The organism is Streptomyces sp. 891-h, from assembly GCF_022760275.1.
Classification (GTDB): domain Bacteria; phylum Actinomycetota; class Actinomycetes; order Streptomycetales; family Streptomycetaceae; genus Streptomyces; species Streptomyces spirodelae.
Genome location: NZ_CP050693.1, coordinates 4,377,859 through 4,836,624, shown reverse-complemented (window position 1 = coordinate 4,836,624; position 458,766 = coordinate 4,377,859). Strand labels below are relative to the sequence as shown.

At 71.3% G+C, this 458,766-nt stretch carries 401 protein-coding genes, 4 tRNA genes, 3 rRNA genes, 1 other RNA gene and 6 pseudogenes (2 of these 415 cut by a window edge); 197 read left to right on the top strand and 218 right to left on the bottom strand.

What is annotated here, in order from left to right; translation table 11 throughout:
• Positions 1-330 carry the 5' portion of a hypothetical protein gene (locus HC362_RS21210; RefSeq protein ID WP_243085590.1) on the bottom strand. It extends 213 nt beyond the left edge of the window, so the window shows 330 of its 543 coding nt (coding positions 1-330); its start codon is at positions 328-330; its stop codon lies beyond the left edge, outside the window.
• A 108-nt stretch (positions 331-438) separates the two neighbouring features.
• Complete coding sequence (locus HC362_RS21205) at positions 439-1,218, bottom strand: HAD-IIA family hydrolase (protein WP_209263642.1); 780 nt, start codon at positions 1,216-1,218, stop codon at positions 439-441.
• 220 nt (positions 1,219-1,438) lie between these two features.
• On the opposite strand from HC362_RS21205, the gene HC362_RS21200 reads away from it, so the two are divergent.
• Positions 1,439-2,515, top strand: coding sequence for a Gfo/Idh/MocA family oxidoreductase (locus HC362_RS21200; protein WP_243085589.1), 1,077 nt, complete (start codon positions 1,439-1,441; stop codon positions 2,513-2,515).
• 30 nt (positions 2,516-2,545) lie between these two features.
• Here the strand turns inward: HC362_RS21200 and HC362_RS21195 are convergent, their stop codons facing one another.
• The 3 genes from HC362_RS21195 to HC362_RS21185 all read right to left on the bottom strand — a co-directional run bounded on the left by HC362_RS21195 (position 2,546) and on the right by HC362_RS21185 (position 6,914).
• Positions 2,546-4,324 carry a protein kinase gene (locus HC362_RS21195; RefSeq protein WP_243085588.1) on the bottom strand — a complete coding sequence of 593 codons (1,779 nt, stop codon included), beginning with the start codon at positions 4,322-4,324 and terminating at the stop codon, positions 2,546-2,548.
• A gap of 99 nt (positions 4,325-4,423) precedes the next feature.
• Entirely contained in the window at positions 4,424-5,302 is an 879-nt protein-coding gene (locus tag HC362_RS21190; protein WP_243085587.1) for a fumarylacetoacetate hydrolase family protein, read from the bottom strand.
• Positions 5,303-5,471: 169 nt separating this feature from the next.
• On the bottom strand, positions 5,472-6,914 hold the full coding sequence (locus tag HC362_RS21185; protein ID WP_243085586.1) for a DUF445 domain-containing protein: 1,443 nt from the start codon (positions 6,912-6,914) through the stop codon (positions 5,472-5,474).
• Positions 6,915-7,264: 350 nt separating this feature from the next.
• Here HC362_RS21185 and HC362_RS21180 point away from each other — a divergent pair, with 350 nt between their 5' ends.
• Positions 7,265-8,563 carry an SGNH/GDSL hydrolase family protein gene (locus tag HC362_RS21180; RefSeq protein ID WP_243088741.1) on the top strand — a complete coding sequence of 433 codons (1,299 nt, stop codon included), beginning with the start codon at positions 7,265-7,267 and terminating at the stop codon, positions 8,561-8,563.
• 42 nt (positions 8,564-8,605) lie between these two features.
• On the opposite strand, the gene HC362_RS21175 is transcribed toward HC362_RS21180, so the two are convergent.
• From HC362_RS21175 to HC362_RS21165, 3 genes are all read right to left on the bottom strand, one after another.
• A complete protein-coding gene (locus HC362_RS21175; protein WP_243085585.1) occupies positions 8,606-9,571 on the bottom strand; it encodes an ATP-binding cassette domain-containing protein in 966 nt (321 codons plus the stop codon).
• A gap of 23 nt (positions 9,572-9,594) precedes the next feature.
• The gene (locus tag HC362_RS21170; protein WP_243088740.1) at positions 9,595-10,359 is read right to left on the bottom strand and encodes an ABC transporter permease; all 765 of its coding nucleotides are present in this window, start codon (positions 10,357-10,359) and stop codon (positions 9,595-9,597) included.
• A gap of 100 nt (positions 10,360-10,459) precedes the next feature.
• Positions 10,460-11,266, bottom strand: coding sequence for an ABC-2 family transporter protein (locus HC362_RS21165; protein ID WP_243085584.1), 807 nt, complete (start codon positions 11,264-11,266; stop codon positions 10,460-10,462).
• Between the two features lie 218 nt (positions 11,267-11,484).
• Between HC362_RS21165 and HC362_RS21160 the strand changes: the two genes are divergently transcribed.
• A complete protein-coding gene (locus HC362_RS21160) occupies positions 11,485-14,352 on the top strand; it encodes a transglycosylase domain-containing protein (RefSeq protein ID WP_243085583.1) in 2,868 nt (955 codons plus the stop codon).
• Between the two features lie 117 nt (positions 14,353-14,469).
• Here HC362_RS21160 and HC362_RS21155 read toward each other — a convergent pair whose 3' ends face one another.
• Together HC362_RS21155 and HC362_RS21150 are read right to left on the bottom strand one after the other, a co-directional pair.
• Positions 14,470-14,772 (bottom strand): co-chaperone GroES, encoded by a 303-nt coding sequence (locus tag HC362_RS21155; RefSeq protein WP_243088739.1) that lies wholly within the window; start codon positions 14,770-14,772, stop codon positions 14,470-14,472.
• 73 nt (positions 14,773-14,845) lie between these two features.
• Positions 14,846-15,199: a DUF3618 domain-containing protein gene (locus tag HC362_RS21150; RefSeq protein WP_243085582.1), complete on the bottom strand. Its 354-nt coding sequence runs from the start codon at positions 15,197-15,199 to the stop codon at positions 14,846-14,848.
• Positions 15,200-15,444: 245 nt separating this feature from the next.
• Here HC362_RS21150 and bcp point away from each other — a divergent pair, with 245 nt between their 5' ends.
• The 3 genes from bcp (at position 15,445) to HC362_RS21135 (ending at position 17,631) form a co-directional block, all read left to right on the top strand.
• On the top strand, positions 15,445-15,921 hold the full coding sequence (gene bcp, locus HC362_RS21145; RefSeq protein ID WP_243085581.1) for a thioredoxin-dependent thiol peroxidase: 477 nt from the start codon (positions 15,445-15,447) through the stop codon (positions 15,919-15,921).
• Between the two features lie 72 nt (positions 15,922-15,993).
• Positions 15,994-17,499 (top strand): MFS transporter, encoded by a 1,506-nt coding sequence (locus tag HC362_RS21140; protein ID WP_243085580.1) that lies wholly within the window; start codon positions 15,994-15,996, stop codon positions 17,497-17,499.
• Positions 17,500-17,549: 50 nt separating this feature from the next.
• Positions 17,550-17,631, top strand: a tRNA-Leu gene (locus tag HC362_RS21135).
• Positions 17,632-17,716: 85 nt separating this feature from the next.
• Here the strand turns inward: HC362_RS21135 and rdgB are convergent.
• The 4 genes and pseudogenes from rdgB to HC362_RS21115 all read right to left on the bottom strand — a co-directional run.
• Complete coding sequence (gene rdgB / locus HC362_RS21130) at positions 17,717-18,319, bottom strand: RdgB/HAM1 family non-canonical purine NTP pyrophosphatase (protein ID WP_243088738.1); 603 nt, start codon at positions 18,317-18,319, stop codon at positions 17,717-17,719.
• Positions 18,320-18,389: 70 nt separating this feature from the next.
• Positions 18,390-18,794, bottom strand: coding sequence for a hypothetical protein (locus HC362_RS21125; RefSeq protein WP_243088737.1), 405 nt, complete (start codon positions 18,792-18,794; stop codon positions 18,390-18,392).
• A 129-nt stretch (positions 18,795-18,923) separates the two neighbouring features.
• Positions 18,924-19,649 carry a ribonuclease PH gene (rph, locus tag HC362_RS21120; protein WP_243085579.1) on the bottom strand — a complete coding sequence of 242 codons (726 nt, stop codon included), beginning with the start codon at positions 19,647-19,649 and terminating at the stop codon, positions 18,924-18,926.
• A 176-nt stretch (positions 19,650-19,825) separates the two neighbouring features.
• Positions 19,826-20,062, bottom strand: a pseudogene (locus HC362_RS21115) (PTS glucose/sucrose transporter subunit IIB); the annotation flags it as partial.
• Between the two features lie 163 nt (positions 20,063-20,225).
• Here HC362_RS21115 and HC362_RS21110 point away from each other — a divergent pair.
• A complete protein-coding gene (locus HC362_RS21110) occupies positions 20,226-21,527 on the top strand; it encodes a PTS transporter subunit EIIC (RefSeq protein WP_243085578.1) in 1,302 nt (433 codons plus the stop codon).
• A gap of 149 nt (positions 21,528-21,676) precedes the next feature.
• Complete coding sequence (locus tag HC362_RS21105; RefSeq protein ID WP_243085577.1) at positions 21,677-22,918, top strand: PTS transporter subunit EIIC; 1,242 nt, start codon at positions 21,677-21,679, stop codon at positions 22,916-22,918.
• A gap of 66 nt (positions 22,919-22,984) precedes the next feature.
• Here the strand turns inward: HC362_RS21105 and HC362_RS21100 are convergent, their stop codons facing one another.
• Positions 22,985-23,746 (bottom strand): MBL fold metallo-hydrolase, encoded by a 762-nt coding sequence (locus tag HC362_RS21100; protein ID WP_243085576.1) that lies wholly within the window; start codon positions 23,744-23,746, stop codon positions 22,985-22,987.
• Between the two features lie 211 nt (positions 23,747-23,957).
• Here HC362_RS21100 and HC362_RS21095 point away from each other — a divergent pair, with 211 nt between their 5' ends.
• Complete coding sequence (locus HC362_RS21095; protein ID WP_243085575.1) at positions 23,958-24,371, top strand: type II toxin-antitoxin system PemK/MazF family toxin; 414 nt, start codon at positions 23,958-23,960, stop codon at positions 24,369-24,371.
• A gap of 14 nt (positions 24,372-24,385) precedes the next feature.
• On the opposite strand, the gene HC362_RS21090 is transcribed toward HC362_RS21095, so the two are convergent.
• The 7 genes from HC362_RS21090 to clpS form a co-directional block, all read right to left on the bottom strand.
• Positions 24,386-25,336 (bottom strand): cysteine synthase, encoded by a 951-nt coding sequence (locus HC362_RS21090; protein ID WP_243085574.1) that lies wholly within the window; start codon positions 25,334-25,336, stop codon positions 24,386-24,388.
• The gene (locus HC362_RS21085) at positions 25,336-25,632 is read right to left on the bottom strand and encodes a MoaD/ThiS family protein (protein WP_243085573.1); all 297 of its coding nucleotides are present in this window, start codon (positions 25,630-25,632) and stop codon (positions 25,336-25,338) included. Before HC362_RS21085 ends, HC362_RS21090 begins: the two co-directional genes overlap by 1 nt.
• Before the next feature lie 134 nt (positions 25,633-25,766).
• Entirely contained in the window at positions 25,767-25,874 is a 108-nt protein-coding gene (locus tag HC362_RS35070) for a putative leader peptide (RefSeq protein ID WP_347568460.1), read from the bottom strand.
• A gap of 105 nt (positions 25,875-25,979) precedes the next feature.
• Positions 25,980-26,405: a M67 family metallopeptidase gene (locus HC362_RS21080; RefSeq protein WP_209263623.1), complete on the bottom strand. Its 426-nt coding sequence runs from the start codon at positions 26,403-26,405 to the stop codon at positions 25,980-25,982.
• 42 nt (positions 26,406-26,447) lie between these two features.
• Entirely contained in the window at positions 26,448-27,917 is a 1,470-nt protein-coding gene (locus HC362_RS21075) for an amino acid permease (RefSeq protein ID WP_243085572.1), read from the bottom strand.
• A gap of 238 nt (positions 27,918-28,155) precedes the next feature.
• Positions 28,156-28,887: a DUF2017 domain-containing protein gene (locus HC362_RS21070; protein WP_243085571.1), complete on the bottom strand. Its 732-nt coding sequence runs from the start codon at positions 28,885-28,887 to the stop codon at positions 28,156-28,158.
• The gene (gene clpS, locus HC362_RS21065; protein ID WP_099881308.1) at positions 28,887-29,201 is read right to left on the bottom strand and encodes an ATP-dependent Clp protease adapter ClpS; all 315 of its coding nucleotides are present in this window, start codon (positions 29,199-29,201) and stop codon (positions 28,887-28,889) included. Before clpS ends, HC362_RS21070 begins: the two co-directional genes overlap by 1 nt.
• A 209-nt stretch (positions 29,202-29,410) precedes the next feature.
• Here clpS and HC362_RS21060 point away from each other — a divergent pair, with 209 nt between their 5' ends.
• Together HC362_RS21060 and HC362_RS21055 are read left to right on the top strand one after the other, a co-directional pair.
• Positions 29,411-30,730, top strand: coding sequence for a nicotinate phosphoribosyltransferase (locus HC362_RS21060; RefSeq protein WP_243088736.1), 1,320 nt, complete (start codon positions 29,411-29,413; stop codon positions 30,728-30,730).
• Between the two features lie 125 nt (positions 30,731-30,855).
• Positions 30,856-31,449, top strand: coding sequence for an isochorismatase family protein (locus tag HC362_RS21055; protein WP_243085570.1), 594 nt, complete (start codon positions 30,856-30,858; stop codon positions 31,447-31,449).
• A gap of 42 nt (positions 31,450-31,491) precedes the next feature.
• Here HC362_RS21055 and HC362_RS21050 read toward each other — a convergent pair whose 3' ends face one another.
• Complete coding sequence (locus HC362_RS21050) at positions 31,492-31,758, bottom strand: hypothetical protein (RefSeq protein WP_243088735.1); 267 nt, start codon at positions 31,756-31,758, stop codon at positions 31,492-31,494.
• Positions 31,759-32,674: 916 nt separating this feature from the next.
• Between HC362_RS21050 and HC362_RS21045 the strand changes: the two genes are divergently transcribed.
• Positions 32,675-33,010: a hypothetical protein gene (locus HC362_RS21045; protein ID WP_243085569.1), complete on the top strand. Its 336-nt coding sequence runs from the start codon at positions 32,675-32,677 to the stop codon at positions 33,008-33,010.
• Between the two features lie 39 nt (positions 33,011-33,049).
• On the opposite strand, the gene HC362_RS21040 is transcribed toward HC362_RS21045, so the two are convergent.
• Positions 33,050-33,742 (bottom strand): RDD family protein, encoded by a 693-nt coding sequence (locus HC362_RS21040; protein ID WP_243085568.1) that lies wholly within the window; start codon positions 33,740-33,742, stop codon positions 33,050-33,052.
• A gap of 63 nt (positions 33,743-33,805) precedes the next feature.
• Entirely contained in the window at positions 33,806-35,587 is a 1,782-nt protein-coding gene (locus HC362_RS21035) for an RDD family protein (protein WP_243085567.1), read from the bottom strand.
• A 590-nt stretch (positions 35,588-36,177) separates the two neighbouring features.
• On the opposite strand from HC362_RS21035, the gene HC362_RS21030 reads away from it, so the two are divergent.
• A complete protein-coding gene (locus HC362_RS21030) occupies positions 36,178-36,597 on the top strand; it encodes an SsgA family sporulation/cell division regulator (RefSeq protein WP_243085566.1) in 420 nt (139 codons plus the stop codon).
• A gap of 65 nt (positions 36,598-36,662) precedes the next feature.
• Positions 36,663-36,917, top strand: a complete 255-nt coding sequence (locus tag HC362_RS21025; protein ID WP_209263614.1) for a hypothetical protein — start codon at positions 36,663-36,665, stop codon at positions 36,915-36,917.
• Positions 36,918-37,002: 85 nt separating this feature from the next.
• Here HC362_RS21025 and HC362_RS21020 read toward each other — a convergent pair whose 3' ends face one another.
• Positions 37,003-38,370, bottom strand: coding sequence for an FAD-linked oxidase C-terminal domain-containing protein (locus HC362_RS21020; RefSeq protein ID WP_243085565.1), 1,368 nt, complete (start codon positions 38,368-38,370; stop codon positions 37,003-37,005).
• A 314-nt stretch (positions 38,371-38,684) separates the two neighbouring features.
• Between HC362_RS21020 and HC362_RS21015 the strand changes: the two genes are divergently transcribed.
• Positions 38,685-39,644, top strand: a complete 960-nt coding sequence (locus HC362_RS21015) for an IS481 family transposase (RefSeq protein ID WP_243084240.1) — start codon at positions 38,685-38,687, stop codon at positions 39,642-39,644.
• Between the two features lie 346 nt (positions 39,645-39,990).
• Here the strand turns inward: HC362_RS21015 and hppD are convergent, their stop codons facing one another.
• Positions 39,991-41,139 carry a 4-hydroxyphenylpyruvate dioxygenase gene (gene hppD / locus HC362_RS21010; RefSeq protein ID WP_243085564.1) on the bottom strand — a complete coding sequence of 383 codons (1,149 nt, stop codon included), beginning with the start codon at positions 41,137-41,139 and terminating at the stop codon, positions 39,991-39,993.
• Between the two features lie 150 nt (positions 41,140-41,289).
• Between hppD and HC362_RS21005 the strand changes: the two genes are divergently transcribed.
• Complete coding sequence (locus tag HC362_RS21005) at positions 41,290-41,775, top strand: Lrp/AsnC family transcriptional regulator (RefSeq protein WP_243088734.1); 486 nt, start codon at positions 41,290-41,292, stop codon at positions 41,773-41,775.
• Between the two features lie 106 nt (positions 41,776-41,881).
• Here HC362_RS21005 and HC362_RS21000 read toward each other — a convergent pair whose 3' ends face one another.
• From HC362_RS21000 to HC362_RS20985, 4 genes are all read right to left on the bottom strand, one after another.
• The gene (locus HC362_RS21000) at positions 41,882-42,670 is read right to left on the bottom strand and encodes a S16 family serine protease (RefSeq protein WP_243085563.1); all 789 of its coding nucleotides are present in this window, start codon (positions 42,668-42,670) and stop codon (positions 41,882-41,884) included.
• A 78-nt stretch (positions 42,671-42,748) separates the two neighbouring features.
• Positions 42,749-43,393, bottom strand: coding sequence for a helix-turn-helix domain-containing protein (locus HC362_RS20995; protein ID WP_243085562.1), 645 nt, complete (start codon positions 43,391-43,393; stop codon positions 42,749-42,751).
• 327 nt (positions 43,394-43,720) lie between these two features.
• A complete protein-coding gene (locus tag HC362_RS20990; RefSeq protein WP_243085561.1) occupies positions 43,721-45,529 on the bottom strand; it encodes a DEAD/DEAH box helicase in 1,809 nt (602 codons plus the stop codon).
• Positions 45,530-45,676: 147 nt separating this feature from the next.
• Positions 45,677-46,309, bottom strand: a complete 633-nt coding sequence (locus HC362_RS20985; protein ID WP_243085560.1) for a hypothetical protein — start codon at positions 46,307-46,309, stop codon at positions 45,677-45,679.
• Between the two features lie 420 nt (positions 46,310-46,729).
• On the opposite strand from HC362_RS20985, the gene HC362_RS20980 reads away from it, so the two are divergent.
• From HC362_RS20980 to HC362_RS20955, 6 genes and pseudogenes are all read left to right on the top strand, one after another.
• Positions 46,730-48,238 carry an FG-GAP-like repeat-containing protein gene (locus tag HC362_RS20980; RefSeq protein WP_243085559.1) on the top strand — a complete coding sequence of 503 codons (1,509 nt, stop codon included), beginning with the start codon at positions 46,730-46,732 and terminating at the stop codon, positions 48,236-48,238.
• 219 nt (positions 48,239-48,457) lie between these two features.
• Positions 48,458-49,567 (top strand): annotated as a pseudogene (locus HC362_RS20975) (N-acetylmuramoyl-L-alanine amidase); the annotation flags it as partial.
• Positions 49,568-49,697: 130 nt separating this feature from the next.
• A complete protein-coding gene (locus HC362_RS20970; RefSeq protein ID WP_243085558.1) occupies positions 49,698-51,299 on the top strand; it encodes an MFS transporter in 1,602 nt (533 codons plus the stop codon).
• Between the two features lie 116 nt (positions 51,300-51,415).
• Positions 51,416-52,321: a LysR family transcriptional regulator gene (locus tag HC362_RS20965; RefSeq protein WP_243085557.1), complete on the top strand. Its 906-nt coding sequence runs from the start codon at positions 51,416-51,418 to the stop codon at positions 52,319-52,321.
• Positions 52,322-52,420: 99 nt separating this feature from the next.
• Positions 52,421-53,032 (top strand): cysteine dioxygenase family protein, encoded by a 612-nt coding sequence (locus HC362_RS20960; RefSeq protein ID WP_243085556.1) that lies wholly within the window; start codon positions 52,421-52,423, stop codon positions 53,030-53,032.
• Between the two features lie 263 nt (positions 53,033-53,295).
• Positions 53,296-54,312: a putative sulfate exporter family transporter gene (locus tag HC362_RS20955; RefSeq protein WP_279240183.1), complete on the top strand. Its 1,017-nt coding sequence runs from the start codon at positions 53,296-53,298 to the stop codon at positions 54,310-54,312.
• A 472-nt stretch (positions 54,313-54,784) separates the two neighbouring features.
• On the opposite strand, the gene HC362_RS20950 is transcribed toward HC362_RS20955, so the two are convergent.
• The 8 genes and pseudogenes from HC362_RS20950 to HC362_RS20915 form a co-directional block, all read right to left on the bottom strand.
• The gene (locus HC362_RS20950; protein WP_243085554.1) at positions 54,785-55,576 is read right to left on the bottom strand and encodes an ABC transporter permease; all 792 of its coding nucleotides are present in this window, start codon (positions 55,574-55,576) and stop codon (positions 54,785-54,787) included.
• Positions 55,573-56,538 carry an ATP-binding cassette domain-containing protein gene (locus HC362_RS20945; RefSeq protein WP_243085553.1) on the bottom strand — a complete coding sequence of 322 codons (966 nt, stop codon included), beginning with the start codon at positions 56,536-56,538 and terminating at the stop codon, positions 55,573-55,575. The genes HC362_RS20950 and HC362_RS20945 overlap by 4 nt, the downstream gene beginning before the upstream one ends.
• A gap of 49 nt (positions 56,539-56,587) precedes the next feature.
• A complete protein-coding gene (locus HC362_RS20940) occupies positions 56,588-57,430 on the bottom strand; it encodes a DUF4097 family beta strand repeat-containing protein (RefSeq protein WP_243085552.1) in 843 nt (280 codons plus the stop codon).
• 75 nt (positions 57,431-57,505) lie between these two features.
• Entirely contained in the window at positions 57,506-58,006 is a 501-nt protein-coding gene (locus HC362_RS20935; protein ID WP_243085551.1) for a toxin-antitoxin system HicB family antitoxin, read from the bottom strand.
• A gap of 283 nt (positions 58,007-58,289) precedes the next feature.
• On the bottom strand, positions 58,290-60,623 hold the full coding sequence (locus HC362_RS20930; protein ID WP_243085550.1) for a molybdopterin cofactor-binding domain-containing protein: 2,334 nt from the start codon (positions 60,621-60,623) through the stop codon (positions 58,290-58,292).
• 96 nt (positions 60,624-60,719) lie between these two features.
• Positions 60,720-61,784 (bottom strand): annotated as a pseudogene (locus HC362_RS20925) ((2Fe-2S)-binding protein); the annotation flags it as partial.
• Positions 61,785-63,481: 1,697 nt separating this feature from the next.
• Positions 63,482-64,354, bottom strand: coding sequence for an FAD binding domain-containing protein (locus HC362_RS20920; RefSeq protein WP_243085549.1), 873 nt, complete (start codon positions 64,352-64,354; stop codon positions 63,482-63,484).
• Between the two features lie 293 nt (positions 64,355-64,647).
• Positions 64,648-66,249 carry a beta-N-acetylhexosaminidase gene (locus HC362_RS20915; RefSeq protein ID WP_243085548.1) on the bottom strand — a complete coding sequence of 534 codons (1,602 nt, stop codon included), beginning with the start codon at positions 66,247-66,249 and terminating at the stop codon, positions 64,648-64,650.
• Positions 66,250-66,478: 229 nt separating this feature from the next.
• On the opposite strand from HC362_RS20915, the gene HC362_RS20910 reads away from it, so the two are divergent.
• The 4 genes from HC362_RS20910 to HC362_RS20895 all read left to right on the top strand — a co-directional run bounded on the left by HC362_RS20910 (position 66,479) and on the right by HC362_RS20895 (position 74,144).
• Positions 66,479-67,030 carry a hypothetical protein gene (locus HC362_RS20910; protein ID WP_243085547.1) on the top strand — a complete coding sequence of 184 codons (552 nt, stop codon included), beginning with the start codon at positions 66,479-66,481 and terminating at the stop codon, positions 67,028-67,030.
• Positions 67,030-71,832 carry a putative T7SS-secreted protein gene (locus tag HC362_RS20905; RefSeq protein WP_243085546.1) on the top strand — a complete coding sequence of 1,601 codons (4,803 nt, stop codon included), beginning with the start codon at positions 67,030-67,032 and terminating at the stop codon, positions 71,830-71,832. The genes HC362_RS20910 and HC362_RS20905 overlap by 1 nt, the downstream gene beginning before the upstream one ends.
• A 12-nt stretch (positions 71,833-71,844) precedes the next feature.
• Positions 71,845-72,240 (top strand): hypothetical protein, encoded by a 396-nt coding sequence (locus HC362_RS20900; protein WP_243085545.1) that lies wholly within the window; start codon positions 71,845-71,847, stop codon positions 72,238-72,240.
• Positions 72,241-72,896: 656 nt separating this feature from the next.
• On the top strand, positions 72,897-74,144 hold the full coding sequence (locus tag HC362_RS20895; RefSeq protein ID WP_243085544.1) for a DUF1266 domain-containing protein: 1,248 nt from the start codon (positions 72,897-72,899) through the stop codon (positions 74,142-74,144).
• Positions 74,145-74,168: 24 nt separating this feature from the next.
• Here the strand turns inward: HC362_RS20895 and HC362_RS20890 are convergent, their stop codons facing one another.
• The 4 genes from HC362_RS20890 to HC362_RS20875 form a co-directional block, all read right to left on the bottom strand.
• Complete coding sequence (locus tag HC362_RS20890) at positions 74,169-75,194, bottom strand: NADPH:quinone oxidoreductase family protein (protein ID WP_243085543.1); 1,026 nt, start codon at positions 75,192-75,194, stop codon at positions 74,169-74,171.
• A gap of 46 nt (positions 75,195-75,240) precedes the next feature.
• Complete coding sequence (locus HC362_RS20885; protein ID WP_243085542.1) at positions 75,241-75,606, bottom strand: MerR family transcriptional regulator; 366 nt, start codon at positions 75,604-75,606, stop codon at positions 75,241-75,243.
• Between the two features lie 104 nt (positions 75,607-75,710).
• Positions 75,711-76,574 (bottom strand): M55 family metallopeptidase, encoded by an 864-nt coding sequence (locus HC362_RS20880; protein ID WP_243085541.1) that lies wholly within the window; start codon positions 76,572-76,574, stop codon positions 75,711-75,713.
• 77 nt (positions 76,575-76,651) lie between these two features.
• A complete protein-coding gene (locus HC362_RS20875) occupies positions 76,652-78,166 on the bottom strand; it encodes an amino acid permease (protein ID WP_243088733.1) in 1,515 nt (504 codons plus the stop codon).
• Between the two features lie 463 nt (positions 78,167-78,629).
• On the opposite strand from HC362_RS20875, the gene HC362_RS20870 reads away from it, so the two are divergent.
• Positions 78,630-79,028 (top strand): DUF393 domain-containing protein, encoded by a 399-nt coding sequence (locus HC362_RS20870; RefSeq protein ID WP_243085540.1) that lies wholly within the window; start codon positions 78,630-78,632, stop codon positions 79,026-79,028.
• A 42-nt stretch (positions 79,029-79,070) separates the two neighbouring features.
• Here the strand turns inward: HC362_RS20870 and HC362_RS20865 are convergent, their stop codons facing one another.
• The 5 genes and pseudogenes from HC362_RS20865 to HC362_RS20845 form a co-directional block, all read right to left on the bottom strand.
• Positions 79,071-79,835 carry a hypothetical protein gene (locus HC362_RS20865; RefSeq protein ID WP_243085539.1) on the bottom strand — a complete coding sequence of 255 codons (765 nt, stop codon included), beginning with the start codon at positions 79,833-79,835 and terminating at the stop codon, positions 79,071-79,073.
• A gap of 275 nt (positions 79,836-80,110) precedes the next feature.
• A complete protein-coding gene (locus HC362_RS20860) occupies positions 80,111-80,809 on the bottom strand; it encodes a hypothetical protein (RefSeq protein ID WP_243085538.1) in 699 nt (232 codons plus the stop codon).
• Positions 80,810-81,061: 252 nt separating this feature from the next.
• A complete protein-coding gene (locus HC362_RS20855; protein ID WP_099881383.1) occupies positions 81,062-81,358 on the bottom strand; it encodes a DUF3039 domain-containing protein in 297 nt (98 codons plus the stop codon).
• A gap of 128 nt (positions 81,359-81,486) precedes the next feature.
• A pseudogene (locus HC362_RS20850) lies at positions 81,487-81,783 on the bottom strand (YqgE/AlgH family protein); the annotation flags it as partial.
• Positions 81,784-82,341: 558 nt separating this feature from the next.
• Positions 82,342-82,599: pseudogene (locus HC362_RS20845) on the bottom strand (YqgE/AlgH family protein); the annotation flags it as partial.
• A 303-nt stretch (positions 82,600-82,902) separates the two neighbouring features.
• Between HC362_RS20845 and murA the strand changes: the two are divergent.
• A complete protein-coding gene (gene murA, locus HC362_RS20840) occupies positions 82,903-84,231 on the top strand; it encodes a UDP-N-acetylglucosamine 1-carboxyvinyltransferase (RefSeq protein ID WP_209263587.1) in 1,329 nt (442 codons plus the stop codon).
• A gap of 111 nt (positions 84,232-84,342) precedes the next feature.
• Here the strand turns inward: murA and HC362_RS20835 are convergent, their stop codons facing one another.
• Genes HC362_RS20835 through HC362_RS20820 form a run of 4 tightly spaced genes read right to left on the bottom strand, consistent with a single transcriptional unit; the run spans position 84,343 to position 88,404 of the window.
• Positions 84,343-85,476: an ABC transporter ATP-binding protein gene (locus tag HC362_RS20835; RefSeq protein ID WP_347568459.1), complete on the bottom strand. Its 1,134-nt coding sequence runs from the start codon at positions 85,474-85,476 to the stop codon at positions 84,343-84,345.
• Positions 85,473-86,360 (bottom strand): ABC transporter permease subunit, encoded by an 888-nt coding sequence (locus HC362_RS20830; RefSeq protein WP_243085537.1) that lies wholly within the window; start codon positions 86,358-86,360, stop codon positions 85,473-85,475. Before HC362_RS20830 ends, HC362_RS20835 begins: the two co-directional genes overlap by 4 nt.
• The gene (locus HC362_RS20825) at positions 86,348-87,289 is read right to left on the bottom strand and encodes an ABC transporter permease subunit (protein ID WP_243085536.1); all 942 of its coding nucleotides are present in this window, start codon (positions 87,287-87,289) and stop codon (positions 86,348-86,350) included. Before HC362_RS20825 ends, HC362_RS20830 begins: the two co-directional genes overlap by 13 nt.
• On the bottom strand, positions 87,289-88,404 hold the full coding sequence (locus tag HC362_RS20820) for an extracellular solute-binding protein (protein ID WP_243088731.1): 1,116 nt from the start codon (positions 88,402-88,404) through the stop codon (positions 87,289-87,291). Before HC362_RS20820 ends, HC362_RS20825 begins: the two co-directional genes overlap by 1 nt.
• A gap of 323 nt (positions 88,405-88,727) precedes the next feature.
• Between HC362_RS20820 and HC362_RS20815 the strand changes: the two genes are divergently transcribed.
• On the top strand, positions 88,728-89,471 hold the full coding sequence (locus tag HC362_RS20815) for a GntR family transcriptional regulator (protein ID WP_243085535.1): 744 nt from the start codon (positions 88,728-88,730) through the stop codon (positions 89,469-89,471).
• Between the two features lie 36 nt (positions 89,472-89,507).
• Positions 89,508-90,218 carry an HAD family phosphatase gene (locus tag HC362_RS20810; protein ID WP_243085534.1) on the top strand — a complete coding sequence of 237 codons (711 nt, stop codon included), beginning with the start codon at positions 89,508-89,510 and terminating at the stop codon, positions 90,216-90,218.
• Here the strand turns inward: HC362_RS20810 and HC362_RS20805 are convergent.
• From HC362_RS20805 to HC362_RS20795, 3 genes are all read right to left on the bottom strand, one after another.
• Complete coding sequence (locus tag HC362_RS20805; protein ID WP_243085533.1) at positions 90,215-90,895, bottom strand: hypothetical protein; 681 nt, start codon at positions 90,893-90,895, stop codon at positions 90,215-90,217. The genes HC362_RS20810 and HC362_RS20805 overlap by 4 nt on opposite strands.
• A gap of 142 nt (positions 90,896-91,037) precedes the next feature.
• A complete protein-coding gene (locus tag HC362_RS20800; protein WP_016469244.1) occupies positions 91,038-91,319 on the bottom strand; it encodes an HU family DNA-binding protein in 282 nt (93 codons plus the stop codon).
• A gap of 513 nt (positions 91,320-91,832) precedes the next feature.
• Positions 91,833-93,272, bottom strand: a complete 1,440-nt coding sequence (locus HC362_RS20795; RefSeq protein ID WP_243085532.1) for an NAD-dependent malic enzyme — start codon at positions 93,270-93,272, stop codon at positions 91,833-91,835.
• A 264-nt stretch (positions 93,273-93,536) separates the two neighbouring features.
• On the opposite strand from HC362_RS20795, the gene HC362_RS20790 reads away from it, so the two are divergent.
• The gene (locus HC362_RS20790) at positions 93,537-93,743 is read left to right on the top strand and encodes a cold-shock protein (RefSeq protein WP_243085531.1); all 207 of its coding nucleotides are present in this window, start codon (positions 93,537-93,539) and stop codon (positions 93,741-93,743) included.
• 284 nt (positions 93,744-94,027) lie between these two features.
• Here the strand turns inward: HC362_RS20790 and HC362_RS20785 are convergent, their stop codons facing one another.
• The 6 genes from HC362_RS20785 to HC362_RS20760 form a co-directional block, all read right to left on the bottom strand.
• A complete protein-coding gene (locus HC362_RS20785; RefSeq protein WP_243085530.1) occupies positions 94,028-96,385 on the bottom strand; it encodes a UvrD-helicase domain-containing protein in 2,358 nt (785 codons plus the stop codon).
• A gap of 210 nt (positions 96,386-96,595) precedes the next feature.
• On the bottom strand, positions 96,596-97,645 hold the full coding sequence (locus HC362_RS20780; protein ID WP_243085529.1) for a hypothetical protein: 1,050 nt from the start codon (positions 97,643-97,645) through the stop codon (positions 96,596-96,598).
• A 26-nt stretch (positions 97,646-97,671) separates the two neighbouring features.
• Positions 97,672-99,933, bottom strand: coding sequence for a hypothetical protein (locus HC362_RS20775; RefSeq protein WP_243085528.1), 2,262 nt, complete (start codon positions 99,931-99,933; stop codon positions 97,672-97,674).
• Between the two features lie 12 nt (positions 99,934-99,945).
• Positions 99,946-100,407, bottom strand: coding sequence for a hypothetical protein (locus HC362_RS20770; RefSeq protein ID WP_243085527.1), 462 nt, complete (start codon positions 100,405-100,407; stop codon positions 99,946-99,948).
• Between the two features lie 214 nt (positions 100,408-100,621).
• Entirely contained in the window at positions 100,622-101,818 is a 1,197-nt protein-coding gene (locus HC362_RS20765; RefSeq protein ID WP_243085526.1) for a macrolide family glycosyltransferase, read from the bottom strand.
• Positions 101,819-101,912: 94 nt separating this feature from the next.
• The gene (locus HC362_RS20760) at positions 101,913-102,356 is read right to left on the bottom strand and encodes an ATP-binding protein (RefSeq protein WP_243085525.1); all 444 of its coding nucleotides are present in this window, start codon (positions 102,354-102,356) and stop codon (positions 101,913-101,915) included.
• Between the two features lie 112 nt (positions 102,357-102,468).
• Here HC362_RS20760 and HC362_RS20755 point away from each other — a divergent pair, with 112 nt between their 5' ends.
• The 3 genes from HC362_RS20755 to HC362_RS20745 all read left to right on the top strand — a co-directional run bounded on the left by HC362_RS20755 (position 102,469) and on the right by HC362_RS20745 (position 104,300).
• The gene (locus HC362_RS20755) at positions 102,469-103,293 is read left to right on the top strand and encodes a helix-turn-helix transcriptional regulator (RefSeq protein ID WP_243085524.1); all 825 of its coding nucleotides are present in this window, start codon (positions 102,469-102,471) and stop codon (positions 103,291-103,293) included.
• On the top strand, positions 103,290-103,562 hold the full coding sequence (locus tag HC362_RS20750; RefSeq protein WP_243085523.1) for a DUF397 domain-containing protein: 273 nt from the start codon (positions 103,290-103,292) through the stop codon (positions 103,560-103,562). Before HC362_RS20755 ends, HC362_RS20750 begins: the two co-directional genes overlap by 4 nt.
• Before the next feature lie 213 nt (positions 103,563-103,775).
• A complete protein-coding gene (locus HC362_RS20745; RefSeq protein WP_243085522.1) occupies positions 103,776-104,300 on the top strand; it encodes a hypothetical protein in 525 nt (174 codons plus the stop codon).
• A 52-nt stretch (positions 104,301-104,352) separates the two neighbouring features.
• Here HC362_RS20745 and HC362_RS20740 read toward each other — a convergent pair whose 3' ends face one another.
• Positions 104,353-104,925: a dihydrofolate reductase family protein gene (locus HC362_RS20740; RefSeq protein ID WP_243085521.1), complete on the bottom strand. Its 573-nt coding sequence runs from the start codon at positions 104,923-104,925 to the stop codon at positions 104,353-104,355.
• 254 nt (positions 104,926-105,179) lie between these two features.
• On the opposite strand from HC362_RS20740, the gene HC362_RS20735 reads away from it, so the two are divergent.
• Together HC362_RS20735 and HC362_RS20730 are read left to right on the top strand one after the other, a co-directional pair.
• Positions 105,180-106,355 carry an MFS transporter gene (locus tag HC362_RS20735; RefSeq protein WP_243085520.1) on the top strand — a complete coding sequence of 392 codons (1,176 nt, stop codon included), beginning with the start codon at positions 105,180-105,182 and terminating at the stop codon, positions 106,353-106,355.
• Positions 106,356-106,452: 97 nt separating this feature from the next.
• Positions 106,453-106,905, top strand: a complete 453-nt coding sequence (locus HC362_RS20730) for a YbhB/YbcL family Raf kinase inhibitor-like protein (protein ID WP_243085519.1) — start codon at positions 106,453-106,455, stop codon at positions 106,903-106,905.
• Between the two features lie 90 nt (positions 106,906-106,995).
• Here the strand turns inward: HC362_RS20730 and HC362_RS20725 are convergent, their stop codons facing one another.
• Complete coding sequence (locus tag HC362_RS20725) at positions 106,996-107,598, bottom strand: TetR/AcrR family transcriptional regulator (RefSeq protein WP_243085518.1); 603 nt, start codon at positions 107,596-107,598, stop codon at positions 106,996-106,998.
• Positions 107,599-107,763: 165 nt separating this feature from the next.
• Between HC362_RS20725 and HC362_RS20720 the strand changes: the two genes are divergently transcribed.
• A complete protein-coding gene (locus HC362_RS20720; protein WP_243085517.1) occupies positions 107,764-108,522 on the top strand; it encodes an SDR family oxidoreductase in 759 nt (252 codons plus the stop codon).
• A 64-nt stretch (positions 108,523-108,586) separates the two neighbouring features.
• Here the strand turns inward: HC362_RS20720 and HC362_RS20715 are convergent, their stop codons facing one another.
• Positions 108,587-109,204, bottom strand: a complete 618-nt coding sequence (locus tag HC362_RS20715; RefSeq protein ID WP_243085516.1) for a class I SAM-dependent methyltransferase — start codon at positions 109,202-109,204, stop codon at positions 108,587-108,589.
• A gap of 123 nt (positions 109,205-109,327) precedes the next feature.
• On the bottom strand, positions 109,328-110,296 hold the full coding sequence (locus HC362_RS20710; RefSeq protein WP_243085515.1) for a LysR family transcriptional regulator: 969 nt from the start codon (positions 110,294-110,296) through the stop codon (positions 109,328-109,330).
• Positions 110,297-110,400: 104 nt separating this feature from the next.
• Here HC362_RS20710 and HC362_RS20705 point away from each other — a divergent pair, with 104 nt between their 5' ends.
• A complete protein-coding gene (locus HC362_RS20705; protein ID WP_243085514.1) occupies positions 110,401-111,810 on the top strand; it encodes an MFS transporter in 1,410 nt (469 codons plus the stop codon).
• Between the two features lie 24 nt (positions 111,811-111,834).
• On the opposite strand, the gene HC362_RS20700 is transcribed toward HC362_RS20705, so the two are convergent.
• From HC362_RS20700 to ftsE, 6 genes are all read right to left on the bottom strand, one after another.
• Positions 111,835-112,773 (bottom strand): oxygenase MpaB family protein, encoded by a 939-nt coding sequence (locus HC362_RS20700; RefSeq protein ID WP_243085513.1) that lies wholly within the window; start codon positions 112,771-112,773, stop codon positions 111,835-111,837.
• Positions 112,774-113,049: 276 nt separating this feature from the next.
• Positions 113,050-113,422, bottom strand: a transfer-messenger RNA (tmRNA) gene (gene ssrA / locus HC362_RS20695).
• Between the two features lie 172 nt (positions 113,423-113,594).
• Positions 113,595-114,122 carry an SsrA-binding protein SmpB gene (smpB, locus tag HC362_RS20690; protein ID WP_209263565.1) on the bottom strand — a complete coding sequence of 176 codons (528 nt, stop codon included), beginning with the start codon at positions 114,120-114,122 and terminating at the stop codon, positions 113,595-113,597.
• A gap of 18 nt (positions 114,123-114,140) precedes the next feature.
• The gene (locus HC362_RS20685; RefSeq protein WP_243085512.1) at positions 114,141-115,472 is read right to left on the bottom strand and encodes a S41 family peptidase; all 1,332 of its coding nucleotides are present in this window, start codon (positions 115,470-115,472) and stop codon (positions 114,141-114,143) included.
• Between the two features lie 68 nt (positions 115,473-115,540).
• Entirely contained in the window at positions 115,541-116,452 is a 912-nt protein-coding gene (ftsX, locus tag HC362_RS20680) for a permease-like cell division protein FtsX (RefSeq protein ID WP_243085511.1), read from the bottom strand.
• Between the two features lie 46 nt (positions 116,453-116,498).
• The gene (gene ftsE / locus HC362_RS20675; protein WP_209263562.1) at positions 116,499-117,188 is read right to left on the bottom strand and encodes a cell division ATP-binding protein FtsE; all 690 of its coding nucleotides are present in this window, start codon (positions 117,186-117,188) and stop codon (positions 116,499-116,501) included.
• A 307-nt stretch (positions 117,189-117,495) separates the two neighbouring features.
• Between ftsE and HC362_RS20670 the strand changes: the two genes are divergently transcribed.
• Positions 117,496-117,690 (top strand): hypothetical protein, encoded by a 195-nt coding sequence (locus HC362_RS20670; protein ID WP_243085510.1) that lies wholly within the window; start codon positions 117,496-117,498, stop codon positions 117,688-117,690.
• Between the two features lie 176 nt (positions 117,691-117,866).
• On the opposite strand, the gene HC362_RS20665 is transcribed toward HC362_RS20670, so the two are convergent.
• The 6 genes from HC362_RS20665 to HC362_RS20640 all read right to left on the bottom strand — a co-directional run bounded on the left by HC362_RS20665 (position 117,867) and on the right by HC362_RS20640 (position 125,285).
• Complete coding sequence (locus tag HC362_RS20665; protein ID WP_243085509.1) at positions 117,867-118,607, bottom strand: LPXTG cell wall anchor domain-containing protein; 741 nt, start codon at positions 118,605-118,607, stop codon at positions 117,867-117,869.
• A gap of 252 nt (positions 118,608-118,859) precedes the next feature.
• Positions 118,860-119,975: a peptide chain release factor 2 gene (gene prfB / locus HC362_RS20660; RefSeq protein ID WP_243085508.1), complete on the bottom strand. Its 1,116-nt coding sequence runs from the start codon at positions 119,973-119,975 to the stop codon at positions 118,860-118,862.
• A 36-nt stretch (positions 119,976-120,011) separates the two neighbouring features.
• Positions 120,012-120,785 (bottom strand): 2OG-Fe dioxygenase family protein, encoded by a 774-nt coding sequence (locus HC362_RS20655; protein WP_243085507.1) that lies wholly within the window; start codon positions 120,783-120,785, stop codon positions 120,012-120,014.
• Positions 120,786-120,870: 85 nt separating this feature from the next.
• Positions 120,871-121,983, bottom strand: a complete 1,113-nt coding sequence (locus HC362_RS20650; protein WP_243085506.1) for an iron-containing redox enzyme family protein — start codon at positions 121,981-121,983, stop codon at positions 120,871-120,873.
• 86 nt (positions 121,984-122,069) lie between these two features.
• The gene (locus HC362_RS20645; RefSeq protein WP_243085505.1) at positions 122,070-123,350 is read right to left on the bottom strand and encodes a serine/threonine-protein kinase; all 1,281 of its coding nucleotides are present in this window, start codon (positions 123,348-123,350) and stop codon (positions 122,070-122,072) included.
• A gap of 204 nt (positions 123,351-123,554) precedes the next feature.
• On the bottom strand, positions 123,555-125,285 hold the full coding sequence (locus HC362_RS20640) for a serine/threonine-protein kinase (RefSeq protein ID WP_243085504.1): 1,731 nt from the start codon (positions 125,283-125,285) through the stop codon (positions 123,555-123,557).
• 341 nt (positions 125,286-125,626) lie between these two features.
• Between HC362_RS20640 and HC362_RS20635 the strand changes: the two genes are divergently transcribed.
• The 4 genes from HC362_RS20635 (at position 125,627) to HC362_RS20620 (ending at position 134,152) form a co-directional block, all read left to right on the top strand.
• Complete coding sequence (locus tag HC362_RS20635) at positions 125,627-129,598, top strand: FHA domain-containing protein (RefSeq protein ID WP_243085503.1); 3,972 nt, start codon at positions 125,627-125,629, stop codon at positions 129,596-129,598.
• A gap of 567 nt (positions 129,599-130,165) precedes the next feature.
• Positions 130,166-131,515, top strand: a complete 1,350-nt coding sequence (locus HC362_RS20630; protein ID WP_243085502.1) for an ABC transporter substrate-binding protein — start codon at positions 130,166-130,168, stop codon at positions 131,513-131,515.
• 142 nt (positions 131,516-131,657) lie between these two features.
• Positions 131,658-133,208, top strand: a complete 1,551-nt coding sequence (locus HC362_RS20625; RefSeq protein WP_243085501.1) for a sugar ABC transporter permease — start codon at positions 131,658-131,660, stop codon at positions 133,206-133,208.
• Positions 133,205-134,152 (top strand): carbohydrate ABC transporter permease, encoded by a 948-nt coding sequence (locus HC362_RS20620; RefSeq protein ID WP_209263551.1) that lies wholly within the window; start codon positions 133,205-133,207, stop codon positions 134,150-134,152. Before HC362_RS20625 ends, HC362_RS20620 begins: the two co-directional genes overlap by 4 nt.
• Here HC362_RS20620 and HC362_RS20615 read toward each other — a convergent pair.
• From HC362_RS20615 to HC362_RS20605, 3 genes are all read right to left on the bottom strand, one after another.
• Positions 134,145-134,648, bottom strand: a complete 504-nt coding sequence (locus HC362_RS20615) for a GtrA family protein (RefSeq protein ID WP_243085500.1) — start codon at positions 134,646-134,648, stop codon at positions 134,145-134,147. The genes HC362_RS20620 and HC362_RS20615 overlap by 8 nt on opposite strands.
• Positions 134,649-134,814: 166 nt before the next feature.
• Positions 134,815-135,816 (bottom strand): decaprenyl-phosphate phosphoribosyltransferase, encoded by a 1,002-nt coding sequence (locus HC362_RS20610; RefSeq protein ID WP_243085499.1) that lies wholly within the window; start codon positions 135,814-135,816, stop codon positions 134,815-134,817.
• Positions 135,809-136,348: a phosphatase PAP2 family protein gene (locus HC362_RS20605; protein WP_243088730.1), complete on the bottom strand. Its 540-nt coding sequence runs from the start codon at positions 136,346-136,348 to the stop codon at positions 135,809-135,811. Before HC362_RS20605 ends, HC362_RS20610 begins: the two co-directional genes overlap by 8 nt.
• 189 nt (positions 136,349-136,537) lie before the next feature.
• On the opposite strand from HC362_RS20605, the gene HC362_RS20600 reads away from it, so the two are divergent.
• From HC362_RS20600 to HC362_RS20585, 4 genes are all read left to right on the top strand, one after another.
• Positions 136,538-137,956 (top strand): FAD-binding oxidoreductase, encoded by a 1,419-nt coding sequence (locus tag HC362_RS20600; protein WP_243085498.1) that lies wholly within the window; start codon positions 136,538-136,540, stop codon positions 137,954-137,956.
• Between the two features lie 22 nt (positions 137,957-137,978).
• The gene (locus HC362_RS20595) at positions 137,979-138,752 is read left to right on the top strand and encodes a decaprenylphospho-beta-D-erythro-pentofuranosid-2-ulose 2-reductase (protein WP_243085497.1); all 774 of its coding nucleotides are present in this window, start codon (positions 137,979-137,981) and stop codon (positions 138,750-138,752) included.
• A gap of 152 nt (positions 138,753-138,904) precedes the next feature.
• A complete protein-coding gene (locus HC362_RS20590; protein WP_243085496.1) occupies positions 138,905-141,316 on the top strand; it encodes a bifunctional glycosyltransferase family 2 protein/CDP-glycerol:glycerophosphate glycerophosphotransferase in 2,412 nt (803 codons plus the stop codon).
• Entirely contained in the window at positions 141,211-143,496 is a 2,286-nt protein-coding gene (locus HC362_RS20585; RefSeq protein ID WP_243085495.1) for a bifunctional glycosyltransferase family 2 protein/CDP-glycerol:glycerophosphate glycerophosphotransferase, read from the top strand. Before HC362_RS20590 ends, HC362_RS20585 begins: the two co-directional genes overlap by 106 nt.
• Here HC362_RS20585 and HC362_RS20580 read toward each other — a convergent pair.
• The 3 genes from HC362_RS20580 to HC362_RS20570 form a co-directional block, all read right to left on the bottom strand.
• Positions 143,489-144,640, bottom strand: coding sequence for a protein-L-isoaspartate(D-aspartate) O-methyltransferase (locus HC362_RS20580; protein WP_243085494.1), 1,152 nt, complete (start codon positions 144,638-144,640; stop codon positions 143,489-143,491). The genes HC362_RS20585 and HC362_RS20580 overlap by 8 nt on opposite strands.
• A 171-nt stretch (positions 144,641-144,811) precedes the next feature.
• Positions 144,812-144,973: a hypothetical protein gene (locus tag HC362_RS20575; RefSeq protein WP_243085493.1), complete on the bottom strand. Its 162-nt coding sequence runs from the start codon at positions 144,971-144,973 to the stop codon at positions 144,812-144,814.
• The gene (locus HC362_RS20570) at positions 144,970-145,200 is read right to left on the bottom strand and encodes a hypothetical protein (protein WP_243085492.1); all 231 of its coding nucleotides are present in this window, start codon (positions 145,198-145,200) and stop codon (positions 144,970-144,972) included. The genes HC362_RS20575 and HC362_RS20570 overlap by 4 nt, the downstream gene beginning before the upstream one ends.
• Before the next feature lie 116 nt (positions 145,201-145,316).
• Here HC362_RS20570 and HC362_RS20565 point away from each other — a divergent pair, with 116 nt between their 5' ends.
• From HC362_RS20565 to HC362_RS20540, 7 genes are all read left to right on the top strand, one after another.
• On the top strand, positions 145,317-146,147 hold the full coding sequence (locus tag HC362_RS20565; RefSeq protein ID WP_243085491.1) for a helix-turn-helix transcriptional regulator: 831 nt from the start codon (positions 145,317-145,319) through the stop codon (positions 146,145-146,147).
• Positions 146,144-146,374, top strand: coding sequence for a DUF397 domain-containing protein (locus tag HC362_RS20560; RefSeq protein ID WP_209263541.1), 231 nt, complete (start codon positions 146,144-146,146; stop codon positions 146,372-146,374). Before HC362_RS20565 ends, HC362_RS20560 begins: the two co-directional genes overlap by 4 nt.
• On the top strand, positions 146,358-146,588 hold the full coding sequence (locus tag HC362_RS20555) for a DUF397 domain-containing protein (protein WP_243085490.1): 231 nt from the start codon (positions 146,358-146,360) through the stop codon (positions 146,586-146,588). The genes HC362_RS20560 and HC362_RS20555 overlap by 17 nt, the downstream gene beginning before the upstream one ends.
• Positions 146,572-146,793 (top strand): DUF397 domain-containing protein, encoded by a 222-nt coding sequence (locus tag HC362_RS20550; RefSeq protein WP_243085489.1) that lies wholly within the window; start codon positions 146,572-146,574, stop codon positions 146,791-146,793. Before HC362_RS20555 ends, HC362_RS20550 begins: the two co-directional genes overlap by 17 nt.
• A gap of 199 nt (positions 146,794-146,992) precedes the next feature.
• Positions 146,993-147,115 (top strand): hypothetical protein, encoded by a 123-nt coding sequence (locus HC362_RS34930; RefSeq protein WP_267877966.1) that lies wholly within the window; start codon positions 146,993-146,995, stop codon positions 147,113-147,115.
• Between the two features lie 143 nt (positions 147,116-147,258).
• Positions 147,259-148,512, top strand: a complete 1,254-nt coding sequence (locus HC362_RS20545) for an FAD-dependent oxidoreductase (protein ID WP_243085488.1) — start codon at positions 147,259-147,261, stop codon at positions 148,510-148,512.
• Positions 148,509-149,426, top strand: a complete 918-nt coding sequence (locus tag HC362_RS20540; RefSeq protein WP_243085487.1) for an RNA polymerase sigma-70 factor — start codon at positions 148,509-148,511, stop codon at positions 149,424-149,426. The genes HC362_RS20545 and HC362_RS20540 overlap by 4 nt, the downstream gene beginning before the upstream one ends.
• A gap of 49 nt (positions 149,427-149,475) precedes the next feature.
• Here HC362_RS20540 and HC362_RS20535 read toward each other — a convergent pair whose 3' ends face one another.
• The 7 genes from HC362_RS20535 to HC362_RS20505 form a co-directional block, all read right to left on the bottom strand.
• Positions 149,476-150,552, bottom strand: coding sequence for a glycosyltransferase (locus HC362_RS20535; RefSeq protein ID WP_243085486.1), 1,077 nt, complete (start codon positions 150,550-150,552; stop codon positions 149,476-149,478).
• Entirely contained in the window at positions 150,549-151,817 is a 1,269-nt protein-coding gene (locus tag HC362_RS20530) for a nucleotide sugar dehydrogenase (RefSeq protein ID WP_243088729.1), read from the bottom strand. The genes HC362_RS20535 and HC362_RS20530 overlap by 4 nt, the downstream gene beginning before the upstream one ends.
• A complete protein-coding gene (locus tag HC362_RS20525; RefSeq protein WP_243088728.1) occupies positions 151,714-153,402 on the bottom strand; it encodes a glycosyltransferase family 4 protein in 1,689 nt (562 codons plus the stop codon). The genes HC362_RS20530 and HC362_RS20525 overlap by 104 nt, the downstream gene beginning before the upstream one ends.
• 113 nt (positions 153,403-153,515) lie before the next feature.
• Positions 153,516-156,329 (bottom strand): glycosyltransferase, encoded by a 2,814-nt coding sequence (locus tag HC362_RS20520; protein ID WP_243085485.1) that lies wholly within the window; start codon positions 156,327-156,329, stop codon positions 153,516-153,518.
• Entirely contained in the window at positions 156,326-157,522 is a 1,197-nt protein-coding gene (locus HC362_RS20515; RefSeq protein WP_279240182.1) for a Gfo/Idh/MocA family oxidoreductase, read from the bottom strand. The genes HC362_RS20520 and HC362_RS20515 overlap by 4 nt, the downstream gene beginning before the upstream one ends.
• A gap of 209 nt (positions 157,523-157,731) precedes the next feature.
• The gene (locus tag HC362_RS20510; RefSeq protein WP_243085484.1) at positions 157,732-158,829 is read right to left on the bottom strand and encodes a DegT/DnrJ/EryC1/StrS family aminotransferase; all 1,098 of its coding nucleotides are present in this window, start codon (positions 158,827-158,829) and stop codon (positions 157,732-157,734) included.
• Between the two features lie 162 nt (positions 158,830-158,991).
• Complete coding sequence (locus tag HC362_RS20505; RefSeq protein WP_243088726.1) at positions 158,992-159,615, bottom strand: acyltransferase; 624 nt, start codon at positions 159,613-159,615, stop codon at positions 158,992-158,994.
• A gap of 352 nt (positions 159,616-159,967) precedes the next feature.
• Between HC362_RS20505 and HC362_RS20500 the strand changes: the two genes are divergently transcribed.
• Positions 159,968-161,815, top strand: coding sequence for a hypothetical protein (locus HC362_RS20500; RefSeq protein ID WP_243085483.1), 1,848 nt, complete (start codon positions 159,968-159,970; stop codon positions 161,813-161,815).
• A gap of 60 nt (positions 161,816-161,875) precedes the next feature.
• Here HC362_RS20500 and HC362_RS20495 read toward each other — a convergent pair whose 3' ends face one another.
• A complete protein-coding gene (locus tag HC362_RS20495) occupies positions 161,876-162,655 on the bottom strand; it encodes a GntR family transcriptional regulator (RefSeq protein ID WP_243085482.1) in 780 nt (259 codons plus the stop codon).
• Positions 162,652-163,194, bottom strand: coding sequence for a UTRA domain-containing protein (locus HC362_RS20490; protein ID WP_243085481.1), 543 nt, complete (start codon positions 163,192-163,194; stop codon positions 162,652-162,654). The genes HC362_RS20495 and HC362_RS20490 overlap by 4 nt, the downstream gene beginning before the upstream one ends.
• Positions 163,195-163,344: 150 nt before the next feature.
• Between HC362_RS20490 and HC362_RS20485 the strand changes: the two genes are divergently transcribed.
• The 3 genes from HC362_RS20485 to HC362_RS20475 are packed head-to-tail and all read left to right on the top strand — an operon-like array spanning position 163,345 to position 165,423.
• Complete coding sequence (locus HC362_RS20485; protein ID WP_243085480.1) at positions 163,345-163,749, top strand: ATP-binding protein; 405 nt, start codon at positions 163,345-163,347, stop codon at positions 163,747-163,749.
• Positions 163,749-164,873: an adenosylhomocysteinase gene (locus HC362_RS20480; RefSeq protein ID WP_243088725.1), complete on the top strand. Its 1,125-nt coding sequence runs from the start codon at positions 163,749-163,751 to the stop codon at positions 164,871-164,873. Before HC362_RS20485 ends, HC362_RS20480 begins: the two co-directional genes overlap by 1 nt.
• A 7-nt stretch (positions 164,874-164,880) precedes the next feature.
• The gene (locus HC362_RS20475) at positions 164,881-165,423 is read left to right on the top strand and encodes an NUDIX domain-containing protein (RefSeq protein ID WP_243085479.1); all 543 of its coding nucleotides are present in this window, start codon (positions 164,881-164,883) and stop codon (positions 165,421-165,423) included.
• Between the two features lie 65 nt (positions 165,424-165,488).
• Here HC362_RS20475 and HC362_RS20470 read toward each other — a convergent pair whose 3' ends face one another.
• The 3 genes from HC362_RS20470 to HC362_RS20460 all read right to left on the bottom strand — a co-directional run bounded on the left by HC362_RS20470 (position 165,489) and on the right by HC362_RS20460 (position 169,939).
• Positions 165,489-166,400, bottom strand: coding sequence for a class I SAM-dependent methyltransferase (locus tag HC362_RS20470; RefSeq protein ID WP_243085478.1), 912 nt, complete (start codon positions 166,398-166,400; stop codon positions 165,489-165,491).
• Between the two features lie 138 nt (positions 166,401-166,538).
• The gene (locus HC362_RS20465) at positions 166,539-168,722 is read right to left on the bottom strand and encodes a hypothetical protein (RefSeq protein ID WP_243085477.1); all 2,184 of its coding nucleotides are present in this window, start codon (positions 168,720-168,722) and stop codon (positions 166,539-166,541) included.
• Positions 168,722-169,939: an acyltransferase family protein gene (locus HC362_RS20460; RefSeq protein WP_243085476.1), complete on the bottom strand. Its 1,218-nt coding sequence runs from the start codon at positions 169,937-169,939 to the stop codon at positions 168,722-168,724. Before HC362_RS20460 ends, HC362_RS20465 begins: the two co-directional genes overlap by 1 nt.
• Before the next feature lie 190 nt (positions 169,940-170,129).
• On the opposite strand from HC362_RS20460, the gene HC362_RS20455 reads away from it, so the two are divergent.
• Positions 170,130-172,742, top strand: coding sequence for a glycosyltransferase family 4 protein (locus tag HC362_RS20455; protein WP_243085475.1), 2,613 nt, complete (start codon positions 170,130-170,132; stop codon positions 172,740-172,742).
• On the opposite strand, the gene HC362_RS20450 is transcribed toward HC362_RS20455, so the two are convergent.
• From HC362_RS20450 to HC362_RS20435, 4 genes are all read right to left on the bottom strand, one after another.
• Positions 172,676-174,925, bottom strand: a complete 2,250-nt coding sequence (locus HC362_RS20450) for a hypothetical protein (RefSeq protein WP_243085474.1) — start codon at positions 174,923-174,925, stop codon at positions 172,676-172,678. The two genes, HC362_RS20455 and HC362_RS20450, sit on opposite strands and share 67 nt — an antisense overlap.
• A 251-nt stretch (positions 174,926-175,176) precedes the next feature.
• Positions 175,177-180,231: an NAD-glutamate dehydrogenase gene (locus HC362_RS20445; RefSeq protein WP_243085473.1), complete on the bottom strand. Its 5,055-nt coding sequence runs from the start codon at positions 180,229-180,231 to the stop codon at positions 175,177-175,179.
• Between the two features lie 479 nt (positions 180,232-180,710).
• Positions 180,711-181,433, bottom strand: coding sequence for an HAD family hydrolase (locus tag HC362_RS20440; protein WP_243085472.1), 723 nt, complete (start codon positions 181,431-181,433; stop codon positions 180,711-180,713).
• An 83-nt stretch (positions 181,434-181,516) separates the two neighbouring features.
• Positions 181,517-182,026 (bottom strand): hypothetical protein, encoded by a 510-nt coding sequence (locus HC362_RS20435; protein ID WP_243085471.1) that lies wholly within the window; start codon positions 182,024-182,026, stop codon positions 181,517-181,519.
• 285 nt (positions 182,027-182,311) lie between these two features.
• Between HC362_RS20435 and HC362_RS34925 the strand changes: the two genes are divergently transcribed.
• A complete protein-coding gene (locus HC362_RS34925) occupies positions 182,312-182,785 on the top strand; it encodes an Rv3235 family protein (protein WP_279240128.1) in 474 nt (157 codons plus the stop codon).
• A gap of 183 nt (positions 182,786-182,968) precedes the next feature.
• Here HC362_RS34925 and secA read toward each other — a convergent pair whose 3' ends face one another.
• Positions 182,969-185,803, bottom strand: a complete 2,835-nt coding sequence (secA, locus tag HC362_RS20420; protein WP_243085470.1) for a preprotein translocase subunit SecA — start codon at positions 185,801-185,803, stop codon at positions 182,969-182,971.
• Positions 185,804-186,031: 228 nt separating this feature from the next.
• On the opposite strand from secA, the gene HC362_RS20415 reads away from it, so the two are divergent.
• Positions 186,032-186,616, top strand: coding sequence for a GNAT family N-acetyltransferase (locus tag HC362_RS20415; RefSeq protein WP_243085469.1), 585 nt, complete (start codon positions 186,032-186,034; stop codon positions 186,614-186,616).
• 66 nt (positions 186,617-186,682) lie between these two features.
• Entirely contained in the window at positions 186,683-187,900 is a 1,218-nt protein-coding gene (locus HC362_RS20410; RefSeq protein WP_243085468.1) for a crosslink repair DNA glycosylase YcaQ family protein, read from the top strand.
• Between the two features lie 33 nt (positions 187,901-187,933).
• Here HC362_RS20410 and HC362_RS20405 read toward each other — a convergent pair whose 3' ends face one another.
• The 7 genes from HC362_RS20405 to mtnA form a co-directional block, all read right to left on the bottom strand.
• Positions 187,934-188,686 carry a response regulator transcription factor gene (locus tag HC362_RS20405; RefSeq protein ID WP_243085467.1) on the bottom strand — a complete coding sequence of 251 codons (753 nt, stop codon included), beginning with the start codon at positions 188,684-188,686 and terminating at the stop codon, positions 187,934-187,936.
• Positions 188,687-188,871: 185 nt separating this feature from the next.
• The gene (gene raiA / locus HC362_RS20400) at positions 188,872-189,573 is read right to left on the bottom strand and encodes a ribosome-associated translation inhibitor RaiA (protein WP_209263789.1); all 702 of its coding nucleotides are present in this window, start codon (positions 189,571-189,573) and stop codon (positions 188,872-188,874) included.
• Between the two features lie 302 nt (positions 189,574-189,875).
• Positions 189,876-190,466: a ComF family protein gene (locus HC362_RS20395; protein ID WP_243085466.1), complete on the bottom strand. Its 591-nt coding sequence runs from the start codon at positions 190,464-190,466 to the stop codon at positions 189,876-189,878.
• A 330-nt stretch (positions 190,467-190,796) separates the two neighbouring features.
• Complete coding sequence (locus HC362_RS20390; protein WP_243085465.1) at positions 190,797-192,659, bottom strand: LpqB family beta-propeller domain-containing protein; 1,863 nt, start codon at positions 192,657-192,659, stop codon at positions 190,797-190,799.
• On the bottom strand, positions 192,656-194,428 hold the full coding sequence (gene mtrB / locus HC362_RS20385; RefSeq protein ID WP_243085464.1) for an MtrAB system histidine kinase MtrB: 1,773 nt from the start codon (positions 194,426-194,428) through the stop codon (positions 192,656-192,658). Before mtrB ends, HC362_RS20390 begins: the two co-directional genes overlap by 4 nt.
• A gap of 154 nt (positions 194,429-194,582) precedes the next feature.
• Entirely contained in the window at positions 194,583-195,260 is a 678-nt protein-coding gene (gene mtrA, locus HC362_RS20380; protein ID WP_016469303.1) for a two-component system response regulator MtrA, read from the bottom strand.
• Positions 195,257-196,408: an S-methyl-5-thioribose-1-phosphate isomerase gene (gene mtnA / locus HC362_RS20375; protein WP_243085463.1), complete on the bottom strand. Its 1,152-nt coding sequence runs from the start codon at positions 196,406-196,408 to the stop codon at positions 195,257-195,259. Before mtnA ends, mtrA begins: the two co-directional genes overlap by 4 nt.
• 131 nt (positions 196,409-196,539) lie before the next feature.
• On the opposite strand from mtnA, the gene HC362_RS20370 reads away from it, so the two are divergent.
• From HC362_RS20370 to HC362_RS20350, 5 genes are read left to right on the top strand one after another with little or no spacing between them, the layout of a single operon-like run.
• The gene (locus HC362_RS20370; protein ID WP_243088950.1) at positions 196,540-197,898 is read left to right on the top strand and encodes a hypothetical protein; all 1,359 of its coding nucleotides are present in this window, start codon (positions 196,540-196,542) and stop codon (positions 197,896-197,898) included.
• 4 nt (positions 197,899-197,902) lie between these two features.
• Positions 197,903-198,637 (top strand): DUF4129 domain-containing protein, encoded by a 735-nt coding sequence (locus tag HC362_RS20365; protein WP_243085462.1) that lies wholly within the window; start codon positions 197,903-197,905, stop codon positions 198,635-198,637.
• A complete protein-coding gene (locus HC362_RS20360; protein WP_243085461.1) occupies positions 198,634-199,923 on the top strand; it encodes a DUF4350 domain-containing protein in 1,290 nt (429 codons plus the stop codon). Before HC362_RS20365 ends, HC362_RS20360 begins: the two co-directional genes overlap by 4 nt.
• Positions 199,920-200,885: a MoxR family ATPase gene (locus tag HC362_RS20355; RefSeq protein ID WP_243085460.1), complete on the top strand. Its 966-nt coding sequence runs from the start codon at positions 199,920-199,922 to the stop codon at positions 200,883-200,885. Before HC362_RS20360 ends, HC362_RS20355 begins: the two co-directional genes overlap by 4 nt.
• An 18-nt stretch (positions 200,886-200,903) precedes the next feature.
• Positions 200,904-202,214 carry a DUF58 domain-containing protein gene (locus tag HC362_RS20350; protein ID WP_243085459.1) on the top strand — a complete coding sequence of 437 codons (1,311 nt, stop codon included), beginning with the start codon at positions 200,904-200,906 and terminating at the stop codon, positions 202,212-202,214.
• A 94-nt stretch (positions 202,215-202,308) separates the two neighbouring features.
• On the opposite strand, the gene rrf is transcribed toward HC362_RS20350, so the two are convergent.
• The 4 genes from rrf to HC362_RS20330 all read right to left on the bottom strand — a co-directional run bounded on the left by rrf (position 202,309) and on the right by HC362_RS20330 (position 208,892).
• A 5S ribosomal RNA gene (gene rrf / locus HC362_RS20345) occupies positions 202,309-202,425 on the bottom strand.
• Positions 202,426-202,485: 60 nt separating this feature from the next.
• A 23S ribosomal RNA gene (locus HC362_RS20340) occupies positions 202,486-205,606 on the bottom strand.
• 298 nt (positions 205,607-205,904) lie between these two features.
• A 16S ribosomal RNA gene (locus tag HC362_RS20335) occupies positions 205,905-207,436 on the bottom strand.
• The 16S, 23S and 5S rRNA genes sit together here, the layout of an rRNA operon.
• A 448-nt stretch (positions 207,437-207,884) precedes the next feature.
• Entirely contained in the window at positions 207,885-208,892 is a 1,008-nt protein-coding gene (locus HC362_RS20330) for a stage II sporulation protein M (RefSeq protein ID WP_243085458.1), read from the bottom strand.
• A 119-nt stretch (positions 208,893-209,011) separates the two neighbouring features.
• Between HC362_RS20330 and HC362_RS20325 the strand changes: the two genes are divergently transcribed.
• The gene (locus HC362_RS20325; protein WP_243085457.1) at positions 209,012-209,917 is read left to right on the top strand and encodes an RDD family protein; all 906 of its coding nucleotides are present in this window, start codon (positions 209,012-209,014) and stop codon (positions 209,915-209,917) included.
• A 24-nt stretch (positions 209,918-209,941) separates the two neighbouring features.
• Here the strand turns inward: HC362_RS20325 and HC362_RS20320 are convergent, their stop codons facing one another.
• Positions 209,942-210,556, bottom strand: coding sequence for a hypothetical protein (locus HC362_RS20320; RefSeq protein ID WP_243085456.1), 615 nt, complete (start codon positions 210,554-210,556; stop codon positions 209,942-209,944).
• 201 nt (positions 210,557-210,757) lie between these two features.
• The gene (gene ahcY / locus HC362_RS20315) at positions 210,758-212,218 is read right to left on the bottom strand and encodes an adenosylhomocysteinase (protein WP_243085455.1); all 1,461 of its coding nucleotides are present in this window, start codon (positions 212,216-212,218) and stop codon (positions 210,758-210,760) included.
• Between the two features lie 397 nt (positions 212,219-212,615).
• Here ahcY and HC362_RS20310 point away from each other — a divergent pair, with 397 nt between their 5' ends.
• Positions 212,616-214,778: a fructose-specific PTS transporter subunit EIIC gene (locus HC362_RS20310; RefSeq protein WP_243085454.1), complete on the top strand. Its 2,163-nt coding sequence runs from the start codon at positions 212,616-212,618 to the stop codon at positions 214,776-214,778.
• A 162-nt stretch (positions 214,779-214,940) separates the two neighbouring features.
• Here the strand turns inward: HC362_RS20310 and HC362_RS20305 are convergent, their stop codons facing one another.
• The 6 genes from HC362_RS20305 to HC362_RS20280 form a co-directional block, all read right to left on the bottom strand.
• Positions 214,941-215,900 (bottom strand): cation diffusion facilitator family transporter, encoded by a 960-nt coding sequence (locus HC362_RS20305; RefSeq protein WP_243085453.1) that lies wholly within the window; start codon positions 215,898-215,900, stop codon positions 214,941-214,943.
• Positions 215,901-215,938: 38 nt separating this feature from the next.
• Positions 215,939-217,147, bottom strand: coding sequence for a mannose-6-phosphate isomerase, class I (manA, locus tag HC362_RS20300; protein WP_243085452.1), 1,209 nt, complete (start codon positions 217,145-217,147; stop codon positions 215,939-215,941).
• 51 nt (positions 217,148-217,198) lie between these two features.
• A complete protein-coding gene (locus tag HC362_RS20295) occupies positions 217,199-218,533 on the bottom strand; it encodes an SIS domain-containing protein (RefSeq protein ID WP_243085451.1) in 1,335 nt (444 codons plus the stop codon).
• A gap of 140 nt (positions 218,534-218,673) precedes the next feature.
• Positions 218,674-218,847: a Trm112 family protein gene (locus tag HC362_RS20290; RefSeq protein ID WP_209268180.1), complete on the bottom strand. Its 174-nt coding sequence runs from the start codon at positions 218,845-218,847 to the stop codon at positions 218,674-218,676.
• 117 nt (positions 218,848-218,964) lie between these two features.
• On the bottom strand, positions 218,965-220,350 hold the full coding sequence (locus HC362_RS20285; RefSeq protein WP_243085450.1) for a phosphomannomutase/phosphoglucomutase: 1,386 nt from the start codon (positions 220,348-220,350) through the stop codon (positions 218,965-218,967).
• 84 nt (positions 220,351-220,434) lie between these two features.
• On the bottom strand, positions 220,435-220,881 hold the full coding sequence (locus HC362_RS20280; RefSeq protein ID WP_209268159.1) for a DUF3499 domain-containing protein: 447 nt from the start codon (positions 220,879-220,881) through the stop codon (positions 220,435-220,437).
• A 358-nt stretch (positions 220,882-221,239) separates the two neighbouring features.
• On the opposite strand from HC362_RS20280, the gene HC362_RS20275 reads away from it, so the two are divergent.
• The gene (locus HC362_RS20275) at positions 221,240-221,620 is read left to right on the top strand and encodes a metallopeptidase family protein (RefSeq protein ID WP_347568458.1); all 381 of its coding nucleotides are present in this window, start codon (positions 221,240-221,242) and stop codon (positions 221,618-221,620) included.
• 77 nt (positions 221,621-221,697) lie between these two features.
• On the opposite strand, the gene HC362_RS20270 is transcribed toward HC362_RS20275, so the two are convergent.
• From HC362_RS20270 to HC362_RS20260, 3 genes are all read right to left on the bottom strand, one after another.
• Positions 221,698-223,302 carry a DUF5719 family protein gene (locus HC362_RS20270; RefSeq protein WP_243085448.1) on the bottom strand — a complete coding sequence of 535 codons (1,605 nt, stop codon included), beginning with the start codon at positions 223,300-223,302 and terminating at the stop codon, positions 221,698-221,700.
• Positions 223,299-227,177, bottom strand: a complete 3,879-nt coding sequence (locus HC362_RS20265) for a glycosyltransferase family 2 protein (protein ID WP_243085447.1) — start codon at positions 227,175-227,177, stop codon at positions 223,299-223,301. Before HC362_RS20265 ends, HC362_RS20270 begins: the two co-directional genes overlap by 4 nt.
• A gap of 283 nt (positions 227,178-227,460) precedes the next feature.
• Entirely contained in the window at positions 227,461-227,724 is a 264-nt protein-coding gene (locus tag HC362_RS20260; protein ID WP_004952403.1) for a WhiB family transcriptional regulator, read from the bottom strand.
• An 852-nt stretch (positions 227,725-228,576) separates the two neighbouring features.
• On the opposite strand from HC362_RS20260, the gene HC362_RS20255 reads away from it, so the two are divergent.
• The 3 genes from HC362_RS20255 to HC362_RS20245 all read left to right on the top strand — a co-directional run bounded on the left by HC362_RS20255 (position 228,577) and on the right by HC362_RS20245 (position 231,610).
• Positions 228,577-229,077 (top strand): cysteine dioxygenase family protein, encoded by a 501-nt coding sequence (locus tag HC362_RS20255; RefSeq protein WP_243085446.1) that lies wholly within the window; start codon positions 228,577-228,579, stop codon positions 229,075-229,077.
• 86 nt (positions 229,078-229,163) lie between these two features.
• Positions 229,164-230,150, top strand: a complete 987-nt coding sequence (gene cofD, locus HC362_RS20250; RefSeq protein WP_243085445.1) for a 2-phospho-L-lactate transferase — start codon at positions 229,164-229,166, stop codon at positions 230,148-230,150.
• An 89-nt stretch (positions 230,151-230,239) separates the two neighbouring features.
• Complete coding sequence (locus HC362_RS20245) at positions 230,240-231,610, top strand: coenzyme F420-0:L-glutamate ligase (RefSeq protein WP_243088724.1); 1,371 nt, start codon at positions 230,240-230,242, stop codon at positions 231,608-231,610.
• Between the two features lie 49 nt (positions 231,611-231,659).
• Here the strand turns inward: HC362_RS20245 and HC362_RS20240 are convergent, their stop codons facing one another.
• The 3 genes from HC362_RS20240 to HC362_RS20230 all read right to left on the bottom strand — a co-directional run bounded on the left by HC362_RS20240 (position 231,660) and on the right by HC362_RS20230 (position 235,353).
• Complete coding sequence (locus tag HC362_RS20240) at positions 231,660-232,583, bottom strand: DNA-3-methyladenine glycosylase 2 family protein (RefSeq protein WP_243088723.1); 924 nt, start codon at positions 232,581-232,583, stop codon at positions 231,660-231,662.
• Between the two features lie 71 nt (positions 232,584-232,654).
• Entirely contained in the window at positions 232,655-233,737 is a 1,083-nt protein-coding gene (locus HC362_RS20235; protein WP_243085444.1) for an NDP-sugar synthase, read from the bottom strand.
• Between the two features lie 152 nt (positions 233,738-233,889).
• Complete coding sequence (locus tag HC362_RS20230) at positions 233,890-235,353, bottom strand: peptidoglycan recognition protein (RefSeq protein WP_243085443.1); 1,464 nt, start codon at positions 235,351-235,353, stop codon at positions 233,890-233,892.
• A 78-nt stretch (positions 235,354-235,431) separates the two neighbouring features.
• On the opposite strand from HC362_RS20230, the gene HC362_RS20225 reads away from it, so the two are divergent.
• The 4 genes from HC362_RS20225 (at position 235,432) to HC362_RS20210 (ending at position 241,434) form a co-directional block, all read left to right on the top strand.
• The gene (locus tag HC362_RS20225) at positions 235,432-236,187 is read left to right on the top strand and encodes a TIGR03089 family protein (protein ID WP_243085442.1); all 756 of its coding nucleotides are present in this window, start codon (positions 235,432-235,434) and stop codon (positions 236,185-236,187) included.
• 179 nt (positions 236,188-236,366) lie between these two features.
• Entirely contained in the window at positions 236,367-237,530 is a 1,164-nt protein-coding gene (locus HC362_RS20220; RefSeq protein WP_243085441.1) for an LCP family protein, read from the top strand.
• 147 nt (positions 237,531-237,677) lie between these two features.
• Complete coding sequence (locus HC362_RS20215; protein ID WP_243085440.1) at positions 237,678-239,498, top strand: LCP family protein; 1,821 nt, start codon at positions 237,678-237,680, stop codon at positions 239,496-239,498.
• A gap of 70 nt (positions 239,499-239,568) precedes the next feature.
• A complete protein-coding gene (locus HC362_RS20210; protein WP_243085439.1) occupies positions 239,569-241,434 on the top strand; it encodes an LCP family protein in 1,866 nt (621 codons plus the stop codon).
• 109 nt (positions 241,435-241,543) lie between these two features.
• Here HC362_RS20210 and HC362_RS20205 read toward each other — a convergent pair whose 3' ends face one another.
• Entirely contained in the window at positions 241,544-242,599 is a 1,056-nt protein-coding gene (locus tag HC362_RS20205) for a glycosyltransferase family 2 protein (protein WP_279240127.1), read from the bottom strand.
• A 221-nt stretch (positions 242,600-242,820) separates the two neighbouring features.
• Between HC362_RS20205 and HC362_RS20200 the strand changes: the two genes are divergently transcribed.
• Positions 242,821-244,287: an LCP family protein gene (locus HC362_RS20200; protein WP_243085438.1), complete on the top strand. Its 1,467-nt coding sequence runs from the start codon at positions 242,821-242,823 to the stop codon at positions 244,285-244,287.
• 42 nt (positions 244,288-244,329) lie between these two features.
• Here the strand turns inward: HC362_RS20200 and HC362_RS20195 are convergent, their stop codons facing one another.
• Positions 244,330-244,869, bottom strand: coding sequence for an acyl-CoA thioesterase (locus HC362_RS20195; protein WP_243085437.1), 540 nt, complete (start codon positions 244,867-244,869; stop codon positions 244,330-244,332).
• A 150-nt stretch (positions 244,870-245,019) separates the two neighbouring features.
• Between HC362_RS20195 and HC362_RS20190 the strand changes: the two genes are divergently transcribed.
• The gene (locus HC362_RS20190) at positions 245,020-246,309 is read left to right on the top strand and encodes an LCP family protein (protein WP_243085436.1); all 1,290 of its coding nucleotides are present in this window, start codon (positions 245,020-245,022) and stop codon (positions 246,307-246,309) included.
• Positions 246,310-246,367: 58 nt separating this feature from the next.
• Here the strand turns inward: HC362_RS20190 and HC362_RS20185 are convergent, their stop codons facing one another.
• Positions 246,368-246,751 (bottom strand): VOC family protein, encoded by a 384-nt coding sequence (locus HC362_RS20185; RefSeq protein WP_243085435.1) that lies wholly within the window; start codon positions 246,749-246,751, stop codon positions 246,368-246,370.
• Between the two features lie 118 nt (positions 246,752-246,869).
• Here HC362_RS20185 and HC362_RS20180 point away from each other — a divergent pair, with 118 nt between their 5' ends.
• Complete coding sequence (locus HC362_RS20180) at positions 246,870-247,484, top strand: CGNR zinc finger domain-containing protein (RefSeq protein WP_243085434.1); 615 nt, start codon at positions 246,870-246,872, stop codon at positions 247,482-247,484.
• Positions 247,485-247,569: 85 nt separating this feature from the next.
• On the opposite strand, the gene HC362_RS20175 is transcribed toward HC362_RS20180, so the two are convergent.
• Complete coding sequence (locus tag HC362_RS20175; RefSeq protein WP_243085433.1) at positions 247,570-248,913, bottom strand: UDP-glucose/GDP-mannose dehydrogenase family protein; 1,344 nt, start codon at positions 248,911-248,913, stop codon at positions 247,570-247,572.
• A 195-nt stretch (positions 248,914-249,108) separates the two neighbouring features.
• On the opposite strand from HC362_RS20175, the gene HC362_RS20170 reads away from it, so the two are divergent.
• Positions 249,109-250,275 (top strand): acyl-CoA dehydrogenase, encoded by a 1,167-nt coding sequence (locus HC362_RS20170; protein ID WP_267878099.1) that lies wholly within the window; start codon positions 249,109-249,111, stop codon positions 250,273-250,275.
• A gap of 70 nt (positions 250,276-250,345) precedes the next feature.
• Here the strand turns inward: HC362_RS20170 and HC362_RS20165 are convergent, their stop codons facing one another.
• From HC362_RS20165 to HC362_RS20150, 4 genes are all read right to left on the bottom strand, one after another.
• On the bottom strand, positions 250,346-253,645 hold the full coding sequence (locus HC362_RS20165; RefSeq protein WP_243085432.1) for an amidohydrolase family protein: 3,300 nt from the start codon (positions 253,643-253,645) through the stop codon (positions 250,346-250,348).
• Positions 253,646-253,771: 126 nt separating this feature from the next.
• Positions 253,772-254,992: a dipeptidase gene (locus HC362_RS20160; protein ID WP_243085431.1), complete on the bottom strand. Its 1,221-nt coding sequence runs from the start codon at positions 254,990-254,992 to the stop codon at positions 253,772-253,774.
• A complete protein-coding gene (gene purE / locus HC362_RS20155; RefSeq protein ID WP_243085430.1) occupies positions 254,989-255,537 on the bottom strand; it encodes a 5-(carboxyamino)imidazole ribonucleotide mutase in 549 nt (182 codons plus the stop codon). The genes HC362_RS20160 and purE overlap by 4 nt, the downstream gene beginning before the upstream one ends.
• A 133-nt stretch (positions 255,538-255,670) precedes the next feature.
• Entirely contained in the window at positions 255,671-256,876 is a 1,206-nt protein-coding gene (locus HC362_RS20150) for a 5-(carboxyamino)imidazole ribonucleotide synthase (RefSeq protein WP_279240181.1), read from the bottom strand.
• A gap of 237 nt (positions 256,877-257,113) precedes the next feature.
• On the opposite strand from HC362_RS20150, the gene HC362_RS20145 reads away from it, so the two are divergent.
• Positions 257,114-257,704: a GtrA family protein gene (locus HC362_RS20145; RefSeq protein WP_243085429.1), complete on the top strand. Its 591-nt coding sequence runs from the start codon at positions 257,114-257,116 to the stop codon at positions 257,702-257,704.
• Here HC362_RS20145 and HC362_RS20140 read toward each other — a convergent pair.
• Positions 257,627-258,910: an ATP-binding protein gene (locus tag HC362_RS20140; protein WP_243085428.1), complete on the bottom strand. Its 1,284-nt coding sequence runs from the start codon at positions 258,908-258,910 to the stop codon at positions 257,627-257,629. The two genes, HC362_RS20145 and HC362_RS20140, sit on opposite strands and share 78 nt — an antisense overlap.
• Positions 258,911-259,061: 151 nt before the next feature.
• Positions 259,062-259,742: a response regulator transcription factor gene (locus tag HC362_RS20135; protein WP_243085427.1), complete on the bottom strand. Its 681-nt coding sequence runs from the start codon at positions 259,740-259,742 to the stop codon at positions 259,062-259,064.
• 320 nt (positions 259,743-260,062) lie between these two features.
• Between HC362_RS20135 and HC362_RS20130 the strand changes: the two genes are divergently transcribed.
• Positions 260,063-261,586 carry an oligopeptide:H+ symporter gene (locus HC362_RS20130; protein WP_243085426.1) on the top strand — a complete coding sequence of 508 codons (1,524 nt, stop codon included), beginning with the start codon at positions 260,063-260,065 and terminating at the stop codon, positions 261,584-261,586.
• 159 nt (positions 261,587-261,745) lie between these two features.
• Here HC362_RS20130 and HC362_RS20125 read toward each other — a convergent pair whose 3' ends face one another.
• The 5 genes from HC362_RS20125 to HC362_RS20105 form a co-directional block, all read right to left on the bottom strand.
• On the bottom strand, positions 261,746-262,750 hold the full coding sequence (locus tag HC362_RS20125) for a neocarzinostatin apoprotein domain-containing protein (protein ID WP_243088720.1): 1,005 nt from the start codon (positions 262,748-262,750) through the stop codon (positions 261,746-261,748).
• 50 nt (positions 262,751-262,800) lie between these two features.
• A complete protein-coding gene (locus HC362_RS20120) occupies positions 262,801-263,784 on the bottom strand; it encodes a DUF916 domain-containing protein (protein WP_243088719.1) in 984 nt (327 codons plus the stop codon).
• A 45-nt stretch (positions 263,785-263,829) separates the two neighbouring features.
• Positions 263,830-264,582, bottom strand: coding sequence for an LPXTG cell wall anchor domain-containing protein (locus HC362_RS20115; protein WP_243088718.1), 753 nt, complete (start codon positions 264,580-264,582; stop codon positions 263,830-263,832).
• Between the two features lie 244 nt (positions 264,583-264,826).
• Positions 264,827-265,303 carry an ATP-binding protein gene (locus HC362_RS20110; protein WP_209268133.1) on the bottom strand — a complete coding sequence of 159 codons (477 nt, stop codon included), beginning with the start codon at positions 265,301-265,303 and terminating at the stop codon, positions 264,827-264,829.
• 417 nt (positions 265,304-265,720) lie between these two features.
• On the bottom strand, positions 265,721-266,119 hold the full coding sequence (locus HC362_RS20105) for an STAS domain-containing protein (RefSeq protein WP_243085425.1): 399 nt from the start codon (positions 266,117-266,119) through the stop codon (positions 265,721-265,723).
• Positions 266,120-266,381: 262 nt separating this feature from the next.
• Between HC362_RS20105 and HC362_RS20100 the strand changes: the two genes are divergently transcribed.
• On the top strand, positions 266,382-267,371 hold the full coding sequence (locus HC362_RS20100) for an RNA polymerase sigma factor SigF (protein ID WP_209268131.1): 990 nt from the start codon (positions 266,382-266,384) through the stop codon (positions 267,369-267,371).
• 275 nt (positions 267,372-267,646) lie between these two features.
• Positions 267,647-268,087, top strand: a complete 441-nt coding sequence (locus HC362_RS20095; RefSeq protein WP_243085424.1) for a helix-turn-helix domain-containing protein — start codon at positions 267,647-267,649, stop codon at positions 268,085-268,087.
• On the opposite strand, the gene hutI is transcribed toward HC362_RS20095, so the two are convergent.
• The 4 genes from hutI to hutU are packed head-to-tail and all read right to left on the bottom strand — an operon-like array spanning position 268,027 to position 273,554.
• Positions 268,027-269,205: an imidazolonepropionase gene (hutI, locus tag HC362_RS20090; RefSeq protein ID WP_243085423.1), complete on the bottom strand. Its 1,179-nt coding sequence runs from the start codon at positions 269,203-269,205 to the stop codon at positions 268,027-268,029. The two genes, HC362_RS20095 and hutI, sit on opposite strands and share 61 nt — an antisense overlap.
• Before the next feature lie 32 nt (positions 269,206-269,237).
• On the bottom strand, positions 269,238-270,653 hold the full coding sequence (locus tag HC362_RS20085) for a formimidoylglutamate deiminase (protein WP_243085422.1): 1,416 nt from the start codon (positions 270,651-270,653) through the stop codon (positions 269,238-269,240).
• A complete protein-coding gene (locus HC362_RS20080; protein ID WP_243085421.1) occupies positions 270,650-271,867 on the bottom strand; it encodes an allantoate amidohydrolase in 1,218 nt (405 codons plus the stop codon). The genes HC362_RS20085 and HC362_RS20080 overlap by 4 nt, the downstream gene beginning before the upstream one ends.
• Positions 271,860-273,554: a urocanate hydratase gene (hutU, locus tag HC362_RS20075; protein WP_243085420.1), complete on the bottom strand. Its 1,695-nt coding sequence runs from the start codon at positions 273,552-273,554 to the stop codon at positions 271,860-271,862. The genes HC362_RS20080 and hutU overlap by 8 nt, the downstream gene beginning before the upstream one ends.
• A 308-nt stretch (positions 273,555-273,862) precedes the next feature.
• Between hutU and HC362_RS20070 the strand changes: the two genes are divergently transcribed.
• On the top strand, positions 273,863-274,576 hold the full coding sequence (locus tag HC362_RS20070; protein WP_243085419.1) for a type 1 glutamine amidotransferase domain-containing protein: 714 nt from the start codon (positions 273,863-273,865) through the stop codon (positions 274,574-274,576).
• 70 nt (positions 274,577-274,646) lie between these two features.
• Entirely contained in the window at positions 274,647-275,555 is a 909-nt protein-coding gene (locus HC362_RS20065) for an aldo/keto reductase (RefSeq protein ID WP_243085418.1), read from the top strand.
• A gap of 31 nt (positions 275,556-275,586) precedes the next feature.
• Here HC362_RS20065 and HC362_RS20060 read toward each other — a convergent pair whose 3' ends face one another.
• A complete protein-coding gene (locus tag HC362_RS20060; protein WP_243085417.1) occupies positions 275,587-276,765 on the bottom strand; it encodes a PP2C family protein-serine/threonine phosphatase in 1,179 nt (392 codons plus the stop codon).
• Between the two features lie 258 nt (positions 276,766-277,023).
• On the opposite strand from HC362_RS20060, the gene HC362_RS20055 reads away from it, so the two are divergent.
• Positions 277,024-277,452, top strand: a complete 429-nt coding sequence (locus HC362_RS20055) for a VOC family protein (RefSeq protein WP_243085416.1) — start codon at positions 277,024-277,026, stop codon at positions 277,450-277,452.
• A 61-nt stretch (positions 277,453-277,513) separates the two neighbouring features.
• Positions 277,514-278,254, top strand: a complete 741-nt coding sequence (locus HC362_RS20050) for a TIGR03086 family metal-binding protein (protein WP_243085415.1) — start codon at positions 277,514-277,516, stop codon at positions 278,252-278,254.
• Here the strand turns inward: HC362_RS20050 and HC362_RS20045 are convergent.
• Entirely contained in the window at positions 278,242-278,898 is a 657-nt protein-coding gene (locus tag HC362_RS20045; RefSeq protein ID WP_243085414.1) for a GNAT family N-acetyltransferase, read from the bottom strand. The two genes, HC362_RS20050 and HC362_RS20045, sit on opposite strands and share 13 nt — an antisense overlap.
• Before the next feature lie 225 nt (positions 278,899-279,123).
• Positions 279,124-279,975, bottom strand: coding sequence for a MurR/RpiR family transcriptional regulator (locus HC362_RS20040; protein WP_243085413.1), 852 nt, complete (start codon positions 279,973-279,975; stop codon positions 279,124-279,126).
• A gap of 136 nt (positions 279,976-280,111) precedes the next feature.
• Here HC362_RS20040 and HC362_RS20035 point away from each other — a divergent pair, with 136 nt between their 5' ends.
• Complete coding sequence (locus tag HC362_RS20035) at positions 280,112-280,534, top strand: hypothetical protein (RefSeq protein ID WP_243085412.1); 423 nt, start codon at positions 280,112-280,114, stop codon at positions 280,532-280,534.
• Between the two features lie 59 nt (positions 280,535-280,593).
• On the opposite strand, the gene HC362_RS20030 is transcribed toward HC362_RS20035, so the two are convergent.
• Positions 280,594-281,982 carry a cystathionine beta-synthase gene (locus tag HC362_RS20030; RefSeq protein WP_209268119.1) on the bottom strand — a complete coding sequence of 463 codons (1,389 nt, stop codon included), beginning with the start codon at positions 281,980-281,982 and terminating at the stop codon, positions 280,594-280,596.
• Between the two features lie 385 nt (positions 281,983-282,367).
• Here HC362_RS20030 and HC362_RS20025 point away from each other — a divergent pair, with 385 nt between their 5' ends.
• From HC362_RS20025 to HC362_RS20015, 3 genes are all read left to right on the top strand, one after another.
• Positions 282,368-283,408: an SGNH/GDSL hydrolase family protein gene (locus HC362_RS20025; protein ID WP_243085411.1), complete on the top strand. Its 1,041-nt coding sequence runs from the start codon at positions 282,368-282,370 to the stop codon at positions 283,406-283,408.
• A 362-nt stretch (positions 283,409-283,770) separates the two neighbouring features.
• A complete protein-coding gene (locus HC362_RS20020; RefSeq protein WP_243085410.1) occupies positions 283,771-284,991 on the top strand; it encodes an acetyl-CoA C-acetyltransferase in 1,221 nt (406 codons plus the stop codon).
• A gap of 298 nt (positions 284,992-285,289) precedes the next feature.
• On the top strand, positions 285,290-286,324 hold the full coding sequence (locus HC362_RS20015) for a hypothetical protein (RefSeq protein WP_243085409.1): 1,035 nt from the start codon (positions 285,290-285,292) through the stop codon (positions 286,322-286,324).
• Here HC362_RS20015 and HC362_RS20010 read toward each other — a convergent pair.
• Positions 286,311-286,676 (bottom strand): hypothetical protein, encoded by a 366-nt coding sequence (locus HC362_RS20010; RefSeq protein ID WP_243085408.1) that lies wholly within the window; start codon positions 286,674-286,676, stop codon positions 286,311-286,313. The two genes, HC362_RS20015 and HC362_RS20010, sit on opposite strands and share 14 nt — an antisense overlap.
• A 114-nt stretch (positions 286,677-286,790) precedes the next feature.
• On the opposite strand from HC362_RS20010, the gene HC362_RS20005 reads away from it, so the two are divergent.
• Complete coding sequence (locus tag HC362_RS20005) at positions 286,791-287,018, top strand: DUF4287 domain-containing protein (RefSeq protein WP_209268114.1); 228 nt, start codon at positions 286,791-286,793, stop codon at positions 287,016-287,018.
• Between the two features lie 124 nt (positions 287,019-287,142).
• Here the strand turns inward: HC362_RS20005 and HC362_RS20000 are convergent, their stop codons facing one another.
• On the bottom strand, positions 287,143-287,997 hold the full coding sequence (locus tag HC362_RS20000; protein ID WP_243085407.1) for a Bax inhibitor-1/YccA family protein: 855 nt from the start codon (positions 287,995-287,997) through the stop codon (positions 287,143-287,145).
• A gap of 157 nt (positions 287,998-288,154) precedes the next feature.
• Positions 288,155-288,733 carry a DoxX family protein gene (locus HC362_RS19995; protein ID WP_243085406.1) on the bottom strand — a complete coding sequence of 193 codons (579 nt, stop codon included), beginning with the start codon at positions 288,731-288,733 and terminating at the stop codon, positions 288,155-288,157.
• Between the two features lie 124 nt (positions 288,734-288,857).
• Between HC362_RS19995 and HC362_RS19990 the strand changes: the two genes are divergently transcribed.
• Positions 288,858-289,361 (top strand): MarR family transcriptional regulator, encoded by a 504-nt coding sequence (locus HC362_RS19990; protein WP_243085405.1) that lies wholly within the window; start codon positions 288,858-288,860, stop codon positions 289,359-289,361.
• On the opposite strand, the gene HC362_RS19985 is transcribed toward HC362_RS19990, so the two are convergent.
• Together HC362_RS19985 and HC362_RS19980 are read right to left on the bottom strand one after the other, a co-directional pair.
• Complete coding sequence (locus HC362_RS19985; RefSeq protein WP_243085404.1) at positions 289,358-290,602, bottom strand: PLP-dependent aminotransferase family protein; 1,245 nt, start codon at positions 290,600-290,602, stop codon at positions 289,358-289,360. The two genes, HC362_RS19990 and HC362_RS19985, sit on opposite strands and share 4 nt — an antisense overlap.
• 145 nt (positions 290,603-290,747) lie before the next feature.
• Positions 290,748-291,176, bottom strand: coding sequence for a VOC family protein (locus HC362_RS19980; protein ID WP_243085403.1), 429 nt, complete (start codon positions 291,174-291,176; stop codon positions 290,748-290,750).
• A 215-nt stretch (positions 291,177-291,391) separates the two neighbouring features.
• Between HC362_RS19980 and HC362_RS19975 the strand changes: the two genes are divergently transcribed.
• Positions 291,392-291,751 carry a hypothetical protein gene (locus HC362_RS19975; RefSeq protein ID WP_243085402.1) on the top strand — a complete coding sequence of 120 codons (360 nt, stop codon included), beginning with the start codon at positions 291,392-291,394 and terminating at the stop codon, positions 291,749-291,751.
• Between the two features lie 153 nt (positions 291,752-291,904).
• On the opposite strand, the gene HC362_RS19970 is transcribed toward HC362_RS19975, so the two are convergent.
• Positions 291,905-291,988 (bottom strand) — tRNA-Leu (locus HC362_RS19970).
• 530 nt (positions 291,989-292,518) lie between these two features.
• On the opposite strand from HC362_RS19970, the gene HC362_RS19965 reads away from it, so the two are divergent.
• Both HC362_RS19965 and HC362_RS19960 read left to right on the top strand, forming a co-directional pair.
• Complete coding sequence (locus HC362_RS19965; RefSeq protein WP_243088717.1) at positions 292,519-293,268, top strand: ABC transporter ATP-binding protein; 750 nt, start codon at positions 292,519-292,521, stop codon at positions 293,266-293,268.
• A 401-nt stretch (positions 293,269-293,669) separates the two neighbouring features.
• Positions 293,670-296,207 carry an ABC transporter permease gene (locus HC362_RS19960; protein ID WP_243085401.1) on the top strand — a complete coding sequence of 846 codons (2,538 nt, stop codon included), beginning with the start codon at positions 293,670-293,672 and terminating at the stop codon, positions 296,205-296,207.
• Positions 296,208-296,298: 91 nt separating this feature from the next.
• Here HC362_RS19960 and HC362_RS19955 read toward each other — a convergent pair whose 3' ends face one another.
• Together HC362_RS19955 and HC362_RS19950 are read right to left on the bottom strand one after the other, a co-directional pair.
• Entirely contained in the window at positions 296,299-297,693 is a 1,395-nt protein-coding gene (locus tag HC362_RS19955; protein ID WP_243085400.1) for a cyclopropane-fatty-acyl-phospholipid synthase family protein, read from the bottom strand.
• Between the two features lie 323 nt (positions 297,694-298,016).
• Positions 298,017-299,465: an NAD(P)/FAD-dependent oxidoreductase gene (locus HC362_RS19950; protein ID WP_243085399.1), complete on the bottom strand. Its 1,449-nt coding sequence runs from the start codon at positions 299,463-299,465 to the stop codon at positions 298,017-298,019.
• A gap of 465 nt (positions 299,466-299,930) precedes the next feature.
• Here HC362_RS19950 and HC362_RS19945 point away from each other — a divergent pair, with 465 nt between their 5' ends.
• The 7 genes from HC362_RS19945 (at position 299,931) to HC362_RS19915 (ending at position 306,865) form a co-directional block, all read left to right on the top strand.
• Complete coding sequence (locus HC362_RS19945) at positions 299,931-300,641, top strand: lysoplasmalogenase family protein (RefSeq protein ID WP_243085398.1); 711 nt, start codon at positions 299,931-299,933, stop codon at positions 300,639-300,641.
• Positions 300,642-300,749: 108 nt separating this feature from the next.
• Complete coding sequence (locus HC362_RS19940) at positions 300,750-301,997, top strand: cytochrome P450 (RefSeq protein ID WP_243088716.1); 1,248 nt, start codon at positions 300,750-300,752, stop codon at positions 301,995-301,997.
• A gap of 176 nt (positions 301,998-302,173) precedes the next feature.
• Positions 302,174-303,256: a transglycosylase family protein gene (locus HC362_RS19935; protein WP_243085397.1), complete on the top strand. Its 1,083-nt coding sequence runs from the start codon at positions 302,174-302,176 to the stop codon at positions 303,254-303,256.
• Between the two features lie 199 nt (positions 303,257-303,455).
• A complete protein-coding gene (eno, locus tag HC362_RS19930) occupies positions 303,456-304,736 on the top strand; it encodes a phosphopyruvate hydratase (protein WP_209267291.1) in 1,281 nt (426 codons plus the stop codon).
• A gap of 82 nt (positions 304,737-304,818) precedes the next feature.
• Positions 304,819-305,295 carry a septum formation initiator family protein gene (locus tag HC362_RS19925; RefSeq protein ID WP_243085396.1) on the top strand — a complete coding sequence of 159 codons (477 nt, stop codon included), beginning with the start codon at positions 304,819-304,821 and terminating at the stop codon, positions 305,293-305,295.
• A 71-nt stretch (positions 305,296-305,366) separates the two neighbouring features.
• Entirely contained in the window at positions 305,367-305,906 is a 540-nt protein-coding gene (locus tag HC362_RS19920) for a DUF501 domain-containing protein (protein WP_243085395.1), read from the top strand.
• Positions 305,907-305,908: 2 nt separating this feature from the next.
• A complete protein-coding gene (locus HC362_RS19915; RefSeq protein ID WP_279240180.1) occupies positions 305,909-306,865 on the top strand; it encodes a Ppx/GppA phosphatase family protein in 957 nt (318 codons plus the stop codon).
• A 12-nt stretch (positions 306,866-306,877) separates the two neighbouring features.
• Here the strand turns inward: HC362_RS19915 and HC362_RS19910 are convergent, their stop codons facing one another.
• The 4 genes from HC362_RS19910 to HC362_RS19895 form a co-directional block, all read right to left on the bottom strand.
• Positions 306,878-307,147 (bottom strand): type II toxin-antitoxin system RelE/ParE family toxin, encoded by a 270-nt coding sequence (locus tag HC362_RS19910; protein ID WP_243085393.1) that lies wholly within the window; start codon positions 307,145-307,147, stop codon positions 306,878-306,880.
• Positions 307,144-307,416, bottom strand: a complete 273-nt coding sequence (locus HC362_RS19905) for a type II toxin-antitoxin system Phd/YefM family antitoxin (protein WP_243085392.1) — start codon at positions 307,414-307,416, stop codon at positions 307,144-307,146. The genes HC362_RS19910 and HC362_RS19905 overlap by 4 nt, the downstream gene beginning before the upstream one ends.
• Positions 307,417-307,471: 55 nt before the next feature.
• Entirely contained in the window at positions 307,472-308,443 is a 972-nt protein-coding gene (locus HC362_RS19900) for a nucleoside triphosphate pyrophosphohydrolase (protein WP_243085391.1), read from the bottom strand.
• Between the two features lie 97 nt (positions 308,444-308,540).
• A complete protein-coding gene (locus tag HC362_RS19895; RefSeq protein WP_243085390.1) occupies positions 308,541-309,209 on the bottom strand; it encodes a SurA N-terminal domain-containing protein in 669 nt (222 codons plus the stop codon).
• A 289-nt stretch (positions 309,210-309,498) separates the two neighbouring features.
• On the opposite strand from HC362_RS19895, the gene HC362_RS19890 reads away from it, so the two are divergent.
• On the top strand, positions 309,499-310,761 hold the full coding sequence (locus HC362_RS19890; RefSeq protein WP_243085389.1) for an FUSC family protein: 1,263 nt from the start codon (positions 309,499-309,501) through the stop codon (positions 310,759-310,761).
• 39 nt (positions 310,762-310,800) lie between these two features.
• Here HC362_RS19890 and HC362_RS19885 read toward each other — a convergent pair whose 3' ends face one another.
• From HC362_RS19885 to HC362_RS19875, 3 genes are all read right to left on the bottom strand, one after another.
• The gene (locus tag HC362_RS19885; RefSeq protein WP_279240126.1) at positions 310,801-312,087 is read right to left on the bottom strand and encodes a serine/threonine-protein kinase; all 1,287 of its coding nucleotides are present in this window, start codon (positions 312,085-312,087) and stop codon (positions 310,801-310,803) included.
• Complete coding sequence (locus HC362_RS19880; RefSeq protein ID WP_243085388.1) at positions 312,084-312,824, bottom strand: hypothetical protein; 741 nt, start codon at positions 312,822-312,824, stop codon at positions 312,084-312,086. The genes HC362_RS19885 and HC362_RS19880 overlap by 4 nt, the downstream gene beginning before the upstream one ends.
• Positions 312,825-312,971: 147 nt before the next feature.
• Positions 312,972-314,864 carry an N-6 DNA methylase gene (locus HC362_RS19875; protein ID WP_243085387.1) on the bottom strand — a complete coding sequence of 631 codons (1,893 nt, stop codon included), beginning with the start codon at positions 314,862-314,864 and terminating at the stop codon, positions 312,972-312,974.
• 279 nt (positions 314,865-315,143) lie between these two features.
• On the opposite strand from HC362_RS19875, the gene HC362_RS19870 reads away from it, so the two are divergent.
• Entirely contained in the window at positions 315,144-315,725 is a 582-nt protein-coding gene (locus tag HC362_RS19870) for a DUF4352 domain-containing protein (RefSeq protein WP_243085386.1), read from the top strand.
• A gap of 64 nt (positions 315,726-315,789) precedes the next feature.
• The gene (locus HC362_RS19865; protein ID WP_243085385.1) at positions 315,790-316,158 is read left to right on the top strand and encodes a hypothetical protein; all 369 of its coding nucleotides are present in this window, start codon (positions 315,790-315,792) and stop codon (positions 316,156-316,158) included.
• A 64-nt stretch (positions 316,159-316,222) separates the two neighbouring features.
• Here the strand turns inward: HC362_RS19865 and mfd are convergent, their stop codons facing one another.
• The 6 genes from mfd to HC362_RS19835 all read right to left on the bottom strand — a co-directional run bounded on the left by mfd (position 316,223) and on the right by HC362_RS19835 (position 326,698).
• The gene (mfd, locus tag HC362_RS19860; RefSeq protein ID WP_243085384.1) at positions 316,223-319,816 is read right to left on the bottom strand and encodes a transcription-repair coupling factor; all 3,594 of its coding nucleotides are present in this window, start codon (positions 319,814-319,816) and stop codon (positions 316,223-316,225) included.
• Between the two features lie 182 nt (positions 319,817-319,998).
• Positions 319,999-320,919, bottom strand: a complete 921-nt coding sequence (locus tag HC362_RS19855; RefSeq protein ID WP_243085383.1) for a cellulose-binding protein — start codon at positions 320,917-320,919, stop codon at positions 319,999-320,001.
• 108 nt (positions 320,920-321,027) lie between these two features.
• Positions 321,028-322,020, bottom strand: coding sequence for an LCP family protein (locus tag HC362_RS19850; protein ID WP_243085382.1), 993 nt, complete (start codon positions 322,018-322,020; stop codon positions 321,028-321,030).
• A 132-nt stretch (positions 322,021-322,152) separates the two neighbouring features.
• Positions 322,153-324,708, bottom strand: coding sequence for an SUKH-4 family immunity protein (locus HC362_RS19845; RefSeq protein ID WP_279240125.1), 2,556 nt, complete (start codon positions 324,706-324,708; stop codon positions 322,153-322,155).
• Positions 324,709-324,715: 7 nt separating this feature from the next.
• Entirely contained in the window at positions 324,716-325,729 is a 1,014-nt protein-coding gene (locus HC362_RS19840; RefSeq protein WP_243085381.1) for an SMI1/KNR4 family protein, read from the bottom strand.
• Positions 325,730-325,840: 111 nt separating this feature from the next.
• On the bottom strand, positions 325,841-326,698 hold the full coding sequence (locus HC362_RS19835; RefSeq protein ID WP_243085380.1) for a hypothetical protein: 858 nt from the start codon (positions 326,696-326,698) through the stop codon (positions 325,841-325,843).
• A gap of 285 nt (positions 326,699-326,983) precedes the next feature.
• Here HC362_RS19835 and HC362_RS19830 point away from each other — a divergent pair, with 285 nt between their 5' ends.
• Positions 326,984-327,532 carry a YwqJ-related putative deaminase gene (locus HC362_RS19830; RefSeq protein WP_243088713.1) on the top strand — a complete coding sequence of 183 codons (549 nt, stop codon included), beginning with the start codon at positions 326,984-326,986 and terminating at the stop codon, positions 327,530-327,532.
• Positions 327,529-328,077: an SUKH-3 domain-containing protein gene (locus HC362_RS19825; RefSeq protein WP_243085379.1), complete on the top strand. Its 549-nt coding sequence runs from the start codon at positions 327,529-327,531 to the stop codon at positions 328,075-328,077. The genes HC362_RS19830 and HC362_RS19825 overlap by 4 nt, the downstream gene beginning before the upstream one ends.
• Positions 328,078-328,150: 73 nt before the next feature.
• Here HC362_RS19825 and HC362_RS19820 read toward each other — a convergent pair whose 3' ends face one another.
• A complete protein-coding gene (locus HC362_RS19820; RefSeq protein ID WP_243085378.1) occupies positions 328,151-329,755 on the bottom strand; it encodes a sensor histidine kinase in 1,605 nt (534 codons plus the stop codon).
• A gap of 179 nt (positions 329,756-329,934) precedes the next feature.
• Between HC362_RS19820 and HC362_RS19815 the strand changes: the two genes are divergently transcribed.
• The 6 genes from HC362_RS19815 (at position 329,935) to pth (ending at position 335,338) form a co-directional block, all read left to right on the top strand.
• On the top strand, positions 329,935-330,804 hold the full coding sequence (locus tag HC362_RS19815) for a hypothetical protein (RefSeq protein ID WP_243085377.1): 870 nt from the start codon (positions 329,935-329,937) through the stop codon (positions 330,802-330,804).
• 12 nt (positions 330,805-330,816) lie between these two features.
• Positions 330,817-330,888: transfer RNA gene (locus HC362_RS19810), tRNA-Gln, on the top strand.
• 131 nt (positions 330,889-331,019) lie between these two features.
• A complete protein-coding gene (gene glmU / locus HC362_RS19805; RefSeq protein WP_243085376.1) occupies positions 331,020-332,630 on the top strand; it encodes a bifunctional UDP-N-acetylglucosamine diphosphorylase/glucosamine-1-phosphate N-acetyltransferase GlmU in 1,611 nt (536 codons plus the stop codon).
• A 145-nt stretch (positions 332,631-332,775) separates the two neighbouring features.
• The gene (locus HC362_RS19800) at positions 332,776-333,753 is read left to right on the top strand and encodes a ribose-phosphate diphosphokinase (RefSeq protein ID WP_243085375.1); all 978 of its coding nucleotides are present in this window, start codon (positions 332,776-332,778) and stop codon (positions 333,751-333,753) included.
• A gap of 231 nt (positions 333,754-333,984) precedes the next feature.
• Positions 333,985-334,584, top strand: a complete 600-nt coding sequence (locus tag HC362_RS19795) for a 50S ribosomal protein L25/general stress protein Ctc (protein WP_243085374.1) — start codon at positions 333,985-333,987, stop codon at positions 334,582-334,584.
• 163 nt (positions 334,585-334,747) lie between these two features.
• Positions 334,748-335,338 carry an aminoacyl-tRNA hydrolase gene (gene pth / locus HC362_RS19790; protein WP_243085373.1) on the top strand — a complete coding sequence of 197 codons (591 nt, stop codon included), beginning with the start codon at positions 334,748-334,750 and terminating at the stop codon, positions 335,336-335,338.
• Positions 335,339-335,385: 47 nt separating this feature from the next.
• Here pth and HC362_RS19785 read toward each other — a convergent pair whose 3' ends face one another.
• The 4 genes from HC362_RS19785 to HC362_RS19770 all read right to left on the bottom strand — a co-directional run bounded on the left by HC362_RS19785 (position 335,386) and on the right by HC362_RS19770 (position 339,021).
• Positions 335,386-335,958, bottom strand: a complete 573-nt coding sequence (locus HC362_RS19785) for a YetF domain-containing protein (protein WP_243085372.1) — start codon at positions 335,956-335,958, stop codon at positions 335,386-335,388.
• 139 nt (positions 335,959-336,097) lie between these two features.
• A complete protein-coding gene (locus tag HC362_RS19780; protein WP_243085371.1) occupies positions 336,098-338,302 on the bottom strand; it encodes an MMPL family transporter in 2,205 nt (734 codons plus the stop codon).
• A gap of 123 nt (positions 338,303-338,425) precedes the next feature.
• The gene (locus tag HC362_RS19775; protein WP_243085370.1) at positions 338,426-338,695 is read right to left on the bottom strand and encodes a hypothetical protein; all 270 of its coding nucleotides are present in this window, start codon (positions 338,693-338,695) and stop codon (positions 338,426-338,428) included.
• Complete coding sequence (locus tag HC362_RS19770) at positions 338,692-339,021, bottom strand: ArsR family transcriptional regulator (RefSeq protein ID WP_243085369.1); 330 nt, start codon at positions 339,019-339,021, stop codon at positions 338,692-338,694. The genes HC362_RS19775 and HC362_RS19770 overlap by 4 nt, the downstream gene beginning before the upstream one ends.
• 168 nt (positions 339,022-339,189) lie before the next feature.
• On the opposite strand from HC362_RS19770, the gene HC362_RS19765 reads away from it, so the two are divergent.
• Positions 339,190-339,705 (top strand): hypothetical protein, encoded by a 516-nt coding sequence (locus HC362_RS19765; RefSeq protein WP_243085368.1) that lies wholly within the window; start codon positions 339,190-339,192, stop codon positions 339,703-339,705.
• 38 nt (positions 339,706-339,743) lie between these two features.
• On the opposite strand, the gene ppc is transcribed toward HC362_RS19765, so the two are convergent.
• Positions 339,744-342,629 (bottom strand): phosphoenolpyruvate carboxylase, encoded by a 2,886-nt coding sequence (ppc, locus tag HC362_RS19760; protein WP_279240124.1) that lies wholly within the window; start codon positions 342,627-342,629, stop codon positions 339,744-339,746.
• A gap of 246 nt (positions 342,630-342,875) precedes the next feature.
• Between ppc and HC362_RS19755 the strand changes: the two genes are divergently transcribed.
• From HC362_RS19755 to HC362_RS19745, 3 genes are all read left to right on the top strand, one after another.
• Entirely contained in the window at positions 342,876-344,015 is a 1,140-nt protein-coding gene (locus HC362_RS19755) for a fatty acid desaturase (protein ID WP_243085367.1), read from the top strand.
• A 73-nt stretch (positions 344,016-344,088) separates the two neighbouring features.
• Positions 344,089-344,772 (top strand): TetR/AcrR family transcriptional regulator, encoded by a 684-nt coding sequence (locus HC362_RS19750; protein WP_209267261.1) that lies wholly within the window; start codon positions 344,089-344,091, stop codon positions 344,770-344,772.
• A 152-nt stretch (positions 344,773-344,924) separates the two neighbouring features.
• A complete protein-coding gene (locus HC362_RS19745; RefSeq protein ID WP_243085366.1) occupies positions 344,925-345,479 on the top strand; it encodes a GNAT family protein in 555 nt (184 codons plus the stop codon).
• Positions 345,480-345,518: 39 nt separating this feature from the next.
• Here the strand turns inward: HC362_RS19745 and HC362_RS19740 are convergent, their stop codons facing one another.
• A complete protein-coding gene (locus HC362_RS19740) occupies positions 345,519-346,322 on the bottom strand; it encodes a trans-aconitate 2-methyltransferase (RefSeq protein ID WP_243085365.1) in 804 nt (267 codons plus the stop codon).
• A gap of 71 nt (positions 346,323-346,393) precedes the next feature.
• Here HC362_RS19740 and HC362_RS19735 point away from each other — a divergent pair, with 71 nt between their 5' ends.
• Together HC362_RS19735 and HC362_RS19730 are read left to right on the top strand one after the other, a co-directional pair.
• A complete protein-coding gene (locus tag HC362_RS19735) occupies positions 346,394-346,891 on the top strand; it encodes a MarR family transcriptional regulator (protein WP_243085364.1) in 498 nt (165 codons plus the stop codon).
• A gap of 82 nt (positions 346,892-346,973) precedes the next feature.
• Positions 346,974-347,729 (top strand): SDR family NAD(P)-dependent oxidoreductase, encoded by a 756-nt coding sequence (locus HC362_RS19730; RefSeq protein ID WP_243088711.1) that lies wholly within the window; start codon positions 346,974-346,976, stop codon positions 347,727-347,729.
• 19 nt (positions 347,730-347,748) lie between these two features.
• On the opposite strand, the gene HC362_RS19725 is transcribed toward HC362_RS19730, so the two are convergent.
• The 5 genes from HC362_RS19725 to galT all read right to left on the bottom strand — a co-directional run bounded on the left by HC362_RS19725 (position 347,749) and on the right by galT (position 352,892).
• Positions 347,749-348,180, bottom strand: coding sequence for a PPOX class F420-dependent oxidoreductase (locus HC362_RS19725; protein WP_243085363.1), 432 nt, complete (start codon positions 348,178-348,180; stop codon positions 347,749-347,751).
• 120 nt (positions 348,181-348,300) lie between these two features.
• Positions 348,301-349,245 (bottom strand): response regulator transcription factor, encoded by a 945-nt coding sequence (locus HC362_RS19720; protein ID WP_243085362.1) that lies wholly within the window; start codon positions 349,243-349,245, stop codon positions 348,301-348,303.
• A gap of 310 nt (positions 349,246-349,555) precedes the next feature.
• Complete coding sequence (gene galK, locus HC362_RS19715; RefSeq protein ID WP_243085361.1) at positions 349,556-350,713, bottom strand: galactokinase; 1,158 nt, start codon at positions 350,711-350,713, stop codon at positions 349,556-349,558.
• Positions 350,710-351,717 carry a UDP-glucose 4-epimerase GalE gene (gene galE / locus HC362_RS19710; protein WP_243088710.1) on the bottom strand — a complete coding sequence of 336 codons (1,008 nt, stop codon included), beginning with the start codon at positions 351,715-351,717 and terminating at the stop codon, positions 350,710-350,712. The genes galK and galE overlap by 4 nt, the downstream gene beginning before the upstream one ends.
• Positions 351,718-351,773: 56 nt before the next feature.
• Positions 351,774-352,892, bottom strand: coding sequence for a galactose-1-phosphate uridylyltransferase (gene galT, locus HC362_RS19705; RefSeq protein ID WP_243085360.1), 1,119 nt, complete (start codon positions 352,890-352,892; stop codon positions 351,774-351,776).
• Positions 352,893-353,103: 211 nt separating this feature from the next.
• Between galT and HC362_RS19700 the strand changes: the two genes are divergently transcribed.
• Positions 353,104-354,774: a sodium:solute symporter family protein gene (locus HC362_RS19700; RefSeq protein ID WP_243085359.1), complete on the top strand. Its 1,671-nt coding sequence runs from the start codon at positions 353,104-353,106 to the stop codon at positions 354,772-354,774.
• A gap of 40 nt (positions 354,775-354,814) precedes the next feature.
• Positions 354,815-355,129 carry a hypothetical protein gene (locus tag HC362_RS19695; protein ID WP_243085358.1) on the top strand — a complete coding sequence of 105 codons (315 nt, stop codon included), beginning with the start codon at positions 354,815-354,817 and terminating at the stop codon, positions 355,127-355,129.
• 316 nt (positions 355,130-355,445) lie between these two features.
• On the opposite strand, the gene HC362_RS19690 is transcribed toward HC362_RS19695, so the two are convergent.
• The 7 genes from HC362_RS19690 to HC362_RS19660 all read right to left on the bottom strand — a co-directional run bounded on the left by HC362_RS19690 (position 355,446) and on the right by HC362_RS19660 (position 366,725).
• Positions 355,446-356,120, bottom strand: a complete 675-nt coding sequence (locus tag HC362_RS19690; protein ID WP_243085357.1) for a LuxR C-terminal-related transcriptional regulator — start codon at positions 356,118-356,120, stop codon at positions 355,446-355,448.
• Positions 356,121-356,330: 210 nt separating this feature from the next.
• A complete protein-coding gene (locus HC362_RS19685; protein WP_243085356.1) occupies positions 356,331-358,139 on the bottom strand; it encodes a PQQ-binding-like beta-propeller repeat protein in 1,809 nt (602 codons plus the stop codon).
• A 161-nt stretch (positions 358,140-358,300) separates the two neighbouring features.
• Positions 358,301-359,650, bottom strand: coding sequence for a PQQ-binding-like beta-propeller repeat protein (locus HC362_RS19680; protein ID WP_243088709.1), 1,350 nt, complete (start codon positions 359,648-359,650; stop codon positions 358,301-358,303).
• Positions 359,651-359,964: 314 nt separating this feature from the next.
• Positions 359,965-361,836: an ABC-F family ATP-binding cassette domain-containing protein gene (locus HC362_RS19675; RefSeq protein ID WP_243085355.1), complete on the bottom strand. Its 1,872-nt coding sequence runs from the start codon at positions 361,834-361,836 to the stop codon at positions 359,965-359,967.
• A gap of 57 nt (positions 361,837-361,893) precedes the next feature.
• On the bottom strand, positions 361,894-362,754 hold the full coding sequence (locus tag HC362_RS19670) for a DMT family transporter (RefSeq protein WP_243085354.1): 861 nt from the start codon (positions 362,752-362,754) through the stop codon (positions 361,894-361,896).
• A gap of 236 nt (positions 362,755-362,990) precedes the next feature.
• A complete protein-coding gene (locus HC362_RS19665) occupies positions 362,991-364,631 on the bottom strand; it encodes a penicillin-binding transpeptidase domain-containing protein (protein WP_243085353.1) in 1,641 nt (546 codons plus the stop codon).
• Between the two features lie 297 nt (positions 364,632-364,928).
• Complete coding sequence (locus HC362_RS19660) at positions 364,929-366,725, bottom strand: phospholipid carrier-dependent glycosyltransferase (RefSeq protein ID WP_243085352.1); 1,797 nt, start codon at positions 366,723-366,725, stop codon at positions 364,929-364,931.
• Between the two features lie 103 nt (positions 366,726-366,828).
• Between HC362_RS19660 and rsmI the strand changes: the two genes are divergently transcribed.
• The 5 genes and pseudogenes from rsmI (at position 366,829) to HC362_RS19635 (ending at position 371,135) form a co-directional block, all read left to right on the top strand.
• Positions 366,829-367,683 carry a 16S rRNA (cytidine(1402)-2'-O)-methyltransferase gene (gene rsmI / locus HC362_RS19655; protein ID WP_243085351.1) on the top strand — a complete coding sequence of 285 codons (855 nt, stop codon included), beginning with the start codon at positions 366,829-366,831 and terminating at the stop codon, positions 367,681-367,683.
• A gap of 300 nt (positions 367,684-367,983) precedes the next feature.
• Positions 367,984-368,172, top strand: a pseudogene (locus HC362_RS19650) (hypothetical protein); the annotation flags it as partial.
• 121 nt (positions 368,173-368,293) lie between these two features.
• Positions 368,294-369,202: a TatD family hydrolase gene (locus tag HC362_RS19645; RefSeq protein ID WP_243085350.1), complete on the top strand. Its 909-nt coding sequence runs from the start codon at positions 368,294-368,296 to the stop codon at positions 369,200-369,202.
• A 53-nt stretch (positions 369,203-369,255) separates the two neighbouring features.
• Positions 369,256-370,203, top strand: a complete 948-nt coding sequence (gene rsmA / locus HC362_RS19640) for a 16S rRNA (adenine(1518)-N(6)/adenine(1519)-N(6))-dimethyltransferase RsmA (protein ID WP_243085349.1) — start codon at positions 369,256-369,258, stop codon at positions 370,201-370,203.
• Complete coding sequence (locus HC362_RS19635; protein WP_243085348.1) at positions 370,200-371,135, top strand: 4-(cytidine 5'-diphospho)-2-C-methyl-D-erythritol kinase; 936 nt, start codon at positions 370,200-370,202, stop codon at positions 371,133-371,135. The genes rsmA and HC362_RS19635 overlap by 4 nt, the downstream gene beginning before the upstream one ends.
• Positions 371,136-371,224: 89 nt before the next feature.
• On the opposite strand, the gene HC362_RS19630 is transcribed toward HC362_RS19635, so the two are convergent.
• From HC362_RS19630 to HC362_RS19615, 4 genes are all read right to left on the bottom strand, one after another.
• Positions 371,225-372,451, bottom strand: coding sequence for a serine hydrolase domain-containing protein (locus HC362_RS19630; protein WP_243085347.1), 1,227 nt, complete (start codon positions 372,449-372,451; stop codon positions 371,225-371,227).
• Positions 372,452-372,667: 216 nt separating this feature from the next.
• Complete coding sequence (locus HC362_RS19625; RefSeq protein ID WP_243085346.1) at positions 372,668-373,462, bottom strand: ABC transporter ATP-binding protein; 795 nt, start codon at positions 373,460-373,462, stop codon at positions 372,668-372,670.
• Positions 373,450-374,214 (bottom strand): cobalt ECF transporter T component CbiQ, encoded by a 765-nt coding sequence (gene cbiQ, locus HC362_RS19620; RefSeq protein ID WP_209267238.1) that lies wholly within the window; start codon positions 374,212-374,214, stop codon positions 373,450-373,452. The genes HC362_RS19625 and cbiQ overlap by 13 nt, the downstream gene beginning before the upstream one ends.
• Positions 374,215-374,227: 13 nt before the next feature.
• Positions 374,228-375,340 carry an energy-coupling factor ABC transporter permease gene (locus HC362_RS19615; RefSeq protein ID WP_243085345.1) on the bottom strand — a complete coding sequence of 371 codons (1,113 nt, stop codon included), beginning with the start codon at positions 375,338-375,340 and terminating at the stop codon, positions 374,228-374,230.
• A gap of 310 nt (positions 375,341-375,650) precedes the next feature.
• Between HC362_RS19615 and HC362_RS19610 the strand changes: the two genes are divergently transcribed.
• On the top strand, positions 375,651-376,064 hold the full coding sequence (locus tag HC362_RS19610) for an SsgA family sporulation/cell division regulator (RefSeq protein WP_243085344.1): 414 nt from the start codon (positions 375,651-375,653) through the stop codon (positions 376,062-376,064).
• Between the two features lie 138 nt (positions 376,065-376,202).
• Here the strand turns inward: HC362_RS19610 and HC362_RS19605 are convergent, their stop codons facing one another.
• Entirely contained in the window at positions 376,203-378,461 is a 2,259-nt protein-coding gene (locus tag HC362_RS19605) for an MMPL family transporter (RefSeq protein WP_243085343.1), read from the bottom strand.
• Positions 378,462-378,697: 236 nt separating this feature from the next.
• On the opposite strand from HC362_RS19605, the gene HC362_RS19600 reads away from it, so the two are divergent.
• Together HC362_RS19600 and HC362_RS19595 are read left to right on the top strand one after the other, a co-directional pair.
• Positions 378,698-382,078: a S41 family peptidase gene (locus tag HC362_RS19600; protein ID WP_243085342.1), complete on the top strand. Its 3,381-nt coding sequence runs from the start codon at positions 378,698-378,700 to the stop codon at positions 382,076-382,078.
• A 107-nt stretch (positions 382,079-382,185) separates the two neighbouring features.
• The gene (locus HC362_RS19595) at positions 382,186-382,371 is read left to right on the top strand and encodes a hypothetical protein (RefSeq protein ID WP_243085341.1); all 186 of its coding nucleotides are present in this window, start codon (positions 382,186-382,188) and stop codon (positions 382,369-382,371) included.
• A 242-nt stretch (positions 382,372-382,613) separates the two neighbouring features.
• Here the strand turns inward: HC362_RS19595 and HC362_RS19590 are convergent, their stop codons facing one another.
• Genes HC362_RS19590 through HC362_RS19580 form a run of 3 tightly spaced genes read right to left on the bottom strand, consistent with a single transcriptional unit; the run spans position 382,614 to position 386,100 of the window.
• The gene (locus HC362_RS19590) at positions 382,614-383,504 is read right to left on the bottom strand and encodes an SDR family oxidoreductase (protein WP_243085340.1); all 891 of its coding nucleotides are present in this window, start codon (positions 383,502-383,504) and stop codon (positions 382,614-382,616) included.
• Positions 383,501-384,478 carry an alpha/beta hydrolase gene (locus tag HC362_RS19585; RefSeq protein WP_243085339.1) on the bottom strand — a complete coding sequence of 326 codons (978 nt, stop codon included), beginning with the start codon at positions 384,476-384,478 and terminating at the stop codon, positions 383,501-383,503. The genes HC362_RS19590 and HC362_RS19585 overlap by 4 nt, the downstream gene beginning before the upstream one ends.
• On the bottom strand, positions 384,475-386,100 hold the full coding sequence (locus tag HC362_RS19580; RefSeq protein ID WP_243085338.1) for an NAD(P)/FAD-dependent oxidoreductase: 1,626 nt from the start codon (positions 386,098-386,100) through the stop codon (positions 384,475-384,477). Before HC362_RS19580 ends, HC362_RS19585 begins: the two co-directional genes overlap by 4 nt.
• Before the next feature lie 353 nt (positions 386,101-386,453).
• Here HC362_RS19580 and HC362_RS19575 point away from each other — a divergent pair, with 353 nt between their 5' ends.
• Positions 386,454-387,185, top strand: coding sequence for a MerR family transcriptional regulator (locus HC362_RS19575; RefSeq protein WP_243088708.1), 732 nt, complete (start codon positions 386,454-386,456; stop codon positions 387,183-387,185).
• Here the strand turns inward: HC362_RS19575 and HC362_RS19570 are convergent.
• From HC362_RS19570 to HC362_RS19545, 6 genes are all read right to left on the bottom strand, one after another.
• Positions 387,129-388,439 carry a cytochrome P450 gene (locus tag HC362_RS19570; RefSeq protein ID WP_243085336.1) on the bottom strand — a complete coding sequence of 437 codons (1,311 nt, stop codon included), beginning with the start codon at positions 388,437-388,439 and terminating at the stop codon, positions 387,129-387,131. The genes HC362_RS19575 and HC362_RS19570 overlap by 57 nt on opposite strands.
• Complete coding sequence (locus HC362_RS19565) at positions 388,436-389,338, bottom strand: alpha/beta hydrolase (protein ID WP_243085335.1); 903 nt, start codon at positions 389,336-389,338, stop codon at positions 388,436-388,438. Before HC362_RS19565 ends, HC362_RS19570 begins: the two co-directional genes overlap by 4 nt.
• Before the next feature lie 344 nt (positions 389,339-389,682).
• Positions 389,683-390,486: an exodeoxyribonuclease III gene (locus HC362_RS19560; protein WP_243085333.1), complete on the bottom strand. Its 804-nt coding sequence runs from the start codon at positions 390,484-390,486 to the stop codon at positions 389,683-389,685.
• A 36-nt stretch (positions 390,487-390,522) separates the two neighbouring features.
• Positions 390,523-392,157, bottom strand: a complete 1,635-nt coding sequence (locus tag HC362_RS19555; RefSeq protein WP_243085331.1) for a recombinase family protein — start codon at positions 392,155-392,157, stop codon at positions 390,523-390,525.
• 76 nt (positions 392,158-392,233) lie between these two features.
• Positions 392,234-392,407: a hypothetical protein gene (locus HC362_RS19550; RefSeq protein ID WP_243085330.1), complete on the bottom strand. Its 174-nt coding sequence runs from the start codon at positions 392,405-392,407 to the stop codon at positions 392,234-392,236.
• Between the two features lie 21 nt (positions 392,408-392,428).
• A complete protein-coding gene (locus HC362_RS19545) occupies positions 392,429-392,845 on the bottom strand; it encodes a helix-turn-helix transcriptional regulator (protein ID WP_243085328.1) in 417 nt (138 codons plus the stop codon).
• A 516-nt stretch (positions 392,846-393,361) separates the two neighbouring features.
• On the opposite strand from HC362_RS19545, the gene HC362_RS19540 reads away from it, so the two are divergent.
• From HC362_RS19540 to HC362_RS19315, 45 genes are all read left to right on the top strand, one after another.
• Positions 393,362-393,553, top strand: coding sequence for a hypothetical protein (locus tag HC362_RS19540; protein WP_243085326.1), 192 nt, complete (start codon positions 393,362-393,364; stop codon positions 393,551-393,553).
• Positions 393,554-393,660: 107 nt separating this feature from the next.
• Complete coding sequence (locus tag HC362_RS19535; RefSeq protein WP_243085325.1) at positions 393,661-393,993, top strand: hypothetical protein; 333 nt, start codon at positions 393,661-393,663, stop codon at positions 393,991-393,993.
• Positions 393,990-394,358 (top strand): hypothetical protein, encoded by a 369-nt coding sequence (locus tag HC362_RS19530; RefSeq protein ID WP_243085323.1) that lies wholly within the window; start codon positions 393,990-393,992, stop codon positions 394,356-394,358. Before HC362_RS19535 ends, HC362_RS19530 begins: the two co-directional genes overlap by 4 nt.
• Positions 394,355-395,434 carry an ERF family protein gene (locus tag HC362_RS19525; RefSeq protein ID WP_243085321.1) on the top strand — a complete coding sequence of 360 codons (1,080 nt, stop codon included), beginning with the start codon at positions 394,355-394,357 and terminating at the stop codon, positions 395,432-395,434. The genes HC362_RS19530 and HC362_RS19525 overlap by 4 nt, the downstream gene beginning before the upstream one ends.
• A complete protein-coding gene (locus tag HC362_RS19520) occupies positions 395,431-396,096 on the top strand; it encodes a hypothetical protein (RefSeq protein WP_243085320.1) in 666 nt (221 codons plus the stop codon). The genes HC362_RS19525 and HC362_RS19520 overlap by 4 nt, the downstream gene beginning before the upstream one ends.
• The gene (locus tag HC362_RS19515; protein WP_243085318.1) at positions 396,093-397,424 is read left to right on the top strand and encodes a DNA cytosine methyltransferase; all 1,332 of its coding nucleotides are present in this window, start codon (positions 396,093-396,095) and stop codon (positions 397,422-397,424) included. The genes HC362_RS19520 and HC362_RS19515 overlap by 4 nt, the downstream gene beginning before the upstream one ends.
• 148 nt (positions 397,425-397,572) lie before the next feature.
• Positions 397,573-398,385: a phosphoadenosine phosphosulfate reductase gene (locus tag HC362_RS19510; protein WP_243085317.1), complete on the top strand. Its 813-nt coding sequence runs from the start codon at positions 397,573-397,575 to the stop codon at positions 398,383-398,385.
• Between the two features lie 565 nt (positions 398,386-398,950).
• Positions 398,951-399,361 carry a hypothetical protein gene (locus tag HC362_RS19505; RefSeq protein ID WP_243085315.1) on the top strand — a complete coding sequence of 137 codons (411 nt, stop codon included), beginning with the start codon at positions 398,951-398,953 and terminating at the stop codon, positions 399,359-399,361.
• Positions 399,358-400,023 carry a cell surface glycoprotein gene (locus HC362_RS19500; RefSeq protein ID WP_243085313.1) on the top strand — a complete coding sequence of 222 codons (666 nt, stop codon included), beginning with the start codon at positions 399,358-399,360 and terminating at the stop codon, positions 400,021-400,023. Before HC362_RS19505 ends, HC362_RS19500 begins: the two co-directional genes overlap by 4 nt.
• Complete coding sequence (locus HC362_RS19495; RefSeq protein ID WP_243085312.1) at positions 400,020-400,484, top strand: hypothetical protein; 465 nt, start codon at positions 400,020-400,022, stop codon at positions 400,482-400,484. The genes HC362_RS19500 and HC362_RS19495 overlap by 4 nt, the downstream gene beginning before the upstream one ends.
• Positions 400,481-400,675: a hypothetical protein gene (locus HC362_RS19490; RefSeq protein WP_243085310.1), complete on the top strand. Its 195-nt coding sequence runs from the start codon at positions 400,481-400,483 to the stop codon at positions 400,673-400,675. The genes HC362_RS19495 and HC362_RS19490 overlap by 4 nt, the downstream gene beginning before the upstream one ends.
• A 130-nt stretch (positions 400,676-400,805) precedes the next feature.
• The gene (locus tag HC362_RS19485) at positions 400,806-401,318 is read left to right on the top strand and encodes an HNH endonuclease signature motif containing protein (RefSeq protein ID WP_243085308.1); all 513 of its coding nucleotides are present in this window, start codon (positions 400,806-400,808) and stop codon (positions 401,316-401,318) included.
• Positions 401,318-401,812 (top strand): single-stranded DNA-binding protein, encoded by a 495-nt coding sequence (locus HC362_RS19480; RefSeq protein WP_243085306.1) that lies wholly within the window; start codon positions 401,318-401,320, stop codon positions 401,810-401,812. The genes HC362_RS19485 and HC362_RS19480 overlap by 1 nt, the downstream gene beginning before the upstream one ends.
• Positions 401,813-401,882: 70 nt before the next feature.
• The gene (locus HC362_RS19475; RefSeq protein ID WP_243085305.1) at positions 401,883-402,251 is read left to right on the top strand and encodes a hypothetical protein; all 369 of its coding nucleotides are present in this window, start codon (positions 401,883-401,885) and stop codon (positions 402,249-402,251) included.
• 97 nt (positions 402,252-402,348) lie between these two features.
• Positions 402,349-402,810 (top strand): hypothetical protein, encoded by a 462-nt coding sequence (locus HC362_RS19470; RefSeq protein ID WP_243085303.1) that lies wholly within the window; start codon positions 402,349-402,351, stop codon positions 402,808-402,810.
• 9 nt (positions 402,811-402,819) lie between these two features.
• The gene (locus HC362_RS19465) at positions 402,820-403,653 is read left to right on the top strand and encodes a hypothetical protein (protein WP_243085301.1); all 834 of its coding nucleotides are present in this window, start codon (positions 402,820-402,822) and stop codon (positions 403,651-403,653) included.
• A 183-nt stretch (positions 403,654-403,836) separates the two neighbouring features.
• Positions 403,837-404,973 carry a hypothetical protein gene (locus HC362_RS19460; RefSeq protein WP_243085299.1) on the top strand — a complete coding sequence of 379 codons (1,137 nt, stop codon included), beginning with the start codon at positions 403,837-403,839 and terminating at the stop codon, positions 404,971-404,973.
• A gap of 61 nt (positions 404,974-405,034) precedes the next feature.
• Positions 405,035-405,517 (top strand): hypothetical protein, encoded by a 483-nt coding sequence (locus tag HC362_RS19455; RefSeq protein WP_243085297.1) that lies wholly within the window; start codon positions 405,035-405,037, stop codon positions 405,515-405,517.
• Between the two features lie 80 nt (positions 405,518-405,597).
• Positions 405,598-405,933: a hypothetical protein gene (locus HC362_RS19450; RefSeq protein WP_243085296.1), complete on the top strand. Its 336-nt coding sequence runs from the start codon at positions 405,598-405,600 to the stop codon at positions 405,931-405,933.
• A 76-nt stretch (positions 405,934-406,009) separates the two neighbouring features.
• Positions 406,010-406,489, top strand: a complete 480-nt coding sequence (locus HC362_RS19445) for a DUF732 domain-containing protein (RefSeq protein ID WP_243085295.1) — start codon at positions 406,010-406,012, stop codon at positions 406,487-406,489.
• A gap of 144 nt (positions 406,490-406,633) precedes the next feature.
• Positions 406,634-407,152, top strand: a complete 519-nt coding sequence (locus HC362_RS19440) for a helix-turn-helix domain-containing protein (protein ID WP_243085294.1) — start codon at positions 406,634-406,636, stop codon at positions 407,150-407,152.
• Positions 407,142-408,374: a PBSX family phage terminase large subunit gene (locus HC362_RS19435; protein ID WP_243085292.1), complete on the top strand. Its 1,233-nt coding sequence runs from the start codon at positions 407,142-407,144 to the stop codon at positions 408,372-408,374. The genes HC362_RS19440 and HC362_RS19435 overlap by 11 nt, the downstream gene beginning before the upstream one ends.
• An 11-nt stretch (positions 408,375-408,385) precedes the next feature.
• Positions 408,386-408,565, top strand: coding sequence for a hypothetical protein (locus HC362_RS19430; protein ID WP_243085291.1), 180 nt, complete (start codon positions 408,386-408,388; stop codon positions 408,563-408,565).
• Entirely contained in the window at positions 408,552-410,045 is a 1,494-nt protein-coding gene (locus HC362_RS19425; RefSeq protein WP_243085290.1) for a phage portal protein, read from the top strand. The genes HC362_RS19430 and HC362_RS19425 overlap by 14 nt, the downstream gene beginning before the upstream one ends.
• Before the next feature lie 17 nt (positions 410,046-410,062).
• A complete protein-coding gene (locus HC362_RS19420) occupies positions 410,063-412,279 on the top strand; it encodes a phage minor capsid protein (RefSeq protein ID WP_243085289.1) in 2,217 nt (738 codons plus the stop codon).
• A gap of 3 nt (positions 412,280-412,282) precedes the next feature.
• Positions 412,283-412,447 (top strand): Rmf/CrpP fold protein, encoded by a 165-nt coding sequence (locus HC362_RS19415; protein WP_243085288.1) that lies wholly within the window; start codon positions 412,283-412,285, stop codon positions 412,445-412,447.
• 108 nt (positions 412,448-412,555) lie between these two features.
• Entirely contained in the window at positions 412,556-413,308 is a 753-nt protein-coding gene (locus HC362_RS19410; protein ID WP_243085287.1) for a hypothetical protein, read from the top strand.
• A 21-nt stretch (positions 413,309-413,329) separates the two neighbouring features.
• Positions 413,330-414,334 (top strand): major capsid protein, encoded by a 1,005-nt coding sequence (locus HC362_RS19405; RefSeq protein WP_243085285.1) that lies wholly within the window; start codon positions 413,330-413,332, stop codon positions 414,332-414,334.
• 14 nt (positions 414,335-414,348) lie between these two features.
• A complete protein-coding gene (locus HC362_RS19400) occupies positions 414,349-414,567 on the top strand; it encodes a hypothetical protein (RefSeq protein WP_243085283.1) in 219 nt (72 codons plus the stop codon).
• Between the two features lie 3 nt (positions 414,568-414,570).
• The gene (locus HC362_RS19395) at positions 414,571-414,960 is read left to right on the top strand and encodes a hypothetical protein (protein ID WP_243085282.1); all 390 of its coding nucleotides are present in this window, start codon (positions 414,571-414,573) and stop codon (positions 414,958-414,960) included.
• On the top strand, positions 414,957-415,274 hold the full coding sequence (locus tag HC362_RS19390) for a hypothetical protein (protein ID WP_243085280.1): 318 nt from the start codon (positions 414,957-414,959) through the stop codon (positions 415,272-415,274). Before HC362_RS19395 ends, HC362_RS19390 begins: the two co-directional genes overlap by 4 nt.
• Positions 415,271-415,621, top strand: a complete 351-nt coding sequence (locus HC362_RS19385; RefSeq protein ID WP_243085278.1) for a hypothetical protein — start codon at positions 415,271-415,273, stop codon at positions 415,619-415,621. The genes HC362_RS19390 and HC362_RS19385 overlap by 4 nt, the downstream gene beginning before the upstream one ends.
• A complete protein-coding gene (locus HC362_RS19380; protein ID WP_243085276.1) occupies positions 415,618-416,031 on the top strand; it encodes a minor capsid protein in 414 nt (137 codons plus the stop codon). The genes HC362_RS19385 and HC362_RS19380 overlap by 4 nt, the downstream gene beginning before the upstream one ends.
• A 68-nt stretch (positions 416,032-416,099) precedes the next feature.
• On the top strand, positions 416,100-416,558 hold the full coding sequence (locus HC362_RS19375) for a hypothetical protein (protein ID WP_243085275.1): 459 nt from the start codon (positions 416,100-416,102) through the stop codon (positions 416,556-416,558).
• The gene (locus HC362_RS19370; RefSeq protein ID WP_243085273.1) at positions 416,555-417,010 is read left to right on the top strand and encodes a hypothetical protein; all 456 of its coding nucleotides are present in this window, start codon (positions 416,555-416,557) and stop codon (positions 417,008-417,010) included. Before HC362_RS19375 ends, HC362_RS19370 begins: the two co-directional genes overlap by 4 nt.
• Before the next feature lie 239 nt (positions 417,011-417,249).
• Complete coding sequence (locus HC362_RS19365; protein WP_243085272.1) at positions 417,250-419,730, top strand: phage tail tape measure protein; 2,481 nt, start codon at positions 417,250-417,252, stop codon at positions 419,728-419,730.
• Positions 419,731-419,733: 3 nt separating this feature from the next.
• A complete protein-coding gene (locus tag HC362_RS19360) occupies positions 419,734-420,606 on the top strand; it encodes a phage tail domain-containing protein (RefSeq protein ID WP_243085270.1) in 873 nt (290 codons plus the stop codon).
• Positions 420,607-420,617: 11 nt separating this feature from the next.
• A complete protein-coding gene (locus HC362_RS19355; RefSeq protein ID WP_243085269.1) occupies positions 420,618-421,601 on the top strand; it encodes a hypothetical protein in 984 nt (327 codons plus the stop codon).
• A gap of 45 nt (positions 421,602-421,646) precedes the next feature.
• Positions 421,647-422,723 (top strand): hypothetical protein, encoded by a 1,077-nt coding sequence (locus tag HC362_RS19350; RefSeq protein WP_243085268.1) that lies wholly within the window; start codon positions 421,647-421,649, stop codon positions 422,721-422,723.
• Entirely contained in the window at positions 422,723-423,460 is a 738-nt protein-coding gene (locus HC362_RS19345; protein WP_243085266.1) for a hypothetical protein, read from the top strand. The genes HC362_RS19350 and HC362_RS19345 overlap by 1 nt, the downstream gene beginning before the upstream one ends.
• A 20-nt stretch (positions 423,461-423,480) precedes the next feature.
• Positions 423,481-425,835, top strand: a complete 2,355-nt coding sequence (locus HC362_RS19335) for a right-handed parallel beta-helix repeat-containing protein (protein ID WP_279240123.1) — start codon at positions 423,481-423,483, stop codon at positions 425,833-425,835.
• Between the two features lie 77 nt (positions 425,836-425,912).
• On the top strand, positions 425,913-426,740 hold the full coding sequence (locus HC362_RS19330) for a peptidoglycan recognition family protein (protein WP_243088707.1): 828 nt from the start codon (positions 425,913-425,915) through the stop codon (positions 426,738-426,740).
• Between the two features lie 3 nt (positions 426,741-426,743).
• Positions 426,744-426,980: a hypothetical protein gene (locus HC362_RS19325; protein ID WP_243085263.1), complete on the top strand. Its 237-nt coding sequence runs from the start codon at positions 426,744-426,746 to the stop codon at positions 426,978-426,980.
• A complete protein-coding gene (locus HC362_RS19320) occupies positions 426,977-427,237 on the top strand; it encodes a hypothetical protein (protein WP_243085261.1) in 261 nt (86 codons plus the stop codon). Before HC362_RS19325 ends, HC362_RS19320 begins: the two co-directional genes overlap by 4 nt.
• A gap of 31 nt (positions 427,238-427,268) precedes the next feature.
• The gene (locus tag HC362_RS19315; protein ID WP_243085259.1) at positions 427,269-427,658 is read left to right on the top strand and encodes a GntR family transcriptional regulator; all 390 of its coding nucleotides are present in this window, start codon (positions 427,269-427,271) and stop codon (positions 427,656-427,658) included.
• Between the two features lie 61 nt (positions 427,659-427,719).
• Here HC362_RS19315 and HC362_RS19310 read toward each other — a convergent pair whose 3' ends face one another.
• Together HC362_RS19310 and HC362_RS19305 are read right to left on the bottom strand one after the other, a co-directional pair.
• Entirely contained in the window at positions 427,720-427,920 is a 201-nt protein-coding gene (locus tag HC362_RS19310; RefSeq protein ID WP_243085258.1) for a DUF397 domain-containing protein, read from the bottom strand.
• Positions 427,907-428,794, bottom strand: a complete 888-nt coding sequence (locus HC362_RS19305; protein WP_243085257.1) for a helix-turn-helix transcriptional regulator — start codon at positions 428,792-428,794, stop codon at positions 427,907-427,909. Before HC362_RS19305 ends, HC362_RS19310 begins: the two co-directional genes overlap by 14 nt.
• 273 nt (positions 428,795-429,067) lie before the next feature.
• On the opposite strand from HC362_RS19305, the gene HC362_RS19300 reads away from it, so the two are divergent.
• The 7 genes from HC362_RS19300 to HC362_RS19275 all read left to right on the top strand — a co-directional run bounded on the left by HC362_RS19300 (position 429,068) and on the right by HC362_RS19275 (position 432,942).
• Complete coding sequence (locus tag HC362_RS19300) at positions 429,068-429,292, top strand: hypothetical protein (protein WP_243085256.1); 225 nt, start codon at positions 429,068-429,070, stop codon at positions 429,290-429,292.
• Positions 429,289-429,516, top strand: coding sequence for a hypothetical protein (locus tag HC362_RS19295; protein WP_243085254.1), 228 nt, complete (start codon positions 429,289-429,291; stop codon positions 429,514-429,516). Before HC362_RS19300 ends, HC362_RS19295 begins: the two co-directional genes overlap by 4 nt.
• Complete coding sequence (locus HC362_RS34920; protein ID WP_279240122.1) at positions 429,513-429,635, top strand: hypothetical protein; 123 nt, start codon at positions 429,513-429,515, stop codon at positions 429,633-429,635. Before HC362_RS19295 ends, HC362_RS34920 begins: the two co-directional genes overlap by 4 nt.
• A 177-nt stretch (positions 429,636-429,812) precedes the next feature.
• Positions 429,813-430,109, top strand: coding sequence for a hypothetical protein (locus tag HC362_RS19290; RefSeq protein ID WP_243085253.1), 297 nt, complete (start codon positions 429,813-429,815; stop codon positions 430,107-430,109).
• A gap of 7 nt (positions 430,110-430,116) precedes the next feature.
• Positions 430,117-431,082 (top strand): ATP-grasp ribosomal peptide maturase, encoded by a 966-nt coding sequence (gene tgmB / locus HC362_RS19285; RefSeq protein WP_243085251.1) that lies wholly within the window; start codon positions 430,117-430,119, stop codon positions 431,080-431,082.
• Positions 431,079-432,257, top strand: a complete 1,179-nt coding sequence (locus HC362_RS19280; protein WP_243085250.1) for a methyltransferase domain-containing protein — start codon at positions 431,079-431,081, stop codon at positions 432,255-432,257. The genes tgmB and HC362_RS19280 overlap by 4 nt, the downstream gene beginning before the upstream one ends.
• A gap of 181 nt (positions 432,258-432,438) precedes the next feature.
• Complete coding sequence (locus tag HC362_RS19275; protein ID WP_243085248.1) at positions 432,439-432,942, top strand: GNAT family N-acetyltransferase; 504 nt, start codon at positions 432,439-432,441, stop codon at positions 432,940-432,942.
• Here the strand turns inward: HC362_RS19275 and HC362_RS19270 are convergent.
• Complete coding sequence (locus tag HC362_RS19270) at positions 432,923-433,660, bottom strand: hypothetical protein (protein WP_243085247.1); 738 nt, start codon at positions 433,658-433,660, stop codon at positions 432,923-432,925. The two genes, HC362_RS19275 and HC362_RS19270, sit on opposite strands and share 20 nt — an antisense overlap.
• Before the next feature lie 94 nt (positions 433,661-433,754).
• On the opposite strand from HC362_RS19270, the gene HC362_RS19265 reads away from it, so the two are divergent.
• Positions 433,755-434,369 (top strand): DUF1269 domain-containing protein, encoded by a 615-nt coding sequence (locus HC362_RS19265; protein WP_243085246.1) that lies wholly within the window; start codon positions 433,755-433,757, stop codon positions 434,367-434,369.
• 118 nt (positions 434,370-434,487) lie between these two features.
• On the opposite strand, the gene HC362_RS19260 is transcribed toward HC362_RS19265, so the two are convergent.
• Positions 434,488-435,069 carry a class I SAM-dependent methyltransferase gene (locus HC362_RS19260; RefSeq protein ID WP_243085244.1) on the bottom strand — a complete coding sequence of 194 codons (582 nt, stop codon included), beginning with the start codon at positions 435,067-435,069 and terminating at the stop codon, positions 434,488-434,490.
• Positions 435,070-435,123: 54 nt separating this feature from the next.
• Here HC362_RS19260 and HC362_RS19255 point away from each other — a divergent pair, with 54 nt between their 5' ends.
• Positions 435,124-435,900: a helix-turn-helix transcriptional regulator gene (locus HC362_RS19255; protein WP_243085243.1), complete on the top strand. Its 777-nt coding sequence runs from the start codon at positions 435,124-435,126 to the stop codon at positions 435,898-435,900.
• A gap of 84 nt (positions 435,901-435,984) precedes the next feature.
• Here the strand turns inward: HC362_RS19255 and HC362_RS19250 are convergent, their stop codons facing one another.
• A complete protein-coding gene (locus tag HC362_RS19250; protein WP_243085241.1) occupies positions 435,985-436,809 on the bottom strand; it encodes an alpha/beta hydrolase in 825 nt (274 codons plus the stop codon).
• A gap of 106 nt (positions 436,810-436,915) precedes the next feature.
• Between HC362_RS19250 and HC362_RS19245 the strand changes: the two genes are divergently transcribed.
• Positions 436,916-437,353, top strand: a complete 438-nt coding sequence (locus tag HC362_RS19245) for a MerR family transcriptional regulator (protein ID WP_243085240.1) — start codon at positions 436,916-436,918, stop codon at positions 437,351-437,353.
• On the opposite strand, the gene HC362_RS19240 is transcribed toward HC362_RS19245, so the two are convergent.
• Positions 437,350-438,324 (bottom strand): putative RNA methyltransferase, encoded by a 975-nt coding sequence (locus HC362_RS19240; RefSeq protein WP_243085239.1) that lies wholly within the window; start codon positions 438,322-438,324, stop codon positions 437,350-437,352. The two genes, HC362_RS19245 and HC362_RS19240, sit on opposite strands and share 4 nt — an antisense overlap.
• Before the next feature lie 38 nt (positions 438,325-438,362).
• Positions 438,363-439,073 (bottom strand): maleylpyruvate isomerase family mycothiol-dependent enzyme, encoded by a 711-nt coding sequence (locus tag HC362_RS19235; RefSeq protein ID WP_243085237.1) that lies wholly within the window; start codon positions 439,071-439,073, stop codon positions 438,363-438,365.
• A 124-nt stretch (positions 439,074-439,197) separates the two neighbouring features.
• On the opposite strand from HC362_RS19235, the gene HC362_RS19230 reads away from it, so the two are divergent.
• Both HC362_RS19230 and HC362_RS19225 read left to right on the top strand, forming a co-directional pair.
• Positions 439,198-440,136: a LysR family transcriptional regulator gene (locus HC362_RS19230; RefSeq protein ID WP_243085235.1), complete on the top strand. Its 939-nt coding sequence runs from the start codon at positions 439,198-439,200 to the stop codon at positions 440,134-440,136.
• Positions 440,137-440,676: 540 nt separating this feature from the next.
• Positions 440,677-441,516 (top strand): DUF2637 domain-containing protein, encoded by an 840-nt coding sequence (locus HC362_RS19225; RefSeq protein ID WP_243085234.1) that lies wholly within the window; start codon positions 440,677-440,679, stop codon positions 441,514-441,516.
• A 64-nt stretch (positions 441,517-441,580) separates the two neighbouring features.
• Here HC362_RS19225 and HC362_RS19220 read toward each other — a convergent pair whose 3' ends face one another.
• The gene (locus tag HC362_RS19220) at positions 441,581-442,189 is read right to left on the bottom strand and encodes an XRE family transcriptional regulator (protein WP_243085232.1); all 609 of its coding nucleotides are present in this window, start codon (positions 442,187-442,189) and stop codon (positions 441,581-441,583) included.
• A gap of 92 nt (positions 442,190-442,281) precedes the next feature.
• Between HC362_RS19220 and HC362_RS19215 the strand changes: the two genes are divergently transcribed.
• Positions 442,282-443,277: an NAD(P)/FAD-dependent oxidoreductase gene (locus HC362_RS19215; protein ID WP_243085231.1), complete on the top strand. Its 996-nt coding sequence runs from the start codon at positions 442,282-442,284 to the stop codon at positions 443,275-443,277.
• Complete coding sequence (locus HC362_RS19210; RefSeq protein ID WP_243085229.1) at positions 443,274-444,155, top strand: class I SAM-dependent methyltransferase; 882 nt, start codon at positions 443,274-443,276, stop codon at positions 444,153-444,155. Before HC362_RS19215 ends, HC362_RS19210 begins: the two co-directional genes overlap by 4 nt.
• A gap of 253 nt (positions 444,156-444,408) precedes the next feature.
• On the opposite strand, the gene HC362_RS19205 is transcribed toward HC362_RS19210, so the two are convergent.
• From HC362_RS19205 to galU, 7 genes are all read right to left on the bottom strand, one after another.
• Positions 444,409-444,482, bottom strand: a tRNA-Ala gene (locus tag HC362_RS19205).
• 72 nt (positions 444,483-444,554) lie between these two features.
• Positions 444,555-446,000, bottom strand: a complete 1,446-nt coding sequence (gene glpR / locus HC362_RS19200; protein ID WP_243085228.1) for a gephyrin-like molybdotransferase receptor GlpR — start codon at positions 445,998-446,000, stop codon at positions 444,555-444,557.
• 184 nt (positions 446,001-446,184) lie between these two features.
• Positions 446,185-446,814 carry a GNAT family protein gene (locus HC362_RS19195; RefSeq protein WP_243088706.1) on the bottom strand — a complete coding sequence of 210 codons (630 nt, stop codon included), beginning with the start codon at positions 446,812-446,814 and terminating at the stop codon, positions 446,185-446,187.
• Positions 446,811-447,350: a MogA/MoaB family molybdenum cofactor biosynthesis protein gene (locus HC362_RS19190; protein WP_243088705.1), complete on the bottom strand. Its 540-nt coding sequence runs from the start codon at positions 447,348-447,350 to the stop codon at positions 446,811-446,813. Before HC362_RS19190 ends, HC362_RS19195 begins: the two co-directional genes overlap by 4 nt.
• 194 nt (positions 447,351-447,544) lie before the next feature.
• Entirely contained in the window at positions 447,545-448,051 is a 507-nt protein-coding gene (gene moaC / locus HC362_RS19185) for a cyclic pyranopterin monophosphate synthase MoaC (RefSeq protein ID WP_243085226.1), read from the bottom strand.
• Positions 448,052-448,116: 65 nt separating this feature from the next.
• Positions 448,117-449,457: a gephyrin-like molybdotransferase Glp gene (gene glp / locus HC362_RS19180; protein ID WP_243085225.1), complete on the bottom strand. Its 1,341-nt coding sequence runs from the start codon at positions 449,455-449,457 to the stop codon at positions 448,117-448,119.
• Positions 449,458-449,460: 3 nt separating this feature from the next.
• Positions 449,461-450,363, bottom strand: a complete 903-nt coding sequence (gene galU / locus HC362_RS19175; protein WP_243085223.1) for a UTP--glucose-1-phosphate uridylyltransferase GalU — start codon at positions 450,361-450,363, stop codon at positions 449,461-449,463.
• 108 nt (positions 450,364-450,471) lie between these two features.
• On the opposite strand from galU, the gene HC362_RS19170 reads away from it, so the two are divergent.
• Positions 450,472-451,080, top strand: a complete 609-nt coding sequence (locus HC362_RS19170; RefSeq protein ID WP_243085222.1) for a 5-formyltetrahydrofolate cyclo-ligase — start codon at positions 450,472-450,474, stop codon at positions 451,078-451,080.
• A 109-nt stretch (positions 451,081-451,189) separates the two neighbouring features.
• Here HC362_RS19170 and HC362_RS19165 read toward each other — a convergent pair whose 3' ends face one another.
• Positions 451,190-454,006 carry a penicillin acylase family protein gene (locus tag HC362_RS19165; RefSeq protein ID WP_243085221.1) on the bottom strand — a complete coding sequence of 939 codons (2,817 nt, stop codon included), beginning with the start codon at positions 454,004-454,006 and terminating at the stop codon, positions 451,190-451,192.
• Positions 454,007-454,385: 379 nt separating this feature from the next.
• Here HC362_RS19165 and HC362_RS19160 point away from each other — a divergent pair, with 379 nt between their 5' ends.
• The 4 genes from HC362_RS19160 to HC362_RS19145 all read left to right on the top strand — a co-directional run.
• Complete coding sequence (locus tag HC362_RS19160) at positions 454,386-455,894, top strand: potassium/proton antiporter (RefSeq protein ID WP_243088704.1); 1,509 nt, start codon at positions 454,386-454,388, stop codon at positions 455,892-455,894.
• Between the two features lie 356 nt (positions 455,895-456,250).
• Positions 456,251-457,624: an MFS transporter gene (locus tag HC362_RS19155; RefSeq protein ID WP_243085220.1), complete on the top strand. Its 1,374-nt coding sequence runs from the start codon at positions 456,251-456,253 to the stop codon at positions 457,622-457,624.
• A gap of 66 nt (positions 457,625-457,690) precedes the next feature.
• Positions 457,691-458,047 carry an FmdB family zinc ribbon protein gene (locus HC362_RS19150; RefSeq protein ID WP_243085219.1) on the top strand — a complete coding sequence of 119 codons (357 nt, stop codon included), beginning with the start codon at positions 457,691-457,693 and terminating at the stop codon, positions 458,045-458,047.
• Positions 458,048-458,196: 149 nt separating this feature from the next.
• Positions 458,197-458,766, top strand: partial view of an S-methyl-5'-thioadenosine phosphorylase gene (locus tag HC362_RS19145; RefSeq protein WP_243085217.1) — the 5' portion only. 267 nt of this gene lie beyond the right edge of the window; the window shows 570 of its 837 coding nt (coding positions 1-570); the start codon lies at positions 458,197-458,199; its stop codon lies beyond the right edge, outside the window.

Here is a 458,766-nt window from a genome sequence, read left to right as displayed (position 1 = left end):
CCGGACACCGGCCAGCCGCACCGGCTCACCGTCCACCGGCCCGGCAGCGCGGTGGGCGCTCCGGCCCGTGGGCTTGGCATCCGGTGCTGTGGGCCCCGCCTCGGGGGTGAGCCGCTCCCTCGCGAGACTGCCCGCCCGTGAGACATCGCCCAGGACCGGCCCGTCCTCCGCGCCGCCGGAGCCCGAGGGGCCGCGGCCCCACAGCCACAGCGCGACCATCAGCAGCACCCACACCACCGCGACAGCCGGCTGCCATGCGCTTCTCCGGCTGCGGCTGCGGAGCCGCGGAGTGCGATCGAGGGCGTGCGGCATGCGGCGGCCTCCGGGCATCGGTCCGATGCTCCGACAGTCCGTCAGCCGGCTCCGCCTCGCATCCGCACGAGAGGCCGCTTACTCCGTACGGCGGCTCGGCACGGCCCGTACGGAGACGGTCCGCGCTCAGACCCGGTCGACGAGGTCCGCGATCGAGTCGACGACGCTGGAGGGGCGGTAGGGGTACCGCTCCACCTCGTCGGGCCGGGTCAGCCCCGTCAGCACCAGGAAGGTCTCCAGCCCTGCCTCCATGCCCGCGCGGACGTCGGTGTCCATCCGGTCCCCGATCATGGCGCTGGTCTCCGAGTGCGCGCCGATCGCGTTCAGCCCGGCGCGCATCATCAGCGGATTGGGCTTGCCCACGAAATAGGGGTGCTGACCCGTCGCCTTGGTGATCAGCGCGGCGACCGAGCCGGTGGCCGGCAGCGCGCCCTCGGCCGAGGGGCCGGTCTCGTCGGGGTTGGTGGCGATGAAGCGGGCGCCGTCGTTGATCAGGCGGATCGCCCGGGTCAGTGCCTCGAAGCTGTAGGTGCGGGTCTCGCCCAGGACGACGTAGTCGGGGTCGGCGTCGGAGAGGACGTACCCGATGTCGTGCAGGGCCGTCGTCAGCCCGGCCTCCCCTATGACGTACGCGGTGCCGCCCGGGCGCTGATCGTCCAGGAACTGCGCCGTGGCCAGCGCGGAGGTCCAGATGTTCTCCGTCGGCACGTTCAGTCCGATACGGGACAGCCGGGCGTGCAGGTCCCGAGGGGTGTACATCGAGTTGTTCGTGAGCACGAGGAACGGCCGCCCCGACTCCTTGAGCCGCTTGATGAACGAGTCGGCGCCGGGAACTGGGATTCCCTCGTGCATCAGCACACCGTCCATGTCGGTGAGCCAGGACTCGATGGGCTTGCGCTCTGCCACGGATGGACTCCTGCCAGGTCGTGGTGGTCCGGCCGGCGGGGACGTGCGCCTGGAACCAGGCACGGACCGGCCGCCGCGCTCAGCGTAACGGCAGCGGCCGGTGCAGGTCAGCCGTCAGGTACGCGGCCGGGGTACCCGCCCCCGCCGTACCGCATACCGCGGGGCGGGTTACGCCGGGCGGGTGCGTGCCCCCACCGACGGGCTTTGCGAGGGTGGGGGCATGAACCGCATGGACACCACCGCCACGCCGCTCCGCGTCGGGCTGCTCGGCTACGGCCTGGCCGGGTCGGCCTTCCACGCCCCGCTGATCAGCACCACACCGGGGCTCGCACTGGACACCGTCGTCACCTCCGACCCGGAACGGCAGAAGCACGCCCGGGAGGCCGGCGGCCCTCACGGCGAGGTGCGGACGGTCGCGTCGGTGGACGAGCTGTTCGCGGACGCCGACCGGCTCGACCTGGTGGTCGTCGCCACCCCCAACCGCACCCACGTGCCGCTGGCCCACCGCGCCCTGGACGCCGGACTGCCCGTCGTGGTGGACAAACCACTCGCGCCCACCGCCGCCGAGGCCCGCGAGCTGGCGGCGAAAGCCGAGGCACGCGGACTGCTGCTGGCTCCGTTCCAGAACCGCCGCTGGGACAACGACTTCCTTACCTTGCGCTCCCTGCTCGGCCAGGACGCGCTGGGCGAGGTCCTCCGCTTCGAGTCCCGGTTCGAACGCTGGCGGCCCCGGCTCAAGGGCGGCTGGCGGGAGTCCGGCGACCCGGAGGAGGTGGGCGGTCTCCTCTACGACCTGGGCAGCCACCTGGTCGACCAGGCGCTCACCCTCTTCGGCCCGGCCGCCTCCGTCTACGCGGAGTCGGACGTACGGCGCGCGGGCGCCGAGGCGGACGACGACACCTTCATCGCCATCACCCACGAGAACGGCGTCCGCTCCCACCTGTGGATGAGCGCCACCGCGGCACAGCTCGGGCCGCGCTTCCGGGTGCTGGGCAGTGCGGCCGCGTATGTGAAGTACGGGCTCGACCCGCAGGAGAACGCGCTGCGCGCGGGCGCCCGTCCCGCCGAGGGCGTGCCCTGGGGCGTCGAGCCGGAGGACGCCTGGGGCGTCCTGGGTGCCGGGGACGCCTCCGGCGAGCTGCGGGCGGTGCCCACGCTGGACGGTGACTACCCCGCGTTCTACGCCGGGGTCGCCGACGCGCTGCGCGACGGTACGCCGCCGCCGGCCACAGCCCACGAGGCCGCCGCGGCGCTCCAGGTCCTGGAGACGGCCCGCTCCTTTGCGCGGGGCGCCTGACCAGCGCTTCTCGTACCGCTGCCCGACCAGTCAGCGCCGGGTGCACGCCCAGGCGACCGTGCGCCCGCCGCCCGCGCGTCCCAGCGCCGACCGCTCGGCCGCGGCCCGCGTGCTGCCGCTGCCGCCCCAGTAGTGGTTGCTGTTCGGGTTGTAGGCCACGGCACCGCAGCCGTTGGCGAAGGAGACCAGGACCTTGCAGGAGGGACCGGTGCACCTGGACATCGCTCCCTGCTCGGCGGCGCTCCGGGATCGGTAATCCCAGGACCTGCCGTTGCTGCCGTCCCGGCCCACCGCGATGGCCCCGTAGTAGTTCGGTGGCGGGGTGGGGGCCGGAGCAGGGGCCCGGTCGGGAACGCGGGCGGTCGGGCGGGCGGCCCCGTCGGTCTCCGGCCGGTCGTTCTCGGCGGGTCCGGTGTCGGTCGAGTCCGTGTCGTCGGAGCTCCCGGAAGAGTCGTCGGAGCTCCTGGAAGTGGGGTAATCCGGCCTCGGGTTGTAGTCGGGCAGGGATCGGCTGGCGGAGTAGGTGGGCCGTACCTGGGAGTTCGTCTCCGAGCTGGGGGAATCGTCCCTGTCGGACAACAGCAGTGCGGCGAGGACCACGGCGCCCGCCGCCGCGGCGACGCCCGCCGCGACCCGGCCCGCCGACGATCCGCTCGGCCCCGGGCCCGGCCCGCTCGGCGGGGTGGTGCCCGAACCCTGGTCGCGCCGAGGGCCCGGCGGCCGGCTGCTCCCCTGCCGGCTGCTCCCCGACCGGTCGTTCGCCCCCGCCCCCGCCCCCGCGCCCGCGCCCGCGCCCGCGCCCGCTGCCCGCCGCTGCGCCCCTGACGGTCCCTCCTGGGTCACGCGCCGGGTGTGCCCAGGGGCGTCCGAGGTCCAACTGCGGGTGACCGTCTCCGCCTCCGCCTGGTCGGCGGCCCGCTGGAGGCGGCTGCCTTCTTCGGCGTACTGGTCGATCAGCGACCTCCAGCCGCTCGGCAGTACCCGGGAGCTTCCCCCGGCGAAGCGCCGGACGAGCTGCTCGGCGGTCGGCCGGTCCTCGGGCCGCACCGCGAGGCAGTCGCCGACCACTCCGGTGAGGCCCGCGGGCAGGCCGTCCAGATCGATCGCGGCCCGCCGCACGTGGTTGAGCTGCTGCAGCGGCTCCTGGGTCTCCGGGTACGGCAGCCTTCCGCAGGCCACGTAGTAGAGGGTGACGCCGAGCGCGTAGATGTCGGAGGCGAAGGTGCTGGCCTGCCCCTCGGCCTGTTCCGGCGAGGCGAAGGCGATGGTCCCGAGGGTGAGCCTCGTGCTGGTGAGGTCGCTGGCGTGCGAGATGCCGAAGTCGATGACCTTCGGCCCTTGCGCGGTCAGCAGGATGTTGAGCGGCTTCACGTCCCGGTGGACGATGCCCTTGCCGTGCAGCTCCGCGAGCGCCCTCAGGATGCCGGGGGCGATCCAGCGCACCGCGTCCTCGTCCCCCAGCGGCCCCTTCTGCACCACGAGTGCTTCCAGCGAGGGCGCCGGTACGTACTCCATGGCCATCCAGGGCCGCTCGGCCTCGACGTCGGAGTCGATGACCCGGGCGGTGTACGTGCTCCTCACGCGGCGGGCGAGTCTGGTCTCACGCCCGAAGCGCTTACGGGCCTCTTCGGTCACCCCACCAGGCGCCAGCAGCGTCTTGACGGCGACGATCCGGCCCGTGTCAGGGTGCCGCCCGAGGTAGATCACCCCCATACCGCCGGTGGCCAACTGGCCGAGCAGCCGGTACGGGCCGAGTCGGCGCAGCTCACCGCTGAGAGCGAACACACCCATCCCGAACAGATCTGTCACGGCCCCGCCCCCGTCCCCGTCGTCCCCGACAACGGCATCGTCTCACGCAACTTCCGTTGTGCGCCGCTCAGTTCGGGTCGCTGTTCGGGGCCGGGCCGGTCAGGCCGCTCTCGCCGACCTCAGGACCTGGCGCTGGCGGCCGAGCCCCGCGATCTCCAGCTCCACCACATCGCCGTCCCTCAAGTAGGGCTTGGGTTCGGGCATTCCCATGGCGACCCCGGCGGGGGTGCCCGTGGAGATGACGTCACCCGGATACAGCGTCATGAAATGGCTGAGGTAGCGCACGACTTCGGCGACGGGGAAGATCTGATCCGCGGTGCTGCCGTCCTGCCGCAGTACCCCGTTCACCCACAGGCGCAGCCGCAGCGCCTGGGGGTCCGGTACCTCGTCGGCCGTCACCAGCCAGGGCCCCAGCGGGTTGAAGGTCTCGCAGTTCTTGCCCTTGTCCCATTGGCCGCCGCGCTCGATCTGGAAGGCGCGTTCGGAGACGTCGTTGGCGACGGTGTAGCCGGCGACATGGGCGAGCGCCTCCGCACCCGAGTGCAGATAGCGCGCGGTGCGGCCGATGACGACGGCGAGTTCGACCTCCCAGTCGGTCTTCTCGCTGCCGCGCGGGATCAGCACGGTGTCGTCGGGGCCGACGACGGTGTCGGGCGCCTTCATGAAGACGATGGGCTCCTCGGGAACCGGGGCGCCGGTCTCCCGCGCGTGGTCGTGGAAGTTCAGCCCGATGCACACGACCTTGCCGATCCGGGCCAGCGGGGGGCCGATGCGCGGGCCCCCGGGCCGGGCGTCGACCGCCATCGCGGGCAGCGTCCCGGCGGCTGCGGCCTCCCGGACGCGGTCGAGCGCTGTGCCGTCCGAGAGCAGGTCGGGGTCGATGTCCGGGACGATCCCCGACAGGTCGCGCAGGGTTCCGTCCTCGTCCAGCAGCGCGGGGCGCTCGGCTCCCGCGGGTCCGACGCGGAGCAGTTTCACGTGACTCTCCCTCCCAGGCGAATCAGCTGATCCTCCAAGAGGGTGTTCAGAACCACAAGACACTGTTCACTTACTGGACCGTAACTTCCGTGCCACGGAATCGGTGGCGAGCCGCCACGAAAATCAGTGGTGGACCGCCCCGAAATCAGTGCCGAAAACAGTGCCGGACCTAGGCCCCGAACAGCCGGGCCACCGTGTAGATCGCGAGACCGGCCAGCGAGCCGACGACCGTGCCGTTGATCCGGATGAACTGGAGATCCCGGCCGATATGGGCCTCGATCTTCCTGGAGGTGTGCTCGGCGTCCCAGCCGGCGACCGTCTCCGAGATCAGCGAGGTGATCTCGTCCCGGTAGGTGGTCACCAGATACACCGCGGCGCCCTCGATCCAGCCGTCCACCTTCGAGCGCAGCCGCCCGTCGGCGGCGAGCCGCCCTCCCAGCGACAGCAGCGCGGCCCGGGCGCGGATCCGCAGTTCGCTGCGCTCGTCCTCGGCCGCGGCCACCAGCATGGCCCGTACCGCGCCCCACACCGAGGCGATCAGGTCCTGCACCTCGTCGCGGGCCAGGGTGTCGTTCTTCAGCCGCTCCACCCGGGCCCGGGTGTCCGGGTCGGACTGGAGGTCGGCGGCGAAGTCGGTCAGGAAGCGGTCGACGGCGCCGCGCGCGGGGTGGTCGGGCATGTCCCGCATCTCGGTGACGAACCGCAGGAGTTCGCGGTAGACGCGCTCGCCGACCTTCCGGTCGACGAACTTCGGCGTCCAGCCGGGCGCACCCCCCGCGACCGCGCCCATGACCGAGTCGCCGTGCTCGCGCAGCCACTCGGCGGCCCGGGTGCACACCAGATCGACCACCCGGCGGTGACCGCCGTCCGCGACGATCCGCTCCAGCATCGTGCCGAGCCCGGGCGCCACCTCCTTGGCGGTGGCGCGGCGGGTGATCGCCTCGCTGACGACCGCCTGGACATCCGAGTCGCGCAGCACGGTGAGCGCCCCGCGCAGCGCCGTGGCCAGTTCGGCCGTCACCCGGTCGGCGTGCTCGGGCCGGGCGAGCCAGGCGCCGAGCCGGCTGCTGATGCCGACGGCGCGCAGCCGCTCCCGTACGACGTCACCGGCGAGGAAGTTCTCCCCGACGAAGTCACCGAGGCTCTGGCCGAGTTGGTCCTTCTTGGTCGGAATGATCGCCGTGTGCGGGATCGGCAGCCCCATCGGGTGCCGGAAGAGCGCCGTGACGGCGAACCAGTCGGCGAGCGCGCCCACCATCCCGGCCTCGGCGGCGGCCGCGACATAGCCGGTCCAGGGCCCGGCGCCCGCGTGCTGCGCCCACTTGACCAGTACGAAGACCGTGGCCATCAGCAGCAGGGACCCGGTCGCGATCGTCTTCATCCGCCGTACGCCGCGCCGCCGCTCCTCGTCGGCCGGGGTGAAGCCGCCGATGCCGCCCGGGCCTCGCGGCCCTCCGCCGGCGGGCGCGTCGGTGCCCGGCGGGGCACCCGTTCGGCGCAGCGTTCCCTCCCCGGCGCCGGGAAGGTGCCGGGGTGCGGCCCGTCCGCGTGTGATCGCTCTCACGTGGGCATCCTCACCATCGGGTCGCCGGCCCTCCGTCGTCCGTTCCATCCGCTCCACCCTCCCCTGCATCGCCCCTGGCCACGCCCTCGACACCGGCGGATGTTCCGGAGCCGGCGGGTACCCGCCCCGCGCGGTGCGCGCACGGCGCGGGGAGGGACATTCTCCCTCCGAAGGCATCAAGGGGAACGGACCGAGGCTCTTCCGCGTCTGTGTGAGCGGCGGCAGTGAAACGCCATCAGCAAGGACCAGGTGCCGGGGGAACGATCCGTCGACTGCCCGGCCGGCGTACGGCCCCCCAGCGGGCGCCGTGCCCCGATCGTGGGATCATGGCACCGCAGACCACCCGGAGCCGCGGGCTCCGTGCAGCCCGAGGAGAACCATCGCGCGTGACCAGGAACATGGGCTATGCCCTGCTCGCCGGAGTGGCGGCGATCGTGGTCCTCGTCTCGACCGCGATATTCATCGGAGCGGGCAACAAGGGCAGCGGGCTGGGCGAGGACTCACCGCAGGCACGCAACTCGGCGGCGCCCGCCTCCTCGGGCAACTGGGTGGGCACCTGGGCGGCCGCTCCCGCGGCGGCCGAACCGCACTCGCGGGACGGCTTCGCGAACATGTCGATACGGAACGTCGTGCACACCTCGGTGGGCGGCACCCAGGCCCGGGTGCAGCTCTCCAACCTGTTCGGCAACCGCCCGCTGACCATCACCCACGCGAGCGTCGCCCTCGCCGCGGCCCCCAGCAACCCCACGGCCGCGGCCGGCAGCATGCGCCGACTCACCTTCGGCAACAAGACCTCGGTCACCATCCCGGCCGGCGGCGAGGTCACCAGCGACGCGGTCCGGCTGAACGTGCCGCACGCCGCCGATCTGCTGGTCACCACCTACTCGCCCACTCCCTCAGGGCCTGTGACCTACCACCCCTACGCGCGGCAGACCAGCTATGTGGCCGCGGGTGACCGCGCCGAGGACACCTCGGGCACCGCGTTCAACCAGCAGAGCCCGTACTGGCGCTACCTCACCGGCGTCGACGTGTGGAGCTCCGAGACGCAGGGTGCCGTCGCGGTGCTGGGCGACTCGATCACCGACGGCATCACCTCCAGCCCCGGCGCCAACCGGCGCTGGACCGACTTCCTTGCCGAGCGGCTGCGCACCGAACGCGACGCGCCCCGGCTGAGCGTCCTCAACTCCGGTATCAGCGGCAACCGGGTCCTGGTCGACGGCAGCAAGTACTCACCCAACAACGGGCCGAGCGCGCTGACCCGGATGAGCCGGGACGTGCTCTCGCGTACGGGCGTCAAGGTGGTCGTCGTCGAGATGGGCCTCAACGACATCATCAAGCCGCCCCGGCAGCGCGATCCGCGCAAGATCGTCAACGGGCTGCGGGACCTCGTGCGCCAGGCGCACAGCCGGGGGCTGCGCGTCGTCGGCGGCACGCTCACCCCGTTCGGCGGGCACCGTGGGTACACCCCCCGGATGGAGGCCATCCGACAGGCCGTCAACGCCGAGATCCGCAAGGGGAAGGTGTACGACGACGTGGTCGACTTCGACGCGGCCCTGCGCGATCCGGCGCACCCGCAGCGGCTGCGCGCGGCGTACGACTCGGGGGACCATCTGCACCCGAGCGACAACGGGTACCGGGCGATGGCCCAGGCGCTGGACCTCAAAACGCTGAAGGGCGCGCGCCCGGCGAAGCTCTGAGTTCGCAGTTCAGTTCCCCGCGCCCCTGACGGGGCGGCCGCCTCAACCCGCGTACATCCGGGCGATGACGTCCTCGATGTCCGGCTCCCGGATGGACAGGTCCACCAGGGGGTACTCCGCCGCCAGTCGGGAGACCAGCGGAGCGGCGCTCGCGGAGGCAGGGAAGGCCAGCCACTGCCGGGGGCCTTCGGTGCGGACCGTGCGGGCGCCGGGAATGCCCTCTATGGGCGGCAGCTCGCGCTCCAGGTCCACCACCAGGGTGCGCTCGCCCCGGCCCACCTCGTGCAGGCCCACCAGCGGCCCGTCGTACATCAGCCGGCCGTGGTCGATGACCACCACCCGCTCGCACAGCTGCTCGATGTCGCTCAGGTCGTGGGTGGTCAGCAGCACGGTGGTGCCCCGCTCGGCGTTGAGGGTGAGCAGGAACTGCCGGACCCTGGCCTTGCTGACGACGTCCAGGCCGATCGTCGGCTCGTCCAGGTAGAGCACATCGGGGTCGTGCAGCAGCGCCGCGGTGATGTCGCCGCGCATCCGCTGCCCCAGCGAGAGCTGCCGTACCGGCACATCCAGCAGGTCCCCCAGCTCCAGCAGTTCCACGCAGCGCGCCAGGTTCTCCTCGAACCGGGCCCGCGGGATGCGGTACATCCGGCGGACCAGCCCGTAGGAGTCGCGCAGCGGCAGGTCCCACCACAGGGTGGTGCGCTGCCCGAAGACGACGCCGATGCGCCGCACCAGCCGGGTGCGTTCCTGCCAGGGGTCGACTCCGGCGACCCGCAGGCTTCCATCGGTCGGGGTGAGGATGCCGGTGAGCATCTTGACGGTGGTCGACTTGCCGGCGCCGTTGGGCCCGATGAAGCCGGTCATCTCGCCGCGCCGGAGCGCGAAGGAGATGCCGTCGACGGCGTGCACCTGGGTGGCCGTCCGGCGCAGCAGGCCGCTCCGGCGGCGCACCGTGAAGGTCTTGGTCAGGTCCCGTACGTCGATGAAGGCGCCGTCCGCGTCGTCCACGGCTTGTCCGTCCTCTCTTCCGTTCAGCTTCCCGTGCTCCGGTACGCGCGCAGCCCCGCCCGCCACACCAGACCCGTCACCGCGCAGCACAGCAGGGCCACGCCGGGGGCGGCGAGGTCGAGCCAGTCCGGCAGGCCCAGTGGATCGTCCCGGCCCAGCACCCGCAGGGCCGGCAGCCAGTTGACGAAGGCCAGCGGCACCACGAACGTCACCCCGCGCACCAGTTCCTTGCCGAAGACGGTGGGCGGGTACTGCAGCAGCGTCGTCCCGCCGTAGGTGAACGCGTTCTGCACCTCGGAGGCGTCCTGCGCCCAGAACTGGAAGGCACCGCCGACGACGAACACACAGCCGAAGATGGCGGCGCCGCACAGCACCATGGAGGCGAGCAGTGCGACGCGGCCCGGCGTCCAGTCCACCTCCAGCCGGGTCAGGGACCAGCCCAGCACCAGCGAGCCCTGGATGACCCGGCCCAGCCTGCGCAGCGCGAAGCGGTCGGCAGCCAGCTGGCTGAGCACGGGCACCGGACGGGTCAGCAGCACGTCCATGGTGCCGTCGCGCACCCGGCGCCCGACCCGCTCGGCCGTGCCCAGCAGCAGGTCGGACAGGCCGAAGGCGACGCAGGAGGTGCCGTAGAGGAAGGCGACCTCGGGCAGTGCGAAGCCGCCCAGCGTGTCCACCTGCGCGAACATGATCATGATGGCGGCGAAGTCGAGGGAGCTCATCGCGAAGTTGGCCGCCAGCATGATCAGGAAGGAGGTGCGGTACGCCATCGTCGAGCGCACCCACATCGCCGCGATGAAGCCGTAGGCCCGCAGCCCCCAGACCACGTCGTCCAGCAGCGCGCCGAGGCGGCCGCCCGGGCCGGGACTCGGGGAGCGCGGCTCTCGGTCAGCCACCCTGGACCACCACCTTGCGGGTCGCGACGGTCTGCAGCAGCCGCCCGGCGGTCAGCAGCACCAGCGCCCACCCCGCCTGGAAGGCGAGCCCCGCCGCGGCTGAGCCGGGCTGGGTGCCCATCAGCACGTCGGCGGGCACCTGGAGCGTCGCCGACCACGGCAGCAGCCGCGCCACCTCGCCGAGGGCGCCGGGGAAGACGGTCAGCGGCAGCACCATCCCGGAGAAGAAGAGGCTCAGCAGGGAGGAGAGGGCGTTGAGCCCTGTCGCGTCCAGCAGCCAGAAACCGCACAGTGCGAAGAGGTAGCGCAGCGCGAAGCTGACCACGACGGCCAGCAGGACGGACGGCAGGAACAGCAGCCACCGCAGCGGGGAGGCGGGCAGTGCCAGGTCGAAGGCGAGGGCGCCGACGGCCAGCGGCACCACACCGCGGCCCAGCAGCTGGAAGGCGGCCCGTCCCAGGTCGGAGGCGAGCCACCACAGCTGGAGGTCGATCGGCCGGTAGAGGTCTATGGCGACATCGCCGTTTCTGATCCGTTCATGGAATTCGTCCTGGAAACCACCGCCCATCAGTGCGGCGGCGGCCAGCAGCGCCTGCCCGGTCCAGACGAAGGTCAGCGCCTGGCTCTGGTCGTATCCGCCCAGGTGGGGACGGGTGTGCCAGAGGGCGATGAAGGTATAGGCGAGAATGAAGCCGAAGACGGTGTTGGTGAACACGCCGGCCGCCGTGGCGACGCGGTAGGTGGCGTAGCGCCGGAAGCCGCTGAGGGCTACGGCGAAATTGAGACGGAGCAGATGCATCCTTTCGAGCCCCTCTACCGTCTTCCCAGTAGCACTTCCGTGCGAGCACCGTGCGCGAGCGAAGCCAGGGAGCCTAGCTCACGGGCCGGGTGGGCGACCATCGAATATCCACCGGGCCGGGCTACGGCCCCGAGGGCGGTCTCCCAAGCGGAGGGTGCGACAGTGTTCTACGGGGCGTACCAGCATCGCCCGCCATTGGACGAGGAGTCCCTGCAGACATGAGTGACGAGCCGAACAGCGACGCCGAAGGCCGGGAGCCGGAGTCGGACGGCCCGCCAGAAGAGACCCCCGCACGGCAGCCCGCCGAGGGCGCGGGGAAGGGCGCGGGGGCCCCTGAGAAGAGCAGCGCGTCCGCCGACGAGAGCAGCGGAGCCGCCGACAAGAGCGCCGCGGCTCCCGAGGAGAGCGCCGCGGCTCCCGAGGAGACAGCGGCTTCCCAGGAACCCGCGGAGCCCGCGGAGAGTGCCGGGCAGCGCCCCGGGGACGCGGACGAGGCCGCCGCGAGACGTGACGCCCAGCGGCCGGCAGGCGGCACGGGCAACCCGGACGAGGGCCCCGGCACCCCCGACAAGGGCCCCGGCGCCCCGGGCGGCGGCTCCCCCACGTCGGGCGGGGGTCCGATACCGGCGCCCGGGCGGACCGCCCCGCCGACGGAGCCCACCCCGCCCCCGCAGCCCGCTCCGCCACCACCCGAGGGACCGGCCGCGACGGCCGCCATGCCGGTGGGGCAGGGCCCGGCGCAGGGCAGCCCCCCATCCGAGGAGAGCGGCAGCCTCATGGAGCACACTTCCGCCGCGGACGACGCCCAGGGCCCCCAGGACCCGAAGGCCGCCAAGAAGGCCAAGAAGGCGATGAAGAAGCAGAAGCGCCGCCGGACCGGCTGGCGCAGACTGCTGCCCACCTGGCGGATGGTGCTGGGCGGCGTCCTGCTGATCGTGCTGCTGGTCTCCGGTGCGCTGGTCACCGGCTATCTGCTGGTGAGCATCCCGCCTCCGAACAAGGCCGCAGCCGCGCAGACCAATGTCTATCTGTACGCGGACGGCAGCCAGATCGCCAGGGACGGCGACATCAACCGGGAGAACATCACCCTCGACCAGGTGCCGAAGGCCACGCAGCACGCGGTGCTGGCCGCCGAGGACCGCGACTTCTACAACGAGTCCGCTGTCGATCCGCAGGCGATGGCACGCGCCGGCTGGAACATGCTCACCGGCGGCGAGCGGCAGTCCGGCTCCACGATCACCCAGCAGTACGTGAAGAACTACTACCTGAGCCAGGACCAGACGGTCACTCGCAAGGCGAAGGAGTTCTTCATCGCGCTGAAGCTGGACAACGAGGTCAGCAAGGACGACATCCTGCAGGGCTACCTCAACACCAGCTACTTCGGCCGCAACGCCTACGGCATCCAGTCGGCGGCGCACGCCTACTACAACAAGGACGTCAGCAAGCTGACCCCGGCCGAGGGCGCCTATCTGGCGGCGCTGGTCAATTCGCCCAACGCCTACGACACCCGCGCCCACCCGGAGAACAAGGAGCGCGCCCTCGCCCGCTGGAACTATGTGCTGGACGGCATGGTCGAGAAGGGCTGGCTGAGCAAGAGCAAGCGCGCGGACATGAAGTTCCCCGAGCCGGGCCGGGTCAAGCCGCCGCGGAACATGTCGGGTGAGCGCGGCTATCTGGTCTGGGCGGTCAGGAACTACCTGATCAACAACAAGATCATCGACGAGCAGCGGCTCGCGGCCGGCGGCTTCCGGATCACCACCACGTTCCAGCCGAAGAAGCAGAAGGCCATGCGCGACGCGGTCAACGACAAGCTGATGTCGAAGCTGGACAAGAAGAACCGCAAGGTGGACAGGTACGTGCGCGCGGGCGGCGCCTCGGTGGACCCGAAGACCGGCAAGGTCGTCGCGATGTACGGCGGCATCGGCTTCACCAAGCAGTACACGAACAACGCGACCCGCCGCGACTACCAGGTCGGCTCCACGTTCAAGCCGTTCCTGTTCACCGCTGCCATCCAGCACAAGTCCACCACCCAGGACGGCCGGCCCATCCGCGCGAACACCGTCTACGACGGCACCAACAAGCGCGAGGTGGTCAGCAACGGCCAGGGCACCGGCTACGCGCCGGCCAACGAGGACCACCACTCCTACGGGAAGATCCCCGTCTCCGAGGCCATGGACAAGTCGGTCAACAGCGTCTTCGCCCAGATGGGCATCGATGTGGGCCCCAAGAAGGTCAAGGAGACCGCGATCGATCTGGGCATCCCCCGGGAGGTGCCCAACTTCGCCGAGAACGGCTCCATCGCGCTCGGTGTGACCACGGCCTCGCCGCTGGACATGGCCGAGGCGTACGCGACGCTCGCCAACCACGGCAAGCACGGCCACTACAGCATGGTGCAGAAGGCCACCCGCGGCAGTGAGGTCGTCAACCTGCCCGACCACGATCCCAAGCAGGCCGTACCGCGGGCCGCGGCCGACGCCACGACGGCCACGATGCGCGGCGTCGTCCAGGGCGGCACCGGCACGGCGGCGCAGGCGGCGGGCCGCCCGGCGGCAGGCAAGACCGGCACCGCCGAGGAGGACAAGGCCGCCTGGTTCGCCGGCTACACCCCGGACCTGTCCACCGTCATCGCGGTGATGGGCCAGCACCCGAAGACGGCCGTTCAGGAGCCGCTGTACGGCGCCGGCGGCCAGCCGCGCGTCAACGGCGGCGGCTATCCGACACAGATCTGGGCCGCCTACACCAAGAAGGCGCTGGAGGGCCGCCCGGTCAAGGACTTCGACCTGGACACGGCGGGCGCCGGCAACATCCCCGGCAGCCAGCCGCCGTCCAGCTCGGGCCCGACCTCCGAGCCGCCGTCCGACGAGCCGAGCGACGAGCCGTCGCAGTCCCAGGAGCCCAGCGACCAGCCCTCGTCCCCCGCACCGCCGACCAGCGCACCGCCGACCAGCACCGGGCCGAGCATCCCCGAGATCGGCGGCGTCGACGGCGGCGACCCAGGGGGTGACCCGGGCGGCGACCCCGGCGGCGGCGACAGCAGTACCGGCGGTGATCCCGGCGGTACTCCCGGCGGCGGCCCCGGCACCTGACGCGGCCCCTCCCTCGCGGGGCCCCTGAATGACGGCGCCCCCTCTTCCCACCGCGAGGCGGGAAGAGGGGGCGTTTCGCGATTCGCGCTACGGGTGCGGGTCCGCTACGGGTACGGGCTACAGATACAGGCCGGTGGAGTCGTCGCTGCCCTGGAGGCGTTCGGCCGCGACCGCGTGCAGATCGCGCTCACGCATCAGGACGTAGGCGATACCGCGCACCTCGACCTCGGCGCGGTCCTCCGGGTCGTACAGCACGCGGTCCCCGGGCTCGACCGTACGTACGTTCTGGCCGACGGCGACGACCTCCGCCCAGTCCAGCTTGCGTCCTACGGCCGCCGTGGCGGGGATCACGATGCCGCCGGAGGAGCGGCGCTCGCCCTCGCTGTTGTCGGTCCTCACGAGCACGCGGTCGTGCAGCATGCGGATCGGCAGTTTGTCATCGTGTGCGGAAGCAGGGGTCTTTGGGCTCACCGGAAGACCGTATCTCAGCGCCTCAGTGCCGGCGGCGGCGAGCCCGGCCACGGCCGGCCGGCCTGCGCCGCGAGGAGAGGGCCAGCACGCCGCCCACCAGCGCGACGGCCACCACGGCCGCGGGCACCAGCCGCTCCAGGCGGGGGGCGCCGTCCTCGCTGACGAACTGGGCCCGCACATCGGAGACCGCGCGGTTGGCGACGATGTAGGCGCGCCCGGCGGTGCGGTCCACAGCGGCGGCCGCCCTCGCCTTGGCGTCCCCGACGATGGTCTTCGGATGAACGCGTACGGCGATCTCGTCCAGCGCGGCGGCGAGATCCTGCCGCCTGCGGATGATGTCCGCCTCGATGTCCGCGGGGGTCCTGGCTTCCGGCACCGAGCTGCCTCCGTCGCTGTCAGTCCTGCGTCCTACCGTGTGTCAGCGGCCATCCTGTCAGCTCGCCGGTGCCGCCGCCCCATGGCACCCCGGATCGGCGGCCTTTGGCTACGCTCGGGCAGGGTCGGCCCGCCGCCGTCGCGGACGAGTCAGCCACTGACGGATCCACTGGGCACCAGTACAGCATTACCGGTGGGTACCGCGGCTGCCGGCGCAGAAAACGCACAGGATTCGAAGGAGCCCCGATGAGCCCACGCCTTGAGCCCGGCGACACAGCGCCGGACTTCACGCTGCCCGACGCGGACGGCAAGGAGGTCTCGCTCTCCGCCCACCGGGGCCGGAAGGTGATCGTCTACTTCTACCCGGCGGCGCTCACCCCCGGGTGCACCAAGCAGGCCTGCGACTTCACGGACAACCTCCAGCTGCTGGCGGGCCAGGGCTACGACGTCATCGGCGTCTCCCCGGACAAGCCGGAGAAGCTGGCGAAGTTCCGTGAGAAGGAGTCGCTGAAGGTCACGCTGGTGGGCGACCCGGGCAAGGAGACGATGGAGGCGTACGGCGCCTTCGGCGAGAAGAAGCTGTACGGCAAGACCGTCACCGGTGTCATCCGCTCCACGGTCGTCGTGGACGAGGACGGCAAGGTGGAGCGTGCGCTGTACAACGTGAAGGCCACCGGGCACGTCGCCAAGCTGATCAAGGACCTGGGGCTGGCTTCGGAGTGATCGTCCCGCTCCCGGGACCGGCGCCCGGTGGGGGTGCGTATGGCGAGGTGGGAGTGGTGGTACCCATGGGGAATGGACCACGAGGATCAGCCCCGGGACCCGGCTGCCCTCAAGCGGCACCGGCATCTCTTCCGTGCCGTCGGACGCCGTCGGAAGCCGAGGGTTCGCCGTAGCGACATCACGGTGACGGACGAGGCGACGGTCAAGCGCGCCACCAAGGCCGCCGCTGTCGGCAACGCCATGGAGTGGTTCGACTTCGGGATCTACGCCTATCTCGCGGTCACCATCGGCAAGGTCTTCTTCCCCGGCGGCAGCACCCAACTGCTGGCCTCCTTCACCGCCTTCGCGGCCTCCTTTCTGGTGCGGCCGCTGGGCGGGCTGTTCTTCGGCCCGCTCGGCGACCGCATCGGGCGCAAGAAGGTGCTGGCGCTGACGATGGTGCTGATGGCGGCCGGCACCTTCTGCATCGGCCTGATCCCCTCCTACAGCTCCATCGGGCTGGTCTCACCGGTCCTGCTCCTGGTGTGCCGCCTGGTGCAGGGCTTCTCCACCGGCGGCGAGTACGGCGGGGCCGCCACCTTCATCGCGGAGTACGCGCCCGACAAGCGGCGCGGCTTCTTCGGCAGCTTCCTGGAGCTGGGCACCCTCGCCGGGTACACCGGTGCCGCCGCACTGGTGCTGGTGCTGAACACCGTGCTGGGCGACGACACGATGCTGAGCTGGGGCTGGCGCATCCCCTTCCTGGTCGGCGGGCCCATCGGGGTCGTCGGTCTGTATCTGCGGATGCGGCTGGACGAGACCCCGGCCTTCCAGAAGCGGGCGGCGCAGCTGTCCCACTCCCCCGAGGCGGGCCCCGCCGAGGCGAACGAGCCGAAGCTGTCGGAGAACGTGCCCCAGAAGGAGCTCAGGTCGATCTTCGCCCAGCAGTGGCGCACGCTGCTGCTGTGCGTCGGCCTGGTGGCCGCCTACAACGTCACCGACTACATGCTCCTGTCGTACATGCCCGCCTATCTGACCGACGCCCTCGGGTACGAGAACTCGATGGAGCTGGTCGCTGCCATCATCGCGATGGTGGCGATGGCCACGGTGATCCAGCGGGTCGGCCGCCTCAACGACCGGTTCGGCCGCAAGCCCGTGCTGATGACCGGCATGGTCGGCTTCCTCCTGCTGACGATCCCCGCCTTCGCGCTCTTCCAGCGGGGCAGCTTCGTCGCGGTACTGATCGGGCTGCTGGGGCTCGGCGCCTGTCTGGTGTGCCTGCTGGGGACGATGTCGGCGACGCTGCCCGCGCTCTTCCCCACCGATGTGCGCTACGGCTCACTGTCCATCGGCTACAACGTGGCGACGGCGGTCTTCGGCGGCACCGCGCCCGGCGTGATGACCTATCTGGTCGACGTCACCGGCGACAATCTGGCCCCCGCCTACTACGCCTCGGGCGCGGCCGTGCTCGGCATCGTCGCGGTGGCCTTCATGAAGGAGACGGCCCAGCAGCCGCTGGCGGGCTCCCCGCCCTCGGTCAGCACCCACGAGGAGGCGCGCGCCATGGCCCGCGCCGAGACGAACCAGCCGACCTTCTGACCCGCCCCGGCCCGGCGCCCGGGCAGGCGGGCGCAGTACGATACGTCCGCGCGCGAGTGCCGGAATTGGTAGACGGGACGGCTTTAGGTGCCGGTGTCTTCGGACGTGGGGGTTCGAGTCCCCCCTCGCGCACGGTGGTGCCCCGAAGGGGCGCGGGGAACTGCGCGCCAAGCCACATCGGCCCCGCACCCCGCAACGCATCACAAGGGGCACCCCCTCAGCGGATCAACTCCCGCACGGCGGGCACCAGCGCGCGGAACGCCTTGCCCCGGTGGCTGATCGCGTTCTTCTCCGCGGGACTGAGCTCGGCGCACGTCCTGGTCTCGCCCTCGGGCTGGAGGATCGGGTCGTAGCCGAAGCCCCCGTCACCGACGGGGGCGTACCGCAGGGTGCCGCGCAGCCGCCCGCTGACGACCCGTTCGGTGCCGTCGGGCAGGGCCAGCGCAGCGGCGCATTCGAAGTGCGCCCCCCGGTGCGCCGAGTCGATGTCGGCCAGCTGGGCGAGCAGCAGCTCCAGATTGGCGCTGTCGTCCCCGTGCCGGCCCGCCCAGCGGGCCGAGAAGATACCGGGCGCACCGCCGAGCACGTCCACACACAGCCCGGAGTCGTCGGCGACGGCGGGCAGCGAGGTGGCCCGCGCGAGGGCGTGTGCCTTGAGGAGGGCGTTCTCCGCGAACGTCACCCCCGTCTCCTTGACGTCCGGCACCTCGGGGTAGGCGTCGGCGCCCACCAGGTCCAACTCGAGGCCCGCGTCGGCGAGGATCGCCTTCAGCTCGGTGACCTTGTGGGCGTTGCGGGTGGCCAGGATCAGCCGCTGGATGCTCATGGCTCCCCAGTATCACGCCCGGCAGCGGGCGGCGTGCGCCGGGCCCTCAGCCCGGGGTGCGGCCTCAGCCCGGGGTGCAGACCTTCGTCAGCTCGTCCGCCGCCGCCACGACCGGCTTGGTGCTCGGCGTGCGGCCCGCCTCCACATCGCTGCGTACGCTGTCGACCGCCTCGCGGAGCCGGGAGACGGACTTGCCGACATCCCCGTCGTCCGTCTCCTTGTCGATCTTGGAGAGGTTCTTGTCTATCCGGTCCAGCGCCTGGTCGGCGCGGGTCGGGTCCTCACCCGCGTCGGAGACCGCCTGCTGGAGGTCGTCGACGGACCGGGCGACGGCCGAGGCCGTGCCGGCGCAGTCCAGCGCCCGGTCCACGGCCGAGCAGCCCGCCAGCACCGGCACCACCAGTGCGACGGCCGCCGCGGCTGCCGCCGCGGTGCCGGCCCTTCTCCGTGACACCTGGCTGAGTGACACCTGCACGTCCCCCTCCACAAGACTGGTCGGGCCGCACGGTTCGACACGTGCGGCCCGCACCCCGTCAGACGCGTAAAGCGAGGGCAAAGTTCCCCGGGGCGCCCGATTTTCCGGCCAACCGTCGCCGGCTCAGCGCCCCAGTGCCGTGCGCTGGTGGCCGTCGAGCTGCGCGCAGCCCGCGACGGCGAGGTCGAGCAGCCCGTCGAGCTCCTCGCGTGCGAAGGGCGCGCCCTCGGCCGTGCCCTGCACCTCGACGAAGCGTCCGTCACCGGTGCAGACCACATTCATGTCGGTCTCGGCGCGCACATCCTCCTCGTACCGCAGGTCCAGCATCGGCACGCCGTCGATGATGCCCACGCTGACCGCCGAGACGGTGCCGGTCAGCGGCTGGGACTTGGCCTTGACGAGCTTGCGGTCCTGCGCCCAGGCGACGGCGTCGGCCAGCGCGACGTAGGCGCCGGTGATCGCCGCCGTGCGGGTGCCGCCGTCGGCCTGGAGCACATCGCAGTCGATCACGATGGTGTTCTCGCCGAGCGCCTTGTGGTCGACAACGGCGCGCAGCGAGCGCCCTACGAGCCGGGAGATCTCGTGGGTGCGGCCGCCGATCCGGCCGCGCACGGACTCCCGGTCCCCGCGGGTGTTGGTGGCGCGGGGCAGCATGGCGTACTCGGCGGTGACCCAGCCCTCGCCGCTGCCCTTGCGCCAGCGGGGCACGCCCTCGGTCAGGCTGGCGGTGCACAGCACCCGGGTGTCGCCGAAGGAGACGAGGACGGAGCCCTCCGCGTGCTTGCTCCATCCGCGCTCGATGGTGACGGGTCGCAGCTCCTCGGCCGTACGGCCGTCGATACGTGACATGCGTGCGAGCGTATCCCTGGCCGGGTGGCTCAGCCGAATGAGAGGGGGCTCCCTCTCTGCCTGCCGCTGTGCTGAGAAGGGGGTGCCCGTTGCTGCGCGTTGCAGGCTGCGGGTGTGTTGACTTCCTCGCGCAGTTCCCCGCGCCCCTTCGGGGCGCCCCCATGCCGGGGAAGCCGTTACATCATGTCTTCGATCTCCGCGGCGATGGGGTCGGCGTCGGTGCCGATGACGACCTGGATCGCGGAGCCCATCTTGACGACGCCGTGCGCTCCGGCGGCCTTGAGCGCCGCCTCGTCGACGAGGGAGGCGTCGTTGACCTCGGTGCGCAGACGGGTGATGCAGCCCTCGACCTCTTCGATGTTGTCGAGCCCGCCGAGCCCGGCGACGATCTTCTCAGCCTTGCTGGCCATGTCCTTCTCCTGTGTTGACGGACGGGTTTGTCACGTTAGCCCACGATCAGCCCAGCTCTGCGAGCGCCGGTGCGCCGTCTGCCGAATGATGACGGTGACGACGTCCACGGACGCCGCCACTAGTGGTCTACACCATTATGCGTCAGCCGCAGTCAGGAGGAGGCTCGTGAGCGCCAACGCCGCAGCCGGGCCGGGGCGGAAGTGGGGCTCCGTCTTCTTCCAGGGTCTGCAGAAGATGGGCCGCAGCCTCCAGCTGCCCATCGCGGTGCTCCCGGCCGCCGGCATCCTCAACCGGCTCGGCCAGCCCGACATCTTCGGCGACGAGGGGCTGGGCTGGACGGACGTCGCCAAGGTCTTCCTGGGCGCCGGTGGCGCGCTGCTGGACTCGGCGCTCGGGCTGCCGCTGCTGTTCTGCGTGGGCGTGGCCATCGGCATGGCCAAGAAGGCGGACGGCTCCACCGCGCTGGCCGCCGTCGCGGGGTTCCTCGTCTACTACAACATCCTGCAGCAGTTCCCCGACTGCCCGTCAGGCACCACGTTCGATGCCGAGCTGGGCACCTGTCTGGCCAAGGACAGCACAGCCGCCGGCGCCGCGTCCTTCCAGAACCCGGGCGTCTTCGGCGGCATCGTCGTCGGGCTGCTGACGGCCTGGTTCTGGCAGCGGTTCCACCGGGTCAAGCTGGTGGACTGGCTCGGCTTCTTCAACGGGCGCCGCCTGGTACCGATCATCATGGCGTTCGTCGCGCTGTTCTTCGCGGTGCTGTGCCAGTGGGTGTGGCCGCCGATCGGGGACGGCCTGACCAGCTTCTCGAAGTGGATGACGGACCTGGGCGCCTGGGGTGCCGGCATCTTCGGCGTCGCCAACCGGGCGCTGATCCCGATCGGTATGCACCAGTTCCTGAACACGTTCATGTGGTTCCAGTTCGGAAGCTACAAGAAGCCCGACGGCGAGATCGTGCACGGCGACATCAACCGCTTCCTGGCCGGCGACCCGAGCGCCGGGCAGTTCCTCTCCGGGTTCTTCCCGATCATGATGTTCGCGCTGCCCGCCGCCGCGCTGGCGATCACGCACGCGGCCCGTCCCGAGCGGCGCAAGGTGGTCGGCGGTCTGATGCTCTCGACGGCGCTGACCTCGTTCGTGACGGGGGTGACCGAGCCGATCGAGTTCTCGTTCCTGTTCGTCGCCCCGGTGCTGTACGTCATCCACGTCCTGCTGACCGGCGTCTCGATGGCCCTCACCTGGGCGCTGGGGGTGCACGACGGCTTCAGCTTCTCGGCGGGGCTGATCGACTACGTCATCAACTGGAGCCTGGCCACCAAACCGTGGCTGATCGTGCCGATCGGGCTGTGCTTCGCCGCCGTCTACTACGTGCTCTTCCGCGTCGTGATCGCCAAGTTCGATCTGAAGACCCCGGGCCGGGAGCCCGAGGAGGTCGCCGAGGAGATCGAGGACGAGGTGACGCGTTAGCCGACGCGCCCGTTACCCAGATCACCCGGAAGCGACCGTTCCGCGCCCCGCCGCAGCCGTGCTACTAATGGTCTAAACCACATGTGGACTAGACCACCAGCGGGCTGCCTCCTCCCTGTGCCGCGCCCGCTCCACCCGGAGGAAGACCCATGAGCACGGACACCGCTGCTCCCGCGAAGAAGCGGGGCTCCGGACTGTTCCAAGGGCTGCAGAAAGTCGGCCGCAGCCTGCAGCTTCCCATCGCCGTCCTGCCCGCGGCCGGCATCCTCAACCGGCTCGGCCAGCCCGATGTCTTCGGTGACGAGGGGCTGAAGTGGCACGACATCGCGGCCGCCTTCGCCGGCGCGGGCGGCGCCATCTTCGACAACCTGCCGCTGCTGTTCTGCATCGGCGTGGCCATCGGCTTCGCCAAGAAGTCCGACGGCTCGACGGCGCTGGCCGCGCTCGTCGGCTTCCTCGTCTACAAGAACGTCCTGGAGGCGTTCCCGGTGCACGAGGCCCAGGTCAAGGCGGGCGAGGACACCCCCGCCGTCTACCACGACCCCGGCGTCCTCGGCGGTGTCCTGATGGGGCTGATCTCCGCCGTCGTCTGGCAGCGCTTCCATCGCACCAAGCTGGTGGACTGGCTCGGCTTCTTCAACGGCCGCCGGCTGGTGCCGATCCTCATGGCGTTCATCGGACTCGTCGTCGGCGTGGCCTTCACCCTGATCTGGGGCCCGGTCGGGGACGCGATCACCTCGTTCGGCGAGTGGATGACGGGGCTGGGCGCCACCGGGGCCGGCATCTTCGGCCTGATCAACCGGGCGCTGATCCCCGTCGGCATGCACCAGTTCCTCAACACCGTGGCCTGGTTCCAGCTCGGTGACTTCAAGGACGCCTCCGGGGACGTGGTGCACGGCGACATCGCCCGCTTCTTCGCCGGCGACCCGAGCGCCGGGCAGTTCATGTCCGGCTTCTTCCCGATCATGATGTTCGGGCTGCCCGCCGCCGCGCTCGCCATCGCCCACTGCGCCAAGCCGCACCGCCGCAAGGCCGTGACCGGCATGATGGTCTCGCTGGCGCTGACCTCGTTCGTGACCGGCATCACCGAACCGATCGAGTTCACCTTCATGTTCATCGCGCCGGTGCTGTACGTGGTGCACGCGGTGCTCACCGCCGTCTCGATGGCGGTGACCTGGTCGCTCGGGGTGCACGACGGCTTCAGCTTCTCCGCCGGGTTCATCGACTACGCCATCAACTGGAGCCTGGCCGAGAAACCCTGGATGATCGTCCCCATCGGGCTGTGCTTCGCAGCGGTCTACTACGGGATCTTCCGCTTCCTGATCGTCAGGCTGGACATCAAGACCCCGGGCCGCGAGCCGGACGAGGAAGTCGAGGACCTCACCAAATAGCCCGGCGGCAACCGGCCTGGCCCGGCGTCGCGGCCCGGCGGCCCGGCACGGCGGCGCGGCTGCGGATCAGACCTCGTAGACCGCGCCCGGCCGGGCCATCTCGACCGGGCCCGCGAAGACCGCCTTGGCGTCCCGAAGGTTGATCTGCGGGTCCGTCCACGGCGGCACATGGGTGAGCACCAACCGCGCCGCGCCGGCCCGCGCCGCGACCTCCCCGGCCTCCCGGCCGTTCAGGTGGAGGCCGGGGATCTGCTCCTTGCCGTCCGTGAAAGACGCCTCACACAGGAACAGATCGGCATCCCGCGCGGCCAGTTCCAGCTCCGCGCACGGCCCGGTGTCACCCGAATACGTCACGACCCGGCCGCTCTCCTTGTGCTCGACCCGGAAGGCGTAGGCCTCCACCGGATGGTCGACCCGCTCCGTACGCACCCGGAAGGGGCCCGCCTCGAAGCTGCCGCCCGCCGAGAGCGTACGGAAGGCGAAGACCTCGCTCATCGACGAGTCGGACGGGGTGTCGGCGTAGGCGGTGGTGAGCCGCTGCTCGGTGCCGGGCGGCCCGTAGACCGGGATGGGGCTGCAACGGCCGCCCTCGTGGCGGTAGTAGCGCGCGACGAAGTAGCCGCACATGTCGATGCAGTGGTCGGCGTGCAGATGGCTGAGCGCGATCACATCGAGGTCGTAGAGACCGCAGTGACGCTGGAGCTCACCGAGTGCGCCGTTGCCCATGTCCAGCAGCAACCGGAAACCGTCGGCCTCGACGAGATAGCTCGAACAGGCCGATTCCGTGGACGGAAACGATCCGGAACAGCCGACGACGGTGAGCTTCATGGAGCGGGAACCTCCGTTGACGGCCTGCGGAAGAAGCCCCCGCGTCGTTGACGAGGGGACTTCCGAGCGTAAGCCGCGCGGGTCGGGGTGACTCCTCGATGGGGCGGCGGTGTGGGCGGAATCACCAGCCCGGGGTAGCGTCGTTCCCCGGCGGGTCCCGGCGCAAACGCCGCACAGTGCGACGGCAGACGGCCTCGGAGGCGGAACGAAGATGGACACCTCGTGGTGGCTGGCCCTCGGCGGCGTCGTCCTGCTCGCCTTCGTGGCGGCGCTGGTCGACGGCCGCGGCCGACTGGGGCCCCCGCGGCGCGCCCTGCGGGCCGCCTCAGCGGCAGACAAGGGGACGCCGCCGCCCCGGCCCGGAGAGATCTGGCGGGCGACGCTGCCGGACGGCGGCGAAGCGCTCTTCCTGGTGCTCGCGGTGTGGACGGACGGCGCCCGGCTCGCCCGGCTGACGCGCGAGCCCTCCGCGCTGCCCGTACTGGCCGCCGACGCCCCGGCCGGGCCCGCCTATCTGGAGCCCGACTCCCTCGCCGAGGCCGGTCTCGCCCGCCTCCGCACCCGCTGCGGCGAAGTGGACCCCGCCACCTGGGAGGGAGTCTGCCGCACGCTGGGTTTGCGGTGATCCCCGGAGAAGGGCTAGGCCCAGAGCTGGCCCTGGACGGTTTCGATGGCGGCCTCGTCGGACTCGGCGGTGTACAGGCCGGTCGACAGATACTTCCAGCCGCCGTCGGCGACGAGGAAGACGATGTCGGCGCTCTCCCCCGCGCGGAGCGCCTTGCGGCCCACTCCGATCGCGGCGTGCAGCGCCGCCCCGGTGGAGACGCCCGCGAAGATGCCCTCCTGGGCGAGGAGTTCCCGGGTACGGGTGACCGCGTCCGCCGAGCCGACCGAGAAGCGGGTGGTGAGCACGGACTCGTCGTACAGCTCGGGCACGAAGCCCTCGTCCAGGTTGCGCAGCCCGTACACCAGGTCGTCGTAGCGCGGCTCGGCGGCGACGATCTGAATGTCCGGGCGGTGCTCACGCAGATAGCGCCCGGCGCCCATCAGCGTCCCCGTGGTGCCGAGACCGGCCACGAAGTGGGTGACCGACGGCAGGTCGGCGAGGATCTCGGGGCCCGTGGTGGCGTAGTGCGCGCCCGCGTTGTCCGGATTGCCGTACTGGTAGAGCATCACCCAGTCCGGGTGCTCGGCCGCCAGCTCCTTGGCCACCCGCACGGCGGTGTTGGAACCGCCCGCCGCCGGGGACGAGATGATCTCCGCTCCCCACATGGCCAGCAGCTGGCGGCGCTCCTCGCTGGTGTTCTCCGGCATGACGCAGACGATGCGGTAGCCCTTGAGCCTGGCCGCCATCGCCAGCGAGATGCCGGTGTTTCCCGAGGTGGGCTCCAGGATGGTGCAGCCGGGCCGCAACCTGCCGTCCTTCTCGGCCTGTTCGACCATGTACAGGGCCGGACGGTCCTTGACGGAGCCGGTCGGGTTGCGGTCCTCCAGCTTCGCCCAGATCCGTACGTCCTCGGAGGGCGAGAGCCTCGGGAGCCGTACGAGCGGGGTGTTGCCGACGGCGTCGAGCGGGGAGTCGTAGCGCATCAGCGCATCCGGCCCGCGTGCATGGATCCCCCGGCGACCGCGGGCAGGATCGTCACGCTGTCGCCGTCGCTGAGCTTGGTGGAGATGCCGTCCAGGAACCGCACGTCCTCGTCGTTGAGGTAGACGTTCACGAAGCGGCGCAGCTCACCGCCGTCCACCAGGCGGTCCTGGATTCCGGCGTGGCGGCTCTCCAGGTCGGCGAAGAGCTCACCGATGGTGGCGCCCGTGCCCTCGACCGCCTTCTGGCCGTCGGTGTAGGTGCGGAGGATGGTCGGAATGCGGACCTCGATGGCCATGAGAGTGCTCCTGTCGGAGAGGAAGAGTGCGGCTGTGCGGAGTGCGGCTGTGCTGTGAGCAGGCGGACGCGCGGGGCCCCGCGCCACAGGCCGGGGACAGGGTGGGGCGGACGGACGCCGTACGGCGACGCGCGTCAGGCCAGACAGATCGCGCTGGCGAGGCGGCACAGGTCGACGTGCAGGCGCGCCACGAGCAGCATGCCCGGGGTCTTCTCGAATGCGCTCACGTCGTGGACAACCATGGGCTCATCGTAACGATTCCCGGCGGCGGAATCGGATGTGAGTTTCATGATGCGGACCGTTCTGTCTCACGGCGGGCCGGATCCGGCCCGGATTCGGCCCGGATCTCAGTAGCTCTGGACGACCTCGACCTCTTCCTCGGTCACCTCGCCGTCCACGATGCGGAAAGAGCGGAAGGAGAAGGGGCCCTCGTCGTTGCCGCACTCGGCGGTGGAGACCAGGACGTAGTGCGCTCCGGGTTCGTTGGCGTAGGAGATGTCCGTACGGGACGGGTACGCCTCGGTGGCGGTGTGCGAGTGGTAGATCACGACGGGCTCCTCGTCCCGGTCGTCCATCTCGCGGTAGAGCTTGAGCAGGTCGGTCGAGTCGAACTCGTAGAAGGTCGGCGAGCGCGCGGCGTTCAGCATCGGGATGAACCGCTCGGGCCGGCCCTTACCGACCGGCCCTGCGATGACGCCGCACGCCTCGTCCGGGTGGTCCGCACGGGCGTGGGCGACGATCCGGTCGTGCAGCTCCTGGGTGATGGTCAGCATGTGGGCAAGGATATGAGTGCCTCGGAGCCGGGGAGATCAGGGCTACTGCTTCTCGAAAACGTGCGGGGTACGTGCCCTGATCACGTAGTAGGAAACAGTCAGCAACCCGGCCCAAATGGGTGCTGCGTACAGCGAGACGCGGGCGTCCTTGTCGAAGGCCATCAGCCCGATCACCACAAAGATGAAGGCCAGCGCCAGGATGCCGGTCCACGGGGCACCCGGCATCCGGAACTCCGAGCGGGGGAGCTCACCCCGGTCCGCCTTCGCCCGGTACCGCAGCTGGGAGGAGAGGATCATGATCCAGGCCCACATACCGGAGATCGTGGCGAAGGAGACGACGTAGTCGAACGCCTTCGACGGCCACTCGTAGTTGATCCACACCCCGACCATCATCAGCGCCGCCGACACGGTGGTGCCCAGGAACGGCAGGCCGGTCCTGGACAGCCTGGTGAAGACCCTCGGCCCCTGCCCGTTGAGCGCGAGGTCGCGCAGCATCCGGCCGGTGGAGTACATACCCGAGTTGCAGGAGGACAGCGCCGCGGTCAGCACCACGAAGTTGACGATGCCCGCGCCCGCCGGCAGCCCGATCTTCTGGAAGGCCGCGACAAAGGGGCTGGTGCCCGGCTCGAAGGCGGTCCAGGAGACGACGGAGAGGATGACGATCAGCGAGCCGATGTAGAACAGCGCGATGCGCCACGGGACCGTCTTGATCGCCCTGGGGAGCGCCTTGGCCGGGTCGGTCGCCTCGCCCGCCGTCACGCCGACCAGCTCGACGGCGAGGAAGGAGAACATCACGATCTGCAGGGTCATCAGGGTGCCGCCGATGCCCTTGGGGAAGATCCCGTCGTGCTGGTAGAGGTTGGCGAACGACGCCGTGTCGCCGGCCTGCGAGAAGCCGAGCGTGATCACGCCGAGGCCGATCAGGATCATGCCGATGATCGCGGTGACCTTGACCATCGAGAACCAGAACTCCAGCTCACCGAAGAGCTTCACGGAGATCAGGTTGATGCCGTAGAGGGCGACGGTGAACACCAGCGCGGAGATCCACGGCGCGATGTCCCACCAGTAGTTCACGTACGTCGCGGCTGCCGTGACCTCGGTGATGCCGGTGACGACCCAGAAGAGCCAGTACGTCCAGCCCGTCACGAAGCCCCAGTAGGGACCGAGCAGCTCGCGCGCGTACTCGGAGAACGAGCCGGAGACCGGGCGGTACATCAGCAGTTCGCCCAGCGCGCGCATGATCAGGTAGATGACCGCGCCGGCGACGAGGTACGCCAGGATGATGCTGGGGCCCGCCTTGTGGATGGACTTGCCCGCGCCGAGGAAGAGTCCCGTCCCGATGGCGCCGCCGATGGCGATCATCTGGATCTGCCGGCCGCCGAGCCCCCGCTGGTATCCCTCGGACGGACCGCTGTCGCCGGCCGCGCCCTGAGCGTCCACCGGGCTGCTCGCCACCCCGGTCCCGGGCATCGGGTCCGGTGCCGGACCGGGGTCTTCGACCTCGGAGGTCATGTGGTGCGCCTTTCTCCCTACCGATCCGGCCCTCAACAGCGGATCCGTGCAGGTGTACCACGCAGCGGCCTCCGCGACGCAGGAGCGAGAACCGGGATATACCGGACAGACGTGGGCAGCGCGCCAGGAAAGGCGGAGGAACATGGCTGGTTCGTTAATCGGTTTTTGCCGTCCGATTAACGAACGCCGCGACGAACAGTGGCACGGAGCACAGAGCCGGGGGCCGAGCCCCGCAGGGTCACGGCATCAGCGTCTCGACCAGCGTCTCCTGGAGGCCGCCCAGCCACAGGTAGGCCATCACCATGGGCTTGCGCTCGTCGGAGTCGGGCAGCTGGTACAGCTCGTCGTCGGTGTCGTCGCTGACCTCCAGCCGGGTGCCGATGGCCAGCCGAAGATCGTTGAGCGCGCCCAGCCACTGCTGGGACTGGGCCGGGGTCAGGGTGAGCACGGCACCGCTCTCGCCCGGTGTGAGGGCGTCCAGCGCGCGCACCACGGCCAGCCCGTCCTCCCGCTTGCGGGCCCGCAGGTCGTTCTCCGTGTAGCGGCGGAACTCGGCGGAGGCGGCGCGGTCCCGCTTGGCCCGCGCGGCCTCCTCGCTGCCGGGGGCCGGATCCTCGGGTGGCGCCGCCTGCGGGCCTGGGCCGTAGGCGTCGGGGAAGAGCCGGGCCAGGGCAGGGTCGGCGGGCGGCTCGCTGGGGCCGTCGGCGAACGGCGGCCAGGAGACCGCCTCGATGCCCGCCAGCTCGTCCTCCATGCTCTCGGCTGCACCCTCGGCTGCGCTCTCCGCTGCGCCCCCGCCGGGGCCGCCCGGCTCCGCGTCCTGCGGCGGGCGCGGCTGGTCGGCGGGCTCGCTGCCGGGGCCGATCAGCTCCAGCAGTTGCACCACCAGGCTGCGCAGGATCGAGATCTCGACCTCGTCCAGCGCGATGGCGGCGCCACCGTCCTCGGTGGGCTCGAAGTGCCCTGCCATCAGCGGTCCTGGGTGAGCGTGGCCCACAGGCCGTAGCTGTGCATGGCCTGTACGTCGCGCTCCATCTCCTCGCGGGTACCGCTGGAGACGATGGCGCGTCCCTTGTGGTGGACGTCGAGCATCAGCTTTTTCGCCTTCTCCTTCGAATAGCCGAAGTACGCCTGGAACACGTACGTCACATAGCTCATGAGGTTGACCGGGTCGTTGTGCACCACGGTCACCCAGGGCACATCCGGCTCGGGAACCTCCACGGGTTCCTCGGTGGTCTCCGGGCGCTCGATCTCCGTCGGGGTGGCGACACTCACAGGTCCCATGCTGCCACCCGGTCCCCGGAGCCGCCCAAGCAGTGCCCCCGGTCGCCGTATATCGTCAAGCTGACGAGATCCGGGGTAGGCTCGCCGTGACCGACCCGAACACACGAGGTGAGGCAGCAGTGCTGGATTCCCCAGGGGGGCAGCCCCCGAAAGACTCCCGGCAGCCGAAGGACGCCCGGGAGGACTCCCGGCAGGAACACGCCCGGCGGATGGAGACGGGGCTGCCGGTGGCCGTGCCCTCCACGGCGCTCTTCACCGACCAGTACGAGCTGACCATGCTCCAGGCCGCACTGCGCGCCGGGACGGCCGAGCGCCGCTCCGCCTTCGAGGTCTTCACCCGACGGCTCCCCGAAGGCCGCCGCTACGGCGTCGTCGCCGGCACCGGGCGGGTGCTGGACGCGGTGGAGAACTTCCGCTTCGACGACCAGCTCCTCGACTTCCTGCGCGAGACGAGGGTGGTGGACGAGCCCACCCTGCGGTGGCTCGCCGACTACCGCTTCACCGGCGACATCGTCGGCTACCCGGAGGGCGAGGTGTACTTCCCCGGCTCGCCCATCCTGCGGGTGGAGGGCACCTTCGCCGAGTGCGTGCTGCTGGAGACGGTGATCCTCTCCATCCTCAACCACGACTCGGCCGTGGCGGCCGCCGCCTCCCGGATGGCCGTCGCCGCCGCGGACCGCCCGCTGATCGAGATGGGCGCCCGCCGCACCCATGAGCTCGGCGCCGTCGCCGCGGCCCGCGCCGCCTACGTGGGCGGCTTCGACACCACCTCCGACCTGGCCGCCGGGTTCCGCTACGGCATCCCCACGGTGGGCACCAGCGCCCACGCCTTCACCCTGCTGCACGACACCGAGCGGGACGCGTTCACGGCCCAGGTCGGGTCGCTGGGCCAGGGCACCACCCTCCTGGTGGACACCTACGACGTGGCCGAGGCGGTCCGTACGGCGGTCGAGGTGGCCGGACCGGATCTCGGCGCCGTCCGTATCGACTCGGGAGACCTGCTGCTGGTGGCGCACCGGGTGCGCCGGCAGCTCGACGAGCTGGGCGCCGACCGGACCCGGATCGTGGTCACCAGCGACCTGGACGAGTACGCCATCGCCTCGCTGGCCGCGGCTCCGGTGGACGCGTACGGCGTCGGCACCCAGCTGGTCACCGGAAGCGGCCACCCGACCTGCTCGATGGTCTACAAGCTGGTGGCCCGCGCCGACTCCGAGACGCCCGGCGCCCCGCTCCGCCCGGTGGCCAAGCGCTCGACGGGCGGCAAGACCTCCATCGGCGGCGCCAAGTGGGCGGCCCGGCCGCTGGACGCGGGCGGCGTGGCCGAGGCGGAGGTGGTCGGCACCGGCGAGGTACCGCCCGAGCTGGCCGGTCACCTCCTTCAGGTGAAGCTGGTGGACCGCGGAACCGTCGTCGGCCGCGAGCCCCTGGACGCGGCGCGGGAACGCCACCGCGCGGCCCGCGCCCGGCTCCCGATGTCCGCGACCCAGCTCTCCCGGGGCGAGCCGGTGCTTCCCGTCGAGCACGTGTGACCCCCGGATACCCGTGTAACTCCCGGATACGGGAAGGGCCCTCCTGGCGGCGTTCTTCCACTGCCGCCGGGCCCCTCGAGTGTCTAGGCTCGTAATCGACACCCACCAGCCGAAAGGTGTGCACCATGCACCGGGCACTGATCGTCGTGGACGTGCAGAACGACTTCTGCGAAGGCGGCAGCCTCGCCGTCGCGGGCGGCGCCGACGTCGCGGCCGCCATCACCGACCTGGTCGGGGACGCCTCCGCCGGCTACCGCCACGTCGTGGCCACCCGGGACACGCACATCGACCCCGGCGACCACTTCTCGGCCGACCCGGACTTCCAGCGCTCCTGGCCGCCGCACTGCGTGGCGGGCACCGAGGGCGTGGGCTTCCACCCCAACTTCACCCCCGCGGTCGCCTCGGGCTCCATCGAGGCGGTCTTCGACAAGGGGGCCTACACCGCCGCCTACAGCGGCTTCGAGGGCGCCGACGAGAACGGCGTCCCGCTCGCCGACTGGCTGCGCGAGCGGGACGTGACCGAGGTCGACATCGTCGGCATCGCCACCGACCACTGCGTACGCGAGACCGCGCTGGACGCGGCGCGGGAGGGCTTCCGTACGCAGGTGCTGCTGGATCTGACCGCGGGGGTCGCCGAGGAGAGCGTTCAGCGGGCGCTGGACGAGCTTCGCGGGGCCGGGGTGGAGCTGACCGGCAAGCCGGTGGTCGCCCCGGCGTAGCGTCGCGCCCTTTCAGGGCTCCCCGGCCGGGGCGCCCCGGCCCTAGGCCGGGGTCACCCGGAGGAGGGCGGCGATGGGGCGCCAGGAATCGCGGTCGTCGTCGGGGACCGCGCGCCAGACCAGGCCCTCGGGGTGGTGCAGCACCGCCGTCACCTCGTCGGCCGTGGGCGGCTCCGCGTTGCCCCGCAGATAGATCGCGCGCAGCCCCAGGTTCCGGAGCCTGGTCAGGGCCCGGGCCCGGTTGCCCGCGTGCACCAGCACCCGGACTCTCTGTTCCTCGCCGGGTCTGCGGACCGTCGCCTCACGCACCGTGTGCGGTTCGTCCGCGAACGCCGACCAGCGCCGCGAGGCCGGCAGCAGCCCCGAGCGGCGCGCTGTGGGCACGCCTGCACTCCGCGTGCCCGGGGCAGCGGCGTCGGCGGCACCGGCCGAGGCGCCGTGCGGCTCGCGCGGCACCGGAAGCGTCAGCGCGACGATCACGCTGCCGTCCGGAAGCCTGACGAATCCGCCTCCTGACATGATCACCATCTCCCCCGTGAGACTCGTTCGGGTCGGTCGATACGGGGCCGCCTCGAGGCAGCCCCACCGTGCATCTAAACGCGATCGAGCGCCGATCGCCAGGGGGTAACGGATGATCATGTTTTGACCTGCAACGATGCAAACAAATTCATACCTAGGTTGCATGGCCGTCGATCACCTGTGCCCGACCACCCGTTTGTGGATCTTCACGCCATCTTCACCGTCCGTAATGACACCGTTCTGTGTACGGGTTTCGCCGGTTTTGGGCGATTTATCTGCGGTCGTTGAAGCGGCCACTACTTTCCGTGCCGTCATTGGGCCAACCGCTGACAACAAGCGGAGTCAGCACGACCGGCCGTGGAAGCGGAATCCCCAACTCCCCATCAGATAGCGGGTGCGAACATCGGTACGGAGCGCAAGCGCCGGCGGTGAGCCACCGTTGCCCCCGGCGCCGGACACGAGTCCCGCGCGACTCGCGCAAGACCCCGTTCCTGTCCGCCAGTTGGGACGGCCCGGGCCCTGTGCGTCAGTGCGCCCCCCGTGCAACCAAGGCGTGGGTCACCTCACGCTTGCCGCACTTTCCGCCGGGGCATGCCGGACCGTAGAGTCGTTCGATGGCGCCCCGTTTGTACCGAGGCAACGCGTAGCGCAGAACGACCCGTTCACCCGTTCAGACCGTGCCCACACCCCCGAGGACGGATCCGCCATGCCGCGTCCGAACCCCGCCCAACTCGCCTACGGCTCGGCCACCGTCATGTGCTCCACGCTCGCCATGCTGCTGCTCTCCGAGACCCGTTCAGGCGTCTGGATCGCCGTGATCGCGTTCGTGGCCCTCGCACTTGGCCTGCTGGTGGCACTGACCGCACCCGCCGTCAGGCCGACCGCCGCACGGCGCAAGGCCGTTGCCCCCGTGGACGCCGCAGCCGGCGCTCCCGCCGCGGCCACCCGGCCCGACCCCGTCCCGGCCCGGCACCGGACCCAGTACCCGGCCTCGACGGCCTCGGCGCCCGCGGCGACAGCGGGCCTGGGAGCCCGGCGCTGACCCGAGCGGCGCGACCGGCCGCACACCGAGGGCAGGGGCTCAGTCCGCCGCGACCACCACCGTGCGGGCCGCCTTGTCGTGCAAACACTGCTGATACGGCTTGTCCCAGGTGCAGAAGAGCACGTTCACCAGCCAGAACAGCGAACCCACACACGGCACCAGCGGCGGAATCTGGTAGACGGCGACCCGCAGCCAGCCGGGCGCGCCCGCGGGCACCGCGCCGTTCTGCAGCATGGCCACCCTGATCCGCATCAGCTTCTTGCCGACCGTCTGCCCCGAGTTCGTCAGCATCAGGCCCTCGTAGAGGAAGTAGACGAGCGTGTAGCTGAACTGAGGCCAGTAGCTGATCCCGGTGTCGGTCGAATAGCCCCCCTCGACCACCCCCGCGATGATGCCGATCGGAATCGCGATCAGCAGCGCGTCGATGATCCGCGCCAGCAGCCGCTTGCCCCGGGAGGCCAGCGGCGCCATCCCCGCCAGCGGGTCGGCAGCGCCCGTGGGACCGCCGTAGGGGTTGTCGTACGGACTCCCGTAGCCGCCGCCGTAACCCTCGCCCGGACCGCCTGCGGGACCGCCGCCCGAGGGAGGCGGCGGCGGGTTGCCGTACGGCATTCCCGGCCCGCCCGGCGGCGGTGACTCCGCCCCGGGCTGTTGACCGGGCTGCTCAGGACCGGGCTCCCGCGGCTCCCCCGGCTTGCGGAACGGGTCGTTCTCCGGCTGCTCCGTGCTCATGGCCCGAGTGCACAGGCCCCGCGGCCCCGCCGCATCCGGGGCGGGGCCGTTCGAGGGACGGCCTCACAGCCTGAGTTCGCCGTCGCCTGCACTGCCCTTGGCGACGAACGTACCGGCCACCTTGTCGTGCCAGCACTGCCGCCAGGGGCGGTCGAACAGGCACCACACGACGTTGACCAGCCCCACCGCCAGCAGACCCAGCACGCCCTGCACCAGCCAGCGCACCAGGGACTTGCCGAAGGCGGGCTTCCCGTACCCCTCGATGTTCACCACCGAGAGCCCGAACAGCTTCTTGCCGAGCGTCCGGCCCCAACGGGCCGTCGGCAGCACCTCGTAGAGCAGCCCGAACACCAGCAGAGCGCCCACGACCACGGCCAGATAGAGGCCGGTGGTGCCGTCGATCAGCCACACCCGCTGGGTCACGCCCGCCTGCTCGACCGCGTCGATCTTGGCGTTGATGTGGTCCACCGTCCGGCCCACGAACGGGAACGCGGCCGCCGCGCCCACCCCCAGCGTGAGGACGAGGTCGACGAGCCGGGCGCCCAGCCGCTTGCCCAGCGCACCGGGCCTGGCCTCCTGGCGCGCCGCCCGCGCGAACGGGTCATCGGCCGGCGGCCGCCACGGGGTGACCGCGTCAGGGCCACCGGACGGCGGCTGCGCCGGGAGCCCGGCAGGCTGCGACCAGGAGGGGACGGCCGAACCCTGGGGAGCACCCGGTTGCGGGGTGCCCTGCTGCCCTGCCGCTGCCGGGCTCTGTCCGGGCACGGTCCCGGCGGCCGGTCCCGCTGCCGCGGGCGGCCCCTGCCGGCCGGGCCTACTCTGCCGCCCCGGCAGGGCCTGCTGCCCCGGCACGGCGGTGGGCTGGTCCTGCCGGGCGGGCGGCCCGGCAGGACCGGCGTCGACCGCTGTCCGGGCCGCGCCGCCGGGCCTCGCGGAGCCGGACGGCTCCTGACCGCCGGGCGCCGGCTGACCGGCCCCGGTCCCCTCCAGGGCGCCGGAGGCGGCTGCCTGGGCGGGCTGGGCCGACTGGGCGGGCTGAGCTGACTGGGCTGCCTGGGTCGGCCGGGCCGACTGGGTCCGGCCCGGGCCCGGGGACACCGAGGGAGCGCCTGGGGAGGAGCCGCCGGTCTCGGAGGGCTGCCCCTGGGCCGGAACGATGCCCGCGCCGCCCTGCTGGGGCCGCTCGCCCGCCCCTCCGGCGGCAGGAGCCGAGGCCGGGGCCGGGGTCTGCTCCTGGCGGGCCGCGGGCGCCTGGCCCGGCACCCGGGCAGCGGGAGCCGAAGCGGGGGACGCGGCCGGCGCGCCCGGTGTGCCCGGTGTGCCCGGTTCCGAGGCGCCGCCGGGGCGCTCCGGCGTGCCGCCCGGCCGCTCGGGGGCGCTGTCCGGGGCGGCAGAGGACTGCGCGGGAACGCCTGCCGCCGGGGACCGGTCGCCGCTGCGGAGCACCTCGGAACGGCGCAGTCCCACCGTCTGTTCGCGCCCGCCCCGGCCCGGGGGCTCGGATGCGGCCTCGGGACTGCTCGCCGCTGCGGGCGGCCCCGCCTCCCGTCCCGTACGGCCCGGGGCGTGGCCCTCGTTGCCCCAGCTGCCGCGCGGGTCGGCCGCCGGTGGTCCGAACGCGCCCTGGGGCGCGGCGGGCTCCGGTCCGGGCGACGGCTGCCTCAGGCCCGGTGCACGGGGCGTGTCCCCGTCCCCTTCGCCGTCCTCGTCGAGGAAGACCGGCCCTGTCTCGTCCGAGGACGAGCGCCGGGGGCTGGGCGGCCCCGCGGGGCCCTCCTGGTCGGCGGTGGCGGGAGGCGCCGGAGCAGTGGCGGGCGAGGACGCCACGGGCGGCGGCGCCGGCATGGGTTCACCCTCCCGTGGCTCCGGGCGGCTGGTGCCCGGTACCCAGGACGAACCGTTCCAGTAGCGGATGTATCCGGGGATGGACGGATCCGGATAGTACCCGGCACGGGGTACCTCACCATGAGTACCGGAGGGTCCCACAACCCCCAACTCCCCTCACGCACGACGCTCTTGACCAGGCCACGGCTGCGCGGCCACGCGGCCCGCCGCTCGCGGTGCGGCGGGATCGACCACCTGTCCTCCGTCTGGCCGAGAAGGACGGTAAGGAGGACAGTAACGAAGAAGACCGCGTGGGGAGGAAGCAGACGGCGGGTAAGCCGCCTTCGAGCGACCCCGGGCCGCCCCGCGACCCGTCACCCGACCAGGCGGAAAACCCGTGCCCATACGCCGCCCTCGCCGTCCTCGCCACGCTCACCGTCCCCGCCACCTGTGCCGGCCGCGGGCGGCGCCCCGGAGGCGGCGTTCCGGCAACGCCCGGCGAAAAACTCCGCGAACCCGTGTAAGAAACCGTGCCCGGCGGCCTCTTCCCCTGTGCGGGCCTCTTCCGGCGGTCCGCACCGGGGAACAGGGGAACAGGAAAGGGCGCACCTATGGACACCGCCATCGAACGCGAAGTGGAGATGAGGCTCGTCCTCGCACCGGAGCGCAGCGTGGCCGTACCGGCACGGCTCAGCTACCGCACCGACGATCCGTACGCGGTCCACATGACCTTCCACATCTACTCCGAGACCCCCGTGCACTGGACGTTCGCGCGCGAACTGCTGGTGGAGGGGGTCTCACAGCCGTGCGGGGACGGCGATGTGCGGGTGTGGCCGACGTGCGTGGCGGGGCGCAACGTCGTGTGCCTCGCGCTCAGCTCGCCCAACGGCGACGCGCTGCTGGAGGCGCCCTCGCACGTGGTGGCGGCCTGGCTGGAGCGGACGCTGGGACTGGTACCGGAGGGCAGCGAACTGGAGGCTCTGAGCCTGGACGAGCAGTTGAGCGAACTGCTGGATTTCCCCGCGCCGTGAACTTTTCCGCCGGGCCCGCCATCGAACGTGACGTATGGCCCTCAGCAACACGCAAGAGGAGAGAGATGCGTAAGAAGTTCACGAAGCTCGCCCTGGTCGTCGCCGGTGTCGCCGCCTTCTCCGGTATGACGGCGGGTTCCGCCCTGGCCGACGGTCCGGGCACGCCGGGGGACGGTGTGCCGGACATGACCTACAAGGTCAACAGCCTCCAGCACTGCCACGACTGGGGCAAGGTGTTCACCGATGGCCTGCACCAGTACGCGGGCTACGCGTGCTGGAGCGACGAGAACGGTCAGTGGTACCTCGACCTGATGAGGTGAGCCCGGGGCGGCCACGGGCGTCCGACTCGCGCCCCGGCCGCCCGCTCGGAGGGCCGGCTCGGTCTGCCGCCGGGCCGGCCGGCCCTCAGAAGAGCTTTCCGGGGTTGAGGATGCCCCTCGGGTCGAAGGCGGCCTTGACGGCGCGGTGGAGTTCGAGGCTGACGTCGCCCAGCTCCCGCGCGAGCCAGTCCTTCTTCAGCAGACCGACACCGTGCTCGCCGGTGATCGTCCCGCCCAGCTGAAGGCCCAGCTCCATGATGGCGTCGAACGACTCGCGGGCGCGGCGGGTCTCGTCCTCGTCGGCGGCGTCGAAGCAGACGGTCGGGTGCGTGTTGCCGTCACCGGCGTGGGCGCAGACGCCGATCGTCAGCCCGTACCGCTCGGCGATCCCGGCCGTGCCCTCCAGCATCTCGGCCAGCCGGCTGCGCGGTACGCACACGTCGTCGATCATCGAGGTGCCCTTGACCGCGTCGAGCGCCGTCAGCGCGGCCCGCCGCCCCTGCAGCAGCAGTTCGGACTCGGCGGCGTCCTCGGCGGGCACCACCTCGCTCGCCCCCGCGGCCGCGCACAGGTCCCCCACCGCTCGCAGCTGCGGCGCGGGGTCCGGGGTGTCGAAGGCCGCGAGCAGCAGCGCCTCCGTGGTCTCGGGCAGGCCCATCTTCGTCAGCTCGTTGACGGCGCGGAGCGTGGTGCGGTCCATCAGCTCCAGCAGCGCGGGCGTATGACCCGCCTCCATGATTCGGCACACCGCGTCGCAGGCCGCGGCCGCCGAGGGGAACTCGGCGGCCAGCGCGAGCTGTTGCGGCGGCTGCGCCCGCAGCGCGAGGGTCGCCCGTACGACGATGCCCAGGCTGCCCTCCGAGCCGACGATCAGCCGGGTGAGGTCGTAGCCCGCGACCCCCTTCGCCGTACGGCGGCCGGTGGACAGCAGCCGTCCGTCGGCCAGTACGACGTCGAGGCCGAGCACGTACTCGGCAGTGACGCCGTACTTCACACAGCACAGGCCGCCCGAGCCGGTGCCGATGTTGCCGCCGATCGTGCACATCTCCCAGCTGGAGGGGTCCGGCGGATAGCTCAGCCCGTGCTCGGCCACCGCGTGGGAGAGCCGGGCGTTGACGACGCCCGGCTCCACGACCGCGATCCGGTCGACCGGGTTGATCTCCAGAATGCGGTCCATACGGGTGAGGGAGAGCAGGATGCAGCCGTCCGTCGCGTTGGCCGCGCCGGACAGACCCGTGCGGGCGCCCTGCGGGACGACCGGGACGCGGAGGGCGTGCGCCGTGCGCGTGGTGTGTTGCACCTGCTCGACCGTGTGGGGCAGTACGAGGGCGGCCGGTGCCCCCGCGGGGCAGAAGCCGGCCATGTCGTTGGCGTACGTGCGGAGGATGTCGGGGTCGGTCACCACAGCGTCGGAGGGCAAACCCTTTTGGAGCCGCCTGATGAGCTCGCGCATCCCTTCACCCTGACACCCCCACCCGTCCCAGGGAACCCTCCTTGGTGCCGCTCCCTTCGGGGGTGCTCCCGCTTGTGGACGCACGGGGCCCTCACGGGGTGGCCCGCCGCTTGTGGACGCACGCCCCGTTTGTTGCTTCGGCTCGCCGCCGAGTGGTCGTGTCGGGGGGCTCCGCCCCCCAACAGCCCCCCGCTAGGTGTGTTGTTCGGGGAGGTTGGTGACAGGTGACACGCTGTGGGTGGTCCTTGAACGGGGTGAGGGCCTTCTGGCTCGGTGTGGATTGCGACATCTACCGCCGAGTGCAGGAGGCCCTCGTGATCCACCGTAATGCCCCGCTGACCCCGACCGGCCGTCTGCGTCTGGCTCGCTGTGTCGTGGAGGAGGGCTGGCCGCTGCGCCAGGCTGCCGAACGCTTCCAGGTCAGTCACACCACCGCCGCCCGGTGGGCTTCCCGCTACCGGCAGCGGGGAGAGGCCGGCTTGTACGACCGCTCCAGCCGTCCGCGTCACTGCCCTGGACAGACCCCGCCCGCCACAGAAGCGCAGGTGGTGCGCATGCGCCGCGAGCACCGTATCGGGCCCCTGCGCCTGGCCGCCCGCACCGGGCCGGCCGCCTCCACCTGCCACCGCATCCTGGCCCGCTGCGGCATGCCTCCCCTGGCCGCCCTGGACCGGGCCACCGGCGAGCCCGTCCGCCGCTACGAACGCTCCCGCCCCGGCGAACTCGTCCATATCGATGTCAAGAAACTCGGCCGTATCCCCGACGGCGGCGGCCACAAGGTCCACGGCCGGGCCGACAGCCCGAACAAGGACCGCCGCCACGGAAAGGGATACGCCTGCCTCCACACCGCCCTGGACGACCACTCCCGCCTCGCCTACACCGAGAACCTGCCCGATGAGAAGGCCCCCACCTGCGCCGCCTTCCTCCGACGGGCCACCGCCTGGTTCGCACGCCACGGCATCACCATCGAACGGGTCCTGACCGACAACGCCTGGGCCTACACCCAGAAAACCTGGAAGACCACCTGCCACGACCTGGGCATCCGCCCCCGCTACACCCGCCCCTGGCGCCCCCAGACCAACGGCAAAGTCGAACGCTTCCACCGCACCCTGCTCGAAGAATGGGCCTACCAGCGGCCCTACACCTCAGAAACCGAACGACAAGCAACGTTTCCCGGCTGGCTCGACTGGTACAACCACCACCGACCCCACACCGGCATCAAAGGCCAAACCCCCGCCAGCCGCGTCACCAACCTCCCCGAACAACACAGCTAGGTGGGCTTCGCCCCCCTAGGACCCCCCTGCCGCATGGGACCACCCCATTGCCTTTCGAGCATCCCCTCATTGGTGCGGCTCCTTGGACCGGCCGGTGACGACCCTGCGGGAGTCACCGACAGGTCCAAGGGCCTCAGTCATAAGCCGGGACGAGCGAACGTCTACGGGATTGTGCTGTTGCGGAAGGGGGCTCCTAGGGGGGCGAAGCCCCCGTAGCGGGGGGCCGTTGGGGGGCGGAGCCCCCCAACGCCCGTCCGGCGAGGACCCGGGGGTTTGGGGGCGGAGCCCCCATCAACGGAAGAGGGTCAGAGGGCTGAGCCCTCAACCAATGGAGGGCAGCACCCTCTCAGAGGTTGCCCCGCAATTCCTGTTCCCTCTCGATGGCTTCGAAGAGCGCCTTGAAGTTGCCCTTCCCGAACCCCATCGACCCATGCCGCTCAATGATCTCGAAAAACACGGTCGGCCGATCCTGCACCGGCTTCGTGAAGATCTGCAACAGATACCCGTCCTCGTCCCGGTCGACGAGAATCTTCAGCTCGCGCAGGGTCTCCAGCGGCACCCGGGTCTCACCGGCCCACTCCCCCAACGTGTCGTAATAGGTATCGGGCGTGTCCAGGAACTTGACCCCCGCGGCCCGCATACCCCGCACCGTGGAGACGATGTCGTTGGTGGCCAGCGCGATGTGCTGGACACCCGCGCCGCCGTAGAACTCCAGGTATTCGTCGATCTGGGACTTCTTCTTGGCGATGGCGGGCTCGTTGATGGGGAATTTGACCTTGAGCGTGCCGTCGGCCACGACCTTGGACATCAGCGCGGAGTACTCGGTGGCGATGTCGTCGCCGACGAACTCCTTCATGTTGGTGAAGCCCATGACCTTGTTGTAGAACTCCACCCACTCGTTCATCCGGCCGAGTTCGACGTTGCCGACGCAATGGTCGATGGCCTGGAAGAAGCGGCGTTCGCCGGGCTGGACGATGGGGTCCATGGCGACGTAGCCGGGCAGGTAGGGGCCGTCGTAGCCGGAGCGCTCGACCAGGGTGTGGCGGGTCTTTCCGTAGGTGGCGATGGCGGCCCGGACGACGGTGCCGTGCTCGTCCTTGGTCTCGTAGGGCTCCTCGATGCCGCGGGCGCCATGTTCGACGGCGTACGCGTAGGCGGCGCGGGCGTCGGGGACCTCGATGGCCAGGTCGATGACGCCGTCGCCGTGTGCGGCGACGTGGTCGGCCAGGAAGCGGCCCCAGTCGGTGGTGGGGCGGATGACGGAGGTGAACACGAACCGGGCAGAGCCGGACTCCAGCACATAGCTGGCCGTCTCCCGGCTGCCGTTCTCCGGGCCGGCGTAGGCCACGGCCCGCATGCCGAAGGCGGTGGAGTAGTAGTGGGCTGCCTGCTTCGCGTTGCCGACGGCGAAGACGACCGCGTCCATCCCCTTGACCGGGAAGGGGTCTGCCTGCCGTGCGGTCTGCGGGGTTGCCGCTTGTGTGGTCTCTGTCATGTTCGCAGGGTCTCCCCGGACCACAAGGTGCGCAATAGTTTGCGTTTTCACTGGGCAGATTGTTCAGTGGTAGCGGGCTTATGGCGGACGATTTGCACAATCTGTTCAGTGTCCGCCGGACTGGCCCCGGCACTCATCGAGAGGCATGTCATGGGCATTGACCGGCTGGACGGGCGGCTGCTGGAGCTGCTCGCCGAAGAGCCCCGGATCGGGGTGCTGGAGCTGTCGCGGCGCCTCGGTGTCGCCCGGGGGACGGCGCAGGCGCGGCTGGACCGGCTCACCTCCGGCGGCGTGATCCGCGGCTTCGGGCCGCAGGTCGATCCGGCGGCGCTGGGCTATCCGGTGACCGCGTTCGCGACGCTGGAGATCAGGCAGGGCCAGGGCGCCGAGGTGCGGGCGCATCTGGCGACGGTGCCGGAGGTGCTGGAGCTGCACACGACGACGGGCAGCGGCGACATGCTCTGCCGGCTGGTCGCCCGCTCGAACGCGGACCTCCAGCGGGTGATCGACCGGGTCGTCGGCATCGAGGGGATCGTCCGCGCCTCCACGGCGATCGTCATGGAGAACCCGGTGCCGCTGCGCGTGATTCCGCTGGTGCGGCAGGCCGCGGCCGATGGTGGGGGCGACCGGTCGTGAGAGGCCTCTCCTGGGTCTGATCAGGAGGGTGCCCCTGTCCGAGGGACGCAGGGTGCGGGAGTGCTGTGGTTGCGCGCGCAGTTCCCCGCGCCCCTTCGGGGCGCGCTCAGCAGCCGGGTACCTTGCCGTCCGTGCGGATCTCCTCCAGCGCGTCCAGCGCGCCCTTCAGGGAGCCGACCGGGACCAGCCGGAGTCCGGAGGGGCGCTGGGCCTCGGCCTCGGCGCACTGGGTCTTCGGGACGAGGAAGTAGGTGGCGCCGTCGCGGCGGGCCGCCTGCGTCTTGAGCGGTACGCCGCCGACCGCGCCCACCTTGCCGCCCGGGGTGATGGTGCCGGTTCCCGCGACGGTGTGGCCGCCGGTGAGGCCGTGGCCCGCGCCGTCCCCGTCCAGCTTGTCGATGATGCCGAGCGCGAAGAACAGGCCGGCGCTGGGACCGCCGACGTCGCCCAGCCGCAGCTTGACGTGGACGTCCTTCGGCGACAGGTGCAACTGGCGCAGGGCGGCTGTGACGGCCTTGTGCTGGGACTCCTCCATCTCCTCGGAGATGCGCTCCTCGGCGTCGCCGTCGCCGGGATAGACGGCCTCGCGGGGCATCACGGCCCGGTCCTCGCGGAACCAGGCCCGCGCCACGTCGGCCAGCCGTACGTCGGCCTCGGGCCGGGTCGCGGCGATGGTGACGGACAGCAGCCGTCCCTTGTCCTCGTCCTGCGTCCGGGCGCCCTTCACCTCGATCACGGGCTTGCCGTCGCTGCGGCCGAGGACGTTCGCCGTCTCGCCGGGCTGGGCGAGCGAGTACGGCAGCGGGGCGAGCAGCGCCACCGCGAACAGCGCGACGACGGGGAGCGCGCAGAGCGCGAGCGTACGGCGGCGGGTGCGGCGCGGGTCGTCGGTCACCCCCGCAATCTATCGACCGGCGGACGGCGCCGTGCGCACACCCCGCCCCCGATCGCCGGGGGCGGGGTGTGCCGACGGTCAGCGCAGCGCGTCGGCCACTTCGTTGGCGGCCCGCACCACCCGGTGGCCGACCTGTTCGGGCACCGTCTCGGAGAGCATCACCACGCCCACGCTGCCCTCGATCCCGCTCACCCCGAGCACCGGTGCCGCGGCACCGCTGGCGCCCGCCTCCAGTTCGCCGTGGGTGAGGACGAAACCGGCGCCGCGCTCGCTGTCGGGCTCGCGCCCGGCGAGTATCGCCCGGCCCGCGGCCCCCCGGTCGAGGGGGTGCCGGAAGCCCGTACGGTAGGCGACGTGGTAGTCGGTCCAGCTCGGCTCGACCACCGCGACGGCCAGCGCCTCGGTGCCGTCGACGAGGGTGAGGTGCGCGGTTGCGCCCACGTCCTCGGCCAGGGAGCGCAGCGCGGGCAGTGCGGCCTCCCGCACCAGGGGGTGGACCTGCCGGCCCAGGCGCAGGACGCCGAGCCCGACCCGGGCGCGGCCGCCCAGGTCGCGGCGGACGAGGGCGTGCTGCTCCAGGGTGGCCAGCAGCCGGTAGACCACGGTGCGGTTGACGCCGAGCTTGTTGGACAGCTCGGTGACGGTGAGGCCGTGGTCGGTGTCGGCCAGTAATTTGAGGACTCGCAGCCCTCGGTCGAGCGTCTGAGAAGTCTCCGCAGTCACGACGCCCCCCTCCCTCGGGTGAGTGACGGCAGCCGCGGGTGCGGGAGCGTTTGGCGTCACCTGCCCCGGGCCCCTGGCCTGGGTCGGTACCCCAAGCGCAGCGCTGGAGGCCGCCGGTCGCGGTGGCACTGGCAAGAGCTGTTGCGATGCAAGCTGAGTGTCATCGAGGTAACCGGCCGCCCGTGGCGACGTCGCCACGGGCCGTGTGTCCGGGAAACTTAGCGAGCAGCACCGCTGACCGGAAGAGTCTGTCCAGAATCCGGTCTCGGGACGACCGTATTCGCCGCAAACATCCCAAAGATACGGAGTCGGAATTGTTTCCGGGGGCTACTTCATACGGGTCGCCCATTCCCGGACCTTGGCGATGCGCGCCTCGATCTGGCCGACTGTCGCCTCGGCGCTGGGCGGGCCTCCGCACACCCGGCGCAGTTCGTTGTGCACGACTCCGTGCGGCTTGCCGCTTTGGTGCACATACGCGCCGACCAGGCTGTTGAGCTGCTTGCGTTTCTCCAGCAGTTCCTTGTGCGTGACCACGGGACGCTTTTCGGCGGGCATTTCCAGCAGGTCCGCCTCGCTGTCCGGCTTCTTCCTGCTGTGCGCGATCTGCCGGGCCTGCCGCTTCTGGAGCAGCAACTGCACCTGGTCGGGCTCCAGCAGCCCGGGAATGCCGAGGTAGTCCTGCTCCTCCTCGCTGCCGGGGTGCGCCTGCATCCCGAATTCGGCGCCGTCGTACATCACCCGGTCGAAGACCGCGTCGGACTCCAGGGCCTCGAAGGGGAGCTGGTCCTGTTCGCCCGTGTCCTCGTCCTTCTCCTGCTCGGCCTCCTTGAGCAGGTCCGCCTCTTCCGCGTACGGGTCGTCCTCGTCGCCCTTCTTCGGCTTGTCGAGGACGTGGTCGCGCTCGACCTCCATCTCGTTGGCGAAGGTCAGCAGCGTGGGGATGGTCGGCAGGAAGACGGACGCCGTCTCGCCGCGCCGCCGGGAGCGGACGAAGCGGCCGACGGCCTGGGCGAAGAACAGCGGCGTGGAGACGGTGGTGGCGTACACCCCGACCGCCAGCCGGGGCACGTCCACGCCCTCGGAGACCATCCGGACGGCGACCATCCAGCGGTCGTCGGGGTTCTGCGAGGTACGGAAGTCCTCGATGCGCTGCGAGGCGCCGGTGTCGTCGGAGAGGACGACGGTCGGCCCGGTGCCGGTGATCTCGCGGAGCAGCTTGGCGTAGGCACGGGCCGAGTCCTGGTCGGAGGCGATGACCAGGCCGCCCGCGTCGTGCACCGATTTGCGGACCTCGGTCAGCCGGTGGTCGGCGGCGCGCAGTACGGCGGGCATCCACTCGCCGCGCGGATCGAGCGCGGTGCGCCACGCCTGGGAGATGGCGTCCTTGGTCAGCGGCTCGCCGAGCCTGGCCTCGATCTCGTCCCCGGCCTTGGTGCGCCAGCGCATGTTGCCGCTGTAGGAGAGGAAGATGACGGGGCGCACCACGCCGTCGCCCAGCGCGTCGCCGTAGCCGTAGGTGTAGTCGGCGACGGACCGCCGGATGCCCTCGCCGTCCTCGGCGTACTCCACGAAGGGGATCGGGTTGGTGTCCGAACGGAACGGCGTACCGGTCAGGGCCAGGCGCCGGGTGGCGGGCTCGAACGCCTCCTGGCACGCCTCGCCCCAGGAGCGGCTGTCGCCCGCGTGGTGGATCTCGTCGAGGATGACGAGGGTCTTGCGCTGCTCGACGCGGTTGCGGTGCAGCATCGGCCGTACGCCCACCCCGGCGTAGGTGATGGCGATGCCGTGGTACTCCCGGCTCAGCGGGCCCGCGCTGTAGTCCGGGTCCAGCCTGATCCCCATCCGGGCCGCCGCCTCGGCCCACTGCTTCTTCAGATGCTCGGTCGGCGCCACCACGGTCACCTGCTGGACGACGTGGTGGTGCAGCAGCCACGAGGCCAGGGTGAGGGCGAACGTCGTCTTACCGGCGCCGGGCGTGGCCACGGCGAGGAAGTCGCGCGGCTGCCGCTCCAGGTATGCGTCCATCGCCGCCTGCTGCCAGGCCCGCAGCTTGCTGGCCGTACCCCAGGGGGCACGGCCGGGAAAGGCGGGAGACAGCTGGTGGTTGTTGCTGGGGGTGGTGGGAGTGGTAGTCACGGTCTCCGGTACGACGGGGTCGGGTACGGCGTCGGCCGACCGCTCGGCGGCCGGCCGGACACAACCTCGGCAACCCTACCGGTGGCCTCGCGCGTGCGGAGCAGCGCCGGGGAGCTCACCCGGCGCTGTGACCAACCTCCCTGTGGCTCACCTGGGTTGTGCGCGGGTGAACCGGTCGGGCTTGCCGTTGTCCCAGTCGAGCGTGAGGGTCCGGCCGTCCTCGCTGACCCTGGCCTGGCCGGTCAGGTTCAGCCCCCGGCAGGTCACGGAGATGCGCAGGCTGCGGCTAATGGGCCCGGAACAGCTGGCGCCCTGGCCCGCGAACGTGTAGGAGCCGCCTGTGACGGTGAAGGTGATGGGCTTGCCCTTGACGAGGTAGGGGAAGTACCAGGTCCCCTGCACCGCGTCGATCCCGCGCTTGCCGCCGGGCGCCTTTGAGGCGGTGCCGTTCCCGCTCGCCCGCTCACCGTCGGCGGTGCTCGCGCTCGCGCCGGACGCGGGGCCGTCCGAGCCCTTCGCGTCCGCGCGGGCCGGGCCGGACTCCGGCGCGGCCGAGGAGTGCGAGGAGCCCGAGGGGTGCGCGGACCGCGTCGAGGGAGCAGCCGAGGAGTCCGGGCGGGAGGAGGCGCTCTCCTTGCCGGGGCTCGCGCCGGCGCCGTGGTCCCGTTCGGGCCGCTCGACGGCTTCGCGGTTCTTGCCGTCCTCGACTTCCTTGGCGTGCTCGCCGCCCTTGCCCGTCCCGCCGTCCGCGCAGCCGGACAGGGCGAGGGCCAAGGCCATGACGGCACCTGCGACGAGTGAGGTTTTTCCCCGCACGAGAATTCCTGTCCTGTCTGAGGGGCACATCCGAGAAAGACGGTGACCCGGCCGAGAGGGAATTTTCCGGGAGTTTGCCACAGCAGGCCACGGCAACCGGACAAAACCGTCACGCACTGAATGATTTCCCGTCTTATTTCGGCCGAATGGGGGGACGGAAATGCGAAGGGAAACCCGTGGCCGCCCGGACAGCTCGGTCTCGGCACCCTCCCGTCTCCCCGCCGCAACCCCGGCGCAACCTGTCCGCCTTCTCGACACAACCCTCGGCCCGCCTCGCGTGTCTCACCGACGAGACAAGCGCCCCGGTCCCGGTCCGTCCCCGCAGGCTCAACTCCCGCTCACCGCACTGCTGCTGAGGACCGGAGCACCGACACAGGAGGACGAGTGCACCAGACCAAAGCCACCCCCCGACCGACCCCCGGTCCCACCGCGACGGCGCGGGCCACCGTCACAGCAGCGCGCGTCATCGGGGTGACGGCCGCGCTGCTGGCCGGTACCGCCTGCGCCATGGGACCGGCGAACGCGACACCGTCCCACCCGGCCACGGCCTCCGGTGCCGCCGCGATATCCGGCGGCGCCGCGGCGCCGAAGGGCGACTTCGACGGCGACGGCTACGCGGACACCGTCGCGAGCGCCTGGAAGGCGACCGTCTCGGGTCACCAGTACGCGGGCTTCCTCACCGTGACGTACGGCTCGGCGACGGGCACGAGCGTCACGCACCGGCAGTTGTTCAGCGCCAACTCGGCGGGAGTGCCCGGGGACGCGGAGACCTACGGGAACTTCGGCCGCAACTCGGCAGCGCGCGACTTCGACGGTGACGGCGTCACCGACCTGGCCGTCAGTGCCAACAAGGGCATCGTCGTGCTGTGGGGCGAGAAGGGCAAGGGCCTCACCAGCGCCTCGCAGCTGTCCGGCGTCACGGACGTCACCCGGCTGGTCGCGGGGGACTTCAACGGCGACGAGAAGCCCGACCTCGCCGTGGGCACCGGGGACTTCGACAAGGGCCTGAAGGTGCTGTACGGGGGCTTCACCCGGGACGGCAAGGCCGCCGAGGAGGACCAGCGCGAGACCGGGCACGAGTTCGGGCCGACGTCGCTGACGGCGGGCGATGTCACCGGTGACGGCATCGACGATCTCGTCACCACTCACGCGTTCGAGGAGATGGCCGAGAGCAGCGAGTTCTTCCGGGGCGGCAAGGACGGGCTCGCCACCGGGTCCGCCAACACCACGGCCGCGGAGAGCGGCGTGATCGCCGACGTGAACAAGGACGGCTTCGGCGACCTGGTGATCCGTACCGTCCCCGGCGGTGTCGTGGAGAACCTGCCGTACGACCACGGCACGCTCAAGGTCCTCTACGGCTCGGCCGAGGGCCCGGGCGCCAAGCGGACGGCGACCCTCGACCAGAACAGCACGGGCGTACCCGGTGTCAACGAGGACGGTGACGAGTTCGGCAAGGCGCTCGCCGCCGGTGACGTCAACGGTGACGGCTACGCCGACATCGCCGTCGGCGTGCCCGGTGAGGACATCGGCAGCGGCGCCGGCGGCAAGGACACCGGCGCTGTCGTCCAGCTCCTCGGCGGCAAGAACGGGCTGACCGGCACCGGCGCGAAGAACTGGGACCAGGGCAGCCCGGGTGTGCCCGGCGCTGTCGAGGCCGGGGACGGCTTCGGCGGGGCGCTGGCCTTCGGCGACACCGACAAGGACGGCCGGGACGACCTGGCCATCGGCGCCCCGGGGGAGGACGGCGCCGGCACCGCGACCGACGCGGGTGCGGTGTGGGTACTGCGGGGTGCCTCCGGCGGTTTGACCGCTGAGGGAGTTGTGTCTTACGGGCCGAAGGCGCTGGGGGCTCCGGAGAAGGGGTCGCAGTTGGGGAGCGGTTTCTCGCGCTGAGGCTTGCCATTTGAGAGTCGGCGTCGTTGTGGTGGAGCTCCGCCATGGCGGCGCCGGCTTTTCGCCGTTGGGGCTTCGGATGTCTCCCGGGTGCGGGTGGGTTGCTGGTTGCTCGCGCCCCAACTCCCGGTTCTCATACGGCCGTTGTCATGCACTAGCCACATCTGTACTGTGACGCCCCAGGCGCCTGAGCTCCATCCCCCCACCACAGGAGCAGACATGGCTTCACCCACGCATGCCCGCAGAGCGCGAAAGCGCGTCCGGGTCGCCGTCGCCGCATCCCTCGGCACCATCCTCGCCTCCGGTGCGCTGTTCGTCGGCGTCCAGTCGGCGACGGCGGGACCGAGCGAGGACCCCTCGATGAACGAGTCCTTCGAGGCCGCCGCCGAGAAGTACGACGTGCCACGGGACGTACTGGCGGCCGTCGGCTACGGCGAGACGCACTTCGACGGCCACGACGGCAAGCCCAGCCAGGCCCACGGTTTCGGTGTGATGCACCTGGTCAGCAACCCCTCACGGCACACCCTCGAACAGGCGGCCGAGATCACAGGCGAGTCCGTCACCGAGCTGCGCGAGAACACCGACGCCAACATCCACGGCGGTGCCGCGGTCCTGCGCGCCCACGCCGACAAGCTCGGCCTGAGCGCGGCCGAGCGCGACGACGTGGACGCCTGGTACCAGGCCGTCGCCCGCTACGGCGGCGGCAAGGGCACCGTGGCGCGGATGTACGCCGACGACGTCTACAAGATCCTCGAAAAGGGCGTCCGCGGCAGCACACCCGACGGCGAGCGGATCACCGTCCAGGGACAGGCCGTCCACCCAGAGAAGGGCAAGCCGGCCGCCGCGGGGCCCGCGAAGCAGAGCCCGGACTACCCCGACGCCACATGGGTCCCGGCCAACGGCAACAACTTCGCCAAGGGCCGCAACGCCAAGATCGACAAGATCGTCGTCCATGTGACGCAGGGCTCGTACGCGGGCACCATCAGCTGGTTCCAGAACCCCGAGGCGCAGGTCAGCTCCCACTACGTGGTGCGCTCCAAGGACGGCGCTGTCACCCAGATGGTGCGGGACGCGGACACCGCGTACCACGCCAGGAGCGCCAACGCCTCCGCGCTGGGCATCGAGCACGAGGGGTACGTCGACGACCCCTCCTGGTTCACCGACTCGATGTACCGCTCCTCCGCGAAGCTGACCCGCCATCTGGCGGACAAGCACAGCGTCCCGCTCGACCGCAAGCACATAGTCGGCCACAACGAGCTGCCCGGGAACGACCACACCGACCCCGGCAAGCACTGGAACTGGGACACGTACTTGAAGCTGGTCAAGGGCTGAGGCCGGGGAGGCCCGGCCGCCGCACCGACCCGGCCCTGACCTCCGTACGGCCTAGGACCAGCGGACGAGCGGTCTGAGCAACCACGGTAGGTGTCGCCTGTCACAGGTGGCACTTACCGTGGTGAGCATGCCAGCGACCGAGACCGACAGCGACGCCCTGCCCCCGCCCTCCGACCCGGTGGAGCTCCGTGCGGAATCCGTGCTCGGCGCCGCCCACCGGCCGCTGACGTTCGGCATCGTCTCCGTCGTCCTCCTCATCGCCTTCGAGGCGACGGCGGTGGGCACGGCCATGCCGCTGGCCGCCGACGAGCTGAACGGCATCTCCCTCTACGCGTACGCGTTCTCCGCGTTCTTCACCACCTCCGTCGTCGGCATGGTCGCCTCGGGGCAGTGGTGCGACCGGAGAGGACCGCTGCCCCCACTGGCCACCGGCATCGCGCTCTTCGCCGGTGGCCTCGTACTGTCCGGCACCGCCGTGGCCATGTGGGTCTTCGTACTCGGCCGGGCCGTGCAGGGCGTCGGCGGCGGGCTGGTGATCGTCGCGCTCTACGTCACCGTCAGCCGCGCCTACCCCGAGCGGCTGCGGCCCACCGTCATGGCCGCGTTCGCCGCCTCCTGGGTGGTGCCGTCCGTCGTCGGCCCGCTGATCGCCGGCACCGTCGCCGAACAGCTGGGCTGGCGCTGGGTCTTCCTCGGCATCCCGGTGCTCGTGGCGCTGCCGCTGCTGGTGATGCTGCCGCCCCTCAGACGCCGGGCCTCGGGCCCGCCCGAGGACGCCTCCCGCGAGTCCGACGGCGACGCGGCCCCGGGCGGCCCGGCCGAGTCCGCAACGGGCGGACGGCGTATCCGGCTCGCGGTCGTCGTCGCGCTGGGCGCCGGACTGCTCCAGTACGCCGGGCAGGACCTGCGCCCCCTCGCGCTGCTGCCCGCAGCCGCGGGCGTCGCCCTGCTGGTCTTCGCGCTGCGGGTGCTGCTCCCCCGCGGGACCGCACGGGCGGCACGCGGCCTGCCCGCCGTGGTCCTGCTGCGCGGCATCGCGGCCGGCTCCTACGTCGTAGCCGAGAGCTTCGTTCCGCTGATGCTGGTGACCCAGCGCGGGCTGTCGGTCACCCTCGCCGGACTCACCCTGGCCGCCGGGGGCGCGCTGTGGGCGCTGGGCTCCTTCACCCAGTCGCGGCCCCGGCTGGAACCGCACCGGCAGCGCCTCGTCCAGACCGGCATGACGCTGGTCACCCTCGCCATCGGCTACGCGCCGCTGGTGCTGGTGGAGTCGGTACCCGTATGGACGCTCGCACTGGCCATGGGCATCGGCTGCTTCGGCATGGGCCTGACCATCTCCTCGCTGAGCGTGCTGCTGCTGGGCCTCTCGGCGCCCCGGGAGGCCGGGCGCAACTCCGCTGCCCTGCAGCTGAGCGACGGCCTGTCCAACGTCCTGCTGCTCGCCCTGACCGGCGCCCTCTTCGCGGCGCTCGGCGGCGGCGCGGTCACGGTGACCGAAGCCGCCCCGGACGCGGGAGCCGGTGGTGCCGACGGGGCACAGCCGGCGGCGTTCACGGCCGTGTACGCAGTCTCCGCCGTCGTCGCGCTCATCGGCGTATGGGTGGCGGGACGGCTGCGTCCCGAGGCGGACGAGGCCCGGCCTCGTCCGGCCACCGCTGTGGTGACCGGGGCGGCCGGGACCGAGGAGACCACCGGGACGGCAGCACAAGTGAGTGATGCACCTGAGTGATGCACCTGAGTGATGCAGCTGAGTGATGCGTCGGAGTGATCCAGAAGCGGATACGCGCCAGCCGACACCCACCCCAAAATCTGCTTATGGTTCTACCCCTGCATAGGGTTCGGGGCATGTTCGACTCGCGGCACATCCAGACCTTCCACGAAGTGGTGCGAGCGGGCTCCTACTCCGCCGCGGCCCGCGCACTGGGCTACACCCAGCCCGCGATCACCCAGCAGATGAAAGCGCTCGAACGGTCCGTCGGCACCCCGCTGTTCATCCGCGTCGGCCGCCGGATGCGGCTCACCGAGGCGGGCCAGGCCCTGGCACGCCACTCCGAGGCGATCCTGGAGAGCATCCGCACAGCCCGGCAGCAGATGGAGTCCCTCACCAGACTCCAGGCCGGAAAGGTCACCGTATGCGCCTTCCCCAGTGCGGGCGCCACCCTGGTCCCCGAAGCCCTCGCCGAACTGGCCGCCGAGCACCCCGGCATCCGGGTCGAGCTCCAGGAGGACGAACCGCCCGAGTCGCTGCGCCGGGTGGTACGCGGCGAGTGCGACATCACCCTCGCCTTCACCTACCCCGGCCTGCGCGAACAGGTGCCCGGGGAGCTGGTGGAGATACCGCTCCTGGAGGACCAGCTCACCGTGCTGCTGCCGATCGGGCACCCGATGGCCCGGCGCCGCGCGGTACGGCTTCGCGAGCTGGCCGACGAGCGCTGGATCGCCGGCTGCCTGCGCTGCCGGGCCAACTTCCTGCACGAGTGCGCCGAGTTGGGCTTCGCGCCCGAGATCGCCTTCACCACCGACGACAACCTGGTCGTCCAGAGCCTGGTCGCCGAGGGCCTGGGCGTCGCCATGGTGCCGGGCCTCGTGCTGTCGTTCCTCGTCCACAAGAAGGTGACGGGCCGCGCCCTGGACCCCGCCTCGCGCCGCCAGGTCTCGGCGTACGTACTGCGCGAGCACCTGGAGATACCGGCGACCGCGCGGGTACTGGAGGCGCTGCGCGCGGTGGCGGAGCGGCGGGTGGGCTGCTGAGGGTGCTCGGCCGGCCGCCGGGCACCCATAAGCAGAATTGAGGGAGTCCCCAACGAACCGTCGTTGGACGTGATGGATGGCCGCCGCGACGCTGCCCGTATGACAGCGACGACGACCACGACGACCGCTGCCTCCACGGCGGGGACGACGGGGCGCATGCGCGCCCTCATCGCGGATGTACGCGAGGCCGTCGGCAGGGGGCTGCCGCCGGATGTGACCGCGTATCTGGTCGGCGAGAAGCTGGCCCCGCACCTGGGCGCGGATGACCTGCTGACCGACGCACAGTGCGAGCCCGACCCGGATCGCTACCGCCAGCACGTGCTGCACGCCGAGAGCGACGGCAGCTTCTCCGTCGTCGCGCTGGTGTGGCTGCCCGGCCAGGGCACCTCCGTTCACGACCACGTCTCCTGGTGCGTCACCGGCGTCCACCAGGGGGAAGAGCACGAGCGCCGCTACCGGCTGCTGCCCGCCGACGCGGCCGCCGGCGGCAGCGCACGGCTCGTCGCCACGGAGGACGTCGTCAACCCGGTCGGCGCGGTGTGCGGGTTCGCGCCTCCCGGTGACATCCACCGCGTCTGGAACGGGTGCGACTCGGTCGCCGTCTCCCTGCACATCTATGGTGCGGACATCTCTCGGCTCGGGAGCAGCGTGCGCCGCGTTTACGACCTGCCGGTCGATGCGGCCGACCCGGTCGACCCGGCCGACGCCTGATGGCGTTGCTGGGGGATCGGGGGCGAGGCGCGGCTGCTTCTGGGACCTCGCGGGCGCGGGGCTCGCGGGCTGGGGGCTTGCGGGATTCGGGCTCGCGGGATGCGGGCTCGCGGGATGCGGGCTCGCGTTCTGAGACCTCGCGTTCTGCGGGCTCGTGGGCGTTTGCGGCTTCGCGGGGCTCCGCGAGTTCGCGGGGCACGGCCGCCTCGGGGGCCGCCGTCGCAGATGCAGCCCGGAAGCCGAGTCGGCTGCCCGGGCTCGCGCTGGCCGCGCTGGGCGTGGCCGCCGCATCGACGGTGCACCTGCTGGTGCCCGCCGTACCCATGCTGACGGTGGCAGTGGTGCTGGGCATCGCCGCGGCGCACCTGCCAGGGCTGCGCGGACTGGTGCGCGGGGCCGCACGCCCGGGGCTGACCTTGGCGGGCAAGCGGCTGATGCGGCTCGGCATCGTGCTGCTCGGCCTGAAGCTCGCGCTGAGCGATGTGCTGGGACTCGGATGGGCGACGGTTGCCATGGTGGCGTGTGTCGTCGTCGCCACCTTCTTCGGCACCGTATGGCTGGGGCGCAAGCTGGGGCTGCGGGGTGACCAACCACTGCTCGTCGCGACCGGCTACTCCATCTGCGGCGCGTCCGCCATCGGCGCCGTCAGCGAGGTGCGGGGCAGTGAGGAGGAGGACGTTGCCACGTCCGTCGCCCTGGTGACACTGTGCGGCACGCTGGCCATCGCCGTACTGCCGCTGCTGCGGGGGCCGTTGGGGTTGGACGCCGGAGAGTTCGGCCGCTGGGTCGGTGCCGGGGTGCACGACGTGGGACAGGTGGTCGCCACGGCCCAGACCGCGGGGCCTGCGGCGCTGGGCCAGGCGGTGCTGGTGAAGCTCCTGCGCGTGATGATGCTGGCGCCGTTGGTGGCGTGTGTGGTTGCTGCGGGGCGACGGCGTCGGGTGGACGTCGCTGGGAGGGCCGCCGGTGGGGCCGACGCCGGTGGGGCCGACGCCCACGGGGCGGGGCGGCCCGGTTCGAGGCCCCCGTTGGTGCCCCTTTTCGTTGTGGGCTTTCTCGCCATGGTCGTTCTCCGTACGACGGGCCTGGTGCCGGCCGCGGGGCTCGACGGTGCGGCGCGCGTTCAGGAAGTCCTGTTGGCTGCCGCGCTCTTCGGGCTCGGCAGCGCGGTGCACCTGCCGTCGTTGACGCGGACCGGGTTGCGGGTCGCTGCGCTTGGCCTCAGCGCTTGGCTCGTCATCGCCGGCGCCTCGTACGGGGGCGTCCTCTTGACGACCTGACCTCTTGCGGGGTGCCGTGGGTTGTGGACGCACGCCCCGTTTGCGTCCCGGCTTGCGCCGACAGGTCGTGTCGGGGGGCGAACCCCTCACGGGGTGCCCCCGCTTGTGGACGCACGCCCCGTTTGTGTCCCGGCTCGCCGCCGAGTGGTCGTGTCGGGGGGCGAACCCCTCACGGGGTGGCCCGCCGCTTGTGGACGCACGCCCCGTTTGCGTCCCGGCTTGCGCCGACAGGTCGTGTCGGGGGGCGAACCCCTCACGGGGTGGCCCCCCGCTTGTGGACGCACGCCCCGTTTGTTGCTTCGGCTTGCGCCGACAGGTCGTGTCGGGGGGCTCCGCCCCCCAACAGCCCCCCGCTAGGTGGGCTTCGCCCCCCTAGGACCCCCCTGCCGCAATCCCGAACCCCATTGACTTTCAGCAGTCCCTCAGTGGTGCCGGTCCCTGGAGCGGTCGGTGACGACCCTGCGGGAGGGGGCTATTTCGGGTCGCGGTTGAACTGGGAGGTGGACCAGAGGTAGCCCAGGACGGTGAGGGCGAGGGCCCAGGTGATCGCCAGCCAGGCGTTGTGGCCGATGTCGGTGCCCAGCAGGAGGCCGCGCAGGGTTTCGATGGCGGGGGTGAAGGGCTGGTACTCCGCGATCGGCTGGAACCAGCCCGGCATCGCGTCGAGAGGTACGAAGGCGCTGGAGATGAGGGGGAGGATGATCAAGGGGGTGGCGTTGTTGCTGGCCGCCTCGGCATTGGGGCTGGACAGGCCCATACCCACCGCGATCCAGGTCAGCGCGAGAGCGACCAGTGCGATGAGGCCGAACGCCGCCAGCCACTCCAGCGCTGTGGCATCCGTGGAACGGAAGCCGATGGCCACCGCGACCGCGCCGACGACGATGACGCTGAGGACCGACTGCAGGACGCTGCCCACGACGTGGCCGACCAGGATCGAGGGGCGGTGGATGGCCATGGTGCGGAAGCGGGCCATGATGCCTTCCGCCATGTCCATGGACACGGAGACGGCCGTCCCCGCAGGGGTGGCGCCGATGGTCATCAGCAGGATGCCAGGGACGATGTAGGCGATGTAGGCGGAGCGGTCCGGGCCGCCGCCGTCGATGCCGGCGCTCATCGTGTCACCGAAGACGTAGACGAAGAGCAGGAGCAACATGATCGGGGTCAGTAGCAGGTTCAGGGTGAGGGAGGGGTAGCGGCGCGCGTGCAGGAGGTTGCGGCGCAGCATGGTGGTCGAGTCGCGGACGGCGAGGGACAGGGTGCTCATCGGGTGGTCTCCTTGGGCCGGGTGGTGGTCAGGGCGAAGAACACGTCGTCCAGGTCGGGGGTGTGCACCGTCAGCTCGTCCGCCTCGATACCGGCCGATTCCAGCCAGTCCAGGAGAGAGCGCAACTCGCGCTGACTGCCGTCGCAGGGGAACTGGAGCGCCAGCGCTTCCTCGTCGGTGGTGGCTTCGCGCAGGGCGGAGGCGGCTGTCTGGTAGGCGGCCGGGTCGGTGAAGCGGAGGCGGATGTGGCCGCCGGGAATGAGGCGCTTGAGCTCGTCGGCGGTGCCCTGGGCGGCGATCTTTCCGTCGCTCAGGAGCGCGATGCGGTCGGCGAGTTCGTCGGCCTCCTCCAGGTACTGCGTGGTGAGGAAGACGGTGACCCCGCCCGAGACCAGCTCACGGATGATCTGCCACATGTTGTGGCGCGAGCGCGGGTCCAGGCCGGTGGTCGGCTCGTCCAGGAAGATGATCCGGGGGCTGCCGACCAGCGTCATCGCGATGTCCAGGCGGCGTCTCATACCGCCGGAGTAGGTGGAGGCGGGCTTCTTCGCCGCGTCGACGAGATCGAAGCGTTCCAGGAGTTCGGCCGTGACGCGTCGGCCCTCACGACGCGAGAGGTGGTGCAAGTCCGCCATCAGGAGCATGTTCTCCTCGCCCGTGATCAGGCCGTCCACGGCGGAGAACTGACCGGTGACGCCTATCGCGGCGCGCACCGCCTGTGCGTCAGTCGACAGATCGTGGCCCGCGACCTGCGCCTGCCCGCCATCGGCGGTGATCAGCGTGGAGAGGATCTTCACCGCCGTGGTCTTGCCGGCGCCGTTCGGGCCGAGGAGGGCGAAGACCGAACCGGCCGGGATGTGCAGATCGATGCCGTCCAGCACGGTCTTGTCGCCGTAGGACTTGCGCAGGCCGACGGCGGAGACGGCGGGTGGGCTGGACGTGGGCATGACAGATGAAGGCATGGAGCCCTCCCGTTAAGGGGTTGAAGTGACTGAGGTGAGGGGCCGGAGCTCAGGCGCGGGCGCGGCGGATGTCGATGTTGCCGTAGCGGGTCCGGGCACGGACCTTGACGGTGTCCTCGGTCTCCTCCGGGGCCTCGGAGGCGGTCAGCGTGTTGCGTACCTGCCCTCGGTCGGAGCTGACGTCCAGCCAGGCGGCAGTGCCCTCGCGGATGCCGACCTCGATGGCGCCGTAGGAGGTATCCAACTTGACGGTGCCGCAGGCGACATCGGCGACGCGCAGGGTGCCGTGGGCCGTGGCGGCCGTGACCGAGTCCTCGGCGCGCGCGATGTCGATGTCGCCGTTGGCGCCTTTCACCTGCAGCTCACCGGTCGCGGCGCCGACCATCGTGGTGCCGTGTGAGTTCTTCAGGACGGCGGGGCCGTCGATGAGGCCGACGCGCAGGCTGCCGAAGTTGGTGGTGATCTCGGCGGCGCCCTCGATCTGCTCGACGGTGACCGATCCGTAGGAGGCGGCGAGCCGGAGCGGTCCCGTCGTGTCGAGGCGGACGTCACCGCCCGAGGTCTTCACGCGGACCTCGCCGAGTCGGCCCTCGCCGAGCACCTGGGTCCAGGAACCGGTCACCTCGACGCTCGAACCCGTGGGCAGTTCGACCGTCACGTCGACGAGGCCGCCGGGCCCGATGAAGACCCGCTCCTTGGTCTTGACCGTCAGAAGACCGCTCGCGAACGAGACCTCGGTCTGCTCGGCGGCCCGCACATCCTTGTCCCGCTTCGGGTCGCGGGGCCGCACCTCGACGACCGTGTCGGGGCGGTCCCCCGCAGTGAACTGGATGGAACCGGCGCCCACGTGGGCGGTGACCGCGATCGGTGCCGGAGTGTCGAAAGAAGGCATGGCTGTACCGTCCTCGTGAGTCCTTGGGGCGTCCCCGCTGGTGGGACGTGGTGGAGGTGAAGCAGAGGGGGGCGGCTAGCGCACCCAGCCCGTGAAGTTCTGTCCGAGGGTGCGGGTCCGCTCCGTCGGCCGCGCACCGCCGTCGACCGCGGCCGACACGGCCCGCACCAGCCACGCGTTGACCGACAAACCCTCCCGGCTCGCCGCCTCCTCGGCGCGCGCCTTGAGATGGGCCGGCAGCCGAAGATTGACGCGTGCGGTACCGCCCTCGTCCCCCTCGGCCTTGAGGGGTTCGGCAGGAGCAGCGACCAGTTCCGCGGGGCCGCCGTCCGTGGGCGGCGGCGTCACCACGAAGTCGGGGTCGAGCCCGCGCAGCCGTACGTCGACCGAGCCGGGTGCGAGCTCCCGGGTGATCTCGTCCATCGCGGCCGAGAGCACGTTGAGAATGGTCAGCCGAGTCGCCGACTCCAGCGGAGCGGTGAGCCGCTCGGCCAGCTCGCGCGCGTCCTCCCCACCGGCCTCGGCGGCCACCGCGAGCTCACGGCGGAGGGAATCGACATACGGGGTGAGATCCATGACGCCATGATGGCACCAAAATGGCGCCACCGGCAACCCCTACTGAAACCTCGACACCTCAACCCTACTCTGACTTGCGCAGATATCGTATGGCACCACCTGGCGTCACCTGGTGCCATACGAGTGCCACCACCCGCAGGGTCGTCACCGACCGCTCCAAGGACCGGCACCACTGAGGGGATGCTCTTTACGTCCATGGGGCTCGGGATTGCGGAAGGGGCCCCAGGGGGGCGGAGCCCCATCAAAGACACGCCCCCGAAGGCGGGTCCCGAGGGCGCAGCCCTTACACCGGCGCTACGGCCGCCTGGGGCCGGATGGGGAGCCGATTCACAGGGCGCCCCGTCGCAGCCCGCACCGCGCCGGCCACCGCTGCCGGCGTCACGACAACCGGCACGGACGAAGCCGCCTTCGCCCCGAACGGCGCCACCACATCCCGCTCCTCCACGAGCTTGACCACCCGGATATCGGGCGTGTCCAACGCCGTGGGCAACGCGTAAGCCGTGAAATCGGCGTGCCGCACCACGCCCTTGGCCACCCGCAGGTGCTCCGTCAGAGCGGTGCCGATGCCCTGGGTGACCCCCGCCTCCAGGCGGGCCCGCAACTGGCGGGGGTTCAGCACTGCGCCGACGTCCTGAGCGAGGGCGACCTCGACCACCCGCACCGAGCCCAACTCGATGTCGACGTCGACGACAGCGCGCACCGCCGCGAACGCGAGACCGACGAACGCGTCGCCCTGGCCCCATTCGTCCAGCGGTTCCGTCGGATGGGGGCGGCACTGCGCGGTCGCCCACAGCTCCTTGCCCTCCAGCGCCTCGGCCACCGTCGTCGAGAGCACCCCGTCATAGGAGGTGATCTTGCCGTCGGCGATGGTCAGCAGCTCCGTGGACATGCCGAACTTGGCCGCGAGCGGCTGCAGCAGCTGCGTACGCACCATCTTGGCGGCGCGCTCCACCGCGCCGCCCGACACCCAGGTGTGCCGCCCGCGGCCACTCGCCCCGGAGGGGGGCTGGTCCGTGTCCACGGAGGCGACGTGCACTTCCTCGACGCCGAGGACTTCCTGGACGATCTGCCGGGCCAGTGTGTCGAAGCCCTGCCCGGACTCGACGGCCGCGCACATCACGGTGGCCACGGGCCCGTTGACCTTCACCGTCGCCGTGGACACCTCGTCGGTGCCCTCGGCTCCGAGCATGTGCACCATGCCGAGCGCGTAACCGACCCCACGGCGCACCGCCGTGGGGTCGCCGGCGCCCTCGGGCCCGCCGGGCAGCAGCCACTCCTCCTCGGGCGCGTCCTTGGGCAGCGGCGGCAGCGGCGCCTCGTGGACGGCGTCGAGCAGTTCGGCCACGGGTGCCGGGCAGGTGACGGTCTGGCCGGTGGGCAGCAGATCACCCGTCGCCATCACATTGCGGGCCCGCACCTGGGCCGGGTCGAGCCCCAGCCGCTCGGCGAGCTTGTCCATCTGCCCTTCGTACGCGGCGCACACCTGCATGGCGCCCTCGCCGCGCAGGTGGCCGGACGGCGGGTTGTTGGTGCGTACGACCCAGCCGTCGATCACCGCGTGCGGCACCACGTACGGGCCGCAGGCGAACGAGACGGCGGCGGCCAGGGCGTCGGAGGAGGTGTCCGCGTAGGCGCCGCCGTCCAGCAGGATCTGCGCCTCCACCTTGACCAGCGTGCCGTCGCTGTCCGCGTGGTGGCGGTAGCGCAGCAGGGTGGGGTGGCGGTGTGCGTGGCCGAGAAAGGACTCCTCGCGGTTGAGGGCGATCTTCACCGGGCAGCCGGTGCGCATGGCCAGCAGTCCCAGCGGGACCTGAAGCGCCGCGTCCTCGCGGTCGCCCATGGCCCCTGGCACCCCGGTGACGACGATCTTGACCTGCTCGGGCGGGAGTCCGAAGCAGGCCGCTGCCAGGTCGCGGTCGGTGTGCGGGTCGGTGGAGGCGGTGTAGAGCTCGACGCCGCCGTCCGGCCGGGGGACGGCCAGTGCCGCCTCGGCGCCGATGGGTGCCGGGTCCTGCCGTCCGATCCGGTAGAGCCCTTCCACGACGACCTCTCCGGTCGCCTCGGGGTCACCGTAGCGCAGCGGGATGTGGCGCAGCAGGTTGCCGTCCGGGTGCAGCGGCTCGGCCTCGAACGACTTCTCGGGGTCGGTGACCGGCTCCAGCACCTCGTACTCGACGGCGACGGCGGCCGCTGCCAGCCGCGCCGTGTCGGGGTGGTCGGCCGCGACGGCGGCGATCGGTTCGCCGTAGTAGCGCACCATGTCCCGCGCGAACGCCGGCTGGTCGGCGATCTTGCGCCCGTGCGCGGAGTCGCCGGGTACGTCCTCGTGGGTGATGACCGCCCGGACGCCGGGCATCTTGGCGGCCTCTTCGGTGTCGATCGACAGGATGCGGGCGTGCGGGTGCGGCGACCGGTGCACCGCGGCCCACAGCAGCCCCTCGGCCCACAGGTCGGCGGCGTAGGGGAAGGTGCCCTGCGCCTTGGCGTAGGAGTCGGTGGGCAGGACGGAGGCGCCCAGGCCGTGCGGCTCGGGCTCACCGTGCGTGCCCAGCGCACCGGTGCCGGGGGCGCCCGCGCCGGGACCGACGCCGGTGTGACCGTCAGCCGTTTCCGTCATGCCGCCGCCTTTCTGTGCGTGGGTGCGTTCCGGTGAGCCGGTTTCGGGGCGCGGTCACCCTTGCGCTGCGCAGCTTGCCACCATGCCGGGTACGCATCACGACTCGCCGCCGTTCTCGGGGTGCCGGGTCTGGTGCGGGATGTGCGCGCCGTAGGTGCCGTCGTCGTACGGGCCGTCGGGGTACGCGCCGTCGGGGTACGCGGCGTCGTAGCCATAACCGTCGGGTCCGTAGCCACCCTGTTGGTGGCCGCCCTGTTCGTGGCCGCCCTGTTCGTAGGGCACTCCGCCGTAGGCCGCGCCTTCGTCGTACGCTCCGGGCCCGTAGCCGCCGCCCGGCTGCTGCTCGTACCCGCCGTGCGCGTATCCGCCCTGCGGGGCGAAGCCGCCCTGGCCGTGGTCGGCGTGGCCGGGGTGCTGCCCGTGGCCGGCGTACTGCTGGTCGATGGCTGCCTGGGACTGGGCGTGGGCCTGTGCCGGTTCCTGGGCCTCCGCCTCGGCGGCCTCCCGCTCGGCCCGCGCGGCGCGCTGCTCGACGACCGTACGGACCGCGTCGAGCACCCCGCGATAGCCCGAGCACCGGCACAGATTGCCGCTGATGGCCTTGCGGGTCTCCAACTCGGTGGGGGCGTGGTTGCCCTCCAACAGGTCGTGCACGGTCATCGCGAGGCCCGGAACGCAGAACCCGCACTGCACCGATCCGCTCTCGGCGAGCGCGCACTGCACGTCGGACGGCGTGCCGTCGGCCGACAGCCCCTCCACGGTGCGCACTTCGCTCCCGGCCGCGGTGGCCGCCGGTACCAGACACGCGGCCACCAGCCGCCCGTCCACCTGCACCGAGCAGGCACCGCACTCCCCCTGCGAGCAGCCGTCCTTGGCACCGGCCAGGCCCAGCCGCTCCCGCAGTACGTACAGCAGTGACTCGCCGATCCAGGCGCTGGCGACGGGCCGGTCGACGCCGTTGACCCGCAGGACGTACGAGACGTGCGGATGCTCGTCCTCCGTCTCGACGGCCTCGGTGAGCGGCGCCGCACTCTCCTCGTCCGCCGGGTCGGCCTCGGCGGCACCTTCACGACCGCCCTCGGAATCGGACGCGGGGTCGGACTCGGACCCGGGCTCCGGCTCGGGGGCAGCCTCAGGGGCAGCCTCGGACCCGGCCTCCGCTGCGGCGTCGGTCCCGGGCGTGGACGGGGCACCGGTCGGGTGCCCGGGGTCGGCCTCGGTTCCGGTCGCGGTTCCGGCCTCGGTTCCGGTGGCGGCCTGCTCGGACTCGGGGCGCTCGGGGTCGGGTTGGGATACGGGCTCGGGTCCGGGCCCGGCCGCTTCCGCGGCCTCTGTTCGCGCGGCGGCGTCCGACTCGGGCTCGGCCGCCTGCGGTTGGGGCGCGGGCGGCGGCACGGGTGCCGGAGCGGCCTGGGCCAGGGAGGTCACCTCGGAGTCCGGGTAGCTCTCCGGCCCGGCGGGCGGGGCGGGCGGCTCGCCGGCGACGATCCCGGGCTGCTGGGGCTCGTGTGCGGGCGCGGCGTCCGCGCGGTCGGCGGTGGGCGCGCTGGGGAAGCGGTACGCGGTGGCGGCGCCGGGCGCACCATCGGCCGGCCACGTCTGCGTGCCCGGCTCGTGCGGGGGCAGCGGTCCGGGACCGGCCGCGTCCGGTGCGCTTCCGGGCGCGGGAGCCGGGGTGTCCCAGTGCGGTGCCGACGCCGGGGACGAGGGCGTCCACGCGTGCGCGGACTCGCCCTCCTGGGCCCCGGGCCCGGGACCCCCGGGTACGGGGGTGCCCGAGGCAGGGGTATCGGAAGCTGGGGTATCGGAAGCTGGGGTACCCGGCATCGGCGTACCGGAGGCAGGCGTGCCCGGCACCGGCGTCCCCGCAGCAGGCGTCCCCGAACCCAGCGACCCCGGCGAACCCGGCCCAAATGGCGTGGGTTTCTCGTCCGTGGTGGCCGCGCGGGCGACCCCCGTGCCGAGGGGGCGGCGGCCGGTGCGGGCCTCGTGGGAGCCCGCGAGCGCGGCAGCGGCGCCCTGGCCGAACCCGCCGGGCGCGGCGGGCGCAGACGAGGCGGAGCCGCCCTGGGGGTCCTGAGGGATGCCCGGAACGCCCTGGCTGCTCCCCTGGCCGCCCAGGGTGTCGTTCGGAGTGCCGTGCGGGTTCGGGCCGTTGACCGGCTGCCCCTGCTCCGGGACGCCCGCCCCGTGCGCATGGCCCTGACCGGCGTCGGGGCCGTACTGCTCGGGCTGTGCGTACGCCCCAGGCTGTCCGTACGGCCCCGATTGCCCGTACGGTCCCGGCTGTCCCGTTCCACCGGCTCCGGCACCCTGTTCGCCGTGCTCCGGCGCGAACGGCAGCACCCAGTGGCCGCCGGTGGCCGGATCGGCGGCGGGGAGGGGCGAGCCGGAGCCGCCGTCCGCCGCGGTGTGGGACGACGGGTCGATCGGCGGGGGCGTGTAGCCGCCCTGGCCCGTTCCGGGTGCGGCCAGCGGCACGTCCTCGGCGAACTCACCGAAGCCGCCGCTGGGGAGCTGGACGAAGGCGGTGGCGTCGGCGTCGTACTCGCCGCCGCCCCAGCTCCTGGGCACATGCTGCCCGTACGCGGCCTCCTGCGCGTACGGGTCGCCGTACTGTTCGCCACCGTACGGGTCACCGCCGTACTGTTCGCGGCCGTGCTGATCGCCGGGGTACTGCTCGCCGTACTGGTCGGCACCGTACTGCTCGGCGCCGCCCGCGCCGTTCCCGTACTCGCCCGTGTCCGTGTGCGCGTTCACGTGTCCGTGCGGGTCCGCACCCGCGTGCGGACCCGCGCCCCCGTTCCGGTTTCCGTTCCCGTTGTCGTGTGGTGCCTGTGGTGTGCCACTCGTGCCGCTCATGCGAGAGCCCTCCCGAGTCCTCGGCGGGCCAGTGTCGCCACCGTACGCCGCAAGTGCAGCGCGGCGGGCGGAAGCTGGGGTACGGCGCCGGACGTGCCGTCGGCGCCCTCCTCGGGCGGCGGGTCGGGGATGCACGCCATCGCGACGTACTCCCCGAAAGCGGACAGCGCCTCGGGGGCCAGGCTCCGCTCCCCGTCCCAGTCGATGAGCGAGGCGATCCACTGCTCGGCCTCCAGCGGGCGCAGCGGCATCGGCGCGACGGCGCCAACCGCGCACCGAACCCCGCGCCGCATCGGGTCGAGCACGACGGCGACGGAGGCCAGCGCGCGGCTCGGTCCGGTACGGCTGGTGGCCTTCAGAAAGGTCTGCGGGGCGTGCAGCAGCGGCACCTTCACATAGCCGACGACCTCGCTGGGCCGCAGCATCTCCATTCCGGCGAGCAGATGGCTGACCGGCAGTTCGCGGCGCGCGCCTTCCGGGCCCGCGATGGAGAGCGTGGCCTCCAGCGCGGCGAGTACGGGCAGCGCGTCCCCGGTGGGCGAGGCGCTGACGATGTTGCCGCCGAGGGTACCCGCGTTGCGGATCTGCGGGGGGCCCGCGGCGCGCGCCGCTGCGGCGAGCGCGGGGATGAGCGCGGCGAAGTCGGCGCTGCCCATGCGCGCGTGGGTGAGGCCGGCGCCGAGCACGGCGTACCCGTCCTGGTAGGACCAGCCGCGGATCTCGCTGATCCGGCCGAGGCCGACCAGCGCGGCGGGGCGGAGCTGCCCCGAGTTGACGTCGGCCATCAGATCGGTGCCCCCGGCGACCGGCACGGCCGCCGGTACGGCGGAGAGCGCGGAGACGGCCTCGTCCAGGGTGGTCGGCAGCATGACAGCAGGGGGCACAGCCTGCGCGGCTCGTTCGCCGTCTGGTGCATGCCGTACGTGCGTGCTCAACCTGCTGCCCCTTCCCCGACATACCGGGCTCCCGGCTGCACTGCCGTACGGTACGTGCTCACAGCCCGGACGAGGCAACTCTGGCATATCTCGGCCCGCGCCTGGCACGAGGGCCAGGGATGGGCCCTTTCGTACCGTTTGACCGCGGGCGGCCGACCGTCACTCCGGCGGGTGGCGGGCCCTTGCTCCGGCGGCGGCCGGTCCTCACCTCCAAGGGTGACCGGCCCTCACCCCAGCGGTCGCCCCGGAATTCCCGGCCGCCGCTGCCAGGGACGTGGCCCCGTCGCGGGGCGGTACTCGACGCCGAGGGCGTCCAGGCGGGGCAGGTGTGCCCTCTCCAGGCGCTCCGCGAAGTCCTCGTACGGGTGGCCGGGCCCGGCCCAGGCGACCTCCGCGACGGCGGCGAGCCGGGGGAACATCTGATAGTCGACGCGTTGCGAACTCTCCGCGCACTCGGTCCACATATTGGCCTGCACGCCCAGGACCCGCCCCGCGAGCCCGGCCGCCGCCAGCCGCGCGGGCACCGGCCGCACCTCGTACACGTCCCGCAGCGACGCCACGTACCCCAGTGGCATGGGCTCCTCGTCGCCGGGTGCCTGCCGCCGGTCGAGGTACAGCTCGTGCTCGGGACACATCACCACATCGTGGCCCGCCTCGGCGGCCGCGACGCCACCCTCGTACCCCCGCCAGGAGGAGACGACGGCGCCCGGCGTCAGTCCGTCGCCCGCGAGGGTGCCGCCCTGAAGGATCTCGTCCCAGCCCACCATCCGCCGCCCGCGCTCGGCCAGCCACCGGTCGAAGTGCCGCACCAGCCACGCCTGGAGCGCGTCCTCGTCCTCCAGCCCCTCCCGCGCCATCCGGGCCTGCGCGGTCGCTGAGGCGCGCCACTGGTCCTTCGGCGTCTCGTCGCCACCGATGTGGATGAAGGGGGACGGGAAGACGTCGAGCACCTCCTCCAGTACGTGCTCGTAGAAGCGCAGCACCCGGTCGGTGGGTGCCAGCAGATGCGGGCTGACGCCCCAGTCGGTCCAGACCTCGACTTCGGTCCCCGTGCTGCCGAGTTCGGGGTAGGCGGCGATCGCGGCCTGCGAGTGTCCGGGCAGCTCGATCTCGGGTACGACGGTGATGTGCCGGTCTGCGGCGTACGCCACGATTTCGCGGAGGTCGTCCTGGGTGTACCAGCCGCCGTGCGGACGCTCGTCCCACAGCGGGGAGGCACGGTGGCCGACCCGGGTACGGGACCGCCGGCCGCCGACCTCGGTGAGCCGCGGGTAGCGCCGGACCTCCATCCGCCAGCCCTGGTCGTCGGTCAGGTGCAGGTGCAGGACGTTCAGCTTGTGCGCCGCGAGCAGATCGAGGATACGGAGCACCCCGTCCTTGGGCATGAAGTGCCGCGCCACATCCAGCAGCAGGCCACGCCAGCCGAACCGCGGCGCGTCCTGGACGCGGACGGAAGGCACCTCGAGAAAGGTGAGGGCCCCGGCCCGCCGGAACGCCGCGGGCGGCAGCGCCTGACGCAGAGTCTGTAGGCCCCAGAACACGCCCGCCGCGTCCCCGCCCTCGATCAGGGCACGTTCGGCGGTGACGTCCAGCCGGTACGCCTCGGCGCCGAGTCCGGCATCCAGCCGGAGTTCGAGGGTGTTGCTGTTGCCTCGCTCCCCCTCCTGGAACGGCAGCACGGACTGGCCGCGCAACCACCGGGCGGCCCCCGCCGTCCCGGGCCCGGCGAGGAGCGCGGTACCGCTGCCCCAGACGAAGGGCGGCCCGTCGCCCTCCCGTACCTCACGGGCACGCGGCACGAGGCCTGTCCCCCATCCGGCGGCCGGCATGGCGCTTCCTCCTCACGGGTCGTCACCCCCTGGTACATCCTTCTGCCACAGCCATACCCGAGTCCCGCGCCGTCCAGCCTCTTCGCAGCGGCGGCCGCTTCCCGCAGGGGACCAGCCCGCCCCTCGCGACGGCCGGTTCCCACAGGAGCCCGTCACGGTTTGCGTTCGCACGGTCGCTTTCGGATATCGTGTTCGATCGGCTAGGGGCAGCTCCGGGGGGAGAGGCGAGATGGGGGACAACAGCGGGCCGCTGACGCCCGGCGAGAGGATCAGCAACGAGCTGGCGTACAAGGGGCAGTTGAACGTCCCGAAGGAGACCGTCGATCGGCTGACCAAAGGCATCAAGGGCGCGCTGGACGAGCTCCGGGAGATCGGCACGGACGTCGACGCGGCGCAGGGCAGCGGCTTCGAGGAGATGTCGTTGACCAAGATGGAGGTCGGCGACGACGCGCTGTCCCAGTCGTTCGAGGGCTTCTGCGAGCGATGGGAATGGGGCGTGCGCGGCTTGCTGGCGGACGCGGACGGCATCGCCGAGGGCCTGGGCCTGGCCGCGGGCATGACCTGGGAAGAGGACCGATACCGGTCCAGGGCGATCAAGGGCAGCGTCAACGCCCTCAACCCGTTCGGCAACCCGTATGCCTCCAAGGAGGGGCTCGACAAGGCCGGATACGGAGACCTCGCCACCGGTCAGGTCGAGGGCAAGCCCGGCCAGAGCGGAGGGCAGCAACCCGGTGGGGGCGCGGGGCGGCCTGGTCAGGGCGGCGAGGGAGGGGTCGGCTGATGGGGCTGGGGGATCTCGTCGACAAGGCGTCCGACGCCGCCAAGGACGCTTACCACGACTTCACTCCCGACCCTGTCGAGGACAAGATCGAGGGCGCCGTCGAAAAGGGCGGCGAAGTCGTCGGCATGGGCTCGAACATGCTCGCCGACAAGCTGGACAAGATGGGCTGGAAGCCCGGAGCCAAGTTCGTCCGCGACGCGGGTGACGCGGTCACCAACAAGACCGGCGGTGATGTCCAGGAGCGGGAGCTGGGCGAGACGGAGGAGGCGAACAAGCTCATCCACGGCTCGCCCTCCAAGCTGGAGTCGACCGCCAACCATCTGCGGGACTTCCACAAGGCGTTCAACCGGGTGGGCCGCGGTCTGCAGGGGCTGGACTCGGAGCACCTCAAGGGCGAGGCCGCCGACGCCTTCCGCAAGACGGTGGAGATACAGCCCCGCCGGTGGTTCAAGGCGGCCGACGCCTGCGAGAAGGCCAAGGGCGCGCTGAACGACTTCGCCGGCACCGTGCGCTGGGCCCAGGGCGAGGCGAAGGAGGCCATCAAGCTCTACAACGAGGGCAAGAATGCCTCCCAGCGGCACAGGTCGAAGGTCACCTTCTACAACGACGCGGTCAAGGCATACAACGAGATGCCCGAGGAGGACCGCGTACCCGGCTCACTCCCGGACAAGCCTCCGGCGAAGGACCCCGGCGAGGCCAAGATGGAAGAGGCCCGCGAGAAACTGAAGGAGGCCCGCCGCCAGCGGGACGAGGCGGCACGGGCCGCCAACAAGCTGATGGAGGCAGCTCGCGACGCGGCCCCGTCCAAGCCCTCGTACCGCGCGCAGGCACGCAGCGGTCTCAAGGGCGGACTGCTGGCGGTGGAACACCGTATCGGCGGCTTCCTCAACACGGGCAGCGAAGCCGCCAATTTCGCCAAGGGCATGAGCCCCGTCAACCCCCACAACATCCTCAACCCCGACGACTACCAGACCAACCTCAACAGCACAGCCGCCGGGATGAAGACCCTGGCCACCCACCCGGACCTCGCCCTCAAGCAGGCGTACCGGAGCTTCCTCGACGACCCGGAGGCGTTCTTCGGCGGCGGCGCTTTCGATGTGCTCACCGGGGGCGGCGGGAAAGCCGCGGGTGTGGTGACGAAGGGCACCCGCCTCGCCCGGGCCGCCGAGCACCCGGCCCACCCCGCACACCCGCCCGCGCACCCGCCCAAGCCGTCGTACCCGCCCAAGCCGGACTACGAGCCCGACCACCCTGGCCTCCAGTCGCTCAAGGACGAACCGGACAACGCCAACCGTCCGGACGGTGAGCGCCCAAAGGGCGAGGATCCCGTCGACTTCGCCACCGGCCGCATGCTGATGCCGCAGGAGGACCTGGCGCTGCCCGGTGTGTTGCCGTTGGTTTTCCGCCGCCAGTTCGAGTCGTCGTACCGCGCGGGCCGCTGGTTCGGACCGGGCTGGTCGAGCACCGTCGACCAGCGGCTGGAGGTCGACGCGGAGGCCGTGGTCGTCCACGGGGAGCACAACCTGCTGATCGCCTACCCGCACCCCCGGCCGGGCGGCGAACCGGTACTTCCCGACAAGGGCCCGCAGTGGCCGCTGGAGTTGCGCGCGGACGGCGACTACGTCCTGACCGACCATGAGACCGGCCACGCCAGCACCTTCGCTCCCCCGACCGATCTCGCCGACCGCGCGGGCGTGGCCCTGCTCGCGGAGGTGTCCGACCGCAACGGCAACCGCGTCACCTTCGAGTACGACGAAGAGGGCACCCCGCTCGCCCTCGTCCACTCCGGCGGCTACCACGTCCGAGTCGAGACGGACGGGGAGCTGCGCCGGGTGACTGCCCTGCACCTGGCGGGCGCGGCGCAGGGCGGCACCGACCAGGAAATCGTCCGCTTCGGCTACGACGAACAAGGCAACCTCACCGACGTCACGGGCTCGACCGGCCGACCGCTGCGCTTCGGTTACGACGAAGCCGACCGCATCACCTCGTGGACCGACACCAACGACTCGCACTACGAGTACGTCTACGACGAGCACGACCGCTGCGTGTGGCAGTCCGGCACCGAAGGCCATATGCACGCAGCCTTCGACTACAGCCCCACCGATCCCGGGACGGGCCACCGCGTCACCAAGGTCACCACTTCCTTCGGCCAGACCACCTACTACCTGGTGAACGCCCGCAACCAGGTCGTCGCCGTCACCGACCCCACGGGTGCCACTACCCGCTTCGAACGGGACGTGCGCCATCGTGTGCTGTCGCAGACCGACGCGCTCGGGCGCACCACCCGGCTGGAGCGGGATGACGAGGGCCGCGTGGTGCGGGTCATCCGCCCGGACGGCGGCGCAGTCTCCGTCGCATACAACGCCCTCGGCGCGCCGACGGAAGTGACCGAGTCGGACGGCGCGGTCAGACGGCATGAGTACGACGAACGCGGGAACCGCACGGCCGCCACCGACCCGTCGGGAGCGACGACCCGTTTCACGTACGACGGGTTCGGTCGTCTGACCTCCGTGACGGACGCGCTGGGCCACACGACCCGGGTACGGTGCGACACGGCCGGCCTGCCGGTGGAGATCACCGACCCGCTCGGCGCCGTCACTACCTACCGCAGGGACGCGTTCGGTCGCCCGACGGCCGTCATCAACCCGCTGGGCGACACCACACACCTGACGTGGACGGTCGAGGGCCGCCTTGCCCGCCGTACCGGCCCCGACGGCGCGGGCGAACGCTGGGAGTGGGACGGCGAGGGCAACTGCACGCGGCACGTCGACGCGGCGGACGGCGAAACAACGTACGAGTACACCCACTTCGACCTGCTCACCGCCCGCACCGGCCCCGAAGGCGTGCGCTACACCTTCACCCACGACACCCGGCTGCGCCTGCGTCAGGTGACCAACCCGCAGGGCCTGAGCTGGACGTACGAATACGACGGTGCCGACCGCCTGGTCGCGGAAACCGACTTCGACGGCCGCACCCAGCGCTACACGCTCGACGCCGCAGGCCAGTTGACCGAGCACACCACGCCGCTCGGCGACACGATCACCTACGAACGCGATCTGCTCGGCCGGATGACGGCCAAGGACGCGGCGGGCACGGTGACGACGTACGCATACGACCCGGCAGGCCGCCTGGTAGAGGCCCGCAACCCGGACACGGAAGTGCTGCGCCAGTACGACCGGGCGGGCCGCCTCAAGACGGAGGTCGTCAACGGCCGTGCGCTCACCCACGTGTACGACGCACTGGGCCGCCCGGTCCGCCGCACCACACCCACCGGCTCGGTGACGCGCTACGAGTACGACGAGGCGGGCAACCGCACGACGGTGACGGCCGATGACCACACCCTCTCGTCCTCGTACGACGCTGCAGGCCGCGAGCAGCAACGGCGGATCGGCGCTGCGGCCTCCCTCTCGTGGACCTGGGACCCGGCGGGCCGCCTCACGGGCCAAACGGTGCTGGGCGAGGCGCCCGACGCCGACTGGCACCGCATCTACACCTACCGACCGGACGGTCACCTGACCGCGGTGGACGACTCCCGCGAGGGCACCAGCCGCTTCACCCTCGATGCGGCGGGCCGCATCACGCGGGTCAACGCCCGCGACTGGACGGAGACCTACGCCTACGACGAGGCGGGCAACCAGACGACCGCCGACTGGCCCGCGGCCCACGCGAGCCCGGAGGCCCGCGGCCCCCGCACCTACACCGGCACCCGCATCCGCACGGCGGGCCGCCTGCGCTATGAGCACGACGCGGCGGGCCGCGTCGTGAGTCGCCAGAAGAAGAACCTCTCACGCAAACCGGAAACCTGGCACTACACGTGGGACGCGGAAGACCGCCTGACCGGGGTCACGACCCCGGACGGGACGGTCTGGCATTACACATACGACCCGCTGGGTCGCCGCGTCTCGAAGCACTCGGAATCGGAACGGGTGGACTTCACCTGGGATGGCCCCACCCTGGCCGAACAGACCACCACCGGCGAGACCCCCCACCCGGTGACCCTCACCTGGAACCACCAGGGCCTCCACCCCATCTCCCAGACGGAACGCATCACCGATGAGACGTCCCAACGGGACATAGACTCCCGCTTCTTCGCCATCGTCACCGACCTCATCGGCACCCCCACAGCCCTGCTCACCGAGTCCGGCACCACGGCCTGGCACACCCGCTCCACCCTCTGGGGCACCACCACCTGGAACACCGACGCCACCACCTACACCCCCCTCCGCTTCCCCGGCCAATACTTCGACCCCGAGACGGGCCTCCACTACAACCACTTCCGCCACTACGACCCGGAGACAGCCAGGTATCTGTCCCCGGACCCGTTGGGGCTGAGGCCGGCACCTAATCCGGTGACGTATGTGGGTAATCCGCATGCACAGAGCGACCCTCTCGGGCTTTTTAGCTGCCCCAAGGACAAGCGCGGGCCGTTCGAATTCCGCGATCCGAGTCCTGAGTACCCTCCGCACGCCACCGCAACCGAGGCACTGAAATCAGTACCCGCAGGCGGTAACATCGACTGTTCCGAAGTGGCCGAGGCCCTGCAACGTGCCACAGGCGGGGAAGGCCAGATCGTTAACTACACCACTCCTTCAGGGGCAGACATCAACATTCCATCCGGAATGGGCAGCCAGGTCGAGGAATATCGATACCACGATGTCTTTACTGACGGTCGATACGTATACGACCCCGAGATGAGCCGGTCGCCGATCCCGATGGGGGACTACGAGAGGGCACTTCGACACGTCAACGAAGGAGAGAAAGTATTCAGAAGGAAGGGCGGCTACGATGGCCCTCTGTGGTGAAGGAGTTCCGAGATGTCAATCAGAGGCGAGCGCGCAGGGGCTGCTCTCCGCGCTTTCGGGGAACTTGAATGGTTCAAGATGCCGCTCACCACTCACCCCCTGTACGGCTATGAGCAGGTTCCGTACGTCGGGTGGCGCTACAAGAATGCAACAAACGAAACCATTGCCATGTTCCAGCGCGTCGCAGCCGACGCACCGGAGCACCTTGAGTGGGCTTTCGATTCCTCCCGGAGGAACTGGCTTCTCATTCCGGCGCGCCTGTCGCAAGAATACCTGGATGATTCAGGCAGCACCTTCCTGGAGATGATCAGCGCGATCAGTGAAACAGACCAGGAGTATTGCCGCGCCGCGAACCTTGACATAGACCTCATCATTGACTTCCTGGAAGGTCTGAATCCTGCCCCATGAAGCTGCGCCTTACACGACACCGCTTCCCGACTGGACTGGGAGAGGCAGACCTCATCCTGGGGCAAGCCGAAGGGGTGTTCAAGGAACGAGCGGAGGCTCAAACATGGGTGAGTTGAGAGTGGTGAGCGGCTACTTCTGGCTGGCACCCCGGTCACTCGATGCCCCCTCGGCGACCTGCTGCTGTATTGCGGCCGTCGTTTGACGGCGCCGCCGCCCCTCTCCCTCCTGTACCCCGACCGCTATCCTGACCCTCCGACCACACATTGGCCCGAGGGTCACTGTCGGTCGGGCAGCGCAGCGTCGTCAGGGTGCAGCAGCAAGCAGCCCCTCGCTCAGCGAGCCAGTGAGCCACCGGAGGTCACCGACACATGGCCCAGCGGCCCCCGCGACTGCCTGTTCCGCCGCCCAATCCGTACGGGGCGCATCCGGGCGCTGGGTGGGCGCCGCCTGGTGGGGGGCGGAAGAGGGAGGTCACCGCAGGGCGGGTGACCGGGGTGTGTGTGGCGGCCCTGTTGCTGGTCGTGTACGTGGTGATACCGGCCGTTCAGTCGCTCCGTTGAGCCGTCGGACAGGGCAGGCGAACGGCGCGACGGCGAGTGCGAGGACAACAGATGTGGAAGAGGGGGGCGGCCGAAGGGGCCGCAGGGGCAGAGGAGATGACAGCGGCGGCACCCACGGCGGAGCCGTGGCAGGCGCCCAGCGTGGTGGAGCAGCAGCTCTACGAGGCGAAGAGTCGGCACGACTGGGCCGCGTACCTGGACGTGCTGGCCGGGCAGTACCTGTACCGCCTCGCCTCCCGCCCCTGGCTGGACGCCAATCCTGGCCGTATCCCGGCCCGGCTGCAGCCGGTCTGGCGCCCGGAGGTGCGGGGCTGGTGCGCGGCCGTGTACACGGAGGCCATGCTGCCCGCGCCGATCGACGATCCGGTCTTCATCTCGGAGAGCCTGGACGCGTACGCCCGCAGCTGGTCACCGCAGGATCCGCCGTGGCTGGCGGTGAACCCGGGCTCGCCGTGTGAGGCGTACTTCCCGGCCAGCCAGTCGCTGTGCGCACTGTGGCAGCAGCACGCCGACCGCGTCGACCACGTCTGCCAGCACGGAACGCTGCGCACCCTGTGGGTCGGCGGCCCGCGCACCGGCCCGGTCGCGCGGGGGCTCGCCTGTGGGGCGCTGCTGTGTGTGAACAACGGCCACTACTGGAACTCCCTCGGCCACGGGCACGGTTACAACGACGAGCGGCGGGCGCTCGACCGCTGGTGGGGCGTGACCACACGCGAGAAATGGCAGCAGTACCAGGAGGAGCTGCTGACCAACGAGATGAGCAGCCCGGTGTGGGAGTTCGCCCTGGGTCTGCGGCACAGCCTGGCCCAGGACTTCGGCGGCCAGGTGGAGCCGGCGCACTGGCGGCAGGCCGCGGAGCGGGTGCTGCGCAAGCGGGTCGCGACGGCCACGATCGAGCTGACGCCGGACGGGGTGACTCGGACCGAGGGTCCCACCGAGGAGGAGGTGGAGTGGCAGATCGACGGCGTGAAGCGGCTGATCGGCCGCATCACCCGGTACGAGGCCCGGTTCCGCGCGGACGGACTGCTGCCCGAGGGGCGGTTCGTCCGCTCGGTCGCGGCCTGGGACTACGGCCGCGCCTCCAACATGGCCCGCTTCGGACTGGCCGCCCGCTTCTGCTCGTTGGAGGAGGCGGAGGCGGCCGTCCTCCGCGCCGGGCGGGTCAGCACGGTCAGCTACCGCTCGTGGGAGGACTTCTCCGCCGGGTACATCCTCGGCCGCTGCCTCCACTTCGACGAGGAGGAGTTCGGCTCCTGGTACGAGGAGATGCTGACCGCGCACCGGGTGCTGACGACCGACCCCGAGAGCCCCTGGCTGACCATCCCGTTCCGCGCCGAGGGGTAACCGGCCTGCCGTATCAGGCGTTCCCTAACGCCAAGGATCGAGGGCGAGCTTGCCGCGGGTCCGGCCCGCTTCGAGGTCCCGCAGCACCGTCGCCCCTTCAGCCAGCGGGAAGACCTGGGGGGTGCCCGGCGTGTACACGCCGTGGGCGATGAGGGCCTCGATCTCGGCGAGCAGCGACTGGTAGAGGGACGGCGATGCGACCGCGAGTGCACCGATGTGCAGGCCCTTGATCTGGACCTGATGGGTGAAGACCAGGTCGTGGGTGGTCAGGGTGGCGTCGCCGGAGGCGGCGCCGAACACGACGACGCGTCCGGTGAAGGGTTTGGTGACCGACAGGCTGGTCTTGAACGTGGCCTGTCCCACTGATTCCAGGACCAGATCGACCCCGCCGGTCAGGCGGGTGAGGCGGGTGATCTCCTCGACCAGATCGGGACGTCGGCTGTCCAGGACTTCGTCGGCGCCGAGCGCTTCGACGGTGTCGTGCTTCTCCGGTGAGGCCGTGGCGATCACGCGTGCGCCGTAGTGGCGGGCGAGGCGGACGGCGGCCTGGCCGACGCCTCCGGCCGCGGCATGGACGAGGACCACCTCATCCGTCTTGATCTCGCCCAGCGGCTTCAGTGCAGCCAAGGCGGTGGCCCAGTTCAGCACCAGGCCGAGGGCTTCGGCGTCGCTCCAGCCGGCCGGCACGGGAAGGACACCCGCGGCCGGCATCGTCATGTACTGCGCGAAGGCGCCCGGTCCCACTCCGACGACGTGCGTGCCCAGCTGCAGCGGACTGTCGACCTCCGGGCCGACACCGACGATCTCACCGGCGGCCTCGAAGCCCGCCACATAAGGTGCCTGCGGGCCTCCTCCGTATGTGCCATGGGTCTGCATGACGTCTGCGAAGTTGACCCCGGCGGCACCGACGCGGATCAGGTACTCGCCTGGCCCCGGGGCCGGGCGTCGGCGATCGCTCGTGAGGGTCAGATCCTTCGGTCCCCGGTGCGAGCGCTGGACCAGAGCTCGTATCGTCTGCTCAGCGGTGTGCTGCTGCTCGTTGATCTCCATGGCCCGAACGTAGGAGTCTGACACTTGCGTCAAGGTCAAGCCGCGGTCAGAGATCAGGACGACGGGCCTCTCGCAGGTAGGTGTCGAGTGCCGCCTGCTGATCGCTGAGAACCGCGATGCGAGCAGCGAGCCGATCGCGATAGCTCCGCACCTCGTGCAGGAACTCCGCGCACACCTCGTCGGTGCCGGCCTCGGATCCATCGGTGAGGCTGGGCAGGATTTCCCTGATCAACCGCACCGGCAGCCCGGACTCCAGCAGCGAGCGGATGACGAGCACCCGGTCGATGGTGGACTGGCAGTAGTCGCGGAATCCATTGCTGAAACGGCCAGGGACGATCAGCCCCTCGTCCTCGTAGTGCCGCAACGAGCGAGCGCTCACACCGCTGACTCGGGAAGCTTCGCCGATCTTCATACCTGCAGCCAACGTCCAGGAGCACCGCGATCTTCCAGCGCTCCGCTCTGCTGCGACGAGTTGAGAACCGGCTCAGGCGTCAACAACCCCCCGTCCTGCGACAACTAGCAGTAAGGGGCCTGGCCCGTCAGCGCATAGGCGACGTTCTGGAAGACACCGAAGAGGCGGAAGAGGGCCGGCAGGTCGCCGCTGACCCGTACCGAGCGGTCGTGCGCGGCGTCACCGGCTGAGGGGGTGACGCCCGGGATGCCCGCCAGCTGCTGGGCGACGGAGGCCGACTGCCAGCGCACCGTGAGGGTGTGCTCGGTGGTGTCGGGTGTGTGGGACGCCGGGCTGGTACGGGACGGAGCCTCGCGCACGCCCTCCCGTACGGCTTCCTCGATCGCGGCGCGCGCCTCGTCGGCGGGGCGGAGCCGGGCGGCGAAGCGGTCCCTGGCGTATTTGACGGGCGCTGTACGGACGTTGGCGTCCCACTCCGCCGCCTCCGCGCAGGCCACGTCGCAGCCGGACAGCGCGACGACGGGCACGCCGAGAGCGGTGGCCGTCGCGTACGCGAAGCCGATCTCGCCCATGGCACGGTCGTCGTCCAGCCACATGTCCTCGATCTCATGGCCCATAAAACTGTGGCTGAGCACACCGAGCGCACCGGCCCGCGCGTGGTGGCCCACGAACACGGCGGCGTCGAAGGAGCCGTCGAGGTCCTGCAGCATGCCCATCGGCTTGGGCTTCCCGCGCACCAGGGCCGCGGCCGGGTGCAGGTCTTCGACCAGCAGGTTCCGCATCGTGCTGTGTGTGTCGTTGACGACGACCTCACGCGCCCCGGCCGCCAGTGCCCCGCGCACCGCCGCGTTGACGTCCCCCGTCATCATCACGCGCCCGCGCTCGTAGTCGCGCCCGCCCATCTGCACGTCGTCGGCCCCCACCAGCCCGGTGACGCCCTCCATGTCGGCGCTGATGTACACCTTCATGCGCTGCCCGTCCCTCCGCCGCTCGCCCCGCTGCGCTTGGTCACGTCAGCGCCAAGTCTCACAGAGGTCCCGGGGGTTCACCTGGTTTCACCAGGTTCACCGGTTCCGCCGGTTCCGCCGGTTCCACCTGCTTCAGCGGTTTCACCGGGTCCGCCCCGCACCGGCGCGCGGCCGAGGCGCGAGTGCCGGATGCCGTAGCCGAAGTAGACGGCGAGGCCCGCGGCCATCCAGGCGGCGAAGCAGGCCCAGGTGACGGCCGGAAGGCTGACCATCATCCAGACGCAGAACCCGAAGCCGAGCAGCGGCGTGAGGGGGAAGAGCGCCACCCGGAAGGACCGATTCATGGTGGGCCGGGTCCGGCGCAGGATGATGACGGCGACGTTGACCAGGGCGAAGGCGAAGAGCGTGCCGATGCTGGTGGCGTTGGCGAGTTCACCGAGCGGAACGGTGGCGGCGAGGATGCCGCAGAAGGCGGAGACGAGCAGCGTGTTGGCGCGCGGCGTCCCGGTCCGCTCGTTCACCTTGGCGAACACCTTCGGTACGAGCCCGTCCCGGGACATGGCGAACAGGATGCGGGTCTGGCCGTAGAGGACGGCGAAGACGACGCTGGCGATGGCGACGACGGCTCCCGCGGCCAGTACGACGCTCCACAGGCCCATGCCGGTGACGTCCTTCATGATCCGGGCCAGCGCGGCGTCGGTGCCCTCGAAGTCCTGCCAGGGCATGGCGCCGACGGCGACGAGCGCGACCACGCAGTAGAGCACGGTGACGATCAGCAGCGACAGCATGATGGCCCGGGGCAGGTCCCGCTTCGGGTTCTTCGCCTCCTCGCCCGCGGTGGAGGCGGCGTCGAAGCCGATGTAGGAGAAGAAGAGGGTGGCGGCCGCGGCGCTGACGCCGGTGACGCCCAACGGGGCGAGCGGCGCGTAGTTGCCGGCCTTGATGCCGAAGAAGCCGATGCCGCAGAAGAGCAGCAGGGTCACGATCTTGATGACGACCATGGCGGTGTTGATCCGGGCGCTCTCCTTGGCGCCGCCCATCAGGAAGACCATCGCCAGCAGGATCACCGCGAGCGCGGGCAGATTGACGAAGCCGCCCTCGCCCAGCGGCGCCGAGACCGCTTCGGGGATGGTCACACCCAGGGTGCCGTGCAGGAGTTCGTCGAGGTACTCGCCCCAGCCGACGGCGACGGCCGCCACGGAGATGCCGTACTCCAGTACGAGACACCAGCCGCAGATCCAGGCGACGAGTTCGCCCATGGTCGCGTAGGCGTACGAGTACGAGGAACCGGAGACCGGGATGGAGCCGGCCAGCTCGGCATAGGACAGGGCGGAGAAGAGGGCGGTCAGACCGGCGAGAACGAAGGAGATCGAGACGGCGGGACCGGCGAGCGGGGTGGCTTCGCCGAGTACGACGAAGATCCCGGTACCCAGCGTGGCGCCGATGCTGATCATTGTCAGCTGCCACATGGACAGGGAGCGGCGCAGCGCGCCGCCCGCGCCCTGCCCGCCCTCGGCGACCAGCCGTTCGACGGGCTTGCGCCGCATCAGCCGGCTGCCGCCGCGCGCCGCCCCGGCGCCCGGGTGGCTCATGGCCGGGTCAGCGCCGGAGCTGTGGGGAGAACTCGGCGGGGAGGAGGGCTCGGCCGAGGGCGGCGCTGTGCTGTGTTCCGGCGGCATCTGCGGGGTCGGCGGCATGTCGGGCTCCTTGTCACGGCGGGTGGGCGGGGCCCAGGACGACGGCTCCCCGTCCGCGCGCATGACAAGAGACATGCCGCGTCGGCCCGTGCGGGGTGGACCCGTGCACCGGTGGGGGTTGCCGAGCTGGCGGTCACCGCCACTCCTGGCACGGGGCATGAGCCTACGAGTCCGCAGCTCACGACAGGAATGCATGCCTGTTGCGCATCACCGGAAGATCGTTGCGCACTTGGGCTCCCGAACGGGGAATCGTTGCGCGGCGTTGCTCGAGTGGCGCCCCGAGCAGATGGGAACCCGCGGTGACCTCTCGGCCGGCTGGGCCGACCACAACCACTGAACGGCATGGGACCCTTTCCCCATGCGGAATCAGTCCCTACCGGTCCTTCTCTACGACGGTGACTGCGGCTTCTGCACGTCGGCGGTCCGCTTCGCCGAACGGCGCGTACGGCCCCGATGCACGTACGAGCCCTGGCAGTTCGCCGACCCTGCCGAACTCGCCGCGCTCGGCGTCACGCGGGAGCGCGCCGAGCACGAGGTGCTGTGGGTGACGCCTGCCGGGGCGGTGTACGGCGGCGCGCAGGCCGTCGCCAAGGCGCTGCTCAGCGCGGGCGGCGGCGCCTGGCCGGTGGTGGGCGCCGTACTGACCCTGCCGCCCTTCCGCTGGGCCGCGCACGTGGGCTACCGCGTGATCGCCGCCAACCGCCACCGCCTCCCGGGCGGTACGGCGGCGTGCGCGGTCGCCCGGCCCGGTCGATGAGGCCGGACCCGGAGGCGGCCCCGCAACCCGGGCCGGGTCCGGCTAATTGACGGCCTGGATCTCCTGGACGGTGATGGTCTGCTCGCCGCCGAACTCACCGTTCGGCAACTCGTTGCCGCCGTCGCCCTCGCTGCTCTCCCACGAGGCCTTCCAGGTGAGGGTGGACCGCAGTGTGTAGGACCCCCCGCCCTGCGTCGCGCGCAGATACGTCACCCCGCACGGCGGGGCCTTCTTCCCGCTGCCCTTCTTGTACGGCGCACCGATGCTGCCGTCGTCCTTGACCCCGCACTCGCCGGAGGACGGGTGCAGCGCAGCGTTCTCCGTGCCAGGGCTCAGCCTGAGAGAGTCCGGCTCGACCGTCGTCCTGGCCCAGATCTCCTTCCCCCCGCCGAGGTCCACGGACGCCTTCACCGACAGCGGCTTGTACCGGCCCTTGTCCAACCACACCCAGGTCGGCAGATTCACCGTCTGCTTGCCGTCCGGATTCAGCTTCACCCGCGTCTCGGGCACGGTGATCTGCGCATACGCCAGCTTGGAGAGGATCTCCGGACTGATCGCGTTCTCCACATCCGGCTGCTCACCGTTCTTCACCCAGAACGGCAACCTCGTACACGACTCGCGCTTCGCCGCGTCCTTCTCGTTCGGATTCGGCACCGCAGCCCAGAACTTGCCCTCGCCCTGCTTGTCGAGGTTGTAGTTGTCGTACTCCCCCTCCGAGTACAGGTGCCGGATATCCCGGTCCGTCTCCTCCTTGAGATACCTGTTGTTGGGGTCACGCCCCGTCAAGGAATACGGCGACGCGTCCACCTTCTCCTTGAGCTCCTTCGGCGAATACGTCGGCGCATACCAACACGGAGGCGGCGCCCAATTCCCACTGGGCACCGCCAGATTCCCACCCCCGCCATCGTTCCCACCGGAACCATTGCCGGAGTAGTGGACGGTGCCCTTGGCTGCTGCGGACGCCTGCCGCTTGTTGATTTTCCCGATGGCGCCCGAAATCGTGCCGTCGTCGGCGTGCACTGCTAAGGCGCCTGCTGCCAGCTCAGCGAGGCATACCGCCGCGACGACTGCGGCTCTTCTTGTCAGTCTTTGCACTGCTTCACCGCCTTCTCCTCCGCCTCGAACGTGCGTGCCTTCCAGGGCTGCTGCGACTTCTCCGGTGCCTGCATCACCAAGGTCAGACGTAGATAGCTGGACGCGCTCTCCTTTGTGCGGAGCACCTTCCCTGTCTTGATCTTCTTGCTGAAGAACTTCGACTGATCCATGCAGAAGGAGACCTCGGCCAGCTTCTGCTCGGTCACATCGCCGACTTCCGACTTGTAGTAGCGCTCCTGGCCAGTGACCGTGTAGCCCTTGTCGACATCCATCTTGATCTTGGTCTGCGCGAACTCCTGAGCGGTCTGCAACGGCACCACATACTTCGCCAGCACCGGATCCTTCGGGTCCTGCTTGACCGTGCCGTGCATCAGCGCTCGCATATAGTCCGCGGCTCCATCCAGCGCTGCCGCCTTCTCGGGGTCCGACGGCTGGTCCCAGTCGAAGACGAGCTTCACGTCATCCGGCAGCTCGATGTCCGACGTGCGGAAGTCGGGCTCCTTCTTCTCGGAGCCCGACTCACTCTTCTCCGGGCCGGGCGACGACTTCTGGCCCGCATCGTCCGCGCCCTCGATCTTGTCGCCCTTCGAATCACCGTCGTCACCCCCACCGCACCCGGCGAGAAGCAGCGCAGCGGCCACCGCGGCGGCGGCCAACGAGACGGCGGGGCGGCGGGTGAGGTGCACGGCGAGCTCCCAGTAGCGTCAGGTGACTGTCGTGCACCTGACGGTAGCAGCGCGGCCAACACCCCATCGAGCAAGTTCAGTAGAGAAGGGAGGGGTGCGAGACGAGAGGGCAACACACACCACACCGCCGCCTCACCCGTACGGAGTACGGGTGAGGCGGCGGTGTGGTGACAGGCGCGGCGCGTGGTGCACGTCATACGTTCACGCGCCGGTCGCGCGTGCGCGGGGGCGCTGAGCTCGAACGCGTGGGGGCTACTTCTTGTCGCCGCCCTTGCCGTCCTTGCCGTTCTTGTCCCCGCCGGGACCCATCGTCTCGTAGATCTCCTTGCACATCGGGCAGACCGGGTACTTCTTCGGGTCGCGACCCGGGACCCAGACCTTCCCGCAGAGCGCGACGACGGGCGTGCCGTCCATCGCGCTCGCCATGATCTTGTCCTTCTGGACATAGTGGGCGAACCGCTCGTGATCGCCATCACCGTGCGACGTCTGCGGGGTCGGTTCGACGAGTGTGCCGGTGCCCGCCCCGCGCTCGGGCTCAAGAGTGCTCATGCAGTCCAAGGGTACTCATGCGACCGGAACACGTCAGGCATGGGCCGTGGCCCACGTCACCCGTCGGCGGCCCCGCGCGCAACCGTGTTCGAACCGGCCGGTGCCCCGCGGCGCGGGGCGCACGGCTCTCAGTTCAGCGAGGGGTCGTCCGGGTATGTCGCGACCAGCGCCAACTCGCTGCGCTGCCGACGCAGTACGGACCGCCACAGACGCTCCGGTGCCGGGGAGGAGACGTCGCCGGGCTCCGACTCGACGACGTACCACGCACCCTCCGACAGCTCCTTCTCCAGCTGCCCCGGACCCCAGCCCGAGTACCCGGCGAAGATCCGGAGCGAGCCCAGCTCGGCGGCGAGCAGTTCGGGCGGGGCCTCCAGGTCGACGAGGCCGATGGCCCCGTGCACCCGGCGCCAGCCCAGTGGGCCGTCCGTGTCGAGGACGGTGTCGGTTCCCAGGTCGGCGTCGGCCTCGGCACCGGTGGGGTCCGCGTCGCCGCCGTCGGCGGCCGCCTCGGCGTCACCGACGGCCGCACCCTCTCCCGGGCCGTCCTTCCGGCCCGCTGCGCTCCCGCGCTGGGCGGCGTCCGCCCCGGCCGGCTCCGCACCGCCCCGTTCCGGGGCCCCGGTCGTTCCGGTCGTCCCGGTCGTCCCGGCGGCGCCAGTGGTGCCATCGGCTCCAGCGGCGCCCGCAGCGCCAGCGGCGCCCGGCTCGGCGCCCGGAGTGCCGGCCCCGTCGTCACCGTCGTCGCCGCCCGCCCGGGCTTCCGATCGGGCGGTGCCCCGCGAAGCGTCCCCGGGGCCCTCACGCCCGGCGCGCTCCTCACCCCGCCCCGCCGACTCCGACGATTCCGTGGCGTCCGTCGGGCCCTCGGCCGGGATGGTTCTCTTCCGGCCGGACGCAGGCCCGGATGGTTGCCCGGGCGCTTGCCCGGACCCGCGGCCTGGGGTACGGCTCGTGTCACCGTCGGTGCGGTCACCTCTGCCGGAGGGCACCACGGCGACGCCCAGTGCGGCGTCCAGCGAGACGGGGCCACCCTGGAAGACGACGCCGGGCTCGCCGGTGAGCGCGGCCCACGGCTCCAGGATGTCGCTGACGTCCACCGGGGTGGGACGGTTGAGGACCACGCCCAGTGAGCCCTCCTCGTCATGGTCGAGGAGGAGCACCACAGCGCGGTCGAAGTTCGGATCGGCCAGCACCGGTGTGGCGACGAGCAGTCGTCCGGTGAGCGAGGACACCTCGGTCATACGCCAATGATCCCGCACCTGCGCCGTTTACGGGACCCAATGGCCGGATCGAGGGCACCGCTGACCGGTCGCGGGCCCCTGGTGCCCCATCGGCGGCCCATCGGCAACCCACCGGTGGCCCACTGCACGGCAACCAGGGCGAAACCGGCCCTTATCACCCCACGACAGGTGATACCCGTGTCACCCTCCGTGTTATTGCCGACCTGTGACAGTCACCGACCCCCCTCGGGCTTGGGTAGGCACCGGACGGGGCCATTACGCTTGCCTGTTGTCCCATCCCGTCTCGCGGAATCGCGGAGATCCATGACCGACAGCCCAGCCGACGTACTCCTCGTCCACGGTGGCGCCCCGCTCGAGGGCGAGATCCGTGTCCGGGGTGCGAAGAACCTCGTTCCCAAGGCCATGGTCGCCGCGCTGCTGGGCAGTGAACCGAGCCGGCTGCGCAACGTGCCGGACATCCGCGATGTCCGCGTCGTCCGCGGGCTGCTCCAACTGCACGGCGTCACGGTGCGTACCGGGGACGAGTCCGGCGAGCTGGTGCTCGATCCCTCCCATGTGGAGAGCGCCAACGTCGCGGACATCGACGCGCACGCGGGCTCCTCGCGTATCCCGATCCTGTTCTGCGGGCCGCTGCTGCACCGGCTCGGGCACGCCTTCATCCCGGGCCTGGGCGGCTGTGACATCGGCGGCCGTCCGGTGGACTTCCACTTCGACGTGCTGCGGAAGTTCGGTGCGACGATCGAGAAGCGTGCCGACGGGCAGTACCTGGAGGCCCCGCAGCGGCTGCGGGGCACCAAGATACGGCTGCCGTACCCGTCGGTCGGCTCGACGGAGCAGGTGCTGCTCACCGCCGTGCTGGCCGAGGGCGTGACCGAGCTGTCGAACGCCGCGGTCGAACCGGAGATCGAGGACCTGATCTGCGTCCTGCAGAAAATGGGCGCGATCATCTCGATGGACACGGACCGTACGATCCGCATCACCGGCGTCGACAAGCTGGGCGGCTACACCCACCGTGCGCTGCCCGACCGGCTGGAGGCCGCCTCCTGGGCGAGCGCGGCGCTGGCCACCGAGGGCAGCGTTTTCGTACGCGGCGCCGAGCAGAAGTCGATGATCGCGTTCCTGAACACCTTCCGGAAGGTGGGCGGCGCGTTCGAGATCGGTGACGAGGGCATCCGCTTCTGGCACCCGGGCGGCCCGCTGAACGCCATCGCGCTGGAGACGGACGTCCACCCCGGCTTCCAGACGGACTGGCAGCAGCCGCTGGTGGTGGCGCTGACGCAGGCGTCGGGGCTGTCGATCGTGCACGAGACGGTGTACGAGTCGCGCCTCGGTTTCACCTCGGCGCTCAACCAGATGGGTGCGCACATCCAGCTCTACCGCGAGTGCCTGGGCGGCATGCCGTGCCGCTTCGGCCAGCGCAACTTCCTGCACTCGGCGGTGGTTTCCGGGCCGACCAGGTTGCAGGGCAGCGACCTGGTCATTCCGGACCTGCGTGGGGGTTTCTCGTATCTGATCGCCGCGCTGGCCGCGCAGGGTACGTCCCGGGTGCACGGCATTGATCTGATCAACCGGGGCTATGAGAACTTCCAGCAGAAGCTGGTGGACCTGGGAGCGAAGGTGGACCGCCCGTAGGGCCGGAGAGGGGGTGCCCCTTGCTGCGCGTCGCGGGCTGCGCCTACGTCGTGGCTTGTCGCGCAGTTCCCCGCGCCCCTGACGGGGCGCCCCCACGCCGGGTGCGCGGAATCAGGCCTCCACCAGCACCGGCTGCTCCTGCGGGGTGAGTGTGCAACGTGCTCCCGGTGTCAGAGCCTCCGCCTCCCAACTCGGGAGGTCGACCTTGGCGTCGGCACCATCGTCGGTGCTCACCAGCAGGCGGGTGGTGCCACCGAGGAAGGTGGCGACCCGCACGGTTGCCCCCTCGCCCTCGCCGTCCGTCTCCGTACCGGCGCGCACCCTCAGCCCCTCCGGCCGCACCAGCACATCGACCTCGCGCCCCACACCAGGGCACTCCCCGTGCACCGGCACCCGCCGCCCCAGCACCTCCACGGTCCCGCCCTCACACACGACACCCGGCAGCCGGTTCATCGTGCCGACGAACTCCGCGACGAACGGCGTCGCGGGCCGCTCATAGAGCTCGTTCGGAGAGGCACACTGCTCCAGGCGGCCGTCCTTCATCACCGCGACGCGGTCGGCCATCGAGAGAGCCTCTTCCTGGTCGTGCGTGACGAAGACGGTGGTGATGCCCAGCTCAAGCTGGAGGCGGCGGATCTCCTCACGGAGCTGCAGCCGCACCTTCGCGTCGAGCGCTGACAGCGGCTCGTCCAGCAGCAGGATGCGGGGGCGGATGGCCAGCGCGCGGGCGAGCGCCACGCGCTGCTGCTGGCCGCCGGAGAGCTGGTGCGGGTAGTGCTTCTCGCGTCCGGGCAGCCCCACCAGCTCCAGCAGTTCGGTGGCGCGTGCCGCCCGTTCCGCCTTGGGCACCTTGCGCACGCGCAACCCGTAGGCGACGTTCTCGGCCGCCGTCATGGTGGGGAAGAGGCTGTAGGACTGGAAGACCATGCCGATGTCGCGCCGGTTGGCGGGTACGGCGGTCAGGTCCTCGCCGCCGATGAGGAGCTCTCCCGTATCGGCCGTCTCGAACCCGGCGATGATGCGCAGCGCCGTCGTCTTGCCGCAGCCGGACGGGCCGAGCAGAGCGACGAGTTCGCCGGGGGCGATGTCCAGGTCGAGTCCGTCGAGCGCGGTGGTGGCGCCGAAGGAGCGCCGCAGTCCGCGCAGTCGCAGCCCGACGCCGCCTTCCGCGCCGGGGCCTGCCGACGACGGTTTCACGGTTGTGGCTCCCGCCTGCTTCACGGTCGTAGCGGTGGTGGTGGTCATACGGTCGGCTTCCTCCTGTCGGCGCGGGCGCGCGTCCGCCCGCCGGCGAGGTTGGTGAGCAGGAGCAGCAGCCCCCAGGTGATGAGCAGGCTGAGCATGGCTGCGGCGACGGACAGTTGGGCCTCGTACTCGCCCACGTGCACCATCCACACGGAGAACGGTTCGAATCCGAGCACGTTCGCCACGGTGAACTCCCCCAGCACCATCGCCAGGCTCAGTACGGAGCCGCTGACGATGGCGGGCCGCAGATTGGGCACCACCACGCGGCACAGCGTGGCCCGCCGGGTGGCGCCGAGGCTGCGGGAGGCTTCCACCAGGGTCTTCAGGTCGACGGCGCGCAGTCCGCCGTCCAGCGAGCGGTAGAGGAACGGCAGCGACATGACGGTGTAGACGAGGACGAGCACGAGCGGGAAGCTCTTGTCGTGCAGCGCCTGGAAGGTGCCCCACAGCGGGGTGGTGCGCAGGTCGTCCTCCCAGGAGAGCACCGTGCTGACGCCCGCGACGAGGGCGATCGGCGGCACGATGAGCGGCACCATGCACAGCACTTCGACCACCCGGCGCAGCTTGGGCAGCCGCAGGGTGACCACGACCATGGTCGGCACCATCAGTGCCAGGCCGAGTGCGACGGTGGCCAGGCCGAGCCGTATGGACAGGCCGAGGCTGGTGGCCATGCCGTCGTCGCGCAGCCCCTTGGCGTAGGCGTCGAAGGTGAGGCCCTCGGCGGGGTCGTCGACGGTGAACCAGAGCGAGGCGGCGACGGGGACGAGGAAGTAGAGCGCGGCCAGCAGCAGCACGAGGATGCTGCCGTACGGCCGCTTGCGCGCGTTACGCGAACCAGCGGTGCGCGGAACAGCGGTACGCGAAACAGCGGTCAGCCCAGCCATCGGTTGCTCCGTCGTTGCAGCGGGATCTGTACGGCCATCACGAGCAGCGCGATCACCACCATGTTGAGGCTCATGGCCAGGGCCAGGTTCTCCTGGCCGACCAGGACGTTGCCGGACAGCGCGTTGGCGATCTGGATGGTGATCAGCGGCACCGAGCTGCCGGTCATCACGGCGGCGGTGGCGTGCGAGGCGAAGGCGGTGCCGAACATCAGCACCGCGCCGCCCAGCAGCGAGGGCATCAGCACGGGCAGCCCCACATGGCGCCAGAACTGCGCCTTGGTCGCACCGCAGGAGGCTGCGGCCTCCCGCCACTGTGCCCGGACGCCGTCCAGCGCGGGCAGGATGGTGACGACCATCAGCGGCACCATGAAGTAGAGGTAGGCCAGCACCAGTCCGGTGAAGGTGTAGAGGCTGAAGCCGGTGCTCTTGAGGTGCAGCAGCCGCGTCACCGTTCCGGTGGTGCCGAGGGTGGCGATGAAGGCGAAGGCGAGCGGCGCGCCGCTGAAGTTGGCGAAGACGCCGGAAGCCGAGACGACGGCCTTGCGGAGCGCGCCGCTCCGCGCCCCCAGCAGCGCCTGCGCGATGACGGTGCCCAGGACGGTGGCCAGTACGGCGCTGAGCAGCGAGAGTTTCACGCTGCCCGCCAGTCCTGTGGCGTAGGCGCCGGTGAGCGAGTGCCGCACGTTGTCGAGGCTGTGGTGGCTCGCGCCGGTCGCCGGGTCGATGACGGTGAACGCGTTGTAGGCCAGGGTGCAGGCGGGCAGGCCGAAGCAGACGGCCATGAAGGCGAAGAACGGTACGACGGCGGGCCAGTGCCGGCGCGCCGCGCCGCGGCCCGCGCGGCGCCGGGTCACGGGCGGCGCGGGCTGCGGCTGTTCTTCCGTTGCGGTGGCGCCGTCCCACCCCGGCGCTTGGGACGTCACGGCCATCAGCTGACCGCCGCGCCCCAGCCCTCGCTGATGACCTTCTGTGCCTTGGCCTCCTGCGCCGGGGTGGGGAACTTCGGGGTGCCGTCGACCTCGGGGAGCTTGGCCGCCGCCTTCTTGTCGGCGGTGCCGTCCTTGGTCATCTTCTCCAGCAGTGCGGGGCGCGAGTAGCCCTTGAGCCAGATGTTCTGGCCTTCGGGGCTGTAGAGGAACTCCAGCCACAGCCGGGCCGCGGCCGGGTGGGGGGCGTACTTGTTGACGCCCTGGTTGTAGTACTGCGAGTACTGGCCGTCCTCGGGCACGGTGACCTTCCAGTCGACGCCCTTGGACTTCAGTTCCTCGCCGTAGCCGAGGTTGAGGTAGTCCCAGTCGATCGAGATGGGCGTCTCGCCCTTCTGGATGGTGGCCTTGGTTGACTCGACGGGCACGTAGTTGCCGGCCTTCTTCAGCTTCTTGAAGAAGTCGAGGCCCGGCTTGACGTCGTCGAAGCCGCCGCCGTTGGCGAGCGAGGCGGCGATGACGGAGGAGAAGGCCGAGGAGGACTCGGTCGGGTTGCCGTTGAGGGCGACCTTGTTCTTGTACTGCGGCTTCAGCAGGTCCTTGAAGGTCTTGGGGCACACCTTGACGGCCTTGGCGTCGCAGCCGATGGAGATGTAGCCGCCGTAGTTGTTCATGAAGGAGCCGTCGGGCTGCTTCTGCGTCTCGGGGATCGCGTCCCAGCCCTTGACCTTGTACGGCGCGAGCAGCTTCTTGGCCTTGGCCTGCTGCATGAACGCGGTGCCCAGGTCGAGGGCGTCGACGGCGCGGTCCTGGCCCTTGCGCTTGGCGGCGGCGTTCAGCGCGCCCTGGCTGCTGCCGCCGGGGTCCTCGTTATGGACCTCGATGCCGTACTTCTTCTCGAAGGTTTTGATCATCTGGCCGTAGTTGGCCCAGGTCGGCGCGAGGGCGTAGACGTTGAGCTCGCCCTCCTTCTTCGCCGCCGCCACCAGCTTGTCCATACCGCCGAGATCCGCGGCCGAGCGGGCCTTGCCGGCCTTGCTGTCGGAGCCCTGTGCCGGTGCGGAACCGCAGCCGGTGGCCACGGCGGAGAGGGTGACGGCCGCTGCTGCCGCGGCCAGCAGGCGGCTCCGGTGACTCCGGCGGCTCCTACGGCTGTGATGGTCTGCCTTCACGTGTCTACTCCTGGGGTTCGCGCCCGTCACCTGTATGGACAAGCTCGATTCATTGAGCCAGGGCAAGCTAACAGCACCCAGCCTGTGCCGCAAAGCCGGGAGCCCGCTCAAATGCCCAGCTCAAAGCGTTATTTGCGAACAGGTTTAGCGATGTTCACCGTGGATACAAGTAACCGACCGGGCTGCCGAGTGTGCGCACTACTGCGCACAGATGGCATGATCGAGCGGAGCCCGCGCAGCCGTAGCGCAGCACTTCGAGGAGCCGCCCCATGCCCGAGCCCGCACGCCACGAGCGGATCGCCGACGAGCTGCGCCGCGCCATCGCCGAGGGGCGCTATCCGGTCGGCGCCACCCTCCCCTCCGAGGCCGAGCTCGCCACCGCGCACGGGGCCTCCCGGGGCACCGTGCGGCAGGCCGTCTCCGCGCTGCTGGCCGAGGGCCTCATCGGCTCCAGGCAGGGCGCGCGCCGCGTCGTCCTGTCGACCACGCCCAGCCAGAGCTTCACCGAGCTGCGCAGCTTCGCCCAGTGGGCCCGCGCGGGCGGCCGTACAGCGGGCGGGCTGGTGGTCTCGGCATCCTGGGACTCGGCGCGCGCCGAGGAGGCCGGACTGCTGCAGGTGCGGCACGGCTCCCCGGTGCTGCGGGTGCTGCGGGTGCGCACCCTCGACGAGGAGCCGGTGCTGCTGGAGCGCACCGTGTACGCCGAGTGGATCGGGACCGCCGTCGAGGCGCTGCCGGCCGACTGCGAGTCCGTCACCCAGCGGCTCTACGACGACACCGGGCTCGTCTTCGCACACGGCGAGCACCACATCGACGCCGTGGCCGCCGGTACGGCCGACGCGGAGCACCTGCGGGTACGCCGGGGCAGCCCGCTGCTGCGCGTACGGCGTACGACCACCACGGCCGACGGCCGCCCCGTCGAGACCTCCGACGACCGCTACCGGCCCGGCTCCGTCGTCTTCACCGTCCGCAACTCCACCCAGACCAACCCGCTGGCGCGCACCCGCGCGTGAGCGGACGCCCTCCCTCGATGAAAGTACGAGCCAGCATTGCCCACTCCCCTGCCCTCACCCTCGTCCTCGCCCAATACGCGGTCCGAGGGCGGCCCCTCGCTGCCCGCCGCGCTGCTCTGCGACATGGACGGCACTCTGGTCGACACCGAACGCGACTGGCTGGCGACGCTGGCCGAGCTGCTGGCCGAGCACGGCGCGGCCGCCGACGAGACCGCGCTGGCACCCTTCGCCGGGCTGCCGCTGGACGGCGCCGCCGAGCTGGTGGCCCGCAGGTCCGGGCTGGCCGCCGGGACGGCCAGGGACCGGCTGGACGCCTCCTTCACGGCGCGGGTCCGCGCCGGGGTGACGGTGCAGCCCGGGGCGCTCGCGCTGCTCGACAGCGCGCGGCGGCTGGGCGTCCCTGTGGCACTCGTCACAGCCTCCGAGCGGCCCATCGCCGACCTGGTGCTGGCCACCCTGGGGCGGCACCGCTTCACCTGCTCGGTCGCCCACGGCGAGACCCCACGCGGCAAACCGCACCCGGACCCGTACCTGGCCGCTGCCCGCCTCCTGGGCGTCCCCGCGACGGCGTGCCTCGCCCTGGAGGACACCCCCACCGGCGCCGCCTCGGCACGCGCCGCGGGCTGCCGGGTGGTCGCCGTACCCACCGTGGACGGCATCCAGGAGGCCCCGGGCACCCTGCTGCTGCGCTCCCTGCGGGAGGTCGACCTGAGGGCGCTCCCGCTGTCCTTCGAGGGCGCGACCTAGTCCGCTGAGCCTCGGCGGCGGGTGCGGCGCCGGTGACCTCGGCGGTCCGGGTGGTCCAAATGGCCCGGGGGGCGCCTGATCTCGCCGAACCACAGGTGCGGCGCGTACGTCCTCACGGCGCTGCTCACCTCACTGTGCCGCCAGGTGAGGGGTATCCGGTAGCGCATCGGGGGCAGCCCGGGCGGAAGGTGCATCGTGGCGTGCACGACGGGGGCTTCCTCGCGGACGAGGGGCCACAACAGCGGGTGGTCGCGGTCGATGGCGTCCCGGGGGAGGAGCTCCAGGGTGTAGGCGTGCGCTCGGCCGCTCTTGCTGTGCCAGATCCCGGCCGCGGCCAGCGACTGCCACGGTATGAGGGCCGAACCAGGTCCGTCGTGCCACCACACACCTGCCGCGTCCACTACCAGCACCTGATGACGGGCCCGCCACCCGTTCACGAACACGTACACCCCGAACGGCCCGATGAGCAGCTCCAGGGCGAGGAGGACGAAGTGGCCGGGCTCGGCACCCTCTCCTCCCGTCCTGGCCAGGAGAAAGACTGTGCCGAACAGGAGAAGGGCGAAGAAGGAGAGCAGGACGGTCGCCCCCCACACTGCCGTCCACAGCTTGCTGCGGCCGAGACGCAGGACCGTGGCGCTGGGTGGGGAGTGCTGCGGGTGCTGGGGTTCGATGCTCATGGGCAGCCATTCTCATCCCACCGCCCGCGGCGCCGCGTGCGGGCATGCAGACGAAGAGGGGCGGCCCCTGCTTGTGGGGCCGCCCCTCTTCTGATGCTTCAGAGCTTCTGATGCTTCAGAGCTTCAGGTCTCCAGGGCTTGCTTACTTGCCCTTCGCCGCTTCCTTGAGCTTGGAGCCCGCCGAAACCTTGACGCTGTACCCGGCCGGGATCTGGATCGGGTCACCGGTCTGCGGGTTGCGCGCGGTGCGCGCCGCCCGGTGGGTGCGCTCGAAGGTGAGGAAGCCGGGGATGGTGACCTTCTCGTCGCCCTTGGCGACGACCTCGCCGACGGTCTCGGCGAACGCCGACAGGATCGCGTCGGCGTCCTTACGGGTCACCTCGGCACGCTCGGACAGAGCGGCCACCAGCTCACTGCGGTTCATAATTCGTACTCCCGTGTTCTTCTTGCCGATGAGGCGTGCCACGCGGCAGAGCCGCATATCAGACACAGCGAAGCCGATGCTGCCAGGGCCCTCCGACAGTCCCCGGACCCGGGTCCGCCTTCGGGCCCGCGCGCCCCGTGGGGATATCCCCTGGACAAGGTCCGGATCGGGGTCTCCCCCTCGGACGAAGTCCTTGGGGATGCATCCTGCCCCTACCTGCGGCGGGAAAGCCAATCCGGCGTCATCCGGCGTCCTCGCGCGGTGCTGCCCGCAACACTAGAGGGCCCGCCCGAGTGAACCCCCACCCGACTCGCCGGGGCGGAGCCCCGGCACCCCCTGCTGCGCTTGGGCAGTCTGCTCCCCCAGACTCCGTCCGGGGGTACCCCCAGGGCGCAGGGTGGGCAAGCGCAGCACCCACCACCGGCCCGCACCCGACGGGCGCCCACGGCTCGGTGCGGGGCGCGGCCGTCTCGCGGGTGCGGCCCCCAGCACTGGGGCGAGGGGCGCGGCCCCTCACGCTTGGGCGGCCGGGTCCTTGGTGGCGGCTTTGCCCTCGCCTTCGGCGAGGGCCGCATTGCGGACGGCCCCGGCGACGGCGCCGGAGACCTTCTCGTTGAAGACCGACGGAATGATGTAGTTCGGGTTCAACTCGTCCTCCCCCACCACATCGGCCAACGCCCGCGCAGCGGCCAGCATCATCGCGTCGTCCACCGTCCGCGACTGCGCGTCCAGGAGCCCCCGGAAGACGCCGGGGAAGACCAGCACGTTGTTGATCTGGTTCGGGAAGTCGGACCGTCCGGTGGCCACCACCGCAGCCGATTCGCGGGCGGCTGCGGGGTCGACCTCGGGGTCGGGGTTGGCGAGCGCGAACACGATGGCGCCCTCGGCCATCTTCGCGATGTCGCTGCCGTCCAGCACGTTGGGCGCGGAGACGCCGATGAACACGTCGGCGCCGACCACGACCTCCTTGAGGGTGCCGGTGTGGCCCTCGGGGTTGGTGTTGTCGGCGACCCACCGCATCGGGGAGTCCTCGTCGGCGTCGGCGAGGTCCTTGCGGCCCGCGTGGACGACGCCGTGGATGTCGGCGACGACGGCGTGCTTGACGCCGGCTTCCAGCAGCAGCTTGAGGATGGCCGTACCGGCCGCGCCGGCCCCGGACATCACCACGCGGACGTCCTCGATCCGCTTGTCCACCACGCGCAGCGCGTTGTAGAGCGCGGAGAGCACGACGATGGCGGTTCCGTGCTGGTCGTCGTGGAAGACGGGGATGTCGACGGCCTCCCGCAGCCGGGCCTCGATCTCGAAGCAGCGGGGTGCGGAGATGTCCTCCAGGTTGATGCCGGCGAAGCCGGGTGCCAGCGCCTTGACGACCTCGACGATGGTGTCGGTGTCCTGGGTGTCCAGGCAGATCGGCCAGGCGTCGATCCCGGCGAAGCGCTTGAAGAGGGCCGCCTTGCCCTCCATGACGGGCAGTGCGGCCTGCGGGCCGATGTTGCCCAGGCCCAGGACGGCGGAGCCGTCGGTGACGACGGCGACGCTGTTGCGCTTGATCGTCAGGCGGCGCGCGTCCTCGGGGTGTTCGGCGATCTGCGTGCAGACGCGCGCCACACCGGGGGTGTAGATCATCGACAGGTCGTCGCGGTTGCGAATGGGATGTTTGGCGGACATCTCGATCTTGCCGCCCAGGTGCATCAGGAAGGTCCGGTCGGAGACCTTGCCGATGGTGACGCCCTCGATGGTGCGGAGCTGGTCCACGATCTCGTCGGCGTGCGCGGTGGAGCTGGCCGCGATCGTCACGTCGATCCGCAGCCGTTCGTGGCCCGACGCCGTCACGTCGAGGCCCGTGACCGAGCCGCCAGACGACTCCACGACCGTGGTGAGCTGACTGACCGCCGTCCCGCCTGCGGGGACCTCCAGGCGGACCGTCATCGAGTAGGAGACGCTTGGCGCCATTGCCGACTTCCCTCTGCTTTCCCTTGTCACGTTGTGCACGTGCGCACGCGTGGCCGCAGTTCTTACGGCCCACAACGCGTCACGTCAACAGATCGTCCCACCTACCCCCCGGTACGTGGTAACGCGTCCGCGTTTCCGGAAAGCGTATTCCACATTACGAGAGACTGTCACCCGGAAGAAACCGGCCTCAATTCCCCTGAAACTGCATGAATACGACTTAAGATCGCCCCGCACACTGCCTCTGCATCACAGGAGACCCGCAACATGGCTCACGGCACGGTCAAGTGGTTCAACGCCGAGAAGGGCTACGGCTTCATCGCGCAGGAAGGCGGCGGGCCGGACGTCTTCGTGCACTACAGCTCGATCGACAGCGAGGGATACCGCAGCCTGGAGGACGCACAGCGCGTCGAGTTCGAGATCACCCAGGGCCGCAAGGGCCCGCAGGCCGACGGCGTCCGGGTGGTCGGCTGACCACCCGGACCCACAACGAGAGGGCTCCCGCCGACGTCGGCGGGAGCCCTCTCGTTTACGTCTTTCGTGCGTCTTTGGTGACACCGACCCGCCAGCTCGCCTCGCGGCAAGTGGGCGCTCGAAGCGCCTATGGTTGGGCCCGGGGGCATGGATCGGGCCGGTGCCACACCCAGGCTAACAAACCACCCCCGCCCACGATTCCCTCGCGGAGCACCGGTTCTTCCGGCCTTCTGTCACTCCCGGAGCACCTGCTCTTCCGGCCTTCGGCCGCCCCTGCCGACCCCTCAGTCCCGCAACAGGTCGGGCACCCCGTCCTCGTCCGGCAGATCCGGCGAAGCACTCAGCACCTCCAGGCGCTGTGTCGCCCGCGTCAGCGCCACGTACAGCACCCGCAGCCCCGCGGGGGACTCGTCCGCGATCTCCGCGGGCGAGACGACGAGCGCCGCGTCGTACTCCAGCCCCTTGGCCTCCAGGCTGCCGAGCGTGACCACCCGCTCCCCCAGCCCGGCGAGCCACGCGCGGGCCTCCTCGCGCCGCCGCATGGCCACCACGACGCCGACCGTCCCCTCGACCTCCGTCAGCAACCGGGCTGCGCTCTCCCGTACCGAGACCCCCAGGCCCTCGCCCTCGCCCTCGCCCTCGTCCGCGACGGCGAACGACGGTTCGACGCCGGTGGAGCGGACCGCGCGGGGCGGTTCGACCCCCGGCATGGCCAGCGCCAGCACCCGGTCGGCGAGGACGGCCAGCTCGGCAGGGTTGCGGTAGTTGACCGTCAGCTCGAACCGGCGCCTAGGCCGCTTGCCCAGCGCCTCGTCCCGCGCCGCTGCCGCCTCGTCCGGGTCGGTCCAGGAGGACTGGGCCGGGTCGCCGACGACGGTCCAGGTGGCGTGCCGGCCGCGGCGGCCGACCATCCGCCACTGCATGGGCGTGAGGTCCTGGGCCTCGTCGACGATGACGTGCGCGTACTCCGTACGCTCCTGCGCCGCCTGCCGTTCGGCGGCACGCTCGCGCCGCCCGCCGCCGTTCCGGTCGGCTGCCGTGGTCAGCTCCTCCAAGCCGGTGAGCTGGTCCAGCGGGTCCACCTCGCGCTTCTTGGGGCGCGCGGGGGCGCCCAGCAAGGTGCGCAGCTCGTCAAGTAGCGCGATGTCGTGCACCGACAGCGGCCCTTCGCCCTGCGGAGTGAGGCGCGCGGCCAGGGCGCGCGCCAGCGTGCGCACCTCACCCGGCCGCAGGACGCGCCGCGACCAGCGGGCCAGCAGCCCCTCGTCCGCCATGGCGCCCAGCACCTGGCGCGGGGTGAGCTCCGGCCACCACGCGCCGAGGAAGGCGAGGAACTCCTCCTCGCCCGCGATGTCCTCGTCGAAGCCCTGCCGCGCCTCGGCGGCCAGCTCCGGGTCCTCGTACCGGCGGCGCGCGCCCGACTTCTCCCACAGCGCGTCCAGCAGCAGCTTCCGCGCCCGGGGCCGCATCAGGTTGACCGGCGCGGTTCCGGCGAGCACCTGCTGCCGTACGGCGGCGAGTTCGTCGGCGTCCAGCTCCACCCGAGCCCCGAAGGCGACGACCCGCAGCCGCTCCGGCACCGGCGTACGCAGCCCCAGGTCGAGCGCCCCGCGCGCCGCCTTGCGCAGCACCTTCAGCATCCGCGCCGAGCCCTTGATACGGGCGACGCTCTGCTCGTCGTACGTCGTCGCCTCGGCGCCCGTCGTCTCCTCGGCCAGCGAGCCGAGCGCCCGGATGGCCACCTGCCCCTCCTCCCCCAGGGACGGCAGCACGCCTTCCGTGTACGAGACGAGCAGCGGGGTCGGCGAGACGATGAGAATCCCGCCCGCATACCGGCGCCGGTCCTGGTAGAGCAGGTAGGCCGCACGGTGCAGCGCCACGGCCGTCTTGCCGGTCCCCGGGCCGCCCTCCACCTCGGTGACGGAAGCGGCGGGGGCGCGGATCACCTCGTCCTGCTCGGCCTGGATGGAGGCGACGATGTCCCGCATGGTGTGGCTGCGGGCCTGCCCGAGCGCGGCCATCAGCGCCCCGTCCCCGACCACGGCCAGCTCTTCCCCGTTCAGCCGCGCCTTCAGCTCGGGGCGCAGCAGATCGTCCTCGACGCTGAGCACCCGCCGTCCCTTGCTGCGGATGACCCGGCGCCGTACGACCCGGCCGGGCGCCACGGGAGTGGAGCGGTAGAACGGTGCGGCGGCGGGGGCCCGCCAATCGATGACCAGCGGCGAGTAGTCGGCGTCCAGCACCCCGAGCCGCCCGATGTGCAGCGTCTCGGCGATGTCGGCGAGCTGCCGGCCGCCCTCGTGCCGGATGGCGCCCTCGGCCGGCTCGACGGAGGTGTAGGCCCCATCGGGACCCCTCTCGCCCGTCTTCCCCTCCAGCAGATCGATCCGCCCGAACAGAAAGTCCTCGAACTCGCTGTTGAGCCGATTGAGGTGGACCCCGGCCCGGAACACCTGCGCGTCACGCTCGGCCAGCGCGCCCGGCGTACCCACCTGAGCGCGCTTGGAGGCGTCGTCCATGAGGAACTCCGCCTCATGGATCTTCTCCTCCAGCCTCCGGTACACCCGGTCGAGATGCTGTTGCTCCGCGTCGACCTCGCGGTCACGGACGGTCTCTGGCTCCGCTCTGTGCTGCGCGTTCAACGCGGCGGCCCCCTTCTGCGTTCCCTAGGGCAGCCGTCAACCGTACGCGATTCCACTTTGCGGAGCGCGCTGGACGGTAGGGCTAGCGGGGCGGGGACCTACGCGCGCGACCTGGAACCATCGCACCCACCCAGTTACCTCCATCCTCCAGCCCTCATCCATTTTTAGAAATACCTGCCCAAGCGGCCGTCGGAACACAACGCAAGTGCTTCAGGAGACGCACTCATCCCAATGCGAATCCCTTTCCTGCACCTGCACGAATGACGAGAGAAGGTCATCAATGATCTCATTGTAATCCTTCCCGCCTCTCTCGAATTCTTCAATATACGAGTCATGGGCGAACAATCCAATATACAGATCCCCTTGCTTGCATCCGGCGACCTTACCATTGTCCCACTCAGCCGATACCTTCTGCTTCTTTACTGCCTCAACTACATCTTGGTTCGCGCTTACGGAAAAAGTCAGGCTGGGCCGTTTTTGACTCTGCAAGTAAAGGTCACAGCTCCACACAGTGGCGTCCTCGGATGTGCGCCGCTCCGCACCGACTTTCGTCCGGGCCGTAGGCAGGGCACGAGTTGGGAGACTGAGCCCGGGCTTACCGCAGAGCTTTTTCGAATGAGAGCGCTGCATATGCGCCGAAGCCAGATGGAGAGATCCGGATGAAGTCTTCTGGCGCACTCCATGCGTGGAGCATTGGACATTCTTAAGAATTCGCTGAGCGGCCCGATAAGTGAGGCGCATCAGAGCATCCGGAGAGGTGGATACGTCTGATGACTCCGGCTGATTTCCCCCTTCTGACAACTCGGTGGTGACGAAAGGAATGGAATCCTTCCGGGCAGGTATCTTTCCCCAGCACTCACTCGGCAGGAGCACCCAGGCTCGCTTCTTTGTGGCGCCCCCTGCCAGTCCGCTTTTCGTGAAGGACATCCTCTCCCGATTCTGCCAAACGGGCGACTGGAACGGGTCGTCTCCATCAGCGAATTCAATCGAGACTTCGACACGCGGCTGAGGAGAGCCCAGGAACTTGCTGGTCCGCTTCAGCTCGCAGCGCAAAAAGTATGAGCCCTCTTCGTAGCCCTTCCCTTGCTTCAAACGCCCACTGCCCTGGAGAGCGGCGTCGACTTCGGAAGAAGAGAACATGCCGTCGCAGAAGCGTTCCCGACCAAGAAGATCTGTATTCCACCACGAGAGCAGAAAAACAACCATGAGAATGCACAGGAAGACCGCGGTAGATGAGAACCAGAGGATTTTACGCTTCACTGGTAGAATCCGTCCTTCACGCCCGCTTACGACCGTACCCGAAGTGCTTCGTACACAGCTTGGCGACCCTTGACATAGCTCTGCCCCGCTTCCCTCTCACCGGCGCCAACATTTTGTGGACTCTCACCGGATGCCTTACCCCAAGCCTCGAAATAGTCACTCAAAGCTTTATCGGCTCGATCGTTTCCGGCTGATATCTGCTCCCTCGTTTCAAGCACGGCCTCATTGTCTGCGGCTTTGAGCCACTCATTCCAGTACGAATCCACTGAGCGCTGAGCCACATCACCGACTACCGGAAGAGAGTTCGCCAGGCTCCCGACAAGGTGATATCCGTACACGCGCTTGTCGCTGTTTTTACCCGCCTTGTCGTCGTATTCACTCAAGTCAATATCGGAAGCTATTCCATTAATTGCCCCAAAAGTCTCCCCTATTTTTGCCCCGCGGTTCTCGAGTGCCGTCTTCCCTCCGTGACCTTCGGCTTCAAGTTGCTCCAACATGTATCGCCCACTCGTTTCATGCAGGAGAATATAATTATCTTTGTCTTCGGAGACGCCGCGCATCGCTCGCAGCAAACTACTGCGGCTGTTCTGAATCTGCGAGTCTTCGTTGCCGAGCAATAGCGGATCGGGGTCTCCCGGTTTTCCACCGAGGCTGTCGCCGGAGATGGTGTCGACGATGTCAGGAACGTAGGATGTCAAGGCCCGAGCCAGAGGAGTCCGCATTTTCGCATAGCCTTCTTCCTCGAGGCGCTTGTCAGCCTGACCGATACGCCCTTCCTCAGCCTCCCCTTTTCCGTCCGGGTGCCCATAGTCGAGGAGATTGATCGTGTCATGCATGATCCTGGCCTGCACCGGAGTGTGTCTGCCGAATTCCACGCCAGGAGAGCCCGGGTCACGCCCCGTTGTTCCTGCCTCGATAACGAGCCCCAGCCCCTCGCGTGCGCCTCTGCTCTCTTTGTCCGGGTCTCCGTCTCCGCCCACCGGGCCGTCGCCGAAGTCCACGTTTTTCCAGTCCCGGTCATGCAGCAGGTATTCAAGGTTGTCGTTCTCCGCCGGGTCGAGGTATTCCGACGAGACCTCGGGGCGGTCGGACATCACCTTGAGCAGTCCGTCGTAGGGGTCGTCGGTGAAGTGAGCGTACTTCTTGCCGTGAAAGTCTCCGCTCAGGTCCCAGGCATCCTGGTTGCCACCTCGGCTCTTGTCCTCGACGCTGCGGATCGCGTCAGCGGTGTCGACCAGGAACTGCTTGCCGTAGTCGTCGCCGTCCGCCCGCTGCATCAGGGAAACCAGGCTCTGGTAGCCGCGGACTTTCTGACCTGGGCCTGCACCGTCGACGCTGCCTGCTACCTTCAAGTCATATCTACCCACACCCGCCTGGCGCATCTCGGCTTGGAACTTCTTGTAGAACGCCGTATCCGGATTCTTCGTGGCAGAAGCAAGGTTCTTGGCAAGCGCCTGGTCCAGGGAGGTGTATATCTTCTTGTGGTCCTTGTCGTCGGTGTAGGCGAGATCGTCGAGCCGATTGTGCGTCTTGATGAGGCCCTCAGGACCGCCGACGGAGTTGATGAGCGTCCGGCTGAAATCAGGGTCGTCGCCAAGTCCCCGTGCCAGCAGGGCGGCCTCACGGAGCTTCTCCGGTGACGGCGTATCACCGTCCTGGAGGTCCTTGTAAGTCTTGGCGGCGCGGACAGCGCTCTTCTTTATCGCGTCATCACCGATCGTGCCGTTGAAACCACTGGGAAGGCCGTTCTTCGACTCCTTCGAGTCCGTCATGAACGCCTGCTTCATGCTCGCGTCGGCGGCTTGCGCGTCCTTGACAGCCTGTCTGATCGCGTCTGTCCACCCTTCTTCGACCTTCCCCCGGTCCTTCTTATCCTCACGGTAGTGATCGGCGACTGCCTTGCCTCTCTTCGCCTCGATCTTGTCGAGGTTCATCGTGCAGTGGCCGCGGGAGTCCACATCCATGCCCGCGTCCTTCGCGTCGTCGCGGGCCTTTTCCACGGCCTTTTTGTGGGCCTCCAGGGTCGCGTGAGCCAGGCGGAACAGGGCAGCCACGCCGTTGGCCTCACCCTTGGCTTCGTCGTATTCAGCTGCTGTCTTCCGCCCCCACTGTCCGAAGACCTTCGCGCTCGCGCCCTGCCAGCTGTCGGCGTCAACGGCTGCCCGGACGTGGTCTCTGTAGTGGCCGCCCAGAGTGCCGAATCTCTTGCCCATGCCCTCCCAGGACTTGGCAGCGGTTTCGAGAACACTGAAGTCCGCGTGGATGATGTCGTCGTAGGAGATCGCCATGACCTCTGCCCCTCAGAGTTTGTCGAGCCCGCTCTTGGGGCGAAGCTTCGGGCCTTCCGGGTCCGTGAGGCCGCTGGTTGCACTGGTCACGCTGTTGGCATTGGCTACGTCGGTACCGTTGAGGATCTTGTTGACGTCCAGCAACGCTTCGCGCTCGTTGGCCAGCATCTGGGTCAGATGCTTGTGGTGCTCTCGCCATTTCGTCAGGCGGTGACGTACGCCGGTCCACAGCTCCCACCCGTGCAGCTTGCCGCGCACCGTTGTGGGACTCTGCGGGTTTCCGGCGAGTGATTCGGTGTCCTCATCAGCCTTCGACCCGGCCTTCTGCGTCTCCGGGCCGAGAGTCTCCGCGATGTAGCGGGCCGCAGCGCGCTTCTTCGACTCCGAGTGGACCAGGTCGGTGTTCGGCGGCAGGTGACCGCCCGGTGTTGTTCCCGGGCTCGGGCTCCCGCCCGACTCCCCGTTGCCCCCCATGACTGCGCTCCCCCTCCTTGCGCTTGTCGTCCGTCTGTTGGCCGTTGGGGCGTGCCCGGGTCTTCCGCTGTCTCAGCCCCCTGGAAGACCTGCCCGCCGCGCCGGCCAGTGTTGAGCGTTGACCAAAGCTAACAGGCAGTGTTACCGACCGCTACCGGAGGATGCGGAGAGTGAGGGATGTCCTGATTGGACGTAGGCGACAAGGAGTCGCCTTTCAGGCCAGGTGCTGCTCGATGAGGTCGGCGGCGTGCGGGGCACCGCCGGTGGTGTGGAGGGCTTCGCGGATGGTGCGGAGGGCGGATTGCGTGGTGGGGTCGGTGGTGAGGTGGGTGACGGCGGCGTGGAGGGCAGTGGGGGTGGCCGTGTCGCGGTCTAGGCGGGTCCCGAGGTTCAGCTCCTGGACGCGGTCGGCGTTGAGGGACTGCTCCGGGGTGTGCGGGAGGGTGACCAGGCCGACGCCGTGGTGGAGGGATTCCAGTACGGAGTTCATGCCCGCGTGGGAGACGAAGGCCGAGGCGTGGCGGAGCACCGCGAGTTGGGGGAAGCTCGGGCGCACCTCGACCGTGGGCGGCAGAGGGCCCAGGTCCACCGGGTCCGTACGGCCGATCGTCATGGCCACCTGCCACGGGGTGTCGGCAAAGGCGTCGACGCAGCGGCGGTAGAAGTCGGGGCTGCCCGTGGCGACCGACCCCAGGGAGATGTAGACCAGCGGGGCGTGCGGATCGCGCGGCTTCCAGTGTTCGGCCCTGTCCCGTGCCGTGAGCGAGGGGCCGGCGAAGTGGTGGCGGTTGTCGAAGCTGTCGCCGTGCGGCTGTAGCCGGCGGGGCACAAAGATCAGATTGAGGTCGGTGGCGGGTTCCGCCAGCGGGTCGACGCGGTCGGCGTCCACCCCGTACGTGCGAGCGAAGTGCGTGCGGTCGGCGGTCAGGGCCCGCATCGCCGGATGGTCGGGTTCCAGGAACTGCACCAGGTGCGCGTGCAGGGAGAACTTCTCGTTCGAGGCGAAGTGCGGGACGAGGCGGATCGCCGGGAGAGCGAAGTCTTCGGCCACCACGCGGCCGGGCCAGTTGGTGGTGTCGTAGCAGACGGCGTCCGGCGGATCGGCGGCCGCGCACCGGTCGCGGAGGACGGGGTGCGTCCCCGCCATCGCGGCGAAGTAGTGGCGCAGCCATGCGCCTATGACCTCCGGGCCGACATGCGACGGCGGGGTGAACGGCTTCAGCCCGGGCAGCTGGACCCAGCGCGCGCCCGCTCCGGTGACGGCCTCGGCGTGTTCTGGCCCGGTCGCGTAGTCCACCCGGTGCCCGCGCCGCACCAGTTCCTCCACCAGCGGCAGAGTCGGATTGACGTGCCCGTTCCCGGCCAGCACGACGAACATCAGGCGCTTCTTCGGTCGCGAGGTGTGCGGCATGGCCGGTGACCGTATGACAGGACGCGGCGCCGACGACAGCGAAACGGGCACAACCACCGGAACGTGTGGCCGGTGCGCCGGCCACCGCCATCGTTCAGTGCGTACCGTCCGCAGGCTTTCGCACAGGCGCGCAAATAACGTCCTCGAATTCCGCCCACACCACCTTGCCGGGGTTCCGCTCCCCCACTCCCCATTTGTCCGCCAGCGTTTCGACGAGCAGCAGCCCGCGCCCCGTTTCCGACGCATTGTCGGCACAGGACGGGCGGGGAGTTCCCTCCCCGCTGTCGTGCACCTCAATTCGCAACAGTCCGTCATGCTCCAGCCAAAGCATGATGCGGAATCCGCGCCCCGGCGGCGCCCCGTGCAGCAGCGCGTTCGTCGCCAGCTCGCTGACGCACAGCAGCACGTCGTCGCTGCGCTCGCCGACACCCCAAGCACTGAGCGCCGCCCTCACGAAGGCCCGCGCACGCGGAACCGAGCGCCGCTCCCGCCGGTAGAAGTGCTCCCGGAATTGAGGCAGATGAGTTTCACGGTTCATGGGATAACGGTCGCGTCCCCTGGTTACGCTCAACACCGGTTCCGCTCGTACAGATTCGTTGTACGGGTTCAATTCCGGTCGACCCCGGGCCGGTTGGGGGAGAGACACGGTTATGCCACAACCCAAGAAGCGTACGAAGAATGCGTCTGCGATGCGGATGGTCGGCCAGGTCCTCGCCAACTACCGACGTGCGGCGGGCTACACGCAGCGATCCCTTGCCGCCCAGGTGTGCGCGGACGAGGAGACCATCGCCTCCATCGAACAGGGCCGCCGCATCCTGAAGAGCGACCTGGCCGAACAGTTGGACGAGCTCCTCGATACGAAGGGGGCGCTGGCTGTCGCCGTCGCGCATATGCCGGAGATGGACAAGTACCCACTGTGGGCCGAGGAGTTCATCGACCGGGAGAAGGAAGCCGTCGCGATCGACTGGTTCGAGAACCAGGTGCTGCCCGGGCTGTTGCAGACCGAGGACTACGCCCGAGCTGTCTTCCGGAGCAAGGAGCCACCGCTGGAGCCCGACGAGGTGGAGGTCCAGGTCGCGGGGCGGATGACCCGACAGGACGTCTTCCAACGAAAGGTCCCGCCCTCCGCGAGCTTCGTCATCTCCGAAGCCGTGCTCATGGACCGGCTCGGCGGAGAGGCGGTGCGCCGGGAGCAGCTGCGCCGTCTGCGGCAGGACGCGGATACGCCGGGAATCGCCATCCAGATCATGCCGCTCGGACGGGAGACGCATGCTGCGCTTTCCGGCCCTTTCATCCTGTTGGAGACCCCGGACCACGAGCACCTGGGGTACGTCGAGACACAGCGCGGGAGTGTGCTCGTTTCCGACGCAGACGAAGTCAGCATCCTTGCGCGAAAATATGCGATGCTGCGGACACAGGCTCTCAACATTGAAGAGTCGCGGAGCCTGCTGAATCGACTGCTAGGAGAGGCATGACGGACGTACGGCCGACCCCCGGCACCGGCAAACTGGCGTGGTTCAAATCCAGCTACAGCAGTGAAGAAGGCGGCGCCTGCCTCGAAATCGCGTACGACTGGCACAAGTCCAGCTACAGCGGTAGCGAAGGCGGAGCCTGCGTCGAGGTCGCCACCTGCACCGACGCCCAGGTCCACATCCGCGACTCCAAGAACCCCACCGGACCCACCCTTACCCTCTCCCCCACCACCTGGGCAGCCTTCACGGCATACGCCGCCGAACGCCGCTAGGAGGAGGACCGCTCATCGGGCGAGGCCGGCTCCGAGCCGCCACGCTATTGGGTGATGGGGTTAACCCCGGCGGGTGACGGCGGTGCCACCAGCTGCTACCGGGTGGACAGGTGGTCCAGGATTCAATGGCGCCGCCGTCCTAGCGGAACGTGCGTCGACCAGGTCTGTGCCGAGCGATCGGCTCGGCCACGGCTGTTCGAGGAGTTCCGTCCCATGCGTTCACGTGTCATCGCCGTCATGGCCGCCACGGTTGCGGCCGCTGCGGCACTCGCGCAGCCCGCCCACGCCGCCCCGCTCCTCGACGGGGTCTACCGGTTCTCGGCTCTCAAGGACGGCAAGTGCCTGGTCTGGCCCAAACTGAGCGGACACACCGGCGCGGTGTCGCTGGGTGCCTGCACGGACACCGCGTCAACCTCGGCGAACTGGCAGGTGCGGCAACGCCCCAACGGAACGATGGACGTCTCCTTGCCGGGCTCGAACCCGCGCACCTGCCTGAGGCTGACGACCGACCACAAGGTGATGGTCAGCGACAACTGCGCTGACAAGTACGCCGAGTGGACCGTCTCCTACGGCTCCGCCGGGCCCGGCAGCGTGGTGTGGGCCGACATCGAGCACACCCCCGGCGACCGGTCCCAGTCGTGGGGGAAGCTGGTGGACAGTCCCGACGTAATCGGTCGACTCGTGGTGAAGCAGGCCCCCATCGAGCCGCACTACTGGGCATTGCAGCAGGTCGGCTAGGAGCGCATCTCAGCAACGGAAGCGGTCTGTCCCGGCTTCGCAGCGCACCTCGTCAGCGGACCACGTCGAGGACGTTCAACTGGAGGCCGTTGGCGTAAGCCTCGTGCTCGACGAGCTTCAGCTTCTGGGCGTCCTTGTCGGCGGCGCTGAACAGCCGCTTGCCCGCGCCGAGCAGGAGCGGGAAGACGAGCAGGTGGTAGCGGTCGATCAGGCCGGCGTCCGAGAGGGACCGGTTCAGGGAGGCGCTGCCGTGGACGATGATCGGGCCGCCCTCCGTCTCCTTCAGCGCGGCGACGTCGTCGAGGGAGCGCAGGATCGTCGTCTCGCCCCAGTTCGAGACCAGTTTGTCCTCGGTGAGGGTGGTGGAGACGACGTACTTCGGCATCACCTTGTAGTCCGCGAAGTCCTCCATGTCGGGCCACACCGCGCTGAACGCCTCGTAGCTGGTCCGGCCCAGCAGCATGGCGGTGGCTTCCTTCTGCTCCCGGCCCTTGATCTCGTACGCCTCGGGAAGGAACTCGATGTCCTTGAAGGTCCAGCCGGAGTTCCGGTAGCCGGGCTCGCCGCCGGGGGCTTCCACAACGCCGTCGAGCGAGATGAACGCGGTGCTGATCAGGGTGCGCATCTGGGGTTCCTCGGTATCTCGGGGGCGGTTCGTATCAGTCATATGTACTGACCGGGGGCGACGGCAGAACTCATCGGTCGTCCCCATCCCTCTTGGCTGCTGTCGCCATCATCCTCGTACCGGCACATACATCCGCGCGTCACCCCCTTGGCAGGTGACGTTTGAAAGGTGGTGTCTCGAAGCCGTCGCCCTCCGTCCTGTTGAGGACGTGATCCCGCCAGCGCCGGGGCGGCGGCCTTGCTGGACTCGGGCGCATGGAAACGACACGACGGCCATGGCTTGCCGTGGTTTCGGTGACGGCGGGGCTGTTCTCCCTCGTCACCACGGAGATCCTGCCCATCGGGCTGCTCACCTCGATAGGCGGCGACTTCACGGTCTCCGACGGGATGGCCGGGCTGATGATGACGATGCCCGGCTTTCTGGCGGCGCTCTCGGCCCCGCTGGTGACGGCGGCGACCGCGCGCGTGGACCGGCGGCGGATGCTGGGCGCTTTCATGCTGCTGCTGGCGCTGGCCAACCTGGTCGCGGCCTGGGCGCAGGACTACGGATGGATTCTGGCCTCGCGCGCTGCGGTCGGGGTCACGATCGGCGGGTTCTGGTCGATCGCGGCCGGGCTGGCGCCCCGGCTGGTGCCGGCGGCTGCCGTGGGGCGGGCGAAAGCGGTGATCTTCGCGGCGGTGCCGCTCGGTTCGGTGCTGGGCGTGCCGTTGGGCACGTTCGTGGGGCATGTGGCCGGGTGGCGTACGGCGTTCGCCGTGCTGGGGGCGGTGTCGTTGGCGGTCGTCGCCGCGCTGTGGTCGGTGCTGCCGCCGCTCCCGCCGGAGCAGGTCACCCGGCTGCGTACGCTCGGACGGCAGCTGGGCCGGCCCGGTACGCGGTTCGCGCTGCTGGTCACGTTCCTGATCGTGCTGGCGCACTTCGGCACCTATACGTATGTGACCCCGTTCCTGGAGCAAGTCACCGAGGCGGGCCCCGGACTGATCACCGTCGCGCTGCTGGCGTACGGCGCCGCCGGGATGCTCGGCAACTTCGTGGGCGGCCCGGCCGCCGCCCGTCGGCCGTACGGAACGTTCGCGGCGGCCGCGGCGGCGATCGCCGGTGCGACGCTGCTGCTGCCGGTGCTCGGCCGGTCGTCCGAGGCCGGTGCGTTCGCGCTGCTGCTGGTGTGGGGCGTGGGGTACGGAGCGGTGCCGGTCTGCTCCCAGACCTTGTTCGCGCGGGCCGCCGCCCCGGGGGCCGGGGAGGCCTCGTCCACGCTGTTCACCGCCTCGTTCCAGGCCACCCTCTCGGCCGGTGCGCTGGCGGGCGGCGCGCTCCTGGACCGCTCGTCGCCGTCCGCGGTGCTGGCGGTCGGCGGCGCGGCGGCCCTGCTCGTGGTGCCGGCCACGGGGTGGTGGGCGGGGCGCACGCGGGAGGCGGTCACCGCATGACGGGCGCGGGGAGGGGGCACCCCCGCCAGTTGGTGTTCGTCGGCCACTTGGCCCACCGCGTGGTATGCGGGGCCGGGAGCGGGTTACCCGTGCGCGTATGGCCGGTATCGAACTCAGCACCTCGGCATTCGACGACCACGCCCTGATCCCCCGCCGGTACACGCGTGACGGCGAGGACGTCTCCCCGCCCCTGGAGTGGTCCGGTGTGCCGGCGGGCACCGCCGAACTGCTGCTGCTGTGCGAGGACCCGGACGCGCCCTCCGGCACCTTCGTGCACTGGCTGGTCACCGGTATCGACCCGGGTGCCCGGTCGGTGGAGACGGGGGCGACGCCGGAGGGCGGCACCCCGCTCACCAACGGCTTCGGCGGCACCGGCTGGGGCGGTCCGATGCCGCCCGCCGGGGACAACGCGCACCGGTACTTCTTCCGGCTGTACGCGCTGCCCGAGCCGGTGCGGCTGCCGGACAGCCCCTCCGCCGAGGACGTCCACCGCGCGGTGGACGAGGAGGCCCTGGCGAGCGGCAACATCGTCGGCCTCTACCAGCGCTGACGCCCCACTCCCGGGAAGGGGACGCCCATACCCGGCAAGGAAACGCCCCCCGGACACTCCAGCGTCACCGTCGCCGAAGTACCGGCCCCGTCACGCCGTGAGGGTGTCCCAGGCGGCCAGCGCCGCCTCCACGACGCCGAGCAGTTCGTCGCGGGGGACACCGTCCTTGGCCTGGACCGAGAGGCCGAAGAGGACGGTCGCGTAGAAGGCGGCCAGCGTGCCGCTGTCGGTTCCGGCCGGTACGTCGCCCTCCGCGATGCCCCGCTCCACGCGCTCGCGGAACCTACGCTCCGTCGCCCGGCGGCTCTCGGCGAGCAGGGTGCGGACGCCCTCGTTCTCCGGGGTGCAGTTGGTGGCCGCGAGGACGATCATGCAGCCGCGCGGCTTGGCCGGGTCGGTGTAGCCGATGACGTTGCAGCGCAGCGCCCCGTGTACGCCCTCGCGAGCCGTGGGTGCCTCGGCCAGCGCCTCGCGGCTGACCGTGCCGTCGGTCCGGCCGTACAGCTCGACCGCCTCGCGGAAGAGTCCCTCCTTGGAGCCGAACGCGGCGTAGAGGCTGGGCGGCCGGATGCCCATGGCCTCGGTGAGGTCGGTCAGTGTGGTCGCCTCGTAGCCGCGGTCCCAGAAGACGTGCATCGCCCGTTCGAGTGCGGCGTCCCGATCGAAGGCGCGTGGCCGTCCGCGTGCCGCCATCCCCGGCTCCCTTCTGCCGCTGCCACTCCTGTCGGCGTTTCTTGAGCGATCGCTACTGAAAGCCCTTGACGCCCGAGGATACTCGCTGGCTTAATTATTGAGCGCTCGCTACAGAAAGCGGGCGCACAGCTCACGCCCCCAGTGCGACAAGGAACGAGGACACCCATGACATCGACATCGGCACTCCCGCTCAGCGGCAAGGCGGCGCTGGTCACCGGCGGAAGCAGGGGGATAGGCGCGGCCATCGCCAGGCGGCTCGCCGCTGACGGCGCCGATGTCGCGCTGACGTACGTCAGCGCCGAGGGCCGGGCCAAGGAGGTTGCCGAGGACATCCGCGCCACCGGACGGCGGGCGCTGGTCGTCCAGGCGGACAGCGCGTCGGCCACCGACCCGGTGGAGGCCGTGCACCGTACGGCGCGCGAGTTCGGCCGCCTCGACATCCTGGTCAACAACGCGGGCATCTTCCCCAACGGCCCGCTGGCGGACGTCACCCTGGAGGAGATCGACCGCACCCTGGCCATCCATGTGCGCGCCGCGCTGCTCGGCGCCCAGGCGGCCGTCGGGCACATGAAGGACGGCGGACGCATCGTCACGATCGGCAGCAACCTGGCCGACCGCGTCCCCCGCCCCGGCATCACGCTCTACGCCGCCTCCAAGTCCGCGCTCAGCGGCCTCACCCGGGGACTCGCCCGCGACCTGGGCGCCCGGGGCATCACCGCCAACCTCGTCCAGCCCGGCTCCACGGACACGGAGATGAACCCCGCCGACAGCGGTGCACCCGCCGACGCGCAGCGTGCGCTGACCGCCCTCGGCCGCTACGGCACCCCCGAGGGCATCGCCGCCATGGTCGCCCACCTGGTCGGCCCCGACGGCTCCGGCACCACGGGCTCCACCTTCACCGTGGACGCGGGCACCAACGCCTGAGACCGCGCCCCGCCTGAGGCGCCTTCCCCCGCCGCGGGCGAAGCTCGAACGGCGGGCTTCCGCCTCAAACGGCAGGCTTCCGCCACACCAGCGAATACCGGCGGAGCACGTGCCGGCGATACCGCACGCCCGGCAACAGCCGACGCGCAGCGCCCCGCACCTGCCCGTAGCTCATGCACGGGTCGGCGGTCGGCATCCCTTCCGGGCCGGACCGAGCCCGGCGCACCACCTTGGTGATCCGTACGAGAGGCAGGGCCGCGATCCTCGCCGCCCAGTCGGCCCAGGTCGCCTCCCGGGCGAGACCGACCACCACCAGCGTCCCGCCGGGGCGGAGCAGCTCGCGCATACGGGTCAGTGCCGCCTCGAAGTCCGTGTGGTGGACGGTGGAGACGGAGCAGACGAAGTCGAAGCCCCCGGCCGGGAGACCGGCGGCGAGGAAGTCCCCTTGGACGAAGGTGAGGCCCGGTTGGTCCCCGGCGAGGTCACGGGCGCGGGAGACCATCCGGGCCGAGCTGTCGATCCCGGTGACCCGCTCCGCCCGTGAGGTCAGCTTCCGGGCCAGCAGCCCGTCCCCGCAACCGACGTCCAGCGCGTCACCGCACCCCTCGGGCACCGCACGCAGGATGCCCGGGTGGCGGGCGACGTTGGTGTTCCAGTACGGCTGGAGGTCGGACCGGTGCATCGGGGCATCGTAGGGGCTCCGCGTTCGGCGATCGGCCCTCGGCCCTCGGCCCTCAGCCCTCAGCTCTCAGAACCCTCAGCCCTCAGAACCCTCAGCCCTCAGAACCCTCAGCCCGCAGAGCCCTCAGCGGTGCAGCGCCTCGTCCGGGGGTGGGAGCCAGCTTTCCGGAGGGCGGCGCAGCCACCCGGCGACGCCGCCCAACTCGCGTGCGGCCTCCCGCAGCGCGGCAAGGCCCGGGTGCCGCAGGCCCCGCCGCCACACCATGGAGACCGGGGAGAGCGGCACCGGCTCGGTCAGCGGGCTGAGCACCATGCCCTCCATGCCGATGAAGACCTCGGTCGCCAGCACCGACCAGCCCTTGGCCCGTACCACTCGGCGGAACTCGCGCTCTCCCTCGATCTTGGGGAACGGCGCGGCCAGTTGGATGCCGCGCCCCGCGAACAGGGCACGCGCGTAGGAGGTCCACTCGGCGGTGTCGGGGTTCCCGGCACCGGCGTACAGGGTCTCCCCCTCCAGCGCCGCCAGCGGCACCCCGCGCGGGCCTGCGGCGCCGTGCTGCTCGGGCAGCAGTACGGCGACGCGCTCGTAGCGCACCAGCTCGTGCTCGAGCCCGGCCAGCGTCTCGCGCGGCAGCCCGGCCGCACGGCCGAAGGAGACGTCGATACGGCCCGCGAGGATGTCGGCCGCCGCCGCCGTCAGACCGCTGTAGTAGCGGGCGACGAACTCGATGCCGGGTGCCGCATCGCGCGCCGCCTCCAGCACCCGCTCCCCGGTGGAGACGGGCGCGGCCACATCGACAGCCAGCGGCCGCTCCTGGGGCGCGGCGCCCCGGCCGAAGGCGGCGGCCAGCTCCTCGTGCGCCGCCAACACCCGTCGCGCGTACGGCAGCAGCCGCTCGCCCTCCGCCGTGAGCGCCACCTGCCGGGTGCTGCGTACGAACAGCACGGCGTCCAACTCCCGCTCCAGCGAGCGGATGTCGCGGCTGAGCGCCTGCTGGGCCACATACAGCCGGGCGGCGGCACGGGTGAAGTGCAGCTCCTCCGCGACGGCCGCGAACGCCCGCAGCAGGCGCGGGGACAGATCCCTGGACACCCGGAGACGGTAAGCGCGGGCCGCGCGATTCACAACACAGTTGTGTCAGTGGGCCGGCAACAAGTGTTGGACCCCGCTCCCCACCTGCGGCAACGCTGTACGGCATGCCCGTCTACCGCCACCCGTCACGCGCCGACACCGGCCGCCCCGGCTCCGGCTCCGGCCACCCGTCGTACGCCGTCCACGGCAGCACCCTCGTCCTGGTCCGGCCCGCCACGGCACGACCCACCACAGCGCGGCCTGCCACGGCCGAGGACGCCCCCGCCCGGCCCGCCCCCGTCGGGCACGCCTCGGCGAGGCCGCCTCGCGAGCGTCCGCCGCGCAACCCCTACGCTCGGCTGTTCGCCCGCCCCGGCACCGTCGCCTTCACCCTCGGCGGGCTGCTCGCCCGGCTGCCGATGGGCATGTTCACCGTCAGCGCCGTACTGATGATCGCGGCCGAGCGCGGCAGTTACGCGCTCGCCGGAAGCGTCACCGCGACCGGCCTGGCGGCAACCGCGCTGGCCGGGCCGCTGGTCGCACGGCTCGTCGACCGGTACGGACAGGCACGCGCAGCCCTGCCCGCCACCCTGCTCGCGCTGCTCGGCTCGCTCGCGCTGGTGGTGTGCGTACGCACACACGCGCCCGACTGGACGCTGTTCGCCGCCTACGCCGCAACCGCGACCACGCCCAACACCGGCGGCATGGCACGCGCCCGCTGGGCACACCTGCTGCGCGCCGACCCGGCCGCACGGCACACCGCCAACTCCTTCGAACAGGCCGCCGACGAACTGTGCTTCATGCTCGGCCCCGTTCTCGCCACCCTGCTGTGCACCGCGCTCTTCCCCGAGGCCGGAACGCTCGCCGGATGCGGGCTGTTGCTGGCCGGCATGCTGCTGTTCCTCACACAGCGCTCCACACAGCCGCCGCCGGGACCGAGCCGCGCCCAGGCCGGTCCCGCGCCGCTGCGGCGGCCCGGAATGCCCGCGCTGCTGCTGGTCTTCCTCGCCACGGGCGCGGTGTTCGGCGCGCTGGAGGTCGTCACCCTGGCCCACGCGGACGGTGCGGGCCACCGCGCTGCGGGCGGTGCCGTCCTCGCCTGCCAGGCGGCCGGCTCGGCCCTGGCCGGACTGCTCCTCGGCGCCCTGCCGCCCGCCCGCTCGGACCGGCGACGACTGGCCGGCTGCGTGGGCGCCATGGCCGCGCTGATGACCCTGCCGCTGCTCGTCTCACTGACGGCACCGCTGCCACTGCTGGCCGGGGCGCTCCTGGTGGCCGGAATGGCGACCGCCCCCGCGATGGTCACCGGCATGGCGCTCGTCCAGCGGCTCACCCCCGCCGGGCGCCTCAACGAGGGCATGACGCTCGCCGTCACCGCGCTGCTCGGCGGCATAGCCGCCGGATCGGCGAGCGGCGGCTGGGCCGTGGAGGCGCTGGGATCGGCCGGGTGGGCGTACACGGTCCCCCTCCTGGCGGCGGCATCGGCGGCCGCCCTCGCCACCCTGCCGGCCGCACGGCCCGTCGCACACGGGTGACACGGGCCCCCCCCCCGCGGCTCTTCACCGCCTGGGCGAGTAGTGCTGCGGCCAGTCCCGCTCCTCCGGCAGCGGCAGATTGCGCGCCGGTGTCTCCACCGGGGGCGCGTCCCGGTCCCGCACGCCTCGCTCGCGCTCCCAGCCCGCCCGCGCCCTGGGGTGATAGCGGCGCGAGGGCGGGACCAGCTTCCAGCCCCAGTGGATGAGCCGCCCGACCCTGCGCAGCCGCCGCTCGTCCCGTGCGGTCCATTTGCAGCCGAGACGGCGCCGGACGGCGGGCGGGAAGAAGCCGACGGTGAACCACACCGAAGCGCGCGCCTGCGGGCCCCGCACCAGCCGCCACACCGCGTCCGGCAGCAGCCGCAGCGCGGGCGGCTTCGCGATCAGCGTCAGGTCCAGGACATCCCGGGTGGGCCGGTTGTCCTCCAGCACGTTCTCGGCCATATGCGTCCAGTAGCGCTGGAACGCCTCCCAGTCGGCCGGTACGGGACGCATGCTCATGCCGTACAGGCGCCACCACTGCACGTGCTCGTCGAACAGCCGCCGCTTCTCCGCCTCCGTCAGCCCCGGCCCCAGCCGGTCGGCGACCAGCAGGGTGAGGACGAAGAAGGTGGCGTGCGCCCAGTAGAACGTGTCCGGGTCGAGCGCGTGGTACGGGCGGCCCTGCCGGTCGGTGCCCTTGATGGTGCGGTGGTAGCCGCGTACCTGGCGTGCCGTCTCGGCGGCGCGGGGGCCGTCGTAGACGACGCCCCCGATGGGGTAGAGCGAACGGAAGAGGCGTTGCCAGCGCTCCTCGAAGAACCGGGAGTGCTCGGCGACACCCGCGCCCAGGTGCGGGTGCATGTTCTGCATCGCGCCTGCCCATGGTGCCAGCAGCACCCCGCGCCAGTCCCCGAAATACCGCCACGTCAATGAGGCCGGGCCCAGTGGTACAGGCCCCGACTCGGTGCCGCCGTCGCCCATGCGGGCAGGGTAGCCCTCGCCGCGCCGAGACCCCAGCCTTGTGGACCCCTCACCTGCGCTGCGCACGGGCTGCCCCTGTCCGTCCGTTGCGGGCTGCGCGTACATCGTGGCTGGTCGCGCCGTTCCCCGCGCCCCTGACGGGGCGCCCTCCACCGAGACCCCAGCCCCCACCGGGGGTGCGGGTGGCGGAGCCCCCGCTGCGCGCGGCGAAGCCGCGCAGAAACGACGAAGGCGAGGCGGCCCACGCTTTCCGTGGGCACACCTCGCCGCTCGCCTTCGTGGAGATGGCGGGAATCGAACCCGCGTCCAACGAAGTGGAAACAGGGCTTCTCCGAGCGCAGTCCGCTGCGATTTTCTCGGCCCCGGAGATCACGCGGACAAGTCTCCGACGGGCCCAGTCACTGTGTGATGTCCCGGCAGGTCCCGTGACCGGACCTACGCGGTGAGTTCCCTTAGCTGATGCCAGGAACCGGGGCGGGAACTACCCCGGGCTGACACTTCGCAGATCGCTGCTCAGGCAGCGAGGGCGAAGGAATCGCGCTTGGTGTTGGCGATTATTTTTTTGCGGCACATGGTTAACGAGATCATTGCCGCGTTCCTCGGCTCGCTTCCCCTGCTTCGACGTTCGCTGTCGAAACCGATCATCCCCATGTTGAGTTGACAATCTGCACAGACACCCTTGCGGGCAGTGCTGTCATGCTGCCGACCATGATACGGGACCAGGTCGCACCTGTGCCAACCATTTACCACCCCGGGCTATTCCCGGGGGCGCCCCCTCAGAGGCGCTGGGCCCCGCACAGCGGCGCCCGCCCCCGGCAGGGTCACGCGTGGGCGCGCTGCCGGCGCCGGGCCGCCGACACGGCGCGCTCCGCCTCCCGGCGGTCCTGCTTCTCGCGGAGGGTCTGCCGCTTGTCGTACTCCTTCTTGCCCTTGGCCAGCGCGATCTCGACCTTCGCCCGGCCCCGGTAGAAGTAGAGCTGGAGAGGGACGAGGGTGAGGCCCGTCTCCTGGAGCTTGCCGGTCAGCTTGTCGATCTCGGCCCGATGGAGCAGCAGCTTCCGCTTGCGCCGGGCCGCGTGGTTGGTCCAGGTGCCCTGCGCGTACTCGGGGATGTGCACGTTGTGCAGCCACACCTCGCCGCCGTCGATCTGGGCGAAGCCGTCGACGAGCGAGGCGCGGCCCTGGCGCAGGGACTTCACCTCGGTGCCCGTCAGCGCGATACCGCACTCGTACGTGTCCAGCACGAGATAGTCGTGGCGCGCCTTCTTGTTCTGCGCGACGAGCTTCCGGGCGTCCTTGTCGTCCTTGGCCTTGGCAGCCTTCTTGCGTGTCGTCTTCATCTTCGCCATAGCCAGGCCATTCTCCCACTACGACCGGGCTTCGAGGCCACTCAATACTGTTCTTGCCCGGTCCACGGCCTCGCTCCTGCTGGGTACCGGGAGGTCCGGCGCGATGCCGTGCCCCTCCACATCGCGACCCGACGGAGTCGTGTAATGACCGACCGTCAGCTCGGCGACCGAGCCGTCCGACTGGGGCCGGGGCATCTGCACCGAGCCCTTGCCGAAGGTGCGGGAGCCGACCACCACGGCGCGCCCCCGGTCCTGGAGCGCCCCGGTCAGCATCTCGGCCGCGCTCATCGTCCCGCCGTCCACCAGGACGACCAGCGGCCGCCGCTCGACTGCGCGGGAGCGGTCCTCGGCGTAGAGCGCGCGCCGGGTGCCGTTGTCGTCGTAGGTGGCGACCAGGCCGCCGTCGAGGAAGGCACCCGCCGTGGTGACCGCCTCGTCGACCAGACCGCCCGAGTTGCCCCGCAGGTCGAGCAGAACCGGCCCGTGCTCGGGCACCCGCTCGACGACCGCTTCGCGCACCTGCTCGCCGGAGCCCTTGGTGAAGGAGCTGATCTTGACACGGGTGACGCCCCCGCCGACCCGGTCCACCCGCACCGACTCGGTCGTCAGCCGCTCCCGGCGCAGGGTGCGGGTCAGGTCCGTACTGCCGCGGGTGAGGTGGAGCCGGACCTGGGAGCCGGGCTCGGCGGCCTCGGCCGGGGCCTCGGGGTCGGAGCCGCGCAGCAGCGCAACGACGGCGGTCACCGGCTTGCCGGTCACCCGGTGGCCGGCCACCGAGCGCAGCCGGTCCCCGGCCCGGATGCCGGCGCGGTCGGCGGGGCTGCCGGGCTGCACCCGGTCCACCACGACGGCGGTCGAGCGCGCGGGCCGGTGCCCGCTGGAGCCCCCGCGGTCGGTGGCGCTCTCCCGGTCCGAGCCAGCCGCGGCGGCCGTGTCTCCGTCCGGGTCCGTCCCGTCGGCGCGGGTCTGGCGTACGGAGATGCCGACGCCCACGTACGAGCCGTCGAGTGCCTGCCGCAGCCCCTCGTACTCGCGGGCCGAGTAGGCGGCCGACCAGCGGTCGCCGCTGCGGCTGACGACGGCGTCGGCGTCCACGCCCCCGGCACGCTCGCGGGCCTCGTGGGGGCCGGCCGGGGTGCCCTTGCCGTCGGCCGTGCCCTGCGGGCCGCCGAGCGCGCCGCGGCCCGTGCCGTGTGCCGCGCTGCCGGGGCCGGCCGAGCCGAACGCGGCCAGCTCCCCGCCGAAGGCTCCGGTGGCCGCGCCGGTGGCCAGCACGCCGACGAAGACCAGTGTCAGGGTCCCGCGCCGGGGCCGGCGCGGACGCGTGTCGAGGAACCACGAGCCTGGCATGGTCCGGAGTGTAGGCCAGTGCGGGGCGCCGCACGGGGCGTTGGCCCCATGGCGCCCCGCGTCCTGTGTCACACCTTCAGGTACTTGCGCAATGTGAAGAACGCTGCCACGGCCGGCATCAGCACCCCCACGGCGAGGATCAGCGGCAGCACCTTGATGACCGCGTCCCAGCCGATGAAGGTGATCAGCGACATCCGCTCCTGGAGCCAGTTGTTGATCAGGAACCACTTGCCCAGCACGAGCAGCACGCAGGCGAACCCGGCGCCGATCAGCCCCGCGATGGCGGCCTCCAGGATGAACGGCATCTGGATGTAGAAGCTGGAGGCGCCCACCAGTCGCATGATCCCGGTCTCCCTGCGCCTGCTGAACGCCGACACCCGCACGGTGTTGACGATCAGCAGCAGCGCGACGACCAGCATCAGCGCCATCACACACAACGACGCGATGTTCATACCGTTGAGCAGATTGAACAGTGGCTCCAGGGTGTCCCGCTGGTCGGCCACGTCCTGGACGCCCTGTCTGCCGGCGAAGGCGGTCTGCAACACCTTGTACTTGGTCGGGTCCTTGAGCTTGACCCGGTAGGACTCCTGCATCTGGTCCGGCGTCAGCGACGCGGCCAGCGGGGAGTCCTTGAACTGCTCCTTGTAGTGCTTGTACGCCTCGTCGGCCGACTCGTGGTAGATCTTCTCGACCACGTCGAGCTTCTCGAGGTCGGTCTTGATCTCCTTCTTCTGCTGCTCGGTCACCGCGCCCTTGGCGCAGTTGGACTGTGCCATGGCGTCGTTCTTGTTGCACAGGTAGAGGGAGACCTGGACCTTGTCGTACCAGTACCCCTTCATCGTGCTCACCTGCTCCTGCGCGAGCAGCGAACCGCCCGCCAGGGCGAGCGACAGGGCGACGGAGACGATCACCGCGAAGGTCATCGTGAGATTGCGACGGAGACCGACGCCGATCTCCGACAGGACGAACTGGGCGCGCATGGCGTCCCTTCCTCAGTGCTAATGCTGCCTCGGTGCTGGTGCTGCCTCAGTGCTGGTATCCGTAGACGCCGCGCGACTGGTCGCGCACGAGGCGGCCCATCTCGAGTTCGATGACGCGCTTGCGCATCTGGTCGACGATCTGCTGGTCGTGGGTGGCCATCACCACGGTGGTGCCTGTGCGGTTGATGCGGTCGAGCAGCTTCATGATGCCGACCGACGTCTGCGGGTCGAGGTTGCCGGTCGGCTCGTCGGCGATCAGCAGCATGGGCCGGTTGGCGAAGGCCCGTGCGATGGCGACGCGCTGCTGCTCACCGCCGGACAGCTCGCCGGGCATCCGGTCCTCCTTGCCGCCCAGGCCGACGAGATCGAGCACCTCGGGCACCGTCTTGCGGATCTGGCCCCGGGACTTGCCGATGACCTCCAGCGCGAAGGCGACGTTCTCACCGACGGTCTTGTTGCCGAGCAGCCTGAAGTCCTGGAACACCGTGCCGAGCTGGCGGCGCATGTGCGGCACCTTCCAGTTCGACAGCCGGGCCAGATCCTTGCCGAGCACATGGACCTGCCCTGAGCTGGCACGCTCCTCGCGCAGGATCAGCCGCAGGAAGGTGGATTTGCCGGACCCTGAAGAGCCCACCAGGAACACGAACTCGCCGCGCTCGATGTCCAGCGAGACGTCGCGGAGCGCCGGGCGGTTCTGCTTGGGATAGGACTTGGAGACGCTGTCGAATCGGATCACGGATACACCACGTCGACCTGGGTAGGGACAACGGAAGCCGCGGTGCGGCCCCCTGGGCACCTCCCAGCGAGTGCTGGGGAGCGGTGTGGGCGACCATACGCGAAGCGTGGTGTGCTGCGCACGCGGCACCGGTGTGTACTCTCCGCTTCTGCGCCCTTCCTGTCTGTCGCCGCCGGGTTTTTGCAGGTCCGCTGCCGCGAACTGCTGCTTTCTGCGGATGGCCGCCTCACCTGGCAGAGTGGTGAAGAGCACCCCTGGGGAACGAATCACTCACGGGTGGCGTTGGCGCTACTGAGGAGGAGTTCGCATGACATGCGACCGACTGGTGTGTGCCAACTGCGCGGCACCCGTGAGCGAGGGGCGCTGCGCGGTGTGCCGTGCCCACCGGGAGCGGCTGCACCGGGAAGCGCCGCTCGCACATCTGTCGCCCACGGCGCTGATCGCCCTGCTGGTGACGCTGATAACTGTCGCGCTGGTGGCACAGCGGGTGGCCACGGCCTGACCTGAGAGGGGCTGCCCCTGAGCGGCGCCCGTCCATCTCGTCCAACCCGCCGCAGCGGTACGGAACCACAACGCGCCGGGTCCGGCGGTCGGAGGACCACCGAAACCCGGCGCGCTGCTGAGCCTGGCTCTACTGCTGAGACCTAGCTCTTACGTCGCTGCGCTCCGCGAAGCGGACTACGCCGCGGTACGCCGCGTGGCGAGGCGCGGCATCAGGCGGAAGCCGATGCCACCGGCGATCATCGTCGCCGCGCCCACGAGCAGGAACGTGGTCTCGGTGGAACCGGTCTCGGCCAGTTCGTCCTGCTTCTTGCCCGGAGCAGCCGGCTTGCTGTCCTGGACCGGCTGGCTGCCCGCGCTGTCGGGGTTGGTGCCGCCGCCCTCGCAGTTCACCTTGTCGCCGTCGAGCTCGCAGGTGTCGTCGTCGCCACCGCCGGTACCGCCCGTGGTGGCCGGCTCCTCGCCGCCACCGCCGTTACCGCCGTTGCCGCCGTTCCCACCGTTGCCGTTGCCGCCGTTGCCGTTGCCGCCGTTGTCGGCCGCACCGCCGTCGTTGCCACCGGCGTTGCCGTTGCCACCGTTGTCGGCCGCGCCACCGTCGTTGCCACCGGCGTTGCCGTTGCCGCCATTGTCGGCCGCGCCACCGTCGTTGCCACCGTTGCCGTCGCCGCCGCCGACGGTGACGGTGCCGCTGATGCCGCCGTCGTCGCCGCCACCGGCACCGCCGTCGTCACCGCCGGAGCTACCGCCGATGAGGCCGCCGATGAGGCCCCCTTCGCTACCGCTGCTGGAGCCACCGTCGGTGTCGCCCAGCCCCGCGGCCTGCGCCGCGCCCGCGGCGGTCAGCGAGGCGCCGGCGGCGAACACGGCCGCAGCGGCTATCCGCGCGACCCGCAGCCGCGTCTTCGATTTGCTCATGTTCCAACTACCCCCAGTAGCTGTACTCGTGGATGGGGCAGCTGCGCATGGAGCGCGATCCGCACCGGGCTTCCCGTCGAGGCGCATGTCTGCCCCCACCCCGGACTGCCGCCGTTTGCTCACCGGGGCACTCTCTCCACCCCGTCCGTGCGCCCCTGACACAGGCATGCCGAGCGAACAGCTTTCCCCAGCTCTCACACGCCCGTCAAGCGAGGACCCGTTGAACACGGCCCCGATCGAGCTGACGCGGCGTCAGCTCTCGGTCTGCTCCTGCTGCTTGCGCCAGCGAATACCGGCCTCCAGGAAGCTGTCGATGTCGCCGTCGAGCACGCCCTGCGGGTTGCCCACCTCGTACTCGGTGCGCAGGTCCTTGACCATCTGGTAGGGGTGCAGCACATACGAACGCATCTGGCTGCCCCAGGAGTTGCCGCCGTCGCCCTTGAGGGCGTCCATCTTGGCCTGCTCCTCCTGGCGGCGGTGGGCCAGCAGGCGCGCCTGCATGACGCGCATGGCGGCGGCGCGGTTCTGGATCTGCGACTTCTCGTTCTGGCAGGAGACGACGATGCCGGTCGGCAGGTGCGTCATCCGGACCGCCGAGTCGGTGGTGTTGACCGACTGGCCACCGGGTCCGGAGGAGCGGAAGACGTCGATCCGCAGTTCGTTCTCCGGGATGTCGATGTGGTCGACCTGCTCCACGACGGGCAGCACCTCGACCCCGGCGAACGAGGTCTGGCGGCGGCCCTGGTTGTCGAACGGGGAGATGCGCACCATCCGGTGCGTGCCCTGCTCGACGGAGAGCGTGCCGTAGGCGTACGGCGCCTTCACGGTGAAGGTCGCGGACTTGATGCCCGCCTCCTCCGCGTAGGAGATGTCGAACACCTCCGTGGGGTAGCCGCGGCGCTCGGCCCAGCGCAGATACATCCGCATCAGCTGCTCGGCGAAGTCGGCGGCGTCCACACCACCGGCCTCGGCCCGGACGCTGACGACCGCCTCACGCGGGTCGTACTCGCCGGACAGCAGCGTGCGGACCTCCAGCTCGTCCACCGTCTTGCGGACGGCCGCCAGCTCGTTCTCGGCCTCGGCACGCGCGTCCGCGTCGTCCTCGCTCTCGGCCAGCTCGAAGAGCACCCCGACGTCGTCGATACGCCCGCGCAGCTCCTCGACCTTGCGCAGCTGCCCCTGGAGGTAGGAGAGCCGGCTGGTCACCTTCTGTGCGTTGTCCACGTCGTCCCACAGATCCGGGGCCGCCGCCTGCTCCTCGAGCGCGGCGATGTCTGACCGCATCTTGCCCAGGTCAAGGACGGCCTCGATCGACTCCATGGTGGAGGAGAGGGACTTCAGCTCTTCGGATACATCGACGACTGCCACGCTCCCCACCCTAACCGCAAGCCGCCACCCCCAGCCCTAGCCCAGTTGGGCGTCACGCTCCGCGCTGTGCCGTGCGGTCAGCGTGGTCACCAGGACATCGCGCCGGGCCGGCCTGGTGGCGTCGGCCGGGCGGACGGGGGCGACCTCGTGCAGGGTGGCGCGGTCGTCGCCGAGCAGCAGGGTGCCCGGCTCGTGCAGGGTGGCGGTCAGCACTCGGGTGCCGTCGGGCAGGTAGACGGTGCTCTGCCCGCCGACGGCGTTCTCCCGGCCGATCATCAGTGAGGTCACCAGGGTGACTCCGTCGCGGTGCCGGCCCTCGGGGGTGGGCAGCCCGGCACCGTCGGCCGAGGCGACGACCCGGAACGGGTGGACCTTCACGCTCCAGCTGTCGGCGTCCTGCAGGCAGCTCGCGATCCCGCCCAGCATCCGCATCAGCGACTTGAACAGCGGGTCGGCGACGAAGACGTCGGTCAGCGGCTCGAAGTGGCGCTCCTCGCCGACGTAGAGCGGATTGGTGTCCTCGGGCTGCGCGAAGGCCAGGTGCGGCATGGGGCGCAGCGCCCCGGTACGGTCCAGCGAGAAGTGCCCGTACCGGCGCAGCCGGTGGGTGCCCTCGCGTGCCGCGTAGTCGTCAGGGGCCAGGTCCTCCCAGTGGACGGCGAACCGGCGCCAGTCGGCCGCCTCCACGCCGACGCACCGGGAGACGGCGTCCGGGTCCATCAGGTGGGCATGCCGGGAGAGCAGCGCCTGCCGGGCCTCGGCGATCTCACCCGCGCTCCGCAGCGTCGAGCCGCCCGCTATGTCCTCCATGCGGCGAATCCTCCCTACCGCTCGTCGGCTCGCTCGGCCTCTCCGCGCGCCCTCCCACGCGCCCCCACGCGTCCTCCCCAGGCTCCTACGCGCCGTCCGGGTCCGCATCCGGGGGCAGGGACCAGGCGCCGGAAGGCTCGGGCGGCACGGGCGGCTGGAGTGGCTCCCGCAGCGCCGACGCACCGACCCGCCAGCACTCCAGCAGTGCCGCGCCCAGCCGGTCCTCGAGGAAGACCGTGGCGTCCGCGCCGAAGGCCACGTCGGACTCCAGCGCGGGCTCGTCCTCCAGCAGCCCGCCGATCACCTCGTGGCGCACCACCTGCTCGTGCACGGCGTCGGCCTCCACGTGCTCGTCGTAGAAGCGCTGCGCCGCGGGTCCGGCGCCCAGGCGGCGCAGTGCGGCGGCCAGCCGGCGGGAGCCGGGCGAGGAGGTGATCTCCACACAGGCGAAGTGGCCGACCAGGGCACCGCGCAGCGCCCGGTGCAGCCCGAGGAGCGACATCAGGTTGACCGGCGGGAGCGCGGGTCCCGGTGCCGCGTCCAGGTAGTGCCCGTAGGCGGTCTCCAGGTCCAGGTCGCGCATCAGCTCGGCGAAGAGCCTGGCGTGCACGTCCTCGGCCCGCCCGGCGCCGAACTCGTCGTACTCGACGGCGGCCATCGCGGCCTTGGCCCGCCCCGCGAGCCGCGGGATCGCCCAGGCGTGCGGGTCGGCCTCTTTCAGGTGATAGAGCGAGCGCAGGGCCGCGTACTCGCGGAACTGCCACAGCTCCCCCCGGTACTGGAGGTGTGCGGCCACGCTCTGCGGCTGGTCGGCACCGTGCTGTGCGACGGGTTCGACCAGGAGCTCCCCTATGGCGTCGCCCACCGTGCGGCCGGCCGGGACGTGACTGCGCAGTGCCGAAAGGAAGCGGTCCTCGAGCACGCCGCGCAGCCGCAGCAGGTCGGGGTCCCACTCGCAGCGCTCCGGCACCCCGGCGAAACCCCGGTAGTGCAGTTCGTAGAGGGCGTAGAGAGCCAGCTGCAGGTCCTCGCCGTACGGATCGGCGCCCGCGGCCTCCGTCCCGGCCTCACGGACGAGCGCGGCGGTCGTCTCGGGGTTCCCGGCGGTCAGCGCGGTGAGCACGGCCGCCGAGAGCGGGCCGCGCGCGGTGGGCAGGGCGGGGCTGGTGGGGCGGACGAGGTCCGGGATCGCCGTCATACGGTGTGCTCCCGTTCGGTCGGCTCACGCGGTCGGCTCCCGGCGGGCGGGGCCTGGCACGCGCCCGCCGCCGACGGCCGCGGCGGTCAGTCGTCGACCGAGTACCCATGTGCGGGCGCTGGCAACGAACCGGTGTCCTCGTCCGAGGTGGCCAGCCAGCCGCCCACCGCGAGCGCCGCTGCCACCAGTGCGGCCGCGACGCCTATTTTCAGCCGTCGACGGCGAACGGCTGTCCGGTGCCGTGCGGACCCGGCCCGCGCCTCGCCCACCGGACGCGGCGCGCGTGCCGTGCCGTGCGCTCCCCCCGCGAGCTCGTCCTCGCCGGGCACCCGCATGCTCGTATGGGTGTCACGGTTGGCGTCCGGGCCGACCCGGGAATGGACGAGCGGCACGGCGCCGCCCGCGGCCGGTACCGCACCGGTGCCGGAGAGGGAGTGCTCGGCCTCCGCGCGGCCCTCGCCGCCGCCCGGAATGCCCTCCTCCGGTGGCTCGTACTCGGCGTAGCCCTCCTCGCCCTGCTCGTCGATGTCGAGCGGCGGCAGTCCCTCCAGCGCGGGCAGCAGCTCGCGCAGCCGGGCCGCCAGCTCAGCGGCGCGCAGCCTGGAGGCGGGCGCCTTGGCGAGGCACTGGTGGATGAGCTGCCACAGCTCGTCAGGGATGCCCGGCAGCGGCGCCACCGTCTCGGTCACATGCCGGCGCAGCACCGCGCCTGGGTGGCCGCCGCCGAACGGGGTGAAGCCCGCCAGCAGCTCGTAGACCACGGTGGCCAGCGCGTAGATGTCGACGGCGGCGCGCGGCGGCAGCCCCTCGACGATCTCGGGCGCCAGATAGTCCGGGGTGCCGATGATCGAGGTGGCGCGGGTGCGGCTGGGCGAGTCGATGAGCTTGGCCACCCCGAAGTCGGTCAGCAGCGCGGGCGGAGCCCCGCCGGGACCCTCCATCGAGAGGGCGTCCAGCAGGACGTTCTCCGGCTTCACATCGCGGTGCACCAGTCCGGCGGCGTGCGCGGCGGCCAGCGCGTCGGCGACGTCGGCCGCGATGGCGACAGCCGCGGCGGGCGCCAGGCGGCGGTCCCGCTCCAGCCGGGTGCGCAGATCGGTGCCGCGCACCAGATCCATCACGAGGGCCAGCTCGTTGCCGTCCACCACCAGGTCCCGGACGCCGACGACGCGCGGGTGGTCGAGGCAGAGCAGGGCGCTGCGCTCCTGCACGAACCGCTCGACCAGATCCTGATCGGAGGCCAGGTCCTCACGCAGCAGCTTGATGGCGACGGGACCCTCGGGTCCGTCACCGAGCCACACCGTTCCGGCACTGCCTCGCCCGAGGATCCGGTGTGCCGTGTAGCGACTGCCGATCTTCCGTGCCATGGCGACAAAACTACGCGGCGGGGCCCGGCTTGGGAGCCCCGGATGCCGGTAACTGTCACTTCTGTGGGGGAAATCCCCTCTCACAAGTCGACAAATCACCGTAGTGGCAGGTAACTCGGCGCGCGGGCAGCCGGTCGGCGGCGACCGGTCACCGACAGCTCGTCACCGGCCATCCATGGCCCGTCGACGATCACCGACGGCCCGTCAGTTGTTGAACTGACCGAAGAAATCCCCTATCTCGTTGAAGACGTCCTTCGTCGACTGCCAGAAGCTCTTGCCCTCGGCCCACCACTGCGGCGCGTCCGTGAAGTTCCACACCAGCACGCCCGCCACCACGATGATGACGACCATGAACAGGCAGCCCTTCAGACAGCCCAGCCCAGGGATGCGCATCGGGTTGGCGCTGCGCTGCCTCGGCTCGCGGCGCGGCCTGGGCTCACGCTGCTGCCTGGGCTCCGGCTGCCTCGGCTCCCTCTGCGGCCTCGGCTCCCGGCCCCGGGGCGGCTGCGGCTCGTAGCGCTGCGGCGGCGGCTGCGCGGGCCGCTGCTGCTGCCCGTACTGCTGGCCGTACTGCTGCTGGCCGTAGGGCTGACCCTGCGGGGACTGCTGCGGCGGCGGTGGGGCCGCGCGCCGCTGAGGGCGTCGGCGCAGCGGGTCCATGCTGGGGTCCAGCGGCTGGAACTGGGTCTGCTCGTTGCGGTCCCGGGCCGCGCGCAGCTGGCTCTGCCACGGGTGGGGCCCGTCCGGCTGCGGAGGGCCGCCCTGGCCGCCGTCCGGAGGGCCACCGGGGACGGGCGGCATCACCTGGGTGGGGTCGGCGTTGCCGCCCTGGCCCCCCTGGCCGCCGTAACCGCCCTGGGGGCCGCCGGTCTGCGGAAGAACGTTCGTCTCGGCCGACGGGTCGTACTGGCCGCCCGCGCCCGCCGCACCGCTGTGCGGCAGCACCTGCGTCGGGTCAGAGTCGCCCGCGCTCGCGCCCGGGGCCGTGCCGCCCGGTGCACCGGAGTTCGGGACGGGGGCCGGCGCCGGGTCAGGGGCCAGCAGCGCGGCCACCCCGAGCGCCGCACCGGCGGCCTGCGGTGTGGCCTGCGCGCCGATGCCGTCGGCGACCGTACGCAGCCCGCGCGCGAGGTTGACGGCGCTGGGGCGCTCGTCGGGGTTCTTGCGCAGACAGTGCTCGATGACCGTCCACAGCGGGTCGGGGACACCGGCCGGGCGCTCGGGCTCCTGCGCGAGGTGCTGGTGCAGTACGGCCAGCGCGCTGTCACCGCTGAACGGCGGGTAGCCGCTGACCAGCTCGTACAGCAGAATGCCAGCGCCGTAGATGTCCACAGCCGAGGTCTGCGGGCGGCCCTCGGCCGACTCGGGGGCGACATAGGCCGGGGTGCCGACGAACTCCTGGGTACGGGTCAGTCCCGGCGAGTCGGCGAGGCGCGCGATGCCGAAGTCGGTGAGCATCGGCCGCATGCCGTTCTCGTCCTCGGTCAGCAGGACGTTCGCCGGCTTCAGGTCCCGGTGCACCACACCGTCGGCGTGGCTGGCCGCCAGCGCGTCGGCCACCTGTGCGGTGACCAGAGACGCCGCGATGGGCGAGAACGGGCCGTTCTCGCGCAGATAGCGATGCAGGTCCGGGCCCTCGACGAGATCCATCACGAGCGCCAGCAGATCGCCTTCGACCACGAGGTCGCGCGTTCTGACGATGTTGTGGTGCGTCAGCCGCAGCAGCACGGAGCGCTCCCGCAGGAAGCGCATCACCACGTCGGGGTCGTTCGCCAGCTCCTCCTTGAGGACCTTGATCGCGACGGTCTCCCCTGGCTGCCCGGCCACCGCCGCCTCGGAGCCCGCGGTCTCACGCTGGCGGGCACGCCAGACGGTGCCCGTGGCGCCGCGTCCCAGCGGCTCCTCGAGCAGATACTTGCTGCCTACCGGCCGCACGTCATGCGCTCCCTGGTCTCGTACTGCAATCCCGCCCACAATAGTGCCGCCGCGCAAGGGGTTGCCGGGCCCGCGAGGGTGCTCCTCGGCACTCCCGCCTCCGGCGGCGGGGCTGACGGGTTCCCCGGGAAGACGCACACCGGGTGGCGATGGTTGCGGTGGCGCCGCTGCCCGGACAAGATCATTCCGCGCGGCAAGATCGTGCGGATGGCCAGGACGGGCCCCGTTGTCGGTCGCGGGTGCGAGTATGCATGCAGTGGTACGGACGATGTGCCGGCGCGCGAGCGCGGTGGGTGGCCAGCCCGCCCGGCACACGGAGCGGACGGGACCTGGAGGCGCAGATGCAGATCCGGCTGACTGTCGCTCTTGCGCCGCGCGGCGCCCGCGGCGCGGCGGACGCGGGCGCGGGCGAGGCCGGCGGCGCGGGATCGGCAGCGCGCTCCCCCACCCGCTCCCCCTCGCCCCAGCCGGTCGGCCAGGCGAACGTGCTGGTCACAGCCCCCGCAGGCACCGTGCTCTCCGCTGTGACGAACGCCCTGGCGACCTCGGCGGCGGCCGCGCTGGCGACAGCACCCGCTGAGCCGGGGACGGCCTCCGGTCCGGCGCCCGGCTCGACGTCCGGGCGCGGCTCGGTGTCCGGGCCGGGATCGTCCGGGCCAGGACGTGAGGCGGGAGGCCAGGAGGAAGCCCCGCAGGAGCCGGTGGTCGTCTACGCGGGAACGCGGCGGCTCGATCCGCACCGCCAGATCATCGGCGAGCCCCCGCTGCTGGACGGCGCGCTCGTCTCGCTGTACGCCCCGGTCGCCCCCGCCGCGCTGCCCGCGCACGGAGCGGCCGTGACGGCGCTGACGGCATACGGCTCGGCCAAGGCCAGGCTGCATGTCACCGGGGGACCCGACGCGGGCGGCATCCACCTCCTCCAGGGCGGCAAGGTCCACCTGGGGCGCTCGGCCGAGGCCGACGTCCCGCTGGACGACCCGGACGTCTCCCGGCTGCACTGCGCGGTCACCGTCACCGACGGGGGCACGGTCACCGTCACCGATCTCGGCTCCACCAACGGCACCACCCTCGAGGGCACCCCGGTCGGCGGACGGCCCGTGCTCTTCCGCCCCGGCGCGACGCTGCGGATCGGCGAGACGACCATCCGGCTGGAGGCCGCCACGCTCCCCGCGTCCCCGGAAACGGCGGCCGGGAGCGGTCACACCCCCGCCACCACCCCGGCACCGGGGCTGGCACTTCCCACCGTGCCGGACGGCGAGGGACGCCTGCGGCTGGTCCGCGCGGCGCAGGCGGGCGAGGGACAGGACGGTGCGGGGCCGAGCGACGCCGGGACGGGCGGGGCGGGCGCGGGTCCCGGCCAGGAGACCGGTCAGCGCTCCCTCGCGCCCGCCGGGCGTCCGGGACATCCCGAGGATGCCTCCCCGGCCGAGCACTGGGGCACCGGAGACGGCTCCGGCCACCATGCCCACGACTACGCCTCGGCCTCCGGGCCTTTCCCCGGCAGCGATGTCACCCACAGCGCCGGTCTGCTGCCGCCCACAGCCGACGGAAACAGCGGAGAGAACGCGGACAGCGCGGACGGCGAGGACGCGGCGCACCGCAGAGGGCGGGGACTGAGCGCCTGGGCGCGCCGCTTCACGGGCGGCCGCGCCGAGCCCGCGGGCGGCCCGGCGCAGCCGCCGCACGGCCGGCCGCAGGGCCCCAACGGGCCGACGCGGTTCGGCGCGGGTACGGCCGAGGGCTACGCCGCACACCCCGCCGAGGGCTTCGGAAACCCCGCTGCGGCTCCCCCGGCGGGCTTCGGAGCGGGCGAGGCAGCCGGAGCGGGAGCGCCGGGTATCCCCGGGGCGGCCTCCGTGAGCCCGCCGTCCGCGCCGCGCGGCGACGGGCAGCGGTGGCCGGACCCGGCCGCCGTGCTGCTGAGCGCCCTGGGCCCGGGCCCCCGGCTGTGGGAGCGCGATCCGGGCCACCCGGACGCGCTGACCGTACGGCTCGGGGTGGCACACCGCAGCGGCGGGCACGGCGATCCGGTCACCGTCGACCTGCGGCGGGCAGGCTCCCTCGGGCTGGCGGGGCCGCGCGCCCGGCTGACCGGGCTGGCGCGGGCTGTACTCGCGCAGCTCGCCGCGCTGCACGGGCCGAGTGCGCTGGAGGTCGTCCTGCTGTCGGCGGACCCGGCGCGCGGCAGCCTGGCCCGCCACCAGGAGTGGTCCTGGCTCGGCTGGCTGCCGCATCTGCGCCCCGCACACGGCCAGGACTGCTCCCTGCTGACGGCCTACGACCTCGAGCAATCCACCGCGCGGACGGCGGAGCTCGTGCGGCGGCTGGAGGCGCAGGGCACGGCTCCCCGACGCGGCGGGCCGCCCGGCCCGGCCGTTGTCGTGGTGGTGGACGGTGACCCGGGCTCGGCCGACCTGCGCGCGAGCGTGGCCCGGCTGGCGCGGGACGGCGCTGCGGCCGGTATCCATCTGCTCGCCCTCGCCGAGACCCCGCCCGCCAGCCCCTCCTCGCCGGTCGCCGCGACCCTGGAGGCCGCGAACGCCGTCTGTGCCGCCTTCCCCGAGTGCGGGACGGTCGCCCTGCTGAGCGGCGATGTGGCCACGGCGGTCAGAGTCCTGCACCCGGCGCACCACCCCCGGCAGGCGGCGGGGGGCCCGACGACGTCCGGGGCGGCGAGCGGCCCGGTGGCGACGGTCGACGCGGTGTCGGCGGCCTGGGCGGAGCGGTTCGCGCGAGCCCTGGCGCCGTTGCGCGAGCCGGAGGGCGCGGGGGCCGACACGTCCGCAGCGCCGACCGTGACGCTGCCGGAGCAGTGCAGGCTGCTGGAAGAGCTGGGGCTGGCGCGGGCGACTCCGGCCGCGCTGCTCGCCCGTTGGTCGGAGCGGGCGACGGCCACCTTCGGCCGGGTGCCGCTCGTCTTCGGCGCCGGTCCGCACGGGCCGCTGGAGGCCGATCTGAGCGACCTGTCGGAGCTGTCGGCCCGGATGGCACCGGCTGCCGCCGAGGGCGAAGCCGACGAGCCGGGCCGCGCCCTGCCGGGGCACGCCTGCGTCAGCGGCGGCCCCGGCTCCGGCAAGACGGAACTGCTGCGCTCGCTCGCGGCCTCCCTCGCCGCCGGTGAGCGGCCCGACCGGCTGGCGCTGGTGCTGGTGGACGGCGCGGGCGCCGGGGCCGGGGAAGGGCTGCGGGTGTGCGGGGAGCTGCCGCATGTCACGGCGCGGCTGTCGGCGGACGACCCGGTACGGATGCGGCAGTTCGCACAGGCGCTGAGCGCCGAGCTGAAGCGGCGGGCCGAGCTGATCGGGGACGAGAGCAGCTACGAGGAGTACGTACGGCTGGCGGCCCGCCCCGGCGGCCGGGTGGTGGCGCCCCGTCAGGCGCCCGAGCGCGCCCCGGTGCGGGAGCAGGCGCCGGGTGAGCGGACCGGGGAGGGCGTGCAGCTTCCGGCACCCGCTCCGGCGCCGGACGAGCGCGCTGCGGTGGCGGCCCAGCCGTCCGGGCGGCGCGGCGGCTCGGCCGAGAACCGGCCGTCCGGCGAGGGCGGTTCCGGGGGCGGGCTGCACACGCTGCCTTCGCAGGCCGCGCCCCGAACGGGGGGCCTGCCCGGCGGCAGGAGCGGCGGGGAGGCCCCCGCCACCAGTGGCGCCGCCGCCGAGCCGGACCGTACCCAGCGCACCTTGCGGCTGCGCCGTACCGAGGAGTCGGCCGGCTCCGGGGGGCGGGAAGGCGACTTCGGCGAGTCGGGAGCGGTCTCGGCCGCCTCCCTCGGGTCCGCAGGCGTGCCGCCCAGGCTGGTGCTGCTGGTGGACGACTTCGACACGCTGGTCGACCCGGCGCTGGGCAACCCCGGCCGCCCCGCTGCGGGTTCGGTCGTCCGGGCGCTGGAGGCGGTGGCCAGGACCGGGACGCGGCTGGGTGTGCACGTGATCGCGGCGACGGGCCGCGCGGACCGTACGGTGCGCACGGAGCTGGCCCGGACGGCGGCGCTGCATGTGGAGCTGACCGGCGGCGAGCGCGGCGCCGACGGTACGCCACGGGGCCGCGGGACCCTCACCCTGCGGCAGCGCCGGGGGCCGGAGGGCGCGGTCGTCGGCGGGGTGCCGGTCGCCTTCCAGGCGGGCCGGGTCACCGGCCGTATTCCGCGTACGGCGACGCTGCGGCCCACGGTGGTGCCGCTGGACTGGGCGCGGGCGGGGGATCCGCCCGCGCGGCGTCAGGTGCGGGAGTTGGGGAACGGGCCCACGGATCTCGCGCTGTTGGCCAGCGCGATGGAGCGCGCGGCCCAGCAGGTGAGACCTGCCGCGTCGTCGTAGGCCCCGGTCCTGTCCTGGTCCCAGGAGGCCGGGAGGGGGTGCCCCTTGCGACGTATGCGGTCTGCGGGTTCGGTGGTCACTCGCGCAGTTCCCCGCGCCCCTGACGGGGCGCACTGTCTTCATAAGTTGTACGCAGGATGCCGGCCCACTGGAGTCCCGGACGTGGTGAATCGTCCGTTCCGTGCGGGGCGCGAGTGACCGTCCCGTGAAGGTTCCGCGCACCCTCGTGGGCGGCTCGCGCACCCCTCGAAAGGGGCTCGCGAACCTGTCCTGCGCCACCCCGCACGGCTCGTGCGCCGCGCTTCGAGAGCCCTGCACCGATAGCACCAACTCCCCCTCTATGCCCAGGAGTTCGCAGTTGAGGGCACATATGGGCCGCGCGTCGGATCACGGACTGATCAAGATGCCGACGGCGGGCCGGACACTGTTGCCAGCAGGCCTCGTCCGGGCGTACAAACTTCCGCACGAGAAGGTACGACGCGGTGCCGCCCCTGGGCAGCCGCGTCTGCTCATCTCCCGTTCATCCGATGAAACGGGAGCACACGGGGAAAGGGACGGCACTCAACCATGCGAAACTCGCGTGCTCCGCGCACGGCTCTCGCGCTCGCCTCCGCAGCCGCCCTGACGCTCACCGCCGCGGGATGCGCCGCCGAGGACGAGGGGAGCGAGTGGGCGGCCGCACACCGGCCGACCGTGGAACTCCCCCAGCTCAAGGGGGAGAAGCTCCAGGTCGCCGCGGTGTGGACGGGCGACGAGCAGAAGAACTTCCGCAAGGTCCTCGACGAGTTCGAGAAACGAACCGGCGCCAAGGTCGAGTTCGTGCCCACCGGCGACAACGTGGCCACCTACATAGGCTCCAAGATCGAGGGCGGCTCGCCGCCGGACGTGGCGATGCTGCCGCAGGTCGGTGTGTTGCGGGAGTTCGCCAAGAAGGGCTGGCTCAAGCCGCTGGGCAAGCAGGCGCTGGCCGAGTCCAGGAAGAACTTCGCCAAGGGCTGGCGCGAACTGGGCAGTTACGAGGGCAAGCAGTACGGCATCTACTACAAGGCCGCCAACAAGTCCCTGATCTGGTACAACACCCAGGCGTTCGAGGACGCGGGCGTCAAGGAGGCCGAGGACTGGAAGTCCTTCGTCAAGGACGCGGAGACGCTCTCCGACTCGGGGGTCGACCCGGTGTCGGTCGGCGGGGCCGACGGCTGGACGCTCACCGACTGGTTCGAGAACGTCTACCTCTCCCAGGCCGGTCCCGAGAAGTACGACCAACTCGCCGAGCACAAGATCAAGTGGACGGACCCTTCGGTCACCAAGGCGCTGAAGACCCTCCAGGAGCTCTGGGGGAAGGGCCACCTGCTGGCAGGCGGCAACCAGGGCGCGCTGCAGACGGACTTTCCCAAGTCGGTGACGCAGACCTTCGGCAACCTCGCCTCGCCGCAGGCGGCGCTCGTCTTCGAGGCCGACTTCGTCGGCGTCAACATCGAGGGCGACACCAAGGCCCGGATCGGCAAGGACGCGCAGGTCTATCCGTTCCCGAAGGTGGGCGCAAAGCCCCCGGTGGTCACCGCGGGCGACGCGGCGGCGGTGCTGAAGAACAGCAAGGGCGCACAGGCGCTGGCCACCTTCCTCGCCTCCGAGGACGCGGCCGGGATCTGGGCGGCCGAGGGCGGCTATGTCTCCCCCAACAAGGAGCTGGACCTGTCCGCCTACCCGAACCAGCCGCAGCGCGAGATCGCCAAGGCGCTGGTCGGCGCCGGGAACGACTTCCGCTTCGACATGTCCGACCAGGCACCCGCCGCGTTCGGCGGCACCAAGGGCGAGGGCGAGTGGAAAGCCCTCCAGGACTTCCTGAAGAACCCCGAGGACATCGAGGGCACTCAGCGGGCGCTGGAGAAGGCCGCCGCCAAGGCGTACGAGAAGTGAACCGCGCCGTGACCACATCCGCCGCGACCCGTACGACAGCCGCGACCCGTACGACGCGCGTGCCCCACGTGACCCGCATGTCCCGTACGGCTCTCGCCACCTCCACGCCTCACTGACGGACCAGACAGGGGAGACCACCGTCATGCCGACCCCGAGCCAGCCAGGAAGCGGCGCGACCGGAGGCATACCGGACGACGCCGGCGCACCCGACGCGCCGGTCGCCGGAGCCGCTGCCGGCACCAGCTCCAGCACGACAGAGGGCGCGACCGCGACCGCGCCGACGACCGCGAGCACAGCCACGACCGCGAGCACAGCCACGGCCGCCGCCGAAGCGGCGCCGTCCGAGACACCCGCCGAGCAGACCTCGGCCGAACGCACCGGCGCCGGGACGGCGCTCGGCAAGGGGGCCTCGGCGCTGCGCCGCCGCCCCTGGATCGCCGCGCTGTTCCTGCTTCCCGCCCTGGTGGTGCTGGGCGCGCTGGTCGTCTACCCGATCGCGTTCTCGATCTTCCGCAGCTTCATGAACGCCGACGGCTCCAGCTTCGTCGGGCTGGACAACTTCACGGAGCTGTTCACCGACGACAACACACTGATCGCCTTCCGCAACAACCTCGTCTGGGTCGTCGTGGCGCCCGCCGTCTGCACGGCGCTCGGCCTCATCTTCGCCGTACTGACCGAGAAGGTGCGCTGGGGAACGGCGTTCAAGCTGCTGGTCTTCATGCCGATGGCCATCTCCATGCTGGCCTCGGGCATCATCTTCCGGCTCGTCTACGAGCAGGACCCGGACCGCGGCGTGGCCAACGCGATGTGGACCACCGTCCACGACACGTTCGCCGAGACCTCGCCCTGGCCGGACGCGCGGCCGCGCACCGACGCGCCGCTGTCCATCTCCCACGGCGCCTACACCACCGAGCAGACCGTGGACGCCTCCAGCCCGGCCCACCTCCCGCTGGTGGGCATCCCGCCCAAGGAGGCGAGCGGCGCGGCACCCGCCAAGAAGCCCGCGAAGGCCGAGGGCGGCAAGGTCACCGGCACCGTATGGCTGGACTTCGTCAAGGGCGGGCGCAGCGAGCACGGCGTCATCGACCAGCAGGAGAAGGCGCTCGCCGGGATCAAGGTGGAGGCGGTCAAGGACGGCCGCAAGGTCGCCGAGGCCACCACGGGCGAGGACGGCACCTTCACCCTCCCGGCCGCCGCCGACGGCGCCAAGCTGCGGATGCCCGCCTCCAACTTCGCGGCGCCCTACAACGGCGTCGACTGGCTCGGCCCCACCCTCGTCACCCCGGCCATCATCGGCTCGTACGTGTGGATGTGGGCGGGCTTCGCGATGGTGCTGATCGCGGCCGGCCTGGCCGGAGTCCCCCGTGAACTGCTGGAGCAGGCCCGGGTGGACGGCTGCAACGAGTGGAAGGTCTTCCGCAAGGTCACGGTGCCGCTGCTGGCGCCGGTGCTCGGCGTCGTCACCGTCACCCTGATGATCAACGTCCTCAAGATCTTCGATCTCGTCTACGTCATCGCGCCAGGGGCCAGCCAGCGGGAGGCCAACGTCCTCGCGCTCCAGCTGTATCTCAAGTCCTTCGGTGGCAGCCCCGACCAGGGCGCGGGCAGCGCGATCGCGGTGGTCCTGCTGCTGCTCGTCGTGCCGGTCATGATCCTCAACATCCGCCGTCTGCGCAGGGAGTCCCGCCGATGACCACGCTGACCGCCACGGGCGCGTCCTCTCAGCCGGCGGCTCCGGCACCGGAAACCGCCGCCCCCAAGACCTCGGCCGCCGCGCGGGTGGCCGCCTTCACCGGCCACTGGGCAGTGCGCTTCGCCCTCGTCGTCATCGGGCTGTTCTGGCTGATGCCGACGGCCGGTCTGCTCAGTTCGTCGCTGCGCGACCCGGCGGATGTCTCCATATCCGGCTGGTGGAACATCTTCGACCTGAACGGCAGCTTCCCCTGGATTCTCAACAAGGACCAGCTGACCACGGCGAACTACGACGCGCTGTTCGCCAACGACCAGGTGATGAGCTCGCTGTGGACCACCGTGCTGATCACCGTTCCGGCCACGGTGCTGGTGGTGGTGATCGGCGCGCTGGCCGGGTACGCGTTCGCGTGGATGGAGTTCCCCGGCCGCGACTGGTGGTTCCTGGTGGTCGTGGGGCTGCTGGTGGTGCCGGTGCAGGTGGCGCTGGTGCCCGTCGCCAAGCTGTTCAACACCCTGGGCATCTTCGAGACAACAGCAGGCGTGGTCCTCTTCCACACGGCGTTCGGCCTGCCGTTCGCCATCTTCCTGCTGCGCAACTTCTTCGCGGAGATCCCCCGCGAACTGCTGGAGGCCGCACGGCTGGACGGCGCCGGTGAGATCCGGCTGTTCACCCGGGTGGTGCTGCCGCTGGGCGGGCCCGCCATCGCCTCGCTGGGCATCTTCCAGTTCCTGTGGGTGTGGAACGACATGCTGGTCGCGCTGATCTTCGCCGACTCGACGAACCCGCCGATCACGGTGGCGCTCCAGCAGCAGATGCGGCAGTTCGGCAACAACATCGACGTGCTGGCGCCCGGCGCCTTCATCTCGATGCTGGTGCCGCTGGCGGTCTTCTTCGCCTTCCAGAAGCAGTTCGTCTCCGGAGTGATGGCGGGTTCGGTCAAGTGACCTCGCCGTCCGCCTGCGGCTGCGGATGTGGCTGTGGCTGTGGCTGTGGCTGCCCCCGTCCCGCTGGGGCGGGGGCGGTCTCATGGGCGAACACCAGTGTGCGCGTACCCCAGAAGCGGACGGCGGTGCCCAGGACGAGGCCGATCCCTGCCCCGGAGACCACGTCGGCCAGGGTGGAGGTGAGCCCCAGCAGGTGTCTGGACACGCCGAGGCAGCCCAGCTGTACGGCGCCGCCCGCGGCGTTGACCAGCGCGAAGACGCCGAAGCGGCGCCATCCGGTGGCCACTCTGCGGGCCCGCAGGCGGTAGGGGCCCAGGGCGTTGCCGGTGTACGCGACGGCGACACCGGCGAGGAAGGAGAGGGCCTTCGCGAACATCGGTTCCATTGCGGCGGGGCCGCGGAGGTAAAGGAACGTGCCGAGGTCGGCGGCGAAGGCGAACACCCCGACTGCGGCGAACCCCGCGAATTCGGCCCCCAATGCGCGCGGCTTACTCATCGCGTACCCCGCATGGGGACTGCGCTTGCCAGCCCTGCGCCTCTGGCGCAGACCTCCCAAGCGCAAGAGGGTGCCCCTTCAGGGGCGCGGGGAACTGCGCGACCGGCCACGACGCGCCCGCAGTCCGCGAACAACGGACAGGGGCACCCCCTCGCCGGAGCATGCCCTACAACCCCATGACAGACAGGCCGTACAGCAGGCCCCAGCACCCAGCTGTGACGGCCAAAGGGCGGTCCCGTAGCAATACGTCCTCGGGGCTCCCAGCCGTTCCCCGATCAATAAAGACCGCGTACCGCAGCACCGCGCAGATCAGCGGGACCATCGACAGCTGCCGGCAGAGAGAAACCCCCGCACCGGCGTCGGTCCCCAGCGCCCAAAGGCAGTACGCGAGTACTGCCACCCCCGCCGCGAGCTGCCAGACGAACCGCAGGTAGCCGACGGTGTACTCGCGCAGCAGTGCCCGGGTGCCGCCCTCGCCCTCCCCCATCAGCAGCGCCTCCGAGTAGCGCTTGCCCGCCACCATGAACAGCGCGCCGAACCCGGCCGTGATCAGGAACCAGCGGGAGAGCGGGATGTCCAGCGCCAGCCCTCCGGACATCGCCCGCATCACGAACCCGGCGGTCACCACGGCCAGGTCGACCACCAGCACCCGCTTGAGCCGCAGACAGTAGGCGATCTGCATCACCACATAGCCCGTCAGCACGGCCGCGGTCGCGGTGTTGCACAGCAGTGCGGCCGCCACCGCGGAGGCCGGGGCGAGCAGCGCGCCGAGGGCGTAGGCGAGTGGCACGGGGACGGTCCCGGCGGCGACCGGGCGCCGGCACTTGTCGGGGTGCGCCCGGTCGGCCTCCGCGTCGCGTGCGTCGTTGAGCAGGTAGACGGCCGACGCCGCTGCGGTGAACAGGGCGAAGACGAGGGCGAGTTCGAGCACCGTGTGCACGGCGGCGAGCTGTCCGGCCGCCGCCGGGGCCGCGACGACGAGCAGGTTCTTGACCCACTGCCGGGGCCGCACGGTCAGCAGCAGCCCGCCGGCAAGGGTGCCGGCGAACCCGTGCGGGCGCAGGGGCGCCGTCGCCGCGGCAGTGGCGGACGCGGCGCCACTCGACTCGGCATCCCGTCCCGGCGACGGCGCCATGGGCGAGCCGGTCAGCGTGGAGCGGTCAGCCATCCGGCCGCCCCCTCTTTCCTGTGTCGCGGGTGCCCAGCCGGGCGGTCAGCGCGCCCAGCGCCGCACCCGCCAGCACGTCCGAGGGGTAGTGGACGCCGACGACCAGCCGCGAGACGCACATCAGCCCGGCCAGCGCGGCCAGCGGCGTCCCCAGCGGCAGTCCTCCCGGAGAACCAGGCCGCAGCCCGGCCGACGAGCCCGGCCGCAGGCCGCCCAGTACCAGTGCCGCCGCGCTCGCGGAGGCGGCGTGCGAGCTGGGGAAGGAGTGTGCGCCCGCCGTCCGTACCAGCGGGGCGCGGCCGGCCAGGCTGGGGCGCGGGCGGCGCACGACCCGCTTGAGCCCCATGCTGGCCAGGTGCGCGGCGCCCACGAGCGCGGTGCCCTTGAGCCAGCGCTCCCGCTGCGTACGGTCGGTGGCGGCGCCGGTGAGTCCGACCAGGAGCCAGACGGCGGCGTGCTCTCCGCTCCACGACAGGGCGCGTGCCGCACCGGCCACCCGGGCGTCCGCCGCGCAGTCGCCCAAGGCGCACAACAGCCGCCGTTCCCACTGCCCCCATCGTCGGGCCGTTCTCGCTGCCACGGTCCGACTCTGCCGCGCCCCGTGCCGCCACCGGCCCACATACGATCCGACACCCGCCCTTTCACCCTTTCAGCGACACGGACGAACCACGCGGGCACGGCTTACCCTCCGTTGCATCTCGCGGCCCTTACCGTCACGTTCATGCCCGCTCAGCACACCCGGCGCGACGCGCCCGCACCGCAGGCCGCGCCCCCCGACCGGACCGCCCGGCTGCTGACCGGCTGGGGCGGGACGGCACCGACCGGCGCCCGGGTGCTGCGGCCGCGCACCCGGCAGCAGGCGGTCGAGGCCGTACTGGCGTGCGGGGCGCGCGGAAGCATCGCGCGCGGCCTCGGACGGGCCTACGGGGACGCGGCGCAGAACGCGGGCGGCACCGTTGTGGAGACCACCGGTCTGGACCGGGTGCTGTCGATCGACGCGGTGGCCGGGACGGTCACCTGTGAGGCGGGGGTCAGTCTGCACCGGCTGATGACGGTGCTGCTGCCGCTGGGCTGGTTCGTCCCCGTCACGCCGGGGACCCGCTATGTGACGGTCGGCGGCGCGATCGGCGCTGACATCCACGGCAAGAACCACCATGTCTCCGGGTCCTTCACCCGCCATGTGCGCTCCCTGGAGCTGCTGACGGCGGACGGGCAGGTGCGCGAGGTGGTGCCCGGCAGCGAGCTGTTCGACGCCACAGCCGGCGGTATGGGGCTGACCGGGCTGGTGCTGAGCGCCACGATCCGGCTGCTGCCGGTGGAGACGTCGCTGATGACGGTGGACACCGAACGGCTGCCCGATCTGGACTCGCTGCTTGCCACGCTGACCGCCACCGACGACCACTACCGCTACTCGGTCGCCTGGATCGACCTGCTGGCGCGCGGTACGGCGGCCGGGCGCGCGGTGCTCACGCGCGGCGACCACGCGCCCCTGGAGGCGCTGTCGGCCGACGGTCGGCTGGCGCGCGCGGCCCGGCGTGACCCGCTGGCCTTCCGCCCGGGGCGGCTGCCGCCCCCGCCCCGTACCGTCCCGGGCGGGCTGCTGCGCGGCAGTACGGTCACGGCGTTCAACAAGCTCTGGTACCACAAGGCCCCGCGCCGCCGCAGGGGCGAACTCCAGCGGCTCGCCTCGTTCTTCCACCCGCTGGACGGGGTGCCGCACTGGAACCGGGTCTACGGCAGCGCGGGCTTCGTGCAGTGGCAGTGCGTGGTGGGACACCAGCACGACGACGCGCTGCGCCGCATCGTGCGGCTGATCTCGCGCCGCTCCTGCCCCTCCTTCCTCGCCGTGCTCAAGCGCTTCGGCCCCGGGGACCCGGGCTGGCTCTCCTTCCCCGCGGAGGGCTGGACGCTGGCGCTGGACATCCCGGCCGGGCTGCCGGGGCTCGCGGACTTCCTCGACCTGCTGGACGAGGAGGTCGCCGTCGCGGGCGGGCGGCTGTATCTGGCCAAGGACGCGCGGATGCGGCCGGAGCTGCTGCCCGCGATGTACCCGCGGCTGGACGACTTCCGGGCGCTGCGCGCGCGGCTGGACCCGCGCGGCGTCTTCACCTCGGACCTGGCACGGCGGCTGGCGCTGTGACCCTTCTCTGTCAGGAGCACCCATGAAGGACGCCTTCGGTTCCCCGCAGTCGCTGCTCGTGCTGGGCGGCACCTCCGAGATCGCGCTGGCGACCGTGCGCCGTTTCATGGCACGTCGCGCCCGCACCGTCTGGCTCGCGGGGCGCCCCGGCTCCCGGCTGGACTCGGCGGCGGCCGGACTGCGCGACGAGGCGGCGGCACACGGCGCGGAGGTCACCGTCCGTACGGTCCCGTTCGACGCGCTCACGCCCGAGACGCACGAGAAGGTGCTGGAGAAGGTCTTCGCCGAGGGCGACATCGATCTCGTCCTGCTCGCCTTCGGCGTCCTGGGCGAGCAGCACGCCGACGAACAGGACCCGATGGCCGCCGTGCGCGTCACCCGGACGAACTACACCGGCGCCGTCTCTTCCGGGCTCGTGTGCGCCAAGGCGCTGCGCGCCCAGGGGCACGGCTCGCTGGTGGTGCTCTCGTCGGTCGCGGGCGAGCGGGCCCGGCGGGCGAACTTCATCTACGGGTCGAGCAAGGCGGGGCTGGACGCGTTTGCGCAGGGCCTGGGGGAGGCCCTGCGCGGTAGCGGGGTGCAGGTGCTGGTGGTGCGGCCCGGGTTTGTGCACACCCGGATGACGGCGGGCAGGGCGGCTGCGCCGCTGGCCACGACGCCGGGCGCTGTCGCGGAGGCGATCGAGCACGGGGTGCGGCGTCGGGCGCCGGTGGTGTGGGTGCCGGCGGCGTTGGGGCCCGTGATGAGTGTGCTGCGCCATCTGCCGCGTGCCCTCTTTCGCCGACTGCCGGGTTGAGAGTGCCCCTGCCCGTTGTTTGCGGGCTGCGGGTTGTGTGTGGCTTGTCGCGCAGTTCCCCGCGCCCCTGAGGGCGCGGCGCCAAGATGTGGCGCTGCGCCCCATATGGGATAAATCGAGGCGGAGCCAACCGTCGAACCCGGGACTCGCAAATGCCCCGTTTCAGCGTGATCGTGCCCGTCCACCGGGTGCAGGCGTATCTGCACGAGTGCCTCGACTCCGTACTGGGCCAGTGCTTCGGGGACTTCGAGCTGATCGCCGTCGACGACCACTCCCCCGACTCCTGCGGGGAGATCCTGGACGCCTACGCCGCCGCCGACCCACGGGTGACCGTCATCCATCTGGCGCAGAACGGCGGACTGGGCCCGGCCCGCAACACCGGCACCGCACGCGCCCGCGGCGACTACGTCCTCTACCTCGACAGCGACGACACCATGGCCCCTGGCACCCTGCGCGCGCTGGCCGAGCGGCTGTCCGCGACCAGCGACCCTGACGTGCTGGTGTTCGACTTCGCGCCCGCCTACTGGGACGGCTCCCTCGGCCCGGCGGCCCACCCCGACCTGCTTGCCGACGGCACCGGGCCCGCCGTCGGCACCCTCGCCGACCGCCCCGAGCTGCTGCGGCTGCCCGCCTTCGCCTGGGCCAAGGCCTACCGCCGCGACTTCCTGCGCCGCGAGAACCTGACGTTCCCGCCCGGCAGGTACGAGGACACCCCCTGGTCCTTCCCCGTGCTGCTCACCGCGCGCACCCTCGCCACGCTGCCGCGCGTGTGCGTGCACTACCGGCAGCGGCGCGGCGGCAGCATCCTGACGACGACGGGGCGCGGCCACTTCGAGGTCTTCGAGCAGTACGACAGGCTGTTCGCCTTCCTGGCGGCCCGGCCCGAACTGGAGCGCTGGCGCCCCCACCTGCACCAGCGGATGACCGACCACTTCGCGACCATCCACAGCAGCCCCGCACGGCTGCCCCGCTCGTCCCGCGCGGAGTTCATGCGCCGTGCACGGGACTCCTGCCGCCGCCACCGGCCCGCACCCGGCGCGGCCGGGCCGCCCGACACGACCGCCCGGCGGCTGCGCAGACTGCTGGTGCGGTGCGGCACGCACCGCGTCTTCCGGCTGCTCTCGCACGCCGGGCGGGCGCGCCGCGCGATGGGCGCCCGGCTGCGCCCGGTGCGCTCCCTGCTGCGCAAGGCGGCGCTGCACGCGTACTACCGCCTTCAGCGGTGCCGCCCCCTCGATCCGGACCTCGCCGTCTTCTCCGCGTACTGGGGCCGCGGCTACTCGTGCAACCCGGCGGCCATCGAGGCGAAGGCGCGCGAGCTGGTCCCCGGCATCCGCACGGCGTGGATATGCGACCCCGCGTACGCGCCCACCCTGCCGCCCGGCGTACGGCATCTGCGGCCGGGCTCGGCGGCGTACTGGACGGCGCTGGCCCGCGCCCGGTTCCTGGTCAGCAACGTCAACCTCCCGCACCGCTACCGCAAACGGCACGGCCAGACGCTCCTGCAGACCCACCACGGCACCCCGCTCAAGCACATGGGGCTCGATCTGCTGGCCTACCCGGCCGCCGCGGACGGCATGGACTTCGCACGGCTGCTGGAGCACACCGACCGCTGGGACTACAGCCTCTCCGGCAACCCGCACTCCACCCTGGTGTGGGAGCGCGCCTACCCCTCCCCGTACACCACGCTGGAGTTCGGCCACCCGCGCAACGACGTCTTCCACACCGCGACCGCCGCCGACGTCGCCCGTGTCCGCGCCGAACTCGGCATCCCCGACCGGGTGACGGCCGTGCTGTACGCGCCCACCCACCGCGACTACCAGCCCGGCAGGCAGCCCCGCCTCGACCTGGCACGGCTGGTGGCGGCGCTGGGACCGTCCTTCGTCGTCCTCGTACGCTCGCACTACTTCCTCGCCGACGAGGGGCTGCCGTGCGAGCCGCCCGGCGGGCTGCTCGATGTGACCGCCCACCCCTCGGTCGAGGAGCTGTGCCTGGCCTCGGACGTGCTGGTCACCGACTACTCGTCCCTGATGTTCGACTACGCCAACCTCGACCGGCCCCTGGTCGTCCACGCACCCGACTGGGAGACCTACCGCGAGGCGCGCGGCACCTACTTCGATGTGACGGCCATGGCGCCGGGGCCCGTGGCACGCGCCGACGACGAGCTGATCGACATCCTCGCCACCGGCGCCTACGCCACCGAGCACGCCCGCGCCCTGCGGGCCGCCTTCCGGCAGCGGTTCTGCCCCTGGGACGACGGCCACGCGGCCGAGCGCGTGGTGCGGCACGTCTTCCTCGGTGAGGCGCCCGCCTCCGGCGGCGGTCCCGTCGTCGCGGCCTCGTGCCCTCCCGTCGTCCCGCTCGCCGAGCGGCGGCCCGCGCCCGCACCAGGCCGCCCGTCCGGCACCCCCGAGCCCCTCACGTCTCCCGCCCCCCTCGCAGTGAAGGACTGGTGGTCATGCCCCGCTTCAGCGTCGTCGTACCGGTGTTCAAGGTCCAGGGCTACCTGCGCGAGTGCCTCGACTCGGTGCTCGGCCAGTCCTTCACCGACTTCGAGCTCATAGCCGTCGACGACCGCTCACCCGACCACAGCGGCGCGATACTCGACGAATACGGGGCGCGTGACCCGCGCGTACAAGTGCTGCACCTGCCCGAGAACGTGGGACTGGGCCGCGCCCGCAACACCGGCGTCGAGCACGCGCACGGCGACTACCTGCTCTTCCTCGACAGCGACGACAGCTGTCTGCCCGGCGCACTCGACGCGATCGACCGGCAACTGACCGCCTGCGGCCACCCGGACGTACTGGTCTTCGACCACCAGCGCTCCTACTGGGACGGGCACACCGAGGTCAGCTCCTACGGCGGACAACTGGCCGCCGTCGGCACCCAGACCTTCACCGTGGCCGAGAACCCCGAGCTGCTCACCCTCTTCCACGTCGCCTGGAACAAGGCGTACCGCCGCGAGTTCTACCTGCGCGAGGGGCTGCGCTTCGAACCCGGGCTCTACGAGGACGCGCCGCTGTCGAACGAGGCACTGGTGTGCGCCGAGTCCATCGGCTGTCTGCCGCGCGTCTGCGTCGACTACCGGCAGCGGCACCAGGGCGCCATAACCCGCTCCCCCGGGCGCCGGCACTTCGACATCTTCCCGCAGTACGCCTCCCTGTTCGCCTTCCTGGAGCGCCGCCCCGAACTGGCGGCACACCGCCCGCTGCTGTTCGAACGCGCGGTGGCACACCTGATCTTCTGCATACGGCGCCGGGACCGGGTGCGCCCCGCCGACCGGCGCGCGTTCTTCCGGCAGGCGGCCCGGCTCTACCGCGAGCACATACCCCCCGGCTTCACCCCGCCGCGCCGCCGGGCCCGCGACTGCCGGCTGCTCGCCCACAACACCTACACGCTGTTCGCCGCGCGGGAGACGGTACGCCGCGCCGCCGGACTCGCCCGGCGCTCCGTCCGCGCGGCCCGCCCCCACGTGGCCCGCGCCTTCCACGGTCTCTACTACACCCTCCAGCGGCTGCTCCCGCTCTACCCGGACGTGGCCCTCTACTCCGCGTACTGGCACCGGGGGGTGGCCTGCAATCCGCAGGCGATCGAGGCCAAGGCGCGCGAGTTGGCGCCGCACGTGCGCAGCGTCTGGGTGGTGCGCAAGGACGCCGTCCCCGCGCTGCCGCCGGGCACCGACCACGTGGTGCCCGGCTCCCGGCGCTACTGGCGGATGCTCGCCCGCGCCCGGTACTTCGTCAACAACGTCAACTTCCCCGACCACCTGGTCAAGCGGCCGGGCCAAGTGCATGTGATGACCCACCACGGCACCCCGCTCAAAACGATGGGCCTGGACCAGCAGCCCTACCCGGCCGCAGCCCAGATGGACTTCGGCAAACTGCTGCGCCGGGCGGGCCGGTGGGATGTGAGCGTCACCGCCAACCCGCACTCGGCCGAGGTGTGGGACCGCGTCTTCCCCTGCGGCTACACGGACCTGTCGGCCGGTTACCCGCGCAACGACCGGTTCGCGACCGCCACCGCCGAGGAGATCACCGCCGTCCGCGCCCGGCTGGGCATCCCGCGCGGCCGGATCGCCCTGCTGTACGCGCCCACGGCCCGCGACTACCGCAAGGGCTTCGTCCCCCGCCTCGACCTGGAACGGCTCAGCGCCGGACTCGGCGAGGAGTACGTGCTGCTGGTGCGTACTCACTATTACTACGGACGCGACAGCGCACTGCGCGACCTGCACGCACGCGGACTGGTGCGGGATGTCTCCCGCCACCCCTCGGTGGAAGACCTGTGCCTGGCCGCCGACGCGCTGATCACCGACTACTCGTCCCTGATGTTCGACTACGCCAACCTCGACCGGCCGCTGGTCGTCCACGCACCCGACTGGGAGAGCTACCGCGACACCCGGGGCGTCTACTTCGACCTGCTCTCCGGCCGCCCCGGCGAGACCCCGGGACCCGTCACCCGCACCGAGGACGAGCTGACGGCCGTCTTCCGCAGCGGCACCTGGCGCGGACCCGAAGCCCGCGCCCTGCGTGCCGCCTTCCGCGCCCGCTTCTGCCCCTGGGACGACGGCCACGCCGCCGAACGCGTCGTCCGCCACGCGCTGTTGGGAGAGCCCCTGGACGCGCTCCCTCCCGTCGTCCCCCCGGCCGAACGCCGCCGGGTCCCCACCCCCGAGGAAGCCGAAGCCGCAGTCGAAGCCCCGCCCGCCCCCGTCGAGCCGGGCCCCGCCCCGGAACCCCTCAGCTGACCCGCCACGTGCTGACGACACGGCTGGGCTGATCCAGCCATACGTGCTGCGTGTCAGCCGTCGCCGTGACACCGAAGCGCGTCAGCTCCGGCTCTCCCTCGCTCTCCCACCAAGCGCGGGCCGCGGTGGCCTCGTCCCACACATTCCGGGGGCCGGTCTGCCGCACCGCGTCGGTGGCCTTCCAGTCGTGGAGGAACACGGTGGCCCGTGAGCCGTCGCCGTCCCACAGCACCAGCCGACGTGTCGTTCGCGGATCGCTCTCGTCCCACACCACGCGGTACCGCACCGTGGGGAGGTGGAGCCCGACGGCGAACGCGGCGTGCACCGATTCGAGCACCGATTCGGGGTTCATGGCGGACGGGCCGTAACGGGCCTCGCCGCTGGGCGGCGCATCCGACGGGGCGCCTGGCCGCTGCCCCCGTACCCACATGAAACTCACGCTGTCCACGAATCGCCCCTCGGCTTCCTCCCCTTCACGCACGTGCAGTTTCAGCAGCCCGGCGTTGCAGAAGGGCGTCCCCCAAGGCGTGACGATCACTCCGCCTGGTTTCGTCTGCGCCACCCAGGCAGGGGGCACGCGGCGAACCGCCGCTGTGGAACTCACACGGTCGTACGGCGCCCGCTCGGGAAACCCCCGCGTTCCGTCGCCGACGACGAGCACGGGCGCATGTCCGGCCAGCGCGAGCGCCTTACGGGCACGCTCCGCCACCTGCGGGTCGATCTCCACGGACACGACGCGTCGCGCCCCGACGCGCGAGCACAGGAGCCCTGTCGTCCAGCCCGAGCCGATCTCCAGCACGGACCGGGTCCCGTCGCGCACATCGAGGTGCGCGAGCATCCGGCCGACCAGCGAAGGCATGCTCACCGAACTTGTCGCGACGCCCGGACCGGACTCTTCCCCGTCATCGAGCTGCGTCACGACTGGTGCGTCCGCGTTCACGGTCGCCCGCCACGCTTCGGGGTCGTCCCGCTTGGTGACCTGCCGGTACCCGCTGGGGCCTGCCGCGATCCAGATCCGCTCCGGGACGAAGAGACTGCGCGGGGTGCGTAGAAAGGCACCCCGCCAGCCCGCCCCGAGAGCACCGGACTCGCCCAGGAACGCGACGAGTTCCTGGTACTCCGAGTACTCCGAGTCGTCGTTCACGGCTTCACTTCTCGTCGTCATCGGCCGGGGGAATGGGCCGCTCCCACTGCCCGTCCGACTCCCGAGGGGACTGCTGCTGGTCCCCTTCCTCGCCGCCTTTGCCGTCACTGTGCCTGCCCATGGCTGTCTTCCTCTCGATCGTGGTGCTGCGGGGGGGTGTTTTTGGTTTCGTCACTGGTCAGACTGGTGACGTTTTGCGGGGGTGGTCGGGGGAGGGGGGCGGCGGCCCAGACCCTCCAGGTGCTCGTCGATCTGGCGGCCCAGTCGCTCCGCCTGCTCGCTCAACTCGGCCGTGGTGCGACGTCGTTCCAGCCGCTCCAGCTCCCCGCTCACCCCTCTCCCTCCCCCACCGCCCCGGACCGCAGCGCGGCGGCGAGCGCACGGGCCGTCGCCACATTGCAGCGCCCCAACTCGATCAGCGCGGGCGTGCACCACCCGGCGTATGAGACGGCCTCGATCGACAGCGACGGCAACTTCACCCCTGCCGCCGTGAGAGCGTCCTTCAACTCGCCGTAGGCCTCCTCCGGCGTCGCCTCGGCCACACCACTCCAGTCGTTCACCTGCGCTCCCTTGCCTGGATCAATTACCTTGCGTATTCCAAGTGTTGCCCTGGGTTGCAGGTGAGAGCGAGGAATTCATCTCCCCAGCCCCACCCGGGGAGAACGGAGGCCGCCCGATGCCAGCCCGACCACGAGAACTGACCCCCGACCGAGGCGCCCGGCACCTCTTCGGCGCCAAGATGCGCACCCATCGCGAGCGGGCCGGCATGAGCCTTGAGGGCCTGTCGGACGTGGTGAACATCAGCCGCAGCCACCTGTCCCGCATCGAGACAGCGGAGGTGATGCCGCCGCCTTCACTGCCACCGATGCTGGACGCCGCCTTCGGCACGGACGGAATCTTCGAGGAGCTGTTCCTGCTCGCGAGCAAGGAGATCCATCCGGATCAGTTCCAGCGTCGGATGGAGCTTGAAGCACGTGCGCAGGTGCTGGACGAATACAGCGGTCAGATTGTGCCGGGGCTCATCCAGACAGCGGACTATGCACGCGCCCAGTTCAAGGAGGCCAACCCCTGGCAGTCGCAGGACAGGATCGAGGAGCTCGTCGCTGCTCGGCTGAGCCGTCAAAGGCTGCTGCGTTCCGACACGCTGCTGGATTACTCAGCCGTGATCGATGAGGCGGCGATCCGACGCAGCTTCGGCGACCCGGCCGTCATGCGTGCGCAGTTGGCGCGCGTTGCAGAGCTGACACTTACGCGGACAACCGTGGTGCAGGTTCTCCCATTCGAACAGGGGGGACATGCCCTGGTAGGTGGCACGCTGGCGCTGATGACCTTGGACAACGGCGAACGCGTGGCTTACGAGGAGGGCATCTCGACGGGCACGCTCATGGAGAACTTGGACAGCGTCATCGAACGCCAGCGCGCCTACAATCGGGTAAGGGCACGCGCCTTGTCGCCGGAGGATTCGGCGGCGTTCGTCCGGTCCGTGATGGAGGCACTACCGACATGAGCACCACTCCTGACCTCTCCAGCGCGGAGTGGGTCAAGTCGAGCTACAGCGGCAACGGAGGCGCCAACTGCGTTGAGTGGGCACCGACTTACATCAGCTCCGGCACCGTCCCCGTCCGCGACAGCAAAAGCCCCCACGGCCCGGCACTCGCCTTCACGCCCGACGGCTGGGCCGAGTTCGTGACTGCGGTCAAGCACGGGGAGCTGCACCGTGAGCAGAACTCCTGACCCCTCCGAAACGGAGTGGGTCAAGTCGAGCCACAGCAACGGCAACGGTGGAGGCTGCGTCGAGTGGGCACCGGCTTACATCAATTCCGGGACAGTCCCCGTCCGGGACAGCAAGGAACCCCACGGCCCTGCCCTCACCTTCACGACCGACGGCTGGGCCAACTTCGTATCTGCGGTCAAGCACGGGGAGCTGCACCATGAACACAACTCCTGACCCCTCCCACACGGAATGGGCCAAGTCGAGCTACAGCGGCAACGGAGGCAACACTTGCGTTGAGTGGGCACCGGCTTACGCCAACTCCGGCACCGTCCCCGTCCGCGACAGCAAGGCTCCCCACGGCCCGGCGCTCACCTTCACGGCCTCCGCATGGTCGTCATTTGTCACGGCCGTCCAGCGAGACGCACTCGGCCGCGCGTGACCCAGAACACCAACGCGGTGCCCCACAGCCCCACGAAGGAGCAGCGGGGCATCACGCTTGTCCCGCTCCGGTAAAGGGGACGCCCTCTCACCTCGCGGACACCTGGTCGCGGCGTATGTGACCAGGCTGCTGTGGGACTACCACCAGCTGGGGCATCGGCCGCCTCAGCCGACCTGTACCGCGCCGGTCTGTTCCCGAGGTGCTCCGTGAAGCCGCCGTCGAGGTCGACTCGCTGCTCCTGATCTCCAAGCCGTACAGGGAGCGTCGCCTACGCGGGCCGGGCCACATCCATGGCGCCTACCAGCGGCTCCTCATGCCCTGAAGGGCCTCAGCCGAAGGAGCAGGGGGCAGCACAGATGCCTGCCGATTCAGGCTGTGTCCTGCATCACATACTGCCCGTGTCACGTCCCGGCTGCCCGCTCCCATCTGGTGGGCATCAGCAGGCGAGCCGAGGAGGACGTGACGATGAGCGCACGGCACAAGACCAGCACGGAGGCCGCGCACCGCGTGGTGATCCTGGGGGCGGGATACGCAGGCATGGCGGCAGCCGTCCAGCTCGCCGGCCGAGTGAAGCGGCGCGAAGGGGTGCGGGTGACCGTCGTGAACGCGCAGGAGCGGTTCACCGAGCGCATGCGGCTGCACATGACGGCGACCGGCCAACAGCTCGCGGAGCTGAGCGTCCCGGAGCTGCTGGAGGGCACCGGTGCGCGGTTCGTTCGCGGCTGGGTGACGGCCGTGGACGCGGACGCGAGAACCGTGCGGATCGACGACGAACGGGTGCTGTACTACGACACGCTGGTGTACGGGCTGGGCGGTGTCGCCGACACCTCGGCGGTGCCGGGGGTCGAGGACCACGCGTACACCTTGAGCAGCGCCCAGGACGCCGAACTGCTGGCCGACCGGCTGGCACGGCTCGGCAGCCGCAGCCGCAGCCGCAGCCGCAGCCGCAGCCGCAGCCGCAGCCGCAGCGGCACGGTGGTGGTCGCCGGCAGCGGGCTGACCGGCGTCGAGTCGGCCGCGGAGATCGCCGAGCGGCACCCGGAGCTGCACGTCGTACTGCTGGGCCGGCAGGAGCCCGGTGCGACCATGAACCCGAAGGCCAAGACCCATGTGCGCGCCGCGCTGGACCGGTTGGGCGTCCGGGTGCGCGTCGGCGCCGACGTGGTGAAGGTGCTGCCCGACGCCGTGGAACTGGCGGGCGGGGAGAGCATCGCCGCCGACGCGGTCCTGTGGACGAGCGGCACACGGGTCTCGCCGCTGGCGGCCCGCGCCGGGCTCGCCGTAGACGAGCGCGGACGTATCGTCACCGACGCCGCGCTGCGCTCGGTGTCCCACCCCGAGGTGTACGCGATCGGCGATGCGGCCGCGATTCGCCAGGGCTACGGCGTCATGCACGGTACCTGCCAGGGCGGCATGCCCACCGGAGTGCATGCCGCGCTCTCGATCGACCGCGTGCTCAAGGGCAAGCGGCCCAAGCCGTTCCGCTTCGGTTACTACCACACGCCGGTGAGCCTGGGACGCGGCGATGCCGTGGTGCAGTTCACGCGGCCCGACGACAGTCCGCGCCGGTTCTGCCTCACCGGTCGTGCGGCCGTACGGTACAAGGAGACGGTGACCGCCTCGCCCTGGCCGACGTACGGCCGTATGAAGAAGATGCCCGCCTCGGGCGCGTTCTGGCCCCGCGGGGGCCGCTTCACCCGCGTCCGGGGGGCCAAGTGACCGGCCTGTCCGCCCCCGGCCAGCAGGTCTTCCACGAGCACCGGCGGCTGCTGTTCTCCGTGGCCTACCGGCTCCTCGGCAGTGCGGCCGACGCCGAGGACGCGGTCCAGGACGCGTGGCTCAAGTGGTCCGCCGCGGACCGTTCGCAGGTGGCCGACCCCAAGGCGTACCTGACGCGGATCGTCTCGAACCTGGCGCTGGAACGGCTGCGCTCCACCCGTCACAAGCGGGAGACGTATGTGGGGCCGTGGCTGCCGGAGCCCGTCCTGACCGGCGGGGACGCCTCCGAGGTCGTCATGGACGCCGAGTCGGTGTCGATGGCCATGCTGGTGGTGCTGGAGACGCTCAGCCCGCTGGAGCGCGCGGTCTTCGTGCTGAGGGAGGTCTTCGCCTTCAGCCACGCCGAGATCGCCGAGGCGGTGGAGCGTTCCGAGGCCGCCGTGCGGCAGGCCGCGCACCGGGCCCGCGAGCACGTGCGGGCCCGGCGGCCGCGCTTCGCCGCCGACCGGTCGAGGCAGCGCGAGGCCACCGAGCGGTTCTTCGCCGCCGCGACGGGCGGGGACGTCAACGCGCTGATGGAACTGCTCTCCCCGGACGTCACCCTGTGGACCGACGGCGGCGGCAAGGTCCGCCAGGCCCTGCGCCCGGTGGTGGGAGCGGAGACGGTGGCTGCCTGGTTCGCGGCCATCGGGACCGTCACCTACCAGGGCGTCGAGCCTGCCGCTATGAAGGCCGAGCTGGTGGAGATCAACGGTGGCCCTGGCATCCTGTTCAGCGCGCCGGGACGCGTGATCGCCACCGTCACCTTCGACTTCGACGCCGACGGCCGTATCACCGCCGTCCACAACGTGGCCAACCCGGACAAGCTCCAGGCCGTCGCCGACCGCACGGCCTACGACCTCGGAACACGGTGAACGTCGCCGCTGCCGTCGCCACCGCTGGATGCCGCCCGGAGGCCCGGCCTCAGCTCAGCATGGCCGTCATCAGGCGGCGTACCGCGGGGAAGCGGCCGACTCTCGGGGGTGGCGGCGTGCGCAGCGGATCGTGGGCGATGTCCGCGAGCAGGGCGGGGACATCGCCGCGCCAGGCGAGTTCCAGGGTGCGGCGGCGGCGGGGATCGAGGCGTTCGAGTACGCCGTCGCCGTGGGCGCCGATCAGTCGGGCTGCGCCGGTGCACACGGTCTCCCGGGCGGCCTCGGGGAGGGCGGGGAAGTCCGCGCCGAAGAGCTGGAACAGCTCGACGTGGAAGTGCCGCTTGTGGAAGGCGTCCCGCAGCGGGCCCGGCGCGAAGTGGCGGCAGGTCGCCTCGAAGAGGCGCTCCGTGCAGCGGAGCCGCACCCGGGGGTCGGCCCGGAAGGTGATGTTGCCGGAGTCGGCGCGGCGGACGGCGAAGTAGTGCGGTTTGTCGGCCAGTACGGAGATCCGCGAAGCGCGTACGCACGCCTCCAGGACGAACGGCTGGTCGCTGAAGGCGGGCATGGACTCGTCGTAGCGGATGCCGTGCTCCTCGATCAGGGAGCGGCGGAACAGTTTGGTGTTGGACAGCGCCCACGGCAGCCCGTCCCCGACCAGCCGGATGGCGGGCGCGGTGCGGCTGAACACCCCGGTGGGGACCGTACGTTCGCCGATCGGCACCATTTTGCACAGCAGCACGTCGGAGCGGCAGTTGTCGGCCATGGTCACCATGCGCTCCAGCGCCTCGGGCGACAGGTGGTCGTCGGCGCCGAGGAAGAAGACATGGCGTCCGCCGGCCTGCTCCAGACCCCGGTTGCTGGGGGCCGCGGGACCGCCCGAGTTGGGCTGCCGCAGGGTGGTGAACAGGCCGGGGTGGAGCGCGGCGAAGCGTTCGATCTCCTCGGCGCCGCCGTCCGTGGAGCCGTCGTCGACGACGATCACCTCCATCCGCCGCTGCCCGATGGTCTGCTCGACCAGGGAGGACAGACAGCGGGTGAGGTAGGGCATGGTGTTGTGGACGGCGACCACGACGCTGACGTCAGGGGTGGGAGGGCGCCCGGTGGGGGCGCCCGGTGCGGTGCTCATGCGCGCACCACTCCTCGTCCCGCGCCGTCCCCGATGACCACCCGCCGTACCCCGGCCCACAGTGCCGGGTCGGTGACGCGGCGGCCGTCGACCAGTACCCGTACGCCGGGCAGCTGGTCGGCGGACAGCTCGCGGTAGGCGGCGTGGTCGGTGTGCACGACGGCGGCGGTGACCGGCTGCCCGGTGTGCGGGCGCAGCCCCATGTCGGCCAGCTCGTGCGGCTCGAACAGCGGGTCGGAGACGTACGGCCGCGCCCCGCGCTCGCGCAGCGCCCGGACCGTGGGGAAGACGCCGGAGAACGCGGTCTCCTTCACCCCGCCCCGGTAGGCGGCGCCCAGCACCAGGACCTCGGCGCCCTTCAGGTCGCCGTAGGCGTCGGCGAGGAGGTCGACGGCGTGCTCGGGCATGGCCTCGTTGGTCTGCCGCGCGGCGCGTACGACGTCGGCTCCGGGGTCGTTCCACAGGTACATCCGCGGGTAGACCGGGATGCAGTGGCCGCCCACCGCGATGCCGGGGCGGTGGATATGGCTGTAGGGCTGGGTGTTGCAGGCGTCGATCACGGCCTCGATGTCGACGCCCGACCGGTCGGCGAACCGGGCGAACTGGTTGGCGAGCGCGATGTTGACGTCCCGGTAGGTGGTCTCGGCCAGCTTCGCCAGCTCGGCGGCCTCGGCGGAGCCGAGGTCCCACACCCCGTTGGGCTTCGGCAGCTCCTCGCGTACGTCGAAGTCGAGTACGGACTCGTAGAAGCGCACCCCGTCCTTGGACGAGTGCGGGCCGATGCCGCCGACCAGCTTGGGGTAGCGGCGCAGATCGGTGAAGACCCGCCCGGTGAAGACCCGCTCGGGCGAGAAGACCAGGGAGAAGTCGCGTTCGGGCAGCAGCCCCGAGCCCTCGGCCAGCATCGGTGCGAAGCGGTCGCGGGTGGTGCCGACCGGCAGGGTCGTCTCGTAGCTGACGAGGGCGCCGCCGCGCAGCCCGGCGGCCACGGCGCGGGTCGCGGCGTCCATCGCACGGAAGTCCGGGGTGCCGCGCTCGTCGACGAACAGCGGTACGACCACCACGACGGCCTCCGCGCCGGAGACGGCGTCGGTGGTGTCCGTCGTCGCCGACAGCCGCCCGGCCTCCACCGACTCGGCCAGCCGTTCCTCCAGCCCCGCCTCACCGGGGAACGGCGCCTGCCCGGCGTTGACGCTCGCGACCACGCGCGCGTCGGTGTCCGCGCCCGTCACGAGGTGTCCCTTGGCCGCGAACTGGACGGCCAGCGGCAGGCCGATCTTCCCGAGCGCCACCACACAGATCCGCATTCCCGTCTCCTTCTACTGCTGCTCCTGGCTTGTCGTGATGGTCCGTTCGCTCCTGCGCCGCCGCCTGTGACAGCTCCCGGTAGATCCGGTCGAGCGCGGCCGCCTGTGTCTCCCAGGTCCAGCGCTCCAGCAGCCCGGGGCGTTCGTAGGCCGCGCGGTAGCGCTCGGGGTCGTCCAGCACCGCCCGTAGGGCGCGTACGTAACCGGCGGTGTCCTCGGCCCGGAAGACCTGGCCCTGGCCGGTCTCCAGGACGGTCGCCGCCATCGTCTCGACATCGCTGACCACCAGTGGCAGCCGGGCGTGCGCGTACTCGAAGAACTTGGTGATCAGCGCGATCTCGTGGTTCGTCCAGTGGTGCAGCGGGATGGCGCCCGCGTCCGCCTCCGCGAGGAAGGGGACCACCTGGTCGTAGGGCACATACGGCAGCACATGCAGCCGGTCGGCGACCCCGAGTTCCGCCGCCCGTGCGCGCAGCTCGCCCAGATAGCCCGCGGCGGGCCTGGGCACGATCAGCGCGGTGTGCACACCGGGCAGCTTCGGCAGGGCCTCCACCATCGTGGCCAGGCCGCGCTGCGGTGCGGCGGCACCGCTGTAGACGACCAGTGGGGTGCCGGCGTCGATGCCGCACAGGGCACGCAGGCTCGGTACGCCCCTGTCGGCGCCGCCGCGTGTGGTGCGGGCCTCCGGCGCGTTCAGTACGACGGCCGGCTCCTCGGCCAGCCCGTGGGTGCGGCGCAGCAGTGCCGCCAGAGTGGACGAGACGGTCACGGCGGCGTCCGCGTACGGCACGTACTCGCGCTCGTGCGCCAGATGCGCCGGCAGCCAGCGGACATCGTTCTGCCAGGGCCGGACGCCGGGCAGGTACTCGTGCGCGTCCCACACCAGCTTCACCGGCCGCCCCTGGGCCATCGCGCGGATCTTGGCGCGCGCCCCGACGCCGAGCATCCGGAAGTCGTGCGCGTGGATGATGTCGGGCCGCAGCTCGTCCACCACGCGGCCGTATGCCAGCTCGAAGTCGTAGAGGCTCGGCCACAGCCTGCGCCAGCAGCGCTCCTTGAGGACGCGCTGCCAGAAAGCCACGGCCGCACGGTTGACCGGGGTGCCGGTGCCGCGCAGCGCCTGCCCCCGGTCGAGCTGCCGCTTGCGGAAGGCGACCCAGCGCTGCGCGAACCGCGCCGCGGCCCTCGGCAGGGCGAGCCGTACGGCGCCGGTGCGGGGGGTTGTGGCCGCCTGGAGGGCGAACGCGGCCCGACGGGTGCGCAATTCGTCCCGCCACGCCTTGACGCGCTGTACGCGGTAGGCGGCGGTGCCCGGCCGGTAGGCCAGCGGCCGGGTCAGCAGCGGACGGCGGAGGGCGCGCGGCGGCTGGGCGAGCGGCGTGGGCACGGGCAGCAGCCGCACCTGGGCCTCACCGACCCGCCAGGAGGCGGGCCGCCCGTCCGGCGACCGGCCCAGCAGCGTCACCTCCCACCCCGCCTCGGATGCCGACCGGGCCACCTTCTGCACCCGGGAGTCCCCGACCACCCCGTTGCACACCAGCATCACGATCCGGCCCCGCGTCGGCCGATCCCGCGTCGGCTGATCCCGTATCGGTTGGTCCCTGTCGAACTCCACGGGCTTCCCTCTCTGTTGTCCGGCCACCGATGTCCCAGGCGCTAGCGGAGGAACCCGTCCAGCACGTCGGCCGTGTAGCTGCCGTCGTGGTAGGTACGGACGTACTCGGCGGACTCCTGAGCCGTCCGCATCGCGAAGTCCCGGTCCTCCAGGAGCGACTCGAGGGCGCCGCGCAGCGTGCCCGGGGTGGCGTTGACGATGGGCGGGCGGATGCCCACCGACCGGTGCAGCCGCTCGTCCAGGAAGGCGATGACGGGCCGGCCGGCCGCCATCCCCTCGCAGGCGAAGGTGCCGTAGGTGCCGACCGCGAACTGGTCGACGACGATGTCCGCCTCCTTGACCAGCTCCCGCACCTCGGTCCAGGGCACCCCCGTCACCATGCGGAACTCGATCAGTCCGCGCCGGTCCATCTCCTCCAGTACCGGCACCACCCGCTCGGTGCCCTTCGTCCAGCGTTTCGAGGGCGCGTGCACCACCACCGGGCGGGCCCGCTCCATCGCGGGCCGTTCGCTCGCCCACCCTTCGACGTCCACCACCAGCGGCGCCCAGCGGGCCCCCGGCAGCTCCTCCAGCAGGTCGGGGGTGGTCACGAACTGGGGCAGCCCGCTCTGCGCCGCCATCCGCCGGTTGCGGGCGCTCTTCTTGGCCAGCGCCCTGAGGATCTGCTCGTCCGCTGCGTGGAAGAGGGAGTGCTCGTAGCGGCTCATGTGCCGCTGCGGGTCGCGCACGTCGCTGCCGTGTGCGAGCAGCGCCACCTTGATCCCGGCCGCCGAGAGGGAGGGCAGGTCGTCCTGGATGTGGCCGCCGTTGAGCCTGCCCAGCGCCGGGGTGAAGGAGTCGGCGAGGTAGTGGGTGTAGGAGCCCAGTACGCGGCGGGCGCGGTCGAGCTGGAAGCCCAGGTCGCCGGTGCGCTCCCCGATGGCGTAGATGTCGGCCGGGTAGATGACGCTCTGGTCGTGGGTGTGCATCACGACCTCGGCCGACAGGTCCTGGCGCCGCTCGCACAGGGCCCGGGCGAATCCGGCGAGCTGTCCCGCCGAGTTGGCGCAGCCCATGCCCAGCCGTACCGGGGTGCTGCCGAGCGACCGCCAGCCGGCCGGCGTCCCGCCGGGCGCTGCCGGTTCCTGGGCGTGCGCCCGTGCGGCGCCGAGGCCGGGCTGTTCGGACGCCGACCAGGGCACGCTGCGGGGTGCGAGCCGGGCGGCTGCCGCGGGTCCCGCGAGCTGCTCGTAGAGGTTCAGCAGTCCGGCCGACTGCTGCTCCCAGGACAGCTCCTGCAGCAGCGGCTCGGTGATCCGTGCCGCCAGGGTGCCGCGCTTTGCGAGGCCGCGCTGCACGGCGGCGACGAAGGAGGGGACGTCCTCGGTGACGAAGACCTCGCCGACTCCGGTGCGTTCGACGAAGTTGCGCAGTGTGCGCACTCCGCTGGTGACCATCGGCAGCCCGGCGTGCAGATACTCGGCCGCCTTGGTGGGCAGCGAGATCTCGCAGTTGGGCACGTGCCGGAAGCAGATCAGTCCCAGGTCGGCCGACGAGAGGTAGTCGGGCACCTGTTCCTGCCGTACGTAGGGCACCACGTGCACCCGCTGGCGCACACCCAGCTCCTCGGCGCGGGCGAGCAGCCCCTGGAGGGTGGCGTTCTGCTTCCCGGCGACCAGTGCCAGGTGGGCGTGCGGCAGCTCGGCCAGGCCCTCGACGGCGGTGTCCAGGCCGCGTTCAGGTCCGATCCACCCGGCGTAGACGAGCAGCGGCACATCGGGGCTCAGCCCGCAGGCGTCGCGTACGGAGACGCACTCGTCGGTACCCGCGCTGACCGTCTCGCGCACCGGCGCGTTGGCGACGACCAACGGATCGGCCGGCAGCGCGTACGCCTCGCGCAGGATGCCCGCCAGCTCCTGGGAGACGGTGACCACCGCGTCGGCCTTGCCGATGAACTCCTCCTCCACCCCGGGGAAGGCGCTGGCCCGTACGGCGTCCGGCCACTCGACGCCGCGGATGTACTCGTGCGCGTCGTAGAGCCAGCGCGTGGGACGGCCGCGGGCGCGCAGCCGGGCGGCGCTGCGCGCACCGACGGCGATCATCAGATGGTCGTTGGCGTGGATGACATCCGGCTCGATCTCCTCGATGACCGGTCCGAACGCCAGGTCGATGTCGAGCAGTTCGGGCCAGTCGACGCGCCAGTCACCGGTCGGCTGCGGCTGTCCCGCGGCCCGGCGGCGCTCCCACCGGTAGACGCGCCCCCGGCCCTTGTGCGCGTACCTGCGCGCCCGGACCCAGCCTTTGAGCGCCTCCCGGGCGAGCTGCCGGGCCAGTGCGGCGGGCCGCGCCTCCGGGGTGCGCAGTCCCCAGGGTGCGGGCCGGCAGCGCGAGGGGGCGCTGAGCCAGCCCACGCGCGCCGTCTGCTCGCGCACCCAGGCGGCGTGCGCGGCGCGCGCCCGGACCCACGCGGAGTCGTCGGGCAGCCCGAACTGGGTGACGCGGCTGCGCAGCTGGGGCCGGCGGCGCGCGGCGGCGACCACGGCCCGCATATCCGCGGAGACGGGCACCTTGATGACGCGTACCGGGCCGAGCACCGACTCCTCGCGCCGCTTGGAGGGGCTGCGGCCCACCAGCGTCACGTCCCAGCCCGCCCTCGCCGCGGCGATCGCGGTCTTCTGCACCCGGGAGTCGCCCGCGATGGTGTTGCCGACGACGACCGCCAGCCGCGGCCGCCCCCGGGGGCGCTCCTCGCCCTTGCGGGCGCTGCTCTCGCCCATACGTCCCTCGGCCGCGCCGGGGGCCTCGACGGTGTTGCCGGCGCGCGCCACGCTGCCGCGCGCCGTCCGGCGCCGGATGATGCGGTGCGTCTGCTTCATGCTGTGTGCTCCGCGATGGTGGGTGCCGACGAGTCGCGTCCGGGCGCCGCCGTGACGCCGCCCGACGCCGGGGTGGAGGGCAGGGAGGTGGAGACCTCCAGTGGCGGCACGGGCTCCACGGCCGCCGGTTCCATGGGTTCCGCCGGTTCCAGGCGTTCGGCGGTCTCCAGAGGTCCCACGCGCGCCATCGCTTCCGCGGGAGCTCGCGGCGGGGCCGCCACGTGGGCCGCCTCCAGCACCGCGGCCGAGACCTCCACCGTCCGCAGCCCCTCGCGGGCCGTGACGATGCCGCTGCCCTCGCCCGTGCCCTCCCGTACCGCGTCGCGGAACCGCTCGTGCTCGACGACCAGCGGCTCGCGCTTGGGGAAGGCGTACCGGACGGTGTCGCCCTCGGCCACGCCGCGGAAGGCGCGCAGGGCCTCCCACTCGGTGGCCACCGCGCCGTTGGCGTGGAAGGTCAGATCGGCGGTGAGGGTGTCGGCGACGAAGCAGCCGCGCTCCCCGGTGACGGCGGTGAAGCGCTCCTTGAGCGGGCTGAGCCAGTTGACCAGGTGGCTGACCATCGTGCCGTCGGTGAGCGAGCCGACGACGGCGACCATGTCCTCGTGCTCCCGGCCGCTCTTGGAGACGGTGCGCGCCGACAGCGAGGCGTAGGGCTGCCCGGTGATCCAGCTGGTGAGATCTATGTCGTGGGTGGCCAGGTCCTTGACCACGCCGACGTCGGCTATGCGGTGCGGGAAGGGCCCCTGGCGGCGGGTGACCACCTGGAAGACCTCCCCCAGCTCGCCGGCCTCCAGCCGGGCGCGCAGCTGCTGGAGCGCCGGGTTGAACCGCTCCACATGACCGACCCCCGCGACCAGCCCGCGCTCCTCGAAAGCCCGCACCAGCCGCCGCGCCGCCTGCGGGGTGTGCGCCAGCGGCTTCTCGATCAACGCGCACACCCCGTGTGCCGCGAGCTGCAGTCCGATTTCCTCGTGCAGCGCCGTCGGACAGGCGAGGACCGCGTAGTCGACGCCGAGCGCCAGCAGATCGGCCACCTCGGGCAGCACGGGCACGCCCAGCACGGCGGGCACACAGCCGTGCGGGTCGCCCGCCGGGTCGACCGCGCCGACGAACTCCACGCCGTCGAGCGAGGCGAGGATGCGCGCGTGGTTGCGGCCCATCGCGCCGAGGCCGATCAGACCGGCGCGCAGCCGCCTGTGCCGGCCGTGGTGCTCGGCGGGCTGTCCGCCCGGCGCGGACGCGGCCGCGCCCGCCTCGGGGCCGTACGCCGTCGCCGCCGACGGGGGGTCGGCGGTCTTGGGCGCGTTGGCCGTGGGGGCTATGGGTGCGGTGGCCGCGTTGGCCACGGGGGCTATCGGTGCGGTGGCCGCGGTACCCGCGGTCGTCTCTCGGGTAGGTGTCATCTGGTCACTCCCGCCTTGCTCGCCGCGCTGTTGGCGGCCGCCACGATCTGATCCAGGTCGCCCGGGGTGAGCGAGGGGTGTACGGGGAGGGAGAGCACCTCGGCAGCGGCCTGGTCGGTGACCGGCAGCTCGGCGCCCAGATGCGCGTAGGGCTTCAGCCGGTGGATCGGCGTCGGGTAGTAGACCGCGCAGCCCACACCGGCCGCCTGCAGCTCGCGCTGCACCGCGTCCCGTACGGCGGCGCCGCCCGGCACCCGCACGGTGTACTGGTGGTAGACGTGCCGGGCGCCGTCGGCCACCTGCGGGGTGATCAGCCCGCCGGTCAGGCCCGCGTCGAGGGCCTTGGCGTTGGTGCGGCGCTGCTGGGTCCACTCCGGCAGCCGTTCGAGCTGCACCCGGCCGATGGCGGCCGCCACGTCCGTCATCCGCATATTGGCGCCGACGAGCTCGTTCTCGTACCGCTGCTCCATGCCCTGGTTGCGCAGCAGGCGCAGGGTGCGGGCGCGTGCCCCGTCGGGCACGACGACCATGCCGCCCTCCAGGGTGTGCATGTTCTTGGTCGGGTAGAAGCTGAAGCACGCCGCGTCCCCGAAGGCGCCAACCGGGTGTCCGTGCAGCGCGGCCGAGTGCGCCTGGCAGGCGTCCTCGACGACGGCCAGCCCGTGCCGCTGCGCGAGCTGGGTCAGCCGGCCCATCGGCGCCGGATGCCCGTACAGGTGCACGGGCATCAGCGCTGCCGTGCGCGGCCCGACGGCCTCGGCCGCCGCGTCCGGATCGAGGCAGAAGGTCTCCGGATCGATCTCGGCGAAGACCGGCTCGGCCCCGGCCAGCCGCACCGCGTTGGCCGTCGCGGCGAACGAGAAGGAGGGGACGACCACCTCGTCGCCAGGGCCGATGCCGAGCGCGAGCAGCGCCAGGTGCAGCGCGGAGGTGCCCGAGTTCACGGCGACGCATGGTCGTCCCTCGACCAGTTCGCCGAACTCCTCCTCGAACGCGGCCACTTCGGGACCCTGCACCACGCGGCCGTCACGCAGCACCCGCACGGCGGCGGCCACCTCGTCGTCCCCGATCACGGGTTTGGCAGCCGGAATCATGTCTTTTCGCAGCCCTTGCATCGGGATGTGCCCTCCGGTTCCCCCGGCAGATTCACCCCTATGTGGTCCCGGATTCGGCCACCCTCTTGCACGATTTACCTACAAATCACCCGTATTGCCTACGAACTCCCTGGAGCAAGGCCCGCGATTCTCTACACAGCGTCACTCCACAGGCGTCATCTCGCGGAGCGTGACGGCGTCGGGGGACGCGGCGGCATCGGAAGCGCCCTCCTCCCGGTACCGCTCGCCCGTCCTCGGGCACTCCCACTCCCCGGCACGCCCCGGCACCGGACGCAGCCGCACCCCCGACCGCCCCACCCAGCCGACACGGCGCGCCGGCACCCCCACGACCAGCCCGAAGTCGGGCACATCGGCCGTCACCACGGCCCCGGCCGCCACCATCGCCCACCGGCCGATCCGCACCGGCGCCACACACACCGACCGCGCGCCGAGCGACGCTCCGTCGGCGACCGTGACCCCCACCGGGTCCCAGTCCCCCGCCCGCTTGAGCGCACCGTCCGGCTCCACGGCGCGCGGCGCCCGGTCGTTGGTCAGTACGACGGCCGGCCCCACGAAGACACCGTCACCCAGCACCGCGGGCTCGTAGACGAGGGCGTGGTTCTGCAGCTTGCAGCGCGCCCCGATCCTCACGCCCGCACCGATGTAGGCGCTGCGGCCCACCACACACTCCGCACCGAGCCGGGCACCCTCGCGCACCTGCGCCAGCTCCCACACGGTGCTGCCGTCACCGACGACGGCCTCCTCGGACACCTGCGCCCCGGGCATCGCCCGGAAGCCGCCACGTGTGTGGTGCGGGGGACGGAAGGAGGAGGCAGGGGTGGGGGTCGGAGTGGCCGGAGTCGGGGTCGGCGGGGCGGGGGTGGCCGGGTTCGGGGTGGCCGGGGTCGGGGACGGGGTGGCGTCGGGGGCAGGCATAAGGGCTCGCTTTCTGCTCCGGTTCCGGTCCGGTGCTCTCCGGTTCCTTCGTGTTCTTGCGCCTTCATTCGCGTTCCGCTCCGGTCATCAGTGCCCCGCCGTGCCCCTCTCCCGACTCCGGCGCTCCGCCAGCCGGGTGAGCGGCCACCCGGCGGCGCGCCGCACCCGAGGGGCCCGGCGGAGCCGGAGGGAAGGTGGCCCCATGTCCAGCTCCGATGAGATCCCCGTCCCCCGGCCTGCCGAGGGGCCGCGGGCCTTCGGCCTGCCCGGCACGCTGGCCCAGCGCTGGAACGCGCTCGCTGTCGCCGCCTGCGGCGCGACGGTCCTCGTCATGGGGTACCGGCACCGCTGGACCAACGACGACGCACTGATCTACACCCGCACCGTTCGGCAGATCCTGGCCGGGAACGGCCCCGTCTACAACGTCGGCGAACGCGCCGAGACCTCCACCGGAACGCTGTGGCAGTGGCTGCTCGCCGCCGGCAGCACCCTCCCCGGAGTGGACGACCCGCTCCGGCTCGCCGTCGCCCTCGGACTGCTGTTCACCGTGGCGGGGTTCGTGCTCGCCCTGGACGGCACCCGCCGGATGATCCGCCTGCGCCGTCCCGCCGGCGCCCTGCTGCCCGTCGGCGTGCTGGTGCTGCTGCCGCTGTGCGCGACCTGGGACTACGCGACCTCGGGACTGGAGACCGGGCTCTCCCTCGGCTATCTGGGCGGCTGCTGGTGGCTGCTGGTCCGGGCCCGCGTGGCTCTCGACCGGGCCGCCGCGCCGCCGCGCGCTTCCAGCGCCGCCACGCCCGCGCAGGCGCTCACGGCCCCCGCACCCGGACGGGCACTCACGGCCACCGCGTTCGCCCTCGGCCTGGGCCCGCTCGTCAGACCGGACCTCGCCCTCGTCAGCGTCGTCTTCCTGGCCGCCCTCTGGCTGATGTGGCGGCCCCCGCTGCGCACCACGCTCGGCTGGGCGGGCGCGGCCGCCGCACTCCCCCTCGGCTACGAGATCTTCCGCGCCGGGTACTACGGCGTGCTCGTACCGCTCCCGGCCATCGCCAAGGAGGCCTCCGGCACCCAGTGGGAATACGGCTGGACCTACCTGGTCAACACCCTCGTCCCGTACGCGCTGTGGGTGCCGCTCGGCCTCCTCGCCGCCTTCGGGCTGCGCGAGGGGGTACGGCGCACCGCCGGCCGGCCCGTGCGGCCGGTGCGCACAGCCGACGCGGCCCTGGTGGCGGCTCCCGTGGTGGCCGGGCTGCTGTCGGCCCTCTTCGTCGTCAAGGTCGGCGGCGACTTCATGCACGGCAGGATGGTGCTGCCCGCACTCTTCCTGGTGCTGCTGCCGGTCTTCCTGCTGCCGTACGCACGCGCTGCGGCGGCCCTGGCCTCAGGGGTGGGCATCTGGGGTCTGGTCTGCCTGCTCGCACTGCGCCCACCGCTGGAGAGCCCCGACGACGGGCGGATCATCTTCGACTCCCACACCGTCTACCAGCAGGCATTGGGCGCACAGCACCCCGTGAGCCAGCAGGACCACCTCGCGGCACCCCGCGACTTCACCCAGGTGACCCGGCGCACCGTCCGGCAGGGCACCCACGCACTGGTGCTGCGGCTGCCCCGCGACGCCGGGTTCCCCCGGGTACGGCTGGCGCCACGGGTCGAGGCACCGGTGGCGGCGGCGGAGGCACGGCTCGGCCTGGCCGGGGCAGCCCTCCCCCTGGACGGGCACGTCGTCGACCTCCTCGGCCTCGGCAACCCGCTGGGCGCCCACACCGAGCCGGTCACCCACACCAAGGCCGGGCACGAGAAGCCGCTCGACCGCGCCTGGGTCCTCGCCGATCTGACGGCACCGGGCACACCGGTCCCCGACGGGGTCGACCCCCGCCATGTCGCGGCCGCCCGGCACGCCCTCACCTGCGGCCCCGTCCCCGAACTGCTCGCCTCCGTCCGCGCCCCGCTCACCCCCGGCCGCTTCTGGTCCAACCTCACCGGCGCCTGGTCCCGCACCCACCTCCGCCTCCCCCCGAACCCGATGGACGCGGAACGCCGCCTCTGCTGAGCGCCGACCAGCCCCCAGGCCCCTCCCCCCCCTGCAGCAGCCCCTCCCTCGAAAAGTCAGTCAGCCGGACGTGAATTCGTACTGCAACTCATAGAGATGGCCGGCCTTCGCCATGACGGTGGCCTCGATGGGGCGGTTCTGATCGCTGTAGACGACGCGCAGCGTGCGCAGCACGGGAAGGCTGCTGGGCAATTGGAGAGCGGTGTATTCCTCCTGCGTGGGGACTCGCGCGGAGACCCGGTCCGCGCTGAGCCGAGGTGGATGTCCGAGCTCGGCGAGGAGGGTGGGTGTGCCGCCCTTGATCTTGCGGCGCTCCATCATCGCGGTCCCGCGGGCGATCTCCAGCGGGTAGTAGGACTTGACCAGTTCCACCGGCTCGTCATCGATCAGCAGCATTTGACGGCGGAGGAGTGCGGTACCGCCCTCGGGGAGTTCGAGTGCCGCGAGCACATCCGCCGGGGGAGTGGCCTCTCCCACTTCCAGTAGCTTGCTTCGCGCCTGCCCGCCGAGCTTCGCCGCCTCGGTGAGCCAGCGGTAGGGCTCTCCGGACTGCGCCGGCGCCATGTAGGTGGCCGGCCGTATGGTCCGCTGCCGGTGCTCGCGGACGGTGACGGCAGCTCCGGGCCGCCCGACCACCAGACGTTCGTCCTTGAGAAGCTGCAGCGCCTTTTGCACGGTCGCGTTGGAGGCCGTGAATCTGGTCTTGAGTTGCGCCGTGGAGGGCAACTTCGAACCTGGAGCCAGGTCCCCGCTCATGATTTCGTCACGCAGGTCAGCGGCGATCCGCTCGTGGAGCGAACGGCGGTCGAGTGCGTCCGGTTCGGGCTTGGGCACGGTCATCCGATCCTGAGTTCGTATCGCAGTCGCTGGCGTTGGGACGGCATCGCCATCACGTCGGCCTGGATCGGCCGATCCTCGTGGTCCAGCGTCACACGTGTCAGCTGCAGAACCGGCTCGCCAACTGCGATCTGCAGCGCTTCCCTTTCTTCCTCGCCGGGCATCCGGGCGATGACATCCTCGCGGGCCCGAACACCTTCGTGCCCGAGCTCGGCGAGCAGCGAAACGGCTCCACCGGGGATCTTGGCCGTCTCGGCAAGGCGGGTTCCGCGGGCGATCTCGGCGGGGTAGTAGGTGTCGGTCAACTCGCACGGCCGGCCGTCGAGATACATGATCCTTCGACGCACGACGACCTCCTGTGCTTCGGAGACCCCCAGCAGCTCCGCCACGTCGGCCGGTGCCGTCACCACTCCGGCATGGACGAGCCGCTGGCTGCCCCGGCGCCCCTCGGCCGCCGTCTGAGCCTGCCACGTGTCGCGCCGTCCCTCCTGGCGCGGCGTCAGGTACGTGGCTGAGGCACTGACCCAAACGCTGTCGCTCACGGCGTCCTCCCGCATTAGCCGACGGTCTCTCGACCTTGCCGCTTTACACGGTAAGCGACTCAGTACCGGTGTCCACCTTCCAGCTATCTTACTGCCTTTCGCGAATAGCGATACAGTCGAGTTGAACCTGCGAGAGGGCGGTGACCACCTGTGTCTTTGTCACAGCAACAACGATTTCCCCGACGACGCGCCTCCGTCGGTGCTGCTCGCGACTTCACCACACGGACCCTTACGGACTGGGGCCTCGACGACTTACAGGACGAGCTACGGCTGTGCGTCTCCGAGCTCGCCACCAACGCCCTGATTCACGGTGCGCCGCCAGGACGTGAGTTCTCCGTACGGCTGGATGTGGATGGCTCATTAGTACGGCTCGAGGTCCGGGACAGCGGCGAAGGGCTCCCTGTGGTCCGCGACCCCGACGCTGATGAGGAGACTGGTCGCGGGCTGCGCCTGGCGATGACCCTCGCGGACGAGTGCGGCGTCATCGAGCACGTCGTGGGCAAGTCCGTATGGCTGAACTTCAAGCTCAGGCGCGAGCTGGAAGGAACCGGATGATGGAGGCCTTCGAACGCGCCCGTCTGGACGCCTTCTTCAGCCGGATCGCCGCACATTTTCGCTCCGAGCAGCGTCCTGCCTCGTTTCTGATCACACACCTGCTGCCGGAGCGTCCGGCGTTCGTGCGGGGTGTGGCGAGCGTGACCGACCTGCGTTCCGTGCTGCCCAAGCCGAAATCCGTACATGCCGAGGCACGGCGTCAGGTCGAGGGCGATGGGTACACCTGCGACAGGCTGACCCGGGAGACGTTCTCCGACACGGACCGCGCCGTGCGGTACGTCGAGGCGCATGCCGCCGGTCGGCCGGTCGTACTGCTCGACGTCGGCGGGTACTTCACTCCGGCTCTCGGCGAGCTGTGCGACCGCTTCTCCGGGCGCATCCTGGGAGTGGTCGAGGACACCGAGAACGGGCACAAGCGGTATGCCGAACTCGACAAATTGCCCTGCCCGGTGGTCTCCGTGGCCCGCTCTCCACTCAAGGACCCCGAAGACTTTCTGGTCGGGCAGTCGGTCGTCTTCTCCACCGAGGCTCTGATGCGCAGCCGCAATGACATCTTGCACGGCCGCACGGCGCTGGTGATCGGCTTCGGCAAGCTCGGCAGCTCCATCGCCCGTCTTCTGCACGCGAAAGGCGTACGGGTGACCGTCTATGACATCGACCCCGTACGCCGTACCCAGGCCCTCTCGCAGGGCTTCACCGTGGCCCGCGATCGCGCGAGCGGGCTTGAGGACGCCGGCCTCGTGCTCTGCGCTACCGGCTCTCTGTCGCTGCGTTGCGAGGACTTTCCGCGCCTGCGCAACGGCGCCTACGTGGCGACCGTGACAAGCAGCGAGGACGAGCTCGGACTCGACGGCTTGACGGACGTCTATGAACGTACGCAGGTCGGCGAGTACATCACCCGATACCTGACGACCGGCCACTACTTCTACTTGCTCAATGACGGCAACGCCGTCAACTTCCTGCACGGCGCCAGCGTGGGACCGTTCATTTTCCTCGTTCAAGCCGAGATCCTGGCTGCTTCCTCCGCCCTCAGCCGCGGGGAGATGAGCCCTGGCATGCACGAGGTCTGCCCGGCCGACCGCGCCGCCATCGCAGCGACGTGGCTCGACTACTTCAACCGCTAGGAGCAACGTGCCGATCACGACCGAGCACATCCGCGAGACCGTTGACGACTACCTCGCCGCCTACCCTGCCGAGAAGGGGCAGCTCGCGCCTGTGCTGAGCCTTCTCGACGCCGGAGCCGACCTCACCTCGAGGAAGGAGTTCCGTGGACACGCCACGGCCGGGGCAGTCCTCGTCGACCCTGCCTACCGCGTACTCCACCTCAGGCATCTGGCCCTCGACCGCTGGCTGCTGCCCGGCGGGCATGTGGAGGGCGGCGACGCCCGGCTTGTCGACACGGCGCAGCGCGAGCTCACCGAAGAGACGGGCATTCCCGCATCTGCCGTTGTCTTGGCTGCGCCGGACCCCCTGCACGTCGACGTACATCGGATTCCAGCGAACGACGGCAAGGGCGAACCCGAGCACCAGCACTTCGACTTCCGGTTCCTCTTCCGTACCTCGGCCGAGGTCGGGGAGCTCCAGAGCGAGGAGGTCACCGCCGCAGCTTGGCGTGACGTCGCCACCATCACGGATGAGACGCTGCGCAACCGGGTCACGCGAGCCCTGCACTGATCAGCCCTCCTGTCTCTCTTTCCTGCCGCACCCCCACCCCCTGCGGCAGGAAAGAGAGACCCCTCTCAGCGGCGGGCGCGGCGTAGGGCGCGGGTCATCAGTGGGGGGAGGAGGTCGGCGGCCAGACGGCGCGCTGCGGCGGCACGGGGGGCGGTCCTCCCGGGCGCGAGGCGCGGGGCCGGGGCGTGCCGGGAGACGGGGAGGCTCGGGGCTGCGGCCTTGCGCGCTCCCACCAGCAGCAGCCGCTGCCCGGCGACCTGCTGCCACTGCAGCCAGCATTTGCCGCGCTCCTTCAGCTCGGCGTGGAGCGCGTCCTGCCAGGGGCGCGGGTCGCCCCAGGTGCCGTAGAACTTGTGGCTGGAGACGCACACCGGCCGCAGTCCGCCCTCCAGCACGGCCTGCCAGGTGGCGCAGGCGACGCCGGGGGTGTGGTCGGAGCGGTAGTCGTCGAGGACGACGATCCCCTCGGGGCCGAGGACGTCCCGCGCCGCCGCGATGTCCCCGCGCACGTGCTCGTACAGATGCGAGGCGTCCACATGGACGAAGCGGCAGCTTCCGTCGGCCACCTCGCCGGGCACCACGGCTGTCGGCGCCTGCACGATCCGCGGCAGCTCGTCGTGGAAGGAGAGGTAGTTGGCCTCGAAGGCGCGCCGGGTGAGCGTCGAGTAGGAGCGCTGCATCTCGCGCTCGTTGGCCTCGTCGGGTGCGGCTTCAGGGTCGTCGAACAGGTCGCAGACGGTGAAGCGCTCCCCCGCCTGCAGGTAGGCCCCCATGAGCACGGCGCTCTTGCCCATGTAGGCGCCCATTTCCAGCAGGTCGCCGTGGTGCCGCAGGTCCCGCTGCCGGCTGAGGAACCAGTCGAAGAGGATGAGGTCCGTCCGGTAGAACCAGCCGGGTACCTCGTCGAAGGTCCCGGGCCGGGGCAGACCGTCGGTCTCGGTGGGGGGAGCCTGACCGGACGTGGCTGTGGTCGTCATGGGGAGGGGATCTCCTTGGGACGGTACGTACGTGGGGGGCCTGGGCCCTGTATAGGGCGCCGGGGCGACCCGTCGCACGCCCCGGCGGCGCCGATCGGCAGAGCTTCGGCGCCCTGCCGTCCGGCAGCCATCCGGCGTTCAGCCCCCGTTCGGAGCCCCGCCTGCCCGGGCCGCCGCGGGGCGGCCGCCGACCGCGGACCACCCGGCGCCGGGACGGTCACTGCGGGGCCGGTCGCCGGGGAGCCGGTCACCACTGTGCGGGACGGTGCCGGGTGAGGCGGTGCCGGGCGGGACGGTTCCGGGCGGGACGGTTCCGGGCGGGACGATGCCGGGCCTGTCGGCCGCGCTGAACCGGTCCGCGCCGGACCACTCGGCACCCGACCGGGTGGCGCACGACCGGTCTGCTGCGAGCCGGTCGGCCAGGGGCGGGCCTGCCGGGGGCGGGCCCGCCGGGTGGCGGTCGTCCGTGCGCCAGTCCTCGCCGAACCAGTCCGCCGCCGGCCAGTCGGCCTGGGAGCGGTCGGAGCCGGGGCGGTCGGAGACGGGCCAGTCCGCCGTCAGCCAGTCGGAGGCGGGCCATTCGGACGTCGGCCATTCAGAAGCGGTTCCCTCGTCCCTCCCCTGCGGCGCCCGGCGCCCGCGCGCCGTCGCGTCCGGCTCCGTCCCCTGCGACGCCGCCGCGCCCGGCGCCGTCGCGTCGTTCGCGTTCCGGCGTCCGCGCAGCCAGCCGGGGAAGGGCGGCTCCACCAGCGGCCACAGCACCTGCCGCACATGGGGAAGCCCCAGCAGCACGGCGAGCGCGCCGGCCAGCACCGTGGTGCCCACCACTGCCAGCAGTCCGCCGGTGAGCACCGCCTCGTACCCGCCGGCCTTCTCGACGGCCTTGACGACGAGCCCGTGCAGCAGGAACGGATAGAGCGCGCACGCGCCCAGCACGGTGTACCCGGTGCGGTGTGCGGGGACGAGCGCGAGGAACGCGGCGACGAGCACGGCGCCGACGGCGAACAGCCCCAGCCGTACGCCCACATACAGCATCGGCCGCAGGCCCAGCTCGTGCGCCCCCGCCTCCATCAGCAGCCACTCGCGGCTCACCCGGGGCGCGGCCCACCAGGCACCGGCCGCGGCGGCGGCCATCACGGGCAGCGCCCATCTGCGCGCGGAGCGGCTCCGCAGCGGGCGCAGATGCTCGGCGCTCAACCGCAGCCCGAGGACGAACCACGGCCAGTACATCAGCAGTCGGGGCAGCGCCAGCTCCTCCCCCAGGTCCGTGAACCCGGCGCCGACGGACACCACAGCCGCGAAGAACACCGGCCAGCGCACGGCACGCCACAGGGGCGCGGTCAGCCGCCAGACGAACAGCGCCGCGAGGAACCAGCACACGAACGCCGGCCGGGTCGGCGAGACGGTGAACGGCCGGTCCCACAAGAGGGTGTCCATCCCCGCGTAGGCCGCCTCGAAGACGAGATAGGGCACCAGGACGTGGCTGAGCAGTCTGCGGAGTTGTTCGGGCCGCCCTGTGAAGCTCCGCGAGAGATGGCCGCACAGCAGCGCGAGCGCGGGGAGGTGGAAGGAGTACAGCAGCAGGGAGGCGGCCTCGACGCCGCGCATCGCGTCGGCGACGGGTGCCCAGTTGTGTCCGAGGACGACGAGGACGACGAGCAGGAACCGCGCGTTGTCGAGGAACGGGTCGCGCGCGCCCGTCCGGCCCAACGCCGAGGCACCCTGGGGCCGCCGCAGCCGCGCCCGTACGCCCGTACGCGCGCCGGTGACCGCCCCAGTGTGTGCTTCGGCGCACGCCTCGGTGCGCGCCCCCGTCGGAGCCTCCGCGCCGGTTCGCGCGGCCTTGCGCCTGCCCCGCGAGCCTGCCGCGTCCGGGTGATCGGGCACTCCCCGCCGGTCTGCCGGGTGCCGGGTGCCCGAGGAAGGCGGCGCGGCAGCGGGCGCGGGAAGCCCGGCGCGGGGCGGGCGCGCACCCGGGGGCGCTTCGGCGGAGCCGCTCGGCTCGCCGAAGCCGCTCGCCCCGGCAAAGTCGCCCGTTTCGGCGAAACCGCTCGCCCCGGCGGAGCCGCTCGCCCCAGCGAGATCGCTCGCCCTGGCATGGCCGCTGTCCGCCGCCGGTGCGCCCACGTCCTTCCCGGCCCCCGAAACCGCGCCGGTTGCCGCAGTGCGGCTTCCGGGCCGGGCGAGGGGCCCCACGGTCGAGACGGTCGGCGCCGAGAAGGTGGCCGCCGTGGGGGTGTCAGGCGCGGCGGAGTCGGCCGTGGAGGGGGCCGCCGCGAAGGGGTCCGTCACATAGGGGTCGGTGAAAGGGTCCCAGGCCATCACGCCGTCCTTGGCTCACTCGTTCCGGGCGAGTTCCCCCGGCGCCGCGGCCGGGTCAGACCCGGCACCGGTGGCTCGATGAGAGGCCGCGCCAGCCGCCGTACGGGCGCGGTCGACAGCAGTACGGCGACGGCGGCTCCGCAGGCCGTCAGCAGGGCCGCGCCGAAGGGGCCCAGCGGGCGCAGCGGCGCATCCCAGCCGTAGGCGTGCGCGGCAGTGGTCAGCAGTCCGTGCAGCAGATACGGGTACAGCGTCACGGCCCCGAGCGCGGTCAGCCACAGGGCGCGCCGGGGGACCAGGGCGAGGAAGGCGCCGGTCATCAGCGCCGTCACCGCGAACAGCCCGAGCCGTACCAGCAGATAGGCCGGGGTGCTCACGCCCAGGTCCGCCTGCCCGTAGCTCATCCACAGCCAGTGCACATCGGTGCCCGGCGCCAGCGCGTACGCCGCCACGCCGCCCGCCACCAGCACCGGCGGGGCGCAGTACCGCAGTACGCGGCTCTCGCGCAGCCGTGCGAAGTGCTCGGGCCGCAGGGCCAGTCCGAGGACGAACCACGGCCAGAACATCAGCACCCGGGGCAGTGCGAGGTCGTCCCCCAGGGTGGAGGTGCCCGCCACCAGTGAGACGAGCACGGCGACCGGCAGCGGCCAGGGGATCACGCGCCACACGGGGGCGGTCAGCCGCCAGACGAAGAGCGCCGCCAGGAACCAGCACACGAACGTCGGTTCGGTCAGCGTGAGCTGGAACGGCTTGCCCCAGGCGACGGCCTCCACCGCCGTGTAGAGCACCTCGAACACCAGATAGGGCGCCAGCACCTTGGTGAGCAGTCCGCGGATCTGCTCGGGCCGCCCGGTGAAACCGCGTGAGAAGTAACCGCTCAGCAGGATGAAGGCAGGCATGTGGAAGGAGGAGATCCACAGGTAGGCGGCCTTGACCGTACGGGAACCCTCGACGAGGCCCATCGGCCAGATGTGGCCGACGACCACGAGCACGATCAGCAGGAATTTGGCGTTGTCGAGAAACGGGTCCCGATCGCCGCGGTATGGCCTGACCAGGCGCGTGTCCCCGTACGCAGGCTCCGCCGCCCGAGCCCTGGCCCCATCGGGAGCCCTGGCCCCATCGGGAGCCCTGGTCTCATCGGGAGCCCTGGTCCCATCGGGCGCGCCGCAGGCCCCGGCGTCGTCCGGGTCGGCTGGGTCGATGATCTTCGGGGCCATTGATCTGACAGTAGGCGCGGCCTGCCCTCATTCGATCGCGGCATGCCGCTGCGGGGGCCGAACGAGGGACATACGAGTGTTAAGAACGCATCCCCTCCCTTTCCACCTCTCAAATAGTCGGAGGAAACGGCTGACTCCGCGCACACAGCGCAGCGCGGAAGCGAGCAGGAAAGAGAAGGGGAAGCCGCGGATGAAGATCGTGTTCCTGCTGGACAACGCCTATGGAATCGGCGGGACGATCAGGTCGACGGTGAACCTCTCAGGGGCGCTTGCCGAGCGGCACGAGGTGGAGGTGGTCAGCCTCCGCCGGTCACGCCATGAACCCGCACTCACCTTCGACCCCCGCGTCACCCTCACCTCGCTCATCGATCTGCGCCCCTCCTCTCCCCGCTACGACGGGGACGACCCGGCCTACCGCCTGCGCAGCGAGCGGTTCACCGAGGGCGGCGACCACTTCGAGCGCGGCATCTCCACGCGCCTGGGCGATCTGCGGGTCAAGGAGTTGCTGGAGAATCTGGAGGCGGACGTCGTCATCGGCACCCGGCCGAAGATCAACGACTATCTCGCCGCGTACGGCACCGACCGCTATGTGCGCATCGGCCAGGAGCATCTCACCCACGCGATGCACAGCGACCACATCCGCACCCACCAGGACGCCGCTCTCGCCCACCTGGACGCGTTCGTCACCGTCTCGTACGCGGACGCCGCCGACTACCGCGCGGCACTTCCCGGAGTGCGGACCGAGATCGTCTGTGTGCCCAACGCGGTACCGGTGCCGCACGTGGAGCCCTCCGACGGGCAGTCGAAGCTCGTCGTCGCCGCGGGCCGGCTCATCAAGGTCAAGCGGTACGACCGGCTGCTGCGCGCCTTCGCGCTCGTCGCGGACAAGCACCCGGACTGGTCGCTGCGGCTGTACGGGCGGGGTCCGCAGCAAGAAGCGCTGCGTGCCGCCCTCGACGAACTCGGCCTGCACGACCGCGCGTTCCTGATGGGCGCCCACTCGCCCATCGAGACGGAGTGGGCCAAAGGCGCCGTCGCGGCCGTCTCCTCGGACGCGGAGTCGTTCGGTATGACCCTGGTGGAAGCCATGCACTGCGGGGTCCCGGTGGTCAGCACCGACTGCCCGTACGGTCCGGGTGAGATCATCGCCAACGGCGTGGAAGGGCTGCTCGCCCCGCTCGGCGAGAGCGAGGAGATGACCGTACGCGCCTACGCCGACGCCCTCCTGCACCTGGTCGAGGACCCGGCACTCCGCTCCCGGATGAGCGAGGCCGCGCTGCGCAAGGCGGCCCGCTACAGCCCGGAGCGCATCGCGGGCGAGTACGAGGAGCTGATGACCCGCCTGCTGGCGGGCCGCCCGGGCGCCGGTGCGGCCGCTGCCCCGTCCGGCACGGGACCGCGTACGGGCACGGGCACGGAGTCGCGTACGGGGACGAGTCCGGACCCGCGCCGGAGCAGGCGCGTACCGGACGGGAGCGGCGCACAGGACCCGCCGAGCGCCCCGGACGCACGGAGCCCGCACGCCGGGCGAAACACGCGCGCCGAGTCGAACACACCGGACGAGCCGAGCGTCCAGGTCTCCCGGCCCAAGCCGGCCGCCCGGCGTACGCGGCTTGAACGGGCGGCGCGCCGTCTGGTGCCGAGCGCGCTCCGGCCCGCCCTGCGCCCCCTCGCGCGCGCCGTACGGGGAAACGGGTCCACCCGGCAGAAGAGCGCTGCCAAGGGGCTGCGGCGCCCGGTGGCCCACGTACGGGCCGAGGGGGACGGGACGCTGCTGGTACGGCTGCGCGCCGACTCCCTCCCCAGGTCGGCCGCGGTACTGCTGTTGCGGCCCCGGCACCACGACGGCGACACACCGGTACGCGTTCCGCTGCCGCCCCTCAGTCAAGCGGACGGGGACGGCTGGGTCGCACTCCGGCTGACCCGCGAGGAGGTGCACCTGTTCGAGGCGCGGTGGGACGTCTTCGTCGAGCGGGTCTCGGACGGCCGGAGCAAGCGGGTCAAGGCGCTCATGGTGGAGACGGCACGGCTGCTCTCCCTGCCCGCGCCGCTCGCCCAGGACGGCACGCTCCAGCCGTGGATTCCGTACGCCACCGCCGACGGCTGGCTCGCGCTGCGCAGCTGGTGCCGCGCCCGGCACGCGGAGGTCACCTCGATCGAGCTGGGCGAACACGGCTTTGAGCTCTCGGCGAGGCTCTACGGACAGCCCCCGGGCCCGGCGCTGTCGCGGCGTACCGTTGAGCTCTCCGGGGGCCCGGTGCTGATGGCGGTGCCGCGCGACAACCCGGGCCAGGCCTTCGAGTTCCCCGGCCGCCGGAGCACCGGGGACGAGGGCGCCACGGTGCGCCTGGAGCTGCCCTTCGAGCTGCCTGCCGCGTTCGCCGACGGCTCCCCCGAGGGCGTATGGGACCTGTGGCTGCGCCCGGGTCTGGGCCCCGAACGAGTACGGCTGGGCAGGCTGCTGGGCGATCTCGCGGACCGCAAGAAGACGGACGTCGTCCCGCGCGTCCGGCTGGAGGGGACCGACCTGGCCGTCCAGCTGTACTTCTCGCTCAACAACAACCTCGTCCTGGCGCTGAAGACCCTCGCCCCGCACGCGGCGCCACAGCGGGAGCCGGAATGTGCGTCGGCGTCAACGTCAGCATCGGCTCCGGCTCCGGCTCCGGCGACGCAGCTGGTGGCGGACGGGCGGGAGCCGGCCGCTGAAGGCCCCGTCGCCGCTGACGCGCAGCACCCTCAGCGCCGCTCGTCCTCCCCCAACGCTTCCCCCAATGCCTCCCCCAGTGCCTCGGCCGGCGCCTGATCCGGCGTCGATGTCGGCGCCGCCGCCTGATCCGGCTCCGGCATCGTCACCGGCGCCGGCGTCAGGGCCGGCTCCGGCATCGCGTCCGGCTCCGGCATCGCGTCCGGCTCCCCCCTAGGATCCCGCTCCCGCTCGCGCCGCTCCGCCCGGGAGTCGGCCGGCCGAAAGCGCTGTGCCCTCGCCTCGGCCGCCCGCACCAGCTCGCGCACCGCGCGGTTGAAGCGGACGATCGAGGGCGGCTCGGCCGGACCGAGCAGCCGGACCTTCAGCGCGGCGCGCGCCGCAGCCAGCGTGTCCTCCTCCGGATGGCGCACGGAGCGCAGCAGTTGGGGAATGCCCGAGCCGTCGGGGCCGAGGATGGTGGCGGCGCGGACGGTGGGGCAGGCGGCGCGGAAGCTGTCGTCGTCCGTGCCGCTGGTGTTGGCGACGGCGTAGGGCTTCTCGCTGCTGAGGTAGTCGGAGACGACGGACGAGACGTCCGAGACCAGGACGTCCGCCTCGTTGAAGCAGCTGAACAGCCCCGGGCGCGGGCCCACCACGACCTGGTGGCGCCCGCCGGGCTGCGCCGCCCAGTAGGCCTCCTCCCACGCCCGGATCGCCTCGTCCACCGCCCGGGCACGGCCCGGCTCGGGCGCCGACTGGCGCAGCATCCGCTCCACCTCGTCGGCGCGCCGCCCGAAGTCGGCGCGGGTGAGCGACCGCACCTCGCGTGCCGCCTCCTCCAGCGCGGCGACGGCCTCCCGGTCCGGTTCGGTGTCGCCCCGCCGCGCGTTGGCCTCCTCGACCAGCGCACGGATACGCCGGTCGGCGGCTCCGGCGCGCGGGTCGATGGTGCCGGTCATCGGGTGCGGCTTGTACAGCAGCCGCACCTTCGGGTCGGCGAGCAGTGCCTTGACGATGTTCTCGCCCGCCACCCCCACGGAGGTGTTCCCCGGGTCGTCGGTGAAGCCTTCCCAGGTGGGCGCGTAGAGAACGGTCAGATATCCGGCGCGGTTGCCCACCGGGCGGGCACCGGCCGGTTCGATGGGGGCGAGCTGGGGGCGGCCGACCTCCACCACGTCCTTGTCGTCCACCCCGACCTCGGCCAGCTGGTAGCGCTCGCGTGCGGCCTGACCGGCGACCCAGACCTGGTCGTAGGCCTTGGCGTAGGGATTGCAGGAGGAGAGCTTGTCGGACTCGCCGTGGTTGATGAACGCGTGCTTGAGGGTCGGGATGCGCAGCACCTGCGCGGTCTTGCCCGAGTTGGCCGGGTGCAGCAGCACCTTGAGCGTGGAGTGCTCCAGCCGCAACAGATGGGCGACCTTGGGGATGCAGACGATGGGGATGTCGGTGGCATCGATCTTCTGCACCATGAACCGCTCACGCAGCACGATCACCGGCCGCCCGTCCAGCTGGGCCAGCGTGCTCAGCCACATGTTCGCCTGATACGCGGAGGACGCACCGCCGGAGAAGTACATCCCGACGGTCGGCCGGTACTCGGCCAGCCAGCCGTCCAGCCAGGCAAGCACCTCCTCCTCCCCCGCGATCCGTTTGCCGGGCAGCAGCCAGGTGGCCAGCCACCCGGTCCCGGCCAGCACCCCGGCACCGCAGCACCAGGCGACGGCCGGCGCCCACCCCAGGTCGCCCGTGAGGGCCGAAGCGCACATGGCAGCGGTCGTCAGCGTGGAGACCGCCATCGGCCGCAGCGCAGCGCGCTGGGCGAACAGGGCGGGCGGCGAGGGGGACAGGCGCAGGGCCGAGGCGTCGACGTTCCGGGTGACGACCGGCAGCAGTCGCCTGGTGTACACCGCGCCGGCGACCGACTGGCACAGGAAGTGCGCCGTCCAGCACAGCAGCACGCCGCCCAGCAGCAGCGCTCCCGTCCCGCCCGGGGGCAGCACCTCCAGCCTGGCCAGTCCGCCCAGCAGCAGCGCGTCCCGCAGCAGCTGCCGTGCGGGCGGGGTGAACTGGGCCCGGCGCAGCTCCCACGCCATCCGCCCCGCGCGGAAGGCCAGCAGCGTCTCGGTCACCAGGCCGAGCGCTGCGCCTGCGACGACGAGGAGCGCGTGGCGGTCCGCGATGCCCAGCACCTGGAGCAGGTAGCCGGCCGCGAGCAGCAGCAACGCGCCGGCCGCACTGGTCCGGGAGCGGACCAGTGCGGCACGGCGTTGACGCCCCAACACGTCGTCCACCAGCGCACCCACCCTTTGACGGTAGGCAGCACCTCGGCGGCACGTCACGCCGCCGAGGTCCAAACGTGCGACCAGCACCGCTGGGGCCGGTGCAGTCAGCCGCCTGCGGCTACGTCGTGGCTGTGGGGGCACCTCCCGGCCGAAGGCTGGGGGAGCCGTTCCCCGCGCCCCTGACCGGGCACACCTCCTGCGCTTGGGAGGTCTGCGCCAGAGGCGCAGGGCTGGCAAGCGCAGCCCCCATGCCGGGCACCCGGAATGAGGCCTCAGCGGTTGCTGCGCAGCAAGGTGCGCATCGTCCGCATGGCCACCGACAGGTTCGCCAGGTCGAACGTTTCCGACGCCTGGATCTCGTCCAAGGTGGCCCGGGCGCGGATGAGGATCGCGTGGTTCTTCTCCTCCCACGCCTGGTACCGCTGCTCCGCCGTCGCCCCGCCGTCTGCCGCCGCCAGCACATCGGCCGTCAGCAGCTGATGCGCCGCGTACAGGTCCTCACGGATGGACGAGCGGGCCATGGACTGCCACCGGTCGGCGCGCGGCAGCTCGCTGACGCGCCCCTGCAGCTGGGTGATGCCCAGCCGGTCGGACAGATCGAAGTAGACCTCGGCGACATCCATCAGGTCCTTGTCCGTACGGCCTGCGACGGCCACCACGTCCAGCGCGGAGAACGCCGCCGCCGATCCCGCGATACGCAGCGCCAGGTCCGCCGGGACACCGGCGCCCGAGAGCTTGTCGTAGACCCGCTGGTGCCACTTGAGGTCGTCGCCCTTGAGCAGCTTGGGCAGCTGGGCCCAGACCTCCTCGACCCGGTCGGAGAACAGCTCGATGGTGTCGGCCAGCGCCAGCGGCTGCGGGCGGTTGTTGAGCAGCCAGCGCGTGCCGCGCTCGACGAGCTGCCGGGAGCGCAGCCGGATGTCGGTGAGGACTCCCGCCGCGACCTTGTTGTCCAGCGACTCGGCCTCGTCCCAGATGTCGCCGAGCCGGAAGATGGCGCGTGCGGCGGTGTGGGCCCGCACGATCTCCTCCGTGGAAGCGCCCGACTCCTCCTTCATCCGGTGCACGAAGGTCGAACCGGAAGTGTTGACCGTGTCGTTGACCAGCAGCGTGGTGATGATCTCGCGGCGCAGCGCGTGGCCCGCGATCTGCTGGCCGAACCGCTCGCGCAGCGCCTTGGGGAAGTAGGCGTACAGCAGCCGTTCCAGGTACGGGTCGTCCGGCAGCGAGGTGGTGATCAGCTCGCCGGTGATGTTGATCTTCGTGTACGCCAGCATCACGGCGATCTCCGGCTGGGTCAGCCCCTGGCCGTTGCCGCGCCGCTCCCGGATCTGCCGGTCCGAGGGCAGGAACTCCAGCGCCCGGTCGAGCTTGCCCTCCTTGGCGAGCCTGCGCATCTGCCGCTGGCTGGCCAGCAGCAGACTGGGGGCCTGCGCGAGCGAGTTGGCCAGCGCCGCGTTCTGCGCGTAGTTGTTGCGCAGCACCAGCTCGCCGACCTCGTCGGTCATCTCGGCCAGCAGCGCGTTGCGCTGCTTGACCGTCATGTCGCCGTCGGCCACCACGGAGTTCAGCAGGATCTTGATGTTCACCTCGTGGTCGGAGGTGTCCACACCGGCGCTGTTGTCGATCGCGTCGGTGTTGATCCGGCCGCCGTTCGAGGCGAACTCGATCCGGCCGAGCTGGGTGCAGCCCAGGTTGCCGCCCTCGCCCACGACCTTGACCCGCAGGTCCTGGCCATCCACCCGGATCGCGTCGTTGGCCTTGTCGCCGACGTCCGCGTCGCTCTCCGTCGACGCCTTGACGTAGGTGCCGATGCCGCCGTTCCACAGCAGGTCGACCGGGGCGCTCAGGATGGCCCGCATCAGCTCGGCGGGGGTCATCTTGGTGACGCCCGACTCGATGCCCAGCGCCTCACGCACCTGCGGTGTGATCGGCACCGACTTGGCGCTGCGCGGGTGGATGCCGCCACCGGCCGAGATCAGCTTGGCGTCGTAGTCCGCCCAGGAGGAGCGGGGCAGCTCGAACAGCCGGCGGCGCTCCGCGTAGGAGGTGGCCGCGTCCGGGTCGGGGTCCAGGAAGATGTGCCGGTGGTCGAAGGCGGCCACCAGCCGGATGTGCTCGGACAGCAGCATGCCGTTGCCGAACACGTCGCCGGACATGTCACCGACGCCGACCACGGTGAAGTCCTCGGTCTGGGTGTCGTGGCCCAGCTCCCGGAAGTGCCGCTTGACGGACTCCCAGGCGCCGCGCGCGGTGATGCCCATGCCCTTGTGGTCGTAGCCGGCCGAACCGCCGGAGGCGAAGGCGTCGCCCAGCCAGTAGCCGTAGGAGACGGCGACCTCGTTGGCGATGTCGGAGAAGGTGGCGGTGCCCTTGTCGGCGGCGACGACGAGGTAGGTGTCGTCCTCGTCGTGCCGCACCACGTCCTTGGGGTGCTCGACCTCGCCGGAGACGAGGTTGTCGGTGACGTCCAGCAGGCCGGAGATGAACGTCTTGTAGCAGGCGATGCCCTCGGCCAGCCAGGCGTCGCGGTTGCCGGCCGGGTCGGGCAGCTGCTTGCCGACGAACCCGCCCTTGGCGCCCACCGGGACGATGACGGTGTTCTTGACCTCCTGCGCCTTGACCAGGCCCAGGATCTCGGTGCGGAAGTCCTCGCGCCGGTCGGACCAGCGCAGACCACCGCGCGCCACCTTGCCGAACCGCAGGTGGACGCCCTCGACCCGGGGCGAGTACACCCAGATCTCGTACTTGGGGCGCGGCGCCGGCAGGTCCGGGATGGCCTGCGGGTCCAGCTTCATCGAGACATAGGTGTGCGGTTCGCCGTCCGCGTCACGCTGGAAGTAGTTGGTGCGCAGGGTGGCGTTGATGACGGTGAGGAAGGAGCGGAGGATGCGGTCCTCGTCCAGGCTCGCCACCTGGTCCAGCGCCCCGTTCAGCTCCTCCAGGATGCCGTCCGTCAGCTCGTGCCCCGCCCACCTGCGCGCCGGGTCCAGCCGGGCCTCGAACAGGTTGACCAGCAGCCGCGTGGTGTGCACGTTCCCGCGCAGCGTCTCCTCGATGTAGGACTGGCTGAACGGAGCACCCGCCTGCCGCAGGTACTTCGCGTAGGCGCGCAGCACCATCGCCTGCCGCCAGGTCAGCCCGGCGGAGAGCACCAGCGCGTTCAGGCCGTCGTTCTCCGCGCGCCCGGTCCACACCGCGGCGAACGCCTCCTGGAAGCGCTCCCGCGTCTCCTCCTCCAGGCCGCGCTGGCCGTCCGGCATCCGCAGCCCGAAGTCGTAGATCCAGGCGTGCGAACGGTCGGTGCAGCGCAGCTCGTACGGCCGCTCGTCCACCACCTCGACGCCCATCGCCTGCAGCCCCGGCAGCACGGCCGAGAGCGAGACCGGGCTGCCGGTCCGGTACATCTTGAACCGGCGCTCGCCGGGGCCCGCGCCGACCGGCTCGTACAGGCTCAGCGAGAAGTCGTTCTCCTCGCCGCCCCGCACCAGCTGCTCCAGGTGCTGGAGGTCGGCGACGGCGGCGCGCGGCGGGAAGTCGGCCTTGTAGCCCTCGGGGAAGGCGCGCGCGTACTTCTGCGAGAGCTCCGCGGCCTTCTCCTCGCCGCACTCGGCGATCAGCGCCTCGTTGAAGCCGTCCGCCCACGAGCGCGCCGCCTCGGCCAGCCGGGACTCGATCCGCTCGACCTCGGCGTCCGTCAGCTCCGCGAGCTCGGCACCGGGGTGCACCCGGATGACGAAGTGCAGCCGGGAGAGCACCGACTCGGTGTTCCACGCGGTGAAGTCGACGCTGGTCCCGCCCAGCTCCTCGGTGAGGATCTCGGTCAGCCGCAGCCGCACCGCGGTCGTGTAGCGGTCGCGGGGCAGGTAGACCAGCGCCGAGTAGTACCGCCCGTACTCCTCCTTGCGCAGGAAGAGCCGCAGCTTGCGGCGCTCCTGGAGGTAGAGCACGGAGGTGACGATCGCCCGCAGCTCCTCGACCGAGGTCTGGAACAGCTCGTCGCGCGGGTAGGTCTCCAGAATCTGCAGCAGGTCACGCCCGGCGTGGCTGTCGGGCGTGAAGCCCGCGCTCTCCAGCACGTCGGCGACCTTGCGCCGCACGACCGGGACCCGGCGCACCGACTCGGTGTAGGCGGCCGACGAGAACAGGCCCAGGAAGCGGCGCTCCCCGATGACGTTCCCCGCCTCGTCGAACTTCTTGACGCCGACGTAGTCCAGGTACGAGGAGCGGTGCACGGTCGCGCGGCTGTTCGCCTTGGTGAGCACCAGCAGCCGGTGCTCGCGCGCCTTGGCCCGCGCGTCGGCGGGCAGCCGGTTGAAGGACGGCGAGACCGGGTGGCTCTCCTCCGTGGTGCGCTGCGGGTCGGCGCGCAGGATGCCCAGGCCCGTGCCGGGCAGCGGGGCGAGGCTCAGCTCCTCGCCTCCCTCACCGCCGTCGCCGCCCTCGCGCCCGCCCGCGACGTCCAGCTCGTACTCGCGGTAGCCGAGGAAGGTGAAGTGGTCGTCGGCCAGCCAGCGCAGCAGCTCCCTGGCCTCCTCGATCTCCTCCTGCGGGAGCTCGTCGGTGGGCTCGCCGGGCAGCTCGTCGGCGATCCGGAGGGCCGCGCCGCGCATCTTCTGCCAGTCCTCGACGGCCTCCCGCACATCGGAGAGGATGCGGCGCAGGTCGGCGGCGATCTGCTTGAGGTCCTCGCGGTCGGTCTCGCGGTCGATCTCCACATGGATCCAGGACTCGACCACCGCGTCGTGCGGCAGCTCGCCCTCCGCGACCTTCCGGCCCTTGCCCTTCTTCCTGCCCATGGGCTTCTCGGTCCCGGTGGCCCGGGTGTCCGGCAGCCGGGTGTCCGGCATCTGCGCGATGTCGTCCCGGCCGACGGAGAGCACCTCCAGCAGCTTCCCGGCCAGATCCCGGCGGACCACCATCTGCGGGTGGATCACCACATGGATACCGCGGCCCTGCCGGGAGAGCTCGTTGGTGACCGAGTCGACCAGGAACGGCATGTCGTCGGTGACGATCTCGACCACCGAGTGCGTGCACGACCAGCCGTTCTCGTCGATCGACGGCGAGTAGACGCGCACATCGGCCGTGCCCTGCGGCCGCTCCTCGGCGAGACGGTAGTGGGCGAGTGCGCCGCCGAGGATGTCGACCGGGTCGCGGTCGGCGAGGTCCTCCGGCGCCGTGTGCAGGTAGTACCGCTGGAGATACGCGCCAAGGGCGTCGTCGCGGGGCCCCTGGACCGGGTGACGTCCCTGGGCCGGGCTTTGATCGGCCACCCGAGCGGCTTCCGCCAGCCGCTCGGCTTTTGCTTCATCCAGCTTGCTCTGCATGTCCTCTGGCTCCTGTCGCGCGCCGTTGCGTGACGTCGGGAAAATGAAGGCACGGCACCGGAATGGCGCGGGGTGTCGGCTCGGGTCCGCCGCTGTGCCGGGAGAGACGACCAGCGGCGCCCCGCCCGCGGTCCTGCGGGGGGCGCTGTACGGAGGGGCGCCCGAGGGCGGATCCTCCGGTGGATATCGCGCTGATCACGTAGGTAAGGCTATCGCCCATGGGCACCGGCGCGTCATGGGCCTCATTTGTACAGAAAGCGAGCGCACCTAGATCATCTTCGCCGATCCGGCCAGTCGGGGAAGGGCCGGGGAAACTCTCGGCAAAGCGGCGATCAGGGGGCACGTCGACACAGACGGTACCGGCACCCCGTACGGTTCCAGCCCGGGGCCGCCGGGCTGGAGACCTCTGACACACTCCCCCCGGAGCAGCCCGGCGCCTGACCCATTTCGTTTCCCGGCACCCGCCCCCGTACCGTCCGCTACGCCTCGGCGGCGGCCGCCTCCGTCCCGGCCGCCTCCCCATCCGCTCGTGCCGCCAGTCGCTCCGCCGTCTCCACGGCCTCGTGCAGGGTGTCGACCACGGGGACCCCGGCCTCCTCCAGGCTGGTCCTGCTGTGGGAGCCGCCGGTGAACAGCACCGCTCCGGCGCCCGCGTGCGCGGCCGCCAGGGCATCGTCCACGGCGTCACCGATCACCACCGTCCGGCCGGGCTCGACTCCGGCGAGCGCTGAAAGGTGCCGCACCATCTGGGCCGCCTTGCCGCCACCGGAAGGACCCACCGAGCCGTCCACGCGTACGAAGTGCCCGTCGATGCCATACGTACGCAGCAGCGGCAGCAGCCGCTCATGCGGGGCCAGCGAGCACAGCGACTGGGTGTGGCCCGCCGCCTTCCGCGCCGCCAGCAGCTCGGCGGCGCCCTCGGCCAGGCCCGCGTCGCCGATCCGGGCCCAGTAGTGCCGGTGGAAGGTCTCGTCCATGATCAGCCACTCGCTCCGGGTGGGCGCCCGGCCGATCAGCCGCTCGTAGAAACGCGGCACCGGAACGCAGTACAGCTCCCGGTATCTCTCCAGCGTGATGGCCGGAAGACCGAGCTCGTCGAACGCCGCGTTCGTGGCTTCGAGGACGGTGTGGATGTCGTGGAGAAGTGTGCCGTTCCAGTCCCACACGATGTGTGCGGACTCCTGTTTTCGCCCGAGGACCATGCACAAGACCGTAGGGGCAGGCACTGACAACGCGACAGGCGTTTTCACCGGCCCCGGACCGGAAGACGGAGAGAAACCGCTGGTCAGCCGACCAGAGCGGGGATCTCCTGAGTCGCGAACCACAGCAGTTCGTGGTCGTCGGCACGCTCCACGACCCGCTGCGCCTTCTCATCCCCGCTCAGGGCCGCGGACAGCGCGCCGAGGGCCGCCGTCACATCCTCGACCGCGTCCTCGGCGTCGAGATGGACCGCGGCCGCCTTGGTCAGCGGGACGGCGGCGCTCAGCCGCACCCGGCCGACAGCGCTCTCGTCGTCTCCGGTCTCCTCCTCCGCAACGGTGACGGTCGCGTCGGGGGCCTCGGCCACCACGACCACCCGCCGCCGCGCGGCCTCGTACTGCTCGGCCAGCAGTCGCAGGGAGGCGGCCGCCGCCTGCCGCAGCGCCGCGTACTCCAGCTCTTCCTCGTCCTCCGCACCCCACCACTCGCGCAGCCCGGAGGTGACCGCGTACGCCTCGACGGGCGCCGGCCCCAGCTCGCCCGCGCCGTGTGCCTCGCTCAGTGCGGGCAGGGTCAGGGGGACATAGACACGCATGGGCTGCCGCTTTCGTGTATCGCCGGGGACCGTATGCCCCGTCAGCATACGGGCCCACCGCCCGCGCCGCCCTCCCCAGCGGCCGCGCAAACCCGCAGGTAGAGATCGCGCGACGGCAACACACAGCGCCCGTCTCGCCCAGATAGGGGAACTTTCCCGGCCCCCTGACCCACCCACCCCCGCACATTGCGGCACGCAGCGCCGCGCCGCTACAACCGTTGCCGTCCAGCCAGTTACCGCCCGGTATCGATCTGTCCGGGCCCGGCACACCTCCACGGGGGACCCATGACGACGCCCGTCTCCGAGTCGGCATCCGGACGCCAGCCGCGCAGGCGCACCCCGCGCACCGCGCCGTCCCGGCCCCCGACCCGGCGCGACAACCGCCGCCCCGCGGACGCGGCACTGCGCGCCGCCGCGCAACGCGCCCGCGAGCGCCGGCCCCCGTTCTGGTTCGCACACCGCCTGCTGTTGGTGCTCAGCGGCCAGAGCCCCGTCCACACGCTCCTCGCGTACGCCAGGGGCCCGGCCTACGACCGCCTCACAGCGCTCGCGCCGCTGGCCCCGCTCCGCCCCCGGGGCGCGGACCGCACGGCCCCCGCCGTACTCGTGGCCCGCGGCACCCAGCCCCGGTCCGGTGTCATCGAGGCCTTCGCCCGCATCTCCACCGGCGCCCACCAGCGAGCCATGGCCTTCCGCCTGGAATGGTGCCCCGACAACCGCTGGCGCTGCACAGCCATCGAACTGGACGTCAGCCCGTGAGGGCGCGCCCCGAAGGGGCGCGGGGAACTGCGCGACCAGCCACATCACAGCGGCAGCCTGCGGACATCAGGAAGGGGCACCCCCTCCCCAGCCCCCGCGAGGGGTCGCAGGTCGCAGCAGAGATCCCCCCGAACGCAAGGGGGCCGGGCACCAAGTGCCCGGCCCCAGCCACACCTCGCGGCGCTACTTCCGCTTCTTACGCCCCTTCTGCGCCTTCCGCCGCTCCGCCCGGGTAAGACCATCAGCGGGCGATCGGACCGGACCGTTGTCGGCGCCCTCCGCGGGAGCGCTGGTGTCGAGATCCCGCTCGACCACACCGCCCTCCGCCGTGGGAGCGGAGAAGTGCAGCCGGTCGGGCCGCTGCGGCTGGTCCAGCCCCTTCGCATGGATGGCCGGCGCCGCGCCGGCGGGCACCGCGTCGCTCGGGCCCTCCTTCTCCAGGGAGGGCGCCGGGGCCGCCTCCTCCACCGGCACCTCCTCGACCTGCTGCTCGACCTGGACCTCCAGGTTGAACAGATAGCCGACGGACTCCTCCTTGATGCCGTCCATCATGGCCTGGAACATGTCGTAGCCCTCCCGCTGGTACTCGACCAGCGGGTCCTTCTGGGCCATCGCGCGCAGGCCGATGCCCTCCTGGAGGTAGTCCATCTCGTAGAGGTGCTCGCGCCACTTGCGGTCCAGCACCGACAGCACCACGCGCCGCTCCAGCTCACGCATGATCTCGGAGCCGAGCTCCTTCTCGCGCTTGTCGTACTGCTCGTGGATGTCGTCCTTGATGGCGTCGACGATGAAGTCGGCCGTCAGCCCCTCGCGGTCGCCCGCGGCGTCCTCCAGCTCCTCGATGGTCACCTGCACCGGGTAGAGCTGCTTGAAGGCGCCCCACAGCCGCTCCAGGTCCCACTCCTCGGCGAAGCCCTCGACGGTCTCGGCCTGGACGTAGGCCTCGATCGTGTCGTCCATGAAGTGCCGCACCTGCTCGTGCAGGTCCTCACCCTCCAGGACGCGGCGGCGCTCGCCGTAGATGACCTCGCGCTGCCGGTTGAGCACCTCGTCGTACTTGAGGACGTTCTTGCGGATCTCGAAGTTCTGCTGCTCGACCTGGGACTGCGCGGAGGCGATGGCGCGGGTCACCATCTTGTTCTCGATCGGGACGTCGTCGGGCACGTTAGCCATCGACATCACGCGCTCGACCATCTGCGCCTTGAACAGCCGCATCAGGTCGTCGCCCAGCGACAGGTAGAAGCGGGACTCGCCCGGGTCGCCCTGTCGGCCGGAGCGGCCGCGCAGCTGGTTGTCGATCCGGCGGGACTCGTGGCGCTCGGTGCCCAGCACGTAGAGGCCGCCCAGCTCCTTGACCTCGTCGACGGCGGACTTCACCGACTTCTCGGCCTTCTCCAGCGCGGCGGGCAGCGCGGCCGCCCACTCCTCCGGGTGCTCGTTCGGGTCCAGTCCGCGCTCGCGCAGCTCGTTCTCGGCCATGCCCTCGGCGTTGCCGCCGAGCTTGATGTCCGTACCGCGGCCCGCCATGTTCGTGGCGACCGTGACGGCGCCCTTGCGGCCCGCCTCGGCGACGATCAGCGCCTCGCGCTCGTGGTTCTTCGCGTTGAGCACCTGGTGCGGTACGCCGCGCTTGGTGAGCTGCTTGGAGAGGTACTCCGACTTCTCCACCGAGGTGGTGCCGACCAGGATCGGCTGGCCCTGCTCGTGCTTCTCGACGATGTCGTCGACGACGGCGTCGAACTTGGCGACCTCGGTGCGGTAGATCAGGTCGGCCTGGTCCTTGCGGGCCAGCGGCCGGTTGGTCGGGATGGGGACGACGCCGAGCTTGTAGATCTGGTGGAACTCGGCGGCCTCGGTCATCGCCGTACCGGTCATGCCGGAGAGGGTGTTGTAGAGGCGGAAGAAGTTCTGGAGGGTGATCGTGGCGAGCGTCTGGTTCTCGTCCTTGATCTCCACCCCCTCCTTGGCCTCGATCGCCTGGTGCATGCCCTCGTTGTAGCGGCGGCCGGCGAGGATACGGCCGGTGTGCTCGTCGACGATCATGACCTCGCCGTCGAGAACGACGTAGTCCTTGTCGTTCTTGTAGAGCTCCTTGGCCTTGATCGCGTTGTTGAGGTAGCCGACCAGCGGGGTGTTGACCGACTCGTAGAGGTTGTCGATGCCCAGCCAGTCCTCGACCTTGGCGACGCCGGACTCGTGGATGGCGACCGTGCGCTTCTTCTCGTCGACCTCGTAGTCGCCCGTCTCCGGCTTCTGGGTGCGCGGGTCACCGGGCTCGCCCTTCTCCAGGCGCTTGACCAGCTTCGCGAAGTCGCTGTACCACTTCGTGGCCTGGTCGGCGGGGCCGGAGATGATCAGCGGCGTACGGGCCTCGTCGATGAGGATGGAGTCCACCTCGTCGACGATGGCGAAGTTGTGGCCCCGCTGGACCAGTTCGTCCTTCGACCACGCCATGTTGTCGCGCAGATAGTCGAATCCGAACTCGTTGTTGGTGCCGTAGGTGATGTCGCACGCGTACTGCTCGCGGCGCTCGGCCGGGGTCATGTTGGCGACGATGCAGCCGACCGACAGTCCGAGGAAGCGGTGCACGCGGCCCATCCACTCGGAGTCGCGCTGTGCCAGGTAGTCGTTGACCGTGACGATGTGCACGCCGTCCCCGGACAGCGCGTTCAGATACGCCGGCAGGGTGCCCACCAGCGTCTTGCCCTCACCGGTCTTCATCTCGGCGACGTACCCGAGGTGCAGCGCCGCGCCACCCATCAGCTGCACGTCGTAGTGCCGCTCCCCCAGCACCCGCTTGGCGGCCTCGCGAACGGTCGCGAAGGCCTCCGGCATCAGGTCGTCCAGGCTCTCGCCGTCGGCGTACCGCTCCTTGTACTCGTCCGTGAGTGCCCGCAGCTCGGCGTCCGACAGGTCGACGAAGTCCTCTTCGATGGAATTCACCTGCCGCGCGATGCGGTCCAGCTTGCGCAGGATCTTCCCTTCACCTGCACGCATGAGCTTGCCGAAGACGGACACTTAGGGTGGCTCCTTGCCGGTCGGGCCTGGCACGGTCTGCACGGTCAGTGCGGATGGTGGCTGCGGATTCGGCGTAGATCACCGGATCCGGCGAGTGATCACCGAGGTCCTCTCCTTGCCGAGGGCCATTACCGCACCGGCCATCGTATGCGAGGGACGACTGCCCCTGTACCCCCAACGTGCCGGAGCCCCCGAAGGTGCCGGAGAGCCCGTCGGCACAATCAGGCTATGGAACCCATCACACTGCACACCGAGCGGCTCGTGCTGCGCCCCTTCGAGGAGCGGGACGAGGCAGCACTGGCCGAAGCATGTGACGATCCGGACATCCAGCGCTACGTCCCGGTGCCCGAGCCCTACACGCGCAAGGACGCCGAGGAGTTCGTCCGGACCACGTGCCCGGCAGGCTGGCGGGACGACACCATGTACAACTTCGGCCTCTTCACCCACGGCGGCGAGCTGGTCGGCTCCATGGGCCTGGTCCGGCTCGAGCTGCTGCGCACCGCCGAACGCCAGGCCGAACTGGGCTTCTGGACGGCCCGCGCCCACCGCCGCAAGGGCTATACGGCCGAGGCCGGGCGCGCGGTCGTCGAGTGGGCCTTCACCGCGCTGGGTGTGGAGCGCCTGGAGTGGGTGGCCCAGGTCGAGAACGCGGGCTCGCACGCCGTGGCGCTGCGGCTCGGCTTCGTGGACGAGGGTATCCAGCGGGCACGCATCGTGCACAGGGGGACACGGCGCGACGCCCGTATCGCCGCGCTGCTCCCCTCGGACTGGGGATACGGGCTGGAGACGCCCTATCTGCCGTCGAGGGCCTGACATCTGCCGTCGAGGGCCTGGCGCCGGGGAAGTCGGCTGTCAGTGACCGCACTTATGGTGGGCCGCATGACGACTGGCCTGCCGACCACCACCGTTCCGACCGCCGGCTCCTCCCCCACGCCGCGGATCTCCCTCTCCGCCGACGAGGCCCGGCGGATCGCCCTGCGGGCCCAGGGGCTGCTGGGCGCCCCTGACCGGCGGGCCGGAGTGCGCGGAATGCTGCGTCGGCTGGGCGCCGTACAGCTGGACACCATCTCGGTGCTGGCCCGGTCGCACGAACTGGTGCCCTACGCCCGGCTGGGGCCGGTGGGACGGCGGGCGGTGGAGTCGGCGTACTGGACGGACGCGCACAGCTTCGAATACTGGTCGCACGCCGCCTGCGTGCTCCCCATCGAGGAGTGGCCGCACTTCGCCTTCCGCCGCCGCGCCTTCCGCGCCCGGGGCCACCGCTGGCACCAGATGAAGGACCGCGAGGGCTCCTGCGCCGCCGTCCGCGACCGGCTCGCCGCCGAGGGGCCGCTGACCACCGCGGAGCTCGGGGGCGGCCGCAACGGTGGGGAGTGGTGGGACTGGTCCGAGAGCAAGATCGCGGTGGAGTGGCTGCTGGACATCGGCGAGGTGGTGGTCACCGAGCGGCGCGGCTGGAAACGCGTCTACGACCTTGCTGAGCGCGCCGTCCCCGAGGCGCTGCTGCACGACACCCTGGACGACCACGAATGCCTCCGCCGCCTGGTGGCGCAGGCGGGCTCGGCGCTGGGCGTCGCCACCCGCGCCGACCTGGCCGACTACCACCGGCTCAAGGGCGAGCAGGTCGAAGCGGTGCTGCCGGACACCGGACTGGTCCCGGTCGAGGTGCGAGGCTGGCCCAGGACCGGCTGGGCCGACCCGGCGGCGCTGGAGAGCACCCCGCGCGGGCGGCACCGCACCACGCTGCTCTCCCCCTTCGACTCCCTCATCTGGGACCGGCCCCGCACCGAGCGCCTCTTCGGCTTCACGCACCGCCTGGAGGCGTACGTCCCCAAGCCGAAGCGGGTGCACGGCTACTTCGCGATGCCCTTGCTGGCGGGCGGCAAGCTGGTGGGCCGCGTCGACCCGGCCAGGGAGGGGACCACACTGGTGGCCCGCCAGCTCTCACTGGACAGCGCCAAGGCCGTGGAACCGATGGCACGGGCGCTGTGCGAGGCCGCGGAGTGGGTGGGCTGCGACGCGGTGCGGGTGGAGCGCTGCGCCCCCGAGGAACTGCGCCCCCGGCTGCGGGCCGCTCTGGACGCCCTGGGCTTGTGACTCTGGACGCCCTGGGCTTGTGACCGGTCCGGCTCAGCGGATTTCGAGGATCTTCTCCCGCATCGCGTAGACCACCGCCTCCATCCTGGAGTGGAGCTGGAGCTTCTCCAGGATGTTGCGCACGTGGTTCTTCACGGTGTTCTCACTGATGAACAGCTCTTTGGCGATGTCGCGGTTGTTCATGCCCGTGGCCACCAGCTTGAGCACTTCCAGCTCCCGGTCGGTGAGCTTGGGCGCGGGCACCAGTTTGCTCTCGTCGGTGCGCTGGATCATGGACTTGAACTCGGTGAGCAGCTTCGCCGCCATGGACGGGCTGATCTGCGACTGCCCGTCGGCCACCGCGCGGATCGCCGTGGAGACCTCGTCCGTGGAGATCTCCTTGAGCAGATATCCGGTGGCGCCCGCCTTGATGGCGTCGTAGAGGTCGGCCTCCTCGTCGCTGATCGTCAGCATGATGATCTTCGCGCTGGGGGCCACCTCCTTGATGGACGTGCACGCCTCGATCCCGCCGCGCTTCGGCATCCGGACATCCATCAGCACGATGTCCGGCAGCAGGTCCGCCGCCTTGTCCACCGCCTCGGCCCCGTCCCCGGCCTCCCCGACGACCTGGATGTCCTCCTCCTGGGCCAGGACGATCTCCAGCCCGCGCCGGAAGAGCGCGTGGTCGTCGACGACCAGCACCCTGATCGGCTCCTGCCGCCGTTCCCGCTCGCGCGGCTCCTCCTCAGCGCCCGGGCCCGGGTGTGCGTCGGGCATGGGCATCACGGGCCCGAAGCTGTCCACCATCGTTCCTCCCCCTGCACCCTGGTCTCCCACCAACCCCGCTACGGCCAAAGGCGATTGGCGTGGGTCTTGATGTTACTCATGCCGACGCCCCCGGCCGGGTTTCGAGACCGGCCGGGGGCGCGAACATCAAGCCTGTGGCGCACAGGGGTGCGCCGGGCCCGTGCTGGGCTGCTGCCCGTTCCGCGTCAGCCGCCCAGCGCTCCGCCCGCTCCGTGTGGCGGCTCCTGGACGAACGGGTCCGGCTCCAGATGAATCACGCCGTAGTCGTAGCCGTGCCGCCGGTAGACGACACTCGGCTGCTTGGTCTCGGAGTCGACGAACAGATAGAAGTCGTGGCCGATCAACTCCATCTCGTAGAGCGCCTGGTCCAGCGTCATGGGTGCGGCCGCGTGCGTCTTCTCGCGGACCACCAGCGGCCCTTCGCCCCGCACCTCCAGCGGCCCCATCCGGGTGACCACGGGCTGGCCGTCGGCCTCGGGGGGAGCGGCCACCGATCCGGCGGCCGCGTCGAGTTCTCCGTTGAGTTCCGACGCGAGGTGGGCGGTTGCGGCCGCCACACTCATCGGTGTGCGGGCTCCACCGCGGTGGACGCGGCGCTTGTCGGCCTGCTTCCGCAGCCGGGCCTCCAGCTTGCTGGTGGCCAGGTCGAGCGCCGCATACGGGTCGGAGGCCGCTGCCTCCGCACGAATGACCGGTCCGCGCGTACGCAGGGTGATCTCCACCCTGTCGGAACGGTCGGCCTGCCGGGGATTGTGCTCCTTGGCCACCTCGACCTCGAGGTTGATCACCTTGCCGTCGAGTTTATGAACCTTCTCCAGCTTCTCGGCCACGTGCTTGCGGAACCGGTCGGGCACCTCTGTCTTTCGGCCCTTGACGACGATGTCCACGCAGAACTCCGTTCCCGGACGGTCCCACATCCAGTGCTGACCGTCCTTGGTGCACTGACGCCGGAGGCTCGGCCCTCACGCCGTTGGCTCTCCGGCTCGAGGTCGGCTTGCGAGTTTCACCTCCTTCTCCCCCTGAGGGGAGATCGCCACCCAATCCGAACGTACCTCCAGTGGGGGAGGCGCGGCACCCCCTACCGGCACGTACCTCCGAACAGAGGAGTCATCCCTGGTACCACCAGCAACGATGCCGGCGATCCGATAGTTCCGCCCGGTCACCCGGGGCAACTTTCCGCATACCGGGTTCACCCGTCCGAGCGGACCGCGAGCACCGCGGCCGAGGTCACTCCTCCCAACGCCCGCGCCGCCTCAGCGAGCGACGCTCCTGTTGTCATCACATCGTCCACCAGTACGACCCGGCCCGCATCCAGCAGCCGCGCGCCGCCTGGCACGATCTCCAGGGCTCCGGCAAGATTCGCGGTCCGCTGCGCCGCCGTCAGCCCCGACTGGTCGACGACCCTGCGTCGTTGGCGCAGCACGGGCAGCACCCGCACCGCCATGCCCTCCCCTCTGAGCACCCGCGCGGCCTCCCGCGCCATGCGCCGCACCGGGTCGTGCCCCCGCCCCGCGACTGCCCGGCGCATGGAGGGCACCGGCACGAGGGTGACCGGCGCCCGGCGCCGTGGGGACGGGCCGCCGTCCCGGGAGGGCGGCCCGCGCCGAGCGGGGGCGGTGGGCACGGAGGCAGGCGCGAGGGTCTCCGGCGCGTGCGAGGCCAGCAGAACGGCGCCCGCGAGCACCGCTCCCAGCGGCGCGGCCAGCCCGAGGGCACCGCGCTCCTTGTGAGCGAGCAGCGCGGCTCTGGCCTCGTCGGTGTACGTGAGCGCTCCGTACACCCGAGGCAGTCCGGACGGTACGCGCGAGGGCCACACCCGCCGCGGCACCGCGCCATTCAGCACGCTGCTGCACTCGTCGCACAAGCGGTCCCGCTCGAGCGGACGACCGCAACCGGCACACCCCATGGGCAGCACCAGACCTGCGATTTCCCGCCGAAGTCCCTGCCAGGACTTCGGCATGACCCCACTCTGGCATCCGGCGCCGACGGCCACCAGCCCTGTGGATAACTTCCCGACCGGGGCCGCCCCGGCTCGGCCCCCCGAGCCCGGGCGGGGAATTGCCGCAGCTCAGCGGCGCCTGGCCGCCACCCCGGCTCAGAGCCTGCCGGGTCAGCCCGGGTAGGCGGGGGCCGAGCCCTTGTCCGTCAGCATCTTCCAGGTCGCGTCGGGCGGCAGCCGTACGATCCCGTCCTCGGAGTCGGCGAGCAGCGGCTTGCTCTCGTCCTCCGAGGCGGCGACCCCGGTCACATCGGTGATCCCGGGCAGCGTCGGCTGGTCCGAGACGGAGCCGTCGGTCTCCATGTACAGCAGCTGCTGGACGCTTCCGGACTCCCGGCCCACCACCACGAGCCGGCTGCCGCCCGCCCAGGATGCCGCCGAGACGTCCACCAACTGAGGTGCCACCGGCCGGAGCTGCTCCACCGTCACCACGGGCTTCTTCACCGTGCCACCGCGTACCACGCGGCCGAGCTGGAGCGTGGTGTGCCCGTCACGCCCCCGCACGCGCAGCGCGATCCGCACCCCGTCGGAGGAGATCCGCAGCGACTCGATGCGCTCGTCCTTGCCCAGATCCGGCACCTGTACCTCGTCGGGCCGCTCCTTGCCGGTGCGCAGCCGCAGCAACCGCGGGTTGTCCGGGTCGCGGTCGGCGACCCACAGGTCACCGAGCCCGTCCCAGCTGGGCGCCGTCAGCCTGTCGTTCTCCCGTTTGGCCTTGCTGACGAGGGCCGGGTCGCCCAGCGTGGTGTTCGCGCTGCCTCCGTCCAGGGAGGCGACATACAGTCCGCGCCGGCCGCGCGTCACCGCGGCACCCTCGCTCTCGATGCGGTTGACGGCGACGGCGCCCATCTCCACCTGTCCGCTGCCCAGCGGTCCCAGGACCGGGCGCGGTGACTCGTTCTTGCGCTGGAAGGCGGCGACCCGGTGGTTCTCGTCGATGAAGTACGCCCTCTTCGCGCTGCCGTTGAGCCGACCGGGCTGGAAGGCGGTGACCTGTTCGCGCGTCTGTGCGCACATGTCGTGGTTGTCGGGGCCGGCCAGTTCGACCTTGCCGACCTTCGCCGAAGCCTGGTCCTGGACCGAGTACAGCAACTGCGCCGCCATGCGCACGCAGCGCTTGCCCCCGGCCTTGGCTCCCCGGGCGTTCAGCCGTACCCGCAGCACCCCCGAGTCGTCCACCGACAGGTGCTGTTTGGGCGCCAGTCGGGTGCCGCGCGGGAACGCGGAGGCGACCACGGGGTCGAGCCAGCCGGACGGCCCCTGGAGCAGCGCGGAGACCGTTTTGGTGACCGGATCGATGCGCCGACGCAGATAGACGGGATCTGCTACGAGCACGTTCTGTCCGTCCGTGATCGACTCCGCGTCCGGGCCGAGCTCCGCGTAGTAGTACGTATTGATGGGGCGGTAGATGCGCTGGAAGTCGGACTCACCGAGGACCAGGCCGTCCGGCATCTCGTCGATACGCCACTCGCCGTCCACCTTGACCAGGTGGAAGACCTCGCTGTAGTCGCCCTTGGAGGGCGAGTAGGCGTGCTTGTCGTCCACCTCGGCCATCCGGGCGCCGGAGACCTCGACGGAGTAGCCGTCCTCGGCGCGCCTGCTGTGCCGCGGTGCCTTGGCGGCGCTCGGCCCGTCCGAGAGCACCGTCGTCGACGCGAAGGGGTCCCACCGGCGCGCCAGGTGACGGGTCAGATATTCGCGGGCGGTCGGAAAGTTGGCCTCGTCGCTGGTGATCGCCTCCAGGAAGCCCCGCACGATCTGGGTCGGCACCTGCCCCTTCTGCGGGCTGACGCCGTTGACGCGCACCTGTGAGTCGCCCTGGTTGCCGTGCGAGGAGCTGACGTGCTTGACCTTGCCCCCGTCCGGCATCGACGCGCAGCCGGCCAGCAGCGCTCCGCACGTGGCGAGCACCAACAGCGCGCGGCGCCGCCGTGCGCCACCCCCGCGCTTCGTGCGCCCGTCGGCGGCCGTCATCCGCGCTCCTCTCCGGACCGTCCGACTCGCTCGTCGTTCCGTACGCCCTCGCCGGTCCGTCCGGCCGGCACCGGCTCGGCGCCCACCGGCGCGGCGGCCGGCCGCTGCCGCTCGCGCGCTCGCTGCCGCTTTCTGCGCGAGTCCTCCGGCTCCAGCCGCAGCGGCGACCCACGCAGCGGCTCTCCGGCCGTGCAGGGCAGGACGAGCAGGAACTGCGAACCGTCTCCCGGCGCACCCCAGGCCCGCAGCCAGCCGCCGTGCAGCCGTGCGTCCTCCAACGCGATCGAAAGCCCGAGCCCCGTGCCGCCGGTGGTACGGGCCCGCGCCGGGTCGGCGCGCCAGAAGCGGTTGAAGACGCGCTCCGCCTCGCCCTCCTTGAGGCCGACACCGTAGTCCCGTACGGCCACCGCCACCGCGCCGCCCCCGGTCGCCAGCCGAACGACGACGTCGCGGCCCTCGCCGTGCTCGACGGCGTTGTCGACCAGGTTGCGCAGCACCCGCTCGATCCTGCGGCCGTCCACCTCCGCGATCACGGGCTGCTCGTCGCCCCGTACCAGAATCCTGCCGCCCTTGCGCTCGGCGAGCGGCTCACAGCCCTCGACCACGCGGTGGACCACATCGCGCAGATCCACCGGGCCGGCCTCCAGATTGGCGGCGCCCGCGTCGAACCTGCTGATCTCCAGCAGGTCGGCCAGCAGCGATTCGAACCTGTCGAGCTGTCCGAGCAGCAGTTCGGCCGAGCGCGCGGTCGCCGGATCGAAGTCCTCACGCGCCTCGTGGATCACGTCGGCGGCCATGCGCACCGTCGTCAGCGGCGTCCGCAGCTCGTGCGAGACATCCGAGACGAAGCGGCGCTGCATCCGGGACAGCTCCTCCAGCTGCTGGATCTTGCCCTGGAGGTTCTGGGCCATCTTGTTGAAGGACTCCCCCAAACGGGCGATGTCGTCCTCGCCGGTGACCTTCATCCGCTCCTGGAGCCGCCCGGCCGCCAACCGCTCTGAGATTCCGGCCGCCATCCGTACGGGCGTCACCACCTGCCGCACGACCAGCCACGCGATCGCACCCAGCAGCACCACGACGAACACTCCGGCCGTCGCCAGCGTGCCCTTGACCAGGTTCAGCGACTCCTCCTCCTGGGTGAAGGGGAAGACGTAGTAGAGCTGGTAGGGATTGCCGCGCGCGTCGTTGAGTCGCTTTCCGACGATCAGCGCCGGGTCGCTGCTGTGGTCCTGCCGGTAGACCCGCGCGTAGCGGCGGTGCGGCCCCGGCTCGTCGTCCAGGGCCTTGCGCAGGTCCGCGGGGACGCTCTCCTCCGGGCGGATGTCACCGGAGAAGCGGGGCCCGCGCGTGGTCAGGCTGCTGTTGCCCAGGAACGGCGACTCGCTGTTCTCGGAGCCGAGCGCCACCACCGAATAGACGCCCTGGCCGCTGCTGGCGAGCTGCTCGACCAGGTTGTTCAGCCAGGTGCCCGAGTTCTGGGCGCTCCTGCTGCCGCGGATGCCGTCCTCGCCGCTGGGCCCGCTCTCCGCGCTGTCGGCCATCCGCTCTGCCGCGGCGAACCCTCCCGAGGCCTGGCTCTGCGCGGTCTGCTCCTTGGCCTCCAGCAGGCCGTTGCGGACCTGCCCGATGACCACGAGCCCCAGCAGCAGTACGACCGCGAGGGAGAGCAGCAGAGTGGCCACCACCACCCGGAGCTGGATGTTGCGCCGCCACAGCCGCATCACCGGCAGCAGCGGCCTGCGTACCCACCGCACAAAGAAACGCACCATGGGGCGCGCACCGGGACCGGTCGCGCCCTCGGGGAGGAGGCCGTCGGAGAAAAGGACGCCACTTCGCCACAGACGTCCGAATTTGGATATATCGGACTCGCGGCCCGCGCTCCGACCCCCACCGGCGCGATGCGGTGCGGTGTTACGGGTCATCTCAGCTGGGCCCGGCCTTGTAACCGACGCCGCGCACGGTCACCACGATCTCCGGCCGCTCCGGGTCCTTCTCCACCTTGGAGCGCAGCCGCTGCACATGGACGTTCACCAGGCGGGTGTCCGCGGCATGCCGATAGCCCCACACCTGCTCAAGCAGGACCTCACGGGTGAAGACCTGCCACGGCTTGCGCGCCAGCGCCACGAGAAGATCGAATTCAAGCGGGGTCAGTGCTATGGACTGCCCGTCCCGCTTGACCGAGTGCCCGGCCACATCGATCACCAGATCGCCGATGGCCAGCTGCTCGGGCGCCGGCTCCTCGGACCGGCGCAGCCGAGCCCTGATCCGTGCCACCAGTTCCTTCGGCTTGAACGGCTTGACGATGTAGTCGTCAGCCCCCGACTCCAGCCCGACCACCACATCAACCGTGTCGCTCTTGGCTGTGAGCATGACCACCGGCACCCCGGACTCCGCGCGGATCAGGCGGCACACCTCGATGCCGTCCCTCCCCGGCAGCATCAGGTCGAGCAGCACCAGGTCCGGCTTGGTCTCCCGAAAGGCGGCAAGCGCCTTGTCGCCGTCCGCGACGAACGACGGTTCAAAGCCTTCTCCGCGCAGCACAATGCCGAGCATCTCTGCCAGTGCGGTGTCGTCATCGACGACAAGGACGCGTCCCTTCATGACTTCATCATCCCATCAGCCGACCGCGACGCCCTCATGCGTGATGTGGAACACAGTTCCGCGATCCCTTCGGGCGTCACCGGAGAGGCCACTCCCTCATCCGTCACCACGGCAGTGACCAGCGCGGACGGCGTCACATCGAACGCAGGATTGTAGGCGTGCGCCCCCACCGGAGCCAGCGCCGGGCCCACGCCCGGGCCACCACCAGGGCCCGCCCCGAGACCCAGTGGTCTCGCCCAGGGCCCCTCCGTCACCTCGTACGCCGCCCGCTGCTCCACCTCGATCTCGCTGCCCGACGCCGTGTCCAGGTCGATCGTCGTCACCGGAGCCACCACCACGAACGGCACCCCATGGTGCCCGGCCAGCACAGCCAGCGAATACGTCCCGACCTTGTTCGCCACCGAACCGTCCGCCGCGATCCGGTCGGCCCCCACCACCACCGCATCCACCTCACCGGCCGCGAACAGCGACCCCGCCGCGCCGTCCGCGAGCACGCTGTACGCCATTCCCGCTTCGGCCGCCTCGTACGCCGTCAGCCGCGCCCCCTGCAACAGCGGCCGCGTCTCCCCCACCCACAGCCGCCGCAGCTCCCCGGCCCGGTGCACCGCCTTGAGCACTGCCAGCGCCGTGCCGTTCCCGCCCGAGACCAGCCGCCCGGTGTTGCAGTGCGTCAGCACCCGCATCCCACCGCCGGGCACCAGCTCCGCCAGCAGCACACTCCCGTGCTCCGCCATCCGGTCGCTCGCCTCCGCGTCCTCCCGGTGCAGCGCCCTGGCCTCCGCCAGCGCCTGCGCGGCGGCGTACGCCTCCCCACGGCCCGCACCGAGCGCCTCCCGGTAGGCGGCCTCCACCCGCCGTGCCCCGTAGGCGAGATTCACCGCCGTCGGCCGTGCGTGTGCCAACTGCTCCGCCGCGTCCGCCACGTCGAAGCCGCGCGCCGCCGCCAGCGCGACGCCGTACCCGCCCGCGATGCCCAGCACCGGTGCGCCCCGCACCGCCAACGAGCAGATCGCGTCCACCAGGGCAGGCACGTCCGTGCACACCAGCTCGGCCTCTTCCGCGGGCAGCCGCGTCTGGTCGAGGAGCACGACAACCGGCCCCTCCGGCAACTCCTCATAACGGATGACGGGCACACACTCTTCAGCCATCCGTCCAGTCTGCCTGCTCAGCGCGGGTCGCTTGAAGAGCGTCGCCTGCTCCCGACTGGCCGCCCCGGCACCGCCCCGTGGCACGATGGCAACCCACCAGGCACGGGACTACCCATACGAGGTGACCTCACGTGAACGACTCCCCGGGCTGGGCTTCGCCCGGATCCCCCTCGCCCGAACCCCGACCCTCCGGCACGCCCGGAAAGGATGACGAGGGAGCCCAGGGCGACGGCACGGAGCGCACCACATCCGAGGAGACACCCCGCCCCACCGCTGACGACCGCCCCCGCAACTGGGCCGCCGACCAGCCCCCAGCCGCGCCCCAGGGCTGGACCCTGGGCGCCCAGGGCGAAGGCCCCCGCCTGCGAAGGGGCCGCGGCCCGGTCCCCAGGCAGCATCCCGGCCGAGCGAGCGGCCCGGCCGGCGGCTGGGGAGCCGCCCCAACCCCCGGTCCCGGCCCCGCCCGCGGCTGGAACTCCGGCTGGGCCCCGCCCCCGCCCGCCGCGAAACCCGGCGTCATACCGCTCCGCCCGCTGGGCGTCGGTGAGATCCTCGACGGCTCCGTCAGCGCCATGCGCGCCCACTGGCGCACCGCGCTGGGCATCTCCCTGGCCGTCGCCGTCCTCACCGAACTGGTCTCGGTCATCACCCTGCGCTTCTGGTTCGGCGACACCAGCGAACTCGAAGCCCTCGCCAACAACGACAACCCGACCAGCGAGGACCTGAACAACGCCCTCTCCGGCACGCTCGGCACCGTCGGCGTGACCGGGGTCGTCGGCATGCTCGGCAGCGTGATCGCCACTGCCCTGCTCACCGTGGTCGTCAGCCGCGCGGTCCTGGGCCGCCAGGTCACTCTCGGCGAAGCGTGGCGTGACGCCCGCCCTCAGCTCCTGCGCCTGTTCGGCCTGCTGATTCTCATTCCCCTCCTGGTCTGCCTCGTCCTCACGGCCTGCCTGCTCCCGGGCATCCTCGTGGCCGTCGCCGGCTCGGTCGGCCCCGCGGTGCTGCTCCTCTTCTTCGGGCTGCTGGGCGGCATCGCCCTCACCGCCTGGGTCTGGGTCCAGCTCTGCCTCGCACCCCCGGCTCTGATGCTGGAGAAGCAGGGCCTCTTCGCCTCCATGCGCCGCTCAGTCAAGCTCGTACGCGGCAGTTGGTGGCGCATCCTGGGGATTCAGCTCCTCGCCCTCCTTCTCGTCATCGCCATCTCCCTCGTGGTCTCGGTGCCGGCCACCGCCATCTCCGCCCTCGTCAGCGGCGGAGACACGCTCACCGACCCAGCCGCCGCCACCGGCTGGACCTCCCTGATCATCAGCGGCATCGGCTCCGTCCTCGCCTCGACCGTCTCCCTCCCCTTGAGCGCGGGCATCACCGCCCTCCTCTACCTCGACCAGCGCATCCGCCGCGAGGCTCTCGACCTCGAACTGGCCCGGGCAGCGGGCGTTCCCGGCTTCGAGCACCAGGCCCCCGGCCCCTCGGCCCCGGGAAGCTGACGCCGTGCCGGGGGGACTCGTCGGCGCCCTCGCCCGCCCCACCGCGGCCCTCCACCGCGCTGCGACCGGTGACGGGAACGGCGCCCCCGTCACCACCCCCCGGCTTCCGGCGCGCCACGACGCCGAACGTGAGCTGTCCCGGCCCGAATACCACGAGCACGACCCCAACTTCTTCCAGCGCGCCCTCAACTGGCTGTGGGACCGCCTCACCGATCTCCTCAGCACCGCAGCGGGAGTCGCCCCCGGCGGCTGGGTGGGACTCACCGTCCTCGCACTCCTCCTCGTCCTCCTTCTCATCGCCCTCCGCATACGCCTGGGCAATCTCCGCCCCACACCCACCACAGGCACCACTCCGCTCTTCACCAACCGCCCCGCCGACGCAGCCGACCACCGAGCCGCCGCCGAGGCGCACGCAGCCGCCGGGCACTGGAGCGCGGCCGTCCAGGAACGGATGCGGGCCCTCGTCCGCTCTCTGGAAGAACGCGCGCTGCTCGACCCACGGCCGGGGCGCACCGCCGACGAAGCCGCCGCCGAGGCAGGTACCGTCCTGACCGGCCAAGCCGACCAACTCCGCGCCGCAGCGCGCACCTTCGACGAGGTCACCTACGCCGGCCGAGCCGCCGACCAGACCGCCTACACCCTCCTCCGCGACCTCGACCACACCCTCCTTCACACCACCCCCGCTCAGCCCACGGCCCTCTCCTCCCCAGGCCCCGCCGACCGCGGAGGCCCCGCTTGACGACCACGGCTCCCACCACCCCGACTCCGCAAGCCCCTGACTCTCCTTCGGCAACCGCCCCTACGTGGACGTCACCGACAGCACGCCACCTGTGGCGCCGGGCCCGCGGCCTTCTCCTGGCCGCAGCAGTTCTCGCCCTGGCCGGAACAACCCTCGCCGCCCTGCGCTCCGGTGAACACACCGGCTCGCTCGACCCCCGCTCGGCCACCCCCTACGGCAGCAAGGCCCTCTCGAGGCTCCTCGCCGACCGTGGCGTACACACCAAAATCCTCAGCGCCTCCGCAGCCGCCCGCCGACAGACCGGACCCGACACCACCCTCCTCGTTCCCTTCCCCAACGCCCTCTCCGAGCGCCAACTCAGCGACATCCGTGCAGCCACCCGGCGCTCCGGCCGCACCGTCCTCCTCGCCCCCGGCCCCGCAGCAACCGCCGCCCTCATCCACGGCATACGCACCACCGGCCGGACCACCGTCCGGCCGACACCGCCGGACTGCGACTTCCCCGTCGCCCGCCGCGCGGGCGACACCGACCTCGGCGGATACGGCTACACCACCGACGCCGACCGCGCCGAAAGCTGTTACCTGAGTGACGGCCGCGCCAACCTGCTGCGCCTCCCCTCGTCAGCCGGCCGCGACACCGTCCTCCTGGGCGCCGCCGACCCCCTCCACAACAAGCACCTCGCCGACCACGGCAATGCTTCCCTCAGCCTCCAACTCCTGGGCTCCCGCCCACGCCTCCTCTGGTACCTGCCCACCGACGCCACTCCCGCCGACGGCCAGGAACGCGGCTTCTTCGATCTTCTGCCCCGCGGCTGGTCATGGGCCGCCATTCAGCTCGCGCTCGCGGCCCTCCTCGCCGCCGTATGGAGGGCCCGACGCCTGGGCCCCCTCGTCACCGAACCACTGCCGGTCACCATTCCGGCAGCCGAGGCCACCGAAGGCCGATCCCGCCTCTACCGCAAGGCCAACGACCGCGGCCACGCAGCCGACGCCCTCCGCGCCGCCGCCCGCGCCCGCCTCGCGCCGTTGCTCGGAGTGCCCCTCACCAAAGCCCACCTCCCCGAGGTGCTGATCCCCGCCCTGGCCGGCCAGGCATCAGGCCGCTCCCCCCTCGGTGACGGACCTTCACTCGACGAGCCCGGCCTGCGAGCGCTTCTCTTCGGACCACCTCCCCGGGACGACGCCGCGCTACTGGAACTCGCGCATCGCCTCGATCAGCTCGAACAGCACCTCACCTCCCCCTCGGACTTGCCCCGACCACCGAGAGACAAGGACATCTCCTCGTGACCGCCCCCTCCACTGACAGCGCCCGCAGCGCCCTCGAAGCCCTGCGCCAGGAAATCTCCAAGGCCGTCGTAGGACAGGACGCAGCGGTCACCGGGCTCGTCGTCGCGCTGCTGTGCCGGGGCCATGTCCTGCTCGAGGGCGTACCCGGCGTGGCCAAAACCCTCCTCGTACGGACACTGGCCACCGCTCTGGAACTCGACACCAAGCGGGTGCAGTTCACCCCGGACCTGATGCCCAGCGACGTCACCGGATCACTCGTCTACGACTCCCGCACCGCCGAGTTCTCCTTCCAGCCCGGCCCGGTCTTCACCAACCTCCTTCTCGCCGACGAGATCAACCGCACTCCACCCAAGACACAGGCCTCGCTCCTGGAGGCCATGGAGGAACACCAGGTCTCCGTAGACGGGGCGCCACGCTCACTCCCAGAGCCCTTTCTCGTTGCCGCCACCCAGAACCCGGTCGAGTACGAAGGCACCTATCCGCTTCCGGAAGCACAACTCGACCGCTTCCTGCTGAAGCTGAACATCCCGCTGCCCTCACGCGACACCGAGATCGATGTCCTCACTCGCCACGCGGAAGGCTTCGATCCCCGAGACCTTCCGGGAATGGGCGTACGTCCTGTCGCGGGCCCCGCCGAGATCGGAGCCGCGCGCGCAGCCGTCGCCCGGACGTCGGTGTCTTCCGAGGTCACCGGCTACATAGTGGATATCTGCCGTGCCACTCGCGAATCCCCCTCCCTCTCCCTCGGTGTCTCCCCCCGAGGCGCTACCGCTCTGCTTTCCACAGCCCGTGCCTGGGCCTGGCTCACCGGCCGCGACTACGTCATCCCCGACGACGTCAAAGCCTTCGCCCTGCCCACGCTGCGACACCGGATCCAACTGCGGCCCGAGGCCGAGATGGAAGGCGTCACCGCCGACAGCGTCCTCGACTCGATCCTGGCCCACACCCAGGTTCCCCGCTGAGAGATCTGGACCCCTTCCATGGCCCTCACCGGCAGAACACCGCTCATAGCGGCACTGGGAACGCTCATCGTGGGCCTCGTGCTGCCCAGTTGGACCGGTCTCCTCGCTGTCGAACTTCCGTTGCTGCTTGCCATCGTCGTGGACCTGCTGCTGGCGGCGCCAGTGAATCGGCTTCTGTTCACTCGAAGCGGTGATACTTCAGTTCGACTTGGCGAACACGTGCTCGCCTCTCTTGTGATCAGCAATCCCACCCGTCGCCCCTTGCGCGCCCATCTCCGCGATGCCTGGCCCCCGAGCAGCTGGCCGCCCGATGCCGCACCCCAACCCGGTCGGCACGAGCTCCACATCCCTGCCGGTGAGCGGCGCCGTGTCACCACCACGCTCCAGCCCACCCGACGCGGCGACCACAAGGCCCAACGCATCACCGTCCGCTCGTTCGGACCGCTCGGACTCGCCGCCCGCCAAGGCCACCACTACGTTCCCTGGACGGTCCGCGTCCTCCCCGCCTTTCCCAGCCGCAAGCACCTGCCCGCGAAGCTGGCACGTCTTCGGGAACTCGACGGCCGCACCAGCATCCTGACCCGCGGGGAAGGAACCGAGTTCGACAGCCTGCGCGACTATGTGCCGGGCGACGACACCCGGTCCATCGACTGGCGCGCCACAGCCCGCCAATCCACCCTCGCCGTCCGCACCTGGAGGCCCGAACGGGACCGCAGGATCCTGCTCGTCCTCGACACCGGCCGCACCTCCGCAGGCCGTATCGGCGACATACCGCGGCTCGACGTCTCCATGGACGCGGCACTGCTGCTGGCCGCGCTGGCTTCCCGCGCCGGCGACCGCATCGACCTGCTGGCCCACGATCGGGTGACCAGAGCCGGCGTCACCGGCCGCTCAGGCCGGCAAGTGCTGCCCGCCCTGGTGGACGCGATGGCTCCCGTTGAACCGGCCCTCGTCGAATCAGACCTGCGCGCCATGACCTCGAAGGTTCTGCGCACAGCCCCACGGAGATCCCTCGTGGTCCTGCTGACAGGGCTCGACCGCGCACCTGTGGAAGAGGGGCTGGTGCCCGTACTGCCGCTTCTCACCCAGCGGCACACGGTCCTGGTTGCCGCGGTATCCGATCCCCGCATTCAGGAAATGGCCCGCAGCCGGAGCACCGTCGACGCCGTATACGGCGCAGCGGCCGCAACTCAGACGCAGGCCGAACGCAGGGAGACCGCAGAAAGGCTGCGCAAGCAGGGGGTGACGGTTGTTGACGCAGCCCCCTCACAGCTCGCTCCCGCACTCGCCGACGCCTACCTTGCACTCAAAGCCTCCGGACGTCTGTGAACGGAGGACAGGTGGGAAGGAAGAGAGAAGAAGACAAAATTGGGCATGAAAAAGGCCCTGTTGGCGTCAGCCAACAGGGCCTTCATCAAAACAAGTTCGGCGGTGTCCTACTCTCCCACACGCTCCCGCATGCAGTACCATCGGCGCTGAAAGGCTTAGCTTCCGGGTTCGGAATGTAACCGGGCGTTTCCCTCACGCTATGACCACCGAAACACGGCGAAACAACAACCAGGTTGTTGTCTCAGAACCAACACAGTGGACGCGAGCCTCTATGGACAAGCCCTCGGCCTATTAGTACCGGTCACCTCCACCCATTACTGGGCTTCCAGATCCGGCCTATCAACCCCGTCATCTCCAGGGAGCCTTAACCCCTCAAAGGGGGTGGGAGTCCTCATCTCGAAGCAGGCTTCCCGCTTAGATGCTTTCAGCGGTTATCCTTCCCGAACGTAGCCAACCAGCCATGCCCTTGGCAGAACAACTGGCACACCAGAGGTCCGTCCGTCCCGGTCCTCTCGTACTAGGGACAGCCCTTCTCAAGACTCCTACGCGCGCAGCGGATAGGGACCGAACTGTCTCACGACGTTCTAAACCCAGCTCGCGTACCGCTTTAATGGGCGAACAGCCCAACCCTTGGGACCGACTCCAGCCCCAGGATGCGACGAGCCGACATCGAGGTGCCAAACCATCCCGTCGATATGGACTCTTGGGGAAGATCAGCCTGTTATCCCCGGGGTACCTTTTATCCGTTGAGCGACGGCGCTTCCACAAGCCACCGCCGGATCACTAGTCCCGACTTTCGTCCCTGCTCGACCCGTCAGTCTCACAGTCAAGCTCCCTTGTGCACTTACACTCACCACCTGATGACCAACCAGGCTGAGGGAACCTTTGGGCGCCTCCGTTACCCTTTAGGAGGCAACCGCCCCAGTTAAACTACCCACCAGACACTGTCCCCGATCCGGATCACGGACCCAGGTTAGACATCCAGCACGACCAGAGTGGTATTTCAACAACGACTCCACGAACACTGGCGTGCCCGCTTCACAGTCTCCCACCTATCCTACACAAGCCGAACCGAACACCAATATCAAGCTGTAGTAAAGGTCCCGGGGTCTTTCCGTCCTGCTGCGCGAAACGAGCATCTTTACTCGTACTGCAATTTCACCGGGCCTATGGTTGAGACAGTCAAGAAGTCGTTACGCCATTCGTGCAGGTCGGAACTTACCCGACAAGGAATTTCGCTACCTTAGGATGGTTATAGTTACCACCGCCGTTTACTGGCGCTTAAGTTCTCAGCTTCACCAGGACGAATCCTGACTAACCGGTCCCCTTAACGTTCCAGCACCGGGCAGGCGTCAGTCCGTATACATCGCCTTACGGCTTCGCACGGACCTGTGTTTTTAGTAAACAGTCGCTTCTCGCTGGTCTCTGCGGCCACCCCCAGCTCACCAAGCATGTTGGATCACCAGGCGTGGCCCCCCTTCTCCCGAAGTTACGGGGGCATTTTGCCGAGTTCCTTAACCATAGTTCACCCGAACGCCTCGGTATTCTCTACCAGACCACCTGAGTCGGTTTAGGGTACGGGCCGCCACACAACTCGCTAGAGGCTTTTCTCGACAGCACAGGATCACCCACTTCACCACAAACGGCTCGGCATCAGGTCTCACCCCTATGCCAGGCGGATTTACCTACCTGACGGGCTACACCCTTACCCCGGGACAACCATCGCCCGGGCTGGACTACCTCACTGCGTCACCCCATCACTCACCTACTACAAGCTCGGACCGTCGGCTCCACCACACTCCCACTCCGAAGAGCAGAAGGGGCTTCACGGACTTAGCATCACCTGATTCGATGTTTGACGCTGCATAGCGGGTACCGGAATATCAACCGGTTCTCCATCGACTACGCCTGTCGGCCTCGCCTTAGGTCCCGACTTACCCTGGGCAGATCAGCTTGACCCAGGAACCCTTAGTCAATCGGCGCACACGTTTCTCACGCATGTATCGCTACTCATGCCTGCATTCTCACTCGTGAACCATCCACAACTCGCTTCCACGGCTGCTTCACCCGGCACACGACGCTCCCCTACCCACCCACACACCCGTTAGAGCTATTGTGTGAGTGACACGACTTCGGCGGTGTACTTGAGCCCCGCTACATTATCGGCGCGGAATCACTTGACCAGTGAGCTATTACGCACTCTTTCAAGGATGGCTGCTTCTAAGCCAACCTCCTGGTTGTCCCTGCGACTCCACATCCTTTCCCACTTAGCACACGCTTAGGGGCCTTAGTCGATGCTCTGGGCTGTTTCCCTCTCGACCATGGAGCTTATCCCCCACAGTCTCACTGCCGCGCTCTCACTTACCGGCATTCGGAGTTTGGCTAAGGTCAGTAACCCGGTAGGGCCCATCGCCTATCCAGTGCTCTACCTCCGGCAAGAAACACACGACGCTGCACCTAAATGCATTTCGGGGAGAACCAGCTATCACGGAGTTTGATTGGCCTTTCACCCCTAACCACAGGTCATCCCCCAGGTTTTCAACCCTGGTGGGTTCGGGCCTCCACGAAGTCTTACCTCCGCTTCACCCTGCCCATGGCTAGATCACTCCGCTTCGGGTCTTGAACACGCTACTCAAACGCCCTCTTCGGACTCGCTTTCGCTACGGCTCCCCCACACGGGTTAACCTCGCAACATGCCGCAAACTCGCAGGCTCATTCTTCAAAAGGCACGCAGTCACGACAGACAGTGCGAACACTGCCTGCGACGCTCCCACGGCTTGTAGGCACACGGTTTCAGGTACTCTTTCACTCCGCTCCCGCGGTACTTTTCACCATTCCCTCACGGTACTATCCGCTATCGGTCACCAGGGAATATTTAGGCTTGACGGGTGGTCCCGCCAGATTCACACAGGATTTCTCGGGCCCCATGCTACTTGGGAACAACACAAGCGAGCCGTGCAGATTTCAGCTACGGGGGTCTTACCCTCTACGCCGGGCCTTTCGCATGCCCTTCGCCTATCCACACGGTTTCTAACTCACCCAGCCGCCGGCAGACGACTGAAGCGCAGTCCCACAACCCCGCATGCGCAACCCCTGCCGGGTATCACACACATACGGTTTAGCCTCCTCCGGTTTCGCTCACCACTACTCCCGGAATCACGGTTGTTTTCTCTTCCTACGGGTACTGAGATGTTTCACTTCCCCGCGTTCCCTCCACACCGCCTATACATTCAGCGGCAGGTGACAGCCCATGACGACTGCCGGGTTCCCCCATTCGGACACCCCCGGATCACAGCTCGGTTGACAGCTCCCCGGGGCCTATCGCGGCCTCCCACGTCCTTCATCGGTTCCTGGTGCCAAGGCATCCACCGTGCGCCCTTAAAAACTTGGCCACAGATGCTCGCGTCCACTGTGCAGTTCTCAAACAACAACCAGCCACCCACCACCCCAACCACACAAGCTGAGTTCACTGGGACCGGCGCAGAAGGACAGCCACCAACGGCCGCACCCTCAGACACCCAACAGCGCGCCCGACACGACCAGATCACCTGCGTTCCACGCCGAAGCAGTACTAACAGACACCCTGACCGTGCCGAATAGTCAACGTTCCACCCATGAGCAACCCACCGTCAGACACTCGCTGACGCAGTGGGCCTCTGGACCGCCGAAGCGGCCAAAGATGCTCCTTAGAAAGGAGGTGATCCAGCCGCACCTTCCGGTACGGCTACCTTGTTACGACTTCGTCCCAATCGCCAGTCCCACCTTCGACGATTCCCTCCCCACAAAGGGGGTTGGGCCACCGGCTTCGGGTGTTACCGACTTTCGTGACGTGACGGGCGGTGTGTACAAGGCCCGGGAACGTATTCACCGCAGCAATGCTGATCTGCGATTACTAGCGACTCCGACTTCATGGGGTCGAGTTGCAGACCCCAATCCGAACTGAGACCGGCTTTTTGAGATTCGCTCCACCTCACGGCATCGCAGCTCATTGTACCGGCCATTGTAGCACGTGTGCAGCCCAAGACATAAGGGGCATGATGACTTGACGTCGTCCCCACCTTCCTCCGAGTTGACCCCGGCAGTCTCCCGTGAGTCCCCAACCACCCGAAGGTGTTGCTGGCAACACAGGACAAGGGTTGCGCTCGTTGCGGGACTTAACCCAACATCTCACGACACGAGCTGACGACAGCCATGCACCACCTGTACACCGACCCAAAGGGGGGCACTGTCTCCAGCGCTTTCCGGTGTATGTCAAGCCTTGGTAAGGTTCTTCGCGTTGCGTCGAATTAAGCCACATGCTCCGCCGCTTGTGCGGGCCCCCGTCAATTCCTTTGAGTTTTAGCCTTGCGGCCGTACTCCCCAGGCGGGGCACTTAATGCGTTAGCTGCGGCACGGACGACGTGGAATGCCGCCCACACCTAGTGCCCAACGTTTACGGCGTGGACTACCAGGGTATCTAATCCTGTTCGCTCCCCACGCTTTCGCTCCTCAGCGTCAGTATCGGCCCAGAGATCCGCCTTCGCCACCGGTGTTCCTCCTGATATCTGCGCATTTCACCGCTACACCAGGAATTCCAATCTCCCCTGCCGAACTCCAGCCTGCCCGTATCGAATGCAGACCCGGGGTTAAGCCCCGGGCTTTCACATCCGACGCGACAAGCCGCCTACGAGCTCTTTACGCCCAATAATTCCGGACAACGCTCGCACCCTACGTATTACCGCGGCTGCTGGCACGTAGTTAGCCGGTGCTTCTTCTGCAGGTACCGTCACTTGCGCTTCTTCCCTGCTGAAAGAGGTTTACAACCCGAAGGCCGTCATCCCTCACGCGGCGTCGCTGCATCAGGCTTGCGCCCATTGTGCAATATTCCCCACTGCTGCCTCCCGTAGGAGTCTGGGCCGTGTCTCAGTCCCAGTGTGGCCGGTCGCCCTCTCAGGCCGGCTACCCGTCGTCGCCTTGGTAGGCCATCACCCCACCAACAAGCTGATAGGCCGCGGGCTCATCCTGCACCGCCGGAGCTTTCCACCACCAGACCATGCGGCCGGTGGTCATATCCGGTATTAGACCCCGTTTCCAGGGCTTGTCCCGAAGTGCAGGGCAGATTGCCCACGTGTTACTCACCCGTTCGCCACTAATCCACCACCGAAGCGGCTTCATCGTTCGACTTGCATGTGTTAAGCACGCCGCCAGCGTTCGTCCTGAGCCAGGATCAAACTCTCCGTGAATGCTTATCGCTTCGCGGAAGAGCGGAACCAGGGGAGGAATAATCCCCACGGTTCACAGCGTCCTCGCTGTTGTGTTTCAAAGGAACCTCAACCCACCGGAACAACCCGGCAGGTCGGGGTATCAACATATCTGGCGTTGACTTTTGGCACGCTGTTGAGTTCTCAAGGAACGGACGCTTCCTTCGAAACCGTTTCACCGGTCTCTCCGGACGTTTGCCCTTTCGGTTTCTCCGACTCTATCAGATCGAATCTGCCTCGAGTTCGGGGTGCTTCTCGCACAAGAATTCCGTGACCGGATTTCTCGGTTCGAAGCGGAGAAGAAACTAACTGCTGCTGCCGAGCTTGTGCAACTCTAGGCAACTGTTCGAATCTACTGCCCACGGTGCACCGCGTCAACGGTTTTCCGGGGCGGAGAGGACAGTAGCAGGTTCCCTGCTGTCCGCGCACATCATGCGGCAGTCGGCGCTTCGGAGGAGCGGTCCGACACGGCGATGTCACCGGTTTCGCCCAGCCGGACCGCTCGTCGTCCCACCCCGTAGACGTAGGCGAGGAAGACCAGTTCCGCCAGGATCCCGATGAGGATCCGGCCCCAGGTGGGCAGGCCGGAGGGCGTCACAAAGGCTTCGATGACGCCGGAGACGAGCAGGACGGGTGCCAGGCCGAGGGCCATTCCCAGTGCTGAGCGGCCTTCCTGGGCCAACGCGGTTCGTCGGCTTCGAGGGCCTGGGTCGATGACTGTCCAGCCAAGTCGCAGCCCTGTCCCCGCTGCCACGAAAACGGCCGTGAGCTCCAGGAGGCCGTGCGGGAGGAGCAGACCGAGGAAGGTGTCGAGACGACCGGCCGACTGCATGAGGCCGAGACCGACTCCGAGGTTGAGGACGTTCTGGAAGAGCACCCAGAGCACCGGCACACCGAGAAAGGTCCCGAAAACGAGGCAGATGGCGGCGGCCTGAGCATTGTTCGTCCAGACCTGAGCGGCGAACGAAGTGGCGGGGTGGCTCGAGTAGTACGCCTCGTACTGCCCGCCCGGCCGGGTCATCTCGCGGAGCTCTTCCGGGGCTCCGATCGTGGCGCGGACCTCCGGGTGAGTGGCCACCCAGTAGGCGACGAGTGCAGCCAGGACCGTGGAGATGAGCGCTGTCGGCACCCACCAGTTGCGCGAGCGGTAGAGAGCTGCGGGGAAGCCCGTGGTGAAGAAGCGTGCGAGGCCGCGCCAGGAGGCGTTGTGCGCTCCGGTGACCGTGCTGCGGGCGCGGGCGACCAGCTGGGTGAGACGGTCGGTGACGGCTGGGTCGGGGGCGCTCGACTGGACCTGGGAGAGGTGCGTGGCAGCGCGCTGGTAGAGCGTGACGAGTTCGTCGGCTTCCGCCCCCGTGAGGTTCCGTTTGCGGCGCAGCAGTTCGTCCAGACGGTCCCACTCGGCGCGGTGGGCCGAGACGAAGACATCCAGGTCCATGGAGAGAGCTTGGCAGATCGTCGTACTGGAAGACTGGGGGGTTGAGACCGGAGACCGCTGGGGCGGTACGGGTGGTTCGGATGGTGGGTCTCCGGCGGGGAAGGAACTGGGGGTGCGCGATGAGCGAGCTGGTGACAGGTGACGCCGTCGTACTCGGACTGCGTCCTGCACGGCTGCCGAGCCGGGCGCTGGCCGTCTGCCTGGATCTGGTGCTGGTCTGGGTCGTCTACATCGCCCTGACGCTTGCGTTGCTCACTGCTGTGTCGTCCTTGGACGTGGCGGCGCTCGCCGCGGTGCAGGTGGGGCTCTTTCTGCTGATCCTCGTCGGGGTGCCGATCGCTGTGGAGACGCTGACCGGTGGCCGGTCGGTGGGGAAGATCGCGGCTGGTCTGCGGGTCGTACGGGACGACGGCGGACCGATCCGGTTCCGGCACGCGCTGGTGCGCGGGGCACTTGGCGTGGTGGAGATCCAGTTGCTGTTCGGGCTGGTGGCGTGTGCGGCGTCGCTGGTGTCCGAGCGGGGGCGGCGGCTGGGGGATGTGTTCGCCGGGACGCTGGTGGTGCGGGAGCGGGTCCCCACGGTTGAGGGACAGGCTGTGCCGCCGCCTCCTCCGCAGTGGCAGTCCGGACAGTTCGCCGAGATCGACCTGTCGCGGGTTCCGGACGCGCTGTGGCTCGCGGTACGGCAGTTCTTGCTGCGCGTCGAGCAGTTGGACCCTGCTGTCCGGCGCCCATTGGCCGAGCGGCTGGCTGACGACGTCAGGGCTTGGACCGGGGGCTCGTCGCCGCAGGGGATGTCCGCCGTCGAATATCTGGCCGGGGTCGTGGCGGAGCGCCGGGAGCGGGAAGCGCGGCGGGTGTTCGCCGGCGCGGAGGGGATGTCCTCCCCTCCTCCCGCCCCTCCTCCTTCCCCTTCTTCTTCCCCTTCCTCTTCCGCTCCTCCTGTGGCCGGAGGGGACGGGGACGAGAACGGGGACGGGGACGGATCGCCGCCTTCCCGCAGCGGCTTCGTGCCGCCCTCCTAGAGCCCGGCAGCCCCCACCCTTGGCTCAGGCGAAGGTCGACGGCGGTGACTCGAGGTCTTCCAGCTCGATGCCCGGTGCTGCCAGGACGACGTCGCCGGCGATGTGGACCGGGTGCTGCTCACCCGTCTCAAGGTCGTTGACCTGGTAGTTCTCCACGACGAGGGGGCCGCTGTCAGTGGTGTGTGTTTCTCTGTTCACCAGCGCCCAGGACTGGTCGAGAGTGCGGGGAGCGAGAACGGGAGGTGTGAAGGCGACGAGACGGACGCGGGTGGCCCGGTCGCCGAGAGCCGGGCGCAGCAGCCGTGAGGTCGCGACGAGAAAAGCGGGGGATGCCCCGGTGAAGGAGTGCGCGGCGACGTTGCCCTCCTGGGCTTGCTCGCCTGTGGGATCCGAGCGCACCCAGGTGACGCCGTCCAGGGCGGCGCCGCGGACCTGCCAGTTCGCGGCGTGGAGTTGGAGCCGGATGGGGCGGCCGAGTTCGTCGAGGGTGAGGTCGACGGAGCCCGCGTGCTCACCCGAGGGGCTGGTGAGTTGGGAGACGTAGCGCCAGCCGGAGGGGCCGGTGGCGCAGTGGAAGTGTTCTTCGCCGAGGAAGGTGTGGTCGTGCGGATCGTGGAGCGAATAGCGGCCGCGGGGCATGGGCGGTGTCCGGGTTCGGTGCGGTGACGGACAGACCCCCGCCGGGGCGGGGGTCTGGGACCGTTCTGCCCTCCCGGGCCGGACCGGCGGCTGTGCCGCGCGGCCCGACCCGGGAGGTGGGTGACGGAGTTGCGGAGACGGACCGGTGTCCGGCTCGCAGTTGCAACGGGTTGAACGGATGGAACAGGTGGAGCGGGTGGATCAGTAGCGGTAGTGGTCCGGCTTGTACGGGCCCTCGACCGGGACGCCGATGTAGGCCGCCTGCTCCGGGCGGAGCGTGGTCAGCTTGGCGCCGAGTGCCTCGAGGTGGAGGCGGGCGACCTTCTCGTCGAGGTGCTTGGGCAGGACGTAGACGTCGGTCGGGTACGACTCGGGCTTGGTGAACAGCTCGATCTGGGCGATCGTCTGGTTCGCGAAGCTGTTGGACATCACGAACGAGGGGTGTCCGGTGGCGTTGCCCAGGTTCAGCAGGCGGCCCTCGGACAGGACGATGATGGTCTTGCCGTCCGGGAAGGTCCAGGTGTGGACCTGCGGCTTGACCTCGTCCTTGACGATGCCGTCGATGGCGGCGAGGCCGGCCATGTCGATCTCGTTGTCGAAGTGGCCGATGTTGCCGACGATGGCCTGGTGCTTCATCTTGGCCATGTCCGAGGCCATGATGATGTCCTTGTTGCCCGTGGTGGTGATGAAGATGTCGGCGGTGTCGACCACGTCGTCCAGGGTCACCACCTGGTAGCCGTCCATCGCGGCCTGGAGGGCGCAGATCGGGTCGATCTCGGTGATCAGGACACGGGCGCCCTGGCCGCGCAGGGACTCGGCGCAGCCCTTGCCGACGTCGCCGTAGCCGCAGACGACGGCGGTCTTGCCGCCGATGAGGACGTCGGTGGCGCGGTTGATGCCGTCGATCAGGGAGTGGCGGCAGCCGTACTTGTTGTCGAACTTCGACTTGGTGACGGCGTCGTTGACGTTGATCGCCGGGAAGAGCAGCGTGCCTGCCTGCTGCATCTCGTAGAGGCGGTGGACGCCGGTGGTGGTCTCCTCGGTGACGCCGCGGATCTCCGAGGAGAGCTGCGTCCACTTCTGCGGGTTCTCGCCCAGGGTGCGGTTGAGGAGCTGGAGGATGACGCGGTGCTCGTCGTTCTCCGCGGTCTCCACCGCGGGGGCGGCGCCGGCCTTCTCGTACTCGACGCCCTTGTGGACGAGGAGGGTGGCGTCACCACCGTCGTCGAGGATCATGTTCGGGCCGCCGGTGGTGGCGTTCGGCCAGGTGAGGGCCTGCTCCGTGCACCACCAGTACTCCTCCAGGGTCTCGCCCTTCCAGGCGAAGACCGGGATGCCCTGCGGGTTGTCGGGGGTGCCGTTGGGGCCGACGGCGACGGCCGCTGCGGCGTGGTCCTGGGTGGAGAAGATGTTGCAGGAGGCCCAGCGGACCTCGGCTCCCAGGGCGACCAGCGTTTCGATGAGCACGGCCGTCTGCACGGTCATGTGCAGGGAGCCCGTGATGCGGGCGCCTGCCAGGGGCTGGTCCGCGGCGTACTCCTTGCGGATCGCCATCAGGCCGGGCATCTCATGCTCGGCCAGCGTGATCTCCTTGCGGCCGAAGGCCGCCAGCGAGAGGTCCGCGACCTTGTAGTCCTGGCCGGTCGTGGAGGTCGTCGTCATTGCGAGCTGCTCCTCGGTGTCGAGATATAAGGCTGGCTGGTCCGTGCTGCGGCGCGGGACTGTGTGGTGCCGGTCGCGCGGAGGCGCACATCGTGGCCGGGCACACTCGTCCCCTGCTCGCAGCTCAGTCCGTCGGAGGCCCTCTCTCCCTCGGTGGCCCGCTGTGCGGGCCTCCCGACCGCCATCAGCAGCGACGTCTGGCTCTACGAATCTACACCGCCCGTCCAGGGGACAAGACGGGCGCCGCTGACAGCAAGTGCGCCTCGGGGTCGGTTTTCGGCCGCTTGCGTTTTTGGCCATCGGGCTGGTTCGGTGCACCCTGCGGCCTCTGCGACCGCGACTGCGATGGCGCGAGATCGCATCCCTCCACACCACTGGCCGAGCAAGGAGTACCCACGTGACCAGTCCTGCCGACCCCCGCGACGGAGCGGCGCCACCCGCCGGCTCGGGGCTGAAACTGCTCGCTGTGACGGCGTGTCCCACCGGTATCGCTCATACGTACATGGCCGCGGAAAAACTGACCCAGGCCGCACAGACCCGTGGTATCGCCATGAAGGTGGAGACGCAGGGCTCCATCGGGGCTGAGAATGTACTCTCCGACAACGATGTCAACGCCGCTGACGGCGTGATCGTCGCAGCTGACAAGGACGTGGACCTCAGCCGGTTCGAGGGCAAGCGGGTGCTGGTCGTCGGGGTGGCGGAAGGCATCAGCGATCCGGACGGTCTCATCGACCGCGTCCGCCGGGCGCCCGTCCACCAGAGCGGAGCCGCCGCCACGGCCGGACGACGCGGCGGCGGCGCCGGGGGCGACGCCGGGGGCGGGGAAAGCGGCTCGGGCAGCGGTGGGCCGGGCGGCGGAGGAGGCGCCGGGGCCGCCGGGACCGCCGGTGCGCCCTCGGGCCCTGCCGGGGCCAGGGGCCGGGAGCGCAGCGCCGGCTACAAGGCGCTGATGAACGGCGTCTCGTACATGATCCCGTTCGTGGTCGTCGGCGGGCTGCTGATAGCCGTCTCGCTCGCTCTGGGCGGGCATCCGCAGGCCGACGGCGGTCTGGTGATCCCGGACGGCAGCTTCTGGAAGCACGTCAACGACATCGGCACGGTCGGGTTCACGTTGATGGTGCCGATCCTGTCCGGGTACATCGCCTACGCGATCGGCGACCGGCCCGCTCTGGTACCGGGGATGATCGGCGGCTGGATCGCCAACACGGGCGAGCTGTACGACTCCGAATCGGGTGCCGGTTTCATCGGCGCGATCGTGACGGGGTTCCTGGCCGGGTATCTGGTCCGCTGGATCAAACTGGTGCCGGTCTCCCGGTTCGTACGTCCCATCATGCCGATCATCGTCATCCCGATCGTGGCGACATCGGCGCTCGGCCTGTTCTTCATCTATGTCATCGGCAAGCCCATCTCCTGGGTGTTCGAGAATCTGACCGACTTCCTCGGCGGCATGACCGGCACCAGTGCCGCGCTGCTCGGTGTGGTGCTCGGGCTGATGATCGCGTTCGACATGGGCGGCCCGGTCAACAAGACGGCGTTCCTGTTCGGGGCCGGCCTGGTCTCCAAGAGCCCCGAGGTGATGGGGATGTGTGCGGCGGCCATTCCGGTGCCGCCGCTCGGGCAGGGGCTGGCGACGCTGCTGCGCCGCAAGTTCTACTCCGACCAGGAGCGGGAGACCGGTCTGGCGGCGCTGTTCATGGGCTTCTTCGGCATCACCGAGGGCGCCATCCCGTTCGCCGCCGCACGGCCGGCCACGGTGATCCCGGCGAACATGCTCGGCGGCGCGGTCGCTGGCGGCATCGCGGGGCTGGCCTCGGTCGGGGACAGCGTGCCGCACGGCGGGCCGATCGTGGCCGTTCTGGGCGCGGTCGACGGCGTGGCGATGTTCTTCGTGGCCCTGCTGATCGGCGCCGCCGTGACGGGGCTCACCACCGTCGGCCTGGTGTCCTTCGCGGCACGCCGCTCCGACCGGACGTCGAACGGCACAGGCGCGACAGTGCAGCACTCCCCCACGCCGCCTTCCAGCAGTGCGACGGGTGCGACAGTGCCGCCGCAGGGCGGAACCGCGCACAGCACCGCACAGGACGCGGAAGCCGCCGGGACGGGCGAAGTGCTCTCCGGGTATCTCACCACCGAGACGGTCAGCGAGCAGCTCGCCGCCACAGACAAGGAAGCCGGTATCAGGGAGATGGCGGCGCTGCTGGAGCGCAGCGGCAGAGTGGCGGACGGTGCGGCGCTCGTCCGGGCCGCGCTCGCCAGGGAGGAGCAGGGCACCACAGGGCTCGGCGAGGAGATCGCCATTCCGCACGCCAAGACGGACGCGGTCACAGCGCCGGTCGTCGGGTTCGCACGGTCGGCCGAGGGCATCGAGTGGGGTGCGCTGGACGGGACGAAGGCGCGGCTGGTGTTCATGATCGCGGTACCCGAGGCGGCGGCCGGTGATGAACACCTGCGCATCCTGGCACTGCTGTCCCGCAAGCTGATGGATCCGGGCTTCCGTACGCGGCTGCTGGAGGCCCCCGACAAGGAGAGCGTGCTGGCCGCGCTCGCCGAGATCGAGTGAGACCACCTCGTGCGGTGAACGTACGGCGGTACGGCGGCACTGACCGCGGCACGACGAGGGCCCGCCCCGAGCTGCTGGGGCGGGCCCTCGTTCCGTGTTGCTGTTGTCGCGGTCTCAGCGCGAGCGCGGCGTCACAAACTCCACGTCACCGCGAGCGCGGCGTCACCGGGTCCGGCCCGCCGTCTCCGGGGCCGATTCGCCCTCGCTGCCCTGCGCACGGTAGATGTCCGGCTCCAGGTAGATGACGCGGGCGATCGGCACGGCCTCGCGGACGCGCTGTTCGGCGGCGTCGATGGCGCGGGCGATCTGCACGGCCGTGTCGTCGTGCTGCACTGCGATCTTGGCGGCCACCAGGAGCTCCTCAGGGCCGAGGTGGAGCGTGCGCATGTGGATGACGCGGGTGACCGTCTCGCCGTCGACGAGCGCGGCGCTGATCTTGTCCCGTTCCGCCGGGTCGGCGGACTCGCCCAGCAGCAGCGACTTGGTCTCCACGGCCAGCACCAGCGCGATGACGACGAGCAGCGCACCGATGCACATGGTGCCCACGCCGTCCCAGACGCCGTTGCCGGTCAGCAGCGCGAGCCCCACACCACCGAGGGCGAGCACGAGGCCGACCAGCGCGCCGAGGTCCTCCAGCAGGACGACGGGCAGCTCCGGCGCCTTGGCGCGACGGACGAACTGGCTCCAGCTGAGCTTGCCGCGGACCTCGTTGGACTCCTGGATGGCGGTGCGGAAGGAGAACGTCTCGGCGACTATCGCGAAGACGAGGACGCCGACCGGCCAGTACCAGTGCTCGACTTCGTGCGGGTGAGCGATCTTCTCGTAGCCCTCGTAGAGCGCGAAGACGCCACCGACGGTGAACAGGACGATGGAGACCAGGAACCCGTAGATGTAGCGCTCGCGGCCGTAGCCGAAGGGGTGTTCCTCGCTGGCTTCCTTCTTCGCCTTCTTCCCGCCCAGCAGCAGGAGCGCCTGGTTTCCGGAGTCGGCGACCGAGTGGACGCCTTCCGCCAGCATCGAGGCCGATCCGCTGAAGCCCGCCGCGACGAACTTGGCGACGGCGATGGCCAGGTTGGCGCCCAGCGCGGCGACGATCGCCTTTGTTCCGCCTGATGCACTCACAAGTCCGGAATCCTTCCTGCTGCTGTGTGGTCGTCCGGTCAGACGGCCACGGTGGCGCGGAAGAGCGTACCGTCACCCGAGATCTGCACTTGCTGCCCTGCCGGAACGTATACGGACTGCCCTGGGGCAAGGGTGATGTCCTGTGCGTCCCCCTTGGCACCGGCCTCGCCGCGGTCGTCCCCCTCGTGCAGTACGACGGCTCCTGCGGTGCACAGCAGGATCTGCGCGGCGGGTGCGGCCAGGCTGTGCGGTGCGGCGCCGGGCACCAGGACGAAGCGGGAGAGCCGGAACTCGCCCACGGGTGTCTCGTAGACCTCCTCGCCGCTCGCCTCGTCCGCCTCGGGGCGCAGTACGCCGGGTTCGGTCGGCTCGAAGCGGACGATGCACAGCAGTTCGGGCACGTCGACATGCTTGGGCGTCAGGCCGCACCGCAGGACGTTGTCCGAGCTGGCCATGATCTCCACGCCGAGGCCGCCGAGGTAGGCGTGCGGGACGCCCGCGGCGAGGTACAGCGCCTCGCCCGGGCGCAGCACGACGTGGTTGAGGAGCATCGCGGCCAGCACGCCCGGGTCGCCCGGGTAGTGCTGCGCGAGGCCCGCGTAGACGGCGTACTCGGGGCTCTGGGAGGCGGCTTCGGCGGCCTCCGCGACCGTGGCGGCCATCGCGTCCTTGTCGGCCGTCAGGAGCGCCGTGAGGACCTCGCGCAACGCCTCGGTCTCGGGTCGGGCGCGCAGGATGTCCGCGTACGGCTTGAGGCCGTTCACGCCGAGCCCCTCCAGCAGGGCCGCCGCCTCCTGCGGGTGGCGGAAGCCGCACAGCCCCTCGAAGGGGGTGAGTGCGCAGACGAGTTCGGGTTTGTGGCTGTCGTCCTTGTAGTTGCGGTGGGGGGCGTCCAGCGGGATACCGCGCGCCTCCTCGTCGGCGTAGCCCTGTGCCGCCTGTGTGCTGTCGGGGTGGACCTGGAGGGAGAGCGGGGACGCGGCCGCGAGCAGCTTCAGCAGGAACGGCAGGCGGGGTCCGAAGGTGCGCACTGTCGGGACGCCCAGTTCGCGCTCCGGGTCGGCGGCGATCACCTCGGACAGCGGGAGCGGTCCTGTGCCCCTGTCGATACGGGACGGCGCTCCGGGGTGGGCGCCCATCCACAGCTCGGCCTGCGGCCGCCCGGTGGGCTTCTCGCCGAGCAGTTCGGGAAGGGCGGTGGTGGACCCCCAGGCGTACGGCCTGACGGTGTTCTCCAGACGGTCCATGAGGTGTGCTGTCCTGTCGTGCTCAGAGGGGTCGTGCGCGGGGCGCCGCGGTCAGGCCCAAGGGGAGTCGCTGTCGGCGAGCGCGAGGTAAACGGCGGAGAAATCGGCGGTGGCGATCAGCTCGGCTGCCGCCTCCAGGGCGCTGCTGCCCTCGGCCGGCTCCAGCTCGCTGAGTGCCGCCTCGTGCGCGTAGGCCAGGTCGCGGGCGGCCACGGTTGCGGACTCGCCGCCGGGTGGCCCCTCGCGCAGCAGGACGACGCGGGCGCGGGTCGTCTCCGGTTCCTCCACGCGGTCGCGGAAGAAGTCGTCCGGGTCGGAGCCCGGCGCGAACGGCCCGGTCAGCAGGGCGCCGTGCGCGGTCATGGCCTCGGGCAGCTCGGCCGCGAGGGCGGGGCGCCCGCTCAGCGCGGCAAGAACGGCCGACCAGTGGCGGGCCGCGGCGCCCGCGATGCCGCCCTCGCTCCACAGCAGCGGCACCGCGCCCGCCAGTTCGACGGCGAGGGTCTTTCCGGGGTTGCTGTAGGTGGGGATGGCGGGGCCGCAGCGTTCGGCGATCTCGTCCAGCCGGTCGGCGAGTGCGGAGAGCGCCGAGGGGCCGGTCTGGGTGAGGCCGAGCCGGTCGGACAGCAGGAGCAGCGGGGTGAGCAGCGCCCAGAACGGGCCGGGGGCGCCGAGGGGCTGCCCGGCCGGTGTCGCGGGGGCCTGCCGCTGCTGCTGGTCGCTGTCCGCGCCGTCCGGCGCGGGTCCGTCGTTGCGGCCGTCATGACCGTTGTGGCTGTCATGACCGTTGCGGCCGTCGTGACCGCCGTTCCCGTTCCCGTCGGGCGCCGGGTCGGCCGTCTCCGCGTCGAACGGGTGCCCGGGCGCATCCGGCGAGGCGAAGACGTCGTACGGGCCCGGCGCCAGGGGCACCGCGAGGCCGCGGGTCTCACCGAGAGCTTCGGCCACCGGCGCACCCTGCGGGGTGACGGCGACGACGGTGCAGCCGCGGCGGTACGCCTGCTCCACCAGCGCGGTGAGGCCGGGTTCGGTGCCGTCCGGGGTGATCAGCAGCAGCAGGTCGAGCGGGCCGGCCCAGCCGGGCAGCGGCCAGCGCAGCGCGCCGGTGGCCGCGTGGGCGCCGGAGGGGCCCAGCCTGGTGACGGGTACGGCGCCGTTGGTCAGGGCGCCGAGCAGGTCGGCGACGCACGCGGTGGCGGGGCCCGGCCCCGCGATCAGGAGGGCGCGGGGGCGGCCTTCCGGCTGGAGCTTGTCCAGACCGGCCTCGGTGGCCTGGCGCAGCGCCGTGCGGACACGTGCTCCGGCGTGTGCGGCTCCGCGCAGCAGGCCCCGGACGTCGGCCCGGGCCAGAGCCTCGGGGGCGTCGAGGAGTGTCTCGTCGAGCATCTTCCGTGGGCCTCCGATTCGGCTTCCGGTGCTGCGCGCAGGGCTGCTGCGCGGCGGCTGCTGCGCGTACGGCTGCCGCACCCGGGGCGCGTGCCCCGGCGGTGTCCCGACAGGAGCGCCGGCAGCGGAGCTGTGCCGGCTCAGTCGGGCCGGCGTGCCTCGTCCACCAGGAGCACCGGGATGCCGTCCCGCACCGGGTAGACCAGGCCGCACTCGGCGCCCCCGGTGCACAGCAGCTCGTCGCCCTCCTCGCGCAGCGGCGCGTGGCACGCCGGACAGGCGAGGATCTCAAGGAGTCCGGCTTCGAGCGGCATGTGTTCCTCCTGGTGCGACACGCGGCAACTGTGTGCCGGCTGTACAGCTGTGTGCTGACTTGTGCGGTCAGGGTACCGCCGTGGACGGCCGGCCGTACGCGTGCGTGCGGGGTGCGCTCACAGCGCCGAGGTCGTCTCGCCCTCCGCCCGGACGATGGCCAGCACCTCGTCGCGGATGCGCTCGACGGTGGCGGTGTCCCGTGCCTCCACGTTCAGCCTCAGCAGCGGTTCGGTGTTGGAGGGGCGCAGGTTGAACCACCAGTTGACGCCGGTGACGGTGAGGCCGTCCAGCTCGTCCAGCGTGATGCCCTCGCGCCCTGCGAAGGCCGCCTTGACGGCTGCCGTGCGGTTGAACTGGTCCTCGACGGTGCTGTTGATCTCCCCGGAGGAGGCGTAGCGGTCGTAGCGGGCGACGAGCTGGGAGAGCGGACCGTCCTGTCCGCCGAGCGCGGCCAGCACGTGCAGCGCGGCCAGCATGCCGGTGTCGGCGTTCCAGAAGTCGCGGAAGTAGTAGTGCGCCGAGTGTTCGCCGCCGAAGATCGCGCCGGTTCTGGCCATCTCCTGCTTGATGAAGGAGTGGCCGACCCTGGTGCGCACGGGCAGGCCGCCGCTCTCCCTGATGACCTCTGGAACCGACCAGGAGGTGATCAGGTTGTGGATCACCGTGGAGCCCGGCTCCTTGGCCAGCTCGCGGGAGGCGACCAGGGCAGTGATCGCGGACGGGGAGACCGGGTCGCCGTTCTCGTCCACGACGAAGCAGCGGTCGGCGTCGCCGTCGAAGGCCAGACCGATGTCGGCACCGACCTCGCGCACCCGCTGCTGGAGGTCGACCAGGTTCTTCGGATCGAGCGGGTTGGCCTCGTGGTTGGGGAACGTGCCGTCCAGTTCGAAGTACATCTCGTGCAGTTCGACGGGGAGTCCCGCCAGCACGAACGGGACGGTCAGTCCGCCCATCCCGTTGCCCGCGTCGACCACGACCTTGAGCCTGCGGATGTCCGAGAGGTCGACCAGGGAGTGCAGATGTGCGGCGTAGTCCTCCAGCATGTCCCGCTGGGTGACGGTGCCTTGGGGCTTGTCCGCCGCCGGGGCGCCGCCCTGGTCCAGCCACCGCTCGACCAGTGAGCGGATGTCGGCCAGCCCGGTCTCCTCGCCCACCGGTGTCGCACCGGCGCGGCACATCTTGATGCCGTTGTACTGGGCGGGGTTGTGGCTGGCGGTGAACATCGCGCCGGGCAGGCCGAGTTTGCCGCTGGCGAAGTAGAGCTCGTCGGTCGAGCACAGGCCGATCTCGGTGACGTCGGCGCCCTGGCCGGCCGCGCCCCGTCCGAATGCCCGGACGAGACCGGGCGAAGAGGGCCGCATGTCGTGCCCGACGACGATGGCCGAGGCCCGGGTGGTACGGACGAAGGCGGCACCGAACAACTCGGCTGTCGTCTCGTCCCACTGGTCCGGCACCACACCGCGCACGTCGTACGCCTTCACGATCTGAGACAGATCTGCCACGGCCAGCCTCTCCTGGGTCGTCGGTCGGCAACGGTCCCAAATCTACCCGGGCGGGTGAGGGCCGCCGTGCGGCAGCGCGGTGTGCTACGGCTCCGGGGAGCGCAGGACCCTCAGATGGCCGCGCCGGGCCACCTCCATCGGATCGGCGTCCCGCCCGTCGGGGCCGCTGAGCCGGTCCTTGGGGGGCGGCTCCTGCTGCTCGGCGCGCGGTGTGCGGGCCGCCTCGCGTACGGCGTTGGCGAGGGCTTCCAGGTCGTCGCTGCTGGGCCGCGCTGCCGCCGTGTCGACGGCGAGCCTGACCACCTCCCAGCCGCGGGGTGCCGTGAGCCGCTCGGAGTGCTCGGCGCACAGGTCGTAGCAGTGCGGCTCGGCGTAGGTGGCGAGGGGGCCCAGGACGGCTGTGGAGTCCGCGTAGACGTACGTCAGCGTCGCGACGGCGGGACGACCGCAAGCGGTGCGCGAACAGCGACGTACAGGGCTCACGACGATGGACCGTACCGCACTCTTGAGCGGGCTGCGACGACTCTCCATGACGTCACCCTGCCGTGTCGTCCGCCTTCGCCGGAAACGCCTGATCTGCTGAAAGGCGTGCGCGGTCACCGTATGGGCGCCCCCTGACCGGCGGCCGATGAGCACTGTCGCAACACGAACCGCGCGCCATTCACCTGATTTCGGTCATTTACCATGCTCCGTTCCGCCGAAAAGAGCGATCAAAGCGGCAGAAAGGGCGAAGGGCCTTCATGCGTTGATATGCGGGAGATGCTCCGCACCCGCCCGTCGTGCCCCGCGTGCGGCCTGCGGCGGGCTAGGCTCGGAGGTGATGGACAGCCCCGTACCGCCGCGCCGGGTCGACCCACGGCCGCGCCGCCGAGACCGCCACGGCCGTGGCATGCGCGGCCCCATCGCACCTCCCCAAGTGCCGCTCGCCATCAGCAGGGCGGAGGCGTTCGACGATCTGGTGCGCGACTCGGTGACCCGTCTGGAGAGGCACTGGCCGCAGCTGGCCGGGGTCGAATTCGCGGTCCAGGAGGTGCCCCGGTCGGACAACGGCGAGGTGCGCGAGGGTGACGAAGCCGTGCCGCTGGGGCGGGTCACCGAAGGCAGCGGCGAGCGCCCGGACCGGGTGATCGTCTTCCGGCGCCCGGTGGAGATCCGCAGCAGGACCAGGGACGAACGGGCGCTCCTGGTGCACGAGGTCGTGGTCGAGCAGGTGGCCGAACTGCTGGGACTGGCGCCCGAGTCGGTCGACCCGCGGTACGGGCAGGACTGAGGGCAGGGCAGTACCGAGGGCCCTGGCCCCGCCCCGCCCCCGGCGCGGCGCGGGGCGGGGCGGGGCGGGGCGGGGGCTCACTTGTCGACGTTCAGTACCGACAGGTCCTGGTCGGACTCGGGGACCGCGACCGTGCTGCGGTCGTCGGGGAGGGTCTGCACGGTGAAGGCCGGCAGTCCGGACTGCTCGCGCTCCAGGGTGCGGGAGGCGTACAGCGGACCGCCGGAGAGGCGCTCCACCGTCACCGCGTAGGCGCCCTTGCCACCGTCGGGCCGGGGCGGGGTGAACGCCTTGGTGGTGTGCGCCTTGACCGTGACAGTGGTGCTCTTGGGGCTGCCGCCGCCGCTGGTCGGCGAGGCGGTCACCTTCACCCGTGCCGCGGCCTCGGGCGCGGTCAGAGCCAGGGTGGAGCCGGTCGCGGTGTTGCCCGCGGCGGTAGCGCGCTTGTTCACCGGCACGGTCGCGGGGACGAACGCCGTCTCCTGTTTGCCGCCCTTGCCGCGCAGCACCCGCGCCGCCGCCACCACGCCGGGAGCCTCCTCGCCGTCCTCGGCGGGCGAGAGCACCAGTGACCCGGCCTCGCCCTTGGTGAGCTCCTTCAGGTCGACGGTGGTGACCATTCCGGCCTTCACATGGAGCGTCTCGTGGCCGGCCGGGCTGATCGTTCCGGACCGGCCCGCGAGCTTCACCTTGAGGTCGGCGTCCTTGTCCCCGGGCGCGAAGACGGACAGCCGGACGGAGGCCGCGTCCTCGGGAATGCCGGGCAGCACCACCCGGGGGCTCGGGTCGGCGGCGGGGGCCAGCCAGTCGCCACCCAACTTGCGGTCCGAGGACTGCACTTGTGCACCGACCCGGCCGGACCGCGCGGTGACGTGGAGCGTCACATTGGTGACCGGTTCGGCGGTCAGGGTGGACAGCAGCACGGGGACGCTGGAGTGCGGTGGAACGGTGACACCCTCACCGGCGCCCTGGCCGCCCTTCTCCTTGCCCTCCTTGCCGTACAGCTCCAGGTCGACGACGGCGCTGGTGCTGTCCGGGTTGGTGAGGTGTACGTAGTCCTGCCGGTCCTCGGCGGTGCTGGCCCCGGGGAACCAGAACGACGTGTCGGGCGCCGTACAGGAAGTGCCCTGCAGACCGCGTCCGGCACCGGCACCGATGCTCGTCGTCTGCTGCACGGTCCAGCCGGGTGCGAAGGGGCCGTCCGCGCTGCCGGTCAGCGCGGGTGCCTTCGGGTCGTCCGTCTCGGCGGTCACGGGCGTGCCGGGGCTGCTGAGAGGGAGGAACGGTTTCCGGCTGCCCTTGTCGGCCGTCCCGGCGCCCTGGCCCTCTCCCTCGTCCTGCTTGCCCTTCTCGCCCTTCTTCTCGCCGTCCTTTTTCCCGTCCTCGCCGTCATCGGGGCTCTGCGGGGTGTCCGTCTCGGCGGCTTCGGCGGGGTACAGGGCGGCGCTGCCCTTCTTGCCGGGGCCGCCCTTGGGCGTGAACGCCTCGTAGGAGGTCTCCGCGACGTCGGAGGTGCTCGGCTGCGGGCAGACCAGCGTGGAGCGCTCCACGGGCTTGTGAGCGGCCGCCTTGGCGCTCTCGCCGCCCTGCGCCGCCTCGTCCGGTGCGGACAGCGCGGCGACGCCGGTCACCGCGGCGAGCGCCACAGCGACGGCTCCGAAGCTGAGGACTGTGCGGTTCACTGCTGCTCGCTCCCGTTGCCGTTGCCGTACCTGCTGTCGTAGCCGGGCGTGTCAGGCCCCTCGTAGCCCTGCTGATAGCCGTACGGGTCGGCGGGCTGCTGGGCCGCGTACTGCTGGGCCTGCCAGTCGTCGTAGGAGGCGGGCTGCTGGTACGCGTCGTACGCGGGCTGTTCGGCGTACGGCTGCTCATAGGGCTGCTGTTGCTGCTCGTACGGCTGTTGCTGGTACGACTGTTGCTCATACGGCTGCTGCTCGTAGGACTGCTGCTCGTACGGCTGCTGTTGCGGGATCTGGCCGTAGGAGGCCCCGCCGTAGGCGTCGTAGGAGGGCTGCTCGTACGGGGCGCCCTGGCCGTAGTCCGTCTGGTCCGGGTACGGAGGCTGCTGCGGCACGTAGGGCTGCTGCTGTTGGCCGTACGGGTCGTAGGCGGGCTGCTCGGGGACGGGCGGCGGGCCCTGCGGAACAGGCGGGCCCTGCGGAACAGGCGGGCCCTGTGGGACAGGCGGCTCCTGCGGAGCGAGCGGCTCCTCGGGCGAAGGCGCCGACGGAGCCTGGGCCGCCTCCGCGGCAGCGCGGAGCCTGCGCGCCCTGCGGCCGTCACCCAGCGCGGACGGGTCGGGCACCGCCGGCTCGTCCGGCAGGTCGTCGTCCACCTCGCGACGGCGGCCGGGCAGTGCGAGGACCAGGACGAACAGCAGCAGGAAGCCCTGCGTCCACACCCACACCGTGTGGGTGAACGGGGTCTCGTGGGCGAGTTCCAGCTTGCCGCCCTTGGCGGGCAGTTCGAAGCCCTGCGCCCAGCCGTCCACCGTGACGCTCTTGAGCGGGGTGCCGTCGAGCGTGGCCTGCCAGCCGCTGTCGGCGCGGTCCGCGAGCCGCAGCACCCGCCCGGAGGGCCCGGACGGCAGCGTCGCGTGCGACTCGACGGGCCCGGAAGGAACCGCAACGGGCGCTGTCACGGCACCCGCCGCACCGTTCTCCTGCTTGCCGGGGACGATCGACAGGCGGGAGACCTGGCGGTCGACGCGCCACAGAGCGCTGCCGTCCTCCTGGCTGAGCCGGGTCAGTCCCGGCGTGGCGTCCAGGGTGCGGCTCACCTCGCGGGAGGCGCCGTCGCGCAGCAGGACGTACCGGACGGCGTAGCCGCCCAGTTGGCTGGTCTGGTCGGCGCCGGAGCCCGCGACGAGGTTGGAGACCACCTTGTCCAGGCGGGTGTCGTCGCCGTCGGCTGCCGCGAGTTCGGCGTCGCCCAGCCGTGCGCCGGAGCCGCGCGCCAGCGTGTAGGTGACCCCCGAGGCGCCCTCGGGCTGATCGAGCACCAGGGTGCGGGCCTGGTCGCTGGTGGTGCTCTCCTCCGCGACGAACGCGGGGACCTGCACCGGGTCGCGGCGCGAGAGCGGGCCGTCCGCTCCGCGCACCATCCAGCCGACCGCCGCGACCAGCGGTGCCAGCACACAGGCCACGGCGATCAGTGCGGCCACCGGCTGGCGCCAGCCGAAGCTCTGGGCCGCTACGCGTTCCTTGGCGCCCTCGGCACCGACCGCGGCGGCGCACAGCAGCGCGAGCCCGTAGACGAGCGTGGCGGGACCGGCCCAGGCCGAGCCGTTGGAAAGACCCGCGGCCAGCAGTCCGGCCAGCGCGGCGACCCAGGCGGCCCGTACGGCGAGCCCGCGTTCGGTGCGCAGCAGTGCGGCGAGCCCGGCCGGCACCAGGCCGACGAGGAAGAGCGCGTCCGGGGTGCCGGGGCCACCGGGCGAGAGCATCAGCAGGTCGAGGGCGGAGGCCGCACCCGTGCCGTAGTCCAGACCCGCCTCGTCGAGGAACCGCCCGGGGGAGGTGAACAGCGACAGCGACCAGGGCGCGAGCAGTACCAGCGGCGTCACCAGGGCAGCGGCCAGCCGGGCGGCGAGCGCACCGAGTGAGGCACCGTACGCGCTGCGCACCCCGAACGCCGCAAGGGCGAGCACGGCGGCCAGCGGCCACACCACCGGGGTGAAGGCCATGGTGACGGTCAGCAGCAGCGCATACGCCCACGCCGCCCGCCAGCCGCCCTTGCCGCGCAGCCCACTGGCGGCGACCGCGGCACGTGCCAGCAGGGGCAGCAGTACGGCGAGTACGGCGGTGCCGATACGGCCCTGCGCGAGCGCACCGGTCGCGGCGGGCAGGAAGGCGTAGGCGACGCTCCCCCAGGCGCGCACCAGACGGGAGTCGACCAGGGGGCGGGAGGCGAAGTAGGCGGTGACACCGGCGAGCGGTACCGAGCACACCAGCAGCAGCGTCAGCGTCAGGCCTGTACTGCCGAACAGCAGCGTGGCGAACGTGGCGAGGACGGCCAGATAGGGGGGCGCCGGCTCGGTGCCTCCTGTGCCGACCGGGTGCCAGCCTTCGGCATGACGTGCCCACAGGTCCGAGACCCCGTCGGGGACGGGCAGCAGCGCGCCGCCCGCCAGTGCCCCGCCGCCCAGCAGCGCCCGGCAGGCGACCAGGGAAACGACCAGCAGGACGGCGAAGAGGACAGGACCGGGCTTCTGGGCGAGCCGCTTGAGGCGCGCGAACTGTTCCACCTCAAGGAAGTCCGCGTCCTCGTCCCCGGGGCCCGACTCGACGGCGCCGTGCCGGCCCCCGGCGGAGGAGTCGGGCTCGGAGCGCCCGGTGAAGTTGCTGGTGACCTGTTCCAGGGTCGCCCGCACGGTGGCACCGGGAGGCGGGAAGAGTGACCGCAGTTCCTTGTGCGGGACGGCGGGCCTGCCCCGTTTGCGGCGTGCGGTCAGGATGCTTCCGCCGCGCAGCAGGGTGCCGGAGAGTCCGGCGATCTCGTCCAGTGCCTGCCGGGGCACCTTGCCGACCAGGTAGGCGAGAGTGCGCAACAGGGTTCCGACGACGAGACGCAGCAGCACCCATGGCAGCAGTGCGCCCGGCATGTTGGCGAGCAGCGTGTAGACGGCGCCCGCCTTGTCGACGCGGTGCGGGCTGGCGCCGCCGCGGCTGGCGCGGCCGACGCAGTCGACGGGACGGCGCTCCCGTGAGGCGGCCTCGGCGTGCCGCATCACGGCGTCCGGTGCGGTCAGTACCCGGTGCCCGGCTGCCTGGGCGCGCCAGCACAGGTCGACGTCGTCGCGCATCAGGGGCAGTCGGCGGTCGAATCCGCCGAGCTGTTCGAAGACGTCGCGGCGGATGAGCATGCCGGCGGTCGAGACGGACAGCACGGGGCGCACCTGGTCGTGCTGGCCCTGGTCCTGTTCGCGGCGTTCGATGCCCGTCCAGCGGCGGCCGCTGTGCGCGATGGTCACGCCCGCTTCCAGCAGCTGCCGCTGGTCGTACCAGCTGCGCAGCTTGGGTCCCGTGACGGTGACCGACGGGTCGGCGTCCACGACGCGCAGCAGCTGCGCCAGGGTGTCGGGCTCGGGCGCGCAGTCGTCGTGCAGCAGCCACAGCCACTGCACGGGCTCGCCGTAGGGCAGCTCCGGCATGTCGTAGGCGTCGTCGCGCCAGGCGCGGTTGACCGGGTCCCAGCCGCTGGGCCGCTTGAGGTAGGGCAGGTCGTCGGGGGTGAGCCGGCGCGCCGTGCGGGCTGCCTCCTCGACGGCGGTGCCGAACCCGGTGCGCCGCGCCATGTGCAGGACGCGCTCGGCGCCGAGCGCTTCGGTCAGCAGCTGCGCCGAGTTGTCCGCGCTGCCGGTGTCCGCCGCGACGATGTTCTGCACCGGGCGGCTCTGTTCCAGCAGCCCGCTCAGCGCGTCGGGCAGCCAGCGGGCGCCGTCGTGGGCGACGATGACGGCGGTGACGACGTGCCGGGGGAACTCGGGCGGCTCCACAGTGGCCAACCCTGCTGCGGCCGCCTCGTAGTGGGCCGCCATGTGGCTGTGCACGGACATCGAGGTAGGGGCCCTCCCCGGGGTGCCGGGGCCTCGCGGCAGTGCCGCGGTCTGGCTGCAAGCCCCCGGAAGACGCGTATCGGAGCGGTGAACGCAGCGCCCTTGGCGGGGCGGTGCGTCGCGGACGGCCCCACACTAACGGCTCGCCCTCGCGCGTCCTGCGGTCCGTGGCAACTACCCCGGCCGGGCTCCGGGTTGCCCGGTCGAGCGGTACGGGTCTCCCGCACGGGTCTCCGGTACGGGACGGGGTCGGGCGTACAGCGGCCGGGCAGCTGGGCAGCGGCTAGACAGCGGCCTTCTTCAGGCGGCGCCGTTCACGTTCGGACAGGCCGCCCCAAATACCGAAACGCTCGTCATTGGCGAGGGCGTATTCGAGGCACTCGGAGCGGACTTCACACGCGAGGCAGACTTTTTTCGCCTCGCGGGTGGAACCGCCCTTCTCGGGGAAGAACGATTCGGGATCGGTCTGAGCGCACAAGGCGCGCTCCTGCCAGCCCAGCTCCTCGTCCGCCTCTTCGACCAGCAGTTGTTGGAACAGCTCGGTCATGTGCGCCCCTCGATCCGTCTCTTCGACCCCGTGATGCTGTCGTTATCGAACCCTCTTGAACGACACGAGTGAAATTACAAGTGTGCCGATCCGGGGCAGTCAAGCCGAGATCTGCTATTGAGCCCGTTATTCACCCGGCGGAACCAAGCCTTCGCAGTAAGTGTTCAAATCACTACGAAATATGACACTCGCGCCCGGAGCCAGGGCGTTTTGCCCGACTCCTGTATGCAGAACGCGATGACCTGCGATCACGTTCCGCATGAACGCCCGGATGGCCCTGATCACACTCTGATCACGGAAGTGCAACGGCGTACAGGCAGGCCCACGACGCCACCCGACGGGCGCGAGGCGGCATCTCTCCGGCGCGGGAGGGCACAAACCTTTCGCCGGTCACGGGGACCGGAAGGGATGAAAGATTCGCCACAAACGCGACAACAAGTTGACACCTGGGGCACGGGGGCGCTGTTCTGGAGCGCATGGCAGTGACCTCTGAGACCCGTACGGCCCGTGGCGCCTTCGCCGCGCGGCCTGCCGGGGGCGCGCCCGCGCTCCCCCGCGCCGCCTCTCACGTCCTGGAGCCCCACCGCTGTCGCTGTCCGCGCGGCTGTCACGCCCGCTGTCGCTGAGGCTGCCGAGGCCCCGCCCGGCCTGAGCCCGGCGCCGCCCCCTCGGTCACCCCGCGGCTGGTCGGTTCCGCCGTCGCGCATCCGCTCCGGCCGAGCGTGCCGCACCCTCCCGCATCTCCCGTCGCGCCCCTGAGCGCCCTGCCCAGCCGCCTCCGGCCGTACGCCGGACCGGCGCCTCCGCCCCGCCCGGCCGTCCGCCGGCTCTCGCACAAAGGCACTCCCGCACGTGAACAGCGACCTCGAAATCGCGGGCGACCCGCTCGCCATTCCGCACCTCCTCCCCCCTGCCCCCGCGCACCCCGCAACCGTCGCGGACTTCGCCGGGCTGATCCGTGAGCTCGCCGCCGACCGCGCCGCCTGGGCGCCGCTGGTGCGCTACGACCCGACCCTGCGCTGGTACCACCGGCTGCGCACCGGCCCCGGATACGAGGTCTGGCTGCTCAGCTGGCTGCCCGGGCAGGGCAGTGGACGGCACGATCACGGACGCTCGTTCGGCGTGTTCGGCGTACTGGAGGGCGAGTTGACCGAACACAGCGGAACCAAACGCGTTCTTTCCAGCGGAACGGTGCGGGTCTTCGCGCCCGGCTACGTGCACGAGGTGGTCAACGACGGGCTGGAGCCCGTGGTGAGCGTGCACGTGTACGCGCCCGGACTGACCGAGATGCCGCAGCACTGCTCCATGGGCCCCGCCGTCGAGCGCAACCTCGCACAGGAGACCCCGGCCTGAGGTGACGGCGCGGCGGCGCACGGCGGAACGGGTGTCGCGGCAGACCTGATGTCGGGTGCAAGTACCGGGCTGCGAGACTGGTGCGCATGCAGCGCATTGTGGTTCTGGCCGGGGGCATCGGCGGTGCCCGCTTTCTGCGCGGGCTCAGGTCCGCGGTGCCCGACGCGGAGATCACCGTCGTCGGCAACACCGGTGACGACATCCATCTGTTCGGGCTGAAGGTCTGCCCCGACCTCGACACCGTGATGTACACCCTGGGCGGGGGCATCCACGAGGAACAGGGCTGGGGACGGGCCGAGGAGACCTTCGTGGTCAAGGAGGAGCTGGCCGCCTACGGCGTGGGCCCCGAGTGGTTCGGGCTGGGCGACCGGGACTTCGCCACCCATATCGTCCGTACTCAGATGATCTCCGCGGGATACCCGCTCAGCGCCGTCACCGAGGCACTGTGCGCGCGCTGGCAGCCCGGGGTGCGGCTGCTGCCGATGACGGACGACCGGGTCGAGACGCATGTGCTGATCGACGACCCGGACGCGGAGGGCGGTGCGGACGGCACGGCTGCCCGCAAGGCGGTGCACTTCCAGGAGTACTGGGTGCGGCTGCGGGCCTCCGTGGACGCGCACGCCGTGGTGCCCGTCGGCGCCGACTCCGCCAAGCCGGCCCCCGGGGTGCTGGAGGCCGTCGCGGAGGCCGACACCGTGCTGTTCCCGCCGTCCAACCCGGTGGTCAGCATCGGCACGATCCTGGCGGTTCCCGGCATCCGGGAGGCCATCGCCGACGCGGGCGTACCGGTCGTCGGGCTCTCCCCCATCGTCGGGGACGCGCCGGTGCGCGGTATGGCGGACAAGGTGCTGGCCGCCGTCGGTGTCGAGACCTCCGCCGCCGCCGTCGCCGCGCACTACGGCTCGGGGCTGCTGGACGGCTGGCTGGTCGACACCGTGGACGCGGGCGCCGTAGCGGCCGTGGAGGAGGCGGGCATCCGCTGCCGTGCCGTTCCGCTGCTGATGAGCGACGAGCAGGCCACCGCCGAAATGGCCCGGCAGGCGCTGGAACTGGCCGAGGAGGTACGGGCGTGACGGCGGACGCGACAGAGACGGCCGAGGCACCAGGGGCTCCGGAGTCCGCCCGGGTCACAGAGTCCGCCCGGGTCGCGGAGTCCGCCCCGGTGGCGGAGCCCACCCGCGCACCGGGGCCCGCGTACGAGGTCTGGGCGCTGCCCGGCATTCCCGAGGTGCACCCCGGGGACGACCTGGTCGAGCTCGTCGTCGCGGCCGCCACGGCACCCGGCGGGCGCGGGCTGGTGGACGGCGACGTGCTCGTCGTCACCTCGAAGATCGTCAGCAAGGCCGAGGGCCGCGTCGTGCAGGCCGACGACCGTGAGGCCGCCGTCGACGCCGAGACCGTACGCGTCGTCGCGCGGCGTGGGGCGGCCCGGATCGTGGAGTCCCGGCACGGCTTCGTGATGGCGGCCGCCGGGGTCGACGCCTCCAACACGCCCAAGGGCACGGTGCTGCTGCTGCCCGAGGACCCGGACGCGGCGGCCCGGCAGGTGCGCGAGGGGGTACGGGAGGCGCTGGGCGTCACCGTCGGCGTCGTCGTCACCGACACCTTCGGACGGCCCTGGCGCGAGGGGCAGACCGATGTGGCGATCGGCGCCGCCGGGGTGCGGGTCCTGCAGGACCTGCGTGGCAGCGTCGACATGTACGGCAACCCGCTGGGCGTCACCGTCACCGCCGTGGGGGACGAACTGGCGGCGGCGGGCGAGCTGGTCAAGGGGAAGGCGAGCGGGCTGCCGGTCGCGGTGGTGCGCGGACTGGCGCAGCACGTGCTGCCCTCGCCGGAAGCGTGCGACGGCGGACAGGCGGAGACGGCGCGCGAGGAGACGGCCCGCGCGCTGGTGCGGGACGCCGCCAACGACATGTTCCGGCTGGGCACCTCGGAGGCCGTACGCGAAGCGGTGACGCTGCGCCGGACGGTACGCGAGTTCACCGCCGAGCCGGTCGACGAGCAGGCGGTACGCCGTGCGGTCGCCGCCGCGGTGACCGCTCCCGCTCCGCACCACACCACCCCCTGGCGGTTCGTGCTGCTGGAGAGCGAGCGGTCGCGGACCCGGCTGCTGGACGCCATGCGGGAGGCGTGGATCGCGGATCTGCGCGCGGACGGCAAGAGCGAGCAGAGCATCGCCAAGCGCGTCCGGCGCGGCGACGTGCTGCGCAACGCGCCCTGTCTGGCCGTGCCCTGCCTGGTGATGGACGGTTCGCACACCTATCCGGACGATCGCCGCAACGCCGCCGAACGCGAGATGTTCGTGGTGGCGACGGGTGCGGGAATCCAGAACTTCCTCGTCGCCCTGGCCGGGGAACGGCTGGGGTCGGCCTGGATCTCCTCCACCATGTTCTGCCGCGACGTGGTGCGCGAGGTGCTGGAGCTGCCCGCGGACTGGGACCCGATGGGCGCCGTGGCCATCGGCCACCCGGCGGCACCGCCCCGCGAGCGACCGGCGCGCTCCGCAGCGGACTTCGTCGTGGAGCGCTGAGCCGCGCCCGTACGCCCTTGCAGCGGGCTGTGTCCCCACCGGGAAACGCTTACAGCGGGGCTATGTTCCCCACCGGGAAACGGGGCTGACGGCGTGGCATGCGCGGGCCGCCCAGCAGGATGAGGCGGCCGGCCCGGTGCCGCTGTCCCTCGTAGGGGGCCAGCAGCTCCAGCATGCCGTCGTCGTCGGTGCCCCGCGCGCCGGTGAGCGCGTAGCCGATCAGCCGCGGCAGGTGCAGATCTCCGACCGTGATCGCGTCCGGCTCCCCGTTCGAACGCTGGAGGACCTCGGCCGCCGTCCACGGCCCGACGCCGGGGATCGCCTGGAGCCGGGCCAGCGCCGCCGCCAGGTCCATCGTGGCCGCCTCCTCCATCCGGCTCGCCCGCTGGAGTGCGCGCAGGATGGCGGCGGAGCGCTTCTGGTCGACACCGGCTCTGTGCCACTCCCAGGAGGGGATGCGCAGCCAGTCGCGCGGATGCGGCATCACCCACAGGTCGGGGTGCGGGCCGGGCGCACGCTCACCGAACCGGCGCACGAGCAGTCGCCATGCGCGGTATGCCTCGTCCGTGGTGATCTTCTGTTCCAGGACGGTGGGGATCAGCGCCTCCACCACCCGGCCGGTACGGATCAGCCGCAGCCCGGGGTGGCGGCGGTGCGCCTCACGGGCAACGTCGTGGTGCGGGACGAAGGCGTGCGGGTCGTCCTCCGCGCCGAGCAGCGCGGGCAGCCCGTCCAGCAGCCACCGCGCGCCCGGCCCCCACGCCTGCGCGCACACGACGCCGTCGGTGCCGCCGCGGCGCGTCCACACCTTGAGCGTCGCCGGGCCGTCCGGGGTGCGGGTACCGCGCCAGACCGCGCCGCCCTCGGTGCGGTACGTCGGGTCGTACGGCCCACGGCGCAGCACGCCGAGGCTGCCGTGCAGGTCGTACGGGCCCGGCGGGGTCCAGGTGCGGGTGAGTGGCGACACGGGCAGCAAGCGTACGGTCCCCCACTGACAGCCAGGCCCTCGCCGGGGGCCACCTGACAGCCAGGCCCTCGCCGGGGCTACTGGTCCGAGGAGAAGCGCACCGCGCCGGCTGGTATCCGGGCGTCGCACCACACCCGGATGCCGCCGCGCAGTTCGTTGCCCTCGCCGATGACCGCGCCGTCGCCGATGACCGCGCCGTCCAGCACGGTGTCGGCTCCGATCCGCGCTCCGGCGCCGATCAGCGAGTCCCTGATGCGCGCGCCCGGTGCCACCACCGCGCCGTCCAGCAGGGCGCTGCCGTCGATCCGGGCACCGGCTCCGACCTGGGCCCTCGCTCCGGCGACGGTGCCGCCCGTGAGCTTGGCGTCCCCGGCCACCGCAGCGCTGTCCAGGATCAGCCGCTCCCCGCATCTGCCCGGCACGGCGGGCGAGGGCGCGCGGCCCAGTACGAGGTCGGCGGAGCCGCGTACGAACGACTCGGGGGTGCCCAGGTCGAGCCAGTAGGTGGAGTCGACCATGCCGTGCAGCTTCGCGCCCGCGGCCAGCAGTCCGGGGAAGGTCTCCCGCTCGACGGAGACCGGCCGCCCGGCGGGGATGGAGTCGATGACGGAACGGGTGAAGACGTAGGCCCCGGCGTTGATCTGGTCGGTGACGATCTCCTCGGGCGTCTGCGGCTTCTCCAGGAACGCGGTCACCCGGCCCGTGCCGTCCGTGGGGACGAGCCCGAAGGCGCGCGGGTCGGTCACCCGCGTCAGGTGCAGCGAGACATCCGCGGCGGCCCGGGTGTGCTGGTCGACCAGTGCGCGGATGTCGAGCCCGGAGAGGATGTCGCCGTTGAAGACGAGCACCGGCTCGTCGGGGCGCGAGTAGAGGCGGGAGGCGACGTTGCGGATGGCGCCGCCGGTGCCGAGCGGCTCCTCCTCGGTGACGTACTCCAGGTGGAGTCCCAGCTGGGACCCGTCCCCGAAGTACGGCTCGAAGACCTCGGCGAGATAAGAGGTGGCCATCACCACGTGGTCGACGCCCGCGGCGCGGGCCCGGGCGAGCTGGTGGCTGAGGAAGGGCACGCCTGCGGCGGGGACCATGGGCTTGGGGGTGTTCACCGTGAGCGGACGCAGCCGGGTGCCCTTGCCCCCGACCAGAAGGATCGCTTCTGTCACCTGTTGTCTCTGCTTCCTGCCGGGGTCCGCCGACCGCCCTTCGGGCGACCGGCGGACAGTGTATGCAGACACGCACGCACGCCTGGACGGCCCTGTGCGCCCGTCCCCGGCAGACGCTTCCGGCGGCTCGGTGGTTCACCCGCGAACTGTGTTCAGCGGCCTTGCAGGTGAGCCGCGGCGGTGCGGATCGAGTCGAGCTTGCCGTAGAGGCGGGCACCGGGGCACTCGGTGACATACCCGTCCTTGTGCCCGGAGACCGTGTGGAACCGAATCTTGCGGCCCTTCTTGAACTTGCCGCCGCCGGACTTCAGCCACGTCCTGCCCGCCGGGTCGACGCCGAACAGGCCCAGCTTCCAGGCGGTGAGCCGGGCGATGGCGTCGACCGCACGCTGCGGGGGCTTCGTCTTGTCGAAGGAGCCCAGGACGGCGATGCCCGTGGTGTCGGTGTTGAAGCCGTAGGTGTGGGCTCCCCGCACGGCCTTGGCCACCCCGCCGGACCGGCCTTCGTAGATGGTGCCGCACTTGTCGATGAGGAAGTTGTAGCCGATGTCCCGCCACTTGCTGCTCTTGACGTGGTAGCGGTACATCGCGCGGATGATGGAGGGCGCCTTCGAACACTTGTAGCTGTTCGACATCGCGGTGTGGTGCACGAAGGCGGCCTTCACGGTCTTGGTGTAGGCGTGCCCGGGCTCGCGGAGCTTCTCGTTCGCGCCCCAGCCCCTGCGGGTGACGATGCGGGGACGCGGGCCGACGAACGAGCCGCCCGTCTGGTACTCGGTCTCGGTCGCCTCCCTTGTGAGCTCGGGCAGTACGGCGCCGGTCCCGTTCTGGCCGCTCATCGCGCCGTCGCCGGATCCGGTTTCGCTTCCGGTCTGGGGATCGCTTCCGGTCTGGGGCTCGCCTCCGGTCGCCGGTTCGGTCCCGGTGTCGGGCGCCGAGCCGGACCCGGCTCCTGTGTCGGTTCCGGGGGCCTTCTCCGGGTCGGGCGCCTTGTCCGGGCCCGGGCCTCGGTCCGGCTCCGCCGTCTTCGGCTCTCCGGGGGGCTGCGCCGCGCCGGACTGCTCGCCCGGTCCCGGATCGACCAGTTCCAGACGGAGCCCGCCTGGGAGCGACACGCCGGCGGTCGCCGACTCGGGCAGGACACGGGCCTCGACTCCGTCTGACGGGCCGACCCACAGCGGGGCCGTGGCACCCCGGGCCCGGCCGCCCTCGTCGGCGGAACCGGCGCCACTGGCGTGGGCTTCCAGTTGCTGCCACTCCGACCAGCGGCCGGTGTCCGCGTCGCGGGCGCGTACTTCGACGCGCCCCCTCAGCGGCTGGTCCGCACGGTCCCAGACGACGCCGAGGAGTGAGTACGGGCGCACGGTGCGGGCGGAGACCACCCGCACGGCGGCGTCCTTCTCACCCGGCGCGCGGGGGCCGGCCGAAGGCTTGGGCGACTCGTCGAAGGAGAGCGACTGGGTGTGCCCTGGGACCGCGGGAGAGGACGGCGCGGACCGGGCGGACGGGGCAGCCGCGGAGGGGGACAGCGCGGCTGCCGGGACGAGGGGGGCGAGCGGCAACAGCAGGGCCGCCGCACTGGCGACACCGATCGATTGAGCGAGATTCGCACGCATACCCATGATCATGGACATATGTGATCATTCCTGTCTATTGACGCACCGCCAGCTGGGCGCCCGCGTACGCTTGCGCGAATGAACGACTCCGACCGCACCCCCGCCGACCTGCTGAACACCGCCCTGTCCGACGACCCGTCACGTCCCCTGGTGACGTACTACGACGACGCGACGGGCGAGCGTGTCGAGCTGTCCGTCGCGACGTTCGCCAACTGGGTGGCCAAGACCGCGAACCTGCTCCAGGACGAGTTGTCGGCCGAGCCCGACGACCGGCTCGCGCTGCTGCTGCCGGCGCACTGGCAGACGGCCGTATGGCTGCTGGCCTGCTCCTCGGTGGGTGTCGTCGCCGATCTGGGCGGCGACGCCTCCGGTGCCGACCTGGTGGTCAGCGGCCCCGACACCCTTGAGGCCGCTCGCACCTGCTCCGGCGAGCGGGTGGCGCTCAGCCTGCGGCCGATGGGCGGGCGCTTCCCGCAGCCGCCCGAGGGCTTCGTCGACTACGCCGTCGAGGTGCCGGGCCAGGGCGACCAGTTCGCCCCGTATGTTCCGGTCGATCCGGACGCGCCCGCTCTGGTACTGCCCGACGGCAGCGAACTGACGGGGGCCCGGACGGTGGAGCGGGCCCGCGCTGATGCCGCGGCGCGCGGACTGGAGCCCGGCGCGCGGATGCTGTCCGCGCTGCCGTACGACGGCTGGGAGGGCCTCAGCGCGGGACTGCTGGCACCGCTGGCGAGCGGCGGTTCGGTGGTGCTCGCCCCGCGGCTGGAGCGGCTGGACACCGCCTCGCTCGACCAGCGGAAGGCGAACGAGCGGGTCACGCACACCGCGCCGTGACGGCGAGGGCACCCAGGCGGCAGGAGCGCCCCCGAGGAGCGTGGCGGGCCGGATGAGTCAGGTGGTCCGTACAACCTTGCGAGTGGTTCGAGCGTCTGTCTTCGTAACCGGTGCACCCGTACGCCTGTACGCCCTGTACTCCGTGTGCGCCGGCGCCGCCACACGAGGGATGAACAGTCGTGACCGAACCGGGTACCACCGAAGCCGACCCCGGCGCTCCAGGCTCGACTTCCGTCCGCCCTCGCGCGCGCCGCTGGCTGCGCTGGGGGGCGCTGGGCGCCTCGGTCCTGGTGCTGGCCGTCGCCGCCACGGGCTGGTCCCTCTACCGGAAGCTGGACGGGAACATCCGTACCGACTCCGACACGGCCCAGGCGCTGGCACCGTACGAGAAGGAGCGCCCCACACCGGTGCGCGTCGCGGGCGAGGCCCGCAACATCCTCGTCCTGGGCTCGGACAACCGCGGCGACGGCAACGGTGCATACGGCCGGGACGAGGGCAGCCAGCGCTCGGACACGGCGATCCTGTTGCACATAGCCGCCGACGGACGCAGCGCGACGGGGATGTCGATACCGCGCGACCTGATGGTGGACATCCCCGCCTGCAGGCGGCCGGACGGTTCGCACAGCCGGGCACAGTTCGCCCAGTTCAACTGGGCGTTCCAGGCGGGCGGCGCGGCCTGTGCGATCCGCACCGTGGAGAAGATGACCGACATCCGTGTCGACCACCATCTGGTCGTCGACTTCCGGGGCTTCAAGAAGCTGGTGGACGCGGTGGGCGGGGTGGAGGTCTGCCTGGCCGAGCCGGTGCACGACCGGGAGGCGAAGCTCGACCTGCCCGCCGGGCGGCAGACGCTGGACGGCGAGGACGCGCTCGGATACGTCCGCGCCCGGCACGGTCTGGGCAACGGCAGCGACACCCAGCGCATAGAGCGACAGCAACGGTTTCTGGGATCTCTGGTGAAGAAGGTGCGCAGCAACGGCGTGCTACTGAATCCCACCCGTGCGTATCCGGTGCTGGATGCGGCGACCTCCTCATTGACCGCGGATTCCGGTCTTGATTCTCTCTCGGAACTGTACGAACTAGTGCGCAGCGTGCGGGATATCCCCGAAGACCACATCCGTTTTCTTACGGTGCCCCGCCGCTCCTACAGACTGGACATCAATCGGGACGAGCTGGTGCAGCCGGACGCCGACGAGCTCTTCACCAAGCTGCGCGAGGACCGCCCGGTACGCGTCGGGGACGCCGAAGCCCCGAAGGAGGCCCGGAAGGCGGGCGGAAAGGAGAAGGCGGACGGGCCGTACCGCGGAACGACGGCAGACCTGGACATCTGCGCGAACGAATGACGCTGGGAATGAGTCGAATTGACCGTTTCCGGGTGCACGGAATTTGTCACCGGCGTCGCTGGCCGCAGAACCTGCCGGATAGTGTGAGCGCTCCGGTCAGCCCCGGGGCGGCATCAGCAGCCGGTTCTATGGAGGACTTACGCAATCGTGGACGCGCAAGGCCGTGGGCACGCGGGAGATGTCGATCCCGCGGATCAGTGGGTGTTCAACCCGAACACCGGCAGCTATGAGCTGCGACTGAACCCCGTCGCCGACGACTCCGGTAGTCGGTACGGATCCCGCCGCACCTCGGCGCCGCGCCAGAGAAGTGCCTCCCCGGACGAGAGCGCCGGTACACCTGCCGACCCCGGCGCCGGTGAGCGTTCCGGGGGGCGCGGCGGTGACCGTGCGCGCCCCGGGGCCGGGGAGCGCCCCGGCGAGCGGGACGAGGGCCGGCCCGGCTCGCGGTCGGCGCGGCGCGCCGAGGCCAGACTCCCGGCCCAGCGGCGGGCCCGCGCCTCCGAGCGCGCCGCCTCGGCCGAGAGTGCGGGCAGGGGCGGCCGGGGGCGCAGAAAGGCCAAACGGCCGCTGTCCGGCAAGCAGAAGGCGCTGCGCATCGGCGGCGGCGTCGTCGGATTCGTGCTGGTGGCCGGCTGTGTGGCCGGTACCGTCTGGTACCAGAAGCTCAACGGCAACATCAGCAAGGTCGATGTCGGCGAGAACAACCCCGCCGTCACCGACGGTCCGGTCAACATCCTGGTCATCGGCACCGACGCCCGTGAGGGCAAGGGCAACACCGGCTACGGTGACGCGGGCAGCGTCGGGCACGCGGACACCACGTTCCTCTTCCACGTCTCCAAGGACCGCTCCAACGCGACAGCGCTTTCCATCCCGCGGGACATGATCACCGACATCCCCCAGTGCGAGGTCCGGGAGAACGGCCGCGTCAAGAAGACCATCCGCGGGCAACAGGGCGTGCGTTTCAACACCAGCCTGGGCCAGGAGGGCCGGGACCCGGGTTGCACCTGGCGCACCGTCGAGAAGCTCACCGGGGTGCAGATCCACCACTTCATGATGGCGGACTTCAACGCCGTCAAGGAGCTGTCCACGGCCGTGGGCGGCGTCGAGGTCTGCACCCGGAAGCCGATAAACGACCCGAAGTCGCATCTGAAGCTCAAGGCGGGCAAGCACGTCGTCAAGGGCGAGCAGGCCCTGGCGTTCGTCCGGACCCGGCACGCGGTCGGCTTCGGCAGCGACCTGGACCGGATCAAGCTGCAGCAGCAGTTCCTCAGCTCGATGATCCGCAAGATGAAGTCGGGTGACACGCTCTCCAGCCCGTCCAAGCTGTTCAAGCTGAGCAACGTGGCGACGAAGGCGCTGACGGTGGACGAGGGCATCGGCAGCGTGAAGAAGCTGATGGACTTGGCGAACGACCTCAAGCGGGTGAACATCAAGAACATCACCTTCGCCACGGTCCCGGTGGTGGACAATCCGAACGACCCGGCCACCGTCCTGCTCAACCGGCAGAAGGCCGACCCGCTGTTCAAGATGGTCCGCCAGGACAAGTCGCTGACCGGGAAGGACAAGAAGCGGAAGACGGCCGCGCCGAAGGCGAAGAAGGCCCCGGCCTCCCAGGTGAACGTCTCCATCATGAACGGCGGCGGCCCCCCGCGCGCGGCTGCCACCACGGTGGACTGGCTGCTCAACGAGGGCGTGGGCAGCGCGGCCTCCGGCGGCAACGCGCCGCAGCAGCTCTCCAAGACCCGGCTGGAGTTCGCACCCTCGGAGGAGGGAGAGGCGGCCCGGCTGGCCGACATGCTCAAGCTGCCGGCCTCGGCGCTCAAGAAGTCCGAGGGCGCGGGCCCCGGTATGAAGCTGACACTCGGCAAGGATTTCTCGGCCCCGGGCAAGCCACTCGGCGCGCCGGACAAGACGCCCTCCGGCGTCGAGAAGGTCAAGGCCGACGACAAGAACGTGTGTGCGAAGTGACACCTACCCCTCCGGAGCGTCCCGCCAGGCGTCCGGGGGCAGCACAACCTGAACATCTCGGGGAGGTCCCGTGCGGCAGAACGACACCGACGGCGGCAGGGAGGCGCAACACGGCGCCCCCACCGCCGCCGACCGCGGCTGGGACGAAAGCCTGTACGGAGACCCGGCGGGAGAGCACCCGGCAGGAAAGCAGCCGGCAGGAGAGCACCCGGCAGGAGCCGGCCCGGCCGGGGAGCGCTCCGCCGCAGGACGCTCCCCGGCCGGAGGGCACCCCGGCGGAGAGCGCCCGCACTCGCAGGACCCGAACCCCGAGAGCGCCTCGGCGGCACAGCCCGGAGCCGGCGGCGGCCGGGGCCAACGCCGCAGGAGACGCGGGGGCACGGAAGCCGACGCGGCGAGGGGCTCCGCGAGCCGGAGCGCGGCAGCGGTGAGCCGGGCCAAACGGCCCAGCCGGGCCAGGCGGGTGCTGCGCTGGTCCGCCGCCGTCCTCTCGGTGCTGATACTCGCCGTCGCGGCCTCGGGTTACCTCTACTACCGGCACCTCAACAGCAACCTCAGCAAGGACGAGCTCAACCTCGGAGACAACAAGCTCCACCACTCCGACCCCAACGCGGCGGGCCAGACCCCGCTGAACATCCTGCTGCTGGGCTCCGACTCGCGCGCCTCCAAGGAGAACGTACGGCTGGGCGGCTCCCGCGCCGACCGCGACCGGCCACCGCTGGCGGACGTACAGATGCTGCTGCACGTCTCGGCCGACCGCAGCAACATGTCGGTCATCTCCGTACCGCGTGACACCAGGACGACGATTCCCAAGTGCACCGACCCGGACGACAAGAAGGTCTATCCGGCGACCACGGACAAGATCAACACCAGCCTGCAGCACGGCGGACCCGGGTGCACCGTCGCCACCTGGGAAGAGATGACGGGCATCCCGATCGACCACTTCATGATGATCGATTTCTCGGGTGTGGTCTCCATGGCCGACGCGGTCGGCGGCGTCCCGGTCTGCGTCAAGGAGAACGTCCACGACCCCAAGTCGAAGCTGAAGCTGAAGAAGGGCACCTCCGTCATCAAGGGCGAGCAGGCGCTCAGCTGGCTGCGGACCCGGCACGGCTTCGGTGACGGTACGGACATAGGCCGCGCCAAGGCGCAGCACATGTACATGAACGCGATGGTGCGCCAGCTCAAGTCGGGCACCAAGCTGACCGACCCGGGCAAGCTGCGGCACCTGGCGGAGGCCGCCACCAAGGCGCTCACCGTCGACAAGGGCATCGGCTCCGTCAAGAAGCTCTACGACCTGGGCAACGACCTCAAGCGGGTCCCCACCAAGCGCATCACCATGGCCACCATGCCGTGGGAGTACGGGGGCGGCGGCAGCTATGTGCTGCCGAAGGAGGGCGACTCCGACAAGCTCTTCTCCCTCGTACGCAACGACGTGGCGCTCGACGGCAAGGACAAGAAGAAGGCCGAGGCCAGCAAGTCCGCACAGCCCACCGAGCCGTCGCAGCCGAAGGCCCGGATTCCGGTCAGCGTGATGAACGGCACCGGTACCGCGCTCCAGCAGCCGGTCACCGGCAGGGCGAGCGTCGTCGCGAGCACGCTGGTGAACAAGGGGTTCGGCCGGGCGGTGGCCAGCCGGACGCCCCAGTCGCGGGCGGACACCACCATCCTCTACCCGCGCGAGGAGCAGCGCGGTGACGCGCTGGCCGTCGCCAAGGCGCTGGGCATTCCCGAGCGGCTGGTCAAGCACTCCGCCGGCGCGCAGCAGGTCACCCTCATCATCGGCGCCGACTGGCGGGAGGGGTCGGCCTACCCCGAGAGCGAGGGCGGCGAGAGCGGCAAGAAGGACGAGCAGAAGGCGCCGGACAGTGCGGACGCGCTGCGCGGCGACGACAAGAAGGCGTGCATGGACGTCAATCCGAACTACACCTGGTGAGACGACCCACACCTGGTGAGGCGAGCTGCACCTGGTGAGGCGCTGACGCACAGCCATGAGTAAGGGGCGCCCTCCTTTGGAGGGCGCCCCTTACCGATGACGGACGCGGCTACCGGGTCGCGAGTACCGGCTCGCGGCGGCTGGCGATGACCTTGCGTGCCAGCTTCTTCGGGCTGGTCAGAAAGCCCCAGCCCCAGGACATGTGCATGGTGGCGAGCGCGACGGGGATCTGCGCGCGTGCCTTCAGCGGCAGCCCCCGGCCCGCCGGCAGCGATCCGGCGACGATGGCCGCCAGATAGCCGCCGGGCACCGCCAGCGCCCACGGCGTGACGGCGGCGCCCACCACCAGGCCTGCCGCGATGGCGCACACGGCGACCGGCGGGGCGAGGTAGCGCAGATTGATGGAGCCTGCGTGGTAGCGGGCCACGACGTGCCGCCAGCGGCCGTAGTTGCGGTACTGCTTGGCCAGGGCGCGCACGCTGGGCCGGGGCCGGTAGGAGACCCGCAGCTCGGGCGAGAACCAGATCAGGCCGCCCGCCTCGCGGATACGGAAGTTCAGCTCCCAGTCCTGCGCGCGGATGAACTCCTCGTTGTAGCCGCCCTGCTGCTCCAGCACCTCCCGGCGGAAGACGCCCAGGTAGACAGTCTCGGCCTCCCCCGCGGTGCCGCCGGTGTGGAAGGCGGCGTTGCCCACGCCGATCTTCGAGGTCATCGCCGCGGCGACGGCCTGCTCCCAGGCGTTCTCGCCCTCAGCGTGCATGATGCCGCCGACATTGGCGGCGCCGGTCTCCTCCAGCAGCCGTACGGCTGTGGCGATGTAGTCGGCGGAGAGCATGCCGTGGCCGTCGACCCGCACCACCACCGGGTGCCGGGACGCCTTGATCGCGGCGTTCAGCCCGGCCGGGGTGCGGCCGGTGGGATTGGGCACCGTGTGCACGCGGGGGTCCTCGGCGGCCAGCTCGGCGGCGATCTCGTCCGTGCGGTCCGTCGAGGGCCCCAGCGCGATGACCACTTCCAGCTCACCCTCGTAGCGCTGCTGAAGGATGTGCCGCACAGAGCTGCGCAGGTGCCGTTCCTCGTTGAGGACCGGCATGATCACGGAGACGGGGGGCTGGGCTGCGTCCGGGGTGGAGTCCGGGGAAGGACGTCGGTTCTCGCGAGTCACGGCGCTCACGTTACCGCGATCGGGGGAACGGTCCGTACGCCCGCGCGCCTTCCGCACCCCTCCGTGCCGGGCCCGTGCCGGGCCGGCGGGTACGCGCGAGCACGGGACGGCGTGTACGCACGATCCGGAGATCGTACCGGCATACAGTGTGGGAACTCTTAGTCACTTTATTGTCACCCTCGGTTCTGACTCTGTTCGTCCTCTGCGGAAGGCGGCCACTCTTGCCTCGACGCGCCTCCTCCCCCCACAAAGGCCCGCCCAAAGGGCCGCGCAACGGCCCCCGCAGGGCCCGCCAGGGCCCACGATGGGGTCTGCGGATCGCCACCGGCTCCTCCGTGCTGCTGCTGGTCGCCGGCGGCGTCGGGCACGCGATGGTGACGGGACTGAGCTCGGACGTACGCAGGGTCGACCCGTTCGACGGCCTGGACACCGACAGCCGCCCCAAGGTCGACAACGGCGTCAACTTCCTGGTCGTCGGCACCGACCGCAGAGACGGGCTCTCGGCGACCCAGAAAGAGCGGTACAACCTGGGCGGCTCGGCCTGCGACTGCACGGACACCATCCTGCTGGTGCACCTCTCCGGCGACCGGCACCGCGCCACCGTCGTCAGCCTCCCGCGCGACACCTACACCCGGCTGCCGCCGCACAAGAACCGGGCGACCGGCAAGCAGGTGCCCTCGCGGCCCGCCAAGCTCAACGCCGCCTACACCGCGGGCGGCGCTCCGCTGACCGTACGGACCGTGGAGAAGCTGACGGATGTGCACGTCGACCACTATCTGGAGGTCGACTTCACCAGCTTCATGAGCACCGTCGACGTGCTGGGCGGCGTCCCGGTCTGTACGACCAAGCGGCTCAAGGACAGCTACTCCGGGCTCGACCTGCCCAAGGGCACCACCAAACTGAACGGCGGACAGGCGCTGCAGTACGTACGGGCGCGGCACCTGGACGGCGGCTCGGACCTGAGCCGGATGAAGCGCCAGCAGCGCTTCCTCGCCTCGGTCATCTCCCGGGCCACCGACAGCGGGGTGCTGATGAACCCGGTCCGGTTCAACAAGGTGGCCACCACCTTGCTGGAGTCCGTACGCGCCGACGAGGACTTCGGCACCGAGCAGATGATGGCTCTCGGGCAGGCGATGCGCGGCTTCAAACCCGAGTCCTCGGAGTTCGCCTCCGTACCCCTGGCCGACGCCGACCACCGGGTGCCGGAGCTGGGCTCGACCGTCCTGTGGGACGAGCGCAAGGCGGCCAAGCTGTTCACGGCGCTGCGCGAGGACCGGCCGCTCTCCGGGCCGAGCCCCGCCCCGCGGGGCGGTCCTCCAAGGGTCGAGGTCGCCCCGCGCACCATCCAGGTCGAGGTCACCAACGCCACCGGCCGCCGAGGGCTCGGCGCCAAGATCGACCGCGGGCTGCGCGGTACGGGCTTCGCCACCACGGGCACCGCCACCAACGCGCGCCCTGTCCGGCCCGGCCGTACGACCATCACCTACGACCCGCGCTGGAACCGCTCCGCCAGGTCGCTGGCCGCGGCGCTGCCCGGCGCCGAACTGGTCGAGGCCGAGCGCAGGGGAGCCCGGATGCGGGTCACCGTCGACGACCCGCACCAGCGCGTGCGCCGCGTACGCCCCCCGGAGGTGGACAGCGCCCCGGGCGAGGCTCCGATGCGAGGGGACGAGGTCGACTGCGACTGAGCCAACGTCGGGGCGTACCCGGCGTGGTCCAGCCGGGGCGGCTCAGCCCGCGGAGCGGCTCGCGCGGAGTTCCTTGATGGCGCGGCGCCGGGCAAGCCGGTGGGTCCGGCGGATCTGGGCCTCCTGGTAGCGCCGCCGGTCGTGGTCCGTCTCAGGTATCACCGGGGGGACGGAACGGGGCTTGCCGTTCTCGTCGACCGCCGCGAACACCAGGTAGGCCGAGCCGACCTGGGTGGCGGGCGTGGACTCGTTCCAGCGCTCGGCCATGACGCGTACGCCGACCTCCAGAGAGGTCCGTCCCGTCCAGTTGCACTGCGCGTGCACGTGGACGAGGTCACCGACGCGGACAGGCGAGAGAAACGCCATCTCGTCCATGGACGCGGTGACCGCGGGCCCTTCGGAGTGGCGCCCGGCGACGGCGCCGGCGGCGTCGTCCACCAGCTTCATGATCACACCGCCGTGGACGGTTCCGAGGAGATTCGTGTCGGCCGCCGTCATGATGTGCGAGAGCGTTGTGCGCGACGCCGAGGTCGGCTTTCCGGGAAGGTCGTCCCCTGCCGACGTAGGGCCCTGATCAGTCATGACACCACCATAAGCGGACGGCCCCGACATCGTGTCGGCGCGGAGCAAGCCTGGCGGACCGCGCCATTTTGCATCAGAACTGCTACAGCCTGACCCCGAAGTGGTACCCGCCCTGTGTTCCGCCACCCGGGTGCAGGCACACTGCGGTGCATGAATGAGTGGCCCGACGGTTGGACCGACAGCTCGCGGGGCCGGGAGGGTCGTGGTCGCGGCGCGCCCCGTCCCGACCCCACACGTGTCATGCCCCACACATCGGCGCCCGGGGTTCCCCCGCAGACCCGCGGCCCGGGTCAGGGGGGCGGCCCGGGAGGGCCCGGATACGGTCCGGGCGGTGGCGGGTACGACGCGGGCCACGGTCAGCCGCAGGCGGGCTACGACTCCGGCTACAACGAGGGCCAGGTCTACGGCGGCGGCCGGGGCGGCGGGCGCGGCGACTACGGCGACCGTCCCAGGCCCGACTGGCGGCGCCGGACCAAGTGGACGCTGATCACGCTGGTCGTCGTCGTGCTGGTGTGGTCGGTCGGTACCTACTTCTGGGCCGACTCCAAGCTGCGCCGCGAGGTGGATCTCAGCATCGTCGAGGACCGTCCCGAGGGCGGCGACGGCACCAACTACCTCATCGTCGGCTCCGACAGCCGCGAGGGCATGAGCAAGGAGGAGCGGCAGAAGCTCCACACCGGCGGGCCCACCGACAAGGGCCGCACCGACTCGATCATGATTCTGCACGTCGGCAGCAACGGGAACACCATGATCTCGCTGCCGCGTGACTCGGACGTCGAGATCCCCTCCTTCACCGGGTCCGAGTCCGGCAAGCACTACCCGGCGCAGGGCAAGCACACGAAGATCAACGCCACCTACTCCATGGACGGCCCCGAGCTGCTGGTCCGTACGGTCGAGCACAACACCGGACTGCGGATCGACCACTACGCGGAGATCGGCTTCGGCGGCTTCGCGAAGATCGTGGACGCGGTCGGCGGCGTGGAGATGGACATCCCGCGCGACATCAAGGACGACAAGTCCGGCGCCGACTTCAAGAAGGGCAAGCAGACCCTCAACGGCCAGGAGGCGCTCGCCTTCGTCCGGACCCGTTACGCGCTGCCCGGCAGCGATCTGGACCGCACCAAGAACCAGCAGAAGTTCCTCTCCGCGCTGGCGAACCAGACCGCGACCCCGAGCACGGTCCTCAACCCGTTCAAGCTCTACCCGACGATGGGCGCCGGCCTGGACACCCTGAAGGTCGACAAGGACATGAGCCTGTGGAACGTCGCCTCGATGTTCTGGGCGATGAAGGGCGTCTCGGGCGGCGACGGCAAGTCCATGAACATGCCGATCGCGGGGCCGGCGCCCGGCGGGAACCTCCAGTGGGACAAGGCCAAGGTCAAAAAGCTCGTCAGCCAGCTCAACAACGACGAGAAGGTGACGGTGACCTCAGACCGCTGAGGCATCGGTTGTGACGTGCTGCTTGTGACGTGCCGCTCGTGACGCGCCGCTCGTGCGTTCAGCGCTCGCACAGGCACAGGCAGAAGGGGTGCCCTGCCGGGTCGAGGTAGACGCGGAAGTCCCGCGCGCCGTCCCCGTCGTCCTGGATGAGCCGGGCGCCCAGCGCCAGCGCCTCCTGCTCGGCTGCCTCGATCCGCGACGGCGGCACGTCCAGGTCGAGGTGGAACTGCTGGGAGTGGTCCTCGCTCGGCCACTGCGGCGGGACGAATCCGGGCGCCCGCTGGAACGCCAGTCGCCTGCGGCCGTCCTCGTCGAGAACCTCCGTCCACTCGCTGTCGCTGTCCGGGTCCACCTTCCAGCCGAGCAGCTGCGCGTAGAACTCCGCCAGCCGCCCGGGGTCGGGACAGTCCAGTACGACTACGCCCATCGTGGGGATGGCCATCGCGTGTCCTCTCGGTTGTCCGTCGTCGAACCACCACGGTCGGCGTTACCGCTAGACGGGTTCTAGTGGTAACGGCCGGGTTACCTCATGATGCGCCAGAACCGGTAACGTCACAAGAGTGGGAGACAGACAGGCGCCGGAACCACTCCTTCTGGTGCAGGAGTTGGCGAACACGCTGGACATCGAGACCGGTACGGACGAGCTGGCAGGACCGGAGGGCCTGGCCCGGTTCGTCAGCACGCATGGGTTGACGCGATTCGGCCTCGGCAAACCCGACCTGGCGGGGCTGAGGGAGCTCCGCGAGGCGCTGCGTGCCGCCTGTCTGGCCCATACGAGCGCCGGAGCCCACGCCGACGCCGCCGCGCAAACCGCCGCCCCGCAAACCGCCGCCGCGCACACCGGCGCGGCAGCGGTGCCGACGCAGGCCGCCGAGGCGCTGGAGCGGCACCTGGGCGCCGCACCCCTCGTCCTGCGGATCGGCGAGCAGGGTGAGGCCGCACTGGAGGCCGCGCCCGGCCTGACGGGCCTGCCCGCTTTCACCGCCCACCTCGCCGCCCGGATCGCCACCGCGGCGGGCGACGGCACCTGGCAGCGCCTGAAGGCGTGCGAGACGCACGACTGCCAGTGGGTCTACTACGACCGCAGCCCCGCCGGCCGCAGCCGCTGGTGCACCATGGCCGTCTGCGGCAGCCGCGCGAAGATGCGCGCCTACCGCGCGCGGCGCGCGCGGTAGGGGAAACCGGAGGACGCCTCGTGCGGGCCCGCACACCGCGACCCGCCACCGGCCCGGAGGCGGGCGGGATCACCCGCCGCCGGGGTCACAGCGTGGGGCGGCCCAGGGCGCGGAAGGTCCAGCCGGACTTGCGCCACAGCGTCGGGTCCAGCGTGTTGCGGCCGTCGAGAATGTGCCGGGCGGCGACGACGTCGCCCAGCTTCGCCGGGTCGAGCTCCTTGAACTCGGACCACTCGGTCAGGTGCAGCACCACATCGGCCCCCCGGGCGGCGTCCAGGGCACTGTCCGCGTAGCCCAGCGTGGGGAAGACGGCACGCGCGTTCCCCATGCCCTTCGGGTCGTACACCGTCACCTGGGCGCCCTGGAGGTGGAGCTGGCCCGCGACGTTGAGCGCGGGCGAGTCCCGTACGTCGTCCGAGTCGGGCTTGAAGGTGGCGCCGAGGACGGCGATGCGCTTGCCCAGCAGCGCACCGCCCAGCGCGTCCCGCGCCAGCTCGACCATCTGGGCGCGGCGGCGCATGTTGATGGAGTCGACCTCGCGCAGGAAGGTTAGCGCCTCGGACGCGCCCAGTTCTCCGGCGCGGGCCATGAAGGCGCGGATGTCCTTGGGCAGGCAGCCGCCGCCGAAGCCGATTCCGGCGCGGAGGAACTTGTGCCCGATGCGGTCGTCGTGGCCGATGGCCTCGGCGAGCTTGACGACGTCGCCGCCTGCGGCCTCGCAGACCTCGGCCATGGCGTTGATGAAGGAGATCTTCGTGGCGAGGAAGGAGTTCGCCGAGGTCTTCACCAGCTCGGCCGTGGCGAAGTCGGTGACCAGGAACGGGGTGCCCTCGGAGATGGGCCGTGCGTAGACCTCGCGCAGCAGTTCCTCGCCGCGCGGCCCGTCGGTCCCGACGACGATGCGGTCGGGGTGCAGGGTGTCCTTGACGGCGAAGCTCTCCCGCAGGAACTCCGGGTTCCACGCCAGCTCGGCCTCCTTGCCCGCGGGGGCCAGCTCGGCGATCCGGGCCGCGAGCCGCTCCGCGCTGCCGACCGGCACGGTGGATTTTCCGACGACCAGCGCGGGCCCGTGCAGGTGCGGGGCCAGCGACTCGACAGCACGCTGCACGTAACTCATGTCGGCGGCGAACTCGCCGTGCTTCTGCGGGGTGTTGACGCACACGAAGTGGACGTCACCGAAGGCGCCGAGCTCCTCCCAGGAGTCGGTGAAGCGCAGCCGCCCCGTGGAGCCCTCGACACCGGCGACGTGTGCCCGCAGCAGCTCCTCCAGGCCGGGCTCGAACATGGGCGCCTGCCCCTGCTCCAGCTTGCGCATCTTCTCCGGCACGACGTCGAGCCCCAGCACCTCGAAGCCCAGCTCGGCCATGGCGGCCGCGTGGGTGGCGCCGAGGTAGCCGAGGCCAATCACGGTGATCTTGGGCGAGGCCATGCGGGTAGCTCCTTGTGACGGCAGAACGCTGTCCGCGAGCATAACGGGGCGTCTCCTGTCGTGAACCTCACGTACCCCCGGGGAGGCATCCGCCACTAAAATCGGTGTTACTTAACGGTAATTAGCAGCGCAGGCAACCGGCGATCCACGACAGCACCCCAGGCATTCCGCATGCTCTCAAAGGAGTGAGACACCTTGGCGTCTGATTTCGACCTCTACCGGCCGTCCGAGGAGCACGAGATGCTCCGCGACTCGGTGCGCGCGCTCGCCGAGGCGAAGATCGCGCCGTACGCCGCCGAGGTGGACGAGGAGGCACGGTTCCCGCAGGAGGCGCTGGACGCGCTGGTGGCCAACGATCTGCACGCGGTGCACGTGCCGGAGGCGTACGGGGGCGCGGGCGCCGACGCGCTGGCCACCGTCATCGTCATCGAGGAGGTCGCCCGGGTGTGCGGCTCCTCCTCGCTCATCCCGGCCGTCAACAAGCTCGGCTCGCTCCCGGTGATCCTCTCCGCCTCTGAGGAGCTGAAGAAGCGGTATCTGACACCGCTCGCCAAGGGCGACGGGATGTTCTCGTACTGTCTGAGCGAGCCGGACGCCGGTTCGGACGCGGGCGGGATGAAGACCAAGGCCGTACGCGACGGGGACCACTGGGTGCTCAACGGCGTCAAGCGCTGGATCACCAACGCCGGCGTCTCCGACTACTACACGGTGATGGCCGTCACCGACCCGGACAAGCGCACCAAGGGCATCTCCGCCTTCGTGGTGGAGAAGGACGACGAGGGCGTCTCCTTCGGCGCCCCGGAGAAGAAGCTGGGCATCAAGGGCTCCCCCACGCGCGAGGTCTACCTGGACAATGTGCGCATTCCGGCCGACCGGATGATCGGCGCCGAGGGCACCGGCTTCGCCACCGCCATGAAGACCCTCGACCACACCCGTATCACCATCGCCGCGCAGGCCCTCGGTATCGCGCAGGGCGCCCTGGACTACGCGAAGGGGTATGTACAGGAGCGCAAGCAGTTCGGCAAGCCGATCGGCGACTTCCAGGGCGTGCAGTTCATGCTCGCCGACATGGCGATGAAGATCGAGGCGGCCCGGCAGCTGACCTACGCGGCCGCCGCGCGCTCCGAGCGGGTTTCCGAGGGCAGCGAGAAGGAGGACCTGACCTTCTTCGGCGCAGCCGCCAAGTGCTACGCCTCGGACGCCGCCATGGAGATCACCACGGACGCCGTCCAGCTGCTCGGCGGCTACGGCTACACGCGGGACTACCCGGTCGAGCGGATGATGCGGGACGCGAAGATCACGCAGATCTACGAGGGCACCAACCAGGTGCAGCGCATCGTGATGGCGCGGAACCTGCCGTAAGAGAGCATCTGGAGAACGGCGATGAGGGGCCGGCGTCCTGGGACGCCGGCCCCTCATATGTGCACGTGGCTCAGTGCCCCATGTCGCAGCAGCCGTCCCGGCGCAGCTGGCGGCTCACCTGCCGCCAGTGTGCTTCCTGTCCGCTCTCATGGGCGCGCACCCGCGCGTCGCTGCTGTAGGCGTCGATCAGATCCTTCTGCTCGTACGGGACGCCGCCACGGACCACGGTGACGGTGCGCACCAGTGAGTCGAAGTCGGTCAGCGGGTTGCCGTCCACCAGGGTGAGGTCGGCCAGCTTGCCCTCCTCCACGGTGCCCAGTTCGCGCTCGGCGCCGAACGCCCTGGCGGGCAGCACGGTGGCCGTACGCAGCGCCTCGTGCGGCTTGAGCCCCGCGCGGTGCAGGGCGCGGAGCGCCAGGTGGAGGTGGAGGCCGATCGGCACCAGGGGCTGGTCGGTGCCGAGCGCCACGAGGCCGCCCGCGGCGAGCACCCGCCGGTAGACGGCGGTTTCCACATCGAGCGTGGCCAGCTGGTCCTCGGTGGGCGGAGTGGCCGCCGACTGGCGTACGGCCTGCACGTCCCACGGGGGCAGCAGCCGGGTCACCCGCTCGTCCTCGGCCAGCTCCGGGTGGGCGCCCAGCAGCGGGACGGCGGTGAACGGCGTGGCGACGAGGTGGAAGTCGCCGGGTGTGGAGTAGATGCCGACGAGATCCTCGTAGGCGTGCCCGGTGGCGGTCGTGGCGTGGCCGAACTCCAGCCGCTGGGTGGCCTGGAGGTGCGTCGTCAGATCCTGGCCGATCTGTACGCCCGGGGTGCACAGGTGGCTGCCGGAGCGGACGCCGAGCTCTTCGTGCGCGTACTGCGCCGCTTGGCGCATCGCGGTGGCGGGCGCGCGTACGTACGTCTTGACGAAGTCCCAGTCGAGTGCGCCGCCGCGCTCAAGGGAGCGGCGCAGCCCCGCTTCCGTACGGTGCGCCCTGCCCATGCTGTAGGCGACGCGTGCGCCGTCCAGCAGTTCGCCGGTGGCCAGCAGTCTGGGTCCGGCGAGCTGTCCGGCGGCCACCGCCTCGCGCAGTCTGGCCTGTTCGTAGGCGAAGCCGCCGAAGGAGACCGCTGTGGTGATGCCGTAGGCGAGCTGGGTGACCGTCTGCCTGCCGCCGTACGTGGTCTGCCAGGGGTGCGTATGGGTGTCCCACAGGCCCGGCAGGACGGTCAGCCCGGAGGCGTCCAGCCGGCGCTCGGCGCGGCGCCCTGAGCGGTGCGGGGCGATCTCGGCGATCCGGCCGTCCCGCAGCACCAGATCGACGTCCTCGCGTACGCCCTCCCCTGTGCCGTCCCACAGCCGTCCGGCGTGCACCACGGTCTGCTTGGGCGCGGGCCTACGCCAGGACATCCCCAGCCGGACGGTGCGCGCCTCCCCCGGCTTTCCGTCCTTCACCCGGCGCAGCCGCAGCCTGCCCGCCGACAGATACAGCAGGGCGGAGGAGTCGCCCGACCAGGACGGGTGGTCGGCGCTCTCGTCGGAGAGCCGGCGCGCCTTGCCCGCCGGGCTGCCGTCACCGCCCACGGGCAGCACCCACAGGGCCGACTCGGACACGGCGGCCATCCACTTCCCGTCGGGCGACCAGACCGGCCCTGAGGCGTAGCGGTCGGCGAGCGAGGCGTGCGGTGCGAGCGGGTGCAGCGCTTCCGCGCCGCTGTCGGTCTCCAGCACCCGGATGAGGTTGTAGCCCTCGCGGAAGCGGTGGTTGAGCCGGTTGCGGTCGCACAGCGCGAGATGGCGGCCGTCCGGCGACCAGGTGGGCGGGCCCGGCAGGCCGCCCCCGCCCAGCGGGCCGGCCAGGGTGCGCTCCCGGCCGCTGTCCAGGTCCTTGACGAGCAGATTGCCCGCCATGTCCAGGCAGGCCAGCTTGTCGCCGTCCGGGGAGAGCGCGCCGAAGACGCGGCCGCCCCCTGCGAGCTCCTTCTCCTCGCCGGAGTCGAGTTCTCTGCGGCGTACGGCCAGCAGGCCGTCGCGGTCGTCGCTGTAGAGCAGCGCTTCGCCGTCCCGGGTGAAGGAGGGCGCGCAGATGTAGCGGGACTCGGACGCCTGGACGAGCTTGCGGGGCCGCCCCCGGCCGTCGGTGCGGGCCAGCCACAGCGCGTTGAGTGCGACATAGGCGACGTGCTCGCCGTCCGGGGAGAGGACGGGCTGCTGCACACCGCGCACGGGGTGGCTGCCCGGCGACTCGAAGCCGTAGTCCTTGACGCGGTAGCGGGGGCGCCGGGTGACCAGTTCGGCGGTGAAGGGGATGCGCTCGCCGGACTCGGGCCGGGACGGGCGCAGCAGCCGGAAGGTGCCGGAGACGGTCAGCAGCAGCGTCTCGCGATCGGTCCAGCGGGGCGGCACCGGCGCCAGGTCGCCCTCGATCCGTACGGGCTTCCCCTCGACGACCAGCGCGCAGGACGCCTTGGGCGCCGCTGTGGTGCGCAGGTAGGCGACCTTGCCGGAGGGCGAGACGGCGGGCGTCATCAGCGACACGCCCTCGGTGCTGTCCTCGTGCTCGGTACGGACGTCGCCGGAGCCGTTCGCGGCGACCGACACCAGGGTGCGCGCATCGAGCTGGGGGCCGCGCTCCCCGTCGGCCACGGTCCCTCGTACACACAGCACGCGCTCGCCGTCCGGTGACCAGGCCGGGTCGAAGTCCTCCCAGTCGCCGTCCTGGAGCGGACCGCCCTGCCCCTTGCGGCCGGTGAGGCGGGTGAGTTCGCCGCTGCGCACGTCCAGCACCCAGATGCGGTACGGGCTGCCCTTGACCGGGTCGCCTTCGCGTTCGGAGGCGAACGCGATCCGGGTGCCGTCCGGCGACCAGGCGGGGCCGCGGTCGTCCCAGGGCCCGTCGGTGCGCTGCTTCAGCCCTGAGCCGTCGGGGCGGAGGGTCCAGATGTGGAAGCCGCCGCCGTGGTAGGCGCAGACGGCGACCGTCTTGCCGTCGGGTGCGAGCACCGGGCGGGTCGGTTCCAGCACCGGGACGGTGAGCGGCTTCGCCTTGCCGCCCGAACGGGGGATGGACCAGAGGGTGTTCTGCATCTCCGCGATCACTCGGTCCGCGCCGGGCACCAGGGTGGCCGCGCCGTTGGTGGCGGCGGAGAAGGTGACGGTACGGGACTTCGTGTCGGCCTGGGCGAGGTCGGTGGCCTGAGCAGGTACGGCGGCTGGTACGGCGGCGGCCGGTGCGGTGAGGGCTGTGCCTCCCACAGCGAGTGCGCCGCCCGCGGCGGCCGATGCCTGGAGGAGCCGGCGCCGGGCGAGAGTGCTGGGAACGTCACCAGTTGAGGGGGTGACGTTTTCGGAGGTGGTGTGCGGGCCGGACGATTCGGAGGTGGCCAATGGTCCTCCCTGGACACGAGGGACGGGCCCGCTGATGCTCGCGGGCCCCGGTGGCGTGGTCAAGACCGCTCGCCGCTCCGGGGCCCGCTTCCTCAGGCCCGCTCTCCAGGGGGAATTGACGCCAGGTCAGCCGTCCAGCTGCCCGATCGTGGCGATCGAGGGCCCGCGCTGCGTCTGCAGCGTGCGGGCGACCTCCTCCGCCTCACGCAGCACCCGCAGGGCGTTCGACCACGTCAGCTTCGCCAGGTCGGCCTCGGACCAGTTGCGGTCCAGCAGTTCGGCGACCAGGTGCGGGTAGCCGGAGACGTCCTCCAGCTGGGCGGGGGTGAAGGCGGTGCCGTCGTAGTCGCCGCCGATGCCGATGTGGTCGATGCCGGCGACCTCGCGCATGTGGTCGAGGTGGTCGGCGACCGTCGCGGCGTCCGGGACAGGGCGCGGGTTGGCCTTCTCGAACTCGCGCTGCACCTTGCGGCCCTCGTCGCTGAGGTCCAGGTGGTCCAGGCCGTGCGCACGCATGTTCGCGTCCGCGGCCCGGGTCCAGTCAACCGCCTCGGGAAGGATGAACTTCGGTACGAAGGTCGCCATCGCCACCCCGCCGTTGGCCGGGAGCTGGGCGAGCACGTCGTCGGGGATGTTGCGCGGGTGGTCGCACACGGCGCGCGCCGAGGAGTGCGAGAAGATCACGGGCGCCTCGGTGACCCGCAGCGCGTCCCGCATCGTCTCGGCCGCCACATGCGAGAGGTCCACCAGCATGCCGAGCCGGTTCATCTCGCGGACGACCTCCTCGCCGAAGCGGCTCAGCCCGCCCGCGCGCGGCTCGTCGGTGGCCGAGTCCGCCCAGTCCAGCGAGTTGTTGTGGGTGAGCGTCAGATAGCGCACCCCGAGCTGGTGGAGCGCGCGCAGCGCGGCCAGCGAGTTGTTGATGGAGTGCCCGCCCTCGGCGCCCATCAGCGAGGCGATACGGCGCTGGGCGTGTGCGGCCTCCACGTCCTGAGCCGTGAAGGCCAGCTGGAGGTCGTCGGGGTAGCGCGCGGCCAGCAGCCGAACGGCGTCGATCTGCTCCAGGGTGGCGCTCACCGCGTCGTCGCCGGTCAGCTCGCCGGGCACGTACACGGACCAGAACTGCGCGCCGACCCCGCCCGCGCGCAGCCGTGCCAGGTCGGTGTGGAGCTTCTCGCGCTGGTCGTCGGCGATGTCGAGCTTGTCGAGGTCGTAGCGCGCCTGCTCGCGCAGCGCCCACGGCAGGTCGTTGTGGCCGTCCACGACGGGGTGCTCGGTCAGCAGCGCCCGGGCGCGCTCCAGGCTGGGGCTGTCCGGGCGCCGCCCGGAACCGTCGGTGTGTGTCACCGGTTGCCTCCCGTCCGGCCGCCGAAGCCGAAGCCGGTCTCGCCCGCGGCCCTGGCACGCAGCCGCTTGCCCTTCTCGGTGGCCTGCGCGTTCAGCTCCTGCTGGAAGTCGCGCATCTTCTCGCGGAGTTCCTCGTCGTGCGCCGCGAGCATCCGAACGGCGAGCAGCCCGGCGTTGCGCGCGCCGCCGACCGAGACGGTTGCGACCGGGACACCGGCCGGCATCTGCACGATGGACAGCAGCGAATCCATGCCGTCCAGGTACTTCAGCGGCACCGGCACGCCGATGACGGGCAGCGGGGTCACCGAGGCCAGCATGCCCGGCAGATGTGCGGCGCCGCCCGCGCCCGCGATGATCGCTTTCAGCCCGCGGTCGGCGGCGTCCTCGCCGTAGGCGATCATCTCGCGGGGCATCCGGTGCGCGGAGACGACGTCGACCTCGTAGGCCACCTCGAACTCGTCCAGCGCCTTGGCCGCCTCCTCCATGACGGGCCAGTCCGAGTCGGACCCCATGACGATCCCCACGAGAGGGCTGGCTGTACTCATACGGCTCCTAGGCTGCTAGGTGGCGGATCCGGGCTCGATGTCGGTGCTGTGGGTCCCGTCGGCGCTGTGGGTCCCGTCGGTGCTGTGGGTCCCGTCGGCGCTGGGGGTCCCGTCGGCGCTGGGGGTCCCGCGCTCACTCCACGACGGTGCCGCGCAGGTAACCGGCGGCGTGCGCGGCGCGCTCCCGCAGATCGGCGAGGTCGTCCCCGTACACGTTGACGTGCCCCACCTTGCGGCCGGGCTTCACGCCCTTGCCGTACATATGGATCTTCAGCTGCGGGTCACGTGCCATGCAGTGCAGATACGGGGCGTACATGTCCGGGTAGTCGCCGCCCAGCACATTGGCCATCACGGTCCAGGGCGCACGGCAGCGCGGGTCGCCCAGCGGCAGGTCGAGGACGGCCCGCAGGTGGTTGACGAACTGCGAGGTGACGGCGCCGTCCTGGGTCCAGTGCCCGGAGTTGTGCGGCCGCATGGCCAGCTCGTTGACGAGCAGCCGGCCGTCCGCCGTCTCGAACATCTCGACGGCCAGGTGGCCCACGACGCCCAGCTCGTGCGCGATGCGCAGCGCGGTCTCCTGAGCGCGTACGGCGGCGCCCTCGGCCAGCCCGGGCGCCGGGGCGATCACCGTGTCGCAGACCCCGTCGACCTGGATGGACTCCACCACCGGGTAGGCCACGGCCTGCCCGTGCGGGGAGCGTACGACGTTCGCTGCCAGCTCCCGCGCGAAGTCGACCTTCTCCTCGGCGAGCACGGGGACGCCCGCCTTGAAGGGCTCGGCCGCTGCCGGGTCGCCGACGCCGCGCACCACCCATACGCCCTTGCCGTCGTAGCCGCCGCGCACCGTCTTGAGCACGACGGGGAAGCCGTCGCCCTCAGCCGCGTCCACGCCCTCCGCCGCGAACGCCGCCACGTCCTCGGGCGAGCTGACGATGCGGTTGCGCGGCGCGGGGATGCCGAGCTCGGTCAGGCGGGCGCGCATCACACCCTTGTCCTGCGCGTGGACGAGCGCGTCCGGACCGGGACGGACAGGGAAACCGTCCGCCTCCAGCGCGCGGAGGTGCTCGGTGGGGACGTGTTCGTGGTCGAAAGTGATCACGTCGCAGCCCTGGGCGAAGCGCCGCAGGGTGTCCAGATCTCGGTAGTCACCGACGACAACGTCGTTGACGACCTGCGCCGCGGAGTCCTGCGGCGTATCCGAGAGAAGCTTGAATCTGATGCCGAGCGGAATGCCCGCCTCGTGGGTCATACGAGCGAGCTGACCGCCACCGACCATGCCGACTACCGGGAATGTCACGGTTCCAGGGTACGGGGCGCAGCGGAGCGCCCCACCCGCCAGGTCCGCCCAGGGCCGCTCCCGCCACGCTCGGCACCGGTCGATCCCGGTGTGGACCTGTCTACAAGGGGGGCCGGAGCGGGCTGTGCGAAACGACGGGTGAAACAAGCCACCCTCGCGCTCGCCGCCCCTGGGCAACCGTGCCCGCCCCTGCTGCGTCAATCGACCTACAGAGCGAATGTCCGGCTGGTTAGCATGGGTCAGCCTTCGCCGCCGACCGAAACGGGGCTCAGTATCGCTATGGGTAACTGGCGCACGATGCGCCCGGGACTGGAACGGCTCGTGCGCGAACTGGCCAAGTTCGGCGCCGTCGGTGCGCTGGGCTTTCTGGTGAACGTCGCGATCTTCAACCTGTGCATCCACACGTTCCAGCTCGCCCCCATCCGCTCCGGGGTCATCTCGCAGGTCGTCGCGATCGGCACCAACTACCTGGGCAACCGCTACTGGACCTACCGGCACATCGACAAGAACCGGATCCACCGCGAGACGGTCCTCTTCTTCCTCTTCAGCGGCGTCGGCCTGGTGCTGGAGAACGGCATCCTCGCCCTCTCGCACTACGGCTTCGGCTACACCTCGACGCTCGCCGACAACATCGCCAAGAACGTCATCGGCCTCGCCATCGGCACCGCCTTCCGCTTCTGGGCGTACCGCAGCTGGGTCTTCAAGGTGACCGGCAAGCCCGCCGTGGAGCCGGCTCGGGCCTCGGCACCGGCCCCCGTCCCGGCCTCGGCCCCGGCACCCGCGCCGACGGGCTCAGCCGGCGGACCCCTCGACGTCGGCGGCCTCACGGCTGAGGAACAGCGCGAAGACCGGCGGGAGCTGCTGAAGTAGCTCCAGGCGCCCGCCGTCCGCCTCCGCGAGGTCGCGCGCGACGGCCAGCCCGAGCCCGGTGGAGTTGTGGCCGCTGACCGTCCGCTCGAAGACGCGGGAGCCCAGCGACTCGTCCACCCCGGGGCCCTCGTCCGTGACCTCGACCACCACCTGGTTGCCGGTGACCCGGGTACGCAGCGCGACCGTGCCGTCGCCGTGCATCAGCGAGTTCTCGATCAGCGTCGCCAGCACCTGCGCCACCGCGCCCGGGGTGCCCACGGCGCGCAGGCCGGTCTTGCCGGAGCGCACGAGGGCCCGGCCCGCGCTGCGGTAGGCGGGCTTCCACTCCTCGATCTGCTGTTTGACGACCTCGTCCAGGTCGAAGCTGACGGCTGAGCCGGTACGCGGGTCGCGGGAGTTGGTCAGCAGCCGCTGCACCACGTCGGTGAGCCGCTCGACCTGGGCGAGCGCGATGGTCGCCTCCTCCTTGACGACGGCCCGGTCCTCCGGCTCGTCCCCGTCGGCCATCGTGATGATCTCCTCCAGCCGCATGGAGAGGGCCGTCAGCGGGGTGCGCAGCTGGTGCGAGGCGTCGGCGGCCAGCCGCCGCTCGGCGGTGAGCATCCGGCCGATCCGGTCGGCGCTGGCGTCCAGTACGTCCGCGACCCGGTCCAGTTCAGGGACCCCGTAGCGGCGGTGCCGCGGGCGCGGGTCGCCGGAACCGAGGCGTTCGGCCGTCTCGGCCAGGTCGGTGAGCGGGGCCGCCACCCGGTGCGCCTGGCGTACGGCGAGCACCGCGGCGGAGATCACCGCGAGCAGCGCGACCGCGAGGATGATCAGCAGGGTGCGGCCGACCTCGGCGCGCACCTCGGACCTGGAGGCCTGGACGGTGACGTGCTCGCCGTGCGCACCGGTCTGCTCGGCCTCGACGACGTCGCCCGAGGGCCGCTCACCGACCTCGATGGGCGGCCGCCCCGGCAGCTCGATGCGGATGTAGCGGACGTAGCGGTCCTTGGAGGTGGTGACGCCGATGGACTCCTTGGTCACCCGCTCGCCGGCCACCAGTCGGCTCTCGACGGTGGAGACCAGGCGGACCGCCTCGGAGCGGACGTTCTCCTTGGTGCTGTTCTCGATCGTGCGCGATTCGACGATCACCAGCGAGATGCCGAAGACCGCCACGACCACGAGGACGACGGCGAGGATGGAGAGAATGAGCCGACGGCGCACGTGCTGGCTTCTTTCCTAGGGGCTCTGCGGAGGGAGGGGATACGCGCCCCGAAGGGGCGCGGGGACCTGCGCGACCGGCAACGACGAAGCCGCGGCCCGCACACTTCGGAAAGTGGCACCCCCTCACCGGCGCCGGCACGGCGGAAAGGCCTCAGCTCTTCTCGAAGCGGAAGCCCACGCCGCGCACAGTGGCGATGTAGCGAGGGTTGGCCGCGTCGTCGCCGAGCTTCTTCCGCAGCCAGGAGATGTGCATGTCCAGCGTCTTGGTCGACGACCACCAGGTGGTGTCCCACACCTCCCGCATCAGCTGGTCACGGGTGACGACCCGGCCCGCGTCCCGCACCAGCACCCGCAGCAGGTCGAACTCCTTGGCGGTCAGCTGCAGCTCCTCGTCGCCCATCCAGGCGCGGTGCGACTCGACGTCGATCCGCACCCCGTGGGTGGCCGGGGGCTGGGCCGGCTCGGCGGGCGTACCGCGGCGCAGCAGAGCGCGGACGCGCGCCAGCAGCTCGGCGAGCCGGAAGGGCTTGGTGACGTAGTCGTCGGCGCCCGCGTCGAGACCGACGACGGTGTCCACCTCGTCGGCGCGTGCGGTCAGGACGAGGACGGGGAAGGCGTGGCCCTCGTTGCGGAGTCTGCGGCACACCTCCAGGCCGTCCATGCCGGGCAGCCCCAGATCGAGCACGACCAGGTCGATGCCCTCGCGCAGCCCCGCGTCGAGCGCGGTGGGGCCGTCCTCGCGCACCTCGACCTCGTATCCCTCCCGGCGCAGGGCGCGGGCCAGCGGCTCCGAGATCGACGCGTCATCCTCGGCGAGCAGTACACGGGTCATGCACCGATGGTAGTCCGCGTGGCCGAGCGTAAGGGCCGTCCCGGTGCGCTCCGCTCCCGCACTGTCGATCTCCAGGTGAGATGGACACGACACCATCGAATGCACTGTCGGGTTGCATCGTTCACCTGTGATGTATCTCGCAACCTCTTCCCTGGGGCCGTGCGCGGTGACTTATGGTGAATGCACTTATGTAGTGAACGTCGAGGACTCCTGACGCCACAGCACCACGGCCGGGGGTCCTTTTCCGTGTACGGGTCCCGCCTGCGCGCAGCGCCGCTGGGCAGCGCGGCGCCCGCAGCGCAATGGCAAGGAACACCGATATGGCGCCCAGCCTGACGAAGGACGCCCCCGGCACAACCGGCGGCAGGACCTTCTTCGGCCACCCACGAGGACTGGCCACGCTCTTCATGACGGAGATGTGGGAGCGCTTCAGCTTCTACGGCCTCCGCGCTCTGCTCGTCGTCTACCTCGTGGCCGGCGGGCCCGACGCGGGTGAGGGCGGCGCGCACCAGGGCGGCGGCCTGGCCATGACCCTGGCCACGGCGACGGCGATCTACTCCGTCTACAACGCCATGGTCTATCTGCTGACCATGCCGGGCGGCTGGTTCGGCGACCGGCTCTGGGGCCCCCGCAAGACCGTCACCGTCGGCGCGGGCATCATCATGGTCGGCCACCTCACCCTGGCGATGCCGGGCGAGGCGTCGTTCTTCATCGGCCTCGCCTGTGTGGCCACCGGCTCCGGGCTGCTGAAGGCCAACATCTCCAAGATGGTCGGCGATCTGTACAACGGGCCCGACGACCCGCGCCGCGACGGCGGCTTCACGGTCTTCTACATGGGCATCAACGCCGGCTCGTTCCTCGCCCCGTTCGCCATCGGCACCGTCGGCCAGACCGTCAACTGGCACCTGGGCTTCGGCATGGCCGCCGTCGGTATGGGCCTGGGCCTGATCCAGTTCCTGGTCGGCTCCCGCCATCTGGACCCCAAGAGCAGCCAGGTGCCCGCGCCGCTGACGGCGCAGGAGAAGTCGGCCGTGCTGCGCAAGGCGCTGCTGTGGCTCATCGTCGCCGTCGTGTTCTACGGCGTCGTGGTCGCCACCGGCACCTTCACCCTCAACTGGGCGATGGTCCCGCTCACCATCCTGGGTCTGCTCATCCCGCTCGGCATGCTGGTGCGGATCAAGCGCGACAAGGACCTCACCCGGGCCGAGCAGGGCCGGATGACCGGGTACATCTGGTTCTTCGCCGCCGCGGCGATCTTCTGGATGATCTACGACCAGGGCGCCTCGACCGTGCAGGCGTTCGGTGACGCCAAGACCACCTCCCAGGTGCTGGGCTGGCACTTCCCCTCGACCTGGTTCCAGTCGATCAACCCGCTGTTCATCATCCTGCTCGCCCCGCTCTTCGCCTCCCTGTGGCTGGCCCTCAACCGGCGCGGCAAGGAGCCGACGACCACCGCGAAGTTCGCCTTCTCGCTGGTCGTGATGGGCCTGTCGTTCTTCGTCTTCGTCATCCCGATGGGCATGGCCTCCGGCGGGACGAAGGTGAGCCCGATGTGGCTGGTCCTCATCTTCCTGCTGCACACCGTCGCCGAGCTGTGCCTCTCGCCGGTGGGCCTGTCGGTGACCACCAAGCTGGCCCCCGCCAAGTACGCGAGCCAGCTGATGGGTGTCTGGTTCCTCGCCGTGACGGCCGGCGACAGCATCACGGGGCTGCTGTCCATCGGCGGCGTCGACCTCAGCACCACCGGGGTCGTCGCCATGGAGGCCACCCTCTCGGCACTGGCCGGCTTCGCGATCTACATGTACCGCCGGCAGATCACCGCGACGATGACCGAGGTGAAGTAAGAGAGCTCTCACCGCCGCGAGCTCTCTTGCCGCCGCGAACATAGTCGCGCCGCGAACGTGATCGCGCCGACGCGGCGGGACACCACCATGGCGAGGGTCCGGCGGAATCGACGACTGCGTCAGCCACGGCGGCTCGCTCACCGGGTCGACAACTGGCGGCTACGTCGCTGATTCCGCCGGACCCTCGCCGTCCCCCTTCTCGCCGTTGCGGCGGGAAGGAGGGCCGCGCTCGCGGCGGGAAGAGGGATCGCCCTCGCGGCGGGAAGAGGGATCGCCCTCGCGGCGGGAAGAGGGATCGCCCTCGCGGCGGGAAGAGGGATCGCCCTCGCGGCGGGAAGAGACCCGTACGACCAGGGCCATGCCCAGGCGGAAGACCGCCAGCGGGACCACCACGCACAGCAGTACCCAGAAGAGGGTCACCCCCCAGGGGCGGCCCACGTTCCACGGCTGCTCGGTCAGCACGCGCCGGCCGAGCTTGGCCGCGACGGTGTACTGACCGTGCGCGCCCGAGGCGAGCTCCACGGTCAGCTCCACCCGCGCCTTCTCGCCCGGATCGATCGTGCCGCGCCACTGCTGGCGCTCCCACTCGGGCGCGAGGACGCCGTGCGAGGCCCCGACCTCGAAGACCGGGTCCCGGGCGCGGTCGGCACCCAGGTTGCCGACCGTCAGCACCAGCTTCCGCTGCTGAGGGGCGCCGAACCAGTTGAGCAGCCCGCTGTCGCCCTCCAGCCGCGCCGCCAGGACGCTGAGCCGCCCGCCCGTACGCTTCTCGGGCAGCGGTTCCACCGGGTGGCCCGCGACCCGGAACGCCGCTTCGGCCGCCGCGAACGGGCCGGTCACCGTGGCGGCCCGGACGACGCACGGGCACGGCTTGGGCGGCTCGGCCACGGGGAGCTTCTTGCGGAAGCCGCCGTTGCCGTCCGTCGTGACGGCGCGCCCTTCCGCGTTGGCGCAGGCGTTGGTGCCGCCGATCGCGTTCTGGCCGCACATCAGCAGGGTGAGCAGGGTGTCGGGCCGCCATCCGGTGCCCCGGACCGTGACGGTCGCCCCGGCCCCGGCCTCGTTCCGGGAGAGCGTGACCTTCGGATGCGCCTTCGCGGCGGCCGGTACCGTCGTCGCGGCCGGTGCCTGCGGGAGTGCGGCCCCGGTGAGGGCGCAGGCCAGCAGGGCTGCCACCAGGCATACGGTGCGCCGGATACGCGTCGGGGTCTTCCTCACTTCGCGGCTCCCGCGGTCGGCACCGGGCGTCGGGTTCGGGGCTGTCGCGGGCCCGCGTCGGCGGCCGGGGCGCGGCGTCTGCGACGGACGTACCAGGCGACGCCGCCACCGGCGAGGACGAGGAGCACACCGAGGGTCCACTTCCAGGGCACGGCCGTGTAGGAGGCGGTGGCCGCGTCATGGGCTCCGGCTTCGGCCGTCACCGTGAGGCGGACATCCGCCACGTCCACCGCGGGCGGACGCGGCCACCGTTCGTGGCGGGTGACGCGCCGGCCCGGGAGCAGTTCCACGGGCAGGGCGCGGGCCGGTTGCCGTACCAGCGGGCCGAACAGCCCGTCGGCGTGTACGGCGAGCCGGGGCCGCAGCACGACGTTCCCCCGGTTGACCAGGGTGTAGCCGATCGTCGCCGCGCCGTCCCCGGCGTCCCGTACGGTGACGTCCTCCACGCTCAGTGCCGCCAGGGTCGGCCCGCTCACCCGCAGATACATCCGGACCCCCACCTTCCGCTCACCGTCGTCGACGACGAGCGCGGCGGGATGGTCTCCTGGCACGGCGCTGTCCGGGACGGTCACGCTCAGCGGCACCTCGGCCCGGGTACGCGGCGGCACCTCGACGGTCTTCCGGGCGAGCGCCGTCCAGGCCCCCGCTCCCCGGCTGTCGCCCTCCTTGCGTACGGCGAACCGACCGCCACCGGCGTTGTACGCGTCGGCTCCGCGCAGCCGGAAGGTGCGGGGCTCATCGCCCTTGTTGGTGAGCGCGAGGGAGTCGTGCAGCACGGTCCCCGGCTCGCCCTCCAGATAGAAGAACGAGCGCGCCTTTGTGCCGTCCGCGCCGGGCCGGGTGCGGGCGGGCGGAGCGGGCGCCGCCGTCCAGTCCGGGTGCGCCTCGGCGAGACTTCTGACCGCCTCGGCGGGCCTCCCGGACACCGCGCCCGCGCGGCCGAAGCCGCCCGGCAGGCAGCAGACGAGCACACCGAGCACCAAGAGGGCACGGACGTGAGGGAGAGCCTTACGGCCCGCCACGGGCTAGTGCCGGACCGCGGCCCTGCGCCGCGTCACCCACAGTGTTCCGCCGATTCCCGCCAGCAGCACCGTGCCGCCGAGGGTGCCGAGGGCCACAGCGGAGTCGGTGGGACCGGTCTTGGGCAGCTGTCCGCCGCCGCTGGGCGACGTCTGGCTGCCGCTCGCCGCGCCGCCGGAGGTGCCGCCGCCGCTGGCCGCGCCGCCCGAGGTATCGCCGCCCGAACCCCCGCTGCCGCCCGAACCGCCGCTGCTGCCCGCGGCCTTCACGTCCAGGGTGAGGGAGGGCTTGGGGTTGTTCTTCGGGTTGCAGGTGGTGGTCGTGCCCAGCGCCTTGATGGTCAGGGTGCTTGCGGTGAAGGTGACCTTGCCGCTCTTCTTCGGCGTGTAGGTCCCGCTCAAGTCGGGGATCTTGATCGGGGTGTTGGCCGGAATGGCCTTGTCGTTGGCGGGGCCGCTCACCGGGACGTCACCGGTCTCGGCGCCGCCGAGCTTGATCTTGGCGCTGGGCTTCATGGCGCCCTTGCCCAGCTCCACGGGGCTGGAGGAGACGCCCTTCTCGAAGGACATCGTGAGCTTGTAACCGCTGCCGCTCTCGGTGGCCTTGATGTCGATGGGCGAGACGGCGCTCTTGTCCCCGATCGGGGTCTTGCACTGGTAGTCGACGTCGACCGTGGTGGCGCTCGCGGTGGGAGCCGACAGCAGTACGGACGAGCCGGCGAGGGCTGTTGCCGCCACCGTGGCGGCGGCCGTGCGGATACGGGGTTTCTCGCTGTGGCGTTTCGTACTGTGGCGTTTCGTACTGTGGCGCTGCTTGCTGTGGGACACGGGGGTTCCCCCTTCATCCGGACGCGCAAGTTACTGACGACACATCAGATTCGCGCCGACAGTAGCCCCAGCCCCTTGGAGAGGGAAGAGCCCCCGCACCGTGAGTACGGGGTCGCCCCTCCCTCGCAAGCGACCCCGTGGAAGGCTCAGCGCCGATGGCTCGGTGTCGAAGGCGTCAGTGCGGAGCGGCCAGCTCCGCCCACACCGTCTTGCCCGGACCCTCTGGATTCCGTACGACGCCCCAGTCCAGGCAGAGCCGCTGGACGATGAACATCCCGTGCCCGCCCGGCCGTCCGGCCCGGTGCGGGGTACGCGGCGACGGGGAACCCGCGCCCAGGTCGACGATCTCCAGACGCAGCACCTTCGCGTTGGCTCCGACCCGCAGCTCCTCGGGGCCGTTGGCGTGCAGACACGCGTTGGTGACCAACTCCGATACGACGAGCAGCACGTCCTCGGCGGCCGCGCGCTGGTCGGCCGTGGCGGCGGGCAGCCAGCCCCAGTCCTGGAGGGCCCGGCGGGTGAAGTCCCGAGCACGTGGCACGGCGCCGCTGGCGCCGACCAGCCGCAGCCTGCGGACCTGCCGCATCGGCTGCCCGCCCTGGCGTGCGGCTCCCCCGGCGGCAGAGGCCGCACTCTCGGCGGCGGTCCCCATGGCGCCACTCCCCCCTTCGGATCCGGGTGCCGGCGTGGAAGCGCTCCCGGAAGCGTCGGCCTGACCGGGAGCGCCCTCGGAACCGGAGATCCCGAGGGTCGGCCCACGCCCCGTGTCCGTATCGGCACGCACCCGCGCGTCGGCACCACCGGCCGCGCCGCACCCCGGGCCCGCGGTCGCCGGAGTGCCCTCGGGCTCCGGACCGCGGTCGCCCGCCGGTTGCGGCCGGGTGGTGCTCATCAGTGGTTCACCTCACCGATCACCGGATACGTTCGCCGTCCCGCGCCGCCCCGTACCGTGCGGAACCTTGACGCGCTGTACACGAATGTCTGACAGATTCGAAGGACTCCTGCCCGGACGCACCGTGAGAACACTTACGGATTCAGCCGGACCTGTGTGATGCGCGTAACGCCCTGATTACGCGTCGGGCCTGTGTTCCGGGCCCGAGGGGTGCTCCAGCGCCGATCCGAGATCGTCGTGCACGGTGAAGACCGCGCTCGCACCGGTGATCTCGAAGACGCGCGCCACTACGGGGAGCATCCCCGCCAGATGGACGCCGCCGCCGGCCTCCTCCGCCTTCAGGCGGGCGCCGAGCAGCACGTTCAACCCCGTCGAGTCGCAGAACTCGAGCCGCGAGCAGTCCACGACGAGGCGGCTGTAGCCTTCCTCGACGCTGCGCTCCAGCGGCTCGCGCAACAGCTCCGCGGTGTGGTGATCGAGCTCACCCTCGGGGGTCACGACGGCACTGATTCCCTCGTGCCGCACCTCGACCGTCAGCCGGCCCTGGCTCGTGCTGCCGGGCATCCCGCGGTCCATGCACACCCCTTCTGTTTCGCGTGAGGGCCTTCACTGCTTCCCCCGTCGAGCGGTTCGCAACCCTACGCCTTCGGCGGCCTCACCGGTAGCCGAACATTGGACAGATTGGTCACAAAAGGACAAAGGGAGCTTGCTCTTGCTGTGCAGGAGCAGGTAGGTCTAGTAGGGATACCGAACCAACGTCGGCTCTGGAGGCGCCGCACCCCGTAGTGCACGTCACGGCTTCGGCAGCCATATGCCGAGAAAACCATGGAGGACAGCCATGTCACCCCGGCTCGACAACGGGATATCCGACCCCGCGCATACGCAGGTCGCGACCGTTCCCGCCGTTCCGGAGCAACACAGCACGGACCGGCTGCCGGATTCCCAGTCCCTGACCCCCGAAACCCTCACCGATCCGGCGAGCGCCGAGCAGATCGCGGAGGCGGTGGAAGCCGACCTCTTCGACCAGCTCCAGCTGCCTGAGATCCCACCCTATGACGAGGTCGGTCCGCTGGACGCGCGGGCCCTGTCCAAGACGCTGTTCGAGCGGCTGGAGAACCTCGAAGAGGGCACCCACGAATACGCGTACGTCCGCAACACCCTGGTAGAGCTCAACCTCGCCCTGGTGAAGTTCGCGGCCTCCCGGTTCCGCTCGCGCAGCGAGCCCATGGAGGACATCGTCCAGGTCGGCACCATCGGCCTCATCAAGGCGATCGACCGCTTCGAGCTGAACCGCGGCGTCGAGTTCCCCACCTTCGCGATGCCGACCATCGTCGGCGAGATCAAACGCTTCTTCCGCGACACGTCCTGGTCCGTGCGGGTACCCCGGCGCCTCCAGGAACTGCGGCTCGACCTGGCCAAGGCAGGCGACGAACTCGCCCAGAAGCTGGACCGGGCGCCGACCCCCGAGGAGTTGGCCAAGCGGCTGAACATCTCCAGCGAGGAAGTCATCGAGGGCATGGCGGCGAGCAACGCCTACACCGCCAGCTCGCTGGACGCGCAGCCCGAGGAGGACGACACCGAGGGGGCGCTGGCCGACCGCATCGGCTACGAGGACCACGGACTCGAAGGCATCGAGTACGTCGAGTCGTTGAAGCCGCTGATAGCCGAACTCCCCCCGCGGGACCGCAGAATCCTCTCGCTGCGCTTCGTGGCGAACATGACCCAGTCGGAGATCGGTGAGGAGCTCGGCATCTCGCAGATGCATGTCTCCCGCCTCCTCTCCCGCACCCTGGGCAAGCTCCGCAAGGGGCTGATGATCGAGGAGTGACGCGGGGTGCCGCCCAGTGTGGTGCGGCGACTCCGCGTGCCGAGGGCCCGGCCGGACAACGACAGTCCGGCCGGGCCCTCGGTCTGTCCGGGCCGTCCGTGGCGGTGGGCCGCACGCGTCCGGCCCACCGCCGACTACCGCCCCGGGTCGACCCCCGTAAGCGCACTCCACCCCTGGTTCGAGATCCGAGTTGGAACCTGCACGGGATTCGCCGCGGCCCGCGGCTGCCTACCGTCCTGAGGGCAGGAAGAGCTTCTGACAGTCCGGGGGACGACATGGTGCACATCTGCCCGCAGGAGGCCGTCGACCACGGCCCTGCCCTGTTCGCCCGCATCCAGAGCTTCATCTGGGAACACCTGGGCGACCCCGGGCTGAGCCCCGACGCCGTCGCCGCCGCCCACTACATCTCCACCCGCAGTCTGCACCGGCTCTTCCGGAGTCAGGGCTGCACCGTCAGCTCCTGGATCCGCCGCCAGCGGCTGAACCGCGCCCGTCGCGATCTGGCCGACCCGCGGCTCGGCGACCGCACCATCCAGTCCATCGCCGCCACTTGGGGCTTCCCCCGCGCCGCCGACTTCACCCGCACCTTCCGTGCGGCCTACGGCATCACCCCTCAGGACTTCCGCACCGAAGCACTCAGCCACTCCCGGAGCCCTCACACCTCGCGTACGCCGCGCTGCCAGACCTCCGCCACCAGGGGGACGCCCGGGCGGTAGGAGAGGTGGACGTGGGAGGGGGCGTCCAGGAGGGTGAGGTCGGCGCGGGAGCCGGTCGTCAGCCGGCCGATGTCGGTACGGCGCAGCGCCTGGGCGCCGCCCGCCGTCGCGGACCACAGCGCCTCGTCCGGCGTCATCCCCATCTCCCGTACGGCGACGGCGATGCAGAACGGCATCGAGGAGGTGTACGAGGACCCCGGGTTGCAGTCGGTGGACAGTGCCACCGTGACGCCCGCCTCCAGGAGGCGGCGGGCGTTGGGGTAGACGGCGCGCGTGGAGAACTCGCAGCCGGGCAGCAGGGTGGCCACTGTGGCGCTGTTCGCCAGTGCGTCGATGTCCGCGTCCGTGAGATGCGTGCAGTGGTCGGCCGAGGCCGCGCCGACCTCCACCGCCAGTCGGACACCGGGGCCGTGGGTGAGCTGGTTGGCGTGGACCCGCGGGGTGAGGCCCTTGGCCTTGCCCGCGGTGAGGATGGCGCGCGACTGGTCCTCGTCGAAGGCGCCCTCCTCGCAGAAGACATCGACCCAGCGGGCGTACGGGGCGCACGCGTCCAGCATCTCGCCCGCGACCAGCGCGGTGTACTCGTCGGGGTCCTCCGCGTACTCGGGCGGGACGACATGGGCGCCGAGGTAGGTGATCTCCTCCACGCCCGACGCGGCGGCCACCCGGAGCGCGCGAGCCTCGTGCTCGGGCGAGAGCCCGTACCCCGACTTGGTCTCCACGGTGGTGGTGCCCTGCGCCAGCATCTCGCGCAGGTGGCCCTTCAGCGTGGCCGCCAGTTGCGCGTCCCCGGCCTCGCGGGTGGCGCGAACGGTGGTGCGGATGCCGCCCGCCGTATAGGCGCGTCCGGACATCCGGGCGTTGAACTCCTGGGTGCGGTCGCCCGCGTAGAGCAGGTGGGAGTGGCTGTCGACGAACCCGGGGATCGCGGCCCTGCCGCCCGCGTCGTACGTCTCGTCGGCCGCCGGCGCCCTGTCCGTCGGACCCACCCATGCCACCTTGCCGTCCTCGATGACCAGGGCGGCGTTCTCGATGATGCCCAGCGGGCCGCCGTCGCCCTGGGCCGGGTCGTTGGTGACGAGGGTGGCGAGGTTGGTGAGGGAGAGGGTCCGGGGCATGGGTGGGGTGTCCTCGGGTCGGGGGTCGGGTGTCAGGGGCGGAGCGCTGCGATCGACTCCGTGAGGGCCTTGGGTACGGAGTCCAGGAGGGTGTGGGAGCCGTCCCGCACCACATGCCGCCCGGCCACCACCGTGTGGCGGACGTCGGCTGCGGTGGCGGCGAACACGGCCGTCTCGGCGCCCAGTCGCACCACGGGCCCGGCCGTACGTACCGAGTCCAGCGCGACGGTCACGAAGTCGGCCAGCGCCCCCGTCTCCAGGCGGCTCGCCTCGGGCCAGCCGAGCGCCGCGTGCCCGCCCTCGGTGGCGGCACGCAGCAGCTGTCCGGCGGTCCAGTGCCCCCGCGTACGGCTGGCGAGCCGCTCGTTGAGCTCCAGGGCGCGGGCCTCCTCGAACAGGTCGATGACGGCGTGGCTGTCGCTGCCCAGCGAGAGCCCGGCACCGGCGCCGTCGAGCGCGGGCGCCGGTCCGATGCCGTCGGCCAGGTCGCGTTCCGTGGTCGGGCACATGCACACGCCCGTGCCGGAGCCGCCCACCGTACGGATGTCGTCCGCCGTCAGATGGGTGGCGTGTACGGCGGTGGTATGCGGGCCGAGTACGCCGTGCTCGGCCAGCAGCGCGGTAGGCGTCAGCCCGTGCACGCTCTCGCACGCCTCGTTCTCCGCGTTCTGCTCGGACAGGTGGACGTGCAGCGGCGCCTTGCGCTGTTCGGCCCACTCGGCGACGGTGTGCAACTCCCGTGCGGGCACGGCCCGTACGGAGTGCACGGCGGCGCCGACCCGCGCGTGGTCGCCGTCCGGGCTGAAGGCGTCGGCACGTTCGGCCCACGCCTCGGCGCTGCCGTCGCTGAAGCGCAACTGCGGCCGGGTGGGCGGCTCACCGCGGCCCTTCGGTCCGATGCCGGAGGCGAGGTAGGCGGTGTCCAGCAGGGTGATACGGATGCCCGCGTCAGCCGCGGCCGCGACCAGCGCGTGGCTCATCGCGTTGGGGTCGTCGTAGCGTTCGCCGCCCGGAGCGTGGTGCAGATAGTGGAACTCGCCCACACAGGTGATCCCGGCCAGCGCCATCTCCGCGTACACCGCGCGGGCCAGCGCGTAGTAGCTGTCCGGGGTGAGCAGCGACGCCGTCCGGTACATGGTGTCGCGCCACGTCCAGAAGGTGCCCGAGCCGACCTGGACGGTGCCGCGCAGCGCCCGGTGGAAGGCGTGCGAGTGGGCGTTGGCCAGCCCGGGCAGCGTCAGCCCGCGCAGCGTGACGGCGCCGGGCGGCGGGGTCTGGACGCCGGTACGGATGGCGCCGAGCCGGCCCTGCGCGGTCACCTCCAGGACGACGTGCTGTTCGACGGTGCCGTTGAGCCACGCGTTCTCGCACCAGTAGACCTTCTCGGCCGGTGCGCCGCCGGGCTCCGGGCCTGTCGCGTTGGGGTTCGTCCTGGTCCTCGTGGTCACACCAGACCCTCCAGTACGTCGGCGAGCGCGCTGACGCCCGCCACACAGTCGTCCTCCTCGGCGAACTCGGCGGGCGAGTGCGAGACACCGGTGGGGTTGCGGACATACAGCATGGCCGTGGGCACCGAAGCGGACAAAATACCCGCGTCGTGTCCCGCGCCGGTGGGCAGCACCGGCACGTCGCCGCCCAGCAGCCCGACCAGCCGGTCCCGCAGTACGTGGTCGAACTCCACGAGCGGCGTCCGGGACTCCCGCGTCACCTCGACCGCCACCCCGTCACGCCCGCCGCGCTCCCCCGCCGCGCGCTCGATCTCGGCGACCACGGCCGCCAGCGTCTCCGCGTCCGGAGCCCGCGAGTCGAGCCACCCGCTGACCTTGGAGGGCACGGCATTCACCCCGTTCGGCTCCACCGCCACCTTGCCGAAGGTCGCCAGCGCGCCCGCCAGCCGCGCCTTCTTGCGAGCGGCCAGCACCGTGTTGGCGTAGGTGAGCATCGGGTCCCTGCGGTCCTCCAGCCGGGTGGTGCCCGCGTGGTTGGCCTCGCCCCGGAAGTCGAACCGCCAGCGCCCGTGCGGCCAGATCGCCGAGGCGACCGCGACCGGGTGCGGCGTCTCCGCGAGTGCGCGGCCCTGCTCGATGTGGAGCTCCACGAACGCGCCGATGCGGGCGAGGCGCTCCGGGTCGGGGCCGAGCGCCTCGGGGCTGTACCCCGCCGCCTCCATCGCCTGCGGCAGCGTCACCCCGTCGGCGTCCCGCAGCGCGTGGGCGCCCTCCCGGGTGAGGGTGCCGGTCAGCAGCCGCGAGCCCACACAGGCGAGCCCGAAGCGGGCGCCCTCCTCGTCGGCGAAGTTGACGATCGCGAAGGGGCGGGTGAACTCGGTGCCCCGGCTGCGGAGTTCGTCGTAGGCGGCGAGCGCCGAGATGACGCCGAGGGGGCCGTCGAAGGCGCCGCCCTCGGGGACGGAGTCGAGATGGGAGCCGGTCACCAGTGCGTCCCCGGCGTCCTTGTCGCCGGCCCACGCCCATTGGTTGCCGTTCTGGTCGGCCTCGTACGCCAGCCCGCGGCTCTCCGCCTGGTGCCGGAACCACTCCCGGCACTCCATGTCGGGCCCCGACCACGCGTACCGACGGTAACCACCGCCGGGTGCCTTGCCGAGGGGGAGGAGCTCTTTCCACATGGCGTGGAAGGACGGGCTCGGGAAGCCCTCAGGCATGTTGCTCTCCCTCCCGCATCGGGATGCGGACTCCGCGGTCGGCGGCGACCGCCTCCGCCTCGGGGTACCCCGCGTCCACGTGCCGGATCACTCCGGTGCCCGGGTCGTTGGTGAGGACCCGCAGCAGCTTCTCGCCCGCGAGCGGCGTCCCGTCGGCGACCGTGACCTGCCCCGCGTGCAGGGAGCGCCCCATGCCGACCCCTCCGCCGTGGTGGAGGGAGACCCAGGACGCGCCGGAGGCCACGTTGAGCATGGCATTCAGCAGCGGCCAGTCCGCGATGGCGTCGGAGCCGTCGCGCATGGCCTCCGTCTCGCGGTAGGGCGAGGCGACGGACCCGCAGTCGAGGTGGTCGCGGCCCAGCACCAGCGGGGCGGCGAGCTCGCCGGAGGCCACCATGTCGTTGAAGCGTTCACCGGCCGCGGCCCGCTCCCCGTAGCCGAGCCAGCAGATACGTGCGGGCAGGCCCTGGTAGTGCACGCGTTCACCGGCGAGTTTCAGCCAGCGCGCCAGCGACTCGTTCTCGGGGAACAGGTCCAGCAGGGCGCGGTCGGTCGCGGCGATGTCGGCGGGGTCGCCGGACAGCGCCGCCCAGCGGAAGGGTCCCTTGCCCTCGCAGAAGAGGGGGCGGATGTAGGCGGGGACGAAGCCGGGGAAGTCGAACGCACGCGCGTACCCGGCGAGCTGTGCTTCGCCGCGGATGGAGTTGCCGTAGTCGAAGACCTCGGCTCCGGCGTCCTGGAAGCCGACCATGGCCTCGACGTGCGCGGCCATCGACTCGCGGGCCCGCCGGGTGAAGTCGGCGGGCTTCTCGGCGGCGTAGGCGGCCATGTCCGCGAAGTCGACACCGGCGGGCAGGTAAGAGAGCGGGTCGTGGGCCGAGGTCTGGTCGGTGACGATGTCGATGGGCGCGCCCTCGGCGAGCAGCCGGGGCAGCACCTCGGCGGCGTTGCCGAGCAGTCCGATGGACAGCGGGCGGCGCGCGTCCCGGGCCTCGACGGCGAGCCGCAGCGCCTCGGCGGTGTTCTCGGCCCGTACGTCCAGATAGCCGTGTTCGATACGGCGTGCGATACGCGAGGGGTCGCATTCGACGACGATGGCGACGCCGTCGTTCATGGTGACGGCGAGCGGCTGGGCACCGCCCATCCCGCCGAGGCCGGCGGTGAGGGTGATGGTTCCGGCGAGGGAACCGCCGCTGTGCTTGTTCTGAGAAGCGAGCTTCGCGGCGACCGCCGCGAACGTCTCGTAGGTGCCCTGGAGGATGCCCTGGGTGCCGATGTAGATCCACGAACCGGCGGTCATCTGGCCGTACATGGTCAGGCCGAGTTGCTCCAGGCGCCGGAACTCCTCCCAGTTGGCCCAGTCGCCGACCAGGTTGGAGTTGGCGATCAGCACGCGCGGGGCCCACTCGTGGGTGGTCATCACTCCGACGGGGCGGCCGGACTGGACGAGCATCGTCTCGTCGCCGCGCAGGGTGCGCAGGGTGCGGACCATCGCGTCGAACGACGCCCAGTCGCGGGCCGCCTTTCCGGTGCCGCCGTAGACGACGAGCTTGTCGGGGTGCTCGGCGACCTCGGGGTCGAGGTTGTTCTGCAGCATCCGCAGCGCGGCCTCCTGCTGCCATCCGAGCGCGCTCAGCTCGCTGCCGCGCGGTGCCCTGACCGGGCGCGGTCCTGCGGTGCTGGTCATATGGCCCTGCCTCCTCGACTCGTGCCGCACGCGTACGCCGGTGGCGGAATGCGCCGGTGGCGGCGGATGTGCGCCGGTGGCGGCGTACGCGCGCGGATGGGGGTCGCGTAACGGATCTATTCACTAACCATACGCGCTGAATAGTTCTAGTCAACGGGGGCTTCCACCCCGCCTCCGGCCTCCCGGGTCCGTCGCGGGCTGCGGCGCCCAGGGGACGAGGCGGGCTCGCCCGGTGACGTCAGCCGCCGTGGCGGCCCGGCGCGGCCTACCGTCGACGGGTAGCCCTCCCCGCAGCCCCGGAGAACGACATGTCGCAGATCCTTTTCGTGCTGACCGGCGCCCGCCACTGGACGCTGGCCGACGGCACCGAGCACCCCACCGGCTTCTGGGCCGACGAGGCCGTAGCCCCCTACGAGATGTTCAAGACGGCCGGCCACCAGGTGGTGGTCGCCACCCCCGGCGGCGTCGTCCCCAGCGTCGACGAGGCCAGCCTGTCGGCCGACGCGAACGGCGGACAGGAAGGCGCCGACCGGGTGGCCGCGGGCCTGGAGTCCTTCACCGAGCTGGGCCAGCCGCTGAGCATCGAGGACGTACGCATCGACAGCGGCGGTGGCCCGGCCGGGTTCGACGCCGTCTTCTACCCCGGGGGCCACGGCCCCATGGAGGACCTGGCCACCGACTCCGACTCCGGAACCCTGCTGGTGCGGACGCTGGCCTCGGGCAGGCCGCTCGGCGTGGTCTGCCACGGGCCCGCGGCGCTGCTGGCCGCCCACACCCAGGAGGGTGCCAGCGCGGTGTACGGGTACCGGATGACAGGTTTCACCAACGCCGAGGAGGAGCAGACGGGACTGGCCAACAAGGCCAAATGGCTGCTCCAGGACCGGCTGGTCGAGGTCGGCGCGCACTTCGAGGCGGGCGAGCCCTGGGCCCCGCACGTGGTGGTGGACCGCAACCTGGTCACGGGGCAGAACCCGGCCTCGGCGAGGCCTGTGGCCGCCGAGATCGTCAAAATGCTCGGCTGAGGCAGGACCGGCCGGCCCGGCCGGTTCAAGCGGGCCACCGGTACCGACCGTCACGACGAAGGGAAGAGCAATGTCCGACTCGTCAGCAGCCTCCGCGGCGGCTCCGCTGGGCTCCGCCGGACGGCCCGCCGAGGCGTCCGGCAGCTTCGCGCTCGGCGGCCGGCTGCCCGTCCACCGGCTCGGCTACGGGGCCATGCAGCTGACCGGGCCCGGCGTCTGGGGCGAACCACGGGACCCGGACGAGGCCGTACGAGTGCTGCGGCGCGCCGTCGAACTGGGCGTGAACTTCATCGACACGGCCGACTCCTACGGCCCCTTCGTCTCCGAGCGACTCATCCGCAGGGCGCTGCACCCCTATCCGGACGACCTGGTGGTCGCCACCAAGGGCGGGCTGACCCGCGCCGGGCCCGACGACTGGCGCCCGGTGGGCCGTCCCGAGTACCTGCGCCAGCAGTGCGAGCTGAGCCTGCGCCATCTGGGACTGGAGCGTATCGACCTCTACCAGTTGCACCGTATCGACGAGAAGGTGCCGGTCGCCGACCAGCTCGGCGAGCTGTCGCTGCTGCAGCAAGAGGGCAAGATCAGGTTCATCGGGCTGTCCGAGGTGTCGGTGGCCCAACTGGAGGAGGCCGCCAAGCTGGTGGACGTGGTCTCCGTGCAGAACCTCTACAACCTCTCCGACCGCAGCGCCGAGCCGGTGCTGGACTACGCCGAGGAGCGCGGCCTCGCCTTCATCCCGTGGTTCCCCATCGCGACAGGCGAACTGGCACGGCCGGGCGGACCGCTGGAGACGGTGGCACAGCAGCACGGCGCCCGCCCCTCCCAACTGGCCCTCGCCTGGCTACTGCGCCGCTCCCCCGCGATGCTGCCGATCCCGGGCACCTCCCGGCTGTCGCACCTGGAGGAGAACACCCACGCGGCCCGGATCGAGCTCACCGACCAGGAATACGAGGACCTGTCGGCCGCGGTTCGAATCTGAACCTGCCTCCCCGCGGTGGGGTACGCCGCCGTCAGTGTCCGGCGGTATCCGGGCGGCCGTGCCAGTCCACGCACATCACAAGGGCGTCGTCCTGGAGCGGCGCCTCGTGACGGTAGGTGGCGAGCTCACGGAGGACCGCCACGGGCACCTGCCCGGCGGGCAGCAGCCGGTGCCCCGGCAGCGAGCGGACCAGCGCCCGCTCGCCGTACGTCTCGCCGCCGCTGCCCGGCGTCCCGTAGACACCGTCGCTGCCGATCAGCAACCGGTCCCCCGGCCGCACGGCGAAGTGCTCCTCCACGTACACCGTGTCCTCGAACATGCCCAGCGGCAGCTGGTGGTCGAAGGACAACTCCTCGACGGAGCGGCCGCGCACCCGCCACAGCTTCGGCGAGCCCGCGTCCACGACCTCCACCCGGCCGGTGGCCAGCTCGAATCGCAGCAGCAGCACCGACACATAGGCGGAGCCCCGGTACTGCGCATAGACCGCCTGGTCGGCGAGGGTCGCCTGGCCGGCGAGGTCCAGCCCGGCACGGCGCGCGTTGCGCAGCGCGTTGACGGCGAGGCTGGTCAGCAGCGCGGCCTCTATCCCCTCGCCCATGCCGTTGGTGACGGTGAGCGTCAGATACCGCTCGGACGCCTCCCAGTCGAAGCTGTCGCCGTGGATCGCGTAAGCGGGCTCCAGATGGGCCCCGACCTCGAACTCATCGCGGACACAGGCGCGGCCGGGCAGCAGCTGCCACTGCATCTCGGCGGCGAGCGTCAGCCGTGAGGCGCGGCGGGCCAGCACGAACAGGTCCGTGTCCCGCTCGGCGACCAGGATCTCGTGGCCGAGCGCCTCGCACAGCCGCCGCAGCACCGGCAGCAGACCGTTCGGGTCGGCAGCGGAGGGCAGACCGACCGACAGCGTGCCCAGCCGGTCGCCGCGGATGGTGAGGGGCAGATGGACGACGATCCCGCCGCCGGGCTGCTGGGTGACGAACGCCTCCTGCGACCCGAACGCACGCCCCTGCGGACTGTCGTGGACGGGCACGGGCTCGGTCTTGGCCGCATAGCCGTCGACCAACTGCAGCGACTTCACCGCGTAGTCGACCATGCGCAGCTCGACCAGGTCGGCGCCGAACTGCTTCCGCAGCTCGTCGATGACCACCCGGGCGAGCGCGTGCGGAGGCGCTGTGCGCAACGCCTGTTGAACAGCGGCGAATCCGTCCACGATCGGTCCTGGTTCTGTGCGGGGCTGAGGATGACCCCGCGGGCAGGGATCGCACTGGTTCAGCCGGTCCGGAAGAGTCCCGCGAATGACCGTATCGCAGACCACATGCGGACCAGCCGCATCCGCTTCGCCTCCGGGTGACGTGTGCCGCCCGTCCCGGGGCGGCACCTCGCGATGAGTTTTCCGCCCGGGCCGGGTCCATTCCATGAGCGCCGGAGCGGTGTGCCCGGTGTCCGACGGTTACAGGAGGCAGATGTCATGACGGAAGCGACCGGTCCCCGGATTGGCGGCATCGTGCTGGGCAGTACGGACCCCGAGCGGCTGTGGGAGTGGTACCGCACCGCCTTCACCCCCCGGGCGGCGGCAGCGGACACGGACGGCGGCGAAGGCCCGGCCCACGTCCTGGAGCTGAGCGGCACGTACGTCATCTTCGAGAGCAGGGACGACGTGGGCCGCAAGTCGGTCGAACCAGGAAGAATCCTGATCAACTTCGAAGTGACGGACATCCATGGCACGGCACGGCGGCTGACCGAGCAGCTCAATCCGCACTGGGTGCGCCCGGTGGAGGCGGTGGACGAGGGCGTCCTGCTGGCCACCGTGGAGGACCCCGACGGCAACTATGTGCAGCTCTTCGAGGTGACGGGGAAATCCACCGACCAGACGGCCGCCGACAGCTCCGCCGCCTGACCCCGTGTTCCGCGAGGGGGAGAGCGGGGGCGCACGGGGCGGCGGAGCGAAGGGCGCTGGTGTGCGCGGGGGCGGCGATACGCGGGGCGGCGGCGCGCGCGACAGCGGCGCGCGGGACACCGGTACGCGGGACACCGGCTCCGAGGACGCCGGCACGCGCGACAACGGCTCCGAGGACGCCGGCACGCGCGACAACGGCTCCGAGGGCGCCGAGGTGCGGGCGGCGGAGCTGTTGCGGCACGCGGTGGGCTACGCGCTGGGCACGGCCCAGCCCGTCACCCCGGCGCTGCTGCACCGGCCCACTCCGTGCACGGAGTGGGACCTGGGCGGGCTGATGGCGCATCTGGACGACTCGCTGGCGGCCCTGCACGAGGGCTTCGCGCAGGGCACCGTCGCGCTGCACCCGCACCCCGCGCCGGGGGCCGCCGGGGGGCGGGAGCCGGACCCTGCGGCGGCCTTCCGGCGGCGGGCGGCGCGGCTGCTGGGCGCCTGGGCCGCGATCCGGCAGAGCCGTCGGCCGATCGTGGTGGCCGACGCGCCGCTGACGGCGACGGCCCTGGCGCTGACGGGCGCAGTCGAGCTGGCGGTGCACGGCTGGGACATCGCGCGGGCCACCGGGCGCGCCGACCGCGCCATTCCCGCCCCGCTGGCGGCCCGGCTGCTGCCCATAGCCCGCCAGCTGGTGCCGCACGAGGGGGCGCGGCGTCCGCTGTTCGCGCCGCGGGTCCCGGTGGCGCCGAACGCGCCACCGGGAGACCGGCTGCTGGCGTTCCTCGGCCGCGATCCGGCTCAGGGCCAGTAGACGCACTCCGTCAGGATGGTGTGCGCCTTCCAGCCCAGCGTCTCGTACAGCGCACGGCCCTGCGGGGTGGCGCCGAGAATGCCGAGGGTCGCACCGGCGGCCACCGCGCTGTCGGCGAGGGTGCGCATCACCAGACCGCCCAGGCCGCGGCGGCGGTGCGCCTCCTCGGTCCGGATACGGTCCATGACGGCGTTGCGGCCCAGTACGGAGGCCTGTCCCGCTGCGGCGGTCTCGCCGCTCGCGGCGTGCACCCACACCCGGGTGACGCCGTCGCGGGTCTCGACGGTGCGCGTATAGCCGTCCGGCGGCACCGGGTCGGTGGTCTCCAGGCCGACGCTCATGAGGTGGCCGGTCTCCGCGTGGTCCACCTCCCAGCCGGGCGGCAGCCAGGCCGCGACCCGGTCGGGCTCCGCGAAGACCATCAGCCAGGTGGAAGGGACCGTCACCGCCGCGGCGGCCGCACGGACCGTCGCCTCGTCGGCGTGCAGCAGAACGTGCCGCCCCACCAGACGTTCGCTGCGGATGTCCATGTAGAACCCCCACGGTCGCTCCACCGGTGCGGGGGTGCCTCGGGAGGCGGCCCAGCCCACCACCCAGTCGGTGATGAGCTCACGGTCGAGTTCAGGGGCGGTGGCAGGGTGCATCGGGCCTGCCGGTCCCGGAAGACGGGAGTCGTCCAATCAGGGTCTCCAAAGTGCTCGGGTGGCTTACGGCCGCGCACGGTACGGCAGAACACCCTGTGGGGCACCTGATTTGACGCCGTCTCACGGCGCCACAGCGCCCGGCGCCACAGCGCCCGGCACCGGCAGGGCCGCGCACCGGGCGGAGAGCGCTCGCTCACCCGCTCACTCGATGCCCACTCCCGATGCTCACTCCGCGAACAGGCCGCGCTCGCTCGCCCGCGCGTCGAACTCCTCCAGCCGCGCCTGCGCGTCGGGCAGCCCGTCGCACATCGCCTCCAGCAGCACCCGGCCCAGCAGCATGGGCGCGCAGGCGGTGTCGAAGGCCAGGCCCGTGCCGACGGCTGCGGGCAGCAGCAGGTCGCCGGGGTGGGCGACCGGCGCGAAGGCGCTGTCGGCGACGGTGACGATCGACAGCCCCGCCGCGCGCGCACTGTCCAGCGCCTCCACCGTCTCGCGTGGATGCCGGGGCAGCGCGAAGCACATCAGCGCTTCGGCACCGGCCCGTACGCAGCCGTCCAGACGGTCCTGGAGCATGGAGCCGCCCTCGGTGAGCAGCCGGACATCCGGGTGCACCTTGGCGGCGAAGTAGGCGAAACCGCTCGCCTGTGCGGCGGCGGCGCGCAGTCCGAGCACCGGGAGCGGACGGGAGGCGGCCAGCAGCGCCCCGGCGCGCTCGACCTGCGCCGGGTCCTCCAACAGCGCGGCCAGGTGCCGCAGGTTCTCGATCTCGGCGTGGACGGCCTGCTGGTACTCGTTGAGCCCACCGGCGCCCGTACCCTCCGCTGCGGACTCGGGCCCCGCGGGCGGCTCGGTCTCCCGCAGGTGGCGGCGGAGCGCCGGGTAGCCGTCGAAACCGAGCGCCACGGCGAAGCGCGTCACGGAGGGCTGGCTGACGCCGGCCAGTTCGGCGAGCTCCACGCTGGAGAGGAACGGCGCATCTCCCGCCCTGCGGACCATGCAGTGCGCGATGCGGCGCTGCGTGGGGGTCAGCCGGTGCCCCTCGAAGAGCTCCAGCAACCGCGCGCTCGCGCTGCTCATCCCGCACCTCTCATTCAGCCCGCTCCTCCCCTGCATAACCCTATGCAGGAGGGCGCGCCCCGGCAAGGCGGGCCACCGGCAGAAGGTGGTGCCAGCACCACTGTGGCGGCCCTCGCGGCGCCGTAATGTGACGGGCATGAGCGCACCCGACCCTGAGCTGAAGAAGGAACTCGACGCGACGCTGCAGACGCGCCGGGAGCTGGGCCCCGAGTACGAGAACGAGCTGCTCGACTCCTTCCTGGAAAAGGTGGAGCAGCGGCTCGACAACGTCGTCGACAAGCGGGTGCGGCGCCAGCTGGCCGAGCAGCAGATGGTGGCCGCGCGAGGCGGCAGCGTGCGGCCGCAGCCGGCGCCGCACACCGACGCGGACGGACTCGGCGCCCGCCTGGGCCTCGCGGTGGCCTCCCTGGTGCTGGCCATCCCCCTGACCGCGATAGCCGTGGCCAACGCGGGCCTGACCGGCCTGGTCACCTGCTGGGCGGGCATCGTCGCAGTCAACGGCTTCCAGGCCAGCCGCTCCTGGTTCTCCCGCTCCGGCCCCGACCACGACCGCCGGTAGGACCCGCGCGGCAGCGCGGGCATCACGGCGGCCGAGGCCGTGCCGGCCCACCGGCGTGGCTAGCGGCCCTCGTTGGCCAGGAAGGCCAGCAGGTCCTGGCGGCTGACGACGCCGCTCGGCTTGCCCTCGTCGAGGACGATCGCCGCGTCGGCTCCCTCCAGGACGGCCATCAGGTCGGCGACGCTCTCGCCCGCGCCCACGTGCGGCAGCGGTGCGCTCATGTGCTTGTCCAGGGCGTCGTCCAGGGAGGCCCGCTGGGCGAACAGCGCGTCCAGCAGCTCCCGTTCGACGACGGAGCCGATCACCTCGGCCGCCATCACATCCGGGTGCCCGGCGCCGCGCTTGACGACGGGCATCTGGGAGACGCCGTACTCGCGCAGCACCTCGATGGCCTCGCCCACCTTCTCCTCCGGGTGCATATGGACGAGGGAGGGGATCGGACCCTCCTTGAAGCGCAGCACCTCACCGACCCTGGCGCCGGTGGTGCCGCCCTCCTCCAGGAAGCCGTAGTCGTTCATCCACTCGTCGTTGAAGATCTTGCTCAGATAGCCGCGCCCGCCGTCCGGCAGCAGGACGACGACCACGTCGTCGGGTCCGAGCCGCTTGGCCACCTCGAGCGCACCGACCACGGCCATTCCGCAGGAGCCGCCGACCAGCAGCCCCTCCTCCTTGGCCAGCCGCCGCGTCATCTGGAAGGAGTCCTTGTCGGAGACGGCCACGATCTCGTCGGTGATGTCCCGGTCGTAGGCGTCGGGCCAGAAGTCCTCGCCCACACCCTCGACCAGATAGGGCCGTCCCGAACCGCCAGAGTAGACCGAGCCCTCCGGGTCGGCGCCCACGATCCGCACCCGGCCGCCGCTGACCTCCTTCAGGTAGCGGCCGGTGCCGCTGATGGTGCCGCCGGTGCCGATTCCCGCCACGAAGTGGGTGATCCGGCCGTCGGTCTGCTCCCACAGCTCGGGGCCCGTCGTTTCGTAGTGCGAGCGGGGGTTGTTGGGGTTGCTGTACTGGTCCGGCTTCCAGGCGCCCGGGGTTTCGCGGACAAGCCTGTCGGAAACGTTGTAGTAAGAGTCGGGATGTTCGGGATCGACGGCCGTTGGGCAGACCACGACCTCGGCTCCGTAGGCCCGCAGCACATTGATCTTGTCCATGGAGACCTTGTCGGGGCAGACGAAGAGGCACCGGTACCCCTTCTGCTGCGCCACGATGGCCAGTCCGACACCGGTGTTGCCCGAGGTGGGTTCGACGATCACCCCACCGGGCTGCAGCTCGCCGGACTGCTCTGCCGCCTCGATCATGCGCAGCGCGATCCGGTCCTTCACAGAACCGCCTGGATTGAAGTACTCGACCTTGGCAAGGACGGTGGCCTGGATGCCGTCCGTGACACTGTTGAGCTTGAGCAGCGGGGTGTTGCCGACAAGCTCGATCATCGACTCGTGATACTGCACCGTGGTCTCCGCGCGTAGTCGTGGTCGCAGGGCCGCGGGGTCGCGAGCCCGTACGGACAGCCTATGGGGCAACACGTACACACCTGAGACGCGTTGCAGGCAGGGCCGCACGGGGCAACACAGTCTTGGAGGTCGTGAGCCCCCGGCGCACGGACGCAAGGCGCCCCGGCGCACAGCGGACCGGTGCATATCGGACGTGCGCCCGGAGCCGAGCGAGGGAACGGAAACCGAAATTGGACCTGATACGGGGACAGGGCCCTGCAAAACCGGCAGAACACTACGCGGTTCGGTGCAGACCTCGAGCACGGACAGAAGCACCACGAAGCCATGAGCCCATGAGCGCGACAACCGGTGGGATCGAGAACTCGGGAGGCGGAAGAGCACAATGCCGATGTCGAAGGCGTCGAGCGCGAGAGTAGCCCGGCGAATCGCGACCGCGGCCGCCTATGGAGGCGGCGGACTCGGCCTGGTCGGTGGGGCGGCTGTCGGGCTGCTCTTCACCGAGCTCCAACTGGCGAAACGTCATATCGGCGGCTCCGAGGACGAGCCGCCCAAGGCCGACGGTCTGTACGGCAGCGCCTTCGGCAGGCTCTACGCAGGGCAGCCGCTGCGCCTGGCCTTCCTCGGCGACTCAACGGCGGCCGGCCAGGGCGTGCACCGCCCTCGGCAGACCCCCGGCGCGCTGCTGGCCTCAGCGCTCGCCGCCATCGCCGAACGCCCCGTCGAACTGCGCAACGTGGCGCTCTCCGGCGCCATGTCCGACGACCTGGAACGACAGATCACACTGCTGCTGAGCGAACGGGAGCTCTCCCAGGCCCCGGATGTGTGCGTGATCATGGTCGGCGCCAACGACGTCACCCACCGGATGCCTCCGGCCCGCTCCGTGCGCTACCTCTCGGATGCGGTGGCGCGGCTGCGCACGGCCGGCTGCGAAGTAGTGGTCGGCACCTGCCCCGACCTGGGCAGCGTCGAACCCGTCGGACAGCCGCTGCGCTGGATCGCGCGGCGGCTGTCGCGTCAGCTGGCCGCCGCCCAGACGATCGCCGTGGTCGAGGAGGGCGGCCGCACGGTCTCACTGGGCGACCTGCTGGGACCCGAGTTCTCCGCCAACCCGCGCGAGCTGTTCGGACCCGACAACTACCACCCCTCCGCCGAGGGGTACGCCACGGCCGCGATGGCCATACTGCCCACGCTGTGCGCTGCGCTGGGCTTGTGGCCGACCGAGGACGAGCGGCCGGACGCCAGGCGGCGCGAGGGCATCCTGCCGGTCGCCCGTGCGGCGGCGGAGGCCGCCGCGGAGGGCGGCACCGAGGTCGCGGGCATGCGGGGCCCCTGGGCGCTGCTCAAGCATCGCCGCCGGCGTCGGCTGCCCCCTCCCGAGGAGGTCCAGCCCAAGCCCCCCGAGGGCGTCGCCGAGAACCGCTGATCGGCTGCGCCGCTGCGGCGCCTTTGTCCCGCCTGGACGGAGACCGGTTTCCGCCGGGACGGTGACCAGCCGCGGCGGAGGCACCGGACGCGTCAGCCGGGGTGGGTTCGGCACCGCCGGTCACCACCGGTTCGCACCTCGCCGTCGCGGCGGGAGGCGGGTGCGGCGGCAAACAGGTGCGGCGGCAACCACGTGCTGCGAAGAAGGGGCAGCCCTCGGCGCGGCGGGCGGCTCTTGACCGGGGGCGGGAAAAAGCAAACGCTTAGAAGAGGCCCGCATCACACCGCCGGGCCCGTGACCAGCACCCTACGGGCGGGTAGCTTCCGCTGCGTAGCCACCCGCCGACTCCCTCAGGAGCCCTGATGCCCGAAGCAGTGATCGTCTCCGCAGCCCGCTCGCCCATCGGCCGTGCCTTCAAGGGCTCCCTCAAGGACGTGCGCCCGGACGACCTGACGGTCGAGATCGTCAAGGCGGCGCTCGCCAAGGTTCCCCAGCTGGACCCGGCCGACATCGACGACCTGATGCTGGGCTGCGGCCTCCCCGGTGGCGAGCAGGGCCACAACCTCGGCCGGGTGGTCGCCGTCCAGCTCGGCATGGACCACCTGCCCGGCTGCACCATCACCCGCTACTGCTCCTCGTCCCTGCAGACGACGCGGATGGCGATGCACGCCATCAAGGCGGGCGAGGGCGATGTGTTCATCTCGGCGGGCGTCGAGACGGTCTCCCGCTCGGTGAAGGGCTCCTCCGACGGGCTGCCCGACACCCACAACCCGCTCTTCGCCGAGGCCGAGGCCCGCACCGCGGCCCGCGCCGAGCAGGGAGGCGAGGGGTGGACCGACCCGCGCGAGGAGGGCAAGGTCCCGGACGTCTACATCGCCATGGGTCAGACGGCCGAGAACCTGGCACGTCACAAGGGCATCACGCGGCGTGAGATGGACGAGTTCGGCGTACGGTCCCAGAACCTCGCCGAGAAGGCCATCGCGGACGGCTTCTGGGAGCGCGAGATCACGCCCGTCACCACCCCGGACGGGACGGTGGTCGGCAAGGACGACGGCCCGCGCCCCGGGGTGACCCTGGAGGGCGTGGAAGGGCTGAAGCCGGTCTTCCGCCCCGACGGCATGGTCACCGCGGGTAACTGCTGCCCGCTCAACGACGGTGCGGCCGCGCTCGTCATCATGTCCGACACCAAGGCCCGTGAGCTGGGCCTGACCCCGCTGGCCCGGATCGTGGCGACCGGTCTCTCTGCGCTCTCCCCCGAGATCATGGGCTACGGCCCCGTCGAGGCGAGCAAGCAGGCGCTGGCCCGCGCCGGCATGTCGATCTCGGACATCGATCTGGTGGAGATCAACGAGGCGTTCGCGGCCCAGGTGATCCCCTCGTACCAGGACCTCGGAATCGACCTGGAGAAGCTCAACGTCAACGGCGGTGCCATCGCGGTGGGCCACCCGTTCGGGATGACCGGAGCGCGGATCACCACCACGCTGCTCAACTCGCTCCAGTGGCACGACAAGCAGTTCGGCCTGGAAACCATGTGCGTCGGAGGGGGCCAGGGGATGGCCATGGTGCTGGAGCGCCTCAGCTAGCCCACTGTTACCTCTGTGCCGGGTATACAACGGCGAGACCGAAGCGCCCCCAGGATGTGATATACACCCTGGGGGCGTGGCATTCCTGCTGGTCACAGCGGTGCGCGAGAGGCAGGCTCCGGGTTTCCCCTGTCCAGTTCGGCGGGATTTGCACTACGGTCGGAGAACCTTGAACAACCTTCCCGGCAACGCTGTTGTAGGAATACAGCGCTGTAGGTGAAGACAGCTGTAGGTGAAGACAAGGGCAATGACCGGGGGGACCGCGTCAGGGACCGAACCGGAACCGGGAGTCAAGTCAGTGAGCGCCATATCCCTCATCCTGCTGTGCGCGGCGGCCGCGGCCACCGCGTTGGGCGGTGCGGCACTGCACACGGCGCGCGGCCTGCGCCGCCAGCTGGCGGCGTTGCGTGCCCAGCTGGAGACGGCACCGACCGCCGAGCGGGCCGTCGAGATCCCGCGGGCCCGCACCGCGGCCGCGGACGACGAGCCCGGCGCCATCGAGGTGGCGCCCGGCGCCTTCTCCGAGGAGATCAGGGCCGCGGTCGCCGCCGCGCTGGCCGACGAGCGCGAGCGCGAGCTGGCCGAGGCCCGTGCCTTCTGGGCCGCGCAGGAGGCGCGTGACGCCTCACCCGGAACGGGTTCGCTGCTGGCGGGCCACGGCACGGAGTACGAGGTCGCCTCCGGCGATCTGGGTGGCGAGCTCACCGACGATCTCGACTCGCTGCTGGAGGGGGACACCGGCGGCCTGTTCATCCCGCGCCAGCCGGGCCCCGAGGACGCGGACATCGAGATCGAGCTGGACGTGGCCCCGTACGGCCGCGCGGACCACGAGCGCGGCACCGCCGAGGACCTCGGCGCGGGCCCCGGAGCGGAAGAAGCGCAGAGCCCGTCCGACGAGGAGGGCACCGCCGGGCCGGAGCACCCGGGACTCGCCGCGGCGCGCCGCCGCCACCCGTCCCAGCCGGACTACAACCTCAACGGCGAACCGGTCGCCCCCGGCACCACGCCGTCGCCCGCGACCCCCACCGTCACCTACCACGAGCGCACCGTCGAGCGGCTGGCCGAACTCGCCGACGCGAGGACGCCGCTGGCCGATGTGCGCCCCGGCCCGCTGGGCACGCTGGACGTCTACGTCTTCGAGGACGGTACGACGGTGTGCCTGTCACCCGGGCACCGCGCCACGAGTGAGGCGCTGGCCGACGGCGTACGACGGGGTCAGGCGCCGGTGCTGATGGGGGGCTCGGGAATCGCCGGCTCCTACACCCTCACCTTCGGCTTCCCCGACGGCAGAACCGCCTACCTGCTGGCCGACCGCGTCATCACGCCCCTGTAGCACCGCGCGGGGAGGCTCCACGGGAGGACAGCGGGGAGCTCTCCAGCAGCCGCAGGGCTTCCCGCAGGGCGGATTCGGCCGGCGCTGCGGGCGCCGTCTCCAGCGCCGCGACCACATCGTGACCCGCGACGGCGAGTTGATCTCCGACGGAGAAGATTCCGGCGTCGGGCATCACCCGGGACATCCCCCCTCCGGGGAACTCGACACGCTGGGCCAGCAGTGCCAACTCCCTGGCGAGCGCGAGCCCTTCCGCGGCGGCGCCCCGCCGCAGGGTGCTCTGCGGGAGGGCACGCAGCCGGTCGGCGAGCCGTTCCACGGCGTCGGTCAGGGGGCGGGTGTCGACACAGGGCACGCCCCCACCTTATGCGTCCGCGCGCCGGCGCAGCGCCCCCGCACTGTTGCCAACGCCCGAACCCTCAGGCAACGTGTCGTCAAGGACTCATTGCAGAAGCGTCCGGAGGCGCCGATGTCCCAAGTCTTCTCCGAAGAGACCCACCGGAACATGCTGTCCCGCATTCCTCAGTGCACTGGTCGTGAAGTCTCCGAATGGCTCCGCGCAGTCGATGAGGGCCCGTCCCTGCTCCGCTTCGAGGAGAAGGTGAGCTGGCTCCGCGGTGAACACAATCTCGCCTACGGGCACGCCAAAGCGATCATCCACGAGCACGATCTGCGCCGTGCGGCGCGCCACCGCTAGGGCTCTTCCTGAGGGCTTGTTCGGCTGAGGCGCTTGCTCGCCGGCCCATGCCGGGTCGGCAGAGAGCGGAGAGGGCCCGGGAGGCAAAGCCTCCCGGGCCCTCTCCGCTTTGTGGCGGACGGTGCTAGTTGTCGCCCTGCAGAATGGCGATCAGACGCAGGAACTCCAGGTAGATCCACACCAGGGTCAGCGTCAGCCCGAACGCGGCGAGCCACGCCTCCTCCTTGGGAGCGCCGTAGGCGACGCCGTCCTCGACCTGCTTGAAGTCGAGCGCGAGGAACAGCGCACCGAGCACCACGCCGACGAGGCCGAAGATGATGCCCAGGCCGCCGCTGCGGAGGCCGAGTCCGTCACCGCCGCCGATGACGGCGGCGAGCATGTTGACGGCCATCAGCAGCACGAAGCCGATCGCTGCGGCGATCGTGAAGCGGTAGAACCGCTGGGTGACGCGAATCACACGGGTCTTGTAGAGCACCAGGACGGCCGTGAACACCGCCAGCGTGCCCAGCACCGCCTGCATGGCGGCACCGTTCACGAACTGGTTGACGTAGTTGCTCAGCGCACCGAGGAAGAGGCCCTCGAGGGCGGCGTACCCCAGGATGAGCGCGGGCGACGGCTTGCGCTTGAACGACTGCACGAACGCCAGCACCATCGCCACGAGGCCGGCGCCGAACGCGAGCGGCAGCGAAAGCCCGGCAATCCAGGCGGCGGCGGCCATCACGATGACGAGGCCGAGAGTCATACCCGTACGGGCGACGACATCGTCGATGGTCATCCGCCCGGCGGACGGCGGCGCGGCCGGCGGCGCGTACGGCTGGCCGGGTGCCTGGGTCTGCTGGCCGGCGTACGGGTTCGCGGCGTAGGGGTTGGTCGCGTAGGGGTTCCCGGCCTGCGGCGACTGCTGCTGGGCGTCGAAACCGGCATAGCCGCCTGAGCGGCTGAACCCCCGTCGCGAGAAGACCGGGTTACTGCTCCTCATCTCACTCCTCCATGGCCACACAGCGCGGCATTGCAGTCCAGCGTAATGCGTTGGCAAAAACAGCACGCTAGTGCAGAGTCAAGAACGAAGGAAAGCTGTCCATTGTTCCACTTCCCTTACGTTCCCCGGCCTTCCCGTGCCTCACCCGGGTGGAGTGTCAGGAGCGCGCGAGGAGCACAGCACCCGCGACGAGTGCGCCGAGGACGAGCGCCGCCGCGCCGTGGGTGAGCCGGTGCGGGCTCGGCAGCGGCAGCACCCGGTCGGCCGCCAGCCGGCCGGGGCCGGTCAGGGTGAGTGCCGCGGCGCCCACGAGAAGCAGCAGTTCGTATTCGACGCCCTGGGGCGCGAAGAAGCCGCCGCCCCATTTGACCGCGAGCGCGTTGAGCAGGGTGCCGAAAACCGCGGCGCCCGCCAGCGGGGTGAGCAGGCCCAGGACGAGGCCGAGTCCACCGAGGGTCTCGGTCAGGCCTGCGACCACGGCCATGGTCTTGGCCGAGGGGTAACCGGAGGACGCGAAGAACTGCGCGGTGCCGTCGATGCCGCCGCCGCTGAACCAGCCGAACAGTTTCTGCGAGCCGTGCGCCGCCATCGTCAGGCCGAGCGCGAGGCGCAGCACCAGCAGCCCGGCGTCGTACGCGGGCTGTTCGGCGGGGGCTGCTCCGCCACCGGCGAGGGGGCCGGACGAGGGGGCGTACCGGGCGGTGTCAGTGGTCTCGGTCACGTGGGGGGACGACATGAGCGGAGCCTCCTGCGGCTGGACGGCGCAACGGCCGGACGGTGTAGTTCGAATTTGAAGGACCTGACGCGGGACGACCGTAACAAGGAGGTTCGAATTTGAACAACCGGGTACGATGGGCGCCATGGCTGGAACCAGGTGGCTCGACGAGCGTGAAATGGCGGCCTGGCTGGGCTTCCTGGAGGCCACCAGCCGGGTCTCCCGCCATGTGGAGCACCAACTCAAGGACGACGCGGGACTCTCCCACGCGCAGTACGAGATCCTCGTCAAGCTCGCCACGGCGCCCGCGGGCGAGGTCCGGATGACCGACCTGGCGCACGGCCTGTTCACCTCCAAGAGCGGCCTCACCTACCAGGTGGGCCAGCTGGAGAAGCGCGGCCTAGTCGAGCGCCGCTCCTGCCCCTTCGACGACCGGGGCGTCCTGGCTGTGCTCACGACCGAGGGCCGCGACACTCTGCGTGCCGCGGCCCCCGGGCATGTGGCGGCGGTCCGCTCGGCGCTGATAGACGTGCTGGACCGCGAGGAGCTCGACGTCATCGCCCGCGCGCTCGGCCGCGTCGGTGCGCGGCTGCGTCCGGCGGATCACAGCGCGGGACCGGCGCCGCACGCCCCCGCGCAGGGCTCCTAGCGGGACCCCAGTACGTCGCCGAGCCGCCGCAGCCCCTCCCGGATCTCCTCGGGGGTGTGCGTGGTGAACGACAGCCGCAGCGCCGCCGGGTCGGGCGGCCCGGCGAAGAAGGGCGCACCCGGCACATACGCGACGTCCTTGGCGACCGCCTCGCGCAGCAGTTCGGTGGCGTCGTACCCCTCCGGCAGCCGCGCCCAGACGAACATGCCGCCCTGCGGGTGGTTCCAGGCGCTGCCCGGCGGCAGTGCGGCGGACAGCCCGTCCAGCAGCGCGTCCCGGCGCTCGCGGTAGGCGTCACGGACCCGCGCCAGATGCGCGTCCAGGTCGTTGTCCGCCAGATAGCGGGCGACCGCCGCCTGGTCGACGGTCGAACAGTGCAGATCCAGCGACTGCTTGACGATGACACAGGCACGGCGCAGCGCGGCGGGCGCACGCAGCCAGCCGAGCCGCAGCCCTGGCGCCATCACCTTCGAGAAGCTGCCCAGCAGCACCGTGCGGTCGGCGGCCCTCGGCAGCGCGGCGACCCACGGCTCGTGGTCACCCTCGAACCGCAGTTCGCCGTAGGGGTCGTCCTCCACGATCCACAGCCCGTGCCGCGCGGCGAGTTCGGCGACCGCCTCCCGTCGGGCGAGCGGCAGGGTGCGTCCGGTCGGGTTCTGGAAGGTGGGTATCAGATAGAGCATCTTGGGCCGCTCGCGCTCCACCGCCTCGGCCAGCGCCACCGGGTCGACGCCCTCGTCGTCGGAGTCGACGGGCACCACACGCGCGCCCGCCAGGCCGAAGCACTGCAGCGCCGCCAGATAGGTCGGGTTCTCCACCAGCACGGTGTCACCCGGCTCCAGCAGCGCGGTCGCCAGCAGGGTGAGGGCCTGCTGGGAGCCGGTCGTCACCAGCAGGTCGTCGGGCCCGGTCGGCAGCCCGCGCTCCCCCAGCCGCCGCGCGACGGCCCCGCGCAGCGCAGGGTCGCCCTCGGTGGTGGAGTACTGCAGGGCGCGCTGCGGCTCCTCGGCGAGCACCCGGTCGTAGGCGGCCCGGATCGGCTCGGCGGCGAACAGCTCGGGCGCGGGCAGCCCACCGGCGAAGGAGATCACCTCCGGGCGCTGGGTCAGCGCCAGGATCTCCCGTACCGGCGAGGAGCCGACCGAGGCGGCACGGGCGGCGAGCGGGGGCGCGGGAACGGCGGCGGAGGAGGCATCGGGAGGGGCGGCGGGAGCGGAACCCGAGGGGGTGCTGGGAGTCATCCCCGCAGCTTAGAAGCGTTCTGCTGAGCCGCCCCAGTGATTTCCGGCACGTGGACGGCGGGCCCTCGCAACACGTGGACGGCGGGCCCCTCGCGAGGCGCCACCGCGCACCGGCCGAACCGCCGAGCACGGCGGCCCGCCCGGCTCAGCGGCCGTCCCCCGCCGTCTCGGCCTGGACCAGCCAGATGTGGCCGTCCGGATCGGCGAACGCTCCTGTGTAGCCCCACGGCTGCCGGGCCGGTGCGCTGATCTCCCGCGCGCCGGCGCGCACGGCGCGGGCCGTCATCTCGTCCACGTCACGCTCCTCGGCGACGGGCACGACCAGCACGCACTCGCTCTGCTCCGGCCCGGCGACGGAGTGGTCGCCGGTGATCCAGTCGAAGCCGCCGGTGGGGATCAGCATCAGCCGCAGCCCGTCGTTGACGACGAACCGCAGCGGCTCGGGGACCCCGTCCTCGGCGAGCTTGCCCACGGCCTCGAGACCGAGCCCGTCCCGGTAGAAGGTGTACGCCGCCATCCGGTAGGCGACGGGCAGGCTGACGGTGACCGTCGCGAGCGTTCGAGTGGTGGCCATGGGTACCTCCTGGCGGTCGATGCGGAACTGGTCGGGTAGCGCTGTGCACGCGGGCACGGCCCTGTGCACACAGACCTTCCCCCGCGCTCCGTCTCATCGCTCCGGCACACGCGCCGCACCGGGCGCGCGAATCGCCGGTTGGGATCACGCCGAACGGGTACCTGCGGGCCGATATTGGGCCTGGAGCGTATTCGCGAGAAAGGGAGGCCCGCACCATGACGGCGGAGATGTCGGAAGGGGAGATGGAAGTATCCGTGCAGCTCAGTGACTGCGCCTGCGAGGACGCCGAGGTGGTCTTCAGGATGCTGGGCGGGCTGTTCCCCTCGGACTGGGCCGAGCTGCAACCCGAGGGCCGCAAGGCGAACGTGTGGCTGTCGCGGTTCGATGTCTCTCGTGACGTCGGACAGCCGGAGACCCCGGCGCTCGGCACCCCGGTCACCGCTGAGCTGCAGGGCTCCCCGCAGGCGGTCGAACGGCTGCACCGGGTGCTGCTGGCGGCGTTCGGCGTGGTGGAGGTGCTGGAGGTCGCCGGGGACCAGGAGAAGGAGCTGAGGCTCCGCCTCGAGACCCGCTGAGCGGGGGTAGATCCCGGTCGTGCCCCGGCAGCTTCGCCCCCGTCGTGCCCGAGGCTCTACGGCCCCGAGGTGCTACGGCGCGGTGGGGGCGGGCCGTGCCGGCCAGGGCGGACGCCCGCCTCCGCGAGTCGGCGAAGCGGACGAGCCCGGTAGTGCCCGGAGCCGGACTTGAACCGGCACGGCCCTCAAGGGCCAACGAGGTTTAAGCTCGTCGTGTCTGCATTCCACCATCCGGGCACCGGCTCCTGGACCGCGTCGTACGCCGCTGAGCGCAGACGGCCCTCCCCAGGGCATGGGACGAGCCTATCCAGGGTCATCCCCCGAACAGCGGATCGACAGAGCGATGTTGTCTTATTTTATTGGCAACTGACGACCCATCAGTGTCACATGCACCACTTCGCAGCGCTCTCCCCCGCGCGTCCGGCTCGTCAGGAATGACGGAAAGTCGCCGTTCGGTCACCCGCCTCCACGTCCCATGTCCACCAGGGGCATATGCCGGCGGTCCATGCGGGCGAGGGGCCCTCGTCCCTCTCAGGGTCGGCTGTCATACCCAGGGATGACCGGGAGGCCGACGGCTACCTCCGAAGACTGTCCCGGAAACAAGAGCCGGGTCGGATCCCGTCGCCCGGATCGGACGGAACGATGGAGTCACAACGAAAGTTCCGTCTCACCCGACCGACATCCGACAGGAGCACCGCGCCGTGACGACCAGTACCCGTGAGCACCACACCGCGGGCGGCCCGTACCCCGGAGCCCCCGCAGACCGCATGAGCAGCGGCGTCGCCGCCGCGCGGGCCACCGATCTGTCCAAGGTCTACGGCCAGGGCGAGACCAAGGTGGTCGCCCTCGACCGGATATCGGTCGAGTTCCGGCAGGCCGAGTTCACCGCCATCATGGGCCCCTCGGGCTCCGGCAAGTCCACCCTCATGCACTGCATGGCGGGGCTCGACTCGATCTCCAGCGGCAGCGCCCGCATCGGCGACACCGAGCTGACCTCGCTCAAGGACAAGAAGCTGACCCAACTGCGGCGCGACCGCATCGGCTTCATCTTCCAGGCGTTCAACCTGCTGCCCACCCTCAACGCGCTGGAGAACATCACGCTGCCGATGGACATCGCGGGCCGCAAGCCGGACAAGGCGTGGCTGGACCGCGTCATCCAGACCGTCGGCCTGGCCGACCGGCTCAAGCACCGGCCCAACCAGCTCTCCGGCGGCCAGCAGCAGCGGGTCGCGGTCGCCCGCGCCCTGGCCTCCCGGCCGGAGATCATCTTCGGGGACGAGCCGACCGGCAACCTCGACTCACGGGCGGGCGCGGAGGTCCTCGGCTTCCTGCGCAACTCCGTCCGCGAACTGGGCCAGACCGTCGTCATGGTCACCCACGACCCGGTGGCGGCCGCCTACGCCGACCGCGTCGTCTTCCTCGCCGACGGCCGCATCGTCGACGACATGACCGGCCCGACGGCCGAGAGCGTGCTGGAGCGGATGAAGGCCTTCGACGCCAGGGCCCGGACGAGCTGACCCGGATCTCCTGATCCGGATGAGCTGATCCGGACGGGCCCGCCCCGCGCGTGCGCCGTCGTCCCGCCTGCGTCCCGCCTCCGGTCCGTCTCCGTCGGTCTCCGTCCGTGTCCGCCGCCGGTACCACCTCACGGCGTCCCACCGCACACCTTCGGCCGCTCGCCGGCGGCCTGGCGCGCTCACCAGCGCGTGGGCGTACCCGAAGGCGCGTTCCCGCACGGCGCGTACGCCGTAGGTGCTCATCCCTCGGACGCGTACGCCGTAGGCACTCCGTGCCCGTACGCGCCGTCGCGCCCTCATATACGCCCCGCCGGCCGCCCTTACGCCCGGCGCCTGCCCGGTGCCGGCGCCCAGCCCGCCTGCTTTCCGCCTCTCGTAGAAGGACCATCCAGGACTTCCTCATGCTCCGAACAGCCTTGCGCAACGTCTTCGCGCACAAGGCCCGGCTGCTGATGACGATGCTCGCCGTGTTGCTCGGCGTGGCCTTCGTCTCCGGCACCCTGGTCTTCACCTCGACCATCTCCGACGCCTTCCACAAGAGCTCCGAAAAGGGCTATGCGAACGTCGATGTCTCCATCCGGCAGGACGGCGGTGACGCGCCCGAAGGCCGCGACTCGGCGCCGCCGCTGAGCCAGCGCACCCTCGACCGGGCCGGTGAGCTGTCGGGCGCCGAGTCCGCGACCGGTGTCGTCTCCGGCTTCGCCGCCCTCTCCGACAAGGACGGCAAGCTCGTCGGCGACGGCTTCTCCACCCAGGGCGCCAACTACTACGCCGGCCGGGACGGCAAGGGCTCCGACCAGCGCTACCCGATGAAGGACGGCGCGGCACCGCGCGCCCCGGGCCAGATCGCGCTGGACGCCAAGACCGCGGAACGCACCGGCTACCAGGTCGGTGACACCGTGCGGATGTCGGTGAACGGGCCGGTGCGCAAGGAGAAGATCACCGGCATCTTCACCACCGACGACGGGAGTGTGGCCGCGGGCGGCACCCTCGTGCTGTTCGACAACGCGACCGCGCAGAAGCTGTTCGCCAAGCCCGGTGAGTACACCGAGATCCAGCTCAAGGCCGAGCCCGGCGTCTCGCAGGCCACGCTCAAGGAGCGGGCCGAGAAGATCCTGCCCTCCGACGCCGAGGCCGTCACCGGCAAGAAGCTCGCCGACGAGCAGTCCAAGTCCATCGAGTCGAGCATGTCCAGCATGAAGACCAGCCTGCTGGCCTTCGCCGGGATCGCGCTGTTCGTCGGCATCTTCATCATCGCCAACACCTTCACCATGCTGGTCGCCCAGCGCACCAAGGAGCTGGCGCTGCTGCGCGCGGTGGGTGCCGGCCGCCGTCAGGTGACCCGTTCGGTGCTGATCGAGGCGCTGGTGGTCGGCGCCGTCGCGGGGCTGGCCGGGATGGCGGCCGGTGTCGGTATCGGCGCCGGGCTGCGCGCCCTGGTCGGCAAGATGGGCACGATGCCCGACGGGCCGCTGGTGATCGAACCGTCGACGGTCGCGATCTCGCTGGCGGTCGGCGTCGTCATCACCGTCCTGGCGGCCTGGCTGCCCGCACGGCGCGCGGCCAAGATCCCGCCGGTCGCGGCGATGGGCAGCGTGCACGCCCCGGCGACGACCCGCTCGCTGATCGTCCGCAACGTCATCGGAGCCCTGCTGTCCGCCGCCGGCGCGGTGCTGGTGCTGATGGCCACCGGGATGGGCGACGGCGCCAAGGCGCCCATGGCGCTGGGTGCCGGGCTGCTGCTGATCGGCGTGTTCGTGCTGACCCCGCTGCTGTCCCGCCCGCTGATCGCGGCGGCCGCACCGGTGCTGCGGCTGTTCAACGTCAGCGGCAAGCTGGCCCGGCAGAACGCGGTACGCAATCCGCGCCGTACGGCGGCCACCGCGTCCGCGCTGATGGTCGGGCTGACGCTGATCACCGGGCTGACGGTGATCGCGGGCAGCGTGCAGAAGGCCGTCGACAAGATGGCGACGGACTCGCTGAAGGCCGACTACACCGTCTCCATGGCCAACTTCACGCCCCTCTCGCCCCAGGTGGAGAAGGAGCTGGCCCGCTCGGAGCAGGTCACCGCGACCTCGCCGCTGCGCAACGCGCGGGCCGAGATCGGCGGCGACACCGAGTACCTGACCGGTGTCAACGGCTCCACCATCGACCAGCTCACCTCGCTGGACTTCACCGCAGGCGGCTGGTCGGGCATCAGCGGCGGCAAGCAGATCGTCGTGGACAGCGACATGGCCAAGGCGCAGGGCTGGAAGCCCGGCTCCCGCTTCCAGGTGACCTACGAGGACGGCGAGAAGGCGTGGCTGTCGGTCGCCGGGATCTACCGCGGCAACGAGATGATCCACGGCATCCTCGTCGACAACAAGGCCGTCACCCCGCACCTGGAGAAGGTCGCGGACATGCAGGTCCTCGCCAAGACCAAGGACGGCGCGAGCGATCAGGTCAAGAAGACCCTGGAGAAGCAGCTGGGCAACAACCCGGCGGTCCTGGTGCAGGACAAGAAGGACATCTCCGAGGCCATAGCGCAGATGATCAACATCCTGCTGAACATGCTGTACGGGCTGCTCGCCATGGCCGTCATCGTCGCCGTGCTCGGGGTGATCAACACCCTGGCGATGTCGGTGTTCGAACGCGGCCAGGAGATCGGGATGCTGCGCGCCATCGGCCTCGACCGGCGCGGGGTCAAGCGGATGGTGCGGCTGGAGTCGCTGGTCATCTCGCTCTTCGGCGGGGTGCTCGGCATCGGCCTCGGCGTCTTCTTCGGCTGGGCGGCCGGTGAGTTGATCGCCGACTCGCTGGACACCTACACCCTCGTGCTGCCCTGGGGCCGGATGGGCGTCTTCCTCGCCCTCGCCGCACTGGTCGGCGTCCTCGCCGCGCTGTGGCCGGCGCGGCGGGCCGCCCGCCTCAACATGCTGGCCGCCATCAAGACGGACTGAGCCGGCAGCCCCCGGCAGTCGGCATCGCCCACCCGCCCCTTCACCGGGGTGGGTGGGCGATGCCCTGTCCGGAACGCAGCGGCGGGCCCGGCTATCCGTCCGCCGTCCACTTGCGGGTCCGCAGCGGCAGGCCCGAGGCTCCGGACTCGGGGGTCTTGATGGCCAGCACCTGGTTGACGCCGATCCGGTTGCGCTCGAAGGCGAGCGCCGAAGCCGCCATGTAGAGCCGCCAGACGCGGGCCCGTCCGGGAGTGGTGAGCCGTGCGGCGCGCGGGAAGTCGGCCTCCAGGTTGCGCACCCAGGCGCGCAGCGTCAGCGCGTAGTGCTCGCGCAGGGACTCCACGTCCCGCACCTCGAAACCGGCCCGCTCCAGCTGGGAGACGGTGCGGCCGATGGGGGCGAGCTCCCCGTCGGGGAAGACGTAGGCGTCGATGAACGGGTCGACCTCGTAGGCCTCTTCGTCGGCGAGGGGCCGACGGGCGATCTGGTGGTTGAGCAGCCGCCCGCCGGGCTTCAGCAGGGCGTACAGGCTGTCGGCGTACTCGCGGTAGCGCGCCGCGCCGACGTGCTCGGCCATGCCGACGGAGGAAATCGCGTCGTAGGGCCCGCCCGTCGCCCGACCACCACCCCTGTCCGAGGCGCTCCGCGCCGCCTCTTCCTTCTCGATCTCGCGGTAGTCCTGCACGCGGATCTCCACCCGGTCGGTCAGCCCCTCCTCGGCGATCCGCTTGCGGCCGTAGGCGGCCTGCTCCCGGGAGAGGGTGACGGCGACGGCGCGTACGCCGTACTCGCGCGCTGCGTGCAGAACGAGTGAGCCCCAGCCGCCGCCGACGTCAAGCAGCCGCTGCCCCTCGCGCAGGCCGAGCTTGCGGCAGATCAGGTCGAGCTTGTCGTGCTGGGCCTCCTCCAAAGTGCCGTCCGGCTGCCAGTAGGCGCAGGAGTAGACCATGCTGGGGCCGAGCACGAGCTCGTAGAAGTCGTTGCCGACGTCGTAGTGGTGGCTGATGGCCTTGCGGTCGCGGCCGAGGGTGTGGCGCAGGCCGGTGCGGCGGCGGGCCTCCTCGGGGGGCGGCGGGGGCGGCAGTCCGGGGCCGGCCAGCCGCAGCAGTTCGGCGGCGGCCGCGCGGGACGCCGGGTCCCGGGCGAGGGAGAGCGCGCCGCGCGCCCGACCGCCGCCGGAGGTCTCGGCGTTGTCCGGCACCGCGCCGGGACCCTCGCCCCGTTCCCAGACCAGTCCTGCCATCAGTTCCAGCACCCGGTACAGGTCGCCGTCGACGTCGAGGTCCCCGGCGACCCAGGCCCGCGCGAGTCCCAGCTCTCCGGGCCGCCACAGCACCCGGCGCAGCGCCCGCCGGCTGCGTACGACCAGTACGGGGGCCTCCGATGGCCCGGCCTCGCTGTTGTCCCACGCCCGCACCCGGACCGGGAGCGGGACCCCCAGCAGCTGTTCCGCGAGCGCGACGATCCGTTGGGCGGCACCGGCCATTGAGCACACCTCCGTGTCAGAAGGGGTGGATTCCCCGTACACGTAACGCGGGCGGGGGAGGGAGTATGCCCACTGTGCCCGGAGAACCGGCCGTTTCGGTACGGCGGAAACGGCGAGAGGGGCGTGAGCCCCACGGATGGCTCACGCCCCTCTGGGACGTACACGATGTGCGCCGCCGGCCTTTGGCCGGGCCTGCTCCCCAGGGCGCAGAGTGCGCCCCGAAGGGGCGCGGGGAACTGCGCGACCGGCCACGACGCTGCCGCAGCCCGCGGCCGACAGTCAGGGGCACCCCCTGCCCGCCGACCTCCGCCGCAGGAAGCGGGTCAGGAGGAGGCGGTTGCCTTTTCGTTCTTGCCGTCGACCGGGCTGTCGGCCCGGCCGTCGGCGGTCGCCTTGCTGGTGTCGGCCGGAGCCGACGACTCCGCCTTGCCGAGCGCGGCCGCTGTCACCGGAGCCGCCGCCTCGTAGAACTCGCCGCGCGGGTGCTCCATGGCGCCCAGCGAGACGACCTCGCGCTTGAGGAACATCCCCAGCGTCCAGTCGGCGAAGACCCGGATCTTGCGGTTCCAGGTGGGGACGGCCAGGCCGTGGTAGGCGCGGTGGAAGTACCAGGCCAGCCGGCCGCGCAGCTTGATCTTCGTCTTGCCGAAGACGATCATCGCGACGCCCTTGTGCAGGCCGAGCCCCGCGACGGCGCCCTTGTTGGCGTGCTTGTACGTGCCCTGCGGGAAGCCGCGCATCCCGGAGATGACGTTGTCCCCGAGCACCTTGGCCTGGCGCAGCGCGTGCTGCGCGTTGGGCGGGCAGAAGGCGCCCTCCTTGCCGGCGGCCAGGTCCGGCACCTGCGCGTTGTCGCCCGCGGCCCAGGCGTAGTCCACGCCCTTGACCTGCATGGAGGCGTCCACGTCCACGTGGCCCTTGGGACCGAGGGGCAGCCCGAAGCGGGAGAGCACCGGGTTGGGCTTGACGCCCGCGGTCCACACGATGGTGCTGGAGTCGACCTCCAGCCCGTTCTTGAGCACGACATGGCCGTCCACGCAGGACTCCATGGAGGTGTTCAGGTAGACCTCGACGCCGCGCTTCTTGAGGTGTTCCAGGCCCCACTCGCCCAGCTTCGGGCCGACCTCGGGCAGGATGCCGGGGGCCGCGTCGACGAGGACGAACCGCATGTCCTCGCGCTTGACGTTGGGGTAGTACTTGGCGGCGTCCCGCGCCATGTCCTCGACCTCGCCGATGGTCTCGGCGCCGGCGAAGCCGCCGCCGATGAAGACGAAGGTGAGTGCCTTGCGGCGGGCGTCCTCGTCCTGTGTGGAGTCCGCCTTGTCGAGCTGCTCCAGGACGTGGTTGCGCAGGCCGATGGCCTCCTCCACGCCCTTCATACCGATGCCGTTCTCGGCGAGACCGGGCACCGGGAAGGTGCGGGAGACCGCGCCCATCGCGATGACCAGGTAGTCGAAGGGCAGCTCGTACGCGTCGCCGACCAGCGGCGAGACGTTGGCGACCTTGCGGTCCTGGTCGATGGAGGTGACGCGGCCGGTGAGGACCTCGGCCTTGGGGAGCACGCGTCGCAGGGGGACCACGACGTGGCGGGGTGAGATGCTGCCGGCGGCGGCTTCGGGGAGGAAGGGCTGGTACGTCATGTACGACCGCGGGTCGACGACCGTGACGGTCGCCTCGCCGTAGCGCATCTTCTTCAGAATGCGCCGCGCTGCGTACAGACCGACGTACCCGCCACCCACTACGAGGATTCGGGGACGCTCCGTGGTGCTCATGAAATCGAGTATCCACCCACCGGTGGGGGTCACTTCGTGAGGGTCTTCACAAGCATGCCCGCACCCTCTGCTACACTCCGCCGCCCCGTGATCGAGCCCACAGGGCGATGCCGGAACCACTGACCGCCGTGAGCCGTTGACACAGCTTTTGAGCTGCGGGGATCGATGAGGCGGCGGGTGAACCACGTGACGGGGGACGGGCCGTGTGCGTCCTGGGCGCCGGGAGCACATCCGGAACGTCGTCTTCCACCCCGTCTTCCGAGTCAAAACCGGGGCTCACCGGGCACTTTCTCATGTGAAACATTTCACGAAACTCGTGCGCCGACGCGTTCGCAAGGCCCTTGTGAGGCCCTTCAAGCTCTATCAGTGGAGAGACGCCCCGCTCAAGTGAGAGCGTTCGGCGCCTCTCACCGGCGCCCGGATGCGGGGGTTGACGACACTCTACTCCGCGGTAACACTGCCCGGATGGCGCTCACCAAGGGCAGGAGCCTCGCAACGTTCGCCGCGCTGGCCGCCGCGGACCTCTACGCCACCGCGAAGGCCCCGAGGGGCCCGGCCCGCGCGGCGAAGCCCTTCCTCATGCCCGCGCTCGCCGCACACGCCCGGCACCTCTCGGCGCACCCCCGGCGCCCGGCGCACCCCCCTCACCCGGCACAGCCCGGACATCCGCCCGCAGCGCTGCTGGCCGGGCTCGCCTGCGCCACCGCGGGCGACACCGCGCTGCTGTGGGACCGCCACCACCGCGCGCTGCTGACCGGCATGGCCGCCTTCCTCGGCACCCAGGTCAGCTACACCGCGGGCATGACGGCACAGCTCGGCGCCGTACGAGGGCTGCGGGCCCGGCCGAAGCGCGCGGCGGCCGCGCTCGCCGCCTGGGGCGTGGTCAACGCGGCGTTGGCGCCCACGCTGGAGCGCCGGCTGCGTCTCCCGGTCGCGGGCTACAGCCTCGCGCTCACCGCGATGGGTGCGGCGGCGCTCGGCGTCGGGGGCAGGGTCGCCGCCGGAGCGCTGGCGTTCATCGCCTCGGACGCGCTGATCGGGCTCCAGGCGGCGGGGCACGAGTTCCCCTCCCAGGAGGTGCTGATCATGGCGGGGTACCTGCTGGGCCAGTACCTGATCACCACCGGCTGGCTGGAGCGCGCCCCGGCAGGCGCACCGGCAGGCGTACCGGACTGAGCCCGCGCCGCCCGGACCGCGCCCGCGCCGCACCCGGCGCATACCGTCATGGATGTGCACCACCCGAACGATCACGCGCCCGGCTCCGGCCCCGCGTCCCCGCCGCCCATGCCGCCCCTGTTCGACTGGCGGTTCGCCGCCGACCCCTACCCCGCCTACGCCTGGCTGCGCGAGCACGCTCCGGTGCGCAGGACCCGGCTGCCCAGCGGGGTGGAGGCGTGGCTGGTGACCCGGTACGCCGACGCGCGGCAGGCGCTGGCCGACCCGCGGCTGAGCAAGAACCCGCACCACCACGGCGAGCAGAGCGCGCACGGCAAGGGCAAGGTCGGCATTCCGGGCGAGCGCAGCGCGAACCTGATGACGCATCTGCTCAACATCGACCCGCCCGACCACACCAGGCTGCGCCGGCTGGTATCCAAGGCGTTCACTCCGCGCCGGGTCGCCGCCTTCGCACCCCGGGTACGGGAACTCGCGGACGGACTCATCGACTGCTTCGCGGCGCGCGGCGAGGCCGACCTCATCCACGAGTACGCCTTTCCGCTGCCGATCTACGCCATCTGCGAGATGCTCGGCGTACCGCGCGAGGACCAGGAGGACTTCCGTACCTGGGCGGGCATGATGCTGCATCAGCCGGGCAGCCCGCGCGGCGGTGTGGGCCGCGCGGTCAAGCGGATGCGCGGCTATCTCGCGGAGCTGATCCACCGCAAGCGCGCCGAGCTGGCCCGCGAACAGGGCGCCGACGACCTCATCTCCGGCCTCATCCGCGCCTCCGACCACGGCGAGCACCTCACCGAGAACGAGGCGGCCGCGATGGCGTTCATCCTGCTGTTCGCCGGGTTCGAGACCACCGTCAACCTGATCGGGAACGGCACGTACGCGCTGCTGCGCCACCCCGGGCAGCGTGCCGTCCTCCAGCGGGCCGTCGCGGCGGGGGACGAGGGGCTGCTGGCCGGTGCCGTGGAGGAACTGCTGCGCTACGACGGGCCGGTCGAGATGGCGACCTGGCGGTTCGCCACCCGCGAGCTGACCCTCGGCGGACAGCGGGTGCGGGAGGGCGAGCCGGTGCTGGTGGTCCTCGCGGCGGCCGACCGCGACCCGGCCAAGTTCGCCGAGCCGGACACCCTGGACCTCACCCGCGGGGACAACCAGCACCTCGGATACGGCCACGGCATCCACTACTGCCTGGGTGCGCCGCTCGCCCGGCTGGAGGGGCAGACGGCGCTCGCCACGCTGCTGCACAGGCTCCCGGATCTGCGGCTGGCGGCCGACCCGGACGAGCTGCGGTGGCGCGGTGGACTCATCATGCGCGGGCTGCGCTCGCTGCCGGTGGAGTTCACGGCGACCGACCGTCGGTGACCCGAACCGTGAAGGTGATGTGACGGGGTATCACTTATGTGACCGCCGCGTGATGTGTACGACATTGGCTTGTGACTGTCGGCATTCACAGCTACGTTCGGTCACCGACTTCGGCCCTCGGCCGTCGTCACCGACTTCGGTCGTTCGTCACGCTTGTCCCCCACGAGAGGTCACCCATGCTCTCCGGTAACGGTCGGCATCGCCGCCCTCGCCAGGCCCCCGCTCTCTTCGTCGCCGCCGGGGTCACAGGTGCCGGAATCGCCCTCCCGCTGCTCGGCGCCACCGGCGCGCACGCCGCCGACGCCGGGACCTGGGACCGCGTGGCGGACTGCGAGAGCGGCGGCGCCTGGAGCGCGAACGACGCCAACGGCTACTACGGCGGGCTCCAGTTGGACCTGGACACCTGGAAGTACTACGGCGGGACGATGTACGCCGAGCGTCCCGACCTGGCCAGCCGGAGCGAGCAGATAGCCATCGGCGAGAAGATCCTCGAAGCCGAGGGGCCCCACGCCTTCCCGCACTGCGGAAGCGGTCTGCAGGTGCCCGGCCTCGGACAGGGGTCGGATGCGACGCCGGACCAGAAGCCCTCCCAGTCGCCGTCCGAGTCCCCGTCCGCATCCCCGTCACAGGAGACGGGCGAGCCGGAACAGTCCGCGCGGCCCGACGACTCGGGGAAGCCCAGCGGAACCGGCAAGCCCGACAAGCCCGGTAAGTCCGATGAGCCCAGCAAGCCCGGCAAGGGCTCGCCGGACACGGAGCCGACCCCCGGCGCGAAGCCGGGCGACAGCGCGGGCGAGCAGCCCTCCGACGAGGCGTCCGACACTCCCGGGGACGGGTCGAGCACGTCGCCGCGCCCGCCATCCGGTGGCGGCGGCCCCGACTCGGGCCCGGCCGAGGACGACGATTCCGGTTCGGACTCCTCCAGCTGGTCGAACCTCGGCCCGTCGAGCCCGGACCGGCTCAAGTCCCCGTCCGACGAGTCCGATGAGTCCGCCGAGACCGACCCGTCCGAGGAGTCCGGGAAGCCCGGGAAGGGCAAGCACCGCGGGAGCCCCGCGGACGACGACCGGGCCTCCCGCGGCGGCGACCGCGAGGGCGGCGGCAAGCACCGGGTCACCGTACGGACCGGCGACTCGCTCTCCCGGATCGCCGCGCAGCACGAGGTCGCGGGCGGCTGGGCCGAGCTCTACGAGCGCAACCGCGAGACGATCGGCGACGACCCCGACCTCATCCGCCCGGGCCAGCACCTGACGCTGTAGCGGCGGGACGCTCCAGCGGCGGTTCGCTCCAGCGGCGGTTCGCTCCAGCGGCGTGCCGCCGTAACCGCGCTCCCGTCGGGTCCGGGACGGGCCCCGGGGTGGGACACCCGGGGAGGAAATGGGACAGCCGCGTGGGCGCGCTGGGTGGGACGGTTAGGCTCGGGGCGGAGAAAGTCGTCCCAGACGAAGGAGAAACCTCGTGCCGTCCATCGACGTCGTCGTAGCCCGCGAGATCCTCGACTCGCGAGGCAACCCCACCGTCGAGGTCGAGGTCGGCCTCGACGACGGCAGCACCGGCCGTGCTGCCGTACCGTCCGGCGCCTCGACCGGCGCCTTCGAGGCGCTCGAACTGCGCGACGGTGACGCCGCGCGCTACAACGGGAAGGGCGTCGAGAAGGCCGTCCTCGCCGTCATCGAGCAGATCGGCCCCGAGCTGGTCGGCTACGACGCCACCGAGCAGCGCCTGATCGACCAGGCGATGTTCGACCTGGACGCCACGGCCGACAAGTCCTCGCTGGGCGCCAACGCCATCCTCGGCGTCTCGCTCGCCGTCGCGCACGCCGCCTCCGAGGCGTCCGACCTGCCGCTGTTCCGCTACCTGGGCGGCCCGAACGCGCACCAGCTGCCGGTACCGATGATGAACATCCTCAACGGCGGCTCGCACGCGGACTCGAACGTCGACATCCAGGAGTTCATGATCGCGCCGATCGGCGCCGAGTCGTTCTCCGAGGCGCTGCGCTGGGGCGCCGAGGTCTACCACGCGCTCAAGGGCGTGCTCAAGGAGCGCGGTCTGGCAACGGGCCTGGGCGACGAGGGCGGTTTCGCGCCCAACCTCGGCTCGAACCGCGAGGCCCTCGACCTGATCATCGAGGCCATCCAGAAGGCCGGTTACAACGCCGGCCAGGACATCGCGCTGGCGCTGGACGTGGCCGCCTCCGAGTTCTACGAGGAGGGCGTCTACGCGTTCGAGGGCCAGAAGCGCTCGGCCGCCGAGATGACCGAGTACTACGAGCAGCTCGTCACCGACTACCCGCTGGTCTCCATCGAGGACCCGCTGTTCGAGGACGACTGGGCGGGCTGGAAGACCATCACCGACAAGCTGGGCGACAAGGTGCAGTTGGTGGGCGACGACCTGTTCGTCACCAACCCCGAGCGGCTGGCCCGCGGTATCGAGGAGGGCAGCGCCAACGCGCTGCTCGTCAAGGTCAACCAGATCGGCTCGCTGACCGAGACGCTGGACGCGGTCGAGCTGGCGCAGCGCAACGGCTTCAAGTGCATGATGTCGCACCGCTCCGGCGAGACCGAGGACGTGACGATCGCCGACCTGGCCGTCGCGGTCAACTGCGGTCAGATCAAGTCGGGTGCCCCGGCCCGCTCCGAGCGCGTCGCCAAGTACAACCAGCTGCTGCGCATCGAGGAGATCCTGGACGACGCGGCGGTCTACGCCGGCCGTTCGGCGTTCCCCCGCTACAAGCGCTGAGCAGTCCGCCGGCTCACGGTGCCGTACCCCCTCGTGACACGAGGGGGTACGGCACCGAAGGTGTCACCCGCGAGGGAGAGGTATGGGAGCGGACCGGGACCGTTTCTCCACCGCGACGCGGCTGCGCGCCCTCGGCGCCCAGGCCGCCGAGCGGGTCTACCGGGCGCAGGGCAGGACGGTACGCACCCCGCGCAAGGGGCGGCTCACCGGCCGGGCCGCGCTGCTCGCCCTGGTGCTGTGCTCCCTCGTCGTGGCGCTCGCCTACCCGACACGGCAGTACATCACCCAGCGCTCCGAGATCACCGACCAGCGCGAGCAGGCCGAGCACGCGCGGGCCGCGGTCGAACGTCTCCGGGAGCAGCGGGCGCGCTGGCAGGACCCCGCGTACGTGGAACAGCAGGCCCGCGCGCATCTGCACTTCGTACGGCCCGGCGAGACCGGCTACATCATGCGGGACGGCACGGCTGACGTACGCCGCCCCCGCCCCCACGGGCCCGCCGACCGGGCCTGGTACCAGAACCTGTGGGACGGGGTGGACAGCGCGGACCGGACCGAGTAACCCCACCGCCCTCCTCCCCTTCCTCTCTCCCTCTCCCCGACGACCGAAGCGAAGCGACGAGCACCCCAGACATGGAAACCCCACCGCCCCGGACCGAGCCGACGCCGCCCACCGGCGCGGACATCGCCGCCTTCAAGGAGCAGCTCGGCCGCCCGCCGCGCGGGCTGCGCGCCATCGCCCACCGGTGCCCCTGCGGGCTGCCCGACGTGGTGGAAACGGCGCCCCGGCTGGAGGACGGCACACCGTTCCCCACCACGTACTACCTGACGTGCCCGCGCGCCGCCTCCGCCATCGGAACGCTGGAGGCGAACGGGGTGATGAAGGAGATGACCGCGCGGCTCGCCGAGGACACGGAGCTGGCCGACGCCTACCGCGCCGCGCACGAGGACTATCTGGCGCGCCGTGACGCCATCGAGGAGCTGGTGGGCTTCCCGAGCGCGGGCGGGATGCCCGACCGGGTCAAGTGCCTGCATGTGCTGGTCGCGCACGCGCTGGTGGCGGGCCCCGGCGTCAACCCGCTGGGCGACGAGGCGCTGGCGATGCTGCCCGAGTGGTGGCGCAAGGGCCCGTGCGTGACGGTGCCCGAGGAGAACGAGGACGGTCAGGCATGACGATGAGCCGAGTCGCCGCGATCGACTGCGGCACCAACTCCATCCGCCTGCTGGTGGCGGACCTCGACCCACAGACCGGGGAGCTGACGGAGCTGGACCGCCGGATGGAGATCGTCCGGCTGGGGCAGGGCGTGGACCGCACCGGGCGGCTGGCGCCCGAGGCGCTGGAGCGGACGTTCGCGGCGTGCCGACGGTACGCCGAGGTCATCGACTCCTTCGGGGTGCCGCCCGAGCGGACCCGCTTCATCGCCACCTCCGCGTCCCGCGACGCGGAGAACCGGGACGAGTTCGTCAGCGGCGTGCTGGACATCCTCGGCGTGGAGCCCGAGGTGATCACCGGCGACCAGGAGGCGGACTTCTCCTTCACCGGCGCGACCAAGGAGCTGGCCGCCGGCACCTTCGCACCGCCCTACCTGGTGGTGGACATCGGCGGCGGCTCCACCGAGTTCGTGCTGGGCGCCGAGAGCGTCGAGGCGGCCCGCAGCGTGGACATCGGCTGCGTACGGCTGACCGAGCGGCATCTCACCGTGGACGGCGCGCTCACCGAGACCCCGACCGCGGCCCAGGTGGACGCGGTACGCGCCGATGTGTCGGCGGCGCTGGACGAGGTGGCCCGCACGGTGCCGCTGGAGCGCGCCCGCACCCTGGTGGGCCTGGCGGGAACCGTCACCACTTTGGGGGGTATCGCGCTGGAGCTGGACGCCTACGACTCGTCCCGCATCCACCACACCCGCGTACCGCTCCCCCGCGTCCGGGAACTGACCCAGCGCCTGCTGTCCGCGACCCACGACGAGCGCGCCGAGATCCCGGTCATGCACCCGGGCCGCGTCGACGTCATCAACGCCGGAGCCCTGGTCCTGCTGACGATCATGGAACGCCTCGGCGCCGAGGAAGTCGTGGTCAGCGAGCACGACATCCTCGATGGGATCGCGTTCCATACGGCACTCGACGCGCGCTAGGAGCAGGGGCCGCTACAGGTTGCGGTAGACGTCCCGCCGGTCGCCCACCTTGACGACGAGGACGACGAGTTCACCGTCGTTGATCTGGTACGCGACCCTGTAGTTGCCGACTCGGAGCCGGTAGAGAGCCGAGGGGCCGTTGAGCTTCTTGATGTCGGCGTCCTCGCGGTACGGATCGTCGCCGAGAGCGGTCAATGCGGTCAGGATGCGCATGGCTTCGGGCCGGTCGATGGCCCGGAGCTGCCGCTGTGCTGCTGTGGTGAACCGGAACGCGTACTTCACGCGGCGCCTTGGCTGCGCTCGCTGAACAGGTCCGCCAGCAGCTCGGCCATCGAGATGGTCGGCTCGCCGTCGGCCAGAACTGCTTCCGCTTCGCGGGCCAGCATCATGTCGGCCGCTTCTTCCAACGCTTCGAAGTCGGCGATCGGCACGACTGCGGCAACCGGGGCACCGTTGCGGGTGATGACAGTCGGAGTGCCTTCCTCGGCCTGGTTGATGTGTTCCGCGAAGTGTGCGCGTGCGTCCCTGATGCTCGCGGTGTTCTCGGTCATGGACTCAGTGTACGCATTTACGTGTACACAATGCAGGTCGTCGCCGTGGCCGCGGTCAGGCCTCTCGGTCCTTGATGAGGTCGCGGTATTCGCGAGCCGCGGCGCGCAGGGCTGCTTCCGGGTCGATGCCCTCCCGTTCGGCCTGGGCGGCCAGTGCCAGCAGGGCGTAGCCCACTCCCTCGCGGGAGGTCTCCGGGGCGGGGAGGCCGGCGGTGCGGGCTCGGCCGGCGAGTTTGGCGGCGAGGGAGAGGGCCGGCTGGCCCAGTGGGACGCCCTCGGTCACCGATACCCGTCCGGACTTCTCCAGGGCCTTGCGGCGCTGCCAGTGCGCCTCCACCTCGGCGGCGGTCTCGGCGACGTCGTCGCCGAAGACGTGCGGGTGGCGGTGGACCAGCTTCTCCACCAGGGTGCCGGCCACGTCGTCGATGCCGAACGGTTCCTCCGGGTCGTCCTGGGCGATACGGGCGTGGAAGACGACCTGGAGCAGTACGTCGCCGAGCTCCTCGCGCAGCTCTTCGCGGTCGCCGCGTTCGATGGCGTCGATGAGCTCGTAGACCTCCTCGACGCCGTACTTGAGCAGGTCCTCATGGGTGCGCAGGGCGCTCCACGGGCATTCGCGGCGGATGCGGTCCATGATCTGGACGGCGTCCAGCAGCCGGGCGCCTGGCAGGTCGTAGGAGCCGGGCAGCAGCTCCAGTTCGGGCATGGCCACCCGTCCTGAGCCCGCCAGCCGGGCGAGGCCGTCGGTGAGCGCGGGCTCGCCCTCGGCAGTGGCCAGCACGACGACCGACCTGCCGCCGCCCTGTGCGCACTCCTCCACCAGGGTCCGCGCGTCCAGCTCGACGCCTGCCTCCGCCTTGACCCCGGCGTCCCCCACATAGGGGAGCTGCGGGTGTGCCGGGTCGGCGCACAGCACCCGGTCGGCGGTGCGCAGCGCTTCCCAGGCGGGCCAGGACAGCAGTCCGGGCGCCACCCGGTGGGTGGTGGTGAGCAGGACGATACGGCCGGTCTCGGGGATCTCGTTCACCCTACGAACGTACTGCGTCCGCGGGGGAGCGACGTACCCGGTTTCCCGCGGGGCCCGGACGATCCCCCGGCGGGCCCGCCGGCCGGGTGCGCCCCGGCTACATCTGCTGGTCCGGGGCCTGGCGGGCCGCCTCGCCGGTCACCTCGCGCAGCCACGGGGTCTTCGCTCCCGTGAGGGTGGAGCGGTTCGCGTCCCACTTGCCGTAGCGCGGATTCACGTTGATCTTCATGCTCTTGGAGACCTTCGCCAGCTCCGTGGTCAGCCGCTGGTTCCCGTCGGGGGACGTCGGGTCGATGCCCTTGGCCTCGGCGATCTTCTCGACGAGCAGCTGCATCCGGATGCGGTCGTCGATCTCGTCGGGCGCGACGCTCTGCTGCCGCAGCAGCACCGCCTCGAGCTGCTTGCGGCCGCCCGCCTGTCCTTCGAGCTCCGAGCGGACCCGCTGGACCTCGCGGCGGCTGACGCGCACTCCCTCGTCGTCGGCCGCCTGTTCGACGATGCGCTGGCGGATCATGCCGTCGAGGGTGGCCCGGGTCAGCTTGCCGCTCTGCTTGATCATCTGCTCGCCCTGGGGGGCGGCACGCTGCGCGTCCCGGACGGCACCGACCCGGGACTGGAGCTGCGCCATGCTGATCCGGTCGCCCTTCACCAGCGCCGCCGCACCCGGGTGCGCGTCGTTGCCGCACGCGGTGAGCAGCGGTGCCGCGACGACGAGCGCCGCGACGGCGGAGAGGGTGAGCGCGGACCTGCGGTGACGGCTTTCCATGGGGCCTCCCGGCGGCGGCGAGGGGTCGCGCGTCCTCGCACGACCTGGCGGTGATCGATGGTAGGGAGTCGAACGGGTCCATGACCACCGGTTCGACATCAAATCGACCAACGATTCGGGACGAGTTGGGTAGCTGCCGACCCACCACCCGTGGGGCGCACGGTGATTTCCGGGTCACTCGGGTGACCCGGGGCCGATGGAGTCCTCCGAGCCGCCACCCGAACCGGACCTGTCACCCCGACGGCGCTCTCCCTGTGGCAAGGGGAGGAAAAGCGGGGAGGGACGCAGGGTGCGCGAAGTCACCGACCCACTGCTGAACCTGGTGCGGCGGCACCGGGAGCCCGTGGTCGCCCAGACGGCCCGGTCGACCATCGCCGCTGTGATCAGTTACGCCGTCGCCACCCAGCTCAGCAGCGAGGCCGCGCCGCTGACAGCGCCGCTCACCGCACTGCTGGTCACCCAGGTGACCCTCTACACGACGCTGCGGACGGGCATCCGCCGGGTCAACGCGGTCGTCGCCGGTGTGCTGGTCGCCAGCGGCTTCAGCGCCCTGGTCGGTCTGACCTGGTGGAGCCTCGGGGTGGTCATCCTCGCGGCGCTGATCACCGGCCGCTTCGTGAAGGCGGGCGAGTTCGTGCCCGAGACGGCGATCAGCGCGATGCTGGTGCTCGGCGTGACCCAGAACCAGGTGGCGCAGATGGCCTGGGACCGCGTGCTGGAGACGCTGATCGGCGCGGTCGTCGGGCTCGGCTTCCAGGTGCTGTTCGTCCCGCCGGTGTGGGTGCAGCCCGCCGGGGACGCGGTCATCGACCTCGCCGGCCGGATGCGGCGGCTGCTGCTGGGCCTCGGCGAGGACGTGTGCGGCTTCACCCCCGTCAGCCAGGCCGCCGACCGGCTGCACCAGGCGCGGCGGCTCGACCACGACATCGTGGAGGTCGACGTCGAGCTGCGGCGTGCCGAGGACAGCCTGCGGCTCAACCCGCGCGTGCGGGAGGGGCTGCTCTCCCGCGTCGTCCTGCGGACCGGCCTGGACGCCCTGGAGATCTGCGCCGTCGTCCTGCGCACCACCGCGCGCACGGTCACCGACCTGGCCAAGAAGCGCCTGGACGAGCCGCTGTTCAGCGAGGAGATCGCGAACAGCATGCGGGAGTTGTACGTCCATATGTCCGCCGCCGTCGAGGCGTTCGCCGTACTGATCACCACCCCGGTCAGCGCCAGCGCCGAGGAGGCCGAGGACCGGCTGGTCCGGGAGCTGGAGGCCAGCCGCGCCAGCCGGGACACGGTCGCCTTCCAGCTCCTGGACAAGGTGCGCGAGCACCCCCGGCAGTGGCAGCTGCACGGCGCGCTGCTCGCCGAGGCCGACCGGCTCCTCGACGAGCTGGATGTGGAGAAGCGCTCCCAGCGGCTCTGGGAGGAGCTGGACCGGCAGTCCCGTGAACAGCGCGAACGCAACCCCGTGCTCCGCCGCATCCGCCAGATCCGCAACCGCGAACGCGCCCACCAGCGCGAACTGGAGGAGGAGCGGGAGCTGGAGTGGGAGGAGGAGCACTGACCACCGGCGGCGCCGGGTGCGGTCGTCCGGGGATCGGCGTCAGTAGGGGCCGGTGTGCGGCGCCGGTGGGGCCAGCTGCCGACGGCAGAGCGCCTCGTCCTGGAGGAGCTGGGCGACGGCGGGGTCGTGCAGCCCGCGCTCGCGGATCAGATCGCGCAGCAGTGCGCCGAGTTCGGGCAGGGCCTGGGCGTACTGGCCGGTGTCCACCAGCACGGTGGCGTACTGCTTGCGCAGGGTACGCACGACGGGCGAGGTCTCGCCGTAGGTGGTGACCGCCACCGGCAGGGCCCGGCCGAGCAGCGCCGCGACCTGGGCGTAGCGGCCCGCGGCCAGCAGCCGGCGGATGTCCTCCAGCACGGCGTTCAGGTCCCCGTCGGGCGTCGGTGCCGCGCCGCGCCGGGGCGGCCACGGTGCGGCGGGGGCGAGGAAGGGCCGGGTGGGGTCGAGCGGCGGCCCGGGCACGCGCTCCCCGGCGCGGGGCAGCAGCGGGGCGAGAGCCGCGTACACCTCGTGGGCGTCGGCGGGGCGGCGGGCCGGGTCGCGGTCGAGCAGGCGGCGGACGAGCCCGGGCAGCGGCGCGGGGACATCGGGGCACAGCAGTTCGAGCGAGTCGGGCTCCTCGTGCAGCTTCTTGTAGAGCAGCCCTGCCGCCTCCGGCGCCTCGAACGGGGTCCGCCGGGCGAGCAGTTCGTACAGCACCACGCCCAGCGCGTACAGATCGGCGGCCGGGCCGACAGCCGCGCCGCCGGTCGCCTGCTCGGGCGCCATGTAGACGGGGGTGCCGACCAGCGCACCGGTACGGGTGAGGCGGGTGACGTCGGGCGCGCCGACCGAGGCGATGCCCAGGTCCAGGATGACGACCCGGCCGTCGGGTCTGACCATCACATTGCCGGGCTTGAGGTCCCGGTGGACGACGCCGACGGCGTGCACCGCGGCGAGCGCCGAGCACAGCTGCGCGGTGACCGCGACCGCCCACTGCCACGGGTAGGGATCGTGTTCGGCGAGGTGATCGGCCAGGTCGCTGCCGTCGAGCCGCTGCATCACCAGGAACAGCTCCTCGCCGTCCTGGCCCGCGTCATAGACGGTCACCAGCCCCGGGTGATCGATCTGCGCGGTCACCCGGCATTCGCGCGCGAAACGGCGCCGCAGCTCCTCGGGGTCGGCGCTCTGCACAAGAGAGGCCATCCGCTCCGAGTGCGCCAGCTTCACGGCGACGGGACGGCCGCCGAGCCCGGCGTCGAGGGCGCCCCACACCTGGCCCATACCGCCCTTGCCGAGCGGTTCGGACAGCTCGTACCGGCCCGCGATCAGCCGGCCGGGCGTCACGCCGGGCCCCGGGAGTCGGGCCGCTGCCGCCCGTCCTGCGGCTGCTGCCGCAGCAGCTCACCCAGCTCGTCGAGTTCTGAGGCGACCTGCCGCATCCGGGGCGAGGTCGACGACGCCGGGTCCGGCTGCGGGGCCGCCGTCACGGTGGGGGCGTACGGCGAGGCGCCACCGTACGGGGGCGTGGGCGGGGGCGGGGGCGGGGAGGAGGACTGCGACGGGGGCTGGGAGCCGGGGGCGTACGGGCCGGCAGGGTACGGGCCGGAGGCTTGCGGGCCCGGGGCGTACGGGCCCGGTGCGGGCGGGGGCGTGTGCGCCGGCGCGTACGCGGTGTGCGCGGCGGCCTTCGGCCGGCCGGCGCGCGGGGGACGGTCGGCAAGCACGGCGTGCACCACGGCACCGCCGATCAGCAGCACGATGTAGACCCCGGCGGCGAGCTGCGCATTGCCCTCCTCCCCCGGTTTCGTCTCCGGTACGACGAAGAGCAGCACGATGTAGACCGCGGTCAGCACGCACGCCCCCGCGAACACCGCCCAGTCGCGCGGCCGGCGCCGCAGCACCGCGAACCGCAGCGACGGCACCCAGGTCAGCAGCCCCAGCGACCAGAGAGGGAACGACGCGAAGGCGATCCGCACCAGCAGGGCGCGGGTGGCCGCGCTGCGCGCCCCGGCACCGGCCGCGCCGGCGGCACCGGGACCGGGCGGCGGCTGGGGTGGCTGGGGCGCGGCCGGGCCGTACATCTTTCCTCCTGATGGACAGGGGCGGACAAGGCAGGAGGTGAGCGTATACAGCGGTACGGACTCGCGGATACGCGGCGGCGGAGGGAAGCGGAATCGTTGCCAAGTCCCGCCGCCCGCCGGGCGGTCGCCGGTGGCCGGTAACCGCCGTCAGGACGGCGGGACGGTGCCGTCGGCAAGTCCGTCGAACATGCCTTGGACGAACTCCTCGCCCAGTTCGCCCACCCGCCGCAGGGCGGCCTCGAACTCGGCGAGGCGGCGGAAGCGGTCCCCGTAGGCGCGCTGCCGCTCCAGCGGCAGCCGCGGCAGCCGCAGCCGGCGCACATCGATCCGGGAGGCGCTGGAGGCGTAGCTGCTGGCCTGCCGGGTGTTGGCGGTCGAGCGCAGGAACCCGGCGACGAACCAGGGGTCGAGCGCCGTCGGGTCGGGCCGCAGCAGACACAGCGGCTTGCCCAGCCGGGCCCCTCCCTCCCCCTCGGCGACCACATGCGCCGCGCCCCGGCCGGTCACCGGGAGCACGACATCCCCTGGCGCGGTGGTGACCGGTTCGGCGCCGGCGGTGTGCACTTCCAGGGCTCCGCTGCGGGCGAGTTCCCCGACGGTCGCCTCGGGCAGCGCCGCGCCTCCGGGCCCGGGCGGCTGCTCCCCCTCCGGGGCGGACGCGTCGGCTCCGCTCAGCTCCAGGGTGCGGCGCAGGGTGCGCTCCAGATCGGCGCGGACGGAGGCGAGCGCCACGGCGTCCGTTCCCGTACCGCCCGGCAGCAGATGGCGCGCCGGGCTCAGGTCCACCTCGTCGTCCAGCAGGTCGATCACCGGCAGGGTGGCGCACACCCCGGGTTCCTCGGGCACGCTCCGGCCCGCGTCGTGTGCCCGCCACGCGGCCACCACGGCGTCGGCCGTCCGCTCCCAGGAGGGCGGCTCCTCGTCCTCGGCACGGCCGCCCGCGTCCATCAGCAACAGCCGTGAGGCGGCGCCCGGGGTGCCGCCCGGCTTGCGCAGCACCCACAGGTGGAGCGGCAGGCTGTGCGGGGCCGCGGCGCCCGGCGGGAGCGCGAGGACGGCGCGGAGCGCCCCCTTGCGCAGCAGCGCGGCGCGCACCCGGCGGCCCGTGCGGCGGGCGGCGACGGCGGGCGGCAGCAGCAGTACGGCGATGCCGCCCGGGCGCAGCCGGGAGAGCGCGTGCTGCACCCAGGCCAGTTCGGAGTCGGTGCGGGCGGGCAGGCCGTAGGTCCAGCGCGGATCGTAGGCCAGTTCGTCGTGGCCCCAGTTGCGCTCGTTGAACGGCGGATGGCACAGAACCGTCGTCACCTGCGGTGCGTCGGCCGCGGGTTCGGTGCGCAGCGCGTCTTCGGTACGGACATCAACGGCGGGCGGCCCCGCGCGGCCCGTGCCGGCAGCGCGCAGGGTGAGGCGGAGCGCGGCCAGCCGGGCGAGGAGGGGGTCGCTCTCCTGGCCGTGGAGCGCGGCGCGGCCACCCGAAGGGGCGCCGCCCGGGGGGCCGGGGGCCTTCGGGTCCGGGGAGGCGGCCAGGAGCAGTTCGGCCGAGCCGCAGGCCGGGTCCAGTACCGCCTCACCGGGTCCGGCGAGCCGTGCCATGAGCGCGGCGGTGGGCTGGGGAGTACGGGCGTACTGGCGGGGGTTGGCGTCGAAGTAGTCGGCCAGCAGCTGCTCGAACGCCGCCGCCGGCCCCGTCTGAGCCGCCATCAGTCCGAGTTCGCGCCGGGCGTCGTCGAGCGGGTCGCCGGACGGCAGCTCGTTGAGGCCCGCCAGGTGCTCCCCGGCCCGCACCAGCGCCGGGCCGTATCCCTCGGGGGCGCTCTCCAGCCGGCGGCGTACGCGTTCCCGCAGCGGGGCCTCGGCGAGCTTGCCCTGGTCGCGGAGCCAGCTCTCCACCTGGGCGAGGGAGAAGGTGGGGCTGGTCTCGGTGCCGCCGACGGGCCGGGGGAAGTCCGCGTAGCGGCGTCGCCAGTTGCTGACAGCGGCCCTGCCGACGCCGGCCAGCCGGGCAATGGCCGCTGCCGTCACTTCCGTGCCGTCCGACACCGTGTTCCTCCGTTCGCCGGGCACACCCGTTCGCTCGTCGCCGTGGCCGTAGGGGTCCGCACGAGCATACCCATCACCCTGCCGCCCCTCTCAGTTCACGACGTGAATGGCCACGCATTGGGGGATACGTGTTGACTCGATTCACAGGCAATGCTGTTATTGACCCAGCGATCCGGCCCGTTCGATCGACGGCGCGGCGGACCGCTCTCTGTTCACACCACTCACCACTCGACCGGAGGTCGCAGCATGCCTGTACGCGCACTGCCCTGTAGACGCCCGTTGTCCGTCGCCGCCGTCACCGCCGCCACGGTGCTCTCCCTCGGCGCACTCGGCGCCTGCTCACTGGAGGAGCCCACCACCGGGAAGGCCGGGACCAGCCAGTCGGCCAAGAAGGGAAAGGACAAGAAGGGCAAGGACCGGGCCGGCGAGGGCTCGGCGAAGGGCGGCGGCAGCGGGGGCAGCGGCCCGCGCGCCGCGGGCGAGTCCGCCGTGTACGCCAAGAAGGGGCTCAAGGTCACGGTCGCGGCGCCCGAGAAGTTCACACCCTCCGCCTACGCCGCAGGCCACAAGTCGGGCCGGCAGGCGTACAAGCTGCGGGTGACGCTGGAGAACACCGGCGACGCCAAGATCGACACCGCCCTGGTCACCGTCGGCGCCCGGCAGGGCCGGGACGGCGAGACGACGGCCGGGATCTTCGACGGCGACACCGTCGGCAGCGGCTTCACCGGCCACCTGCTGCCCGGCAAGCGGGCCACCGCCACCTACGGCTTCGATGTGGCACCAGGCGCCAAGACGCTCGACATCGAGGTCAGCGTGAACGACTTCGAGACCGAGCCGGCGCAGTGGAGCCTCAAGCTCTGACCGCGCCCCCGGCACACCGGCAACCGCTCACGAACCCGCACCACACCATCCCAGGGGGGAACCCATGTCGCACGCTCACCACTCGCACCCGCAGCCGCCCGCACCCGCCGCGGCGGCCCGCAACGGGCTCGGGCTCGCCGCGCTCATCCTCGGCCTCATCGGCGCGCTGTCCGGGCTGGTCCCGATCCTGTTCTGGCTCTCGGGCACCCTCGGTCTGATCGGCCTCATCCTCGGTCTGGTCGGCCGCTCCCGCGCCAAGAAGGGAATCGCCACCAACGGGAAGACGGCGCTGGCCGGGGTGCTGCTGTCGCTGGCCGCCTTCGCGCTGGGCGTGTGGGGGCTGGTCACCGTGGTGACGGCGTTCGGCGACGCCGCCGACGAGCTCGACAAGGAGCTCGACAACGGCGCCGCCGTCGTCACAGTGACCCGCTGACAGCCGCCTGTCGCACGACAGCCGACCGCCGCGTGGAGGGCCCGCCGCGGGAGGGCCCGCCGCCTCAGGAAGCGGGCACAGCGGTGAGGAACTCCCCCACCCACGCCAGGAGTTCGCGGCCCGTCAGCGGCTTGGCGCCGATCTTGGTGGGCTTGGGGCGGGGGACCAGCACCTGGTGGGTGGCCTGCTTGACGACCGAGCCGGGGTAGAGCCGTTTGAGCCGCAGCTCCTGCGACTCGCGCAGCTCCACGGGGCTGAAGCGGACGTTGTTGCCCTGGAGGGTGATGTCGGTGACCCCGGCGGAGCGGGCCAGCATCCGCAGCCCGGCGACCAGCAGCAGGTTCTCCACCGGCTCGGGCAGCGGCCCGTAGCGGTCGGTCAGCTCCTCGCGTACGGCGGCGATGTCCTCCTCCGTGTTGGCGGCGGCGATCGAGCGATACGCCTGGAGCCGCAGCCGCTCGCCCGGCGCGTAGTCGTGCGGGACATGGGCGTCGACCGGCAGCTCGATCTTGACCTCCAGCGGCGCCTCCTCCACCGGGCCCGCCTCTCCCGCCTCCAGCGCCGCGCGGTAGTCGGCGACGGCCTCACCGACCATCCGTACGTACAGGTCGAAGCCGACCCCGGCGATATGACCCGACTGCTCGCCGCCGAGCAGATTGCCCGCGCCGCGGATCTCCAGGTCCTTCATCGCCACGTACATACCGGCGCCCATCTCGGTGTGCTGGGCGATGGTGGCCAGCCGCTCGTGCGCGGTCTCGGTCAGCGGCTTCTCCGGCGGGTAGAGGAAGTAGGCGTAGCCGCGGTCACGGCCCCGGCCCACCCGGCCGCGCAGCTGGTGCAGCTGGGAGAGGCCGAAGGTGTCGCCGCGCTCGACGATGAGGGTGTTGGCGTTGGAGATGTCGATGCCGTTCTCCACGATCGTCGTGGAGACGAGCACATCGAATTTCTTCTCCCAGAAGTCGACCACCACCTGCTCCAGCGCCTGCTCGCTCATCTGCCCGTGCGCGGTCGCGATCCGGGCCTCCGGGACGATCTGCCGCAGCCGGGCCGCGGCCCGGTCGATGGACTCGACCCGGTTGTGGATGTAGAAGACCTGTCCCTCGCGCAGCAGCTCACGGCGGATCGCCGCACCGATCTGCTTCTCCTCGAACGGGCCGACGAAGGTGAGCACCGGATGCCGCTCCTCCGGCGGCGTGGTGATGGTGGACATCTCGCGGATGCCGGTGACGGCCATCTCCAGCGTCCGGGGGATCGGCGTCGCCGACATCGTCAGTACGTCCACGTTGGCGCGCAGCTTCTTCAGCTGCTCCTTGTGCTCGACGCCGAACCGCTGCTCCTCGTCCACGATGACCAGGCCGAGCTCCTTGAACTTCGTCTCCGAGGAGAAGAGCCGGTGGGTGCCGATGACGACATCGACGGTGCCGTCCCGCAGCCCGTCCAGGGTGGCCCGCGCTTCGGTGTCCGTCTGGAACCGGGAGAGCGCCCGGACGTTCACGGGGAACTGGCCGTACCGCTCGGTGAAGGTGGAGAAGTGCTGCTGCACCAGCAGCGTCGTCGGCACCAGCACGGCCACCTGCTTGCCGTCCTGCACCGCCTTGAAGGCCGCCCGCACGGCGATCTCGGTCTTGCCGTAGCCGACGTCGCCGCAGATCAGCCGGTCCATCGGGACCGACTTCTCCATGTCGTCCTTGACCTCACCGATGGTGGTGAGCTGGTCGGGCGTCTCCGCGTACGGGAACGCGTCCTCCAGCTCCCGCTGCCAGGGGGAGTCCGCGCCGAACGCGTGGCCCGGCGCCGCCATCCGCGCGCTGTAGAGCTTGATCAGGTCGGCGGCGATCTCCTTGACCGCCTTCTTGGCCCGCGCCTTGGTCTTCGTCCAGTCGGCGCCGCCCAGCCGGTGCAGGGTGGGCTGCTCGCCGCCCACGTACTTGGTGATCTGCTCCAGCTGGTCGGTGGGCACGAACAGCCGGTCCCCTGGCTGGCCGCGCTTCGCGGGCGCGTACTCCACCAGCAGATACTCGCGGGTCGCGCCCTGCACCGTGCGCTGCACCATCTCGATGTAGCGGCCCACGCCGTGCTGCTCGTGCACGATGTAGTCGCCCGGCTGCAGCGTGAGCGGGTCGATCTGTTTGCGGCGCCGCGCCGGCATCCGGGTGCCGTCCTTGCCGGCCGCCTTCTGGCCGGACAGGTCGGTCTCCGTCAGCACCGCCAACTTGAGACCGGGGGCGACGAAACCGGTGTCGAGGGAGCCGCACGCCACATGCACGAGCGACGGGTCCAGCGCCAGCTCGGGCCCATCCCCCAGACTCCGTCCGGGAGGTGCCCCCAGCCTGGCCGGCACGCCCTCGCCGCCCAGCACCTCGACGGTGCGCGCCGCCGGGCCGTGCGCCTCGGTGACGTACACGCACCGCCAGCCGTCGGACAGCCAGCCCTTGGTGTCGGCGAGCGCGCGGGCCGTGTCCCCCCGGTACGACTCGGGGGCGCGCAGTCCGAGCTGGAGGGTGTCACCGTCCTCCTCGGCCGCCCCCTCCACGTCCGCGGCGAACTGGCTCACCGTCCACCACATCATGCCCAGCTCGCGGGCGTGCTCCCGCACCTCCGCGATCCCGCGCAGCGAGGCGGCGCCCACATCGATCGGGGCCCGCGCCCCCTCGCCGTCCCCCGCACCGGCCGTCGCCGCCCAGGAGGCCTGCAGGAACTCCTGGCTGGTCGCCACCAGGTCGGCCGCACGGGTACGCACCCGCTCCGGGTCGCACACCACCGTCATGCTCCCGGCCGGGAGCACGTCCAGCAGCAGCTCCATCTCGTCCACCAGCACCGGCGCCAGGGACTCCATGCCCTCGACCGCGATCCCCTCGGCGATCTTGCCGAGCAGCTCGTGCAGCTCCGGGTGGACCTCGGCCAGCTCCGCCGCGCGCCGCCGCACCTCGTCCGTCAGCAGCAGCTCACGGCACGGCGGCGCCCACAGCCCGTGCTCGGCGATCTCAAGGGACCGCTGGTCGGCGACCTTGAAGTAGCGGATCTCCTCCACCTCGTCGCCCCAGAACTCCACCCGGATCGGGTGCTCCTCGGTGGGCGGGAAGACGTCCAGGATGCCGCCGCGCACCGCGAAGTCGCCGCGCTTCTCCACCAGCTCGACGCGCGCGTAGGCGGCGGCCGCCAGCGCGTCGACCGTCTCCTCCAGATCCGCCGTCTGCCCCTGCCTCAGCGCTACGGGCACCAACTCGCCCAGCCCCTTGACCTGCGGCTGGAGCACCGAGCGGATCGGCGCGACGACGACCGAGACCGGGCCGGTCGCCGGGTCGGAAGGATCGGGGTGCGCCAGCCTGCGCAGGACGGCCAGGCGGCGGCCCACCGTGTCGGAGCGCGGGCTGAGCCGCTCGTGCGGCAGCGTCTCCCACGACGGGTACTCGACGACGCCCTCCTCCGGGAGGAGCGAGCGCAGCGCGGCCCCCAGGTCCTCGGCCTCGCGGCCGGTGGCCGTCACCGCCAGCACCGGCCGCCCCGCCGAGCGGGCCAGCGCGGCCACGGCGAAGGGGCGGGCCGCCGCCGGGCCGACGATGTCGACGTGGTGCCGGTTGCCGTCCGCTGCGGCCTTGACGGCCTCCTCCAGCGCGGGGTCCTTGGTGACGGCATCGAGCAGACCGTGCAGGCTCATGAAGGCTTCGCTTTCGGCTTTCCGTCCGGGGGGCGCACGCGTCGCCGCGCTGGGCGCACACGACGAGAGCCCGGCTCGCAAGCGAACCGGGTCCCTTTCAGGGTACGCCGCCCCCTGACACCACCGGTCCCGGCGAAAAGGGGAGCCCTCTCAGGGCACCGGCGAAAAGGGGCGGAGCTCTCTCAGTCCGCTGCCGAGGCGGACTGCTGGGCCGGGACGGCGGGGTCTTCCGGGGCGCGGCCGGTGAGGGCCGCCAGGGAGGAGCGGACATGCGCCATGTGCTGCCTCAGCTCCTCGGCCCGCTCGGCGTGCTCCCTCAGCACCCGCTCGGTCTCCCTCTCGATGCCCTCGGCACGCACCTTGGCCTCCGCCAGGATCTCCGCGCCGCGCGCCTCCGCGTCCTCCTGCCGGTGCCGCGCCGCCTCCTCGGCCTCAGCGTGCGCCCGCTTGGCGTCGGCGAGGGCGCGCTGGCCGCGTTCGTCCAGCTCGGCGGCGTACGCCTGGAAGTCGGTCTCCTTCTTGGCCATCTCCCGTTCGAAGGCGTCGGCCTGCGCCGCCTGCTCCTTCTCCTGCTCGGTCAGCAGCGCCGCGCACCTGCGGGACATCTCCTGGAGCGCGTCGAAGGCCTCCTGGCCGATCTTCTCGGCCTGCGACCGCGCCTCGGCACGCAGCTCGTCGGCGCGGTCCTGGGCGGCGTCCAGGATCCTGGCCCCGGCGGCCTCGGCGTCCGCGCGCCGCCGTGCCGCGGCCTCGCGCGCGGCCTCACGTACGGAGCGCGCCTCCTCCTCGGCGCGTTCGGTCAGCTCCTGCGCCTCGGACTCGGCCGCCGTCCGTACGTCGGCGGCCTCGGATTCGGAGGTGGCGAGGAGCCCCTGGGCGCGTGGACCGAGCGCCTCGTAGGTCTGCGGTGGCAGCGCGGCGGCGATGCCGCGCAGCCGTTCGGCCTCCTCGGCCAGCTCCTGGGCGCGCTGGGTGAGCTGCGCGGTGCGGTGCCAGGCGGCCTCGCGTTCCGCGTTCAGCTCGGTCACACGGCCGTCGACCTGCTCGGGCCGGTACCCGCGGCCCCGGACGACGGTGAAGCCGTGCGGCGACGACGCACTCATATCGAGCCCCTTATCTCGGCAAACTCGTCACTCTGGTCACTCTTGGCGATCCGGCGTTCCCGACGCTCACGTCCGACGACGCTCGCGTCCGGCCCGCCCCAGGATGCGCTACTTCACCGTGGTTGCCGTAATCGGCACATCCTGCCGCAACTGATGAAAAAGAGAACGTGACCCGGATGGCTCCCAAGTGACCACGCTTCCGGCACCCGGCACGCTGAGCCCGGGGTTCGCGACCGGGACGGTCGTCGTACCCCCGTCGCCCTCCGTCAGCCGTCTGATCTTCCAGCCCATTCGTGTGAGTGACAGCGCTGAGCTGCCCCGGTCGACGGTGACCGCGTCCAGGGCCGAACCGAGGAAGGGGTAGAAGCGGAAGGGGTTGCCCACGGTGGCCGGGCCCGTGCCCTCCCGGACGAGCGCGCTCAGCAGCTCGCGCTGCCGCTCGACCCGGCCCAGATCCCCCTGCGGGTCGCTGTAGCGCGCCCGGACGAAGGCCAGCGCCTGCCTGCCGTCGAGCGTCTGGCAGCCCGCGCGCAGCTCGGCCCCCGCCTTCTCGTCCCGCAGCGGCTCGTCCAGACAGATCCGTACGCCGTCCAGCGCGTCGACCAGGCGGGTGAAGCCGAGGAAGTCGACCTCCGCGTAGTGGTCGAGGCGCAGCCCGGTGGCCTGTTCGACGGTGCGGGTGAGCAGTTGGGGGCCGCCGCGTGCGTACGCCGAGTTGATCTTGCCGCGGCCGTGGCCGGGAACGTGGACGTACGAGTCGCGCGGAATGCTGACCAGGTACGGGCCCGCGTCCCCGTGGTGCAGCACCATCACCGTGTCGGTGTTGCGCCGGCCGCCCCCGCCCACGTGCAGCTTCTCGCGCTGCTCAGGGCTGAGGTCGGCGCGGGTGTCGGTACCGACGATCAGCCAGTTGGTGCCCTTGCCGGGCGCCGGACGGCCCGGGTAGTCGGCGAACGCGTCGGTCTGCCGCACCCGGTTGTCCGCCCACACATACGTGCCTGCGACCGCCACCGCGCAGGCCAGCAGCAGCACCCCGAGAACGAGCACGACGACCCGCCACCATCTGCTGCGCGGGCCGCTTGCGCGGTGGACGGTGCCCATGCATCGAGCCTCCCGCACGGAGCGCCGGTCGGCACGTCGGCGCCCCGCAAGGGGCGCGGGGAACGGCGCGACAAGCCACAACGCACCGGCGGCCCGCGACGGGGGGGGAAGGGGCACCCCCTCACCGGACAACTAGAACAAGCCGTCCCACATCTGTTCGAGCAGCACCGACCACCAATTCTCCGGCGAGGCCAGAGCGGCAGCGTCCAGCGCGGCGAGCTGTGCCTGGAAGTCGACCGTCCACCGGCCGGCCTGCTCGGGCGTCAGCCCGAACCGCAGGCGCCACATCCGCCCCAGCATGGCCATGCACCGCACGAACTCCGGAAGCCCGGTGTTCACGAACTGCGGCGGCGCCGGCTGCCCGCCGGGCCCCGCCTCCAGCGGCACGGCCACGATGTTGGCCGTGCCGTACTGCACACACAGCTGACGCCCGAAGTCCGTCCCCACCACCAGGTACGACCCCGCGTCGGAAGCGGGCTGTACGCCGCGCTCCTGGGCGAGCTCGGCCAGGGTCGGAATGGGCCTGCCGGGCTGGGCCTGTCCCCAGAAGAAGGGGCCCATGTCCAGGGGGACGCCCGCCCACACGAGGGTCTGCGCCACGATGTCGGGCACGCCCTGCCGGGAGACGGCGCGCTGGTCGAAGCGGAAGACGCCCTGCGGCCCGAACGCCTGCATGAGCTCCTGCCCGACGGCGTCGGGCGGGATCGGCGGCGCTGCCGGGATCTGGCCGGGCGGCGGCAGCGGCACCCGGCTGGGCGCCGGCCGCGCCGGACCGTCGGCGACCTGGTGCAGCTCGCCCTGGTGCTCGATCAGGTGCCGCATGCCCTGCTGCCGCGAGGCGTGGTCGGTGCCGTACGAGGCGGTGTGGCTGACCCGTACCTGCGGCCAGGTCTCGCGGATCATCCGGGCGCAGTAACCACCCGGCAGGTCGCAGGGCTCCAGCTCGGTGTGGAGCTCGACCACCTGCTGCGGGGGCACGTTCATGGCCCGCAGCTCGTGCAGCAGCTGCCACTCGGGGTGCGGGGTGCCCGGCGCGGAGCGGCGGATGAGCTGCTGCTCGGAACCGTCCGGCGCCCGGTAGCGGAGTACGGCCATATAGCCGGGACCGACCGTGGGCTGACCCGGCTGCGGCTGCGGCCCTCCGGGCGGCGGCGCTCCCATCCCGGGCCCCATGGCGGGCCCGCCGGGCGGCGGGGTGCCGTGGACCCCCGGCGGCGGGGCGCCGGGAGCGCCGGGCGGCGTTCCGGGCGCGCCGGGCGGCCCGGGAGGTGTGGGACCGCCGGGGCCGGGGCTCGCGAGCATCGTCGCCGCCTGGTGCACGCCACCACCGCCCGGACCCGAGGCGTCGCCGGGCGGCGGGGTGGCCGCGTCGCCCGGCAGGTCCGGCTTGGGCTGCTGCCCGCTCTGGTTGATCTGCTCGGCGAGGTCGTCGGCCGAGACCATCTGGGTGGGCACATACCCGCCGCCGGGCGCGCCGGGAGCTCCGGGGGCACCGGGTGCTCCGGGCGCTGAGGGCGGCGGAGGGGTGCCCGCGCCGCCGGAGCGGGCACCTGGCGCACTCGGCGCCCCCGGGGTGCCGGGAGCGCCGGGCGGCGGAGGTACGGAGGGACCCGTGCCCCGGGAGGAGGGCCGGGCGGGCGTCGAGCCGTGCGGGGCCCGGCTGGTGGCGGCGTCCGCGATGTCCCCGGCGCCGGTGCCGGGCGCTTCCGGTGCGGCGGGGGCGCCGGGCGCCCCGGGCATCTGGAGGCCGCCCTGGGAGGGGTCGGCCAGCATGGTGGCGGCGTGGTGCACGGCGCCACCACCGGTGCCGTCACCCGTGCCGGGGCCGTCGGTGCCGCCTCCGGCGCCCGTGTCGTCGGCGCCGGTCCCGCCGCCGGGCGCACCGCCCTGGGAGGGGGAGCCGGGGTCCTGGGCCGGGGGCCGGCCGAAGTCGGCGCCCGGATCGTCGAGCGCGGGGGCCACCGTGGTCCTGGGCAGGGCGCTGCCCTCGGGCAGCAGTTCGGTGCGTGCCTCGGAGCCGGGGGGCGGGGGCGGGGTGTCGTCCTCGTCGCTGCCCATCAGCGGCGGCGCGAACACGGTCGCGGGCGGCGCCTGCGCCTCGCCGCTTCCGGCACCTCCGGTGTCGGCACCGTCCCAGGGACTGGCTCCGGACGTGCTCCCGCCAAGCGAGCCGCCGCCACCCGGCGAGCCCTCACCGGCGAGCGAGCCACCGGCGGGCGGGCCGCCGCCGAGCGAGTCCCCGGCGGAGGCAGCCGGCGCAGGCGAGGCGGGTGCGGGCGAGGCAGGCGCGGCGGGGCCGTCGGCGCGGCGGTCCGGGATGCCCATCTTGTCCGCCGCCTGCTGGAGCCACTCGGGCGGCGTCAGCAGGAACGAGGTCGCCTCCAGGTCGAGCCGCTGCTCCGAGGGCGGCGGTGGTGTGACGGCCGGTTCGTCGCCGTACTCCTCCTCGTAGCGGCGGATGACCTCGCCCACCGGCAGCGCCGGCCACAGCGTCGTCTCGCCGCTGTCGCGGGCGATGACCAGCCGGATGTTGCCGCCGTCCGAGGCCGGTCCGCCCTCGCGGTCCTCGGCCCAGGCGACGAAACCCAGGTCGAACTCGCGTACGCACACCTCCCGGTGCTGGTACGCGGGCATGTCGCCGTTGACCCAGCGCTCGGCGCGCTCCTGGGCCTGCGCCAAGGTCACCATCGCGCTCTCACCTCTCCAACGGGACGGCTCGCGCGAAGCCGCCGTCCACCATCAGGTTCGCCACGGTCTCCAGCTCCGGCGGGTTCCCGGCCAGCCGCAGCAGGAACTCGTCGAAGTCCGCGCCGCACGGCCGCAGCAGCCGCTCCACCCGCTCCTGGACCTGCATACCGTCCGCGTCCCTGGCGTCGTCGTACGCGCAGAACCACACCGAACCGGCGGCCTCGCCCCGCACCTTCACCGCGATCAGCCCGCCCTGCACGAAACCGACCCCGAGGTAGTCCTTGGTGAGGTGGTCGCGCAGGCACTTGTTGATGTAGACGAGGTCGTTGACGGCCGCGTCGTCGCGCACCGTGAAGAACGGCTGGTCGACCAGGAGGCCCAGCTCCGCGTCGAGCGCCACACCCTGCGGGGCGCAGCCGCCCGCGACCTTCAGGAACATCCGGTAGGCCCCCGGCAGCCGGTAGCCCAGCCGCTCCTCGATGTCCAGGACCTGCCGCTCGCTGACCGCCGACTCGGGGCCGTGCGGGACCGCGAAGTGCGCGGGGCGGGTCTCCTGGAGGGGACGCGTACCGGTCTTCTCGTGGTCGACGGCCGCCGTGGCCAGTCCGCCGTGGTGCCGCAGCAGCGCCTTGACCTCCACGGGGACGAGCTCCATCCGGCGGCTGCCCGGCACGTGATGCCACGTCCAGCCGTGCGGGGTCGCCACCGGCGGCAGATCCGCCCACAGCTCGTGCCCCTCGGCGTGCAGCGCGGCGTTGGCCGACACATAGTCCGTCAGGCGCAGTTCGTCGCCGCCGAAGCCCTCCGGGGGCTCCGCGATCTCCGCGGCCGCGCGGGCGTACGCGGAGAAGTCCGGGAACCCGCTGTGGTCGACCCGCACCCCCTGGGGGTAGCGGGCCGCCCGGACGGGGTCCGGGAAGTTCACGACCTGCCCGGCGTACGCCCGGTTCGGTGGCGGGGCGGCTGGTCCACGGCCCTGAGGGCCGGGAGCTGCCCCCACCCCAAGCCGACCTGTCGTCATGGCGTTGGCTCCCTGCTGCTTCTGGCTGGTACCGAACAGCCTATGCGGTACGGCAGCAGGCAGACACCGGCCCTGGTGATCAGCCCCTGAGCGGCGCGCGATCGCAGCGCGTCACCCCTTCCCCGCGGCCTCCAGCTTCGCCAACTGCTTGTCGATGAGCCGCTTGGGCTGCTCGGGCCCCTTGCCGGTCAGCGATGTCGACATGAAGGTCATGGTGTTGGCACCGGAACGGACAACCGTCACCTGCACCCCGTATGGCTTGTTCTTGGCGTTGGTCATACCGAACCGCACCGAATCGTCCCCCATCCCCGGGGACGGCTGCGGCTCGACGCTCACCTTCTCCCGCTTCCCGGTGCCGTCCGGCTCGTCCTCGATCTCCTGGCACTTCTCCGTCGCGGTCTTCAGGTTCCCCAGGAACGTCTCGGCGTCGCCGGGCCGGTAGGCGGAGAGCAGCACCTGGTGGATCGTGCTCTCGGTGGTGAACTGGTCCTTGCCGCCCTTGAGGAGGCCGGCGGCCGCCGAGGCGGTGCGCTTCTGCTCGGAGTCCTTGCTGAAGAGGTCGATCAGCGCACGGCACTCCGGGCCGGCCGGCGGCGGGTCGTCGTCGAGCGCGTTCCTGCTCTCGTTCGCCCGGTAGCCCGGGGCATCCTCGGAGTTGAGGAGCGCGGCGCGCAACTGGCCCTCGGTCAGCGGCTTCGCGGAGCCCTTGTCCGGCTTGTCCGTCTCGTCGCCCTTGCCGCCGCCGGTACCTCCGCCGCCCTTGCCGCCGTCCCCTCCGCCGCTCGTGCCGCTGTCGCCGCCGTGGCTCTCACCACTGCTGCCGCCGCTGTCGCCGCCGCTCTTGCCGCCCCCGTCGTCCCCGCCGCCGCAGGCGGTGAGGGGCAGCAGCAGTGCGGGAAGTACGGCGACGGCCGCGCACGTACGGCGCAGCGCGGCGTGGGGACGCGTGCGCCTCGTCGTGGGGGTCATGGCTATCCCTCTCGGTCGGGACTGGCCATCATCCGCCGCCCCCAGGGGCCCCACAAGGCGCCCTTCACAGCACCGCCACCACCGCCACAATTCCATGACATCACCGGCGGAATGATCGACTCATGCGCCACACTGCATACTTGGGCGAGCCCCGGCACAGAGGGGACACTCTGGGAGGAAGCTCCATTGCACACGGCACCACAGGCGCACACATCGCGGCGGCCAGAAGCTCCGCAGTCGCAGCCCGGCGCGTACACCCACGCGTACGACAGCAGCGACCCGCGCATCGGCTGGATAGCCGCAGCCGACTCCCTCAGCGCCACCGCACCGGTCCTGCTCCAGCGCCGCGACGGCATCCTGCCCGCCGTCGCCGCCGCGCTGTCCATCCGGGGCGAGACCCTCACCTGCACCGGCAGCAAGAGCGAACGTCCGCCCGCCCTCCACCCCTTGGTGCAGGACTTCCTCGACACCCTCACCACCGACCGCCGCTCCCGGCAGACCGGCCGCTGCCCCGAAGCCGTACTGCTGTCGCGCTATCTGACCGCCACCGAGGCCGCACGCGCGGACAAGCGCGGCGGGCGCAGACCGGCCAGGAGCGGCCGCTCCGGCAAGGGCGCCACCGGCAAGGCGTCCCGCGCAGCGAAGGCCCCCAAGCCGCTCACGCTCAGCGAGGCCAAGCGCGCCCTCAAACACGCCAAGCTCACCGCGCGCCGTATCCGCGAGGACGGCGACCCGCTGCACGGCAGCTACGCGCCCCCCTGCCGCTCCTGCGGAGCGCTGCTGGCCCACTTCGGGGTGCGGGCCGTGGACCCGGCACGGGAGAACGCGCAGTGACCACCCGTTTCCCCGTCGCCGTCGACGACCCGCTGCGCAACGCCGGGTGGGAGCCCGGCCGGTGGGACATCCGGCAGGCCGAACAGTGGGCCGACACCCTGCGCGGCCACATCTCGCCGGGCGGCCACCGGCACGCGGTCTTCCCTGCCGCCGTCGAGGTCTGGGCCGAGTTCGGCACCCTGTACATCACCCCGACCGGCCCCGGCCGGCACCTCGCACCCTCGCCCGTGTACATCGACCCGCTCCCCGGGCTGCACTCGGCGCGCACCTTCTCCGACCTCGGCCGCGCGCTGGGCACCCAGGTCTGCCCGATCGGCACCGAGGGCGAGGACGAGGCGCTGCTGGCCATCGACGCCGAGCGCCGCGTCTACAGCATCGACGCGACCGGCGACTGGTACCTGGGCGCCGACTTCGACGCCGCGCTCTCCGCACTGATGAGGGGACTGGTGCCCGCCAGACTGAGCGCGAGCGCGCCGCCACCGCCGTCCGCTCCCCGACAGGAGAACACCGGCCCGGAGGGGCTCACGGACGCACGCAGCGGGTGATGTGGGAGCTCACGGAATCGCGCAGCGGGTGATGCGGGGGTTGCGGACGCGCGTAGCGCGAGTGACGCGGAAGTCAGGAGCGCGCGTAGGGGATGATCGCCGAGACGCGGAAGCCGCCCGCGTCCGTCGGCCCCGAGACGAAGCCGCCGCCGAGCGCCGTCACCCGCTCCCGCATGCCCACCAGGCCGTTGCCGCCGCTGGGCAGGCCCGCGTCGGCCGCGCCGGCGGCGGCCGGATCGTTCTCCACCTGGAGCGCCACCTCGGCGGCCCGGTGCGCGACCCGTACCCGGGTGGCGGCACCCGCCGCGTGCTTGTGCACATTGGTCAGCGCTTCCTGGACCACCCGGTAGGCGGTCTGCTGCACCGGCTGCGGACAGGCGCCGTCCGGGCTGCCCTCGACGCTGAGCTCCACCGTCATCCCCGCCGCACGCGACTGCCCGACGAGGACGTCGAGCTGCGCCAGCGAGGGCGCGTCGGAGGGTGCCCCGCTCCGGTCGGTGTGCGCCGCGCCGTCCTCGTCCGCGGCCCGCGCTCCCTCTTTACGGGAGTCCGCGGCACCGGCGCTCGCCCGCCCGGCGACCGCCGAGGCGAACTCGGCCAACCGCGAGGGCGCCTCGGCGGCGTCGTCACCGCAGGGCCGCACAGCGGCGGTGGCGGACCCGGCCGAGGCGGCCGAGGCCCCGGAAGCGGAGGCGGAGGCGGAGTCGGGGGCGGCGTGGGAGGCGGCATGGGAGCCGTCCTGCAAGCCGGCACCGGCCGGCTCGGAACCCGCCACCCGCTCGGCCCCCTGCTCCCGCTGCTCCGCCTGCTCGGCCTGTTCTGCCTCCCCGGCCTTCTTCTCCGCCTTGTCCGCCTTCTCCGCCTCGCCGGACCGCAGGACGCCCAGCATGGTGCGCAGCTCGTTCAGCGCCTGCCGCCCCATGTCGCCCACCAGCGCCGCGTTCTTTGCGGCCTTCTCCGGATCCTTGAGCGCCACCGCCTGCAGCGCCGCAGCGTGCACCACCATCAGGCTCACCCGGTGGGCGACCACGTCGTGCATCTCCCGCGCGATCCGGGTGCGCTCCTCGTTGCGCGCCCACTCCGCGCGCTCCTCCGCCCGGTCGGCCAGCAGCGACAGCTCGCGCTCCAGCCCGTCGGCACGCTCCCGCAGCGACTCCACCAGCCGTCGGCGCGCCCCCACGTAGAGGCCGAGCAGCACGGGTGGCGCCGTCACACCGATCGACATCAGGACCGAGACCAGGGGGACGAACCAGGCCGAGGGGTTGAAATCGGGGTCCTGCCCGATACTCTGCTCCAGCCGGAAGGTGGTGATCACCAGCATGCCGACGGCGGCCATGGAGGCCAGCAGCCCGGTGATCCGCCGCGGCACCTCGGTGGCGGCGAGCGTGTAGAGGCCGACGACACCGAGGAAGGTGCCCATCTCGGCCGGTATGACGGCGATGGCCACCAGGACGACGGCTATCGGCCAGCGGCGGCGCAGCACCAGCGTCGCCCCCGCGAGGGCGCCCAGCACGATCGCGAGCACACCGGGGACACCGGCCTCGCGCGCGAAGCCCTGGCCCTGCAGCGCGCACTCCGCGGCCGAGGCCGCGCCCAGGGCGATATCGAGCACCGCACTCCGTGGTCTCTCCCACCACCACGGCCCGCCCCGCGTACGGTTTTCCCCCGTCTCGGTCATACCGACCACCCTACGACCGCACACCGTCGGCTTGTCCGGCCGATCACCGGAACACCCCATTCCGCTCATCTGTCTGCGACCGGACGATTGTGCAATCGAACAGACCCCCTTTCACTCGAACTGAGCAATGGAACACGTTTTCCCGGCGCGCCTCACCGGTGGCCGCCGAGACTCGCCCCATGCCACGCACATACGACGCCCACCAGTACGAACAGCTCCGCGAGCAGGCCGTCGCGCTGCGCCGCGCGGGGCTCAGCCGCCGCCAGATCCGTGACCGCCTCAAGGTCGGCAACAACGACCTCCTCAACCGCCTGGTCCAGGGCGAACCCCCACCCGCCTGGACCCGACGCCCCAACGCCAAGGACGACCTACGAGCGCGTGCGCGCGAGCTGCGGCGGCAGGGGTGGACGTACGACCGGATCGAACTGGAACTGGGCGTCTCGCGCAGCTCCGTCTCCCTGTGGGTCCGGGACCTGCCGAGGCCGCCGAGGCGCACCCGCGAGGAAGCGTCCACCATCGCCAGGCGTGGCTGGGAGCGCACGCTCGCCTTACGGGAAGAGGAGCGGCAGCGCACCAAGGCAGCCGCCACCGCGGAGATCGGAACCCTGAGCGACCGGGAGCTGTTCCTGCTCGGGGTGGGGTTGTACTGGGCGGAGGGCAGCAAGGCCAAGCCGTGGCGGCGCGACGAGATCGTCGTCTTCGTCAACAGCGACCCCGACATGATCAAGCTCTTCCTCACCTGGCTCGATCTGCTCCAGGTGGAGAAGGAACGCCGCCGGTACCGCGTGATGATCCATGAGTCGGCCGATGCGGAAGAGGCCCAGCACTTCTGGCAGGAGCTGACCGGCGCCCCGCCGCAGAACTTCTACAAGCCGCTGCTCAAGAAGCACAACCCGAAGACAGTTCGCAAGAACACCGGGACGAGCTACCGCGGCTGCCTGACGGTACGTGTACAACAGGGGGCTGAGCTATACCGTCGCATCGAGGGCTGGTGGTACGGCATAGTGTTGGGTGTCGGTTCGACCCCCGAGAGGGAGTGTCCGAATTGACCTCTTTTGCTATCCCCTGTGGTGTAATGGGCAACACGATTCACTTTGGATGAATTGTTCCAGGTTCGAGTCCTGGCAGGGGAGCTCACAGCAGCAAACCCAGGTTCGAGTCCTCACCGGCGGCTGCCGTCCTCAGGCCCCGCCCTCCCTTCACGCGGCGAACCCCCCGGTATCCTGCGGGACAGCACCCACCCCCGAAGCCGAAGGGCACACCCGTGAGCGTCACTCGCCCGGCAGCCGTCGTCGTTCTCGCAGCGGGTGAGGGCACCCGCATGAAGTCGGCGACCCCCAAGGTCCTGCACGAGATCTGCGGCCGCTCGCTGGTCGGCCATGTGGTGAGCGCCGCGCGGGCGCTGGATCCGGAGCAGCTGGTCGTGGTCGTCGGGCACGCACGGGAGAAGGTCACCGCACATCTGGCGCAGCTCGACCCGGGTATCCGTACCGCCGTGCAGTACGAGCAGAACGGCACCGGGCACGCGGTCCGGATGGCCCTGGAGGAGCTGGGCGGGGACGGCCCTGCCGGGACGGTGCTGGTGACCTGTGGCGACACCCCGCTGCTGACCGGTGAGACGCTGCAGCAGCTCGCGGACACCCACGTCGCGGACGGCAACGCCGTCACCGTGCTGACGGCCGAGGTCCCGGACGCGACGGGCTACGGCCGGATCGTGCGCGAGGGCGGCCGTGGCGAGGGCGGCGGCGCGGTCACCGCGATCGTCGAGCACAAGGACGCGAGCGAGGAGCAGCGCGCGATCCGGGAGATCAATTCGGGGGTGTTCGCCTTCGACGGCCGTCTGCTGGCGCAGGCGCTGGGCAAGGTCCGTACGGACAACAGCCAGGGTGAGGAATACCTCACGGATGTGCTCGGCATCCTGCGGGAGGGCGGCCACCGGGTGGGCGCGGCGGTGGCGGGCGATCACCGCGAGATCGCGGGGATCAACAACCGTGTCCAGCTGGCCGAGGCGCGCCGGATGCTGAACGGCCGGCTGGTGGAGGAGGCCATGCTGGCGGGGGTCACGGTGGTCGATCCGGCCACCACCTGGATGGATGTGGGTGTGACCTACGAGCCGGACGCGATGGTCCATCCGGGCACCCAGCTGCTGGGCGGCACCCATCTGGGCGAGGACAGTGAGGTGGGCCCGAACACCCGCCTGACGGACACCGTGGTGGGTGCGGGTGCGACGGTCAGCAACACGGTGGCGCAGGGTGCTCGGATCGGTGCCGGGGCGTCGGTCGGTCCGTACACCTATCTGCGGCCGGGTACCCGGCTGGGGCCGAAGGTGAAGGCCGGCAGCTACGTGGAGATGAAGAACGCGGAGATCGGCGAGGGCACGAAGGTGCCGCATCTCTCCTATGTGGGTGATGCGGTGATCGGCGAGCACAGCAATATCGGTGCCGCGAGTGTGTTCGTGAACTACGACGGTGAGAGCAAGCACACCACGACGGTCGGTTCGCACTGCCGGATGGGCGCGGACAACATGTATGTGGCTCCGGTCACGGTGGGGGACGGTGCCTACAGTGCGGCCGGCTCCGTGATCACGAAGGATGTGCCGCCCGGCTCGTTGGCCGTGGCGCGGGGTCAGCAGCGCAACATCGAGGGCTGGGTGGCCAGGAAGCGTCCGGGCAGCGCGTCGGCGCAAGCAGCCCAGACGGCGCAGGCGGCGCAGGCCGAGGAGTCGGTTCAGCCCGGGCAGTCGGCGCGGACCGAGGGGTCGGCTCAGTCCGGGCAGTCGGCGGGTGGCGCGGTCCCCGGGGCGGCTTCGGACGGGGCCGAAACCGCTCGTTCGGCAAACGGTACGGGCGGGCAGGTTCCCGCCGAGGAGGGTTAAGACCGGGTATCCGGTTGTATGACGCGGGGCGTACGGTTATGGAGAGCCTGATTGGCCATGCGGCCGAAAACCGACGCCGCCCCCGCAACCGACGCCGCCCCCCGCTGAGCCGCCGTGCGGCGCACCACACAGGGAGACAACAGCAGTGACCGGGATCAAGACGACCGGCGAGAAGAAACTCATGCTCTTCTCCGGCCGCGCCCACCCCGAACTCGCCGAAGAGGTCGCCAAGCAGCTCGGTATCGGCGTGGTCCCGACCAAGGCTTTCGACTTCGCGAACGGTGAGATCTACGTCCGCTTCCAGGAGTCCGCGCGCGGCGCCGACTGCTTCTTGATGCAGAGCCACACGGCTCCCATCAACAAGTGGATCATGGAGCAGCTCATCATGATCGACGCGCTGAAGCGGGCTTCGGCGCGGAGCATCACGGTGATCGTCCCGTTCTACGGCTATGCCCGGCAGGACAAGAAGCACCGCGGGCGCGAGCCGATCTCGGCGCGGCTGATGGCCGACATGTTCCAGTGCGCGGGTGCGGACCGTATCCTCACCGTCGATCTGCACACCGACCAGATCCAGGGCTTCTTCGACGGCCCGGTCGATCACCTGTTCGCTCTGCCGCTGCTGGCGGACTATGTGGCGGCCAAGACCGACCGCAACAAGCTCACCGTCGTCTCGCCGGACGCCGGCCGGGTCCGGGTGGCGGACCGCTGGGCGGACCGGCTCGGCGCTCCGCTGGCCATCGTCCACAAGCGCCGCGACCCCGATGTGGCGAACCAGGTGACCGTGCACGAGGTCGTCGGCGATGTGAAGGGCCGGGTCTGTGTCCTGGTCGACGACATGATCGACACCGGCGGCACGATCTGCGCAGCGGCCGAGGCGCTGTTCGCCAACGGCGCCGAGGACGTCATCGTCACGGCGACGCACGGCGTGCTGTCCGGTCCGGCCGCGGACCGGTTGAAGAACTCCAAGGTCAGCGAGTTCGTCTTCACCAATACGCTGCCCACCCCCGGTGAGCTGGAGCTCGACAAGATCACGGTGCTGTCGATGGCGCCGACGATCGCCCGCGCGGTGCGTGAGGTGTTCGAGGACGGCTCGGTGACCAGCCTCTTCGACGAGCAGGCGTGAGCGGCCGCGGGCCTGTCCCACATCCCGTGTTCCGCTGATCGATTTTTGGCCGGCCTCCTTCGCCGCGTAGACTCTGCGAGTCGCTCGGCGAGGGAGGCCGGTCCTTTTCGACGTTCCACGTCATCGCAGGACCGGATGCTCCGTTATCGACGCGCGCTCTTCGTAGCAGGTCCGTCGGGACCGAGTGGCACCGCAGACATCCGTACCACCGTCGCTAACGAGGAGCGCAGCATGGCTGACGTCAACATCAGCGCGACCATCCGCAACGAGTTCGGCAAGGGCTCCGCCCGCCGTCTCCGCCGCGAGGAGAAGGTCCCCGCCGTCATCTACGGTCACGGCGCCGATCCGGTCCACGTGGCCCTGCCCAGCTACGACATGATGATGGCGCTCAAGACCCCCAACGTCCTGATCCACCTGGACGTCGAGGGCAAGAAGGAGCTCGTCATCCCCAAGGCCGTCCAGCGCGAGGCCATCCGTGGCTTCCTGGTCCACATCGACCTGCTGACGGTCAAGCGCGGCGAGAAGGTCAACGTCGAGGTCCCGATCCACATCGAGGGCGAGCTGGCCCCGGGCCAGAACCTGATCGAGCACGTCTACAACTCGCTGCCGGTCGAGGCCGAGGCCACCCACATCCCCGAGTCGGTGACCGTCTCCGTCGACGGCCTGGACGTCGGCGACCAGATCCTGGCCAAGGACATCGCCCTGCCGAGCGGTACCTCGCTCGCCATCGAGGGCGACGAGACCGTCATCTCGATCCTCGCCGCGCAGGCCGAGGAGCCCGCGGCCGAGGGTGAGGAAGCCGCCGAGGGCGAGGCCGAGGCCGGCGAGTAGGACCCGCGCGCCCCTGGGTGCCACGTGTGCCGGGCGGGCCGGTGGAAGCCGCCCGTCCGGCACGCGCGCACACTGTCCGGAGGCCACCGGCTCTCCGGGAGGGCACCGGCTGTGCCGAGGGCACCGGTGAGCCGGGAAACAACTGACGACCGGAGGACCACCCATGTCGGCCACCACCCCGTGGCTCATCGCCGGACTCGGCAATCCGGGCCCCGACTACGCCGGCAACCGGCACAACGTGGGCTTCATGGTCGCGGACCTGATCGCGGGGCGGATGGGCGGCAGCTTCAAGTCCCACAAGGCGGGCCGCGCCCAGGTGCTCGAGGGACGCATCGGCATCCCCGGCACCACCAGCACCAGGGTGGTGCTCGCCAAACCGATGTCGTACATGAACGTATCCGGCGGTCCCGTCAAGGCGCTGCTGGACTTCTACGGCATCGGCGCCGATCACTTGGTCGTCGTCCACGACGAGCTGGACATCGACTACGGGACCCTGCGCCTCAAGTTCGGCGGCGGTGACAACGGCCACAACGGCCTCAAGTCCCTCACCAAGCTGCTGGGCCGCGACTACTACCGGGTCCGCTTCGGCGTCGGCCGGCCCCCGGGCCGGATGCAGGTCGCCGACTACGTCCTCAAGGACTTCTCCTCCACGGAGCGCAAGGAACTCGACTACTTCGTCGACCGCGCCGCGGACGCCTGCGAGGCCCTGATCCTCGACGGCCTGGAACGGGCCCAGAGCACCTACAACAGCTGAGGCTCGGTCCCTCTCTCGATGGCCACGGGCGCCTCCGGCGCCAAGTCCTACTTGCCCCTGCCCGCCCGCAGCATCTCCTCGATCGCTGCGAGCCGTTCCGCGAGGCGGTCGATGTCGGCGCGGGTCGCCTGCTGGGCCTCGGGGCTGGGGACGACGAGCAGCCTGCCGTCCGGTTCGAGGCTGCCGTGTTCGACGGTCTTGACGGTGCCGCCCGTCTGCAGCCGTACGACCTCCTCGACCTCTCCGGTGCGCAGCCCGAGCCGCCGCATCGCGCGGCGGACGATGTGACCGTCCTCGATCACGGTCGTCGGCTTGCCCTCCAGCAGCCGTGCCATGTTGCCTTCGACCGCGAGCAGCCTGTTGACGAACGCGTTGACGCCCACCAGCGTCGCAGCGCCGACCAGGCCGCCGAGGAGGCTGAAGTCGTTGCCGATGACGGCGTTCTGCACCACGTTGGACAGCAGAAAGACGACCACGAAGTCGAAGGTGTTCATCGACGCCAGCCCCCGCTTCCCGGCCAGCCGGAACAGCACGATGATGACGACGTAGACGAGGATGGTCCGCACGATCTTCTCGACCACCGGGATCTCGATCGTCACCATGTCGTGCCACATGCCCATTGGCCTCCTGCTCGGTTCCGGCTGTCTCCCCCACAGTGGAGTCGCGGTCACCCGGAACGGGCCCCAACGCGCGGAGAGGCGGGTGGAACACCACCAGCCCCGCCGCGAGGAGGGAGGGGAGGAGGGTCCCTGGGGTCGGTCACAGGTGGGACGGCAGGCGCCAGGCGCGCTCGCCCAGCAGGGACATCACCGCCGGCAGCAGTACGCCGCGTACGACGGTCGCGTCGATGAGGATGGCCGATGCCATGCCGAGGCCCAGCATCTTGTACTCGATGGCGGAGAGGGTGAGGAAGACCGAGAAGACGCCGATCATGATGAGTGCCGCGCTGCTGATCACGCCGGCGCCGGCCCCGATACCGCCCACGATCGCCGCACGCGGTTCCGCGCCCCCGAGCCACCGCTCCCTGATCCGGCTGAGGATGAAGATGTGGTAATCCATGCTCAGGCCGAACAGGATGATGAACATGAACAGCGGGAGCCAGCTGACCACCCCGCCGTAGGAGTTGAACCCGAGGAGTCCTTCCAGGTGGCCGTCCTGGAAGACCCAGGCGAGCACTCCGTAGGCGGCGCCGATGGACAGCAGGTTGAGCAGGATCGACGCCAGCGGGATGGTCAGCGATCTGAACGCCACCATCAGCAGGACGAAAGCGAGTCCGAGGACGAAGGCGAAGACGACCGGGGTCCGGCTGCTCACCCGCTCGGCGAAGTCGTGCGGTATGGCGGTCTTGCCCGTGACCGCGTACTCGACGCCCCGCGCCGGGCCGAGCGCGGCCGGCAGCGCTCGCTCGCGCAGCGTCGCAAGCGCGCGGTCGGCGGCGGGATCCGTGACGGCGCCCGCGAGCGGTACCCGTACCACCATGGCGTCGCCGACCGGCACTGCCGTGATCGGCTCCCGTAGCGCACCGCCGCTGCCGGCGGCCTGCTCGTGCAGCTCGTCGATCGCCTCCCGCACCTGAGGGGTGTCGGCCGAGGCGCCGTCCGTACGGTCGATGACCACCCGGGCCGCCGTGGCCGCGCCCGGAAACTGCTCCTGCATCTCGCTCGCCGCGTCCACAGCCGACGAGGAACCGGAGGGCAGGCTGGCGGTGACCGCGGCGTCCTGCAGCCGGATTCCGAGCGCGGGCAGCGCCATGACCAGCAGGGCCACGGCAGCGGTCGCTCCGGTCAGGAGGGGCCTGCGTACGGCGGCGCCGGCCACCCGGCTCCAGAAGCGCGACTCCCGCGCCGCGATCCTGGGCCTGCCCAGCCAGGGGATGCGGGCCTTGTCGACCCGGTCGCCGAGTGCGGCGAGCAGCGCGGGCAGCACCGTCACCGAGCCGAGCACGGCCAGTCCGACAACCAGGACGGTTCCGACGGTCAGCCCCTTGAAGACGTCGACACCGGTGAACAGCAGCCCGGTCATGCAGACCATCACGGTCAGGCCGGAGGCCACCACGGCGTGCCCCGAGGTGCGTGCCGTGATCCGCAGCGCCTCGTGGACGTCGTGTCCGGCCGCCCGTTCCTCCCGCAACCGGCGCAGCGAGAACAGGGAGTAGTCGATGCCCACGGCCATCCCGATGAGCAGGACGAGGGAGGAGGCGGCGCTGTTGAACGGCACCCAGTGGCTGACCAGTTGCAGCAGTCCGAACGCGGCCGCCACGGCCGTGGCCGAGAGGAGGAGCGGTATGCCGGCGGCGATCAGCGAGCCGAAGACGGCCAGCAGGACCAGCAGCGTCAGCGGCAGGGATGTCGTCTCAGCACGCTTGAAGTCGTCCTTGATGCCCTCGTCGACCGCCCGGGAGAGGCTGTGGTCGCCCGCCTGTGCGAGCTGGACATCCGGGTGGTGCTCTCGCACCCGCTCCACGGCCCGCACCACTGTCGCGTAGTGCTTCGCGAACTGGTCGTCGGGCCCGGCCAGTTCCACCGTCACCAGCCCGGCGCTGCCGTCCTCGGACATCCAGCGCCGACCCTCCGCCTGAAGCGGGGAGCCGATCTCGCGTACCGCGTCCGGTGTCCGGCGCAGCTCGGCGACCAGCTGCTCGGTGGCCGCCCGCAGCTCGGAGTCGGTCGCGAACTCCCGGCTCCCACCGCGGGCCCGTATCAGCACGTTCTCCCGGATGGAGTCGCCGCTGCCCTGTGCGTCCACCAGCTGCTGGGCGCGGCCGGCCTCGCCCGGGTCGACCGCGCGGGCCGTCTCACCGGTCATCGGCATGCTGGACAGTACGGCGAGGACGACCAGCGCCAGCCATCCGCCGATCGCCAGGGCGCGGTGCCGCGCGGACCAGACCGCCACGGCCTCGGTCACGCCCCGGCGAGGCGGGGCGCCCCCGCGCCGGCCGTGGCCCGACTTGCTTTTGGGCAGCATGAGCTGCTCTCCTCTTTTCGGTGGAGTGTGTTCCTGCGCAAACTCGCCCGCGGCGAGGTGGTTCAGCTCCCCGTTGCCCGGGTCGTCGAGTTGCCGCTCGACGGCCCGGGGTGTTCCCGGGAGCTATTCGACGTCCTTGAGGACCCGCTCGATCGTGTCCGTCCTCTCCCGCAGCTTTGAGACCTGTCCGCCGATCTCGGCCAGTTGCTGCTCGATCCGCTGCTGTCTGTCGACAGCGGCTTCGGCGAGCTTCTTGTACTCGCCCTCGCGGGCGAGCTGAGCCTTGGCCCGCCGCCCGGCGGTGGCATGCCACAGCAGCATGACGACCACGGCGATGAGCAGGGTGAAGATCCCGACGGTGCCTATGACTTCCTGCCATTCGTGCTCGTTCATCGCGGTGATCCCTTCTCGCCCTTCTCGATGGTCAGCGTCCCGGCGAGGCGCGCCAGCAGCTCCGGAGTCAGATGGACCGAGAAGGGCTCCACCTCGTAGAACTTCATCGCCTTTCCGTCCTCCGACAGCTCCATCCGGGAGGAGACCAGACCGGCCGCCTCCAGCTTCTTCAGATGGACCTGGAGCAGCGCCCTGCTGATGTCCAGCTCGCGCGCCAGCCGGCTCACGTAGTTCCGCCCACCCGCGAGAGCCGCGACAACCCGCACCCGGTGCGGGTTGGACAGAGTGGCCAGCACCCGCACCAGATCATCGCCCGTGGAGCACATGCCAAGGGATGTTAGCAGGTGCTGGCTGGCATTGGCGGGTGGATTGGCGGGAGTCGCGAGCGGTCTGCCCGACGGCGTCGGAGGACACGGTTCCGATAGTGGGCCAAGCACCCACAAGCCGGTCGGCCGAGGTTGACCGGCTTCGGTCAAGTGGCCAGGATCTCCGCCATGCCTTCACGAGTCGCACGCACCCAGCCCAGGCGCAGCCGTATGCGGCGGCTCGGCGAGACCGCCTTCGGGATGCTGTTGCTGGCGCGGGCCGCGCTGATGGCGCTGATCGCGCTGGTGCTGGTGGTGGCCGGAGGGTGGACGTCGTGGGAGACGGCGACCACCGCCATGGCGGGGGACGAACGCGGCACCGTCACCGTCAGCAAGTGCGGGGACGACGAGTGCACCGGGACGTTCCGCGGCGAGAGGTCCTCCAGGCCGGAGAAGGTGACCGTCTCCGAGTTCGTCTCCGGCGGGGAGGGGCAGACCGTGGACGTGGCCGTACAGCCCGGTACGGACCATGTCATACGGACCGGGCCCGCCGGGATCCTCTACGCGTGGGTGCCGCTGGGCGGGGCGCTGCTGCTGGCCTCGCTGGTGATCGCGGGCGGCCTGCGGATGAAGAGGACGGCCGTGCTCACCGGGGCGTGCGGTGCCCTGATCATGGGCGGGGCCTGGGCGCTGCTCGCGTTCTGAGCGAGCGGCACCCAGGCCCTTGAGGGCGCCGGAGGACGTCAGCCGGTGTTGCGCAGGCCCGCCGCCACGCCGTTGACGGTGAGCAGCAGCGCGCGGCTCAGGTTCTCGTCCGGCTCCTTGCCCTCGGCCGCTGCCTGCCGCTGGCGGTGCAGCAGGGAGACCTGGAGGTAGGAGATCGGGTCGAGGTAGGCGTCGCGGATCTTCAGCGTCTTCTGGAGGACCGGGTTGGACTCCAGCAGCTCGCTCTCACCGGTGATGCGGAGCACTTCCTCCACCGTGCGGGCGTGCTCGGCCTCGATGGTGGCGAAGACGTGCCGCAGCTCCTCGGGGACCAGCGTCTCGACGTAGTGGCGGGCGATCCGCAGATCGGTCTTGGCCAGCGTCATCTCGACGTTGGAGAGGAAGTTGCGGAAGAAGTGCCAGTGGGTGTGCGCCTCTTCCAGCACGCTGTCGAGCCCGGCCTCGCGCGCTGCCTTCAGGCCCGTGCCGACGCCGAACCAGCCGGGGACGATCTGCCGCGACTGGGTCCAGCCGAACACCCACGGGATGGCCCGCAGCCCGTCGAGCCCCGCGCCGGTGTCGGGGCGGCGGGAGGGGCGGGAGCCCAGGTGGAGCTCGGCGAGCTGGTCGACGGGGGTGGAGGCGAAGAAGTACGCGGGCAGGTCCGGGTCCTCCACCAGCTCGCGGTAGGCCCGGTGCGCGGCGTCGGAGACGGTGTCCATGGCCGCGTCCCAGCGGGCCAGCGCCTCGTCGGACTGGCGCGGCGCGGTGTGCAGCGCGGAGGCCTGGAGGGTGGCCGAGACGGTCAGCTCCAGGTTCTCCCTGGCCAGCGAGGGCACCAGGTACTTGTCGGAGATGACCTCGCCCTGCTCGGTGACCTTGATCTCGCCCTCCAGGGTGCCCCAGGGCTGGGCGAGGATCGCGTCGTGGGTGGGGCCGCCGCCGCGGCCGACGGTGCCGCCGCGGCCGTGGAAGAGCCGCAGCCGGACGCCGTGCCGGTGTGCGACGTCACGCAGCCGGCGCTGGGCGCGGTGGATCTCCCACTGGCTGGTGGTGATGCCGCCGAACTTGGAGGAGTCGCTGTAGCCGAGCATGACCTCCTGGAGGTCGCCGCGCAGGGAGACCAGCTTGCGGTAGGAGGGGTCGGAGAGCATCGCGTCGAGCAGTTCGTCGGCGATCTTGAGCTCGTCGGTGGTCTCCAGCAGCGGCACGATGCCGATCTTGGCCCAGCCGCCGTGCAGGTCGATCAGTCCGGCCTCGCGGGCGAGGACGGCGGCGGCGAACACATCGTCGGCGCCCTGGCACATCGAGAGGATGTACGACTCGATGACCTCGGGCCCGAAGGTCTCCAGCGCCTTGCGGATCGTCTCGAAGACGCCGAGGGTCTTGGCCCCGGCCGCGTCCAGCGGCGCCGGGCTCGGGGCGAGCGGGCGGCGGGAGCGCAGCTCCTTGGCCAGCAGCCGCTGCCGGTAGTCGCGCGGCATGTCGGCGTAGCGCCAGGACTCCTCACCGAGCCGGTCGAAGAGCTGGCCGAGCGCGTGGTGGTGGGCCTCGGCGTGCTCGCGTACGTCCATCGTGGCGAGCTGGAGGCCGAAGGCCGCCAGGGTGCGCAGGGCCCGCTCCAGGCGGCCGTCGGCCACCAGGCCGCCGCGGTGTTCGCGCAGCGAGTCCTGGAGGAGTGCGAGGTCGGCGAGCAGCTCTCCGGTGCCCAGGTAGTCCCGGCCCTCGGTGTGCGGGAGCTTCTCGGCCAGCCGGGTGCGGGTGTTCAGCAGCTTCTGCCGGATGCAGGTGGCCTTGAGCCGGTAGGGCTCCTCCGCGTTGAGCCGCTTGTAGCGGGGGCTGATCTCCGGCAGCCGGGCGAGGTCTCTTTCGAGTGAATCCAGCAGCGGCTGTGTGGCGCCGCAGTTGCGGATCGAGTTGGAGAGGGCCCCGCGCAGCTCGTCCACGTGTGCGAGGGCATCGGTGATGCCGTGCTCGTGCTGGAGCAGCAGCACATCCCAGGTGACCTCGGGGGTGACGTTCGGGTTGCCGTCCCGGTCGCCGCCGATCCAGGTGCCGAAGGTCAGCGGGCGGGTGCCGGAAGGCAGCGGCGCGCCGGCCCGCTCCAGCTCGGCGGCCAGGTCCTCCAGCACGTCGCCGACGGCGCCGCGGTGCAGCTCGTCCAGGTAGTAGATGGCGTTGCGCGCCTCGTCCGCCGGCTCGGGGCGGGCGACGCGCAGCTCGTCGGTCTGCCAGATCAGGTCGACGTTCTCGGCCAGCCGCAGATCGGCACGGCGGCGCTCGGCCCCGCCCGGCTGCCCGTCGGCCTCGTCCAGCAGTTCGGCGATCTTGCGGAGCTTCGTCAGCACCGAGCGGCGGGCCGCCTCGGTGGGGTGCGCGGTGAAGACGGGGCGTACGGAGAGGTGACGCGCGGTGTTCGCCAGGTGGGCCGGGTCGGCGTCCTTGAGCATGTCGGCGGTACGGGCGAGCATCCCGCCGTCGCCCGCGCGGCGGCGGCGCAGCTCGCGGCCGCGGTGCACCTGCTCGGTGACGTTGGCGAGGTGGAAATAGGTGGAGAAGGCCCGCACCAGCTTGGTCGCGGTCTCCAGATCGGTCTCGCCCAGGAGCTCGGCCGCCGCCTCACCGTCGCTGCGGGTGAGCGCGCGGACACGCTCCACCAGGTCGAGGAGCTCGGCGCCCTCCTGGCGCACCAGCGTCTCGCCCAGCAGATCGCCCATCCTGCGGATGTCCGCACGGAGGGCCGAGTTCGACTCGGCTGCGTCCACGCTGTCCACGCTGAGGCTGTGACTGCCGGGGGACTCCCCTCCGCTGCCACCGCCGGAGGCCCGGCCTCCGCCGACGCCTCCCACCATCCCGGGGTCACTCGATCCGGGCAGGTTCTCCGGCGGCTCGGGGGTTCGCTGATTGCTGTCGGCGCTGCTCACAGGTGCGGCTCCCTTGCGGGGTTGCTTCCCTTGCGGGGTTGCTTCGGGCAGGTGGCGGACCGCGCTGTCCGACGGAACAAGGATAGGTCGGGCTCAGCGTGGTACAGGACTCCCGTCCGAGGGGTGGGCAGCGCGGCGGGCCCGCCCCGGTGTGCACCCCTCTTGTCCCGTGACTTACGGCTGCCATACTTACGTCGCCGTAGGTTACGGAACCGTAGCCAAGCCGAGGTCCAATGAGGGACATCTATGACGACAAGCCCGGACGTGCTCGACAGTTCGCCACAGGACGCCCCAGCCGACTCGCCGGAGGCCTCCTCCACCACCGGACAGGCCGCAGGTGCCGCCTCCCCGACCCCGCTGCCCTCCGCGACGCTGGGCGGTGAGAAGCGGCGCTCGGCGGAACAGCTCGCGCTGCTGCTGTTCATCACCGTCCCGTTCGTCGCGCTGGTGGCCGCGGTGCCGCTGGCCTGGGGATGGGGGGTGAGCTGGCTCGATCTGGGGCTGATGGTCGCGATGTACTTCATCGGCTGCCACGGCATCACGATCGGCTTCCACCGCTACTTCACACACGGCTCGTTCAAGGCGAAGCGCCCGCTGCGGATCGCGCTCGCGGTCATGGGCTCGCTCGCCGTCGAGGGCCCGCTGGTGCGCTGGGTCGCCGACCACCGCAAGCACCACAAGTTCTCCGACGCGGAGGGCGACCCGCACTCGCCGTGGCGCTACGGGGAGACGATCCCCGCGCTGATGAAGGGCCTGTGGTGGGCGCACGTCGCATGGATGTTCGACGAGGAGCAGACGCCGCAGCACAAGTACGCGCCCGACCTGGTCAAGGACCCCGCGCTGCGCGCCGTCTCCCGGCAGTTCGTGATGTGGACCGTCGTCTCGCTGATGATCCCGCCGGTGATCGGCGGCCTCGCCACCTGGTCGTGGCAGGGCGCGGTGACCGCCTTCTTCTGGGGCTCGCTGGTGCGCGTCGCGCTGCTGCACCACGTCACCTGGTCGATCAACTCCATCTGCCACGCCGTCGGCAAACGCCCCTTCAAATCCCGGGACAAGTCGGGCAACGTGTGGTGGCTGGCGGTCCTCTCCTGCGGCGAGTCGTGGCACAACCTGCACCACGCCGACCCCACCTGCGCACGGCACGGTGTCCAGCGCGGTCAGATCGACTCCAGCGCGCGGATCATCCGCTGGTTCGAGAAGGCCGGCTGGGCGTACGACGTGCGCTGGCCGAAGCACGACCGGCTCGACTCGCGGCGCAACACGGAGGGCTCGAGCCGCCGCAAGGCCAAGCAGGGCGCTACGGACACCCCTGAGCAGGACCCGGCAGCGGCCGGCGCCGTGGGCGACGGCTCCCGCCGTCCGGAGCAGCCGGCCAGGGCGGCATGATGCTGTGCTGACCCAGGGGCCTCAGCAGGCCCCCGGGTCCCGAGACAGCCAGACAACAGGGAAGGCCCACTCCGTGCCGACCGACGAGACCACGCCGCCGTTCGGCGGTGGGACGCCGCCGTCCAGCAGCCCGAAGAAGCGCACCCGCCGCCGGATGACCGGCAAGGAGCGCCGCGAGCAGTTGCTGGACATCGGCCGTACCCTCTTCGCCGAACGCGGCTTCGAGGGCACGTCGGTGGAGGAGATCGCCCATAAGGCCGGGGTGTCCAAACCGGTCGTCTATGAGCACTTCGGCGGCAAGGAGGGCCTGTACGCGGTCGTCGTCGACCGCGAGATGCGACGTCTGCTGGACATGGTGACCGGGGCGCTCACGGGGGGCCACCCCCGTGAGCTGCTGGAACAGGCCGCGTTCGCGCTGCTGGACTACATCGAGCAGTACACCGACGGCTTCCGCATCCTGGTGCGGGACTCCCCGCTCCCCCAGTCGACCGGCACCTTCGCCTCGCTGATCTCCGACATCGCCACCCAGGTCGAGGACATCCTCGGCCGCGAGTTCAAGACCCGGGGCTTCGACGCCAAGCTCTCGCCGCTCTACGCCCAGGCGCTGGTCGGCATGGTGGCCCTCACCGGTCAGTGGTGGCTCAACGTACGCAAGCCCAAAAAGGCGGAGGTCGCGGCCCACCTCGTCAATCTCGCCTGGCACGGCCTCGACGGCCTGGAGCAGAAGCCGCGCCTGATAGGCCACAGGCGCTCCTGAGCCCCCCGGGCCCCGGGCCCGCTGCGGGCCTCAATTCCTCGGCCCCCCGGCCCCAGCCCAGCGAGAAATCCCTCGGTCCGGCGGCCGGGCGTGTGCGAAGCTCCCCTTCGTGGTGTGCCGAGGTGTGCGCACCCCGAGCGCGAAGGACGAGGATGTTCGCGATATCCCTGGGTGACGACGGCGCCGAACTGCGCCCGCTGGAGCCGTGGCAGGCGGAGGAGTTCCTGGCGCACATCGAGCGCGGGCGGGAGTTCATCGGGGCCCATGTGGGGCTGCCGGACGCCAACAAGGATCTGGCCTCGGCCCGTGCTTTCCTCCAGTCGTACGCGGAGAAGGCCGCCGCCGACACCGGGCGGATCTACGGCATCTGGACCGCCGACGGCAAGCTGGTCGGCGGGGTGCTCTTCCGCACCATGGACGTGCCCCAGGGCACCGCCGAGGCGGGCTGCTGGCTGGAGCCGGCGGCGGTGGGCAAGGGCCTGGTGACCCGGGCGGTACGGGTCATCATCGACTGGGCCATCGAGGAGCGCGGCATCCACCGCGTGGAGTGGCACGTCTCCACGGCGAACGAGCCCAGCATCGCCGTGGCCCGCCGCCTGGGAATGCGGAAGGACGGCGTGCTGCGGGAAAGCTTTCTGTACCGGGGCGAGCGGGCCGACATGGAGGTCTGGTCGATCCTCGCCCCGGAGTGGCGCGCCGCCCCGTAGCGGGCGCACCCCCCTTGCCGGGCAACAAGGCATGAAGCCTCAGCGCTTGACGGCGATGACGAACACGCGGCGGAACGGAAACGCCGTCGCACCGTCCGCGTCCGGCGGATACGCCTCGCGGAGCGCTTCCGCGTACTCGGCCAGGAAACGGTCCCGCGCCTCGGGGTCGTCGGCCAGCCGTTCCAGCACGGGGCGCAGCGCTGTGCCCTTGGTCCATTCGAGTACCGGGTCGGGACCGGTGAGCCGGTGGAGATAGGTGGTCTCCCAGGCGTCGACGTCGCAGCCGTCGGGCCCGAGCGGCGCGAGGAGTTCCGCGTACGCCGCCGGGGTGAGGACGGTGTTGGTTCGCGACGCGGCACCGACGCGGCCCCGCCAGCGCGGGGAGTCGCGCAGTTCGGCCAGCAGGGTGTGGCTCGGGGCGTGGAAGTTGCCGGGCACCTGGAAGGCGAGGACGCCACCGGACGGCAGGGCGGCGAGCCAGTCGGGGAAGGCGTGCTGGTGGCCGGGCACCCACTGGAGCGCCGCGTTGGAGAAGAGCAGGCCGAAGTTCTCGGCCGGGTCGGGGCGCCAGTGTGCGAGGTCGGCGTGGGTGAAGTCGAGCCGCCCGTGCCGGGTGTGCGCCGCGGCCTCGGCGAGCATCTCGGGGGAGTTGTCGTACCCGGTGATGTGCGCGCGGGGCCACCGCCGGGCCAGTGGCTCGCTGGGCCCACCAGGGCCGCAGCCGAGATCGGCGATCCGCACCCGGGGATGACCGGGCAGGTGATCGGGTACGTGTGCGAGAAGATCGAGAACGGGACGAAGGCGAGGTCCGGCGTTGCGCAGATACTGCTGGGGGTCCCACATGGCAGCAGCGTGCCCGCACGCTCTCTTGACGTCAAGAGACTTCACGTCGACACAACCTCTACACTGATCCCATGGAGGACGAGGTCGACCGTTTGGTGGCAGCATGGCGCCGGGAGCGCCCTGACCTCGACGTCGAACCGCTCGAGGTGCTCAGCCGGGTCAGCAGACTGGCCCGGCACCTGGACCGGGCCCGGCGTATCGCGTTCTCCGAGCACGGTCTGGAGCCGTGGGAGTTCGACGTACTGACAGCGCTGCGCCGCGCGGGCACCCCCTATCAGCTCTCCCCCGGCCAGCTGCTCACCCAGACGCTGGTCACCTCCGGGACGATGACCAACCGCATCGACCGCCTCGCCAAGAAGGGGCTGGTGGAGCGGCTGCCCGACCCCAGCGACCGGCGGGGCGTCCTGGTCCGGCTCACCGCCGAGGGACGGGACCGCGCGGACAGCGCGCTGGCCGGGCTGCTCGACCAGGAGCGCGCCATCCTCGCCGAGCTCTCCCCCGTGCAGCGCGGCGAACTGGCCGGGCTGCTGCGCCAGCTGACGGCGCCGTTCGACAACATCCCCACCTGAGCGGCCACCCCTCCGGGCAACCCACCTGGCCGAAGCGCCCTGTTCCCGCGCCCGCCCGGGCCGTACGATCACGCGCATGGCCATGGGCGCGCGGTTCGAGGGACGGACGGTCATCATCACCGGGGGCGCATCCGGTATCGGTGCCGCGACGGCGCACCGGCTGGCCGACGAGGGGGCGGCCGTCGTCATCCTCGACACGGCGGAGGCCGGGGCGCACCGCACCGCGCGGGAGATCACGGCCTCGGGCGGCCGGGCGGCGTTCGTGCTGGGCGACGTCACGGACGAACCGGCCTGGACCCGTGCCGTGCAGACGGCGCGTGAGGGGTTCGGCCCCGTCGACGGGCTGGTCTGCAACGCGGCGCTGGTGCGCGGTGGCGCGGCCGACGAGATCTCCGTGACCGACTGGGAGGCCCAGCTCGGCACCAATCTGACCGGGGCCTTCCTGGGGGTGCGGGCCTGCGTCAGCGACCTGCGCGAGCGGTGCGGCGCGGTGGTGCTGACCTCCTCCGTGCACGCCCGTGTCGGACTGCCCGGACGGCCCGCCTACGCCGCGAGCAAGGCGGGTCTGACCGGGCTCGGCAGGCAGCTCGCCGCGGACTTCGGCCCCCGGGTGCGGGTCAACTCCGTGCTGCCGGGCCCCATCATGACGCCTGCCTGGGACGGGATCGGCGCCGAGGAGCGGCGGCAGGCGGCCGGTGAGACGGTGATCGGCCGCCATGGCCGCCCCGACGAGGTCGCAGCCGCCATCGCCTTCCTGCTCTCGCCGGACGCCTCCTATGTGACGGGCGCAGAGCTGGTGGTGGACGGAGGCTGGAGCGTCTACAAGAACTCGGTGTGAGCGGGCCCGGCCTGCCTCCTCAGTCGGCGAGATCCGCGTAGGCGACTGCTCGTTCGATACGGGCCCGCACCAGGTACTCGCCGGGGACGGCGTTGCGCTCCCCGAACTCCGCGGCGCGGTCCGCTCCCATGTAGCGGCCGCCGATCCGGGTGGCCCACTCGCGCATCAGCTCCAGGTCGTCCACGAACTCCTCGACGACGCACTCCAGCAGCACAAAGCTGAAGGGCGGCTCCTGGTCGTCCACGCACAGGGCGAAGCGGGGCTCGCGGCGCAGCGAGCGGTACTTCAGCGAACTGCCACCCGTGTTGAAGACCAGCCGGCCCTCCTCGTCCAGCAGAAACCACACGGGGGTCACATGGGGGCGGCCGTCCTTGCGGGTGGTCGCCAGCTTGCCGGTGCGGGTGCCCGTCAGGACGAAGTCCCGCCACTGGGCTTCGGTCATCTGCTGCATTGCCACATCTCCACGGTCGTCGGGCTCGGCGAGGCGATCAGAAGTGATCGGACCGCAGAGCCTAGAGCGAGGAGCCGACGACCGGCCCGGCACCACGCACGGCGCAGGCGCGTCAGCCGGTCAGCGCGCTGCCGCCGGTTCCAGTTCCGCCGGGCCGACTCCGGCGCGCCGGGCAAGCGCGACGGCCTGGAGCGTGGAGTGGACGCCCAGCTTGCCCAGGACGTTCTGCATATGGGTCCGTACCGTGTGCGGCGACAGGTACAGCCGCTCTGCGACGGCCTTGCGGCCCAGCCCCGCCACCATGCACCGCAGGACCTCCCGCTCGCGCGGCGTCAGGGACTCCACCAGGCGTTCGCTCTCGGTGCGGTGCTTGCGGCTGGCTGTCAACTCCTTGAGTACGCCGGTGAGAAGGGCGGGCGGCAGATGCGTCTCGTCCTTGAGGACGCCGCGGATCACCTGGAGGAGCCTGGAGAGGGAACAGTCCTTGGCGACCCAGCCGCCCGCGCCGGCCTGGAGCGCGGCCGCGGCGTGCCGGGGATCGTCCCGTTCGGCCAGGACGACGGTGCGTACCGCCGGATAGTCGGCGCGGACCCGGGCCACCAGCGGTAATCCGCCGGTCGCGGGCGGGGAGGCGGGCGTTTCAGGCGCCGGGGCGCCCGCAGCGGCACTGCTCACCGCCGTCGGCTCTTCCTGCGCTGTGCCCAGCACTCTGCCGTGTGCGTGCCTTTCGCCGTTGGTGCGGGGCGCGCCCTGGTGGGACGCCGGGCCCTGGTTGGGCGCCGGACCCTGGTGCGGCGCCGGACCCTGCGCGGGCACCGGTGCCGGACCGGCCACCGGGGGCTGGCCCGGGTGCGCCGCCCCGTTCAGCGGTGCGCCCAGGTCGGCGTCGACGAGCAGGACGTCGAACCGGCGGCCCTCGGCCGCGCCGCGCTCCAGATGACGCAGCGCTGCCGCACCGCTGCCCGCCGCGCCCACTTCGACATCCTGTTCGGCCGCGAGCGCGGCGGCCAAGGACTCGGCGAAAATGCGGTGGTCGTCGACCACCAGCACACGAATACGTTGCATGGCACCCCCTGGCAGTGCGGGCACGGCGCCCATGCGCGGGAAAGCGCGCCATCGACACGGCCGCCGCCGTGTTCGCTGTCTACCCCGCCCCTGGGCGTCGTACCCGGCTGTCTCGCCCCCTGATCAGCACCGGCCCCCACCGGTGCTGTACAAGATTCAGGGTACGGCCGGGCTGTGACAACGGAAGGCAAATAACAAAAATCGTTCTACTCGTGCCCGGCGTGGGGGGCGCACCAGGGCGCGTCAGGAGCGCACCCGCGCGTGGGGCACACACGCGCGGCACGAGCGCCCCACCAGCCGGGCGCCGGCCTCACAGCCGGTGCGCGCCCGCGCTCGGCACCGCCTCGAACACATGCGGCACCAGATGGCCCGCGGCCTCGAAAGCCGAGGTCACCGCCTCGGTGATCTTCTCGGTCCCGCTCTCCTCGGCCAGCACGACCGCCGAGCCGCCGAAGCCCCCGCCGGTCATCCGGGCGCCGAGCGCTCCCGCGGCCAGCGCCGACTCGACCACCAGATCCAACTCCTCGCAGGAGACACGGAAGTCGTCCCGCAGCGAGAGGTGTCCCGCCGTCAGCACCGGGCCGACCGCGCGGGTCTCGCCGGCCTCCAGCAGCGCGATCGTCTCCTCGACCCGCCGGTTCTCCGTGACGATGTGCCGCACACAGCCGCGCACCCCGGGGTCGTCGAGCCGGGCGTCCAGGCGTGCGAGGGCGGTGCCGAGCTCCTCGTACGCCACATCGCGCAGCGCCGGGACGCCGAGCGCCGCCGCACCCGCCTCGCACGCCCGGCGGCGTTCCGCGTAGGCGCCGTCGGCCAGGGTGTGCTTGACGCGGGTGTCCACGACGAGCATCCGCAGCCCCTCGGCGGCCAGATCGAAGGGGACCTGGCGCCGGCTCAGGTCGCGGGTGTCCAGGTGCAGCACATGCCCCTCGGTGCAGCACGCCGAGGCCATCTGGTCCATGATTCCGCAGGGCATGCCGACGAAGTCGTTCTCCGCCCGCTGGCACAGCCGCGCCAGCTCAGCGCTGCACAGCCCCAGCCCGTACAGCTCGGTCAGCGCGAGGCCGGTGACGACCTCGAGAGCGGCCGACGAGGACAGCCCGGCGCCGGTGGGCACGGTGCTGGTGATCTGCACATCGGCGCCGTGGACCGGCAGCCCCGCTTCACGCATCGCCCACACGACGCCCGCCGGGTACGCGGCCCAGCCGCCGTCCGCGCCAGGCGTCAGCTCGTCGAGCCTCAGCTGGTAGGCGGCGCCCGGCACATCGGCCGAGTGCAGCCGCAGCACGCCGTCGTCGCGCCGCGCCACGGCCGCGTGCACGGTGTGCGGGAGAGCAAGCGGCATCACGAAGCCGTCGTTGTAGTCCGTGTGCTCGCCGATGAGGTTGACCCGGCCGGGCGCAGCCCAGGTGCCCTCCGGCTCGGCGCCGTAGACCTCGCGGAAGCCCTCCGGCGCTCCCTGGCTCACGCGGTGCCCTCCGGTGTCCGCTCCTGGGAGGCCGCCGCGGCCTGCTGCGCGAACCGCCAGGCGTCGGCCACGATCTCCTCCAGTCCGCTGCGCTCGGGCCGCCAGCCCAGTTCCTTGCGCGCCCGGTCGGCCGAGGCCACCAGGACGGCCGGATCGCCGCCCCGGCGCGGGGCGACCTGCTCGGGCACGTCGTGCCCGGTGACCTTGCGGACGGTCTCGACGACCTCCCGTACGGAGAAGCCGTTGCCGTTGCCGAGGTTGCAGATCAGGTGCTCACCCGGGGTGGTGCGGTCCAGTGCGAGCAGGTGCGCCTCGGCCAGGTCGGCGACGTGGATGTAGTCGCGCACGCAGGTGCCGTCGGGGGTGGGGTAGTCGTCGCCGTACACCGAGATCGTCTCGCGCCTCCCCTGCGCGACCTGGAGGACCAGCGGGATCAGATGCGACTCGGGGTCGTGACGCTCGCCGTAGGCGGCGCCGTCGGCGGTGAAGTAGGCGCCCGCGACATTGAAGTAGCGCAGTGAGGCGGCCGCCAGGCCGTGTGCCCGGCACTCGCCGCCGATCATGTGGTCGACGGCCAGCTTGGAGGCGCCGTAGGGGCTGGTGGGCGCGGCGGGGTCGGTCTCGGTGATGGGGGTGCGCTCGGGTTCGCCGTAGACGGCGGCCGTGGAGGAGAAGACCAGCCTGCGCACGCCCGCCTCGCGCATCGCGGCCAGCAGCTCGACGGTGCCGCCGACGTTGTTGCGCCAGTACTTCTCGGGCTGCTCGACGGACTCGCCCACCTTGGAGTGCGCGGCGAAGTGGAGCACGCCGTCGTACGAGGCGTCCAGCACGCGTGCGGCGTCCTGGATGCGGCCGCCGACGAACTCGGCGCCGGTCGGCACGCCCTGCGCGAAGCCGGTGTCGAGGTCGTCGAGGACCGTGACGGTGTGTCCCGCCTCCAGCAGGCGTGCCGCCACCACACTGCCCACATATCCGGCCCCGCCGGTCACCAGGTACTTGGCCATTGCCCCAACTTTCTGTTCGTCGACTCCGTCCACGAAACCACCCGTTGCTGTGTGTTTCATGAAGCCACCTCGCGCAGGCGCCGCGCCGCGGCCTCCGGTGGTACGTCGTTGATGAACACGTTCATGCCGGACTCGGAACCGGCGAGAAACTTCAGCTTGCCGGGAGCCCGTCGGATGGTGAAGAGCTCCAGATGCAGCGCGAACTCCTCGCGGGGCGCCAGGTGCGGGCCGCGGTCGGCGCCGTCGCCGAACGGTGCCTGGTGCCAGGCGGCGATATAGGGGGTGCGGGCCTCCTGCTCGCCGAAGAGGCGGTCGAAGCGGCGCAGCAGCTCCAGGTAGATCCCGGGGAACTCGGCGCACGCCTCCTCGCCCAGTCCCAGCAGGTCGGGCACCCGGGACCTGGGGTACAGGTGCACCTCGTACGGCCAGTGCGCGGCGTAGGGGACGAAGGCCGTCCAGTGCTCGCCGTCGATGACGACCCGCTCCCCCGCGGCGCGTTCCGCGGCGACGAGGTCGTCGAAGAGGTTGCCGCCGGTCTGTGCGCCGTGCTCGGCCAGGGAGCGCAGCATGCGGGCCGTGCGCGGGGTGGTGAACGGATAGCCGTAGATCTGGCCGTGCGGGTGGGAGAGGGTCACCCCGATCTCCTCGCCGCGGTTCTCGAAGCAGTACACCTGCTCCACACCGGGCGTCCGGGACAGCTCGGCCGTGCGGTCCGCCCATACGTCCAGGACGAGGCGGGCCTGCTCCTCGTCGAGGTCGGCGAAGGAGGCGTGGTGGTCGGAGGTGAAGCTGACCACCTCGCAGCGGCCGGCGCCCGGCGCGTGCCGGAAGAGTCCGGCGGCGTCCTCGTTCTCCTCCTTGCCGGGCGCGCCGCGGAAGGAGGGGAAGCGGTTCTCGAAGACGGCGACGTCGTAGTCGGCCTCCGGGATCTCGCTCATCCGCCCCTCGCGGGAGGGGCACAGGGGGCACTCGTCGGCCGGCGGGTGGTAGGTGCGCGCGTTGCGGTGCGCGGTGACACCGACCCACTCGTCCAGCAGCGGGTCGTGCCGGATCTCGGAGTGCGCCTCCATACCGGGCATCGGCCGCCGGTCGGCGGCGGTGCGGACGGTGTCGTCGCTCAGGTCGTAGTAAACGATCTCGCGGCCGTCCGCCAGACGGCCTGAGGTCTTCTTCACCGGGTGGCTCCTCGTTCCTGGACCTCAAACATAATCACACACAAGGAACCAGGAGCCAACAGAACAGTCGGCTCAGCCTCCGGTGCGACGCCGCATGGAACGCTCGTTAATCATCACAATCAAACAAACTCCTGCAACAAGACCTTTCAAAAGTTGAAACAGCGGCGGTACGTTCGCGTCCGTTCCGATCGCGCGATGAAGCGAGTGACCCATGTTGCACCTGGCCGAAGGGCTACGGCTCCCCACCAACGGACTCGACTACACACTTCTCGGCATCTACTTCGCCGTCGTACTCGGGATCGGCTTCGCCGCCCGGCGCAGTGTGAAGACCAGCCTCGACTTCTTCCTCTCCGGCCGGTCGCTCCCCGCCTGGATCACCGGTCTCGCCTTCGTGGCCGCCAACCTCGGCGCCACCGAGATCCTCGGCATGGCAGCCAACGGTGCCCAGTACGGCGTCTACACCGTGCACTGGTACTGGATCGGCGCCATCCCCGCCATGGTCTTCCTCGGCCTGGTGATGATGCCGTTCTACTACGGCTCCAAGGTCCGCTCGGTGCCCGAGTTCCTGCTGCACCGCTTCGGGCCCTCCTCGCACCTGCTCAGCTCGATCATCTTCGCGGTCTCCTCCGTGCTGATCGCGGGCGTCAACCTCTACGCGCTCGCGCTGGTGCTCAAGGCGCTGCTCGGCTGGGAGCTGTGGATATCCGTCGTGGTCGCGGGCTTCTTCGTGCTCGCGTACATCACCCTCGGCGGCCTCTCCTCCGCCATCTACACCGAGGTGCTGCAGTTCTTCGTCATCCTCGCCGCGCTGATCCCCCTCACCGTCGTGGGCCTCAAGCGCGTCGGCGGCTGGGGCGGCATCACCGACACCCTCTCCGGTGAGAAGGGCGGCGCCTTCATGACCGCCTGGGACGGCACCGGCATCGGCTCCGCCAACCCGCTGGGCGCCAACTGGCTGACCATCGTGCTGGGCCTGGGCTTCGTGATGAGCTTCGGCTACTGGACGACCAACTTCGCCGAGGTGCAGCGCGCGCTCTCCGCCAAGAACCTCTCCGCGGCGCGGCGCACCCCGCTGATCGCGGCCTTCCCGAAGATCTTCATCCCGGCGGTCGTCGTCATCCCCGGCCTGATCGCGCTGGTGATGGAGCCCACGCTGGGCAAGACCGAGAAGGGCCTGCAGTACAACGACGCCATCCCGGTACTGATGCGCGACCTGCTGCCCAACGGCGTGCTCGGCATCGCGGTCACCGGCCTGCTGGCGGCGTTCATGGCCGGTATGGCGGCCAACATCTCCTCCTTCAACACCGTCTTCACCAACGACATCTACGCGGCGTACCTGAAGAAGGACCGGCCCGACGAGCACTATGTGGCCACGGCCCGCTGGGTCACCGTCGCCGGCGTGCTGATCGGGATGGGGACGGCGTTCATCGCCTCCGAGTTCAGCAACATCATGAACTACCTCCAGACGCTGTTCTCCTTCTTCAACGTGCCGCTGTTCGTCGTCTTCATCATCGGCATGTTCTGGAAGAAGACCACACCGGCGGCCGGGTTCTGGGGCCTGCTGATGGGCACCGTCGGCGCGATGGTGAACTACTTCTGGTTCTACAAGCAGGGCGTCATCGACATCCCCACCGACCAGGGAGCCAACTTCGTCTCCTCGATCGTGGCCTTCGCCGTGGGTGCCGTGGTGATGGTGGCCGTCACCCTGTTCACCAAGCCCAAGCCGGCCGAGGAACTCGCGGGGCTCGTCTACGGAACCCGCTCGCCCGGCGAACCCGAGCCGCTGGGCGAGGGCGACGACGCGTGGTACCGCAAGCCCGCGCTGCTGGGCTGGGGCGCGCTGATCCTGGCCGCCGTCTGCTACGTCCCCTTCTCCTTCTGAGCCCCGACGCGGAGGAAACCGAAGCCCCATGAGTAGCCCCATGAGTCATGACAGCACCCCCTCGAAGCCGGCCGCTCAGCAGGTGGCCAAGGACGTGGAGGAACTGGAGCGGCGGTCGCAGACCGCGGCCCGGCTCTTCGACGTACGCCGCATCATCGGCGGCCTGTTCGTGGTCTACGGCGTGATCGTCACCATCGCCGGGATCTTCGCCTCGGACGAGGACCTGAAGAAGGCGCAGGACATCAACATCAACCTGTGGACGGGCATCGCCATGCTGATACTTGGCGTGGCCTTCCTGGTGTGGCTGAGGCTGAGCCCGACGATTCCGCCGCCGTCGGTGGAGGAGAGCGAATAGCTGCGCTGCCTTGCGCTGCGCTTGGGCAGTCTGCGCCAGGGGCGCAGGGTGGGCAAGCGCAGCCCCCTTGCGGAGCACAGGACCGGGAACGGGCTGCCCCTTGATGCCGTCGCCGGGCTGGAGGCACGTCGTGGCGGAGCGCGCAGTTCCCCGCGCCCCTGACGGGGCACGTCCCTCCCGCTGCGTTTGGGCAGCCTGGGAGATGCCCCCAAGGCGCAGGGCCGGGAACGGGCTGCCCCTTGATGCCGTCGCCGGGCTGCGGGCACGTCGTGGCGGAGCGCGCAGTTCCCCGCGCCCCTGACAGGGTGCCGCCTCTTTACGGGGCGCCCCCGCCCGCGCGGTCCAACAAGCCCGTGCGGGCGGCCAGCGCTGCGGCTTCCAGGCGGGAGCCGACGCCCAGTTTCATCAGGACCCGTTGCACATGGGTGCGGGCCGTCGAGGGGGCGATCCCCATGCCCGCGGCGATCAGCCGGGTGTCCTCGCCCTCGGCGACCCGCACCAGCACCTCCACCTCCCGCGGCGTGAGCATCTGCAGCAGCCGGGCGCCCTCGTCGTCCGGCTCCGCTGCCGGGTTGAGCAGTTCGGCGAAGGACTGCGTCAGTAACTGCGGTGCCACGGCGGACTCTCCGGCCCTGGCCTTGACCATGGCCCGCTCCACGCCCTCGATCCGCTCGTCGTGCCGCACATAGCCGGACGCCCCCGCCGCGAAGGCGGAGGCGATCCCGCGCGGGCTCGGCACCGGACCGAGCACCACCACCGCGATCTGCGGCTTCTCTCTCTTGATCCGCACCACCGGGTCGAAGACCCCCGGTTCGGCCGGCGTCGCCGTGCCCAGCAGACACACCTCGGGCGCCCTGCTGATCACCAGCTCGGCGGCGCCGCCGCTGGGCGCGGCCGCCGCCAGCACGCGGTGTCCGCGCAGCTTCAGCGCCGAGGCAAGAGCCTCGGCGAGCAGGCGGTGGTCGTCGACCACCATGAGCCGCACGCTCATCAAGCTCGCTCCCCCCACACACTCCCGTTGGCCCCGCACCCCCCGGCGCAGCCCCTCTCTTGTTCTCCGGGAAGCTACACGCTCACTCGCCGTTCCGCGCCCCTTACGGGCTGAAATCCCCAAGGGAGGGCTTGAACCGATCCTCCCGGAACAGCACCGGCCCGGCACGGTGACCGTGCCGGGCCGGTGCTGCTGCGACCTCAGGAGGGGCTACTCACTGCTGGGCGCGAATCCGACCGCCAGCCGGGGCTCCTCGTCCCGGAGGCTGGAGCGGTTCTCGGAGAGGGTGTTCTCCAGCAGGAAGAACCTGTTGTGCTCGAAGATCAGCGGGGTGTCCAGCGAGCCGGGGGAGACGGAGAACGCCTGCTCGCCCTCGTCGAAGTCGGAGGCCGGCATCTTCAGCAGGGTGGTCTGCTTGCCCTTCTTCGGCTCGATGGTGACGATCTCGCCACCGTGCCCGATGCTGGGCGTCTTGTACGCCACCACGTTGGAGCCCTGCATCTTGAACGGGACGATCTCACGGCTGTCGCCCGAGCTCGACTTCCACTTGGTGCGGCCCGTGTTGAAGTCGAAGGCCATCACCTCGTTGATCTGGGACAGGCTGTCGGAGCCGCCGTCGTGCTGGGTGGTCGCCAGGTAGACCGAATCGGGGCCGACGGCGATGCTGTAGCAGCTGTTGACCTCCACCCGGCAGGGCCGCTCGTAGCGGTCGCCCAGCGAGATCTTCGCCTTGAGCTTCTTGTCCTCGCCGACGGTCAGCACATCGCTGGTCAGCTCGTCACCCGCGCCGGCGACCAGCACCAGCGGCTCGGTGGAGGCGATACGGACGTTGCGCACGCCCTTGGGCGGTTCGTACTTCCACTCGGACTTGCCGGAGTCGGGGTTCAGCCGCTGCACCGAGACCTGAGGGTTCCTGATGCTGCTGCCGCACTCCACCACGGCGTACAGCTTCTTGCCGCCCGCGTAGCCGACGTCACGGCACTCGCTCGGCTTGGCCTTCCACAGCTCCTTCTTCGTGGAGATCTTGTAGCCGACGGAGCCGCCGATCCACGCGGCCGCGACGGTGTCACCGCTGATCGCGACGGAGTCCACGGAGCGGGTGTCCGCGTTGGGCATGGTCTTGTCCCAGGCGATCTTCTTGGCGTCCAGGTCCACGATCACCATGCGGGTGCAGTCGGCGCTGTTGGAGATGGTCTCCTGCACGACGACGGCGACCTTGTGGTCCTTGGTCATCCCGTTGGAGGCCGCGCAGACGTTGCCCTTGAGCGAGATCTTGGTCTCGCTGCCGGACTTGAACTCCTTGATGATCATTTCCCGGACCGAGGACTTGGCGAACACCTTGTCGGTGGCCCAGCCGCCTCCGACGTCGGTGTAGTCCTTGACCTCCGGAGCCTTCAGGTCCACGATCTGCTTCGCCTGCGGGTCCTTCGGCGGCGTGTTCGGGTCCTTCTGCTGGGAGTTCTTCTTGCCGCCGCCCTTGGACTCGTTCTTCTTGCCGCCGTCGTCCTTCGTCACGAAGAAGACGACACCGACGGCTATCACCGCGACGGCCACCACACCGGCGACCACGGCGATGATCTTGGAGTTGTTCCTGCCGCCGCCTCCGCCACCGGGCACCCCGGCAGCGGTGTTGGCGTACGGGTAACCGGCCGGCGGCTGCTGCCCGTAGCCGCCCGGCGGCGGACCGGGAGGACCGGGAGGACCGGCGGGCTGCCCGGGCGGGCCCGGCGGCGGGGGTACAGCGCCGAAGGCGGCCTGTGTGGGTGCCGCGTGGGCGTTCTGCTGCGGATAGCCGTAGCCGGGGGGTGCCGCGGGTGTGGGCGGCTCCGACGGCGTTCCGGCCGCCGGACCCTGGGAAGGCTGCGGGGGCTGCTGGGGATAGCCGTACGACGACTGGTCGGAGCCCGGCTGCTGCGGGTAGCCGTAGGACGGCTGCCCCTGCTGATCACGCGGCGGTTCCTGCGGTGCGCCGAAGCCTCCGGATGGCGGCTGGCTAGGCGGCGGAGGCGGCTGCGACATGAACAATCCCTCGTTACGGGCAGACCGGCGCCGGACCTTCAACCCCCGTAGGGCAAACCCCCGTAGGGCCGAGCGAATCGGACATGTGGTCTACCAATGGCAGACTTCAGAGCGGAAGTTCTTTCTACCATCGGACACCGAGAGCCCGGATCGCGGTTCCGTCACCGTCCGGTACCGAACCCCATGGCCATCGGCGCGCTCTCCTTCTCCGACAGCTCGTCCTTCCCGTACAGCAGGCTCCGCTGGAGGAAGAGCCGGCCGCCCTCGTAGAGCGCCGGTGCGCTGGTGCTCATGGTCGGTACGCGGAAGTGGCCCTGCTGCTCCGCGGTCTTGTCCGGCAGCCGCAGCAGTCCGCGCTGCTTGCCGTCGTCCGCCGAGACGCTGACGACCTGGCCGCCCTTCTCCAGGGTCGGTGTCACATAGGCGATCGCCTTGTCGCCCTCGGTCCCGATGGGGTAGACCGTGCGGTCGTCGCCTGAGCTGGACTTCCACTTCGGCTCGCCGCTGTGGAACCCGAAGCCCATCACCTCGTTGGTCCGGGCCAGGCCGTCGCCCTTGCCGCTGTGCTCCTTGGTCGAGACGAAGACCGTCTTGTCGGTCGCCACGACGTTGAAGCACGATTCGCTGCCCATGTTGCCGATCCCACAGCCCGGTTCGTAGCGCTTGCCCAGGCTGAAGGTGGCGGCGACGGAGCCCTTGTCGTCGATCGTCATGACCTCCGACTCGACCTCGTCACCGGTTCCCACCACCAGCACGATCGGATCGGTGTCCACCACCCGCACCGAACGTCCGTCCTTCACGCCCCGGGGCAGTTTGACGTCCCAGGTGGAGTGACCGGTCTTCGGGTCGAGCTGATTGACGGTCAGTGTGCTGCCGCACTCCAGGACCACCAGCAGCCGGGCGCCGCCTCCGTAGCGGGTGTGCTCGCAGGTCTCGCCCGTCTCCTTGCTCTTCCACAGCGGGTCGCCGCCCTCGATCGGGTAGGCGGCGAAACCCCCGATCCAGGAGAGGGCGACGGTGTCCTGGGCGACCGTCAGGTTGAGGTCCCCGCCGCCGAAGATGGTGTCGCCGAACGGGACGGGCTTCTCCCAGAGCTTCTCACCGGTGTCGACGTCGAAGACCGCGACGCTGTTGCAGCCGTGGCCGCCCTTCTCGAAGCCGACCGCCGTGAGGTGGTCGTCGGTCATGTGCGGCGAGGCGGCGCACACCGGGCCGCCCAGCGGAACCCGCCAGGCCCGCTTGCCGTTCATGTGATAGCCCTCGACGGCGTTGATCGTGGACTTGGCGTAGATCTTCTCGGTGGCCCAGCCCCCGTCCGCGCCCTTGGAGTCCTTGACGTGGGTGTTGGGCTGCTCCAGCGTGAACAGCTGCTTGGCTGTACTGCCGCCGGCGACCGCGCCGCCGCCGTCGGCCTGGCCGCCCCCGCCGCCGCCCCCGTCGTCACCGGTGAACATCCATATGCCGCCCGCGATCAGCACCACGGCAACCACCGCCGCGACGGCGGCGAGCATCTTGGTGTTGGCCCCGCCGGGCCCGGCAGGCGGACCGGAGGGAGGCTGCGGCCCGTACGGGCCCTGCGTGCCCGGAGGAGACGGCGGGACCGGCGGCGGCGAAGGGTGGGCTCCGTACTGGTGCGGGCCGACACTGCCGGCGGGCGGCTGGGCCGGCGGGGGCCCTGGGGGCGAGGAGGGGGGCTGCGCCGGCGGGTGAGGCGGATTCCAGCCACCGTGCGGAGGCTGACCGGGCGGCGGCGGTGGCTGTGTCATCGCGGATCCTCAGAACGGAGCAGGGCGATTCTTTCTACCACCGGCCCCGTGAGCGATTGTCATGCACCCTCACTATCCGCCAGTTCGAGCCAGCGCAGCTCCAACTCCTCGCGCTTCTCCCGGATCTCGCGCAGTTCGGCGTCCAGCCCCGCGACCCGCTCGAAGTCCGTGGCGTGCTCGGCCATCTCGGCGTGCAGCGCCGCCTCGCGCTGCTCGGCCTTCTCCACCTGGCGCTCGATCCGCTGCATCTCCTTCTGCGCCGCGCGCGAGAGCCCCGCCGGCTTGGCGTTGGCCTTGGCCGGCTCGGCCGGTGCCGTGGCCGCGCTGCCGCCCGGCGCCGCGGCGGGGGCCGCAGCCGCGGCCCTGGCCTCGATCCGGGCCCGGCGCTCCAGATACTCGTCGATACCGCGCGGCAGCATCCGCAGCGTCGCGTCGCCCAGCAGCGCGAGGACGCGGTCCGTGGTGCGCTCGATGAAGTACCGGTCGTGCGAGATGACCACCAGGGACCCCGCCCAGCCGTCCAGCAGGTCCTCCAGCTGGGTCAGGGTCTCGATGTCCAGGTCGTTGGTCGGCTCGTCCAGGAAGAGGACGTTGGGCTCGTCCATCAGCAGCCGCAGGATCTGCAGGCGCCGCCGCTCGCCGCCTGAGAGGTCGCCGACCGGCGTCCACTGCTTCTCCTTGACGAACCCGAACCGCTCGCACAGCTGCGAGGCCGTCATCTCGCGGCCCTTGCCCAGATCGATCCGGGAGCGTACGGCCTCGACCGCCTCCAGGACCCGCAGCGCCGGGTCCAGCTCGGCGACCTCCTGGGAGAGGTACGCCAGCTTCACCGTCTTGCCGACCTTGATCCGGCCCTCGGTCACCAGCGGGGAGGTCTGCTCGCCGCCGGTGCGCGCGGTGTCGGCCAGAGCACGCAGCAGGGAGGTCTTGCCCGCGCCGTTGACCCCGACCAGGCCGATCCGGTCCCCGGGGCCGAGCTGCCAGGTCAGATGCTTGAGCAGCACCTTGGGACCTGCCTGGACGGTCACGTCCTCCATGTCGAAGACGGTCTTGCCCAGCCGCGAGTTGGCGAACCGCATCAGCTCCTGGCTGTCGCGCGGCGGCGGCTCGCCCTCGATCAGCGCGTTCGCCGCCTCGATCCTGAAGCGGGGCTTGCTGGTACGGGCCGGGGCGCCGCGCCGCAGCCAGGCCAGCTCCTTGCGCATCAGGTTCTGCCGCTTGCTCTCCTCCTGTGCGGCGATGCGCTCCCGCTCCGCGCGGGCGAAGACGTAGTCGGAGTAGCCGCCCTCGTACTCGTGCACCGCGCCGCGCTGCACATCCCACATCCGGGTGGCGACCTGGTCGAGGAACCAGCGGTCGTGCGTGACGCACACCAGCGAGGAACGGCGGGCACGCAGATGGCCTGCCAGCCAGGAGATGCCCTCCACGTCGAGGTGGTTGGTGGGCTCGTCCAGCACGATCAGGTCCTGCTCGGCGATCAGCAGCTTGGCGAGCGCGATCCGGCGGCGCTCACCGCCGGAGAGCGGCCCGATCACGGTGTCCAGACCCTGGGGGAAGCCGGGCAGGTCCAGACCGCCGAAGAGGCCGGTGAGCACGTCGCGGACGCGTGCCACGCCCGCCCACTCGTGGTCGGCCATGTCGCCGACCACCTCGTGCCGGACGGTCGCCTCCGGGTCGAGGGAGTCGTGCTGGGTCAGTACGCCCAGCCGCAGGCCGCCCGCGTGGGTGACCCGGCCCGCGTCGGGCTCCTCCTCGCGGGCCAGCACCTTGATGAGGGTGGTCTTGCCGTCTCCGTTGCGGCCCACGACGCCGATCTTGTCGCCCTCGCTGACGCCCAGCGAGAGGGCGTCGAGGATGGTGCGGGTGCCGTGCACCTTGTCGACGGCTTCGAGGTTGACGAGGTTCACCGGGGTACCGCGGTTGCCAGCCATCTCACTCCTGTTGGGGACCAGCCCCCAAGGGTAGCCCCCGCCGCGAATCCGCCAAGCTCAGGTGCCGTGCAGCATCAGCGCTATGCCGCCCACCATCAGGACGCTCGCCGCGGTACGGGGCCAGCCGAAGCGCTCCTTGAAGAAGAGCGCCCCTATCGCGGCCCCCGCGATGATCGAGGACTCCCGCAGCGCGGCCACCGGGGCCAGCGGAGCCCTGGTCTGCGCCCACAGCACCAGCCCGTAGGCCAGCACGGACAGCGCGCCGCCCAGCAGCCCGCGCACCGCGATCGGGCGCAGCTGCCCGGCCAGCCGACGGCGGCGGGTGGCGATCGCCCAGGCGGGGATGGCCAGCCCCTCCAGGACCATCAGCCAGGCGATGTAGCCGAGCGCGGTGCCGGAGGCCCGTACGCCCACGCCGTCCACGACGGTGTACGAGGCGATGGCGAGCCCGGTGCACACGGCTGCGGCCAGGGCCGGCCACTGCGCCCCCGCGGCCGAGCTCCGTGCGGACCGCAGCCCCCACAGGGCGACCCCGACCAGCCCCGCCGAGGCCATCAGCACCCCGGCGAGCTGCCAGGGGCCGGGCATCTCGTGGACGAAGACCGCGGCGAGCACGGTCACCACCAGCGGCGCCGTGCCCCGCGCGATGGGGTACATCTGCCCGAACTCGCCCATCCGGAAGGAGCGCATCAGCAGCGCCTGGTAGACGACGTGCAGCAGGGCCGAGAAGAGGAGCGGCGGCCAGGCCCCGGCGGCGGGCAGCGGCGCGAAGCAGGCGAGCACGCCGCCGCACAGCGTTCCGCCGCCGCCGACCAGGGTGAAGGCGAGCAACTGGTCGCGGATGCCGTGCGCCAGCGCGTTCCAGGTGGCGTGGGTGAGCGCCGCGGCGAGCACCGCGGCGACGACCAACGGCGTCACCGGACACCGCCGGACGCCGTACAGGCACCGCCGGACGCTGCACGGAGGCGGAGTTGTCGCGTCATGGGTGAAGACGCTATCGCTCGTGACACCGCCACCTGCCCCGGGGGATCACCGGCTGCCCTTGCGGGATCGCCGACGCCCCGGGCAGCGACCGCCGTCGGGAGGCGGGCGCCGTGGGGAGGCGGGCACCATGCGGAGGCGGCTGCCGTAAGGAGGCGGCCGCCCCCGCCGGGTCAGCGCGCGGCGTCCAGGACCTTGCGGACGACCGGGCCGGCGTTCTCGTTGCCGTGTCCGGAGGCCGGCACCACGGCCGCTGCTGCGACGTCACCGGAGTAGGCGGTGAACCAGGCGTTCGGCTTCTTCTGCCCGTCGACCTCGGCCGAGCCGGTCTTGGCCCCGAAGTCGCCGCTCAGCCCGGCCATCGGCTTGGCCGCTGTACCGCCGGTCGCGGTGACCTTCATCAGGGACTTGAGGTCCTTGTGGACACCGGGCTTGAGGGAGCGCGGGGCCTTGGCGAGGGTCCGCTTGTCCAGCGACGGGGAGACCAGGTACGGCTGCTTGAAGCTGCCGTGCTGCACGGTGGCCGAGACCGAGGCCATGTTGAGCGGGTTCATCCGCACGCCGCCCTGGCCCATGAGGGAAGCCGCCATCTGGGCGCCGGACTGCACGGGGACCCGGCCGTCGAACGTGGCGGTGCCGGTCTTCCAGTTGAGGCCGATGCCGAAGACGTCGCGGGCCTCCTTGGTGAGGTCGTCGTTCTCCAGCTTGGGCGCCTGGCTGATGAAGGCGGTGTTGCAGGAGCGGGCGAAGCTCTGCGCGAAGGTGCCGTGCTTGATCTCGAACTTGTCGTCGTTCTGGAACTTCCAGCCGCCGTACTTGAAGTACTTGGGGCAGGGGTGTGCCTTGCCCGGGGAGGCGAGGCCCTTGTCGAGCAGCATGGCGCTGGTGACGACCTTCATCGTGGAGCCGGGGGCCAGCGAGCCCTGGAGGGCGCTGTTGAAGCCCTTGGCGGGCGAGTTGGCGACGGCCAGGATCTCGCCCGTGCTGGGTTTGACGGCGACGACGGAGGCCTTCGGCTTGCCCTTGACGGCGGCCTCGGCCGCGCGCTGCGCCTTGGCGTCGATGGTCGTCTGCAGCTTGCCCGGGGTGGGCTTGGACAGCTGCCGCAGCACGTCCTTGGTCTTGCCCTTGGCGTCGACGATGCGGGTCTGCACGCCCGGGGAGCCGTCGGTCTTGTCGCCGTAGCGCTTGCCCAGGTCGCTGATCACGTTGGCGAGCGTCGGGTGGTCCTCGGCGGTGAGCGTCTCGCCGTCGCGGTCGACGGCGGTGACGGGCGGGGTGCCCGACTCGTCGGTCCTGATGGTCTGGCCGTCCTTGAGCTCGGGGTGCAGCACGGACGGCTTCCAGTCGACGACCGGCTCGCCGGTGCCGGAGGCGCGGACGATCTCCAGCGCGGAGTCGTAGCTCCAGGCGGAGCGCTTCTTGCCGTAGGCGACCTGCGCGGTGACGTCGAAGGGCACCTTCTCGCCGTCCGCCGCCTTGGGGCTGACGGTGACCTTGGCGACGTGGGCCTTGCTGCGGAAGGTGGCCAGGGCCTTGGCGGCCGCGGCGGAGTCGTCGGTCAGCGAGGCGGCCTTCTTGGCGTCGCCCTGGGACCAGGCGCCCAGGAACTCCTTCGCGGCGGTGCGCACCTCGCGGGCGCTGAGCGGGCCCTTCTTGACCTTGTTCGGCGCCTTGCCCTCGTCGCTGGCCGTGACGGTGCCCTTGTCCTCCTCACCGTCGCTGCCGACCAGGGCGTAGACGCCGACGCCGGTGAGCCCGACGACAGCGGCGGCGACCCCGCCGATCACGGCCATCTTCTGTGTGTCGCGCATCCGAGTTCTGCCCCTCCACCCCGCCTTGGCCTTGTGCGGCCGAAGTCCTGACGCGAGGCACCCTAGAGCACGTCCATGACAGAACGTGCCCTGATATGCCCGTTTGGACCTGTCTTCCGGGGATCTGGTTTCCAGGTTTCACCGGTTCCGGGAATCCGGTCCGGAGAGCGGAACCACCGCACCGCGGCGGCCGCGCCCCGGCGGCCTCTGGGGCAGACGAGCAGCGCGGGGCGATCGGTTCCAGATCACGGCTTTGTGTCCGAATCGCGATCTTCGAGTCATCCGAACGTTGTGCCGTCAGATCCAGGAGTCCAGCCACATCCGGTGCCGCCACTCGCTCAGCGGGATGGTCTGCCCGGTGTAGATCGGCCAGAAGTAGATGAAGTTCCAGACGATCAGCAGCCCGACGACGCCCACCGCGACCACTCCCAGGGTGCGGCGTCTGTCGTCCGTGCCCGGTGGCCCGGCCAGCGCTCCGGCCGCCATGGCCAGGCCCAGGCACAGGAAGGGCAGGAACACCACGGCGTAGAAGAGGAAGATGGTGCGCTCCTGGTAGAGGAGCCAGGGCAGATAGCCCGCCGCGACGCCGCACAGGATGGCACCCGCACGCCAGTCGCGGCGGAAGAACCAGCGGTAGACGACGTAGACCAGCGCCACGCACGCGGCCCACCACAGCAACGGGGTGCCCAGCGCGAGGACTTCACGGGCGCAGCCCTCGGCCTTGTCGGTGCAGCCGTCGGTGCCCGCCTTGGGCGACTCGTAGAAGTAGGAGACCGGACGGCCCAGGACCAGCCAGCTCCACGGGTTGGACTGGTAGGTGTGGTGCGAGGTGAGGTTGACGTGGAAGTCGTAGACCTCGCTCTCGTAGTGCCACAGGCTGCGCAGCGGCCCCGGCAGCCAGCCCCAGGGCCCGGCGGCGCCCTGCTTGTCCGCCCAGTCGCGGAAGTAGCCCCCGGAGGTGGCGAACCAGCCCGTCCAGGAGACGACATAGGTGACCACCGCGGCCACCGGCAGCGAGACGAAGGCGGGCAGCGCGTCCTTGCGGAGCATCGCCGGCAGGGGCCGCGAGGCACCCGCGGTGCGGCGCGCGCCCATGTCCCACAGGACGGTCAGCAGCCCGAAGGCGGCCAGCACGTACAGCCCGTTCCACTTGGTGGCGCAGGCCAGCCCCAGGCACACCCCGGCCGCCAGCCGCCACGGCCGCAGCCCCAGGCCGGCCCGGTCCCCCACGAAGGCGTCCGGCAGCGGCGCACCGGTGCCGGGCCCCTCGTCGGTGCCGCCGCGCGGCAGCCGCGCCGCGAGCCTGGCCCGGCTCTTGTCCCGGTCGACGAGCAGACAGCCGAAGGCCGCCAGCACCCAGAACATCACCACCAGGTCCAGCAGCGCGGCGCGGCTCATCACGAAGTGCAGCCCGTCCACCGCCATCAGGGCGCCCGCCAGGCACCCCAGCGCCGTCGAGCGGAACAGCCGGCGCCCGATACGGCACAGCATCAGCACCGAGAGGGTGCCCAGCAGCGCCACCATGAACCGCCAGCCGAACGGGTCCAGCCCGAAGACGGCCTCGCCCAGCCCGATGATCCACTTGCCGACCGGCGGGTGGACGACGTACGAGCCCTCCGGCGAGAGGGGGATGTGCTGCGGATCGCCCAGGATCTTGTCGTTGGCGTTGTCCGGCCAGGTTCCCTCGTACCCGAGGTGGATGAGCGACCAGGCGTCCTTGGCGTAGTACGTCTCGTCGAATATGACGGCGTGCGGGGAGCCCAGGTGCCAGAACCGCAGCGCCCCGGCGACCAGCGCCACCAGCAGCGGCCCGCCCCAGGCCGCCCAGCGCGCCAGCCGCACGGAGACCTCGGGCGCCAGTCCGAAGACGGCGCCCGGCCGCGGGTCGGGGTCGGGGAACGGCGGGGTGAGCCGTTCGCGGACACCGGCGCGGGGCCGGGCCGCATAGCCGAAGCGCCGCAGCCGCGCCTGCCACCTGGGCGGCGGCGCAGGATCACACGCGCCCTCGGCGCTGCCCTCGGCGCCCGGGCTGCCGGGCACGCGCTGCCTGCGGTCGGCGTCCCCCACGGTGTCACTGGTCGTCACGCGGGCCATCGTAGGGATCGGGAGGGCGGCGCGCGCGGTCGCGTCGCCGCCGCCGCGCGGTTGACGGGGTGAGGCCGCGCGGCGCGCGCCGGGGCACTGCGAGGATGGGCGGGTGACTGGAACGCTCGTACTCGCCGGAACGCCCATCGGTGACCCCTCGGACGCACCGCCGCGGCTCGCGGCCGAACTGGAGGCCGCCGATGTCGTCGCCGCCGAGGACACCCGGCGGCTGCGCAAGCTGACCCAGGCGCTGGGGGTCGTACCGGCCGGGCGGATCGTCTCCTACTTCGAGGGCAACGAGGCGGCGCGTACGCCCGAGCTCGCCGAGGCACTGGCCCAGGGTTCGCGGGTGGTACTGGTGACGGACGCCGGCATGCCCTCGGTCTCCGACCCCGGCTACCGGCTGGTCGCCGCGGCCGTGGAGCGCGGGGTGCGGGTCACCGCCGTACCCGGGCCCTCGGCCGTGCTGACCGCGCTGGCGGTCTCCGGGCTCCCGGTGGACCGGTTCTGCTTCGAGGGGTTCCTGCCGCGCAAACAGGGCGAGCGGCTCAGCCGGCTGCGGGAGGCCGCCGAGGAGCGGCGCACCCTGGTGTACTTCGAGTCGCCGCACCGGCTGGAGGCGACCCTCGCCGCCATGGCCGAGGTCTTCGGCACCGAGCGCGAGGCCGCCGTGTGCCGGGAGCTGACCAAGACCTACGAGCAGGTGCGGCGCGGGCCGCTGGGCGAGCTGGCCCGGTGGGCCGCCGAGGGGGTGCGCGGCGAGATCACCGTCGTCGTACGGGGCGCCGATGCGCCCGCCTCGGGCGGTGCCGACGCAGCGGAGCTGGCGCGCCGGGTGGCGGAGCGCGAGAAGGCGGGTCAGCAGCGCAAGGAGGCCATCGCGGAAGTGGCCCGCGAGGCGGGAGTGCCCAAGCGTGAGGTCTTCGACGCGGTGGTCGCGGCCAAGAACAGCGCGGGCGGCCGGTGAGAGGCAGGACACCGGCAGCGAGTGAGGTCCGGCACCCAGGTAAAGGACTTGCGGGATAACGCAAAGGGAAGCCCCATGGACGCCCTTTACCTTGACGCTTGGGCCAAATTTCACCAAACGGAGGGAAAGCCCTTCTGAGATTCCTTCCGGTGCGTTGATATGAGGAGTGCACTGGCAGTGGGCGTGAACCGCCCCCAGGAAGGAGCTGCCATGAAGCACGAGAGCGGCAACGGCAAGTCCGCGGCCAACTCCGCCACATCCGCGCAGGACACGGTGCGTGAGGCGTACTCGTTCGCCTGCATGAAGTGCGGCCACGGATGGGAGCAGGAGTACGAGATCCAGCACTTGGAATACACCGACGGCAGGCCTTTGGTCGTGTATTACGCGGACGGTGAGCGCGTTCCCTCACCGCTCACGAAACCCACCTGCCGCTTTTGCGACGGGCATGTCGTCCGCATCATGCGTTCGGGACGCGTCTCCACAGCAGAAGCCGCACTTCCGCACCACTGATATCCGCTGAAGGCTCCCCGCCGAGATCCCCGGCACTCCCCGCTGCTGCTCCGGTCGCCTCCCCCGAAGAGGCACGACGCCGCGCTTTATCATCGCCGGTATGTCCACCTCCGCGACCCCGCACGACGCAGCGAACACAGCGGCGACGAAGAACACGGCGGCGACGAACGCCGCCAAGGCTCGGGCGGCCCAGGCACCTCCGCCGCCGCCCGAGCCGCTCGCCTTCCCGGTCGCGGACTCCCACACCCACCTGGACATGCAGGAGCCGGCCGTCGCCGACGCGCTCACCGCTGCCGCCGCCGTGGGAGTGACCACGGTCATCCAGGTCGGCTGCGATCTGGAGCGCTCCCGGTGGGCCGCCGAGACGGCCGCCACCTGGAAGAACGTATGGGCCGCCGTCGCCCTGCACCCCAACGAGGCGCCCCGGCTCGACGCCGAGGGCGGCCAGAAGGCGCTGGACGAGGCGCTCGCGGGCATCGAGAAGCTCGCCGTGCTCCCCCAGGTGCTCGCCGTCGGCGAGACCGGCCTGGACTACTTCCGTACCGGGCCTGAGGGGGTCGCCGCGCAGCAGCGGTCCTTCCGCGCCCACGTCGAGCTGGCCAAGCGGCTGGACAAAGCCCTGGTCATCCACGACCGCGACGCACACGACGACGTGCTGCGCATCCTCCAGGAGGAGGGCGCCCCCGAGCGCACCGTCTTCCACTGCTACTCGGGCGACGCCGAGATGGCGAAGCTGTGCGCCGACAAGGGCTACTTCATGTCCTTCGCCGGGAACATCACCTTCAAGAACGCACAGCCGCTGCGCGAAGCCCTCGCCGTGGCGCCGCCCGAGCTGCTGCTGGTGGAGACGGACGCGCCGTTCCTCACCCCGGCGCCCTACCGCGGCCGCCCCAACGCTCCCTATCTGATCCCGCTCACCCTGCGCGCCATGGCCGAGGTCAAGGGCATGGAGGAGGAGCGCCTGGCCCGCCACGTGGCCGCGAACACCGCACGGGCCTTCGGCTACTGACCGCTGCCCGGGCGGCGGTCCGCGGGGCCCGGGCGCGGCCGTAAACTGGGGCGGTGAGCGCTGCCCCTTCCGACCCGTCCACCGCCTCCGACACCTTCGGCAGCGGCGTGCTGCTCGGCCCCGCCGAAGTGCGGGAGCTGGCGGAAGCGCTGGGGGTGCGGCCCACCAAGCAGCGCGGCCAGAACTTCGTCATCGACCCGAACACGGTGCGCCGGATCGTGCGCACGGCCGAGGTCCGCGACGACGACGTCGTCCTGGAGGTCGGCCCCGGACTCGGCTCGCTGACCCTGGCACTGCTGGAGACGGCGGCGCACGTCACCGCCGTCGAGGTGGACGACGTGCTGGCGGCGGCCCTGCCCGCGACCGTACGGGCGCGGCTGCCCGAGCGCGCCGCACGCTTCCGCCTGGTGCACGAGGACGCCCTGCGCGTCACCGAGCTGCCCGGGCCCGCGCCGACCGCGCTGGTCGCCAACCTCCCCTACAACGTGGCCGTCCCGGTGCTGCTGCACCTGCTGGCACGGTTCCCGAGCATCGAGCGGACGCTGGTGATGGTGCAGTCCGAGGTCGCCGACCGGCTGGCCGCGCCGCCGGGCTCCAAGGTGTACGGGGTGCCGTCGGCGAAGGCCGCCTGGTACTGCGAGGTCAAGCGCGCCGGAGCGATCGGGCGCACTGTCTTCTGGCCCGCGCCCAATGTCGACTCCGGTCTGGTCTCGCTGGTGCGCCGCCCGCACCCCCCGGCGACCGGCGCGAGCCGCGAGGAGGTGTTCGCCGTCGTGGACGCGGCGTTCGCGCAGCGCCGCAAGACACTGCGGGCCGCGCTCTCCGGATGGGCCGGCTCAGGCGCAGCGGCCGAGGAGGCGCTGCGCGCCGCCGGCGTCTCGCCGCAGGCCCGCGGGGAGTCGCTGACCATCGCCGAGTTCGCCGCGATCGCGGAGCACGGCCCGCGCCGGGAGACCGCGCAGGGCAGCCCGAACTCAGACGACGAGGAGCGCACCGAGTGAGCCAGCCAGCCGCCGCCCCCACCGGCCCCGCGAGGACGGTCACCGTCCGGGTACCGGCCAAGGTCAATGTGCAGCTGTCGGTCGGCCCGCTGCGCCCCGACGGATTCCACGACCTGGCCAACGTCTTCCTCGCCGTCGGCCTGTACGACTCGGTGAGCGCGACCCGCGCCGAAGCGCCGCTGCTGACCGTCTCCGGACCGGACGCCGCACAGGTGCCGCAGGACCGCACCAACCTGGCGGCGCGCGCCGCCGAACTGCTGGCCCGCAGGAACGGGCTGGCCCCCGACGTCCACCTGCACATCGCCAAGGACATCCCCGTCGCCGGCGGCATGGCGGGCGGCAGCGCGGACGCCGCGGGGGCGCTACTGGCCTGCGACCGGCTGTGGGGCCTGCACACCCCCCGCGAGGAGCTGCTCGCGCTCTGCGCCGAGCTGGGCTCCGATGTGCCGTTCAGCCTCGCGGGCGGCGCCGCGCTCGGTGAGGGCCGGGGCGAGGTGCTGACGCCGCTGGAGGTGGGCGGCGTCTTCCACTGGGTGTTCGCCGTCGCCGAGGGCGGCCTCTCGACGCCGGACGTCTACCGCGAGTGCGACCGGCTGCGGGAGGCCGCCGGGGGCGGTGTACCCGAACCGGTGGCCTCCGAGCCGCTGTTGGCCGCCCTGCGCGCGGGCGACACGCAGGCGCTGGCCACCACCCTGCGGAACGACCTCCAGCCCGCAGCGCTCTCGCTGCGGCCCGCCCTCTCCGAGACCCTCGACACCGGCCTCGCCGCGGGCGCGTTGGCGGCGCTGGTCTCCGGCTCCGGCCCCACCTGCGCGTTCCTGGCCGCCGACGCGGACTCGGCGATCCGTGTCGCGCACACCCTCACCGCCTCCGGCACCTGCCGCGCCGCCCGCGCGACGTCCGGCCCCGCGCCGGGCGCGACGGTGGTGTGACGGGGACGCCCCGTCAGGGGCGCGGGGAACTGCGCGAGCAAGCACACACCGCCCGCAGCCTGCGACGAACAGCAAGGGGCAGCCCCTCCTCAGGAGGCGCCGCTCACAACGGAGCGCAAGGCGCGAATCACAGCCTGCGGACGCGGATCACTGGTCACCGAACGGTGCAGGGTCCCTGTGACATAGCCGAAGGAGACCCCCGTCTCCGGGTCGGCGAAACCGAGGGAGCCACCACGCCCCGGGTGCCCGAAGGACCCGGGGCCCAGCATCGGGCAGGCCGGGCCGTGCAGCATGTAGCCCAGACCGAAGCGGGTGCCCACGACCAGCACCCGGTCGGGCCCGTCCGACTCCAGGGAGCGGGCCTGGGTCAGTGTCGCGGGCGTGAACAGCCGCCGCGCCCCGCCGAGGGGACCCAGCAGCGCCGCGTAGAACGCGGACAGCGCGCGGGCCGTGGCGATACCTCCCGAGGCGGGCAGTTCGGCTGCGCGCCACTCCGGGGCGTTCTCGTCGGGCTTCGGCGCGATGACGTCGAAGGCGCGGCGGGTGAGCGAGGCCGGGTCGGCGTAGGCCTCGGTCACCGAGCGCTTGGGGCGGGTGCGCAGCGCGCCCGGTTCCGGTGCTGGCGCCTCCTGTTCGGCGACCCTGGCCACCCGGCCCTCGGCCGCCACCGCTTCGGGCAGCCCGATCCACAGGTCGAGTCCGAGGGGAGCCGCCACCTCGTCGGCGAACCAGCGCCCCAGGGTGCGGCCGCCGCTGGCACGCGCCACCAGTTCGCCCAGCAGCCAGCCGAAGGTGTGCGGGTGGTAGCCGTGCGCCGTGCCGGGCTCCCACGCGGGGGCCTGTGCCGCCAGGGCACGCACAGCGCGGCCCGGCTCCAGCGCCTCCTGGGGCGTGAGCGGAGTGTCGAGCGCCGGCAGCCCGGCGCGGTGCGCCAGCAGATGGCGGACCAGGACGCGCTCCTTGCCGGCCGCCTTGAACTGCGGCCAGTACGCGCCGACGGGCGCGTCCAGATCGAGCTGGCCGCGCTGGTGCAGCAGATGCGGGACGGCTGCCGCCAGGCCCTTGGTGGCCGAGCGGACGACCACGGCGGTGTCCTCGCTCCACGGCGCCGCGTGCGGGTCGGCCGGGTCGGTGGTGCCGGCCCACAGGTCGACGACCTTGCGGCCGTCCCGGTGCACGGCCAGCGCGGCGCCCCGCTCGCCGCGCCGCTCGAAGTTGCGTATGAAGGCGTCCCGGACGGGCTCGTACCCGTCCGCCACCGTGCCGTGCACAGTCGGCTGGGTGCCGTGCGCCGATGTGTCAACGACCTCTGCCACGTTTCCTTCGCTCCTGTCGCCTTGAGGGCGCCTTTCGCCACGAGAGCGCGATTTTGTGACGCCGCGCCCCCATGGTCCTACGGGCCGCATGGGTCTCTGGCGAGGGGGTGCCCCTGACCGCCGTCGGCAGACTGCGACCTTCGTTGTGGCTGTGGGGGCACCTCCCGGACGGAGTCTGGGGGAGCCGTTCCCCGCGCCCCTGACGGGGCGCGTCCCTCACGCCACCGGCACCGTCACCGAGCGGGGGTCGAAGCCGAAGGGGAGCTCCAACCGGTGGGAGCGCATGAGTTCGGCGTCGGAAAGAAGGTCCTGCGTATTGCCGTCCGCAACGAGGACACCGTCGCTGAGCACCACGGACCGCGGGCACAGCTCCAGCGCGTACGGCAGGTCGTGGGTGACCATCAGCACCGTCAGATCCAGCGACCGGATCAGATCGGCCAGCTCGCGGCGGGCCGCCGGGTCGAGGTTGGAGGACGGCTCGTCCAGTACGAGGATCTCGGGGTGCCCGGCCAGCACGGTGGCGACCGCCACCCGGCGCCGCTGCCCGAAGGAGAGATGGTGCGGCGCCCGGTCGGCGTGCTCGGCCATCCCGACCCGCTCCAGCGCCTCCTGCACCCGCGCCTCCAGCTCGGCGCCGCGCAGTCCCGCGGCGGCGGGGCCGAAGGCCACGTCCTCGCGGACCGTCGGCATGAACAGCTGGTCGTCCGGGTCCTGGAAGACGATGCCGACCCGGCGCCGGATCTCCGCCAGGTGGGGGCGCTGGGCCTTCAGCCCGGCGACGGTGACCGATCCGGCGCCCGGCGTCAGGATGCCGTTCAGGTGCAGCACCAGCGTGGTCTTCCCCGCGCCGTTGGGTCCGAGCAGCGCGACCCGCTGGCCGCGCGGCACGGTCAGGTCGACGCCGAAGAGCGCCTGGTGGCCGTCGGGGTAGGCGTAGGCCAGGCCCCGCACCTCCAGCGAGGGAGCATCGGGGGCAGGGGAAGCAGCGGCGGAGGAGGTCACAGGGTCCATCCCAACAGGCAGATTGCGAGGGCGGTCAGCGGGAGCGCTGCCGAACGGGCCCACTCGGCGCGGGCGGCGGGCCCGGCGCCGAGTGCGGGGGGCATGGTGCCGGCGTACCCGCGGCTGAGCATCGCCAGGTGCACCCGCTCGCCGCGCTCGTAGGAGCGGATGAACAGCGATCCCGCCGACTTGGCCAGCACTCCCCAGTGGCGCGGCCCGCGCGCCTCGAAGCCGCGGGAGAGCCGCGCTGTGCGCATCCGGCGCATCTCCTCGCTGATGACGTCGGCGTAGCGCACCATGAAGGTGGCGATCTGGCACAGCAGCGGCGGCATCCGCAACCGCGCCAGCCCCAGCAGGAGTTCGTTCAGCCCCGTCGTCGAGGCGAGCAGCACCGAGGCGGCCACCCCGAGGGTGCCCTTGGCCAGCACGTTCCACGCGCCCCACAGCCCCGGCTCGGACAGCGACAGGCCCACCACGGTGATCCGCTCGCCCTCCGCGACGAACGGCAGCAGCACCGCGAACGCCACGAACGGCACCTCGATCGCCATCCGGGTCAGCAGATGGCGCGGCGGTACCCGGGAGACGGCCGCGACCGCGGCCAGCAGCACCGCGTAGGCGCCGAACGCCCATACGGCCTCGCGCGGTGTGGCGACGACCAGGACGACGAAGCAGAAGACGGCCGCCAGCTTGCAGTGCGCGGGCAGCGCGTGCACGGGCGAGTGGGCGTGCTTGTAGAGCTTGTGCGCGTGTCCGGCACCCATGCGGCTCCCCTCCTCAGCGCTCGGTGCCGGCGGGAGCGGTGGCGGCGGCGGTCCCGTTCCGAGCCGTACCACCGCGCCGGCGGCGCAGTACGACGAAGACGCCGGAGCCGACGGCGAGGGTGGCGCCCACGCCGATGACGCCCGCAAGGCCGCCGGACAGCCGGGCGTCGGCGATGTCCTCGACGCCGTAGTCGGCCAGCGGTGAGTCCTCCGCGGCGTGCTTCTCCGCCTGCTTGTCGATGCCGTTGTCGGCGGCGACCTTCTCAAGGCCGTCGGGGCTGGAGGAGGCGTAGAAGCTGAGCCCTCCCGCGCACAGCAGGGTGACCACGAGGCCGGTGATCCACAGCGGGCGGGTGGAGCGCCCGCGCGCGGCGGCGGGCACGGGCTGCGGCGCGGGGCCCGGTGCCGCCTCGGGGTCGGCCGACAGCGGCGAGGGGCGCAACTCCAGCCGTACGGCGAGCCGGTCGCGCGCCGCGTACACCAGGTCGGGGCGCACGGCCACCACGGCGCCCACCGTCGCGGCCGTGATCGCGGCCTCGCCGATGCCGATGAGCACATGGACGCCGACCATCGCGCCGAAGACCTTGCCCAGTGAGACCTCCGTCGTCCCGCCGAGCGCGTAGATGCCGGTGAAGGCGACAGCGGCCGCCGGTACGGAGACGAGCGCGGCCACGAAGGAGGCGCCGGTCACCATGGAGCGCCGCCGGGGCAGCACCCGCAGCAGCGCGCGGAAGACGCCGTAGGCGACCAGGACGGTCACCACACCCATGTCCGTGATGTTGGTGCCCAGCGCGGTCAGCCCGCCGTCCGCGAACAGCACACCTTGCAGGAGCAGTACGACCGAGACGCACAGCACGCCCGTGTACGGCCCCACGAGTACCGCGGCGAGCGCACCGCCCAGCAGATGGCCGCTGGTGCCTGCCGCGACGGGGAAGTTGAGCATCTGCACGGCGAAGATGAAGGCGGCGACAAGACCGGCCAGCGGCGCCGTCCGCTCTCCCGCCTCGCCCGGGCCGCCGCCCAGTTCGCGCCTGGCTCCGCGCAGCGAGACGGCGACGGCCGCGGCGGCGACGACTCCGGTACCGGCCGAGACGGGGGCGTTGATGAATCCATCAGGTACGTGCATCGAGGCGCTCCGCTTTCTCACGGCTTCTCATCACCGGCTTGTCCAACCGGCTCGTCCAACGGCCCGGCAATGGCCTGGCAGCGGCCGTCTCCAGCCTTTTGAGAATAGCGGTCAGATGCAAAGAGTTCGCAAGAGGGCCGTTCTTATGCCCGGAATGGGAGGGGACGTGGCCTCCTGTCCCCCGCTCTGTGGCAGAGCTCACCAGGCCGTTCGGGTGACTGTGCCGCTTCGGTGAGCGTCTGACACGACGAAGGGGCAACCCGGCCCGAGCGATGAGCGCACCGGGAACCCCCGACCCAGAGGAGCAGATGTGTCCAAGGTCATCACCCGCACCGTGCAGGCTCAACTGATCACCCGGCCGCCCGCGACCCGGCCTCTGACACCTGCTCTCAGGTACGAGACGGACGACCCGCTGGCCGTGCGGATCGTCTTCCCCGCGGAGATCTCCCTGGACGGCGAGGAAGTCGCCTGGGCCTTCTCCCGCGACCTGCTCGCCGAGGGCCTGCGCGGCCCCGCGGGCGCGGGCGACGTCCACATCTGCCCCTGCGGTCAGGAGCGGACGGTGATCGAGTTGCACGCCGGTGAGGGCGTCGCCGTGCTGGAGTTCCGCGCCGCCGACCTGTCCCTCTTCCTGCAGCGCAGCTACGACCTGGTGCCGGCCGGGGCCGAGCCGGCGCTCCTCGACCTGGAAGAGGGCTTCGCCGCACTGCTGCGCGGCGTGTGACACAAAAAGGGTGTGTGACACAAAGCCTTGTGACGCAAAAGGCGTGTGCCACAAAAGGCGTGTGCCACAAGAAACCCGCCCGCCCGCCCCTGAGAGGGACGGACGGGCGGGTGAGGCGCCAGCCAGGGCCCCGTGGGCTCACACCCCCGTGCGCTCCGGCTCACGCGGCGGCGGCACCGTCGCGACGGCCTCCTTGTCGAGCCGCAGTTCCTTGCGGAGCTTCTCGCCCTCGACGTCGACGTTGGGCAGCACCCGGTCCAGCCAGCGCGGCAGCCACCAGGCGCGGTGGCCCAGCAGCGCGAGCACCGCGGGAACGATGGCCATCCGCACCACGAACGCGTCGAAGAGGATGGCGATGGCGAGGCCGAAGCCCATCATCTTGATCATGGATTCGGAGGAGCCGATGAACCCGGCGAACACACTGATCATGATGACGCCGGCGGCGGTGACCACCCGCGCGCCCAGCCGGAACCCGCTGACGATGGCCTGACCGGGCTTCTCCCCGTGCACATACGCCTCGCGCATCCGCGTCACCAGGAAGACCTCGTAGTCCATCGCGAGCCCGAAGATCACGCCGATCATGAAGATCGGCATCATGCTCATGATCGGCCCGGTCTGTTCGACACCGAGGAGGCCGGCCAGCCAGCCCCACTGGAAGACCGCCACCACGGCGCCCAGCGCCGCCAGCACCGACAGCAGGAAGCCCAGGGCCGCCTTGAGCGGCACCAGGACCGAGCGGAAGACCAGCATCAGCAGTACGAACGCCAGACCCACGACCAGGGCCAGATACGGCACCAGGGCGTCGTTCATGACCTGCGAGAAGTCGATGGCGACCGCGGTGGCGCCGGTGACCAGCAGAGTGGCGCCGGTCTTCTTCTCGATCGCGTCCGACTGGTCCCGGATGTCGTGCACGATGTCCTCGGTGCGCGCGTCGCTGGGGCCGTACTTCGGGATGGCGGTCAGCGTGGCGGTGTCAGCGGCGTCCCACTGCTTCTTGTTCGGCTGCGCCGGGGTGACGGCGACGACGCCGTCCACCTTCTGCAGCCGCTTCTGGATCTCGGCGGCAGCGGCCTGCGGGTCGTCGGCGCCCTTCAGATCGGCCACGGCCATCAGCGGACCGTTGAAGCCCGCGCCGAAGCCGTCGGAGAGCATGTCGTACGCCTTGCGCTGGGTGGTGCTCTCCGGCTGGTTGCCCTCGTCGGGCAGGCCCAGCTTCATGGCGCCGACGGGCAGCGCCAGGGTGCCGAGCGCCAGTACGGCGGTGACCAGCACCAGGATCGGGCGGCGCAGCACGAAGCTCGCCCAGCGGGCCCCGGCCTTGGGGCGCTGGCCCTCGGCGTCCGCAGCCGGCGGCACCCCGGTGGCGGGGTTGGCCTTGCGCACCCGGCGGCCGAAGATCCGCTTGCCGACCATGCCGAGCGCCGCTGGCACCAGCGTGAGCGCCACCAGCACCGCGATGACCACGGTGCCGGCCGCGGCCATGCCCATCTTGGTGAGGACCGGGATGTTGACGACGGAGAGCCCGACGAGCGCAATCACCACGGTCAGACCGGCGAAGACCACGGCGGAGCCGGCGGTTCCGACGGCGCGGCCCGCCGCCTCCTCGCGTTCCCGGCCCTCGGTCAGCTCGGCGCGGTAGCGGGAGGCGATGAACAGCGCGTAGTCGATACCGACCGCGAGGCCGATCATCATGGCCAGCGTGGTGGTGTTGGCCGACAGCCCGAGGGTGGCGCCGAGCGCGGTGATCGAGGAGATGCCGATCATCACCCCGATCAGCGCCGTGATCAGCGGCAGCCCGGCCGCGATCAGCGAGCCGAAGGTGAGGATCAGCACGACTGCGGCGACACCGATGCCGATGATCTCGGCGTTGCCCATCTCGGGCTCGACCAGGAGCGCGTCACCGCCGGTCTCCACCGTCAGACCGGTGGCGCGGGCGTCCTTGGCGGCGTCCTTGATGCCCTCGCGGGTCTTGTCGGTGATCTCCTGCGCCGGGACCTTGTAGGTCACCGAGGCGTAGGCGATGCTGCCGTCCTTGCTGATCGCCCCGCTGTTCTTCGCGAACGGGTCGGAGACGCCCGCGGCCTGGCCGCCGCTCAGCTCCTTGCGCGCCTCCTGGACGGCCGCCTTGTTCTCGGCGGCGGTGATCTTCTCGCCGGTGGGCGCGCGGAAGACCATACGGGCGGTGGCGCCTTCGGCGTTGGCACCGGGGAAGCGCTCTTCCAGCAGGTCGAAGGCCTTCTGAGCCTGGGTGCCGGGCAGCGCGAAGTCGTCGTCGGGCGGACTGGAGGCGGTGGACGCGCCACCTATGGCGGCCGCCAGCAGCGCCACCCATATCAGGGCGACGATACGGCGGCGCCGGAAGGCGAGTCTGCCGATCTTGTACAGGAAGGTGGCCACGAGAGAGGTTCTCCGGTCTCGAGGTCGGACAGTCGGACGGATGGCACAGTCGGGGGGTGGCGCAGAGCAGCTACAGCGTCGGGAACCGAGGGAGCACGGCGGGGAGGTGCCGCGGCCCGGCAATGAGAGCTCATGTCAATCGACGCCGGCTCGCACTCGCAGGGTGAGTGGGGGCCCGAAAATGAGGGACACGTCACAACTTGCTTGGGTGCAAATCCACGCGAAACATGGAATAGATGACCGACGACGGCGCGTATCTCCGCTTTCCGCACCTGCACGGCGATCTGCTCTGCTTCGCAGCCGAGGACGACCTGTGGGCCGTCCCCCTGCCCGACGCGGGTCAGCAGTCCGGGCGGGCCTGGCGGCTGACCGTGGACCGCACCCGGATCAGCCACCCCCGCTTCTCCCCCGACGGACGGCGTATCGCCTTCACCACCTGGCGCAGCCTTGACCCGGAGGTTCATCTGGTCTCCGCAGCGGGCGGCCCGGCACGGCAGCTGACGTACTGGGGCGCGACCGACACCAGGGTGCGCGGCTGGACCCCGGAGGGCGATGTGCTGGCGGTGGCCTCGCACGGGGAGCCGTTCGCCCACCGTGCCTGGGCCTACCGCATCCCCGTCGACGGCCCCGACGGCCCGCCCGCCGACCGTCCCGACGCCTCCTGCCCGGGCAGCAGACTGCCGTGGGGGCCGGTCTCGGACATCGCCGTGGCCGAGCAGGAGGGCGAGCGGCGCACCCTGCTGCTGACCGGAACACCGCCGCACGAGCCCGCGAGCTGGAAGCGGTACCGGGGCGGCGCCATGGGGCGGATGTGGCTCCAGGGCGAGCGGCTGCTGCCGGACCTGGACGGGCATCTGGACTCGGTGATGCTGGTGGGCGACCGGATCGCCTTCCTCTCCGACCACGAGGGCGTCGGCAACCTCTACTCCTGCCGCCCCGACGGCACCGACCTGCGCCGCCACACCGACCACGACGCCTTCTACGCCCGGCACGCGGCCACCGACGGGCGGCGGGTGGTCTACCAGTGCGCCGGCGAGCTGTGGCTGGTCGACGACTTCTCCCACACCGCACGCCCCCAGCGGCTCGATGTCCGCCTGGGCGGCCAGCGCGCGGGCCGGCGCCCCCACCAGGTGCCCGCGGCCGCCCATGTGAACGCGCTGGCCGTGGATCCCACCGGGCGGGCCAGCGCGGTCGGCGTACGCGGCAGCCTCTACTGGCTCACCCACCGCGACGGCCCGGCGCGGGCGCTGGCGGACACCCCGGGGGTGCGGGTGCGGCTGCCCACCATGCTGGGCGACACCGGGCGGATCGCGTATGTCACCGACGCGGAGGGCGAGGACGCGGTCGAGGTCGCGGACCTGCCCCGCGCCTCCAGCCCCCGGCCCGCCTACCGGATCGCCGCCGGACGGCTGGGGCGGGTGCTGGAGCTGGTCGCCTCGCCGTCCGGGGAGCGGCTGGCCGTGGTGACGCACGACGGGCGGCTGCTGCTTGTGGACGTGCCCGAGGTGGCCGAGGCGTCCGACGTGGGCGGAACCGCGGCCGGGGACGAGTCAGGCGAAGCGGAACGGGCTGTCCCGGAAGCGCCGATCAGCGAGGTGGTGCGGTCCGTCAACGGGCCGGTGCGCGACCCGGCGTTCTCGCCGGACTCGCGCTGGCTCGCCTGGGCGCACCCGGGGGTGGGCAGGTCGCTGTCCTGCATCCGGATCGCCAAGGTCGCCGAGGACGTTTCCGGGCCGGCGGGCGAGCGCACCGTACTCGACGTCACCGACGGGCGGTACGAGGACGAGCAGCCCGTCTTCACCCGCGACGGGCGCTACCTCGCCTTCCTCTCCTGGCGCGGCTTCGACCCGGTCTACGACGTCCACACCGGCGACCTGTCCTTCCCGCTGGGCTGCCGCCCGTATCTGGTACCGCTCTCCTCCGCGACACTCTCGCCGTTCGCGCTGACCCCGGAGGGGCGCCCGGCAGCGGGCGGGCTCGACCCGCAGGACCGCCCGGCCGGCGAGGAGGAGGGTCCGGACGCCTCGGTGCTGGTGGAGGCCGAGGGGCTCGCCAACCGGGTCACCCCGTTCCCGGTGACGGCCTCGAAGTACGCGGCGCTGTGCCCGGTCGCCGGAGGCGGACTGATCTGGCTGCGGTACCCGATCTCCGGCGCGCTCGGCGAGACGTTCGTCAACCCGGCCGACACCTCGGGCCGCCCCACGCTCGAACACTTCGATCTGACGACCGCCAAGCGCACCGAACTCACCAGCGACATCGACTGGTTCGCGCCCAGCGGCGACGGCACCCGGCTGGTCGTCAACGACGAGGGGCTGCTGCGGGTGATCCCGGCCGACCAGCAGGCCGACTCCGACACCACCACCTACATCGACCTGCGCCGCATCCTGCACGACGTCGACCCGGCGGCCGAGTGGCGACAGGCGTACGAGGAGGCCGGGCGGCTGATCAAGGCGTACTTCTGGGACCCGGGGATGAGCGGTATCGACTGGGAGGCGATCCTCGACCAGTACCGCCCCCTGGTCGAACGCGTCGCCTCGCCCGACGAGTTCGCCGACCTGCTGCGCGAGGTGCTCGGCGAACTCGGCACCTCGCACGCCTACGTCACCCCCGCACGGCGCGACGAGGGCCCGCCGCACTACCAGCGGCCCATCGGCTTCCTGGGCGCCGACCTGATCCACACCCCCGAGGGCGACTGGCAGATCGCCCGCATCCTGCCGGGCAACTCCTCCGACTCCCGGGCCCGCTCCCCGCTCGCCGGATCGCCGGTACGGGAGGGCGCCGTGCTCACCCACGTGGACGCGCGGCCGGTCGACTCCTACAGCGGCCCCGCGCCACTGCTGGCCGCCGCCGGCGGCACCACCGTGGAGCTGACGCTCCGGCAGGCGGGGCCGCCCCGGGTCGCCGCCGTCCCACTGATCGACGAACGCCCGCTGCGCTACCAGGACTGGGTGGCCCGCCGCCGGGACGTCGTCCGCGAACTGAGCGACGGCAAGTGCGGCTATCTGCACATCCCCGACATGGGCGGCTCCGGCTGGGCGCAGTTCAACCGGGACCTGCGCCTGGAGATCTCCCGGCCCGCGCTGATCGTGGACGTACGGGGCAACGCGGGCGGACACATCAGCGAGCTCGTCCTGGAGAAGCTCACCCGCACCATCCTGGGCTGGGACCTCACCCGCGACGCGCAGCCGGTCACCTACACCAGCAACGCGCCGCGCGGCCCGGTGGTCGCCGTCGCCGACGAGGCCACTGCCTCCGACGGAGACATGATCATCGCCGCGTTCCGGCTGCTGGGGCTGGGCCCGGTCGTCGGCGCCCGGACCTGGGGCGGGGTCGTCGGCATGACGGGACGGCACCGGCTCGGGGACGGCACGGTGATCACGGTGCCGATGAACGCCGCCTGGTTCGAGGGCTACGGATGGTCGGTGGAGAACCGCGGCGTGGAGCCCGACATCGAGGTGCTGCGCACCCCGCTTGACTGGGCCGAGGGCCGCAGCTCCGTGCTGGGCACCGCCGTGACCACCGCCCTCGACCTGCTGGAGAGGCACCCGGCACGGACGCCGCCCGACTACCGGGACGCACCCGACCGGTCCCGTCCGCCGCTTCCCCCGCGTTACTGATCCACCCCATTCCGCACCTTTTGGTGCGGAATGCGGGTTATGCCGTGGCGTGGCAGGGTGGAAAGTGCCCGTGAGGAGACACTTCCGACACCTCCGAAGGAGTGACGATGGGCATCGCAGACCAGTTCAAGTCCAAGGCCGAGCAGCTTCGGCACAAGGGCAAGGAGAAGAAGGAACAGCAGTCCGGCGGCAAGCAGCGCGGCGGCGGCGGCCAGGACGCCCGCGAGAAGGCGCAGGAGCTGAAGGACAAGGCCCAGCAGCGCGCCCAGGACTGGAAGGACAAGAACCGCTGACGCGGTGCGCCGCCGATGAGGGCACCCTCTTCCTCGCCGAGAGGGTGCCCCTTGCTGCGCGTCGCGGACTGCGGCTGCGTTGTGGCTTGGGGGCACCTCCCGGCCGAAGGCTGGGGGAGCAGTTCCCCGCGCCCCTGAAAGGGAACCTCTTGCGCTTGGGCAGTCTGCGCCCTGGGGGTACCTCCCGGACGGAGTCTGGGGGAACAGGGTGGGCAAGCGCAGCACCCCATGCGGGGCAAGCCTCACCGCACGGCGCGCGCCTTTTCGTCCGCCTCGCCGCCCGCGCCGACGAGCCCCATCGAGAGCCCTCCCGCGGCCTCGATCCGAGGGGCGACAGCTCTCATCTCGCGCTGGCCCAGAGGGCCACCGATCAGCGGCGGCAAGTAGCCCCGCAGAGCCTGCATCCCGCGCAGCCACCACTGCCCGTACACATGCGGGGCCCGGCGCTCTATCCCCGCGACGATCCGGTCAACGGCCGGCCCGAGCGGATACGTCTTGTTCGTGGGCCACGGGAGCCGCTGCCGTACGTCCCGCATCACCTCGTCCGCGTCGGCGCCGCGCACCATGTCGGTGTCGGTCCAGCTCAGATAGCCGACGCCGACGCCCACACCCTTGTAGCCGACCTCGGCGCGCAGGCTGTGCGCGAAGGCCTCGACGCCGGACTTTGAGGCGCAGTACGCCGTCATCATGGGTGCCGGTGTGATGGCCGCGAGGGAGGCGATCTGGAGGAAGTAGCCGCGCGACTCCTCCAGTACGGGCAGGAACGCGCGCCCGGTGACGGCCCCGCCGATCAGATTGACCTCGATCACCCGGCGCCAGGCCACCGGGTCGGAGTCCATGAAGGGGCCTCCGGTGGCGACCCCGGCGTTGGCGACGGTGATGTCGACCTTCCCGAAGTGCTCCTTGACCTCGCGGGCGACCTCGGCCATGGCCTCGTGGTCGGTGACGTCGGCGTGCCAGTACGCCGAGTCGGTGTGCAGTGATGCGCTGACCCGCTTCAGCTCGTCCGGTTCCAGGCCGACGAGCGCGATCTTCGCCCCGCGCGCGGACATCTTCCGGGCCAGTAGCGCCCCCACGCCCCTCGCCGCGCCGGTGATGACGGCGACCTGACCCTCCAGACCGACCCTGCTCATGCGCTCCGCTCCCTCATGTCCTCGTGCATGTCCTCGGCCGTGGCGGCGAGATGGTCCCCTGCGAGCCCCGCGAGCACCCCGCTGACCGTCTCCGGCTCCTCCAGCGGCGTCATGTGCCCGCGCCGCTCCAGTTCGTGCACTCCCGCGCAGTGCGGCAGTGCGGCCGCCAGCCGGTGGGCGTGCGGGAGCGGGGTGAGGCGGTCGTGCGTGCCGATGACGACCGCCGTGGGCACGTCCAGCCGCGGCACGTTGACCGCCAGGTCGAGCCCGGCCAGCACTCCGCCCCACGCCGACCTGACGCGCCGCGGACAGGCGTGCACGATGCGCGCCGTCGCCTCGACGGCCGCCGGATCGGGGGCCGGCCCGAGCGTGCCGTACGCGAGGGCCTTCCGGGTCAGCGCAGTGACGGGGCCCAGCGGCGCCGCCGAGCCCAGCAGCGCCCGGTGCGCGACAGCTCGCAGGCGCTCGGAGCGGAACGGCAGCACCCGGGCCTGCCCGGTCAGCTGCTCGGCGCCGGTGCTGCACAGCAGCAGCGCGGCGCCGTGCTCGCGCAGTTGCCTCCTGCCGGCCGCCGCCATGAGAGTCATACCGCCCATGGAGTGGCCGCCGATGACGGCCCGTTCGCCCGGCTCCAGCGCCGCGTCCAGTACGGCGCACAGGTCGTCGGCGAGCATGGCTGTGCTGTAGGCCATGGGCGCGGCGGCGGCCGGGCTGCGGCCGTGCCCGCGCTGGTCGTAGACGACGACGCGGTGGCCGCTCGCGGTCAGTTCGCGGATGACGGGCGCCCAGAACAGCGTCGAGCAGGTCCAGCCGTGTGCGAGGACGACGGCCGGGTCGTCGGCGCGGCCGTGCACCTCGACGGGGAAACGCACTCCGTCCCCGGAGCGCGCGGTCAGCTCGCGCGCGGGCGCGGGCGGCGCATAGCGCCCGGTGAGTCCCTTGCGGGGGCCTGTGGTGGCGGCGATGCGGCTCATCGCGCGTCCTCCCCCACGGCGGAGGGCAGGTCCCCAGCGGTGTGGAAGGCGTCGGTGGCTGCTCCCCTGCCGACCGTCCCGGTGAGCAGCGGCGCCGCGCTGCGCGCGGCACCCGCCCCGGCGGTCCCGCCACCGTGCGGCCCGCGCAGCACCTCGTACTCCTCCAGCCACACCTCACGGGTCACCTTGCGGAACTCCGCTGTGGTGCCGGGCCACACGGCCACCGGCCGCCCCTGTGCGTCCAGATACCAGCTCGTACAGCCGGTCTCCCACACGCTGGACTTGATGCGTTCGCGCAGTTTGGCGTTGTAGGTGTGCTGTGCGATGGGCCGTACGTCCAGCGCGACCTTGTCGCCGCCGCCGAGGGTGTCCAGCTTGCGCACGTAGTCGATCAGGTAGTTGAGCTGTGCCTCGATGATCAACACCATCGAGCTGGTGCCCAGACCGGTGTTGGGGCCGATGATGAACAGGAAGTTGGGGAACCCCGTGGTGGTCGTCCCGCGCAGCGCGTTCATCCCGTCCCCGGCCCACGACTCGGCCAGCGTCTGGCCGTCCGCCCCCTTGACGAGGCGGGCGACGGGCATGTCGGAGACGTGGAAGCCGCTGCAGAAGACCACCGCGTCGACCTCCGCCTCCCGGCCGTCCGCCGAGACCAGCGTGTTGCCGCGGATCTCCTTCAGCCCGGAGTCGATGACATGCGTGTTGGGCTGGGCGAGCGCCGGATAGTAGTCGTCCGACAGCAGCGTGCGCTTGCAGCCGACGCGGTAGTCGGGTGTCAGCTTGCGGCGCAGCCCGGGGTCCTTGACGGCCCGCTTCATGTGCAGCTTGGAGACCTGCTCCACGGCAGGGAGCAGTTTCGGATAGTTGGCGAAGACCTGCGTCTCCAGCTCCCGTACGCCCCACAGCGCGAAGCGGCGCAGCTTCTGGGTGGCGGGGAAGCGGGCGTGCAGCTTCCGTTCGGCCCTGCTGATCCGGCGGTCGCCGCGCGGCAGCACCCATGCCGGGGTGCGCTGGAAGACGGTCAGCTCGCCGACGACCGGCTGGATGGCGGGGATGATCTGGATGGCCGAGGCCCCGGTGCCGATGACGGCCACCCGCTTGCCGCGCAGGTCGTAGTCGTGGTCCCAGGTCGCCGAGTGGAAGACCTTGCCCTCGAAGGAGTCCAGCCCTGGGACGTCCGGCAGCTTGGGCTCGGACAGCGGTCCGGTGGCGGAGACCACGACATCGGCCGTCAGTGTGCCCGCCGAGGTCTCCACCCGCCAGTGCAGCTCCTCCGCGTCCCAGCTCATCTGCTGCACCTCGGTGTTGAAGCGGATGTGCTGCCGCAGTCCGAAGGTGTCGGCGACCCGCTCCAGATACGCGTGGATGTCCGGCTGGGGCGAGAAGCTGCGCGGCCACTCCGCGTTGGGTGCGAAGGAGAACGAGTACAGGTGGGAGGGGATGTCACAGGCGCATCCCGGATAGGTGTTGTCGTGCCAGGTGCCGCCGACGGCATCCCTGCGCTCCAGGAGGACGAAGTCCGTCACCCCCGCGCGGCGCAGCCGGACAGCGGCCCCCAGGCCGCCGAATCCGGTACCGATCACCGCCACCCTTACGTGCTCCTGCTCGTACTCGGCCGCCATGCCGCCGCCTCCCGGGATCTGTCGCGTGCTGCGCTTACGTGACTGCGCTTGTGTGGCTGGGCTCGTGTGGCTGCGCTTTCGGACCCACAACCGTGCCAGTAATCACTGGCACGGTCACGAGAGTAGAGCAGCGGAATACTCATGGGTAGGGGTCGGCGCGAGGAAAGTTACCGACGGTTGCACCGGAGTGCCGGGGCCGGCCGGACGCCTAGGCTGGTCACGTGGCGAGCAGGAAGCAGCAGCACAGAGCCGACGGACAGGCGCACCGGCGCGAGACGGCTGCGCACCAGGACGAGACGGCAGCGCACCAGGGCGAGTCCGCGCCCGGGAAGCGGGAGTTCCGCGCACACGAGCTGGCGGAGGCCGCCGGCATCACCACCCGCACCCTGCGCTTCTACCGCGAGCGCAAACTGCTCCCGCCCCCTCGCCGCGAGGGCCGCATCGCCTGGTACGACGAGCACCACCTGGCGCGGCTGCGCAGCATCACCGCGCTGCTGGCCCGGGGCCACACCCTGGGCGGTATCGCCGACCTGCTCGACGCCTTCGAGAAGGGCCGCGACGTCCGCTCGGCCGCCGAGGTCATGGGGCTGGACAGCTCGGTGGTCACCCCCTTCTCCGAGGAGACCCCCGTCCGGCTCACCCCCGAGGAGCTCGCCGACTACTTCAAGGGCGAGGTGACCGTCGACAACCTGGCCGCTTCCCTGGACCTCGGCTATGTGGCCATCGACGGTGACGAGTTCGTCCACACCAGCCGCCGACTGCTGGAGGGCTCCGCCGAACTGGTCGCCAAGGGCATCCCGCTGGCGGTCGTCCTGGAGGCGGGCCGTGAACTGCGCGCCCAGACGGACGAGATAGCCGCCACCTTCGCCCGCCTGCTCCGCTCCCACCTGCTGCCCGCGCAGCAGTCCACCGACCCGGCGGAGCTCAACACACTGCTCGCCCGGGTGGCTCCCGTGGCCAAGCAGATCGTCGAGGCGGAACTCGGCCTCGCCCTGGACCGGCGGGTACGCGCCGAACTGGAGGAGTGGCTAGCCGACCGTCCGGACGGGGAGGGCCTTGACGCCGTGGATGAAGTTGGAGACTAGACGGCGCACCTCCCCCCGGGCGCCCGGCACCCGCTCGGACGGCGGCAACAGCTCGTAAGGCGGCAGTTGCCGGGCCGCCTCCTGGTACAGGACGCGCAGCTGGAGACGTGCGAAGTGGGCGCCCAGGCACACATGCGGCCCCTCGCCGAACGCCACGTGCGGATTGGGCGTACGGGCCAGGTCCAGGGTGTGCGGCACGTCGAAGACCCGCTCGTCGAAGTTGGCCGAGGCGTGGAAGACGACCACCTTTTCCCCGGCACTGATGCGACGTGACGACAGCTGGAGATCTCGCACCGCGGTGCGCCGGAAACTGAGCACCGGGGTGTGCCAGCGAAGCAGCTCCTCGACCGCGAGGGACTGCGCACCGATGTCCCCCCGCCGCACCAGGTCGCGCATGGTGCGCTGCGCTGCGGGATGTTCCGCCAGTGCGAGCAGCCCGCCGGGTGCCGCGCTGCGCACAGTGTCGTTGCCCGCGACGGTCAGCAGGAAGAAGAACATCTCCAGCTCGGCACCGGTCAGCTCATGGGCGAGTGCCGTCATCACATCGTCCGCCGGATGTGCGCGCTTGTACGCAGCCAGCCGGCGCGCGTAGTCGAACATCTCCCGCAGCATGGCGGGCGAGCGCGGGTTGGCCGGGCGCCCGTCCGGACCGAGCACCGTGACGGCCTGGTCCGGGTCCTGGTACCCGATGATCCGCTCGGTCCACTCCAGCAGCAGCTTCCGGTCCCCGGCCGGTACGCCCAGCAGGTCGGCGAGGTTCAGCAGCGCGAAGTCGTCGGTGACGGCGGCCACCAGATCACAGCACCCCCGCTCGCGCGCCTCTTCGCGCGCCGCCGCCAGCGAGCGCCGCGCCCGTGCCCGTACATCCGCCTCGAACCGCTCCACCCGGCGCCGCGTGAAGGCCCGGCTGACCAGCGTGCGCAGCCGGTGATGCGCGGGCGGGTCCTGGTTGAGCATCATCCGGCGGATGAACGGCAGGTCCTCCGGGTCCGGATCACGGATCTGGGTGGCCCCCTCCCAGGAGGAGAACTCGGCGGGCGAGCGCAGCACCCGCAGCACGTCCGCGTGCCGCGTCACCGCCCAGAACCCCGGCCCGGCGGGCCAGCCCAGCACCTCGTACTCCTCCTGCCAGGCGACGGGATTCCCGTCCCGCAGCGCACGGAACGCCTCGTGCGGCAGGCCCGCGGCGTAGCGGCGCGGATCGAACACATCCACGTCGGGCGAGGCCGGGACGGCTTCGGGCGCTGCGCTCATCCCACGCCACCCTCCGCACGGGGCCCGGCCTCCGAGAGGGGCTCCCGTTCTGCGCAGGGCCCGTCCTCCGCACGGGTCTCGCCCTCCGCACGGAGCCCGCCGTCGCGCGTCCCGTCCTCGGCGCGGAGGAAGTCCTCCACAGCACGCACCGTCTCCAACGGCGTCTCGTCGAGTGGATAGTGCCCCGCGGCGGGCACCTCCACCAGCTCGGCTGCCGAGTACCAGCGCAGCCAGGTCGTGCGCACCACTTCCGCCGACAGCACCGGGTCACCGTCCCCCACCACCAGCCGTACCGGCACCCGGCAGTCGCGCACCTGCTCGTGGAAGTCCTCCAGCGCCCACGAGTCCAGCCAGGCGCGGAAGGCCTCCGGGTCCGTGCACGAGAGCGACCGTTCGACCATGAGGTCCAGCCAGGCGTCGGGGCGCCGGTTGCCCGTACTCAGATCGATGATCGCCCTCCGGTTGGCCGGGCGCTGCGCGGCCTGCGCGAACAGCTCCCACTGTTCGCCCCGCAGCGGCACCCCGCTCGCGGGCACCGGCGCGATCCCCACCATCCGGCGCACCCGCTCCGGGGCCGCGAGCACGACTCGCTGGATGACGGCAGCGCCCATCGAGTGCCCCACCAGCGAGAACCGCTCCCAGCCGAGCGCGTCGGCCAGCGCGAGGATGTCCCCGGCGGCCTCGCCTGTCGTCCAGGCTCCGGGTATGTCGCGTGCCTCGCCGTAGCCGCGCAGGTCGGGGACGGCGTAGCTGAACGAGGCGCGATCGAGCACATCGAAGACGGGCGCGTACGCCCGCCGGTCGGCGAACCAGCCGTGCACGGCGATCACATGGTGCGGCCCTTCACCGATCCGGGCGGCGGGCAGAACAACGGCACCGGGTCCGACTCCAGCGTCCATGGCGGCCTCCCCCTGGGGCGGCAGGGCCCCTCGCCCCGCCCGGCTCCACGGTGGCCCTCGCCCGGCCACCGGCACAAGACCACGGCAGCCGCACACCTCCCCGGTCCGCCCCCGCACCCGGCGCCGCCCTCGGAGCCCGTCTGTCAGAGCCTGCGCCGGGCTCCAGAAGGCCCCGGAGCCCGGGCCGGGCCTCCGGGGGGTCTGGAGGCGCCCCGGACGCTCCTGGAGGTGCCAGAGGCGTCCAGAGACACCCGAGAAGGCGCACTGAGGCGCCCAGCCCAAAAGTCCCAGAGGTGCCCGAGGCGCCAGAGGTGCCCGAGGTGCTCTGCGAGGGCCCGAGCCCCTCAGGGCCCGAAGTCGACCGTCACCGGCGCGTGGTCGCTCCACCGCTCCGCGTGGGTGGCGGCCCGCTCGACGTACGCCTTCACCGCCCGGCCGGCCAGCCCGGGCGTGGAGACGTGGTAGTCGATCCGCCAGCCCGTGTCGTTGTCGAACGCGCGGCCGCGGTAGGACCACCACGAGTACGGGCCTGCCACGTCCGGGTGGAGCGAACGGACCACATCCGCATAGCCGCCGTCGGCCGGGTCGAAGACCCGGGAGAGCCAGGCGCGCTCCTCGGGCAGGAACCCGGAGCTCTTCTTGTTGCCGCGCCAGTTCTTCAGGTCGGCCTCCTGGTGGGCGATGTTCCAGTCGCCGCAGACCAGCACCTCGCGCCCGGCCGCCGCGGCACGCTCGCGCAGGTCGCACAGGTAGGGCAGGAACGCGGCCATGAAGCGCTCCTTCTCGTCCTGCCGCTCGGTACCGACCTCCCCCGAGGGCAGATAGAGGCTCGCGACGGTCACGCCGGGCAGGTCCGCCTCCACATAGCGCCCCGACGCCTCGAACTCGGCCTCGCCGAACCCCACGCGCACACTGTCCGGCTCCCGACGGGTGAGCAGGGCCACACCGGCCCGGCCCTTCGCGGAGGACGGTGCCCAGAAGGCATGCCAGCCCTCGGGCTCCCGCACCGCCTCGGGCAGCTGCTCGGGCTCCGCGCGCACCTCCTGCAAACAGACGACATCCGCCTCAGTGGTCGCCAGCCACTCCGCGTAGCCCTTCTTGGCCGCCGCCCGCAGCCCATTGACGTTCACTGTGCTCACCTTGTGCAAAACATGCTCCTCATTGGTACGCGCATGCTCCGCACCTTATGCGGCGGAAGCCTCCGCTCGGGTGTCGTCCCATGGGTCCGGCTCCCACACCGGGTGTACGACGGCCTCAACACCGCCGCTGGGGCGCCGGACCAAGGCGACCCGGCGTATGACCTGTTTCAGGAGTGCGTTCTTCTCTTCCGTATTGAGCGTCGCCCATTCCTCGACCAAGCCGACCAGCACCGGCCGAAACTCCGCAGGGTCCGGCAGAACCGTGACAGCCGCGACGCGGTCGAGTGCGCGCTCGGCTGCTCTCTTCTTCTGCTGGATGCGATCCCGCGCGGCTTCGTACTCTCCCTCGCCCCATTCGGCTGGGTCGATTGCGTGCTCGGCTCGCAGCCGTGCGAGCGCGGTAGCGTACTTGTCCACCTCGGCTTGCAAGTGGGCGTAGTCGGCCGCTGCTCGCTGACGCTTTTCCAGTGCGAGACGTTGCTGGGGAGTACTGGGAGCGTTGTCGACGCCTGGGGCGACCTCGCGCTCCACCCACGCGAGTACCTGTTCCTCTACGTCCTCGCGTTTGGCCCAGACTCCGGCGCAGCCGTGTGTGCCCGTGGCGCCTCTCCGTCCGCACTGGTACGCGTATCCGCGAACCGTGTGCGTGTTGCCGTCCTCGCCCTTGCGTTCGGCTGATGACAGAGTCGCTGTGCCGCGGCATCCATTGCCGCACCGGGCGAGGTTGGAGAGGGGATGCTGCGGGTTGCGTGAACGGGGAGGCGTTGAGCGCACCTCTCGGCGGCGCTTCTGGTACTCCTCCCACACGCTGTACTCGATCAGTTCCTCGTGTGCGCCCTGGATGAAGAGGTGATTGGGGCACCGGCCGTTGCGCCCCCGCTTGCATCCGCAGCGCCGGTCATGGACACGCAGGAGGCCGGCGCCGAATCCACTGTCGAGGTAGTGGATGAGACTCTGCTCGGTCCACAGGTTGCCGCGCGTCGTGACGTAGCCGTGCCCGTTCAGCCATGCAGTCAGGGCGTAGAAGGGGCAACCGTCGACGTACCGCAGGTACAGGTCGGCGGCGACCGGTCCGAGGTCGGAGTCGATTTCGTAGCGCTCCTCTTGGACTGTCCACCCTCCCTTGGCGTTGGGTACTCGTCGTGGGTGCCATATGTAGCCGAATCGCGGGCGACCGGTTGAGGGCACCCCGAGCGTGCGGCGGTGGTCCATGGTTTCGATCCACTGCTCGCCGGCGCGGTCGGATTCGTACGCGCTGAACTCCATGATCATGCCGCGCTGGAAGCGGCCGACCGCGGTGGAGGCGTCTACGGGTTCTGTGGCTGACTCCAGCCGTCCCCCGACCGATTCGAGCCTCGCGAGGTTGGTGTGGTTTCCGTTCCTGTTACGGCCGAATCGGGAGTAGCGCCATACGGCGATTCCGCGCGCCTCGCCCGCTTCGACGCGCTCAATGTCGCGCATGATCTTGCGGTTGAAGTTGCGGCCGGTGGCGTCGAGGTCGTACGTCAGCGGCTCCAGCAGGCGGCGGCCGGTGCGGGCCGCCCACTGGCGCAGGGCTGTCTCTTGCAGCTCCGGGGAGATCTTCTCTTCTTTCCACGTGCTGACACGTATGTACCCGATGAACGGCTCGCGTGCCTCCGGGCCGTCGAATGTTGCAGGCCATGCCTGCGTAATGGTCACGTGCTCCTACTCCTCCCGTGTGTGGATAAGGGATGTCGGGCGCATGGGATCGCGTCGCCCGTGGTCGGTGGCGCGGTCAGTTCTCCGGCTCGCTGTGGGTGTCGAGGAGTCCGCGGCGTACGTCGCGGAGTGCGTCGAGGTAGCCAGCCCGGTAGGTGGCGGCGTCGCGTGCCTCGCGCTGTCGTGCCTGCCGTACGAGGGCGACGGCGGCGACGGCCAGGGCGGCGGTTGCGACGGTTGCTTTTGCCATAGAGCGGCTCCCAGAGATCAGTCACCCGCTCTCGTCGTCGGCGGGCGGTGTGCGTAGCGCTTCGACCGAGGCAATGAACGCCCTGCGCGCAGCGGGTTCATGAATGCCCAGCTCGTCGGCGGCTCGTTCCGGTGTGAGGGGTGGCTCATCGGTGCGGCTGGTGACGGTGAGGTCTTCCTCAGTCGCGATGCCTGCGCGGAGGAGCACGAGCCCGAGCGAGATGTCGAGTGCGGTGGCGATACGGCGCAGGGTGGCAATGTCCGGGGTGGCGGTGCCGGCCAGTAGTCGGCTCAGGGTGCCGGCCGGGATGCCCGCGTAACGAGCAAAGCGGGCCTGCTCGCCGCGCTGGTCGAGGTTGTAGCCGCGCCGGTTGATCTGTTGGCGGAGCCATGCGGCGAATTGGGCGCGCTGGTCGGGCGCGTCGTCGGTGTGTTCCATGCGTGGAACATATCGCGCGCGGAATCGGTCCGCACGGGCGCGAACCAGCCATCGAGAGGCGCGCAGGGCGCATTGGCATCACTGGGCCGCTACCTGGGGTGATCGCTCGAACACTTAGCCGATTCTGTGTGGACTGTCAGCGCGTGTCAACTGCATATGCCCTGTGAAGATCTGCAGTTTTGTGTGGAGGAACCGCGCAGGCGAACGCCCGGTTCCTTCGCTTCACGCACGATCCATCACCGTGCTAACGTTCCACGCGTGGAAGAAACAAGTTCATCCACGGAGCGAAGGAATGCCCATGTACGACCGAGCCCTACTTGTGAATGCGGCACGCGGGGTGGGGGATGTCACACCGTCTGACCTCTCACGACGCCTGGGGGTTGCACGCAATACGGGGTGGCGGCTGTGGCACGGACGCACCGCCCCGTCCGGCCGCATAGCGGCACTCGTCGAGCGGCACTACGGCGTGCCCGCCACGCAGTTGGTGAAACCCAGCGCTGAGGAGGTCCCCGCAGCATGACCGGCGACGTGATCCCCCGCGAGGTGGCGTACGCCAACGCCCGCCGCGTGCTCGACCGGGCCCGCGCCCGCCGCGACGCCGACCGCGCCGCCGGACGCCTCGACCCTGCCGTCGAGCTGATTCTCCGCCGCTTGGAGCGCGAGCAGCGCGCCCAGCAGACCCCGGCGCCCGAGCGCGCCGCCGCGTAACCCGTCTGGCCCGGGTGCGAGCCGGACCAGACACAGCAAAAGGGCCGCCCCAGGTGCGAGCTGGGGCGGCCTGCACGACCGACCATCCCGACGAAAGGCAACCGGCCGTGACCACGAACCAGACTACCGACGCCGAGAAGCACCGCGCCCGTATCGGCGTCATCGCCCGTCAGCTCGACCAGATCGCCCCGGGTACCGCCCGCGTTCGCACCGTCCCCGTGACGGTCGAGCTCGACGACGAGCAGCGCCGCAAGGTGTGGGTGTCCCTCGACGACGCGCTCGGCCACCCGATCTCGGCCGACCGGGACGCGCACCGCGCCGCCCGTGGCCTGCTGCGCCGGATGCTCCCCGACGCCGACTGGTCGCGCCCGCACGTCTACGACGCCATCACGGGCGAGCTCACCGACGACGCGCCGACGATGCCCGAGGAGCTGCTGTGATCCGGCCGCAGCTCACCGCCGACGGCCTCGCCGTGCGCCTCGCCGACGACCGGTCCGACGTGCTGCTCGACGAACTCGCCGCCGCCTACGCCCGCGACCCCGAGACCGTCGCCGCGCTGCTGGCCGCACACGCCGACGCCATCGAGGCGGCCGACGACGCCCAGTGCAGCCCGTACGCCACGGACTACGGCCGCGCCATGTCCCGCGCCGAGGCCGACGGCACCCGCGATGCGCTGTACGGCGAGCTGCCGCCCCCGGCCGTGCTCGATCACCTCATCACCCCGCGCGAGGCGTTCGACCTCGCCGACGAACTCACCGCCCGCGCCGCCCGCGCGCACCTCGTCAACCAGGAGCACCACGCATGACGACCGCCACCGACACCCCGACGGCCGAGGCCGCCCCCCTGCCCGTCGGCCCCGCAGGCACCACCTACGAGCCTGCACCCGAGGGCGCCCCCGCCGACGCACCCCGGGTGTTCACCGCCCTCGCCGCCGTGATGGGCGACGCGATGCCCGTCGCGAAGAACCAGCGGAACCAGCAGCAGAACTACAAGTTCCGCGGCATCGACGACGTGATGAGCGCCATGGCGGGCCCTCTGCGGAAGCACGGGGTGTTCATCCTGCCGAGCATCGTTACGCACCGGCAGGAGCGCCGGGGCGAGAAGATGACGCACACCGTCATCCGGATGCGATACCGCATCTACGGTCCGGCTGGTGACTGCCTGATCGCGGACGTACCGGGGGAGGCGTCCGACTACGCGGACAAGGCCACCAACAAGGCACAGAGCGCGGCGCTCAAGTACCTGTTGTTCACGCTGTTCATGCTTCCCGTGGACGGCCGCAGCATCGACGACGGCGACCGCCACCACCCGGAGAACGAGGCGCCGCAGCAGGCCGAGCAGCAGCCGCGCCGCAGTCGCCGCGCCGAGCCGGGCCCGTGGGAGCAGGACCCGCCCCCGCAGCAGCCGACCGGGCCCTCGCGCGACTACCTCGCCGAAGCGCGCGCCGCCGACAACGTGAGCGCCGTCCGCGCGCTGCACAAGCAGGCCAAGGACGAGGGGGCCCCGGCCGACTACCTCGCCGCACTCGCCGAGATCGGCGCGAGCAAGCCCGGCGCCAAGCCGCGCCAGCAGCGCGGCGCCGTCGCCGACACACCGCGCCGGGCGATGCAGTGGACGAAGGGCCACCAGCCGGCCGCCGCCGACGAGGTGACCGACGCCGCGGGCGAGACGAGTTGGCAGGGCGAGCCCGCGAAGCAGGAGCACGCCGCCGCGCTCGGCGAGATGTACGACGCCGCCCGCGACGCCGGTCTCGCCTCGCCCGAGGAGACCGACGAGGCGTTCACCGCCCGGTTCCAGTGCCAGCCCGCCGCCGCGAGCGTCGCCCAGCTCCGCGAGATGCGCGACGACCTGCTCGACGCCGCGAAGGGAGCCGCCGCGTGAGCGCCACCGACACCACCGAGCGCGAGCAGGCGTTCGCCGACGCCGCCGCCGCGACGGCCGCCACCACACAGGCCGCCGAGCAGCAGTCGGCCGCATCGTTGAAGGACCTGGCCGCGCAGGCCGCCGCCCTTGATCTGCTCGCGCAGCGCGTCGCCGCCGCGAAGAAAGATGTACGCGCCCGTCTGCAAGCCGGACTCGACGCTGCGGAGAAGCGCGACGGCACCGAGCGCATCGGCGCCAGTCTGCCGAGCGGCGAGCAGGTCGCCACGTTCTCACTCCGTAAGGGGAAGGTCGGCCCCGTCGTGGTCGACGACGAGGCGTTCGCCCGGTGGGTGCGCAGCACCTTCCCCGACGAGCGTTGGACCGAGACACGCATCGTGCGCACGGTCCGGCAGTGGAAGGCCGCCGAACTGCTCGCCGAGATGGAGGCGATCGGTCTCGGGCTCGGCGAGGGCGGTAAGCCGGTACCCGCGAAGTGGGCCGACCCCGAGACGGGCGAAGTGCACGAAGTGCCCGGCGTGATGGTGAAGCCCACCAGCGCACGGACGCACAGCATCACGTGGAAGAAGACCGGCCGCGCCGCAGTCGCCGACGCGTGGCGCTCGGGCGAGCTGTCCGAGCACATGCAGGCGATCACCGCAGGGGACGGGGGCGCCGCGTGACGACCGCGCTCGACCTCGACGCCACGCGCCGCCTGCTCGACGGCCCGCCCCCGCCGGCCGTGCCCGGACAGCTCGCCGTCGACGACGGCCCGCGCATCGGTTCCCTGTGCTCCGGATACGGCGGTTTGGACATGGCGGTATGCGACGTGCTCGGCGCGTCGGTGGCGTGGCACTGCCAGTACGACCCCGACGACCGGCACCAGTACGCCGCGCGCATCCTCGCGCAGCACTGGCCCGAGGTGCCGAATCATGGCGACATCACGGCCGTTGACTGGTCGGCCGTCGAGCCCGTCGACATCCTCACGGCCGGTTTCCCCTGCCAGGACGTGAGCCTCGCCGGTCTGCGTGCGGGCATCGCCGAGGGCACGCGTTCCGGCCTGTGGGCTCACGTCGCCCGCGCCATATCCGCCCTGCGTCCGCGATTGGTTGTGATCGAGAATGTCCCCGGTCTCCTCTCGTCCCCTGCCGCTCGCGGTGTGGGACCCGACGGCACGCCTTTGGATGAAGGCGGAACCGCCGGGACTCTTCGAGCTCTCGGTGCCGTACTCGGCGACTTGGCCGGCATCGGGTTCGATGCGGAGTGGGCAGTCGTACCAGCTTCCGCCGTACTCGCCCCCCACCAGCGAAAGCGCGTATTCCTGCTCGCGTGGCCTGCTGCCGACCCCGACGACGAGCGAGGCGAACGGGCCGGGAGCGCCGGACGGGAACCGGAACGACACGCTTCGGGCGAGGGTCGCGAACCTGCCCACGCCCAGGGCGAGGGACAGCAAGGGCGTCGGATACGAGGACGGGCTCCCGGCCGTCGTCCAGTTGCTCAAGACCCCGACGACGAACCTCGCGACGAACGGCGGGAGCCAGCACCCGGACAAGCGCCGGGAGGGCGGGCACGGGCCGACGCTCGCGGACGAAGTCGAGCACCTGCTACCGACACCGCGAGCGTTGGACGGAGCGAAGGGCGCCGTGTCCCGGACGGCAGCGACGGAACGACGCGTACGGGAAGGGAAGGCGAATCTTCCCGAGACTGTGCTCAGCGCGTTCCCGGTAAAGCCGTCGAGTGGGGACAGTACGGCCCGGCCATCGCCCGCTGGGAGGCCGTCACCGGGCGACCCGCGCCCCGGCCAACTGACGATCGAGGCCGCCTGACTCCAGGGGTCGTCGAGTGGATGATGGGCCTCCCCGCTGGCCACGTCACGGCCGTGCCGGGACTGACCCGGCCCGCCCAGCTCAAAGCGCTCGGCAACGGCGTTGTACCGCCGCAGGCAGCGCACGCGATTCGGTACCTGCTGCACCGGGCTGGCATCGCCGCTCGGTTGGGAGTGGCCGCATGAGCGCCGACTGCGAGCCTTCCGTGTGTGAGCACGGCAACCCCCAGTGCGGAGCCGTACCCGTGCGCCCGTACCCGTGCGGCCCGCGGTACGCCGAGCACCAGCCCGCCCGCACTCACCCCTACCGCGCCCCCTCGAAGGAGGTTTGCGCGTGAGCGCCCCTATCCGGTCCATCAGTTACGGCGGCGGGGTGCAGTCGACGGCGCTCCTCGTTCTCGCCGCACAGCGCCGCATCGACTTCCCTCTGTTCCTCATGGCGAACGTCGGAGATGACTCCGAGAACCCGGCGACGCTCCGTTACGTCGAGGAGTACGCACGCCCGTTCGCCGCCGAGCACGGCGTCGAGCTGGCCGTCCTCGACCGCGTGAAGCGGGACGGGACCGTCGAGACACTGCTCGGCCGCCTCACCCGCGAAGGATCACGATCGCTCCCGATTCCCGTGCGCATGTCCAACGGCGCGCCCGGCACCCGCTCGTGTACGGCCGACTTCAAAATCAAGGTGATCGCCCGCGAGTTGAAGCGCCGCGGCGCGAGCGAGGACGACCCGGCGACCATCGGCATCGGCATCTCGGTCGACGAGATTCACCGGGCGAACAACCGGCGCACCGAGCCGCACGAGCGCATCGAGTATCCGCTGCTCGACCTCGGGCTACGCCGCATCGACTGCGCCCGCATCATCGCCGAGGCCCGCTTGCCCGTCCCGCCGAAATCGTCGTGTTGGTTCTGCCCGTTCCACCGGCCCGAGACCTGGCACGACCAGCGCCGCGACGAGCCAGAGCTGTTCGAGAAGTCGTGCCAGCTTGAGGAGCTGCTGAACGAGCGCCGCGACGTGCTCGGCAAGGACCACGTCTTCCTGACTCGGTTCGGCCGCCCGCTGCGCGAGGCCATCCCCGAGGGCGTCGACGTGCTGCCGATGTTCGACGAGGCCGACGGCGCCTGCGACTCCGGCTACTGCTTCACCTGAACCGCCCCGTAACCCGCCCGGGGGCGAGGGAGAGCCGCCGCGCCCCTCGCCCCCGGCGTCCCCCCAGACAGGAGCACACCCCATGACACTCGACGCTCAGGCGTGGGTGTGGGACCACTCACGCAGCCGTGGCAACACCCGCACGCTGCTGCTCGCGGTGGCCGACGCCGTCACCGGGCCCGAGGCAACCGCCCGCGTGGGCATGGCCGAGCTGACGCGCCGGCTCAACAGCTCCCGCGGCACCACGGTCGAGGCCGTGCGCCGCGCGTGCGAGTCCGGCGAGCTGGTCGTCGACGAGCCCGCGGCCGGCAGTCGCGCCGCCCTCTATCGGCTCCCGGGCGCCGTCAACTTCGTCCGCCGTAGCGGTCCGGATTCCCGACCGGTACAGGAGCGGTCGGGAAACCCGACCACTACCGGTTTGCGGTCCGGAAACTCGACCGCTACAGGCCCGGATAGCGGTCCGGAATCCCGACCGCAACACGATCAAGACGAACCCCCGTTGTGGTCGGGAAACCCGACCGCTAGCGGTCGGGAAACCGGACCCCATCACGCACCCATAGAGAGAGTGAGTGAAGGAGTGAGGGACGCGCACCCGCGCGACCTCAGCTCGGGGAACATCCCCGCCTTCGCCCGCCCGCTGGTCGACCAGATGACCGCCGCTGGCGTCGTCGTCCGCTGGGACCTCGCCGAGGCCGAGTGGTTCACCCTCGACGCCCTGCTGAAACGGTCCGGCGCCGACATGCTCGCCGCCCACGCCGCCCGCACCGCCCAGCGCCGCAACGTGGCCCATGCCCGGTACTTCCTGCGCGCATGGCGTGACCTGCCGCCCGCCCCGGCCCCCGGCACACCGTCGACACCCACCGGCCCCGACGCAGACGTAATCCCCCTCGACCCCACCGCGCCCCGCAAGGGGCGCGCCGCCCAATCCGCCGACCACCTCGCCGCCGCCCTCGCACGCATGGAGGCCCAGCAGTGAACCCCCGCGAAGTCGCCGCCCTGCTCGCCTACGTCGTCCGCCTCGACCCCCGCATGAACGTCGAGGACCAGGCCGCCGCCGAGGAACGCCTCGCCCAGTGGTGCGATTTGCTGTCCGACGTGCCCGCCCAGGCCCACGGCTGGGACGCCGCCCAGACCGCCCGCGACTACATCGCCCGCAACCCCTACCGCATCCAGCCGTCGGACATCTCCCGCCCCTGGCACGCCCACAAGGCCGCCGCCCTCGCCCGGCACACCGACCCGACACCGGCCGTCGACCCGGACAACGTCGCCGCGTGGCGCGCCGAGCTGATCGGCACCCGGCAGGCCGTCGCCACCGGTGCCGCGCTCCCCTCGACACACCGCGAGTTGACCAGCGGCGGGCCCGCGCCCGAAGTGCGAGACCGCCTCGCCGCCATCGGCCGCCGCATCCCGCCCGAGGCCGCCGCCGCCCTCGCCCAGTACCGGCCCCGACGCGCCGAGCGTGAGCGGCTGGCCGCCGAGGACCGCCCGGACCCGTACGCGGTTCCGTGCCGCTACTGCCGGGCCCGCATCGACAAGCCGTGCCGCAACCACCGCGGCGTGCCCCGCACCGCGCCGCACCCCTCCCGCCTCGACGACGCCACCGCCCGCCACCACGCCCAACAGGAGCAGAGCGCATGAACCGCCGCAAGCACCCCGAGCGTCCGCACCGCCGCAAGCCCGCCAGCGGCGACCGCACTCGTAACAGCAAGCTCTATCGGGTCGAGGCGAGTTGGGACTCCCGTCCCGACCGCCCGGCGATCCGCACGACCACCGACCGCGCCCAGGCCCGACGACTGGCCGACACGTTCGCCCAGCAGGGCGCGTACGTCATCGTGCAGGCCGCCCGCGGGTTCGAGTGGCGGACCCTGTACGAACTCGACGGGCCCGCGCTGCTCGCCGAGCAGGCCGCCGCCGAGGCAGCCGAACGGGCCCGCCAGGAGGCCGAGCAGCGCGCCCAGCAGGCCGCGGCCGAGCAGCGCCGCCAGCACCGCCTCGCCGCCGAAGCCAGCACCCATGCCTGCGCGCTCATGCAGCCGCCTGCCATCGTCCGGCCCGAACACCGGCAGCGTGCCCGCCACATCACCGGGGCGCAGCGATGACCGCCCCCGCCGCCCTCGCCGTCATCCGCGCCGCGCTTGAGGACACGACCACCCTCGAACTGCTCAACCGCCCCGGCGCAGCCTCCCAGCGCATCGCACACGCGCTCGAATCTGCAGGGTGGAGCATCGAGCCGACCAGCCCCCCGAGCGGCCCGCAGACGGCCACACAGCCGACCACCACCGCCGCATAACCCCCAGCAGGGGCGCCCCCACAGCAACCCCCAAGGGGCGCCCCTCCGTGATACGTTCCACGCACGAGCGAAACAGCTTCACTTACGCACGACACATCCAGCCGGCTCCGAACATCCGGAGGTGCACGCGATGGCTCGCCCGACACCCGCCGAGCGGTTCGAGCAAAACGTCGACCGCGGCGGCCCGATTCCGCTCGTACGCGGCGTGCACGGCCGGTGCTGGATCTGGACCGGAGCCACCAACGAGCGTGGCTACGGCACGTTTTGGGTCAACGGCCACACCGTCAAGGCCCACCGGTACGCCGTAGAACTCGCCGACGGCGAGCCGGTACCCACCGCCCTGGACGTTGACCACCGTTGCCGCAACCGCGCGTGCGTCCGCCGCTCACACCTCCGCGCCGTCACGCACCGCGAGAACATCCTCGCCAGCTCGAACCACGTCGCCCGCCGCGCCGCCGTACGCGCATGCCCGGTCGGCCACGCCTACGACGAGGCAAACACCTACCGGGCCCCGAACGGCACTCGGAAGTGCCGCACATGCCGACGCGAGCAGAGCCGCGCCCGCCGCGCCGCAGCCCGCGAGCAGCAGCTCGCCACCATCACACCCCTCACAATCCCGACCCCCGAAAGGCAGGCCGCGTAATGGCCGGAGAGACCACCCTCACGATCGTGGGCAACGTCGTTGCCGAACCCGAGCTCAGGTTCACCCCCAGCGGTGCCGCCGTCTGCAACTTCCGCATCGCCAGCACCCCCCGCCACTTCGACAAGCAGTCGAACGAGTGGAAAGACGGCGAGCCGCTGTTCCTTGGCGTCTCCGCTTGGCGCCAGCTCGGCGAGAACGTCGCCGAGTCCATCCAGAAGGGCGCCCGCGTCGTTGTCGTCGGCCGACTCCAGCAGCGCCAGTACGAGGCCAACGACGGCAGCAAGCGCAGCAGCTACGAGATCACCGCCGACGAGGTAGCCCCCTCCCTGCGCAACGCCACCGCCGCAGTCACCAAAACCACCGGCCAGCGCAACAGTGCCCAGCAGCAGGGAAGCGGCTGGAACCAGCAGCAGAGCGGATACGGCGCCCCGCAGGGCGACCCCTGGGCCAACCAGCAGCCCCGCCACGGATACAGCGACGAGCCCCCGTTCTGACCCGCCGAGTCCGGACGCGGCCCGCGCCGCGCGCGCGAACCCCTCGACTCCACCGAGACAGGAGATACCCATGCTTGAGACCGGCACATGTGGCGCCGTCCGCGACTGGCTGCCATGCATCCTCGACGGAGGGCACGACGGTACGCACCACCAGGACGTCAACGGCTACCAGTGGCCGACCGCCGAGCCGGCCGCGTGTGGTCGAGCCGCCGCCACGGGCGAGCAGTGCCCCGACCACGCCGAGGGCGACGAACCGATCCCCTACCCGCCGTCGCAGGCACAGGCCCCCGCCGTCGACCAGGACGACGCGCGCCCCGCACTCGACCAGCTCGCCGCGTTCATCGAGCAGCAGGGCCACCCCTCCACACTCGCCCGCCGATTCGCCGCCGCGCTGCTCGCACGCCACGCCCGCGAGCTTGCCGAGCAGGCCGGCCAGTGAGACCCCTCGCCCGCGTCCGTGCCGCCCTCATCCGATGGGCGGCACGGCGCCGCGCCGACAGGCAGCTCGCCCACCTCGCCCGGAAGGACACGCGCCCGTGACAGCGCTCACCGAACAGGAGCAGCAGGCCCGCCGCGACAGCCTGCTCGTACTCCTCTCCCGCGCACAGCGCGGAGTCCTCACAACCAGCGAGGCCGCCCTACTCCGCGCCCACGTCGAGACCGAGCTCGGCGCCGCCGACCGCTACCGCAACGCATGGCGCAGCGCCCGCCAACGCGCCCGACGACGCGACCGCAGCGCCGTCTACCGACTCGCCAAGTTGCAGGAGCGGCGCACTCAGATCCGCGCAGCCGAGGCCGCCGTCGAGCAGATGCGCGCCGTCATGCGCGCCTACGTCGAGGCCGTCGCCCCCGCCGTACGCGCCCTCGCCCGCGCCGTCGAGGCCGCCCGCAACGCCCGCCCGGACGAGTACGCCCTCGCACCGCCGCCAGCCGCACCGCGCGACCGCCGCCCCGCATGGCAGTCCCCATACGGCCCGCCCCGCCACCGCCGCAAATAGGAGCAGCCCATGACGACCGCACTCGACACCAGCGCCCCGACCGGCCGTCGGGCCGCCGTCGACCTCGCCGCCATACGTGAGCAGTGGGGCGACCTGCTGCTCGCGGTCGAGCAGGCCCCCGCCGCCGAGTGGCCGCCCCGCGAGCAGAAAGGTTTCCTCGACCAACTCGCCACCCGCGACGCCGAGCTCGACCAGACGCCGACCACAGCCACCATTGGCCGCATGCCGCTCGTACTGCGTGAGCACCCCGCGCCCGTGAATCTCGACGCGCTCGACGCCGCCCTCGAGGTCGAGGGCGCACTGTTCGACCTCGCCGACCAGATCGCCGAGCAGGTGCAGCGCCCCGTACGCCGCATCCCGAAACCCGTCGGCCCCGGCCGACCCTCGCAGGCCGTCATCGACGGAGCCGACCGCAACGACCCCGCCCGCTGGCACTACGCCAGCGCCACCGATCCCGGCTCCCGGGCGTACGGGTTGCACTGGGCCGCCGTCTGGATCGAGGGCCGTGCCCTCGACGAGCCGTCGGGCGACCTGTTCCGGCCGATGCCCGCCCGGCTGCTCGACGAAGCCGCCACCGTGGCCCGCCGCTGCCGCGAGCGCGTCGAGCGGGCCCTCGGCCGCGACGGACGCACGACCACCCTCGACAGGCCGTGCCCGTGGTGCGGCGGCGAACTGACCGGCCGCACGCAAGCGGGAGGCACGCCCATGGTCACGTGCGCGACTGGCGAGGCGTGCGGGGCGCCCGTGCCGCTGGACTTCCGGCGCCGGCGCGCGTGGCGTGGCGCCGAGCTCGTCGGCCTGTACGCCGCCCTCGCTGCGGCCGACCGCCGCGCCGAGGAGTAGCGAGCACCGGAGACCAACGGTCCACGGGGGCGCCGACGTTGACCGGCGCCCCCTTTTCGTGAAGCCGCTTGTGTAGTCACTTGCCAACTGACTTCACAAGTGCCTACAGTGTTGCTCTCCGTCGGACTCCACCCGGCGGACGCCGGACTCCACCCGGCACCCACAACCAAGGGAGCAACCCCCATGGACATCACGATCCCCGGCGCACTCGCCGACTTCCTCGCCGGTACGAACCTCGCGACCGGCGCCGACGACCACGACCCCGCCAGCCGCGCCACCCGCGAAGCGCTCGACGCCGGACGCCGCGGCCGAGGGCGGACGCTGATCATCACGCCCACCATCGACGTACTGCACGTCATCAGCGAATACGCCGAGACGCTGCTCGCCACCGACGAGGCCACCCGCGCCGAGCGCCGCGCCGCCCGGCTGTGGATCGAGCGTGCCGGACACGCCCGCCACCGCGTACCCGCCCAGACGAAGCAGGCCACCGACGCCGCACCGGTCATCCTGCGGGCCGACGAGGTGCGGCCCGGCGACACCGTGCTCGCCTGCTTCGGCGACGACCTCACCGTCGACACCGCCACCGAGGCACACGCCATCGAGCACGCCGAGCCCTACACCGCCGCCCCCGCGCCGTACAACCCGGCATGCGGCTGCACCGCGTGCGCCACCTACAAGAACCACGAGAGCCCGCTCGTCAACCTCGCCACCGACACCCCCTGGGAGACGTGCGACCCGGCACCCGCCGACGCACCCACGCTGATTCGCCGCCGGGCCACGGCCGACGCCGAGCAGCAGCGCGCCCAGCGGCGCCAGCAGCTCGCCGACGCCCGACCGGCGAATGCCTACCCGCTCGCCGTAGCCGCCGTTCGACAAGTTGTCCGCGAGATGCCCCGGGCTGGCGCCCTGCGCGTCCGCGTCACCGAAGGCAGCCCCGAGGCGACCCTGACGCGGGACGATCTGCACGCCCTCGCCTACAGCGGACACACCACCGCCGACGCCGTCGCCCGAGTCCGCACCGCCGTCGACGCCCATATCCGTCACGGGGAACGCGAGGTGCACGTGATGTTCCCCGCCCTGGGGATGCGCCCGGCTCTGTACCTCGCCGATGTGTTGGCGCTGCTGCGCGATTGGGAGATCACCCAGGCCGCCGCAACAAACACCGAGGCGGGGCACGCCGCCGCTCTAGTCACGGAGGCCGACGCCGTAGCGGGCACGTGGCGCGGAGAGTGGATCGGCGAGCAGGCCGACGACGCGCTGTTCGCCGTCGAGCAGGACGCCGAGCAGGGCGCTTTGTTCACCGACCGCACCACCGACTGACCACCCATCGGCCCGCCCCCGCCCGGGGGCGGGCCCCGACCATCGGCAGGAGCAGCACCGCATGAACACCAGCGACGACCAGCAGCCGGACCGCCCCGACGAGGAGTCGACCACCCTGCACTACCAGCGCGCCGACGCCGGCAAGTTCCCCACTTCCGTCGCCGCACAACAGACCGCCGCCGAGAAGCTGCGCGACGAAATGCTCAACCTGATCATTCAGCACGAGCGGGAAACCGTCGCCGCGCGCGCCCTCGCCGGGGACCCCAACCCCACCGACGCCGACCCCCTCGAATACGTCAAGTGGATCGCCCGCCACTTCAACACGCCAGAAGGCCACGACTTCTTCATCGGTCAGCTCGCCGACGAGCTCACCCTCGACGACGTGCGCGCGCTGCGCGTAGCTGGGGAAGCCGCCCAGGCCGTCACCCCCAGCGTCGTCCGCGCCGCAGCCGCCCGAGGCCAGAAGCCGGCGCGAATCGCCGACGAGCTCGGCCTCACGCAGTCACGCGTCTACCAGATCTTGCGCGAGCAGCGCGACCAGTAGCCCACCAACAGCGCGGGCCCGCACACGGTGACTCCACCACCGGACGGGCCCGACTCACCACACCGGGAGCAACCCCCGCCATGGCTGACACCAACCCTAACCGCCGCCGCACCGCCACCCCGCCCGCCGTCGGCCGCTCGATCTCCGTGCGCGTGCTCGACGAGGACGTACGCGACGACCTCGCCGTACTCATGCGCGCCCACGGCAACGCGGCCGACCCGCTGCGCCTGGCCGTGCACCTGCTCGCCAACGCCTACCGCCGCGCATGGGACTACGGGGACGTGCCCGACGGCACCGCGCCCCACATCATCGGCGTGCGCTACGCCCTGCCCGACGGGACGCCCGAGCAGGTGCCCAACCCAGCGAACACCGCCTACCCCCACATCAGCGAGGTCCCCGCGGCACGCGCTGTGTGACGCCGTACAACCGCCCGTGCGCTCCAGCAGTCGAACCAACGCCATCCCCCGGCCGTCGACTCTGGAGCGCACGCGTATGCACCCCCAGCACCAGCCGCAGCACAGCCACCGCCCGCCCCGCCCGCGAAGACGCGTGCCCGTACTCGTGTGGATCGTGGGCGGCCTCGCCGTGGTGGTGGTCGCTGTGGCGATGGCGACCAGCAGCGGCAGCACCAACGCCACCCGCGACAGCAAGCCCAGCCCCAGCACCACCCCGAAGGTCGACAAGAGCCACCGCGCCGTCGCCGAGAAGGCAGCCGGCATCCCGCCCAAGCCGACCGGCGCCGACCGCGCCGCCTACCTCGACGCAATCGCCGCCGTCGATCCCGCGCTCACCGCCGAGCCTGACAAGGCCATCGACGCCGGCCGCAACCAGTGCAGCGCCCTCGACGGTGGGGCCAGCCGCGTCGACTACCTCGCCGCTCAGCGGTTTGGCACCGACGCGCACCCGCTCACCGACACCCAGGGCGCCGAGCTGAACAAGGCGTTGCGCAAGACGTTGTGCCCGGAGGGGTAGCCATCCGGCAGGTTGCGCCGTGATCAAACCGTGACCTATTGTTGGGGCCGTCTCCGGCATGCCCGGAAACAGACACCACCAACGCCCCGCCACACCCCCGAGTGGCGGGGCGTTTCGCATGCCCGCGCGAGGAGGTGACCACCCATGCCGCGCCCAATCACCGACGAAGACCGCGAGCAGGTGCGCCACCTCCACGCGCAGGGCAAGGCACGCAACCAGATCGCCCGCGAGCTCAGGCGCAGCCCGTCGACCGTCTCGAAGATCGCCCGCGAGTTGGGCATCACGTTCGACCGGGCCGCCGAGGTCGAGACCGCCACCAAGGTTCGCCGCGCCGACCTCGCCGCGCGCCGCGCTGACCTCGCAATCGCGCTTCACGACGTAGCCGAGCGCGAGATCGGGAGAATGACCCAGCCGCAGCTCTACTTCGAGTGGGGCGGCAAGGACCACACCTACGCCGAGAAGTGGCAAGACGAGCCGACACCCGCTGACCGGCGAACCATGATGGCCACCGCGGGGGCCGCCCTCGACCGGTCGCTGAAGCTCTCGCCCGCGCGCGACGAGACCGGCGAGCGCTCCCGGTCCGTGATCGGGCGTCTTATGGACGGCCTCGCCCGCAACTACGCCGAGCGGCACGGCACCGAGACAGTCGGCGATGAGCAGTGAACTCGCCCTCTCGCCCAAGCAGGTAGACAGCATCGTCGAGGCCGCGGCCTTCCTGAACCTGTGGGAAGGCTCGGTTCGCTCCGGCAAGACGATTGCGAGTCTGCTTCGGTGGCTGGGGTATGTAGCCGACCCGCCAAGCGGGGGCGAGCTGGTCATGGTCGGCCGCACCCGCGACAGCCTCGCCCGGAACGTCTTCGGGCCGCTCATGAACCCGGACGTGTTCGGCGAGGTCGCCCAGGATGTGCACTACACCAGCGGTGCGCCGACAGCGACCGTCCTCGGCCGCACCGTGCACGCCCTCGGCGCGAACGACGCCCAGGCCGAACCGAAGGTACGAGGGCTCACGTGCGCCGGCGCCTACGTCGACGAAGCAACGACGCTGCCCAAGTCGTTCTTCGACCAGCTCACGGCCCGTTGCAGCGTGCCAGGGTCGAAGATCTTCGGCACCACGAACCCCGACAACCCCGCGCACTGGCTCCGCAAGGACTACTTGTTGCGCCCGCGCGAGGCTCGGCTCCGGTCGTGGCATTTCCAGTTGGACGACAATCCCGGCCTCGACGATGAGTACAAGGACCGCATCAAGGCCACGCACACCGGGCTGTTCTACAAGCGCAACGTGCTCGGCCTGTGGGTGCAGGCCGAGGGCGCGATCTACGACATGTTCGACGAGTCCGAGCACGTCGTCGATGAGCTGCCGCAGATGCGTCGGCACTGGATCGGCGTCGACTACGGCACCGTGAACGCCACCTCGGCGATCCTGCTCGGCGAGGGTGTCGACGGACGGCTGTACGCGTGCGCCGAGTGGCGCCACGACTCCCGGACCGCGCACCGGCAGATGACCGACGCCCAATACAGCACGGCGCTGCGCAAGTGGGTTGCCGAGCAGGGCGTCACGCCCGAGTGGACTTTCGTCGACCCGTCGGCAGCATCCTTCATCACGCAACTGTGGGCCGACTCCTACCCCGGTGTTGCCCGCGCCTCGAACGAAGTAGTGGACGGCATCCGGTCCGTGGCGAACCTGCTCGGCGCTGGCCTGCTCCGCATCCACCGATCGTGCGAGGGGCTGCTCGACGAGCTGCCCGGCTACGTGTGGGACGAGACAGCCGCCGACAAAGGCGAAGACAAACCCGTCAAGCAGGATGACCACTCATGTGACGCGCTGCGGTACGCCGTGCACTCCACCGCCAACGAGTGGCGGCACCTGCTCCGCCTCGCCGCGTAAGGAGACCGCCCGTGGCCGCAACCGCACCGCTCACTCTGCCCGTACGACTCACCGTCGGCGACCACACCGTCGACGCTGGCGAGCTCACCCTCGAACCCAGCGAGCCGCTGCGCCCCGCAGTCGCCGGATTCCTCCGCGCCGCCGCCGACATCCTCGACGACCAGGAGGTGACCCCGGATGCCGCTCCCTGAGACTGGCGCGCCGTGGCCGCCCCCGCAGATGGCGCCCTTCTACGAGCAGATGCGCGTAAACGACGCCTGGTACAGCGGCGACAAAGACCGCCTGTCCCGCGTCTACGGCAACAGCGCCCGCCCCGCCGAACGGCGCAGACTGTGGGGCCGCAAACGCGCCCAGGAGCAGCACCGCGGCCGGCCGGACAACCGGCTGCATGTGCCGTTCCCCGGCGACATCGCCCGCACCTCGGCCGACCTGCTGTTCGCCGACATGCCGCGCATCAGCATCCCCGACGCCGACACCGCCACCGCCGACCGCCTCGCCCAGCTCATCACCGAGGGGCACCTCAGCCGCACGCTGATCAGTGGCGCCGAGCAGGCTGCCGGACTGTCCGGGGTGTACCTCCGCGCTACATGGGACCGAGAGGTCACAGACCGGCCGATCCTCACAGTGGAGCAGCCCGACGCCGCCGTACCCGTGCACCGCTTCGGCATGCTCCGCGAGGTGACATTCTGGCGTGAGCTGCCGGGCTCCACCACACAGACCGTGTGGCGGCACTTGGAGCTGCACGAGCCGGGCCACATCCGGCACGCGCTGTACGAGGGCACACCCGACAACCTCGGCCGCGCCGTGCCGCTCACCGCACACCCGGACACGGCCGAACTGGTCACCTCCCTCGACCCCGACGGCGACGGGCAAACCATCGCCACCGGCATCAAAGATCTGACCGCCGCCTACGTGCCCAACATGCTGCCGAACCGCCTGCACCGCGGCTCACCCATGGGCCGAAGCGACTACGCCGCACCGCTGTACGACCTGTTCGACAGCCTCGACGAGACGTGGACTTCCTGGATGCGGGATCTCCGGCTCGGCCGCGCCCGGCTGCTCGTCTCCGCGGGCTACCTCCGCAACGACGGGCCCGGGAACGGCGCCACGTTCGACGATGACCGTGAAGTCTTCACCGAGCTGAACATCAGCCCCACCGATGAGCGAACCTCGGGTATCACCGAGTCGCAGTTCGAGATCCGCACCGAGCAGCACCAGCGCACCGCCGATTCGCTCATCCGGCAGGCCGCCATGGGGGCCGGCTACTCCCCCGAGTCGTTCGGTCTGGAGGGCGGCGCCGTCATGACCGCCACCGAGGTCGACGACAACAAGGCGTTGTCGATGGTGACGCGGAAGAAGAAGACGGGTTACTGGGCCGACCCGCTCGCCGACATGCTGTACGTCATGCTGCAACTCGATGTCGCGCAGTTCGGGCAGCGCATCACTCCGGCCCGGCCGACTGTGGAGTTTGGGACAGGTGTTGTCCCGTCTCCGGAGCGGACCGCGCAGACAGTCGAGATGCTGTCGCGCGCCGAAGCGATCTCGACGGAAACGAAGGTGCGTATGGCGCACCCGGAGTGGGACAAGACCGCCGTGGAAACCGAGGTGACGCGCATCCTCAGCGAGCGTGACGCGCCGGCCGCCGATCCTGTGGGCACGTTCCCGATGTGACGCGAGGGGGTGAGCCCATGCCGATACATCCGGGCATGGTCGAACCCCTCGCCGAGCGCACCCGCGATCTGTACGCGAGCGCCGAGGAGCGGCTACTCGGCATCATCGCTCGGCAGCTCGCGGCCGGCCTCGACGCGCCCGGGTGGGCCGAGCGGAAGCTCGCCGCCGTACAGGCGTTGCGCCGGTCGTCTCAGGCCGTTGTCGACGAGCTCGGCCGCGCCGTCACGCTTGACGTATTCGACGTGGTGGCCGAGTCGTACAACACGGGCCACCGCGCGGGCGTGGCCGAGCTGGGCGCGCTCGACGACGACGCCCGACGGCTGGTCGACGAGGTCACCCCGCAGGCGCAAGCTGTCGACCGGATCGCACAGGAAACCGTCGACCGCCTCACGGCGACGCACCGCAGCATCCTGCGGGCCGTCGTCGACGGATTCCGCGACATCGTCTCGACCGTCGTTGGTGACGTGGCTCTCGGCACCGCCACCCGCAGGCAGGCCACGCAGAACGCCATGCAGCGCTTCGCTGACCGCGGCATCCGCGCGTTCGTCGACCGCTCCGGCCGACGCTGGCAGCTCACGTCATACGCCGAGATGGCCGTACGCACGGCGACCGCGCGCGCTGCCACCGAGGCGCACACGCGCACGCTCACCGACGCCGGTATCGAGCTGGTCATCGTGTCGAACGCGCCGCGCGAGTGCCCTCTCTGCCGCCCGTGGGAGGGCCGCGTACTGGCCATCGACGGGCCGACCGGCGAGCGCACGATCGAGGCCGAGCACGCCATCGAGGACGGCCGTACCGTCCGCGTGCGCGTCGCCGGATCGCTCGACGAAGCGCGCCGCGCCGGACTCCAGCACCCCAACTGTCGGCACAGCGTGTCCGCCTACACCCCGGGTCTGACAGTCGCCGAGCAGGCCGAGAGCGACCCGGCAGGGTACGAGGCCGGGCAGCGGCAGCGCGCCATCGAACGGAACATCCGCAAATGGAAGCGCCGCGAGGCCGCCGCCGTCTCCCCGGAGGCGCAGCGCGCCGCCCGCGCGAAAACGCGGCAGTGGCAGGGCGCCATGCGCGACCACCTCGCCGCGCACCCGGACCTGCGCCGTCTGCGGGCGCGCGAGCAGCCCGGCGCCTCGAACTTGCCGAAGCCGCGCCGCGAGGCGACGCCCGAGCAGGTCGACGCCACCCGCATCTGGTCGGGCGACGACGCCAGCGTGCGCGAGATGAGCGACGACCAGCTCGCCGCCGCCATGCGGTCGAACCTGCTCGACGACCGGGCCCGCGGCAGGATCGAGGCCGAGGCCGACCGCCGCGACCGCGAGCAGCTGCTCGACCGCGTGCAGGGCGACGTGCGCCGCGGCGATCTCACCGCGTACGGCGACGACGAGCTCGCCCGCGCCGTGCCCCTGCTCGACAACGAGACGGATCTACTCGCCGTCATGGCGGAGATGGACCGCCGCGACCTCGCCGCACGCCTGCCCGGTGTCCGGCCCGAGCTGGCGCGTCTGTCCGACACCGACCTCGCCGCACGGGCCCGCAACGCCGACCCCGGCGCCCTCGCGGACCTTGCAGCCGAGGCCAACCGGCGCGACATGCTCGCCCGGCACTTCCCGCGCGGACGGTTGTCCGACGATCTGTCGGACGTGTCCGACGACGACCTCGCATGGTGCATGCAGTACGCCGACGAGGGCGAGCTCGCCCGGATCGCTGCCGAGATGGACCGCCGCGACGCCGTGCCGATGCCGGCCGCGTCGGACACGGGTGACCCGGTGGTCGACCTGCTCGCCGACCGCGACGCGCTCGCCGAGGCAATGAAGCCTGCGCCGGACGCCGAGGAGTGGGGGCGGCTCGCCGACGACGACGCATGGTCGGACGTGTCCGACGCTGTGTCGCGCACGTCCGACGCGTCCGACGAGGAGCAGGAGGAGCGGCGTATTACGCGCCGTGAGGCCCGCGCGCTGTACGACGAGTACGTGTACGACCAGTACCTCAAGGCGGAGGACGAGTGTCGCGGCTACCTGCTCAACAAGCGGGCCGAGGCCGACGGCGTCGACCCGACGACCCTGTTCTCCGGACCGGCGAGGATCGCATACGCCCGCGCGTCCGACGAGCTCAAAGAGTGGTGGGCCCGGCACGGCCGTATGACTCAGGCCGAGTTCATCGAGAAAGCGACTGGCGTTCGGTCGGCCGCCGCCGAGCGGGCCCGGCAGAATGAGGCCGAACACCAGCAGCGGAGGTAGCTCGTGGGTACGCGTGAGGAGATCGTCCGGGCCGTGACCGACGGCCGCGAGGCAGGCCGCCGCGGCGACCGCCCGACCGCCTGCCCCCACCCGCGTGACAGCGTCCTCCGCCGCGCGTGGATTCGCGGCTACGCCGAGACACGCCCCGTGCGCGACCGCGCCGAGTAGCGCCACACAGACCAGCACCACCCCCGAGGGCCCGCCAGGAGCGGGCCCTCACTGCTATGCCCACACGCCCGCCAGGAGCGGGCCGACCAGCCCCAGGAGGGCACCCCCATGCGCAAGCACACCCACGCCCGCGCGCGCCGAGACGGCGCCGGATGGGCCCACCCCTACAGCGTCACCCCGTGGTCCCCGGTCCTGTACGCCGACGGAGGGCAGGGCGGCGCCCCGGGAGGACAGCCCGCAGGGGGCGACCCCAACGGCGGGCAGGGCGGCAACGGCGACCCGGCAGGGCAGGGCGGGCAGGACCCGAACGCCCCGAAGCCCGGCGAACCGGTGGCCGCTGAGGGCGACGAGTCCAAGCTCCCCGCGTGGGCGCAGAAGGCACTCGCCGACGCCCGCAAGGAGGCCGGCAAGTCCCGTGTCACCGCGAAGGAGAAGGCCGCCGAGGAGGCGCGTACCTCGCTCGCGCAGGACATCGGCAGGGCGCTGGGCCTGGTGCCCGACGGCGAGCCCGCCGACCCGGCGAAGCTCACGGAACAGCTCACCGCCTCGCAGGCCGAGGCGCGCCGTACTGCCGTCGAGCTGGCCGCGTACAAGGCTGCGCACGCCGAGGGCGCCCGCGCCGACCGGCTGCTCAACTCGCGTTCGTTCGCCGACAAGCTCGCCGAGCTCGACCCCGGCGCCGAGGACTTCGACGACCAGCTCAAGGCCGCCATCAAGGCCGAGACGGACGCCGACCCGGATCTGTACCGCGCCGCGCCCGCTGGGCCGCCGCGTGGGGGTGCCGAGTTCAACGGGCCCCCGGCCACCGACAGGAAGCCGAGCAACCTCGGCGAAGCGATCGCCGCCCGGCTGGGCGGCTAACCCCAGACAGGAGTACCGCCCATGGCCGTGACGCTGGCCGAGGCCAAGAACAACACACAGGACGACGTCGACGTTCAGGTCATCGACGAGTTCCGCAAGGAGAGCGCCATTCTCGATGCGCTCGTGTTCGACGACGTGGTCAACCCCGCGGGTGGCGGAGCGACCCTCACCTACGGATACCGCCGGTTGATCACGCAGCCGACCGCGGATTTCCGTGCTCTCAACAGCGAGTACACAGACACGAACGTGCAGACGGAGCGGTACACGGTCGACCTCGCGGTTCTCGGTGGCTCGTTCTCCGTCGACCGCGTGATCGCGAAGCTCGGCCCGGCAGCGTCCGGCGCCGTCACGCTCAACATGAACCAGAAGATTAAGGCCGCGCGCACCCGGTTTCAGGACGCTGTGATCAACGGCGACACCGCGACCGACGCGCGCGGCTTCGACGGCCTCGACAAGGCCCTCGTCGGCTCCGACACCGAGTTCCGCGCCGGCCAGGTGACCGACTGGACGGACTTCGACACCGACCCGCGCGCCGAGCAGAAGGCCCTCGACGTGCTCGACGAGTGGCTGTCGCTGCTCGACGGCGCCCCGACCATGGTTCTCGGCAACAGCAAGGCTCTCGCCCGCGTCCGGGCGCTGGCCCGCCGCGCCGGGCAGTACACCCGCGACCCGGTCGATGGGCTGATCGGTGCCAACGGGCGCCCGATCGTGCGCGAGTCGTACGGGGGCGTGACCTTCCTCGACCCGGGCGAGAAGGCCGGCAGTAACAGCCCGATCATTCCCGTCGAGGGGCGCACCATCGGCGGCACCGCCGAGACCGGGCTGACCGACCTGTACGCGGTCCGCATCGGCCTCGACGGTTTCCACGGTGTCTCCACCGTGGGCGGTCAGCTCGTGCAGACGTGGCTGCCGGACTTCTCCGGGGCGGGCGCCGTCAAGCGCGGCGAGGTGGAAATGGGGCCCGTGGGTGTCGCGCTCAAGGCAACCAAGGCCGCATCGGTCTTCCGCAACGTCAAGGTCCAGTGAGGAGCGCTCCACCCATGAAGCACACCATCATCGCCCCCGTCGCCGAGTTCACGGGCGTTGTCGCCGGAGTGCACTTCGCCGACGGCAAGGCCGAGACCGACAACGAGAACGCCGTCGCGTACTTCCTGCGACAGGGCTACACCGTCAAGCCGGGCGACAGCGCCCCGGCAGGGAAGCCGGACGACGGCACCAAGACGACGGGGCGTACCCGGAGCAAGCCGAAGGAGGAGTAGGCCATGGCCCGTGTCTACGCCACTCCCGAGCAGCTTTCGGCGTGGACCGGGCAACCGGCTCCCCCGGGCGCTGAGCGGCTGCTCGCCCGCGCCAGTGAAGATGTGGACGACGCCCTACTCACGGCCGCCTACTGCACTGACGCGGCGGGCATGCCGACCGATCCGGCGATCGTGACCGCCCTCGCGGACGCGACCTGCGCCCAGGTCGAGTACCAGCTCGCCACGGGCGACGACGGGACCGGGGCGGCCGGCCGGTGGGACAGCGTCAGCATCGGGCCCGTATCTCTGTCCGGCCGCAAGGATGGCCCCACCACCGCCACCGATGTGGACCTCGCCCCCCGAGCGCACCGCGCACTACGGCGGGCAGGTCTGCTTCCGGGGGTGATCTGGTGAACGTCCCCCGGTGGCTGCTGTGCCATCGCATCACGGTCGAGCCGTACGCGGGTGATTCCGCATACGGGCCGACGTACGGCCCCGCGGTCGAGGACGTGCCCGCGCTGGTCGCCGAGACGGTGCGCACCGTGCGGGACAAGGACGGCCGCGAGGTCACCAGCACAGCGCAGATCATTGCCGCGCCCGGTCTCGACTGCCCGGCCGAGTCTCGTGTCACCCTGCCCGACGGCCGGACGACGCGCGTTCTCACAGTCGCGCAGCACACCGCGCCCGGACTGCCGGTGCCTCAGTCGTCGGAGGTGATGTGCGAGTGACACAGCGCGTGCGTATCCGCTGGAACCCGCGGGCGGCCGAGAGCCGCACCCGCGCGGGCGCGGCCCGGGGCGTACGGCTCGCCGTCGAGCACTTGCTACAAGTGTCGCGGGCCCGTGTCCCCATCGAGGAGGGGACGTTGGAGCGGTCCGGGACGGCGACGGTCGACGAGCAGGAGCTCACGGGCGCCGTTGCGTACGACACCCCGTACGCCGTGCGGCAGCACGAAGAGATGAACTACCGGCACGACGCCGGCCGCGGCCCGAAGTACCTCGAACAGCCGTTGAACGAGGAGGCCGCGGCCATGCAGCAGATCATCGCTGCCCAGGTTCGGCGGGCCCTGCGGTGAGCGTCGTACACGGGCTGGCGCTGCTGCTCGACTCGCTCGGCCTACTGTCGTACACCCCGGACGGCACGGCTGGTGACACGTTCGTCGGCACCATGCCGCCGACCCCGCCCGAGGCGGTGTCGCTCACCGCGTACGACGCGGGCCCGCAGAACGCTGCAATCGCGTACGACGCGGTATCGGTGCAGGTGCGAGTACGCGGTACGACAGACCCGCGCGTGTCCTACGACCGTGCGTACGACGTGTACGACGCGGTGAACGGGCTGTCGGACACGACCTTGCCGGACGGAACGGCCGTCATCATCTGCACTGCGACGACGCCCTCGCCGATGGGCCCGGACGGCAACGGCCGACACGAGCACGTCGTACGCGTCTCCGTCGAGTACGACGCCCCCACCACACACCGCGCGTAGGACACCACCACCAACACCCCGCAGCGCCCCGCCTGTGGGGCGCCCACGCATGCCCACAGGGAGGACTCATGGGACGCCCTATCAGCGCCCGCGACTGGATATTCGAGGTCGAGGACGAGGACGCCGCTACCGCAACGTGGCTGACACTGACCAAGGTCAACAGTTGGACGCTCAACCGCGGTGAGAACGAAGAGGTCGCCGACACCACCACCAACGATTCCGACGGCCAGTACGAGCAGGACATCATGCAGCGCGGCGCCACGATCGAGCTAACCGGGCTGTACTCGGCGACCACGGGCGTCCAGGACCCGGCACAGCAGTACGTCGACACCGTGTGGACCGTCGGCGTCGGCGAGGCGTCAAGGAATCGTTTCCGCTACCGGCACAAGGACCAAACCGAGTGGACGGTGTGGGAGGCGACCGCCACCCCGGGCGAGGTCGGCGGAGAGCACAACGCCAAGACCACATGGGGTGTCACCATCACCCGGTGCGGTCCCGCCAGTAAGGAAACGGTGGTGGCCGCGTGAGCGACGAGCAGTACGGCCAGGAGCACGACGAGCAGCCGAATACGGCGGACTGGGATGCGTTCTGGGCCGAGGAACGCGTCGAGCCCGAGTTCGACGGGATGCCGTTCCACATGTTCGAGAAGGAATGGCACCTGCCCTCTCGGCTCCCCGCGCTGATTCAGGTGCAGATGCACCGCGTACGCGAGTCGGCCGACCCGGAAGACATCGAGAACCTGCTCGGTGCGCTGCTGCCCCGCGACTTGGTGGACGAGCTGATTCGCCGCCGAGCCGACGATCGGCGCATGGCGATCCTGCTCGCGTGGGCAGTCGCCAACACCGCTACACCCGGCAGTCTCTCGCTGGAACGGGCGCGGCAGCTCTACGACGAGCGGGACAGCACCCCGGGAAAAGCCCGCAAGCCGCGGCCGAGCGGCAGCAAGAACAAGAAGCGCAAGAGTTCTGGTCGGCGGTAGTCCGCCACTGGGCGGCAGTCGAGGGTGACCTCTCCGCCGTCCACCACCTCACGGCCGACCAGCTCGCCCGCCTCACGCTGCGCCGCTTCCTTGTGCTGATCGGCTCCCTGCCTCCCGAATCCCGGTTCGCGCGCGCCTGGCGCTCGACGCCGCGGCACGTCGTCGACCCGAACGAGATCGCCCGACTCACCGCGTAGCGCTCGGGCGCACAACCACAACTGCATAGGGGGTGCGTGTCCGTGGCGCTCACCGTGGGGGAGCTCACCGCGCTGGTTGATGTCGACGACAGCGGCATGTCGTCCGGCCTCAACCGCGCCGAGGGCCGCGTACGCACGGCCGGCCGTGAGATGGGGGACGAGGCCGCGCGCGCGGGCCGTCAGGCTGGTGACGCGCTCGGCGAGGGCGTCTCGCGCGGCGTCGACAGTGGGTTGCAGGACACCCGCCGTCAGTTCGCCGAGGCCGGGCAGGAGGGGGGCGCCGCGCTCGCCGATGGCGCCGCAGACGGCACCGAGGGTGCTGGGGAGCAGATCGGCGGCCGGTTGCAGGGCATGAAGGGCGCCGTGGCCGGTGGTGCTGCTGCGCTCGGCGCGGCGGCCGGCGCCGCGCTCGTGGCTGGGATGGTCGAAGCGCTGGATCAGTCCCGCATCGTCGGCAAGCTCGGCGCGCAGCTCGGTGCCACTCCGGCCGAGGCGCGGCGGTATGGCGAGATCGCAGGCCGTATGTACGCCGACGCGATCACCGAGGATTTCCAGGGCGCGGCCGACGCGATCTCGGCGACGATGCGTTCGGGGCTGCTGCCACCGGGCGCGACGAACGCACAGATCGAGTCCATCTCGACGAAGGTCTCGGATCTGGCGTCGACGTTCGATCTAGACCTCGGGCAGACGGCCAACGCGGTCGGCCAGATCCTCAAAACGAAACTCGCGCCGAACGCGCGGGAAGCGCTGGACGTGTTGACGCGCGGCATGCAGAAAATGGGGCCGCGCGCTGACGACCTGATGGACACGTTCAACGAGTACAGCACGCAGTTCCGTCAGCTTGGTATCGACGCCAAGACCGCGACCGGGCTCATGTCGCAGGGCCTCAAAGCCGGTGCGCGCGATACCGATGTTGTCGCCGACTCACTGAAAGAGTTCGTCCTTATCGCGCAGGGCGGCGGTGACGAAGTCGACAAGGCGTTCGCAGCCATCGGCTTGTCCGGCAAGGAAATGCAGCGCGTTTTCACCAAGGGCGGGCCGAAAGCCAAAGAAGCACTCAACAAGGTTTTCGACGGGCTGCGGAAGATCAAAAATCCGACCGAGCGATCCACGCTCGCCCTCCAGCTTTTCGGCACCAAGTCGGAGGACACGCAGCAAGCGCTTATGGCGCTCGATCCGTCCTCGGCAGTCAGCGCGCTCGGCGATGTCGGCGGCGCCGCCGACAAGATGGGCAAGACCCTGCGAGACAACGCAGGTACCCGCGTTGAGAAGTTCAAGCGCACCTTGCAGCAGGGCTTCGTGGAATTCCTCGGCGGCACGGTGATTCCGGCGCTCGGGAAATTCACGGACTCTTTCCGTGGTGCTTTTTCGGGTGTCGGCCGTGCGCTCTCGGATTTCTGGGAGGAGATTCAGCCCAGCCTCGAAAAGCTGCAAGGCGTCTTCTCTGAGATCAGTGCGGCTTTCTCCGGCGAGGGTTCCGACGGCGGCCTAGGCGCCAAAGTGGAATCTTCCCTAGGCGAAGCCGCGCAGATTATTCAGGATGTCGTGACGCTGATCGACGAAATCTGGTCGAAGCACGGCGACAGCATCCTCGAAGTGGCGCGCTCCGTCTGGGACACCATAGGTCAGTACGTGTCCAGTGCGATGCAATTCGTAAAGGGCATCATCGAAATTGTGACTGGGCTGATCTCAGGCGACTGGGGGAAAGTCTGGCAAGGAATCCAGGACATGACGGGCGGCATCTGGGGAATGCTGATCGCTCTAATCGAGGGCGCCCTGAAACTCCTGTGGAAACTGCTGAAACTCGGCCTGAAACTGATAGGCCAGATCATCGCCGACGGCTGGCAATGGGCGGTCGACAAAACCAAGTCGAAATGGCGCGGACTAGTCGACTGGTTCGGAAATATTCCCGACTGGCTGCTACGCAAAGCAAGCCCTATGGCGGGAAAACTCAAGGATCTGGCAGCGCGCGCTGGAAAGGGCTTCAAAGACTGGCTCGCCCGCAAATTCCGCGAAGCTATCGACTACGCCTCTGGAGTACCGGGCCGCATGTCACGAGCCGTAGGCGACGTAAAAGACCTGCTCGTCGACAAGGGCAAAGACATCGCGCGCGGCCTGTATCGCGGTATCAAATCCATGGGCGGATGGCTCAAGGACAAGCTGATCAGTTTCGCGAAAAGCGCGATCCCGGGCCCGGTCGCGAAAGCGCTCGGCATTCACTCGCCGTCGCGTGTGATGGCGCAGCAGGTCGGCCGCTGGATTCCCGCGGGCATCGTGGCCGGCATCGACCGCGGGCGCGGGCAACTCGACTCCGCCATGCGGTCGCTGGTGACTCCCCCGCCGGTGCCGCGCATGCAGCTCGCCGGGGCGCCTGCGGGCGCGGCGGCGAGTGCGTACGGCGGCCTGTACGGCGGCCGGTCAGACGGCCCGCTGTTGCAGGTCGAGCACTGGCACGCGGCCGAGCACGGCAGCCCCGACGACAATGCGCGCGCTCTGGCGTGGGCCGCGAAAGCGAGGGGGTGAGCCGTGGCGCCCGGCGATCTCGTCACCCGGCGCGGGCAGGTGCAATACGGCGACCTGCTGCTCGGCCGCGGCACTCCCTACCGGTGGGCACGCCTGACGGGTTGGGGTGAGCTGCCGGGGCTCGACTCGGGCACCGTGGCGCGGCCGGACGCGCACGGCGCGATCCCGGGAACCCTGCTCGCTCAGGCGCGCACGATCGGTCTTGACGGGCTGGTGGTGCGCGCCCGCGCGGCCGAGCTGGGCGCCGTGGTCGGCCGGTTCGAGTCCGGCACGGTGCCAGTCGTCGACGAGCTGCCGCTCGTGGTGTGGCTGGATGAGCGGGGGCCGCTGCTGTGCTGGGCCCGGTGCATGCGCCGTGACCTGCCCGTCGGCAAGGGCTACAACACTGGGACGCTCGTCGATGGCGCGGTCGAGTTCGAGGCGACGGACCCGCGCCGGTACGCGCTCGACGAGCAGACCGCCAGCGCTGGACTGCCCGCGCCTGAACCGGGCCTGTCCTGGCCGCTCGACTGGCCGCTCGACTGGGGAGCCCCGGGTGAGTCCGGAGCCCTCACGGTCACCAACCTGGGGAACGCAGACACGCATCCGGTGATCGAGTTCCGGGGGCCGATGGCGCGCCCCTCGCTCACTAACATCAGCACGGGCGACGCCCTCGAATACGACCTGCCGCTCGGCGCCGATGACCTGCTCGTCGTCGACACTCTCGCGGGCACGGCCACGCTCAACGGCACCGCCTCACGGCTGTACGCGGCGACAGCACGCTCGGCCCCCGAGCAGACATTCACCTTTCCTCCCGGCGAGACGGCTCTCGTCCTGCGCGCCACGGGCGAGCCGGATGCGTCCGTGACCGTCCGGTACCGCTCGGCCTACTGGTAAGGAGACACCCCGTGACCGTGCGCGCTGCATGGCTGCTGCCCAACGGGCAGACCCGCGAGGACACCCGCGTAACCCCGGTCGGCACGGTGACGCCCGAGGGCGAGCTCACCAGCCGCGGCGGCGTCATTCCGGGCGGGGCGCCGCTGCTCGCCGCTCCGGCTGGCGCGATGACGCTACAGATCGGCGTCGGCCGCGCCGTGGTGCAGGGCACCACGGCGCAGGGCCCGTACCCGGTCGCGGTCGACGCGCCGGAACTGGTCGACATCGCCCCCGGCGACGCCCTCGACCGCATCGACACCGTGATCGTGCGCGTGCTCGACGGCATGTACGACACCGAGGGGCAGACCACGGCGGTAGTCGAGCTGGTGCAGGGGGAGCCAGCGGGCGCCCCGACACCGCCCGCGCTGCCGCCCGCATCGCTGCCGCTGTGGGACGTGCGGGTACGCGCGGGCGCCTCGGCCTCGACGGGCGGCGTCGACTGGGCATCGGCCCTCACGGACCGCCGCCGGTACACCGTCGCCGTGGGCGGCATCGTCCCTCGCGGCGCCACGGACGACGAGGCCGCGTACGACGGCGCGTACCGCGACCGTGGCGGGGTGCTGGAACGCTGGGACGCTGCGGGCGACGCATGGCGCCCATACCGGCCGCCGGAGATCCCCGCCGAGAGCATCACGTCCGGCTTTCTGGCGGGAACCGGCTGGTCAGTGAACACATTCGACGCCCGCCGCCGGAACGGCACGGTGACGTGGTCGGTGTACTTGAGCCGCACGGGCGGCAACCTCAGCGACTCCAACAACCTGCCCGACAGCTTCGTCGGCTCCCTCCCTGCCGGGTGGGCGCCCCTGTTCGCGTTCGAGGCCCCGGCGACCGATGGCTACGGCGACGGCGTGGCCCGGTGCGATCCCGACGGGCAAGTGACCCTGCGGACGTGGTCGCCCGGCATCGTCCTCGAAAAGGGTCACAACCTCCGCATCAGCGCCACCTACGTGCAGTGATCCCGAGGGGGTGCCGTGATCCCGACCCCCTCAACGACCTACCGCGTGCTACTTACGGACCTGCTGACCGACCGGCTCGTCGACTCTCTTCCCGTACAGGGCCTCGCCCTTGACGACTACATCGGCAAAACCGGGAGCTTGCGCGGCGTTGTGCCCACTCCGAACGCTGAGATTGCGCAGCGAGCGCGCCGGGCGCTCACCCCGGGCCGCACCGGTCTGTGGGTCGAGCGTGGCCCGGATATCTGGTGGGGCGGCATCCTGTGGACCCGTAAACCTGGGATGGACGACCGCGGGAATCTCGGCGCGGAGATTCAAGCTGGCGGCTGGGAGTCCTACCTCTACCGCCGGTTGCTGGTCGACGACTACGCCGCGACCGCCCGCGATCAGTTCGACATCGTGCGCGACTTGCTCGCCTACGTGCAGGCGGCGCCCGGGGGTGACCTCGGTATCGAGGCCGACCCGGGTCTATCTGGTGTGCTGCGTGACCGCGAGTACAGCCGGTACGACCTGCATAGCATCGGTGACCTGCTCGACCAGCTCGCCGAGGCAGAGCAGGGGTTCGAGTGGCGCATTGCTTCGTATCGACGCGATGACCGCACCCGGGCGCGGCGGCTCCAGCTCGGGCACCCGACGCTGCGAACGGGCGCGGCCGACGTGGTGCTCGACCACCCCGGGCCGATCCTGTCGTATGCGTGGCCGTCCGACGCCACCGAGATGGCGACCGCATGGCAGTCGCGCGGCGCATCCATCAACCGCAACCAGACAGAGGACAGCGTCCCTCTCACCTCGCCACTGTTGACCGCCGAGCAGGACATCACGAACGGGTGGCCGCGGCTCGACGGCACCAGCGACTACAGCACGGTTGAGCGTCAGGACGTACTCGACGGGCACGCGCGAGCCGACCTCGCCGCCGCCCGACGCCCCGTCGAGATACCCGAGGTCGAGGTACTGCTCGGCGGACTGGTCAGCCCCGCACTGATCGGCGCCACCGTCCGTATCCGTATCCGCGATCTGTGGCACCCCCGGCCGTTGGACGCCCGGTTCCGCGTAGTGGGCATGTCCGTCTCCCCGCCCGAGCGTGGCCGTCCCGAAACGGCACGGCTGTATCTGGAGGTGCCGTGATGGCGCACGTACCGCGCGACCTCCTCGACCGCATCGCGGCCCTTGAACGCGAGGTGCGGACCCTGCGCGGTCGGTCACAGATCCGGCCCGCCCTCGACTCCGTGACAGCTGGCGATGTGGTGATCGGCCGCGGTGGTCAACTGATGGCGGAGACACCCGACGGATACCGGACTTTTGCTGTCGGGCAGACCCGCGACGGCGACTGGGGCGTCGGTATCGGCCGCGACGACGGCACCAGAGCGCTGACCGTCGGCGATGAATCCGGCACTGACGCGCAGATGATCCGCATGTTCAGCCGCGACGGCGACGTGATCGTGATGGACGACGCCTACGCCGACGGCTACCTCGGCCGCCCATGGGTCCCGGTGCCCATGGCCAGCGCCGTACCCATCACCGCGGCCGAGTGGTCAACCGCATTCGTCGGGCAGTGGTGGGTGCAGCATGCCGTGCTGCTCGCGCACTTCACCGTCTACGCGCCCGCTGGCACCACGTGCGAGGCACGTCTCGTGATGGGCAGCGGAGCCGACCAGCAGCAGCTCGGGGCCGTGCTCACGGCCTCGGACGGCGCCGAGCCGTCCACCACCGTCCGCGTTACCCGCAGCATGCACGACCGCGCCCATGGTGCGGGCGCGTCGCTGCGTATCCAGACTCGCCGCACATCCGGCACCGGTACCGGCTCGGTCTGGTGCTGGGGCTTGTGGGGCGTGAACGCCACGTCGGCCGCAGACGCCGACTGATGACCCGAGAGGATCGCCCCTTGGCATCGCTGCCTGAGTCCATCCCCACCGTCACTGTCACCGCCCGCTACCTACGGCCGAACGGCACTCCACTCAAGGGCAAGGTCACGTTTCGGGCCCCGGCGCTGCTGACGTTCGGCGGTGCTGACCTCATGCTCGCCGGGCCCGTCGAGGCACCCCTCGACGCGTCGGGCGCAATCGCCGTGGTGCTCCCCGCGACCGACGCGCCCGGCATGGACCCGATCGACTGGTCGTACACGGTCACCGAACAGCTCGAAGGCGTGGCGAGTAACCGCTCGTACTCTCTCCTGCTCCCGCTCAACGACCCGGAGGTCGACCTCGCCGACGTAGCCCCGACCGACCCCGCGAATCCGAACTACGTACGCGGCGCGAGTGCCTACGAGATCGCCGTCGCCGAGGGTTTCGTCGGCACGCCCGTGCAGTGGCTCGACTCCCTCGTCGGTCCCGCCGGACCGCAGGGACCGGCCGGCCCGGAAGGTCCCCAGGGGCCGCAGGGTCCGGAGGGCCCGCAAGGGCCGAAGGGGGACCCGGGCGACGGCTCGGTCAACTCCGTAAACGGCGACTTGGGCCCCGACGTGGTGCTCGACGCAGCCGACGTAGGCGCTGTGCCGGACACCGCGCCGGGAGCACCGGGCGGCGTCGCCCAGCTCGACGGTGCGGGCGTTCTGCCCGCCGCGCAGCGGCCGACGTACACCGCGGCTGATGTGGGGGCCGTCGCTCTCGCCGATGTGGGCACCCCGTCTGGCGTCGCCGAGCTCGACGCCACGGGGAAGGTACCGACCGAACAGCTTCCGCCGCTGGGGACTGCGGAGCTGCCCGTCATCGACCCGACCGCGCCCGGGTACGGCGCCACGGGCGACGGTACGACGGACGACGCTCCCGCGCTCCAGGCCGCCCTCAATGCCGCGCGTGACGCGGGGGGTGGCTGGATCATCGTCCCGCCCGGCACCTACCGGTGCGCCACGCTGCCGCTGCGCATCTACCGGCGAACGCGGCTCACGCTCGCCCCGGGTGCGTCGTTCCTGCGGGGCGCCCCGGAAACGTTTCTCCTCAACGGGGACGCCAGCCAGGCGTACGGCGGGTACTCCGGGCACGGTGACCTGATCATCGAGGGTGGGCTGTGGGACATGCGTGCGACCGACTTCCCGACCGACCCGGACATGTGCATCAGCATCGGCCACGCCCGCAATGTGACCATCCGGGATCTGGAGATCCGCGACGTAGCGGGATACCACGGCATCGAGATCAATTCGACGAAGCAAGCGATCATTTCCGGCTGTTCGTTCCGCGGCTACCTCGACACCGGAGGCAGAGCATTCAGCGAGGCGGTACAGGTCGACGGCGCGTTCCGCGCGTCTGTCTTCGGCGGTTTCGGCCCGTACGACTCGACACCGACGGAAGACCTCGTCATGCGTGACTGCTACGTGGGCCCTTCCGGCACGGCGGGCACGGTGGCGTGGCCGTCGGGTGTCGGCTCACACAGCGCTACCTGGGGCCGCTGGCACCGCCGCATACGCGTCGAGGGCAACACCTTCGAGGGCGGCGCTCAGTACGCGGTGAAGCCGTACATCTGGGAAGCGAGCGCGATCTCCGGCAACACGTTCGCCGCGTGCGGCGGCGGTGTGTGGGCGCGCACGCTCGACAGTTCGAAGGTGGCCGACCGCACCGACTCGGATGGCGTTGACCGCGGGTCCTCGCAGCTCTCGACCGGGCTCGTCATCGACTCCAACGTGTTCACGGGCACGGCTGGATTCAGCGAGCCGATCTATGTGCAGGGCGAGGATTCCGGCCGCTGGTACGGCCTGGCCGTCACCGGCAACACCATCGACGGCAGCGCAGGCAGCGAGAACGGCATACGGCTGGAGTACGTATCCCGGTACACCGTGACCGGCAACGTCGTGTCCAACATCGCCAATACCGGAATCAGTCAGCAGTGGGTCAGCGATGGTGTGGTTGCCTCGAACCGCGTCTACGAGCTCGGCGGGTCGGGCATCTCGTGCGACGACGGGGCCGACATGCTCATCGACGGGAACCTGATCACGTACGCCACGGTCAACGGCATTCACACGCTGAGGGGCGCGAACCTCACGGTGTCCAACAACGTCGTGAAGGGTGCCGGCACGGGCGGGAGCGGCTACGGCTACCGGTGCACGTCCGGCACCGACCGGCTCACGCTGACCGGCAACTCGTACTCGATGGGCCCGACGAGTCCGCTCGCTCTCTTCGCCATCAGCATCACGAGCACCGTGAGCAACGTCCGGCGCTGGGGCAACCGCGTGAAGGGCGAGGCCGCGGGCGATATCGGCGACGACACCACGTCGCCCGTGCTGTCGCCGTACGACGACGAGCACTGACCCCACCGCACCCCGCACGCCCCGGCATCGCGCCGCGGGCGTTTTTTCATGCCCAGGAGGCACCACCCGTGGCTCGAATGCCCGGCGCCACATGGCGCCCGATCCCCGTCAACTACACCAACGGCGGGCAAGCCAGCGTGCGCGGCGTCGTCGTGCACATCATGGCCGGCACGTTGAGCGGCACCGACTCGTGGTTCCGCAACCCCCGCGCGCGAGCGTCGAGCCACTTCGGCGCCGGAAAAAGCGGCGCCCTGTACCAGTGGGTTGACACGTCCGACCGTGCGTGGGCGCAGGCGTCCGGCAACTCGAATTGGCTGTCGGTCGAGAACGAGGGCAAGGGCGGCGACCGGCTGACCGACGACCAGCTCGACGCCAACGCCCGCGTACTCGCGTGGGCGCACGACCGGTACGGCGTGCCGCTCAAGGTCGCCAGCTCGACCAGCGACCGCGGCCTCGCGTATCACGCGCTCGGCGGCTCCGCGTGGGGCGGGCACACCTCGTGTCCCGGCTCCCGGATCGTCGCCCAGCTCCCCGAAATCGTCGACCGCGCCGCCCGGCTTGCGGGCGGCAACACTCACCAGGAGGACAACGACATGCAGCTCGACGACGCCGTGAAGCTCGGCGCGTGGGTCCAGAAGACCTTCCCGAAGCAGAAGGGCTTGCAGGACGGCGAGATTTCCGTCCGTACCGCGCTCGGGTCCGGCTACGCGTACGCGCACATCGCTGCCGACAACAGCACCGCGATTCTCGCCCAGCTCGGCGCACAGGCCGCCACGATCGAAAAGCTCGCCGACGCCCTCGGCGGCGGCGGGCTCACCGCAGCCGAGATCCGCGCCGCCGCCGAGGCCGGCGCCCAGGCCGCCCTCAACCGGCTCGGCTCCGCACTGACCACCCCGGAGGACTGACCCATGACCGACGCCGCGAAGCGCACCGTGCGCACCGTCATTCAGGGTGTGGTGGCGTTCGCCGTCGCCCTGCCTGCCATCGTCGACGCGTCCGGCATCCCCGAGTCCCTTCCGTGGGTGGCTGGCGCGCTCGCCGTCGCTGGCGGACTCTCCCGCGTGATGGCCCTGCCCGCGGTCGAGCAGCTGCTCGACCGCGTCGGCCTCGGCCTGGTCGAGCAGGGAGGCGACAGCACCCGATGACCGATCCGACCCCGAACGACCCGGCCGCGGTCGCACTTGAGCTCGAACGACTGCGCCGGTCGGTCGAGGTCGGGTTCGCCCGCGCCGATGGCTCCCTCGCGCTGCTGGTGCAGCGCAGCGACCAAACAGACGAAGCGATCAAGGATCACGAGCAGCGCCTCGCGACGCTGGAGCGGTCCCGGTGGCCGCTGCCGTCGGTGGCCGCGCTGGTCGCCATAGCCGGACTGCTCGTGTCCCTGTACACCGCCGCACAGTGATCGCCCCCGGCCCGCGTGGCATCCTGCCCACGTGACGACGCCGAAGTATCGCGAGATCGAGAACACCATCCGGGCCCGTATCGCCGACGGCACGTACCCGCCCGGTACAGCGCTCCCGTCCGAGGATGCCCTCGCCGCGGAGTTCGGCGTCACACGGCCCACCGTGCGTGCCGGACTGGCGGAATTGCGCTCGACCGACGCGGTAGCGGTGATCTCCGGTCGCGGGGCGTTCGTCCGTGATCCCGAGCTCACCGCGCTCCGACGCGAGCGTGATGTCGCGTGGGAGATGGCCAAGCGGGAGGCCGACCGCGCCGAGCAGGCCGAGGCGACAGTACGCCGTGCGCTCGACCTCGCCGCCGAGCTGGAGACAGAAGGGCATGCCGAGGTGGCCGCCCGTATCCGCGACACACTCGAACCGTAGGCACAGTGAAACGCCCCCCGTCCCGGCAGCGCGCCGGGGCGGGGGGCGTTTTGTCGTTGGTCTACCGGTCGAGCTGGCCGTCGGCGACGCCTGCCACGAACGCGGCCCACTGCTCAGCAGCGAAGGTCAGTACCGGGCCGTCGGTGCGCTTACTGTCGCGGGTGTCGACCGCCTCGGCGATGCGAACCTCGACGCAGTTCTGTGTGCCGTTGCTGTAAGAGGACTTGAACCAGTCGGCACGGGGGGTCTCAGAGTTGTTCATGCTTCCTCGCCATGTCGTAGATGAGACGCCGTGACGCGTGCTCATCGAGGGCTGTTTTCCAGATGCTGTCGAAGGCGTCGGCGAATGCCTCCACCTCCTTGGGCTTGTCGAGGTAGAGGCACCCCGTGTACCCGTCTGCGTACACAGTGGGCGGCTCACTGTCCGTACCGTCACCCAGGACCGGGAACCGCAGGATGACGAAAGGACCCGACAACGCGCCACGATGCAGGCCAGCCGCGAACGGCACGACTCTGATCACGACGTTGTGCCACTCTGCCACGTCCCCGAGCCGCCTTAGCTGTTCCGCCATGACGGCAGGGCCTGCGACGGTACGATGCAAGATTGCCTCGTTGAGTACCAGCCGCAGCGTTGGAGGGCTGGCCGCACGCGTGAGCAGCGTTTGACGCTCGATCCGTAGCTGTACGCGCTGCTCGATCTCCTCGTCGGTGTTGTGCGGGTTGTGTTCCCGAACGACGGCGCGGGCATACGCCTCGGTCTGAAGTAGGCCCGGCACGAGCTCGGCCTCGTACGAGTCGAGGCTCGTCGCAGCCTCTTCGAGACCGATATACACGTCGAAGCCCTCGGGGATCACGTCGCCGTACGAGTGCCACCACCCGCACGATTTCGTCTCTTTCGCAAGCCCCATCAGAGCTCTGGTGATGTCGGGCGATGCGCCGTACACCTTGCACATCGTCTCCGCGTCGTGGCTGCGGAGTGATGTCTGGCCGGTCTCGATCCGCCACATCTTCGCTTCGGACCACTCCAGCTCTTGCGCGGCTGCGCGCACTGTGAGCCTGGCCTGATTCCTCAGATCGCGTAGGTACCGCCCCAGTTGCCGACGCGGCACCGTGCTGCCAGTCGATCTCTCCGGCATCCCCGCACCCTCCCCTGCACTCATTATGAAGGACTTCCGACGCTACAAATGAAAGCGTCGTAGCGCTCCATTCGCAATGCATGTCACCAATTTGGGGTCGCTTCCTGAATTCTCGAAGTGAAGTCTTGCAGATTCATGGAAGCGGGGAGCACTCTTGTGCCCCTGAGACCGCAACCCCCTTGCTCACACCGGGATTTGGGGACACGGCTGCGTGCGGCGTCGGGCTCCGACCGCCCGCGAGCCCTCGCAACGAAACTGCGGAGAGGTACCTCTATGAGCTACCGCATCGGCGCATACGTCATCGACCGGCGTACCAACTCGCTCGGCCGCGTCATGGGCCACGATGGGCCCTACCTCCTGCTGCGCCCACCATGCGGCGGCACCGAATGGGACTGCCCGCCCAGCGCCGCGCGACTTGCCACGGAGGCCGAGCGCCACGCGGCCGGCATCGCCGCCAACGGCGCCACGCGCGACCGCGCCGAGGGGGCCCGACAGTGAGACGCGCCGCGCTGAGCGCCCTGCGCGGCTGGTGCGCCTACTGCGAGGCCGACCGCGACGACACCGTGCAAGTGGCGGTCATCGAGCGCGGCTCGGGACCGCCGCACGGCCTGCGCATGTGCCTCGTACACGCGAGCCAGTACGCCCAAACCCGCCACGCTCCGCCAGGGCTCGCGGCTGAGGTCACGCGCCTGTGGAACGAGCGAGAGGAGCCCGCCCCGTGATGCACACCCTGCGCCACCGCGTCATGACCACCTGCGGAATCGCCGGGCCCGTCCTACTGCTCGCGATCGGATTCGGCACCGGCTTCATCATCGCCGCCGCGCTCCACACCACCTCCTGACTCCCGCCCGCGCCGGAGAGCCCCCTTCCCTCACAGGACCGGCCCGGCACGGGCGGGCAGCCTCCGGCCGACGGCAGTTCCTGACGTACACCGCCGTCGGCCGGAGGCACACCAGCGCACCACCCACGGCGACCGACGGGTCAGGGTCGCACCACACATCAACAGAGAGGCAGTCACATGCACGCTTCACTGCTCACGCGGGAAGCCTTCCCGCTCGCCCCCGAGGGGGGCCGCACCCCGCACAGCAGCGCGCCGCCGAGCGGGTCGGACTCGCGCCCGTGGGTGCTGCGCTTCGCGGAGATCCCGGACGCCGCGCGAGCCATCGTGAAGCCGCCGGCCGTCTACGACAACGAGTTGCAGATGTCGCGCGGCCTGTACGACGGGCCGCTGCCCTACATGCAGACCCACACCCCCACCATCCCGGACGGCGACCCGGGGAACCCGCCGCCGCTCGACGAGGGCCCGAAGGACTGACGCCCTCATGCCCACCGTCCTCGTGATCGCAGCGCAAGACGACTGGCCCACTGACCGCATCGTCAAGGCCCTCACGGACGGTGGTGCGGAGGTGTTCCGCATGGACACCGCCGAGTTCCCGCAAGAGCTCACCCTCGCCGGGCGCCTCGACGCCCGGCGAGGGTGGTCTGGGGGGCTCACCACCGCACACCGCGCCGTCGACCTGGCCGACATCTCCGCCGTCTACTACCGCGCCCCGAACCCCTTCGTTCTGCCCGGCACCATGTCTGAGCCTGAGCGGCGGTTCGCCGCCGCTCAGGCCCGCGCCGGCCTCGGCGGCATCATCACCGCCCTCGACTGCCGCTGGATCAGCCATCCCGCCGCCATGTCCCGCGCCGAGTACAAGCCGCTCCAACTCGCCACCGCACGCGCCTGCGGCCTCACCGTGCCGCCCACGCTCATCACCAACAGCCCGGACGCCGTCCGCACGTTCGTCGGCGATGTCGGGGGCCGCGCCGTGTGCAAGCCCGTCGCCACTCCGGTGTTCATCGAAGACGACAAGGTCAAGACCGTCTACACCCGCCGCCTGTCCGAGGAAGACCTCGCGGACCTACGCGGTATCGACACCACGGCGCATCTCTTTCAAGCGTGGGTCGACAAAGCACACGAAGTGCGAATGACCGCCGTCGGCGACCGCCAGTTCGCCGCAGAGATCCACGCCGCCAGCACCAACGCACATATCGACTGGCGCAGCGACTACGCCTCGCTCACCTACCGGACCACAACGCCCCCCGACTGCGTAGCCGACGGCGTGCGACGCTACATGCGCCAGCTCGACCTACGATTCGCCGCGCTCGACTTCATCGTGAGCCCCGACGGCGCCTGGACGTTCCTGGAGGCGAATCCGTGCGGGCAATGGGATTGGATCGAGCACGCGACTGGCCTCCCCATCGCGCAGGCCATCGCCGACGAGCTACAAGGAGCCACCACGTGACCGCCCCCACCATCGACCGGGCCCGCCCGTACATGGCAGCGCTCGCCGACCAGCTCACCGCGGCAGGCGCCACACGTAGCCGACGGTGGGAAGACGCTTTCGGTAGCGTTCCCCGGCACCTGTTCGTGCCCCGCTGGTACGAGCAGGAGACCGACGAACGGGGTATCGCCGTATGGCGCGAGCGGCGGGCCGCCGACGACCTCGCCGCCGTCTACCGCGATCAAACCCTCGTGACCGCGCTCGACCCTGCCACCGCCGAGCAGGTCGACGACACGGCATGGACCGGCATCCCCACCTCATCCAGCACCCTGCCCCGCCTGATGGCCGGCATGCTCGAAGACCTCGCCGTCGAGGACGGACACCGCACCCTCGAGATCGGCACCGGCACCGGCTACAACTCGGCGTTGCTCAGCTACCGACTCGGCGAGCACCTGGTGTACTCCGTCGATGTCGACCCGGCGCTCGTCGAGACAGCGCGGCAGCGTCTCGCCGAGGCCGGGTACACGCCCCAGCTCGCCGTAGGCGACGGAACGCACGGGCACCCGGCTGGCGGCACGTTCGACCGGATCATCGCCACCTGTTCCGTGCCCACCATCCCCGATGCGTGGCTCGGCCAGAGCAGGCCCGGCACGGTCGTGCTCGCCGATGTCGCTCTCGGCATCGAGGGCGGCCTCGTCCGCCTCACCGTCGACAACCAAGGCCGGGCCCTCGGCCGCTTCACCAGCACCAGCGGTCGCTTCATGGCCGCCCGCACCGACGCCGCCAGCTACGCACCGCCACAGCAGGCCGAGCAGGCGCCAGCAGCGGAGACGCGACGGACAACCGTCACCGCCGCAGACATCCGAGCCAACTACCCCTTCCGCCTGCTGCTCGCCTTCCACCTGCCCGGCACGCAGCTCGTGTACCACGTCGACAACGCCGGAGCGATGGCGCTCCAGCTCCAGCGCTCCGATGGCTCATGGGCACGGGCCCCCCTCGCCGCCGCGGACAGCCCCGCCACTGTCACCTATGGCGGCGACCCGGGGCTCTGGCGAGAGGTCGAGGCCGCGTGGCGCTGGTGGACCCACGCGGGCCGCCCCGCACAGGACCAGATCGCGTATGCCCGCGAGGCGGACGGCAGGACCTACGTGTGGTACATCCCCGACGGGACACAGTGGGATCTGCCGAGCGCGTAGCGCCAGCAGCAACAGCAGCGCCCCCGGCGAGTGACCGCCGGGGGCGCTGTGATGTGGCTCCCATCACTCCGTTCTGCGGATGATGGAGTAACGTGCAGGTCAGAGCATGTGCGCGAGGGAGCATGTTTCGCACTGGTTCACCGTGCTCACCTTGCGCATCCGAGCACCTTACGATGCCCGCATGCAGATCGTTTCCGCCCCTTTCGACCACCCGGATGCCCTGAAGCTGAACGATCTCGTGCTCCAGGAGTACGCACAGCGCTACGGCGATCCGGAAGGCGACGCGACAGTGCTGGACCCCTCGATGTTCCAGCCGCCGCGGGGGCTCTATCTGCTGGCCTACGACGAGGCGCAGCGGCCGGTCGCCACCGGCGGCTGGCGCTCGATGGACGCCGCGCGGGGAGCGGACGAGGAGGACGAGAACTACGCGGACGGCGACGCGGAGCTCAAGCGCATGTTCGTGGTGCCCCAGGCGCGCGGTCAGGGCCTGGCCCGCCGCATACTCGCGCTGCTGGAACAGGACGCGCGGGAAGCGGGCCGCACCCGCATGGTGCTGGAGACGGGGACGAAGCAGCCGGAGGCCATCGCGCTGTACACCTCGGCGGGGTACGAGCCGACTGTGGAGAAGTTCGGCTTCTACCGGTTCCACGAGGACAGCCGGTGCTTCACCAAGCCCCTTCGGTGAACCCCGTACCGCCCCGCGCGAAGTCCGCCGTCTCCGCGATCCCCCGCTCCTCCACCGAAACCACCCGCACGCCCGGACCCGCCGCGTCGGCTCCGCCGCCCGTCAGGTGCGCGGTCAGCGCGCGTCCGGGCGGAAGCTCCACCCAGCGGTCGGCGCCGGTCCCCCGCAGTGCCGCCGTCATCTCCTCCCAGCGCACAGGCAGCGCCACGGAGCGCGCCAGGTCGTCGAAAACGCCGTTCGCGTCCCCCTGCAGACACGCGCCGCTCGTGGAGGCCACATAGGGCAGCGCGGGCGTGCGGCGCGGGATGGTGGCCAGGTGCTGCGCCATCCGGATACCGATGTCGTGCGCGGGCTCCTCGGCGCGTTCCAGCAGCTCGGCGCGCAGCCGGACGGCGCGCAGCGCCTCCGGGAAGGTCAACAGCTCCGCCACGACGGCCGCCGCGAAGCCCCCGAGGCCGTGCCCCGCGACCGCCGAGGGCAGCACCTTCTCGTCGTCGGTCAGCGCCCTGGCCCCGGCCACCCCGGCGACCAGCAGACTGATGTGCCGCGCCACCTCGGACTCCGCCAGCGCCTCGGCGGAGTCCAGCTGCGCGACCCCTCCCGGGTGATTCCACTCGGCCTCCGCGAGCACGGTCGCCGAGGCGGCGGTGTCCGGCAGCCGGTGCAGCATGCCGGCGCGCAGCGAGGCCGGACCGGGGAAGAGGAACGCGACATTCATGGGGCCACCCTCACCCGCGGCGCCCCGGCCGTGCCAGTCGCACCTCCGCACGGCTGCGGATGCCGGACGCCGCGCGAGCGCCGATGGTAGGCGTATGACCGAAAACCTCTTGTTCGCCGACTTCACCGAGCGGGGCACCCGGGCTGCGCTGCTCGCGCTGGACAAGCTGGAGAGCGCGCACCAGGCAGGCACGATCGAACTGCGCGAGGCCCGGGTCATCGGCCGGGACGCGGACGGCAACGCGGAGGTCGCCGGGGAGGTGGACCACACGGCGACCGCCACCGGGCTGGCCGTCGGCGGGCTCGTCGGCGCGCTGCTGGGCCTGGTGGGCGGTCCCCCGGGCGCCCTGCTGGGTTTCGGCGCCGGGGGGCTGATCGGGAGCGGGCACGACGCCCGGCGGGTGATCGAGACGAACGAGGGGCTGGAGGAGCTGACGGCGGAGATCCCGCCCGGCAGCACGGTCGTGGTGGCCGACGTGCGGGAGACCTCCACCGGTCCGGCCGACGAGGCGCTGGGCCGGGGGGTGAGCCGCTATCTGGCCGCCACGGTGCGCGAGGAGCTTGAGGAGATTCTCACCACCCCGCAGCCGTTGCCCAACCCGTCGGACGCTCCCACCGGCCCGCCGACCGCCGGGCACGAGACCGGGCCGCACGGTGAGGGCGAGAGGGAGCGGGCGAGCGGGCGCGAGGAGCACTGGTGGCGGCGCTAGCCGCGGTGGACGGGCCGCCGGGGGACTGGTGGGGCTGAAGCTGTTCCACTGACCGCTCCGCTGATCGCCCACGGATCGCCCACTGATCGCTCCGCCGGGGGGCGGGGTCGCCGTCGGCTCACCCCTCCGCCGGGCGCCGGGCGCGGAAGCGGAGGCCGCCGCTGTCCGGGTGGCGGTCAACGGCGATGTCGGTGAACCCGGCCCGGGACAGCCGGGTGGGCAGTTCGCCGGGGTCGAGGGTGTTCATGGTGTCCCCGATGTGCAGCAGCCGGAAGCGGAAGTTCGGCTGGCTGTCGGCCCCGGCGAACGTCCCGCCCGGCCGCAGTACCCGGAAGGCCTCGGCGAAGATGCGGTCCTGGAGAGCGTCCGTGGGCACGTGGTGCAGCATCGTGAAGCACACCACGGCGGAGAACGCCGCGTCCGGCAGCGGCATGTCGGCCCCGTCAGCGTGCAGGACGCGTGCGCGGTCGCCCCACTTGTCGCGCAGCAGCGCGGCCGTCCCGCCGTCGATCTCCACGGCCGTCACCCGGGGCACGCGCTCGATCAGTACGCGCAGATTGGCCCCGTACCCCGGGCCGATCTCGACGATGTCCTCGCCCAGTTCGACGTTCTCCAACGCCCACGGCAGCAGGTGATCCCGCACGCCCGCGGCCCACTTCTCGGAACTGCACAGTCTCCGGTGTGCTCTGTTCATCGGCATACGGAAAGCCAAGCAGCGCCGACAGCCGCCCACTACGCCGTACGCTGCCAACTGATGCCGCCATACGGACAGTCTCCGCCTACGCCCCACGCCTGTGAGGCCGCGCCCGGACAGCAGGCCCTCGTGGTACGCAGCTTCCCCCTGCGGCGCGGATCGTGGTTCGAGGAGCACCACCACCCGGCGCACCAACTCGCCTGGTGCACCAGCGGCCTGCTGTCGGTGCGGACACCGGGCGGCACCTGGCTGCTGCCGCCCTCGGTCGCCCTGTGGATACCCGCGCACACCCCGCACGCGACCGGCGCCACCAGTACGGCAGTGCTGCGCAGTCCGTACATCGCTCCCGGCCACTGTCCGGTGGCCTGGTGCGAGCCCACGGTGGTGTCCGTACCGCCGCTGCTGCGCGAACTCATCAACCACCTGGCCGAGCCCTCGCTCCCCGGGCCCGCCCGCGAGCGTGCTGAGGGGGTGCTGTTCGACCTGCTGGAGCCGGTACCGGCCCGCGACATCGGCCTGACGTGGCCGGCCGATCCGCGGGCCCGTACGGTGGCCGAGGCGCTCCGCGCCGACCTGGCCGACTCCCGGCCGCTCGCCGCCTGGGGCCCGGTGGCGGGCGCCAGCGCCCGTACCCTGGCGCGGCTGTTCGTGGCCGAGACCGGGCTCGGCTTCGGCCGCTGGCGGGAGCGGCTACGGGTCCAGGAGGCGATGCCGCTGCTGGCGCAGGGGCGCTCGGTCGAGTCCGTCGCACACCGGGTGGGCTACGCCTCCGCGAGCGCCTTCATCGCCGCGTTCCGCCGCACTGTCGGTCTCACTCCGGGGCAGTTCTTCGGGTGACCGCCGCTCTCGGGTGACCGCCGCGCCCCGGGCCGCTGGTGCGTTCGGGCCGTCGGTGCGTTCGGGCCGTCGGATGCCGGGGCTTCACGGCAGCCGGGCCAGGAACTCCCGCACATGCTCGAGCCACAGCTTGCGGTGCTGCTCGCCGAGGACGTGGGCGCCACCGGGGATCTCCAGCAGGGTGGCACCTGGGATGGCCTCGGCGAGCTGTCGGGAGCTGTCCGGAAGGACGAGACGGTCGCCGGTGGGCATCGCCACGAGAGTGGGCACCGAGAGCCGTGCGAGATCGCCGCGCACATCGACTCGCCGTACCAGGTCGAAATGGTCCACCATTCCCGGCGGCATACCGTCCCGGGTGGCTGCGACGGCGGTCTCCAGCTCCTCGGCGGTGAGCCCGCTCAGGTCCTGCTCCTGGAGGGCCGACTGGGTGGCCACCCGCGCCACCGAGTCCCACTCGCCCTCCCGCCCGAACCGGACGATCAGGTCGGACGCGAACGAGAGCACCGGATCGGCCACCGCGAACCCGGCGGTCAGCACCAGCCCCGTCACCCGGTCCGGATGGCGCGCCGCCGCACGCACGGACACCGCGGACCCCAAGGACTCTCCCAGCAGCGTGAACCGCTCGTGCCCGCGCGAGACGGCGGCCTCCACGACGGCGTCCACCAGCGCGTCGAGCTCCAGAGGGCCCGAGGGGAGGGGCGAGGCGCCGGCGCCCGGGTAGTGCGGGCCGACCAGCGCGTGGTCGGAGGCCAGGTCGTCGAGCACCTGGCCGAAGTTGGGCAGTATGCCCCCACCCGCCCCGTGCGCCAGCAGCAGCGCCGGGCCGCTGCCCTGTACGTGCACGTCGAGGGTGGAGGGATCGATCCGGGACGTGGATACGGCGGTTGCCGATGTGTGCTCCTTGGTCATGTGCCAGAAGCTAAACTCCGACATCAGTGTCAGAGTCAAGCCGAGTCGGAGCAGACACCGAGTCGGGCACAGGTGAATACGCCCTCACCTGACAGGAGGCGGCTGTATGCGGATGAAGGAGATGGTGCGCCGGACCGGCGTCCACGAGCGGCTGCTGCGCTACTACGAGCAGCAGGGTCTGCTCAGCCCCCGTCGGCTGCCCAGTGGCTACCGCGAGTACAGCGAGGCCGACGTCGAGACAGTGCGCAGGGTGCGCTGTCTGCTGACGGCCGGACTGTCGACCTCGGTGATCGCGCAGCTCCTGCCGTGCCTGCGCGACGAGGAGGGCCGCCTGGTGCCCACCTGCCCCGACCTGGTCGCGGAACTGCTCGCCCAGCGCGACCGGATGACGGCTCAGATCGAGGCCCTGCACACCTCGCGCGGCCTCCTCGACGAGGTGCTGACCGCCACCCCCGCAGATCTCAAACAGGCCGCGTCTACGGCTGGGGCCGCGTCCATGGCTGGGGTTGGGGCTGGGTCGGCGGCTGCGGCTGCGTCCGGTTAGGCAGCTCGGTACACCGCGAGGCCGAACGACACCGTCACCCGCACCGGCCCGCCCAGCGCCGCGACCCGCGCCCGCAGCTCCTCCGGCGCCACGTGCCGCGCGGCAGGCCCCATGGCGGCGAGGTTCTCCACCTCCTGCGGGGACAACTCCACGGTGTACTCCAGCGCTTCGGCGCGCTCCCGTACGAAGTGCCCGGACAGTGCGCGCTCCAGGCGCTCCTCCTTGTCCGGGTCGACCTCCAGCAGCCCCAGCCGGCCGCGCAGCTCGCCCAGATGGCGTTCGGTGGGCGTGACGACCAGCAGCGCGCCCCCGGGCCTGAGCACCCGGTGGAACTCACCTCCGTTGCGCGGCGCGAAGACGTTGAGGACGAGGTCCACGCAGGTGTCCCGTACCGGGAACGGCCGCCATACGTCCCAGCTGGCCGCACCCGCCCGGGGGTGCGCCCGCGCGGCGCGGCGCAGCGCGTACGGCGAGGCGTCCAGCGCCAGCCCCACGGAGTCCGGCAGCGCTTCCAGTACGGCGGCCAGATAGTGCCCGGTGCCCGCCCCGGCGTCCAGTACGACGCGGCCCTCAGCGCGCTCGCTGCCGCCCTCGTCGCCACCCGCACGGCGCTCGCCGCCCGCTCCGTCCCCGGGGAGCCCGAGGCAGGCGCTGAGCCGTGCCAGTGCCTCCGTCAGCGGTGCGTAGTGGCCTGCCTCCAGGAACGCGGTGCGTGCCTGCACCATGGCGGCGCTGTCGGCGTTCACGGTGCGCTTGCCGCCCGACAGCAGACTCACGTAACCCTGCCGCGCGATGTCGAAAGTGTGCCTCCGCGGACAGCGCAGTGCCCGCTCCGCGACCTCCAGCTCGTCCTGGCAGACGGGGCACCGCACCACTCCGGTCAGCACCTCCCAGGGGCCGCGGCGCACCGGGTCCTGGCGCAGGCGACCGGCTCGTTCGGGCTCGTGACGCGCGGTGGGTGGTTCGGACATGCTGCGGCAGCTTCCTCGGGCGGCGGGGCGCCCCCAGGCTACCGCCGTGCCGTACCGGTCCCGCCCTCAGGAGCGGCGGACGACGTCGGGTCGCGTGTGAACCGGTCGGCTGTGAGGGGTCCCGCCGGGAACCGGTCGTCCGTGAACCGGTCGGCCGCCTCGCCGTGCAGCCGCCCGGACGGCAGCCTGCGCCCGAACGCGACCAGCAGCAGGTCCTGTGCGGCCCCTGTGACCGGCGCTCCGGTGCCGTACGACCAGTCGAGGTCCTCGGCCCGCAGTCGGACACCGCTCAGATCGGCGCCGAAGAACTTCAGGCTCCGGGGCGTGACCCCGCCCAGCAGCACCCGTATCCGGTCCCGCGGTACGCGCCGCGGGTGACCGAGTGCGACGGTGATGTCCAGCCCGTGCACCACGTCGTGGCCCAGAGCCGCCGGGAGGCCGCCCACCGGGGGCTTCCAGGGGTGCTCCGCGTTGTCCCGCAGGGCTGCGGCGAGCTCGGCCGTGCTCAGTGCGGCAGCGTCTCGGCGCGCGCACTGGTCGGTCATCCGGTGCAGGTTGCCCCGGGCCCGCAGCAGTTCCCGCAGCATCTGGGAGCGCGACGAGCGGAATCCGGATGACATGTGCGCCGCCACTTCCCGCACCCGCCACCCGGCGCACAGGGAGGGCGCGTCCCAGTCGGCTTCCCGCAGACCGTCCAACAGGTCTGCGAGCTCCGTACGTTCGGCTGCGATGGCGCGCTCGATGTCCATGTCCACTCCCGTGAAGCCTCGGCGGTGATCTCTTCCAGCGTGGCCGCGGGGCGGTGCATAAGTCCAAGAGAAGGTTCTTCTGGCTCCCAGAAGTGCTGGTTATGCGAGTGGATAGGCTCCGGGCATGGATCTGCGGCAGCTCCAGTTCTTCGTCACCGTGGTCGAGGAGGGCAGCTTCACCAGAGCCGCCGAACGCCTCCACCTCGCCCAGCCCGGCCTCAGCGCACGCATCCGGCAGCTCGAACGCGAACTGGGCCACCCGCTGGTGGACCGAACGGGGCGCTCAGTGACGCCGACCGAGGTCGGCGAGACCGTACTGCCGTACGCCAGAGCGGCACTGGAGGCCGTCGAGAACGTACGGCACACCACGGAAGCGTTCACCGGGCTGCTGCGCGGCCATGTGTCCGTGGGACTGGTGTCGGGCGCGACCGGGCAGTTCGACATCGCCGCCGTCCTGGCCGCCTTCCACAGCGAGCACCCGGGGGTCGATATCGCCCTGACCGAGGACACCTCGGAACGCATGCTCCAGGCGCTGCGCCGGGGCGAGCTCGACATCGGCGTGCTGGGGCTGACGGACGAGCACCCGCCCGAGGGCACCACCGCCGAGATCGTGATCGACGAACCGGTCGTGGTGGCCGTCGCCCCCGGCGACCCGCTGCTGGCACAGAGCGACAGACCCTTGCCGGTGGCGGCCCTGCGCGACCGCGCCCTGATCAGCCTGCCGCGCGGCACAGGTCTGCGCGGCGTACTGGAACGCGCCTGCGCGCAGGCAGGATTCCGGCCCCGGGTCGCCTTCGAGGCCGCCGCGCCCCCGCTGCTCGCCCGGCTGGCGGCTCGGGGACTGGGAGCCGCCGTCATCCCGGCCATGCCGCCGGCCACGGCTGCCGCCCTGGGGCTGCGGACGCTGCACCTGACGCCTCAGCCGCGCGCACGGATCGGCCTCACCTGGCGCACCGGCGGCCCGGCGAGCCCGGCTGCCCGCGCCCTGCTGCCCCGGCTTCGCGCTGTTCTGGGCGTGCCCCGGAAGGGCGACAGCGGCACCCCGGACGAATACGGCGCCTGACGTTCTCCCCGCAACCGGGAGGACCGAAAATCGGAATTCCGACCATCGCGATATGGGACCGCAGTCCGGCGGTCCTGATGACGCACGAGCCCTGTGAAAAGGGTGGGGCATAAGTGGCCACTTGGCTCCACCTCCACCGTTCGCACTGCGGCGAAAAAGAGGTGCCTGTTGAGCGTTGCGCGCGTGCGCCCGGTGCGCGGGGGCCGGGCGGGGCGCCGCCCGCGCACGCCAGTCGCCGATTCGGTGAAAATACATTTCCGCCACCATACGAACAGTCCGCATCCTCACTCAGGAGTTACATACCTCGTGAAAACCGCATGCTCATAAGTCTGAGTACTGCGAACGGGAGTTTCCGCTGGCTGGAGTAGTCGTTGACGGGGTTGTACCCGAGACGGTCATACCCGGCATCCGCCGCTGGCGCGGGTCATCGCGGACGACACAGGGCTGCGCGCCGTCGGTCACCACCGGAAGCGTCGTACGCATGCGGGACCGGTCTCGACACAGTCGTCTGAACCTGCCCGCAGAGAAGAGAGTTCAGTCTTGACCGAGACGTCGCACTCGTACGCGTCCTACGCGCCCCCCGATCCGGACACCGGCCTCACCGGACCGAGACAACCGACAGAACCGGACGCGCACTCAGTACACGCGTACGGTGCCTCCACGGTCAGGAACAACACAGCGCTGCGCCTCGGCCTCGTGGACCCCCTGGACACCGGAACCCTCGGGCTGACCCGCTTCTCGCCGCAACCCGAGCGCGGCGAGCGCGCCGGGCACACCGAGCCCCCCGACCTGGACGCGGAGCTCGCCCACTTCCTCAACACGGTCGAGCACCAGGGCCTCGTGGACTCCACAGGCGATCTCACCCGGGCCAAGCACCGCAAGGAGCGTCCCCTGGAGCGGATCAAGCAGAAGCGCCAGGAAGAGTTCAACTGGCGGCGGGTGCTCAGCGCCTTCTCCGTCACCCTGACGGCCATGATCGTGATGCTGGTCAGCTTCCTGGGCGCCAAGGCGTCCTACCCGGCGCTCTACAACCTCGCCCAGGAGTCGGCACCGCCGAGCGTCGCGCACGCCTGGCCGCTGCTGATCTACGCGCCCTGGGTGGCGGCCACGCTGTCCATCCTGCGCACCCGCGCCTACCGCCGCCGCACCGTGCACTCCTGGCTCGTCGTCCTCTTCTTCGCCGCCGTCGCCTCCCTGCTGTGTGTCGCCGACGCGCCGGCCACTCCCGCGGGCATCGCCGTGGCCGGTCTGCCGCCGATCACCGCGCTGCTCTGCTTCCACCAGCTCGTCCGGCAGCTCGACCTCCCGCCGGTTCCCACCCCCGCCTCCCGGCACGCCCGCCCGCCTCGCGCGACCAACCGCCACCGGTCGGCGGGCTGAGACATCGGTCAACCTGGTTGACGGCACCGGTCAACCAGGTTGACCGGTGCCGTACTGGCACAGCTCAGCTGTCGGCGCTGTCGGCGGGAGCGTCGCGCCGGGGCCTCGCCCGGACGTGCATGCGCTCACCCTGGCGGCCGAAGAGACTGAGTATCTCGACGGGACCGCTGCCCGTGCTGCCGAACCAGTGCGGCAAGCGCGTGTCGAACTCGGCGACCTCCCCCGGTCCCAGCACCAGATCGTGCTCCGCCAGCAGCAGCCGCAGCCGCCCCGAGAGGACGTACAGCCACTCGTAGCCCTCGTGCGTGCACTGTTCGGGCTCTGTGCGGTCGGCAGGGAGCACCATTTTGAACGCCTGCTGCGGCCCCGGCTGACGGGTCAGCGGCAGCACCGTATTGCCGTTGACCCGCTGCGGCTTGAGGCGTACGCGGGGGTCACCGGTCTCGGGCGCGTCGACGAGTTCGTCCAGCGGAACCTGGTGGGCCTGCGCGAGGGGCAGCAGCAGCTCCAGGCTGGGGCGGCGCTGACCGGACTCCAGCCTGGAGAGGGTGCTCTTGGAGATACCGGTGGCCCGGGCGAGCGCGGCCAGGGTGACCCCGCGCCGGGTCCGCAGCTGCTTGAGCCGCGGTCCGACCTGGTCGAGCGCCCGAGCGAGGGCGGAGGACTCTGTCACCCCGCTATTGCACCCCACTTTTCCCGGAAACGGCAACAAAGGTTGCCGCTTCTGCGCGTGCGGTCGCAGCCTGCGCCCAGGAGGTGATCGCGATGAGCGACACAAGAGCCCCCCGGCACAGCGCCGGAGCGGCCGGGAAGGTGTACGACGCGGTGGTCGTCGGCGCGGGAGCGGGCGGCCTCAACGCCGCCCTGGTGCTGGCGCGGGCGCGCCTCACGGTGGCCGTTGTCGACGGAGGGCGGCCCCGCAACGCGCCCGCCGCACACATGCGGGGCTTCCTCTCCCGGGACGGCATGTCCCCGGCCGGGCTGCTGGAGGCCGGCCGGGCGGAGCTCACCGGCTACGGCGTCCCCCTCATCGACAACCAGGTTGACCAGATATCGCCCGGCTTCTTCGTCCGGCTCTCCGGCGGCGCGGTTCTGCGAGCCCGTCGGCTGGTGGTCGCCACGGGACTGCGCGACCAACTGCCCGATCTCCCCGGCATCCGCGAACGGTGGGGTCAGGACGTGCTCCACTGCCCGTTCTGCCACGCCTACGAGGTCCGGGACCAGCCGCTCGGCGTACTGGGCACCCACCCGGCCGGCGTCGACCAGGCGCTGCTGCTCGCCCAGTGGTCCCCCGACATCGTCTACTTCCCGCACACCCGGCCACTGAGCGACCGGGACCGCGAGCGACTGACCGCACGCGGAGTCCGGATCGCCGAGGGCGCGATCAAGCGTCTGGCAGTGGCCGACAACCGGCTGCACGGCGTCGAACTGGCCGACGGACAAGTGGTGCCCCGCACCGCGGTCTTCGTCTTCCCGCAGACGGTCCCGAACGACTCCCTGCTGACCGGACTCGGCTGCGCCAAGGACGAGCAGGGCCTGGTGACCACGGACCGGTCGGGACGCACCAGCGCGTTCGGCGTCTGGGCGGTCGGCAACGTCGTCGATCCACGCGCCCAAGTGGTGACAGCGGCCGGCATGGGAGCCGCGGCTGCCTTCGCGGTCACCCACGACCTGGTGAACGAGGACATCGAACGCGCCGTCGAGGAGCACCGCACGGCCGGCGACAGGGCCGGCGCCGTACCGCAGGAGGCCGCCGTATGACACACAGCCACGCCGAGGACATCGACTGGGAGGCCCTGAGCGCCGCCCTGGAGCGCGAGGCCGAACTGCACCTGCCCGCACTGGAGACGGCGGCCGACTGGCTGCGCGGCCTGCTGGGCGCCGACTCGCCCGGCGACGGCCGGGTGAGCCGCGTCCTGGACATCGGCAGCGGACCGGGCGTCGTCACCTGCCTGCTCGCCCAACGCTTCCCCGGCGCCGGGACGGTTGCCGTCGACCAGGCGCCCGGCCTGCTGGACCGGACCCTGACCCGCGCGGCCGAGCAGGGCCTCAACGGCCGGGTCTCCCCCCTCAGGGCCGCCCTGCCCGAAGACCTGGACACCCTCGGCTCCGCCGACCTGATCTGGACCAGCCACGCGGTACACCACCTCGGCGACCAACAGGCCGCGCTGGATGCCCTGGCCACCCGCCTGCGCCCCGGCGGCGTTCTGGCCGTCGCCGAACGAGGGCTGCCCCCGCGCTTCCTCCCCCGCGACATCGGCCTGGGCCGCCCCGGCCTGCAGGCTCGCCTGGACGCCGCGCTGGAGGAGAGGTTCACCGCCATGCGCGCCGCACTCCCCGGCTCGACCTCCACCGTCGAGGACTGGCCCGCCATGCTCTCCCACGCCGGCCTGGTCCCCACCGGCAGCCGCACCTTCCTCACCGACCACCCGTCCCCCCTCTCCCTGCCCGCCCGGGAACACCTGCACAACACGCTGACCCGGCTGCGCGACCACTTGGCCCCGTATCTGGACGAGGAGGACCTCACCACTATCGACAGCCTCCTCCACGGTGACGCCTGCTCCGGCATCCTGTGGCGCCCCGACGCCTTCTTCCTCTCAGCCACCACAGTCCACACAGCCCGCGCCTGCCCCAGCTGACGGTCTCCCGGGGACACGGGGAGCCCGGGACCTCCGAGGGGCCCGGGCTCTCTGCCGCATGCGTGCCTGCCGGCCCGGAACGCTGCCCGGGCAGACGGAAAGCCGCCGCACTTGGTGGGCGCCGGTCTCAGCGGCGCAAGAGGATCTCCTCCTCCGCGCGGGCGTCGTCACCTGCCTGCGTTGCTGTACTTCGCTGCCGTACGACGCGAAAGAGCCCCTGTCGGATGACTCCGACAGGGGCTCTGACGTGCTGTGGACCTGAGGGGATTTGAACCCCTGACCCTCTCGTTGCGAACGAGATGCGCTACCGGACTGCGCCACAGGCCCTTGCGACGGGTGAAACCTTAGCATCCTCGTCGGGGCGGGAGGAAATCCGTTCCTGCGCTGGTCACGGGGCGGTCATTCGTTGGCAGCGCGGGGGCGGTGCTCGTCCTCGTACTGGTCGAAGAGGGGCGTGCGGTCGCGCCGCTGGTGGGCTGCGCCGCCGTCGTGCGGTTCCGCCTCCGGGGGGTGCGGCTCGGCGACGGGAGCGGTGCTGGAGCGCGCTGAGCTCCACGCGTCCGGTGCCTCCAGGTCGACGCCGCGGGTGGCCCGCGGAGCGACCGGGGCGCTCACATAGGTGGGCAGCGGTACGGGCACGGGGTCCCAGCCCTCGCCCTCGGAGGAGTCGCTGTCGCGGGCGCGCTGCTGGTCGACCCATTCGGCGTGGTCGGTCTGCTCGACCAGGGCGCGCCGTTCGGCGGCCTCCTGCTGCTCGGCCCGGGCGCGCGCCCCCTGCCGGGCGTCCGTACGGTCCTCGGCGTGCGGCGCCTCCGCATCTGCGCCGTCGGGCTCGCACTCGGGCGGTGCGGTCCGGGCAGCGGCCCCCGCACGGGGCCGTCGGCCCTCGCGTGAGGCCCCCTGCGGCGGCCCGGGGGCAAGCCCCGGCTCGGTGTCCACGTCCTGCGCCGCGCCCCTGCGGCGGCCTGGCGCGCCCTTGGCGCCGCCGCGCGGCCGCTGGGCGTGCAGGCTGCGCGCCGCCGCCTCGGCCTGGCGCCGGTCCATGGTGAAGGCGAAACGGCGCCGCTCCTGGGCGCGGAGGTAGACGATGTAGGTGCTCAGCAGGACCGCGGGGATGGCAGGCACCCACAAGAGGGCGAGACCCTGGACGGCAGCGACGACGGTGCCGACGGTGAAAGCCAGGAACAGCATCATCGTCGTACGCCGTCGGCGAGCCAGCAGCTTGGCGCGTTTGGCCTGCTTGGCGCGTCTGCCCTCAAGCGCGGCGGACCGGGCCTCGGCAGTCTGCCCCCGTGCCGCCTCCGGGCGCGCTCCCGCGGCGGCGGATCCATCGTCCTGTCCGGCGCGCGGACGGTCCTGTGCGGACGGCGCCTGCCCGGGACGGTCCGCGGCTTCCTGGCGGCCTTCCGCGGCTTCGGGACCGTCGTGTGCGGCAGGACCCCGGTGAGCATGCACCTCGGTCATCGCCTCCGAATCGGGGGCGCCGACCATGGTCTTGGGGTCGGCGAAGGCCCGGACGTCCACCGCCTGCTCGGTGACGGCGTCCGGGTCGCTCCCGTACGCGGCATCGTCGTAGCCGTACTCGGCGGGGAGGCCGGTTTCGGCTCCGGCTTTCCGCGCGTACGGATCGTCCGCTGCCCACCCCTCGCGTGCCCGGCGCCGCTCCGCTTCTCTCGCGTAGCGGCGCTCCATGCCGGCCTTGCCGGACAGCAGCCGGATGGCGGTGCTGAAGCGTTCCGTCGGACGAGCTTCGTTCAGCTCGTCCTGTCGGCGAAGCCACATCGGCACCAAGTAGGCGGCCCAGGCCCCGACGATGACTGCGTAGATGAGGCCACTGCTGCTCACCCTCACACGGTAGAGGGGATCCCATGAGCCCATCTGCCAAATAGCCCGGTGTGTCGCACGATCTGGCTGATCCCTCGAACTTTTTTTGTGACCGTGCGTCCGGGCTACACGGAAATGGCCGATAAATGGCCGAGCGGAGGGTGAGCGTCCGGAGACTATCCGGACAGCACCCCAATTCGAACGTTTATTTTATTTCTGTGGAGCGGCCGGGCTGCGACCGGTGCCAGCGTGCGAGCAGGCCACCCGGAACCTCCTCCGCGGTCAGCGCGAACACCAGGTGGTCGCGCCAGGCCCCGTCGATGTGCAGGTAGCGCGGGCGGGTGCCTTCTTCGCGGAAGCCGAGCTTTTCCACCACACGGCGGCTGGGGAGATTCTCCGGACGGATGCACACTTCGACGCGGTGCAGTCCCACGGAGTGGAAACAGTGGTCGACTGCGAGCGCCACGGCTGTCGGCATCACTCCCCGTCCCGCTACCGCGCGGTCGATCCAGTAGCCGATGTGCCCCGAGCACATGGAGCCCCAGGTGATGCCCGCGACCGTCAGCTGTCCGGCGAGTCTCCCCTCGTATTCGATGACAAAGGGAAGCATCCGGCCGGCCTGCGCCTCGGTTCGCAGATGGCGCACCATCTGGCGGAAGGTGGGGCGGCGCGGTGGAAGGTGGCCAGGGGGCGCGGGCGGGATGGTGGCTTCCCAGGGGCGCAGCCAGTCGCGGTTGCGCTGGTTGACCTCACGCCAGGCCCGCTGGTCGCGCAGCCTTATCGGGCGGAGGGTCGTGGGACCGTCCACCAGCTCGGCCGGCCACGGGGCGTTCAGCGCGGGTCGTCCCCTCTGGAACCGCCGGACGGGCCGACGGTCTTGTGCGGCGCCCCCGGTTCGGCGGACGGGCTCGGTTCAGCGGGGTGGTCGCCGCCGTGGATCTGGTCGACGGCGTGCGGCAGCAGGCGGGTGAGGACGGCCAGCCCGTCCTTGACGCCTCCCGTCGAGCCCGGCAGGTTGACGATGAGAGTGCGGCCCGCGACACCGGCGACACCGCGCGAGAGCGCGGCTGTGGGGACCTTTGCCAGCCCTTCGGCGCGGATGGCCTCGGCGATCCCCGGGATCTCGTAGTCCAGGACGGCGCGGGTCACCTCCGGCGTCCGGTCGGTCGGAGAGATCCCGGTGCCGCCCGTCGTCAGGACGACGGCGTAGCCCGCCGCCACGGCCTCCTCCAGGGCCTCGCGGACCGGTTCCCCGTCCGGGACCACCCGCGGCCCGTCAGCGTCGAATCCCAGGGCTTTCAGGCCCGCTACGAGCAGCGGCCCGCCCTTGTCGGCGTAGACCCCCGCCGAGGCGCGGTTCGACGCCGTCACGGCGAGTGCGCGTCGGGCGGGGGCGGGTCGGCCGGTCGCCCCACCGGAGAGCCCGGGCTCCTCGCCGAGACGGCCGGGCTCTCCGCCGGAGCGGCCGGGCTCCTCGCCGGGCCCCCCGGAGCCCTCGTGGCCGCGCGAGTGCTGCCCGCTCCCTGGGCGTCCGGCGCCGAGCCGCACATCATCGTGGTGTCCGCTCATGCGCCTTCCTCCTCGGGGAGCTGCCGGCGCGTCCAGTCTCCCGACTTCCCGCCGGTCTTCTCCTCCACCCTGACGTCGGTGATGGCTGCCGACTTGTCGACGGCCTTCACCATGTCGATGACCGTCAGCGCGGCGACCGTAACGGCTGTGAGTGCTTCCATCTCGACGCCGGTGCGGTCGGTGGTCTTCACCCTGGCCGCGATCTCGACGGCGTCGTCGGCGACGGACAGGTCGACCTTGACGCCGGAGACGGCGAGAGGGTGACACAGGGGGATCAGTTCCGGGGTCTTCTTGGCACCCATGATGCCCGCGATACGGGCGGTCGCCAGCGCGTCACCCTTGGGCACGCCCTCGCCCCTGAGCAGCGCGACGACCTCCGGCGAGACGAGCACGCGACCGGTGGCACGGGCCGTCCTGGCGGTGACGTCCTTCTCGGACACGTCGACCATCCGCGCTGCCCCGGACGCGTCGACGTGGGTGAGGTGCTGCTGGGGGCTGGTCATGGTTCTCCCGGTCCTGTGTGTGCCCCGACACGGTACCGGCAGCGACAGGAGTGCGGTCTGGTGCCTCAGTCCAGAGGGACGACGGTCACTTCGTCCCCGGGGGCCAGCCGGCCGGTCTTCTCGGGGATGTCGATCAGGGCGTTGGCCTGTGCGAGGGCTGCGATCAGGTGGGAACTCGCTCCTCCGACCGCGCGGACAGTCCCCAGGTCCTCCTCCTCGCCGGGCGGGCTGTAGTCGCCCCGCAGGAACTGCCGCTTGCCCTCCGGCGAGGTCAGCGCGGAGTCACCGGTCAGGCGGGCGCGTACGATCCTGCGCCGGACGGGCTCCTGGCCCATCAGGGTGCGCAGTGCCGGACGGACGAACAACTCGAAGGAGACGTAGGCGCTCACCGGGTTGCCCGGGAGGGTGAGGATGGGAGTGCGGTCCGGTCCGATCAGACCGAAGCCCTGGGGCTTGCCCGGCTGCATCGCCAGTCTGCGGAACTCCACCACGTCGCCGACGGCGTCCGCGCGGTCCTCCTCGTCGCCGCCCCGGAAGGTGTCCACCCGGGAGAGTGCCTCCTTGACGACGTCATAGGCGCCGACACTCACCCCGCCGCTGGTGACGACCAGATCGGCGCGGATCAGCTGGTCCTCGATGGTGGCACGCAGCGAGTCCGCGTCGTCGGTCACCGCTCCGACCCGGTACGGGATGGCTCCGGCAGCGCGCGCCGCGGCGGTCAGCACGAAGCTGTTGGCGTCGTGGATCTGCCCGGGGCCCAACGGCTCCCCCGGTGTGACCAGTTCGCTCCCGGTGGAGAGGACGACCACCCGGGGGCGCGGGCGGACGGTGACCGTGCCCCGCCCGATGGCCGCCAGCAGACCCACCTGTGCGGGGCCGAGGACGGTGCCCGCCTTGAGTGCGAGAGTGCCCGCTTTCACATCGCTGCCCTTGGCCCGTACGTGCTGGCGGGCCTGGACCGGACGGTGCACACGTACCTGGCCTGTCGCGCCCTGTGGTGCGGCGCTGTGCGCGGGCATGGCGTCCGCCGGGCCGCCGCCTGTGCCGCCGTCGGTCCACTCGACCGGGACGACGGCTTCGGCCCCGGGCGGGAGCGGCGCACCGGTCATGATGCGCGCCGCCTCGCCGGACGCCACGGTGGGCAACCCGGAGCTGCCCGCCGCGATGTCCCCGATGACGCTGAGCACCGCGGGGAATTCCTCGCTGGCTCCCTCGACATCCGCCGTGCGTACGGCGTAGCCGTCCATGGAGCTGTTGTCGAACGGCGGGAGGGCGGCAGGGACGATGACATCGTCGACCAGGGTGCAGCCCTGTGCGTCGAGCAGGTTCAGTTCGATGGGGTCCAGCGGGCGGATGCTGCGGAGGATGTCCTCCAGGTGCTCATCGACGGACCAGGTCTTGCTCAAGACTTACATCTCCTCGGTGACGTAACCGCGCAGCCAGTCCCGGAACTCCGGGCCCAGGTCCTCACGTTCGCACGCGAGCCTGACAATGGCACGCAGGTAGTCTGCCCGGTCTCCGGTGTCGTAGCGCCGGCCGCTGAAGACGACACCGTGCACCGGGCCGCCCAGGGACTCGTCGGCGGAGAGGGCCTGCAGGGCGTCCGTGAGCTGGATTTCGCCGCCCCTGCCCGGCTCGGTCTTGCCGAGTACCTCGAAGACCGCCGGGTCGAGGACATAGCGGCCGATGATGGCCAGATTGCTGGGCGCCTCCTCCGCCGACGGCTTCTCCACCAGGTCGGAGACACGGACCACGTCGCCGTCGGCGGTCGGGGACGCTGCCGCCGCGCCGTACAGGTGGATGCTTCCGGGGTCGACCTCCAGCAGCGCGATGACGCTGCCGCCGCGCTCCTCCTGGACCTCGATCATGCGGGACAGCAGCGGGTCGCGCGGGTCGATCAGGTCGTCACCAAGGAGCACGGCGAAGGGCTGGTCCCCCACGTGCGGCGCTGCGCACAGGATGGCGTGTCCCAGGCCGCGCGGGTCGCCCTGCCTGACGTAGTGCATGGTGGCCAGGTCGCTGGACTCCTGCACCCGGGCGAGCTTTCCGTCGTCACCCTTGTCGCGGAGTACCTGTTCCAGCTCGTAGTTGCGGTCGAAGTGGTCCTCCAGCGGACGCTTGTTGCGCCCGGTGACCATCAGGACGTCCGAGAGCCCGGCTGTCACGGCTTCTTCGACCACATACTGGATGGCGGGCTTGTCGACGACCGGGAGCATCTCCTTAGGTGTGGCCTTGGTCGCAGGCAGAAAGCGCGTGCCCAGGCCGGCGGCGGGGATGACTGCCTTGGTGATCCGTGCGCGGGGAGAAGTCATGTCCCGCACCATAACCGCTGACTTTGTGAGGAAGATAAGCGTCCACGACGTTTATCGCGTCTGTTGGGTTTGTTGCGTTTTACGGCGCGGAAAGGGGCTGGGCGTTCCATGGGCGAGCCGGAGGCCGTCGGCAACCGTAGTAAGCGTGAGTTGCGCCGCGCTGTCCTCGCGGTGAGGAGGACGTTGACGGCGGACGACCTCCAGGCGGCAGCCCGCTCTCTGGCCCGGCATGTGCTGGAACTGCCGGAGATGGCAGGGGCCCGTACGGTCGCCGGGTATGTGTCGGTCGGCAGTGAGCCGGGCACCGGGCCGCTGCTGGAGGCGTTGCGCAGCCGGGGCGTACGGGTGCTGCTGCCGGTGCTGCAGGAGGACAACGACCTCGACTGGGCGGACTACGAGGGCCCCGATGCGCTCGTGGCGGCGGGGCGGGGGCTGCTGGAGCCGTCCGGGACGCGCCTCGGCCCTGAGGCGGTCGCCGAGGCCGATGTGGTGCTGCTGCCAGGGCTGGCCGTGGACCGGGGCGGACTGCGGCTGGGCCGGGGCGCGGGCTGTTACGACCGGGTGCTCGCCCGGCTGGCGGCCCACAGGGTGCGGCCTTTCTGTGCGGTGCTGCTGTACGACGGCGAAGTGGTCGACCGTCTCGAAGGCGAGGAGCACGACCGCCGGGTGGCGACGGCAGTGACGCCGGGCGGAGTGCACCGCTTCGAGGTCCCGTAAGGCTGAACAGCCGCCCGGGGCGCACCGGGACATCAGCGGCCCGGGGCGCCGTACGGGCGGCGCACCGGGCCGGACTGTCAGACCGTGAGCATGAGGAGCCGGCGGCCCGTCACGGAGTGAGGGCCATCTCGTCCTCGGTCGCCTTCTTGACCGCCTTCTCGCTGAAGGGCCACTTGAGGAACTCGCCCTTTGCCCACTTGTCCGTCTGGTCGGTGTAGTGCGCGTTGTAGGCGTGTCCTGAGGCGCCGGTGAGGTTGATCCACCGGGAGTTGTCCAGGTCGCCCAGGTCGACGACCATCCGCATCGACGGCACCCAGGTGACGTCGTAACCGCCCGCCGCGTTCCAGCCGGTGGCGTTGACGGCCGCCTCGCCACCGCCCAGGTCCCAAGGGCCGCGGTTGAGGAGCCACTGCATGAAGCCCGGACCGTCGGTGCCGATGGTCTGGTTCTTGAGCATCAGCCGGTGCAGCCTGCCCCAGCTCCAGGTGTTGATGTCCTTGCCGAGCTTGGAGGTGAGCTCCCAGCGGGCGTCCTTCATGGCGTGCGCCAGCAGTTCGTCGCGGTTCTTGTCGCCCTTGTGGGTCGAGGTGTCGCGCGTCTTCCACCACTGGCTGTCGGGCTGCTTGAGCAGCTTGCGCACCACCTCGAACCAGCGGTCACCACCGTCGGGCTGGGCGTCGTCAGCCGAGCGCTGCCCGCACTCGCGCACCAGTCGCTGGTTGCCGTCCAGATCGTCGACCGGGCCGGAGTCGTCGGAAGGTACGACGTACAGACAGTCACCCTTGACCCGCAGCTCCTTGGGGAGCTTGTCGCCGAAGGCGAGCTTGAGGAGGTTGCGCCAGACGGCGTTGAAGTAGGCGGCGGAAGCCGAGTCGGAGTCCTGGGTGTAGTCCCAGCCCTCCAGCAGCTTCTGCGCGTTGCGTACGTACTTGTCGTTGATCTCGATCTTCAGCAGGTAGGGCACCAGCAGCTTGGCGATCTCGCTGCTGTTGTCCATCTGCATCGTCTCCATGTCGGCCATGGAGATCTTCCCGCCGTCCTTGATCTTCGACTGGATGAGGTCGTTGATCCGCTGGCTGCGCGCTCCGTAGCCCCAGTCGTCGGTGAGCAGGTAGGGGTACTTCTCACGGTCGACGACGGCCTGGTTGGCGGTCACGATGTAGCCGCGCTTCGGGTTGTACTCCCAGGGCAGGGCGCGCTGGGGGATGTAGCCCTTCCAGCGGTAGGCCGGGTCCCAGCCGGGGGCCGGGTAGCGTCCGTCGCCCTTGCCGCGCACCGGGATGCGTCCGGGTGCCTGGTAGCCGATGTTGCCCTTGGTGTCGGCGTAGATGAGGTTCTGCGAGGGAACGGCGAACTCGCGGGCCGCCGCACGGAAGTCGGAGAAGTCGGTGGCCCGGTTGAGCTTGAAGAGCGCGTCCACGGTCTTGGAGGGCTCCAGCGCGGTCCACCGCAGGGAGACCGCGTAGCCGTCGCCGCGGTCGGGAGCGGCGTTGCCGACGGGGGCGTTGTCGCCGACCTTGCGCAACTCCTTGTTGCGGTCGGAGACAATGGGCCCGTTGTTGGTCTCGCGCACGGTGATGGTGCGGTCCTTGCCGCCGGCGACCTTGATGGTCTCCTGGCGGGTGCGGTACGGGACTTCCTTGCCGTCGTACAGATAGTGCCCGTCGCGGACCTTCTCCAGGTAGAGATCGGTCACATCGGCGCCGAGGTTGGTCATGCCCCAGGAGATGTGCTTGTTGTGGCCGATGACGACACCGGGCATACCGGAGAAGGTGAAGCCGGAGACGTCGTAGGGGCAGGACTTGTCCACCGAACGGCAGTGCAGGCCCATCTGGTACCAGACGGAGGGCAGTTGCGGCGCCAGGTGCGGGTCGTTGGCCAGCAGCGGCTTGCCGGTGGTCGTGTACTTCCCTGAGACGACCCAGGAGTTGGATCCGATACCGCTGCCGTTCGGGCCGAGCAGCCCGGGGATCTCGTCGAGCTTCTTGGCGACGGTGCCCATCTGGGTGCTGACGCCCTGGGACGCTCCACCGGCCCCCTGAGCGCCGTTCGAGGCTCCGGAGGCATCTGGGGTCGTCCCGCCCGCTCCGGCGCCCGCAGCGGGCTGCTCAGCGCCGCCTGCGCCCGACTGGCCGGTGCCGGCCGATCCGTCGGCGGTGCCGGCCTGGCCGCCCTCGGCCTTCGGGTCGAACTTCTTGCTGGCGGGGTCGACGGCGCCCTTGTCGACGATCGGCTTGTTCCGGTCGTAGGGGTACTTCGGGTACAGGTCCTCGATCTGGTCCTTGTCCAGGCGGCTGGTCATCAGCGCCCGGTCGATCTCGTCCGACATGTTGCCGCGCAGGTCCCAGGCCATCGCCTTGAGCCAGGCGACCGAGTCGACGGGGTTCCAGTCGGCGGGCTGGTAGCCCTTGCCCGCCAGGTCGAGGGCCGCGTACTCGACCGAGATGGCCGAGCCCTTGTGGTCCTTGAGGTAGGCGTTGACGCCCGCGGAGTACGCCTTGAGCAAGTCCTTGGTCTCGGCCGGGAGTTGCTCGTACTCCTTCTCGGCCACCCTGCGCCACCCGAGGGTGCGCAGGAACGCGTCGGTCTGCACCTGCTCGTCACCGAACATCTCCGACAGACGCCCGGCGGTCATGTGGCGGCGTACGTCCATCTCCCAGAAGCGGTCCTGCGCCTGGACGTACCCCTGGGCCAGGAAGAGGTCCTTGGAGTTGTCGGCGTAGATCTGCGGGATGCCGCTGCTGTCCCGCTGCACGCTCACCGGCGCGGTCAGCCCCTTGAGTTTGAGGGTGCCGGTGGTCTGCGGGAAGGAATCCCGGACGGTGCTGACGCCCCAGTACGTGCCGCCGCCGATGCCTGCCACGAGCAGCAGCACGACGACGATCACGATGAGGCGGGCGCGTCGCGAGGTCTTCTTGGCGGGCATCGCTGTCCTTCGAGGGGCAGGGTGAACCTTGGCTGAGGGGACCGGACGGGCTCGGTCCGTACGGAGCAACCATAGGCCGCCCCTCGACGCGCCCGGACAGCGAGTCACCCCCTGGGAATTCTCCCGGGGGCATATTCAAGCAATGGTAAATTGTTAGCTACCCAAACGAACTAGCCACTGCCGGACATCCGTCCGGGAGTCGCGCTCCGCCATGGCCGGCGCGTTAAGAACGCATCAGGAAAACGTCAGGAGACCGTCAGAACCATCACGCGCAACGCCTCACCCGCTCAAGAAACCGCGCCCCGGCGCCGATTCCCGGCGACCGGAGCACCCGACTCGTGCACTCAAGGAGAGAGCCCCGGCCAGAGAGGACCGTGCCCTGACCGTCCACAGCCTCAACCAGCTCCTGCTCTTCAGCGCCCTCGTCCTGCTCATCGCCGTCGTGGCGGTCCGTCTCTCCTCGCGCAGCGGGCTGCCCAGCCTGCTCGTCTACCTGGGGATAGGCATCGCCATAGGGCAGGACGGCATCGGCTTCGGTTTCTCCGACGCCGAGCTGACCCAAGTCCTCGGATATGCCGCCCTGGTGGTGATCCTCGCCGAGGGCGGCCTCGGCACGAAATGGCGTGACATCCGGCCCGCCGTGCCGGCGGCCGCCGTGCTGTCGACGTTCGGTGTGGCCGTCAGCGTCACGGTCACCGCGCTGGCCGCGCACTACCTGATCGGACTCGACTGGCAGGCGTCTCTCCTGATGGGCGCCGTGGTCTCCTCGACGGACGCCGCCGCGGTCTTCTCCGTGCTGCGCAAGGTGCCGCTGCCCAAGCGACTCACCGGTGTACTGGAAGCCGAGTCCGGGTTCAACGACGCACCCGTCGTGCTGCTGGTCGTGACCTTCTCCTCACTCGGCACGGAGCACCACACCTGGTACTTCCTGCTGGGCCAGATCTTTCTCGAGCTCGCCATCGGGCTGGTGGTGGGGCTGGTCGTCGGCAAGCTCGGCGAGCTGGGCATGCGCCATGTGGCACTGCCCGCGTCCGGGCTGTACCCCATCGCCGTGCTGGCGCTGTGCTTCCTGGCCTACGCCGGAGGCGCGATGGCTCACGGCTCCGGCTTCCTGGCCGTCTACGTCGCCGCGCTCATCCTCGGAAACGGCAAACTGCCGCACCGTCCCGCCGTGCGGGGCTTCGCAGACGGCGTGGCCTGGATGGCGCAGATCGGTCTGTTCGTACTGCTCGGCCTGCTGGTGACCCCGCACGACCTGTGGAAGGACTTCTGGCCCGCCGTGCTGATCGGGCTGGCCCTCACCCTGGTCGCCCGCCCGCTGTCGGTCTTCCTGTGCCTCCAGCCGTTCCGCCTGCCCTGGCAGGACAAGACGCTGCTCTCCTGGGCCGGGCTGCGGGGAGCCGTGCCCATCGTGCTGGCGACCATCCCGATGGTCGCCGACGTCAAGGGCAGTCAGCGCATCTTCAACATCGTCTTCGTGCTGGTGGTCGTCTTCACCGTGCTGCAGGGGCCCACTCTTCCCTGGCTCGCGCGGAAACTGCGGCTGGACGAGAGGGACGAGGCAGCAGATCTGGACATCGAATCGGCGCCCTTGGAGCGGTTGCGCGGCCACCTGCTGTCCGTGGCCATCCCGCCGTCGTCCCGGATGCACGGCGTCGAGATCACCGAGCTGCGTCTTCCGGCCGGTGCCGCGGTCACCCTGGTGGTGCGCGAGGGCGCTAGTTTCGTCCCGCTGCCCTCGACGGTGCTGCGGCACGGTGACGAGCTGCTGGTCGTCACGACCGACCAGGTTCGGGACGCGGCTGAACGGCGCCTGCTGTCGGTCAGCCGGGGCGGCAAGCTGGCCGGCTGGCTGGGCTCGTCCGGGAGCACCGCGATGCGGCAGTGACCCTGGTCGGCAATGCCGGCGCGCAGGGCTGCACGCCGGCGTTGCCGACCCGGCCGCCGACTGTTGCCGCCTTGCTCAGTGCGCTCAGCCTGCTCGGCGTGCTCAAGCGCAGGCTCTTGCCGCGTTCGGCGCCGGGCTTGTGGCAGGTTTTACGAAAAACTGTCTCTGCCCGTTATCCTCAAGGCGGAAAGATTCACCCCGACTCTGCCTGACGCAGAGCTGGCGCGACCGCTCGGCGGCCACGGTCCGGAATGCCCACCCTGCACCGGACCGGGTATCTACCCCGGTCCTGCGCGAGAGGACAGCTCTCGGCGCGTCACCCACAACGCGCTACCAGGCGGCAGAAAGGCCCGGCCGTGGAACCCCCGGCCACCGAGAACAGCCACGCACAGACCGACGAGGCACACGGCGACCGGCGCTCCCGGCGCTCCTCCGAGCGCCCCGGTTACGGACAGCTGCTGCGCACCGAGGGCGCCTGGTCCTTCCTGCTGCCGGGCTTTCTGGCCCGCCAGCCCTACGCGATGCTGACCATCAGCATCGTCCTGCTCGTCGAGCACACCACCGGATCGTTCGGCCTGGCCGGTGCCGTCTCCGCCACGGCAGGCATCTCCATGGCCCTGATCGCGCCGCAGAGCGGCCGGCTCGCCGACCGGTTCGGACAGGGGGCCGTCCTCGTCCCCCAGGTGTTCTTGCACATACTCACCGTCGGAGTGCTGATCGGCGCCGCTCTTCTGGACGCGCCGCTGTGGGCGCTGTTCGTCGCGGCGGTACCGGCCGGTGCCACCGCTCCGCAGATCAGCCCCATGGTGCGGGCCCGCTGGGCTGCGCGCCTGCAAGGGACACCGCTGATGAACACAGCGGCGGCCTTCGAATCGGTGACCGACGAGTTCACCTTCGTGGTCGGCCCGGTGCTCGCCACAGCGCTGTGCACGGGCGTGCACCCCGCCGCGGGTCTCGCCGCCGAGGCGGGCGTCTCGCTGGTGGGCGGGCTGGTCTTCGCCGCCCAGCGCCGCACCCAGCCGCCAGCGGCCCGCGCGGCAGCGGGTGCCGGCAAGCGCGGGGCCGACGAGATCGCCCAGGGGCGCGCGGACCGGCCGGCTTCCGCGTTGACCGTCCCCGGAGCCCGCGTGCTGATTGCCGCGTTGCTCGGTATCGGGATGGTCTTCGGCGGGATGCAGGTCTCGCTCACCGCGTTCACCGAGTCGATCGGCCGGCCGGGCATCAACGGTGTGCTGTACGGCGTCTTCGCCGGCGGCAACATGCTGGCGGCCGTCGCCGTGGGTGCCATCCGGTGGAAGCGAGGGCCGCAGACCCGGCTGCTGACCGCCTACCCCGCGCTGGTGGCCGCGGCCGCCCTGATGGCACTCACAGCGCAACTGGGGCCGTGGGCGATGCTGCTGGGTGCGCTGGGGATGCTGACGGGACTGTGTGTGGCCCCGTGCATGATCACGTGCTTCACGCTGATCGAGTCGCTGGTCCCCGCGGGCGCGCGCACGGAGGCGCTCACCTGGCTGACGGGTGCGGTGGCGCTGGGCCAGGCGACGGGCTCGACAGTGGCCGGCCAGCTCGCGGATCACTCGGGTGCAGGTACCGGCTTCCTCACCCCGCTGGCCGGTACGGGCCTCGCGCTGCTGGTGCTGCTGACCTTCAGGAAGGCGCTGCACCCGCAGCACGGCGGGCTGGTCGCGGCACGTGGGCTGGGTCACCGAACGGCCGTCCCAGTGGACTGACGCGCTGGAATGCTGCACTATGGAGCGTTGTTAGCACTCAACAAGTGAGAGTGCCAGGAGGAGAACGTGCCGACCTATCAGTACCAGTGCACCGAGTGCGGCGAGGGCCTCGAGGTGGTGCAGAAGTTCACTGACGACTCGCTGACCGAGTGCCCCAACTGCCAGGGCAACCTCAAGAAGGTCTTCTCGGCGGTCGGCATCGTCTTCAAGGGCTCCGGCTTCTACCGCAACGACAGCCGCAGCTCCTCGTCGAGCAGCAGCCCCGCTTCCGGCAGCTCCTCCTCGGACTCGTCCGCGAAGAACGGCGACTCCAAGAGCTCGTCCTCCACTTCCGACTCGTCGTCCTCCAACTCGTCCTCGGAGTCGAAGTCCTCCGGCAAGAGCAACAGCAAGAGCACGGCCAAGGCGGCCACGTCCGCCTGAGGCGGCCGCCAGCCCGGGCCCGAGCCCGTTGGACGGACCGCCGCACCGCGGGCCCGCCGCGCCGCGGGCCCGGCACTGGGCCGCGGCCCCGGGGCAGGCCCGAATTTTCCCCCTGCCCAGCTCCGGGCGTGCGCCCTTAGGGTGACCGCATGAGCGAACAGGCAGAGATCGGCATCATCGGCGGTTCCGGCTTCTACTCCTTCCTCGACGATGTGACCGAAGTCACCGTCGAGACGCCGTACGGGCCGCCGAGCGATGCGCTCTTCCTGGGCGGGACCGGCGGCCGCCGGGTGGCCTTTCTGCCGCGCCACGGCCGCGGCCACCACCTGCCCCCGAACCGCATCAACTACCGCGCCAACCTGTGGGCGCTCCGCTCGGTCGGTGTACGGCAGGTCATCGCGCCGTGCGCGGTCGGCGGTCTGCAGCCGCAGTACGGCCCGGGCACTCTCGTGGTGCCCGACCAACTGGTGGACCGTACGAAGTCACGGCAGCAGACGTTCTTCGACGGGCAGCCCCTCGCCGACGGCAGTGTTCCCCAGGTCGTCCACGTCGCCTTCGCCGACCCGTACTGCGAGGGGGGCCGGCAGGCCGCACTGCGGGCCGCCCGCGGCAAGGGCTGGGAGGCGGTGGACGGCGGCACGATGTGCGTGATCGAGGGCCCGCGCTTCTCGACTCGCGCCGAGTCCCGCTGGCACGCCGCGCAGGGCTGGGACGTCGTG

What these genes read in the sequence shown, in the direction of transcription:
- HC362_RS21200 (WP_243085589.1), top strand. Translation starts at nt 1,439, where the DNA reads ATGAACCGCATGGACACCACCGCCACGCCGCTCCGCGTCGGGCTGCTC.
- HC362_RS21185 (WP_243085586.1), bottom strand. Translation starts at nt 6,914, where the DNA reads ATGGAACGGACGACGGAGGGCCGGCGACCCGATGGTGAGGATGCCCAC.
- HC362_RS21180 (WP_243088741.1), top strand. Translation starts at nt 7,265, where the DNA reads ATGGGCTATGCCCTGCTCGCCGGAGTGGCGGCGATCGTGGTCCTCGTC.
- HC362_RS21170 (WP_243088740.1), bottom strand. Translation starts at nt 10,359, where the DNA reads ATGTGGGTGCGCTCGACGATGGCGTACCGCACCTCCTTCCTGATCATG.
- HC362_RS21165 (WP_243085584.1), bottom strand. Translation starts at nt 11,266, where the DNA reads ATGCATCTGCTCCGTCTCAATTTCGCCGTAGCCCTCAGCGGCTTCCGG.
- HC362_RS21160 (WP_243085583.1), top strand. Translation starts at nt 11,485, where the DNA reads ATGAGTGACGAGCCGAACAGCGACGCCGAAGGCCGGGAGCCGGAGTCG.
- HC362_RS21155 (WP_243088739.1), bottom strand. Translation starts at nt 14,772, where the DNA reads ATGCTGCACGACCGCGTGCTCGTGAGGACCGACAACAGCGAGGGCGAG.
- bcp (WP_243085581.1), top strand. Translation starts at nt 15,445, where the DNA reads ATGAGCCCACGCCTTGAGCCCGGCGACACAGCGCCGGACTTCACGCTG.
- HC362_RS21140 (WP_243085580.1), top strand. Translation starts at nt 15,994, where the DNA reads ATGGACCACGAGGATCAGCCCCGGGACCCGGCTGCCCTCAAGCGGCAC.
- rph (WP_243085579.1), bottom strand. Translation starts at nt 19,649, where the DNA reads ATGTCACGTATCGACGGCCGTACGGCCGAGGAGCTGCGACCCGTCACC.
- HC362_RS21105 (WP_243085577.1), top strand. Translation starts at nt 21,677, where the DNA reads ATGAGCACGGACACCGCTGCTCCCGCGAAGAAGCGGGGCTCCGGACTG.
- HC362_RS21100 (WP_243085576.1), bottom strand. Translation starts at nt 23,746, where the DNA reads ATGAAGCTCACCGTCGTCGGCTGTTCCGGATCGTTTCCGTCCACGGAA.
- HC362_RS21095 (WP_243085575.1), top strand. Translation starts at nt 23,958, where the DNA reads ATGGACACCTCGTGGTGGCTGGCCCTCGGCGGCGTCGTCCTGCTCGCC.
- HC362_RS21090 (WP_243085574.1), bottom strand. Translation starts at nt 25,336, where the DNA reads ATGCGCTACGACTCCCCGCTCGACGCCGTCGGCAACACCCCGCTCGTA.
- HC362_RS21085 (WP_243085573.1), bottom strand. Translation starts at nt 25,632, where the DNA reads ATGGCCATCGAGGTCCGCATTCCGACCATCCTCCGCACCTACACCGAC.
- HC362_RS35070 (WP_347568460.1), bottom strand. Translation starts at nt 25,874, where the DNA reads ATGGTTGTCCACGACGTGAGCGCATTCGAGAAGACCCCGGGCATGCTG.
- HC362_RS21080 (WP_209263623.1), bottom strand. Translation starts at nt 26,405, where the DNA reads ATGCTGACCATCACCCAGGAGCTGCACGACCGGATCGTCGCCCACGCC.
- HC362_RS21075 (WP_243085572.1), bottom strand. Translation starts at nt 27,917, where the DNA reads ATGACCTCCGAGGTCGAAGACCCCGGTCCGGCACCGGACCCGATGCCC.
- HC362_RS21070 (WP_243085571.1), bottom strand. Translation starts at nt 28,887, where the DNA reads ATGGCAGGGCACTTCGAGCCCACCGAGGACGGTGGCGCCGCCATCGCG.
- clpS (WP_099881308.1), bottom strand. Translation starts at nt 29,201, where the DNA reads ATGGGACCTGTGAGTGTCGCCACCCCGACGGAGATCGAGCGCCCGGAG.
- HC362_RS21060 (WP_243088736.1), top strand. Translation starts at nt 29,411, where the DNA reads ATGGAGACGGGGCTGCCGGTGGCCGTGCCCTCCACGGCGCTCTTCACC.
- HC362_RS21055 (WP_243085570.1), top strand. Translation starts at nt 30,856, where the DNA reads ATGCACCGGGCACTGATCGTCGTGGACGTGCAGAACGACTTCTGCGAA.
- HC362_RS21045 (WP_243085569.1), top strand. Translation starts at nt 32,675, where the DNA reads ATGCCGCGTCCGAACCCCGCCCAACTCGCCTACGGCTCGGCCACCGTC.
- HC362_RS21040 (WP_243085568.1), bottom strand. Translation starts at nt 33,742, where the DNA reads ATGAGCACGGAGCAGCCGGAGAACGACCCGTTCCGCAAGCCGGGGGAG.
- HC362_RS21035 (WP_243085567.1), bottom strand. Translation starts at nt 35,587, where the DNA reads ATGCCGGCGCCGCCGCCCGTGGCGTCCTCGCCCGCCACTGCTCCGGCG.
- HC362_RS21030 (WP_243085566.1), top strand. Translation starts at nt 36,178, where the DNA reads ATGGACACCGCCATCGAACGCGAAGTGGAGATGAGGCTCGTCCTCGCA.
- HC362_RS21025 (WP_209263614.1), top strand. Translation starts at nt 36,663, where the DNA reads ATGCGTAAGAAGTTCACGAAGCTCGCCCTGGTCGTCGCCGGTGTCGCC.
- HC362_RS21020 (WP_243085565.1), bottom strand. Translation starts at nt 38,370, where the DNA reads ATGCGCGAGCTCATCAGGCGGCTCCAAAAGGGTTTGCCCTCCGACGCT.
- hppD (WP_243085564.1), bottom strand. Translation starts at nt 41,139, where the DNA reads ATGACAGAGACCACACAAGCGGCAACCCCGCAGACCGCACGGCAGGCA.
- HC362_RS21005 (WP_243088734.1), top strand. Translation starts at nt 41,290, where the DNA reads ATGGGCATTGACCGGCTGGACGGGCGGCTGCTGGAGCTGCTCGCCGAA.
- HC362_RS20985 (WP_243085560.1), bottom strand. Translation starts at nt 46,309, where the DNA reads ATGGCCTTGGCCCTCGCCCTGTCCGGCTGCGCGGACGGCGGGACGGGC.
- HC362_RS20970 (WP_243085558.1), top strand. Translation starts at nt 49,698, where the DNA reads ATGCCAGCGACCGAGACCGACAGCGACGCCCTGCCCCCGCCCTCCGAC.
- HC362_RS20965 (WP_243085557.1), top strand. Translation starts at nt 51,416, where the DNA reads ATGTTCGACTCGCGGCACATCCAGACCTTCCACGAAGTGGTGCGAGCG.
- HC362_RS20960 (WP_243085556.1), top strand. Translation starts at nt 52,421, where the DNA reads ATGACAGCGACGACGACCACGACGACCGCTGCCTCCACGGCGGGGACG.
- HC362_RS20950 (WP_243085554.1), bottom strand. Translation starts at nt 55,576, where the DNA reads ATGAGCACCCTGTCCCTCGCCGTCCGCGACTCGACCACCATGCTGCGC.
- HC362_RS20945 (WP_243085553.1), bottom strand. Translation starts at nt 56,538, where the DNA reads ATGCCTTCATCTGTCATGCCCACGTCCAGCCCACCCGCCGTCTCCGCC.
- HC362_RS20940 (WP_243085552.1), bottom strand. Translation starts at nt 57,430, where the DNA reads ATGCCTTCTTTCGACACTCCGGCACCGATCGCGGTCACCGCCCACGTG.
- HC362_RS20935 (WP_243085551.1), bottom strand. Translation starts at nt 58,006, where the DNA reads ATGGATCTCACCCCGTATGTCGATTCCCTCCGCCGTGAGCTCGCGGTG.
- HC362_RS20930 (WP_243085550.1), bottom strand. Translation starts at nt 60,623, where the DNA reads ATGACGGAAACGGCTGACGGTCACACCGGCGTCGGTCCCGGCGCGGGC.
- HC362_RS20920 (WP_243085549.1), bottom strand. Translation starts at nt 64,354, where the DNA reads ATGCTGCCGACCACCCTGGACGAGGCCGTCTCCGCGCTCTCCGCCGTA.
- HC362_RS20915 (WP_243085548.1), bottom strand. Translation starts at nt 66,249, where the DNA reads ATGCCGGCCGCCGGATGGGGGACAGGCCTCGTGCCGCGTGCCCGTGAG.
- HC362_RS20910 (WP_243085547.1), top strand. Translation starts at nt 66,479, where the DNA reads ATGGGGGACAACAGCGGGCCGCTGACGCCCGGCGAGAGGATCAGCAAC.
- HC362_RS20905 (WP_243085546.1), top strand. Translation starts at nt 67,030, where the DNA reads ATGGGGCTGGGGGATCTCGTCGACAAGGCGTCCGACGCCGCCAAGGAC.
- HC362_RS20900 (WP_243085545.1), top strand. Translation starts at nt 71,845, where the DNA reads ATGTCAATCAGAGGCGAGCGCGCAGGGGCTGCTCTCCGCGCTTTCGGG.
- HC362_RS20895 (WP_243085544.1), top strand. Translation starts at nt 72,897, where the DNA reads ATGACAGCGGCGGCACCCACGGCGGAGCCGTGGCAGGCGCCCAGCGTG.
- HC362_RS20890 (WP_243085543.1), bottom strand. Translation starts at nt 75,194, where the DNA reads ATGGAGATCAACGAGCAGCAGCACACCGCTGAGCAGACGATACGAGCT.
- HC362_RS20885 (WP_243085542.1), bottom strand. Translation starts at nt 75,606, where the DNA reads ATGAAGATCGGCGAAGCTTCCCGAGTCAGCGGTGTGAGCGCTCGCTCG.
- HC362_RS20880 (WP_243085541.1), bottom strand. Translation starts at nt 76,574, where the DNA reads ATGAAGGTGTACATCAGCGCCGACATGGAGGGCGTCACCGGGCTGGTG.
- HC362_RS20875 (WP_243088733.1), bottom strand. Translation starts at nt 78,166, where the DNA reads ATGAGCCACCCGGGCGCCGGGGCGGCGCGCGGCGGCAGCCGGCTGATG.
- HC362_RS20870 (WP_243085540.1), top strand. Translation starts at nt 78,630, where the DNA reads ATGCGGAATCAGTCCCTACCGGTCCTTCTCTACGACGGTGACTGCGGC.
- HC362_RS20855 (WP_099881383.1), bottom strand. Translation starts at nt 81,358, where the DNA reads ATGAGCACTCTTGAGCCCGAGCGCGGGGCGGGCACCGGCACACTCGTC.
- murA (WP_209263587.1), top strand. Translation starts at nt 82,903, where the DNA reads ATGACCGACAGCCCAGCCGACGTACTCCTCGTCCACGGTGGCGCCCCG.
- HC362_RS20835 (WP_347568459.1), bottom strand. Translation starts at nt 85,476, where the DNA reads ATGACCACCACCACCGCTACGACCGTGAAGCAGGCGGGAGCCACAACC.
- HC362_RS20830 (WP_243085537.1), bottom strand. Translation starts at nt 86,360, where the DNA reads ATGGCTGGGCTGACCGCTGTTTCGCGTACCGCTGTTCCGCGCACCGCT.
- HC362_RS20825 (WP_243085536.1), bottom strand. Translation starts at nt 87,289, where the DNA reads ATGGCCGTGACGTCCCAAGCGCCGGGGTGGGACGGCGCCACCGCAACG.
- HC362_RS20815 (WP_243085535.1), top strand. Translation starts at nt 88,728, where the DNA reads ATGCCCGAGCCCGCACGCCACGAGCGGATCGCCGACGAGCTGCGCCGC.
- HC362_RS20805 (WP_243085533.1), bottom strand. Translation starts at nt 90,895, where the DNA reads ATGAGCATCGAACCCCAGCACCCGCAGCACTCCCCACCCAGCGCCACG.
- HC362_RS20800 (WP_016469244.1), bottom strand. Translation starts at nt 91,319, where the DNA reads ATGAACCGCAGTGAGCTGGTGGCCGCTCTGTCCGAGCGTGCCGAGGTG.
- HC362_RS20795 (WP_243085532.1), bottom strand. Translation starts at nt 93,272, where the DNA reads ATGGCGCCAAGCGTCTCCTACTCGATGACGGTCCGCCTGGAGGTCCCC.
- HC362_RS20790 (WP_243085531.1), top strand. Translation starts at nt 93,537, where the DNA reads ATGGCTCACGGCACGGTCAAGTGGTTCAACGCCGAGAAGGGCTACGGC.
- HC362_RS20775 (WP_243085528.1), bottom strand. Translation starts at nt 99,933, where the DNA reads ATGGCGATCTCCTACGACGACATCATCCACGCGGACTTCAGTGTTCTC.
- HC362_RS20770 (WP_243085527.1), bottom strand. Translation starts at nt 100,407, where the DNA reads ATGGGGGGCAACGGGGAGTCGGGCGGGAGCCCGAGCCCGGGAACAACA.
- HC362_RS20765 (WP_243085526.1), bottom strand. Translation starts at nt 101,818, where the DNA reads ATGCCGCACACCTCGCGACCGAAGAAGCGCCTGATGTTCGTCGTGCTG.
- HC362_RS20760 (WP_243085525.1), bottom strand. Translation starts at nt 102,356, where the DNA reads ATGAACCGTGAAACTCATCTGCCTCAATTCCGGGAGCACTTCTACCGG.
- HC362_RS20755 (WP_243085524.1), top strand. Translation starts at nt 102,469, where the DNA reads ATGCCACAACCCAAGAAGCGTACGAAGAATGCGTCTGCGATGCGGATG.
- HC362_RS20750 (WP_243085523.1), top strand. Translation starts at nt 103,290, where the DNA reads ATGACGGACGTACGGCCGACCCCCGGCACCGGCAAACTGGCGTGGTTC.
- HC362_RS20745 (WP_243085522.1), top strand. Translation starts at nt 103,776, where the DNA reads ATGCGTTCACGTGTCATCGCCGTCATGGCCGCCACGGTTGCGGCCGCT.
- HC362_RS20740 (WP_243085521.1), bottom strand. Translation starts at nt 104,925, where the DNA reads ATGCGCACCCTGATCAGCACCGCGTTCATCTCGCTCGACGGCGTTGTG.
- HC362_RS20735 (WP_243085520.1), top strand. Translation starts at nt 105,180, where the DNA reads ATGGAAACGACACGACGGCCATGGCTTGCCGTGGTTTCGGTGACGGCG.
- HC362_RS20730 (WP_243085519.1), top strand. Translation starts at nt 106,453, where the DNA reads ATGGCCGGTATCGAACTCAGCACCTCGGCATTCGACGACCACGCCCTG.
- HC362_RS20725 (WP_243085518.1), bottom strand. Translation starts at nt 107,598, where the DNA reads ATGGCGGCACGCGGACGGCCACGCGCCTTCGATCGGGACGCCGCACTC.
- HC362_RS20720 (WP_243085517.1), top strand. Translation starts at nt 107,764, where the DNA reads ATGACATCGACATCGGCACTCCCGCTCAGCGGCAAGGCGGCGCTGGTC.
- HC362_RS20715 (WP_243085516.1), bottom strand. Translation starts at nt 109,204, where the DNA reads ATGCACCGGTCCGACCTCCAGCCGTACTGGAACACCAACGTCGCCCGC.
- HC362_RS20705 (WP_243085514.1), top strand. Translation starts at nt 110,401, where the DNA reads ATGCCCGTCTACCGCCACCCGTCACGCGCCGACACCGGCCGCCCCGGC.
- HC362_RS20700 (WP_243085513.1), bottom strand. Translation starts at nt 112,773, where the DNA reads ATGGGCGACGGCGGCACCGAGTCGGGGCCTGTACCACTGGGCCCGGCC.
- smpB (WP_209263565.1), bottom strand. Translation starts at nt 114,122, where the DNA reads ATGGCGAAGATGAAGACGACACGCAAGAAGGCTGCCAAGGCCAAGGAC.
- HC362_RS20685 (WP_243085512.1), bottom strand. Translation starts at nt 115,472, where the DNA reads ATGCCAGGCTCGTGGTTCCTCGACACGCGTCCGCGCCGGCCCCGGCGC.
- ftsX (WP_243085511.1), bottom strand. Translation starts at nt 116,452, where the DNA reads ATGCGCGCCCAGTTCGTCCTGTCGGAGATCGGCGTCGGTCTCCGTCGC.
- HC362_RS20670 (WP_243085510.1), top strand. Translation starts at nt 117,496, where the DNA reads ATGACATGCGACCGACTGGTGTGTGCCAACTGCGCGGCACCCGTGAGC.
- HC362_RS20665 (WP_243085509.1), bottom strand. Translation starts at nt 118,607, where the DNA reads ATGAGCAAATCGAAGACGCGGCTGCGGGTCGCGCGGATAGCCGCTGCG.
- HC362_RS20655 (WP_243085507.1), bottom strand. Translation starts at nt 120,785, where the DNA reads ATGGAGGACATAGCGGGCGGCTCGACGCTGCGGAGCGCGGGTGAGATC.
- HC362_RS20650 (WP_243085506.1), bottom strand. Translation starts at nt 121,983, where the DNA reads ATGACGGCGATCCCGGACCTCGTCCGCCCCACCAGCCCCGCCCTGCCC.
- HC362_RS20645 (WP_243085505.1), bottom strand. Translation starts at nt 123,350, where the DNA reads ATGGCACGGAAGATCGGCAGTCGCTACACGGCACACCGGATCCTCGGG.
- HC362_RS20635 (WP_243085503.1), top strand. Translation starts at nt 125,627, where the DNA reads ATGCAGATCCGGCTGACTGTCGCTCTTGCGCCGCGCGGCGCCCGCGGC.
- HC362_RS20630 (WP_243085502.1), top strand. Translation starts at nt 130,166, where the DNA reads ATGCGAAACTCGCGTGCTCCGCGCACGGCTCTCGCGCTCGCCTCCGCA.
- HC362_RS20625 (WP_243085501.1), top strand. Translation starts at nt 131,658, where the DNA reads ATGCCGACCCCGAGCCAGCCAGGAAGCGGCGCGACCGGAGGCATACCG.
- HC362_RS20620 (WP_209263551.1), top strand. Translation starts at nt 133,205, where the DNA reads ATGACCACGCTGACCGCCACGGGCGCGTCCTCTCAGCCGGCGGCTCCG.
- HC362_RS20615 (WP_243085500.1), bottom strand. Translation starts at nt 134,648, where the DNA reads ATGAGTAAGCCGCGCGCATTGGGGGCCGAATTCGCGGGGTTCGCCGCA.
- HC362_RS20610 (WP_243085499.1), bottom strand. Translation starts at nt 135,816, where the DNA reads ATGGCTGACCGCTCCACGCTGACCGGCTCGCCCATGGCGCCGTCGCCG.
- HC362_RS20600 (WP_243085498.1), top strand. Translation starts at nt 136,538, where the DNA reads ATGCCCGCTCAGCACACCCGGCGCGACGCGCCCGCACCGCAGGCCGCG.
- HC362_RS20595 (WP_243085497.1), top strand. Translation starts at nt 137,979, where the DNA reads ATGAAGGACGCCTTCGGTTCCCCGCAGTCGCTGCTCGTGCTGGGCGGC.
- HC362_RS20590 (WP_243085496.1), top strand. Translation starts at nt 138,905, where the DNA reads ATGCCCCGTTTCAGCGTGATCGTGCCCGTCCACCGGGTGCAGGCGTAT.
- HC362_RS20585 (WP_243085495.1), top strand. Translation starts at nt 141,211, where the DNA reads ATGCCCCGCTTCAGCGTCGTCGTACCGGTGTTCAAGGTCCAGGGCTAC.
- HC362_RS20565 (WP_243085491.1), top strand. Translation starts at nt 145,317, where the DNA reads ATGCCAGCCCGACCACGAGAACTGACCCCCGACCGAGGCGCCCGGCAC.
- HC362_RS20560 (WP_209263541.1), top strand. Translation starts at nt 146,144, where the DNA reads ATGAGCACCACTCCTGACCTCTCCAGCGCGGAGTGGGTCAAGTCGAGC.
- HC362_RS20550 (WP_243085489.1), top strand. Translation starts at nt 146,572, where the DNA reads ATGAACACAACTCCTGACCCCTCCCACACGGAATGGGCCAAGTCGAGC.
- HC362_RS20545 (WP_243085488.1), top strand. Translation starts at nt 147,259, where the DNA reads ATGAGCGCACGGCACAAGACCAGCACGGAGGCCGCGCACCGCGTGGTG.
- HC362_RS20535 (WP_243085486.1), bottom strand. Translation starts at nt 150,552, where the DNA reads ATGAGCACCGCACCGGGCGCCCCCACCGGGCGCCCTCCCACCCCTGAC.
- HC362_RS20525 (WP_243088728.1), bottom strand. Translation starts at nt 153,402, where the DNA reads ATGCTGGTGTGCAACGGGGTGGTCGGGGACTCCCGGGTGCAGAAGGTG.
- HC362_RS20520 (WP_243085485.1), bottom strand. Translation starts at nt 156,329, where the DNA reads ATGAAGCAGACGCACCGCATCATCCGGCGCCGGACGGCGCGCGGCAGC.
- HC362_RS20510 (WP_243085484.1), bottom strand. Translation starts at nt 158,829, where the DNA reads ATGATTCCGGCTGCCAAACCCGTGATCGGGGACGACGAGGTGGCCGCC.
- HC362_RS20505 (WP_243088726.1), bottom strand. Translation starts at nt 159,615, where the DNA reads ATGCCCGGGGCGCAGGTGTCCGAGGAGGCCGTCGTCGGTGACGGCAGC.
- HC362_RS20500 (WP_243085483.1), top strand. Translation starts at nt 159,968, where the DNA reads ATGTCCAGCTCCGATGAGATCCCCGTCCCCCGGCCTGCCGAGGGGCCG.
- HC362_RS20495 (WP_243085482.1), bottom strand. Translation starts at nt 162,655, where the DNA reads ATGACCGTGCCCAAGCCCGAACCGGACGCACTCGACCGCCGTTCGCTC.
- HC362_RS20480 (WP_243088725.1), top strand. Translation starts at nt 163,749, where the DNA reads ATGGAGGCCTTCGAACGCGCCCGTCTGGACGCCTTCTTCAGCCGGATC.
- HC362_RS20470 (WP_243085478.1), bottom strand. Translation starts at nt 166,400, where the DNA reads ATGACGACCACAGCCACGTCCGGTCAGGCTCCCCCCACCGAGACCGAC.
- HC362_RS20465 (WP_243085477.1), bottom strand. Translation starts at nt 168,722, where the DNA reads ATGGCCTGGGACCCTTTCACCGACCCCTATGTGACGGACCCCTTCGCG.
- HC362_RS20460 (WP_243085476.1), bottom strand. Translation starts at nt 169,939, where the DNA reads ATGGCCCCGAAGATCATCGACCCAGCCGACCCGGACGACGCCGGGGCC.
- HC362_RS20455 (WP_243085475.1), top strand. Translation starts at nt 170,130, where the DNA reads ATGAAGATCGTGTTCCTGCTGGACAACGCCTATGGAATCGGCGGGACG.
- HC362_RS20445 (WP_243085473.1), bottom strand. Translation starts at nt 180,231, where the DNA reads ATGCAGAGCAAGCTGGATGAAGCAAAAGCCGAGCGGCTGGCGGAAGCC.
- HC362_RS20440 (WP_243085472.1), bottom strand. Translation starts at nt 181,433, where the DNA reads ATGGTCCTCGGGCGAAAACAGGAGTCCGCACACATCGTGTGGGACTGG.
- HC362_RS20435 (WP_243085471.1), bottom strand. Translation starts at nt 182,026, where the DNA reads ATGCGTGTCTATGTCCCCCTGACCCTGCCCGCACTGAGCGAGGCACAC.
- HC362_RS34925 (WP_279240128.1), top strand. Translation starts at nt 182,312, where the DNA reads ATGACGACGCCCGTCTCCGAGTCGGCATCCGGACGCCAGCCGCGCAGG.
- HC362_RS20415 (WP_243085469.1), top strand. Translation starts at nt 186,032, where the DNA reads ATGGAACCCATCACACTGCACACCGAGCGGCTCGTGCTGCGCCCCTTC.
- HC362_RS20410 (WP_243085468.1), top strand. Translation starts at nt 186,683, where the DNA reads ATGACGACTGGCCTGCCGACCACCACCGTTCCGACCGCCGGCTCCTCC.
- HC362_RS20405 (WP_243085467.1), bottom strand. Translation starts at nt 188,686, where the DNA reads ATGGTGGACAGCTTCGGGCCCGTGATGCCCATGCCCGACGCACACCCG.
- HC362_RS20390 (WP_243085465.1), bottom strand. Translation starts at nt 192,659, where the DNA reads ATGACGGCCGCCGACGGGCGCACGAAGCGCGGGGGTGGCGCACGGCGG.
- mtrB (WP_243085464.1), bottom strand. Translation starts at nt 194,428, where the DNA reads ATGGTGCGTTTCTTTGTGCGGTGGGTACGCAGGCCGCTGCTGCCGGTG.
- mtrA (WP_016469303.1), bottom strand. Translation starts at nt 195,260, where the DNA reads ATGAAGGGACGCGTCCTTGTCGTCGATGACGACACCGCACTGGCAGAG.
- mtnA (WP_243085463.1), bottom strand. Translation starts at nt 196,408, where the DNA reads ATGGCTGAAGAGTGTGTGCCCGTCATCCGTTATGAGGAGTTGCCGGAG.
- HC362_RS20350 (WP_243085459.1), top strand. Translation starts at nt 200,904, where the DNA reads ATGGCCCTCACCGGCAGAACACCGCTCATAGCGGCACTGGGAACGCTC.
- HC362_RS20330 (WP_243085458.1), bottom strand. Translation starts at nt 208,892, where the DNA reads ATGGACCTGGATGTCTTCGTCTCGGCCCACCGCGCCGAGTGGGACCGT.
- HC362_RS20325 (WP_243085457.1), top strand. Translation starts at nt 209,012, where the DNA reads ATGAGCGAGCTGGTGACAGGTGACGCCGTCGTACTCGGACTGCGTCCT.
- HC362_RS20320 (WP_243085456.1), bottom strand. Translation starts at nt 210,556, where the DNA reads ATGCCCCGCGGCCGCTATTCGCTCCACGATCCGCACGACCACACCTTC.
- ahcY (WP_243085455.1), bottom strand. Translation starts at nt 212,218, where the DNA reads ATGACGACGACCTCCACGACCGGCCAGGACTACAAGGTCGCGGACCTC.
- manA (WP_243085452.1), bottom strand. Translation starts at nt 217,147, where the DNA reads ATGGACCGTCTGGAGAACACCGTCAGGCCGTACGCCTGGGGGTCCACC.
- HC362_RS20295 (WP_243085451.1), bottom strand. Translation starts at nt 218,533, where the DNA reads ATGCTCGACGAGACACTCCTCGACGCCCCCGAGGCTCTGGCCCGGGCC.
- HC362_RS20290 (WP_209268180.1), bottom strand. Translation starts at nt 218,847, where the DNA reads ATGCCGCTCGAAGCCGGACTCCTTGAGATCCTCGCCTGTCCGGCGTGC.
- HC362_RS20280 (WP_209268159.1), bottom strand. Translation starts at nt 220,881, where the DNA reads ATGGAGAGTCGTCGCAGCCCGCTCAAGAGTGCGGTACGGTCCATCGTC.
- HC362_RS20275 (WP_347568458.1), top strand. Translation starts at nt 221,240, where the DNA reads ATGCGCGGCCCCATCGCACCTCCCCAAGTGCCGCTCGCCATCAGCAGG.
- HC362_RS20265 (WP_243085447.1), bottom strand. Translation starts at nt 227,177, where the DNA reads ATGTCCGTGCACAGCCACATGGCGGCCCACTACGAGGCGGCCGCAGCA.
- HC362_RS20260 (WP_004952403.1), bottom strand. Translation starts at nt 227,724, where the DNA reads ATGACCGAGCTGTTCCAACAACTGCTGGTCGAAGAGGCGGACGAGGAG.
- cofD (WP_243085445.1), top strand. Translation starts at nt 229,164, where the DNA reads ATGCAGCGCATTGTGGTTCTGGCCGGGGGCATCGGCGGTGCCCGCTTT.
- HC362_RS20230 (WP_243085443.1), bottom strand. Translation starts at nt 235,353, where the DNA reads ATGCGTGCGAATCTCGCTCAATCGATCGGTGTCGCCAGTGCGGCGGCC.
- HC362_RS20225 (WP_243085442.1), top strand. Translation starts at nt 235,432, where the DNA reads ATGAACGACTCCGACCGCACCCCCGCCGACCTGCTGAACACCGCCCTG.
- HC362_RS20195 (WP_243085437.1), bottom strand. Translation starts at nt 244,869, where the DNA reads ATGACTGATCAGGGCCCTACGTCGGCAGGGGACGACCTTCCCGGAAAG.
- HC362_RS20190 (WP_243085436.1), top strand. Translation starts at nt 245,020, where the DNA reads ATGAATGAGTGGCCCGACGGTTGGACCGACAGCTCGCGGGGCCGGGAG.
- HC362_RS20185 (WP_243085435.1), bottom strand. Translation starts at nt 246,751, where the DNA reads ATGGCCATCCCCACGATGGGCGTAGTCGTACTGGACTGTCCCGACCCC.
- HC362_RS20175 (WP_243085433.1), bottom strand. Translation starts at nt 248,913, where the DNA reads ATGGCCTCGCCCAAGATCACCGTGATTGGCCTCGGCTACCTCGGCGCC.
- purE (WP_243085430.1), bottom strand. Translation starts at nt 255,537, where the DNA reads ATGAGTACAGCCAGCCCTCTCGTGGGGATCGTCATGGGGTCCGACTCG.
- HC362_RS20145 (WP_243085429.1), top strand. Translation starts at nt 257,114, where the DNA reads ATGGGTAACTGGCGCACGATGCGCCCGGGACTGGAACGGCTCGTGCGC.
- HC362_RS20135 (WP_243085427.1), bottom strand. Translation starts at nt 259,742, where the DNA reads ATGACCCGTGTACTGCTCGCCGAGGATGACGCGTCGATCTCGGAGCCG.
- HC362_RS20130 (WP_243085426.1), top strand. Translation starts at nt 260,063, where the DNA reads ATGGCGCCCAGCCTGACGAAGGACGCCCCCGGCACAACCGGCGGCAGG.
- HC362_RS20110 (WP_209268133.1), bottom strand. Translation starts at nt 265,303, where the DNA reads ATGGGGACCGCCGCCGAGAGTGCGGCCTCTGCCGCCGGGGGAGCCGCA.
- HC362_RS20105 (WP_243085425.1), bottom strand. Translation starts at nt 266,119, where the DNA reads ATGGACCGCGGGATGCCCGGCAGCACGAGCCAGGGCCGGCTGACGGTC.
- HC362_RS20100 (WP_209268131.1), top strand. Translation starts at nt 266,382, where the DNA reads ATGTCACCCCGGCTCGACAACGGGATATCCGACCCCGCGCATACGCAG.
- HC362_RS20095 (WP_243085424.1), top strand. Translation starts at nt 267,647, where the DNA reads ATGGTGCACATCTGCCCGCAGGAGGCCGTCGACCACGGCCCTGCCCTG.
- hutI (WP_243085423.1), bottom strand. Translation starts at nt 269,205, where the DNA reads ATGCCCCGGACCCTCTCCCTCACCAACCTCGCCACCCTCGTCACCAAC.
- HC362_RS20080 (WP_243085421.1), bottom strand. Translation starts at nt 271,867, where the DNA reads ATGCCTGAGGGCTTCCCGAGCCCGTCCTTCCACGCCATGTGGAAAGAG.
- hutU (WP_243085420.1), bottom strand. Translation starts at nt 273,554, where the DNA reads ATGACCAGCACCGCAGGACCGCGCCCGGTCAGGGCACCGCGCGGCAGC.
- HC362_RS20070 (WP_243085419.1), top strand. Translation starts at nt 273,863, where the DNA reads ATGTCGCAGATCCTTTTCGTGCTGACCGGCGCCCGCCACTGGACGCTG.
- HC362_RS20065 (WP_243085418.1), top strand. Translation starts at nt 274,647, where the DNA reads ATGTCCGACTCGTCAGCAGCCTCCGCGGCGGCTCCGCTGGGCTCCGCC.
- HC362_RS20055 (WP_243085416.1), top strand. Translation starts at nt 277,024, where the DNA reads ATGACGGAAGCGACCGGTCCCCGGATTGGCGGCATCGTGCTGGGCAGT.
- HC362_RS20045 (WP_243085414.1), bottom strand. Translation starts at nt 278,898, where the DNA reads ATGCACCCTGCCACCGCCCCTGAACTCGACCGTGAGCTCATCACCGAC.
- HC362_RS20040 (WP_243085413.1), bottom strand. Translation starts at nt 279,975, where the DNA reads ATGAGCAGCGCGAGCGCGCGGTTGCTGGAGCTCTTCGAGGGGCACCGG.
- HC362_RS20035 (WP_243085412.1), top strand. Translation starts at nt 280,112, where the DNA reads ATGAGCGCACCCGACCCTGAGCTGAAGAAGGAACTCGACGCGACGCTG.
- HC362_RS20025 (WP_243085411.1), top strand. Translation starts at nt 282,368, where the DNA reads ATGCCGATGTCGAAGGCGTCGAGCGCGAGAGTAGCCCGGCGAATCGCG.
- HC362_RS20020 (WP_243085410.1), top strand. Translation starts at nt 283,771, where the DNA reads ATGCCCGAAGCAGTGATCGTCTCCGCAGCCCGCTCGCCCATCGGCCGT.
- HC362_RS20005 (WP_209268114.1), top strand. Translation starts at nt 286,791, where the DNA reads ATGTCCCAAGTCTTCTCCGAAGAGACCCACCGGAACATGCTGTCCCGC.
- HC362_RS20000 (WP_243085407.1), bottom strand. Translation starts at nt 287,997, where the DNA reads ATGAGGAGCAGTAACCCGGTCTTCTCGCGACGGGGGTTCAGCCGCTCA.
- HC362_RS19995 (WP_243085406.1), bottom strand. Translation starts at nt 288,733, where the DNA reads ATGTCGTCCCCCCACGTGACCGAGACCACTGACACCGCCCGGTACGCC.
- HC362_RS19990 (WP_243085405.1), top strand. Translation starts at nt 288,858, where the DNA reads ATGGCTGGAACCAGGTGGCTCGACGAGCGTGAAATGGCGGCCTGGCTG.
- HC362_RS19985 (WP_243085404.1), bottom strand. Translation starts at nt 290,602, where the DNA reads ATGACTCCCAGCACCCCCTCGGGTTCCGCTCCCGCCGCCCCTCCCGAT.
- HC362_RS19980 (WP_243085403.1), bottom strand. Translation starts at nt 291,176, where the DNA reads ATGGCCACCACTCGAACGCTCGCGACGGTCACCGTCAGCCTGCCCGTC.
- HC362_RS19975 (WP_243085402.1), top strand. Translation starts at nt 291,392, where the DNA reads ATGACGGCGGAGATGTCGGAAGGGGAGATGGAAGTATCCGTGCAGCTC.
- HC362_RS19965 (WP_243088717.1), top strand. Translation starts at nt 292,519, where the DNA reads ATGAGCAGCGGCGTCGCCGCCGCGCGGGCCACCGATCTGTCCAAGGTC.
- HC362_RS19960 (WP_243085401.1), top strand. Translation starts at nt 293,670, where the DNA reads ATGCTCCGAACAGCCTTGCGCAACGTCTTCGCGCACAAGGCCCGGCTG.
- HC362_RS19955 (WP_243085400.1), bottom strand. Translation starts at nt 297,693, where the DNA reads ATGGCCGGTGCCGCCCAACGGATCGTCGCGCTCGCGGAACAGCTGCTG.
- HC362_RS19950 (WP_243085399.1), bottom strand. Translation starts at nt 299,465, where the DNA reads ATGAGCACCACGGAGCGTCCCCGAATCCTCGTAGTGGGTGGCGGGTAC.
- HC362_RS19945 (WP_243085398.1), top strand. Translation starts at nt 299,931, where the DNA reads ATGGCGCTCACCAAGGGCAGGAGCCTCGCAACGTTCGCCGCGCTGGCC.
- HC362_RS19940 (WP_243088716.1), top strand. Translation starts at nt 300,750, where the DNA reads ATGCCGCCCCTGTTCGACTGGCGGTTCGCCGCCGACCCCTACCCCGCC.
- HC362_RS19935 (WP_243085397.1), top strand. Translation starts at nt 302,174, where the DNA reads ATGCTCTCCGGTAACGGTCGGCATCGCCGCCCTCGCCAGGCCCCCGCT.
- HC362_RS19925 (WP_243085396.1), top strand. Translation starts at nt 304,819, where the DNA reads ATGGGAGCGGACCGGGACCGTTTCTCCACCGCGACGCGGCTGCGCGCC.
- HC362_RS19920 (WP_243085395.1), top strand. Translation starts at nt 305,367, where the DNA reads ATGGAAACCCCACCGCCCCGGACCGAGCCGACGCCGCCCACCGGCGCG.
- HC362_RS19915 (WP_279240180.1), top strand. Translation starts at nt 305,909, where the DNA reads ATGAGCCGAGTCGCCGCGATCGACTGCGGCACCAACTCCATCCGCCTG.
- HC362_RS19905 (WP_243085392.1), bottom strand. Translation starts at nt 307,416, where the DNA reads ATGACCGAGAACACCGCGAGCATCAGGGACGCACGCGCACACTTCGCG.
- HC362_RS19895 (WP_243085390.1), bottom strand. Translation starts at nt 309,209, where the DNA reads ATGGAAAGCCGTCACCGCAGGTCCGCGCTCACCCTCTCCGCCGTCGCG.
- HC362_RS19880 (WP_243085388.1), bottom strand. Translation starts at nt 312,824, where the DNA reads ATGTACGGCCCGGCCGCGCCCCAGCCACCCCAGCCGCCGCCCGGTCCC.
- HC362_RS19865 (WP_243085385.1), top strand. Translation starts at nt 315,790, where the DNA reads ATGTCGCACGCTCACCACTCGCACCCGCAGCCGCCCGCACCCGCCGCG.
- mfd (WP_243085384.1), bottom strand. Translation starts at nt 319,816, where the DNA reads ATGAGCCTGCACGGTCTGCTCGATGCCGTCACCAAGGACCCCGCGCTG.
- HC362_RS19855 (WP_243085383.1), bottom strand. Translation starts at nt 320,919, where the DNA reads ATGAGTGCGTCGTCGCCGCACGGCTTCACCGTCGTCCGGGGCCGCGGG.
- HC362_RS19850 (WP_243085382.1), bottom strand. Translation starts at nt 322,020, where the DNA reads ATGGGCACCGTCCACCGCGCAAGCGGCCCGCGCAGCAGATGGTGGCGG.
- HC362_RS19845 (WP_279240125.1), bottom strand. Translation starts at nt 324,708, where the DNA reads ATGGTGACCTTGGCGCAGGCCCAGGAGCGCGCCGAGCGCTGGGTCAAC.
- HC362_RS19840 (WP_243085381.1), bottom strand. Translation starts at nt 325,729, where the DNA reads ATGACGACAGGTCGGCTTGGGGTGGGGGCAGCTCCCGGCCCTCAGGGC.
- HC362_RS19835 (WP_243085380.1), bottom strand. Translation starts at nt 326,698, where the DNA reads ATGACCCCCACGACGAGGCGCACGCGTCCCCACGCCGCGCTGCGCCGT.
- HC362_RS19820 (WP_243085378.1), bottom strand. Translation starts at nt 329,755, where the DNA reads ATGACCGAGACGGGGGAAAACCGTACGCGGGGCGGGCCGTGGTGGTGG.
- HC362_RS19815 (WP_243085377.1), top strand. Translation starts at nt 329,935, where the DNA reads ATGCCACGCACATACGACGCCCACCAGTACGAACAGCTCCGCGAGCAG.
- HC362_RS19795 (WP_243085374.1), top strand. Translation starts at nt 333,985, where the DNA reads ATGGCTGACGTCAACATCAGCGCGACCATCCGCAACGAGTTCGGCAAG.
- pth (WP_243085373.1), top strand. Translation starts at nt 334,748, where the DNA reads ATGTCGGCCACCACCCCGTGGCTCATCGCCGGACTCGGCAATCCGGGC.
- HC362_RS19785 (WP_243085372.1), bottom strand. Translation starts at nt 335,958, where the DNA reads ATGGGCATGTGGCACGACATGGTGACGATCGAGATCCCGGTGGTCGAG.
- HC362_RS19780 (WP_243085371.1), bottom strand. Translation starts at nt 338,302, where the DNA reads ATGCTGCCCAAAAGCAAGTCGGGCCACGGCCGGCGCGGGGGCGCCCCG.
- HC362_RS19775 (WP_243085370.1), bottom strand. Translation starts at nt 338,695, where the DNA reads ATGAACGAGCACGAATGGCAGGAAGTCATAGGCACCGTCGGGATCTTC.
- HC362_RS19770 (WP_243085369.1), bottom strand. Translation starts at nt 339,021, where the DNA reads ATGTGCTCCACGGGCGATGATCTGGTGCGGGTGCTGGCCACTCTGTCC.
- HC362_RS19765 (WP_243085368.1), top strand. Translation starts at nt 339,190, where the DNA reads ATGCCTTCACGAGTCGCACGCACCCAGCCCAGGCGCAGCCGTATGCGG.
- HC362_RS19755 (WP_243085367.1), top strand. Translation starts at nt 342,876, where the DNA reads ATGACGACAAGCCCGGACGTGCTCGACAGTTCGCCACAGGACGCCCCA.
- HC362_RS19745 (WP_243085366.1), top strand. Translation starts at nt 344,925, where the DNA reads ATGTTCGCGATATCCCTGGGTGACGACGGCGCCGAACTGCGCCCGCTG.
- HC362_RS19740 (WP_243085365.1), bottom strand. Translation starts at nt 346,322, where the DNA reads ATGTGGGACCCCCAGCAGTATCTGCGCAACGCCGGACCTCGCCTTCGT.
- HC362_RS19735 (WP_243085364.1), top strand. Translation starts at nt 346,394, where the DNA reads ATGGAGGACGAGGTCGACCGTTTGGTGGCAGCATGGCGCCGGGAGCGC.
- HC362_RS19730 (WP_243088711.1), top strand. Translation starts at nt 346,974, where the DNA reads ATGGGCGCGCGGTTCGAGGGACGGACGGTCATCATCACCGGGGGCGCA.
- HC362_RS19725 (WP_243085363.1), bottom strand. Translation starts at nt 348,180, where the DNA reads ATGCAGCAGATGACCGAAGCCCAGTGGCGGGACTTCGTCCTGACGGGC.
- HC362_RS19720 (WP_243085362.1), bottom strand. Translation starts at nt 349,245, where the DNA reads ATGCAACGTATTCGTGTGCTGGTGGTCGACGACCACCGCATTTTCGCC.
- galE (WP_243088710.1), bottom strand. Translation starts at nt 351,717, where the DNA reads ATGGCCAAGTACCTGGTGACCGGCGGGGCCGGATATGTGGGCAGTGTG.
- HC362_RS19700 (WP_243085359.1), top strand. Translation starts at nt 353,104, where the DNA reads ATGTTGCACCTGGCCGAAGGGCTACGGCTCCCCACCAACGGACTCGAC.
- HC362_RS19695 (WP_243085358.1), top strand. Translation starts at nt 354,815, where the DNA reads ATGAGTCATGACAGCACCCCCTCGAAGCCGGCCGCTCAGCAGGTGGCC.
- HC362_RS19690 (WP_243085357.1), bottom strand. Translation starts at nt 356,120, where the DNA reads ATGAGCGTGCGGCTCATGGTGGTCGACGACCACCGCCTGCTCGCCGAG.
- HC362_RS19685 (WP_243085356.1), bottom strand. Translation starts at nt 358,139, where the DNA reads ATGTCGCAGCCGCCTCCGCCGCCTAGCCAGCCGCCATCCGGAGGCTTC.
- HC362_RS19680 (WP_243088709.1), bottom strand. Translation starts at nt 359,650, where the DNA reads ATGCTCGCCGCCGTCGCGGCGGTGGTTGCCGTGGTGCTGATCGCGGGC.
- HC362_RS19675 (WP_243085355.1), bottom strand. Translation starts at nt 361,836, where the DNA reads ATGGCTGGCAACCGCGGTACCCCGGTGAACCTCGTCAACCTCGAAGCC.
- HC362_RS19665 (WP_243085353.1), bottom strand. Translation starts at nt 364,631, where the DNA reads ATGCGCGACACACAGAAGATGGCCGTGATCGGCGGGGTCGCCGCCGCT.
- HC362_RS19660 (WP_243085352.1), bottom strand. Translation starts at nt 366,725, where the DNA reads ATGGCCCGCGTGACGACCAGTGACACCGTGGGGGACGCCGACCGCAGG.
- HC362_RS19645 (WP_243085350.1), top strand. Translation starts at nt 368,294, where the DNA reads ATGTCCACCTCCGCGACCCCGCACGACGCAGCGAACACAGCGGCGACG.
- HC362_RS19625 (WP_243085346.1), bottom strand. Translation starts at nt 373,462, where the DNA reads ATGGACCCTGTGACCTCCTCCGCCGCTGCTTCCCCTGCCCCCGATGCT.
- cbiQ (WP_209267238.1), bottom strand. Translation starts at nt 374,214, where the DNA reads ATGGGTGCCGGACACGCGCACAAGCTCTACAAGCACGCCCACTCGCCC.
- HC362_RS19615 (WP_243085345.1), bottom strand. Translation starts at nt 375,340, where the DNA reads ATGCACGTACCTGATGGATTCATCAACGCCCCCGTCTCGGCCGGTACC.
- HC362_RS19600 (WP_243085342.1), top strand. Translation starts at nt 378,698, where the DNA reads ATGACCGACGACGGCGCGTATCTCCGCTTTCCGCACCTGCACGGCGAT.
- HC362_RS19595 (WP_243085341.1), top strand. Translation starts at nt 382,186, where the DNA reads ATGGGCATCGCAGACCAGTTCAAGTCCAAGGCCGAGCAGCTTCGGCAC.
- HC362_RS19590 (WP_243085340.1), bottom strand. Translation starts at nt 383,504, where the DNA reads ATGAGCAGGGTCGGTCTGGAGGGTCAGGTCGCCGTCATCACCGGCGCG.
- HC362_RS19585 (WP_243085339.1), bottom strand. Translation starts at nt 384,478, where the DNA reads ATGAGCCGCATCGCCGCCACCACAGGCCCCCGCAAGGGACTCACCGGG.
- HC362_RS19580 (WP_243085338.1), bottom strand. Translation starts at nt 386,100, where the DNA reads ATGGCGGCCGAGTACGAGCAGGAGCACGTAAGGGTGGCGGTGATCGGT.
- HC362_RS19570 (WP_243085336.1), bottom strand. Translation starts at nt 388,439, where the DNA reads ATGAGCGCAGCGCCCGAAGCCGTCCCGGCCTCGCCCGACGTGGATGTG.
- HC362_RS19565 (WP_243085335.1), bottom strand. Translation starts at nt 389,338, where the DNA reads ATGGACGCTGGAGTCGGACCCGGTGCCGTTGTTCTGCCCGCCGCCCGG.
- HC362_RS19550 (WP_243085330.1), bottom strand. Translation starts at nt 392,407, where the DNA reads ATGGCAAAAGCAACCGTCGCAACCGCCGCCCTGGCCGTCGCCGCCGTC.
- HC362_RS19545 (WP_243085328.1), bottom strand. Translation starts at nt 392,845, where the DNA reads ATGGAACACACCGACGACGCGCCCGACCAGCGCGCCCAATTCGCCGCA.
- HC362_RS19540 (WP_243085326.1), top strand. Translation starts at nt 393,362, where the DNA reads ATGACCGGCGACGTGATCCCCCGCGAGGTGGCGTACGCCAACGCCCGC.
- HC362_RS19525 (WP_243085321.1), top strand. Translation starts at nt 394,355, where the DNA reads ATGACGACCGCCACCGACACCCCGACGGCCGAGGCCGCCCCCCTGCCC.
- HC362_RS19495 (WP_243085312.1), top strand. Translation starts at nt 400,020, where the DNA reads ATGAACCGCCGCAAGCACCCCGAGCGTCCGCACCGCCGCAAGCCCGCC.
- HC362_RS19490 (WP_243085310.1), top strand. Translation starts at nt 400,481, where the DNA reads ATGACCGCCCCCGCCGCCCTCGCCGTCATCCGCGCCGCGCTTGAGGAC.
- HC362_RS19485 (WP_243085308.1), top strand. Translation starts at nt 400,806, where the DNA reads ATGGCTCGCCCGACACCCGCCGAGCGGTTCGAGCAAAACGTCGACCGC.
- HC362_RS19480 (WP_243085306.1), top strand. Translation starts at nt 401,318, where the DNA reads ATGGCCGGAGAGACCACCCTCACGATCGTGGGCAACGTCGTTGCCGAA.
- HC362_RS19475 (WP_243085305.1), top strand. Translation starts at nt 401,883, where the DNA reads ATGCTTGAGACCGGCACATGTGGCGCCGTCCGCGACTGGCTGCCATGC.
- HC362_RS19465 (WP_243085301.1), top strand. Translation starts at nt 402,820, where the DNA reads ATGACGACCGCACTCGACACCAGCGCCCCGACCGGCCGTCGGGCCGCC.
- HC362_RS19460 (WP_243085299.1), top strand. Translation starts at nt 403,837, where the DNA reads ATGGACATCACGATCCCCGGCGCACTCGCCGACTTCCTCGCCGGTACG.
- HC362_RS19455 (WP_243085297.1), top strand. Translation starts at nt 405,035, where the DNA reads ATGAACACCAGCGACGACCAGCAGCCGGACCGCCCCGACGAGGAGTCG.
- HC362_RS19450 (WP_243085296.1), top strand. Translation starts at nt 405,598, where the DNA reads ATGGCTGACACCAACCCTAACCGCCGCCGCACCGCCACCCCGCCCGCC.
- HC362_RS19445 (WP_243085295.1), top strand. Translation starts at nt 406,010, where the DNA reads ATGCACCCCCAGCACCAGCCGCAGCACAGCCACCGCCCGCCCCGCCCG.
- HC362_RS19440 (WP_243085294.1), top strand. Translation starts at nt 406,634, where the DNA reads ATGCCGCGCCCAATCACCGACGAAGACCGCGAGCAGGTGCGCCACCTC.
- HC362_RS19435 (WP_243085292.1), top strand. Translation starts at nt 407,142, where the DNA reads ATGAGCAGTGAACTCGCCCTCTCGCCCAAGCAGGTAGACAGCATCGTC.
- HC362_RS19425 (WP_243085290.1), top strand. Translation starts at nt 408,552, where the DNA reads ATGCCGCTCCCTGAGACTGGCGCGCCGTGGCCGCCCCCGCAGATGGCG.
- HC362_RS19420 (WP_243085289.1), top strand. Translation starts at nt 410,063, where the DNA reads ATGCCGATACATCCGGGCATGGTCGAACCCCTCGCCGAGCGCACCCGC.
- HC362_RS19410 (WP_243085287.1), top strand. Translation starts at nt 412,556, where the DNA reads ATGCGCAAGCACACCCACGCCCGCGCGCGCCGAGACGGCGCCGGATGG.
- HC362_RS19405 (WP_243085285.1), top strand. Translation starts at nt 413,330, where the DNA reads ATGGCCGTGACGCTGGCCGAGGCCAAGAACAACACACAGGACGACGTC.
- HC362_RS19400 (WP_243085283.1), top strand. Translation starts at nt 414,349, where the DNA reads ATGAAGCACACCATCATCGCCCCCGTCGCCGAGTTCACGGGCGTTGTC.
- HC362_RS19395 (WP_243085282.1), top strand. Translation starts at nt 414,571, where the DNA reads ATGGCCCGTGTCTACGCCACTCCCGAGCAGCTTTCGGCGTGGACCGGG.
- HC362_RS19375 (WP_243085275.1), top strand. Translation starts at nt 416,100, where the DNA reads ATGGGACGCCCTATCAGCGCCCGCGACTGGATATTCGAGGTCGAGGAC.
- HC362_RS19345 (WP_243085266.1), top strand. Translation starts at nt 422,723, where the DNA reads ATGGCGCACGTACCGCGCGACCTCCTCGACCGCATCGCGGCCCTTGAA.
- HC362_RS19330 (WP_243088707.1), top strand. Translation starts at nt 425,913, where the DNA reads ATGCCCGGCGCCACATGGCGCCCGATCCCCGTCAACTACACCAACGGC.
- HC362_RS19325 (WP_243085263.1), top strand. Translation starts at nt 426,744, where the DNA reads ATGACCGACGCCGCGAAGCGCACCGTGCGCACCGTCATTCAGGGTGTG.
- HC362_RS19320 (WP_243085261.1), top strand. Translation starts at nt 426,977, where the DNA reads ATGACCGATCCGACCCCGAACGACCCGGCCGCGGTCGCACTTGAGCTC.
- HC362_RS19310 (WP_243085258.1), bottom strand. Translation starts at nt 427,920, where the DNA reads ATGAACAACTCTGAGACCCCCCGTGCCGACTGGTTCAAGTCCTCTTAC.
- HC362_RS19305 (WP_243085257.1), bottom strand. Translation starts at nt 428,794, where the DNA reads ATGCCGGAGAGATCGACTGGCAGCACGGTGCCGCGTCGGCAACTGGGG.
- HC362_RS19300 (WP_243085256.1), top strand. Translation starts at nt 429,068, where the DNA reads ATGAGCTACCGCATCGGCGCATACGTCATCGACCGGCGTACCAACTCG.
- HC362_RS19290 (WP_243085253.1), top strand. Translation starts at nt 429,813, where the DNA reads ATGCACGCTTCACTGCTCACGCGGGAAGCCTTCCCGCTCGCCCCCGAG.
- tgmB (WP_243085251.1), top strand. Translation starts at nt 430,117, where the DNA reads ATGCCCACCGTCCTCGTGATCGCAGCGCAAGACGACTGGCCCACTGAC.
- HC362_RS19275 (WP_243085248.1), top strand. Translation starts at nt 432,439, where the DNA reads ATGCAGATCGTTTCCGCCCCTTTCGACCACCCGGATGCCCTGAAGCTG.
- HC362_RS19270 (WP_243085247.1), bottom strand. Translation starts at nt 433,660, where the DNA reads ATGAATGTCGCGTTCCTCTTCCCCGGTCCGGCCTCGCTGCGCGCCGGC.
- HC362_RS19265 (WP_243085246.1), top strand. Translation starts at nt 433,755, where the DNA reads ATGACCGAAAACCTCTTGTTCGCCGACTTCACCGAGCGGGGCACCCGG.
- HC362_RS19260 (WP_243085244.1), bottom strand. Translation starts at nt 435,069, where the DNA reads ATGCCGATGAACAGAGCACACCGGAGACTGTGCAGTTCCGAGAAGTGG.
- HC362_RS19255 (WP_243085243.1), top strand. Translation starts at nt 435,124, where the DNA reads ATGCCGCCATACGGACAGTCTCCGCCTACGCCCCACGCCTGTGAGGCC.
- HC362_RS19250 (WP_243085241.1), bottom strand. Translation starts at nt 436,809, where the DNA reads ATGACCAAGGAGCACACATCGGCAACCGCCGTATCCACGTCCCGGATC.
- HC362_RS19245 (WP_243085240.1), top strand. Translation starts at nt 436,916, where the DNA reads ATGCGGATGAAGGAGATGGTGCGCCGGACCGGCGTCCACGAGCGGCTG.
- HC362_RS19240 (WP_243085239.1), bottom strand. Translation starts at nt 438,324, where the DNA reads ATGTCCGAACCACCCACCGCGCGTCACGAGCCCGAACGAGCCGGTCGC.
- HC362_RS19235 (WP_243085237.1), bottom strand. Translation starts at nt 439,073, where the DNA reads ATGGACATCGAGCGCGCCATCGCAGCCGAACGTACGGAGCTCGCAGAC.
- HC362_RS19230 (WP_243085235.1), top strand. Translation starts at nt 439,198, where the DNA reads ATGGATCTGCGGCAGCTCCAGTTCTTCGTCACCGTGGTCGAGGAGGGC.
- HC362_RS19215 (WP_243085231.1), top strand. Translation starts at nt 442,282, where the DNA reads ATGAGCGACACAAGAGCCCCCCGGCACAGCGCCGGAGCGGCCGGGAAG.
- HC362_RS19210 (WP_243085229.1), top strand. Translation starts at nt 443,274, where the DNA reads ATGACACACAGCCACGCCGAGGACATCGACTGGGAGGCCCTGAGCGCC.
- moaC (WP_243085226.1), bottom strand. Translation starts at nt 448,051, where the DNA reads ATGACCAGCCCCCAGCAGCACCTCACCCACGTCGACGCGTCCGGGGCA.
- galU (WP_243085223.1), bottom strand. Translation starts at nt 450,363, where the DNA reads ATGACTTCTCCCCGCGCACGGATCACCAAGGCAGTCATCCCCGCCGCC.
- HC362_RS19170 (WP_243085222.1), top strand. Translation starts at nt 450,472, where the DNA reads ATGGGCGAGCCGGAGGCCGTCGGCAACCGTAGTAAGCGTGAGTTGCGC.
- HC362_RS19165 (WP_243085221.1), bottom strand. Translation starts at nt 454,006, where the DNA reads ATGCCCGCCAAGAAGACCTCGCGACGCGCCCGCCTCATCGTGATCGTC.